This window comes from Flavobacterium sp. B114r, assembly GCF_056824125.1.
Genome location: NZ_CP124858.1, coordinates 980,412 through 1,441,784 on the forward strand (window position 1 = coordinate 980,412; position 461,373 = coordinate 1,441,784).

The 461,373-nt window shown below is 34.0% G+C and carries 390 protein-coding genes, 4 tRNA genes and 7 pseudogenes (2 of these 401 running past the window's edge); 202 read left to right on the plus strand and 199 right to left on the minus strand.

What is annotated here, in order from left to right; genetic code table 11:
• The 9 genes from QLQ94_RS04415 to QLQ94_RS04455 form a co-directional block, all read left to right on the plus strand.
• Positions 1-1,255, plus strand: partial view of a flotillin family protein gene (locus tag QLQ94_RS04415; RefSeq protein WP_482499252.1) — the 3' portion only. It extends 263 nt beyond the left edge of the window; the window shows 1,255 of its 1,518 coding nt (coding positions 264-1,518); its start codon lies beyond the left edge, outside the window; the stop codon is at positions 1,253-1,255.
• A gap of 121 nt (positions 1,256-1,376) precedes the next feature.
• Positions 1,377-2,264, plus strand: a complete 888-nt coding sequence (locus QLQ94_RS04420; RefSeq protein ID WP_482499253.1) for a DMT family transporter — start codon at positions 1,377-1,379, stop codon at positions 2,262-2,264.
• 259 nt (positions 2,265-2,523) lie between these two features.
• Positions 2,524-3,231, plus strand: coding sequence for an HAD family hydrolase (locus QLQ94_RS04425; RefSeq protein ID WP_271333992.1), 708 nt, complete (start codon positions 2,524-2,526; stop codon positions 3,229-3,231).
• Positions 3,231-3,860 carry a chloramphenicol acetyltransferase gene (locus tag QLQ94_RS04430; protein WP_271333991.1) on the plus strand — a complete coding sequence of 210 codons (630 nt, stop codon included), beginning with the start codon at positions 3,231-3,233 and terminating at the stop codon, positions 3,858-3,860. The genes QLQ94_RS04425 and QLQ94_RS04430 overlap by 1 nt, the downstream gene beginning before the upstream one ends.
• A gap of 101 nt (positions 3,861-3,961) precedes the next feature.
• A complete protein-coding gene (locus QLQ94_RS04435) occupies positions 3,962-5,095 on the plus strand; it encodes an OmpA family protein (protein ID WP_427401189.1) in 1,134 nt (377 codons plus the stop codon).
• Positions 5,096-5,230: 135 nt separating this feature from the next.
• Positions 5,231-6,685, plus strand: a complete 1,455-nt coding sequence (locus QLQ94_RS04440) for a hypothetical protein (RefSeq protein ID WP_271333989.1) — start codon at positions 5,231-5,233, stop codon at positions 6,683-6,685.
• Between the two features lie 93 nt (positions 6,686-6,778).
• Positions 6,779-7,297 carry a ferritin gene (locus QLQ94_RS04445; protein WP_271333988.1) on the plus strand — a complete coding sequence of 173 codons (519 nt, stop codon included), beginning with the start codon at positions 6,779-6,781 and terminating at the stop codon, positions 7,295-7,297.
• Between the two features lie 82 nt (positions 7,298-7,379).
• Positions 7,380-7,565 (plus strand): hypothetical protein, encoded by a 186-nt coding sequence (locus QLQ94_RS04450; protein WP_271333987.1) that lies wholly within the window; start codon positions 7,380-7,382, stop codon positions 7,563-7,565.
• Between the two features lie 90 nt (positions 7,566-7,655).
• Entirely contained in the window at positions 7,656-8,345 is a 690-nt protein-coding gene (locus QLQ94_RS04455; protein WP_482499254.1) for a DUF2461 domain-containing protein, read from the plus strand.
• Positions 8,346-8,443: 98 nt separating this feature from the next.
• On the opposite strand, the gene QLQ94_RS04460 is transcribed toward QLQ94_RS04455, so the two are convergent.
• Positions 8,444-8,776 (minus strand): single-stranded DNA-binding protein, encoded by a 333-nt coding sequence (locus QLQ94_RS04460; protein ID WP_271333985.1) that lies wholly within the window; start codon positions 8,774-8,776, stop codon positions 8,444-8,446.
• Positions 8,777-8,953: 177 nt separating this feature from the next.
• Here QLQ94_RS04460 and QLQ94_RS04465 point away from each other — a divergent pair, with 177 nt between their 5' ends.
• Genes QLQ94_RS04465 through QLQ94_RS04480 form a run of 4 tightly spaced genes read left to right on the plus strand, consistent with a single transcriptional unit; the run spans position 8,954 to position 14,138 of the window.
• A complete protein-coding gene (locus QLQ94_RS04465) occupies positions 8,954-10,483 on the plus strand; it encodes a bifunctional GNAT family N-acetyltransferase/carbon-nitrogen hydrolase family protein (protein WP_271333984.1) in 1,530 nt (509 codons plus the stop codon).
• A complete protein-coding gene (locus QLQ94_RS04470; RefSeq protein ID WP_072957263.1) occupies positions 10,480-10,827 on the plus strand; it encodes a hypothetical protein in 348 nt (115 codons plus the stop codon). Before QLQ94_RS04465 ends, QLQ94_RS04470 begins: the two co-directional genes overlap by 4 nt.
• A 12-nt stretch (positions 10,828-10,839) precedes the next feature.
• A complete protein-coding gene (locus QLQ94_RS04475; protein ID WP_482499255.1) occupies positions 10,840-13,233 on the plus strand; it encodes a M28 family peptidase in 2,394 nt (797 codons plus the stop codon).
• 38 nt (positions 13,234-13,271) lie between these two features.
• Positions 13,272-14,138 (plus strand): tetratricopeptide repeat protein, encoded by an 867-nt coding sequence (locus tag QLQ94_RS04480; RefSeq protein ID WP_271333981.1) that lies wholly within the window; start codon positions 13,272-13,274, stop codon positions 14,136-14,138.
• A gap of 57 nt (positions 14,139-14,195) precedes the next feature.
• On the opposite strand, the gene QLQ94_RS04485 is transcribed toward QLQ94_RS04480, so the two are convergent.
• The gene (locus QLQ94_RS04485; RefSeq protein ID WP_271333980.1) at positions 14,196-14,591 is read right to left on the minus strand and encodes a rhodanese-like domain-containing protein; all 396 of its coding nucleotides are present in this window, start codon (positions 14,589-14,591) and stop codon (positions 14,196-14,198) included.
• Between the two features lie 146 nt (positions 14,592-14,737).
• On the opposite strand from QLQ94_RS04485, the gene QLQ94_RS04490 reads away from it, so the two are divergent.
• The 10 genes from QLQ94_RS04490 (at position 14,738) to QLQ94_RS04535 (ending at position 25,021) form a co-directional block, all read left to right on the plus strand.
• Positions 14,738-15,640, plus strand: a complete 903-nt coding sequence (locus QLQ94_RS04490; RefSeq protein ID WP_271333979.1) for a LysR family transcriptional regulator — start codon at positions 14,738-14,740, stop codon at positions 15,638-15,640.
• On the plus strand, positions 15,625-16,074 hold the full coding sequence (locus QLQ94_RS04495) for a GNAT family N-acetyltransferase (RefSeq protein WP_271333978.1): 450 nt from the start codon (positions 15,625-15,627) through the stop codon (positions 16,072-16,074). The genes QLQ94_RS04490 and QLQ94_RS04495 overlap by 16 nt, the downstream gene beginning before the upstream one ends.
• Positions 16,075-16,186: 112 nt before the next feature.
• Entirely contained in the window at positions 16,187-17,011 is an 825-nt protein-coding gene (locus QLQ94_RS04500) for an SDR family oxidoreductase (protein ID WP_271333977.1), read from the plus strand.
• A 219-nt stretch (positions 17,012-17,230) separates the two neighbouring features.
• Positions 17,231-17,707 carry a methylated-DNA--[protein]-cysteine S-methyltransferase gene (locus tag QLQ94_RS04505; RefSeq protein WP_271333976.1) on the plus strand — a complete coding sequence of 159 codons (477 nt, stop codon included), beginning with the start codon at positions 17,231-17,233 and terminating at the stop codon, positions 17,705-17,707.
• A 128-nt stretch (positions 17,708-17,835) separates the two neighbouring features.
• Entirely contained in the window at positions 17,836-18,549 is a 714-nt protein-coding gene (locus QLQ94_RS04510; RefSeq protein WP_271333975.1) for a 3'-5' exonuclease, read from the plus strand.
• Between the two features lie 64 nt (positions 18,550-18,613).
• Positions 18,614-19,687, plus strand: a complete 1,074-nt coding sequence (locus QLQ94_RS04515; RefSeq protein WP_271333974.1) for a winged helix DNA-binding domain-containing protein — start codon at positions 18,614-18,616, stop codon at positions 19,685-19,687.
• Positions 19,688-20,006: 319 nt separating this feature from the next.
• Positions 20,007-21,446 (plus strand): nucleoside recognition domain-containing protein, encoded by a 1,440-nt coding sequence (locus tag QLQ94_RS04520; RefSeq protein ID WP_271333973.1) that lies wholly within the window; start codon positions 20,007-20,009, stop codon positions 21,444-21,446.
• 186 nt (positions 21,447-21,632) lie between these two features.
• Positions 21,633-22,094 carry an IS200/IS605 family transposase gene (tnpA, locus tag QLQ94_RS04525; protein ID WP_482499944.1) on the plus strand — a complete coding sequence of 154 codons (462 nt, stop codon included), beginning with the start codon at positions 21,633-21,635 and terminating at the stop codon, positions 22,092-22,094.
• A gap of 522 nt (positions 22,095-22,616) precedes the next feature.
• Positions 22,617-23,345, plus strand: a complete 729-nt coding sequence (locus tag QLQ94_RS04530) for a hypothetical protein (RefSeq protein ID WP_271333971.1) — start codon at positions 22,617-22,619, stop codon at positions 23,343-23,345.
• Between the two features lie 71 nt (positions 23,346-23,416).
• Positions 23,417-25,021: a fumarate hydratase gene (locus QLQ94_RS04535; protein ID WP_271333970.1), complete on the plus strand. Its 1,605-nt coding sequence runs from the start codon at positions 23,417-23,419 to the stop codon at positions 25,019-25,021.
• Between the two features lie 132 nt (positions 25,022-25,153).
• Here the strand turns inward: QLQ94_RS04535 and QLQ94_RS04540 are convergent, their stop codons facing one another.
• The 3 genes from QLQ94_RS04540 to QLQ94_RS04550 all read right to left on the minus strand — a co-directional run bounded on the left by QLQ94_RS04540 (position 25,154) and on the right by QLQ94_RS04550 (position 28,047).
• Entirely contained in the window at positions 25,154-25,648 is a 495-nt protein-coding gene (locus QLQ94_RS04540) for a PAS domain-containing protein (RefSeq protein WP_271333969.1), read from the minus strand.
• 101 nt (positions 25,649-25,749) lie between these two features.
• Positions 25,750-26,832 carry a DNA polymerase IV gene (gene dinB / locus QLQ94_RS04545; RefSeq protein WP_271333968.1) on the minus strand — a complete coding sequence of 361 codons (1,083 nt, stop codon included), beginning with the start codon at positions 26,830-26,832 and terminating at the stop codon, positions 25,750-25,752.
• A gap of 102 nt (positions 26,833-26,934) precedes the next feature.
• Complete coding sequence (locus tag QLQ94_RS04550; RefSeq protein WP_271333967.1) at positions 26,935-28,047, minus strand: hypothetical protein; 1,113 nt, start codon at positions 28,045-28,047, stop codon at positions 26,935-26,937.
• A 188-nt stretch (positions 28,048-28,235) separates the two neighbouring features.
• Here QLQ94_RS04550 and QLQ94_RS04555 point away from each other — a divergent pair, with 188 nt between their 5' ends.
• Together QLQ94_RS04555 and QLQ94_RS04560 are read left to right on the plus strand one after the other, a co-directional pair.
• Positions 28,236-28,970 carry a metallophosphoesterase family protein gene (locus QLQ94_RS04555; RefSeq protein WP_271333966.1) on the plus strand — a complete coding sequence of 245 codons (735 nt, stop codon included), beginning with the start codon at positions 28,236-28,238 and terminating at the stop codon, positions 28,968-28,970.
• A 47-nt stretch (positions 28,971-29,017) separates the two neighbouring features.
• The gene (locus tag QLQ94_RS04560) at positions 29,018-29,545 is read left to right on the plus strand and encodes a DUF6646 family protein (RefSeq protein ID WP_271333965.1); all 528 of its coding nucleotides are present in this window, start codon (positions 29,018-29,020) and stop codon (positions 29,543-29,545) included.
• 245 nt (positions 29,546-29,790) lie between these two features.
• On the opposite strand, the gene QLQ94_RS04565 is transcribed toward QLQ94_RS04560, so the two are convergent.
• Positions 29,791-30,678, minus strand: a complete 888-nt coding sequence (locus QLQ94_RS04565) for an SAM hydrolase/SAM-dependent halogenase family protein (protein ID WP_271333964.1) — start codon at positions 30,676-30,678, stop codon at positions 29,791-29,793.
• Positions 30,679-30,888: 210 nt separating this feature from the next.
• On the opposite strand from QLQ94_RS04565, the gene QLQ94_RS04570 reads away from it, so the two are divergent.
• Together QLQ94_RS04570 and QLQ94_RS04575 are read left to right on the plus strand one after the other, a co-directional pair.
• A complete protein-coding gene (locus tag QLQ94_RS04570) occupies positions 30,889-33,543 on the plus strand; it encodes a TonB-dependent receptor (RefSeq protein ID WP_271333963.1) in 2,655 nt (884 codons plus the stop codon).
• A 245-nt stretch (positions 33,544-33,788) separates the two neighbouring features.
• The gene (locus QLQ94_RS04575; protein WP_271333962.1) at positions 33,789-34,508 is read left to right on the plus strand and encodes a hypothetical protein; all 720 of its coding nucleotides are present in this window, start codon (positions 33,789-33,791) and stop codon (positions 34,506-34,508) included.
• A gap of 212 nt (positions 34,509-34,720) precedes the next feature.
• On the opposite strand, the gene QLQ94_RS04580 is transcribed toward QLQ94_RS04575, so the two are convergent.
• The 5 genes from QLQ94_RS04580 to QLQ94_RS04600 all read right to left on the minus strand — a co-directional run bounded on the left by QLQ94_RS04580 (position 34,721) and on the right by QLQ94_RS04600 (position 40,638).
• Positions 34,721-35,377: a 3-oxoacid CoA-transferase subunit B gene (locus QLQ94_RS04580; protein WP_271333961.1), complete on the minus strand. Its 657-nt coding sequence runs from the start codon at positions 35,375-35,377 to the stop codon at positions 34,721-34,723.
• A gap of 111 nt (positions 35,378-35,488) precedes the next feature.
• Complete coding sequence (locus QLQ94_RS04585; protein ID WP_271333960.1) at positions 35,489-36,190, minus strand: CoA transferase subunit A; 702 nt, start codon at positions 36,188-36,190, stop codon at positions 35,489-35,491.
• Positions 36,191-36,496: 306 nt separating this feature from the next.
• Positions 36,497-38,800 (minus strand): penicillin-binding protein 1A, encoded by a 2,304-nt coding sequence (locus tag QLQ94_RS04590; RefSeq protein ID WP_271333959.1) that lies wholly within the window; start codon positions 38,798-38,800, stop codon positions 36,497-36,499.
• Between the two features lie 10 nt (positions 38,801-38,810).
• On the minus strand, positions 38,811-39,290 hold the full coding sequence (locus QLQ94_RS04595; RefSeq protein ID WP_271333958.1) for a gliding motility lipoprotein GldH: 480 nt from the start codon (positions 39,288-39,290) through the stop codon (positions 38,811-38,813).
• On the minus strand, positions 39,274-40,638 hold the full coding sequence (locus QLQ94_RS04600; RefSeq protein WP_271333957.1) for a PSP1 domain-containing protein: 1,365 nt from the start codon (positions 40,636-40,638) through the stop codon (positions 39,274-39,276). Before QLQ94_RS04600 ends, QLQ94_RS04595 begins: the two co-directional genes overlap by 17 nt.
• Positions 40,639-41,321: 683 nt before the next feature.
• On the opposite strand from QLQ94_RS04600, the gene QLQ94_RS04605 reads away from it, so the two are divergent.
• From QLQ94_RS04605 to QLQ94_RS04625, 5 genes are all read left to right on the plus strand, one after another.
• Complete coding sequence (locus QLQ94_RS04605; protein ID WP_271333956.1) at positions 41,322-42,503, plus strand: ankyrin repeat domain-containing protein; 1,182 nt, start codon at positions 41,322-41,324, stop codon at positions 42,501-42,503.
• 36 nt (positions 42,504-42,539) lie between these two features.
• The gene (locus QLQ94_RS04610) at positions 42,540-43,880 is read left to right on the plus strand and encodes an ankyrin repeat domain-containing protein (RefSeq protein ID WP_482499256.1); all 1,341 of its coding nucleotides are present in this window, start codon (positions 42,540-42,542) and stop codon (positions 43,878-43,880) included.
• A 770-nt stretch (positions 43,881-44,650) separates the two neighbouring features.
• Positions 44,651-45,364, plus strand: coding sequence for a hypothetical protein (locus QLQ94_RS04615; RefSeq protein ID WP_271333954.1), 714 nt, complete (start codon positions 44,651-44,653; stop codon positions 45,362-45,364).
• A gap of 24 nt (positions 45,365-45,388) precedes the next feature.
• Positions 45,389-46,135, plus strand: coding sequence for a hypothetical protein (locus tag QLQ94_RS04620; RefSeq protein ID WP_271333953.1), 747 nt, complete (start codon positions 45,389-45,391; stop codon positions 46,133-46,135).
• A 78-nt stretch (positions 46,136-46,213) separates the two neighbouring features.
• Positions 46,214-47,260 (plus strand): XAC2610-related protein, encoded by a 1,047-nt coding sequence (locus QLQ94_RS04625; protein ID WP_271333952.1) that lies wholly within the window; start codon positions 46,214-46,216, stop codon positions 47,258-47,260.
• Between the two features lie 67 nt (positions 47,261-47,327).
• Here the strand turns inward: QLQ94_RS04625 and QLQ94_RS04630 are convergent, their stop codons facing one another.
• The 9 genes and pseudogenes from QLQ94_RS04630 to QLQ94_RS04670 form a co-directional block, all read right to left on the minus strand.
• Entirely contained in the window at positions 47,328-47,558 is a 231-nt protein-coding gene (locus QLQ94_RS04630) for a ferredoxin (protein WP_482499257.1), read from the minus strand.
• Positions 47,558-48,797 (minus strand): annotated as a pseudogene (locus tag QLQ94_RS04635) (peptidase U32 family protein). Before QLQ94_RS04635 ends, QLQ94_RS04630 begins: the two are co-directional and overlap by 1 nt.
• 328 nt (positions 48,798-49,125) lie before the next feature.
• Positions 49,126-49,566 (minus strand): annotated as a pseudogene (gene tnpA / locus QLQ94_RS04640) (IS200/IS605 family transposase).
• Between the two features lie 22 nt (positions 49,567-49,588).
• The gene (gene trhO / locus QLQ94_RS04645) at positions 49,589-50,974 is read right to left on the minus strand and encodes an oxygen-dependent tRNA uridine(34) hydroxylase TrhO (protein WP_427401180.1); all 1,386 of its coding nucleotides are present in this window, start codon (positions 50,972-50,974) and stop codon (positions 49,589-49,591) included.
• A gap of 294 nt (positions 50,975-51,268) precedes the next feature.
• The gene (locus QLQ94_RS04650) at positions 51,269-51,679 is read right to left on the minus strand and encodes a BrxA/BrxB family bacilliredoxin (protein WP_271333947.1); all 411 of its coding nucleotides are present in this window, start codon (positions 51,677-51,679) and stop codon (positions 51,269-51,271) included.
• A gap of 264 nt (positions 51,680-51,943) precedes the next feature.
• Positions 51,944-52,741, minus strand: a complete 798-nt coding sequence (locus QLQ94_RS04655; RefSeq protein WP_271333946.1) for a tetratricopeptide repeat protein — start codon at positions 52,739-52,741, stop codon at positions 51,944-51,946.
• A gap of 3 nt (positions 52,742-52,744) precedes the next feature.
• Positions 52,745-53,941, minus strand: a complete 1,197-nt coding sequence (locus QLQ94_RS04660) for a lycopene cyclase family protein (protein WP_427401257.1) — start codon at positions 53,939-53,941, stop codon at positions 52,745-52,747.
• Between the two features lie 18 nt (positions 53,942-53,959).
• Positions 53,960-54,421 carry a thioredoxin family protein gene (locus QLQ94_RS04665; RefSeq protein ID WP_482499258.1) on the minus strand — a complete coding sequence of 154 codons (462 nt, stop codon included), beginning with the start codon at positions 54,419-54,421 and terminating at the stop codon, positions 53,960-53,962.
• Positions 54,422-54,735: 314 nt separating this feature from the next.
• Positions 54,736-56,997, minus strand: coding sequence for a TonB-dependent receptor (locus QLQ94_RS04670; RefSeq protein WP_482499259.1), 2,262 nt, complete (start codon positions 56,995-56,997; stop codon positions 54,736-54,738).
• 180 nt (positions 56,998-57,177) lie between these two features.
• Between QLQ94_RS04670 and QLQ94_RS04675 the strand changes: the two genes are divergently transcribed.
• Positions 57,178-58,569 carry an IS4 family transposase gene (locus QLQ94_RS04675; RefSeq protein WP_482499260.1) on the plus strand — a complete coding sequence of 464 codons (1,392 nt, stop codon included), beginning with the start codon at positions 57,178-57,180 and terminating at the stop codon, positions 58,567-58,569.
• Positions 58,570-59,031: 462 nt separating this feature from the next.
• Here the strand turns inward: QLQ94_RS04675 and QLQ94_RS04680 are convergent, their stop codons facing one another.
• The 3 genes from QLQ94_RS04680 to QLQ94_RS04690 are packed head-to-tail and all read right to left on the minus strand — an operon-like array spanning position 59,032 to position 61,512.
• Positions 59,032-59,943: an NAD(P)/FAD-dependent oxidoreductase gene (locus QLQ94_RS04680; protein ID WP_271333943.1), complete on the minus strand. Its 912-nt coding sequence runs from the start codon at positions 59,941-59,943 to the stop codon at positions 59,032-59,034.
• A gap of 16 nt (positions 59,944-59,959) precedes the next feature.
• Complete coding sequence (locus tag QLQ94_RS04685; protein ID WP_482499261.1) at positions 59,960-61,162, minus strand: GTP-binding protein; 1,203 nt, start codon at positions 61,160-61,162, stop codon at positions 59,960-59,962.
• Between the two features lie 2 nt (positions 61,163-61,164).
• Positions 61,165-61,512 carry a MerC family mercury resistance protein gene (locus tag QLQ94_RS04690; protein WP_482499262.1) on the minus strand — a complete coding sequence of 116 codons (348 nt, stop codon included), beginning with the start codon at positions 61,510-61,512 and terminating at the stop codon, positions 61,165-61,167.
• 93 nt (positions 61,513-61,605) lie between these two features.
• On the opposite strand from QLQ94_RS04690, the gene QLQ94_RS04695 reads away from it, so the two are divergent.
• The 3 genes from QLQ94_RS04695 to QLQ94_RS04705 all read left to right on the plus strand — a co-directional run bounded on the left by QLQ94_RS04695 (position 61,606) and on the right by QLQ94_RS04705 (position 64,694).
• The gene (locus tag QLQ94_RS04695; protein WP_271333940.1) at positions 61,606-61,998 is read left to right on the plus strand and encodes a Fur family transcriptional regulator; all 393 of its coding nucleotides are present in this window, start codon (positions 61,606-61,608) and stop codon (positions 61,996-61,998) included.
• Positions 61,999-62,072: 74 nt separating this feature from the next.
• Positions 62,073-63,944, plus strand: a complete 1,872-nt coding sequence (locus tag QLQ94_RS04700) for an Nramp family divalent metal transporter (protein ID WP_271333939.1) — start codon at positions 62,073-62,075, stop codon at positions 63,942-63,944.
• Positions 63,945-64,040: 96 nt separating this feature from the next.
• Positions 64,041-64,694: a metal-dependent transcriptional regulator gene (locus QLQ94_RS04705; protein WP_271333938.1), complete on the plus strand. Its 654-nt coding sequence runs from the start codon at positions 64,041-64,043 to the stop codon at positions 64,692-64,694.
• A 279-nt stretch (positions 64,695-64,973) separates the two neighbouring features.
• On the opposite strand, the gene QLQ94_RS04710 is transcribed toward QLQ94_RS04705, so the two are convergent.
• The 7 genes from QLQ94_RS04710 to QLQ94_RS04740 form a co-directional block, all read right to left on the minus strand.
• Positions 64,974-65,375: a hypothetical protein gene (locus QLQ94_RS04710; protein ID WP_271333937.1), complete on the minus strand. Its 402-nt coding sequence runs from the start codon at positions 65,373-65,375 to the stop codon at positions 64,974-64,976.
• Positions 65,376-65,492: 117 nt separating this feature from the next.
• Positions 65,493-66,275, minus strand: a complete 783-nt coding sequence (locus tag QLQ94_RS04715; protein WP_271333936.1) for an enoyl-CoA hydratase/isomerase family protein — start codon at positions 66,273-66,275, stop codon at positions 65,493-65,495.
• 10 nt (positions 66,276-66,285) lie between these two features.
• Positions 66,286-67,701, minus strand: a complete 1,416-nt coding sequence (locus QLQ94_RS04720) for a sensor histidine kinase (protein WP_271334112.1) — start codon at positions 67,699-67,701, stop codon at positions 66,286-66,288.
• A 133-nt stretch (positions 67,702-67,834) separates the two neighbouring features.
• A complete protein-coding gene (locus QLQ94_RS04725; protein WP_271333935.1) occupies positions 67,835-68,374 on the minus strand; it encodes a CopD family protein in 540 nt (179 codons plus the stop codon).
• A gap of 78 nt (positions 68,375-68,452) precedes the next feature.
• Positions 68,453-69,466, minus strand: a complete 1,014-nt coding sequence (gene hemH, locus QLQ94_RS04730; RefSeq protein WP_271333934.1) for a ferrochelatase — start codon at positions 69,464-69,466, stop codon at positions 68,453-68,455.
• Positions 69,467-69,612: 146 nt separating this feature from the next.
• Positions 69,613-70,077, minus strand: coding sequence for a hypothetical protein (locus QLQ94_RS04735; RefSeq protein WP_271333933.1), 465 nt, complete (start codon positions 70,075-70,077; stop codon positions 69,613-69,615).
• Between the two features lie 70 nt (positions 70,078-70,147).
• The gene (locus QLQ94_RS04740; RefSeq protein ID WP_026982335.1) at positions 70,148-71,020 is read right to left on the minus strand and encodes a helix-turn-helix domain-containing protein; all 873 of its coding nucleotides are present in this window, start codon (positions 71,018-71,020) and stop codon (positions 70,148-70,150) included.
• A gap of 228 nt (positions 71,021-71,248) precedes the next feature.
• Here QLQ94_RS04740 and hemA point away from each other — a divergent pair, with 228 nt between their 5' ends.
• From hemA to QLQ94_RS04795, 11 genes are all read left to right on the plus strand, one after another.
• Positions 71,249-72,499 carry a glutamyl-tRNA reductase gene (gene hemA, locus QLQ94_RS04745; RefSeq protein ID WP_271333932.1) on the plus strand — a complete coding sequence of 417 codons (1,251 nt, stop codon included), beginning with the start codon at positions 71,249-71,251 and terminating at the stop codon, positions 72,497-72,499.
• Positions 72,500-72,613: 114 nt separating this feature from the next.
• Positions 72,614-73,537 (plus strand): hydroxymethylbilane synthase, encoded by a 924-nt coding sequence (gene hemC / locus QLQ94_RS04750; RefSeq protein ID WP_271333931.1) that lies wholly within the window; start codon positions 72,614-72,616, stop codon positions 73,535-73,537.
• Positions 73,537-74,211, plus strand: a complete 675-nt coding sequence (locus tag QLQ94_RS04755; RefSeq protein ID WP_271333930.1) for a uroporphyrinogen-III synthase — start codon at positions 73,537-73,539, stop codon at positions 74,209-74,211. The genes hemC and QLQ94_RS04755 overlap by 1 nt, the downstream gene beginning before the upstream one ends.
• Positions 74,212-74,289: 78 nt before the next feature.
• Positions 74,290-75,315: a uroporphyrinogen decarboxylase gene (hemE, locus tag QLQ94_RS04760; protein ID WP_271333929.1), complete on the plus strand. Its 1,026-nt coding sequence runs from the start codon at positions 74,290-74,292 to the stop codon at positions 75,313-75,315.
• A gap of 77 nt (positions 75,316-75,392) precedes the next feature.
• Positions 75,393-76,091, plus strand: a complete 699-nt coding sequence (locus tag QLQ94_RS04765) for a hypothetical protein (RefSeq protein ID WP_482499263.1) — start codon at positions 75,393-75,395, stop codon at positions 76,089-76,091.
• Positions 76,092-76,094: 3 nt separating this feature from the next.
• Positions 76,095-76,472 carry a hypothetical protein gene (locus QLQ94_RS04770; RefSeq protein ID WP_271333927.1) on the plus strand — a complete coding sequence of 126 codons (378 nt, stop codon included), beginning with the start codon at positions 76,095-76,097 and terminating at the stop codon, positions 76,470-76,472.
• 2 nt (positions 76,473-76,474) lie between these two features.
• The gene (locus QLQ94_RS04775; RefSeq protein WP_271333926.1) at positions 76,475-77,026 is read left to right on the plus strand and encodes a GNAT family N-acetyltransferase; all 552 of its coding nucleotides are present in this window, start codon (positions 76,475-76,477) and stop codon (positions 77,024-77,026) included.
• A gap of 15 nt (positions 77,027-77,041) precedes the next feature.
• A complete protein-coding gene (locus tag QLQ94_RS04780) occupies positions 77,042-77,467 on the plus strand; it encodes a hypothetical protein (protein ID WP_271333925.1) in 426 nt (141 codons plus the stop codon).
• A gap of 4 nt (positions 77,468-77,471) precedes the next feature.
• Complete coding sequence (gene hemF, locus QLQ94_RS04785) at positions 77,472-78,374, plus strand: oxygen-dependent coproporphyrinogen oxidase (RefSeq protein WP_271333924.1); 903 nt, start codon at positions 77,472-77,474, stop codon at positions 78,372-78,374.
• A gap of 87 nt (positions 78,375-78,461) precedes the next feature.
• Positions 78,462-79,403 (plus strand): DUF4421 family protein, encoded by a 942-nt coding sequence (locus QLQ94_RS04790; protein ID WP_482499264.1) that lies wholly within the window; start codon positions 78,462-78,464, stop codon positions 79,401-79,403.
• A 51-nt stretch (positions 79,404-79,454) separates the two neighbouring features.
• Entirely contained in the window at positions 79,455-80,357 is a 903-nt protein-coding gene (locus QLQ94_RS04795) for a fructose bisphosphate aldolase (protein WP_271333922.1), read from the plus strand.
• A 73-nt stretch (positions 80,358-80,430) separates the two neighbouring features.
• Here the strand turns inward: QLQ94_RS04795 and QLQ94_RS04800 are convergent, their stop codons facing one another.
• Both QLQ94_RS04800 and QLQ94_RS04805 read right to left on the minus strand, forming a co-directional pair.
• Positions 80,431-82,230, minus strand: coding sequence for a hypothetical protein (locus QLQ94_RS04800; RefSeq protein ID WP_482499265.1), 1,800 nt, complete (start codon positions 82,228-82,230; stop codon positions 80,431-80,433).
• 3 nt (positions 82,231-82,233) lie between these two features.
• Positions 82,234-82,866, minus strand: a complete 633-nt coding sequence (locus QLQ94_RS04805) for a hypothetical protein (protein ID WP_427401171.1) — start codon at positions 82,864-82,866, stop codon at positions 82,234-82,236.
• Positions 82,867-83,184: 318 nt separating this feature from the next.
• Between QLQ94_RS04805 and hemB the strand changes: the two genes are divergently transcribed.
• The 3 genes from hemB to QLQ94_RS04820 all read left to right on the plus strand — a co-directional run bounded on the left by hemB (position 83,185) and on the right by QLQ94_RS04820 (position 85,104).
• Positions 83,185-84,177: a porphobilinogen synthase gene (hemB, locus tag QLQ94_RS04810; protein ID WP_427401170.1), complete on the plus strand. Its 993-nt coding sequence runs from the start codon at positions 83,185-83,187 to the stop codon at positions 84,175-84,177.
• A 2-nt stretch (positions 84,178-84,179) separates the two neighbouring features.
• Positions 84,180-84,581 (plus strand): c-type cytochrome, encoded by a 402-nt coding sequence (locus QLQ94_RS04815; protein ID WP_427401169.1) that lies wholly within the window; start codon positions 84,180-84,182, stop codon positions 84,579-84,581.
• Positions 84,582-84,654: 73 nt separating this feature from the next.
• Positions 84,655-85,104 carry a GyrI-like domain-containing protein gene (locus QLQ94_RS04820; protein WP_482499266.1) on the plus strand — a complete coding sequence of 150 codons (450 nt, stop codon included), beginning with the start codon at positions 84,655-84,657 and terminating at the stop codon, positions 85,102-85,104.
• Between the two features lie 54 nt (positions 85,105-85,158).
• Here the strand turns inward: QLQ94_RS04820 and QLQ94_RS04825 are convergent, their stop codons facing one another.
• Both QLQ94_RS04825 and QLQ94_RS04830 read right to left on the minus strand, forming a co-directional pair.
• Positions 85,159-87,219, minus strand: a complete 2,061-nt coding sequence (locus tag QLQ94_RS04825; RefSeq protein WP_482499267.1) for a M13 family metallopeptidase — start codon at positions 87,217-87,219, stop codon at positions 85,159-85,161.
• A 185-nt stretch (positions 87,220-87,404) separates the two neighbouring features.
• The gene (locus QLQ94_RS04830; protein WP_427401166.1) at positions 87,405-89,465 is read right to left on the minus strand and encodes a M13 family metallopeptidase; all 2,061 of its coding nucleotides are present in this window, start codon (positions 89,463-89,465) and stop codon (positions 87,405-87,407) included.
• A 206-nt stretch (positions 89,466-89,671) separates the two neighbouring features.
• On the opposite strand from QLQ94_RS04830, the gene QLQ94_RS04835 reads away from it, so the two are divergent.
• The 6 genes from QLQ94_RS04835 (at position 89,672) to QLQ94_RS04860 (ending at position 95,551) form a co-directional block, all read left to right on the plus strand.
• The gene (locus tag QLQ94_RS04835; protein WP_482499268.1) at positions 89,672-90,595 is read left to right on the plus strand and encodes a DMT family transporter; all 924 of its coding nucleotides are present in this window, start codon (positions 89,672-89,674) and stop codon (positions 90,593-90,595) included.
• Between the two features lie 496 nt (positions 90,596-91,091).
• Entirely contained in the window at positions 91,092-91,757 is a 666-nt protein-coding gene (locus QLQ94_RS04840) for an SCO family protein (RefSeq protein ID WP_427401164.1), read from the plus strand.
• Positions 91,758-91,861: 104 nt separating this feature from the next.
• Entirely contained in the window at positions 91,862-92,101 is a 240-nt protein-coding gene (locus QLQ94_RS04845) for a FeoA family protein (protein WP_264525774.1), read from the plus strand.
• Entirely contained in the window at positions 92,101-94,200 is a 2,100-nt protein-coding gene (feoB, locus tag QLQ94_RS04850) for a ferrous iron transport protein B (protein ID WP_482499269.1), read from the plus strand. The genes QLQ94_RS04845 and feoB overlap by 1 nt, the downstream gene beginning before the upstream one ends.
• A 6-nt stretch (positions 94,201-94,206) precedes the next feature.
• Positions 94,207-94,329, plus strand: a complete 123-nt coding sequence (locus tag QLQ94_RS04855; protein ID WP_276598342.1) for a FeoB-associated Cys-rich membrane protein — start codon at positions 94,207-94,209, stop codon at positions 94,327-94,329.
• Positions 94,330-94,666: 337 nt separating this feature from the next.
• Positions 94,667-95,551, plus strand: coding sequence for a DUF4349 domain-containing protein (locus tag QLQ94_RS04860; protein ID WP_427401162.1), 885 nt, complete (start codon positions 94,667-94,669; stop codon positions 95,549-95,551).
• Between the two features lie 69 nt (positions 95,552-95,620).
• Here the strand turns inward: QLQ94_RS04860 and QLQ94_RS04865 are convergent, their stop codons facing one another.
• From QLQ94_RS04865 to QLQ94_RS04875, 3 genes are all read right to left on the minus strand, one after another.
• Entirely contained in the window at positions 95,621-96,274 is a 654-nt protein-coding gene (locus tag QLQ94_RS04865; RefSeq protein ID WP_482499270.1) for an HD domain-containing protein, read from the minus strand.
• A gap of 230 nt (positions 96,275-96,504) precedes the next feature.
• Entirely contained in the window at positions 96,505-97,497 is a 993-nt protein-coding gene (locus tag QLQ94_RS04870) for an acyl-ACP desaturase (RefSeq protein WP_271336700.1), read from the minus strand.
• Between the two features lie 53 nt (positions 97,498-97,550).
• Positions 97,551-98,291, minus strand: a complete 741-nt coding sequence (locus tag QLQ94_RS04875; RefSeq protein WP_427401160.1) for a lysophospholipid acyltransferase family protein — start codon at positions 98,289-98,291, stop codon at positions 97,551-97,553.
• A 125-nt stretch (positions 98,292-98,416) separates the two neighbouring features.
• Between QLQ94_RS04875 and rnpA the strand changes: the two genes are divergently transcribed.
• The 3 genes from rnpA to QLQ94_RS04890 all read left to right on the plus strand — a co-directional run bounded on the left by rnpA (position 98,417) and on the right by QLQ94_RS04890 (position 101,369).
• Complete coding sequence (gene rnpA / locus QLQ94_RS04880; protein WP_427401159.1) at positions 98,417-98,821, plus strand: ribonuclease P protein component; 405 nt, start codon at positions 98,417-98,419, stop codon at positions 98,819-98,821.
• Positions 98,822-98,901: 80 nt separating this feature from the next.
• On the plus strand, positions 98,902-99,729 hold the full coding sequence (locus tag QLQ94_RS04885; RefSeq protein WP_427401158.1) for a DUF4349 domain-containing protein: 828 nt from the start codon (positions 98,902-98,904) through the stop codon (positions 99,727-99,729).
• 2 nt (positions 99,730-99,731) lie between these two features.
• Complete coding sequence (locus tag QLQ94_RS04890; RefSeq protein WP_427401157.1) at positions 99,732-101,369, plus strand: S41 family peptidase; 1,638 nt, start codon at positions 99,732-99,734, stop codon at positions 101,367-101,369.
• Positions 101,370-101,478: 109 nt separating this feature from the next.
• Here QLQ94_RS04890 and QLQ94_RS04895 read toward each other — a convergent pair whose 3' ends face one another.
• The 11 genes from QLQ94_RS04895 to QLQ94_RS04945 form a co-directional block, all read right to left on the minus strand.
• Positions 101,479-101,925 carry a GNAT family N-acetyltransferase gene (locus tag QLQ94_RS04895; protein WP_427401156.1) on the minus strand — a complete coding sequence of 149 codons (447 nt, stop codon included), beginning with the start codon at positions 101,923-101,925 and terminating at the stop codon, positions 101,479-101,481.
• Between the two features lie 123 nt (positions 101,926-102,048).
• On the minus strand, positions 102,049-103,017 hold the full coding sequence (locus QLQ94_RS04900) for a DUF4837 family protein (RefSeq protein ID WP_427401155.1): 969 nt from the start codon (positions 103,015-103,017) through the stop codon (positions 102,049-102,051).
• Positions 103,018-103,063: 46 nt separating this feature from the next.
• On the minus strand, positions 103,064-104,902 hold the full coding sequence (locus QLQ94_RS04905) for a LysM peptidoglycan-binding domain-containing protein (RefSeq protein ID WP_427401154.1): 1,839 nt from the start codon (positions 104,900-104,902) through the stop codon (positions 103,064-103,066).
• A gap of 110 nt (positions 104,903-105,012) precedes the next feature.
• Positions 105,013-106,200, minus strand: coding sequence for a phosphoglycerate kinase (locus tag QLQ94_RS04910; RefSeq protein WP_482499271.1), 1,188 nt, complete (start codon positions 106,198-106,200; stop codon positions 105,013-105,015).
• A gap of 159 nt (positions 106,201-106,359) precedes the next feature.
• Entirely contained in the window at positions 106,360-107,334 is a 975-nt protein-coding gene (locus QLQ94_RS04915) for a PorP/SprF family type IX secretion system membrane protein (RefSeq protein ID WP_482499272.1), read from the minus strand.
• Between the two features lie 44 nt (positions 107,335-107,378).
• Entirely contained in the window at positions 107,379-121,865 is a 14,487-nt protein-coding gene (locus QLQ94_RS04920; protein ID WP_482499273.1) for a T9SS type B sorting domain-containing protein, read from the minus strand.
• Positions 121,866-121,993: 128 nt separating this feature from the next.
• On the minus strand, positions 121,994-125,938 hold the full coding sequence (locus QLQ94_RS04925) for a PorP/SprF family type IX secretion system membrane protein (protein ID WP_482499274.1): 3,945 nt from the start codon (positions 125,936-125,938) through the stop codon (positions 121,994-121,996).
• A gap of 1 nt (position 125,939) precedes the next feature.
• Positions 125,940-127,394 (minus strand): gliding motility protein SprC, encoded by a 1,455-nt coding sequence (gene sprC / locus QLQ94_RS04930; RefSeq protein ID WP_482499275.1) that lies wholly within the window; start codon positions 127,392-127,394, stop codon positions 125,940-125,942.
• Positions 127,391-127,810: a hypothetical protein gene (locus tag QLQ94_RS04935; RefSeq protein WP_482499276.1), complete on the minus strand. Its 420-nt coding sequence runs from the start codon at positions 127,808-127,810 to the stop codon at positions 127,391-127,393. The genes sprC and QLQ94_RS04935 overlap by 4 nt, the downstream gene beginning before the upstream one ends.
• Positions 127,811-127,912: 102 nt before the next feature.
• Positions 127,913-129,205, minus strand: a complete 1,293-nt coding sequence (locus QLQ94_RS04940) for a hypothetical protein (protein ID WP_271336718.1) — start codon at positions 129,203-129,205, stop codon at positions 127,913-127,915.
• A gap of 180 nt (positions 129,206-129,385) precedes the next feature.
• Complete coding sequence (locus tag QLQ94_RS04945; RefSeq protein WP_072957537.1) at positions 129,386-129,838, minus strand: hypothetical protein; 453 nt, start codon at positions 129,836-129,838, stop codon at positions 129,386-129,388.
• A 431-nt stretch (positions 129,839-130,269) separates the two neighbouring features.
• Between QLQ94_RS04945 and QLQ94_RS04950 the strand changes: the two genes are divergently transcribed.
• The 4 genes from QLQ94_RS04950 (at position 130,270) to recA (ending at position 133,606) form a co-directional block, all read left to right on the plus strand.
• Positions 130,270-131,418: a DNA polymerase III subunit gene (locus tag QLQ94_RS04950; protein WP_271336719.1), complete on the plus strand. Its 1,149-nt coding sequence runs from the start codon at positions 130,270-130,272 to the stop codon at positions 131,416-131,418.
• Between the two features lie 7 nt (positions 131,419-131,425).
• Positions 131,426-131,812: a DoxX family protein gene (locus tag QLQ94_RS04955; protein ID WP_271336720.1), complete on the plus strand. Its 387-nt coding sequence runs from the start codon at positions 131,426-131,428 to the stop codon at positions 131,810-131,812.
• Between the two features lie 117 nt (positions 131,813-131,929).
• Entirely contained in the window at positions 131,930-132,439 is a 510-nt protein-coding gene (locus tag QLQ94_RS04960; protein ID WP_078006636.1) for an acyl-CoA thioesterase, read from the plus strand.
• Between the two features lie 159 nt (positions 132,440-132,598).
• On the plus strand, positions 132,599-133,606 hold the full coding sequence (gene recA, locus QLQ94_RS04965; protein ID WP_271336747.1) for a recombinase RecA: 1,008 nt from the start codon (positions 132,599-132,601) through the stop codon (positions 133,604-133,606).
• Positions 133,607-134,135: 529 nt separating this feature from the next.
• On the opposite strand, the gene QLQ94_RS04970 is transcribed toward recA, so the two are convergent.
• The gene (locus tag QLQ94_RS04970; protein ID WP_482499277.1) at positions 134,136-134,924 is read right to left on the minus strand and encodes a lysophospholipid acyltransferase family protein; all 789 of its coding nucleotides are present in this window, start codon (positions 134,922-134,924) and stop codon (positions 134,136-134,138) included.
• A 256-nt stretch (positions 134,925-135,180) separates the two neighbouring features.
• On the opposite strand from QLQ94_RS04970, the gene QLQ94_RS04975 reads away from it, so the two are divergent.
• The 3 genes from QLQ94_RS04975 to trpS all read left to right on the plus strand — a co-directional run bounded on the left by QLQ94_RS04975 (position 135,181) and on the right by trpS (position 136,726).
• Positions 135,181-135,297 (plus strand): GxxExxY protein, encoded by a 117-nt coding sequence (locus QLQ94_RS04975; RefSeq protein ID WP_482499278.1) that lies wholly within the window; start codon positions 135,181-135,183, stop codon positions 135,295-135,297.
• 34 nt (positions 135,298-135,331) lie between these two features.
• Complete coding sequence (locus QLQ94_RS04980; protein WP_482499279.1) at positions 135,332-135,559, plus strand: GxxExxY protein; 228 nt, start codon at positions 135,332-135,334, stop codon at positions 135,557-135,559.
• 192 nt (positions 135,560-135,751) lie between these two features.
• Entirely contained in the window at positions 135,752-136,726 is a 975-nt protein-coding gene (trpS, locus tag QLQ94_RS04985) for a tryptophan--tRNA ligase (RefSeq protein WP_427401145.1), read from the plus strand.
• A gap of 479 nt (positions 136,727-137,205) precedes the next feature.
• Here trpS and dprA read toward each other — a convergent pair.
• A pseudogene (gene dprA / locus QLQ94_RS04990) lies at positions 137,206-138,305 on the minus strand (DNA-processing protein DprA).
• A gap of 257 nt (positions 138,306-138,562) precedes the next feature.
• Here dprA and QLQ94_RS04995 point away from each other — a divergent pair.
• Positions 138,563-139,528: an HU domain-containing protein gene (locus QLQ94_RS04995; RefSeq protein ID WP_482499280.1), complete on the plus strand. Its 966-nt coding sequence runs from the start codon at positions 138,563-138,565 to the stop codon at positions 139,526-139,528.
• Positions 139,529-139,662: 134 nt separating this feature from the next.
• Complete coding sequence (locus QLQ94_RS05000; protein WP_482499281.1) at positions 139,663-140,007, plus strand: hypothetical protein; 345 nt, start codon at positions 139,663-139,665, stop codon at positions 140,005-140,007.
• A gap of 136 nt (positions 140,008-140,143) precedes the next feature.
• Here QLQ94_RS05000 and QLQ94_RS05005 read toward each other — a convergent pair whose 3' ends face one another.
• The 9 genes from QLQ94_RS05005 to QLQ94_RS05045 form a co-directional block, all read right to left on the minus strand.
• The gene (locus tag QLQ94_RS05005; protein WP_482499282.1) at positions 140,144-140,905 is read right to left on the minus strand and encodes a hypothetical protein; all 762 of its coding nucleotides are present in this window, start codon (positions 140,903-140,905) and stop codon (positions 140,144-140,146) included.
• A 131-nt stretch (positions 140,906-141,036) separates the two neighbouring features.
• The gene (locus QLQ94_RS05010; protein ID WP_482499283.1) at positions 141,037-141,795 is read right to left on the minus strand and encodes a hypothetical protein; all 759 of its coding nucleotides are present in this window, start codon (positions 141,793-141,795) and stop codon (positions 141,037-141,039) included.
• Between the two features lie 68 nt (positions 141,796-141,863).
• Positions 141,864-144,143, minus strand: coding sequence for a helix-turn-helix domain-containing protein (locus tag QLQ94_RS05015; protein ID WP_427401141.1), 2,280 nt, complete (start codon positions 144,141-144,143; stop codon positions 141,864-141,866).
• Between the two features lie 100 nt (positions 144,144-144,243).
• Positions 144,244-144,822 carry an OmpH/Skp family outer membrane protein gene (locus tag QLQ94_RS05020; RefSeq protein ID WP_271336729.1) on the minus strand — a complete coding sequence of 193 codons (579 nt, stop codon included), beginning with the start codon at positions 144,820-144,822 and terminating at the stop codon, positions 144,244-144,246.
• Positions 144,823-145,068: 246 nt separating this feature from the next.
• Positions 145,069-145,917, minus strand: a complete 849-nt coding sequence (locus QLQ94_RS05025) for a class I SAM-dependent methyltransferase (protein ID WP_427401140.1) — start codon at positions 145,915-145,917, stop codon at positions 145,069-145,071.
• 94 nt (positions 145,918-146,011) lie between these two features.
• On the minus strand, positions 146,012-146,476 hold the full coding sequence (locus tag QLQ94_RS05030) for a GNAT family N-acetyltransferase (RefSeq protein ID WP_482499284.1): 465 nt from the start codon (positions 146,474-146,476) through the stop codon (positions 146,012-146,014).
• Between the two features lie 374 nt (positions 146,477-146,850).
• A complete protein-coding gene (gene mnmG / locus QLQ94_RS05035; RefSeq protein WP_271336732.1) occupies positions 146,851-148,722 on the minus strand; it encodes a tRNA uridine-5-carboxymethylaminomethyl(34) synthesis enzyme MnmG in 1,872 nt (623 codons plus the stop codon).
• A 507-nt stretch (positions 148,723-149,229) separates the two neighbouring features.
• Positions 149,230-149,646 carry an rRNA maturation RNase YbeY gene (gene ybeY, locus QLQ94_RS05040; protein ID WP_427401137.1) on the minus strand — a complete coding sequence of 139 codons (417 nt, stop codon included), beginning with the start codon at positions 149,644-149,646 and terminating at the stop codon, positions 149,230-149,232.
• Complete coding sequence (locus QLQ94_RS05045) at positions 149,643-153,050, minus strand: coiled-coil domain-containing protein (RefSeq protein WP_482499285.1); 3,408 nt, start codon at positions 153,048-153,050, stop codon at positions 149,643-149,645. Before QLQ94_RS05045 ends, ybeY begins: the two co-directional genes overlap by 4 nt.
• 162 nt (positions 153,051-153,212) lie before the next feature.
• On the opposite strand from QLQ94_RS05045, the gene gltX reads away from it, so the two are divergent.
• Together gltX and QLQ94_RS05055 are read left to right on the plus strand one after the other, a co-directional pair.
• A complete protein-coding gene (gene gltX / locus QLQ94_RS05050; RefSeq protein WP_482499286.1) occupies positions 153,213-154,718 on the plus strand; it encodes a glutamate--tRNA ligase in 1,506 nt (501 codons plus the stop codon).
• 187 nt (positions 154,719-154,905) lie between these two features.
• Positions 154,906-155,886, plus strand: coding sequence for an SPFH domain-containing protein (locus QLQ94_RS05055; protein ID WP_271336736.1), 981 nt, complete (start codon positions 154,906-154,908; stop codon positions 155,884-155,886).
• A 29-nt stretch (positions 155,887-155,915) separates the two neighbouring features.
• Here the strand turns inward: QLQ94_RS05055 and QLQ94_RS05060 are convergent, their stop codons facing one another.
• The 6 genes from QLQ94_RS05060 to QLQ94_RS05085 all read right to left on the minus strand — a co-directional run bounded on the left by QLQ94_RS05060 (position 155,916) and on the right by QLQ94_RS05085 (position 161,996).
• Positions 155,916-157,307: an IS4 family transposase gene (locus tag QLQ94_RS05060; RefSeq protein WP_482499260.1), complete on the minus strand. Its 1,392-nt coding sequence runs from the start codon at positions 157,305-157,307 to the stop codon at positions 155,916-155,918.
• 48 nt (positions 157,308-157,355) lie between these two features.
• Positions 157,356-157,610 (minus strand): DUF6327 family protein, encoded by a 255-nt coding sequence (locus QLQ94_RS05065; protein ID WP_271336737.1) that lies wholly within the window; start codon positions 157,608-157,610, stop codon positions 157,356-157,358.
• Between the two features lie 2 nt (positions 157,611-157,612).
• On the minus strand, positions 157,613-157,963 hold the full coding sequence (locus QLQ94_RS05070; RefSeq protein WP_271336738.1) for a competence protein: 351 nt from the start codon (positions 157,961-157,963) through the stop codon (positions 157,613-157,615).
• Positions 157,964-158,086: 123 nt separating this feature from the next.
• The gene (locus tag QLQ94_RS05075) at positions 158,087-158,413 is read right to left on the minus strand and encodes a YtxH domain-containing protein (protein WP_271336739.1); all 327 of its coding nucleotides are present in this window, start codon (positions 158,411-158,413) and stop codon (positions 158,087-158,089) included.
• 91 nt (positions 158,414-158,504) lie between these two features.
• A complete protein-coding gene (locus QLQ94_RS05080; protein ID WP_271336740.1) occupies positions 158,505-158,984 on the minus strand; it encodes a hypothetical protein in 480 nt (159 codons plus the stop codon).
• An 894-nt stretch (positions 158,985-159,878) separates the two neighbouring features.
• Positions 159,879-161,996 (minus strand): glutamine--tRNA ligase/YqeY domain fusion protein, encoded by a 2,118-nt coding sequence (locus QLQ94_RS05085; protein ID WP_427401134.1) that lies wholly within the window; start codon positions 161,994-161,996, stop codon positions 159,879-159,881.
• 135 nt (positions 161,997-162,131) lie between these two features.
• Here QLQ94_RS05085 and QLQ94_RS05090 point away from each other — a divergent pair, with 135 nt between their 5' ends.
• The 4 genes from QLQ94_RS05090 to QLQ94_RS05105 all read left to right on the plus strand — a co-directional run bounded on the left by QLQ94_RS05090 (position 162,132) and on the right by QLQ94_RS05105 (position 163,165).
• Positions 162,132-162,350, plus strand: coding sequence for a hypothetical protein (locus tag QLQ94_RS05090; protein WP_271336743.1), 219 nt, complete (start codon positions 162,132-162,134; stop codon positions 162,348-162,350).
• Positions 162,340-162,639 (plus strand): hypothetical protein, encoded by a 300-nt coding sequence (locus QLQ94_RS05095; protein ID WP_271336744.1) that lies wholly within the window; start codon positions 162,340-162,342, stop codon positions 162,637-162,639. Before QLQ94_RS05090 ends, QLQ94_RS05095 begins: the two co-directional genes overlap by 11 nt.
• A gap of 2 nt (positions 162,640-162,641) precedes the next feature.
• On the plus strand, positions 162,642-163,001 hold the full coding sequence (folB, locus tag QLQ94_RS05100) for a dihydroneopterin aldolase (RefSeq protein WP_427401133.1): 360 nt from the start codon (positions 162,642-162,644) through the stop codon (positions 162,999-163,001).
• 93 nt (positions 163,002-163,094) lie between these two features.
• Positions 163,095-163,165: transfer RNA gene (locus QLQ94_RS05105), tRNA-Cys, on the plus strand.
• 861 nt (positions 163,166-164,026) lie between these two features.
• Here QLQ94_RS05105 and QLQ94_RS05110 read toward each other — a convergent pair.
• From QLQ94_RS05110 to rnr, 3 genes are read right to left on the minus strand one after another with little or no spacing between them, the layout of a single operon-like run.
• Complete coding sequence (locus QLQ94_RS05110) at positions 164,027-164,704, minus strand: LysE family translocator (protein WP_427401132.1); 678 nt, start codon at positions 164,702-164,704, stop codon at positions 164,027-164,029.
• Between the two features lie 14 nt (positions 164,705-164,718).
• On the minus strand, positions 164,719-165,387 hold the full coding sequence (locus QLQ94_RS05115) for a head GIN domain-containing protein (protein ID WP_427401131.1): 669 nt from the start codon (positions 165,385-165,387) through the stop codon (positions 164,719-164,721).
• Between the two features lie 23 nt (positions 165,388-165,410).
• The gene (gene rnr, locus QLQ94_RS05120; RefSeq protein ID WP_271338582.1) at positions 165,411-167,591 is read right to left on the minus strand and encodes a ribonuclease R; all 2,181 of its coding nucleotides are present in this window, start codon (positions 167,589-167,591) and stop codon (positions 165,411-165,413) included.
• Between the two features lie 197 nt (positions 167,592-167,788).
• Between rnr and QLQ94_RS05125 the strand changes: the two genes are divergently transcribed.
• Positions 167,789-168,022 carry a DUF2007 domain-containing protein gene (locus tag QLQ94_RS05125; protein WP_271338583.1) on the plus strand — a complete coding sequence of 78 codons (234 nt, stop codon included), beginning with the start codon at positions 167,789-167,791 and terminating at the stop codon, positions 168,020-168,022.
• Positions 168,023-168,835: 813 nt separating this feature from the next.
• On the plus strand, positions 168,836-169,267 hold the full coding sequence (gene rpiB / locus QLQ94_RS05130; RefSeq protein WP_041520454.1) for a ribose 5-phosphate isomerase B: 432 nt from the start codon (positions 168,836-168,838) through the stop codon (positions 169,265-169,267).
• Between the two features lie 158 nt (positions 169,268-169,425).
• Here rpiB and QLQ94_RS05135 read toward each other — a convergent pair whose 3' ends face one another.
• Complete coding sequence (locus QLQ94_RS05135) at positions 169,426-169,728, minus strand: DUF1294 domain-containing protein (protein ID WP_271338584.1); 303 nt, start codon at positions 169,726-169,728, stop codon at positions 169,426-169,428.
• Between the two features lie 122 nt (positions 169,729-169,850).
• Here QLQ94_RS05135 and QLQ94_RS05140 point away from each other — a divergent pair, with 122 nt between their 5' ends.
• The 3 genes from QLQ94_RS05140 (at position 169,851) to QLQ94_RS05150 (ending at position 175,879) form a co-directional block, all read left to right on the plus strand.
• Positions 169,851-171,719: a DUF3857 domain-containing protein gene (locus QLQ94_RS05140; RefSeq protein ID WP_427401129.1), complete on the plus strand. Its 1,869-nt coding sequence runs from the start codon at positions 169,851-169,853 to the stop codon at positions 171,717-171,719.
• Positions 171,719-173,638 (plus strand): hypothetical protein, encoded by a 1,920-nt coding sequence (locus tag QLQ94_RS05145; protein WP_482499287.1) that lies wholly within the window; start codon positions 171,719-171,721, stop codon positions 173,636-173,638. The genes QLQ94_RS05140 and QLQ94_RS05145 overlap by 1 nt, the downstream gene beginning before the upstream one ends.
• A 117-nt stretch (positions 173,639-173,755) precedes the next feature.
• Entirely contained in the window at positions 173,756-175,879 is a 2,124-nt protein-coding gene (locus tag QLQ94_RS05150) for a Tex family protein (RefSeq protein WP_271338587.1), read from the plus strand.
• A gap of 153 nt (positions 175,880-176,032) precedes the next feature.
• Here the strand turns inward: QLQ94_RS05150 and QLQ94_RS05155 are convergent, their stop codons facing one another.
• The gene (locus QLQ94_RS05155) at positions 176,033-176,221 is read right to left on the minus strand and encodes a Sec-independent protein translocase subunit TatA/TatB (RefSeq protein ID WP_055096778.1); all 189 of its coding nucleotides are present in this window, start codon (positions 176,219-176,221) and stop codon (positions 176,033-176,035) included.
• Between the two features lie 211 nt (positions 176,222-176,432).
• Between QLQ94_RS05155 and QLQ94_RS05160 the strand changes: the two genes are divergently transcribed.
• The 5 genes from QLQ94_RS05160 to QLQ94_RS05180 all read left to right on the plus strand — a co-directional run bounded on the left by QLQ94_RS05160 (position 176,433) and on the right by QLQ94_RS05180 (position 181,985).
• Positions 176,433-176,933: a peptidase gene (locus QLQ94_RS05160; RefSeq protein ID WP_271338588.1), complete on the plus strand. Its 501-nt coding sequence runs from the start codon at positions 176,433-176,435 to the stop codon at positions 176,931-176,933.
• A gap of 11 nt (positions 176,934-176,944) precedes the next feature.
• On the plus strand, positions 176,945-178,429 hold the full coding sequence (locus QLQ94_RS05165) for a GH3 auxin-responsive promoter family protein (RefSeq protein WP_482499288.1): 1,485 nt from the start codon (positions 176,945-176,947) through the stop codon (positions 178,427-178,429).
• 9 nt (positions 178,430-178,438) lie between these two features.
• On the plus strand, positions 178,439-178,879 hold the full coding sequence (locus tag QLQ94_RS05170) for an SMI1/KNR4 family protein (protein ID WP_482499289.1): 441 nt from the start codon (positions 178,439-178,441) through the stop codon (positions 178,877-178,879).
• Between the two features lie 274 nt (positions 178,880-179,153).
• Positions 179,154-180,833: a DUF6909 family protein gene (locus tag QLQ94_RS05175; RefSeq protein WP_271338591.1), complete on the plus strand. Its 1,680-nt coding sequence runs from the start codon at positions 179,154-179,156 to the stop codon at positions 180,831-180,833.
• A 168-nt stretch (positions 180,834-181,001) separates the two neighbouring features.
• Positions 181,002-181,985 (plus strand): UDP-glucuronic acid decarboxylase family protein, encoded by a 984-nt coding sequence (locus QLQ94_RS05180; RefSeq protein ID WP_072957648.1) that lies wholly within the window; start codon positions 181,002-181,004, stop codon positions 181,983-181,985.
• Positions 181,986-182,052: 67 nt separating this feature from the next.
• Here the strand turns inward: QLQ94_RS05180 and QLQ94_RS05185 are convergent, their stop codons facing one another.
• Complete coding sequence (locus QLQ94_RS05185; RefSeq protein WP_427401126.1) at positions 182,053-182,574, minus strand: ORF6N domain-containing protein; 522 nt, start codon at positions 182,572-182,574, stop codon at positions 182,053-182,055.
• Between the two features lie 228 nt (positions 182,575-182,802).
• Between QLQ94_RS05185 and purD the strand changes: the two genes are divergently transcribed.
• The gene (purD, locus tag QLQ94_RS05190) at positions 182,803-184,077 is read left to right on the plus strand and encodes a phosphoribosylamine--glycine ligase (protein WP_271335051.1); all 1,275 of its coding nucleotides are present in this window, start codon (positions 182,803-182,805) and stop codon (positions 184,075-184,077) included.
• Here the strand turns inward: purD and QLQ94_RS05195 are convergent.
• Positions 184,069-184,299: a DUF6341 family protein gene (locus QLQ94_RS05195; RefSeq protein WP_271335052.1), complete on the minus strand. Its 231-nt coding sequence runs from the start codon at positions 184,297-184,299 to the stop codon at positions 184,069-184,071. The genes purD and QLQ94_RS05195 overlap by 9 nt on opposite strands.
• 137 nt (positions 184,300-184,436) lie before the next feature.
• On the opposite strand from QLQ94_RS05195, the gene QLQ94_RS05200 reads away from it, so the two are divergent.
• Positions 184,437-185,366: a DUF6427 family protein gene (locus tag QLQ94_RS05200; RefSeq protein WP_271335053.1), complete on the plus strand. Its 930-nt coding sequence runs from the start codon at positions 184,437-184,439 to the stop codon at positions 185,364-185,366.
• Here the strand turns inward: QLQ94_RS05200 and upp are convergent.
• Positions 185,361-186,014 carry a uracil phosphoribosyltransferase gene (gene upp / locus QLQ94_RS05205; RefSeq protein WP_271335054.1) on the minus strand — a complete coding sequence of 218 codons (654 nt, stop codon included), beginning with the start codon at positions 186,012-186,014 and terminating at the stop codon, positions 185,361-185,363. The genes QLQ94_RS05200 and upp overlap by 6 nt on opposite strands.
• A gap of 110 nt (positions 186,015-186,124) precedes the next feature.
• On the opposite strand from upp, the gene QLQ94_RS05210 reads away from it, so the two are divergent.
• The gene (locus tag QLQ94_RS05210) at positions 186,125-186,730 is read left to right on the plus strand and encodes a DUF4254 domain-containing protein (RefSeq protein ID WP_271335055.1); all 606 of its coding nucleotides are present in this window, start codon (positions 186,125-186,127) and stop codon (positions 186,728-186,730) included.
• 288 nt (positions 186,731-187,018) lie between these two features.
• The gene (locus tag QLQ94_RS05215; protein WP_271335056.1) at positions 187,019-188,029 is read left to right on the plus strand and encodes a glycosyltransferase family 9 protein; all 1,011 of its coding nucleotides are present in this window, start codon (positions 187,019-187,021) and stop codon (positions 188,027-188,029) included.
• A 79-nt stretch (positions 188,030-188,108) separates the two neighbouring features.
• Here the strand turns inward: QLQ94_RS05215 and QLQ94_RS05220 are convergent, their stop codons facing one another.
• The 4 genes from QLQ94_RS05220 to QLQ94_RS05235 form a co-directional block, all read right to left on the minus strand.
• Positions 188,109-189,293: an IS4 family transposase gene (locus QLQ94_RS05220; RefSeq protein WP_482499290.1), complete on the minus strand. Its 1,185-nt coding sequence runs from the start codon at positions 189,291-189,293 to the stop codon at positions 188,109-188,111.
• Between the two features lie 100 nt (positions 189,294-189,393).
• Positions 189,394-189,792: a hypothetical protein gene (locus tag QLQ94_RS05225; protein WP_271335057.1), complete on the minus strand. Its 399-nt coding sequence runs from the start codon at positions 189,790-189,792 to the stop codon at positions 189,394-189,396.
• Positions 189,793-190,090: 298 nt separating this feature from the next.
• Positions 190,091-190,303 (minus strand): hypothetical protein, encoded by a 213-nt coding sequence (locus tag QLQ94_RS05230; RefSeq protein ID WP_271335058.1) that lies wholly within the window; start codon positions 190,301-190,303, stop codon positions 190,091-190,093.
• 216 nt (positions 190,304-190,519) lie between these two features.
• Positions 190,520-191,572 (minus strand): 2Fe-2S iron-sulfur cluster-binding protein, encoded by a 1,053-nt coding sequence (locus QLQ94_RS05235; RefSeq protein WP_427401124.1) that lies wholly within the window; start codon positions 191,570-191,572, stop codon positions 190,520-190,522.
• Between the two features lie 128 nt (positions 191,573-191,700).
• Here QLQ94_RS05235 and QLQ94_RS05240 point away from each other — a divergent pair, with 128 nt between their 5' ends.
• The 11 genes from QLQ94_RS05240 to atpG all read left to right on the plus strand — a co-directional run bounded on the left by QLQ94_RS05240 (position 191,701) and on the right by atpG (position 202,882).
• Positions 191,701-193,161 carry a DUF5687 family protein gene (locus QLQ94_RS05240; RefSeq protein ID WP_271335060.1) on the plus strand — a complete coding sequence of 487 codons (1,461 nt, stop codon included), beginning with the start codon at positions 191,701-191,703 and terminating at the stop codon, positions 193,159-193,161.
• A 104-nt stretch (positions 193,162-193,265) separates the two neighbouring features.
• A complete protein-coding gene (locus tag QLQ94_RS05245; RefSeq protein WP_271335061.1) occupies positions 193,266-193,961 on the plus strand; it encodes an ABC transporter ATP-binding protein in 696 nt (231 codons plus the stop codon).
• 87 nt (positions 193,962-194,048) lie between these two features.
• Positions 194,049-196,661, plus strand: a complete 2,613-nt coding sequence (porW, locus tag QLQ94_RS05250) for a type IX secretion system periplasmic lipoprotein PorW/SprE (RefSeq protein WP_271335062.1) — start codon at positions 194,049-194,051, stop codon at positions 196,659-196,661.
• 2 nt (positions 196,662-196,663) lie between these two features.
• Positions 196,664-197,059, plus strand: coding sequence for a bactofilin family protein (locus QLQ94_RS05255; RefSeq protein ID WP_271335063.1), 396 nt, complete (start codon positions 196,664-196,666; stop codon positions 197,057-197,059).
• On the plus strand, positions 197,040-197,261 hold the full coding sequence (locus QLQ94_RS05260; protein WP_271335064.1) for an AtpZ/AtpI family protein: 222 nt from the start codon (positions 197,040-197,042) through the stop codon (positions 197,259-197,261). The genes QLQ94_RS05255 and QLQ94_RS05260 overlap by 20 nt, the downstream gene beginning before the upstream one ends.
• A 517-nt stretch (positions 197,262-197,778) precedes the next feature.
• Positions 197,779-198,954, plus strand: a complete 1,176-nt coding sequence (gene atpB, locus QLQ94_RS05265; protein ID WP_271335065.1) for a F0F1 ATP synthase subunit A — start codon at positions 197,779-197,781, stop codon at positions 198,952-198,954.
• Positions 198,955-198,994: 40 nt separating this feature from the next.
• On the plus strand, positions 198,995-199,198 hold the full coding sequence (atpE, locus tag QLQ94_RS05270) for an ATP synthase F0 subunit C (protein ID WP_039113322.1): 204 nt from the start codon (positions 198,995-198,997) through the stop codon (positions 199,196-199,198).
• A gap of 83 nt (positions 199,199-199,281) precedes the next feature.
• Entirely contained in the window at positions 199,282-199,773 is a 492-nt protein-coding gene (locus QLQ94_RS05275) for a F0F1 ATP synthase subunit B (protein WP_482499291.1), read from the plus strand.
• Positions 199,774-199,777: 4 nt separating this feature from the next.
• Positions 199,778-200,311 carry an ATP synthase F1 subunit delta gene (gene atpH / locus QLQ94_RS05280; RefSeq protein ID WP_271335067.1) on the plus strand — a complete coding sequence of 178 codons (534 nt, stop codon included), beginning with the start codon at positions 199,778-199,780 and terminating at the stop codon, positions 200,309-200,311.
• Positions 200,312-200,350: 39 nt separating this feature from the next.
• Entirely contained in the window at positions 200,351-201,928 is a 1,578-nt protein-coding gene (gene atpA, locus QLQ94_RS05285) for a F0F1 ATP synthase subunit alpha (RefSeq protein WP_271335068.1), read from the plus strand.
• 93 nt (positions 201,929-202,021) lie between these two features.
• Complete coding sequence (gene atpG, locus QLQ94_RS05290; protein WP_271335069.1) at positions 202,022-202,882, plus strand: ATP synthase F1 subunit gamma; 861 nt, start codon at positions 202,022-202,024, stop codon at positions 202,880-202,882.
• 116 nt (positions 202,883-202,998) lie between these two features.
• On the opposite strand, the pseudogene QLQ94_RS05295 reads toward atpG, so the two are convergent.
• A pseudogene (locus QLQ94_RS05295) lies at positions 202,999-204,536 on the minus strand (IS1182 family transposase).
• Positions 204,537-205,173: 637 nt separating this feature from the next.
• On the opposite strand from QLQ94_RS05295, the gene QLQ94_RS05300 reads away from it, so the two are divergent.
• From QLQ94_RS05300 to QLQ94_RS05330, 7 genes are all read left to right on the plus strand, one after another.
• Complete coding sequence (locus QLQ94_RS05300) at positions 205,174-205,620, plus strand: GNAT family N-acetyltransferase (RefSeq protein WP_271335070.1); 447 nt, start codon at positions 205,174-205,176, stop codon at positions 205,618-205,620.
• A gap of 94 nt (positions 205,621-205,714) precedes the next feature.
• Complete coding sequence (locus QLQ94_RS05305) at positions 205,715-207,175, plus strand: lipopolysaccharide biosynthesis protein (protein WP_482499292.1); 1,461 nt, start codon at positions 205,715-205,717, stop codon at positions 207,173-207,175.
• A 29-nt stretch (positions 207,176-207,204) separates the two neighbouring features.
• Positions 207,205-207,639, plus strand: coding sequence for a dUTP diphosphatase (gene dut, locus QLQ94_RS05310; protein WP_041519815.1), 435 nt, complete (start codon positions 207,205-207,207; stop codon positions 207,637-207,639).
• 133 nt (positions 207,640-207,772) lie between these two features.
• Positions 207,773-208,789, plus strand: a complete 1,017-nt coding sequence (locus tag QLQ94_RS05315; RefSeq protein WP_271335071.1) for a sugar phosphate nucleotidyltransferase — start codon at positions 207,773-207,775, stop codon at positions 208,787-208,789.
• A gap of 48 nt (positions 208,790-208,837) precedes the next feature.
• Positions 208,838-210,190: a tetratricopeptide repeat protein gene (locus QLQ94_RS05320; RefSeq protein ID WP_482499293.1), complete on the plus strand. Its 1,353-nt coding sequence runs from the start codon at positions 208,838-208,840 to the stop codon at positions 210,188-210,190.
• A gap of 6 nt (positions 210,191-210,196) precedes the next feature.
• Entirely contained in the window at positions 210,197-210,979 is a 783-nt protein-coding gene (lolB1, locus tag QLQ94_RS05325; RefSeq protein WP_271335073.1) for a lipoprotein insertase outer membrane protein LolB1, read from the plus strand.
• Between the two features lie 23 nt (positions 210,980-211,002).
• Entirely contained in the window at positions 211,003-212,283 is a 1,281-nt protein-coding gene (locus QLQ94_RS05330; protein ID WP_271335074.1) for a murein hydrolase activator EnvC family protein, read from the plus strand.
• 102 nt (positions 212,284-212,385) lie between these two features.
• On the opposite strand, the gene QLQ94_RS05335 is transcribed toward QLQ94_RS05330, so the two are convergent.
• The 3 genes from QLQ94_RS05335 to QLQ94_RS05345 form a co-directional block, all read right to left on the minus strand.
• Positions 212,386-213,966 carry a RagB/SusD family nutrient uptake outer membrane protein gene (locus QLQ94_RS05335; RefSeq protein ID WP_271335075.1) on the minus strand — a complete coding sequence of 527 codons (1,581 nt, stop codon included), beginning with the start codon at positions 213,964-213,966 and terminating at the stop codon, positions 212,386-212,388.
• 18 nt (positions 213,967-213,984) lie between these two features.
• The gene (locus QLQ94_RS05340) at positions 213,985-216,975 is read right to left on the minus strand and encodes a SusC/RagA family TonB-linked outer membrane protein (protein WP_271335076.1); all 2,991 of its coding nucleotides are present in this window, start codon (positions 216,973-216,975) and stop codon (positions 213,985-213,987) included.
• 423 nt (positions 216,976-217,398) lie between these two features.
• Positions 217,399-217,773 carry a CBS domain-containing protein gene (locus tag QLQ94_RS05345; protein WP_271335077.1) on the minus strand — a complete coding sequence of 125 codons (375 nt, stop codon included), beginning with the start codon at positions 217,771-217,773 and terminating at the stop codon, positions 217,399-217,401.
• Between the two features lie 240 nt (positions 217,774-218,013).
• On the opposite strand from QLQ94_RS05345, the gene rbfA reads away from it, so the two are divergent.
• From rbfA to QLQ94_RS05360, 3 genes are all read left to right on the plus strand, one after another.
• Entirely contained in the window at positions 218,014-218,406 is a 393-nt protein-coding gene (gene rbfA, locus QLQ94_RS05350; protein WP_140503958.1) for a 30S ribosome-binding factor RbfA, read from the plus strand.
• A 1-nt stretch (position 218,407) separates the two neighbouring features.
• Positions 218,408-219,607: an ABC transporter permease gene (locus QLQ94_RS05355; RefSeq protein WP_271335078.1), complete on the plus strand. Its 1,200-nt coding sequence runs from the start codon at positions 218,408-218,410 to the stop codon at positions 219,605-219,607.
• 171 nt (positions 219,608-219,778) lie between these two features.
• A complete protein-coding gene (locus QLQ94_RS05360) occupies positions 219,779-221,206 on the plus strand; it encodes an MATE family efflux transporter (protein ID WP_271335079.1) in 1,428 nt (475 codons plus the stop codon).
• Positions 221,207-221,429: 223 nt separating this feature from the next.
• Here QLQ94_RS05360 and dusB read toward each other — a convergent pair whose 3' ends face one another.
• The 36 genes from dusB to flxA all read right to left on the minus strand — a co-directional run bounded on the left by dusB (position 221,430) and on the right by flxA (position 257,038).
• Positions 221,430-222,422: a tRNA dihydrouridine synthase DusB gene (gene dusB, locus QLQ94_RS05365; protein ID WP_271335080.1), complete on the minus strand. Its 993-nt coding sequence runs from the start codon at positions 222,420-222,422 to the stop codon at positions 221,430-221,432.
• A gap of 356 nt (positions 222,423-222,778) precedes the next feature.
• Positions 222,779-224,068, minus strand: coding sequence for a flexirubin biosynthesis putative acyl-CoA ligase FlxY (flxY, locus tag QLQ94_RS05370; protein ID WP_271335081.1), 1,290 nt, complete (start codon positions 224,066-224,068; stop codon positions 222,779-222,781).
• Complete coding sequence (locus tag QLQ94_RS05375; protein ID WP_482499294.1) at positions 224,065-225,732, minus strand: C45 family autoproteolytic acyltransferase/hydrolase; 1,668 nt, start codon at positions 225,730-225,732, stop codon at positions 224,065-224,067. The genes flxY and QLQ94_RS05375 overlap by 4 nt, the downstream gene beginning before the upstream one ends.
• A gap of 7 nt (positions 225,733-225,739) precedes the next feature.
• Entirely contained in the window at positions 225,740-227,257 is a 1,518-nt protein-coding gene (locus QLQ94_RS05380) for a phytoene desaturase family protein (RefSeq protein WP_482499295.1), read from the minus strand.
• Position 227,258: 1 nt separating this feature from the next.
• Positions 227,259-230,939, minus strand: coding sequence for a 1-acyl-sn-glycerol-3-phosphate acyltransferase (locus QLQ94_RS05385; RefSeq protein WP_482499296.1), 3,681 nt, complete (start codon positions 230,937-230,939; stop codon positions 227,259-227,261).
• Positions 230,940-231,087: 148 nt separating this feature from the next.
• On the minus strand, positions 231,088-232,275 hold the full coding sequence (locus tag QLQ94_RS05390) for a DUF2062 domain-containing protein (RefSeq protein ID WP_271335085.1): 1,188 nt from the start codon (positions 232,273-232,275) through the stop codon (positions 231,088-231,090).
• A gap of 18 nt (positions 232,276-232,293) precedes the next feature.
• Positions 232,294-232,779: a hypothetical protein gene (locus QLQ94_RS05395; RefSeq protein WP_271335086.1), complete on the minus strand. Its 486-nt coding sequence runs from the start codon at positions 232,777-232,779 to the stop codon at positions 232,294-232,296.
• A gap of 2 nt (positions 232,780-232,781) precedes the next feature.
• Complete coding sequence (locus tag QLQ94_RS05400; RefSeq protein WP_271335087.1) at positions 232,782-233,153, minus strand: ApeI family dehydratase; 372 nt, start codon at positions 233,151-233,153, stop codon at positions 232,782-232,784.
• Positions 233,154-233,159: 6 nt separating this feature from the next.
• On the minus strand, positions 233,160-233,801 hold the full coding sequence (locus QLQ94_RS05405) for an outer membrane beta-barrel protein (RefSeq protein ID WP_271335088.1): 642 nt from the start codon (positions 233,799-233,801) through the stop codon (positions 233,160-233,162).
• Positions 233,802-233,849: 48 nt separating this feature from the next.
• Complete coding sequence (locus tag QLQ94_RS05410) at positions 233,850-234,452, minus strand: porin family protein (RefSeq protein WP_271335089.1); 603 nt, start codon at positions 234,450-234,452, stop codon at positions 233,850-233,852.
• Between the two features lie 37 nt (positions 234,453-234,489).
• Positions 234,490-235,125, minus strand: a complete 636-nt coding sequence (gene lolB2, locus QLQ94_RS05415; RefSeq protein WP_482499297.1) for a flexirubin biosynthesis protein LolB2 — start codon at positions 235,123-235,125, stop codon at positions 234,490-234,492.
• Positions 235,091-235,717: a flexirubin biosynthesis/transport protein LolA2 gene (gene lolA2, locus QLQ94_RS05420; protein ID WP_271335091.1), complete on the minus strand. Its 627-nt coding sequence runs from the start codon at positions 235,715-235,717 to the stop codon at positions 235,091-235,093. Before lolA2 ends, lolB2 begins: the two co-directional genes overlap by 35 nt.
• A 78-nt stretch (positions 235,718-235,795) precedes the next feature.
• Positions 235,796-236,578, minus strand: a complete 783-nt coding sequence (locus QLQ94_RS05425) for a polysaccharide deacetylase family protein (protein ID WP_271335092.1) — start codon at positions 236,576-236,578, stop codon at positions 235,796-235,798.
• Positions 236,575-237,636, minus strand: coding sequence for a beta-ketoacyl synthase N-terminal-like domain-containing protein (locus QLQ94_RS05430; protein ID WP_271335093.1), 1,062 nt, complete (start codon positions 237,634-237,636; stop codon positions 236,575-236,577). Before QLQ94_RS05430 ends, QLQ94_RS05425 begins: the two co-directional genes overlap by 4 nt.
• A 1-nt stretch (position 237,637) precedes the next feature.
• Positions 237,638-238,837 carry a beta-ketoacyl-[acyl-carrier-protein] synthase family protein gene (locus QLQ94_RS05435; protein WP_271335094.1) on the minus strand — a complete coding sequence of 400 codons (1,200 nt, stop codon included), beginning with the start codon at positions 238,835-238,837 and terminating at the stop codon, positions 237,638-237,640.
• A gap of 121 nt (positions 238,838-238,958) precedes the next feature.
• On the minus strand, positions 238,959-239,216 hold the full coding sequence (locus QLQ94_RS05440; protein WP_017496902.1) for a phosphopantetheine-binding protein: 258 nt from the start codon (positions 239,214-239,216) through the stop codon (positions 238,959-238,961).
• A 2-nt stretch (positions 239,217-239,218) separates the two neighbouring features.
• Positions 239,219-239,836 carry a beta-ketoacyl-[acyl-carrier-protein] synthase family protein gene (locus tag QLQ94_RS05445; RefSeq protein ID WP_271335095.1) on the minus strand — a complete coding sequence of 206 codons (618 nt, stop codon included), beginning with the start codon at positions 239,834-239,836 and terminating at the stop codon, positions 239,219-239,221.
• Between the two features lie 92 nt (positions 239,837-239,928).
• Complete coding sequence (locus QLQ94_RS05450; RefSeq protein WP_271335096.1) at positions 239,929-240,540, minus strand: hypothetical protein; 612 nt, start codon at positions 240,538-240,540, stop codon at positions 239,929-239,931.
• 113 nt (positions 240,541-240,653) lie between these two features.
• Positions 240,654-241,805, minus strand: coding sequence for a beta-ketoacyl-[acyl-carrier-protein] synthase family protein (locus QLQ94_RS05455; protein WP_271335097.1), 1,152 nt, complete (start codon positions 241,803-241,805; stop codon positions 240,654-240,656).
• Positions 241,806-241,919: 114 nt separating this feature from the next.
• Positions 241,920-242,369, minus strand: coding sequence for an acyl-CoA thioesterase (locus QLQ94_RS05460; protein ID WP_271335098.1), 450 nt, complete (start codon positions 242,367-242,369; stop codon positions 241,920-241,922).
• Complete coding sequence (locus QLQ94_RS05465) at positions 242,344-243,633, minus strand: ABC transporter permease (RefSeq protein WP_271335099.1); 1,290 nt, start codon at positions 243,631-243,633, stop codon at positions 242,344-242,346. The genes QLQ94_RS05460 and QLQ94_RS05465 overlap by 26 nt, the downstream gene beginning before the upstream one ends.
• Positions 243,623-244,321 (minus strand): ABC transporter ATP-binding protein, encoded by a 699-nt coding sequence (locus tag QLQ94_RS05470; protein WP_271335140.1) that lies wholly within the window; start codon positions 244,319-244,321, stop codon positions 243,623-243,625. Before QLQ94_RS05470 ends, QLQ94_RS05465 begins: the two co-directional genes overlap by 11 nt.
• A gap of 61 nt (positions 244,322-244,382) precedes the next feature.
• Positions 244,383-245,381, minus strand: coding sequence for a BtrH-related acyltransferase DarH (darH, locus tag QLQ94_RS05475; RefSeq protein WP_271335100.1), 999 nt, complete (start codon positions 245,379-245,381; stop codon positions 244,383-244,385).
• Positions 245,381-245,785: a flexirubin biosynthesis protein DarG gene (DarG, locus tag QLQ94_RS05480; RefSeq protein ID WP_271335101.1), complete on the minus strand. Its 405-nt coding sequence runs from the start codon at positions 245,783-245,785 to the stop codon at positions 245,381-245,383. The genes darH and DarG overlap by 1 nt, the downstream gene beginning before the upstream one ends.
• A gap of 15 nt (positions 245,786-245,800) precedes the next feature.
• Positions 245,801-246,088 (minus strand): hypothetical protein, encoded by a 288-nt coding sequence (locus QLQ94_RS05485; protein WP_427401120.1) that lies wholly within the window; start codon positions 246,086-246,088, stop codon positions 245,801-245,803.
• 21 nt (positions 246,089-246,109) lie between these two features.
• Positions 246,110-246,568, minus strand: a complete 459-nt coding sequence (locus QLQ94_RS05490) for a hotdog family protein (protein ID WP_271335141.1) — start codon at positions 246,566-246,568, stop codon at positions 246,110-246,112.
• Between the two features lie 8 nt (positions 246,569-246,576).
• Positions 246,577-247,008 (minus strand): hotdog family protein, encoded by a 432-nt coding sequence (locus QLQ94_RS05495; protein ID WP_427401119.1) that lies wholly within the window; start codon positions 247,006-247,008, stop codon positions 246,577-246,579.
• Positions 247,008-248,141 carry a dialkylresorcinol biosynthesis protein DarB gene (gene darB, locus QLQ94_RS05500; RefSeq protein ID WP_271335104.1) on the minus strand — a complete coding sequence of 378 codons (1,134 nt, stop codon included), beginning with the start codon at positions 248,139-248,141 and terminating at the stop codon, positions 247,008-247,010. Before darB ends, QLQ94_RS05495 begins: the two co-directional genes overlap by 1 nt.
• A gap of 16 nt (positions 248,142-248,157) precedes the next feature.
• Complete coding sequence (locus QLQ94_RS05505) at positions 248,158-249,060, minus strand: NADPH-dependent FMN reductase family protein (RefSeq protein WP_271335105.1); 903 nt, start codon at positions 249,058-249,060, stop codon at positions 248,158-248,160.
• 44 nt (positions 249,061-249,104) lie between these two features.
• A complete protein-coding gene (locus tag QLQ94_RS05510; RefSeq protein WP_271335106.1) occupies positions 249,105-250,745 on the minus strand; it encodes a phytoene desaturase family protein in 1,641 nt (546 codons plus the stop codon).
• A 205-nt stretch (positions 250,746-250,950) separates the two neighbouring features.
• A complete protein-coding gene (locus tag QLQ94_RS05515) occupies positions 250,951-251,829 on the minus strand; it encodes an LpxL/LpxP family acyltransferase (RefSeq protein ID WP_271335107.1) in 879 nt (292 codons plus the stop codon).
• Entirely contained in the window at positions 251,829-252,083 is a 255-nt protein-coding gene (locus QLQ94_RS05520) for an acyl carrier protein (RefSeq protein WP_271335108.1), read from the minus strand. Before QLQ94_RS05520 ends, QLQ94_RS05515 begins: the two co-directional genes overlap by 1 nt.
• Positions 252,076-253,311: a beta-ketoacyl-[acyl-carrier-protein] synthase family protein gene (locus tag QLQ94_RS05525; RefSeq protein ID WP_271335109.1), complete on the minus strand. Its 1,236-nt coding sequence runs from the start codon at positions 253,309-253,311 to the stop codon at positions 252,076-252,078. The genes QLQ94_RS05520 and QLQ94_RS05525 overlap by 8 nt, the downstream gene beginning before the upstream one ends.
• A 173-nt stretch (positions 253,312-253,484) precedes the next feature.
• Complete coding sequence (flxB, locus tag QLQ94_RS05530; RefSeq protein WP_271335110.1) at positions 253,485-254,216, minus strand: flexirubin biosynthesis SDR family reductase FlxB; 732 nt, start codon at positions 254,214-254,216, stop codon at positions 253,485-253,487.
• A gap of 26 nt (positions 254,217-254,242) precedes the next feature.
• A complete protein-coding gene (locus QLQ94_RS05535; protein ID WP_271335111.1) occupies positions 254,243-255,475 on the minus strand; it encodes a WG repeat-containing protein in 1,233 nt (410 codons plus the stop codon).
• Between the two features lie 42 nt (positions 255,476-255,517).
• Entirely contained in the window at positions 255,518-257,038 is a 1,521-nt protein-coding gene (flxA, locus tag QLQ94_RS05540; RefSeq protein WP_271335112.1) for a flexirubin biosynthesis tyrosine ammonia-lyase FlxA, read from the minus strand.
• 101 nt (positions 257,039-257,139) lie between these two features.
• Here flxA and QLQ94_RS05545 point away from each other — a divergent pair, with 101 nt between their 5' ends.
• Positions 257,140-258,393 (plus strand): NAD(P)/FAD-dependent oxidoreductase, encoded by a 1,254-nt coding sequence (locus QLQ94_RS05545; protein WP_271335113.1) that lies wholly within the window; start codon positions 257,140-257,142, stop codon positions 258,391-258,393.
• A 76-nt stretch (positions 258,394-258,469) separates the two neighbouring features.
• Here the strand turns inward: QLQ94_RS05545 and QLQ94_RS05550 are convergent.
• From QLQ94_RS05550 to QLQ94_RS05575, 6 genes and pseudogenes are all read right to left on the minus strand, one after another.
• Positions 258,470-258,862 (minus strand): annotated as a pseudogene (locus QLQ94_RS05550) (helix-turn-helix domain-containing protein).
• Between the two features lie 66 nt (positions 258,863-258,928).
• Entirely contained in the window at positions 258,929-259,534 is a 606-nt protein-coding gene (locus QLQ94_RS05555) for a hypothetical protein (protein WP_271335114.1), read from the minus strand.
• 124 nt (positions 259,535-259,658) lie between these two features.
• On the minus strand, positions 259,659-261,344 hold the full coding sequence (locus QLQ94_RS05560; protein ID WP_271335115.1) for a sodium/sugar symporter: 1,686 nt from the start codon (positions 261,342-261,344) through the stop codon (positions 259,659-259,661).
• A 285-nt stretch (positions 261,345-261,629) separates the two neighbouring features.
• Complete coding sequence (locus QLQ94_RS05565) at positions 261,630-262,685, minus strand: UDP-glucose--hexose-1-phosphate uridylyltransferase (protein ID WP_271335116.1); 1,056 nt, start codon at positions 262,683-262,685, stop codon at positions 261,630-261,632.
• 16 nt (positions 262,686-262,701) lie between these two features.
• Positions 262,702-263,862 (minus strand): galactokinase, encoded by a 1,161-nt coding sequence (gene galK, locus QLQ94_RS05570; RefSeq protein ID WP_482499298.1) that lies wholly within the window; start codon positions 263,860-263,862, stop codon positions 262,702-262,704.
• A 45-nt stretch (positions 263,863-263,907) separates the two neighbouring features.
• A complete protein-coding gene (locus QLQ94_RS05575; protein ID WP_338083383.1) occupies positions 263,908-265,014 on the minus strand; it encodes an aldose epimerase family protein in 1,107 nt (368 codons plus the stop codon).
• A 64-nt stretch (positions 265,015-265,078) separates the two neighbouring features.
• Between QLQ94_RS05575 and QLQ94_RS05580 the strand changes: the two genes are divergently transcribed.
• From QLQ94_RS05580 to fsa, 3 genes are all read left to right on the plus strand, one after another.
• Positions 265,079-266,077: a GntR family transcriptional regulator gene (locus QLQ94_RS05580; protein WP_271335118.1), complete on the plus strand. Its 999-nt coding sequence runs from the start codon at positions 265,079-265,081 to the stop codon at positions 266,075-266,077.
• Positions 266,078-266,889: 812 nt separating this feature from the next.
• Positions 266,890-268,944, plus strand: coding sequence for a transketolase family protein (locus QLQ94_RS05585; protein ID WP_482499299.1), 2,055 nt, complete (start codon positions 266,890-266,892; stop codon positions 268,942-268,944).
• A gap of 9 nt (positions 268,945-268,953) precedes the next feature.
• A complete protein-coding gene (gene fsa, locus QLQ94_RS05590) occupies positions 268,954-269,610 on the plus strand; it encodes a fructose-6-phosphate aldolase (RefSeq protein ID WP_271335120.1) in 657 nt (218 codons plus the stop codon).
• Between the two features lie 394 nt (positions 269,611-270,004).
• Here fsa and QLQ94_RS05595 read toward each other — a convergent pair whose 3' ends face one another.
• Positions 270,005-270,694 (minus strand): NUDIX hydrolase, encoded by a 690-nt coding sequence (locus tag QLQ94_RS05595; RefSeq protein ID WP_427401115.1) that lies wholly within the window; start codon positions 270,692-270,694, stop codon positions 270,005-270,007.
• 643 nt (positions 270,695-271,337) lie between these two features.
• Here QLQ94_RS05595 and QLQ94_RS05600 point away from each other — a divergent pair.
• From QLQ94_RS05600 to QLQ94_RS05665, 14 genes are all read left to right on the plus strand, one after another.
• A complete protein-coding gene (locus tag QLQ94_RS05600; protein WP_482499300.1) occupies positions 271,338-274,307 on the plus strand; it encodes a SusC/RagA family TonB-linked outer membrane protein in 2,970 nt (989 codons plus the stop codon).
• Between the two features lie 31 nt (positions 274,308-274,338).
• The gene (locus tag QLQ94_RS05605; RefSeq protein WP_482499301.1) at positions 274,339-275,901 is read left to right on the plus strand and encodes a RagB/SusD family nutrient uptake outer membrane protein; all 1,563 of its coding nucleotides are present in this window, start codon (positions 274,339-274,341) and stop codon (positions 275,899-275,901) included.
• Between the two features lie 189 nt (positions 275,902-276,090).
• The gene (locus QLQ94_RS05610) at positions 276,091-277,101 is read left to right on the plus strand and encodes an arabinan endo-1,5-alpha-L-arabinosidase (RefSeq protein WP_482499302.1); all 1,011 of its coding nucleotides are present in this window, start codon (positions 276,091-276,093) and stop codon (positions 277,099-277,101) included.
• Between the two features lie 60 nt (positions 277,102-277,161).
• Positions 277,162-278,709 (plus strand): alpha-N-arabinofuranosidase, encoded by a 1,548-nt coding sequence (locus QLQ94_RS05615; protein ID WP_271335125.1) that lies wholly within the window; start codon positions 277,162-277,164, stop codon positions 278,707-278,709.
• Positions 278,710-278,720: 11 nt separating this feature from the next.
• Positions 278,721-280,343, plus strand: coding sequence for an arabinan endo-1,5-alpha-L-arabinosidase (locus QLQ94_RS05620; protein WP_482499303.1), 1,623 nt, complete (start codon positions 278,721-278,723; stop codon positions 280,341-280,343).
• Positions 280,344-280,600: 257 nt separating this feature from the next.
• A complete protein-coding gene (locus QLQ94_RS05625) occupies positions 280,601-281,575 on the plus strand; it encodes a glycoside hydrolase family 43 protein (protein ID WP_271335127.1) in 975 nt (324 codons plus the stop codon).
• Positions 281,576-281,663: 88 nt separating this feature from the next.
• The gene (locus QLQ94_RS05630) at positions 281,664-282,644 is read left to right on the plus strand and encodes an arabinan endo-1,5-alpha-L-arabinosidase (RefSeq protein WP_271335128.1); all 981 of its coding nucleotides are present in this window, start codon (positions 281,664-281,666) and stop codon (positions 282,642-282,644) included.
• Positions 282,645-282,656: 12 nt separating this feature from the next.
• On the plus strand, positions 282,657-284,639 hold the full coding sequence (locus QLQ94_RS05635) for a glycoside hydrolase family 127 protein (RefSeq protein WP_482499304.1): 1,983 nt from the start codon (positions 282,657-282,659) through the stop codon (positions 284,637-284,639).
• A 307-nt stretch (positions 284,640-284,946) separates the two neighbouring features.
• The gene (locus QLQ94_RS05640; RefSeq protein WP_271335130.1) at positions 284,947-286,932 is read left to right on the plus strand and encodes an alpha-L-arabinofuranosidase C-terminal domain-containing protein; all 1,986 of its coding nucleotides are present in this window, start codon (positions 284,947-284,949) and stop codon (positions 286,930-286,932) included.
• A gap of 166 nt (positions 286,933-287,098) precedes the next feature.
• Positions 287,099-288,790: a ribulokinase gene (locus tag QLQ94_RS05645; protein WP_482499305.1), complete on the plus strand. Its 1,692-nt coding sequence runs from the start codon at positions 287,099-287,101 to the stop codon at positions 288,788-288,790.
• Complete coding sequence (locus QLQ94_RS05650) at positions 288,774-289,475, plus strand: L-ribulose-5-phosphate 4-epimerase (RefSeq protein ID WP_482499306.1); 702 nt, start codon at positions 288,774-288,776, stop codon at positions 289,473-289,475. The genes QLQ94_RS05645 and QLQ94_RS05650 overlap by 17 nt, the downstream gene beginning before the upstream one ends.
• 267 nt (positions 289,476-289,742) lie before the next feature.
• Positions 289,743-291,251, plus strand: a complete 1,509-nt coding sequence (gene araA / locus QLQ94_RS05655; RefSeq protein ID WP_482499307.1) for an L-arabinose isomerase — start codon at positions 289,743-289,745, stop codon at positions 291,249-291,251.
• Positions 291,252-291,354: 103 nt separating this feature from the next.
• Positions 291,355-292,539 carry an aldose epimerase family protein gene (locus tag QLQ94_RS05660; protein WP_482499308.1) on the plus strand — a complete coding sequence of 395 codons (1,185 nt, stop codon included), beginning with the start codon at positions 291,355-291,357 and terminating at the stop codon, positions 292,537-292,539.
• A 310-nt stretch (positions 292,540-292,849) separates the two neighbouring features.
• Positions 292,850-293,311, plus strand: a complete 462-nt coding sequence (locus QLQ94_RS05665) for an OsmC family protein (RefSeq protein WP_482499309.1) — start codon at positions 292,850-292,852, stop codon at positions 293,309-293,311.
• An 81-nt stretch (positions 293,312-293,392) separates the two neighbouring features.
• On the opposite strand, the gene QLQ94_RS05670 is transcribed toward QLQ94_RS05665, so the two are convergent.
• Entirely contained in the window at positions 293,393-295,312 is a 1,920-nt protein-coding gene (locus tag QLQ94_RS05670; protein ID WP_427401106.1) for a glycoside hydrolase family 97 protein, read from the minus strand.
• Positions 295,313-295,470: 158 nt separating this feature from the next.
• Here QLQ94_RS05670 and QLQ94_RS05675 point away from each other — a divergent pair, with 158 nt between their 5' ends.
• The 3 genes from QLQ94_RS05675 (at position 295,471) to QLQ94_RS05685 (ending at position 297,074) form a co-directional block, all read left to right on the plus strand.
• Positions 295,471-295,647, plus strand: coding sequence for a hypothetical protein (locus QLQ94_RS05675; protein WP_271335137.1), 177 nt, complete (start codon positions 295,471-295,473; stop codon positions 295,645-295,647).
• A 103-nt stretch (positions 295,648-295,750) separates the two neighbouring features.
• On the plus strand, positions 295,751-296,098 hold the full coding sequence (locus QLQ94_RS05680; protein WP_427401293.1) for an ISAon1 family transposase N-terminal region protein: 348 nt from the start codon (positions 295,751-295,753) through the stop codon (positions 296,096-296,098).
• A 22-nt stretch (positions 296,099-296,120) separates the two neighbouring features.
• Positions 296,121-297,074, plus strand: coding sequence for an ISAon1 family transposase (locus tag QLQ94_RS05685; protein ID WP_482499945.1), 954 nt, complete (start codon positions 296,121-296,123; stop codon positions 297,072-297,074).
• 398 nt (positions 297,075-297,472) lie between these two features.
• On the opposite strand, the gene QLQ94_RS05690 is transcribed toward QLQ94_RS05685, so the two are convergent.
• Positions 297,473-297,552 (minus strand) — tRNA-Leu (locus tag QLQ94_RS05690).
• Positions 297,553-297,782: 230 nt separating this feature from the next.
• Between QLQ94_RS05690 and QLQ94_RS05695 the strand changes: the two genes are divergently transcribed.
• The 4 genes from QLQ94_RS05695 to QLQ94_RS05710 all read left to right on the plus strand — a co-directional run bounded on the left by QLQ94_RS05695 (position 297,783) and on the right by QLQ94_RS05710 (position 301,478).
• On the plus strand, positions 297,783-298,724 hold the full coding sequence (locus QLQ94_RS05695) for a ribose-phosphate pyrophosphokinase (RefSeq protein ID WP_271338757.1): 942 nt from the start codon (positions 297,783-297,785) through the stop codon (positions 298,722-298,724).
• Between the two features lie 102 nt (positions 298,725-298,826).
• A complete protein-coding gene (locus tag QLQ94_RS05700; RefSeq protein ID WP_042564800.1) occupies positions 298,827-299,438 on the plus strand; it encodes a 50S ribosomal protein L25/general stress protein Ctc in 612 nt (203 codons plus the stop codon).
• Positions 299,439-300,053: 615 nt separating this feature from the next.
• Entirely contained in the window at positions 300,054-300,728 is a 675-nt protein-coding gene (gene pth / locus QLQ94_RS05705; protein ID WP_271338756.1) for an aminoacyl-tRNA hydrolase, read from the plus strand.
• 138 nt (positions 300,729-300,866) lie between these two features.
• Positions 300,867-301,478 carry a superoxide dismutase gene (locus QLQ94_RS05710; RefSeq protein ID WP_271338755.1) on the plus strand — a complete coding sequence of 204 codons (612 nt, stop codon included), beginning with the start codon at positions 300,867-300,869 and terminating at the stop codon, positions 301,476-301,478.
• Between the two features lie 960 nt (positions 301,479-302,438).
• Here QLQ94_RS05710 and QLQ94_RS05715 read toward each other — a convergent pair.
• Both QLQ94_RS05715 and QLQ94_RS05720 read right to left on the minus strand, forming a co-directional pair.
• Positions 302,439-304,337, minus strand: a complete 1,899-nt coding sequence (locus QLQ94_RS05715) for an amidophosphoribosyltransferase (protein ID WP_271338743.1) — start codon at positions 304,335-304,337, stop codon at positions 302,439-302,441.
• Between the two features lie 80 nt (positions 304,338-304,417).
• Positions 304,418-305,341 carry a PfkB family carbohydrate kinase gene (locus tag QLQ94_RS05720; protein WP_055097600.1) on the minus strand — a complete coding sequence of 308 codons (924 nt, stop codon included), beginning with the start codon at positions 305,339-305,341 and terminating at the stop codon, positions 304,418-304,420.
• Positions 305,342-305,587: 246 nt separating this feature from the next.
• On the opposite strand from QLQ94_RS05720, the gene QLQ94_RS05725 reads away from it, so the two are divergent.
• The gene (locus QLQ94_RS05725) at positions 305,588-306,148 is read left to right on the plus strand and encodes a hypothetical protein (protein ID WP_271338744.1); all 561 of its coding nucleotides are present in this window, start codon (positions 305,588-305,590) and stop codon (positions 306,146-306,148) included.
• A gap of 177 nt (positions 306,149-306,325) precedes the next feature.
• Here the strand turns inward: QLQ94_RS05725 and QLQ94_RS05730 are convergent, their stop codons facing one another.
• Both QLQ94_RS05730 and QLQ94_RS05735 read right to left on the minus strand, forming a co-directional pair.
• Positions 306,326-306,721: a hypothetical protein gene (locus QLQ94_RS05730; protein WP_271338745.1), complete on the minus strand. Its 396-nt coding sequence runs from the start codon at positions 306,719-306,721 to the stop codon at positions 306,326-306,328.
• A complete protein-coding gene (locus QLQ94_RS05735; RefSeq protein ID WP_271338746.1) occupies positions 306,708-307,292 on the minus strand; it encodes an RNA polymerase sigma factor in 585 nt (194 codons plus the stop codon). The genes QLQ94_RS05730 and QLQ94_RS05735 overlap by 14 nt, the downstream gene beginning before the upstream one ends.
• A 478-nt stretch (positions 307,293-307,770) precedes the next feature.
• Here QLQ94_RS05735 and QLQ94_RS05740 point away from each other — a divergent pair, with 478 nt between their 5' ends.
• Positions 307,771-308,118, plus strand: coding sequence for a DUF6249 domain-containing protein (locus tag QLQ94_RS05740; protein ID WP_271338747.1), 348 nt, complete (start codon positions 307,771-307,773; stop codon positions 308,116-308,118).
• A 737-nt stretch (positions 308,119-308,855) separates the two neighbouring features.
• Here QLQ94_RS05740 and rnhA read toward each other — a convergent pair.
• Complete coding sequence (gene rnhA / locus QLQ94_RS05745) at positions 308,856-309,332, minus strand: ribonuclease HI (RefSeq protein ID WP_271337740.1); 477 nt, start codon at positions 309,330-309,332, stop codon at positions 308,856-308,858.
• A gap of 124 nt (positions 309,333-309,456) precedes the next feature.
• A complete protein-coding gene (gene purN, locus QLQ94_RS05750; protein ID WP_271337738.1) occupies positions 309,457-310,020 on the minus strand; it encodes a phosphoribosylglycinamide formyltransferase in 564 nt (187 codons plus the stop codon).
• A 175-nt stretch (positions 310,021-310,195) separates the two neighbouring features.
• On the opposite strand from purN, the gene QLQ94_RS05755 reads away from it, so the two are divergent.
• From QLQ94_RS05755 to QLQ94_RS05815, 13 genes are all read left to right on the plus strand, one after another.
• Complete coding sequence (locus QLQ94_RS05755; RefSeq protein ID WP_007137004.1) at positions 310,196-310,432, plus strand: acyl carrier protein; 237 nt, start codon at positions 310,196-310,198, stop codon at positions 310,430-310,432.
• A gap of 244 nt (positions 310,433-310,676) precedes the next feature.
• Positions 310,677-311,930, plus strand: a complete 1,254-nt coding sequence (gene fabF, locus QLQ94_RS05760; RefSeq protein ID WP_271337728.1) for a beta-ketoacyl-ACP synthase II — start codon at positions 310,677-310,679, stop codon at positions 311,928-311,930.
• A 9-nt stretch (positions 311,931-311,939) separates the two neighbouring features.
• Positions 311,940-312,680 (plus strand): ribonuclease III, encoded by a 741-nt coding sequence (gene rnc / locus QLQ94_RS05765; protein ID WP_271337727.1) that lies wholly within the window; start codon positions 311,940-311,942, stop codon positions 312,678-312,680.
• Positions 312,681-312,805: 125 nt separating this feature from the next.
• The gene (locus tag QLQ94_RS05770) at positions 312,806-313,294 is read left to right on the plus strand and encodes an IPExxxVDY family protein (RefSeq protein ID WP_271337726.1); all 489 of its coding nucleotides are present in this window, start codon (positions 312,806-312,808) and stop codon (positions 313,292-313,294) included.
• A 5-nt stretch (positions 313,295-313,299) separates the two neighbouring features.
• Positions 313,300-314,730, plus strand: coding sequence for a pyruvate kinase (pyk, locus tag QLQ94_RS05775; protein WP_271337725.1), 1,431 nt, complete (start codon positions 313,300-313,302; stop codon positions 314,728-314,730).
• Positions 314,731-315,022: 292 nt separating this feature from the next.
• Positions 315,023-315,802, plus strand: coding sequence for a DUF2490 domain-containing protein (locus QLQ94_RS05780; protein ID WP_271337724.1), 780 nt, complete (start codon positions 315,023-315,025; stop codon positions 315,800-315,802).
• A 12-nt stretch (positions 315,803-315,814) separates the two neighbouring features.
• Entirely contained in the window at positions 315,815-317,215 is a 1,401-nt protein-coding gene (locus QLQ94_RS05785; RefSeq protein ID WP_271337723.1) for a DUF2252 domain-containing protein, read from the plus strand.
• A gap of 30 nt (positions 317,216-317,245) precedes the next feature.
• Positions 317,246-317,986, plus strand: a complete 741-nt coding sequence (locus QLQ94_RS05790) for a DUF2092 domain-containing protein (protein ID WP_271337722.1) — start codon at positions 317,246-317,248, stop codon at positions 317,984-317,986.
• Between the two features lie 20 nt (positions 317,987-318,006).
• Positions 318,007-318,738, plus strand: coding sequence for a DUF6515 family protein (locus QLQ94_RS05795; RefSeq protein ID WP_271337721.1), 732 nt, complete (start codon positions 318,007-318,009; stop codon positions 318,736-318,738).
• Between the two features lie 244 nt (positions 318,739-318,982).
• Positions 318,983-319,564 (plus strand): DUF4136 domain-containing protein, encoded by a 582-nt coding sequence (locus QLQ94_RS05800; RefSeq protein ID WP_271337720.1) that lies wholly within the window; start codon positions 318,983-318,985, stop codon positions 319,562-319,564.
• Positions 319,565-319,698: 134 nt separating this feature from the next.
• Positions 319,699-319,923 (plus strand): hypothetical protein, encoded by a 225-nt coding sequence (locus tag QLQ94_RS05805; protein WP_271337719.1) that lies wholly within the window; start codon positions 319,699-319,701, stop codon positions 319,921-319,923.
• 421 nt (positions 319,924-320,344) lie between these two features.
• Positions 320,345-320,899, plus strand: a complete 555-nt coding sequence (locus QLQ94_RS05810) for a helix-turn-helix domain-containing protein (RefSeq protein ID WP_271337718.1) — start codon at positions 320,345-320,347, stop codon at positions 320,897-320,899.
• Positions 320,900-320,939: 40 nt separating this feature from the next.
• The gene (locus tag QLQ94_RS05815) at positions 320,940-321,911 is read left to right on the plus strand and encodes a SphA family protein (protein WP_482499310.1); all 972 of its coding nucleotides are present in this window, start codon (positions 320,940-320,942) and stop codon (positions 321,909-321,911) included.
• 25 nt (positions 321,912-321,936) lie between these two features.
• On the opposite strand, the gene QLQ94_RS05820 is transcribed toward QLQ94_RS05815, so the two are convergent.
• Complete coding sequence (locus tag QLQ94_RS05820) at positions 321,937-322,992, minus strand: IS1182 family transposase (protein ID WP_271337716.1); 1,056 nt, start codon at positions 322,990-322,992, stop codon at positions 321,937-321,939.
• 236 nt (positions 322,993-323,228) lie between these two features.
• Positions 323,229-324,026: a helix-turn-helix transcriptional regulator gene (locus QLQ94_RS05825; protein WP_271337713.1), complete on the minus strand. Its 798-nt coding sequence runs from the start codon at positions 324,024-324,026 to the stop codon at positions 323,229-323,231.
• Positions 324,027-324,268: 242 nt separating this feature from the next.
• Between QLQ94_RS05825 and QLQ94_RS05830 the strand changes: the two genes are divergently transcribed.
• Entirely contained in the window at positions 324,269-325,465 is a 1,197-nt protein-coding gene (locus QLQ94_RS05830) for a C1 family peptidase (RefSeq protein WP_427402986.1), read from the plus strand.
• Positions 325,466-325,613: 148 nt separating this feature from the next.
• Here QLQ94_RS05830 and QLQ94_RS05835 read toward each other — a convergent pair whose 3' ends face one another.
• Complete coding sequence (locus QLQ94_RS05835) at positions 325,614-325,811, minus strand: hypothetical protein (protein WP_271337710.1); 198 nt, start codon at positions 325,809-325,811, stop codon at positions 325,614-325,616.
• Between the two features lie 30 nt (positions 325,812-325,841).
• On the opposite strand from QLQ94_RS05835, the gene QLQ94_RS05840 reads away from it, so the two are divergent.
• Both QLQ94_RS05840 and QLQ94_RS05845 read left to right on the plus strand, forming a co-directional pair.
• Positions 325,842-326,516 carry a hypothetical protein gene (locus QLQ94_RS05840; protein ID WP_271337709.1) on the plus strand — a complete coding sequence of 225 codons (675 nt, stop codon included), beginning with the start codon at positions 325,842-325,844 and terminating at the stop codon, positions 326,514-326,516.
• 195 nt (positions 326,517-326,711) lie between these two features.
• Positions 326,712-327,422 carry a hypothetical protein gene (locus tag QLQ94_RS05845; RefSeq protein WP_271337708.1) on the plus strand — a complete coding sequence of 237 codons (711 nt, stop codon included), beginning with the start codon at positions 326,712-326,714 and terminating at the stop codon, positions 327,420-327,422.
• Positions 327,423-327,578: 156 nt separating this feature from the next.
• Here QLQ94_RS05845 and QLQ94_RS05850 read toward each other — a convergent pair whose 3' ends face one another.
• The 3 genes from QLQ94_RS05850 to QLQ94_RS05860 all read right to left on the minus strand — a co-directional run bounded on the left by QLQ94_RS05850 (position 327,579) and on the right by QLQ94_RS05860 (position 331,164).
• The gene (locus QLQ94_RS05850) at positions 327,579-328,085 is read right to left on the minus strand and encodes a hypothetical protein (RefSeq protein WP_271337707.1); all 507 of its coding nucleotides are present in this window, start codon (positions 328,083-328,085) and stop codon (positions 327,579-327,581) included.
• Between the two features lie 686 nt (positions 328,086-328,771).
• The gene (locus tag QLQ94_RS05855) at positions 328,772-330,301 is read right to left on the minus strand and encodes a reverse transcriptase domain-containing protein (protein WP_482499311.1); all 1,530 of its coding nucleotides are present in this window, start codon (positions 330,299-330,301) and stop codon (positions 328,772-328,774) included.
• Between the two features lie 590 nt (positions 330,302-330,891).
• Complete coding sequence (locus QLQ94_RS05860) at positions 330,892-331,164, minus strand: helix-turn-helix transcriptional regulator (RefSeq protein WP_482499312.1); 273 nt, start codon at positions 331,162-331,164, stop codon at positions 330,892-330,894.
• Between the two features lie 107 nt (positions 331,165-331,271).
• Here QLQ94_RS05860 and QLQ94_RS05865 point away from each other — a divergent pair, with 107 nt between their 5' ends.
• Together QLQ94_RS05865 and QLQ94_RS05870 are read left to right on the plus strand one after the other, a co-directional pair.
• Entirely contained in the window at positions 331,272-332,684 is a 1,413-nt protein-coding gene (locus tag QLQ94_RS05865; RefSeq protein WP_482499313.1) for an RHS repeat domain-containing protein, read from the plus strand.
• 34 nt (positions 332,685-332,718) lie between these two features.
• Positions 332,719-333,291 (plus strand): hypothetical protein, encoded by a 573-nt coding sequence (locus tag QLQ94_RS05870; RefSeq protein ID WP_482499314.1) that lies wholly within the window; start codon positions 332,719-332,721, stop codon positions 333,289-333,291.
• A gap of 404 nt (positions 333,292-333,695) precedes the next feature.
• On the opposite strand, the gene QLQ94_RS05875 is transcribed toward QLQ94_RS05870, so the two are convergent.
• Positions 333,696-335,546 (minus strand): hypothetical protein, encoded by a 1,851-nt coding sequence (locus QLQ94_RS05875; protein ID WP_482499315.1) that lies wholly within the window; start codon positions 335,544-335,546, stop codon positions 333,696-333,698.
• A 438-nt stretch (positions 335,547-335,984) separates the two neighbouring features.
• Between QLQ94_RS05875 and QLQ94_RS05880 the strand changes: the two genes are divergently transcribed.
• A complete protein-coding gene (locus QLQ94_RS05880) occupies positions 335,985-336,500 on the plus strand; it encodes a recombinase family protein (RefSeq protein WP_482499316.1) in 516 nt (171 codons plus the stop codon).
• 107 nt (positions 336,501-336,607) lie between these two features.
• Here the strand turns inward: QLQ94_RS05880 and istB are convergent, their stop codons facing one another.
• Entirely contained in the window at positions 336,608-337,345 is a 738-nt protein-coding gene (gene istB / locus QLQ94_RS05885; RefSeq protein WP_056251131.1) for an IS21-like element helper ATPase IstB, read from the minus strand.
• Positions 337,346-337,360: 15 nt separating this feature from the next.
• A complete protein-coding gene (gene istA, locus QLQ94_RS05890) occupies positions 337,361-338,908 on the minus strand; it encodes an IS21 family transposase (RefSeq protein ID WP_482497588.1) in 1,548 nt (515 codons plus the stop codon).
• Positions 338,909-339,121: 213 nt separating this feature from the next.
• Between istA and QLQ94_RS05895 the strand changes: the two genes are divergently transcribed.
• Positions 339,122-340,210 carry a recombinase family protein gene (locus tag QLQ94_RS05895; protein WP_482499317.1) on the plus strand — a complete coding sequence of 363 codons (1,089 nt, stop codon included), beginning with the start codon at positions 339,122-339,124 and terminating at the stop codon, positions 340,208-340,210.
• On the opposite strand, the gene QLQ94_RS05900 is transcribed toward QLQ94_RS05895, so the two are convergent.
• The 3 genes from QLQ94_RS05900 to rseP all read right to left on the minus strand — a co-directional run bounded on the left by QLQ94_RS05900 (position 340,176) and on the right by rseP (position 341,789).
• Positions 340,176-340,249 (minus strand) — tRNA-Asn (locus QLQ94_RS05900). The two genes, QLQ94_RS05895 and QLQ94_RS05900, sit on opposite strands and share 35 nt — an antisense overlap.
• A gap of 39 nt (positions 340,250-340,288) precedes the next feature.
• A tRNA-Asn gene (locus tag QLQ94_RS05905) sits at positions 340,289-340,362 on the minus strand.
• 83 nt (positions 340,363-340,445) lie between these two features.
• On the minus strand, positions 340,446-341,789 hold the full coding sequence (gene rseP, locus QLQ94_RS05910) for an RIP metalloprotease RseP (RefSeq protein WP_271337706.1): 1,344 nt from the start codon (positions 341,787-341,789) through the stop codon (positions 340,446-340,448).
• Between the two features lie 316 nt (positions 341,790-342,105).
• Between rseP and QLQ94_RS05915 the strand changes: the two genes are divergently transcribed.
• The 8 genes from QLQ94_RS05915 (at position 342,106) to hflX (ending at position 349,607) form a co-directional block, all read left to right on the plus strand.
• The gene (locus QLQ94_RS05915) at positions 342,106-343,176 is read left to right on the plus strand and encodes an NADH:flavin oxidoreductase/NADH oxidase (protein WP_271337705.1); all 1,071 of its coding nucleotides are present in this window, start codon (positions 342,106-342,108) and stop codon (positions 343,174-343,176) included.
• A gap of 174 nt (positions 343,177-343,350) precedes the next feature.
• Positions 343,351-344,391 (plus strand): Gfo/Idh/MocA family oxidoreductase, encoded by a 1,041-nt coding sequence (locus QLQ94_RS05920; protein WP_271337704.1) that lies wholly within the window; start codon positions 343,351-343,353, stop codon positions 344,389-344,391.
• 472 nt (positions 344,392-344,863) lie between these two features.
• Positions 344,864-346,084 carry an MFS transporter gene (locus QLQ94_RS05925; RefSeq protein ID WP_271337703.1) on the plus strand — a complete coding sequence of 407 codons (1,221 nt, stop codon included), beginning with the start codon at positions 344,864-344,866 and terminating at the stop codon, positions 346,082-346,084.
• Between the two features lie 242 nt (positions 346,085-346,326).
• Entirely contained in the window at positions 346,327-346,782 is a 456-nt protein-coding gene (locus tag QLQ94_RS05930; protein WP_271337702.1) for a carboxypeptidase-like regulatory domain-containing protein, read from the plus strand.
• On the plus strand, positions 346,748-346,912 hold the full coding sequence (locus QLQ94_RS05935) for a hypothetical protein (RefSeq protein ID WP_271337701.1): 165 nt from the start codon (positions 346,748-346,750) through the stop codon (positions 346,910-346,912). The genes QLQ94_RS05930 and QLQ94_RS05935 overlap by 35 nt, the downstream gene beginning before the upstream one ends.
• A gap of 17 nt (positions 346,913-346,929) precedes the next feature.
• Positions 346,930-347,211 (plus strand): hypothetical protein, encoded by a 282-nt coding sequence (locus QLQ94_RS05940; RefSeq protein WP_271337742.1) that lies wholly within the window; start codon positions 346,930-346,932, stop codon positions 347,209-347,211.
• Positions 347,212-347,300: 89 nt separating this feature from the next.
• The gene (locus QLQ94_RS05945; protein WP_271337700.1) at positions 347,301-348,167 is read left to right on the plus strand and encodes a hypothetical protein; all 867 of its coding nucleotides are present in this window, start codon (positions 347,301-347,303) and stop codon (positions 348,165-348,167) included.
• Positions 348,168-348,359: 192 nt separating this feature from the next.
• Complete coding sequence (hflX, locus tag QLQ94_RS05950) at positions 348,360-349,607, plus strand: GTPase HflX (protein WP_271337699.1); 1,248 nt, start codon at positions 348,360-348,362, stop codon at positions 349,605-349,607.
• A 167-nt stretch (positions 349,608-349,774) separates the two neighbouring features.
• Here the strand turns inward: hflX and QLQ94_RS05955 are convergent, their stop codons facing one another.
• From QLQ94_RS05955 to QLQ94_RS05980, 6 genes are all read right to left on the minus strand, one after another.
• Positions 349,775-350,725, minus strand: coding sequence for a DUF3078 domain-containing protein (locus tag QLQ94_RS05955; RefSeq protein WP_271337698.1), 951 nt, complete (start codon positions 350,723-350,725; stop codon positions 349,775-349,777).
• Positions 350,726-350,804: 79 nt separating this feature from the next.
• Positions 350,805-351,314, minus strand: a complete 510-nt coding sequence (locus QLQ94_RS05960) for a DUF2480 family protein (RefSeq protein WP_271337697.1) — start codon at positions 351,312-351,314, stop codon at positions 350,805-350,807.
• Positions 351,315-351,379: 65 nt separating this feature from the next.
• A complete protein-coding gene (locus tag QLQ94_RS05965; RefSeq protein ID WP_042564763.1) occupies positions 351,380-351,703 on the minus strand; it encodes an SUF system Fe-S cluster assembly protein in 324 nt (107 codons plus the stop codon).
• 213 nt (positions 351,704-351,916) lie between these two features.
• Complete coding sequence (locus QLQ94_RS05970) at positions 351,917-352,342, minus strand: SufE family protein (protein WP_271337696.1); 426 nt, start codon at positions 352,340-352,342, stop codon at positions 351,917-351,919.
• 2 nt (positions 352,343-352,344) lie between these two features.
• A complete protein-coding gene (locus tag QLQ94_RS05975) occupies positions 352,345-352,770 on the minus strand; it encodes a hypothetical protein (protein WP_271337695.1) in 426 nt (141 codons plus the stop codon).
• Positions 352,771-352,780: 10 nt separating this feature from the next.
• Positions 352,781-353,995: an aminotransferase class V-fold PLP-dependent enzyme gene (locus tag QLQ94_RS05980; protein WP_271337694.1), complete on the minus strand. Its 1,215-nt coding sequence runs from the start codon at positions 353,993-353,995 to the stop codon at positions 352,781-352,783.
• A gap of 223 nt (positions 353,996-354,218) precedes the next feature.
• Between QLQ94_RS05980 and QLQ94_RS05985 the strand changes: the two genes are divergently transcribed.
• Positions 354,219-355,565, plus strand: coding sequence for a serine hydrolase domain-containing protein (locus QLQ94_RS05985; protein ID WP_271337693.1), 1,347 nt, complete (start codon positions 354,219-354,221; stop codon positions 355,563-355,565).
• Between the two features lie 107 nt (positions 355,566-355,672).
• On the opposite strand, the gene sufD is transcribed toward QLQ94_RS05985, so the two are convergent.
• From sufD to QLQ94_RS06010, 5 genes are all read right to left on the minus strand, one after another.
• Positions 355,673-356,989, minus strand: coding sequence for a Fe-S cluster assembly protein SufD (gene sufD, locus QLQ94_RS05990; RefSeq protein WP_271337692.1), 1,317 nt, complete (start codon positions 356,987-356,989; stop codon positions 355,673-355,675).
• A gap of 65 nt (positions 356,990-357,054) precedes the next feature.
• Positions 357,055-357,801 carry a Fe-S cluster assembly ATPase SufC gene (sufC, locus tag QLQ94_RS05995; protein ID WP_132032515.1) on the minus strand — a complete coding sequence of 249 codons (747 nt, stop codon included), beginning with the start codon at positions 357,799-357,801 and terminating at the stop codon, positions 357,055-357,057.
• 14 nt (positions 357,802-357,815) lie between these two features.
• Complete coding sequence (locus QLQ94_RS06000; protein ID WP_271337691.1) at positions 357,816-358,304, minus strand: flavodoxin family protein; 489 nt, start codon at positions 358,302-358,304, stop codon at positions 357,816-357,818.
• A gap of 7 nt (positions 358,305-358,311) precedes the next feature.
• Positions 358,312-359,760 carry a Fe-S cluster assembly protein SufB gene (gene sufB / locus QLQ94_RS06005; protein ID WP_271337690.1) on the minus strand — a complete coding sequence of 483 codons (1,449 nt, stop codon included), beginning with the start codon at positions 359,758-359,760 and terminating at the stop codon, positions 358,312-358,314.
• A 61-nt stretch (positions 359,761-359,821) separates the two neighbouring features.
• Entirely contained in the window at positions 359,822-360,151 is a 330-nt protein-coding gene (locus QLQ94_RS06010) for a HesB/IscA family protein (RefSeq protein ID WP_065451634.1), read from the minus strand.
• A gap of 370 nt (positions 360,152-360,521) precedes the next feature.
• On the opposite strand from QLQ94_RS06010, the gene QLQ94_RS06015 reads away from it, so the two are divergent.
• The 4 genes from QLQ94_RS06015 (at position 360,522) to QLQ94_RS06030 (ending at position 366,524) form a co-directional block, all read left to right on the plus strand.
• Positions 360,522-361,448, plus strand: coding sequence for a hypothetical protein (locus QLQ94_RS06015; protein WP_271337689.1), 927 nt, complete (start codon positions 360,522-360,524; stop codon positions 361,446-361,448).
• Positions 361,449-361,658: 210 nt separating this feature from the next.
• Positions 361,659-362,516: an MBL fold metallo-hydrolase gene (locus QLQ94_RS06020; RefSeq protein ID WP_482499318.1), complete on the plus strand. Its 858-nt coding sequence runs from the start codon at positions 361,659-361,661 to the stop codon at positions 362,514-362,516.
• A gap of 428 nt (positions 362,517-362,944) precedes the next feature.
• Positions 362,945-364,579 (plus strand): S8 family peptidase, encoded by a 1,635-nt coding sequence (locus QLQ94_RS06025; RefSeq protein ID WP_482499319.1) that lies wholly within the window; start codon positions 362,945-362,947, stop codon positions 364,577-364,579.
• Positions 364,580-364,643: 64 nt separating this feature from the next.
• Entirely contained in the window at positions 364,644-366,524 is a 1,881-nt protein-coding gene (locus QLQ94_RS06030) for a M1 family metallopeptidase (protein WP_482499946.1), read from the plus strand.
• Positions 366,525-367,308: 784 nt separating this feature from the next.
• Here QLQ94_RS06030 and QLQ94_RS06035 read toward each other — a convergent pair.
• Entirely contained in the window at positions 367,309-368,247 is a 939-nt protein-coding gene (locus QLQ94_RS06035; RefSeq protein WP_271338182.1) for an L-threonine 3-dehydrogenase, read from the minus strand.
• 342 nt (positions 368,248-368,589) lie between these two features.
• On the opposite strand from QLQ94_RS06035, the gene QLQ94_RS06040 reads away from it, so the two are divergent.
• From QLQ94_RS06040 to QLQ94_RS06070, 7 genes and pseudogenes are all read left to right on the plus strand, one after another.
• Positions 368,590-369,216: a hypothetical protein gene (locus QLQ94_RS06040; RefSeq protein ID WP_271338181.1), complete on the plus strand. Its 627-nt coding sequence runs from the start codon at positions 368,590-368,592 to the stop codon at positions 369,214-369,216.
• Positions 369,209-372,574: a transcription-repair coupling factor gene (gene mfd / locus QLQ94_RS06045; RefSeq protein ID WP_271338180.1), complete on the plus strand. Its 3,366-nt coding sequence runs from the start codon at positions 369,209-369,211 to the stop codon at positions 372,572-372,574. Before QLQ94_RS06040 ends, mfd begins: the two co-directional genes overlap by 8 nt.
• A 168-nt stretch (positions 372,575-372,742) precedes the next feature.
• Positions 372,743-373,297, plus strand: a complete 555-nt coding sequence (locus QLQ94_RS06050; protein WP_482499320.1) for a DUF5683 domain-containing protein — start codon at positions 372,743-372,745, stop codon at positions 373,295-373,297.
• 58 nt (positions 373,298-373,355) lie between these two features.
• Entirely contained in the window at positions 373,356-374,234 is an 879-nt protein-coding gene (locus QLQ94_RS06055; RefSeq protein ID WP_427402979.1) for a helix-turn-helix transcriptional regulator, read from the plus strand.
• 154 nt (positions 374,235-374,388) lie between these two features.
• Positions 374,389-375,324 (plus strand): annotated as a pseudogene (locus QLQ94_RS06060) (aldo/keto reductase).
• A gap of 389 nt (positions 375,325-375,713) precedes the next feature.
• On the plus strand, positions 375,714-376,208 hold the full coding sequence (locus QLQ94_RS06065) for an OB-fold protein (RefSeq protein ID WP_271338184.1): 495 nt from the start codon (positions 375,714-375,716) through the stop codon (positions 376,206-376,208).
• Positions 376,205-376,654, plus strand: a complete 450-nt coding sequence (locus QLQ94_RS06070; protein WP_271338183.1) for an alpha/beta fold hydrolase — start codon at positions 376,205-376,207, stop codon at positions 376,652-376,654. Before QLQ94_RS06065 ends, QLQ94_RS06070 begins: the two co-directional genes overlap by 4 nt.
• A gap of 115 nt (positions 376,655-376,769) precedes the next feature.
• Here QLQ94_RS06070 and QLQ94_RS06075 read toward each other — a convergent pair whose 3' ends face one another.
• The 10 genes from QLQ94_RS06075 to QLQ94_RS06120 all read right to left on the minus strand — a co-directional run bounded on the left by QLQ94_RS06075 (position 376,770) and on the right by QLQ94_RS06120 (position 391,510).
• Positions 376,770-378,947, minus strand: coding sequence for a glycoside hydrolase family 97 protein (locus QLQ94_RS06075; protein ID WP_271338175.1), 2,178 nt, complete (start codon positions 378,945-378,947; stop codon positions 376,770-376,772).
• A 52-nt stretch (positions 378,948-378,999) separates the two neighbouring features.
• On the minus strand, positions 379,000-380,382 hold the full coding sequence (locus QLQ94_RS06080) for an alpha-amylase family glycosyl hydrolase (RefSeq protein ID WP_482499321.1): 1,383 nt from the start codon (positions 380,380-380,382) through the stop codon (positions 379,000-379,002).
• A gap of 94 nt (positions 380,383-380,476) precedes the next feature.
• Positions 380,477-381,583 carry a SusE domain-containing protein gene (locus QLQ94_RS06085; RefSeq protein ID WP_482499322.1) on the minus strand — a complete coding sequence of 369 codons (1,107 nt, stop codon included), beginning with the start codon at positions 381,581-381,583 and terminating at the stop codon, positions 380,477-380,479.
• 13 nt (positions 381,584-381,596) lie between these two features.
• A complete protein-coding gene (locus QLQ94_RS06090; protein WP_482499323.1) occupies positions 381,597-383,105 on the minus strand; it encodes a RagB/SusD family nutrient uptake outer membrane protein in 1,509 nt (502 codons plus the stop codon).
• Between the two features lie 8 nt (positions 383,106-383,113).
• Positions 383,114-386,326, minus strand: coding sequence for a TonB-dependent receptor (locus QLQ94_RS06095; RefSeq protein WP_482499324.1), 3,213 nt, complete (start codon positions 386,324-386,326; stop codon positions 383,114-383,116).
• 191 nt (positions 386,327-386,517) lie between these two features.
• Entirely contained in the window at positions 386,518-387,696 is a 1,179-nt protein-coding gene (locus tag QLQ94_RS06100) for a FecR family protein (protein ID WP_482499325.1), read from the minus strand.
• Positions 387,697-388,351: 655 nt separating this feature from the next.
• Complete coding sequence (locus QLQ94_RS06105; RefSeq protein ID WP_271338164.1) at positions 388,352-388,915, minus strand: RNA polymerase sigma factor; 564 nt, start codon at positions 388,913-388,915, stop codon at positions 388,352-388,354.
• Positions 388,916-389,317: 402 nt separating this feature from the next.
• Positions 389,318-389,974, minus strand: coding sequence for an aspartate kinase (locus QLQ94_RS06110; protein ID WP_041516777.1), 657 nt, complete (start codon positions 389,972-389,974; stop codon positions 389,318-389,320).
• A 120-nt stretch (positions 389,975-390,094) separates the two neighbouring features.
• Positions 390,095-390,454 (minus strand): YraN family protein, encoded by a 360-nt coding sequence (locus QLQ94_RS06115; protein ID WP_482499326.1) that lies wholly within the window; start codon positions 390,452-390,454, stop codon positions 390,095-390,097.
• A 156-nt stretch (positions 390,455-390,610) separates the two neighbouring features.
• Entirely contained in the window at positions 390,611-391,510 is a 900-nt protein-coding gene (locus QLQ94_RS06120) for a S66 peptidase family protein (RefSeq protein WP_482499327.1), read from the minus strand.
• 227 nt (positions 391,511-391,737) lie between these two features.
• Here QLQ94_RS06120 and QLQ94_RS06125 point away from each other — a divergent pair, with 227 nt between their 5' ends.
• The 3 genes from QLQ94_RS06125 to QLQ94_RS06135 all read left to right on the plus strand — a co-directional run bounded on the left by QLQ94_RS06125 (position 391,738) and on the right by QLQ94_RS06135 (position 393,908).
• Entirely contained in the window at positions 391,738-392,841 is a 1,104-nt protein-coding gene (locus QLQ94_RS06125) for an endonuclease/exonuclease/phosphatase family protein (RefSeq protein WP_482499328.1), read from the plus strand.
• 119 nt (positions 392,842-392,960) lie between these two features.
• Positions 392,961-393,500: a 3-hydroxyanthranilate 3,4-dioxygenase gene (locus QLQ94_RS06130; RefSeq protein WP_482499329.1), complete on the plus strand. Its 540-nt coding sequence runs from the start codon at positions 392,961-392,963 to the stop codon at positions 393,498-393,500.
• Positions 393,501-393,755: 255 nt separating this feature from the next.
• On the plus strand, positions 393,756-393,908 hold the full coding sequence (locus QLQ94_RS06135) for a hypothetical protein (protein WP_271338155.1): 153 nt from the start codon (positions 393,756-393,758) through the stop codon (positions 393,906-393,908).
• A 256-nt stretch (positions 393,909-394,164) separates the two neighbouring features.
• Here the strand turns inward: QLQ94_RS06135 and QLQ94_RS06140 are convergent, their stop codons facing one another.
• Positions 394,165-395,124 carry an MBL fold metallo-hydrolase gene (locus QLQ94_RS06140; RefSeq protein ID WP_482499330.1) on the minus strand — a complete coding sequence of 320 codons (960 nt, stop codon included), beginning with the start codon at positions 395,122-395,124 and terminating at the stop codon, positions 394,165-394,167.
• Positions 395,125-395,241: 117 nt separating this feature from the next.
• On the opposite strand from QLQ94_RS06140, the gene QLQ94_RS06145 reads away from it, so the two are divergent.
• Positions 395,242-395,856: a hypothetical protein gene (locus QLQ94_RS06145; protein ID WP_482499331.1), complete on the plus strand. Its 615-nt coding sequence runs from the start codon at positions 395,242-395,244 to the stop codon at positions 395,854-395,856.
• Positions 395,857-395,947: 91 nt separating this feature from the next.
• Positions 395,948-397,501 (plus strand): L-piperidine-6-carboxylate dehydrogenase, encoded by a 1,554-nt coding sequence (gene amaB / locus QLQ94_RS06150; RefSeq protein ID WP_482499332.1) that lies wholly within the window; start codon positions 395,948-395,950, stop codon positions 397,499-397,501.
• Positions 397,502-397,571: 70 nt separating this feature from the next.
• Here amaB and QLQ94_RS06155 read toward each other — a convergent pair whose 3' ends face one another.
• A complete protein-coding gene (locus QLQ94_RS06155) occupies positions 397,572-400,154 on the minus strand; it encodes a pectate lyase family protein (RefSeq protein WP_482499333.1) in 2,583 nt (860 codons plus the stop codon).
• A gap of 700 nt (positions 400,155-400,854) precedes the next feature.
• Here QLQ94_RS06155 and QLQ94_RS06160 point away from each other — a divergent pair.
• A pseudogene (locus tag QLQ94_RS06160) lies at positions 400,855-402,302 on the plus strand (IS1182 family transposase).
• 232 nt (positions 402,303-402,534) lie between these two features.
• Here QLQ94_RS06160 and QLQ94_RS06165 read toward each other — a convergent pair.
• The 19 genes from QLQ94_RS06165 to aspS all read right to left on the minus strand — a co-directional run bounded on the left by QLQ94_RS06165 (position 402,535) and on the right by aspS (position 421,581).
• On the minus strand, positions 402,535-403,302 hold the full coding sequence (locus QLQ94_RS06165) for a Bax inhibitor-1/YccA family protein (RefSeq protein WP_271337489.1): 768 nt from the start codon (positions 403,300-403,302) through the stop codon (positions 402,535-402,537).
• A gap of 139 nt (positions 403,303-403,441) precedes the next feature.
• Complete coding sequence (locus tag QLQ94_RS06170) at positions 403,442-404,833, minus strand: NADH-quinone oxidoreductase subunit N (protein WP_271337490.1); 1,392 nt, start codon at positions 404,831-404,833, stop codon at positions 403,442-403,444.
• 154 nt (positions 404,834-404,987) lie between these two features.
• Entirely contained in the window at positions 404,988-406,427 is a 1,440-nt protein-coding gene (locus tag QLQ94_RS06175; RefSeq protein ID WP_271337491.1) for a complex I subunit 4 family protein, read from the minus strand.
• Between the two features lie 10 nt (positions 406,428-406,437).
• Entirely contained in the window at positions 406,438-408,321 is a 1,884-nt protein-coding gene (nuoL, locus tag QLQ94_RS06180; RefSeq protein ID WP_482499334.1) for an NADH-quinone oxidoreductase subunit L, read from the minus strand.
• Positions 408,322-408,327: 6 nt separating this feature from the next.
• Positions 408,328-408,648, minus strand: a complete 321-nt coding sequence (gene nuoK, locus QLQ94_RS06185; protein ID WP_017494599.1) for an NADH-quinone oxidoreductase subunit NuoK — start codon at positions 408,646-408,648, stop codon at positions 408,328-408,330.
• Positions 408,648-409,187, minus strand: coding sequence for an NADH-quinone oxidoreductase subunit J family protein (locus tag QLQ94_RS06190; protein ID WP_072955492.1), 540 nt, complete (start codon positions 409,185-409,187; stop codon positions 408,648-408,650). Before QLQ94_RS06190 ends, nuoK begins: the two co-directional genes overlap by 1 nt.
• A complete protein-coding gene (locus QLQ94_RS06195) occupies positions 409,188-409,733 on the minus strand; it encodes a NuoI/complex I 23 kDa subunit family protein (protein WP_271337495.1) in 546 nt (181 codons plus the stop codon). It abuts the gene before it with no gap.
• Between the two features lie 114 nt (positions 409,734-409,847).
• Entirely contained in the window at positions 409,848-410,903 is a 1,056-nt protein-coding gene (gene nuoH / locus QLQ94_RS06200; protein WP_271337496.1) for an NADH-quinone oxidoreductase subunit NuoH, read from the minus strand.
• A 2-nt stretch (positions 410,904-410,905) separates the two neighbouring features.
• Positions 410,906-411,937 carry an NADH-quinone oxidoreductase subunit G gene (locus QLQ94_RS06205; protein ID WP_271337497.1) on the minus strand — a complete coding sequence of 344 codons (1,032 nt, stop codon included), beginning with the start codon at positions 411,935-411,937 and terminating at the stop codon, positions 410,906-410,908.
• Between the two features lie 89 nt (positions 411,938-412,026).
• Positions 412,027-413,397 (minus strand): NADH-quinone oxidoreductase subunit NuoF, encoded by a 1,371-nt coding sequence (nuoF, locus tag QLQ94_RS06210; RefSeq protein WP_482499337.1) that lies wholly within the window; start codon positions 413,395-413,397, stop codon positions 412,027-412,029.
• Between the two features lies 1 nt (position 413,398).
• Entirely contained in the window at positions 413,399-413,929 is a 531-nt protein-coding gene (locus tag QLQ94_RS06215; RefSeq protein WP_072955476.1) for a complex I 24 kDa subunit family protein, read from the minus strand.
• Positions 413,930-414,071: 142 nt separating this feature from the next.
• Positions 414,072-415,310 carry an NADH-quinone oxidoreductase subunit D gene (locus tag QLQ94_RS06220; RefSeq protein WP_072955473.1) on the minus strand — a complete coding sequence of 413 codons (1,239 nt, stop codon included), beginning with the start codon at positions 415,308-415,310 and terminating at the stop codon, positions 414,072-414,074.
• A gap of 25 nt (positions 415,311-415,335) precedes the next feature.
• The gene (locus QLQ94_RS06225; protein ID WP_427402826.1) at positions 415,336-415,857 is read right to left on the minus strand and encodes an NADH-quinone oxidoreductase subunit C; all 522 of its coding nucleotides are present in this window, start codon (positions 415,855-415,857) and stop codon (positions 415,336-415,338) included.
• A gap of 1 nt (position 415,858) precedes the next feature.
• Entirely contained in the window at positions 415,859-416,407 is a 549-nt protein-coding gene (locus QLQ94_RS06230; protein WP_072955467.1) for an NADH-quinone oxidoreductase subunit B, read from the minus strand.
• 144 nt (positions 416,408-416,551) lie between these two features.
• Entirely contained in the window at positions 416,552-416,917 is a 366-nt protein-coding gene (locus QLQ94_RS06235) for an NADH-quinone oxidoreductase subunit A (RefSeq protein ID WP_427402827.1), read from the minus strand.
• 243 nt (positions 416,918-417,160) lie between these two features.
• Positions 417,161-417,355 carry a cold-shock protein gene (locus QLQ94_RS06240; protein WP_007137066.1) on the minus strand — a complete coding sequence of 65 codons (195 nt, stop codon included), beginning with the start codon at positions 417,353-417,355 and terminating at the stop codon, positions 417,161-417,163.
• 200 nt (positions 417,356-417,555) lie between these two features.
• On the minus strand, positions 417,556-417,966 hold the full coding sequence (locus tag QLQ94_RS06245; RefSeq protein ID WP_482499338.1) for a hypothetical protein: 411 nt from the start codon (positions 417,964-417,966) through the stop codon (positions 417,556-417,558).
• Positions 417,967-417,968: 2 nt separating this feature from the next.
• Positions 417,969-419,810: a hypothetical protein gene (locus QLQ94_RS06250; protein WP_482499340.1), complete on the minus strand. Its 1,842-nt coding sequence runs from the start codon at positions 419,808-419,810 to the stop codon at positions 417,969-417,971.
• A 13-nt stretch (positions 419,811-419,823) separates the two neighbouring features.
• Positions 419,824-421,581, minus strand: a complete 1,758-nt coding sequence (aspS, locus tag QLQ94_RS06255; RefSeq protein WP_482499341.1) for an aspartate--tRNA ligase — start codon at positions 421,579-421,581, stop codon at positions 419,824-419,826.
• 156 nt (positions 421,582-421,737) lie between these two features.
• Between aspS and QLQ94_RS06260 the strand changes: the two genes are divergently transcribed.
• Complete coding sequence (locus tag QLQ94_RS06260; protein ID WP_482499343.1) at positions 421,738-422,733, plus strand: TlpA family protein disulfide reductase; 996 nt, start codon at positions 421,738-421,740, stop codon at positions 422,731-422,733.
• 211 nt (positions 422,734-422,944) lie between these two features.
• A complete protein-coding gene (locus QLQ94_RS06265; RefSeq protein WP_271337506.1) occupies positions 422,945-423,292 on the plus strand; it encodes a toxin-antitoxin system YwqK family antitoxin in 348 nt (115 codons plus the stop codon).
• Positions 423,293-423,542: 250 nt separating this feature from the next.
• On the opposite strand, the gene QLQ94_RS06270 is transcribed toward QLQ94_RS06265, so the two are convergent.
• The 7 genes from QLQ94_RS06270 to QLQ94_RS06300 all read right to left on the minus strand — a co-directional run bounded on the left by QLQ94_RS06270 (position 423,543) and on the right by QLQ94_RS06300 (position 433,760).
• Complete coding sequence (locus tag QLQ94_RS06270; protein ID WP_482499345.1) at positions 423,543-424,658, minus strand: PepSY-associated TM helix domain-containing protein; 1,116 nt, start codon at positions 424,656-424,658, stop codon at positions 423,543-423,545.
• A 63-nt stretch (positions 424,659-424,721) separates the two neighbouring features.
• Positions 424,722-426,272: a PepSY-associated TM helix domain-containing protein gene (locus QLQ94_RS06275; RefSeq protein ID WP_427402833.1), complete on the minus strand. Its 1,551-nt coding sequence runs from the start codon at positions 426,270-426,272 to the stop codon at positions 424,722-424,724.
• A gap of 3 nt (positions 426,273-426,275) precedes the next feature.
• Positions 426,276-426,578, minus strand: coding sequence for a hypothetical protein (locus QLQ94_RS06280; RefSeq protein WP_271337510.1), 303 nt, complete (start codon positions 426,576-426,578; stop codon positions 426,276-426,278).
• Between the two features lie 18 nt (positions 426,579-426,596).
• Positions 426,597-426,929, minus strand: coding sequence for a hypothetical protein (locus QLQ94_RS06285; protein WP_427402834.1), 333 nt, complete (start codon positions 426,927-426,929; stop codon positions 426,597-426,599).
• Positions 426,930-426,988: 59 nt separating this feature from the next.
• The gene (locus tag QLQ94_RS06290) at positions 426,989-429,445 is read right to left on the minus strand and encodes a TonB-dependent siderophore receptor (protein ID WP_482499347.1); all 2,457 of its coding nucleotides are present in this window, start codon (positions 429,443-429,445) and stop codon (positions 426,989-426,991) included.
• Between the two features lie 216 nt (positions 429,446-429,661).
• Positions 429,662-430,900, minus strand: coding sequence for a 2-oxoglutarate dehydrogenase complex dihydrolipoyllysine-residue succinyltransferase (odhB, locus tag QLQ94_RS06295; protein WP_427402836.1), 1,239 nt, complete (start codon positions 430,898-430,900; stop codon positions 429,662-429,664).
• 82 nt (positions 430,901-430,982) lie between these two features.
• Entirely contained in the window at positions 430,983-433,760 is a 2,778-nt protein-coding gene (locus QLQ94_RS06300; protein WP_271337514.1) for a 2-oxoglutarate dehydrogenase E1 component, read from the minus strand.
• 116 nt (positions 433,761-433,876) lie between these two features.
• Between QLQ94_RS06300 and QLQ94_RS06305 the strand changes: the two genes are divergently transcribed.
• The 3 genes from QLQ94_RS06305 (at position 433,877) to QLQ94_RS06315 (ending at position 435,765) form a co-directional block, all read left to right on the plus strand.
• Entirely contained in the window at positions 433,877-434,428 is a 552-nt protein-coding gene (locus QLQ94_RS06305) for a hypothetical protein (protein ID WP_271337515.1), read from the plus strand.
• Between the two features lie 64 nt (positions 434,429-434,492).
• On the plus strand, positions 434,493-435,167 hold the full coding sequence (locus QLQ94_RS06310; RefSeq protein WP_427402837.1) for a hypothetical protein: 675 nt from the start codon (positions 434,493-434,495) through the stop codon (positions 435,165-435,167).
• A 40-nt stretch (positions 435,168-435,207) separates the two neighbouring features.
• Entirely contained in the window at positions 435,208-435,765 is a 558-nt protein-coding gene (locus tag QLQ94_RS06315; protein WP_427402838.1) for a hypothetical protein, read from the plus strand.
• 31 nt (positions 435,766-435,796) lie between these two features.
• Here QLQ94_RS06315 and QLQ94_RS06320 read toward each other — a convergent pair whose 3' ends face one another.
• Together QLQ94_RS06320 and QLQ94_RS06325 are read right to left on the minus strand one after the other, a co-directional pair.
• On the minus strand, positions 435,797-436,150 hold the full coding sequence (locus QLQ94_RS06320; protein ID WP_482499350.1) for a hypothetical protein: 354 nt from the start codon (positions 436,148-436,150) through the stop codon (positions 435,797-435,799).
• A gap of 40 nt (positions 436,151-436,190) precedes the next feature.
• Complete coding sequence (locus QLQ94_RS06325) at positions 436,191-437,216, minus strand: LacI family DNA-binding transcriptional regulator (protein ID WP_271337519.1); 1,026 nt, start codon at positions 437,214-437,216, stop codon at positions 436,191-436,193.
• A 163-nt stretch (positions 437,217-437,379) separates the two neighbouring features.
• Between QLQ94_RS06325 and QLQ94_RS06330 the strand changes: the two genes are divergently transcribed.
• From QLQ94_RS06330 to QLQ94_RS06340, 3 genes are all read left to right on the plus strand, one after another.
• Positions 437,380-440,019 (plus strand): TonB-dependent receptor, encoded by a 2,640-nt coding sequence (locus tag QLQ94_RS06330; RefSeq protein WP_482499352.1) that lies wholly within the window; start codon positions 437,380-437,382, stop codon positions 440,017-440,019.
• Positions 440,020-440,311: 292 nt separating this feature from the next.
• Entirely contained in the window at positions 440,312-441,532 is a 1,221-nt protein-coding gene (locus QLQ94_RS06335; RefSeq protein WP_482499353.1) for an MFS transporter, read from the plus strand.
• Entirely contained in the window at positions 441,522-443,387 is a 1,866-nt protein-coding gene (locus tag QLQ94_RS06340) for a trehalase family glycosidase (RefSeq protein WP_482499355.1), read from the plus strand. The genes QLQ94_RS06335 and QLQ94_RS06340 overlap by 11 nt, the downstream gene beginning before the upstream one ends.
• Before the next feature lie 333 nt (positions 443,388-443,720).
• On the opposite strand, the gene QLQ94_RS06345 is transcribed toward QLQ94_RS06340, so the two are convergent.
• A complete protein-coding gene (locus tag QLQ94_RS06345; protein ID WP_482499357.1) occupies positions 443,721-444,695 on the minus strand; it encodes a polyprenyl synthetase family protein in 975 nt (324 codons plus the stop codon).
• 268 nt (positions 444,696-444,963) lie between these two features.
• On the opposite strand from QLQ94_RS06345, the gene QLQ94_RS06350 reads away from it, so the two are divergent.
• From QLQ94_RS06350 to QLQ94_RS06370, 5 genes are all read left to right on the plus strand, one after another.
• Positions 444,964-445,485 (plus strand): YceI family protein, encoded by a 522-nt coding sequence (locus QLQ94_RS06350; RefSeq protein ID WP_271337524.1) that lies wholly within the window; start codon positions 444,964-444,966, stop codon positions 445,483-445,485.
• Between the two features lie 107 nt (positions 445,486-445,592).
• Entirely contained in the window at positions 445,593-446,198 is a 606-nt protein-coding gene (locus QLQ94_RS06355) for a TetR/AcrR family transcriptional regulator (protein WP_271337525.1), read from the plus strand.
• 3 nt (positions 446,199-446,201) lie between these two features.
• On the plus strand, positions 446,202-447,536 hold the full coding sequence (locus QLQ94_RS06360) for a TolC family protein (RefSeq protein ID WP_271337526.1): 1,335 nt from the start codon (positions 446,202-446,204) through the stop codon (positions 447,534-447,536).
• A gap of 9 nt (positions 447,537-447,545) precedes the next feature.
• Positions 447,546-448,613: an efflux RND transporter periplasmic adaptor subunit gene (locus tag QLQ94_RS06365; protein ID WP_271337527.1), complete on the plus strand. Its 1,068-nt coding sequence runs from the start codon at positions 447,546-447,548 to the stop codon at positions 448,611-448,613.
• A 71-nt stretch (positions 448,614-448,684) separates the two neighbouring features.
• Complete coding sequence (locus tag QLQ94_RS06370) at positions 448,685-451,861, plus strand: efflux RND transporter permease subunit (RefSeq protein ID WP_271337528.1); 3,177 nt, start codon at positions 448,685-448,687, stop codon at positions 451,859-451,861.
• A 157-nt stretch (positions 451,862-452,018) separates the two neighbouring features.
• Here QLQ94_RS06370 and QLQ94_RS06375 read toward each other — a convergent pair whose 3' ends face one another.
• Positions 452,019-452,456, minus strand: coding sequence for a retropepsin-like aspartic protease (locus QLQ94_RS06375; protein WP_271337529.1), 438 nt, complete (start codon positions 452,454-452,456; stop codon positions 452,019-452,021).
• A 327-nt stretch (positions 452,457-452,783) separates the two neighbouring features.
• On the opposite strand from QLQ94_RS06375, the gene QLQ94_RS06380 reads away from it, so the two are divergent.
• From QLQ94_RS06380 to QLQ94_RS06405, 6 genes are all read left to right on the plus strand, one after another.
• Entirely contained in the window at positions 452,784-453,368 is a 585-nt protein-coding gene (locus QLQ94_RS06380) for an RNA polymerase sigma factor (protein ID WP_427402843.1), read from the plus strand.
• Between the two features lie 2 nt (positions 453,369-453,370).
• Positions 453,371-454,093: a CDC27 family protein gene (locus QLQ94_RS06385; RefSeq protein WP_427402844.1), complete on the plus strand. Its 723-nt coding sequence runs from the start codon at positions 453,371-453,373 to the stop codon at positions 454,091-454,093.
• 204 nt (positions 454,094-454,297) lie between these two features.
• Positions 454,298-455,482 carry an IS4 family transposase gene (locus tag QLQ94_RS06390; RefSeq protein ID WP_482499360.1) on the plus strand — a complete coding sequence of 395 codons (1,185 nt, stop codon included), beginning with the start codon at positions 454,298-454,300 and terminating at the stop codon, positions 455,480-455,482.
• 311 nt (positions 455,483-455,793) lie between these two features.
• Positions 455,794-456,567, plus strand: coding sequence for a TatD family hydrolase (locus tag QLQ94_RS06395; protein ID WP_482499362.1), 774 nt, complete (start codon positions 455,794-455,796; stop codon positions 456,565-456,567).
• A 64-nt stretch (positions 456,568-456,631) separates the two neighbouring features.
• The gene (locus QLQ94_RS06400) at positions 456,632-457,771 is read left to right on the plus strand and encodes a 1-acyl-sn-glycerol-3-phosphate acyltransferase (RefSeq protein ID WP_427403036.1); all 1,140 of its coding nucleotides are present in this window, start codon (positions 456,632-456,634) and stop codon (positions 457,769-457,771) included.
• A complete protein-coding gene (locus QLQ94_RS06405) occupies positions 457,761-458,792 on the plus strand; it encodes an asparaginase (protein ID WP_271338357.1) in 1,032 nt (343 codons plus the stop codon). Before QLQ94_RS06400 ends, QLQ94_RS06405 begins: the two co-directional genes overlap by 11 nt.
• 671 nt (positions 458,793-459,463) lie before the next feature.
• On the opposite strand, the gene QLQ94_RS06410 is transcribed toward QLQ94_RS06405, so the two are convergent.
• Complete coding sequence (locus tag QLQ94_RS06410; protein ID WP_271338358.1) at positions 459,464-460,696, minus strand: MFS transporter; 1,233 nt, start codon at positions 460,694-460,696, stop codon at positions 459,464-459,466.
• Positions 460,697-460,786: 90 nt separating this feature from the next.
• Between QLQ94_RS06410 and QLQ94_RS06415 the strand changes: the two genes are divergently transcribed.
• Positions 460,787-461,373: the 5' portion of a LysR substrate-binding domain-containing protein gene (locus QLQ94_RS06415; RefSeq protein WP_271338359.1), read on the plus strand. It continues 289 nt past the right edge of the window; 587 of the gene's 876 nt are visible here — the first part of the coding sequence; it begins with the start codon at positions 460,787-460,789; its stop codon lies off the right edge, out of view.

The window sequence follows — 461,373 nt, forward strand, 5'->3', positions numbered from 1 at the left end:
TGTTCCGTGTAGATTTACAATCGCTATTTCTACAGAATCTGATAGTATGAATACGGCGGCAGAAAGACTTTTGGGTTTATCATCTGAGCAAATTCAGGAATTGGCAAAAGATATTTTATTTGGGCAATTGCGTTTGGTAATTGCAACAATGACAATTGAAGAAATCAACTCAGACCGTGATAAATTTCTGGACAATATCTCGAAAAACGTTGACAGCGAATTAAAGAAAATTGGTTTAAAACTGATCAACGTAAACGTTACCGATATTAAAGATGAGTCTGGTTATATCGAAGCTTTAGGAAAAGAAGCTGCTGCAAAAGCAATCAACGAAGCAAAAATTAGTGTTGCTGAACAGGAAAAAATTGGAGAAACAGGTAAAGCTCTTGCAGACAGAGAAAAAGACACTCAAATCGCAGAAACGCACAGAGACAGAGACGTAAAAATTGCTATTACGCAAAAAGACAGAGAAATTAGTATTGCAACTGCCGCAAAAGATGAAACCATTGGAAAAGCAGAAGCCGCAAGAGACACAAGAGTAAAAACATCTGAGGCAAATGCAATTGCTATTCAGGGAGAAAATGAAGCGAAGATTGCTATTGCCAATTCTGAAGCTTTGCGTAGAGAAAAAGAAGCAGAATCGTTGCGTATTGCCATAACTGCAGAGAAAGTACAACAAGCAAGAGCATTAGAAGAATCGTATCTTGCGGAGCAAAAAGCCGAATTGGCCCGTTCTGAAAGAGAACGTTCTACGCAAATTGCCAATATTGTAATTCCTGCCGAAATAGCCAAACAAAGAGCCATTATCGAAGCGCAAGCTGCAGCAGAAACTATAAGAGAAAATGCAAAAGGTGAAGCCGATGCAATTTTTGCAAAAATGGAAGCAGAAGCGAAAGGTTTATTCGAAATTTTAACGAAACAAGCCGAAGGTTACAAACAAGTTGTTGCTGCTGCCGGCGGAGATCCAAGCAAAGCTTTCCAACTATTGTTACTGGAAAAACTTCCTGAATTGGTTAGAACTCAGGTTGAAGCGGTGAAAAATATAAAGATTGATAAAATTACCGTTTGGGATTCTGGCAATGGTTCTGGCGAAAATGGAAGTTCATCGACGGCAAACTTTGTGTCTGGAATGATGAAAACGGTTCCACCATTAAATGATTTATTTAATATGGCTGGCCTTAATTTGCCTTCTTACTTAAAAGGTGAAAACATTGCTGAAGTTCCACCAACAGTTGAAGTGGTACAAAAAGAAGAATAAGAATCAACTTATTATTGTATATTCTATAAATTGCGTGAACTTTGCTTCACGCAATTTTGTTTTAAAAAAGAATTTAAAAAACACTTACAAGAGTAATTCGGTAAGTTAGAAACGCATTACAATGAAAATTACCAAACCAAGATTAGCCTTAATCGGAGGAATACTATGTATTTCGATTTTCCCGATATTGGTTAAACTTAAATTAGCACCGGGATTAATCTCGGCTTTTTACCGCATGGCTTTTGCCATTCTATTATTATTGCCGTACGTACTTTTAAGCAAAAACTTTAAACTTCCACCATTAAAATTCACATTACTTGCAGCACTTTGCGGGGTTTTATTCGCCTCTGATGTTGCTGTCTGGAATATTGCCATTCAGGATTCAAGCGCAACTCAGGCTTCGCTACTAACAAATTTATCACCGCTTTGGGTTGGTATTGGTTCTTTTTTCTTTTTGAAAGTAAGACCTACAACTAATTTCTGGATAGGAACTGTAGTTTCCTTATTCGGCATGATTACTTTAGTTGGCTTTAGTTTTTTTCTGGAATTGAATTTTAATCAGGCATTCTTATTTGCCGTTTTATCCGGAATTTTATATTCTATTTATCTTTTAGTGAGTAAAAATGTTCTTTCGCAAGTCGATGTTTTATCGTTTATGACGATTAGTTTATTGGCTTCAACTGTATATTTAGGAATTATTTGTTATGCATTAAACGAACCTTTTACAGGATTTTCTAATGCTGGCTGGTTTCTGTTTGTGTTACAAGCCGTTATTTGCCAATTGTGCGCCTGGCTTTCTATTAGTTATGCCACACAACATATGCGCGCAACAAGAGTTTCTTTAAGTTTATTGAGCCAGGCAGTAATTACAGCCGTATTAGCTTGGTTATTTTTAGAAGAACAAATAACTTTACAAATGGTTTTTGGCGGAATCATTTTGCTATTCGGAATCAGGATTACTTTTTACGATAAGACAATTTCTATTAAGAGGCTGTTTGCAAAGAATTAGGATTGAGAAATGGCACGCGGATGATACGGGTTTAAACGGATTTACGCGGATTTAATTTTAAATAGTTTGTGAATTTGTGGCGAAAAAATAGTTTCACGCAGATTTTGCAGATTTAAACAAATTAACGCAGATTCTTTTATTTAATCTTTTTTAATCATCTAATCTGTGGCAAAAAAAATTAGCGCTAACTCGTGGCTAAAAAACCTGAAACAAAGAAAACCTGAAACCTGAAACAAAACAACCTTGAAACAAAAACACCATGTTACATAGAAACAAAATACCAAACTTAAAAGTAATTGCATTCGATGCTGATGATACTTTGTTTGTAAACGAACCTTACTTTCAGGAAACAGAACATAAATTTTGCGCTTTGATGGAAGATTATCTTTCACATCAGGGTATTTCGCAAGAATTATTTAAGATCGAAATTCAGAATTTACCTTTATACGGTTACGGAATCAAAGGATATATTCTGTCGATGATTGAAGCTGCGATGAATATTTCGAATAATACAATCCCTATTGAAGCGATCGCAAAAATCATTCAATACGGAAAAGAATTACTCGAAAAACCTATCGAACTTCTGGACGGAGTCGAAGATACCTTGAAATCTCTACACGGAAAATACAAATTGGTTGTTGCTACAAAAGGCGATCTAAAAGACCAACACAGCAAATTACATCGTTCCGGTTTGGGTCATTATTTTCATCATATAGAAGTAATGTCAGACAAACAAGAAGTTGATTATGAAAAATTACTGGGTCGTTTAGACATTAAGGCCAATGAATTTTTGATGATTGGAAATTCATTGAAATCTGATGTTTTACCGGTTCTCGGAATTGGAGGTTACGCCGTTCATATTCCGTTTCATACCACTTGGGAACACGAAAAAATTAGTCACAAAGTCGAACACGAGCATTTTAGTTCCTTCGAAAAAATTACTGAAATACTTCAGAACTTATCATAATGAAAACACTTTTAGATTTAGAAAACTGGAACAGAAAAGAACATTTCTTATTTTTCAAACAATTAGAAGAACCTTTTTTTGGTGCAACCGTAGAAATTGATTGTACAAAAGCCTACCAAACTGCAAAAAGCATCAAGGCTTCTTTCTTCATATATTACTTGCACAAAACATTGGTTGCAGTAAATTCTATTGAGAATTTCAAGTATAGAATCGCTGATGACAAAATTTATATCAACGATCGTGTTGACGCATCGGCAACAATTGGGCGCGAAGACGGTACTTTTGGGTTTTCATTAATCGAATATAATCCTGATTTTAAAATATTTGAACAAAATGCTTTAGCAGAGATTAAGCGTATTCAAAGTACAACCGGACTTTTTACAAGATCATTTGACGATGATAACGTAGTTCATTTTTCGGCGATTCCGTGGTTAAATTTTACTTCGCTTTCGCATGCCAGAAGCTACACGTTTCCAGACAGTTGCCCTAAAATTTCTTTTGGAAAAATGATCACTTCCGAAACCGGAAAAAGAACAATTGCAATGTCTGTTCATGTTCATCATGGATTAATGGATGGTTTGCATATGGGACAATTTGTCGATTATTTTCAGGAGTTAATGAATGTTTAGAAAGCACATTTAACCCTATTCTGTTATATTTATGACTTTTATTGGGTCATAATTCTTACAATAAATTGTTAGTTTGGGAAAAATTAAAAACTAAAATAACAATGAAAAAAATTGTAATGACTTTGGCGTTTGCTTTGACCGTAGCTTATGCAAATGCGCAAACAGAAAAAAGTTCGACAGCCTACAATAAATGGTCGGTAGAACTAGGTGGAGGTGTAAACAAACCTCAACGTCCAATGAGCTCAAATTATTTTACAAGCACACCAAGTCTATGGGTTGGTGATCTTGGAGTTAGATATATGTTTAATAACAAATTTGGTTTAAAAGCTGATTTTGGATACAACAGTTTTACAGGAAAAAACAATTCTATAGATTTTGACTCAAAATATTACAGAGCCGATTTGCAAGCTGTTGCTAACTTAGGCAGAATCATGAACTTTGAATCCTGGACTAAAACATTTGGTTTATTAGGTCACGCAGGTTTTGGTCTGGCACAGTTAGAGAACAAAGATTTACATGTTAAAGACAGAATGGGTAACTTCATCGCAGGTGTTACAGGTCAGGTTAGATTGTCTGACAGATTTGCTTTAACCGGTGATTTTACTACGATCCTGAATGCGTCGCAAGATGCTACTTTTGACGGAGCAACTACTGCAGATTCAAGAGGTTTTACAGGAATTTTATTTAACGGAACAGTTGGATTGCAGGTTTATTTAGGAAAAAATGCAAAACATGCTGACTGGACCTTAATCTCAGAATCTCAAGATCTTACTGAATTACAAAATAAATTAAACGAACTTGAAACTTTAGTAGCAAATAAACCTACTGAAGTAATTGTAGAAAAAATAGTAGCAGCTGTTCCTGTAGTAGCAGTACCTCAAAAAGATGTTGTAAAAGAAATGATTAACGATCAATATTACAGTGTTTATTTTGACTTTAATAAATCGACTCCAATCGAAAATTCTACTGCTGCCATAGATGTTGTTTTAACGTACTTAAGAAAAAACCCTTCGGCATCTCTTGACATTATTGGTCATGCTGATCAGGTTGGTAAGGCAGAATATAACAACAAATTATCAAACACCAGAGCTAAGAATGTTAAAACCATTTTAGAAAAAGCAGGTATCGAATCTTCAAGATTAAATACTGTTGCTGCCGGATCAGATAATTCTATCGACAAAGATCCAGCTGAAGCAAGAAGATTAGCAAGAAGAGTTACTTTTAATGTAAGATAATTCCACTTCAAAAAAGTAAGGGCCCAAAAAGAAATTCTTTTTGGGCTTTTTTTATTTTCCCCAATTCCAGTTGCCAGTTTACTTTAATCCATTAAATTTAATTAAATTTGGAATAATATTTGTGCAACGAAACTCATGAAAAAACTTCTTCTTTTTTTTCTTTTAGCCTCTCCATCAGTATTGTTAAGTCAAACAATCTTAAATTCTTTTCCGTTAGATCTAAAAAGAATTGACGAAAACAGTCAGATCTTAAGTGCCGAAGATGTAAAAAATCACGATGTCTATGTTTTTGCATCCGATTCTAAAAACATCAACATTCTAAAATACAGCAAATCTTTTTTCCTGAAAAATCAATTTACTGATTCTATAAAAGACGCAGAAGACAGATCTTTACTGGGCAGCAGCATAAGCGATGACGGAAATCCAACACTTTACTGGAGCTCCAGAAAATCACAAAACATAAAAATTATAAAATATTATCTGGACAATAATACTTCCCGGGCCCTAAATTTTAATATTCCTGAAAACAATGAATATATAATTACCACGTTTCAAAAAAACAATAATTTCTACATTCTCGGAAAGGAAAAAAACAGCCAACATCTTCTTCTTTATGAATTAAAAAATGGAAAATGTGAGATAAAAATGTTTGATTTTTCAGCTTTTCGTTTTCAAAATGAAAGAGGACAGAACCTCACTTTCAGTTCATTGATTCGATATTTTCCAATTCAAAAAATGGAGTCAGATGATTTCAATCCATTAGACAAAGCTGTTTCTATAAATAAACTTTACGTTCTGGAAGATCGAATTATTTTGACTTTTGATTATAACCAAAAAACGACACAAGTTTTCGATCTAAATATGGGAACTGCTGATATTACAGAGAAAAATTTCAATCAGCCGGATTCTAAAATTTTATCTAAAAGCTCAAATTCATTTTATAGCGAAAACAAACTCTTTCAAATCACAGCCAACAAACAGGAACTTTTGTTTGCTATAAAAGATTTTGATTCTGAAAAAACGATTAAAAGCATTTCGGTTTCAAAAAAAGATACTATTCGTTTCAAAAATTCGCCTTTATTCGCTCAGACAAACGATAATAAACCCCGCGAGATAAAAACAACCAATAAATTCCTGAGTCAATTATCGGATCTCAGTGTTGGGATTTCCGTTTTTAAAAACAATAAAAACAGCTATATAACATTTGGCGGATATCTGGAATATATCGTTTCTGATTTTAATTATGGACAAAACAATTCGTTTGAAAATTTTGAAAGACAAGTACAATATCGTCAAAGCAAAATGGTGTATTTTGATTCGATGTTAAACGCTGACTTAGATTTTGTACCCACCGAGAAATCTGCACCTTTAGCGATCGACAACATCTTTTATTACCTGAGTATGAATAAAAATGCCGCACTTAAGAATATAATTAAATTGAAAGATTATTATATTTTAAGCTATTATGACACAGCCTTAAAACAATATACTATTCGCAAGTTTACAGATGGTTTTATTAGGGAAGACAGCGGAAACCCGATTAGTAATAAAGCTATTTTTTCGAATTCTTTGCCTATTAAAAAACCTTAAATTTATTGAGAATTAATCCAAATGTCCTGTGATTTTAGATTTCAAAAAAGAGGAATGGATAATTTTTTCTAACTTTACAAAAAAGTCATTATTATGTTATCAAAAAATATTGAGTCAGCTTTAAATAAGCAAATTCGCATAGAGGCCGAATCTTCGCAAACCTACCTTTCTATGGCTTGTTGGGCTGAAGTACACGGATTAGAAGGAATCGCACAATTTATGTACACACAATCAGACGAAGAGCGCGCTCATATGCTTAAGTTAGTTAAGTATGTAAACGAACGCGGAGGTCACGCGCAGATTACAGATCTAAAAGCACCTAAAACATCTTATTCTACTTTTAAAGAAATGTTTGAAGCTCTTTATAACCATGAGATTTTTGTTTCAGAATCTATCAATGAGTTGGTACACATTACTTTCTTAGAAAAAGATTACGCAACTCATAATTTCTTACAATGGTACGTTGCAGAACAAATTGAGGAAGAAGCAACAGCAAAATCTATTCTTGATAAAATCAACTTAATTGGAGATGACAAAGGTGGATTATATTTGTTCGACCGTGATATTCAGCAATTAACGGTTACAAGTTCTATTGCAATTAACCCTAAATAAAAAATAGTTAAAGTTTATTTAGAATACTTAAAAATAACTATTTTCTTTTATATTTGCTTCTGTTTTTAAATACGGAGGAAAATTGAGCAAGAAAGAAAAAGATAAGGACAAGAAAAAGGATAAAAAGAAAAAGAAAAACGCAGCTATCCTTGACAAGATTAAAAAGTTGGAAAACTGCAAATCATCTTGCTGTGAGAAATACAAAAAAAGTGAAAAGAAACGCTGCTCACGTTGTCCTATGTTTGATTTATTCAAAAAAACTGCTTAACTACATATACACAAAACCCACCAACAAATTTGGTGGGTTTTTAGTTTAAATTAATCGCCTTCTGATTTTAAAAAGATTCTAAATTTAATTATGGAAAACATTATCATACCCAAATCCAGTCTTGATTTTTTGATTCAACTTAAAGAGAACAATAATAAACCTTGGTTTGATGCCAATAAGCCTGCTTATTTAATAGAATTAAATCATATTGAAACTTTTGCAGGTGCTTTGCTTCATGAACTTTCAAAAACTGATGTTTTAGAAACTTCTTCGGGCAAAAAAAGTGTGTATAGAATTTATCGTGACATTCGTTTTTCTAAAGACAAAACTCCCTTTAAAACCTTTTGGGGCGGCAGTTTTACAAGAGCAACAAGTCAAAGGCGCGGCGGTTATTATTTTCATCTGGAAAAAGGAAACAGTTTTTTTGCCGGTGGTTTTTGGGGACCAAATGCCGGAGATCTAAAACGTGTAAGAAGTGAATTTGCCCATGATTCTGAACCGATGAAAAAAATATTGAGTTCAAAATCTTTTGTCAAAACTTTTGGAACTTTACAAGGCGAACAGCTTAAAACAGCACCAAAAGGATTTGATATCACCCATGAAGCTATTGACTTACTTAGATACAAACAGTTTTTGATCATTAAACGTTTTACTGATGACGAAGTACTAAGTCCGCTTTTTCTGGAACAAGCCTTAGAAACCTGCAAAAACATGAGACCTTTTTTTGATTATATGAGCGAAGTACTCACTACTGATATTAACGGCGCATCTGTTTTATAAATACATTTCAACATAAAATTTAAACCCGACAGGTTTTAATCCAGAAGTCTCGGGATTAAAACCTGTCGGGTTTTTTGAATATCAAGTTTAACGTAACGCTATTTACTTAACAGAAGAATTTCATTGACAACAACTTCGGTAATATATTTCTTTTCACCGTTTTTATCGTCATAACTTCTGTGGGTCAGCTTACCCTCAATGGCAACTTCTTTGCCTTTTAGTACATATTTTTCGATAATTTCTGCCGTTTTTCCCCAGGCAGTTACACGATGCCACTCTGTTTGCTCAACCTTTTCGCCCTTGTCATTGGTATATTTGTCGTTTGTGGCAATAGTCAAATGCGCTAATTTTCTTCCGTTATCCAATGTTCTAATTTCTGGGTCGTTACCTACGTTACCAACTAATTGTACTCTGTTTTTCATTGCATTCATGGCGTATAATATTTAAATGTTCATATATAAAGAATTCGATTATCAAATTCAACATTGCAAAGATGAGATGTAATGCAAAACTTATTCGGTTATCAACTAATTACTTTCGGTTGTAATTATTTGTAAACGTTTGTAAATGGATTTTTTTTTCGTATTTTTAACACAAATCATACTACAATGCAAACAAAAATTAATAAAGTCGAGTTACGAAATCTAGAAATAGAAGATTATAAACAATTGAAAAATTCAATGATTGAGTCATATCCCGAAATGGCAAATTCATATTGGAAAGAGAAAGACATTGAAAAATTACTTTCTATATTTCCTGAAGGCCAATTGGTAATTTTAGTTGATGACAAAGTTGTAGGATCTGCTTTATCTCTTATTGTAGATGAAAAATTAGTCGATAAAAGACATAATTACAAACAAATTATTGGTGATTATACATTCTCAACACACAATCCTGACGGAGAAATATTATACGGAATCGATGTTTTTATTCACCCTAATTATCGAGGTTTACGTTTGGGCCGTCGTTTGTACGATGCCAGAAAAGAACTTTGCGAACAATTGAACTTAAAAGCTATTGTTTTCGCAGGAAGAATCCCTAATTATAACCAGCATTCTAAAAAGCTTACGCCAAAAAATTATATTGATAAAGTAAAACATAAAGAATTACATGATCCTGTACTTTCATTTCAGCTGAGTAATGATTTTCACGTTTTAAGGATTATCAAAAACTATCTGGAAGGCGATGAAGAATCTAAGGAATTTGCTGTTCTCTTAGAATGGAATAATGTTTATTATGATGAAAGTCCAAAACTTATTAATCTCGAAAAAAGCGTTATTCGTTTGGGATTGGTTCAATGGCAAATGCGTCAACTAAATAATCTGGAAGAGTTTTTTGAGCAGGCAGAATTTTTTATCGATGTCGTTTCAGGTTATGGAAGTGATTTTGCTTTGTTTCCTGAGCTTTTTATCGCGCCTTTAATGGCTGATTACAATCATTTATCCGAAGCTGAAGCCATTCGCGAACTTGCGAGATATTCTGACCCCATTAGAAAACGTTTCCAGGAATTCGCCATCTCTTACAACATCAATATTATTACCGGAAGCATGCCTCTTTTAGACAATGGTAATTTATATAATGTTGGTTTTTTATGCAAAAGAGACGGAACTTCAGAAATGTATACCAAAATTCACGTTACTCCAAACGAAGTGCAGCATTGGGGAATGAAAGGCGGATCTGAATTTAAGACGTTTGACACAGATTGCGGAAAAATTGGAATCTTAATTTGTTATGATGTCGAATTTCCTGAACTCTCGAGAATAATGTCTGACGAAGGAATGAATATTTTGTTTGTACCTTTTCTTACAGATACCCAAAACGCTTATACACGTGTCAAACACTGCTCGCAGGCGCGTGCAATCGAAAACGAATGTTATGTAGCCATAGCAGGTTGTGTTGGTAATTTACCAAAAGTGAACAATATGGATATTCAATATGCACAAGCATCTGTATTTACGCCGTCTGACTTTGCTTTTCCCAGTAATGGTATAAAAGCTGAGGCAACGCCAAATACAGAAATGACCCTGATTGTTGATGTTGATCTGAATCTCTTAAAACAGCTTCACGAACATGGAAGTGTTCGAATCTTAAAGGACAGGCGACATGACCTGTATGAAATCAAAAAGCTAGAACCATGAAAACATGCCTGGAATGCTCCGAAAAAATAGTAGGCAGAGAAGACAAAAAGTTTTGTTCAGACAGCTGTCGAAATGCCTACAATAACAAGATAAACAAGGACAGCACTAATTTCATGCGCAATGTAAACAACAAATTAAGAAAAAATTACCGTATTTTGTCTGAACTTAACATGGATGGAAAATCTAAAGCAACTCGGGAAAAAATGATAAACAAAGGCTTTGATTTCGACTTCTTTACCAATATCTTGCAGACCAAAACAGGAAATACCTACTATTTTCTGTATGATCAAGGATATCGCTCTTTGGACAATGATTATTTTATGCTTGTTAAAAAAGAAATATAGTACGTATTCATCATGAAAAAAAATCCCACCTCAATTCTGGCCATAGTCTGCATTCTAGCTATTCTTGGTATAATCTACGCCTCGATGATGCCTCAATGGATTTCGAAAGATGAAGAAGCACTTGCAGAATTCTCGACAGAGAGAGCACTAAATCAGGTCGAAATTATTGCGCAAAAACCTCACTATGTTGGCTCAACCAATCATGGACTTGTAGCCAATTATCTTAAACTGGAACTCAACCGAATTGGACTAGAGACTTCTATTCAGGAAGGATTTACCCTAAATGATAAGGGACTTTTAGTAAAATCTAAAAACATTCTGGCCCGTATAAAAGGGACCAATAATACAAAAGCACTATTACTATTATCACATTATGATAGTGCCCCACATTCGTTTTCTAAAGGCGCAAGCGATGACGCCTCAGGAGTAGCGACAATTCTGGAAGGAATTCGTGCTTTTTTATACGCCAAACAACCACACAAAAATGACATCATCATTCTTTTTTCTGATGCCGAAGAATTAGGATTAAATGGCGCAGCCCTTTTTGTCAACGAACATCCCTGGGCAAAAGACGTTGGTTTGGTCATTAACTTTGAAGCAAGAGGTTCATCAGGACCAAGTTATATGCTGATGGAAACCAACAAAGGAAATGAAGCTCTTGTAAAAGAATTTGCCAATGCAAAAACTAAATATCCGGTTTCGAATTCGTTGATGTACAGTATTTACAAAATGCTGCCAAACGATACTGATCTTACCGTTTTTAGAGAGCAGGGCAAGATTCAGGGATTCAATTTTGCGTTTATAGACGGACATTATAATTATCACACACAACAAGACGATGTTCAGCATTTAAGCAAAACGACATTGGCGCATCAGGGAACTTATTTGATGCCATTGTTAAAATATTTTTCGAATGTTGATTTAACAACAACAGATTCAACGGAAGACCATGTTTATTTCAGCATTCCGTTTTCATTCATTAGTTATCCTTTTTCATGGGTTATACCAATGACCATCGTGGCTTTAGGCTTATTAATTCTTTTTATTTTTATTGGAAAAGCGAAGCGTGTCATTACTTTTAGGGAAATTTTCAGAGGATTTGTTCCACTTTTGGGATCACTCGTTGTTTCAGGATTAGTTACCTTTTTAGGCTGGAAAATCCTGCTTCAGATCTATCCGCAATATTCAGATCTCCTTAACGGATTTACTTATAATGGTCATGCTTACATTGGTGCTTTTGTTGCACTAAGTATTGCAATTTCTTTTGCATTTTATCATCATTTTTCAGAAGCAAAGATCACAATGAACCACTTTGTAGCTCCATTGCTACTTTGGATTATCATTAACGCCTTTCTGGCAAATAGTTTAACCGGCGCCGGTTTCTTAATCATCCCGGTTTATTTTGGAGTAATCCTTTTCGGGATTTTTGTCATCACCCAACATTATAGCTTAGGCATAAACTTGTTATTCAGTATTCCTGCTTTAGCCATTATAGCACCATTTATTTTGATGTTCCCTATTGGACTGGGCTTAAAAATTCTCTTTGGAAGTGCGATTCTAACCGTTTTACTTTTTGGATTATTGCTTCCTATATTTGGAGATTTCTTTAAAAAAGGAATCTGGACAATGTTCTTTTTTGCGGTATCTATTGGATTTTTCATCTATGCAGGATATCACTCTGGTTATAAACACGGAGAAGCAAAATCAAACAGTTTATTATACGTTTATAATGCCAATACAAACTCAGCTGTCTGGACTACTTATGATGTAAACTTAGACGAATGGACTAAAAGTTACTTGGGAGAAAAAAATCAAAAAGCAGTTGGCTTAAATGCTCTTCCGTTAACGAGTAAATACAATTCCGGTTTTACATACAGCGCAATCGCACCGGTTGTTGAGCTTCAAAAACCAACGATTGCTTTCTTAAAAGACAGTACTGTAGGAAACAACAGGTATTTAAAAATTAAAATATCTCCAAACCGAAAGGTAAATCGTTATGATATTTATGCCAATCCTAAAATGACTTTCTTCAACTTTAAAGCTAATGGTGTTTCTACTTCAGATCAAAAAGGAAATCGTCTGGAGCGTGACGGATCAAAAATCCTATGTTATTATGTCGTAGCCAACGAACCCCTTATAATGGATTTCTACATCAATAAATCATCTATTTTTGATATGGATCTTATCGAAAGTTCTTTCGATTTAATGACAAATCCGTTACTAAAAATAAAACCAAGAAGCGACTGGATGATGCCAACTCCATTTGTTTTAAATGATGCCGTATTGATTCAACAAAAAATAAAAAAATATACAGCACCTGCAACTAGCCTGACACCTGCAACTGCAGTAAAAGACAGTACGGCTGTTGCAAAAGATAGTTTGAAACCAGTGGTCAGACCTGAGTAATCAACATTTCTGAATTAACCAAAGCTAACTAAACCAAAATGAAGAAAATTTTCCTGCTTTTTATTGCCACAAGTTTCCTGAATGCTAACAGTCAGACTTTAGAGGAAAAAATAGCAAAAAAAGCCTGCTCATGCTTACAGAAAAGCAAAGAGATAAACGAAGAAATTTACAGAAACTGTCTGACTAATTCAATGTCAGAAGTTGTTTTGAATGATAAAGATGCTAAAGTACGAGAAGGAATAAATACCGTAGAAGGAATCAAAAGCCTGCTGCAAAAATCTGATGCCACTATTGGTAAAACTTGCCCTGATTTAGTACCAAAAACCGCTGAAAGCAAATCTGATATTTATTATAGTGATTCCAAAAATAAAGAGGCACAAAACTCTTATCAGGTTGCAAAAGGCTTTATGCGCAACAAAAACTATAAATCAAGCATCGAAAATTTGCAAATCGCCTTGAAACAAGATCCTGATTTTGTTTTGGCACTCGACGACATTGCAGTTTGTTACAGGCAACTTGAGGATTATGATAATGCTATTAAATATTATAAAAAATCACTGGATATTTATCCTGAAGGCGAATATGCCTTAATGAACATTGGAGTGGCTTATACTTTAAAATCTGATTTTAAGAGCGCTATAGAGTATTATGAAAAACTAATACACTATCAGCCTGATAATGCCGAAGGATATTTTGGTGCAGGAAAAAGCTATTTTGCCATAAATGATGATGAAAAAGCGCTTACTGATATTTTCATTGCCCACAGAATTTATACTGCTGACAAATCAGACTATACAAAAGATACCGAAATGCTAATGGGAGTTATTTATCAAAAAATGGTAAAAGAAAATAAAGAAGCTATATTCAAGAAAATTGCAGCAGAAAACAATATTACAATCGAATAAATTCCAGTTTTAAAATATAAAGGGTAAACGTTCAATCGTAAAGTTTACCCTTTTTGTTTAACAGGCACATTCAATCTTCAGTCCAGATTTTACTCCATTTGTACCTTCTGTGGCATAACCATCGAACTTCCACCACTCGATTCCGCCAATTAATTCTTTTACTTTAAAGCCTAGTTTCGCCATATTCAATGCACCCTTTGTTGAGGCATTACAGCCAATTCCGTCGCAATATGTTACATACAAAACCTCTCTATCTAAATGTTTTGTACTTTCTAACGTCATTTCGCGATGCGGAATATTAATTGCTGATGGAATATGTTCTGCTTCAAAACCAAATGCTTTTCGGGCATCAACAGCAATTATTCTCTCTCCGTTATTCAAGGCGTCAAACAAATCAGACGAATCCATTTCAAAGGCAAGTTTGTTTTCATAATGTTTAATTTGTGCTTCCATTTCATTACCGCTTTATTGTTATGATTTTTTAAATGTAACTCAACTATATATCCCATAAAAACGAAAAGAATTGATCCACTTGATTACTTTTTTTCATAGAAAAGCCATCCTAAAATTTTGTTCCTTTGCATTCTAATTCCCAAAGAATGGAAATCCGTCATTTAAGATTAATAAAAGCAATTGTTGAAGAAGGAAGCATCACCAAAGCAATTGACAAATTGCATTTGACGCAATCTGCGTTGAGCCACCAACTCAAAGAAGCTGAATACCAATTGGGAACTCCTGTTTTCCTGCGAACAAACAAAAAACTGGTTTTGACCAAAGCAGGCGAAAAAATCTATGAACTGGCGAATGAAATTCTCCATAAACTTTCGCAAACAGAATCTCAAATCAAGCAAATGGTGTATGGAGAATACGGCGAAATTAGAATTAGTACGGAATGTTTTTCGAGTTATCATTGGCTTCCGCCGGTTTTAAAGCAATTTCATCTTTTATATCCCAATGTAGATTTAAAGATCGTAACCGAAGCGACCCATATTCCATTACAAAAATTACTTGAAAACGTTATTGATATTGCGATCATCAGCGATCAGATCAAAGACAAAAACATCAAATATATTGAACTCTTTCAGGACGAAGTTGTGATGGCAGTTTCTGAAAATCATGCGTGGGCAAATAAAAAATATGTCGTTGCCGAAGATTTTGTCAACGAACATCTATTAATTCATTCACTTCCGATGGAAACCGTTACCATTCATCAATTTATTTTGGCTCCAGCCAAAGTTACTCCCAGAAAAGTCACTCCTTTGCCATTGACCGAAGCTTCTCTGGAAATGGTTAAAGCAGATATGGGCGTAATGTCGATGGCAAAATGGGCCTTGTTACCACATTTGAAAAACAATCCGATAAAAGCCATCAAAATTGGCAAAAACGGCTTAAAGCGAAAACACTTTATTGCTATTCGGGAAAACCAGGAATATCCGGACTATTTTCATCATTTCATCACTTTTCTACAAAACGAAATCAACCTACAATGGAATATACAATAAGAAATTGCGAAATAACCGATTTACCAAAACTTATTATTTTATGTCAAAAACATGCTGAATATGAAAAAGCCGATTATTCGCCGGAAGGAAAAGAAAAAAGTTTGAAAGAAGCATTTTTCTCTTTACAGCCAAAACAATTTTGTTTAGTTGTTGCTGCTCATCAAGATATTGTAGGATATCTTACTTATAATTTCACCTATTCAACCTGGTATGCCGGAGATATAATTTATATGGATTGTTTGTTTTTAGAAGAAGAAACGAGAAATTATGGTATTGGTGAAGTTTTAATCGATAAATTAAAAGAAATCGGAAAAGAGAAAAATTGCAATAATATACAGTGGAGAACGCCTCAATTTAACGAAAGAGCCATAAAATTTTACAACAGAATTGGTGCAAAAGGAAAAGAGAAAATTTGTTTTTTCCTCGATTTATAAAAAGCAATTTAAAAAAATCTCGCAAAGGCAAAGAGTCGCACAGAAAAGTTTTTTAAGTTTAACTTTTCCCTTTGAACCTCTGTACCTCTGAACCTCTGAATCTTCAAAAAAAATGACACAAATAAGCATATTAGGCTGCGGTTGGCTGGGTTTACCCTTAGCTAAAAAATTAATAGAGAAAGGACATTCGATAAACGGATCTACAACTTCTGAAAGTAAACTTTCGATTTTAGAAAATGCCGGAACAAATCCTTTTTTGGTGGAGCTTGAAAGCGAAAGTGTTTCAGAAAACATCAATGATTTTTTAGCGAATAGTGAGATCTTGATTATTGATATTCCTCCAAAATTGCGAGGAAACAATACTGATACATCCAATTCTTCGCGAAAGATTTTCGTAGAAAAGATTCAGACTTTAATTCCGTTTATCGAAAAATCAACGGTAAAAAAAGTACTTTTTGTGAGTTCCACTTCTGTCTATGGAGATGAAAACGGAAATGTTACAGAAGAGACGATTCCGAATCCGCAAACTGAAAGCGGTAAACAATTACTTTTAACTGAAAGAATTTTACAAAAAAACCAAAACTTCGAAACTACTATTTTGCGATTTGGCGGATTAATTGGAGTAGATCGTCATCCCGTAAAATTTATGGCAGGGAAAGAAAACCTGGAAAACCCAGATGCTCCCGTAAACTTAATCCATCAAAATGATTGTATTTCAATCATCGAAGAAATCATCAACCAATCAAAATGGAATGAAGTTTTTAATGCTGTTGCTCCTTTTCATCCCACAAGAGAGGAATATTATACTCAAAAAGCAAAAAAACAAAATCTGGTTTTGCCAACATTCAGTATTGAAAAATCAAACATCAAAAAGGTTATTTCAAGCAAAAAAGTTGAAGATAGTTTAGGTTATCTGTTTAAGTTAGAAAATTATTAAAAGCTTTTGTATGTCTGGCTGAGTAATCCCAAAGCTTCAGGGAGAAAAGTCCATCCCGTTTTCATTAGTCTTCGACTCCGCTCAGGGTGACAATCGTTTCTTCGAGAAACATCCAAACTTAAATTTACTTATATAACTTAGATGGTTTAAAAAAAACTTTGCGAACTTTGCGTATCCCGATAGCTATCGGGATTGCCCTTCCCGGTTAAATCAAAATTTATGGAAACAGCTTACATCAATTCACCTTTAGGAATCACCAAAATTGTAGGAGATGAAGATGGTGTTGCTATAATTTCCGTTTCAGATGTTGATACAAACGAAGTTTCTATAGAAATTCCGGAGGTTTTAAAAAAAGCCGTTTTGCAACTAGAGGAATATTTCAATAAAAAAAGAACTGATTTCGACTTCAAACTAAATCCCAGCGGTACTGAATTTCAGCAAAAAGTATGGAAATTACTATTAGAAATTCCCTACGGCAAAACCATTAGTTATATGGATCAGACTAAAAAACTGGGCGATATAAAAGCAATTCGAGCCGTTGCATCTGCCAATGGCAAAAATCCGTTATGGATTGTCGTTCCATGTCATAGGGTAATTGGCACAAATGGATCTTTAACGGGGTATGCAGGAGGATTATCTCGCAAGAAATGGCTTTTAGAACATGAAAATCCAAGCGCGCAACAGAGCTTATTTTAAAACACAAATTTCACAGATTTACACGAATTAAAATTATAGCTTTATATTTACAAAACAGAAAGTCCGTGTAATTGTTTTGCTCAAACTAATCTGTGCCAATTCGTGTGATCCGTGTTAAACTAAAAACTATGATTGAAAAAATAAACCTCAATAATATTCTATTTCTTGATATCGAAACCGTTCCGGAAGAAGAAGACTTTAATTCGCTTGATGTAGAAATGCAATCACTTTGGGACCATAAAACGCAATACCAAAGAAAAGACGAGTTTACGCCGGAAGAATTTTACGATCGTGCAGGGATTTGGGCTGAATTCGGGAAGATCGTCTGCATTTCTGTTGGATATTTTACCATCAAAGGAGATATTCGAAATTTTCGTGTGACTTCGTTCTTCGGAGATGAAAAAAAGATTCTAAAAGACTTTAATAATTTATTAAACAATCATTTTAATCATCCGCAACATCTTTTGTGCGGACATAACGCAAAAGAATTTGACATTCCGTTTATTGCCCGACGCATGATTATCAATCAGATCGCAATTCCGGATAAATTGAACTTATTTGGGAAAAAGCCTTGGGAGATTCCGCATTTAGACACTTTAGAATTATGGAAATTTGGTGATTACAAACACTTTACCTCTCTAAAATTATTGACCAAAATTCTTGGTGTTCCCTCTCCAAAAGGAGATATTGACGGAAGTCAGGTGGGACATGTTTTTTATGTCGAGAAAGATATTGACCGAATTGTAACGTATTGTGAGAAAGATACGATTGCAGTAGCTCAGGTTTTCCTGCGTTTGCGACGTGAAGATTTATTAATTGATGATGAAATTATTCATGTATAGTTTTTTGGAGGTACAAAGATAAATAGCCACAAAGGTTCAAAGTTTAAAATTAATGCTTTAGATAATGACGCATAAGGAAATTTCACATCACCGTCTTGCTGCGCAAAAGCTTCTTGAAACGAACCCAAGTTCTCCTGTTGAAATAGTTCGTCATCTTGGCGCGATGCAGGCTCAGGATTATGCAATGGCAAAATGGGCGATTGGTTCCAGATGTGAGGCTACTGAAGCAGCAATTGAAGACGCTATAAACTCTGCAAAAATTATCAGGACTCACATTCTTAGACCAACATGGCATTTTGTTTCGACAGAAGATATTTATTGGATGCTGGATCTCTCAGCTCCGCAAGTCAAACGATTTACAAATTCAGCTGCCAAAAAATATGGTTATGATCTCAACAAACTAGATCAGATTAACCTGGCTATCGAAAAAATGTTAGCAGGAAATAATCATCTGACCCGTGATGAAATCATGCAGCAACTTAATATAAAAAAGACGTCAAGCGAACATTTTTTGAGTGCCGCTATTATGATGAATGCTGAATTGGACGGTTTGGTTTGTAACGGAAAAATGAAAGGAAAGCAAATAACGTATGCCTTACTTGAAGAAAGAGTTACGAGACCTTCGATAAAATTAACCAAAGAAGAAGCACTTTCTAAATTAGCCAAACGTTACTTCGAAAGCCACGGCCCTGCTACACTTCTTGACTTTTCTTGGTGGTCTGGTTTTCCGCCAACTACCTGCAAAATGGCCATAAATGCAATTGAATTGCAATTGAATTCAGTCGAGATTGAAAATCAAGTTTACTGGTTTGGAAAAGATATTTCGTATGAAACCAACTTCCGCGAAAGCATCCATTTTCTTCCTGCTTTTGATGAAATTTTAATTTCATATAAAACCCGCGAAGCTTTAATTTTACTAGAACATCAGGCTAAAGCTTTTACCAATAACGGAATTTTTAAACCCATTATTCTCGAAAACGGAAAAGTAATTGGAACATGGAAAAGAACAATTAAAAAAGATCATGCAAAAATAGAAACGGAATTTTTTAATGTAACTGAAAAGGAAAAAAAGACTGCTCTTTTTGCAGGGATTCAATCTTTTGAAAACTATCTGGGAACAAAAATTGTTATTGAATAAATTTTTATTCTATAATTTCAAACTATTGCTCCTAAGGAGCTTTTAAAGCTAATATCAAAGATTTCAAGTATTACTCTTTAAATATACCGTTCTCCTGATCTTAAGTAAACTCCTTTAGGAGTGCTATATTTATAGAAACAGAATTGACAATTCGATTTCGAGCCCCATCGGGGCGAAATATTAATAACATGATTATTTACGATAAGATTTAAATTGATAGCTAAAAAAAATATACTCTCAATTGAATACTTCTGGTTTCACCAATAAAATCATTGTGCATTTTATTGCTAAATAATTACATTTACAAAAAAATAGCATTATGGTATTAAGTAGATTCTGGTTAGTCATTTTTATTTCTTCGATTGTTTTTATTGTTGTCAGTCTATTTACTGCCAATACTTATACTATTGATTCTGTAATAAATGGAAAAAAAGATGATCCTGTTTTAATCTCTGAAAAATACATTCATGAACTTCCTGCTTTTATCAAGGATAGTATTAAAAAGGCACCAAGTCAAACCATGATTATCAATCGTGACACACTTAATGCTGATACAACTTATGTTTATAAAAACAAAACGGTAAAAATTTTCAGCGGTCTTCAAAAATCTGATGGATTATTACCTACGTGTAAAAGTACTTTGGTCGATTTGATCTTACCACTTATTGCCTACCTGGCTTTTTTCTGTGGATTAATGGAACTTTTAATCATTTCTGGTGCATCAGGAAAATTAGCTAAAGTATTGAGTCCGGTATTTGTAAAAGTTTTTCCAAGTATTCCTAAAAATCATCCGTCTATATCCTACATGACCTTAAACTTTGCTGCTAATTTCCTGGGATTAGATTCGGCTGCAACTCCATTTGGACTGAAAGCCATGGAAAGTTTACAGGAAATAAATCCCGACAAAGACAAAGCGAGTGATGCACAAATTATGTTTATGTGTCTTCACGCTTCTGGCCTAACATTAATCGCGACTTCGATCATTGGATATCGCGCCGCTGCAAACGCCACTAATCCTGCTGATGTTATGCTTCCGTGTATCATTACCTCTTTCATTGGTACAATTGCAGCATTTTTGATTGTGGGAATTAAACAAAAAATCAATTTCAAAAGTGCTTCTCTTGTCATTGTATTAATGGGATTAATTGCCGCCATTGTTGGTTTACTGATGTATGTAAATCATTTGGATTTAATTGGAAAAAACTACTTTACCTCTAACCTTTCCGGGTTAATATTAATTGGTATTATTGGGTTTACATTGGTTTTCTCATTTAAACATGAAAAGAAATTTGCCGATGCCAATACTACTGTTTTTGAGACATTTGTAGTGGGTGCGAATAACGGAGTTAAAACCGGTGTTACTATTTTTCCTTACGTTTTAGGAATGTTAGTCGCTATTTCTCTATTTAGAAACAGCGGTTTATTCGAAATTATCAGTGATGCAATTGCGTTTGTTTTTTCGAATATGGGAGTGAGTAAGGAAATCACAAATGCTTTACCCGTTGCAATGCTTCGTCCTTTTAGTTCTGCAGGATCCCGTGGATTCCTGATTGATTCAATGAATACGTTTGGAGCAGATTCTTTAACAGCACGACTAAGCAGTATTTTTCAGTGTAGCGCCGAAAGCACTTTTTATGTAATTGCTGTTTATTTTGGTTCTGTAAATATCAAAAATACGCGATACGCATTAGGCACAATGCTTTTGGTAGATCTTATTTGTGTTATTACGGCGATTTTTGTGGCGACTTGGTTTTTTTAATATAAATCTATTCGTTACGTGAAACTGGACTAAAGTCCAGCCCTATAATATGGGGCGAGCCGATAGCTCTTTTTTGGAGTTTTGGAGGAACGTTTTATATTGTGGGATCTAATTTTAATCTGATTTAAAATATACAATACAAATATTTTTTGTAAGAATATTTTGTGTAATTGTAATGAATTTAAAATATCAAATACCTACCATCAAGTATATATCCAGGCAGTTTTTGCCGTAAAATACAGAGAAGCAATTATTACTAATGAATGTAAGTCTAAAATATTAAGTGTAATTGAAAATTTAATAAATGAAACAGGTTGTAAAACAATAATTGTAAATGGCACAGAAGATCATGTCCATTGTCTTTTAAGTTTAAAACCTACCATTTCAATTTCGGAATTGATGAAAATTGTAAAAGGAAAATCTTCAAAATTTATTAATAATAACCAATTAACTCAATATAGATTTCAATGGCAGGAAGGCTATGACGTTTTCTCTTACAGCCACTCTCACATTAATGCCGGTTATAAATATATTGCGAACCAGGAAGAACATCATAAAAAACAAACCTTTAAAGACGAATATTTATCATTTTTAGATAAATTCAATGTCAAATTTGATGAAAGATATATTTTTGAAAATTTAAAATAATTCAATAAAATTGTAATACATTTTAAACTGGACTAAAGTCCAGCCCTATAATATTGGTCGAGCCGATGGCTCTTTTTGGAGTTCGGGAGGAACGGATTATATTATACAGGCGGATTTTAATCCGGTCTAAAAATAGCAATCGAGCAAATAGCTTTTTTTTCAGAGTTCCGGAGGAACGGATTATATTGTAGGGCCGGATTTTAATCCGGTTAAAAATAGCAATCGAGCCAATAGCTTTTTTTCAAAGTTCCGAAGGAACGGCTTATATTATAGGACCGGATTTTAATCTGGTCTAAAATAGCAATCGAGCCAATAGCTTTTTTTTTACAGAGTCCAGAGCAACGGATTATATTATAGGGCCGGATTTTAATCCGGTTAAAACACGAATGATCCGATACCTCTTTTTCAGAGTTCCGGAGGAACGGATTATATTGTAGAACCGGATTTTAATCCGGTTTACACAGTTTAAATTTCATTTTTTTAATCCCTGTTAAACAAACATCAAATAAATATTGCGAATTAATGAAACCACAATATCTTTCTATTTTATTGCTTTTAATTGGTTGCCAGAAACCGAAATCTGAATTACAAATAACAAATAAAAATCCTGGAGCTAAAACAGAAATGATTAGCACAAAAGATAACTTCTTAAAAACTGATACAATTTCTATTTCTGATTACGGAGAAACATCCAAAGACCATTATATTTTGGCACATCTTTTAGGTCAAAAAGCAGATAAAGACAGTATCGTAACTGCAAAATACCAACTTGATTTTTATCAGAATAAAACCAAGACAACTACATCAAAAATTACAATCAAAGGAGTTGATAAAGAATCAGAATGGGGAGCAATATTCGGATTAGGAACAGAAAGCGCCAAAAACTCACCCTTTATCCAAATTACTTTTGGATATCCTGCTTGTGGCTACAATCAAAACCATTATTTGTATTATTTAAAAAACGATGATATCCAATTGGTTCATGAATGGTATACGATGTCTGACAGCGGTTGGGGAAGTTGGGTAGAATTTGAAAATCCTGGCGCAAAAACAAATCCTGAATCTTTTTATTGCAAAACAGTTTCGTTCGAACCTGACGATAATGATGAAAATATGGGAACAGTTTCGCACTCAGATTCAATTGTTTTTCGATTAAAAGGAAATAACTGGAAAAAACAATTACTCTCGAAAAAAGACAAGACTTACTTTCAGAAAAAAATGTCCTTTGATGACTTTCATTCTGTCAAATAAACTCCAAAAAACAGCCCTTATTCAAATTCTTTCTTAGGTAAATAATTTCTAACTTTGTAAAAAACAAAGCAATGATTGATTTTATATACCAAGACCCTTATCCAATTTTAAAGGATGATACACAGTACCGCAAAATTACTTCTGATTTTGTGAAAGTTGAACAATTTGGAGAACGTGAAGTTTTAACTGTTGACCCAAAAGGTTTAGAATTATTGGCTGAAGAAGCCCTTACAGATGTTTCGTTTATGCTTAGAACGACACATTTGCAAAAATTAAGAAAGATTCTTGACGATCCTGAAGCTACAGATAATGATCGTTTTGTGGCTTACAATTTATTGCAAAATGCGTCTGTTGCTGCCGAAGGTCAGTTACCAAGCTGCCAGGATACCGGAACAGCAATTGTAATGGCAAAAAAAGGTGAAAGCATCTATACAGGTGTTGATGATGCAGAATGGCTGAGCAGAGGAATTTTCAATACCTACCAAAAACGTAATTTACGTTATTCACAGATTGTTCCGATTTCGATGTTTGAAGAAAAAAATTCAGGATCAAATCTTCCGGCGCAAATTGATATCTATGCTAAAAAAGGAACTTCTTATGAGTTTTTATTTATGGCAAAAGGTGGTGGATCTGCTAATAAAACATACTTATATCAGCAAACAAAATCATTATTGAATGAAAAATCAATGGATGCTTTTGTTCGCGCAAAAATAAAAGATTTAGGAACTTCGGCTTGTCCTCCTTACCATTTGGCTTTGGTTATTGGCGGAACTTCTGCCGAAGCGAACTTAAGTGCTGTCAAAAAAGCATCAGCCGGATATTATGACCATTTGCCTACTTCAGGAAATATGGCCGGTCAGGCTTTCCGTGATATCGAATGGGAAGAAAAAGTTCAGAAAATCTGTCAGGAAAGTGCTATTGGCGCTCAATTTGGCGGAAAATATTTCACACATGATGTTCGCGTCATCCGTTTGCCTCGTCACGCAGCTTCTTGCCCGGTAGGATTAGGCGTTTCTTGTTCTGCTGATAGAAATATCAAAGGAAAAATTACAAAAGACGGAATCTTCGTAGAGCAATTAGAAGTTAATCCAAAGCAGTTCTTACCGGAAACAGCACCACATTTAGAAGCTCCTGTAGAAATTGATTTGAATATGCCAATGGCTGATATTTTGGCTAAATTGACTCAATACCCAATAAAAACACGTTTAAAACTAAACGGAACTGTAATTGTAGCCAGAGATATTGCGCATGCAAAAATTATGGAAATGTTGGAAGCTGGAAAACCAATGCCGGAATACTTTAAAAATCATCCTGTTTATTATGCAGGTCCTGCAAAAACTCCGGAAGGAATGGCGTCAGGAAGTTTTGGACCAACAACTGCAGGGCGTATGGACGTTTATGTAGATGAATTCCAAAAACATGGTGGAAGCATGATCATGCTGGCAAAAGGAAACCGTACCAAACAAGTAACTGATGCCTGTAATAAATATGGCGGTTTCTACTTAGGTTCTATTGGTGGTCCGGCGGCAATTTTAGCACAGGATAACATCCTGAAAGTTGAAGTTGTTGATTTTGAAGAATTAGGAATGGAAGCAGTTCGTAAAATTACCGTTAAAGATTTCCCAGCTTTTATCATTACTGATGATAAAGGAAATGATTTCTTTGAAAACTTATAAAAAGCTATAGCCAAAAGGCTCTAAGGCGCAAAGATATTTTTTCTTTGCGCCTTTTTTATATAAGTAATATGAAAATAAAAACTTTGTGTCTTGGTAACTTCGTGGCAAAAAACATTCTTTGCGGTTAATACCTTAAGCAACTTCTTTCTCGAAAGCAATAAAATGTGTCAATTCTCCTTTTAAGTTAAAAACCGGAGCACCATTGATTTTACATTTATACGTTCTGCCATCTTTTTTGTAGTTTTCAATTGTTTTTTCAAAAGGAACCTGCAATTTTATTGCTTCTCTGATCTCTTTTAAAACAATTTTAGAAGTTTCTGGTCCCTGAAACATTTTTGGCGTTTTTCCCAATACTTCCAGTTCAGAATAACCCGTCATTTTTTTTATTCCGTTTGATGCGAAAACGATCTTTAGATCCGGATCTGTTACTAAAACTACTTCTTCCTTAATACGCGTTTCTATTTCGAGATTTTTTTCATTCCATGTAAACTGATTCGAGATCTTATTTACTTTCTTTAAATCAGCAAAAATAGCTTTGAGTTCATTTACATATTCATAATGAAAATCCCATGCTAAAATAGGAACCGAATTACGATGTGATACATCATCAAAATTAGCTTTTTTCATTTCGAATTATTTAATGATATAAAAATCTTTTCAACCAAAGATAGAACGAAAATTCATCACAAAACAAAAAAACTTTCTATTTAACGATTGTTTAATATTGGTTAAAAGGCAAATTTTAATTGTACAATAACTGCTTTTTTTTCTTCTGTATTCAGGTTATTAAGGGAAATACCCAGTAATCGAACTGAATCTTTCATTCGTTCCTGATATAATAATTCTTCTACTGTTTCTAAAATAAGGCTTTTATCCGAAATAAAATAGGGCAATGTTTTACTTCGTGTTTGTTGGGTAAAATCGCTGTATTTAATCTTTAACGTAACCGTTTTTCCCGAAATTTTATGTTTTTTCAATCGTCTTTCCAGTGAAGTTGCAATTGTATCGAGTTGTTCCAGCATGAAAATCTCGGAGGTTAAATTAACATCAAAAGTATTCTCTGCCGCAACTGATTTGGTAATACGATTCGATTTTACCTCGCTGTTATGAATTCCTCGTACTACATTGTAATAAAAAGCACCTGATTTCCCAAAATGTTTCTCTAAAAACTCTACAGATTTACTTTTCAGGTCAGTTCCGGTAAAAATTCCCAATTGATACATTTTTTCAGTCGTTACTTTTCCAACACCGTAAAACTTTCTGATTGGTAATTCTTCTAAAAAAGTTTCTACTTCATCAGGATTTACCGTTTTTTGGCCGTTTGGTTTATTGACATCGCTGGCTATTTTTGCTACAAATTTGTTAATCGAAATTCCTGCTGAAGCAGAGATTCCAACCTCATTTAAAATCCGCAATCTGATTTCCTGAGCCAGCAAACTCGCACTTGGATTTCCTTTTTTATTCTGCGTTACATCCAGATAAGCTTCATCCAGCGAAAGTGGCTCGACCATATCAGTATAATCATGAAAGATTTCATGAATTTTATTCGAAATTTCTTTGTAACGATCAAATCGCGGACGTACAAAAATAATCTCAGGACAATATTTTTTAGCCAAAACCCCGCTTATAGCACTTCGTACACCAAACTTACGGGCTTCATAACTTGCTGCAGAAACTACTCCTCTATTCTCTGAACCACCAACAGCAACAGGTTTTCCGCGTAAAGCAGGATTATCCATCTGCTCTACCGAGGCATAAAAAGCATCCATATCAATATGGATAATTTTTCGATATACAGGCGTTTCAGACATGTTACAAATTTAAGCAGGAAACCTTGAAAATGAGATGCAAAAAATCATAAAAAAAGCTGCAATTAAAAAATTGCAGCTTCTAAACTTATCAAATGATGTTAACTATTTAAAGTCTACACGAATTGCTATCGGTTCGCTTAAATATGCACCTGTTCTGACTTGAACCGTACCTTCAAAATAGGTACGGGGATAATCATTGCCATAATAAAAATCCTCTTCACTAGTCTGTCCGTGAAATGGAAAATTAATTTCTGTACCTTCAGCATTCATATATTTAAAACTAGGATCTTTATCGTAAGTGCTTAATTCTATTTCTCCGGTTCCGTTATTATTGGTAAAAACCAAATAAGAACTTACTTGATACGTTCTAAATAGTGAACCTGGAAGTAAATCTAAATCCACTTTATATCTAAAATCATTTCCTTTCAGCGTCATTATTTCTTTTCCTTTAAAAGTATTTTTATTAATAGAAGCAACTTTTGGTAGTTTTTCCTCTTGCACTACTATATCCTTTTCGAAATAAGCACTAGTGAAGTTACTATATCTAACCGACAGATAATAGTTTCCTTCAGGAACTCCTACAGGAAGAGTAAATTCTATTTTTTTCGTCTCAGTGTTTACAGAATAGTCTATATTATACTCCTTAAATGTAGTTACATTTTCTAATTTAATTCCTGAAATACCAGTTGTCACAAGATCACTTTGAATAGTATTTTTTATCTTTTGAAAATAAATATAGTCCCATGTAGGTTCTGGTTCATTTGAACTCCATCCTCCTATTATGTTATAAGATGAAGCATATGAATATTGGATTTTATTAAAAGTTTTGCTTCTTACTATAAAATGATCCGTATAGAGTTGATCCGTAGTCTTATTTTTAATCACTAACGTATAAACACCTTCATTTTTAGGAGCAGCTGTAAATGCAATTCTTTGTATTTCGTTATCTACGTAACCATGTCCCGTCTTTTTTACACTACTAAGTATTACAGGTAAAACATTTCCGGCATCATCGGTAAGTTTAAGATCCCAGTTAGTCAGGTTCTCATCAAAATTTATCGCTAGGAAAGTAATATCACCACTATTAACAGAAGGCAGCACAACATCTTTCTCAAATTCTAAGAACTCGAATTGTTTAGATTTGGCGTCATCATCACCCGAACAGGATAATATAAATAAAGAAAGAATAAATAATAAAGTAATTTTTGATTTCATAAACTTATTTTTTAAGGCGTAATTTTTGGCAAATATAATTTTTTTTAACTTGCATTTTAATAAAATTTTAAGCGAAAATTCTTTCAAATAAAATTTACTACCTTTTTTCCTGATTAAAGATTCACAACTTAATGTTCACAAACAAATCATTTTCTTTATTTTTGTATTTCTACACGAAATAATAAAAAATGCGAACATTTGTTATAGGCGACATACACGGCGGACTACTCGCACTTGAACAAGTGATGAAAAAAGCCAAAGTTACAATTGATGATACTCTTATATTTTTAGGCGATTATGTTGATGGATGGAGCCAATCGCCACAAGTAATTGATTATTTGATAGACCTTAAAAGCAAGCAAAACTGCATTTGCATCAGAGGAAATCATGATGACTTATTATTGTCCTGGTTTAAAAATAATACCGAAGAGATTGACGAGACTTTGTGGTTTAAACACGGTGGAGAAGCAACGGTTTTGGCCTATAAAAAGGTAAGCGAAGAGAAAAAGCAGGTTCATATAGCTTTTTTAGAATCTTTAGAAGATTATCATCTGGACAATGAAAACCGACTGTTTGTTCATGCCGGTTTTACAAATCTAAATGGTGTGCAGTATGAGTTTTTCTCAAAATTATTTTACTGGGACAGAACTCTTTGGGAGATGGCACTTTCATTAGATCCTAATTTAAAAACAGACGACTTGTTTTACCCAAAACGTTTTACGGTGTACAAAGAAGTTTTTATCGGGCATACTCCGGTGACCCGAATTGGAAAAACTGTTCCGGTACAAAAAGCCTGCATTTGGAATGTAGATACGGGAGCTGCTTTTAAAGGTCCTCTGACGATTATGAACGTCGATACCAAGGAATTCTGGCAAAGCGATCCTTTGAATGAATTGTATTCTGCCGAAAAAGGTAGGAATTAGTTCATAAAAGGTTATTTTTGCACTTTAAAAATTAAATATTTAAGTTTATGAAAAAGGTAATTACACTTTTGTTTTTAGTATCATTTGGATTCACACAAGCTCAACAAGCTTTTAAAGGAAAAGGAGATGTTAAGGTTAACGTTGGTGCTAACATACAAGATGGTGGTTCAGGAATTCAGGGTTCTGTTGATTTTGGCTTAGGCGAAAACTTCTCTTTTGGTTTTGTTGCTAACTACTTATTAGGCGTAGATAATTTTAATGGTTTTTACCACGGTAATCCAACTCCTTATAATGATTACAAACCTGATTTTAGTGATCGTTTTGATGCTAAAGCCAGAATTAATGCTAATTTAAGCAGTGTTATTGGTATTAAGGAATTAGATGTTTATCCAGGTTTAAGCTTAGGATTACACAATTTTGGTGGTCATGTTGGTGGCCGTTATTTCTTTACTGAAGGATTTGGTGTTTTCACAGAAATTGGTTTCCCAATTGCAAAATATGGCAATAACAATGGTGTATTTGATCATTTGAACAATCAGACAACTTTTAGTTTAGGAGCTTCTTTTAATTTGTAAAAAGCCTTTTGCTACAAAGACACTAAGTCGCAAAGTTTATAAAATATGAAACCGCCTAATTGGGCGGTTTTTTTTAGGCCTTAATTATCGCAATGCCCACATAATATAATGTTTTCAAAGCTTTGTGTTCTCTGTGTTTTTATTAAACCTAATTGATAAAAATACTTTGTACACTCTGTGGTATTTATTTAAAAACAAAAACCGCCTGATCGGGCGGTTTTATCGTTTTAAGCTGTAATTGCTATTTATTTACTAACCAAAATACTCCAGTCAGCTCCACTATAGATTTTATGTTTTGCAGAGAAACTTCCTTGGTTTACTGCCAATGAAAAGTTTAAAAGACTATTGAAGTAACAAACATCAGTCCCAACAGGAACTTCTCCAAAAGTATGTACCAATTTTAATTTCCCTTCATATGCTTTTTTAGTTCCGTTGAAGATTTGAATTTTCACCATATCACCTGCTTTTAAATTTAAATTAGCAAATGTTTTTTTATCGATGTTAGTCCAAACATTTCCGTATTGAATATCTAAAATCGGGATTCCGCCTTTGATAATTCCTTTTTCGAAAACCGGTTTTTGGTACTCGATTTTTACTACTTCATTTGGCAATTTAGGCCCAACTTCTTCAAAAGTAATAGTTTTAGACGCTAAACGAGCTCCGGTAAAAGCATAAACATCACGACCGTGAAATGTATAAGATTCATTTGAGTTCTGACGACGGTTTTTTACTTCGTCGATTTCACGAATTTCCTGAATTCCTAATTGTTCCGCAACTAAAGTTAAAGTTCCGTTGTCCGGAGTAACAAAGTAATGACCTGATTTAGTCAGTAAAACTACTGAATGTCTTGCTGTACCAACTCCGGGATCACAAACAGATACAAATACAGTTCCTGCAGGATAATATTGTGCCGTTTGAGACAAACGATAAGCCGCTTCCCAAATATTAAATGCCGGGATTTCGTGCGTTACATCAAATATTTTAATATCGGTAGAAACCCCCATTGCAACCCCTTTCATAGCAGATACTGCCCCATCTTTCAAACCAAAATCTGATTGAAAAACCAATACATTATTTTGTGCGAAACCATTAAATGTCAGAGCGCACAAAAAAAGTAATAAACGTACTTTCATTTTTTCTCTTTTTAAATTTTCAGCAAAGATATTTTATTAAGCCCAATTTTAAAGTCTTCTTTTTATAAAAAACAGTAATTCGTTAAACGATTTCGATTATTTACAATTACATTTGCATTTTATTCAATACTCTATATAAATAGTAGGCATTAGCTTTCAGCTTCTTCTATTCGAATAATTATTACATCATACTCAAAACCAAAACCATCAATGAGAAAAAAACTAAAAATTGTCATAACTGCAATTCTTACTTTATCAAGTACTTTGTTTTTTGCACAAAACCACGAGATAAAAGGAACGATCACAAATGAAAATGGAAACCCGATAGAATTTGCTACTATTCTAATCAAAGGAACTCAAAATACTACGACGAGTGATGCTTTAGGAAAATTTACAATCAACTCATCTGTAAATAACCCAACACTTATTGTTTCATTATTTGGTTATCAAAAGAAAGAAGTGGTTGCAAAAGATCACTTTCTGGACATTCAGCTTATTGCAGAAAGCAACAGTCTTGATGAAATTGTAGTTGTAGGAAGTAGAAATCCAAAGAAAAGCAAATTAGAAACTGCAGTTCCTGTTGACGTTGTAAATTTGGCAAAAATCCGTAATACAACTCCACAAACTACAACAAATGACATCCTTACTTATTTGATCCCATCGTTTAATTCAAACAGACAATCATCTGCTGACGGAACAGAACATATCGATCCGGCTTCTTTAAGAGGTTTAGGTCCTGATCAGGTTCTGGTTTTGATTAACGGAAAAAGAAGACATACCACATCATTGGTAAATTACCAAAACACAGTTGGAAACGGTTCTGTTGGAACAGATTTAAGCGCTATTCCAGCTTCGGCAATTAAACGAATTGAGGTTTTACGTGATGGTGCAGCAGCACAATATGGTTCTGATGCAATTGCAGGTGTGATCAATTTGGTTTTAAAAGACAATGCAGGTTTAGAAGTAAATGCTACTTATGGTTCGACATCTAGAAACGATGGTCAAACTACAAATGTGAACCTAAACTATGGAGCAAAAATTGGCAACAAAGGCGGTTTTATCAATTTAACAGCTGAATTCAACGATCGCCAAAAAACAAATCGTTCTCAAAACAACAACCTAATCATCTTTGATCAATCGGCTGAAGGTAACTTCTTTGCTTACGATTTTGCTGAAAATCCGGCACAATCACGCCAGATTGATAATAATTTATTAGCTCAAAATGGTTTGAAACGTGATGATTTTAATTTTCAGATTGGAGATGCAAAAATCCAGAATATTCAGGGATTTTTTAATGCATCTATTCCGTTAAACGATCAAATTGAGTTTTATGCTTCGGGCGGAGTAAGTCACAGAGAAGGAACTGGTTATGGTTTCAGACGTTTACCAAGTGAGACTGAGAATGTTGTTGCTTCTATTTTCCCTTTCGGATTTCAACCTGAATTAAACTCTGTTGTAACGGATCTTTCTTCTTCTGTTGGTTTCAAATTTAAATTTGGAGAATGGAAACTGGATGTAAGCAACACTATTGGAGAGAACAAATTTATTTATGATGTATCGAATACCAATAACGTTTCGTTAGGAGATAATGGCCAGACAAATTTTAAGGCCGGAAATCACTCTTTCTTGCAAAACACCGTTAATGCTGATGTTTCAAGATTATATAAAGATATTTTCAGCGGTTTGAGTGTTGCATTTGGAGGTGAATATCGTTTTGAAAAATACAAAATTGTTCCTGGCGAAGAAAACTCTTATATCGATGGAGGATCGCAATCATTTCCTGGTTTTTCTCCTTTGAATGCTGTAAACGAAAACAGAAACAGCGTTGGGGTTTATGCCGATGTTGAAGCTGATGTTACGGATAAATTATTGATTGGAATTGCCGGACGTTACGAGGATTTTACTGATTTTGGAAATACCATTAACGGAAAATTATCTGCCAGATATAAAATACTTGACAACCTTTTTGTTCGTGGAGCAATTAGTACAGGTTTTAGAGCGCCATCATTACATCAACAATATTTTAATAATATTGCAACAGATGCGGTTGACGGGCAAATTCTGAATTCGGGAATTTTTAGAAATGACAGTCAGGTAGCGAAAGAACTTGGAATCCCGAAACTGAAAGAGGAAACATCCAGAAATTACAGTTTTGGAATCGTTTTTTCTCCAACCAAAAAACTACACATTACTGCTGATTATTACCACATCAGAATTGATAACAGAATCATTCTTACAGGAAATTTAGGAAATGATGCTGCTGGAGAACCTGTTCCTGCACTACGTGATTTGTTTGCACAATACGGTGCTCAAACCGGACGTTTCTTTACTAATGCCATTAACACTACTACAAACGGAGTTGATGTGGTTATTGATTATGATATGAATGTTGGTCCCGGCAAAATGAATCTTTCGTTATTGTACAACTACAATGCTAATCAAGTAGATGATAAATTAAATAATATTCCGCTTTTATTTGTTGGTCAGGAAGATGTGTATTACGGACCTCAGGAAAGAAGTCTGATAGAAACAAATACACCTAAACACAAAGGTACTTTTGCAATCAATTACAGTTTGACAAAATGGAATTTCTTAGTGAGAAATACTTATTTTGGAGAAGTAATTCGTGATGGTTTTCCTTTTGGAGGAATCCAGAAACACAACGGAAAAGTGGTTACAGATATGACTGTAGCTTACAAAATAACTCCAAAAATTCAGGTTGCATTGGGAGCAAACAATTTATTTGATATTTTCCCGGACAGACAAATTTACGAGAACAGTTACTATGGAGTGTTTAAATATGCGCCGGTACAAATGGGTACAACGGGAGCATATTACTTTACCCGCATGAGTTTTACTTTGTAAATCTAATTTCAAAGCTTATATATGAGCCATAAAATCGGAAAGAAACAATGTCTTATTTACAATAGAACCGCCTATATCGGCGGTTTTTGCTTTTATATTTAGATTGAATTATTAAATTTGATTTTTTTGACCTACTACTTTTTAATGAAACATATTACTTTTAGCGTAAAGTAAATCTTATAAAAACATCTTAAAGCATTTGTCAATTCGCTTTTCCCAAATTACATTTGTAAAAAAATTTAAAAATGAAAAAATTACCCCTCTTTTTTCTTTTGTTGATTGTCGCAAGTTGTAAAAAAGAAATTGACCCAAACATAAACAATGGCAGTAAAATAGAAACTGAGCTTCCTCAGGTAAAAGTCTTAAAAACAGACACAATTGCCATTTCAGGTTATGACACAAAAACCAATTATATAATAGCTTCATTATTAAAAAAGACAGTAACGAAAGAGGGCAACGAAAATGTTCAATACAGACTTGCTTTTTATACTAATAATAAACAAATTGCTTCTAAAGATCTTACTATTAATGATTGTTTTAAGGATTCTGAATGGAGTGCAAATTATGGTTTATCTCCAGATGATGATTCTTCAGTTTCTCCTTTCATTCAACTTGATTATGGTGTTCAGACTGATGGTTCTTTACAAAAACAATATTTATTTTATCTCGCCGATAAAAAATTACAATTAGTGCATGAATGGGAATCTTCAAGTGATAGCGGAGTAGGTTCCTGGACTGTATTTCTAAATGCGAATCCAAAAAATGAGAAACAAACATTTTATTCCAGAAGTGTTTCTTTTGATTATAAAGATGACAATAATGACACTATAGGAATAGCTACTTATTCAGATACTATAAAAATTTATTTTGAAAACGACCAATGGAAAAAGCAACTACTAACTCCAAAGGGTAAAATTTATAGAAAAAAAGAAGTTTCTATTGATAATTTTGACTTTAAAAAATAATTATAGAAAAGCCCGCAATTAAAACTGCTAGGCTATTTTAGTTACCAGAGTTGCTGTAGAAACTGCTTCGCATGAATCTGCAAAATCACCATGTTGGTTATAATCTATAAAGCAGCATATCTGTCACTGACTAAATTTTTAAAATAATCTATAAATAAAAGCCAGCCTTTTAAAAAGCTGGCCTTAATACATTTTTAAAATAAACTGAGAATTTATTTTATATCCATTTCCGGAATTTCTCCCTCAATAATCAAATCTGCTTCTGTCGAAGCGACGATATGTTGTACAGAAACACCTGGCGCACGTTCTAAGAGCTTAAATCCATTTTTTGTTACTTCGAGAACTGCTAATTCAGTTACAACCTTTTTAACGCATCCTACACCCGTTAATGGCAAAGTACATTTTTTCAAAATTTTAGATTCGCCTGCTTTATTAACATGCATCATGGCCACGATTATATTTTCGGCAGATGCTACCAAATCCATTGCGCCTCCCATTCCTTTTACCATTTTGCCGGGAATTTTCCAGTTGGCAATATCTCCGTTTTCTGAAACTTCCATCGCTCCTAAAATCGTCAAGTCTACTTTTTGACTGCGAATCATCCCGAAACTAAAAGCCGAATCAAAGAAACTCGCACCCGGAAGCGTGGTAATTGTTTGTTTTCCTGCATTGATAACATCCGCGTCTTCTTCTCCCGCAAAAGGAAATGGTCCCATACCCAAAACGCCGTTCTCACTTTGAAACTCAACCGCAATATCTTCTCTGACATAATTCGCAACCAAAGTTGGAATCCCAATACCAAGATTGACAAAATACCTGTCTTTTACTTCTTTTGCAATTCGTTTTGCAATATCTTCTTTTGTTAACATATTTTTGAATGTGTCAATTTTTAAATGTGTCAATGTGCAAATGAGTCAATTAGATAATGCTACATTTCGCACAATCTAATCAATTATCTAATTATCACATTTTCTAATTATCTAATTTTTAACCCTAACAGTTCGTTGTTCGATTCTTTTCTCAAACTTCTCACCCTGAAAAATGCGTTGCACCATAATTCCCGGAATATGAATTTGATTTGGATCTAAAGTTCCAACAGGAACCAATTCTTCAACTTCGGCAATTGTAATTTTTGCAGCTCCGGCCATACAAGCATTGAAGTTTCTTGCAGTTCCTTTAAAAATCAGATTTCCGGCTTCATCACCTTTCCATGCTTTTACAATCGCAAAATCAGCTTTAAATGCTTCTTCCATGATATGCATCTTTCCGTTGAATTCACGGACTTCTTTTCCCTCAGCAACTTCAGTTCCATAACCTGCAGGAGTAAAAAAAGCAGGAATTCCAGCTTGTGCAGCACGACAACGTTCAGCCAAAGTTCCTTGTGGAGTAAGTTCAACTTCTAATTCTCCTGAAAGCATCTGACGTTCGAACTCGGCATTTTCACCAACATAAGACGAAATCATTTTTTTGATTTGTTTTTTCTGCAAAAGCAATCCCAAACCAAAATCATCAACTCCGGCATTATTCGAAATACAGGTTAAATCTGAAATTGTTGTATTTACTAATGCCGCAATAGTATTTTCAGGAATTCCGCACAAACCAAAACCACCAAACATAATAGTCATTCCGCCTTCGATTCCTTCTGTAGCATCCTGAACGTTATTTACTTTTTTTGTAATCATAACAAACTGTCTTTATAACTGTATATTTTTGATAAAAATAAGATTTTTAGATCAAATTATAACGATTTCGTAAAAAATAAATCTACATTTTATTTCATTGTAATTTAACAGCCAACTGCAATTAACCGCAGAGTTCACAATAAAAAATGCAAAGTCCGCAAAGCGTAATTTATTAAATAGCTTTGCGAACTTTGTATAAATCTTAGCGCTCTTTGCGGTAAGATCTTATTCCAAAAAAAATCCTTTTGTTTTCTTCTAAATTACTGAAGATTACAAAAGGATTTTTTATTTTAAAGTGAATTTAAACTACAGTTCGAATTCGTCTGTATTTTGTTCTGTTGCAGTGGTATCTTTTACTTTTGGAGCACTGTAACAATCTACTTTTATCGAAAGATTTGCTGGTCGTTCAAACTCTGATTTCGAAACCTTAAGTCCGGCATCAGCATAACAAAGTTTCATGAAATAACCCCAAATTGGCAATGCTGCAGTTGCACCCTGTCCGTAAGTTAAACTTTTAAAACGTGCTGAACGATCTTCACAACCTACCCAAACTCCAGTTACCAGATTAGGCACCATACCCATAAACCAACCATCAGACTGGTTTTGAGTTGTTCCTGTTTTACCGGCAATAGGATTCCTGAACATATACGGATATCCTGTCCAACGCTTGTCTCCGCTTCCACCTCCTTGCGTACGTAAACGTGCACCAGAACCGGTTTCAGTAACACCTTCTAATAATTTGATTACTGCAAAAGCAATATCTTTATTTAAAACGTCGTGAGATTCAGGAATTGGTTCATAAATAACCTCTCCGCTTTTATTCTCAATACGGCTTAAAAATTGCGGTTTTACATATACTCCCTGATTTGCAAATGTGCTGTAAGCAGCAACCATGTCTTCAACCGTAATATCAACAGCACCAAGTGCAATGGATGGCTGTGCAGGAATTTCAGTTTTCACACCTAATTTATGCGTTAATTCGACAACAGCTTCCGGTCCTACGCGATCTATTAATTTTGCAGAAATGGTATTGATCGAATTTGCCAGACCTTGTTTCAATGTAACCATACCGCGGTATCTGTTATCAGAGTTTCTTGGCTCCCAATCCGCAGTAACATTATGACGCCCTTTATGAATCATAAATGGTCCGTCAAGAATAGAATCGCAAGGAGACATATTCAATTGTTCGATTGCAGTTGCATACACAAACGGTTTAAAAGTAGAACCTACTTGTCTCGCCCCTTGCCCAACGTGATCGTATTGGAAATATTTATAATTGATTCCGCCAACCCATGCCTTAATATTTCCGGTTTGCGGTTCCATAGCCATTAAACCAGATTGCAAAAAGTGTTTAAAATAACGAATAGAATCAAGCGGTGTCATTACTGTATCACGTTCACCTTTCCAGGTAAATACGCGCATTTTTGTTTTTACCTTGAAAGAAGCAATGATATCATCTTCACTTTTATCCATATCTTTCATAATGGCCCAACGCGTAGAATTTTTCATCGCCTGCATCATTAGTCGATCCGTTTCTGCCTGAGAAATATTTACAAAAGGCGCATTTTTATTGGTTTTCTGTTCAATAAAAAACTGTTGTTGTAAATTTTTCATATGTTCAGAAACAGCTTCTTCAGCATATGACTGCATTCTTGAATCGATAGTAGTATAAATTTTCAGACCATCTTTGTAGATATCATAATCTGAACCATCAGGTTTTTTATTTTCAGACACCCATTTTTTCATATAATCACGAAGATATTCTCTAAAATACGTAGCTGTTCCTTCGCGGTGACTTTCTAATTTAAATTTTAAGGCAATCGGCAAAGCTTGTAATCTTAATTTCTCAGACTCTGTAATCATTTTGGCTTTTTCCATTTGAGAAAGCACAACGTTACGGCGATTTTTTACTCCTTCAGGATTACGAACCGGATTGTATAAACCTGAATTTTTGAACATACCAACTAACATAGCTGATTCATCCATCGTTAAATCTTTTGGATCTTTAGAGAAATAGGTTTGCGCAGCAGAACTTACTCCAACGGAATAATTTCCAAAATCATATACATTACAATACATCGCCAGAATCTCATTCTTGGTATATTGTCGTTCGAGACGAATGGCAATAATCCATTCTTTTATTTTTTGTACAATCCTGAACGGAAGAAACTTAGATCCTTCTCCGTGAAATAATTGTTTTGCAAGCTGTTGCGTTAATGTACTTGCTCCACCATTAGTTCCTAAACTGAAAACTGCTCTTAAAGTTCCACGTCCGTCAATACCCGAGTGATCATAAAAACGAGCATCTTCAGTAGCAACTAAAGCTTCTACCAAACTTTTTGGCAAATCTGAATACTTAAGTTGAGATCTGTTGGTTTTGAAATATTTACCAATTACTACTCCATCAGACGAAATGATTTCTGTAGCCAAATTAGAATCCGGATTTTCTAAATCTTCAAAAGAAGGCATCGATCCGAATAAACCCCACGAGGCAAATAAAAAGAAAGCTAAAATACCCAATAAGGTATAAGCAAAAATTCTCCAGAATTTCTTTTTATAGTAGTTAATATCCTTATTACTATTAGGTTGATTGTTTTTCTTGATGGCCATAACTATTTTTCTAATCTTTTTGTTCTATTCTAAAACCTACGTCTGTAATACCTTCTAAAGCCTGAACTCCGGGAATTTTTCCTGATTCCCGAACAGCTTGTTTGATATGTACTTTATATTTTCCTTTAAACTTTACATCTTCTTTGTAGTACAGCTTACTTTCTTTTATATCCGTAAAACCATTTCCTAATAAGGTTCCGTCAGGTTTTGCCATTTCATATTCTAAAGTATCTACTTTAGTGAAACCACTAGGTGTTTCAATAGCCACAATTAAAAACAAATTTTTGAACGGATAATTGTTATTATCTCTCAAATTTATAAATAAATTGTATTTTTTGGTGGAATCTAAAACCGGCAGGTCAAAAGTTACAATACTGTCTTTGTTCCAGGCACTTCCAACAGATTTGTACTCATCAAACACTCTTTTTTTATCACAAGAAAAAAGAAGTATTGCTACCAAAAGAAGAATCCCGCTATTTTTTATTCTCATTTTTAGTAATAATTATAGGTTTTCTAGGTTCAGCCGGTTTGTTATCATTCGAATTATTAGCTTTATTCGCTTGATTTGGCTTGTTATTATTCGGTTTGTTCCCTTTATTTGAATTTCCATTTCCTGCCGCAGGTTTATTTTGATTTGGAACTGCCGGCTTGTTTAGATTTGGAACTGCCTGAGGTTTGTTTGGAGTTGCCACAATCGCAGCTTCAGCATTTGGTTTGCGTTTGCGACTTGGTTTTTTCTTTCTTTTTGGCTGGTCAAAACGAGTTAAACTCTCTTGTCCCATTGCGTTATTAAAGTCTTTTTCAGGTTCTGAAACTACTTCAATAGCAAAATCTTCTAGTGATGAAACTTTATTTTTCTGTTTGTTTTCGGCAATAATTTCTTTTACCTGATCAATTTTTAAAACATGCCAGTTTGCAAAATTATTCGTGTAGGCAAACCACATTAACCCTTTAAAAATATCTTGTTTCTGGCAGATTGCATCTCCTTTTTCGGTCACTAATTTAGTATCGTAATCCGGAAAATCTCTCAATGCATCCATATAAGTATCCAACTCATAATTCAGACAACACTTTAATTTTCCGCATTGTCCGGCTAATTTTTGAGGATTTAGCGAAAGCTGTTGGTAACGTGCTGCAGAAGTATTCACACTTCTAAAATCAGTTAGCCAGGTCGAGCAGCAAAGCTCTCTTCCACAAGAACCTATTCCTCCCAAACGAGCTGCTTCCTGACGGAAACCTACTTGTTTCATTTCGACTCTTGTACTGAATTCTTTTGCAAAATCTTTAATCAAAAGTCTAAAATCGACTCTGTCATTCGCAGTGTAGTAAAATGTAGCTTTAGATCCGTCTCCCTGAAATTCAATATCAGAAATTTTCATTTCAAGTTTATGCTGAATAGCCAATTCACGTGCACGAACTTTCATTGGTTCTTCACGATCACGCGCTACAGACCAGATATCAATATCTTTTTGGGATGCTTTTCTATAAATTTTTGGAATTTCGTTGCTTTCGTGATTTACACCTTTCTTTTTCATTTGAATTTTTACCAATTCACCTGTCAAAGTTACAATCCCTATATCATGTCCTGGCGATGCAACAGTTGCTACAATATCGCCAATACTTAAAGTTAGTTTCTCAGAATTTCTAAAAAATTCTTTACGTCCGTTTTTAAAACGAACCTCAACACAATCAAAAATTGCTTCTCCATTAGACGGACTCATGTTTGCGAGCCAGTCAAAGACCGTCAATTTATTGCAGCTATCGGTGCCGCAAGTCCCATTATTTTTACAACCTTTTGGTGCGCCACCATCTGAGGTTGAACAACTTGTACATGCCATAATTTTATATGTAGTGCTGCAAAAGCAGCTTAAGTTCATAAACGTTTGAATCCGTAAAGATAGTATTTTTTTTAGTTTGCTTTTTTATCGATTATTCTAAAGCTCTGTTAAATAGGTAAACTACTCATTTATAAGGCATAATATTTTTAAGACGTTGTTTAAAATGTCTTATTCTATTACTAATTTGTCGTATCACATTAAACTTCAAGAGCATATTATTAGAACTTTGCGGGTTGCAAAAAAACAATTGAACAGATGGAAAAATATTTTAATAAAGATTATGAAAAACTTCTCGTTCATTCTCTTCGTCAACTTTTCAATACAATATACAATCTAGATGTTAAACAGAGTAATAAATGGCACTAAAGGCATTAAATAAAATCAATATATTGTAATAATACAGGAAGTTGCTGACAATCCACTAAACAGCAAATAAGTTTGTGATTTGGCAAATCATTTTTTAAGTAATCAATTTTAATTTGTCTTCTAGCCCTCTCTGCGAAGCCTTTTGATTTCGTAGCGACAACGATAACTCGTAACAGGAAAATTGTTTCACAACAACAATAATTAAGCACTACGGCTTTATATTTTACGTTTTAATTTTTACAACTCTTTTTTTATTCCAAAAATTCACATAAATAATAATTTTAAGTTTTATATTCATTTTCATAATTTTTTTAAACATGTCAACACAAAACAAAATAGGAGAATACATCTTTCAGGAGAATTTCGATGCTGCCAGAGCAGCGCTTAAAAACGGAGAATCGTTTAACGAGCAATATCTTAAAAACAATTTTTCGCAAATAATCACTAAAATTCTTAACGCAAAAGCTATTGATCTAATAGATGCTTTGATAAAAGCGGGTTTTATCGAAACAGATATTTATGAACTGGACAATTTTGACAAATCTATTTTTAGTACTGTTTCCCGGGATTTAAAAGGTGACGAAGAATCTGTTTCATTTTTTAAAGCTCTGATGTCAAAAATGGAAAATATTAATGATGAAGTCAGCGACCAGACTTTATTAGGATATTGCATCGAGAAAGGAGCTGCAGCACCCCTTATTAAAAGTCTAATTGAAGATTCTGGCTGTAATACTCAGTTTAAAAACAATGCGGGAGAAAATTTGATTTACCGTGTTATAAACATTTACGGTTTAGATCCAGAAAAAGGAGCAGCATACATTCGTTTATTAGTGGAAAACGGTCTCGATATTAATGAAAAAAATATCGTTGGTACAACAGCCTTACTTTGTGCGGTAAAAAAGGTCAAAAAAGAATACATTGCATTATTGCTTGATAATGGCGCAGATGCAAATGAAACAGACAACCTCGAGAACAATGCTTTTTATTATGCTGTAGCCGAGCAATCTTCTTATGAAATGTATGATCTTTTGGCTGCTGCTTGTACTGTAAATTTCAATATCATCAACAAAAACGAACGAACGTTATTAACAGAATATATCCGATCGATGTCAGATTCAGAAAGTAGTTTGAAATTTTTAGAACGATTATTATCAGATGGTGCTGATCTTAATTATTGTGCTCAATACTACGGAAAACCAAAATCAGCATTGGATTATATTGCAGAAAAAAACGCCACTATTCTAAAATCTGTATTGGATACTTCATCCATTGACCTCAACGAACAGGACAATGAGGGTAACACATTATTGCATAAAATTTGTGAATACAACGTAAATTATGATGCCGAAACTGCAAAAGAAACGTATAGAAAAGTAAAATTATTATTGGAAAACGGTGCTGATAAAAACATTACGAATGATAAAGACGAAACTGCCCTTATGATTGCTTCGGAAGACAACCTTAAAATAAAAACTGTCGAACTTTTAATGAAATCCTAAGAACAAAATTATATAAAAAAACAACAATATATGTCCATGTCATTTATACTTGCCTGCGAAAACGGCAACAGAAAAATAGCCGAATTACTGCTTCAAAATAAAGAAGTTGATGTAAAATATACCGATGAAAAAGGAAGAACAGCTTTGCATTATGCCGCCCACAGAGGATATCTGGATATCGTGAAACTATTATGCGAAGATGGTGCCGATATCAATTATGAAGATCACGAGGGAGAAACGCCTTTATTCTTCTCCTGTTTGCAAAAACAAAAACAAACTACACTTTATCTCCTGGAAAATGGTGCAAAAATTGAAATAAACGACAAAAGCGGTAACAGTCTTTTGCATTTAACAGTTCAGACTGCACAAGTTGAAATAGCTTCAAAATTATTAGACGCCGGAATAGATGTGGATCTTTTGAACAACAATGGCGAAACACCTCTGTTAATTGCTTCCAGAAAACAAAATCGCGAAATAATACAATTACTTTTAGATAAGGACGCTAATATTAATGCCACTGACAAACAAGGAAATACTCCTTTGATTTTCGCTTGTTACACAAAATCTTTACCAATGGTAACTTTGCTGCTGGACAATGGCGCCGACATTAACCACATGAATCACGCAGGTGAAAATGCACTGCTCAGTGCGTGTTACGAAACCAACAGAATGCTTGCCAAATTATTAGTTGAAAGAGGTGCTAATGTATTTACTTCAAACAGTAGTGGTCATTCACCTGTTTGGTACGCCTGCAGCAACAATCAAAAAGAAATCGTGGGCTTATTTTTAGACAATGGGGTTGATGTAAACTTTAGCAAACCAGTTGCCGAAGATACCTCATCGATGAATGATTACCTGGATTGGGTGATCAGCGCAACGAATATTGCGGTCGATTCTAGTTTTACACTCAACAGCAGTTACAGTTATGGTGGCGAAAGCCTGTTGCATATTGCCACAAAAAAAGGCAATCTGAGTATGGCCAAACTGCTGATCGACGCAGGCGCAAACATCAACATACAAGACGAATCCGGAAATACACCTTTGCATTACAGTGCGGCAAGCGGCAAAAAAGATGTAGTGAAGTATTTACTTGAAAACAACGCCGATGCCACAATCGTAAACGTGAAAGAACAAAAAGCTATTGATTACTCAAATGTAAAAGGATTTAATGAAATTACCGAAATGATTTTGAAAGTTGCGCCATCCCGAACAGTTGTTACTCCAATTAAAACAGTTGCAACAGAAGAAAACAATAGTACAGTAAGTTCTATGGAAGAAAAGAAAAAAGCTTTATTGGATCTTAAGGAACTTTTAGATGCCGGTATTTTAAATACTGAAGAATTTGAGACAGAGAAAAGTAAAATCCTAAAAGGATAAAATTCAGACCTGGCAGGTTTTTAAAATCTGTCAGGTCTAAAAACTTATAGCTTTTTTTTAAGCATATCTTTAAAAAATTTTACAACCTACATTGACAAAGGCGGACTTTCTAATCAAGAATTTATAGATTTTAATAATGATGGTTATTTCGACATCTTGTTTTCTCGTGGAGAACAGAGGGGTGACCATGAACTTTATCTGTATGATTCATTAAATAATACTTTTGTGAAATCTATAGGCTTTGAACGTATCCGTGAGCCTGTTCAACTAAAATCCAATCCTAATTATTGGTATAGCTATTGCCGGGCAGGTTGCGCCGATATCAATTGAACAAGCAAACTATTTACATTCAAAAATTTTGAAAAGGTTGAATTAGGCAATATCTATGGGAAAGGTTGTGATGAAGAAGCAAAATCCCAAAGTATTCAAGTTTATAAGGTGCTTAAAAATGATGAAAATAATTTAAAATTGATAAAAAAACTTCCATATTCAGTCTTACATTGTAATGCAGACAAATGGAATTTCATCGAAGAATATTGGAACAAAAACTATCAAAAATTCAAATAGTACTGAACACAAAATATACGCTGCCTAACATTCAGTTGGATTAGGTCGGGCTAGTTGCGAATTGCACGTTTGCACAGGCCTTCTCTTACTATTTTGAGCTGATAACGAGGTGATGGTACTTTTATAAATAGAGGGTTTTCATAAATGAACTATTTTTATAAAATATAAATTCCACTTAAAAAACATTAAACATTATCCTCATAATGAAACATTTTTTCTCACTTTTATTAATTGTATTAGCCTTTTCTTACTCACAAGCACAAAATGATTCTATAAAAGTTCTTACTTTTAAAGTCAACTTTCCTGCCGATTCATCAAGCATAGATGATATTGATTTTACTAAAGAAAAACCTGAATGCGAATTTGAATTAAAAGGTGAAATTCCCTTAAAATATTCTTTCCGTTTACAAAATGACTCAATTGCGTCACTTTATCAATTAAAAAACAATGAATTTCAATTTCAGGAAAATATGAGTTATCAACCTTTTCCCTGGAACTTTGATAATGATTTGCTTATTTCAAATTTTAAAATTATCGACTTTGACAATGATGGAGACGAAGATCTACTGTGTTGGGTATTTTCTAATGTAAATACTAATGAATGGACCATTATATTTATTAATGATCAAACACAACAAAAACTCGTAAGGCTCTATAATACAGCTGACGATACTGATATCTGGAACAGACCTGAATTTGACAAAGAAACCAGCACTATAAATACCGAACTTTATGGAAGCGCTTATGGAAGATCTGAAGAAAGCAGTTATCTTTTAAAAACCGATCTTACTATTATACCCATAAAAAAACATTTTCAGCACCGAACAGGAAAACATATGATTGATTACGAATACATTGGAAAAAACGGGAAATGGAAATTAAAGTCTAAAAATAAAGTAAAAGCAGAGAAAGACTAACAGAAACATAACCATTAGACATTTATGAATAAATACTTAATATTTACAACAGCAATTTTAATATTATTAGGAAACGTTAATTGCAGTAAAACAAAAAAAGGACCAGCACAAATTCAGGAAGCCCTTAATGTGGTGGAAGAAGTTCCTGAAAATGAGATTTCAGAAATTGAAATAGGAAAAAATCCTGCAGATTTTGTTCCAAAAGGCTATGTAATCTTTGATACCATTTATGGTGATTTAAATAAAGATAAAATCGAAGACTGTGTTCTAATTATAAAAGGCACTAACAAAAGTGAGATCGTTAAAGACGAATACCGCGGTGAATTAGATCGTAATCGCAGGGGCATTATCGTTCTGTTAAACAAAAATAAAGGTTACGAACTGGCTGTTAAAAACTATGACTGTTTTTCTTCTGAAAATGAAGAAGGCGGTGTTTATTTTGCACCGGAACTAGGCGTTGAAATAACCAAAGGAAAACTTTTTGTACATTATGCCCACGGAAGATACGGCTATTGGAGATATATGTTTAGACTTCAAAATTCAGATCTTGAACTTATTGGCTACGATGCAAGTAGCAATCACGGACCTACAGTTCTTACTGAAACAAGTATAAATTTCTTAACCAGAAAAAAAATAGTAAACGAAAACGCAAACCCGAATATCGATGAACCTGAGATGTTTGAAAAGAAGGAAACAAAAATCAATAAAATAAAACTACTTAAATTATCTGAAATAGAAGATTTTGATAAGCTTGAAGTTTCAGAAGAGTAAAACAATACTTATTAATGAATATCATTTAAGTTGTATCAAAAATAGACTCTAATCTTTAAAGCATTTTCAAAATCAAATATGAAACTAAAAATTTATTTAATAATTTTTCTCTTAACAGCAGTATCTACTTTACACGCACAGAAAGCCTATTTTATTAATGATTTCATGAAAGGCTATACTTTGTACTTTGTGCGGGATACAACCAACTCAGAAATAAAAGAATATTATAAACTTACTGAAAATGAAAGTAAAAAAATAGCACTTGAATATGGTACAAAAGAACTTTCTACGCCACAAATCAACAAAACAGCGAAGACAACAACATTCAAAAGCATATCTAATAAAAATATCAGTGTACTGGGAGATGTGAATTTTGACGGAAGACCCGATATTATCATTTTTTATCCAGAACTTTTTGATGAAGGATGCTATTCACCACAGGCAACAGCAAGTATCTTTATTAATACGCCAGCAGGTTTTGTCCCTAGTCCAAATATAAGCAGTATTTATGATAATACTCATTGTGTGCGAGGCGGTTCATTTGAGATTAATCCTAAATACAAACGAATCATAACATCGAGTTCTGGCGGAGCTGCTCTTCATGGCATCGAACATTTCACCGTTACCGGTAAAGAAGCAAAAATGTTGTCCAGTTATGTAGAAGATGGTTTTGTAGAAGGTCCTTTTTCTCAAATAACAGGAAAGAGATGGGAAAACAACCAATATGTTCCTTTTACTTCTTTGTCGCTCTATGAATCCAGTTTAAATGAAAGAAAACTACTTGCTTTCGACACAAAAAACGGCAAAGGACGTGTGATCTTATTTAAAGCTGATAACATATTGTATTATGCTTTTCAGCAAAACGACGAATATAAATTTGTTTCTTTTGCACATCCGTCCAGTCCGGAAAAAGCCGGTAAAGCAATATTTAAATTCAGGAAACAAAATGCAGATTACGAATTGGAGTTTAATAGCGGCAACATAAAATACCTCATCTATGAAACACCTAACGCAGTTGGTATTAAAATTAATGTAAACGGAAAAATATCAGATTGGCAAGGTATGGATAAAGAAGGAACTTTGTCTTCTTTGACAAATGCTAAATTTGTAAATCTTGTTAAATAATAGTCAATCTAAAAAGATAAAAGAGCCACAAATTGTGGCTCTTTTTATTTATAATCAGGAAAATAATCTAAGTCTCCTTAACCGTAATAATCTTCACCGGACAAGCCTTCGCAGCCAATTCACAACTTTCGACAATTGTCTGATTGGGAGATTTTAAAGTAAAAAAGCCTTTCGCATCTTTCGAATGAATCAAAACCGATTTGCCGTCTTTTTTAGACATTTGAAAATGAACCGGATCCATTTCGACGCAATAATTACAGCCAATGCATTTGTCTCTTTGTAAAGTGATGATAACCATTACGCCTCCACTATTTTATATAATTTATCAGACATTCTTATTCTGAAAGGCAATTTAAAAGTACAATCGTCACCTTTTGTAGCCTTTTCAGAAACCAAATCATTTACCATCATTTCATCAATAATCATTTCCTGCGCTCCTGTACTTGGACCGGTAACTAAAATTCTATCTCCAATCTTAATATCGTAAGCTTCAATTTTGAATTGTCCAACTTCAGCTTTTGGGAAATAATGCGTTCCCTTGCCTACATAGACTTTCTTTTGCGTCGCCGCAGAACCTGGAATATCACTCCATTCTCCTAATTCCTGACCCAGATAATACCCTGACCAAAAACCACGATTATAAACTGTATTCAAAGCTTCCATCCAAACAAAAACCTTTTCTTTAGAGAACGTTTTTTCGTAATACGAATCTATAGCTTCACGATACGTTTTGATAACCGTTGCTACATATTCCGGCGCACGGCCACGGCCTTCGATTTTCAGCACCTGAATTCCAGAATCGATTACCTGATCTAAAAAATCAAGCGTACATAAATCTTTAGGCGACATCAGGTATTCATTATCAACTTCAATCTCAAAACCAGTTTCCTGATCGATAACGGTATATTTTTTTCGGCAGTTTTGCTTGCACGCTCCACGATTTGCAGATGAATTATGTGAATGTAAACTCAAATAACATTTACCTGAAACCGCCATACACAAGGCACCGTGACCAAAAATTTCGATTTCGACTAAATTGCCGTTTGGACCTTTTATCTCTTCTTTCTCTATTTGATCAGTAATACTTTTTACCTGACGCAAACTCAGTTCACGGCTTAAAACCATAGTATCAGCAAATAAACTGTAGAATTTTATGGTCTCAATGTTCGTTACATTCAATTGGGTCGAAATATGAACTTCCATTCCAATTGTTCTTGCCATTGCAATCACAGCTTGGTCAGAGGCAATTACAGCTGTAATATTCGCTTCTTTGGCTTTATTCAACAATGTCCTTACAACAGATAAGTCGTGATCGTAAATGATCGTATTTAAAGTCAGATAACTTCTAACTTTTTTGGCTTCACAACGATTGGCGATTTCCTGCAAATCATCCATAGTAAAATTTACTGTCGAACGCGCGCATATTAAGTTGTTCTACTCCAAAATAAATAGAATCAGCGCCATTATCGAGCGCTGCCTGAAGTGAATCAAAGCTCCCTGCGGGAGCCATCAATTCAATTTTGTTATTTGTTGTCATTTTTATTTGTATTGTTTCCAATAGTTAAAACTATTGGTTATTTTTTTCAATTATATAGTCCCTATTTTATGGTGTCCAAACGGTTGAAACATCGGTACGCATCATTGAGCATTTTATATCGCCTCCAAACGGTTGAAACCGTTCACTATGTTTCGAGATACATTTTCTAAATATTTTTAGACATAGCCCGAGGTTTTAACCTTGAGGACGCAAAGTAGAGCATCCCTTACCCCATCCAAACGGTTGAAACCGTTCGCTATGTTTTAAATACATTTCTTAACGTTTTGTCACATACCCCGAGGTTTTAACCTTGGGGACGCAACGTCAATCATTTTGTATTATTTCCCAGTTTATGCAATTTTACAAATTCATCAAATTCATCTTGTCCATTGATCTTAAGATGATGTTGTTTTTGATTTTTTATATAATTATACACAACCTCTCACTGAGATTCGCTGACTAAATAAGCCGCAAATCCCGTTTGCCAGGCAAATTTTTCAAGGATAAAATCCCCACTATTTATAAAATGCGAAGAACTTCCTTTTATTTGCTTTAAAAGGTCTGAGATAGTTTTTTGTGGATTTTGTAAAAATAAAACATGCACATGATCCGGCATTCCATTAATGATTCTAACGGGACATCCTTGTTCAATTAATTCCTCTCGGATATAATCATACAATTTTTCCTCAATTGAATAATCAATTAATTCCTGACGGTTTTTGGTTGCCCAAATTGCATGAATCCATAATTTGGTAAACGAATTCGACATGTAAATTAGCTTAAAATTTCAGCTAATTTACAATTTTATACAACTTATCTGACAAACGAATACGAAATGGAACTTCAAAAGTAACTCGATCTCCAATTTTAGCAGTAGTGGCATCTGCATCGTTGACAATCATTTTATCTAAAACCAATTCCTGATTACCTGTAGTAGGCCCGGAAATTAAGATTTTATCACCAGAATTTAATTCGTGGTTTTCTAAAGTAAAAAGACCAACTTGTGCTTTTACATAATAATGTTCCGCTTTACCAAGAAGTACTTTTTTGACTTTTATTTTTTGGCGAATATCGGCAGGCTTTTGCTTCGCCTGTTCGCTTAAGCTCGGGTCGACTGTAGCCAATGAATTATCTGATAATTCCCCTGAATGTTTGAATTTTAGATTTTCAGATTTTCCTTTTCTAAAAACTTTGTTTCCAACCTGTTTTCCGGTTCTTAAACGAACTTGGTCAACCAAAGGCATGTGTATAACATCAAGACATTCTGTAGAACAGCAGTTTTCCATTGCAGCTTTACATTCGTCACATTGAATAAATAACAAATGACAGCCGTCATTTTCGCAATTGGTGTGATTGTCACAAGGTTTTCCACATTGGTGGCATTGAGAGATAATATCTTCAGTAATTCTTTCGCCAAGACGATTATCAAATACAAAGTTTTTCCCAATAAATTTGCTTTCTAAACCTTCTGCCTCAATTTGTTTGGCGTAATTAATGATTCCGCCTTCTAATTGAAAAACATTTTTAAAGCCCTGGTGTTTAAAATAAGCACTCGCTTTTTCGCAACGAATTCCACCGGTGCAATACATCACCAGATTTTTATCATCTTTATGGTTCTGAAGCTGATCGTTGATTATAGGCAAACTCTCTCTAAACGTTTCAACGTCTGGAGTAATAGCGCCTTTAAAATGTCCTACTTCACTTTCGTAGTGATTTCTAAAATCTACTACAATCGTATTGGGATCATCAAGGATTTCATTAAATTCTTTGGCTTTCAAGTGAACGCCTATATCGGTTACATCAAAAGTTTCGTCGTTCAAACCGTCAGCGACGATTTTATCACGAACTTTAATAGTCAATTTTAAAAACGAATGATCATCGTGTTCTACCGCTTCATTCAATCGTATACCTTTCATGAAATCATAAACTTCAAGAGTAGTTCTAAAAGCCTCCAAATTTTCTTCCGGAATACTCATCTGAGCATTTATTCCTTCGTTGGCAACATAAATTCGGCCTAAAGCATCAAGCTTATTCCAGGCTACAAATAAATCATCGCGAAATTTTTTGGGATCTTGAATTTTGGCATACGCATAGAAAGACAACGTTAGTCGTTGTTTACCGGCATCATCGATCATGATGGCTCTTTCTTCTGCGCTTAAAGTGTTGTACAGTTGCATGCTATAAACAGTTTTTAAGTTTAGAAATTATTTTTTGAGGTGCAAAAGTACGGAAAAAGGTTCGAAGTTGCAAAGGTTCCTAGGCACAAAGGTCCTGAGACGCTAAGTTGCTTAAGGTTCTAAGTTGAAAAACTAAAATTCTTAGTATTTCTGATTTTTAACCCAGATGGGAGTGGCATCCTTTTGGGCCGGTGTTCGGCACAAAAGATATAACGGACAGCTGGATTAGCTTCAAATAAAAAAGACTGCCTAAATAGACAGTCTTTAATATAACTTAGAACCTCAGCAACTTAATTAACAATACTCGTTAAACGCATCTTGCAAGTTCTCAGCGATTAATTCTGCTGGGCGACCTTCGATGTGGTGACGCTCTAACATGTGAACCAACTCTCCGTTTTTGAACAAAGCCATAGATGGCGATGATGGAGGAAAAGGGAACATATGTTGTCTTGCAGCATCAACAGCTTCTTTGTCAACACCTGCGAAAACCGTGATTAAGTGATCTGGTTTTTTAGCTCCTTCTAAACTCATTTTTGCTCCCGGACGTGCATTTCTTGCAGCACAACCACAAACAGAATTTACAACAACTAAAGTGGTACCTTCAGCTTTGATAGCATTATCTACAGCGTCAGCACTATGTAAATCTTGAAAACCTGCAGTTGTCAATTCAGCTTGCATTGGTTTTACCATTTCTTCTGGATACATATCTCTTTATTTTTAAATTTTACTTTTGATCTGCAAAGTTACAAAGTTTACTCGCAACTAGTTAATTTCAGGTATAAAGTTTTGTTATAGTTGAATTGATATTTTATGGTATGAGAAATGGCCCGCAGATTTGGCGGATTTTGGCTGATAAATGCAGGTTATTTTAAATTTCTACAAATATTTTAGATAGAAAACACCTTAAATATTCTGCTAAATCTGCCTGAAACAAAAAAAGTATAACCTAGTTTTAATTTATAATTGATGTTATTTCGTAAATTTATTTTGGTAGGGATAGGTTTCGTAGATTGTATTGTCTTCATTGATAGAAAATCCCTTTGCAGCGTCTTCCCGCGCTATTCCTACCAAAGCAATTACTTCTTCTTTAGATTTCCCCTGTTTAAGCAAGCAAAAGGCTTTGTAATATTTAGCATCTGAGAATTCGGGATAAATTTTTATTGCTTTATCAAAAATAGCTATTGCTTCATCCCATTTTTTAAGTTCATATTTAGCAATTCCCTGATAAAAATAAGCAGTTGGATGTTCTAATTTTTGTCTGTTTTTATAAATATCATTTACATAATCATCAAAAAGTTTTTCTGCTTTTGTGTACTCATTCAATTGCAAATAACAAAGTCCCATATAAAAACCATAAGTATGATCCATCCTATAACCGTTTCCATAGAGTTTAATACATTCTTCTAAATCTTTGATAGCATCTTTATAGTTTCTTGAGAAAATACATTTCATAAAACCTCTGTAAGGCAACCATTCTTGTTTGTCGTACAAAACAGCCTTATCCAGATATTGCATTCCAACTTCGTATTTTTTGCATTTAAAATAAGGCATTGCTTTTTGCTGCCATAAATAAGCAACGGTACTGTCTTTTTTAAGACCCTGATCAAGACAATCCTGCCACGCGGTCATTTCAAAAACATAGTTATGTTTCTCTGCACAATTGGTTAGAAATTCTTCAACAATTGCATCGTGGTTTTTGTTTGTAGAAACTTGTCCAAAAGATAAAAGAGTAAAAAAGAGACTAAATCCTAAAGTAATATTTTTCAAAGGTTATTGCTTTTTGTTAAAATTATTTGAAAGAAAAATCACTCTAAATAACGCCTTTATAAATGGCATTTTAGGACACTTTAAAATAACTTTAACATCTTGAGGCAAAGAGGTTTCTTCATCCAGAAATTTAAAAATTAAAGCTGGGTTTCCTTTTTTGAACATGGATGAAAAAATAGCACTTCCTAACTCATTATGACGATACAGAATATCTAAAAGCAATAAATCATAAAACCAAAATTTGTTTTTCTTGTAAAACATTGTCATCGTGAGCGGAATCGAAGGACTTCTATCTATTAGAAAATCAACTAATTTTGAAGATTTTTTATCTGAATTTTTAAAAGTATAACCCGTACTTGCTTTTGTCCATCCGCCGGCAGTTCCTATATTCAGGACTCGTTTTGTATTCTTTTTCCAAAAAGGAAAACACGTCATTGGAATACTCCCTTGCTCCTTCTCAATAATTTGATATTGATCAGCTCCGAGATTTCGCAAGTAAATTTGAATCTCGTTTTCGTATTCTTCTTTTGGCAGAAGATCTTCAGAAAAGAGTGTATATTCTATTAAAGCTTCGGTTTTAGAAATAGGCAAAACATACATAAAACGTGTGTTCCCCCTTTGTTCAACCGAAAAATCCATGAAAGTCGCTTGTTCCGAATTGAAAATTTCCTCTTCGGTTTTTACAAACCAACCTATAAAATGTTGTTGCAAAACCGGATATTTGGTTTGACTTAAAGCAAAAGCTTTGGTGTAAATACTATTGAATAAATAATCGCAGGTATATCTGTTTTCATCTGTACCCACAAAAACATGGGTTTCGAGTTCATTGATATCGGTTACTTTTTCGTTTAAAAAAGTAATGTTTTGATGTTTTGAAATCGCTGTAAAAACAAAATTATAGAAATCTAATCCTCGTATTTGATTGTATTGATAAGGTTTCAACGCTAAATCACGTTTGAAATCTTCATTGGCAAAAAGAGCCAAATCCCATTTTTTAAAGATGATAGAATTCCAAAGCGTTTCATCTTTTGCCCAAAAACACCATGTTCTGTCATTGGTTTTCTTCGAATCTTCGTCTAACAATAAAATTAATTTATCACTGAATTTTCCAGACATTACCATTTTATAAACGGTCATCAAAGCAGATAAACCTGATCCTGTAAAAATGTAGTCGAAGTGTTTGATTTGTGAAGATTGCATTCTCAAAAATAACAAATTTTATTCTTCCAATTTTTCTAAAAGTAGTTTAAAATCCTTTGAATTAAGATAGTTGTTGTATTGTAGGAGAATCTCCTTCTTTCCATTCAAAACACATAAAACCGGATATACGATTTGATTCTTGATCGTTCCTAATTGCAAGGCCAATTCATGAACACCAACATTGTTCCCCGAAGGTTTGTATTTAAAAATCTGATTATTAAAAGTAATATCTCGTTTTTCCTCTGCATTCAAATCCACAAAATAAAAATCCGAATTCAGTTTATCAATGATTTCCTGATTTTTGAAAGTCGTTTGTTTCATTCGTTGGCAAAAGTGACACCAATTGGTATGAATAAAAACGATTATTTTCTTCTTTTGAATCTGCTGCAAACTATCCACTTCCTCAAAAGAATGTTGCTTTAACTGGCAAAATCCTGTTGAAGTTATAGCTAAGAAGATTATAAGTAATAGCTTTTTCATTTGTTTTGTTTGTTTTGCCACAGATTGGAAAGATTAAAAATGATTTTATTTTTAATACTGGAAAAAAGTTTGCCACGAATCACACTAATTTACACTAATTAAATTCGTGATAATTCGTGCAATTCGTGGCAAAAAAAACTTCCTTCATTTTAAATGATACAAACTCGACTGTCATCCTGAGCGGAGTCGAAGGCTTGTAAGTTGGAGCGGGCTTCGACTCCGCTCAGCCTGACAGATGTTTATCAACAATTTTAAAAATATGAATCAGCGAAAACCTGTTTAATCCGTCTAATCCGTGTGCCATCATTAATAACTTATCTCAAAGTATATCGCAACCCAAAAAAACCACGAATCGTTTGGTTTTGCCCGTAGACATAAGTTGTATCAAAAGTCAAACCGTACGGATTGTCAGGCGTTACCAAAACTTTTCCGGCTGCATCATATTGTACATTTTTATCGAAAGGATCATTGGTTCTCGAAATCAAAAACGGATTATTTCGTTTTGGCGTGAAGTTCAATAGATTCTTTACTCCGCCATACAATTCAAAATTCTTCCAGCCAAAATATGTAAACTGAATATTCTGAATACTATACCACGGCGAGTTTGGATCTCTTGGATCTAAATCGCTCAATAAAGGCAATTTCATTGGGCTGTAGACATTCCCGGTATAATCCAATGATAAATTCCACGGTTCTATCTTATAAGAAATACTCCAGGTTCCCGTGAATTTTTCAGTTAGAAAAGGTCTTTCTGAAATTCCGTCCTGAACATTTTTATTATCTAAAACTGTGGCTCCAAGAATAAATTTTAATCCGTTTGTGAGGTTCAAATCAACGTTAGTACTAATTCCCTGGCTAATGGCATAACCATTGATGTTATCGTAAATGATTTTATTGGGATCCGTTTCATAATCGGATATAATTTTATTGCTGAAGCGTGTATAAAAAACCGTTGTTTCTATTCCTATAAAAGTTCCGTTTGTAAAGTTTATTTTCTGAATGTAATTCAGGTTTGCATTTACAGATCGTTCCGGTTTCAGATCGCTTTTAATCACCACATCCCTGGAACCTGTAAGCGCCGCGTGATCTTCGGTAAATAAATTGACAACACGAAATCCGGTTCCCGCATTCAAACGAAAAATAGTATTGTCATTCGCTTTCCATCGATATGCAACTCTAGGCGTATAAATCGAACCGTGAATCGAATTATAATCATAACGCATTCCTAACAAAACCTGACTTTTTGGAGACAGCGTAATTTCGTCCTGAACAAAAATTCCCGGCAACCACGTACTTTCCGGTTCTTTTGTGGCAGTTGTATTATCGTCGTAATACGAATATCGAGTGGCAATTCCTGCAAGAAAATCATTTCGACCAATTTTTTTATCCCAGGTCAATTGCAGGAAACCTATTTTTTGATTGGCGATATACGATGTTGTTCCGTAACGACTGTCCTGATAATGCACATTTCCGGAGAACGAAAGCATTAGTTTTTCTTCGAATGGCAATTGATAACTTCCTATTAACTCTCCTCTTTTGGTATAAATACTTTCGCCATAAATTTCATCACCACCTCGGTATTTTTTCTCCCAACGCACGTCGCCTCCCCAACGGTCTTCATACATTCCGCGTGCTGCGATGCTAAACAAACGGTTATTTTCTCTTTGAAAATTCCATTTATTAAAAACCGAAATTCTTTGCGAAAGTGTAACATCAGTAAAACCATCCCTGTCTTTATCGACAACCTGATTGTAATCGAAATAATTGATTCCCAAAAGTGTTGTTGATTTTTTAGTCGGGCTGAATTTCATTCCCAAATCGACATTGGTTTCCAGATACGAAGTCGTAAAAACATCCGCAGAAAACAAAGGCGCGTTGGTTGGGTTCTTGGTAATAATGTTGATCAAACCTCCAACCGCTTCACTTCCATAAAGAGACGATGCCGGGCCTTTTACAATTTCGATTCTTTCGACCAAAGAATTAGGGATTCCGGATAATCCATAAACGGTTGAAAGGCTACTCACGATTGGCATTCCGTCTATCAAAACCAAAGTATACGGACCTTCTAAACCGTTGATATGAATATCTCCCGTGTTGCAAACGCCACAATTGAGCTGTGGCCGAACGCCATTAATGTTTTGAAGTGCTTCATAAATACTTGGCGTTGGATTCTTCTTGAAGAAAACCGGCGAATAAACCTCAACCGGAACAGCACTTTCTAATCTTCTTACCGCTTTTAAAGTCCCCGAAACTACCACTTCGTTCAGTTGATTTTCGTTATCCGTTAATTCAAAGTCATAGGACTGAATAGAATCTTCAATAACTTCTATTTTCTTCCTTATTGTCTGGAAACCTATTTGAGAAACTTGTAACGTATAACTGCCAACTGCAACATTTTCTAATTTATAAAACCCTAAACTATCGGTAACCGTTTTATGTTTTGTTCCTGTTAACTGAACATTTACCAACTGTAATTTATGCCGCTCGCCTGAGATAAATCCTGAAATATTAGAAGTTTCCTGAGCGAACGAAATTTGCAAACCAAATAAAAGCAATATCAAAAATAGTTTTTTCATTCTTATAAAATTAAATTTAGACAAAACTAAAAATTAAATTTGACAAATAATGTTTCTAAAGTAAAAAACTTTTAAATGTGTTTTAATTCAATACTTTGGAGTTATTTTTAACATATAAAAACATAGGTTTTATAGCTACCGTCTGGACACAAATATATTTTTAATTATATTTGAGAAAAAGTGCAGACTAGATATTTTGAAAATTTAAAAGACAAGCGATTGTTGAATAGAGGTAATTCTATTCTCAATCGCTTGTTTGCTAATAGTATTTATTCGATAAGACAATTAGCAGAAAGTGACTCTGAAGCCAAAGCGATTTATCGATTTTTGCAAAATGATAACGTCAGCGAAGCTGATATTATAAAGAACATGTCTATTAATTGTGTAAGCTGTGTTGAAGACAAATCTGTATTGTGTATTCAGGATAGCAGTGAAATAAACCTTTATAATCATAGAAATAGGATTAAAAAGGATGAATCAATTGGACTGACCAATGCTTCTGTTGGAGGACTTGGTTTTTTTATACATCCAAGTTTTATTATAGATGCAGAAACTTTAATGCCATATGGTTTTTCAGATGTAAAAATATGGAATAGAGGACATGAGCTGCCAGCTAAAATGAAAACCAACACTCACAATCGCATACCTATTGAAGAAAAAGAGTCTTACAGATGGATAGATTCTTCTCTTGAAACAAAGAAAAAGCTAAGTCAAGCAAAAGAAATAATCATTATTCAGGACAGAGAGGGAGATATCTACGAACAATTTTGCCTTGTCCCTGACAGCAAAACACATTTATTGATTAGATCGCGATTTAATCGAATGTTAGATACTAAAACCAAACTTTTTGATCACCTAAATTCCCAGCCCCTTCAAGGGATGTATACAATTGAATTAGAAGGTGACAAAAGAAGGAAAATGCAGAAAAGAACTGCTGCTATAGAAGTACGCTTTTCAGAAATAACAATAGGTAAACATCAATATTCAGGCAAACATCTTCCAGATAAAATAAATCTTTATGCCATCGAGGCAAAAGAAGTTGGAGAAAATATTGAAAACCCCATACATTGGAGATTATTAACCACTAAAAAAGTTGAAGATCTACAAACTGCATTACTTTGTATCGAATGGTATACCTACAGATGGACTATTGAAGAAGTATTTAGAATTTTAAAGAAAGAGGGCTTCAATATCGAAGCAAGCGAATTATCTCAAGGTAAAGCAGTTCGTAAACTATGTCTTTTGATGCTGGAGACTATTATAAAGCTTTTTATAATGCAAATAGCTTATGCCAGCGAAGAAGAGACCGAACCAAAAAGCTGCTTTTCAGAGGAAGAAATGGAATGTTTAGAATTACAAATCACCCAATTAGAAGGAAAAACCGAAAAACTAAAAAACCCATATAAATCGTCAGATTTGAAACGATATATATGGGCTATTGCTAGATTAGGAGGATGGAAAGGTTATCTCTCTGAAAGGAAACCTGGCATCACAACCTTTTGGATTGGCCTGCAAAAATTCACTTCAGTCATGCAAGGTTGGATACTCTTTAGAGTTGTGTCCAGACGGTAGGGTTTTATAGTTTCTTTTTCAAGCAGTAAAAGAAAGCTCGCTTTCTTCGCATAGTCTATGTGAATTAATGCAAAGTTGAAATGCCTTTTTAAGCGGTTGCAATAGCTATGTTATCAAAGGTTTAATGTGCCGTTAGGCACTAAATATTGGTAGTCATTAATTCACAATTAGTTTAGCGTGCCGTAGGTACGCAACAGCTATCGTTTTGTTGCGTACCTACGGCACGCTTCAATTATATTTCAATTCCTGTTTTCTACCGGTATTTAGTGCCTAACGGCACAAAAAAAAGAAATTTCAAACATTGATTTATATAGTTTCTTTATGTTTTAAAAACCGAACGTTCTTTGCATAGCCCCTAGCTTCAGCTAGGGGAACAAGATTGAATAAAAAAAGACTTTAGCCAAATTTTAGAGGTTTAGCTAGAGCTTTTTTTGTTTTCGTTTACATTCAATCAGGTTTAAGTTAAATAAATTCTTCGTCAATAATTTCTCTATTGATCATCGCTCCTGCAAAAGATCCTGAAGAAACCGCCATTGCAACAGACCGTGCCTGAATGTGACAATCTCCACTCGCAAAAACTCCTGCAATTGTCGTTTTCTGAAAAGGATCTACTTTCAATAAACCTTGTTCTGTCAATTCACAGCCTAAAGATTCCGGTAAAGAACAATGCTGCTCAAAAGGTGCTCTGAAATAAATCGCTTTTACGGATACTTTTGATTGATTTTTAAAGACAATATGCTGAACATTTCCGTTTTCGTGTTCCAAAGCCTCGATTTCATGTTCGATAATTTCAACTTTATGTTTCTTCAGCATTTGAGTTTGCTCTAAAGTCAATTTCGATTTCCCATTGGTAATCAATCTTAAATCTTTTGTCCAGTTCGAAATCATTTTAGCATAATCAAAAGCCATATCACCATTGGCTACGATGGCAGTTTTTTCTTTTTTTACTTCATAACCGTGACAATACGGACAATGCAAAACCGAAATTCCCCAACATTCTGCAAAACCAGGAATTTGTGGCAGTAAATCTTTTACGCCTGTTGCAAACAATACTTTTTTAGATGTAAAAATCTTTCCCGACTGAGTTTCTATTTCAAAACCAGATTCTGTTTTAATGGCGCTAATGGCAAGTCCGTTATAAAATTGAACCGTTTCATAAAAGTCTACCTGGGTTTTGGCTTTCGCCGAAATTATAGCTGGTTTCTCTCCATCGTGCGTGATAAAATTATGCGAATGTGGTGTTTGTCTGTTGCAAGGCAAACCACTATCGATCACTAAAACGTGTCGTAAAGAACGCCCCAAGCTCATTGCCGCCGAAAGTCCACTATAGCTACCTCCGATAATTATAACGTCGTATTTATTATTGTATATCATAGTTTTAAGTTTTTTACTAATTTCTCGGAATTGGAAAAGGATCTTTTGTAGAGAAGAAACCGTCATGATAATCTACAATTTCATCTTCGGTGCAAAGACAGTTATTAAGTTCTTTGATAATTTCAGTTTCATTGATCTTTTGGCCAATAAAAACAATTTCGTTGAGTCTGTCCCCAAATTTAGAAGTCCAGCGTTCTTCTATAATATCCTGAAATTCAACAAAATTGTTAAAAGTCATTCTTTCGCTGAGCGGCATACTTGCCCACCAAACTCCGGCACCTTCGACTTTCATAGATCCGCCCGCCTGACTCCAGTTAATGGCCTGCTCCGGTCTTGATGCCATCCATAATAATCCTTTGCTTCGAATAATGTTGGACGGAAAATGAAAAGTAATGAAATTCCATAATCGATTGGGATGAAAAGGTTTTGAATCCCGAAACACAAAAGAATTGATTCCGTATTCTTCGGTTTCGGGCGTATGAATTCCTTCTAATTCTCTAATCCAACCTGCGGAATTTTCAGCATCTTCATAATTGAATAATCCAGTATTTATAATTACATTTGGATTCACTTTCCCTAAAACCGAAGTAATTATTCTCGCCACTGGATTGAGTTTTTGAATCGAAGCTTTCAGTATTTCCAATGATTCAGAACTGATTAGATCTGTTTTATTCAAAATAATCACGTTAGCAAACTCTACCTGATCGACCAAAAGATTCACAATTGTTCGATTATCATTTTCAATATCAGATAAATTTTGCTCCTGTAATGTTTTGGCAGAACCAAAATCTTTAAAGAAATTAAAACTATCCACCACCGTAACCATCGTATCGATATAACTAAATCTCGATAAATCGATATTCTCATCTTCATTCACAAAAGAAAAAGTCTGTGCAACGGGAATAGGCTCGCTAATTCCAGTACTTTCTATAAGCAAATAATCAAATCTGTTTTCTTTGGCTAATTTTTCGACTTCAATCATTAAATCTTCCCGTAAGGTGCAGCAAATACAGCCATTGGTCATTTCTACTAATTTCTCTTCAGTCCTTGATAAAGTATGTTCATTTTTCACGAGCTGCACATCAATATTTACTTCGCTCATATCATTGACAATGACAGCAACTTTTAATCCGTCTTTGTTATGAAGAATATGATTGAGGAGCGTTGTTTTTCCGGCACCCAGAAATCCGCTTAGTACCGTTACGGGTAATTTTTTCATTGTTACGATTGTTTATGATTTTTATAATTTAAAAAATGCCCGATGATCATTCCGATACCTCCAATAAAGATCAGATCAAGATGAATCTCCAGAAAAAGTTCGCTTAAAACGCTAATCCAGATCAATGCCATAGAAATAACAAGGATTGTAGATATTAAAAGACTAGATTTATTTATAATTTTGAAAATGGCAAAAAGTCCCATCGCCGCAAATATCAAATCGATAAAAGGATTGTGGCTTAAACCTATTGGCAAAATTGTTAAAAGCGGAAAAACCAGACAATGAACCAAACAAATGGTTGCACTTGAGATTCCTAAAATATCGTAAAAAGGTGTGGTAGATTTCTTCATTTTCAGTACATTTGCTTAATGCAATTTTGTTGCAAATATATCAATTATTTTTAATTGCAACATTGTTGCGATAATATTTTTAATTCCATAAAAATGAAAACAACAAGAAATACAGTAGCAAAGACGGCCGTTTTAGAGATATTTGGTAAATCTAAAACCGCGCTCTCGCACGCCGAAATTCAGAAACAAACGGGAGATTTATGCGATCGTGTTACCATTTACAGAATCTTAGAACGATTAGTAAATGACGATATCGTTCATAAAATCGTGAATCTTGACGGAACGGTTAAGTATGCAAAATGCCATCATCATGCACAACGTGTGCACATTCATAATCATGCTCATTTTAGTTGTGAGAAGTGTTTGGAAATAACTTGCCTTGAAAATGTAAAGCCGAGTTATATTATTCCGCACAATTACAAAGTCAATGATATAAACTTTACGTTGTCAGGATTATGCCCAAATTGTTTGAATTCTAACATTTAAGTTTTAGACTTGTCTAAAAATATTGTTGAGCGAATATAATTTTTCTATATATTTGTTCAAACAACATTTTTACAATGGGTAAATCTTTAGAAGAAGTTCACCAATCGGTCGCAACACAAAATAAAAAAACAGGTTTCAGAAAAATATTAGCCTTTTTAGGCCCGGCATATTTAGTAAGTGTTGGATATATGGACCCGGGAAACTGGGCAACAGATATTGCCGGTGGTAGCCAGTTTGGGTATTCTTTGCTTTGGGTTTTGTTAATGAGCAACTTAATGGCTTTGTTGCTTCAAAGCTTAAGCGCACGTTTAGGAATTGTGACACAACGTGACTTAGCGCAGGCATCAAGAGAAACCTATTCGAAATTCATCAACTATATTTTATACTTTCTGGCTGAAATTGCCATTGCGGCTTGTGATCTTGCTGAAGTTTTAGGAATGGCAATCGGGATCAATCTCCTTTTTGATATTCCGTTGATCGAAGGAGTTTTAATTACCGTTTTAGATACCTTCTTATTATTGTTCTTAATCAATAAAGGGATCCGTAAAATGGAGGCTTTTATTATTGTATTAGTCGCCATTATTGGTTTCTCGTTCATTTTCGAAATGATTTTTGCAGAACCTGAATTAGATAAAGTACTCTACGGACTTATTCCTTCAATGCCCAATTCTGCCGCTTTATACATTGCTATCGGGATTATTGGAGCAACCGTCATGCCTCACAACTTATACCTGCATTCCTCTTTAGTTCAAACCCGAAAATTCGACAGAACTCCGGCGGGAATAAAACAAGCGTTGAAATATAATCTTATTGATTCAACCATTGCCCTTAACCTGGCCTTTTTTGTAAATGCTGCCATTTTAATTTTAGCCGCAGCTACATTTTATAAAAATGGAATGTTTGAAGTTGCCGAAATTCAGGATGCACACCAATTTCTCGAACCTTTATTAGGAACCAAATGGGCGCCCATTTTATTTGCCGTTGCTTTGATTGCTGCAGGACAAAGCTCGACCGTTACGGGAACTTTAGCAGGTCAGATCGTAATGGAAGGTTATTTGAATTTAAGAATTCAGCCTTGGGTTCGACGCATTATAACCCGTTTGATTGCGATTGTTCCGGCTGTTGTCGTGATCTTAATTTATGGAGATAGCGTAACGGGAAAACTATTGATTCTGAGCCAGGTAATTTTGAGTTTGCAATTAGGTTTTGCAATTATTCCCTTGATTCATTTTGTGAGTGATAAATCTAAAATGAAGGGTTTTCACATTTCACGAACTACACAAATAGCTGCCTGGATTATTGCTTTGATTATTGTTTCGCTGAATGCAAAATTGGTTTACGACGAAATTAGTTCATGGATTGAAGCTGCAAGTCATCCAATAATTCTTTGGTTAACGGTTGTTCCGCTTGCTTTTGGATTTTTAGGCTTATTACTTTATATTGTTTTCAAACCTTTTATAGCAAGAGCAAAATCAAATATTGATAATCATTCACCTCATCATTTAAAATTAGTGTATGCGCCTAAAGAAATTTATAGCAAGAAAAACATAGCGATTTCTGTAGACTTTTCTAAAGCAGATGAAGCTGCACTAAATAATGCCTTCGAATTGGGCGGAATCGACGCGCAATACACCTTAATTCACATTGTAGAAACCGTTGGTGCATTAATGTATGGGCAACATGTTGACGATCACGAGACGACTATCGACGAAAAATTATTATTAGAATATAAAGAAATGCTTTCGCAGAAGGGATTCAGGATCGAAACTGAACTTGGTTTTGGAAAACCTAACACGGTGATTCCGAAGATTATTAATACCGGAAATTTTGACATTCTAGTTATGGGAACCCACGGCCACACTGGATTAAAAGATATTTTATTTGGCACAACGGTAGACAAATTGAGACATAAAATTTCAATACCTTTGTTGATTGTTAAAAAATAGTGCCTAAGGTTCTGAGTTGCTAAGTTTCTGAGGTTTTTCCTTTGAGGCTTTTAACTTAGAACCTTAGCAACTCAGAACCTTAGAACCTTGCAAAAAATGACTTTTTCAGAAGAAAATTATCTAAAATCGATTTATCATCTTACTACTTCTAATGATTCAGAAGTAAGTACGAACGCTATTGCTGAAATGATGGAGACTAAAGCTTCATCGGTTACGGATATGCTCAAAAAGCTGGCGGATAAAGATTTGGTGAATTATAAAAAGTACCAGGGCGTTTCTTTGACCGAAAACGGAAAGTTAGCAGCCAAAATGATTGTTCGAAAACATCGTTTGTGGGAAGTTTTTTTAGTGGATAAATTAAATTTCTCTTGGGACGAAGTTCATGATATTGCTGAGCAACTGGAACACATCAAATCCGAACAATTGATTAATCGTCTGGATGATTTTCTGGGAAATCCTACCGAAGATCCGCATGGTGATCCGATTCCCGACGCTCATGGAAGAATTGTTAAGATCGAGAAATACTTACTTTCTGAATTAACAGACAATCAAACCGGAGTTTGTGTGGGGGTTAAAGATACTTCATCTGAATTTTTGAAATATCTGGACAAACAAGAAATTGCTCTCGGTTCGCAAATTCAACTTTTGTCTAAAGAATCGTTCGACTTATCTGTTAAGATTAAAATTGATGGTCGTGAATTGTCTATTTCGAATAAAATAGCTTCGAATTTGTTTGTGAAGCTGGTTTAGGGTTATTTCACAGAGATTCACGGAGAATTGCACGAAGGTTCACGAAGATTTTTTATAAAGTTCCGGAGGAACGAACTATTTTGTAGCAACGGATTTTAATCCGTTGATGATGACGAATTCAGGAAACGAGGGCTTCTTCCGAAACTTCGGGATCGTTCAGCCTGACACACACCGAATGTCCTAGCCCCGATAGAAGTGAAAATCCTTTTGTGCCGGGGTTCGGCACAAAAGATTATAACGGATAGCGGGATTAGCTCCTAGAAATCCTAAAAGCCATTATTAAACAATTCCTTTCTCGATCATTTCTAACATTACCGGCGACGCATTTTTAAATGTTGGTTCTTGCTCAATAATACTTCCTGCATTTTTCTTATTCACTTTGAAAGTTATATCATTATCTGTAGTAAATAACAAAGCAGTTAAAAACGGATTTTTGATGTAAGTTCCCAACATCAATAAAGCTTCGTCTAAAGCATGAATACTTTCGATTTCTTCGGTTTTGTAGCGCGTTGTTAATGCGATTGAATAGGTGTTATCTTCGTTTATCGCTAAACGGAAATAGATGTTTTTGATTTCGGTATCACCGATGGTTTTTGCCAGAGTTAGTTTGGCAAAAGTACCGGCTTGAATGCTTTCTTTGACGCGTTCGCAAAAAAGAGCAAATATTGATTCGTAGGACATATTGTTTGTGTTATTATTTAACCGCAAAGTTCGCAAAGATTTACGCAATGTTCGCTAAGTTTTTTAATTTCCTTGTGTCCTTTGCGTAAATCTTTGCGAACTTTGCGGTTAAGAAAATTATTTCCCTGTAAATTCAGCTTTACGTTTTTCTAAGAATGCTGTTGTTCCCTCTTTAAAATCCTGAGTTCCGAAACATTTTCCGAATGATTTTATTTCGGTATCGAAACCGTCTTTACCGTCTTTATAATTGGCATTGATCGCTTTTATCGCTTTAGTAATTGCAAAAGGAGCATTTTTAATGATTTTTTGTGCAATTCCAGTAGTAAAATCTAAAAGTTCCGCCTGAGGTACAACGTGATTTACTAAGCCGTATTGTTTGGCTTCTTCGGCCGAAATCATTGCTGCAGTCATGATCATTTCCATCGCACGTCCTTTACCTACTAATTGTGGTAAACGCTGTGTTCCTCCGTAACCCGGAATTAATCCTAAACTAACTTCCGGCAATCCCATTTTTGCATTCTCTGAAGCGACTCTAAAATGACATGCCATAGACAATTCTAAACCACCGCCAAGAGCAAAACCATTTACTGCAGCAATTACGGGTTTCTTTAAATTTTCGATAAAATCAAACAACTTTTCTTGTCCTTCGGCTGCTAATTGTGCGCCTTCGACAATCGTATAATTGGCAAATTCTGAAATATCGGCTCCGGCAACAAATGCTTTTTCGCCACTTCCGGTAATTATGATTACCCGAACATCATCATTTTTGCCTAATAATTTTATTGCTTTACCTAGATCGCTAATCGTAGCTTTGTTTAAAGCGTTTAGTTTTGTAGGTCTGTTAATGGTTACGGTCGCAATTTTTTCTTCAATCGAGATTAAAAGATTTTCGTAGTTCATGACGCTGATTTTATGAGTTTGTGATAGGTAAAGAAACGGTAAATGTAGTTCCTTTTCCGTATGTTGATTCAAAGGTAATTGTTCCTTTGTAATTTTCGATAATGTTTTTTATAATTCCGAGTCCTAGTCCCATTCCGCTGGTTTTGGTGGTAAATTTTGGCTCGAAGATTCTACTGGTATCTTGTTTCTGGATTCCGATTCCGTTGTCTTTTACGGCAATTTCAACATTATTGTCTCTACGCTTTACAGTAACTACAATAGATTTATGAAACTGACTTTCGGGAATCGCCTGCGTTGCATTTTTAACGAGATTCGTAATGACACGGATCAATTGCGTACGATCCATTTTTGAGATAATCTCTTCTTCTTCGCTTTCGAAAACAATATAATCTTCGTTGAAAATATCTAATGAAAGCTCTACAACCTCGACCACATTTAAGGTTTCGTTTTGTTGCGCCGGCATCGAAGCAAAATTCGAAAATGCCGAAGCTACCGCCGTCATCGTATCTATTTGTTGGATTAAAGTTTCAGAATAATCGTTTAATTTCTGTTTTACATCCGGAGCTGTTGGATCAAACTTACGTTGAAAACTCTGAACGGTCAAACGCATCGGCGTAAGCGGGTTTTTAATTTCGTGCGCTACTTGCTTTGCCATCTCACGCCACGCTTCTTCACGCTCGCTTTGGGCAAGTTTTATGGCACTGGTTTCGAGTTTTTCAACCATTCCGTTATAAGCCTTTATCAAGAAGTTAACTTCTTTGCTATTGGCTTCTAACACAATTTTCTCATTTTTCTGATCCAGATTGGTTTCTTCTAAACGATCTGAAATCGTTTTCAGCGATTTCGTGATATAAGTCGAAAGGAAATAGGCCAATGCAAAAGCGACAACCAACATAAACGAATACACTTGACTTAAACGAATCAAAAAAGTATTCAACTCGTTATCATAATAACCGTCGTCTTCTAAATAAGGAAGATTTAAAATACCTAGCGGTTTAAATTTTTCGTCTTTGATTAAACTATATGATGAACGATTTTTGACTCCGTCGATGGTTTTAATGTCTACAAAACGCTTTTCTATGGATGAACGTACTAATTTCAGGATATAATCCGGAACAGGAGGCGCTACTTTATCAACCGCAAATGATTCTTTTGATGATTTTAGTAGTTTTCCGTCAAGGCTGTAAATATTGATTTCGATTTTGTGAATCTGGGCCAGTTCGTGGATTTTATCTTTAAAAATAAGATCCAGATTTCCTGTTTTTAAAGGATAAGTCGTCGTAGAAAGCACATAATTGATGTGTTCTTTTACGGCATTTTCTTTGCGCTCGAGACGTTCCTGATGGTATTCTTTGGCTTCATTCTTAAACTGAATAATCGAAATAGAAGCCAATAAAAAAGATGCGACAACAATCAATACAATCATCGAAAGGAAAATCCTGACACGAAGAGAAAGCATCGACATTTTGAAGTTGTTCAGCATATTTTTTTAATTGTTAATTATAAATTGTTAATTATGAATTATTAGTGCGTTTAAAATTCACCATTAACAATTTAAACTATTTTTTCTCTCTTATTCTTTTGTAAAATCGGAAACCAAGCATTATGATAATTGAGAATAAAAAGATTCCAATTACGCCGAAAATCCAGTTGATGGCACTTTTTACAATTATTAAAAAAACTACTGCAAATAGTATAATTGTTGCACCTTCATTCCATAAACGCATAAAATTGTTGGAATATTTTACCTCATCATTTTGTAATTGCTTAAAAATCTGATGGCATTTTGCATGATATAAATACAATGCAAAAACGAAACCAAATTTAACCTGCATATAATCCAAATATATTAATCCTGGATTGAGATACAATAAACTAAACGCAAAAAGACTCGCCAGAACTGCTGAAGGCCACGTAATAATGTACCACAAACGGTAGGTCATTATTTTGTATTGCGCTTGTAAAATTTCCTTTTCAGGCGATGGTTTTTCATTCGCTTCTATTTGATACACAAACAAACGCACAATATAAAACAAACCTGCAAACCAGGTTATTACAAAAATAAGATGTAATGATTTTAAGTAGTTATAGTATTCCATTATTATTTGTTTCAAGTTTCAAGTTTAAGGTTTTTTTAAAGTTGATCATAACTTGAAACCTTAAACTTGAAGCAAATATTATTTAGCCCACTCGTTAATCCAATTCCCAACAGTTTCACACCATTCGTCATCGTCATTCAAACATGGGATCGCTAAGAAATTTCCACCTCCGTTTTTCTCGAAGTCTTCTTTGGCACGCATTGCAATTTCTTCTAATGTTTCTAAACAGTCTGAAACGAAAGCTGGTGTTACAACTGCAAGATTTTTGATTCCTTTTCCTGGCATTTTATCGATTTCAACATCTGTGTAAGGTTCTAACCATTTGTCACCTGCTAAACGTGACTGAAAAGTCAGGCTGTATTTATCTGCCGGAAGTCCTAATAATTTCACGACTTGTCTGGTAGTTTCATAACATTGATGGCGGTAACAGAAATCGTGTGCCGGCGAAGGCGTATTACAACAAGAACCATCGATTTTACAATGCGATTTTGTCACATCGGTTTTACGAATGTGACGTTCCGGGATTCCGTGGTACGAGAATAATAGATGATCGTAATCAAAACCAACTAAATGTTTCTGAATCGAATCGGCTAAATTCTTGATGTAATCTGGTTTATTATAAAACGCAGGAACATCGGTAAATGTCATTTGCGGAAATTTCTTTTTACGGATTTCTTCGGCTTTCACTAAAATCGTCAAAGTCGAAGCCATGGCATATTGCGGATATAAAGGGAAAAGCAATACTTCTGTAACTCCTTTATCATGCAATTCCTGAAGTCCTTTTTCGATGGTCATACTTCCGTAACGCATAGAAAGCGCTACCGGTACATTCACTAAAGGCTGTACTTTTTTCTGCATTCTTTCTGAAAGCACAACTAAAGGAGAGCCTTCATCCCACCAGATTTTTTTGTAAGCATGAGCTGATTCTTCGGGTCTTTTTCTTAAAATAATTCCACGAACTAATAAAGCTCTTAATAAATACGGAACATCGATCACGTATTTATCCATTAAAAATTCATCTAAATACGGTTTTACATCTTTTGGTTCCGGACTTTCCGGAGATCCTAAGTTTACTAATAATACGCCTTTCATTTATTCTTTGCTTTACGCTTTAAGCTTTAGGCTTTAAGCATTTGTTTAAATTTTCGTCAAAAGTAGAACTTGCCACTTCTTAGAAATATGATAATTATTCTTTTTTATTTATGTACTGATATATAAAATTGATGCTTTTAAACATTTTAGTTTTTATATTTTTGAAATAGCTTTTCCAATGATTTATATTCTTCCTCTGTTCCAAAGTTTTCCATCTGAATTTCCCTTTTAGAACTAACTATATAAAACTGTCGACAGGAAAGGCATATTTTCGCTATCCCTGAGATTTCTTTATTCTTTTTAAAAACCAAAACATCTCTATATTGAGGTGCGCAGGCATATGCATTTTCAAACATATTTAAAGAGGATTTCTCTAAAAAAATATCATCTCTTAAATACTGAATGTCTTTTTTGGATAACTCAAATTTAGAAAACCCATTAGAATTAATTGTTTTGTAAAAAATAGCATTATTTACTTTCTCAGGATAATTTTCAAAAAAGATTTTATCAAAAATACCATTATCAATGCTATTACTATTGTTCTCTCCCATTTCCTCTTCTTTACTTTTATTCAATGAATAATATTCAACACTGTCAAAATCAAAAAACATTTTTTCTTCTTTTGATTTGCAAGAGATAATTAAGAAAACCAATAAAATTATTGAATACCTTCTTACCATTCTAAACATTCGTATTAATCGACATCAAATATTTCTTAGGCGTTGTGGCAAACTTTTTCTTGAAAGCCGCTATAAAGTGACTTCCGGTGCTGTAGCCAATTTTCAATCCTACTTCGTTTACATTATAAGAACCGCTGTCGAGTAGTTTTCGGGCGAAATCCATTTTATAATCGAATAGAAATCCGTAAACCGTATCGCCATAAATTTGCTTGAAACCCATTTTAAGTTTCTTCAAATTCAAACCAATTTCATCTGCCAACTCCTGTAATCCAGGTGGTTCAGCCATATTGGCGATGATGATTTCTTTGGCTTTTCGGATTTTCAAAACATTATCTTCATCAATCAAGAACGGACATTGTTCTGCGTTTGGATCTTCGGTTCTATTAAAGTATAAACTCAGCAATTCGTATCCTTTTCCTTTATAATAAAGGTTTTTTATTGATGGATGTAGGTTATAATGAAACAGCTGACTCAACACAATAGCCATAGAAGGACTAATATTTCCTTCGTTATAATACTTTTTGTCCTTATTATCAGGACTTAAAAAAGTAATATAATCTGCTTCTGCAGAAAACAACGCGTGAAATTTCTTAATTGAGACAATTACTGAGATTACCCAGGAATTTGGAGCTAACTCTAAATTGAGTGGTAGTTCTTTCTGCGGATTGTATAAAAGGAGCGATTTTTCTTCTTTTAGATCTAAAGCATAACTGCCTTGATTGAATAAGAATTTGGCATTCCCTTTTATCCCGAAATGAAACTGTATCAGGCCACTACCTACTTCATGTTGTCCGAAAAAGGGCTCTAAACTGTCGTTTTGAAAACGGATAAGCGTAAAGTCGTCTTCAATTTTAATAATTTCCTGAGAACTCATAGCGATGTTTTTTTAAAATAAAAATCAAGATAATCACCTGAGCTTATTTAGAATCACTCTAAACAAAACGTTTCTAACCAATTGATTTTGCTACAAAAATACTTCTTTTTGCATAAAAACAGCTCTTTAGAAACAAAAAAACATGTAGCGATACAAAAAGTACTTTGAGCGTTACTTTTATAAACACTATAATCATAATTTTGTTGACACTTTTATGAAAGTGAATTTATGGAAAACAATAACGTACCGAAACATCTTTATTTTTACTCAGTTGGTCTGAGTTATAAAAAAGCCGATGCTGAGGTAAGAGGTAAATTTAGTTTGGATGCAATTGCAAAAACGCGTTTGCTGGAACAGGCTAAGGAAGAAGGAATAGAAAGTTTAATTGTGACTTCGACCTGCAACAGAACCGAGATTTATGGTTTTGCAGAACATCCTTTTCAATTAATAAAACTAATTTGTGATAACAGCAACGGTTCAGTCGATGCTTTTCAGAAAGTTGGTTTTGTCTACAAAAATCAAGAAGCTATAAGTCATATGTTTCGCGTAGGAACTGGTTTAGACAGTCAGATCTTAGGCGATTTTGAGATTATTTCACAAATAAAAACCAGTTTTGCCCATTCAAAGTCTATGGGATTAGCAAATGCTTTCCTAGAAAGATTGGTTAATGCGGTGATTCAGGCAAGCAAAAAGATCAAAAATGAAACTGAAATTAGCTCAGGCGCAACTTCGGTTTCTTTTGCATCCGTACAATACATTATCAAAAATGTAGAAGATATTGGCAATAAAAATATTTTACTTTTCGGAACAGGAAAAATCGGAAGAAATACTTGCGAGAATCTTGTCAAACATACCAAAAACGAACACATCACTTTAATCAACAGAACTAAGGACAAAGCGGAGAAATTGGCCGGAAAACTTAATTTGATTGTTAAAGATTATTCGGAGTTACACTTAGAACTTCAAAATGCTGATGTTGTTGTTGTCGCTACGGGCGCTCAAAACCCAACAGTTGACAAAGCAATTTTAAATCTAAAGAAACCTTTATTGATTTTAGATTTATCAATCCCGAAAAACGTTCATGAAAATGTGGAGGAATTAGAAGGTGTAACCTTGATTCACATGGATTATTTGTCGCAACTGACAGATGAAACTCTTGAGAACAGAAAATTACACATTCCGGCTGCCGAAGCTATTATCGAGGAAGTAAAAGAGGAATTTGTAACATGGACTAAAGGACGCAAGTTTGCTCCAACCATTAATGCTTTAAAAGAAAAACTGAATGCTATTAAAGTTTCAGAGTTAGATTTTCAAAGCCGAAAAATTGCAGATTTTAATGAAGCTCAAGCTGAAATCATCAGCAACAGAATCATCCAAAAAATCACTACACATTTCGCAAATCACTTAAAAGACGACGACACCATGGTTGATGAAAGTATCGAATGGATCGAAAAAGTCTTTAAAATAAAAGCATCTTAAATAAAATTTAAACCATATAAGTTAAATAAGTTCATTTAATAGCAAACAGTTAATTATTTTTCAACCCAACTGCTTAAATTATCTTACATAACTTATATGGTGAAATTCAACAAAATGGCTGAAAAAACAATCAGAATTGGAACTCGCGATAGCGAATTGGCACTTTGGCAAGCGCATACTGTCGAAAAAAGACTAAACGATCTAGGTTATAAAACTTCGATTGTTGCTGTAAAATCTACAGGCGATATTATTCTCGACAAACCTCTTTACGAACTTGGAATCACCGGAATCTTCACTAAAACTTTGGATATTGCTATGATCAACGGCGATATTGATATTGCTGTGCATTCTATGAAAGATGTGCCAACGGCTTTACCAAAAGGCATTGTTCAGGCGGCAGTTTTGGAGAGAGCGAATGTTTTGGACATTTTAATTCATAAAGGAAATCCTGCTTTTGCCAATCCAAGTACTATTGCAACCGGAAGTTTACGACGCCAGGCACAATGGTTTAACAAATACCCTAATCATACTGTTGTTGATTTACGCGGAAACATAAACACGCGTATGCAAAAATTACAAGACAATAACTGGGACGGAGCTGTTTTTGCTGCTGCAGGTCTGGAGCGCATTAACCTGAAACCAGAAAATTTCATCAATCTAGATTGGATGGTTCCCGCACCTGCACAAGGCGCAATGCTTGTTGTGGCAATGGAAAACGACAATTACACACTTGATGCACTTTCGCAATTAAACCATATCGAAACTGAAATCTGTACCTATATCGAACGTCAGTTTCTAAGAACTCTTGAAGGTGGCTGTACCGCACCAATTGGAGCTTTAGTAAACTATAATGAAGAGGAAGATGCTTTGCATTTTCAAGGTGTTTTACTTTCTATTGACGGAAAACAAAAACTTGAAATTGACAAAACAGTAGATATCTCAGAATGGAAAAAACTGGGATTCTTCGCCGCACAGGAAATTTTAAACAATGGCGGAGCAGAATTGATGGCATCTATTAAAGAATCACTAAAAAAATAATGAGTAAATCAATTCAAATATTATCTACAAAAAAGCTATCGGGCGAACAGAAACAAGCATTGGTAAAAGCCAATATTGAAGTAATTGAATCTGATTTTATTCAAACACAAAACAAGCCTTTCGAGCTTAAAGACATTAACGAGAATCTGATTTTCACGAGTCAGAATGCGGTTCATAGTGTTTTAGCAGATCCAAAATCAGAAGAACTGAAAAGCAAGAATGTATTTTGTGTGGGCCTAAAAACTAAAATCCTTTTATCTGAAAGCGGATTTAATGTTGTGGCTTACACTGGATATGCTGCTGATTTAGCTGAAATTATCACTTTGATTTATCGCAATGAAAGTTATACTTTCTTTAGCGGAAATCTTAGAAGAGAAACTTTACCACAAGCTCTAAAAGAAGCCGACGTGAAATTCAACGAAATTCAGGTTTATGATACGTCATTAACGCCACAGAAAGTAAAGAATACCGTTGATGGCATCTTATTTTTTAGTCCTTCCGGCGTTGAAAGTTATTTGAAAGACAATACTATTAAGAAAGAAAAGTGCTTCTGTATTGGAGAAACCACTGCGGAAGCTTTAGATAAAATAACAAAAAATATCGTCATTGCTGATCAGCCAACGGTTGAAGATGTGATCGAGGATGTAATTCTTGAATACAGCAATAAGCTTTAAGCCTTAGGCAATAAGCAAAAAAATTATAGTTAAACATAGCTTAAAGCCTAAAGCTTAAAGCCTAAAGCAATAAAAACAATGTTAAAAAACGACCTATTTTTAAAAGCATTAAAAGGAGAAACTGTTCAACGTCCGCCAGTATGGATGATGCGTCAAGCCGGAAGATATTTACCGGAATTTATCGCTTTGCGTGATAAATATGATTTCTTTACAAGATGTCAAACTCCTGAATTAGCTGCCGAAATTACTGTTCAGCCTATTCGCAGAATTGCACCTGATGCAGCGATTTTATTCTCGGATATTCTTGTAATTCCGCAAGCAATGGGAATCGAAGTTTTAATGAAAGAAAATTTTGGTCCGTTTTTACCAAACCCAATTCGTTCATTGGCTGATGTTCACCGCGTTTACGTTCCGGACATTCAGGAAAGTTTAGGTTATGTAATGGATGCGATCAAATTGACTAAAGAAATGCTGAACGACGAAGTGCCATTAATTGGTTTCGCTGGTTCTCCTTGGACAATCTTCTGTTATGCGGTTGAAGGAAAAGGTTCTAAGAGTTTTGATACCGCAAAAGGTTTCGCTTTCTCAAACCCTGCTGCAGCTCATACTTTATTACAAAAAATTACAGATACTACTATTTTATACTTAAAAGAAAAAGTAAAAGCGGGAGTTGATGCCGTTCAGATTTTTGATTCTTGGGGAGGAATGCTTTCTCCGGTTGATTATCAGGAGTTTTCATGGAAATACATCAACCAAATCGTTGAAGCTTTGGCAGATCATGCTCCGGTTATCGTTTTCGGAAAAGGATGTTGGTTTGCTCTTGGCGAAATGGGTAAAAGTAGAGCTTCGGCATTGGGTGTAGACTGGACATGTTCACCAAGAAATGCTCGTTATTTGTCTGGTGGAAATATTACTTTACAAGGAAATTTTGATCCTTCAAGATTGCTTTCTCCAATTCCAACAATCAAAAAAATGGTTCACGAAATGATCGACGAGTTCGGAAAAGATAAATATATTGTAAATTTAGGTCACGGAATTTTACCAAATATCCCCGTAGACCATGCTAAAGCGTTTATTGACGCGGTTAAGGAATACGGGAACTAACTAGTTTCCAGTCTCGGTTTTCATTCTCAGTTAAATCTGAAAAACTGAGACTGGAAGCTTAAAAAACCACCTGTTAGATGTTTGCAAACATAAACTTCACTAAAAACTCGCCATTTTCTTTTGTAGAATATGGATTTCAGGCGTATTATGCGACTATTTTTTTGATGGTTTGGATGCATCCGGAACAACATCCGGTAAGTCTTATAAATGATTTAGCTATTTTAATGGCTTTTGAATTTATTATGGTTCATTCCGGAGTTTTTATGGCGGTTATGCCTAAAAAATTATCTCTTTTTGTATTTTTTCCTATGTATGGATTATTTGCATTAGCTTTTAATCATTCTGTAATCAATACAAATATTTTATATATTTATTTGTTAACGGTTTTAAACCGAATGCGATTTGCTTTTTCAGATGTGAGTCTGGAAGTCAGAGCGATGCAAATAGGTAAATCTGTTACAAAAGCAATATTTTATTTCTTTCTAATCTTTGCTGTATCATTTGGAAATGGGTTAATTCCAAAATTAGGATTAACAAATGATTTTTTAGAAAAATCTCATTATTTTGATACTATCAAAGCGGGGGGATTATTTACAGAGAAGCCTTATGTACCTATATGTATGGGCTTTATATATTATTCATTACCGGTTTTATATTTTGTTTATCGAATTATAAAAAAGATTGGCAATAGAAATAATGATCTTTTTCAGGATAGCAAATTAATATTTAGCAGAACAACATACGATCAGAATTTTAAATCGGATAAAAAACAATAAATCATGCTCAACAAAGGTCTAAGAGATAAAGAAAGTATCAGAATAGAGAATACTCTACGAACTTTGCATGCTTTAATTTTTGTCCCTAAATTTTGGAATGCAGAAGATACAGCTCTTATAGATGAGCAATTAAAAAGCTTTGGTTTAAGTTTACAAAGAACAATCGAAATACCAGAAGAAGAACTGATAATTCTGTTACAGCAATGCCACTTAGATTGGAATCAGCAGGAAGAATTTGCGGATATATTAATTGGTCTATCCCAAGAAAAACAATTTGATTTTTCAGGTAAGGCACTTGCCATTTACCAATATATTCAAAAGGAAAGCAAGGTTTTTTCATTTGGTATAAATACCAAAATTACTTCAGTTAAAAACAAGTAAAGATGAGTTTTACCGATTGGAAAACAGAAACGATAAACGATATTCTTCCTGAGGAATTTTATAACCTCATCGAAAAGAATAGCAATCATATTGGAAAAACTTTTCCGGTGACTTTGGCCAATTCTGATTCATTAAAAAAAGCAGAAGATTTTCTTGCTGTAAGCCTTGAAAAAGAAAAAAATAACGAAGGTTTTTATTTTTACGCAAGAGACATTAAAACCAATGCTTTAATTGGTTATTTGTGTGTAAAAACAATTGATTACCGCATTTCAAAATGTGAATTAGGTTATTTTGTTGACGAAGATTATCAAGGAAAAGGGATTACATCAAATATGGTTTTGAAAGCACTTGAATTTTGTTTCAACGAATTGAAGATGAACAAGGTTTTTATCTGTACTTCAGAAATTAATTTAGCAAGCCAACGAATTGCATTAAAACATAATTTTAAACAAGAAGGCATTTTGCGCGAAGAATTTAAAAGCAGCGACGGAACATTAGAAGATGTCGTTTATTTTGGCCTTCTCAAATCAGAATATTATAGCAATGAAAGATAAACTAAAAAAAAATTAATGTCTTCTTTTGATAAATTTTTAACTGTTATCTTAGACTTTAACTTTGAAAGATTGAAACCAATATATCAAGGTTTTATTGTAATGCTCTTTTTTTCAATATTTTTTTGTACCTGTTCATATTTTTCAAACGATGCAAAAATTTGTAAAGACGCGTACAAAGATATGTTTGATGAAAAATTTTCAGGATTAATTATAAAAAAACACTTAAATAAAGATAATAGAATGTCTCCCACTTTTAAACTAAAAGACTTCAGCGAAGTATTTGGTTATTCAACACTTTGGGAAAAAGCTGAAGTAGGCGATTCATTAGCAAAAAAAGCAAGTTCAAGATTTGTAAAAATTTTAAAAAAAGACACTACAATAGTATTAGATATGAATGTTGCATTCAGATATCATGATACTTTCCCAGAAAATAAAGAATAAAAACATGAAAGATAAATTTTACGCATACATACAAAAATTACAAGACCAGATTTGTGCCGGATTAGAAGCTGTTGACGGAACTACAAAATTCCGTGAAGACCTTTGGAAACGCCCTGAAGGCGGTGGGGGAAGAACGCGCGTAATTGAAAACGGAAATGTTTTCGAAAAAGGCGGTGTAAACATTTCTGCCGTTCACGGAAAATTACCGGAAGCCATGCAAAAAATGTTTGGCGTTGGCGAAGCTGATTTTTTTGCATGCGGATTAAGTTTGGTTTTGCATCCTAAAAACCCAATGGCTCCTACAGTTCATGCCAATTGGAGATATTTCGAGATGTACGACGAATCCGGAAAAGTAATCGAACAATGGTTTGGCGGCGGACAGGATTTAACGCCTTATTATTTATTTGAAGAAGATGCAAAACACTTTCATCAAACGTGTAAAACGGCTTGCGACAAACACAATCCCGAGTTTTATCCAAAATATAAAAAACAATGTGATGCTTATTTCTGGAATGCTCATAGAAACGAAGCCCGCGGAATTGGCGGATTGTTCTTTGATTATTGCAAAGCAAATGAGCAAATGTCAATGGAAGATTGGTACAACTTTGTAACCGAAGTTGCTAATAGTTTCCTTGAAGCGTATGTGCCAATTGTTGAAAGAAGAAAAAATCTGGAATATTCTCCAGAAAACAGAACATGGCAGGAAATTCGTCGTGGTCGTTATGTTGAATTTAACTTAGTTCATGACAAAGGCACTTTATTCGGATTAAAGACGAATGGAAGAATCGAAAGTATTTTGATGAGTTTGCCGCCTCATGTACAATGGGTTTACGATCATCATGCAGAAACCGGAAGTATCGAAGAGAAATTAGTTAATGTATTAGAAAATCCTATAGACTGGATTTAATACAATTACCCCAAATTTTTATTTACTGCATAAGAACTTCATTTTAAAATCGTAATTTAGAGATGTTTTTTTAATTACAATTTCAAAATGAGGTTAAATCTGGTTTATATAGTATTTTTTGGAAGTGTTTTTGGGTGTTTTGCCCAAAAAGATACGCTACAGAATCCTTATTTTAAATCTTACGATGATAAGGTTACAGCTAGTATTTATTATCTTGATACCTCTAACAATTTTGAGATTGGTTTTAATTCCGAAGGCCAAAAGAAATACGTGGACCTTAATCCGAACCGACGCGAACAATTAGGCGTTGGTTTAAGTTACAAATTTATTGATATCAGTTTTGGTTTTGCGCCAAAATTCTTTAGCGAAAACAAAGACAACTCAGACTCTAAACTTTTTAGTTTCAACACCCGTTTTTACTATAAAAAATGGATGCAGTCTTTTACTTATATCCACCAAAAAGGATTTTATATCAGTGAAGGTGCGGTAAACATTTTTTTACCTAAAATGCATACGACAAAAATTGGCGGAACAACTTCATACATTTTCAACGATAATTTCTCTTATAAAACGTTGGTCAGTCAAAACGAATGGCAAACGAAGAGTTCCGGAAGTTTTATTCCGAGTTTTTCTTTTTATTACACTAATATTAATTTAAACACTGAACCGGATTCTTCAAACGGTGATATTTATGTTTTTTCACTGGCTCCCTCCTATTTTTACAATTTTGTGATCAGTGACCGCGTTTTAATTGGCGCCGGAATTGCTGTTGGAGCAGGAATTAATGATGTCGACGGAGATGTTTCGGCATTGTACCAATTAGACTTCAATTTAAAGCTTGCTTACAATAGAGATCGTTTCTTTGCTTTTGCGAGTTTAAACACGCTTAATTTCCTTCAAAACGAATCGGCAGAAGCCCGACTGAATGACAATATATCAACCTTGAAATTTAATATTGGATATCGATTTGATCCTCCAAACAAAGTGAAAGAAGTTTATGAGAAGGTAAATCAAAAAACTGGCTTGTAAATATTTAATTAATCTAATGCCGATAGTTATCGGAACTAAAACATAAATAGTATGGAAAATAGAGAAAGATACATCGCACAATTACATCGTATGCACTCGGGGAAAGGTTTTATCGCTGCATTAGATCAAAGCGGCGGAAGTACTCCAAAAGCGTTAGCGCAATATGGCGTACAAGAAAGCAGTTATTCAAATGATGATGAAATGTACACTCTTGTGCATGAAATGAGAACCCGAATTATTAAAAGTCCTGCATTTGACCGTGAGTATATTTTGGGCGCTATTTTGTTTGAGAACACAATGGACCGCAAAATTGACGGAGAATGGACGGCTGATTATTTGTGGGAAAAGAAAAACATCGTTCCTTTTCTAAAAGTCGACAAAGGACTTGCCGATCTTGCAAATGGTGTTCAGTTGATGAAACCTATTGCTAATCTGGACGAATTGTTGACACGTGCTGTAGCAAGAAATGTTTTTGGTACCAAAATGCGTTCTGTTATCAAAGAAGCCAATGCAGCAGGAATTCGCGAAGTCGTTGAACAGCAATTTGCAGTAGGTTTGCAGGTTTTCGAAAAAGGACTTATTCCGATTATTGAACCTGAAGTGGATATTTATAGTGCTGATAAGGAAAAATCAGAAGAAATTCTAAGAGAAGAAATCATAAAACAACTTGCTTTGCTTGGTAAAGATGTAAAGGTGATGCTGAAATTGTCGATTCCAACTGTAAATGATTTTTACAAAGAACTCATGTCAGATCCTCATGTTGTACGTGTTGTGGCATTGTCTGGCGGATATGGCCAGGATGAAGCTAATTTTAAACTTTCGCAAAACCACGGATTAATTGCCAGTTTCTCCAGAGCATTGTCTGAAGGGCTTTTTGCTAATCAGTCTGATGATGAGTTTAACTCTAAACTGGATAAAACTATTAAAGAGATTTATACAGCTTCTATTACTTAAATTAATGATGAATCCCATAAAAAAATCCCCAAGATCTTCTCTTGGGGATTTTCGCTTTATACCTTTTTACAGATTATTTGCTTAATTCTTCAGCTAAATCCAAGGTTTGTAGAATAATATTTTTATCTGATTTTGCTGCGTTTAATTTAAACCCGAAAACCAATTTATTATCAATCAGCTTTTTAGGCGATTCAATTGTGATATCATTAAACTGCTGAGTTATTCTTTTTATTTTATTCAACTGAGTTTTTCTAGTTTCACCGGTACTGTTATAAACATTCGCTAATCCGGCAAGATTCAGTTTTCCGGAGATATAATTTTTCTTTAAGGCATTTTTTGCTTCTTTAGCAAAAGATCCTTTTCCTGTATTAAAATAATCAAGCGTATTCGCAACTACAACAACATCTTTGTCTTTTTTAATAAAAAGTGTGCCATATTCTTCAGTTCCGGCTATTTGATAATAGTCGCCTTTTTGAACTAATAATTTCTTGCGAACTCCCAACTGGATGAGTTTATCACCAAATGTAGGATGCGTAGACGTAAAAACGACTGAAAATAAAGGAATACTCTTTTTTATTTTTTGCTCGGTTACCGTTTCTTCATAATTTTCGTCATAGCCGTACGATTTTGTTGTAACCTCAACTTCTTTCATGTTATAGAAAAACATACTTAAATCCCCATCAAAAAGCGTTGCTGTGGCTTCTTCATCAATTATTGTCGAAATCAAATCAGTCACAAGGGTTATATCTTCTTTAAGGAGCTTTGGACTTTGAAATAATTCAGCCGTTAGTGACGGGAAATTTTCAATGACCGCTTTGCTATTGAGATGATATGACATATATCCCAATGGTTTTTCATCCGGAAAATAATTAAAGATGTTTTTATTTATTTTTCTATTCGTCATTTTTTCGACAATTGAAGCCATTGGTTGCGAATATTCAACTACTTCTTCGATACGTGCATTATCGTTGTCAAAATAAAAATCAAGGTTTATTCCTTTTACCAGCTTCCCAAAATTATTTTGCATGGGTAGAAATTTGTTATAACTGCTAAGCTGCGATAAAGCGCCATACGAAGAATTTAGAGTAGACATTGCCGAACTGTAATTTAACCATGACGAAATATCTGCCGCTGCATTTATTTTATCTGAATTTGGGGCAATAAAACCATTTTCGAATAATGATTTAATAAAAAGATGTTGTTGCTCTGCCTGCAAATAATCAAAATCTGCTTTGGCTTTCTCATAATCCGCATTAGACGTTCCGGTATACTCCTCTTCGTCTTCTTCTTCAGCATCATCGCTTTCTGTTACTTTTTTATCATTTGATTCTACTGATCCCACAGCAATTTCTTCATAAGGTTCGTCAACTGAGACAGAATCTACTGCAGTAGTATCCCATTTGTATCTGTCTGAGACATACTTTTTGGTAAATTCTACAATTACCAGATAATTATCGTTCCAGGCAAATGATATTTTTTGATCTTTTTTAGTATAAACAACATATTTACCGAAATCCTGAATTATGGGAGGTCCAACTGAATCTGTATGCTGATGAATAAAAAACTGTTTAACAGCTTCTTTATTTTTTATGGGAATAGTAACCTGATAATATGGGATACTATCTGTGAAGTTTCCGTGAATGGTTGACTTTTGATCTGTTTGAAAGAGGGATGCATATTGCGCCAAATCAAGATTGGATGGGCCGTCTTTGTATTTGCTTATAAGCAGATGATTCAGAATATCAGCAATATTTACTTTTTTAGAAAGCTGGTTTCCGTTAAACTGCACAAAATAATCGTATTGTTTTTGATTGGTTTGACCAAAAGTCAAATGCATGGCGAATAATAAAATGAAAGTATAAAACTTCTTCATAAATCAGGGTGTTAATTGGATTGTATTGTTCATTAATGCCGATTTTTTAAGCACACTGTACATGCTTTGCTTTAAAAATACGGTCTTTTTGTTTTGTGAAATTTTACTGTTCGGATTTTGCACGGACTGTACGTCTTTATCGAAAGTATAAATGGCAATAATATTAGCGGCTTCAAGATCTTGTTTTTTCTTAGGATCTTTTATCAGCTTTTCGGGAATTGGATACGAGGCAATTCTTTCGAAGTTTTTAGCAGTACTTGCAAAATGAATCTGATCGCTTTGATTGTTTATTGTATTGACAACGGCGTTGAGTGCTTTGATACTGGCATAATTGAGTTTGATGATGAAAACGTAATTTTCAAAATCAGTCTTTGTCGTCACGTTTGTAATACCGTCAATTTTTAAAGCTTTTACTTTGAAATCTTCGAGTTTTTTAGAAATTTCCTGTTCGTTCGGGATTTTTACACCATCGACTTCTTCAAGCCAAATCGCTGATTTTGTTTTGAACCACGATTTCGAAAAGTCAACCATCAGTGTATACTCGCCACTCTGATCATCGTGATGTTTGATTCGTTCTGTTATTTCGAAACAACTTGTCAAAAGTAAACAACAGCATAATGCGAGAATTTTCTTCATTGGGCAAATTTAATTTTATTTTTTAAAAACCATAGTAGAATCCACCTCAATTTAATTATTAAAAAATAAGATTTTTCCTGAATTTGCAAAGCTAGCGCGAAATTTAATATTTGCAAATTTTTAGATAATATTAACGGATTCTACTATTTGCTAATCGCCTTATTCTGTTGATTTTTCTTTAACTTTGCAACACTTATAAAAAAAGTAAAGAATCTTCAAAAAAAGAAAAAACAACAGCATTTTAGAAACAAAGATTAATCAATCTGTATTTATGAAAAATCAGATTAATCTGAAGTCTAAAATCTAAAATCTAGAATTATGTTCCCATTACAAAGAAACCGCCGTTTAAGAACTAATGAATCTATTCGTTCTTTAGTTCGTGAAACAAGTTTGAGCCCACAAGATTTTATGCTTCCAATGTTTGTTGCCGAAGGAAAAGATGTAAAAGTCGCTATTCCGTCAATGCCGGGAATTTACAGACATTCCTTAGACAACACCATCAAAGAAGTAAAAGAAGCTTGGGATTTAGGAATCAAAGCGGTAAATATTTATGTAAAAGTAAGCGACAGTCTTAAAGATAATAAAGGTGTTGAAGCCTGGAATAAAGATGGTTTGATGCAACAGACTATTCGTGCTATTAAAGATGCTGTTCCGGAAATGATTGTTATGCCGGATGTAGCTTTAGATCCTTACTCGATTTATGGTCATGACGGAATTATCGAAAACGGTCAGTTAATTAATGATGCTACTGTTGATGCTTTGACCAGAATGAGTTTAAGTCATGCTGAAGCAGGAGCTGATTTTGTTGCGCCAAGTGATATGATGGACGGACGTGTTCTGGCGATCAGAAAAGCGCTGGAAGAAAACGGACATCACAATGTGGGAATCATGAGTTATAGCGCTAAATATGCTTCGGCATTTTATGGCCCTTTTCGTGATGCTTTGGATTCTGCTCCGGTAGATTCTCAAAATATCCCAAAAGATAAAAAGACATACCAAATGGATTATGCGAACCGAATTGAAGGAATTCGAGAAGCTTTATTGGATGTTGAAGAAGGTGCTGATATCGTTATGGTAAAACCGGGAATTGCTTATTTAGACATTGTTCGCGAGATAAAAGATACTGTTCATGTGCCTGTTGCAGTTTATCAGGTATCTGGTGAGTACGCTATGGTAAAGGCCGCAGCAGAAAGAGGATGGTTAGATCATGACAAAATTATGATAGAGCAACTTTATTGCATTAAGCGCGCAGGTGCCAGTATTATCTCTACTTATTTTGCTAAGGAAGCTGCTTTACTTTTAAATAAATAATCATGAAAAAAGTATTATTCTTATCCGCCGTTTTAGCTTTGGCTTCTTGTAAAAAAGAAGCAACAGAGCATCCTGTTGAAAATGGAACAGAAAATTATACCGAAGGACATTCGGCAGAAGCCAAAACTCCGGAAGCCTTAGGAAAACAAATTTTTGAAGGACAAGGAAATTGCGCTTCCTGTCATCAGGCTGATCAAAAAATAATTGGCCCAAGTATTAAGGAAATTGCTAAAATTTATAAAGACAAAAAAGGTGATATTGTAACTTTCCTGAAAGGAAATGCAGATCCAATCGTTGATCCGGATCAATTTGCAGTTATGAAAACTAATTTTCCGATCACGAAAGCCATGTCTGACGAAGAATTAAAAGCAATTGAATCATATATCTACAGTCATTTAAACTAATTTTATAATTCCTGCTGACATACTGTTGTCATTGGATCATTTTAAATTTGCGGCTTAACCAAAATGAAGTAAAATGAAAATTCAAAAATTCAGTGTAATTGGTATTCCGGTAAGAACTACAAATGAAAACGGTAAATCAGCAGAAGATATTCCTGCGCTTTGGAACAAATTTATCTCTGAAGAAATTCAGTATAAAATTCCGGGTAAAATTTCAGAAGAGCTCTTTTGCATTTATACAGATTATGAAAAAGATCACACCCAGCCATACACCACTATTTTAGGATGTAAAGTTGAAAGTTTAGATTTCATACCTGAAAACATGATTGGCAAAATAATTGAATCAGCAGATTACGAACAATTTATAGCTATAGGAAACTTATCTGAAGGAGTTGTTTATAATAAATGGCTCGAAATCTGGAACTCAGATTTAGATCGCAGTTTTACAGCAGATTTTGAAGTTTACGGAGAGAAAACCCAAGACCCAAAAAATGCAGAAGTTGCTATTTATATCGCAATTCAATAACACATAAAAACAAAAACGGCGCTAAAATTAGCGCCGTTTTTTTATGGTTTGATATTACCAGATTTTAACTCTCTTATCAGGTTCAACATACATTGCATCTCCTTTTTTGATTCCAAAAGCTTGATAAAAAGCATCTACGTTCTGGATTGGCACAACTGCTCTGTACATTCCAGGTGAATGCGGATCCGTTTTAACCTGGCTTTTTATAGCCTCATCTCTTGATTTAGTTCTCCAGACAGTAGCCCATGAAATAAAGAAGCGTTGTTCCGGCGTAAATCCGTCGATTAATCCCGGATTACCATTTGCTTTCAAATACAACTGTAATCCATCGTAAGCAGCGTTAATTCCGCCTAAATCACCAATGTTTTCACCTAAAGTAAATTTACCATCTACGTGTATTCCAGGCAAAGGCTCCAAAGCACTATATTGATCAGCAAGTTTAGTACCAAGCGCTGTAAACTGTTTCAAATCATCAGCAGTCCACCAGTCAACAAGATTTCCATCAGCATTGTAGCGTGCACCAGAATCATCAAATCCGTGAGAAATCTCATGTCCTATAACAGCTCCAATTCCACCATAATTAACCGCTTCGTCAGCTTGATAATTGTAGAAAGGAGGTTGTAGAATTGCTGCCGGGAAAACAATCTCGTTATAAGACGGATTGAAATAAGCATTTACAGTTTGTGGAGACATTCCCCATTCTGTTTTATCAACCGGTTTGCCCAATTTAGCAAGATTTTCGGCATAAGCCCATTTTGAGATATTCTTAGAATTCTCAAAATAAGTTCCACCTTCGTTAACATTTTTAAGTTCTAGTTTAGAATAGTCTTTCCATTTATCAGGATATCCAATTTTAATGGTCAGTTTCTTCAATTTTTCAATTGCTTTTACTTTAGTCTCTGCAGACATCCAAGGCAATGCATTGATTCTATTTTCATAAGCTAACATTACATTAGCGATCATATTTTTTGCTTTGTCTTTTGCTTCAGCAGGAAATAATTTCTCTACGTACAATTTTCCTAAAGCTTCTCCGGTTGGACCGTTGATTACCTGCAAGGCTACTTCTTCACGAGGACGTTGTTTTAACGCTCCTGTCAATGTTTTTCCGTAGAAATCGAAATTAGCATTTTCGATATCAGTAGTCAAAGTTGAAGCCGTTCTGTTCAATATAGACCATTTCAAATACTCTTTCCATGCTTGTACTTTCTTTTCAGAAAATGTTTTTTCTAAAGCAATCATATAACGTGGCTGCGCTACATTTACGGTATCTAATTTTGTCATTCCGATTCCGGCGAAATATTTATCCCATTGAATCGAAGGTGTATTCTTTTTTAAATCAGCAACAGCAGTTGGATTATATTGTTTTCTACGGTCTCTGCGTTCAACACGATCCAATCTTGGAGAAGACAATTCAACTTCAAGCGCTAAGATTTGTTTAGCACTTTCTTTTGCTTTTGCCGGAGATTCTCCAATAAACTGTAACATTCTTGCAACGTGTACTTCGTATTTTTCACGTTTTTCTTTTGAGTCTTTATCATCAGCGTTGTAATAATCTTTATCTGATAATCCTAAACCTCCAGGGGTTACATTTACAGAGTTTTTATTACTGTTTTTTGCATCAGCGCCAACATAAACACCAAAGAAACCAATACCGCCCTGAGGTTGCATTTCGACAAAGAAATTTTGAAGATCGGTAACATTTTTAATTGCATCAATTTTCTTCAAATACGGCTGAAGTTCTGTAATACCTCTTTTGTTACGCCCTACAGTATCCATAATTGTATTGAACAAAGCAATTGCTTTACCCTGGTCTGTATTCGACTTGTACTTAGGATCTTTTGATGCTTCTTTTAAGATGGCAAGTGCATCATTATCTGTCTTCTGACGTAGTTCATTAAAACTTCCCCAGGAATTTCTGTCACTTGGAATTTCGGTTTTGTCTAACCATGCTCCATTTACATAACGGAAAAAATCCTGTCCCGGACTTACTTTCGTATCCATATTAGCAAGATTAATACCCGGTTCTTTTGGTTTTGCATTTTGTGCTTCGATTGTTACGCAACAAAGCATTGCTGAAAATGCACAAAACATAGATTTGTTAAGCTGTTTTATCATTTTTATTTATAGTATTAGTATATATACAAACATATTGTTATTATTTTGAATTCTATGTTAAAATTCCTCACTAATTAATTTCGTGATTTCTGAGATAATCTTTAATTAAAAAAACAGTAAATCATCCTTCGGTTAGGTAAATAAAAAACGGCGCATCATCAGCGCCGTTTTCTTATTTGAACAGATTACCAGATTTTAACTCTTTTCTCTGGACTCACATACATTTTGTCTCCTTTTTTAATGCCAAAAGCATCGTAAAAAGCATCTACATTCTGAATTGGCACAACTGCTCTGTACATTCCAGGTGAATGCGGATCTGTTTTTACCTGATTCTTTAATGCTTCATCTCTTGTTTTAGTTCTCCATACGGTTGCCCATGAAATAAAGAAACGCTGTTCAGGCGTAAATCCGTCAATTAATCCAGGACTTCCATGTGCTTTTAAGTACAATTGCAAACCATCATAAGCTGCATTGATTCCGCCCAGATCGCCAATATTTTCACCTAAAGTAAATTTACCATCTACATGAATTCCCGGCAAAGGCTCTAAAGCACTATATTGATCTGCCAAAGCGGTACCAAGTACTGTAAATTGTTTTAAATCTTCCGGAGTCCACCAGTCTACTAAATTTCCTTCGGCATTGTAACGTGCTCCTGAATCATCAAAACCATGAGAAATTTCATGACCAATTACAGCTCCAATTCCGCCATAATTTACAGCTTCATCCGCCTGATAATTGTAAAACGGAGGTTGTAAAATTGCCGCTGGAAATACAATCTCGTTATAAGATGGATTGTAATAAGCATTTACAGTTTGTGGTGACATTCCCCATTCTGTTTTATCAACTGGCTTGTGTAATTTTTCGATTCCTTTGTTAAATTCCCATTTGTCTAAATTGCGGGAATTTTCAAAATAAGTTCCTCCATCGGCAACACTTTTAATTTCAAGTGCTGAATAATCTTTCCATTTGTCCGGATAGCCAACTTTAATACTGATTTTTTTTAACTTATCAATCGCTTTTACTTTTGTAGCTGCAGACATCCAGGTCAAATTATTAATACGATTTTGGTACGCCAGAATGATATTATGAATCATATCGGTTGCTTTCGTTTTTGCTTCAGCAGGAAATACTTTTTCTACGTATAATTTTCCAAGTGCTTCACCAATACTTGTATTTACAACCCTCAATGCTTTTTCTTCGCGAGGCAATTGTTTTATAGCACCTTTTAATGTTTTACTGTAAAAATCAAAACTAACTGTTTCGATGTCTGTAGATAATTTTGTCGAAAATGAATTTAACAAATCCCATTTCAGATATTCTTTCCACTGTGCAACCTTATTTTCAGTAAAAACAGTTTGCAAAGCTTTCATATACTTTGGTTCCATAACCACTACTGTATCTAACTTTGCCAAACCAATACCGGTAAAATAAGCATCCCACTTAATAGCCGGCGTTAACTTTTGAAGTTGAGCTACCGTTATTGGGTTGTATTGCAAACGACTGTCTCTGCTTTCTACACGATCTAATCTTGGTTTTGATAATTGTGTTTCTAAGGCTAAAATACCTTCAGCACTTTGCTTTGCTTTGGCAGGAGATTCACCAATAAACTGCATCATTTTTGCCACATGTAGCACATATTTTGCACGTTTCTCTTTAGAATCCTTATCCTCAGATACATAATAATCCTTGTCCGGTAATCCCAATTGGCTTACTCCAAGGCTTACTGAATTTTTAGAACTGTTTTTTTCATCAGCTCCAATATATATTCCGAAAAAAAGAACATTCTTTTCTTTTTGCATTTCAGTCAGATACTTTTGAAGATCACTGATGTTCTTAATAGCATCGATCTTTTTAAAATAAGGCTGCAAAGGAGTTATTCCAACTTTATTTCTTCCTACTGTATCTAATATAGTTGAGAATAAATTAACTGCTTTTCCCTGATCTGTATCCGATTTGTATTTTGGATTTTGGGACGCTTCTTTCAAAACAGACATCGCATCTTTGTCTGTTTTCTTGATCAGCTCATTAAAACTTCCCCATGTTGTACGATCACTTGGAATTTGAGTCTGATCCAGCCAGGTTCCGTTTACATACTGGAAAAAATCCTGACCTGGGCTAATTTTTGTATTCATGTACGACACATTAATACCGGGTTCTTTTGGAGTTGCATTTTGAGCTTCAACAACTGTAAATGAAGCCATTGCAAAAAATGCGCAGAACAAAGGTCTGCTAAGATTTTTTTTCATTTAAATTTAAGTTTTTTGGTCTTTACTACAAACGTATTCCTAATATTCGAAATCCTATGTTAAAATTTTTGAAATAATCACATCAAAAACGAATTATCATAACATTTTAATGATTATGATCGAATATTTTCATGTATATAAAACCGGTTTTTAAATGAATATTAGAATAGTTTTTGGAATATTTGTTACAAAGAATTTAAATAAAAGTGAGAGCAAAAATACAAAGTGCCGTTTCAGGAAGAATAGATGCAATTGGATTACCAATATTGGCGCTATGTTGGGTGAGTTTCTTTTGGGGCACAACCTGGCTGGCTTCTAAAGAAGGGGTTAGATATATGCCGGCTTTGCAATTGGTAACCATTCGTCAATTTTTGGCCGGGATTTTATATGTAGGTTATTTTTTTATAAAAAAGGAACCGTGGCCAAAAGGAAAAGAATGGCGAACAATATTGGTTTTAGCAATTTTAAATTTTATGCTTAGTAATGGCTTAAGTACCTGGGGCGTTAAATATATGAGCAGTGGATTAGGCGCTATAATTACTGCGCTTTTTCCCATCTTTATCATTATTATTAATTTTTTTAACGGTTATAAAATTGCACGTGTGGCTTTGCTTGGAATTTTAATTAGTTTTGGAGGTATTTGTATTCTCTTTATCGATTATATTGCTGATATATTAAAACCAGAATTTCAATTCGGGATTCTTTTAATGACTGTAGCTACTATCTCATGGGCTTTTGGAATTTTACAAACAAAGAAAAAAGCAGCAAGTTTTAACCCTTATTTTAGTTTAGGATTACAGATGCTGATCTCGAGTGTCTTTTTATTTGGAATTACTGAAGCAACAGGAAATAATATTCCACTTGCTGAAATCCCACTGCCTTCATGGTGGGCAATTGCTTATTTAGTTATTATTGGTTCGGTTTTAACTTTTATCGCTTTTATCTATTCATTAAAAAATCTTCCAACAGAAATTAGCAGTATTTATGTTTACATCAATCCAATTGTGGCTATGGTTTTAGGATCTTTTATTTTTGAAGAAATACTTACAAAGGCAGTTGCAATTGGCGCAGGTGTTACATTAACAGGTGTTTATTTGGTAAATAAATCTATTAGAAAAAATAAAGTTTAAAAGTTTTTGCCACGAATTTCACTAATTATCGCTAATTAATTCAAGTTGCTAGTTTTTAACAATTCAGTAAATGAGCTGGTTAAGATATGAAAGTATAATCCCTACGGGATATTTTTATCTGGTAGCTGTCTGGTTATCAATATTTAAATCCTAACGGATTATATACGATCAATCCTGTTTACAAGATTCCTTTTTCATAGTAGATAAATACCGCAAAATTATATCTCGTAGAGATTACATATTGGTAACAAATAATTGGAAGAACAATATTGTCCCTTAGGGACACACATGATTAAGTTGCAACTTGAATTAATTATTGTTTTGTCTTAAAATTTATATATCAGCATTTATAAACATCGTCTTAAGCCAATCTGATTCGTGACAATTCGTGAAATTCATGGCAAAAACTTTTTTCTCAATTTGTTATCCTGTTAAAAATAAGAGTTAGTTACCTTTTTAAAATGTGCTTTTTGTATTTTTGCGCCAAATTGTTTTTATGAAATCCTTTCTATATAAATACCGCAAATTTTTTATTGTTCTTATTGTATTTTCAGCTGTAACCATATCCTTATTTTATTCGGCTTTAAAGCCACAAAAAACATTGCCAATTTTCAATCCTGCTGATGTAAATCCTGAAATGGTCGACAGTACGGTGCAATACAAAAGTAAGTACCACACTATTGCTGACTTTAAGTTTGTCAACCAAAACGGAGATACGATTACCCAAAAGAATTATGAAGGTAAAATTTATGTAGCTGACTTTTTCTTTACGACTTGCGGCTCAATTTGTCCAAAAATGACAACAAATCTTGAAGAGGTTCAAAAAGCTATTTTGAACAATCCGAAGGTAATGTTACTTTCGCACACTGTTTTTCCTGAAGTAGACAGTATTCCGGTCCTTAAAGAATATGCCATAAAACATCATGTTGTTGACAGTAAATGGAACTTAGTTACGGGAGATAAAAAAGAAATTTATACAATGGCCAGAAAATCATATCTGGCGGTAAAACTAGGTCGCCCTGATCAATTGTATGATATGGTACATACAGAGAATTTTGTTTTGGTTGATCAAAAACGACGTGTTCGCGGTTTTTATGACGGAACGAATAAAGAAGAAATTAAACGTCTTTTAGAAGACATCGATTTCCTATGTAAAGAGTAAAATGCCTTATTTTTAGAAACATTTAGCATTTAGAAAAGTGTTAAATGCCTTTGAATAAAGAATAATTGCCTACTTTTGCAATCTAAATTCAATCTAAATAAGCTTTGCAAAATACTATCCACACTCTAAAAAAAGGCGAGAAAGCCATTATCAAAGATTTTGATATCGATCTTATTCCTCTAAAATTATTAGAAATGGGCTGCTTGCCGGGCAACTTAGTCGAATTGCTTCAAATTGCTCCTTTTGGAGATCCATTGTATTTGGATATTAATGGTTCACACGTGGCCATTCGTGTTGAAACTGCTCGTGAAATTGAAGTTGAACTTATCAAAAACAATTTGTAATGAGCATTCAAAATATCAATGTTGCCCTTATCGGGAATCCAAATACTGGAAAAACCTCTGTTTTTAATCAGCTTACAGGTCTAAACCAACAAGTAGGGAATTATCCCGGAATTACTGTCGAAAAGAAAATCGGATTCTGTAAATTACCTCACAACATCAAAGCCAACATTCTGGATTTACCAGGAACTTATAGTCTGAACGCAAGTTCTATGGACGAGAGTGTGGTAATCGAACTTTTACTGAATAAAAACGACAAATTATATCCTGATGTAGCGGTAGTAGTAACAGATGTTGAAAATCTGAAAAGAAATCTACTGATTTACACTCAAATAAAAGATCTTGAAATCCCTACGATTCTTGTTATAAACATGTCAGACCGTATGGAAAGTAAAGGAATTACTTTGGATATTCCTTATTTAGAAGAAAAACTAAAAACTAAAATTGCTTTAGTAAGTTCCCGCAAAGGTCATGGGATCGAGGAGCTAAAAGAATTAATTGTTTCTTATAAAACGATTCCTCACGAACCTTGTTTGAATGCATCGGTTATCGATGAAGACTATTTTGTGAGTTTACAAAAAGCATTTCCAAATCAATTATTATATAAATTATGGTTGGTGATTACTCAGGATGTGAACTTTTTGAATTTAGACCGAAATGAAATCAGAAGTACTTTTACTAAATCGCATTCAGAATTAAAGCGTTTACAACAAAAGGAAACGATAAAACGTTATCAATTTATAAACGATATTTTGAAACAGGGTTTACAAGTTGATGCTTCGATGGCAAACGACATCAGGGCTAAACTTGATCGTGTTTTAACGCACAAAGTTTGGGGTTATGTTATTTTCTTAGCCATCTTGTTTTTGATTTTCCAGTCGATTTTCAGCTGGTCAACTATTCCAATGGATTTCATCGACAGCACTTTTGCTTCTTTTAGCAGTTGGGTTGCTCAGGAATTGCCAAGCGGAATTCTTACTGATTTACTTTCGCAAGGAATTGTACCGGGAATTGGCGGGGTTATTATATTCATACCACAAATTGCTTTTCTGTTTTTATTTATTTCCATTCTCGAAGAAAGTGGTTATATGAGCCGTGTTGTCTTTTTGATGGATAAAATAATGCGCAAGTTTGGGCTTTCCGGAAAAAGTGTCGTGCCTTTAATTTCAGGAACTGCCTGTGCCATTCCGGCAATTATGGCAACTAGAAATATCGAAAACTGGAAAGAGCGTCTGATTACTATTTTGGTAACTCCGTTTACTACTTGTTCTGCGAGATTACCTGTTTATACTATTATTATTTCATTGGTAATACCGGACGAACGTCTTTTTGGCTTTCTAAATGTGCAGGGTTTGGCTTTGATGTTGTTGTATTTACTAGGTTTTGGAACAGCGATTCTTTCTGCTTATATCTTAAATAAAATATTAAAAATAAGTGCTAAAACGTATTTCGTTGTTGAAATGCCAAGTTATAAATTACCTCTTTTCAAGAACGTTGCTATTAATGTTGTCGAGAAAACAAAAGCATTCGTTGTTGGTGCTGGTAAAATTATCTTAGCAATATCTGTTATTCTATGGTTTTTAGCGTCATACGGACCAGGAAAAAATTTTAACGAAGCTGAAGAAATCGTAAAAGAAAGATTTGTAAATACGCCGCTTGACGAAACTGAATTTGAAAATGAAGTAGCTTCTCAGAAATTAGAGAATTCCTATATCGGAATTATGGGTAAAGCAATTGAACCGGCTATTTCTCCTTTGGGTTATGACTGGAAGATAGGAATTGCCATCATCAGTTCGTTTGCTGCCCGTGAAGTTTTCGTGGGAACACTAGCCACTATTTACAGTGTTGGAGACAGTGAAAACGAAACAACAATTAAAACTAAAATGCAAAATGAAATAAATCCGGAAACGGGTCAGAAAATCTTCAATTTTGCTTCTGGAATTTCATTATTACTCTTTTACGCATTCGCTATGCAATGTGCAAGTACGCTTGCAATCACAAAAAAGGAGACAAACTCCTGGAAATGGCCTGCAATGCAGCTATTCTTAATGAGTGGTCTTGCTTATTTTGTTGCGCTTTTTGCGTATCAACTTTTAAAATAAACGATCATGGTACAAGAAATTATTGCCTTTGTCATACTATTTATCGCCGTTGGCTTTTTGATTAGAAAGTTCTTTTGGAAATCTAAAAAGAAAAAAGACTGTGGTGACGGGAACTGTGGATGTTCATAAAAGAAGGTTCAAAGTTACACAATCCCGATAGCTTTCGGGATCGCAAAGCTTTTTTGCAATATCTGCAAGTCCTGCTGCGCGAAAAGTTTACAAAGTTATATCTAGAAATAGAATTCAAAAACTAAATACATAATAAAAATGGCTTCATAATCTGAAGCCATTTTTTATTGCTAAAACTCTAACTAAAACTGACACCAACTCTATTATTTCAATCATTATTGATCCGTAAATTTAATAGTAAAAATATTTATAAAAAATGCTGGCGGAAGTTTAAAAGTTGCTACTTTCGATTCGTTTAATAAACCGAAACAAAGACTAACAATTAAAACTCGCTCAGATGGCAAAAAACTTTAGATCAAGATTTTTAAAATTAAGTAAATGGTCCGCCGGACTTTTTATTTTATTATTTGCATTCAGAATTCTGTATGGTTACGTAGCAGCTGATTCAACTTCACGCAATGATTACAGCGATAATTTTTTTGGAAGTATTGACAATCTCCGAAAAAATTACGCTTCAGAAAAAATTGCAATGAAGGGTGATAATATTCAGGCTCCATCGAATATGGCGTCGAGCCAAAAATTTGAAAAGACGGCTTCGATTAAAGCAAAAACATCTGAATTTGATAAAGATGAAAGTCTTATCAAGGCAAAAACAAAATCATACAATGCCATTATTCAATACGAACAAAACCTGGGACAAAAAGGCAACAGGCAAATTCACCTTCTTATTGGAATAAATCCGGCAAAATTCGAGGATTTTTATCTTGAACTTCAAAAAATCGGGGTGCTTAAAGACACTGAAATCACTAAAGTTGACAAAACAAATGAGTACCGCCAACTAAACGCTAAAAAGATTTCGATTGAAAAAATGCTTCAATCGCTGACTGAATTAAAATCTAAAGGCGGACAAATTGCAGATTTCATTTCCCTGAACGATAAAATTTTAGAAGTCGAAGAGCAATTGCAGGGATTGGGAGTTGAACTTGGAAATTTTAATACCGAAAATGAATTCTGTACTGTACGATTTTCGATGTACGAGGGAGCAACAGAAAAAAGTATCAGCTTTATGCACAGAACTAAAGTGGCTCTTGAATGGACAATAAAATATTTTGCAATAATTGCCATTACATCTCTTTTCATTCTAATAGCCATCTTTGTTTTACTTACCATAATTGATAAACTAAAAATTATAACTACTTTAAACAATAAGTTAAACGAATAATAATAAAAAATGGCTTCGTAATTTGAAGCCATTTTCTATTACTGAAAACTGAGACTGAGACTGAAAAACTTATTTAACCCCTTCCCACTCAGCATAAAACTGCGCCAGGAACAACTCCATGAAACGATGTCTTTCGGCAGCGATTTGTTTTCCGGTTTCGGTATTCATTTTATCTTTTAAGAGTAACAGCTTTTCGTAAAAATGATTTATTGTTGGCGCATTATTCTTTTTGTATTCTTCTTTTGTCATATTGGTGACTGGCGCAATTTCCGGATTATATAAGGTTCTGTTTTTAAATCCGCCATAATTGAACGCTCTTGCTACTCCAATCGCTCCTATTGCATCTAAACGGTCCGCATCCTGAACGATATCTAATTCTACAGAGGCAAACTTCTTTTCGAAATTTCCGCCCTTATATGAGATGTTTTCGATAATATTAACCACATGCTGAATAATGGCTGTCGAAACACTTTCAGATTCCAGAAACAAATGTGCCGTTTTTGGTCCAATAGTTTCATCTCCGTTATGAAATTTGCTATCTGCAATATCGTGGAGCAAAGCTCCTAACTGAACCACTAGTAAATCACAATCCGTATCTTTTGCGATTAAAAGTGCATTTTTATACACGCGCTCAATATGAAACCAATCGTGTCCGCCTTCGGCGTCATTTAGTTTTTCTTTTACGAAGGCAATTGTTTTGTTTATTAAATCAGAATTACTCATAATGTATGTATTTGTCTGCGTGATTAATAGCACACGGATCTTGCGGATTAAACGGATTTGCGCAGATTATTTTAATCTCTTCTTTCGGAAATCCTTATGGAATAAAAAATGTTGATTGTCAAAGTTTTTCAACCTCAACAATCAACAATATGTTTTTAAATGGTAATATCAAATATCAATTGCAAAAATCAATTTTAAATCTAAAATCAGAAATCTGTAATCTAAAATTTTTACAATCTCGCTGGTTCTACCCATTTAAAGATATGTGATTCTTGCGGAATTACTAATCTCTCCGAAATTCTTGCCATACGACCTGGTAATTTCATCAAATAATCACGTGCTTTTTCGGCATCGTCTGTTAGACCTGACATTTTATCAATTTCCCATTTATCCATTAATTTCTGCATAATATCTACATAATCGTTTGCAGTGTAAACTCCAATACGTTGTGCAGAATCAGAAAACTGTTCGAAAGCTGAACTTATCTTTTGCCCTGATTCTCTTAAAAAGTGAGCCGGCATAACGATTTTTTGTTTCATCATGTATTGAAACGCTAACATCATTTCGCTTGGATCAACCGCAAAAATACGGGTAACAAATTCGCTATACGCATGATGATGACGCATTTCGTCACCAGCAATCATTTTACACATTTTAGACAACTTGTTATCACCAAATTTCTTAGCCATTTGGGCTACTCTATTGTGCGAAACATAAGTTGCTAATTCCTGGAAACTAGTGTATACAAAGTTTTTGTATGGGTCAGATCCAGTTCCAATATCAAAACCGTCGTTGATCAGGTGCTGTGTTGTCATTTCGATTTCACGCATGTTCACACGACCGGACAAATACAGGTATTTATTCAATAAATCACCGTGGCGGTTTTCTTCACCTGTCCATTGTCTGATCCATTTAGACCATCCGTTTCCACCGTTTTCTATCTGATTTATTCCTTCCACATCCATTAACCACGACTCATAAGTTGGCAAAGCCTCTTCAGTGATTGTGTCACCTACAAGCGTTACCCAGAAATCATATGGCAATTCTTTGGCAATTTCACGTAACTCTTTTACCTCCTCAAAGAAATTTTCTCCTTCAGAATTAGGCAAAAAGTCTGACGGCTGCCAAATTTTTTCCACTGGAATTAAATACTGTTCAACGAAGCTATCCACGTTTTTTTCCAAAAACTGCATTACTTCTAATCTAATGTTTTTTATAGACATTACTTATTTTAGATTGGGATTTCTGTTTTAGTTAAATTTCTGAAACAAAAAATCTATTTATACTCGTTTACTCCTTCTACAACTGCCTTCTCTGTCATCGCCATTAAATCAGCAAAGTCATAGTCTTTTACGGCCAAAGCCTTATGCACGGTAAAGGTAAGATGATTTCCTAAACCTACAGGAAAAAGGCCAAATTTTACCATTTTCCATGAATTATTGATACTTACCGGTACTATATACGCAGAAGGCGCATATTTACACAGAATTTTTACACCATTTTGAGCGAACTCTTTAGGTTTTCCTGTTTTACTACGCGTTCCCTCAGGAAAAATAACGGCAGACCTTTTGTATTTTTCAATATATTCAGACAAACCTTTAATTGCCGGAATAGCTTGTTTTGGGTCTTTACGGTCGATTAGCACTGATCCTCCGTGACGCAAATTATAAGACACACTAGGAATTCCCTTACCTAACTCTTTCTTGCTTACAAATTTACAATGAAAACGTCTAAAATACCAAATCATTGCAATGATATCATACATACTTTGGTGATTGGAAACAAAAATAATAGGAACTCCTGTTGGAATTGTTTCTCTATTTTCGACCTTATAGGTTGTTCCTACCAGATTTGTACATCTTAAAAGGCAGAAATTTAAATAATCAACACTTTTTTTATGAGCCTGATAGCCAAAAACATTTAGGCAAATCCACTGTATTGGATGAAATACAAGCAAACACGAACTAAAAATTAGATAGTAGATTACAGATATTGGATAGGAAATTATTTTTTGCATGCTTAAAAAATTAATGCCCAAAAGTAATAAATATATTTTTAGCCGTATAAAAATCGAAAACAATAACCATTTTATTGTTTAATTGTACCTTTGCACTATAAAATTGCAAATTTTTTCTGAATTAAATGAACTTTACGTACCCAAAAAAAGAACGCTTAAAGAGCAAAACGACAATTGATTTACTGTTTTCTGATGGAAAATCAGTTTCTAAATATCCATTACGTTTGGTTTACCGTCAAGCGGAAGCTGATGCTGATGAAAAAATCAAAATGGGCGTATCGGTTTCTAAGAAATATTTTAAAAAAGCCGTTGATCGCAATTATTTCAAGCGTGTTTTAAGAGAAACGTACCGATTGAATAAACATTTACTCTTAGACAATATTCAGCAACCGTATTCTATAATGTTTTTTTATCAGACGAAAGAAAAATTATCGTACGAAGAAATCAATACCAAAACAATTCAGTTGTTTGAAAAATTCCTTCTGCAGGTAAACAAACCTGTTGATTCTGAAAATAAAAATGATTTGTAATCCTTCGGCTTCAACTTTCTTATCAAATTAGACTTAGGAATATAAAAAAATTGTAGTTTTAGATTTAATTTGAAATTGATATGAGATATATTTTCTTTTTCTTTTTTGTCCTTTTGACCCTTTCAGGTTGTAATAAACACGAAGAACCATCTTCTAATTTGATTGTTAGTTCATTTAAGCTTCCTCCAAAAAATGAATCTGCCGCCAGTTCAGATGCAAAAGATGAAATGGCTGCTCCCGCTTCTCCTGAAATTCCACAAAAAATTATTAAAGAGGCTTCTCTTCGATTTGAAACCGATAATTTAGAAGATACTTTCAATAGAATTCAAAGTGCTGTTACTTTAAATAAAGCAACGATTCAGAATGATTCTGAAGGTAAAGATTACAACAACATCTATAGAAATCTAACTATTCGTGTTCCAAGTCAAAACTTCGATGCTTTTATAAATGCTATTTCAAAAGGTGTTTCTTATTTTGAAAGAAAAGATATTTCTTCTCAAAATGTTACTGAACAATACATTGACCTTACTTCGAGATTAAATACGAAACGAAAACTTGAAGAACGCTATCTTCAGATTCTTCAAAAAGCAACCAAAATTAGTGAGATCTTAGAAATTGAAAAACAAATTTCGACAATCCGTGAAGAGATTGAGGCTAAACAAGGACAACTGAAATATCTGGAAAGCCGCGTTTCTGAAAGCACTGTTACCATCGAATTCTACAAAACTATTGCTCAAAAAGAAGGTGTTAAAACCTCGTACGGATCAAAAATCTGGGCGGCGATTCAATCCGGATTTTATAGTCTGTCAGAATTTTTAATATCGATCATTAGTGTTTGGCCATTTATTATAGTATTTTGCATATTCGCCTATTTTATTAGAAAGAGATTTAAAAGAAAAAAAAAATAATCATGTATCCTTATTTCAAAAAGAAATTCATCATACCAACTGTTGCGGCAGGGTTTTTATTTATTGGAACCAGTTTCAAAGACGACTTTTTTGAGATTGCGAAACAAATCGAAATCTTTACTACATTGTTCAAAGCGGTTAATACCAATTACGTCGACGAGACAAATCCCGGCGATTTGATGGATAAAGCCATAAAAAGCATGTTGGGAAGTTTAGATCCTTATACAGTTTATTTTAATGAACAGGATGTTGTTAATTTTAAGATTAATAATACGGGAGAATATACCGGAATTGGCGCTCTGATATCCAGAAAGAAAGATCGCTTAGTGGTTCGTGAACCTTATAAAAATTATCCTGCTGATAAAGCCGGACTTAAAGCGGGTGATGAAATTATTCAGATTGGTGATGTTTTAATCGCTGATTTTAAGGATGATGCTTCTCAATTGCTGAAAGGAACTAAAAACACTAAAATTCAGGTCAAATACCTTCGTCAGGGAAAACCTTTTACAACAACACTGATTTTGGATGAAGTTGATATAAAATCGGTTCCGTTCTTTGGAAAAATCGACGATAAAACAGGTTATATTGTTTTGGCACATTTTAGTCGAAAAGCTTCCAATGAAGTAAAAGACGCACTTGAAAAATTAAAAGCTGACGGCGCCACACAAATCGTGCTTGATTTAAGAGGAAACCCTGGTGGCTTACTTAATGAAGCCATTGATATTTGTAATTTATTTGTTCCGAAGAATGAGGTAATTGTAACTACAAAATCAAGAATTGAGAAACATAACAATACTTATAAGACGACTAAAGAACCTGTGGATACCCAAATTCCGCTGGCGATTTTAGTAAACGGAAGAAGCGCTTCTGCTTCTGAAATAGTTTCTGGAGCTTTGCAGGATTTAGATCGCGCGGTGGTTTTAGGAAGCCGCAGTTTTGGTAAAGGTTTGGTTCAACGTTCTGTTGATCTAACTTACGGAACGCAGCTAAAAGTTACTATTTCCCGTTATTATACTCCTTCAGGTCGTTGTATTCAGGCATTAGATTATGCACACAAAGATAAAAACGGTGTGGCTCAAAAAACGGATGCTAAAAACTTCAATGCTTTTAAGACCAGAAAAGGAAGAACGGTTTATGACGGCGGCGGTGTTTTGCCGGATATCGAATTAGACGAAGCGAAAACAAGTCCAATTACGACTGCGTTATTAAAAAATGACGGAATCTTTGATTACGCTACAACGTATTATTATAAAAACCAGAATCTGGGAGATAAGATCCCAACAGTCTCTGACGCTGATTATGCAAGTTTTAAGCAGTACTTAAAAACCAATAAAATAAGTTTTGATACGGAAACCGAAGTTGCCCTGAAAAACACTTTGGCTGCTGCTAAAAACGAAAAAATTGACGAAACTATCGCTCCGGAATATCAGCAATTATTAGCTGCTTTGGAAAAAAGTGAAACTACTTTACTGGATAAAAACCAAAAGGAAATTAGAAATCTGATTCAGGAAGAATTAATCAAGAGATACCAATATCAGGAAGGTTTATATCAATTTTACATTAAAAACAATTCGGAGATTAAGAAAGCCGTTAATGTTTTAAATAATCAGACGGAGTATAAGTCGATTTTGAAGATGTAAATTAAAAAACATAATAAACAAAAAAGCCTTTATTGACTAAACGTTAATATAGGCTTTTTTGTTTTTCAACCGCTTAGATTCAGGATCTATTAATCTAGCTAATAATAAATCATGCTCTTACCATCTCGATATGCGGAATATCGTCCTCCAGATACATTTCGCTGGTCTGAACAAATCCATGGCTTTCGTAGAATTTCTTTAAGTATAATTGAGCACCAATGGTAATTTTATCATTATTGAAGTTCGATTTTATGGCTGCTATGGCTTCGCGCATTAAATCGTGTCCCCATTTTCTATCGCGAAAATTGGCATCTACTACAACTCTGCCTATTGAAGCATTATCAAAACTAATTCCGGCATCGAATAAGCGCACATATGCGACTGTTTTACCATCATATTCGCCAATTAGGTGCAATGCTTTCTTATCCTTTCCATCAAGGTCTAAATAAACGCAATTTTGCTCGACTACAAAGATCTCACTTCTTAGTTGGAGTAAATTATATAACTCATGAACCGTTAAAGCCTCAAACGGCTTTATTTTCCATTTTAATTCCATTCTCTGTTTATTCCTTATTTTTTATTTCTATTCTCTATCTTCTATTTTCTATTCTCCATCTTCTTTTCTCTTTTCTCTATTCTCTTTTCTCCATTTCAAAATGATTTTAAGCCAATTAGAATTTTATCGTTTATCAATTTTGACTGATTTTATAATGGCTTCCAGATCGAACATTAAGTCTCTTTCCTGATTGGATGGGGAATAACAAAATCCTTCGATAACTAAAATTCGATTGTATTTTTCGTCTACAATTGCATAATTGATAAATGGGCCAGACATAAAATCATTTTTTAACTCCCAGTTTCCTCTGGTTTCATATGCTTTTTTTTCATCTAAAGTAATGGTCGAAAAATAAGGCGCATAAGCTTCACCGGTAATCATTTTTGTATTTGGTTCACGTCCTTTGATATAACTTCCCACAGAATCACGCATTTTGATAATATTACCAACAACATTTGAGCTCTTTTTAAAATTACGTAAGGGTATCTGGTAAATAAGCAAACTTGTATTGCCACTGATTATATCTTTTTTTAACCAGATGAAGTTCTTTTTATGCAACATGTATTCGTAACCTGTTGGAATCTGGATGTCGATATGGAATTTGTTTTTTATGATCGTAGGGTTTAATAGCGATTTGCTATTGTCTTCCTGGACTTTTTGAATCTCTGCGTCACGAATCATTTTGATTATTTGCGCAGAGTTTAGTTCGATGCTGCAAATAATATCATCGACAGATTTGCCGTAGATACGAAATGTATTGTGTGGTAATGATTTACTGTGGGTGATTTCGAATTTATCTGTATTGGCTTTTTTAACTACTATAATGCTTCGGCTATCGGTCACGAAACCTTCGAGTAAACGGGCCGGATATTGATTTATGGTAAATAATGGTTCTTCCTGGGTGAGTCCCAGAACTGGTGAAGCAAATTTATTTCGGATACTATCGCCTACTTCTCCATACCACAATTGATCGTCTATAATGATAGAGATCGAGTTGGTTTTGCCGGATACTGGCTGGGATTGCTTTTCGTTCCTGAAACACGAAATGACCATAAACGGAATTAACAGCAATAAAAAATGGGTTTTATTCATTTTCTTAATTTATGAAATAAAACCCAAATTTATGTAAGATTTTTTATTATCCGTTTATTTTAAGTTTCATTCCTGGTTTAATTTCTCCGTCTTTAATGTTATTCCATTTTTTAATATCTGAAATGGTAACTCCAGGATATTTTTTAGAAATACTATACAACGAATCTCCTTTTTTAACGTAATAATCTTCTGCAAGGTCTTTGGCTGAAGTCGCTTTTTTCCTGAATGAATCAATCGAAGAACTGGAAGCTATTGCAGTAGTTACTGCACTTTCTTCAATAATTTCAGGAACTGCTTTGGCAACTACCAATGTTTTACCTAAACCAATATTATTTGAAGTCAGACTATTTAGTTCTTTTAGATCAGCAATAGTCGTACCGAATTTTTTAGCAATGCTTCCTAAATTATCTCCGGCCGCAACAACATATTCTTGCGAGTGTGTATTGTTTTTGTCTTTGTCATCAACTGCAGCAATTGCTTCTTCTGATTTTTTCTCGATTGCAAGTGTTGCTTTTATCTCTTTTGGATTTTTAACAACTGCATCAATATCTGATTTAATCTTTAGGCTTCTTCCAAGTGCAACGGAATTTGTTTTAAGGTTATTCCATTTTTTCAAATCGATAATATTCACATTATACTTTGCTGCGATGGTACCTAAATTATCACCCTTTCTAACTTTGTACCATTTTAAATCTGTATCGATTGTTCTCTCTGGTCTTGCATGTGCTTTAGGGGCAACTTTTAAAGCCAATTGAGCCGGTAACGTTTTATTTTGTGATTGATAGGCTACGTAGTCGTAAATTTTATCCTCATTGGAAACAAACGTTGCAATTTTATCTTTGGGTAAACGCAAATAATGCGGTTCTCCCTGATAAAATGGTACTACATTTAATTTATATGAAGGATTTAAAAGTTGTATCTGAGATTGTGGCATGTCTAACAAATCTGCAATTTGTTTGAATGACATTTGATTTTTAATCTGAACTGTATCTGTTTCAAAGTTTTTAACTACGGCTCTCTGCGGATTGATTCCGTGTTCTTTATGGTATTCAAAAAGATACATTGTAGCTAGAAAAGCGGGAACATAACCTTGGGTTTCTTTTGGAAGATGGTTACGAATGTCCCAGTAACTTGTTTTTCCTCCGGAACGACGAATTGCTTTGGTAACATTTCCGGGTCCTGAATTGTATGAAGCGAGAACAAGCTCCCAATCTCCAAAAATGTTATACATTTTTGTCATGTATTCAGATGCTGCGGCTGTAGCTTTAAGAGGATCGCTGCGTTCATCAATGTACGAATCTATTTTCAGGGCATATTGTTTACCTGTTCCGTACATGAATTGCCAAATTCCGGTGGCGCCCATTTTAGAAACTGCTTTAGGATTTAAAGCAGATTCTACAACGGCTAAATATTTAATTTCTAAAGGTACGTTCTGTCTGGCAAAAGCATCTTCAAAAATTGGGAAATAATATTCTGATAAAGCCATTAATCGGGAAAACGATTTTTTACGATTCTTAAGAAATGACTTTATTATATTTTCTAAACCTTGATTGTATTCAATATTAAATGGTGATTTGCCATTCATTGCCTTCAAACGCTGTTTCAACAATTCTGTTGGCAATTCTTCATCAACTGTAACATCTGTGTTGATGGTTTGAATGTCTTTTGTTAAGTCATCATAAATATCTAAACTTACTAATTCATTCATCCAAAGACTGTCAACTCTGGTTGCCATTTCGTCTTTTTTGAATGAGTTCTTAACAGAATCTAAATAGGATATCTTTACAATTGGCTTAATTTCAACATCTGTTTTTGCAACATCCTGCGCAAAAATTGACATAGAAAAAAACACCGAAACTACTATTGATATTTTTTTTACAATCATATAACATTTTTTTAAAATTCTATAATTCAAAGCATTACAGAAACCTTACTTTTGCAAACTTAACCAGTTTATGCATGTAAACTATCTAAAAAAATGTTAATTGTGATAATTTAGTCCAAAATCGCAGCGATTCCAGGCAAAACTTTTCCTTCTAACATTTCAAGCATAGCCCCACCACCAGTGGATACATAACTCATTTTATCTTCGAATCCGAATTGTTTTACTGCAGCAACTGAATCTCCACCACCTACTAATGAAAAAGCTCCTTTTTCTGTAGCTTCAGCAATATAATCACCTAAAGCAATTGTTCCTTTAGAGAATGATTCCATTTCGAAAACTCCTAATGGACCGTTCCATAAAATAGTTTTTGAATCTAAAATTACTTTTTTGAAGTTCTCTAAAGATTTAGGACCTGCATCAAGACCTTGCCATCCATCAGGAATTTCTCTTACGTCTACTACTTTTGTATTTGCTGTGTTTGAGAAATCATCTGCAGCAATAACATCAACAGGAATATGAATCTGAACTCCTTTTTCTTTAGCTAGTCTTAAAATTTCAAGTGCTAATTCTTGTTTGTCATCTTCACAAATAGAATCACCAATTTTACCACCTTGTGCTTTAATGAATGTAAAAGTCATTCCGCCGCCAATGATCATGTGATCTACTTTGTCTAAGATATTTTCGATAACGGTGATTTTAGAAGATACTTTAGATCCTCCAAGAACTGCTGTTACCGGTTTTTCGCTATTTTTAAGTACTTTGTTTAAACTTTCTATTTCTTTTGCTAACAATGTTCCAAAACATTTTTCTGTTGGAAAGAATTGAGCAATAATAGTTGTTGAAGCGTGCGCTCTGTGTGCAGTTCCAAAAGCATCATTTACATAAATGTCTCCTAGTGATGCCAATTCTTTTGCAAAAGCAACATCTCCAGCTTCTTCTTCTGCGTGAAAACGTAAATTTTCAAGCAATAAAACTTCTCCTGGTTTTAAATCTTTGGCTGCAGCCTGAGCTACTTCTCCAACACAGTTTTCAGCAAACTTAACCTCAACTCCTAAAATTTCAGAAGCTGTTTTCAAAATATGCTTTAAAGAATATTTTTCTTCAACACCTTTTGGTCTTCCTAAATGCGACATCAAAATTACACTTCCGCCTTGTGCTAAAATAGCATCAATAGTTGGTTTTGCAGCTTCGATACGTGTAGCATCAGTTACATTAAAATTTTCATCCAGTGGTACATTAAAGTCAACACGGATAATTGCTTTTTTATTTTTAAAATCGAAATCGTTTAAAGTTTTCATTAGATAATTTTTTAGTTTTTTTGAAAGAAAAACAAAGATATAACTTTTAAAGTACTAATAAATTTGATAAATAATAAAAATAACCTACCTATAACAACGAAAACGATGTAAATGATAAAAAAAAACAAATTATATATTAAATACGCTTAAAAAGCTTAATTAATCACGAATAGGACTTTGTGTACAAGGACAGTTACTAATTGCCTGTAAGAAATCGAAACCTATTGTTATGGAGTGTGTTCCTGTGTTATAGTTTCCGAGCTGGTTGAACATTACCTGATACGAATATCCAAAATAAAATTTAGATTTCATGAAACCTACCATTGGCCCTACTGATAAAGGCTTTGGGAACTGATCGTTTAGGAAACGGTATGAAACTCCTACCCAATAATAGTCTTCGTAACGGTTGTAACGTCTGTATTTGAAGTTGAAATCGGTTGTAGAACGTCCGTCACTTGCAAAATACTGGTAGTAAACTGATGGTTCGTATTCGATACGGCTGTTTTCTCCGTCGTTAAAAACATAACCGGTATACACTTGATAGTTCGAAAGAAGGTTAGGCTCAACTCCTCTGTATTTATCGGTATTTTTCTTTAGTATATTATTGACATTCAAACTGGCATAAAATCCTTTGTTACGATACAAAAGACTGACATCGAAGTTGTTGTTTGCATTATAACGATTATCTGTTACGGAAGGATCTATAACGGGATGTTCTATTGTGGTATCAAACTCATTCGTGTTAATTCTGAAAGTATTAAAGTTATACGAAATTCCGAATGATAAATATTGCTTTGAATAATAATCTAAAATAATATGATGTGCGAAAGAAACTTTTGCTCCTGTTTGACGCGTATAACCATTTCTGTCATTATAAAGTGAGATACCTACTCCGGAACGATCCAGAACTCTAAAATCTGCATAAAGTGATTGGTTATCCGGTGCATCTTTAATACCCACCCATTGTGTAAGACCGTTGGCTCTAATTCTAAGGTTATCTCCAATACCGGCAAAAGCGGGCGAAATAACAAAAGGATTGTCTGCTAAATATTGCGTAAAAACTGGTAGGTTTAACTCTTGGCTGTAACTTGTTGTTACAGCCATGAGTACTAAAGATAAAATAAACTTTTTCATTGTAATTAATTTTTTAGATAACATCATCAGGGGCTCTTATTTTGTTATCTGTATAAAGTGAAATGTCCTACAAACTCTCTGTCATCTTTCGGGTCATTCAATTTAAGAACATACCAGTAATCTCCTGAAGGTAAATCAGCACCATTGTATCTACCATCCCATTTTTGACCGTAGTGGTACTTAACAATTACACGACCGTATCTGTCAAAGATTGAGAACTCAAGGTTGTTGTAAATATTCGTACAACCAGGACCCCATGTGGTATTAGTAACACCGGCTGGAGTAAAGTAATTATCAAGACATACATCAACATAAATTGCAGGAACTGTTATTGTTGCAGTACATCCGTTTTTGTCTCTTACTACAACCACATAATCTCCAGATTTGTAGATTTTGTATCTGTTTGAAGAGGTAAACGGTTCTCCGTTGAAGCTGTATTCGTAAGCAGGAGCTCCACCACCGGCAGTAACTGAAATGATATTCATTTCTGGTTTTCCTCCAGACACTGCAAGTGTCAACGGATCATATGCTTTGATGTCGAAACTAGCCGTTGCTATCTCACATCCGTTTGTATGTCTTGCTGTTATAGTATGTCTACCCGGTGCTACATTTGTAAAAATGTTACCTGGCTGATATGTTCCAGTTGCATCAAGTGAATAATCAATTTGCGTAAGATCAATATTGCTATTATCAACTGTAACAGTTACCATGTTTGTTTGTGCATTGTTTACACAATCGTAATTTATCTCAACAGTTGGATTAAGAATAACTGGTAATGGCATCTTGATTTCTACCTCAGTACTACATCCGCTGGCATCAATGATGTAAACAATATGATTACCTCCTGATAATCCAGTATAATCTGCCTCTCCATCGACAGGAAGGAAAGGTCCTTTGTCATTATCAAGACTTGCTGTATAAGGAGCTGTTCCTCCCGTAATCTGAATAGCAAATGCACCATTTTTATCTCCCACGCATACTTCCGGAATCATAGAATTTGGAATTTCAGATCCTAAAAGCGGAGCTGGTTCTTTTACTTCTATGTCTTTAAGGAATACATAACATTCGTTTTCGTCCTGAACTAATACATCATAGAAACCAGGTTTCAGATTTTCGAATACGTTTTTATCAAAGAACTGTCTAAATTCCGGTTCAATCGCATATTTGTATTTTCCTACTCCGCCATTTGCGTTTACAGTAATTGTACCGTTATTATAACCGTTACAAGTTAAAGGAGTTGCTATAGCATCAGCCATTAATGAAGTATCCGGTTCTGTTAACTGGAACAATGTTGACACTGTACTACAATCTAAGCTTGTAATTTTTACGATATAATTTCCAATTGGCAATTCTGTAAACATACCTGGAATACCCTGTGCCGGAGACGGAGTAATATCAATTCCTGCAGCATTTTGTAAGGTATAGACATAGTTTCCTAATCCTCCTTTTGCTGACACGGTGATAGAGCCTGTAGCACCACCTTTACATTTAATATCAATTTCGCTTGAGCGTTCGAATTCTAATGCAGGAACTGGTGAGAACGCACTAAAGTTCGACACATAACTACGACAATTATTAGCATCTTTTACAAAGTATTTGTATTCAGTTTTTGTAGTTGTTACGGGTAACGTAATATCTACAAAAGAGCTAAATGGTCCTGTATAATTACTTCCATCGGCACTATAATAGTATTGACCTGTTCCTCCAGTAGCTGTTAACCTAACAACCGGTACTTGTGTACAACTTTCGGTTCTTTGTATTGTTAAACTTGCTTTTACAATTTCTGGTTGATTAATTGTCACTTTATTAGAATCATTTGTACAATTCCAGGTGTCATTTGCGGTAACATAATATGTTCCTGCTTTTAGACCTGTAAACTCTTTTGCTCCTTGTGATTGCTCAACTGTAACACTTCCGTCAGTCAATACTCCGTGCAGCGTATAAGTATAGTTTCCTGAACCTCCGGTAACTGTATTAATTGTTACTACTCCATCTTCATTGTCGAAACAAGTAAGCATTGGTGTAGCGCTAATTGTTATAGCAATTGGCGTAGGATTATTTAAAACTACGGGTACAAAATCTTCACAACCACCAAAATCTTTAACATAAACCTGATAAGTTCCATTTGTTAAGCCTGTGAAATCAGGAGAAAGACCATACGGTTTAATAATATCCGTACCAGATCTTAATTCGTATACATAATCACTTGGCCATCCGCCTGTTGCTGTTACCGAAATCTTACCATCACCTAATAAACAAGTGATTTCAGAATGCTTTTCGGTAATATCTAATGCAGCTGTTGGCTGATCTATTTTAAAGTTTTTCGAAACACTACAAAATGGTGTTCCTGTTAACGTAGCAGTAATTTTGTATGTACCTGCAGCCAAATTAGAAATCTTAACCGGTCCTGCAGTAGGAGAATTCCCTCTTTGTACTTCAATTCCTGCAGCATCAAACACTTTATAGTCAAATGGTCCGGCTTCATCAGGATTAAGTGGTGTTGTTGTAACTAATCTATCGATAATAGTAACATTGGCACTACCATTATTACCCGCAAAACAGGTTACATTAACAATTTTATCAATAGTAAGATCGAATGTATTTGGATCATTTACGTAATGATAGGTCTTCACACCACATTTTGTATCTAAATTCGTTACCGTTACTAAATAATTCGCTACCGGCAAATCAATAAATTTACCGTCTGTACTAATTTTTTTAGGATATAAAATTCCCGTTGTACCATCAGTAGCATTTACATCAACTAAAGTATATTCTAAATTAGTTGGTGCTGTTGCTCCGGTATGACTCACAGAAACCTGAATTTCCTGTAAATTATTACATGTTATTGCTTTGGTTACATCGACCGTTATAAGATCTAAACCAATAAATGGTTTAATTTCTTCTGTAGTCGGTGCTGTACCAATACATCCCTTACTATCATAAACATTAATAGTATAACTACCTCCAGCTAAATCATACTCTGTATAAAACGGATCAGATCCTTTGTATACAGGCGTTGGAGTTCCTACTTTAATAAACTCAAAAGTTTTGTAATCATTTGAACCTCCTGTGATACCAGCAACATTTACCGTAATGGTAGCAAAATTAGTATCATTAGTACCTGCAGTACAACCAAACGGAACTACTGTTGGCACTGGTACAGTTATAATCAATGGTGAATCAACATCTGTTTCTGCTTCTGCAGGACAACCTCTGCCAGAAAGAACAGAAATTTTATAATGACCAGCTGCTAAGCCTTTAAAGACATTAGATTCCTGAGATGTAGCTCCTCCGTCGATACTATACATGTATTTCGGATTATCGTTTACACCTGCAGATGACGCAGTCATAGTTGCCGTTATTGTTCCGTCGCTAGATCCAAAACAAGTTACTGGTGTTGGAGTTAACGCAAATCCAGTAATTGGAGTAGCATTTTCTATAATCTCCGTAATCATTTTTTTACATCCTGTAACTCTGTCTCTAACATAAAATTTATAAGTATTAGGCAGCAATAAAGTGAACGTTGGTGATGGTCCGTAAGTAACATCATCCTTGCTATATTCATAGTCAGTACTTCCGCCTTGGGCTTCTACAGTAATTTCTCCATCAGGATTGTTACAAGTTGACACTTTCTTAACTTTCACTTTAAGTGATAACTCCTCTAAAATTGTTACTTTGAACGGAACGTCATTTGTACATCCGTTTTTATCTCTTACCGTAACAAAATATTCTCCTGCTGCATCTACTGTAAATGTACCAGTTGGTTGAAAACCATTACCAATACTATATTCAGCACCACCTGCAGTTGTTGCAGTAACTATGAAAGTATATGTTCCTGTTGAACTCGGACATTGACTGAATGCATTTACGGCAAGATCATAAGGACTTAAATCCTCTGCAATTGTAACATCTAATTTGATGGCACAATCATTTTTATCTTTAACCCATACATCCCATTCTGTACTGGTTGCAGGATCGAGTATTGCAACACTATCCGGACCGTATTTACCTAATGGTGATTCATTATCCTTAACGAATGCGTAACTGTTTCCTCCACTTCCTCCGAAAATAGAATTTAAATCGATCGAAACTCTTGAACCTGCATTAAAACAATTTTTATTAACATTTGTTACTGTAAATCCGGTTAATGCATCTGGCTCTGTAATAGTTACAGGATCAGTTGTAAAATCGCAACCAGGATAAGCTGTTTCTTTTACAAAAACAGTATAGGTTCCTGCTGGTAATAAATCAGGAAGTACAAATGAACCTGTCGTTGCACTGTTTCCTACTCCTGTAACCGGTGGAGTTAAAGAAACTCCTCCTTTAAGAATCTCATATGTATAAGGTCCTGCGTAATCAACAACATTAATTTCTATTTGTCCTGTTGCGTTTGTATTACAATCTACCATTGCAAAGGCAGTAGCTGCTACATTTATTTTGTTGAATACCGGAACTTCATAAGAAGTTGACATTAAACTACATGTTGTGTTATTGTCAAAAACTTCGAATTTATAAGTAGCGCCTTCTTTTAATGCATTATAAATAAATGTATTACCTGTAACAGTAACCAATCCCCCAGTAGTAACACCATTTTCGTAGGCCTGATAAGTAAACTGAAGTGGCGTATTTGTTCCTCCAGTAATGGTAACTTTCATTTCCTGCTTATTGTTTAAACAATCCATTAAGTCACCGTAATCTGCAGTAACAGAAATTAATTTAGGGAACGGCTGAATTATGATCTGATCGCTAATAATACATCCTTTTGCATCTTTTACATAGTATGTAAGCGTTTTAGCAAATCCGTTATCGATAACTGTAAATGTATTTTCATCCTGCCAGCTTGTACCGTCTGTACTGTACTTGTAATCTTTAATATCCATTGGTATAGCGCCAGCACCTCCGCCCGGAGTAACAGTAACTATTTTGTCATTAAAAGTTGTACCAGTACATTTAAAGTCATCTTGGCTTAATGTTATTGTAACAGCTGTTGGTGCCAAAATCTCCGTTCTTTTCGTAATAGGACAAGTTTTTGCAGATGTAACAGTCACTTCATAAACACCTGCTGTTAATCCTGTAAATAACTTAGTATTTTGAGTATGCGCACTTCCTAATGGAGTTGGCGAAATTTTATTCAATGTATACTTATATGGTGTATCAATATTTATTGCTCCCATTGTAACAGTAATCGTTCCGTTATCCAGGATTCCTTGAGAACCAGCACAATTTGGTGCAGTATTCGCTAAACTAAAATCAGGATCTAATGGAATTACCAAATCAATTATTACATCTTTAGTACAACCTGTATTGATATCTTTAACAGTAACAGTATAATTTCCTGCAGCTTGATTAATGAACACAGGATTATTTACCTGAACAGTACCTGTAATTGGTAATCCTGTTGTATTATTTACTAATGTATATTCAAAATCAGTAGCCGGTTTTCTAAATCCTCCTTTTACATCAACAGTAATTATTCCGTCTGCATTTCTACAAGTTGGTGGAGTTGTAAATGAACCTTCAATTTCTAATGGTGCGTAAATATTAATATCTTTAAATGTATTACCACATCCATTAGCATCCTTCACTCTTACAGTGTGCTCTCCTGAAGATACATTAGGAATTGTAAATGTTTTTGCAGACTGAGGTTCAAATTCACCACCGTCTAAGCTATAACTATGAGTTCCAATACCTGTAGTTGTTAAAGTCACTAAGATACCAAATTTATCTTCTGCTGTATTACATTGATCAACTAGAACCGCTGTAATTACCGGTTCCGGATCTTTATCAACTGTAACAAAATCATGTTTTACACAACCATAGGCATCACGAACATAAACGATGTAACTTCCAGCATTTACATTGAAAGTATTTGTGGTATGTGAAGCCAATAAGAAAGAATCGGCATTAGGCTGATTATCATCAGAGATGTCGCCCACTATTCCAGTATCCGGTAAAATTTTATACAAATAAGGAACCGCTGTAGGAAAACCATTTACCGGATCAGCAACTGTTACAATAGTACCTCCTTTTCCTACTGCAGTAACAACTCCTGAATTAGCAGCACAATTTGCATTATTATCGGATCTCGCTATTACTGATAAAACTGTAGAAGACTCTCTAATTACAAATGGTGCTGAAGCTACACTACAACCTGCATTTGGAGAACCAACTGCTTCTTTAACTAAAACATAGTAATTACCAAAATTCAAATCTGGACTAGTTAAAATAACTGAACCATTTGCTGGCACTATACCTACACCTTCTACTCCCGTTGATTCAGTAGTAAGTTTATCAAAAATTTCATACTTAATATTAGTTGGCGTAGAATAAGTGCTTTTAACTGTAAATCGAATATTACCGTCTTTATTTCCTATACAGCTAACATTAGTTGATACCAATGCACTTGTTTCTAAAGTAGAATTTGTTGGTATTGCTTGATTATGTGTTTGGAAATAGTAACATTTTGTACCACTGTCATATACTATAAAAGTATATGTTACTCCTGGTGTTAAACCTGTAAAATCAGCTTCTTTACTACCTGGTGTACCTGGTGTACCTGGTATACCCGGAATAGTTTCTGGAATCCACTCTGAAGAAGGAAAAGGATTAACCGTTCCTTTATAAATACTAAAGTAGAATGGACCTACTCCAGTAAGTGCAGAACCTACCTTTACATTTGCGGAACCTCCACCAGTTGGACCATCATCACAAATTGTTGGAGATGAAGTTACTATAATATCCAGACCTTTCACCTCAGATGCTACAAGTTGATCTTTAAATTCTACTAAACAATTATTCTGATCCGTAATTTGAATTTGATACAGTCCAAACTCTACAATATCAAAAGTAAATGAAGTGCCTCCCGTATTATTTGCTTCTGACATATCATACTTGTAGCCCGTAACATGATAAGTATAATTACCTGCTCCACCTGTTACACCATTAATAATAATTGCCCCCTTAGAAACTCCACCTGATCCATCACAAGTAATTGGTCGTACTTTATAGTCGACAACTATTGGATCTGGACCTTTAATTTTACCAACCATTGAATGAGTACAGCCATTTGCATCTGTTACAGTAATCAAATAATCTCCTTTTGGAAGACCTGTAATCTTTGAACCAAAATCAACATTTGGAGTTACATCAGTTTTAACCACTTTAAATGCATAAGGGCTTGCTCCTTTATTAAGATCTAAAGTAATTTTGAAAGATCCTGTTAGATCTGCACTACAATAAACTTCATCAACCTGCTCAACCAATTTTATTTCTGGATTAGTTTTTGGCTGAACTGTTCTTGTAGCAGTAGTTGTACATCCTTTTGAATCTGTAAATGTAAATACATATACTGTAGCTGTAGTTTTTCCAGCTGGAATACCACTTCCGTCTGTGTAAGTAAATGTTCCATCTGCAGCAGTAATAGTATGTGTCGTTCCCGGAGACTCAGGAGTTCCGTCAATTGTAACGGTGTAAGTATATAATGGATTTCCTGTTGCTCCTGGAGTTCCTCCAGAAACTTTACCAGTAATTACAACATCTGGTGTGTTACATTTAGGACCAGCAAATAAATTGGTATTTGCCGTCAATTCTGTAGTAACTGTTTGTTCTGCTAAATCTATATAACATCCTGTAGATGTGTCAGTAACTCTAATTTTATATTTACCCGGAGCTAATCCTGTAAATGTTCCATTATTTTGAGGTGTTAAACCATTTATACTGTATACATAATTATCATGTGTATCTGGAGTAACATAAATAGCAGCTTTAGCGGCATCTTTATAACATAAATTTGTTGAAGCAGCTATACTTGCATTAATTGCAACGATTCCTCCAATTGTGAATGTTCCTGTTTCCTCACAACCTTTTAAATCTTTAACTGCATAATTGTAAAGACCATCTTCTAAATTAGCAAAATAGTTATCGTTTTCCTGAACAATTTTTGCACCTAAAGGTGTTGTTACTGTATATGTATAATTAGTATTCCAACCTCCGGTTACCTTAATAGTCGCTGTTCCTAATTCAGCACAAGTTTTTGGAGTAACTGTAGCAGGAGTCAAAACTAATGGATCTAATGGGCCAGCAACTAGCTGGTCTTTTGAAACTTTACAATTTGTAGTTCCATTTGTTACTTCAATCGAGTGGTTACCTGTATTTAAATTTGAAACAGTAATATCAAAAGTAGTTCCTGTTGGACCTGTTGTTCCAGTTAGAATATTTGTTGCGTCACCATCAATTATGTATGAATAAGGAGTCACATTACCAAAACCTCCAATTGTAAATGTAACTTTACCGTCAGAATCTCCCTTACAGATTACAGTATTATCAACTGTACTATTAATAGAAGTCTCCGGTAATTTATCAATCGTATACTCTACTTGTTTCGTACAATTGTTTTCGTCTTTTACTTCAAAAGTATAGGTACCCGGGGCAAGATCGGTAAATTTTGTTGATCCCGGATATAATGTTTGTGAGGCAGTTGGCAACACAATACGATATTGTAAAGCACCTTTTCCTCCAGTTACACTTTCAATCGTTACATCAACTTTATTTGATGGACATTTCAATGCCGTATTAGAAAAAATCATGGCGGTTGGAGGCGTTAAAGCCTCTATAATTCCTGCTGAAACTGTTAAAGGACATCCTTTACCATCTGTAATATCTACAGTATAAGTTCCCGGAACTGTTAAATCTATAAATTTACCATCAGTATTTGATGCTACTGTAGTTGTTCCTCTTTTTAATACATAAGTATATGAACCATTTCCATCAGTGGCAGTGGCAGTAATTACTGCTTTTGTATCGCAAGTATATTTTGGTGACATAACAGCAGAACCCGCTAAAGCAACTGGAGCTGCAATTGTTACGTCTAATTTTCCGATACAGCCTTTGCTGTCTTTTACATAGAAAGTATGAAGCCCTTCAGCTAATCCAGAGAAAATACCTGTAGTGTTTGTAAATGTTGTACCATCATCACTGAATTTATATCCTCCTGAACCCTTTTCTCCTGTTAATACAACAGCTCCGTCAGTCTTACCTTTACAAGAAACATTGGTTTTACTAGTCTCTTTTAATGTAGGATCTGTAATAGGATCTATTTTGACTTTTAATGTTTTAGTACATCCCTGTTTATCTTTAATCTCAAATTCATAATCACCTGAAACACTAGTTGTGTAAGTAAATGATCTTCCTGTATCTGCCGGAGACGGGCCATCCAATGTTCCTCCAGCCGGGCCTGAAACTTTCGTAATTGTAAACGGAAGATATCCGCCTGTTATAGTACCTGTTATTATGGCATCTTTTGTTGTTGGTGAAGAACAGTCTAGTGCCTTAATAGAAGGTGTTACTTTTAATTCTGGTTCAATTGTAATAGAAATTTCAAGTGACGAACATCCATTATCATCTGTTACAATAATTTTATGAAGTCCTACCTCAACATTTTTGAAAATATTAGATTTCTGTCCTGTTCCTTTATCCAAACTATAACTGAATGTACCTGTTCCTCCACTTGCTTTTACTACTAATGTTGCTTTATCAACTGTGTCATAACAATAATCTGTAGCAATATCCAGTTCAGCAGTTAAATCCGGAGATTTATCTACTTTTATTTCCTCTCCGTCCGGGCTAACACAATCTTTATTGTCTTTTACAAATACAAAATAATCGCCTGGCGCAACATCTAAGAATTCTCCACTTTTCTGGAAAATTCTGTAAACACCTCCTGCAACATATCTTAATTCATATTCGTATGTACCTGATCCGCCTTTAGCGCTAGCTATAATAGTAGCACCTACAGAACATTTTGCAGGAGTTGTTAAAACTGCTGCTGCAATTATTACTTCTGGTGCCTTAATAGTTGGCGAAGATGTTTTAACACAAACTGATCCTTCAGCAGTATCATCATAACGCATTCTGACATCATATGTACCTGCACTAAATCCTTTTACTATTAATGGAGATATCGTTGTTTTTGTCCATTTTAAACCACCATCAGTAGAATACTCATAACCATTGGTAGTATTAAAATTTGAAGCTGTAATAGTAACTTCGCCATCAGCCGCTCCTGTAGCGCATGTTACATCCTTATTTGTTGCTGCAGATGCAGTAAAACCTTTTCCTGTGGGTACTGTAAAAGGAATATCTACGGTTGTTTTACAACTTTTTGGTAATTGATACACTCTAATATCATCAATTGCAACGTCGTTACCACTTGTTTCTTTTAAATTAGAACGAACAATAAATCGTAAAGTTGTATTATTTCCCGGATCAAGCGTGATTGCCGTTTTAGGGTATTTTTCCCATTTTTCAGATTTCGGAATTCTTCCTGAAGGAAAAGATGAAATTTCATTTCCGTTGATATCCATCAATCCAACTATTAAATCCGGATCTGCCTGACCATTACCCTTATTTAATAAATTAAATGCAAAATACTCGACATTGATAGGCTGATTCGGGATAATATCCTTTATTGTTTTCTCGTACAAAATAGCGGTTACTGGTATTTGATCTCCAATATTCACTACTAAACATCTTCCGTTTGCTTTTGCAGGTACCGGAGGAGGAGTATGGTCACCGGGTTGCAACCAAGGCCCAAATGGCTGAACAATTCTTGCTGTAACAGAATAATCGCCATCGTTGATTTCTATACTTCCTCTACATTTCGTTGCATCAACCTGTCTTTCGAAGCAATAGTAATCTTTATTAATACCAGGAGATTCCACGTCACCACCATATCCAAAATCTTCCATCAGTAAATTACTGAAAGTAGGAACGGTAACTAATTTATATTCTACACGAACCGAATGATCTCCAGATGATACATTTGGAAATACGTTTGGCGGATTATTAGTATTAGCAACTTTACTATTATCTAAATAATAATTATACTCAAAATTTCCATTTCCAGGATTCTTTACTGTAACAGTACTTGTAGCACTTCCGTCACAATTAAAATTAACAGGTGTTTTTACTTCAATCTCAGGTTTTACCGGTGGCAGTTCTATTGTAATACCAGACATTGAATATATACATCCATTATCATCTTTTATATATACAGTGTATGTTCCGGGATCTTTATAAGCGTCATTTGTTTTAACCCAGGTTTTCTGATCATCAAAACTATAAGTATACGGTTCTACCCCTCCTTGCGGATTTGTAATTCGAATCTTTCCTTCGCCTGCTGCTCCACAACCTGCTAATTCAGAAACTCCGGCAGAAGCAGTTAATTCAGTTGTAGGTTCACTAATTGTAACTTTTACAGGTGGATCTACACATTCAACTTTACCATAAGTATATTTTACGATTACATTATAATCTCCGGCAGTTAAATTTGAAATTGGTGAAATAGTATTAAAGTTAGTACCATCAATACTATACGAAACATCATAGCCAGAATCTGCAGGTGTTACCTCAAATTCTAATTGACCCGTTTTATAACCATAACATTTAATATTAACCGGAGTAATTTTTACATCTGGTTTTGGGACCATAATCATTGTTACTGGAGGTATTGTTACTTTACATCCTTTATCATCAATAACTACAATATTAAAAATCCCATCCGCAGGTAATGTTTCTGGTGTAACCACTATTTTAGGTTCTGTAACATAATCAGCATTACCATTTATGTAATACATATAATATGGTGGCGGTCCCGGCCTTGTAGTTCCTCCGTGTACAGTTACTTCAATTATTCCATTATTACATTCTGAAAGTGTTTGAGTAACTTTAGCTTCGGCAGTTAAGCGATAATCGAAAACTTCTACTTCTTTAACTTCACTACAGCCGTTTTTAGCAGTAGACATCTCTACCTCATATTTATATCCTGGGTCTACACCTTTAAATAAAAAGTAATTATCTGTTATAAATCCAGTGTTTTGAATTTCAACGTCAGATCCTTTTTTTCTAAGAATAAATTTATAATTACCCGGAACATTACTAATAGTAGCATTTATAGTTCCAAATTCTCCCGTACAAATTGGGTGAGTTGCTTTAAGTTCTGTTTTAAATTCAAGCTCTTCAACATTCACATCTACATAAAACGGACATTTTGAAATTTGACCGTCTATTAATACTGTCTGTCTAATTTGAACTTTATAACTACCTTTAGGAACATCATTGAAGGTGCTTTCGGGTTGATAATCCACTCCATTAAGACTATAAAGATATCCTGAATTTTGAGGCGGATTGGTTACTGTAATACTCCCTTTAGTACCACAAATTATATCTTGCTTTTCGGCTATAGGATCGAGGTTGTTTTGGTAAACATTAAAATAATGAGTAACAAAACAAGTGTTGCCATAATTTACAACCACTCTGAAAACACCCTCTCTGTCAGCAATAAATTTAGTATTATTTTCAACAACTGTTGTCCAATTTTTTGCTCCTTCAAAAGGACAGTTTTCTGGATTAGGCTCTTCTTTTGATGGCACATCTTTTGTTTCCTGCCATGTTACTTTTGTTGCTCCCGTAATTCCTGTATCAATTTCTCTCTTGTCATTAAGACCACATAAGAAGATTTTAGGAAATGGTTTTTTATCCCTGACACAGGCGAAAGCTTCTCCTGTCTCCGGATCAATATTGTCTCCTTTAATCGGATTTTTAATTCCTGCGGCAAGATAATCTGTTACATTAAATGTTTGTTGGATTGGTTCACAATTAATCGCACCACTATTGTTAACAGTATATTTTCCCGGTTTGGTAATTGTAACGATTCTATTGTTACCGCCAAAAATAACTCCGTTTGGATCTTTCCAAACATAAGTTTTATACCCTAAAGCAGCCGTTAAAGTTGCTGTGCCGCAAAGTGATACATCTCTACTGAACAAACATTTATCAATACCTACTAAAAAGTTTGTCGCTGTTGGTTCTCCAACATTACATGCTGAAATGGTAGAATAACTTCCTTCTCCAAATCCGTCAGTACTCGCATTTTTTACACCATAATATTTAGAATATGCCGTGTTTTCAATTTTGTTAGCACAGGCATCAATCAATTCATTACAATCGTCTACCACTTTTACTTTAAACTTAATCGTATACGGTGTTAATGAACCATTTGCAGTAACCAGTGCATCAGGTATTGTAAAAACAAGTCTTCTCGCTACAGGATCATAAGCCGCAGTAATTCTAGAATCCATTGTAATACTGCTAAGCCCACCAAAAATTACATTTTTAGGAAGGTCATCTGTAATTGTAAAGTTTTTTGCATCATCATTTCCTTCGTTCCTAAAGTTAATTTCGTACTGAAGATCCTGACTTAATGTTACTGGCTGCCCATTAATATTCTTGCCGTCTTTGTCCAGCACATTTTTTCTAAGTACTATTTTTGGAGCAATAACTTCTATTGCTAAAGCATTAAAAAACATGTAATACGAATCTGAAGAAGTGCTAATTCTAAGAGTAGCTGCTGTTTCGCCTTGCTTTATTACCTCATTACCTGGATTGTCAACTTTTACAACACCTGTATCATAACCTAATGTATTTATACTATTGGGTTTACGACCTCCCAGAATTACATCACCATCAGTTATAGTACTATTAAAAAAGTTGGGGACAGGGTCTTTAGCCGGAACAGCATCTTTGCCAGGAGTCCAGCGCCATCTTGGCGGACTAGGAGGAATAGCAGGAACAGCAGGGATCGCGGGTGTACCTGGAGCGATTGGTCGTACTAATGAAGAAATATTACCAAAAGTTAATGAGGTATTGGAATTCCCTCTAATTTGAAGACCATCTCCTACTAAACTAGCATCACCCTCTAATGCAGCAAATGCTAATTTTACATTTACATCTCCGAAAGTATTCGTTGTAAAACCAGAAATTGGAATATCTAAAGGTTTATCACTACTTCTAATAATACTAAAACCATCAAAACTTGTAATGAACTTACTAGGAAGTAAAGGATCTTTATACACCACAAAAATAGACCATCCCGCAGAGTTTCCTCCCGGACTAACTTTCTCTTGTGAACATACTAAATCAGCCACTGTATAAACCCCTTCTTTAGCTGCTTTAACCTCAGTAGTAATATCTTTAAAACAAGCATATGGTTTAGACGCATAAACATTAGTTACTCCCGGGCCACCTTCGTCATAAATAAGACTTCCGGTAATAGAAACATAAGCACCATTAGGTACTTTTAATTTTACCTGATTTATTTTACTTCTATCATCACCCTGATAAGTTCCCGCCCAATATAAAGCGGCATATTCAATTTCATAACACGTTTTACTAGCCTGAGGGATTGTTAATGTCGCTGAACTTGAATTAAAATTTGACACATTATCAATATTGATATATTTCATAAAGAAATCATCATTCACCTTACTTTTGTCGTCAAAAGCGTCATTAGCCCGGTTTCCATCCGTATTTAGATCTCTATTTAGCATATTGTTTCCAATAACTAAAATATCTGCATTTAAATTGAAGGTTTTTCGCGAAATGAATTCCTTTCTTAACTGTGCGTTAGAAGAAATACTAAGCAATATAAATACAGCTGCAATAAATACTTTAAAAATAGTAGGTTTTTTCATAATCTTTTTTTGTTTACTTACATCTTATTTACTAAGGGGCGTTAGTGAATAAAACAATTAGTATTCTTTAACATTTATTATTAGATCCTTCTTAAAAAAGAAGGATCAGCTTTACTCTTAATCTTATATTAATTCTCAACTTTTACGATCGCCATTTTCCCGTTGTATGGCTTGGTTCCTTTTGCTTCTAATGCCTTAGTTGCTTCTGGTAAACCTTCGAATTTCTCGTAATAGATGTAATACTTACTTGTTGTTACGTTGTAAAAGAAATTAACATCTGTTCGTCCTGCAGCTACTGCTTTAGTCAGGAACTGATCACGTTTCTCTACACTGTTGTGAACAGCAATAATTAGATAATAACCATTATCAGAGTTTTTAATATTCTTGATAATCTGCATATTCGATTGGTCTTCACCAAAATCAAAATCACTTGCTGTTAATGGAGTACTACTAATTTTAGTCGTTTCTTTTATACGTTTAAGAGCTGCAACGTCCTGCGCATATCTTCCCTGATCATTTTCATAAGCTGCACGTTTGATTCTACGTTTTTTCTCAATTTCAGTTTCTGCTTTAATACGTTCTAAATTCGAAAGTAAAACAGCACTATCCTGCTCCATTTTTAATTGAGCCGCTTTTAATTGATTAATCTTATCCAGATATGCTTTATTTAAAGCGTCATTTTTATTCGGGAATTTCTTAAGTCTTTCGTTATATAAATTAGTCAACTTAGCGATTTCCTCTTTTTGCATTCTATTTGCATCAGCAAGTTGTGCTTTTAACGCTTCTAGCTGACTATTTTCTGCTGCAACGCTTTTGAAAGGTTTAGGCTCTTTATAAATTCCTTTTTCGCTTAAATCATTCTCTTCTCTTAAGTCATTCAAATCTCTTTGTTTATTGGCCACCGTTGTATTAAACTGTGATAATAAATCTTTTTGATTTTTAGTTGAACTCTCAATAGACAGTGTTAAATCTTCTATTGCTTTGGCGGTATCATCTTTTGGAGATGAAGCTGCTTTTGCAAGTCCGTCTGCAGCTAATTTAGCTTGTAGCGCTTCAGCATCGGCTTTAGCTTTAGCATCACCAAGCAGTTTCGCTTCACGTGCCTCTTCTGCTAATCGCAATTGTCTTATTTCTTCTTCAGCTTTTAGTTTTTCAGTAGCTTCTGCATCGGCTTTCGCTCTTTGGTTTGCCAGTAATTTGGACTGAGCTGCCTGCATATCTGCTTTGGCTTTTGCATCAGCATCTAATTTAGCTTGTGCTTCTACATCTGCTTTCGCTTTTGCATCGGCAGCTAATTTTGTCTGAAGTGCCTGAGCATCGGCTTTGGCTTTTGTATCAGCATCTAATTTAGCTTGTGCTTCTGCATCTGCTTTCGCTTTTGCATCGGCAGCTAATTTTGCCTGAAGTGCCTGAGCATCGGCTTTTGCTTTTGCATCAGCAGCTAATTTTGCTTGCAATGCTTCTGCATCAGCTTTTGCTTTCGCATCAGCAGCTAGTTTTGCTTGTAATACCTGAGCATCAGTTTTGGCTTTTGCATCTGCAGCTAATTTTGCCTGTAAAGCTTGAGCATCCGCTTTTACTTTTGCATCTGCAGCTAATTTTGCTTGTAATGCTTCAGCATCGGCTTTGGCTTTTGCATCTGCGGCTAATTTTGCTTGTAATGCTTCAGCATCGGCTTTGGCTTTGTTATCAGCAGCTAGTTTAGCTAAACGTGCCTCCTCCGCTTCTTGCAATTGTTTCGCTTCAGCATCGGCCTTTGCTTTTGCAGTTGCTTCCGCATCTGCTTTAACTCTTGCGTCTGCAATTAGTTTTGCTTGTAGTGCTTCCATATCCGCTTTAGCTTTTGCGTCTGCGGCTATTTTTGCCTGCAAGGCTTCTGCATCAGCTTTAGCTTTGGCATCGGCAGCTAACTTTGCCTGCAATGCTTCAGCATCGGCTTTCGCTTTTGCATCTGCAACGAGTTTTGCCTGTAAAGCTTCTGCATCTACCTTCGCTTTTGCATCAGCAGCTAATTTTGCTCTAGCAGCAGCTTCAGCATCGGCTTTCGCTTTTGTATCCGCAGCTATTCTTGCTTCTCTTGCTTCAGCATCGGCCTTAGCTTTTGCATCTGCCGCTAATTTTTCTTTTAAGGCAGCATCTTCAGCAGCTTTTGCTTTGGCATCTGCAGCTAATTTTGCTTTTGCAGCAGCATCTATACTGGCTTTAGTTTTTGCAGCAGCAGCAGCAGCAGCTTTAGCTTCAGCAGCTAATCTCGCCTGATAAGCATCTGAATCTGCTTTGGCTTTTGCATCAGCGGCTAAAATCGATTGTAAATCTGCGGCTTCTGCTTTCGCTTTCGCATCTGCTTTACGTTTTGCTTCTGCAGCGTCGGCTTTGGCTTTAGCATCGGCAGCTAATTTTATTTTTAATGCTTCAGCATCAGCGTTCGCTTTATTATCTGCTTCTAATTTTGCTTTAGCAGCAGCTTCGGCGTCAGCTTTCGCTTTGTCAGCTGCTAACTCAGCTTGTGTTTTTTGTGGTACTGCAACTGCTGTAGTTTTAGCTTTTGCTGCTGCCGCGGCATCAGCTTTAGCTTTATCAGCGGCTAATTTAGTTCTCAATGCTTCAGCATCTGCTTTTGCCTTATCAGCCGCCAATTGTGCCTGAGTTTTTTGAGTTACAACGGCTGGTTTATTTGCAGCAGCGGCTTGCACTCTTGCAGCGGCTGCGGCATCTACTCTTGCTTTATTATCTGCAGCCAATTTTATTCTGCGTGCCTCTGCATCAGCTCTCGCTTTATCTGCAGTCAATTGCGCTTGTGTTTTTTGTTCTGTCGCAACTGCTCTGTTTGTCGTTGCTGTTTGTGCTCTCGTTGCATCAGCCTTGGCTTTTGCATCTGCAGCCAGTTTTATTTTTAAGGCTTCGGCATCTGCTTTGGCTTTATTATCTGCTAATAGTTTTGCTTTTGCAGCAGCTTCGGCATCAGCCTTCACTTTTTCTGCAGCAGCCAGTCTTATTTTAATTGCTTCGGCATCTGCTTTAGCTTTAGCTTCAGCAGCAAGTCTTGCAGTTTCTGTGCCGCTTACTCTTGTTACTGGTGCACTTTTTGGTTTAGCCATTACTGCTTTTGGCTTCGCCGGATCTATCAAAGAACCTTCTTCATCATCACCGTAATAATAATTTTTGCTTTTGAATCTATATGCAATTGTAAATTCGTGAGAACCTCCCATATTAGTAAAGTTACCCATTCCTCTTTCATAGTTATATTCGATAGCGATACTTGGTGAGATATTAATACCTAAACCTGCAGAAACTCCATATAATGTATTATAACCTGCCTGTGCCCAAACTCCTTGCGGAATAGCAATCATGGCAAGTCCTGAAATAACGGTTTTGTCTTGTTTGATTTCTGTCTTTACAATTCCTGAAAATTTACTTCTGTCAAAAAAACCATAGCTATCAAGGTATCCTGTGTACATAGCATGCAATTCGATGGCTCTTTCAGGATCTTCTTTTACAATTCCGGATCCGAAATTGTAAAGAATTAAGTTGTTTACAGAAACTCCAAAATCAAGAAATGCAGTTCCGTAGTTAATACCAGGATTAACCGTTAATAAAGTGTGTGAAGGATAATCGCCATTTAATAGATTTACATCATCAGATATAATTTTTCCATTGTTTAAACCACTTTGGTAAATACCAACGTTCATACCAAAGGTCAAATTACTGTCTTGTTCTAAAACGATATTATGAGCAAAATTTCCTATTGCGCCAAAAACGGTCATTACACCATAATTCTGTTGAAATAATCCAAATGCAAAGGCTTCATTTTCTCTAAAACGACCTGAATAATTGGCTAAATAAGTATTGGGTGCATTCTCAAATTGTACCCATTGTCTTTTATTATAAAAGCTAGCGTAAGGATTTGTTTCGCGAACAAAACTAAACGTAGGATTAATTAAATATCTATTGAACTTTAAAGAATTTCTTATAGGTAATGAAAACGAAACAACTCCATCCTCAGCAGCTGTCTGTGAATAGAGTGTATTTGAAAAACCGTAAAATAAAGTGATGAATAGTAAAATTTTCTTCATATTATCTTATCACAGTTATTGATCCTTTTTTTTCACCTGTGTCAGATTTAATGACATAGTAATATACCGGATTTACATTTTTAAAATCTTTTATAAACGAATTGGTCTCAGGGTCATAATTACTTCCCACATCATCAAACATAATTTCACCATTTGAACTTAAAATTATTATTTTAGTTTCAGCAGTTTTATATGCTTCAGGAATATTCCAGTATGGATTTTTAAGACTCACTACATTTGGTATAACAGTAGCTTTAGAAGGAGGTCCGGTTGCCTTAAAAGTTAATTCCTTTGTAGAAATACAACCCGAAGATTGTGAAATTTTTACTTTATAAGTACCAATAGCTGCAACTAAATAAGAATCTGTTGTTGCGCCTGAAATAAGATTATTGTTTAAATACCACTCATAAGTTGGATTTGCAGCATCTGTTGTTACGCTAACGTTTAAAGTTTCTCCTTCTTCAAGTTTAAACTCATCAGCAGCATCGATACTAGCAGTAAAACCATTGCTTTTAAGATCAATTGATCCTGTTGCTTTACAACCGCCAAAATCGACATCAACGGAATACACTCCAGATTCGTTTGTAGAATAAGTACGATTACTGGCACCTGTAATTACAGTTCCATCTTTCTTCCAAACGTAACTATTTCCAGAAGTTGCTGTCAAAACAGTACCATTAACACTTGAACAAAATGGATTTCCTAAACTTGAATTGATTGTCACTGCTGACCCGGAGGCTGCTGATGTCACAGTTACACGATTTGAATAGGACTCAGAAGTACAGGTACCGTAATTGGTTTCTACATAATAAATTCCTGGAGAAGTTACAGTATAACTTGGTCCTAAAGCTCCTGCAACAAGAGTGGGAAGTGTAGTTGTACCGTTATCTCTGTACCAGTTATAGTTTAGAAATTTATATTTTAATGGTGAATCAGGATTTTTAATTTCATCATCTATAGTCAACACATAACTGCCACCTGTACAAAATGCCGCACTACCACTAAAATTATTTATAGTATATTGTCTGTCATGTGCTCTATAATAAATTGGAAAAGAATTCTTAAATCCAAAAGAAACAAACTTACTACTTGAAAAACCTGTAGTAGAAACTCTAAGACTATAAGTATCAGATCCCGGAAGATCAGTAGGAACTGAAAAAAGTATTCTCTTTTGGTTAGTTGCAGGATCTGCTACTGAAATTGTTTTTGCAGTAATTATATCTACAAAATTGTTAGTCGAAAGCTCAACCACAAAAACTGTTTCAACAGGAAATCCGGCGTAAGTAAATGTTGCATTATATTCGTTACCAGCAGGTCCTGCGCAGATTCTGTCAAAATCCAAAACCTGTGGATTTATCGATTTGACCTGTGCATACGTACTTGATTTAGCAAAGAATAAAATGCTAAATAAAATAATAATAAATGTGGTATTTTTTGGGGTAATTTTTTGAATCATATAGTGCGTTTTCGGGCCAGATCTATATTCTCAAAAAACAAAATGTCGATAAACGTTTCAGAAAAATCATATCTATAGTTTTCAATTATATCTTTTGCAAGAAGTGAATATGAAGCCGCTATAGAATTATTTTCTTCACAGTTTGAAGTTACCCGAGCATTCTCTCCAGTTGCAATAGGAAGGCTATCCTTGGGGTTGGACAGCCTTGCTAGAAACTGATTAGAATTCTCTAATTTGCTAATAATACTACTATTATCAGCTGTGCCATTCTTTTGGTTATTTGACGCCGTCATACCACAAATAGTGCTAATAGAAACTGTAGGCTTTTCTATTGAACTTTGTGCATATAGACTTAACGCAATAGGTGAAACCAAAAATATAATATTTAAAAAATATTTTTTCGTTGATTGAGCCATTATGTCTTGATCTTTATTTGGTCCGGTTTAAGACGAATACATAAATTGTGTCTGGGGACTTTATTAATAAAATTTACGCTTTGAAATAAAAATCTAAATCTATTATCTGTTTCCGCTTGAAGCAGTGATTTTTCCTAATTGTAGTCTGAAATCTGGTTTTTTTGCATTGAAGATATCAATGAATGTTTCTCTGTTACTGCTTTGAGAATAGACATTGAAGAAAACACTATTTCCATACCAGCTCTCTAAATCTTCGTTGTTAGAATTGTATTCCGTAAAGATATTTCCTTTACATAGGTTAAAATACATTTCTTCAAATTTGATTTTTTTAAGATTGGCATCGTTAATTTCTGTTTTACTGTCTAATAAAACTGCCGGATTAAATCCCGAAATTACACTTCTTTTCATTTCAAGAGAAGCATTTTCAGCAACATAAACAGCTTCTTTTACTAAACCTGCCTGAATATCAGCATTGATGTTTTCACTGTCATTAAGCATTGTAATATTAGTAGCAACAACTAATGTTTGTTTTTTAGTAAAATCAGTTTCGCTTTTCTTTTCGTATGATTTTACTTCCATACAACGAGATCCGTCTTTAGTACTTGAGAAGTAAGAAGATCTAACTGCAAGAGAATTGTAGAAACGACATTGAACTCCTTGCGAAAATTTAAAATCGTCGTTGATAGATTTATAAGAAACAAATTTTGTTGCATTTACATCTCCACCCAAGAAACCAAATGAATCGCCACCAGCGTAGCTTACCATAATGTTTTCAAGTATTGTTTTGTTTCCAACACCTGCTAAAGTTAAAGCGTTGAAAGTATCTGATCCCTTAACTCTTTTACCTGCAAATTCGATTCTCACAAATCTTAAGATTCCTGAGTTTGCAGCAATATTATCACCTCCGTAAGTAGTAAGTGACGGGTCAAGATCTAAATTATAAGAACCAATATTTCCAAATTTATTAATTGGAGCATCACCAAGAATTACAACTCCACCCCAGTCTCCAGCTTTTTTCTGGCTGCGGTTTGAAGTAAATACAATAGGGTCAGTCTCTAAACCATCAGCAATAAGTTGTGCACCTTTTGTAACTACCAATGTTCCTTTAGTTTCGAAATCACCAATAATCAAAGTTCCTGGCTCAATTGTTAAAACAGCATTGTTGGTCACATAAACATTACCTTGCAAAACATAAATATTCCTCTTCAGCAATTTTGTATTAACAGAAATATTTCCTGCTAAGATTTGATTTGCTTCTCCATATTCAATTTTGTTAGGCTTAAATTCTGTCCAGTTATTCAACCAGTTGTTGTAGCCCATAATTCCTTTCTCTTGCTGAGCACTCATAGTAGTGACTGTCAAAAGAACGCAGATCATTTGAGTAATTTTTTTCATGATAAGGGGGTATTACGGTTAATAATAAATTTGGGTATGCGTAAAAAACTCATCTCGGGTTTTCTGATTTTGTCAGAACACATCAAGGACGAGTTGCTTTTGTCTCTTCTCAAAATGCCACGTAAAATCAATCCATTTACGTAAACACTCCAAAAAAGGTTTTATAAAATATGTTTTTAATTACATTTCGTTCAATTCGTTGAACTCATGTAAAGATTTTAATGTGCTTTCGTAAAATAAAATTGCTGCAATTAAGTTTCCTTTATCAGAATACGGCATCATTTTTCTTTGAAACTCTACTGTTGTATCTAAAAATGTATTTGTACCAACGGCCTGAGCATCTAATACTTTTTTGTGTTCGTTATCGTCCGGAATACCTAAGTCTGCCATCGTAACACCTGGCTTAGTAACCAAAGCAATGTAAGGGAGGGTTTTTACTAAAACTTTAATACGCTCGATGTATAATTCTAAAAGTTCTCCTTTTTGCATACCACTCAATTCTTTTTGATCGTGATATTTACGAATAAGAGCCGTTGTACTAATTATACTTCTAGGAGCATTTTTAGCCTGAGCTGAGATCGCCCCGGTTGTCAATATAAAAAGTGCACTAAATAAAATAATTTTCCCTTTCATAGATTCTTATTAATAGGTTATTGATGAAAACAAAAATATATAAATTAACTCAAATTGCAACTTTATTGATTTCTTTTTTCAAAAAAAAACCTTAAAAAAACCTTAAAAACCAGCGCTATGTCGAGAAAATGTGCGTTTTAACGGCTTTTTTGTTAAAAATCTTAAAATAAAATCCATAAGTTATTACTTACTAAAGATCAAAATTATTATATATTAATAACCAAAATAACCTTACGTTTAGCGTTTTTCTGAAAAAACTATTAACAAAAAACTATTGATATCTACTCGATTTACTCTTGTTATTAACAAAAGTTCATTGACAAACCACAAAAAATTAAGCAAAAAAACTGTATTCCAACATAAATAAATAGCAGCCAATAAACTTTTTCTCTAAAATTTTTGACTATATCATTTTCTTCTATCTTTGCTTCATGCAATTTTCTCAAATTTTAGGTCAGGATTACATCAAAAGTCACTTGATAAAAAGTGCATCTTCCGGGCGAATTCCACACGCACAATTATTCATTGGGCCGGAAGGAAGTGGCACATTATCAACGGCAATAGCTTATGCGCAATATATTTTGTGTAACAATACAGGAGATGAAAACTCAAACGGAAACGATTCCTGCAATTTGAAGTTTCAAAACCTCTCGCATCCCGATTTACATTTTATTTATCCCACAGTTACAACCGAAGATGTAAAAACAAAACCAAAAAGTTTAGACTTCATTCAGGACTGGCGCACATTTATTCAGGAAATGCCTTATGGAGGTTTATTTGACTGGTACAAAATTTTAGGCGTACAAAACAAACAAGGTGAAATTCGTGTCGAAGATGCAACAGAAGTTTTAAAATCACTCTCGTTAAAATCATACGAAGGCGGTTATAAAATAATGATAATCTGGATGGCTGATAAAATGAATATCGCCGCCTCAAATAAGCTTTTAAAATTATTAGAAGAACCATCAGATAAAACAATATTTATACTGATTTCTGAAAATGAAGAAGACATAATACAAACGATACGTTCTCGCTGTCAGGTTATTCACTTTAACGGCTTACCCGAAAAAGTAATTGCTGAAGCATTAGTTTCCCAAGAAAATACAGATTCGAACTTAGCTAAAAAAATAGCACATCAGGCGCAGGGAAATTTCAGTAAAGCATTACATCTTTTAAAAGAAGACGATTCTGAATATCCTTTTGAACAATGGTTTGTTAATTGGGTCCGTGCCGCTTTTAGAGCCAAAGGAAATGCAGCTGCTATTCAGGACTTAATATCCTGGAGTGAAGAAATTGCAGGTCTGGGCCGTGAAAGCCAGAAAAAATTCATACAATTTTGTATAGAAATGTTTCGTCAGGCACTTTTACTCAATTATGAGGCACCTGCTTTAGTTTATATAGAACCTAAAGTCGAAAAATTTAAACTGGAAAATTTTGCCCCTTTTGTAAACGGCAATAATATTCACGAAATTTTCAAGGAGCTTTCAGATGCCCTGTATCACATTGAAAGAAATGGAAATGCTAAAATAATTTTGACCGATTTATCTATAAAACTGACTCGTTTAATTCATAAAAAATAATTTTCAAATGAATACTAATGTTTCCTCCATTTTACTATTAGCATTTTTAGCATTAACGTTCTTACAATCAGGATATGAAAAAATCTTTTATTGGAAAGATAATGTTGAATGGCTTAAAGGGCATTTTGCCAAAACGCCTTTAAAAAATCAAGTTCCACTTGCTTTGTTCCATCTTTTAGTTTTAGAATTAATTTCAGGAATTTTGTGCGTGGTTGGTGCAATACAATTATTAACCAACAGTGGCCGTGAATTTGGTTTTTACGGAGCAGTTTTCTCTTGTATTTGTTTGTTAATGATGTTATTTGGACAAAGATTAGCTAAGGATTACGATGGCGCAAGAACAATTGTAATTTACTTTATCCCGGCCGTTATGGCGGTTTATTGGCTGAATTAAAAAAATAAGCATTGGCTTGGCTTTTAATGATTTTTCTAATCAAAATATTAAAAGCAGGCGAAAAAAGAATTTGTTTGCTTTATGCGGACAACGAATTAAAATTTTACTGTGAAAAAAATGAACCCTAAACACCCTTCAGAATCCCTAACTATTTTAACCGATTTAGTTTTACCGAGCGAAACAAATCCTTTGAATAACCTTTTTGGAGGTGAATTATTGGCCCGTATGGATCGCGCAGCAAGTATTGCCGCCCGCAGACATTCACGCCGAATTGTAGTTACAGCATCTGTAAATCACGTTGCTTTTAACAGGGCTATTCCCCTTGGAGCCGTAGTTACGATAGAAGCAAAGGTTTCCAGATCTTTTAAAAGTTCTATGGAAGTTTTTATTGATGTTTGGGTAGAAGACCGTGAATCCGGAAGCAGAACCAAAGCCAACGAAGCTATTTATACTTTTGTTGCAGTAGATGATAGTGGAAGACCTGTTGAAGTTCCACCAATTGCACCGGAAACTGAGTTGGAAATACAACGATTTGATGCTGCTTTACGTCGTAAACAATTAAGTTTATTACTCGCGGGCAAAATAAAACCATCAGAAGCAACAGAATTAAAGGCTTTGTTTCTATAGTACAATTTGTTACAATTTGAGACAATTAAACTTCAAAAAAAGAACTAATTTTACAAACTTACAAGCCTGATACAAATCTAAATCAGTAAGTTATCATTTCTGGTTTGTTTTTGAGAATAAATTATAAAAATTTACATGAAAGAAAAAGAAAAAAAAGAGATGAGTTCAGAGAAAGAAGCCAAATTAAAAGCGCTACAACTTACGCTTGATAAACTAGATAAGACTTACGGAAAAGGAACTGTAATGAAAATGGGCGACAAAGCCATTGTAGAAGTTGAAACAATTTCTTCAGGTTCTCTTGGTGTTGATTTAGCTCTTGGAGTTAATGGTTACCCTAGAGGAAGAATTATCGAAATATACGGTCCGGAATCTTCTGGAAAGACTACTTTGACATTACATGCAATTGCTGAAGCTCAAAAAGCGGGTGGTATTGCTGCTTTTATAGATGCTGAACATGCTTTTGATAGAAATTATGCCGAAAAATTAGGTGTAGATATCGAAAACTTAATCATATCTCAACCAGACAATGGAGAACAAGCTTTAGAAATTGCTGAGAATTTGATTCGTTCCGGAGCAATTGACATTGTTGTAATTGACTCTGTTGCTGCATTGACTCCAAAAAGCGAAATCGAAGGTGAAATGGGAGATTCAAAAATGGGTCTTCACGCACGTTTAATGTCACAGGCATTAAGAAAACTAACCGGAACTATCAGTAAAACAAATTGTACTGTTTTCTTCATCAACCAGTTGAGAGAGAAAATTGGGGTAATGTTTGGTAATCCTGAAACTACAACCGGTGGTAATGCATTGAAATTCTACGCATCTGTACGTTTAGATATTCGTCGTTCTTCACAAATTAAAGACGGTGACAATGTTATTGGAAACAGAACTAAAGTAAAAGTCGTTAAAAATAAAGTGGCTCCGCCTTTTAAAACTGCCGAATTCGACATTATGTATGGAGAAGGAGTTTCTAAAACCGGAGAAATTCTTGATTTAGCGGTTGAATTTGAAATCGTTAAAAAAGCAGGATCATGGTTTAGCTACGGAGATACAAAATTAGGACAAGGTCGTGATGCTGTAAAATCTTTAATCAAAGATAATCCGGAATTAGCAGATGAATTAGAACTTAAAATTAAAGCGCATATCAAAGAATTAGCAAACGCTTAAAACTATAATAGCGAGTATTTTACTTGCTTATTGTTGATCAAACCCGATAGATTTTTAGATCTGTCGGGTTTTTTATTTCATAAATAATAATAAAAAAGACGCAACCATTTCAAACTAACTTCATCTACTAAACAGACATTAGATTTGGTATTAGCCATAATGCCATTCTGAAGTTTTTTTTAGGATAAATTTGGTTGTTTATTCACTAGAAATCCGTTAGTTTTTATACTAACGGATTTTTTATTTCATTTTCTTTAAAAAAAAAACATTTTTCAGCGCAACCTTTTTGGTTTCTTACTCTCTATTATATTGTGACGTTAACTTGAGTTTTGACCAAACTCTTTATTATCAACCGTTAATATTTTTAACCATGAAAGAAAAAATAGAAGTGTTGTACAGTAAAAACTGTAGAAAAACCAAATTAAAATTTAAAAAAGTATTGCGATTTATTTCAGAAAAAATAATTCACAGATAGTATTTACTGAATAAAAATGGGGGATTTTAATTCAAAAGAAAACCCGACAATTTCTCAATTTGTCGGGTTTTTATCTTCTATATTCTTTCCTCTATATTCTTTCTTCTTCTTGAATTCTAATAGTCCTTTATAAATCAGTTGTCTGACTTCATCTCGAAGTGTTTTTCTATTTTCACTTGTTAATCCCTTTGTTTCTACGAAAGGTAATATTTTCACGCGCATTTTTCCGGGGCTTCCACTCATGAAAGTATAAGAGAATCGTTCTTTATTATCGGCAAAAACAATTGGCACAATTGGAATTTGGTGTTCAATTGCTAATCGAAAAGCACCATCTTTAAATTCATCCAATAAAACAGTTTCGTCATCTGGAACACCTCCTTCTGGAAAAATACAAATACTAAGTCCCTGATTCAATCTGTCTTGTGCTCTTTTGAAAACTTCATTTTTACTTCTTGAAGAGTTTCTATCTACTAAAATACAGGTCCTTTTATAAAAAAATCCGAATAAGGGAATCTTCGAAAGTTCTTTTTTTCCAACAAATACGAAAGGATTTCGAACCACTGCCAACATCAGCATAATATCTGTCATTGAACTGTGATTCGCCACTATCATATAACTTTTATTCTTGATCAGTTTCTGTTGACGTTCGACTTTATAATAGAAACCCATCCCGAAAAGGATAAATTTAGCCCAAATGCGGGCCATTCTAAAGAAATAGGGATAACCACTCTCTGAGATAATAGAAATCAGTAAAAACGGCAGCATAATCAATATCGGGATGGCCATTAAAACATAAAACCAAACACGCCATAAAACCCAAAAAATAATCTTTATTCCTTTCATGGTTTCAAATGTAAGAAAACAGAAATGAATTTTACAAAAAGAATTTATGGTGTAAATAATACAGTACGTTTTTTTTACCGCAAAGTTCACAAAGTTTTTTCGCAAAGGAAAGAAGGAAATGTAAACTGCTAGTTGCAAATAATGAGTTCACAAAGCTGTATGCAAATTTTGTTCTATTAAAAAATTTGGCAACTTTGCTTTTATAAAACAATTAAAAATAAGAAAATAATTATTAAACTTACTATTTTTAAAGTTTATGACAGAAAACGAAATATCAAATATTATAATTGGACTTGCGATTGAAATTCATAAAATTTTAGGACCCGGCTTACTGGAAAATGCCTATCAAGAATCTTTATTCTATAAAAATTAAACAACGTGGGCTTCTAGTTGAAAAAGAAAAGACAATGCCATTAATTTTTGAAGAAGTTCAATTAGATTGTGGCTACAGGGTTGATATTCTGGTAGAAAACAAATTTGTCATCAAAATTAAAAGCGTAGAATCTCTTACCGTAAATCACTTAGCACAAACTTTAACGTATTTAAAACTTAGCAATTACAAACTAGGTTTACTCATAAACTTCAACGAAACTCTCTTAAAAAACGGAATTAGAAGGGTTGTCAATAATTTATAAGATCCAGCTTAGTGAACTTCAAAAAACTTTCTTAAAAACTTAGTGAACTTTGCGAAAAAACTTTGTGAACTCTGCGATAAAAAAACCGATTATTAAAAGAAAAACAATACTCATAATTTTTGAAGTTAAAAAAAATTGCACACTTTGCTCTAAAAAAACGAACTTTGCGTTTAGTAATAAGAAAAAACGAGAATGGCAAAAATACTTACTGGTGTTCAGAGTACTGGAACGCCACACTTAGGCAATTTATTGGGAGCAATTATACCTGCAATCGAATTATCGAATAATCCGGCAAACGAATCTTTTTTGTTTATTGCTGATTTACATTCGATTACACAAATTAAAGATGGTAAAACATTGCGCGAAAACACTTTTAGTGTAGCGGCAGCATGGCTTGCTTTTGGATTAGATATTGATCGCGTTACTTTTTACAGACAATCTGATGTTGTTCAGACAACTGAATTGACCTGGTATTTAAGTTGCTTTTTTCCGTTTCAACGTTTGACTTTGGCCCATTCTTTCAAAGACAAAGCAGATCGTTTAGATGATGTAAATGCTGGTTTGTTCTCTTATCCGATGTTAATGGCAGCGGATATTTTATTATATGATGCTGAATTTGTTCCGGTTGGTAAAGATCAATTGCAGCATCTGGAAATTACTCGCGATGTAGCTTCTCGTTTTAATCATCAAATGGGGGAAACTTTTGTAATACCTGAAGCTAAAATTCAGGAAGACAGCAAATTGATTCCCGGAACAAATGGTGGAAAAATGAGTAAATCAGCAAACAATATTATTAATATTTTCGTTGATGATAAAACGCTTCGTAAACAGGTTATGAGTATCGAAACGGACAGTACGCCGCTTGAAGATCCTAAAAATCCGGATACTTGTAATGCTTTTGCTATCTATTCATTGTTAGGAAGTGAAACTCAAATTGTAGAAATGAGAGCCAATTATTTGGGTGGAAATTACGGTTACGGTCACGCCAAACAAGCTTTGTTTGAATTGATTACCGAAAAATTTAAAACAGAAAGAGAAAAATACACTTACTACATCAATAATCTTGACGAAGTGGATGCCTTGCTTAAAAAAGGTGCGGCAAAAGCTTCTGTGGTTGCTGACGGCGTTCTGGCAAAAGTTCGTGAAGTACTTGGATTTGGAAAATAATATTTTAAACGCAGTAGGTTTTATCCCAGATCATCCGGATAAAACCTACTGCGTTTTTATTTAAAAATGAAGTCTTTTTGATTCATCGAAGTAGTGAGAAAAATATTTACAAAATACATGTTTGCTCTCCTAATAACCCTTTTTATGCTGGGCTTTTTATTAGGTTATCTATTTGGCGATGACAAATCGTACACAATAAATAAAACAGTAGGCTGGGCTTATAATTTTTCGAATCAGATAAAACTAACCGCTTTTTTTATACTCTCGCAAAGTGTTTTTATTATTGGCTATTTAGCATTATTTCTTCTTCAGCGAAAGACAAATTATTACATTTCTTTAGTCCATTTTGAGATTATTATAGTAACCATCTACATGATGTCTTTCGAAAAACTAATCGTCCCCTTAATTTTTTGCATCCTCTCTATGATCCTGTTTTGTATAAACGTTTACAAGTCAAACAAATAGGAAATATTAAATTTTTATATCGCTTCAAACAATTTCCCGGGCAATGGCCTGATCAAGCCTTTAAGCTCCATATTCAATAACAAACCGGAGATTCTATAAATAGGAAAATCACATTTTAACGCTTATAGTATCCAGTAATTCTTTTCCGTTTTTTAGAAGAAAATCATATACTTTTTGTTCATCAGGTTCAAGCTCTACAAATAACTGTTTCTGGATAGGTTTTGTTTTATTTTCAATATCCCAATTCAATATATAAATCAAATCGGCAGCACTTGTCAGTACATTCGCTTTTTGAGTCTTAAAGGTTATTACAACCCTGACTGAACTTGTCTGTAACACGTCCCGGAACTGCAAAAACATCCCGATTATAATCATTAGCCAGGTTTGCGGTAATCAACGAACCACCTCTGTCTGCAGATTCAATTACAATAGTAGCCTCTGTCATGCCTGCAACAATGCGATTTCTACGCACAAAATTTTCCTTATCAGGATTTGACGAACTCCAAAACTCAGTAATAAATCCACCATTTTCTTCTATCTTGGCAACATATTTTTTATGTGTTTTAGGATAAATTTGATTCAAACCATGAGCCAAAACTCCAATGGTCTGCAAGTTATAATCCATCGCTAACTGATGTGCCACAATATCTACTCCATACGCAAAACCACTTACTATAACGGGATCAAGCGGCGACAAATCTTCGATTAATTTCTTGCAGAACTCCATTCCGTAAGATGTAATTTGGCGTGTTCCAACAATACTTATAATTTTTTTGTTTTTTAAATTTATATTTCCCGCAGAAAAAATTAAAACCGGAGAATCAATACAATGTTTCAGTCGTTCCGGGTAATTTTCGTCCTGAAAAAAAGAAACTTTTATGTTATTCGATTTGATAAATTCAAGTTCCAGATTTGCTTTCTCAAAAATAGATTTATCCTTGAAATTTTTGAGCAATACAGCTCCAACCCCATCAATTGCAGCAATTTGATTCATCTTAGTTTTAAAAATGGTTTCGGCATTACCACAGTGTGTCAGCAATTTTTTTGCCATTATATCTCCAACACCTTCCACTTTTAATAAGGCTAATAAATAAAATAAATCTTGATCTGACATGGATTGTATCAAATTAAATGGCGGCGAAAAATATCTTTATAAAACGAATTTTAATTCCAATTCTAAGAAAGGCAAAGATACAAATTAGAAGTAAATTCTTTCAAAAAATAAAAAATTAAAGATATTATACTACTTTAACCTAAAACAGTTTTTATGATAACTTACTGTTAAATAATGGTTTGTAAAAATACTCGAATTGTTAATAAAAATTGTGAATAAAATTTTGATAACTATATTCGTTGCATAACTTTGTTACTATGAAAATCGAAAACTATATAGCACAGTTATTGTATCGTTATCAGTGTGTAACGGTTCCAGGGTTTGGAGCATTTTTAACAGAAATTCACTCAGCTCAGCTGAATGAAAATACAAATTCGTTTTTTCCACCCAAAAAATCAATCTCTTTTAATAGCCATCTAAAAAATAATGATGGACTATTAGCAAATCATATCGCTAATGCAGAAAAAACATCATATGGTTTTGCAGTAAGTGCTATTGCTTTTGAAGTGATAAGTTGGAAAAAAACGCTGGAAGAAAATGGCGTTATAAGTCTTAAAAATATTGGAGAAATGCGTCTTAACGCGGAGAAAAATATAATCTTCACTCCTAACGATCAAACAAATTATCTAGCGAGTTCTTTTGGTTTAAGCCCATTTGTTTCACCAGTTGTGAAAAAAGAACTTTTCGAGAAAAAAATACAGGAAATCCAAGAGAGAGAACCTATAGCTTTATTTGAGGAAGAAGATGGAAAATCATCCAATTCATTCTTAAAATATGCTGCTATTTTCATTCTGGGACTAGGAATTACAGGAAGTATTGGATACCCTTTGTACCAAAATCAAATAGATGCCAAAACACTTATTGTAGAAAGCGCTGTACAGAAAAAAGTACAAAACAAGATACAGGAAGCTACATTTTTTATTCAAAGCCCATTACCGGCCGTAACACTTTCAATTGATTCTGCAAAAGTAGAAAACGCAGAAGAAAAAGTAATGCCTTACCACATTATGGCAGGAGCTTACAGAAGTGAACAAAATGCAAGAAAAGCTTATAATCAACTTATTAAAGATGGTTTTAGTGCGAGAATGTTAGGCGAAAACAAACATGGCTTATTCCCGGTTCTATACGGAAGTTATGCTACGATGTCTGAGGCACAAAAAGCACGAAAAGATATACAAAAAGGTGAAAATCCAGAAGCCTGGATCCTAATCGAAAATTTATAATTATAAGAAATCCTATTCAAACCGAATAGGATTTTTTTTGTCCTATTTTTTATCTTCAAAAAAAACCTTATCAGGCCAGACCTATACAATTGGCACTCTACTCTTGTTCTATAATTTATAACGAACAAAAAGCCATGAAATACGCCTTAAAATTATTCCTTGTCCTATCATTTTTATTACACTCTCAATTATTCTTTGCCCAAATAGCAAATAAAGGAGAGTCTCAGGAAATCATACAGAAAAAAGCTGATGATGAATCTCAGAAGGCAACAGATCAGTACAGTAGAAAACTGGATAACGATCAATCTCAATTAAAAAAAGAACAAAAAAAGGTAGAAAGAAATCAAAGGGATCTTAAAAATTCACAGGATGATCTTGACTCTACAAACAAAAAAATTGACAAACTGGAAACTGATAGTCAAAAACTTTCATCAAAAATAAATTCAGGTTCCAATTCTCCTGAATACTTGCAAAAATAGCAAATAAAAATAAAAGAGAAAGATCTTGAAATTCAAAAACTTAAGCTCAAGAAAATAGAGCAACAGAAAAAACTTGATAACCTGCAATCTTAGATAAAACAAAAAATCCTATTCGTAAGCGAATATGATTTTTTGTTTAACGTGGAACAATTGTAGCGTCCTGAGAAAGAATTACCTTAGTAGCTTGATAAATTCTTAATCTCGCCGGAGGCGAATTTTTCTCGCCCAAAACTATAATGGCACATTCGTAAAGAAAATTATCTTTTTTGAATTCATACTGATGATTTCCACCTATTCCTTCTACAACTAATTCACCACCATTAATCACTAAATCAGGCTTTTCAGTCATTTCTTTTTGTATCGGCCACGAAGCATAACGATATTTATTATTTCCCAGATTATCGATTCTGATTTTGAATTTAGATGTTTCTAAAATACAAATGGGGGTTTGAAAAAAAGCAATACTTGGATCTAAACTTTTTTTCTGCTCTGCGATCAGTTTATTTTTAAGTTCTGTTTCATATTTTGATTGATAATTTACAGCGGTTAAACATCCTTCGATATCCAGCCAGATACTGCCATGATTTAGCATTACTCCACGCAAGCCCATTTCAGTCCAGCTTTTTATCGGAGAAGATTTTATAATTTCATTCTTTAGAGTTGCATCAAAAATATCAGAATATCGCTTTACAAAATCTGACTTATTTGTAATATCCGGTATTGGATATTCCCGCTTTAGCGGATAAACGACCAAATCGCTGATTGCTTCTTTGTTGTCATTTTTTATATTTTCAATGAACTTTTTTACAAATTTCTGATAGTCAATTTTTAAATCCTGGGCGGCAACAACACTGCTGCAAAAAATTAATAGTACTAAAAATACATTTGCTCTTTTCATCCTAAAATATTTTTAATTAATTATTAATCTGACAATTACAATCAAATATAAATAATTTATACTCACGTGGAACAAGGTCAGAATGCTTATAAAGCAAAAATCCTATTCGCCGTAACGAATAGGATTTATGTTTAACGTGGAACAATTTTAGCATCCTGATTCAGAATTTCTTTTCCGTTTTGATAAATGGTTAAATTAGCTGGTGCCGAATCTTTTGTACCCAAAACAGTAATATAACACTGGTAAAGAAAATTTCCTTTTTTGAAATCATAATGATTATTTCCGCCAGTTCCGTCCTGAAACCATTTTCCGTTTGTAATGATTAAATCTGGCTTTTCACTCATTGATTGTCTTATAGACCAGGAAGCATATCTGTAATTATCATTTCCCAAATCATCAATTCTTACTCTGAATTTAGAGGTTTCTAAGATAATTTGGGGTTCTTTAAACTTCGCAATTGATGGATGAAGCTTGTTTTTTTCTGAAGCGATCAACTTGTTTTTGAGATCATTTTCGACTTTTGACTGATAATTAATAGAGAAAACCTTTCCGTCAGTATCCATCCACAAAGTACCATTATTAAGCATTATGCCTCTCCACCCTACTTCTGACCAGTCTTTTGCAGGATCCGATTTTGAAATTTCAGTTTTCAGGTTAAGATCAAAAATTTCAGCATATCTTTTTACAAATTCTGTTTTATTTTTAATATCCGGAATTGGATTTTCTCTTCTCAAAGGATATTTAATTGCTTCGGCTACAGCTTCTTTCCTATCGTTTTTGACATTATCAATAAAATTTTTAACGAACTTTTGATATTCAGGTTTCAAGTCCTGCCCTGCAGCATTTTGAATGGTAATACCTATGAACAGGATATATAATAGCTTTCTCATGTTTTCTATTTTACATAACGTAATTTATTCATAACTCAGATTAAATATCTAAATTCCAAAATCTAAACTTAATTGATACTGGCTTTGAACATTTTAAGCTCATCCCAGGTAAATTCTTCTCCGTGTTTTTCTTTTAAACCGTTCAGTGATTCTTCCTGATAAAATTCAAAAGCTTCACGAAGCGCCAGGATTTTATCGTACGGCAAAACATCTGAAATGTCTACTTTCTTAGCCTGAATCAATTTAACTAAATGCATTTCAATAGTTTGTGCCGTTAATTTTCTAATTCTGGCAATATCCTGAATCGAATTTTTCTCCAGCCATAAATCATGCGTTTCTTCTACGGTTGTTTTCTTGTCAGCCTTTGGTACATTTTTATCTAATTTTCGTGCAGTATAGCGCACTACAGGCTCATCAGATTTAAAAATATCAGTATTCGACATATTAAGTTCCTCCCGGATCTTAGCAATCTTATCTAATTTGTAGTTTTTAATCGCTGTAGACGTCAATTTCTCTTTGCAGATGGTTTCACCTGCCACGACAATTTCTATCAGTAATTTAGCCTTCATTAAACGCAAAACTGCTTTGGTTTGCAAATCATCCAAAAAAGCCAGTTCTTCATAGAACTCTTTTACTTTTTTAAATTTCTGAATTTCGGCCATTTTATTCAAAAGATCCGTCACCAGTTTGTCCATTGGCTTAAAAAAATAATCATAAGCCGCCACTACCCTTTCCTGTACAAAAAATAAATCAACAGTTTCTTTATTGAAAATTTTATTGAGCTGATGAACGAATTTTTGCGAAGGATCAATCAACGAATCTATAATTTCTAAACGCTTATGTGCCCATACGGAATGTTTTGATTTTTCTGATGCCACCGCATTTTCATTATAGCTAAAACGATGATTGCGCCATTCCTGAGCCAAATCGGCCCAATTAAAACTGTTAATCAAATAGTTATGAATGAAATTTTTCGTTTCGAAGTGTAACGAATGTTTCAAAACTTCTTCCGTCGCTTTGTTTAAAGCATAATCCATTACATCCTGATCGTTCGAGATACCATTCATTTGTAGCGGAGACAGCAAAATAAGCCCGTTTAAGGAAGTTAAACGCGATAATGCAACATATGCCTGCCCGGGCAAAAAAACTTGCGATACATCGAGCGCCGCTTTCTCAAAAGTTAATCCCTGGCTTTTATGCACAGTAATTGCCCACGCCAATTTTAGAGGATAATGAGCAAATGTGCCTAAAACTTCTTCTTCGACTTCCTTCGTGAGATCGTTTACTTTATAACGGATATTTTTCCACTCATATTTCTCCACTTCAATGGTTTTGTTCTCTTCCGGGAAATGAATGAAAATTTCTTCTGGAGAAAGGGATTTTACTACCCCCATCTTTCCGTTGAAATAACGTTTTTCAAAAGATGCATCATTTTTAACGAACATGACCTGAGCACCAATTTTCAACTTTAAATTTTCCTCAACCGGAAATATTTTCTCCGGAAAATCACCCACAATAAACGGTTGATAAGAGAACTCATTTCCTGCTAAATCACCAATTGCCTGTTCATTAATCGAATCGGCTTTTGCATTATGCGTAGTTAATGTAATATAACCCGGATTATTTTTTAAGTCGAAATCAGGCTTAACATATTCGTTTAAAACCTGAATATCCTGGGGCGTGATCTGATTGTTTCGAAGATTATTTAAAACCGATATAAAAGTATCATCGCTTTGGCGATAAATCTTTGATAATTCGATATATAGCGGTGGATATTGTTGAATTACATGCGAATGAAAAAAGAATTTTCCTTTATAATAATTGCGCAAAGTTCTCCATTCTTCATCTCTGATTACAGGCGGAAGCTGCAATAAATCACCAATAAAAAGCACCTGAACTCCACCAAAAGGTTTAGAAATTCTACGAACTGTCTGCATCATAAAATCGATAGCATCCAGTAAATCAGCGCGTAACATACTCACTTCATCAATTATCAAAAGCTCCATGTTTTTGATCACATTACGCTTGACATTATTCATTTTGAAGTGTCGTCGTAAAGTTTCTTTATTCTCAAATTTCACTGTTTCAGTAAATTGGGAAGCTTCTTCATAAGACGGAATAAAGGCAGAAAATGGCAATTGAAACATCGAGTGTATCGTAACTCCACCAGCATTTAGTGCCGCGATTCCTGTTGGTGCCACAACTACAGTGCTTTTATGCGTTGTAGCAATGATTTCACGCAAAAGCGTAGTTTTCCCGGTTCCTGCTTTACCAGTCAGGAAGATCGATTTTTGCGTTTGATTGATGAATTGTAAGGTGTAAGCAGCTGCTTCTGTAACGTTTTGCATTGGGCGTGTATTGAAAACCTAAAAGTATCGCATTTTTATAAAAGAAAAAACCTAAATCTATACAGATTTAGGTTTTTAAATTTAGTTAGTTAGTTTGGTATTATTTTTTTGCAGCTTCTTCTTTAGCCGGAGCTTTTTCTTCTGTTTTAGGAGCTGTTTTATACTTGTCATTCAAAGCTTTAACGATATCTTTTGTAATATCATATTTCTCTTCAGCGTATAAGATTGAGGCAGCATCACCAGTACCATAGATATAAGAATAACCGTTTTTCTTACCGTAATCTTTGATGAATTTTTTAACTCCACTTACTAGAGAATCCATTTCAACACCGCTTTCTTGTTGCAATTGCTGAGACAAAGCTTGTTGAGCATAACCCAATTGTTGTTCTCTTTTTTGCAACTCAGCTCCTCTTTGTTGAGCCCAAGCCTGACCGTTTGCTTGTGCCTGACTTTGAAAACTGGCAGCGTCTTGTTTAAAGCGTGCAATTTCAGCTTGTAGTTGTCTTCCTTTTTCTTCAGCTTGTCCTTTGTATTTTGCTTCAAGGTCTTTTGCTTCAGTGTACTCTTTCATTAAAACCGAAGTATCTACGTAAGCTGTTTTTACTTCCTTAACTTCTGCAGTTTTACTACATGAAACGGCGAAAATTGAAAGTGCGATAATTACTAATGCTTTTTTCATTTTTTGAATTTCTAATTTTTTAATGTATTGAAGACAAAAATATAAAAAAATAAATAGCATCAACATAAAGTTTAAAAAATGCTAGAATTTTATGATATTGTTTTTATTTATGGAAAGAAAAATGTCAATAATTCTACCCTATCAAAAGTGACTTTCATATCTTTTATTAGAAACATTATCTCAAAAAAGACATAATTACTCCTCACTTATACAAAGAAAACGCCAGAAACGCGCTTAAATTGCGTTTTACTTGTTTTTTAAGACATAAATGTGCGATGAATACTCTTTTGTACTGCTCGCTTTTAAATTTGATTTTAAACCAACAAAAAAAGCACTGATGTAATTCATTTTTCCGGTTTTGTATTTTTCAGATAATAAGCTCACATAAAAAGAATCAAATTTCATGGGAAGTACTTTTTCCAACTTCATATCTACTTTTTCAAAAAGCGATTGAATGGCTTTTTTAGAAAAATGCCAAAAATGAATTGGCACATCAAAAGCTGCCCAAAATTCATTATAATATTTTGCGTCGTAAGATTTGAAATTTGGAACCGCAACAATTAATGTTCCAGTTGGTTTTAATAAACGCTTCAATTCCTGAATTTGTAGTTCTAAATTTGGGACGTGTTCTAAAACATGCCACATTGTAATCACATCAAAAGAATTATTTTGAAGATCACCAATTTCGTTCACAAAAGAAATTCCTTTTTGTATTGCAATATTTTTTGCTCTTTCACTAGGTTCTACTCCAACAGTTTCCCAACCATCATTTTTTGCTGTTAACAAAAAATCTCCCGTTCCGGCACCAATGTCTAAAATTCTTCCTTTTTTAGATTGCTCGTCATTTATTAAATTCAGTTTATTTTTTAAAGCTATATTTTTCACAAAGTGATAAGCTTTTTCAAATAACGAACGTTTGTTATCCGTGTGCGAAATATAATCTTCGCTTTCGTAATATCTTCCCAAATTTTGCAAATCAGGTTGCGGAGATGTAATTAACATGTCTAAAGCTTCGTCATGATACAATTCGAAAATTTCTTTAGATACAGAATGGTCTTTTACAGTAAGAAAATGTTTTTTGTTTAAAACGTCCATTTTTTAATATAGGGGATTTTGGTTTAATTTCATAGCAAACCCTAAAAGCAGAATTTCTGTTTTTAGGGTCTCTTTTAATCTTTAATATTTATTTTTAACGCTTCCAATTTATTTTGACAGCAGATATTTTTTCGTTTTCAATTCTCGTTTCTTTACAAACTATAAAATCATTTTTCATATAAAACAATAACGGAGATTTATATGCCTCCTTATTTTGTTTGATGTCATTTTCGTGATCAACAACCCAACCGTTTAAATTGTCGTTATTCTTTTTTAATGCTTCGATCATCAACCGCCCCTTGCCTTTTCCGTGAAGTTGACTATCAATAATTATTGCAAACCAATTTTCATTATCTCTTAAAAAAGCAAATGCCCAACCTTTAATTTTATTTTGATCATCAATAAACAAATGATGTTTTGCATTCGATAATCCATCTAAATACAAATTAAAATCATTGACTGACTCATATTTCAATTTCTCAGGATATTCATTATTCCAAAGTTGCATTAAGGAATTCTTTTGTTCTAATGATAAAACTTTTTCTTGAATAATTCTCATAATTATAAATTATAGCCTTTTGTTTATCTTTTGTCATTCCTAACCAAGAGGATGCGAACGTTATCGAACTACTGAAGCAATTTTCGCTGCAAGATCTACAAATATTAATTCTTTAGATTATGGAGTTACTCACGTAGACTCCTTGTACCTCGTAATTACAAACTATCTCAAAATCTTAATCTAACATATTAAAATTACTATTCTTTTTAAATTTTTCTCAAACTTGTTTCACGTGGAACAATTAAAAATAATCACCACATCTAATTTCAGATATATGAATTAAAAAATAGTTTCACGTGGAACATTTCAATAAACAATCTCATTATTCAGTATCCAGCATTCACTTATAACTGAAAACTGAGACTGAAAACTTCTTACCTTCCCATATAAATCAATAAAACCGAAATATCACTTGGTGACACTCCGCTTATTCTTGAAGCTTGAGAAATTGTCACAGGACGAATCTTGCTTAATTTTTGTTTGGCTTCAATCGACATTGATTTAATTTTATTATAATCAAAACTTTCAGGAATTTTCACATCTTCTAAACGAGTTAGCTTATCTGCGTTATTTCTTTCCTTTTCGATATAACCAGAATATTTAACCTGGATTTCGGCTTGTTCCAAAATTTCCTGATCAACATCATTAGCTTCTATATATTCCTTTACTTTTTCAAACTTCATCATATCCTCTAAATCTATTTGAGGACGTGAGAAAACTTTAAACATTTTATCACCTTGCGTAATCGGAGCAGTTTCTTTAGCTTCTAAAATTGGATTTGTTTCTGCAACCGAAACACTTGTCTCTTTAAAGAAAGCCACCATCTTTTCAGATTCGTTTAATTTCTTCTCCATTCTACGTAAACGAGCTTCAGAAGCCAAACCAATTTCATGTGACATTGGCGTTAATCTGAAATCGGCATTATCCTGACGCAACAATGTTCTATACTCTGCTCTTGATGTAAACATACGATACGGTTCTTCCGTTCCTTTCGTAATCAAGTCATCAATCAAAACTCCAATATAAGCTTCGTCACGTTTTAAAATCAACGGTGCTTTTTCATGTACTTTTAAATGTGCATTTATTCCGGCCATCAATCCTTGCGAAGCTGCTTCTTCATATCCTGTTGTTCCGTTGATTTGTCCGGCAAAATATAAACCTTCAACTAACTTCGTTTCCAAAGTATGCTTCAATTGTGTTGGCGGAAAATAATCATATTCTATTGCATATCCAGGACGGAAGAATTTCACTTTTTCAAATCCTACAACTGAACGCAACGCTTTGAACTGAATATCTTCCGGAAGCGAAGTTGAAAATCCGTTTACATAAACCTCACAAGTATTCCAACCCTCTGGTTCAACAAATAATTGGTGACGTTCTTTATCAGCAAAACGATTTATCTTATCTTCTATCGAAGGGCAATATCTCGGGCCAAGGCTTTTGATTCTTCCGTTGAACATAGGAGAACGATCAAAACCTTCTCTTAAAATATCATGAACATCCAATGAAGTGTAAGTCATGTGGCAAGATCTCTGATGCGTCAACGGAGACGTCAAATCCGAATAAGAAAACTTATCCGGTTTTGCATCTCCCTTTTCTTCGTTCATTTTAGAATAATCTAAAGAACGTCCATCAACTCGTGGTGGCGTTCCAGTTTTCATTCTTCCAGATTCAAATCCTACTTTTACTAAATCTTCAGTAATTCCGGTCGCGGCACTTTCACCAGCTCTTCCTCCTCCGAATTGTTTTTCTCCAATATGAATCAAACCATTCAAAAAAGTTCCATTTGTCAACACCACAGATTTAGATCTGATCTCCACTCCCAACGAAGTTTTGATTCCTTTTATCTTTCCGTCCTCGATAATCAAACCTTTTACCATCTCTTGGTAGAAATCCAAATTTGGAGTTCCCTCCAACATCATTCTCCATTCTTCGGCAAAACGCATTCGATCACTTTGAACTCTCGGAGACCACATTGCCGGCCCCTTTGATTTATTCAACATCTTAAATTGAATTGCAGTTCTATCAGAAACAATTCCTGAGTATCCTCCAAGCGCATCAATCTCGCGCACGATTTGTCCTTTTGCAATTCCACCCATCGCTGGATTACAAGACATCTGTGCAATGTTCTGCAAACTCATTGTAACCAATAAAGTTTTTGATCCTAAATTTGCGGCCGCTGCCGCGGCTTCAGATCCGGCATGACCTGCACCAACTACAATAACATCGTATTCTTCTAAAAACATTTTGCTTTATTATTCTCCGGAAACCGTTTAAGTCAGTTCTCAGAATTATCATTACATTCATTTTTGTTCCACGTGGAACGGTGCACTTGCACCAATAATCAGTTTTTCAAATTCCAAATTCCAATCTTAAAAACCGAAATCTCATATTAAAACACATATACTGTTCCACGTGGAACAGCATTCAATATCAAGTTCTAACTTCAAATCATTCACCAATCTGTTCCACGTGGAACAGATTAAATTAAGTACAACCTGAAATTTCAAACTAAAACTTTTTACGCATTTTCTTATGTTCCACGTGAAACATTCTTTACTTTTCGAATATCACTTCTAATATTTATGTTCCACGTGAAACAATACTAACATATAAGTTTAAATTCTTTAGTCAAAGTTTTTCGCTAAACGTTCCACGTGAAACATTCGTTTTTTAAAATACAGAGCCAAACTTATGTTTCACGTGAAACAATTGGAAATTGGAATTAGTAAATTTTAGCATTTAATACTTTACTATTCCACGTGAAACATAGCTATCTTTTCATCTTCTTTAGAACGCATAAGTTCAGCATCAGCATCACTCTTGTCTTTATATCCACAGTAATGTAATATACCATGAGCAAGAACACGCTTCAATTCTTCTTCAAAAGAAACATTAAAATCTTTTGCATTGTCTTCTACTCTTTCAACAGAAACAAATATATCTCCGTTCAGTTCATTACCAACTGTATAATCAAAGCTGATAATATCTGTTAGTGTATCGTGGTTTAGATATTCTACATTTATCTTGTGAAGATAATCATCATCACAAAAAACATAATTTATCTCTCCTTCGTTTTTACTTTCAGAAACTATTACAGCGCTTAACCAATCTGCAAAGGCTAGTTCGTTCTCTAAAGTAAATTCGGTTTCGTAATTAAAATTGATCATTTTGTATTAAAATATTCTTGAACCTTTTGATTAAAATTCGAGCGCAAAGGTAGTGATTGTCTGTTTAATATCTCTACACTGTTTAAATAATCCAATAACGAAGTTGGTAACGCATTCGTTCTATTAGAAAATTCCGCTTTATTAGTTTCCGATTGTCGTTTTGTATCTTGCCCTTGCTGCTGAACGGCATTGTTCAATTTTAATAATTCCTGTTGAATATTAAGTATACGTTGTAAGTTTTCAGTCTTAAAACCTTTATTCAAAAGTTGCTTTTCCGAAGCTTTCATTTGATCAATTACAGATCTACCCTGAGAATCTAAACCTTGTTTTGCTAACTCCTTTTGTAACGCTTCACGAAGTTTGACTTGCTCTTTATATATTTCCATGATAGCTTCAGCATCTCCTTCTCCATCACTTCCGTCTTTTCCATCATTTCCTTTTTCACCGCTTTTACTTCCTTGACCATTTTTACCATCTCCGTTTTTTCCTTTGCCGTCTCTTCCCTGACCTTGCTTTCCTTCACCGGATTTTCCTTGTTGGCCTTCTCCGGGTTTATCGCCGGGTTTGTCTCCTTGTTTGTCCCCAGGCTTATCACCAGATTTCATTCCTTCTTTCATCTTGTCAGCCAAACCTTTTTGTTTTTGAATAATATCCGGCAATTGCATTCCTTGTCCATCTCCTGGTTTTGGTTTTCCTGCTCCTGGTTTAGACATTAACATTTGCATATTATTCAATAAATCACTTAAAAAATCAGCTAATTTATTGGCAGATGAAACCGCATACTGTTGATGCGAAACTCCTTTAGGAACCTGAACATCGCTTAAACTTTCAATCGCTTTATCTACATTATACTGTACATTTCCAATTTCCTTCGTTACATCTTCGGCCACTTTTGGGTTACGTAAAGACAATGCAAACAAACTATCATCGACATGTTTAAACTGTTGTTTCAAATTCTGCTGTACTTTTATGTTCTTAGTATAAGCTGAAGATCCCAACTTCATAGATTTAAATTGTTTCATTACATCTTCTTCCGATAAAGAAAATGCTAAAAGATTATCCAGAACCTGACGAAGCATTGCTACATCTTCTTCCAGTTGTTCTCGTTCTCCACCCTCCATACTTGAATCCATTTGCTCCGCCATACTCTTCATTTTTTTGGCTGCACTTTTCTGTTTTGGCTTAGCCGAAGAGGAATTCTTTTTACTCAACTCTTCAGAAGCTTTCTTCAAATCTTCCTTAACATCTTTCTCTTTTGAAGCATCAGAAGGAATATCTAAAGGAGCTTTTAATGTTTTGTTTTCCTCTTTCAGATCTTTTAAATCTTCCTGGATTTTATCAAAAGCTTTATTGATATCCTCTTGTTTCTCTTGCGTATTTTCTTTGTCTTTATTAGAAAGCTGTTCTTGTTGGTCTGCTAACTTTTTTAATTTATCAGCAACTTGTTCTGCTTTTTTAGAAACATAAAAACGTTTTGTTAATTCAACCAATTGCTCCAGATTACGGGATTGGTTCTTGCTGATCTGTTTGAACTTTTCCATCTTATCAAACAAATCTTCACTATTCAATTTATCGTTTAAGTTCTTCAATTCGTCCATTAACTTCTTATTCTTTTCTAAATCTTTCTCGGCATTGTCTAAACGTTTTTGCAAATCATCAGCAGTTTTGTCTTTCTTCTCAGACTGAAACTTGTCCAAATTCTTATTCATTTTCTCAGCAAATTGTTTCATCAATTCGTCTTGTTGTTTCTGACGTTTGATAAAATCATTTACTTTCTGCTGGTCTTTGAACTCTAAATTATCTTTCTCTTTTCCTGCTTTCTGAATTTTATCCATTTCAGAAAATTGCTTATTTTGATTCTTCAAAGATTTTTCTAAACTATTGATATTTTCATTTTGCTGTTGCAATTCCATATCATGAACTTCATCTGTTGTCGAAACACGATCAGAAAAAACAGAAGACTTTGTGCTCTTAAATCCATGAGGCGCATCGTTATCAAAAACTTCAAAATAGTACTCATAAGAAACTCCTTCCTGAACTGCAAGATTACTTGGAAAATTAAAAACAAACTGATCAAATACTCCAGACTTAACCGGTATTGTTCCACGCTTGGCAGTGCTTGGTTTATCGCGTTCGTAGTAAACCACCTGAAGTTTAGACAAACCATAGTCATCTCCTAACCTACCCAAAACATAATTTTTATCGAGCTTTAAACTGTCCGGTGCAGGACTAACTGTGATAGTTGGATGCTGATCTTTGATCACTGACAACTGATAATCTAGTTTTTCGTAGTTTTTGACCTTATTATTTGAGGTAAGAATTTGATATTCTGTATTTTGACTGATATTTTTAGCCAATTTAAATTCGTTTTCGGATTTATTAAACTTGAAAGTCGAATTATCATCTTTCCATACAATTTCCTGAGTCGATTGTGTATTCATTTTCCAGGTAACCAAAGTTCCTTCCGGTACAATTGCATTTCCTGTTCCCTGAATAATTTCAGATTTCTTTTTTAGATAAGATGGAAAATTCAATACCATTTCGAAGTTGGCAATTGATGGAACTGTAATTACTTTCAACTCATATTCTTCTGATAAAACTGAATTTCCCTCAAAAGAAAATTCAACATTCGATACTGGTTTTTCAATCTTGAATTCAAACTTTCCTGGTTGAGATGACTCCATAAAATAACTTTCGTTACCAATATGAATCATTACATTCTCTGGAACAACATTCCCAACAGATTCCATTTTGACAACAAAATCTTTGTTTTGTTCTGTTTGTAAATTTGAGTTTAGAACCACAAATTTAAAAGGAGCCGGTGGTAAAAAAGTAGCATTAAAATGTACTACTCTATTTAAACTTTGAGAAATAACATTGCTGTTTCCAGAAATATAAAACACGGCAAAAAGCAAAATTGGAATAATTGCCAAAGGTAAATACTTCTTATTGTTTTTAAAATTGATGGCATTCCCAAACGGAATTGGCTGCAATGAATTTGCTTTTTGCTCTATCGAAGCTAACATCAACTCTGAACTTTCTGTTGAATTCTCAGACTCTGACAATTGCAAAAAGTTAGTCAACTTATCACTTACTTCTGTAAAATGGTTTCCAATAATAGTGGAGGCCTGATTATAATCGATTCCTTTTTGAAGTTTGAATAACTTGAAAATTGGGAATAATATAAATCGAAACAAAAGGAAAACCTCTACTCCTATAAATATCCAAAACAACAATGTTCTTCCTAATGGTTTTAGCCAAAGGAAATACTCAATAAAAAGCGTGAATAGAAAATACAACAATCCGAAACCAATAAAAAGAAGTCCCCCTTTTATCAATTCATTAGTATAATATTTCTTTATAAATGCTTCTAGCTTTTGATATATCGCAGATGTTGTTTTCAAGTTGAATCTCTTTTATTTATAACCCATAAAAGTAGTAATTTTAATTAGATAATTATCAATGAGAAAATTAGTCAATTAAGCTATAAGCAAGGCATTATCTAATTAAAACTCATTTTCTAATTCTCTAATTAGAATCGTATCTTTGCATCAAAATTTAAACAAATGTCAAAGCAAGTTCGTGTGCGTTTTGCACCAAGTCCAACAGGACCTTTACATATTGGCGGAGTTCGTACTGCCCTATTTAATTATTTATTTGCCAAAAAAAACAATGGTGTTTTTTATTTAAGAATTGAGGATACCGATCAAACTCGTTTTGTTCCAGGTGCCGAAGCTTATATTATGGAAGCATTAGAATGGTTAGGAATTGCTCCTGATGAAACTGTTGGGAAAAATGAAAAATTTGGTCCGTACAGACAAAGTGATCGTAAGGAATTATACCAAACTTATGCTGATCAATTGATCAATTCAGGTTGGGCATATTATGCTTTTGATACTCCGGAAACTCTTGACGCTTTGAGAAAAGAACAAGAAGCTGAAGGAAAAACATTTATTTACAATCACACGATCCGTGAAAAGCTTGATACTTCTCTGGTAATTTCTGCTGAAGAAGTTGCTAAAAGAATTGCAAATGGAGAACATTATGTGATCCGTTTTAAAACTCCGGTAGATGAAACGTTACATTTAAAAGATATTATTCGTGGTGATGTAAAATTCGAAACCAGTTTACTTGATGATAAAGTATTGTTCAAAAGTGACGGAATGCCAACATACCATTTAGCCAATATTGTTGATGATCATTTGATGGAAACTTCACATGTAATTCGTGGTGAAGAATGGTTGCCATCGATGCCTCTTCACGTTTTACTATACAGAGCTTTTGGCTGGGATGCGCCGGAATTTGCACATTTGCCTTTGATTTTAAAACCCGTTGGAAATGGAAAATTATCTAAAAGAGATGGTGACAAATTAGGATTTCCTGTGTTTCCACTAGAATGGAAAACCGAAGAAGGTGTTTCATCAGGTTACAGAGAGAAAGGATTTTTCCCGGAAGCAGTTATAAACTTCCTTGCCTTGTTAGGTTGGAATGATGGAACGGATAAAGAATTATTTTCATTAGAAGAATTAGTTGAATCTTTTGACTTGAACAGAGTTCATAAATCCGGAGCTAAATTTGATCCTGAGAAAAATAAATGGTTCAATCATCAATATTTAATCAAAAAAAATGATGCTGATTTAGCGAAAGACTTCACTCCTATTTTAGTAAAAAAAGGTGTTGATATTTCTAAATTTGATGTTACAAGAATCGTTTCCTCAATTAAAGAAAGAGCTCATTTTGTTTCTGAATTTTGGGATTTAACAGATTTCTTTTTCCAGGCGCCAACATCTTATGATGAAAAAGCAAGCAAAAACTGGAAGGAAGAAACGCCGGCATTAATGCAGGAATTGATTTCGACTCTTGAATATATCGATGGTTTTGATTCAGCAAATATCGAAGCAATAGTAAAAGATTGGTTGACTAAAAATGAAATAGGAATGGGTAAAGTTATGCAGCCTTTTCGTTTGAGTTTGGTTGGAGCTCTTAAAGGTCCTCACCTATTTGACATTGTTGAAATTATCGGAAAAGAAGAAACTATTTCGAGAATACAGAAAGCAATTGCAACATTATAATTTATCACCATTAAGAGATTAAGAAAAATTAAGGCAAGCTTTATGAACTTAATCTCTTAATGGTAAAATAATTTCAGCGCTAAGAAACATTGATAATATGTTCTTAGCGTTTTTTTTACGCTTAAAAAATTGAATTTGGCAGATTATTCGTAATTTACCAGATCATAAAAACTAAATCAATATCATTATGAATCCAGTACTTATTATCTTTTTAGTTATTGCGCTCTTTATTTTCATGTCGTCATTCTTTACAGTAAAACAACAAAGTTCGGTTGTTATCGAAAGATTTGGAAAATTCCATAGCGTGAGAAATTCAGGTTTACAATTAAAAATTCCTGTAGTTGACAGATTGGCCGGACGTGTGAATCTTAAAATTCAACAGTTAGATGTTATCATCGAAACCAAAACCAAAGACAACGTTTTTATCAAAATGAAAGTTTCGGTACAGTTCAAAGTTATTCAGGAAAAAGTATACGATGCTTTTTATAAACTGGAATATCCACACGATCAGATTACCGCTTATGTTTTTGATGTGGTTCGTGCCGAAGTTCCTAAATTAAAATTGGATGATGTTTTTGAAAGAAAAGACGATATCGCAATTGCCGTAAAAAGAGAATTAAATGAAGCAATGACTACTTATGGTTATGATATTATCAACACTTTGGTAACCGATATTGATCCGGATATTCAGGTAAAAAATGCCATGAACAGAATCAACGCTGCTGACAGAGAAAAAACGGCTGCTGAATTTGAAGCTGAAAGTTCAAGAATCAGAATCGTTGCAAAAGCAAAAGCTGAAGCTGAAAGTAAACGTTTACAAGGTCAAGGTATTGCAGATCAACGTCGTGAAATTGCAAGAGGTTTAGTAGAAAGTGTTGAAGTTTTGAACAGTGTTGGAATCAATTCCCAAGAAGCTTCAGCATTAATTGTAGTTACACAACATTATGACACACTGCAGGCAATTGGTGCAGATGCAAATTCTAACCTCATCTTGTTACCAAACTCTCCTCAAGCCGGAAGTGATATGTTAAACAATATGGTTGCATCGTTCTCAGCATCAAACCAAGTTGGTGAAATGATGAAGAAAAACAATAAAAAATTAGCGAAACCAAAACCTATTGAACCACAACATGGTTATGAAGATGACATCGAACCAGAAACAAAATAAATTATAAAAACAAAAAAGAGGCTTATTTGCTACCGTCTGGACACAACTCTAAAGAGTATCCAACCTTGCATGACTGAAGTGAATTTTTGCAGGCCAATCCAAAAGGTTGTGATGCCAGGTTTCCTTTCAGAGAGATAACCTTTCCATCCTCCTAATCTAGCAATAGCCCATATATATCGTTTCAAATCTGACGATTTATATGGGTTTTTTAGTTTTTCGGTTTTTCCTTCTAATTGGGTGATTTGTAATTCTAAACATTCCATTTCTTCCTCTGAAAAGCAGCTTTTTGGTTCGGTCTCTTCTTCGCTGGCATAAGCTATTTGCATTATAAAAAGCTTTATAATAGTCTCCAGCATCAAAAGACATAGTTTACGAACTGCTTTACCTTGAGATAATTCGCTTGCTTCGATATTGAAGCCCTCTTTCTTTAAAATTCTAAATACTTCTTCAATAGTCCATCTGTAGGTATACCATTCGATACAAAGTAATGCAGTTTGTAGATCTTCAACTTTTTTAGTGGTTAATAATCTCCAATGTATGGGGTTTTCAATATTTTCTCCAACTTCTTTTGCCTCGATGGCATAAAGATTTATTTTATCTGGAAGATGTTTGCCTGAATATTGATGTTTACCTATTGTTATTTCTGAAAAGCGTACTTCTATAGCAGCAGTTCTTTTCTGCATTTTCCTTCTTTTGTCACCTTCTAATTCAATTGTATACATCCCTTGAAGGGGCTGGGAATTTAGGTGATCAAAAAGTTTGGTTTTAGTATCTAACATTCGATTAAATCGCGATCTAATCAATAAATGTGTTTTGCTGTCAGGGACAAGGCAAAATTGTTCGTAGATATCTCCCTCTCTGTCCTGAATAATGATTATTTCTTTTGCTTGACTTAGCTTTTTCTTTGTTTCAAGAGAAGAATCTATCCATCTGTAAGACTCTTTTTCTTCAATAGGTATGCGATTGTGAGTGTTGGTTTTCATTTTAGCTGGCAGCTCATGTCCTCTATTCCATATTTTTACATCTGAAAAACCATATGGCATTAAAGTTTCTGCATCTATAATAAAACTTGGATGTATAAAAAAACCAAGTCCTCCAACAGAAGCATTGGTCAGTCCAATTGATTCATCCTTTTTAATCCTATTTCTATGATTATAAAGGTTTATTTCACTGCTATCCTGAATACACAATACAGATTTGTCTTCAACACAGCTTACACAATTAATAGACATGTTCTTTATAATATCAGCTTCGCTGACGTTATCATTTTGCAAAAATCGATAAATCGCTTTGGCTTCAGAGTCACTTTCTGCTAATTGTCTTATCGAATAAATACTATTAGCAAACAAGCGATTGAGAATAGAATTACCTCTATTCAACAATCGCTTGTCTTTTAAATTTTCAAAATATCTAGTCTGCACTTTTTCTCAAATATAATTAAAAATATATTTGTGTCCAGACGGTAGGGCTTATTTGCCTCTTTTTTTATTGATAAACCAATTGATTACAAAAGGTAAAATGGATTGTAAAATCTGTGGATAAGATTTTGTAAAGTATTCTTTATAAGAAGAAAAAACTCCACCAACAATACTTTGAGGTGTTATAGATTCTTTCGTTTTCTGAAAACTTAAAACTAGTTTTTGGTAATTAATATCTTTTTCGAGTTTCAAAATTTCCAAATCTCTTTCTATTGCCGCGTATGATGAGTATTTTTTAGTTTCCATAATTAATCATTAAAAAATATTTCTGAAAATTTTCCCAATATCGGACCTTCAACAAATTTATCTTTCAAGAAGAAAAGTAAAATTGTAAAGATTAAATAGATCCCTCCTACTGCTAAAAAGCCAAGTGCATTACTTTCGAATAAAGCTCCAAAAGCATATGCTGCAGCAAAAGATCCGAATATCATCACCATACTAAAGCACAATAAAATCAAAGTAAACTTTAAAATTAAAGTCGCTGATTTCATGGTCACTTTAAAAACCCAAAGTTTATAATAAGCCAAATGACTATCAAGATAAACTTTAGCCTGATCTTGAATTTTTTCAGTATTTTCTTTTAATTCTTCAAAAGCCATAATTGTAATTTTAATTAAAAAAAGAAGCACAAAACTCATGATCTAATAATTGCAATATCGATTATCTTTTAAAATAATCTAAACAATCATAAAACCATTTTAAGCTTTGTGCTTCCTGGATTATTATTTTTGAAGTTTAGCGTTTTGAGCTTTCAAATCAGCTAATTTAGTTTCTAAAAAGCTAATTACTTCTTCAGTTTTGTAACTCATATTCGAAAGTAGCTCACCATATGTTCCATCAAGATTTTCTTTTGCATGTGCGAACTTTTCACGCAATACTTCAGAACTTGCAGAAAGTGAATCTTTCAAATTATGTTTCGCATCATCTAAACCTTCCTTCAGCTTAGCGCGAGTTTTTGATCCTTTTTCCGGAGCAAATAAAATTCCGAACGCTGCTCCTACTGCAGCACCAGCTAAAATTGCCGCAACTGTATTTACATTTTTTGACATAACATTAAAATTTAAATGATTACTAAAGGTAGTCTTTTTTTGAATTACAAATTATTGGTTCATTGTAATTTAATAAAAATTAACACTAAATTTAATACACATAAGCTACAGCTTCATATTTACCATCACCTTTTTCAACAATACTAACAAACGGGTATCCGTTTGAAGCAGACTGTGTTTTGATTCTCATTGCAGTCTGGTTTTTATTAGCAATTGGCGGTTCTCCTTTTGTTTTTGTCGAAACCCCAGAAAAATTAGCTACTTGTTTTAAACCTATTGTCTTGTCCTGAGATAAAACTGTTACAAATTTATAATCAGATTTAGAATCTACTATAACTTTATCAGATACATTTTGAGTTTGATTCGATTTTTTATTTGTAATTTTTGAAACAGCATATTTGCTAATTTTATGTTCTTCAGCACTTCCATTCAAAGAATAATAAACCAGATCATTGTCAAGTTTTATAAAATTAACATCAAGTTGTTCACCATTATGTTTTGTAATTTGATGTGTTTGAGAAATTGCAATATTTGCAAATAAAATCGATAGCGTAAAAAATAGAATTTTCATAATATTAAAATTTAAGGATTAAAATTGTTAATGTCAAACAAAAAACAAAATTTCAAATAACCCATAAAATTAATTTCATGAAATTTTTAAATTATGAAATACATTCTGAAAAATACTTTTACGCTATAAGTATTATCAAAGTACAATCACAATTACAATTGACCATAAAATCAATCTTTAGAATTCAGATTTAGAATTGACTCTAAAACCAAAAATCATTCATTTTTGAATTTTAGAAAACTCAGATTCGATTCTCAAGTGAAATTCGAAATTTGACACTTTAGATTTGACCTTTGGATAAAAATAACAACTTTATAAACAATTGTATGTTAACAACCCGTTAAACTAAGAAAAATGAGGTTTAAAACTCAAATAAAGCTCGATTATCAACAATAAATCAAAAGAGGATTAATGACATGAAAGAAATAAAAAAACACTTTAAAATCAATTTATAGAAGCCGATTTTAATTAATTAAATCTATTAAAATAATATTAATAATAGTTTTATCCAATAATAAACAAAAAGATAAAATATTAAATATCCAATCAATTAAATTGATAATTTAAAATAAGATAAATTTTAGAATATTAAAAGGCAAAAGTAAAAATCAAGAAATAAATTGAAAAATAATTTACATTCAACGTTATAAACAATTCTGTGTTAACAACCCAAAAAAATATACAAAACAGGACTTAAAACTAAAATAAGACCTCCAGTTTAATGATTTTTCATGAGAGGATTAACGAGGTCAAAGATTTTTAAAACTACCTTAAAATTAATTTATGAAGGTTACTTTTGATCTAAAAAATTTATATATTTTATATTTTCAATAGAAAAACCATATAATAAGAAAAGCGCTTATAAAAAGCGCTTTTCAATAGATTCTAGTGATGTTATTTTTTAACCATCTCGGCAAGAATTTCATTTTCTCGCTCCGAAGCATTTTTTGGTGGATTTGAATATAATTTCAAAATTTCGTCTTCAAACTGATTTCTTAAATTTAAATCTTCAATATCTCTTAAATTCAAAAGTGCTTTAGATCGAACATAAGTCGATTCACTTCTAAGTGACATGGTATATAATTTTTTAATATCGTCTTCTTCAAAATCTGTAGATTTCCAGTTAGAATATTTCAAAATAAATTGAGCAAATAACAATGAACCTTTATTATTGTTAATATTCTTCTTTAATGAATTTTGTAATAAAGAAAAACTAGAAACATTTTTGATACTCTCGCCTATTGCACTTTCAATTGCAATACGTTCCGGTTTAGTTTCAACTTTAAAATATTTATTAATGTCTTTTAAAGAATTATTAATGCTGTTTTCTTCTTTTTTACCTTTTTCTTCCCAGGCGTCTTTTAGTCCAACAGTTTTGTTAAATACTAATTTTGAAGCAGTTGAATCTTTATCAACAGTAAAATAACCCAAACGTTGAAACTGAAATTTATCTTCATTTTGAGCTGTTGCTAAACTTGGTTCGACAAATCCAGTAATTACTTCTAATGAATTTGGATTTACAAAATCTAAGAAATTTTTGTCTTTATAACTGTCCGGTGCTTCATCTGTAAACAAACGATCATACATACGAACTTCTGCTTCAATAGCATGAGAAATAGAAACCCAATGCAATGTTCCTGATACTTTTCTTTGGCTTGCTTCTGTCCCACTTCCACTCAAAGAATCAGTATCATAAGTTACGTGAATCTCTGTAATATTCCCTTCAGAATCTTTTATAACACTTTCTCCTTTAATGATATAAGCATTTTTAAGACGTACTTCTTTACCTAAAGTCAAACGGAAAAACTTAGCCGGAGCTTCTTCAAGAAAGTCTTCTCTTTCTATATATAATTCACGAGAAAAAGGTACTTTTCTGAAACCTGCATTTTCATCTTCCTGATTATTTTCGGCTTCTAACCACTCCTCTTTTCCTTCAGGATAATTTGTAATAACCAATTTTACAGGATCTAAAACTGCCATTACACGAGGTGCAATTTTGTTTAAATCTTCACGAATACAAAACTCTAAAACTGATACACTGATCAAATTATCTCGTTTTGCAATTCCGGTTGTATTGGCAAAATTACGCAATGAAGCAGCTGTATAACCACGTCTTCTTAATCCTGAAATTGTAGACATTCTAGGATCATCCCAACCGTTAACATGCTTTTCTTTAACTAGTTGCTGTAATTTTCTTTTACTAACAACGGTATGTGATAAGTTACGTCTTGCAAATTCTCTTTGCTTTGGACGTAGTTTATTTTCTTCTAAAATCTGGTCTAAAAACCAATCGTATAATTCGCGGTGTGGCAAAAATTCAAGTGTACAGAATGAATGTGAAATTCCTTCTAAATAATCACTTTGTCCATGTGCCCAATCATACATTGGATAAATTTTCCAACTATCTCCGGTTCTATGATGTTCTTTGTGTAAAATCCTGTACATGATAGGATCACGCATCAACATATTAGTCGATTTCATGTCTATTTTTGCACGAAGAATATGAGTTCCAGCTGCAAATTCACCGTTTTTCATTCTTTCGAATAAACCTAAATTCTCTTCAACAGAACGATTTCTATACGGACTATCTGTTCCAATTGTAGATGGAGTTCCTTTTTGAATGGCCATATCTTCAGAAGACTGACTATCAACATATGCTTTATCTTTTTTAATTAATAAAACTGCCCAATCATACAATTGTTGAAAATAATCTGAAGCATAACGTTCTTCTGACCAGGTATAACCTAACCATTCAACATCTTTTTTAATGGCGTCTACAAATTCCTGTTCTTCTTTTTCAGGGTTTGTATCATCAAAACGTAAATTCACAGGAGATTGATAATCAATTCCTAAACCAAAATTTAATGCAATAGAACTTGCATGACCAATATGTAAATAACCATTTGGTTCTGGTGGAAAACGAAAATGAAGCTTGCTTTGCGAAAGACCTGATTTAAGATCTTCTTCTATGATTTGTTCAATAAAATTGAGTGATTTTTCTTCTGATGCCATTATTTTATAGTAATTTTAGCAAAGATAAAAAAAAGGTTTCAGGTTTCAGGTTTAAAGTTACTTAACTGGCGTTAAACCTGAAACTTTAAACTTGAAACTAAATTTATTACTATTTTTGCATAAATATTGAAAGTTATGAGACAATTAACTGTTACAATTCCAGACGATTTCTACGAAACTTTTGTTAGTTTTTTTAAACATATTCCAGATGTTTCTATCGACGAAAATACTGCGAATGAAGTTCCGTTATGGCAGCAAGAAATGGTTTTAGAACGCATGAAAAATGCTAAACCAGAAGATTATATTGATGCTGATGTTGCTTTAGAAAATTTAAAAAATAAATATGGTTTTTAAAGTTTTAATAGTAAAAAGAGCCGATTTAGAAATTGAAGAGGCTCTTCAATACTATGAAAATATTAGAAAAGGTTTGGGAGAAAAATTTCTTTTAGATTACAAAGACCATTTGAAAACGCTTTACAAATTTCCTCTTTTTGAGGAAAAATACAATGTTGTTCGTACTTTACCCTTAAAGAAATTTCCTTACACTATTCACTTTACAGTTAATGAATTAGAAAAAATTGTTTCTATTCAAGCCGTAACTTGCAACTATCAAGATCCGAATATTACAAGAATAAAATTATAAAAATGGGAGTTATTAAACTAAAAAACATTCGTACTTTTTCCTACCACGGATGCATGATTGAAGAAGGAAAAATTGGATCTGACTATACAGTTGATCTGAAAATTAAAACCAATTTGCAAAAATCAGCTGACACAGATCATCTTACAGACACGGTTGATTATGTACATTTGAACAAAATTGTGACGGAAGAAATGGCAATTCGTTCGCATTTATTAGAGCATGTTGCCAAAAGAATCAATATTCGCGTACTTGCTGAAATAAAAACTGCAGAAAAAACTACCGTTTGGGTTTCTAAAATAAATCCTCCTATTGGTGGTGATGTTGAATCAGTTACTATAAAAATGACGGAAGTTAGAAAGTAATTCTTTCAAATAAAATATTTATTTTTTAAAATACTTCATTTTAAACTTTTGAAATTTAAAGATTTTAGTTACTTTTGCCATCCGTTCAACTACGGCGTCGTGGCCGAGCGGCTAGGCTGGGCTCTGCAAAAGCTCCTACTCCGGTTCGAATCCGGACGATGCCTCAAAAAGAGATACAGAAATGTATCTCTTTTTTTATGCTTAATTTTTAGAAAAAATTAGATTAAAGATTATGTTCGAATCCGGAAGATGCTCCAAAAACCTCAAAGAAATGTATCGCTTTTTTTATGCTTAATTTTTAGAAAAAATTAGATTAAAGGTTATGTTCGAATCCGAAAGATGCTCCAAAAACTTCAAAGAAATGTATCTCTTTTTTTTATGTTTAATTTTTAGAAAAAATTAGATTAAAGATTACGTTCGAATCCGGAAGATGCTCCAAAAACCTCAAAGAAATGTATCTCTTTTTTTTATGTTTAATTTTTAGAAAAAACTAAATTAAAGGTTATGTTTGAATCCGAAAGATGCTCCAAAAATCTTAAAGAAATGTATCTTTTTTACGTTCGAATTCAGGCTATACCTCAAAAACCTTCACAGACATCTCTTTGTGTCTAACTTTCCACAATCTTGTCATCTCGAGGAACGAGAGATCACACAAGTAACTCTACAAAGATTGGCGATTATGTTTGCGGAGCTTCTAATGCGATCCTTCCTTCGTCAGGATGACAAAAATGAGTACAATATTTGCGTGTAACTATTATACAAAGTGCCGGTGTTTTCATTCGAATACGAAAAACTAAACAAAAATATTGTTATGAAAATAAGTACCCTAGCCCTGATAGAAGTGGAAATCCTTTTGTGGCGGGGTTCGACACAAAAGATTGAAACGGATAGCGGGATTAGCTCTTAAAAAAAAGATTTGACTCTATCACAGAAATCAAAATGACAAAGTTCTACATGAACATTATGAACATAAAAAAACCTCTGAAATTCAGAGGTTTAATTTTATATTTTTGAGTTATTAACAACTACTTCTCGATCTTCTCAAAGGCATGTTTTACCATTTCTTTTTCTTTGGGAAACCAACCCTGAATCATTAGAACGAATCCAAAAACCATTAAAACAATGCTTATAATTTTTTTAATCTTAACAATATTGGTTGGCGTCATTTTAGATTTTAATTGTTTGGCTAATAGTATTTTAATACAATCTACTATTAAATACGTAATAATAACCGCAGTAAAAAAAGTAAACATTCTTGAATTTTGCATTTCTAATTTTGGTCCTACAGAAATAATCACGGCAAGCCAGAAACCTAATACACCAATGTTAATAACGTTCAGTATAAAGCCTTTTATAAACAGACTTCCGTAGTTTCTTTTTATGATATCACGATCTATTGCTTCATCATCAATCTTTTCTTCATTTTTTAATCTCACAAAAGAAATTATACCGTAAGCCAGCATAATAATTCCGCCAAAAATAAAAAGTGCCGGTTTATCCTTTAAACTCTGTATAAGTCTGTAACTTCCTAAATAAGCAATTGCTATAAAAAAAATATCACCTAATACTACACCAAGATCAAAAACTATTGCAGCTCTGAATCCTTTTGTAATACTGGTTTCCAGTAGTATAAAAAATACCGGACCTACCATAAAACTTAAAAAAAGTCCCCATGGCAGTCCAGCTAAAATATCATTTATCATTCAAATACGATTTCTTATTTTACTTCTTCAATTTTACCTCCAAAAACCGTTTTTTGATTAATTTGTTTCGGTTTTCCATAAATGTAAATAGAGCCTCCTGCGCTTACTTTTGCATCTACAAGGGTTGATGCATTCACATCTGCTTTTCCGCCCGCAGAAACGCTTACTTTAGTCTGAGACGTGCTTAATTTACTTGCCAGAAGATATCCTCCTGCTCCAAGACTTGCATCCTGATTAGCGGCTTTACCTGATAATGTAATTTCTCCTCCTGAAACTGAACTTACATTAAGCTTATCAACATCTAAAGGAACATTAATTTTAGCACCTTCCTGAGCACTTACTTTAAACGAAGTAGCTTTAATAGTTTCTTTACTGGTAACTTCTGCGCCTTCATTGGCATCTATAAGTTCTATGTGCTTGTAATAAAGGGTAATATCCAAATCATTACCTGATAATAATTTAGGAAAAGGCATTCTTAGTTTTAATATTCCTTTCTTGTTAACAACTTCAACTTCAGATTCACGCGCTCCTTTAATAACTACTTTATTTTCTGAAGACTGTACTAATTTTACACTTAACTTATCAAATACCTTAACGGTATCAAAATCACCTACTTCTTTGGTAACCTGACCAAAAGACATTTGAACAAATAAAATTGCAACTCCTATAACTAACTTTTTCATACTTTTATTTTTTAATTAAACTTCTATTCCGCTCTTCTTAAAAAATGAAAATCCAGTTGTTTTTTAACTAAATCGGCATTTTTTACTTTTACATAAATTTCATCTCCTAATTGTAAAACACTATTTGAAGTGGCTCCAACTAAAGCATATTGTTTTTCATCGAAAGTATAATAATCATCTTTTATATCTCTGATTCTTACCATTCCTTCGCATTTGTTAGAAACAATTTCAACATAAATTCCCCATTCAGTAACACCTGAAATAACACCCAAGAATTCTTCGTCCTGGTGATCCTGCATGTATTTAACCTGCATGTATTTAATACTATCTCGCTCAGCATTAGTAGCTAAACTTTCCATATTCGAACAATGCAGACATTTTGCTTCATACACTTCTTCATTTACAGATGCACCGTTATCTAAATAATATTGCAGCAAACGATGTACCATAACATCAGGATAACGACGAATTGGCGAAGTAAAATGACTGTAATAATCAAAAGCTAAACCATAATGACCAATATTTTCTGTCGAATATTTGGCTTTACTCATACTTCTAATGGCAAGAGTATCAATTAAGTTTTGCTCTTTTTTACCATTTGCTTCTTCCATCAAAGCATTCAATGATTTCGAAATATCTCCTTTGTTACGGAAATCTATTTTATAACCAAATTTAGCAATTACGGTTTGCATCGCAATTAATTTGTCTTCGTTTGGTTCATCGTGAATCCTGTAAATAAAAGTTTTCTTTTGTTTACCAATGTATTCAGCCACTTTTCTGTTGGCCAAAAGCATGAATTCTTCAATCAGATGATTGGCATCTTTAGAAACTTTAAAATAAACTCCTTCTGGTTCTCCTTGTTCATCTAAGTTGAATTTTACTTCGACTTTATCAAAAGAAATAGCACCATTTGCCATTCTTTTCTTTCTTAGAATCTTAGCTAATTCATCTAGTTTTAAAGTTGCCTGTGTTATTTCATCAGAAACTACATAAGATTCTCCTGTGATCGAAATATCAAGCGGAATTGTACTATCTTTTGTTTCAATGATATATTGTGCTTCTTCATAAGCAAAACGCTGATCTGAATAAATTACAGTTCTACCAAACCATTGGTTGATAACTTGTGCATTTTCTGAAACTTCAAAAATTGCTGAGAATGTATATTTCTCTTCATTTGGTCGTAACGAACAGGCAAAATTAGATAAAACTTCCGGAAGCATTGGCACTACTCTATCAACTAAATAAACCGAGGTTGCTCGTTGATACGCTTCATCATCCAGAATTGTTCCTTCTTCAAGATAATAAGAAACATCGGCAATGTGAATTCCTATTTCGTAATTTCCGTTTTCTAATTTTTTGAAAGACAAGGCATCATCAAAATCTTTTGCATCTTTTGGATCTATCGTAAACGTAAGAGTATCACGCATATCACGACGTTTTGCAATCTCTGATTCCTGAATAGACGTATCTATTTTTTGTGCAAACACTTCTACTTCTACCGGAAAATCTGATGGTAAACCATATTCAGCAAGAATAGCATGAATCTCTGTATTATGTTCTCCTGGTTTTCCTAAAACCCTGAGCACAGATCCAAACGGACTATCGGCTCTTTTTGGCCAGTCTTCGATGTTAACTAAAACTACGTCACCATTTTCTGCTTCGCCAATTTTATCCTTTGGAATAAAAATATCCGTATACATCTTAGGATTTGCTGTAGATACAAAAGCAAAATTTGCCTGAATATCTATTACTCCTACAAATTCTGTCTTGTTTCTTTCTACAACTTCAATTACTTCACCTTCAGGTCTTTTACCTTTTCTTCGGTTATAAACATAAACTTTGACTTTGTCTTTGTCTAAGGCACGATTCAAATTATTGGTTGGGATAAAAACATCTTCACTAAAATCAGGACAAATAAAATATGCCGTTTTTCTACTGGTCATATCAATTGTTCCTTCATAGTAATCCTGACTTTCGGCTTTTACTAAATATTTACCTGGTTCAGATTCTATAATTTTCTTTGAAGCAGCCAGAATTTTTAAATCTTTTATAATCTGGTTTCTGCTTTTTGTATCATCAAGTTCAAGCTTTGCTCCTATCTGTTTGTAATTAAATGCTTTATTAGGACTTTGCGATAAAATTTTTATTATTTTACTAGAGAGATCTGTCTCCTTTTTTATCGGCTTTCTAATTTTCTTACTCATATATCTTTTCTTAAAAAGTTAAAATTACAAATAAGATATCAGATTATAGATTTTAACAAATAAATTATTAAAAATATAACTTTCAAAAGAAGTGATTTATTGATTTTTAAAAGGTCATTTATAATTTGCCTCTTTAAATTAATGCTGCCTGCAAATTTAAGTAATGCTCATTTCGTATATTTACAAAAAGACCTCATATGGAAAGCTTTAAAACCATTGCAATATTCAATTATCAGCACGAAACAGTCGTTCTGAAGCACTTATTAGAGCAAGAAGACATTCCGTATTATTTTGAGAACGAAATGACCTTATCTGTCGTCCCAATGTACACAACTGCTCTGGGTGGAATCAAACTCAAAGTTCATCCAAACGATTTCGATGAAGTTCAGCAAATTCTGGATAATCTTAATAACCCTTTGAAAATTGTTTAAACCAATCTGTTTTTTCAATTTCAAAAAATTAAATTTTCTTTTTAATTTTCAAAGTTGTCAACATATATTAAATACAACAAAAAGAAAAATTTAAATTAAATTAATTTTTGGTTGTTATTATAGCTTGTTAATATGTGCTATAAATTTATTTTTAAAAGTGTTGAAATGAAGTTTCTCTTAGTTATCGTGAGTTATCAACATACTTAAATTGAGTTAAAGGATTAATTTCTAAGCGTTTTTGTATTTTAATTAACAATGGTTAACAACCAAAAACAGATTCATTTTGTAGATAAGTTCATATGTTGAAATTTGTTGAAAATAGCATTTTTAGTATTGATAACTTTTCCAAAAATTCATCAAACTTTATTAGGTTATTTCATTGCGGTTTTGGATTAGGTTTTTTTTCGACACAACCAAAAAAAACTTCTAATTTTCTATCTCAACTTATTAACAAATAATGTTAACTTAAAGTTAACTGAATATCAATGAATTAGGTTTCGCTATTAACATTATAAAATTTTAACAAAATAACTGATTATTATTTATTGATTATGAGATACTTATAGAGTTATCAATAATGTTAATAAGTGTTAAGATTTTGATATAAAGAGAGTTGTGAAATAAACTTTTTTGCACGATAAATTTAGGAATGTATATCAATTCTTTTAATTGTTTACAACCATCTTTAATTGTTTACAAAAGGAAAAAATTAGTACTAATTAGTTAAATTCATGGCGAACTTTTCTTTTCAAATAGAATTACTTCAAAATTCTTTAAGTAAATTTGCATAACACAACTCAAATACCATTTACAATGAAAATTTCGATAGGGAATGACCACGCAGGACCAGATTATAAAAAAGCAATCGTTGCGATGCTTAAAGCAAAAGGATATGAAGTAACTAATTATGGTACAGATTCTGAAGATTCTGTTGATTATCCAGATTACGGTCATCCGGTTGCGAATGATGTATCTGAAGGAAAAGCTGATTTTGGAATTGTAATCTGCGGAAGCGGAAACGGAATTGCAATGACGGTTAACAAACATCCTAAAGTAAGAGCCGGTTTATGCTGGACTAAGGAAATTGCTTATTTAACCCGTTTACATAACGATGCAAACATTGTGAGCATTCCGGCACGTTTTACTTCTATCCCACAAGCGGTTGAAATTGTCGAAACGTTTTTAACAACTGCTTTTGAAGGTGGAAGACACCAAAATAGAGTAAATAAAATTGCTTGTCAATAAGTCAAAAAAAAATTGCAGTGCGAAGCACCAGTAAAAAATAAATAAACCGGACGGATTTTAATAATTCATCCGGTTTATTTATTTTAAGTGGTTTAAAAACAGTTTGTTATAATGTAATTTTGTAGTTATTAACATTGTTAATAACTGTATTTAACCAATCAATTCGTTAGTAAAAAAGCAATTGTAAAAATATTGACATTATAGATAAATAGAAGTATAGCAATTGCAATTTGAATAAAAACAATAGCCGAAAATTTTAAAATAAAAGAAGGCTTACTTGTTTTATGCCTGAAGAGTAGCATTGCTACTAATAAACCGATTGCTCCGCCAAAAAATGCAATTGTAAATAAGGTGTTTTCCGGAATTCTGCGTTTCTGTTTGATGGCCAAACGTTTATCGTATCCCGCCAGAAAAAATTCAATACTATTTATAACAAAAAACAAAACTAATAAAACTTCCATTGGCTAATAATTAAAAACAAAGATATTATTTTAACAACGTAATGCAGTAAATCTATTTATTTTGGAAAATAAGTTTATTTTTGTTAAAATTTAAACTCCCCAAATATTATATCAAAAACCTAATGAAAAGAATATTTTATGTGGCACTTTTTTCGTGTCATTTTTTGTGCGCACAAGAAAAATCAAAAGTACTTTATCGTAATGAAATTGTTTCTATATCGAATAAAAGCAAATTAGAAATCGAATCTTTTATCGAAGAACAAAGAGAAATCGCCAAAAGTAAAAACGTAAATGAATACTCGATCAATATTCCGTACGATAATTTTAGTGAAATTTCGAGTATAAAAGGAGCGACGATAAATGCGAAAACAAATAAAAGGAATAAATTATCACAGTACGATATTAGTACAAACGAGTTAAAACAACGTGATATTTTTTACAGCGATAATAAATACAAACACTTTGATTTTAGTTATGTTGAGGACAAATCGAAAATTGAATTCTCTTATAAAATAAAGCAAAACGAACCTAGATTACTGTCGTATTTTGCTTTTCAGCATGAATTGTTGACTGTTGCTTCAAAATTTCAAATAAAATCAGATCCGTCAATAGAAATTGGTTATAAACTTTTTGGGGAGCATCAGGATAAAATTGTTTTCGAAAAAACAAAAGAAGGAAACTTAGATGTTTATACCTGGAAAGTGACAGACATTCCTGCTTTTAAGGAAGAAAACAGAGCACCTAATTTTACCTATTTTCTGCCACACGTTGTTTACTACATAAAAAGTTATACGAAAGATAATAAGAAAGAAGAGCTTTTTCCGGATGTTGAACATCTCTACAAATGGTATTATTCGTTAGTAAAAGATATTAACAAATTAGATCAGACAGCCCTGAAAAGTAAAACTTCAGAATTAATAAAAGACAAAACAAATCCTAAAGATAAGGCAAAAGCAATTTACAATTGGGTTCAGGAAAATATTCATTATGTGGCTTTTGAGTACGAAATGGGAGGTTTTATTCCTAGGGATGCAGCAGCTGTTTTTGATAAAAAATACGGAGATTGTAAAGATATTTCGAACTTATTAAATGAAATGTTCAAAACTGCCGGATTAGAGTCTAATTTGGTTTGGATTGGTACAAGGGACAAACCATATAGTTTTGCCGATGTTCCAACGCCTTTAGTAAGCAATCATATGATAGCAGCTGTAAAAATTGATAAGCAACGTTATTTTGTCGACGGGACTGATTCTTTTTGTCCGTTTACATTTCCATCTGCAATGATTCAGGGCAAGGAAGGACTTATAGGAATATCTGAAAGCGAATTTGTTATAGAAAAAGTTCCTGTAGTAGATAAAAAAGAAAACCGATTTAAAGTTGACCTGAAATTAAAAATCAATGACGGTGCAGTTTCAGGTACTGCCAAAATGCTGCTTTCAGGTTATCAGAAAAGTGATTTTCTAAATGTTTTAGGATCAAATAAACAAAAAGAAGAGGAGATCTTAAAAAGCGGTTTAGCGAGATACAATCAAAAAGTAGAAATAGAAACCGCAGAAGTCAAAAAGCACGAATATGAAAATAAAGATGCCGAGCTTGAATACAAGTTTAAACTTGATTCATGGGTAAAAAAAATAGGGGATAAGATTGTTGTAAAACCTATTTTATTAGCGCCTTTTAAAGAATATATAATCGACGTTAAAGAGAGAAAACTTTCGATTGAAAACGACAATGTGTTTACAAATGAATTTACTTATGTCTATGAAATCCCCGAAAATTATCAGCTTGATTTTATCCCGGAGAACAGTAAGAAGGAAAATGAGGTTTTAAGTTATGACATCTCTTATAAAAAAGATAAAAAAAACCTGATCGTATCTCAAAAAATAGCACTAAAAAAGTTAATTATCGAAACGACTGATTTTGAAAACTGGAACGCATTAGTAAACGAATTAAACAGCCAATACAACCAATCTATCATCCTAATAAAAAAATAATGAAAAAAATATTACTGATTCTACTATTTACTTTTATAATAAAAACACAAGCACAAGAAATTAAAAGCTACACCTGGGATGCAGTTCCTGCCTTTCAAGCCATTCCGGAAGAATATAAAAAACAACCCGCCGTAATTTTATTTGATAAAAGATGGATTCATGCCAGAATTAATACCAATTTGTATGGTTTTGCAAAATTTAAAATGGAGCATTTTGCAGTAAAAATAAACGAGTCTTCAGAAATTAGTAAATACAATAAAGTTACTGCAGATGATAATACAACAATTCGTGATACAAAAGATTTTCACGCGAGAGTAATTAAACCTAACGGAGATATTAGGGTTTTATCTGAAAGTCAGATTGTAAACTCTGATTTAAAAAATGTAAAATCGATTGTTTTTGAAGGCGTAGAGAAAGGCGATATTTTAGAGTATTATTTTATTGTAAAAGAAAATCCAACGTCAAACGGAATCGAGATTTACCAGAAAGATGCGCCGGTACTGCATGCTGAGTTCACGCTAACAGAGTCCGGATCTGCTATGTCGAGAGTATATACTTCCGCGGATTTTCATTATAATAAAGTAAAAGGAAAGACTTTTTTTACTGCAGATAATATAGAACCTTTGGTAATCGAAAAAAGCTCGAAGAAATTTAGAAATCTGGTTAAGATACTGTATTTAATTGCGGGATCTCCAGCAGAAATGGAGAGTAAAAAATGGGAAACTTATTTTAAAGGGTTTTTAAGAAATAAGCCATACGCTTTTTCTAACGGTGATGTTAAAAAACTTCTTCAAAAATTGGATTTAAAAGACAAAACTGATAATGAAAAAATAACCATTCTCGATGAATATATAAAAACTCACTTTGAAAATTATGAAGAAGGAGAAACAATAAACGTGAAAATTAATATAACAGAAGGAAATTCGAAATTAGCACGTAGAGACTTTATTTTGCTTTATAAATATGCTTTTGACATACTTAAAATTCCATACGAAATAATTGCTGTCGAAGATCGTTTTATAGGAGAGCTAGATGAGGATATTATGACATTTCATGAATTTACAGATATTAATTTTTATCTGAGAGATTTGTATAAATTTATCTCGCCAAGTGTGGGATATCTTCCTTACGGAAAAGCCGGCTACGAGTATCAGGGTACAAGAGCTAAAGGATATAATGTACAAAAGAAAGAGGAAAGTTATGTTTATCCATTGGTAGCTCCTTCAGATTTTACTAAAATAACAACAGAATCAGTCGTAACTCTAAACCCTGATTTAACAAAAGTAAGTATAGATAAAAAATTTTCAAGTACAGGTTACATTGGTCAAATGTTAAGATATAGCTATAATGATTTGTCTAAAAATGAAGAAAAAAAGGACCTTACAGATTTTGTAAAAGAAGTCTCTATTGATGAAGTCGACACTAAGCTTTTAGAGCATAATGTAGAAAATTTAGAATTTAAAAATAATTATACTAATACGCCGTTCGTTATTAATTCGAAGTTAGAGTCTGTTGAGTCATTTACTGAAAAAGCCGGAAATTTACTCTTGATTAATTTAGGAAAGGTAATTGGAAAACAGTCTAATCTTTATCAGGAAAATACCAGAAAAACAGATATTGATTTAAAATACACAAAAGAATACCATCATTCTATTGTCTTTAATATTCCAAAAGGATATCAGGTAGATCACTATAATGATTTAGTTATAGACAGAGAAATGAAATATGATGAAGATAAAAATTGTTGGTTTAAATCGACTGTAAAAGTAGAAGGAAACCAGGTTATCATTACCATTGATGAGAAATATAAAGCAATAACTTATCCAAAGGATATTTATCAGGAATATAGAAAAGTTTATAATGCATCTGCAGATTTTAGTAAAGCTAGTATTGTGTTAAAGCCAATTAAGAAGAAATAAAAATAGGACGGTTGAAAAATTAAAATATTAATTTTGATAATTGTAAAATAATAAAATAGTGAACCATTGCGAACTTTGCGAAACACTTTGCAACTTTTGCGGTTAAAATAATTAAGAATGACTAATATTCAATTCATTGCCAAGACCGTTCAAACAGCAGCGATCAACATTCAAAACACCGTAAAATTATTAGAAGAAGATTGTACGATTCCGTTTATATCCCGTTATAGAAAAGATACAACCGGAAACCTTGATGAAGTGCAGATCGAAAATATTGCAAAGCTTCAAAAAGAATATGAAACGATTGTAAAACGTAAAGAAGCTGTTCTAAAATCTATCGAAGAACAAAAAGCACTTACGCCGGAATTGAAGCAGAAAATTGAGCAAAGTTTTGATTTACAAGAAATAGAAGATTTCTATCTTCCGTATAAAAAGAAGAAAAAAACAAAGGCCGATGTTGCGCGAGAGTTTGGTTTAGAACCTTTGGCAAAAATTATTATGTCGCAGAATGATGTTGATGTCGATTTTATTTCGACGCAATATCTTAATGATAATGTAATTAATGAAGAAGCGGCAATTCAGGGTGCAAGAGATATTATTGCCGAATGGATCAATGAGAATATTTATGTTCGTAAACAATTGCGAAGACTATATCAGCGCAAAGCTACAATTGGAACCAAAGTCGTAAAAAAGAAAAGCGAAGAAGATGGAGCGCAAAAATTCAATCAGTATTTTGATTGGGAAGAACCGTTGACAAAAGCACCTTCGCATCGATTATTAGCGATGCTTCGTGCAGAAAATGAAGGTTTTGTAAAGATGAAAGTTGATGTTGATATCGATGAAGCATATGATATCATTGATGAATTAATTATCAAAAAACAAAATAGTACTACAGCACATTTGCAATTAGCGATTGAAGACAGTTATAAACGGTTGTTGAATCCGGCGATTGGAAATGAAACTTTACAAGAAGCAAAAGCAAAAGCCGATGCCAATTCAATTCAGGTTTTTGCAAATAATTTAGGTCAGTTATTATTAGCACCGCCTTTGGGTGAAAAACGAATTCTGGCAATAGATCCCGGATTTAGAAGTGGCTGTAAAGTAGTTTGCCTCGACGAGAAAGGAGATTTGTTATACAATGAAACCATTTATCCGCATGCACCTCAAAATGAGGAAACAATGGCGATCAAGAAAATCCGTTCGATGGTAAATGCGTATCAAATAGATGCAATTTCTATAGGAAACGGAACTGCTTCGAGAGAAACTGAATTTTTTATAAAAAAAATTGCGTTTGACAAAGCGCCACAAGTTTTTATTGTTTCAGAGGCTGGAGCTTCAGTTTATTCGGCGTCAAAAATTGCGAGAGAAGAATTTCCTAATTATGATGTTACAGTTCGTGGATCGGTTTCTATTGGCCGACGACTTTCAGATCCTTTGGCTGAGTTAGTAAAAATTGATCCAAAAGCAATTGGAGTAGGACAATATCAACATGATGTTGACCAAACCAAACTAAAAGATGAACTTGATGCAACTGTAATTCGTTGCGTGAACTCGGTTGGAATCAATATTAATACTGCAAGTAAACATTTACTAAGTTATGTGAGTGGAATAGGAGAGAAGCTAGCCGAAAATATTGTGCAATATCGCTCAGAAAATGGACCTTTTGAAGATAGAAAACAGCTAAAAAAAGTCCCTCGATTAGGGGAGAAAGCCTATCAGCAAGGTGCGGCTTTTATTAGGATTTCGAATGCTAAAAATCCATTGGATAACTCAGCAGTGCATCCTGAAGCTTATGCAGTTGTTGAAAAGATGGCAAAAGATTTAAAACTTTCAGTAAATGATCTAATTGCTAATAAAGAGAAAACAGCCCTAATTAAAGCTGAAAACTATATAACGCCTGAAATTGGTTTACTTACGCTAAAAGATATTATAAAAGAGCTCGAAAAACCAGGTTTAGACCCAAGAAAGTCAGCGAAGGTTTTTGAATTTGATGCTAACGTAAAATCAATCAAAGACCTAAAAACGGGAATGATTTTACCTGGAATTGTTAATAACATTACCAATTTTGGCTGCTTTGTTGATATCGGAATCAAAGAAAGCGGATTGGTTCACATTTCTCAGCTAAAAGCTGGTTTTGTGAGTGATGTAAACGAAGTAGTAAAATTGCATCAACATGTTGATGTTAAGGTTACTGAGGTTGATGAAGACAGAAAAAGAATTCAGTTAACAATGGTTTTATAAAATTTTTAATATTTGAAATTCCAAACATCGAAAAATAAGAACTCCCAAATTACAAATGTAGTTTGGGAGTTCTTTTTATGTATTAATTTTTTCTATAAAATAAAACCCCAAACTACATTTGTAATTTGGGGTTTATAATAAGGATCTAAATTCTTATTTAATTTCTTCTTCTTCTTTTTTAACAGAAGGTGCAGGTGGAGTCTGATCGTCTTTAGCAGCGTTCTTAAATTCCTTAATACCACTTCCTAAACCTTTCATTAATTCCGGAATTTTTTTACCTCCAAAAAGTAATATCACAATACCTACTATTACGAGGATTTCTGTAAGACCTAATCTTCCCATGATTGTATATTTAATGCCGAAGCAAATTGATTTTCTAAATAATACCGCAAAGGTATATAGAAATATACGAAGAAGAAGTGTTTTTGGATTAAAATATTCTTATCTAATAGCGTTAAATATTTTATAAAATGATGAAATAACGGGATTCCTTTATTTATATCAGGCGTTAACAAGATGATTAATTATTATATTTGCTTGTATAAATAACCTAATGGCTAAGAAAAAATTCAATTTCAGAAAAAAATTATTCATCAAAAACCGATTGGTGATTTTGAATGAAGACACTTTTGAGGAAATTTTTTCATTCAAACTTAACCTGATGAATGTGTTCGTAACGTTCACATTAGGAGGAATATTTCTAATTTTAATTACCACTTTCATCATTGCTTTTACACCTTTGCGTGAACTTATTCCGGGATATTCTTCTTCTGAATTGAAAAAGAATGCAACCGAATTAGCCATAAAATCTGATTCATTAGAGACTGCTTTAAAGAAAAACGAAGCGTATATAAAAGGAATTCAGAAGGTTTTAAGGGGTGAATTGGAATATGCAAAATTCAATAAAGATTCTATTATAGCAGATAATGAAGAACATTCTGATGTAAATATGAAACCTTCTGAAGAAGAAATTAAATTGAGAAATGAAGTGGCAAAAATGGAGAAGGAGTCGGGCGAAAAACCTCGAAGTAAAAACAAAAGTGACAAGAAATAATACCATAAAAAATGTCAATTAAATCAGTAGCAGCAAAATTATTTGCCACCAAAATATACTATAAAACAAAGGCTTGGGCCAATAAACCGGTTGAAACACAACAAGCAGTATTTAAAAGTTTAATAAATAGTGCCCAGGAAACTGAATTTGGTACAGATCATCATTTTGATAAAATAAAGTCAGTTCATGATTTCAGGAAACGTGTTCCGGTTCGTGATTATGAAGATTTAAAACCCTACATCGACAAAGTTCGAATGGGCGAAAAGAATATTCTCTGGAAAGGGAAACCATTGTATTTTGCCAAAACTTCAGGAACAACTTCCGGAGCAAAATATATTCCGTTGACCAAAGAATCAATGCCGTATCATATCGAAGCTTCAAGAAATGCGATCCTACATTATATATACGAAACAGGAAATGCAGATTTTGTAGACGGAAAAATGATTTTCCTGCAGGGAAGTCCAATTCTTGTTGAAAAATACGGAATCAAATTTGGAAGATTATCCGGAATTGGAGCGCATTTTGTGCCCAAATATCTTCAAAAAAACAGAATGCCTTCCTGGGAGACCAATTGTATTGAAGATTGGGATACTAAAGTAAATGCTATTGTAGAGGAAACCATTGATCAGGATATGACCATAATTTCCGGGATTCCGTCTTGGGTACAGATGTATTTTGAACGATTACAGGAAAAAAGCGGTGGAAAAAAGATTGGAGAATTGTTCAAGAACTTCAATTTGTTCATTTACGGAGGAGTCAATTATGAACCTTATCGTGCGAAATTTGAAAAAATGATTGGGCGAAAAGTAGACAGCATAGAGTTGTTTCCGGCTTCTGAAGGATTTTTTGCTTATCAGGATTCTCAAAAACAAAAAGGAATGCTTTTGTTACTAAATTCCGGAATCTTCTACGAGTTTATTAAAGCTGATGAATTTTTTACAGAAAATCCAAAAAGCTATACGATTGGAGAAGTCGAAATAGGCGTTAATTATGCCTTGATCGTTTCTACAAACGCCGGACTCTGGAGATATAATATTGGCGACACGGTTCAGTTTACATCATTATTTCCGCATAGAGTTATCGTTTCAGGTCGAATCAAGCATTACATATCTGCTTTTGGAGAACATGTTATTGCAAAAGAAGTAGAAAGCGCCATGAAAGAAGCTACGGAAGGAACTAAAATTGTAATCAACGAATTTACCGTTGCGCCGCAAATAAATCCTTCAAGCGGTTTGCCGTATCATGAATGGTTGGTTGAATTTGAAAATGAACCTGAAAATTTAGAAGCATTCGCAGAAGCAATTGATGATGCAATGCGTAAACAAAACATTTATTATGATGATTTAATCACCGGAAATGTTTTGAGGAAAGTGGTTATAACCAAAGTTTCTAAAAATGGTTTTCAAGATTATATGAAATCACAAGGAAAATTAGGCGGACAAAATAAAATTCCGAGATTGTCGAATGACAGAAAGATTGCAGATAATTTGAAGTAATAAATTGTAATGGAATTAAATGAGTTTTGTAAAAAAGTAGAAGAAATCAAATTAAAAAATCCATTGTGGTTTGATTTAGAATCTGATTTAAAAGCTACCGACACAGAATTGTTTCATGCCGAGGAAAAACTTACTAATAAGCTTCCAAAAGAGTATAAAGATTTCGTGAAAATTTTTGGAGGAGGATATTTCGCATTTACAACAGTTTATTCTGTAAAGGAAAATAGTGATTGGAATATTTTAGTAAATAATATAAATATTGGACTAATTAGTTCTCACGAGTTTCTCGCAATTTCTGATAATTATACAGGTGATTATTATGGATTTAAATTGAATAACGGAGAATACGAAAGTAAAATTTCTTTTTTTGATCATGAAACACAACAAGTAAAAGAAACAAAATATAAAGATATATATGAGTTTTTAACGGATGCAGGATTAAGATCATGAAGACAATTGAAACAATTTTTTTTAAAATTGAATAATTATATTTATAATACCCAAAGACAATCAGGAACGTATTAATACAATAAATTTGATTTTGTAACAAAATTAGAATTTCTAAAAAATAGAAGTTAATTTTGAGAATTATAAATAATAACAATATACAATAATGGTGTTTTTAAGAATATGAAAACTTTAATAAATTAATATTTCAATTTCATTTAATTAAAAAATACTAATTTCATCTTCTCTTAGGAGGAGATTTTTAAAATAAACAAGCATGAAAGAAACCAAACATATATCAAGATCAAGAGCGCAGGAATCATCTGCAGCGATAGAAAGAATGTACATAACAATGCGTCATTTATTCAACCGTGGTTTTTATAAGCCAATGGGAGTTTCGGGCGATGGCTTGCGTGAATCATTGTTAGCATTACGTCCGGAAATTTACGGAAACATAGGCGAAGAAAAAGTAGAGCTTAATGGGCTTTTGTACGTTATAGAGCGTTTACCAATAGGAATTGAACAATGTCGATTTATTAATTTAACTTCTGATGAAGGATATTCTAAATCACATTTCGAGGCAATTGTTCCTCCAAAAAGACGAAGAAATTGTTATAGGATTGATGAGGAACAAATGAATGTCGAAATCACCCGCGGGCGTTCAGACATTTATGACATCCTGACTCATTTGACTTTTATTTTCATCGAATCTCATAAAATTAAAAACAGGGTTTTATTAGACGATGGTGGCGAAGTTTCCCGCGATTGGTTGAAACTGGAGCAGGCTGTAATGCAAACTAAAAAATTGCCATTAATTGAGAAAGAAAAAGCAATTTCGCATGTTGCCAATATATTAGGAAGAACTTTTGAAGAGGTTCTGGACATTTACGAAGCATTTGGATCTGAAGAAACTCCGGACCGTTTCCTGCATGTTATTTATTGGTTAGGAAAATTGGCGATCGAAGAAGTAGTTGACAATAACAAACGAACTATAACTTTTAGTCCCGTTTTAAGAGAACGTTTAGGACATCATATTCACGGAGAAATCTGGGCCACAAACATCAAGGAGGTTTTAAAAACTAATAACTTGCTAAAACGTCCAATTCATGTAATAAGTGCGAATATGCACAGTGTTATGAATTCTATTTTTGCAACACCGTTGTTGAAAACAAAATTCAAGGACAAGTCTGATTTTTATATTTATGAAGAATTAAGTAAATCCGGAGCTAAAGATATTAGAAGTCAGGTTGAAGAATTAGCCTTAAAAAACGGAATGATTTCATTGCCGGACACTTCAGGGACTAATATCGACGTTCAGATTTTTGATACTGCAAAAATTGACTGGGGAAAAACAGGATTTCCAAAAGCTGCTCTTGATGAAACTAAACCCGTTATTATTGTAATGGATTATGCTTTTGGTGAGCAGGCTTATGAAACTATCGATGAGCTTTTAAAACCTTATAAAAAAGAAACTTTATTGAATGTAGCATCAGTTTCAATAATGGGTAAAGCTGGAATTCTTGAGGGTGGAAAAGGAGACATCATGATCCCGACCGCACATATAAACGAAGGAACTGCAGATAATTATTTCTTCGAAAATGAACTAAAAGGAGCAATGTTTGAAGGAAATGATATTGCAGTTTTTGAAGGTGCAATGGTAACCGTTTTAGGAACATCATTACAAAACAGAGATTTATTGAAATTCTTTCACGAATCGACCTGGGGAGTAATTGGTCTTGAAATGGAAGGATCTTATTATCAGAAAGCCATACAATCTGCATCAAAAATTAGAAAAAGTGTACCACACGATATCAAAGTTCGTTATGCTTATTATGCTTCAGATAATCCTCTGGAAACAGGAAGTACATTAGCTTCAGGCGGATTAGGAACAACAGGTGTAAAACCAACTTATTTGATTACTATTAAAATTTTGGAACAAATTTTCAACGTAAAATAAATCGATAAATAAATATCTCAAAATAGTTACTGCCAAATATATTAATTTGGTGATAGTAAAGAGGAGACAAAGAATTTATAAAACTGCCTAATTTTTTTAGGCAGTTTTTTTTAGAATAGTTTTTATAATTTTCAAATCAGTTACATTTGCGATGTATAAATAATTAATATGAAAAGAATACTTATTACCGGAGCAGCAGGATTTTTAGGATCGCATTTATGCGACCGATTCATTAAAGAAGGCTATTATGTTATTGGAATGGATAATCTGATTACGGGAGATCTTAAAAACATTGAACATTTATTCAAATTAGAAAATTTCGAATTTTATCACCACGACATCACAAAGTTTGTTCACATTCCGGGTGATTTAGATTATATTTTACATTTTGCTTCGCCCGCAAGTCCAATAGATTATTTAAAAATACCAATTCAGACTTTGAAAGTTGGATCTCTTGGAACTCACAATCTGTTAGGATTGGCACGAGTAAAAAAAGCAAGGATTTTGATTGCTTCAACATCTGAAGTTTATGGAGACCCATTGGTTCACCCACAAACGGAGGAATATTACGGAAACGTAAACACAATTGGTCCACGTGGAGTTTATGACGAAGCCAAACGTTTCCAGGAATCAATTACAATGGCGTACCACACATTTCATGGTGTCGAAACCAGAATAGTGCGTATTTTTAATACCTACGGACCAAGAATGCGTTTGAATGACGGACGTGTAATTCCGGCTTTTATTGGTCAGGCTTTGCGCGGGGAAGATTTAACTATTTTTGGAGACGGAATGCAAACCCGTTCTTTTTGTTATGTTGATGATCAGGTCGAAGGTATTTTTAGATTATTGCACTCAGATTATGTATATCCAGTAAATATTGGTAATCCGGACGAAATTACGATTAAGGATTTTGCAGAAGAGATCATTAAACTAACAGGAACAAATCAAAAGGTAGTCTATCATCCATTACCCATAAACGATCCATTACAACGCCAGCCAGATACTACAAAAGCAAAAGAATTATTAGGTTGGGAAGCAAAAGTAGATCGTGCTGAAGGAATGAAAATTACTTATGATTATTTCAGGTCACTTTCTAAAGAAGAACTTTCAAAAGAAGAACACAAAGATTTTTCAAGTTATATAAAATAAAAAAACGGGCAAATATTCAATAAATATTTGCCCGTTTTCGTTTATAATGAGTTACTCAAAGAGCGACTTATTTCTTGTATCCAATTTTCACCCGTTCACTTTCATTTTCTTTTTTCTCAGTCAATTCATCCAAATAAGAAAAAACCAATTCAATATTTTTATCGTCATTTTCTAATTTCTTTTGAATTTGAAGAATGTTAACTTTAATTTCTGTTGTATCCAAGAGCATTTGTCTCACTTTGGTGAAAATGCGCATGATTTGTATATTGGTTTGAATTGCTTTGTCGCTTTTTAAAACGTTGGAAAGCATCAAAACTCCGTGTTCTGTGAAAGCAAAAGGTAATGTTCTGCTTCCGCCCCAACTTGAAGTCGCAATTTGCGACTTCAAATTTTTAAACTCATTTTCAGTAAGTTGAAACATGAAATCTTCCGGGAACCGAGTTAAATTTCTCTTTACTTGCTCATTTATTCTCTTAGTTTCAACGCAATAAAGCATAGCTAAATCAAAAGCAAGCATCACTTTTTGGTTGCGTATATAATATATTTTATTAGAAATAGTTTCTTCAGAAAGTAAAGAATGATCCTCCATAAGTTTTTAATTAAAAAGAAAATGTAAGATTTTATTTATATTTAAAAGCAGCATTTAAACTGTTTTAATTTACGGCTTATAAAAAATAGAAATCATTTGCGAACTAATTTTCATCAAAAAAAATAGTATCAAATTACTAACAGATAAGAATGAACAACTTTTTAAGATTTAATTATTTTTTACGTACAAAAGCAATTATTTTTGCACCACAACTAAATATAACTACACATGACAATTTTACTATTGGGATCAGGCGGAAGAGAACATGCTTTTGCGTGGAAAATGATTCAGAGTCCGCTTTGCGAAAAACTTTTTGTTGCACCAGGAAATGCGGGAACGGCTGCAATTGCTACAAATGTTGCAATGTCTCCAACTGATTTTGATGCTGTAAAAGCATTTGTAATTCAGGAAAATGTAAAAATGGTGGTCGTAGGGCCAGAAGATCCTTTGGTAAAAGGGATTTATGATTTTTTTAAAAATGACGAAAGTTTACAGCATATTCCGGTTATCGGACCATCAAAATTAGGCGCTCAACTTGAAGGAAGTAAAGAGTTTGCAAAGGAGTTTCTAATGAAACACAATATTCCAACAGCAGCTTATGACAGTTTTACCGCCGAAACAGTAGAAAAAGGATGTGAATTTCTTGAAACGTTACAACCTCCATATGTTTTAAAAGCAGACGGATTAGCGGCTGGAAAAGGAGTTTTGATTATTCAGGATCTTGAAGAGGCTAAAACGGAATTAAGAAACATGCTTGTTCATGAAAAATTTGGAGCAGCAAGTTCTAAAGTGGTAATCGAAGAATTTCTGGACGGAATCGAATTAAGCTGTTTTGTTTTGACTGACGGAAAAAGCTATAAAATTCTTCCAACGGCAAAAGATTACAAACGAATTGGCGAAGGTGATACAGGATTAAATACAGGCGGAATGGGAGCAGTTTCTCCAGTTCCTTATGTTGATGCTGTTTTGATGGAAAAAATCGAAACACGTATCGTAAAACCAACAATCGAAGGATTCCAGAAAGACGGAATCGAATATAAAGGTTTTGTGTTCATTGGTTTGATCAATGTGAAAAACGAACCAATTGTTATTGAATACAACGTAAGAATGGGTGATCCTGAAACTGAAGTTGTAGTACCAAGATTAAAATCTGATTTGGTTGAATTGTTTCAAGCTGTGGCAGATCAAAAGTTAGATACTTTCGAATTAGAAGTTGATCCAAGAAGTGCGACTACAATTATGGTGGTTTCCGGAGGATATCCTGAAGATTTTGAAAAAGGAAAAGTAATTACAGGTTTAGAAAATATTACAGATTCTATAGTTTTTCACGCAGGAACAAAATTAGATGGCAATAATGTCGTTAGTAATGGAGGACGTGTATTGACTGTAACATCTTATGGAGATGATTTTCAAGAGGCCATAAAAAAATCTTACCAAAATATAGATAAACTAAATTTTGATAAGATGTATTTTAGAAAAGATATTGGCTTCGACTTACTTTAAAAAAGAGTGAGCTGTAGTATCTTGATTTTCTGTTCCGGCGGCATCAAAAAGGCGTAATTGCTTAATCCAGTAAACAATTGCGCTTGCGCAGATGATCATAAAAATCCAGTTAATAGTATTAGCACCAAACCAAGTAACAAGTTCTAGGCGACGTAAAAAGTCAAGTGGAGCAAATAAAATGTTAACGAATAAGTATTGTATTCCTTCAAAAAAAGCTGTCATAATTTATAAAATTATATGTTATTTATTGTTTTTAACGCATTGAAGACAAAATTCAATAAAGAATCTTTTTTCAACTTGTTGGTTTTCCTTTTTAAACAAGTATTATATTTACAATCACAAAAGTATAAAATATCCTTATGATAACAAGTGTTTTTAAAAAATCTACGCCATTAAATTATTCATTGGTCGTAATTTTGATACTGGTTTTCTTTTTTATTTTTCAAATTAAAGATCCATCATGGGTGAGTTCTTATTTTTTGGCGTTCCAAAAAGTAAGTTTGTTACTCTTTATTTTGGCTTCATTTTTCCTGATTAATTTCATTGTAAAAAAAAACGGACTCAGTAAGGACAACGGTTACACGATATTTTTTTACTTATTGTTCATATTATTTTTCCCCACGATTTTTAATAATGCGAATGTAGTATATGCGAACTTTTTTGTGCTTTTGGCACTTCGAAGATTAATTTCGTTACAATCCCTAAAAGCTTCAAAAGAAAAAATATTCGATGCTTCTTTTTGGATTTTAATAGCTTCTTTATTTCAATTTTGGTGTATTCTTTTCTTAATATTGGTTTTTATATCGATTATTTTTCATGTTTCCAGAGATTATAGAAACTGGATTTTACCTTTTATAGCGCTAATGGCAGTGTCAATAATCTTTTTATTGATCTCTTTAATTTTCCATATTGATATAATTCAATTTTTCCAGAAAAATACTGTGATCGATTTTAATATTAATTATTTCAAGAATAATTATGAAAACGGAGCACTTTCAATATACGTTGCAGTGGCTTTGTTTTTTATAACTTCAATGCTTACAACGTTGTCAAATCGACCTCAAATAGTACATTCTTCATACAAAAAAATAGTAGCCTGTTTTTTTATTGCAGCTCTTGTTTTCATTGTTTCACCGGATAAAAGCAATGATTTGTTATTGTTTAGTATTGCGCCTTTGACCATTATGGCTTCAAGTCATGTAGAATATATGCAGCAAAAACTCAACAACGAAATTGTCTTTTATGTATTGATTTTGTGTAGTTTATTTACGTTTTTTTCTCAGCTATAATTTACTGCCGTAAGAAAGATCGCCAGCATCACCAAGACCTGGAACAATGTAATTTTTTTCATTTAAATTTTCGTCTAAAGAAGCGACCCATAAATGGCAGTTTTCAGGAAGGCTTTTTTCAAGAAAAGCAATTCCTTCAGGGGCAGCAATAACCACTACAATATGAATCTCTTTTGGGGTTGCATTCTGAATTAATTTTTCATGAACTGCAACGATAGACTGACCCGTTGCTAACATTGGATCAAGAAGCAAAACAGTTTTATCATTGATGTTTGAAACAGCTTGATATTCAACTCTAATCTCAAATTCAGCATCATTATTTGGATGATATCTGCAAGCCGAAACAAAACTATTTTCGGCGTGATCAAAATAGTTCAAAAAACCATTATGAAGCGGTAAACCAGCTCTTAAAATAGAACATAAAACCAGGTCACTTTCAATTTCGGTAGTTTGTTTAATACCAAGCGGAGTTTGAATTGCTACATTTTTATAAGCAAGATCCTTACTCAGTTCATAAGCCATAATTTCGCCAATTCGCTCTATATTTCTTCGAAAACGCATACTATCGTTCTGAACATTTATATTCCTTATTTGACCTAAAAAATGATTCAAGACGCTATTATTCTCAGATATATAATGGATTTTCATAGTAAAATTTTAGAATTATCAATGGTTACAGTACGATAACGAAAATTTCATCGTTTTATTCGCACGATAAAAGTATAAAAAGTATCTTTGTAACTCTAACAAATAAAGACATGTTTTCAAAATTAGCATATTCTGTTTTCGAACAAAGCATCAAAGATTATCATCAATTTGATAATGTTGATCAACCTATAAACAATCCTTATCCTAAGGATAAATTCGAGCATTTATTATATTTAAAAAACTGGATTGACACTGTTCAATGGCATTTTGAAGATATTATTCGTGATCCGCAAATTGATCCGGTAGCAGCTTTGACTTTAAAAAGAAGAATTGATGCATCTAATCAGGAACGTACTGATATGGTGGAATATATCGATAGCTATTTTTTACAAAAATACAGCGATGTAAAAGTAAAAGATGGTGCAAAAATCAATTCTGAAAGTCCTGCATGGGCTTTTGACAGATTGTCTATTTTGGCCCTAAAAATTTATCACATGAATGAAGAAGCTAATCGTGCAGAAGCTTCGCAAGAACATAGAGATAAATGCCAGGAAAAATTAAACATTCTTTTAGAACAAAGAACTGATTTATCAACAGCGATTGATGATTTATTGACTGACATCGAAAACGGAGATAAATTCATGAAAGTGTACAAACAAATGAAAATGTACAATGACGATGAATTAAATCCTGTTTTATATCAAAATAAGAAATAATTTCTGGAGGTATATTTCCAGCTTTTCATTTCATCCCGATAGCTATCGGGACACAAAAAAATAGAGTTTCTATTGTTCAAAAAAGAGCTTCCGCTGGTCGCTTTTTTTAAACAGGAAACTTTATTTTTTTGCTCCAGGATTTCCATTTCAATCTGGGCTAAAAAGCAAAATTAGAAAAGAATATAATTTTATAAAAGAATGTTTTTTAGTAAGTTAGAATAAGGAAGTTGTTCACAATTAATTTTTAAAAGTCAAAATTTGTCCAATAAAATTAAACATATAGCCGTCATGAGACTTTCCGCAATGGGAGATGTCGCCATGACGGTTCCTGTTTTACGCGCATTTGTAAAACAATATCCAGAGGTAAAAATCACCGTAATTTCACGTCCGTTTTTCAGGCCATTTTTTGACGGAATTCCCAATCTAGAGTTTTTTGCTTTTGATGAAAAAGAGCGTCATAAAGGTTTTTCAGGACTTTTGAGATTATTTAGAGATGTTAAAAAGTTTAAAATTGATGCTTTTGCCGATCTTCATAACGTTCTTAGATCTAAAATTGTGAGCTTACTTTTCGCTTTAAGCGGAAAAAAAAGAGCCACAGTCGACAAAGGAAGAGAAGGTAAAAAAGAACTAACAAGGGCGGAAAATAAGATTTTCAAGCAATTGCCAACAATGTTCGAAAGACATGCAAAAGTGTTCGAAGAACTTGGATTTCCTTTAGATTTATCGAATCCAACATTCCCTGAAAAGGCAAAATTGAGCGCAGATATCTTAGAAATTATCGGTGACAATAATCAAAAATTAATCGGAATTGCTCCTTTTGCACAATATGATTCTAAAGTTTACCCGCAGGATTTAATGCAGGAAGTAATTGCCAAATTAGCTGAGAATAAGTCGTATAAAATTTTACTTTTTGGAGGAGGAAAGAAAGAAATCGAAATTCTGGATTCACTTGCAAAACCATTTGAAAATGTAATCAATATGGCTGGAAAAATTAAATTTCAGCAAGAATTACAATTGATTAGTAATCTTGATGTTATGCTTTCTATGGATTCCGGAAACGCTCATATTGCGGCAATGTTAGGAATAAAAGTTGTTACACTTTGGGGAGCGACACATCCGTACGCAGGATTTTTGCCATTCAATCAAACTATGGAAAATGTTTTAACCTCAGACAGAAATCAATATCCAAAATTACCAACATCAGTTTACGGAAACAAAATTGTTGAAGGTTATGAAGATGCGATGAGAACGATTTCTCCAGAGAAAATAGTTTCCAGGATTCAGTCACAGTTATCATAGAAAATTCTAATTTTATTGCATTAGAAATACGTAGTAATCTTTGTCAAAGTTTTAAACCAAGAGTGTAAGGAACTTTCTTTCATGTATTGAATGTTTCTAATTTACTAGGATCCCCACCACAATGTATTACTACTTGTTGAATGATTTCATTTTGTAATTGATTACAAAATGAAATTTTGGGGATCTTATATCCTTTTAAGCCATTGAGTTTTATGTAACTCAAAAGTAAAATGGATGCAATTAGAATAATATATATCATTACTTGAATTCCATTCCATTGTCTTGAAAAATAGTGTTTAAAATTAAGTTCTTGTTTTATAAATCTAAAGAAACGCTCAATATCCCAGCGCTTTTTGTAAATTTTTGCTATTTGATCTGCCGTAAATTCTTCTTCGGGCAAGTTGCTTAAAAATAATATTTTTTCTCCATCAGATTTCAATATCCCTTCTACTAATCTAAAAACTATTTTAGTCTTTTTTTGATTGGCATAAAGATGAACTTTACTGTGTTTTATCAACTTAATAGTTTCATCTTCAAAATCCAACGGTATAACTTTACTGCCTTTTTCTATTTCATACTTAGATGATTTGTAAATTCGAGTAACAAAATATTTATCCTTATTGGAGAGCTCAACCATTGTTTTTCTTTCCTTCATTCCTCGATCAAAAACCGCAATATCTTTTTTATTACTTATGTGTTCTTGAAGAATATTACCCAAAGCCAAATCTTCACTAATCATTTTTTGATCTTTGTGAAAATTTACATTAAATGGCAATTCACTAAAACCAATTGTAAATTTTATACTGTTTTTACCTTGCTCTCCTTTTTTATTTTTCTGTCCATTTTGCATTCCAAAACTTAATAAAGAAGCAGATAAACTTGTAATTGTTGAGTCGTATAAGCTTAATTTTGCTTTATCTTTCTGTTCAAGTTTATCCTGAAAAACAGTAACAGTATACTGATATAGTTTCTCGAAATATTCCACGTTGATTTTTCCAATTCTCTCTGCAATACTGCTGTGACTAACACTTTTATCTTTAGGAATCTGAGCATATTTACAAAAAAAATGATTCTCGTAAAAATTCTCAAACACTCTGGAACTGGCTCTGTTTTCATTTAAGACACCAAAAATACAAAGTTTAAATAATTCCTTACCTTTTAATTTTTTAGCATTCCAATCAACCATTGTTTGCTGAGCAAAAAAATCAAGTTGATCTTCTGAAATATAATTTAATATTTCTTTTACTTCTGTTCTGATTTGCATTTTCTGATATTTATTGACATACAGAAAATAAAAATAATAGTTTTTTACAAAAGTTCCTTACACTCTTGGTTTTAAACTTTGACAAAGATTACTTCATTACTCATAAATCAAGAAAAAGATAACCCATTGCTTTCTTTTTGTTTGTATCAACTACGACTTTCACAAAATGATTTTCTTTTTCAGTAGCGAGTAAAATATGTTCAAAATTTTCGGTTGAATTTCTGTAAACTTTATGTACCAATTCAGATTCTTTAATTTTTCTTGATAAAATTTTGGCTGCTTTTAATTCACTTACATAAGGCCAAATATTAAAAAAAAGATCATTAGAGACTGATATTTCTGTCATTCCCTCGGCCATTGATAAATTATACTTTTCTTCTGAAAGTAGTTTAGGTACTTTTTTGTTTTTCCTTTTTTTTATTATAAAGTAGATAGAAATAAAAGCTGTTATTACAAAAAGTAATATAAAAGACAGACGAAGGTAGTGATGCATTGCCATGATATTTAAATTTTATGTTGACAATCAGAAATAGCTTTACAAATCTATTTTAAGAGATAGAAGAATGATCAGCTGTATTGAACTACTAATATAGTAAAATTTTGCCGCATTTTTTAGAAAATAACCAAAAACTTACATGCTTTTTTATTTATTGCTCAATAGTGTTTTTTTGATTATAGTTAGAAAAGGGAAAATAGAGAGTAAAATTTTGTCAGGTTTTAAGCTCTGATAAAGAAATAGTTCACCACATTTCATTGTATAGTTGGGATTTATGCCGAAGCTTGGAGATTGAAATTTATTACAACCTTATCTTCTCATCGCGACATCTGCTATAAATATAATTTTTAAGGTTCGAATTTGTAGCTTCATAACCAAATCTTTCATGCTCCATTTGTTCTTTTTCCATGGCATTACAACCTTTTATGACTTCTTTGAGCATATCCAGCATTGCGAGTTCTTTATTGTTCGTCTTCTGATATTTAAACTCGACAATTCTTGCAGTTCTTCGCAATATTCTACAAGTTTCTCAATTTCAGGTTCATCTAAAAGATATTCCTTGCCTTTAAAAATTTCTCGTACAGATCTCATAAAAATAAATTCAATTTCAAATTTGCAAAGATTGCTAATAATTATAAAACAAAAAAAATTCCAAACTCCAATTGTAAAGTTGGAATTTGGAATTTGGAATTTTTTATTGGAATTTATTACGCCATTGGAATTTTAAAATCTAAACATCATCATAATCTACATAAATAGACTCTGATGTTGGATGTGCCTGACAAGTTAAGATCAATCCTGAAGCAATTTCTTTGTCTGTCAAAATAGAGTTTTTAGTCATTTCGGCAGTTCCAGAAGTTACACGGGCAAGACAGCTGCTGCAAATTCCGCCTTGGCAAGAATATGGAGCGTCGATTCCTTGTTTTAGGGCCGCATCTAATATGGTTTGTTTTTGAGACATTTCGAACGAAACTTCGTCGTCATCTACTAAAACTGTGATTTTTGTATGTCCTTCTAATGAAGTATTGATTTGATTTTCTTGTGATGATGAGGTAAAAAGTTCAAATTTAATAGCTGATTCTTTTACATTTTTCTCTTTTAAAATAGCAGAAACAGTATCAATCATTTCTTCTGGTCCGCATAGGAAAAATTTATCAAATTGTAATTCTTTGTGTTTGTTGTTGAGAACAAAATTTACTGCTGATTTTTCGATTCTGCCAAACAAAGCATTTTCTGCCTTAGCCTGACTAAAAACATAATGCACGAAAAGGCGGCCTACATATTGCAATTGTAAATCGTGTAATTCCTGGTAAAAAATAGTTTCTTCAGGAGTTTTATTTCCGTAAACAATTATAAATGAGCTTTTTGGCTCGCTTTTCATGACTGATTTTATAATCGAAAGTACCGGAGTAATTCCGCTTCCGGCAACAAAAGCAGCATAGTTTTTTTGTCTTTCAGCATCAGGTTCAAAAGTAAATTTTCCTTCAGGATGACCAACTTCAAGAACATCACCGGCTTTAAGTCTGGTATTGGCAAACTGAGAGAACAAACCATTTTTTACAGCTTTTACAGCAATTCGCAATTCACCGCTTTCCGGTGCAGAACAAATAGAGTAAGCACGACGAATCTCCTGATTATCAAGAGTTAATTTTAGATTTATGTATTGTCCAGCTATAAATTTATAGTCTGGTTTTAGTTCTTCCGGAACATTAAAAAGTACAGAAACGGCGTCTGATGTTTCGCGTTTTACCTCTTTAATTATGAGTTTTAAAAATGAAGGCATGATTGTATATTTTATGCAAAAGTAGCAAACGGAGATTAAATGTCAGGTACGAAATAATTATTTTTAACTTTTTTTGTAACGTTTACTTACATTTGATCTCTTACTACAAAACTGAAAACCAAATAACCATGATTAAAAAGTTTATTTATCTAGAATGGAAAGCCTTTACCAGATCTGCCTCCTTTGGAGTAAATGTGGCAATGAAAATTTTAATTGGTTTTTTGATGATCTATTTTTCGATACTTTTTATAGGTATGGGAGTAGGAGCATTTTATGTATTGCGAAAAATGAACCTGGAACCATTAGTTACCATCAATCAATTTTTGATTTATTATTTTCTGTTTGACCTCGTAATTCGGTTGTTAATGCAGGCAATTCCGGTTTTGAACATAAAACCTTTATTGATTTTACCATTCAAAAAACCAACAATTGTTCATTTCTCTTTAGGCAAAACTGCATTGTCTTTTTTTAATTGGGTACACGCTCTTTTCTTCATTCCATTTTCGGTTGTGCTAGCTCTGGAAGGTTATGATATTGCAGGAGTTATTTTTTGGCTGTTAGCAGCTTTCTCATTAATATATATCAACAATTTTTTAAATATTATTTTAAGTAATATCGATAAATTGTTTGTTGTTTTTATAGGAGCAATTCTTTTACTGGCGGCGGCACAATATTATAAGGTATTTGATATTACGAGCTTTACAACTCCGGCGTTTCAGGGATTTTATGCTGTAAAAGGATTGTTTTTGATTCCCGTTTTAGTGTTAATTGCATTGTATGCATTTACTTTTAAGTACTTTAAAAATAATTTATTTTTAGATGCCGGACTTTCTAAAAAAGCGGATATTGCAGAAACTGAAAATCTTGCATGGCTGAATCAATTTGGGACTTTGGGAACTTTTCTTAAAAATGATATCAAACTAATTAAGAGAAATAAAAGATCTAAAACGACTATTGTCATGAGTGTTTTCTTTTTGTTTTACGGTTTCATCTTTTTTGGAAACACGCAACAGCCTGAAGTAATGCATATTTTTGCCGGAATATTTGTTTCAGGAGGATTTTTGTTTGTCTTTGGTCAGTTTGTACCAAGTTGGGATAGTTCGTATTATCAATTAATGATGACACAAAACATTCCGTATCGCGGTTACATCACTTCAAAATGGTGGCTGATTGTTATTGCTACTTTTATTTCGACAATAATTGCATCATTTTATCTTTTTTACGGATGGGAAATTTACCTGACAATTATTGTTGGTGCGATTTATAATATTGGAGTAAATTCACACTTAGTACTTTTAGGCGGAGCATTTACAAAAACACCAATTGATTTAAGTTCTGCCGGTGGAGCTTTTGGAGATAAAAAAGCTTTTAATGTAAGCGCGATGTTATTGACATTACCTAAAATATTATTGCCTTTGGGACTTTATGCCATTGGTCTTTATCTAGGAAATAAAACTCTTGGATTATCATTAGTTGCAGGAGCAGGGGCTTTAGGTTTTATCTTAAAAGACAAGGTTTTTTCACTGATCGAAAAAAGATATAAAATCGAGAAATACAGTACGATAAGTGCTTATAAACAAAAGAATTAGAATAATTAGAGAATGTGCTAATTTGATAATGAGATAATTTTTTTATCGGATTAAAACGAAACAAATTAACGATTAACCAAATCAACAATTAAACAAGATAGAAAATGATACAAGTAAATCAACTTTCAAAAATATATAACGGAATAAAAGTTTTAAACATTGATAATCTTGAAATTCCAAAAGGACAAAGTTTTGGATTAGTGGGAAATAACGGAGCAGGAAAAACAACTTTTTTCAGTTTATTATTAGATCTTATTCAGCCTTCGACAGGAAATATCACTAGCAATACTATTCAGGTGAATACGAGTGAAAACTGGAAATCATTTACAGGATCGTTTCTTGATGAAAGTTTTTTGATAGGATATTTAACTCCTGAGGAATATTTTTATTTTATTGGCGATTTGCGTCATCAAAACAAAGCCGATATTGATGCTTTGTTAGCCAGCCATGAAGAGTTTTTTAATGGAGAAATTCTAAATAATAAAAAATATTTAAGAGATTTATCCAAAGGAAATCAAAAGAAAGTGGGGATAATTGCCACGCTTATTGGTAATCCTGAAGTGGTTATTCTTGATGAGCCTTTTGCTAATTTAGATCCGACAACCGTAAGCAGATTAAAAAAAATAATAAAAGATCTGGCTGAAAATCCAAATGTTACCGTCTTGGTTTCCAGCCATGATTTACAGCATACAGTAGAGGTTTGCGATCGAATAGTAGCACTTAATAAAGGTGAGATTGTGAAAGATATTCAAACTTCAAAAGAAACCTTACAAGAATTAGAATCGTTTTTTGCGGTATAAGCTTCTATATTTCAAAAAGAAGCGTATTTTTACAAGTCATTATACTAAAAATTCATTTTAGAAGTTAATTGATTTAAACTCTTTCTATTGAAAAAGAATACCCTAAAATATAGTTTTTTTCTTGTCTTTTTGTTTCTTTTGATAGCTTGTTCTACCAAGAAAAATACTTTTTTAGCCAGGAATTCGCATGCCTTAAGTACAAAATATAACATTTTGTACAACGGTGGAATTGGCCTTGACAAAGGTTTAAAATCTATTCAGGCCAATAATCAGGATAATTTCTGGAGGACTCTGCCGATTGAGAAAATGCAAATCGATGAAAATTTTTCGGAAGAAGAAAAAGCAAAAAACGCAGATTTTGAAAAGGCAGAGACCAAAGCAACAAAAGCCATTCAAAAACACTCCATGAATATTGGAGGAAGAGAACGAAATTCACAAATTGATGAAGCATATTTAATGCTCGGGAAAGCCAGATATTATGATCAGCGCTTTATTCCGGCGCTTGAAGCATTCAATTATATCTTATATAAATATCCTAACAGCAGTAATATTTATACGGCAAAAATCTGGCGCGAAAAAACCAATATGCGTTTAGGAAATGATGCTATTGCCTTAAAAAACATTAAGTTATTATTAAAAAACACAGACCTTAATAAGCAAACCTTTTCAGATGCAAATGCTTTATTAGCAGAAGCATTTTTGAATATGGAAGAAAAAGACAGTGCTGTTGCCAAACTTAGAATTGCAGAAAAATTTACTAAAATAAATGAAGACAAAACGCGATATCGCTTTATTTTAGCTCAGATGTATCAGCAAGCCGGTAAAAAAGACAGTGCAAATTATTTTTACAACGGCGTAATTGACATGAATCGAAAAGCAGATCGAAAATATATGATGCATGCTTATGCTAATAAAGCAGAAATGTTTGATTATAAATATGATGATAAAAAAATGTTTCTCAAAGCCTATAATAAGCTAGTTACAGACCGTGAAAACAGACCCTATTATGATATCCTGTTTTATGAGATGGGAGTTTTTTATGATAACTATAAAGTACAGGACAGTGCTTTGATATTTTATAATAAATCATTGGATAGAAAATCTAAAGATTCTTATTTGATCGCTTCCACATATAGAAATATTGGGAATATGTATTTTAAAAACACCAATTATACATTGGCTGCCAAATATTATGACAGTACATTGGTAAAATTGGATCCTAAAACCAGAGAATTTGCTTTTATCCAAAAAAACAGAAAAAATTTAGATAACGTTATTAAATACGAAGGAATTGCAAAACGCAATGATAGTATCATTAATGTATATGGTCTTCCTGCTCCTGACAGAAAATTATATTTCGAAAATTATATTGCAGAACTTAAAAAGAAGGATGAAGCAAAACGCATTTTAGAAGAAAAGGAAAAGGAAAGATTAGCCAATATAGATCGTAATACAAACTCAGGCAATACACCAACGGCCGTAAATCCTAATGCAATAGGAAAAAGCGATCCAGGTATTGGAGCATTTAATCCTCCAGCTGGAAATGAAACAGCAAGCACTTTTTATTTTTATAATCCAACCACTGTTGCTTATGGAAAATTACAATTTAAGAAATTATGGGGTAACAGAACCGTAGACGGAAATTGGAGATTAGCCGCAATAAAATCAGCTAATAATGCCGCAATGAATGATACAATAAGCGACAATCAGGATTTAGCCAATAAATTAAAAGATTCTGTAGTTGTTGAAAAATACACCACTGATTTTTACGAAAAACAACTTCCAAAAACAAAGTCTGCTATAGATAGTATTGGTGTGGAACGTAATTTTGCATATTACCAGCTAGGACTTATTTATAAAGAGAAATTTAAGGAATATAATTTGGCCAGTGAAAAACTGGAGCAATTATTAAAAAATAATCCGGAGGAAAAATTGATTTTACCATCGATGTATAATTTGTACAAAATATATCAAATTACGAATCCGGCAAAAGCAGAATCTGTCAAATTTGATATTACGACGAAATATCCAAATTCGAGATATGCACAAATTATAAACAATGCAAATACAGATGATTTAGCATCTCCTGAAAAAGAATATCAAAAATGGTATAAATTATTTCAGGAAGAACAGTTTGATACCGTTTTGGATAATATCGATAATTTGATCAATCAATATTCCGGTGATGAAATTGTTTCTAAATACGAATTGCTGAAAGCAAATATTTTAGGAAAAGTAAATGGTTTGGCAGCCTACAAAAAAGGGTTAGAAAATGTTGCCGATAATTATCCAAATAGTGATGAAGGTAAAAATGCAAGAGAAATTTTAGAGAAGCAAATTCCTGGTTTAGAGAAACTTGATTTTTCATCAGTCGACACTAAAAATTGGAAAATTATTTATGCAATTCCAAAAGACGACACTAAAACAGCAAAACAAATTGAAGAAGCAATCAAGAAATTTTTAGCAGTTGAAAACTTCGAAAGATTGACCACTTCATTAGATAAATATAACAAAACAGAAAGTTTTGTGGTTATTCACGGAGTTAAATCTGAAGCGTATGCCAAAGATGTTTCAGGAGTTTTAAGAGACGATAAAAAATATAAAATCTCACATCCGGCAATTATTATGTCGAGTGAAAATTATAAAGTAATACAAATTAAGAAAAATCTTGAGGCTTATTTAGCCCCAAAAAACCCATAATCATGTTTGATAAAGTCAAAAAAAACGGCACTGACCTTTTAGGAAAAACCAATAGAATAGTAGAAGGAACCTCAATAATAGGAGATATTGTTTCTAAAGCTGATTTTAGATTAGATGGCGAATTAATTGGAAACTTTACCTCGCAGGGAAAATTGGTTATAGGAGCATCAGGTGTTGTAAAAGGGGAAATTATTTGCAATAATGCGGATATAGAAGGAGAGTTTCAGGGAAAAATTAAAGTACTGGAAATCCTTAATATAAAAGCATCTGCACAGATTCATGGAGAAGTTGCCGTGGGTAAACTTTCTATAGAACCGGGAGCTGATTTTACAGCTACTTGTACCATGCTAACAAATAATAAAGAAGTAACCTTAAAGGATGGAAAAGGAACCGAATAATAAATCAAATAATAAATGGCTGGCATTAATGAATATTCCAATTCAAATGGGAATTATTATATTTTTGTTTTCTTATTTAGGGGTCTGGTTAGATAAAAAATATTCAAACGGAGGTTCTTTATGGACTATAATTCTTTCGTTATTTTCTGTTTTCCTGGCACTTTACAATGTTATCAGACAAGTTAAAAATTTAAATAAATAATGAATAAAACGATCGATTTTCTTAAGTATTTTATCCCTTTTTCAGTTGCATTATTTGTTGCGCAATATTTTGCGATGCAATCATTATCAGAGAAATTAGTTTTTTTTTATTCCGCGTGGAGTATTTATTTGTTTAATATAATAGCTACATTTTTAGTCTATCTTTTTTTAATTTTTGTGCATAAAAATGCTCCTCAATACACAGGTTTTGCTTTTTTGGGAGCCAGTTTTTTTAGAATGATGGCAGCTATTGTATTTTTGATTCCATTAATAAAAGCACATGTTAAAGACCCAATATTTGACCTGAGTACTTTTTTTATACCTTATTTTTTATTTTTACTATTCGAAACCTATTTTACTATTCGGTTAATAAATAAAGGTTAATTGCTTTATTAACAGGAAGATTGGTCTTTAAAAATCTAAATATTAAAAATTACACCCATAAATTTTCAATTTTCAATTTTAAATGTACCTTTGCAAAAAATTTTTGGAACCTAAAATTAGATACAGATTTTATAATGATAATTTCAAATAAACCAGTCCAGTACTTATTAGTTACCTTATTAGCACTTAGTTCGTCGATTAATTTCGCTTCAACCCCTGTTGATAGTGTTTCTGTAAAACATGAAACTGTTGAGTCAACAGAAGCAAGTCATACAGAAGCAGCAGGTCACGGAGAATCTGTTGGTCACGAAATAGAAAAAGAATTTAATGCTAGTGAATTAATCAATTCACATATTGGGGATTCTCACGATTTTCATATTGCTGACTGGAATGGTCACCCTATTTCTTTTAGCCTTCCGGTTATTTTATGGACTAATAATGGATTGGAGATTTTTTCATCTGCAAAATTTCACCACGATAATTCAGGAGAACATGTTGTTGATATTAATGGTCAGAAATTAGTTCGCTATAAAGAAATAATTTTTTATGCTGACAAATTTGAGACAATGACAGCGGATCAGAAAAACACAGGTGCTTTTGCTTTTGATGCAAGACCTTTAGATTTTTCTATCACTAAAAATGTTTTCTCTATGTTGATGTCAGCAATTATTTTGTTTTTCTTATTTTTTGCAGTAGCAAGATCATATAAGAAAAATCCAAAAGCACCAACAGGATTAGCTGGATTTTTAGAGCCACTAGTTACTTATGTTAGAGACGAAATTGCTGTTCCAAATATTGGTGAAAAAAAGGCAGGTAAATATATGCCATACCTTTTGACTATCTTTTTCTTTATCTGGATCAATAACCTTATTGGATTAATTCCATTCTTCCCATTCAGTTCAAACTTAACAGGTAATATCTATTTTACATTTGTAATGGCTTTTATTACTTTTATCGTTACAACTTTAAGCGGAAACAAATCATACTGGGGACATATTTTCAACACACCTGGAGTTCCGGTTTGGTTGGCTCCAATTATGATTCCTGTAGAAATTATCGGAATGTTGACTAAACCATTTGCATTAATGATTCGTTTGTTCGCAAACATTACTGCTGGTCACATTATCATTTTGAGTTTAGTTTCTTTAATCTTCATTTTCAAAAGCATTGCAGTAGGGCCAGTTGCCGGAGCATTTGTTTTGTTCATGAGTGTATTAGAATTATTAGTTGCTGCTTTGCAAGCGTATGTATTTACTTTGCTTTCAGCATTATTTATTGGTCAGGCTGTTGAAGAGCATGATCATCATTAATCAGAGTTTTATTAATTATTAACTATATAAATTTATTATTATGGTATTAGCTGGAATCGGAGCTGGATTAGCTGTAATTGGTGCAGGTCTTGGTATTGGAAAAATTGGTGGTTCTGCAATGGACGCTATTGCTCGTCAACCAGAAGCTGCTGGAAAAATCCAGACTGCTATGATTATTGCTGCTGCACTTATTGAAGGTGTTGCACTTTTCGCAGTAGTTGTTGCGTTAATCACAAACGCATAATTAAAAAAAATTAAACTTCCTGTAGCGGTTGGCTTCAGGAAGTTTTTTCAAAAACGACAAACAATTTTTAAATATATAATGTTATGCAATTAACTTCACCAGAAAGTTTAATTTTTTGGACAACAATTATCTTTATTGTTTTCTTCTTTCTTTTAGCAAAATTTGCTTGGAAACCTATTTTAGGTGCTGTAAAAAGTCGTGAGGAATCTATCAATGAAGCTTTAGCATCAGCTGAAGCAGCTCGTTTAGAAATGCAGAATTTAACTGCTGATAATGAGCGTATCTTGAAAGAAGCTCGTGCAGAGCGTGATGCAATGTTAAAAGAAGCTCGTGAAATGAAAGAGCAAATGATAGCTGAATCTAAAAATGAAGCACAAGAGCAAGGTCAAAAATTAATAGCGCAAGCTAAATTGGCGATAGAAAATGAAAAAAATGCTGCTATGGCAGAATTGAAATTACAAGTTTCAACTTTATCATTAAGCATTGCTGAAAAATTATTGAAAGAGGAATTATCTAACAAAGAATCTCAAACTAAATTAGTAGAGAAGTTGTTAGGTGACGTAAAGTTAAACTAATATTATGGCAAGTACAAGAGCAGCAATTCGTTATGCAAAAGCAATTCTAGACTTAGCAAACTCTAAAGGTATTGCCGAAGCTGTAAATAACGACATGAAATCAATTGCTTCGACAATTGGCGGTAATGAAGAATTGAGTACTTTTATTCAAAGCCCAACTATAAAAGTTGAAGTTAAAGAAAGTGCACTTTTAGAAGTTTTTGCAAATATAAATGGTGTAACTAAAGGTTTATTTCATTTATTATTCGAAAACAAAAGATTCGAGATTCTAGAGGCAATTTCTTTAGAATACAGTAAGTTATTTGATGAAGGTAATGGTACAGAAGTAGCAAAAGTTACAACTGCCATTGCAATGGATGCAGATTTAGAAGCTAAAGTTTTAGCTAAAATCGCAACGTTGTCAGATAAAAAAATAACAATTGAAAATGTAGTAGATCCATCAATTATTGGAGGATTTATTTTAAGAATAGGTGATCAACAATACAATGCTTCTGTTGCAAACAGATTGCAGGTATTAAAAAGAGAGTTAAGTAATTAGTTTTATTACACATAAAAGTGTCTAAATTATAAATTTAAGATGGCGGAAATCAAACCTGCTGAAATTTCAGCAATATTAAGAAAGCAAGTAGAAGGTTTTGAATCTGGTGCTACACTAGAGGAAGTAGGAACTGTACTTCAAGTTGGAGACGGTATTGCTCGTATTTACGGGCTATCTAATGTACAATATGGTGAGTTAGTTGAATTTGATAACGGACTTGAAGCTATTGTATTGAACCTTGAAGAAGACAATGTTGGTGTGGTACTTTTAGGACCATCAACTGGAATTAAAGAAGGTTCAACAGCAAAAAGAACACAACGTATTGCTTCTCTTAAAGTAGGTGAGCAAATGGTAGGACGTGTAGTTAATACTCTTGGTTTTCCAATTGATGGAAAAGGACCAATTGGTGGAGACTTATACGAAATGCCTTTAGAAAGAAAAGCACCTGGTGTTATCTTCCGTCAGCCAGTTACTGAGCCATTGCAAACAGGTATTAAAGCTGTTGATGCTATGATCCCGGTTGGTCGTGGACAACGTGAGCTTGTTATTGGTGACCGTCAAACAGGTAAATCAACTGTTTGTATCGATACAATCTTAAATCAAAAAGAATTTTACGATGCAGGAAAACCTGTATTCTGTATATATGTTGCAATTGGGCAAAAAGCTTCAACTGTAGCAGGAATTGCTAAAATGTTAGAAGAAAAAGGTGCAATGGCTTATACAGTTATTGTTGCAGCTAATGCTTCTGATCCGGCTCCAATGCAAGTTTATGCTCCTTTCGCAGGTGCAGCAATTGGAGAATACTTTAGAGATTCAGGTCGTCCGGCACTTATTGTGTATGATGATTTATCTAAACAAGCTGTTGCTTACCGTGAGGTTTCTCTTTTATTAAGAAGACCACCGGGACGTGAAGCATATCCTGGAGACGTTTTCTACTTACACTCTCGTTTATTAGAGCGTGCTTGTAAAGTAATTGCAGATAATGGAATTGCTAAAAACATGAACGATTTACCAGATTCTCTTAAGTCTATCGTAAAAGGTGGTGGTTCATTAACTGCTTTACCAATTATCGAAACTCAGGCTGGTGACGTTTCTGCATATATCCCAACAAACGTAATTTCGATTACAGATGGTCAGATTTTCCTTGATGGAGATTTGTTCAACTCTGGAGTTCGTCCTGCTATTAACGTAGGTATCTCTGTATCTCGTGTTGGAGGTAATGCACAGATTAAATCAATGAAAAAAGTTTCAGGAACTTTAAAGTTAGACCAGGCTCAATTCCGTGAATTAGAAGCTTTCGCTAAATTTGGTTCTGATCTGGATTCAGTTACTTTAAACGTAATTGAAAAGGGAAAAAGAAACGTTGAGATCTTGAAACAAGGTTTAAATGATCCTTATACAGTAGAAAATCAAGTTGCTATTATTTACGCTGGTTCTAAAAACTTATTAAGAAACGTTCCTGTAAATAAAGTAAAAGAATTTGAAGCTGATTTCTTAGCTTACTTAAACAGTAAACATAAAGATACGCTTAACGCGTTGAAAGCTGGTAAATTAGATGACAACATTACTGACGTTATCGAAAAAGCAGCAAAAGAAATTTCAGCAAAATATATCTAATTAGATAATTGGTAAATTAGATAATTAGAAAATGTCTCAACAGACTTTCTAATTGTCTAATTTTCAAATTGTCACATTTTTTTAATCAACTAAATGGCAAATTTAAAGGAAATCCGTAATAGAATTACTTCCGTTTCATCGACGATGCAAATTACATCGGCTATGAAAATGGTTTCTGCTGCAAAGCTTAAGAAAGCACAAGATGCAATCACTGCAATGCGCCCTTATGCCGAGAAATTAACGGAGTTGTTGCAAAACCTTTCGGCTACACTTGATGGTGAAGTTGGAGGAGATTATACAACACAACGTGAAGTAAAAAAAGTATTGCTTGTTGCTATAACTTCAAATAGAGGTTTATGTGGTGCATTTAATACAAATGTAATTAAAGAGATAAAAAACCGTACTGTATTTTATGCAGGAAAACAAGTAGACGTTTTTGCTATTGGTAAAAAAGGAAATGATGTTTTAAGTAAAACGCACAAAGTACACGGTCATCATAATGCAATCTTTGATCATTTAACTTTTGATAATGTTGGTGGAATTGCTGATAATTTAACTGAGAAGTTTTTATCAGGTGAATATGACAGAATCGAATTGATCTACAATCAATTTAAAAATGCTGCGACACAAATCGTTCAGACAGAGCAGTTTTTGCCATTAGCACCAATTAAATCGGATGTTCCTGTTACTGCAGGAGATTATATTTTCGAGCCTTCAAAAGAGGAAATTATATTGACTTTGATTCCAAAATCATTAAAAACACAATTATACAAAGGTATTCGTGATTCATTTGCTTCAGAACACGGAGCGCGTATGACAGCTATGCACAAAGCAACTGACAACGCAACTGAATTAAGAAACCAATTGAAATTGACATACAATAAAGCACGTCAAGCTGCTATTACAAACGAAATCCTTGAGATCGTTGGTGGAGCAGAAGCTTTAAAAGGATAATTTATTCAAGACATACAAAAAGGAGCCGTCTCAAAACATATAATTTGAGACGGTTTTTTATTTGATGATGTTTTGATTTTTATTGGGCTAATTTTGAGTGGAGGCAAAAATTGCCCTTATGCTGCAATTTTCTTCCTTAAGTTGTGACCTAAAGCCATTAATCCGAACTCTAATTCAACTTTTTGAAGTCCTTTTAAAGAAAATCGTCTAAATCCGTTATTATGCTTGAGTTGGGCAAACACAGGCTCTACATCAGCAGAGCGTTGCTTTCTTCTTTGTATTCCTATTTCACTTAGCAGTAATTCCCTTGTCCTTTGTTTATGCCTTTCAAGGTTATGGTTTCGCTCTATACTTCTGTTTCCCTGAGCTTTAAAACATTGACCTCGAAGTGAACAGCCTTCACAGTTTTTGGCCTGATAATGAGATAAGGTTTGGGTGTATCCTGCAGCTGTTGTTTTCTGGTTTTGATGTGTTTTATGCATTTTTTGTCCCATTGGGCATACATAATAATCTTCTTGCTCGTTGTAATGGAGATTTTCTTTGCTAAAAGCCTTGTGTTTCTTTTGGTAGTTTTGATCTTGTTCTTTTTCAAAAGTATTATATTTCACAAAAGCTTTGAGCTTCTTTTGCTCCAGATAATCATAGTTTTCTTCACTTCCATAACCTGCGTCAGTAGTTATCTCTTTTATCTTTTTAAATATTTTCTTGCCGAAGGTTTGTTCCAAATTTTCTAAATGAGGTTTGAGGGTTTTGGTATCGGTCGGATTTTGGTGGATGGTATAATGAACGATGATCTGATTTTGTGTAGATATCTGGGTATTATAAGCTGGCTTGAGCTGCCCGTTTAGCATATGATCTTCTTTCATGCGCATAAAAGTAGCCTGGGTGTCGGTTTTGCTGTAACTGTTTCTTTCCCCTAGAATAGCTTCTTGCTTTTCATACTTTTCAAGATTAGCAGTAAAATTATTTTTTATATAGCGTAATTTTGCTTTTGCTTTAGAACTTGCCTTTTCATTACCGGAGAGTTTTGCATCTATTTTAGCTACAGTTTTCTGAATTATTCTTTACTGATTTCTTTGAATTCTGTTGGTTCCGGGTTTGGACCCTCTTCATTATTGATGCTTTGGGCATATTTCCATAATTCTTCCAACTGAGTCAGCATTTTAGCTTTGTTGGTTTTAATGCTGTTGCCCCACACAAAAGTGTACCTACCAGCCTGAGCTTCTATTTTTGTGCCATCTGTATAAATTTGTTTTAGGTTTACCAGCCCTTCTGATGCAAGCATTAAAACTACCTGCTTGAAGATTTCTTTAAAACTCTCTTTGAGTTTGTCACTTCTAAATCTATTAATTGTATTGTGATCAACAATAGTCATAGAAGTAAGCCACATAAAATTAATATTCTCGCGAAGGGCAAGTTCTATCTTTCGCGAAGAGTAAATATTAGTCATATAAGCATACAACATCACTTTGAGTAACATCTTTGGATGATAACCAGGATTGCCCTCTTTACTGTAGGCTTGTAAAAGAGGCTGGATATTTATTGACTCGACAATCTGATCAACTACTCGAACCGGATGTCCCTGTGGAATTAAATCATCAAACGAATAAGGAAAAAGTACCGTTTGTTGTTGGTTATAATGTTTGAATCTCATATATAATCAGTTACTTAACACTGATTAAATTTACAAAATTGTTAATGAAAATACAAACTAAAAAAAAGTAGCTGACTCAGTTTTGAGACAGCTACTTTTTATTTATATAGTAGTTTAGTTTTTTTGATTTAAAACTTATAAAATGGTGATCCTCAATTTATCCAAAAACTGAGAATCAGTACCATTTTATAAAATTATTTGACAGATTTATCACCTCTGTAGTGCTTTGTCTTTCATGGGAACAAACTAGCTTTATTAGTCCCAATGCTCTGTTTTTTTGAGGGTTACATTTCAGCAGAATCACTCCCTTTTGCTTTGTCTTTCATGGGAACAAACTAGCTTTATTAGTCCCAATGCTCTGTTTTTTTTGAGGGTTACATTTCAGCAGAATCAATCCCTTTGCTTTGTCTTTCGTGGGAACAAACTAGCTTTATTAGTCCCAATGCTTTGCTTTTTTAGAAGGGTTGTATTTTAGCTTTACTCATTCCCTTTGATACAAAGTTAGTATAGAAGTGCTTGGAATAGTTTATACAATTTTTTTTCTTTATTATAGATTTCACACTTGTCCTTATGAAAGCATTATATCAGCGACAATGAAAAAAAAATGAGTATTTTTGACGTCTATTTTTTTATTACAATGAATCTACAAATAAAAGAGCTTACTACGATAGAAGCAATGCTGAGTGAAATTGAAACGATGCGATTTCTGTATCCTAATCTATCTGTTGCAAAATATCATGAATATCTTTCTGATATGGTTCCTCATAACTATATACAGATTGCAGTTTTTGATGAAGATGTTTGTATGGGAATTACGGGGTGTTGGTCTGCGACTAAATTATGGACTGGCAAATATCTTGAAATTGATAACTTTGTAGTAAATCCTAATTTTCGTTCTAAAGGAATTGGAAAACTCCTTACTGATTTTATCGAAAAAAAGGCTTTATATCTTGACTGCAGTTCTATAGTTTTAGATGCTTTTACCGGAAATTTTGCTGCTCATCGCTTTTATTACAATCAGGGTTATGAACCAAAGGGTTTTCATTTTGTTAAAATTCTGGACGAAAAAAAACTTACACAATAAAATAACAAGCCAATTTTTTTATTGAACCTACAAAATCAATAATAAACCAAAGAATTGGTTATTTTTGTTTTACAAACTTTATTATAAAATTATTTTGGGATTATATAAAAATCTGTTCAAACAAACTGCTATTTACGGACTAGCGACGGTATTACCAAGAATGCTAAGTTTTTTATTGGTAAGATTGTATACTGGTATTTTACCAACTGCAGAATATGGCGAGGTTTCGATCGTTTTGTCATGGATGGTTTTCTTTAATGTGGTTCTTTCATACGGAATGGAAACAGCTTTTTTTAGATTCTACAGTGCCGAGGATGATAAGAAAAATGTAATCGCCACTTCGACGATATCAATCTTTTGGTCGTCAATTATTTTCTTATTTGTAGCCTTGATTTTCAGGAATACACTGGCAAATCTTGCGGAAGTTGATGTACAGTATATTACATACACCGTTTGGATCTTAGTTTTGGATGCTTTGGTTTTGATACCTTTTTCTAAACTTAGAGCCAATCAAAGGCCAATGATGTATGCAGCAATTAAAATAGGAAATGTAGTAATCAACTTATTACTGAATATATTTTTCTTAATTTATTTACCTAAACTTGCAGCTTCACATCCTAATTCGGTTTGGGATAATTTGTATGTTGAGAATTTCCAGATCGCTTATATTTTCATAGCCAATCTGTTGGCCAGTTTAGCTACTTTTATAGTGCTGTCACCAAATTATCTTTCACTTGGAAAAAAATTCGATCCCGTACTTTGGAAAAAAATGATGAAATACGGTTTGCCAATTTTGGTTGCAGGACTGGCGTTTGCTGTTAACGAGCATTTTGATAAAATTCTTCTGGGATATTTGTTACCACAAAATCTTGCAAAATCTGAAGTTGGGGCTTACTCTGCATGTTACAAATTAGGTTTGTTTATGGTTTTGTTTGCAACAGCCTTTAGATTAGGAATAGAACCTTTCTTTTTTAGTCATGCAAAAAATGCAAATGCACCACAAACATATGCTGTAATCACAAAATATTTCGTTATTCTGGGTTCCTTAATTTTATTAGGAGTTATTGTTTTTGCAGATGTTTTAAAATATCTTTTGCTTGACAATAAAGCCTATTGGGAAGCGATGAAAGTAGTACCGCTAATTATATTGGCGAACTTCTTTTTAGGAATTTACAACAACTTGTCGGTTTGGTATAAACTAACAGACAAAACAAAAATTGGAGCTTATATTTCTATTGTCGGAGCCGTTATAACATTGGTTTTAAATTATTTTTTAATTCCAAAATACAGCTACTACGGTTCAGCAATTGCAACGATCTCAGCTTACGGAAGTATGATGTTGATTTCTTATATTTTAGGAAACAAATACTATCCAATACCCTATGATATGAACAAAATTGGAGCTTATTTGGGAATTTCAATCGTATTTTCGGCTATTTCTTTTTACGGATTTAGAGAGAATTATTTCGTTGGAGTTCCGTTATTATTAGGATTCATGTATTTTGTGTATCACAATGAAAAAGAGACTATCAAAGGAATTATGAATAGAAAGTAGTTTTACTTTTTAATCTTTTAAAATAAAAAATGAAAATACAAATTATCAACAAATCACAGCACGCTTTACCAAACTACGAAACAATTGCTTCGGCAGGAATGGATCTACGTGCCAATTTAACTGAATCAATTACGTTAAAACCATTAGAAAGAACTATTGTAAAAACAGGACTTTTTATTGAATTACCAATTGGTTACGAAGCACAAGTTAGACCAAGAAGTGGATTAGCGGCGAAAAAAGGAGTAACTGTTTTAAATTCTCCCGGAACTGTTGACGCTGATTATAGAGGTGAAATAGGTGTAATTTTAGTAAATTTATCAAATGAAGTTTTTGTAATCGAAAACGGAGAAAGAATTGCACAATTGATTATTGCCAAACACGAAAGAGCAGAATGGATTGAAGTAGAAGAACTTTCTGAAACTTCAAGAGGCGAAGGCGGTTTTGGAAGTACTGGAGTGAAGTAGTCTTCAGTCTCAGTCTCAGAAATCAGTTTTTGCACTTTGCGTTCTTAAAAATGAAATGAATAAACATAGCAAACTTTGCAAATCCCGATAGCTATCAGGATTGCGAACTTTGCGGTTAAATAAAAAAATACAAATGAAAATAATCGTTCCAATGGCGGGTCGAGGATCAAGACTTAGGCCACATACTTTAACTGTTCCAAAACCATTAATTCCTGTTGCGGGAAAATCTATTGTTCATCGTTTAGTCGAAGACATTGCTGAAATATTAAAAGAACCTATCGAAGAAGTTGCTTTTATTTTGGGAGATCCTGCTTTTTTTGGAGATGATCTTGTAACAAGTTTAGAAGAATTGGCAGGAAGCTTAGGAGCAAAAGCTTCGATCTATCGCCAGGATTTACCATTAGGAACGGGTCACGCTATTATGTGTGCAAAAGATTCTTTATCAGGACCGGCAGTTATTGCGTATGCAGATACTTTGATCAGAGCCGATTTTGAATTAGATCCTTCTGCTGATGCTGTAATTTGGGTAAAACAAGTAGAACAGCCGGAAGCATTTGGTGTAGTAAAATTAAACACTAATAATGAAATCGTAGAATTAGTCGAAAAACCAAAGGAATTCGTAAGTGATCTGGCAGTTATCGGAATCTATTATTTTAAAGAAGTTGGCGATTTGAAAAAAGAACTTCAGGGCGTTTTGGATAACAATATCCAGAATGGGGGAGAATATCAAATCAACGACGGAATCAAAGCGATGATGGCGAACGGTAAAGTTTTTAAAACCGGAAGCGTTGACGAATGGATGGATTGCGGAAACAAAGATGTAACCGTTGAAACGAATTCAAGAATGTTAGGGTTTTTACATAATGATGGAGAACATTTAGTAGATTATGATGTTACATTAGAAAACTCAACGATTATTCCTCCTTGTTATATTGGCGAAAATGTAGTGTTGAAAAATGCAACAGTTGGTCCTAATGTATCTATCGGGAAAGGATGTCATGTTATTGACAGTACTATCAAAAACAGTTTAGTACAAACTTATTCTCAAATAAAAAATGCAAATTTAGACAATGCAATGATAGGAAATCACGTTGTTTATGATGGTAAGTTTACCAGTATCAGTATTGGTGATTATTCAGTTTTAGAATAAATGCAAGTTTAAAGAGATTCGTTTTTGTTTAAAGATTAAATTGTAGAGATGATACAAAAAGGAGTTATAGTTATTTTATTTTTCGTTTTGCTTGGCAATCCAATTTCGGTTATGGCACAGACAGAACCGGAAGATATTGCTATGGCGACTGATGAATATCAAGATGCTTTTTATGAATCATTAAAACAAAAAGGAATTGAAAATTATGATAAAGCCATTACCTCATTAGAGAAATGTGTTAAACTAAAACCTAATGATGCCGTTGCTTATTTTGAATTAGGCAAAAATTATCTGTCCTTAAAAGATTATCGGGATGCACAGGACTCGTTTGAAAAAGCGACACAATTAGATCCAAAAAACAAATGGTATTGGTTAGGGATTTACGATGTAAGTTATGAAACCAAGAATTATCCTTTGGCAATTGAGACAATTCAAAAAATAATTGCTTTTGATGAAGAGTATAAAGACGATTTGATTTCGTTGTACATGATCACCAATCAATTTGATAAGGCGTTGGTGACTATCAATGAAATGAATGATAAATTCGGGAAATCAGAAGATCGCGATCGTTATAAATTGCAGATTTTATCTCAGGGAAAGTATCAGAATGCTGAAATAGCTAATTTGACTGATCAGATCAAGCAACATCCAAAAGAAGAATCGAATTATTTGAACCTGATTTTTTTATATTCGAAATCAGAGGAAACCGATAAGGCTTTAGAGGTAATGAAACAATTGGCAAAAGAAATTCCGAACTCTGAATGGGCTCAAGTCAGTATGTTTAAAGTATATCTTGATGCCAACCAGGCTGATAAAGCTATTAAGTCGATGAATATGATTTTGTCAAGCCCAAAAATTGATTTAAAAATAAAGCATCGTACATTGAATGAATTTTTGATTTATGTGAATAAAAATCCGCAATACGCTCCGGATCTAGAAAAAGCAATTGCTTATTTCGATAATGATAAAGAAGTAGATGTTGCAAAAGAAATAGGAAAATTTTATCATATTAAAGGTCAGTATGAAAATGCAATCAAGTATTATGAGAAAGATTTAAAAGCAAATTCAGATACAGATCGTGAAACCAATTTGTTGTTACTTGAAGTCTATACATTGGCAAAACAATACGAGCCAATGACAAAAAGAGCAATGAATATGATCGAAGTATATCCAAGCCAGCCTCAGTTTTATTATTATGCCGGTTTAGGAAATAATCAGTTAAAACAATTTAAAAACGCAAAAACCGTTTTAGAAATGGGCCTGGATTATGTAGTGGATGATAATACGCTCGAAGCAAATTTTAATATTCAATTAGGAGAGGCTTATAATGGTTTGGGAGATGCTAAGAAAAAAGAGGAATACTTTTTGAAGGCAAATGAGTTATTAAAGAAAAAAAAGTAAATTCAGATGAAAAGATATATAGCATTAGTATTGGTAACTGCTTTTATGGTTTCTTGTAAATCAAAGGCTGTTGCGGTACAAAATAATAACGACACAAAGGAAGTTATTACAAAAGTAGACAGAAAAGCAATTGACAAACATTATGATAATAAGTTAGATTTTTCGACTTTATATATAAAAGCAAGTGCAAAATATGCTGATGAAAAACAAAGCCAAAATGTTACGGCAGATATTAGAATCGAAAAAGACAAACAAATTTTAGTGAGTGTTCGTTTTTTGGGAATTACAATGGCAAAGGCCTTGATAACACCAACATCTGTAAGTTATTATGAAAAAATAAACAGTACTTATTACGATGGTGATTTTAGCAGTTTAAGCAAATGGCTAGGTACTGAATTAGATTATAGTAAAGTTCAGAATTTATTAGTTGGAGAAGCGCTTGATGATTTAAGAAAGGGAAAATATGCGCAAACAATTGTTGAAAACCTTTTTAAACTGGAAGATGAAAAAGAGGCTAGTATAAAAAAATCCTTCTATTTAGATGCGGATAAATATTTAGTGCAAAAAGAAGAGATTTCTCAACCATCAGAAAACAGATTGTTGCAAATTTCATACGCTGACAGCAAAACTTATAATCAGGGAATACTTCCTACGAGTATTGAGATTAGTGCAATTCAGCCAAAAGGAAAAACGAATATTAATTTGAATTACAATACCATTTCGTTTAATGAAGAACTTTCTTTTCCTTATAGTGTGCCAAGTGGTTATAAAAAAGTTATAATTAAGTAAATTTGCAAAAAGAAAATATAAACATGCCAAAATTTCTCCTAAGTCTAATTTTTATATGTGCCACTACATTTATGTGGGCGCAAGATTCGCAACAAGAAAAACTTGAACAGCGTAAAGCTCAGATTCAACAGGAAATTAGAGATAATGAAAAAATGCTGCAGTCTGTAAAGACAAAAGAAAAATCAGCAGTAAATGTTTTTTTGATTCAGGCAAATAAAATTAAACTGAAAGAGAAACTGATTAATACTACAGCAAAACAAGAGAAACTTTTAAGTAATGATATGTATATTAATCAGGTTAAGGTTAATAAACTAAAAAAGGAACTGGAAGTACTAAAAGCAGATTATGCAAAAATGATTTTAAAATCTTATAAAAGCAGATCTGAACAAAGCAGGGCAATGTTTATTTTATCTTCAGAAAGTTTTTTGCAAGCGTATAAAAGAGCACAATATTTAAAACAATATACCAATTTTAGAAAAAATCAAGGTCTTGAAATTCAATCAAAAACAGCGCAATTAGTTGATTATAATTCCAAACTGGATGGACAAAGAAAGGTTAAGAAAAAAATTATTGTTGAAAATGAAAAGGAAAAACAAAGTTTAGAAGTAGAGAAACAAGAACAGCAAAAGATTGTTAACTCTCTTAAGAAAGATAAAAATAAAATTATTGCCGATACAAAATCGAAACAACAGGAATCGAGAAGAATCGATGCTAAAATTAAGGAGCTTATCCGTGAACAAATTAGATTAGCCAATCAAAGAGCCGAAGAAGAAAGACGTAGGAGAATTGCAGAAGGAAAAGCCAGTGAAGCAGAGAAAGCAGAGTCAGCAGCACCTAAAAGTTATTCATCAGATAGAATTACATTAACTCCGGAAGGTAAAATTTTAGCTGCAGATTTTAAAGCAAACAGAGGAAAACTGCCTTGGCCGGTAGAAAAAGGATTTATATCACTTGGTTATGGAGATCAGCCCCATCCGATATATCCAACACTTACTGTTCATAATTCAGGAGTAGAGATTACGACTGAACAAGGAGCAAGTGCACGTGCAGTATTTGAAGGAGTAGTATCAAAAGTTATCGCCTTGTCTCCTGTAAACAGAGCTGTTTTTATTCAGCATGGAGATTACTTTACAGTATATCAAAACCTAAGTCAGGTATCTGTTGAACAAGGTGATAAAGTAAAAGTGAAACAAGTTATTGGAAAAGTAAGAACTAGTGGAGATACAGGAAAAACAATTATTAAGTTTCTGATCCTTCAAAATACATCAAATAACAATCCGGAAGGATGGCTGCAAAACAGATAGTAGAGCATCTAAAAGGTTAAAATATACAATAAGCCAATTGATTTGAGCTTTAAAAAAATCCTTTTCACCAGCATCAAACTGGCGAAAAGGATTTTTTATTTTTTAATTGCTTACGTTATCTGGATTCTGAATTAATGCAGGATTAGAGTCAAGATCATATCGTGGGATCTTAAATAAGAAATTCTTAGAAGGAATAAATTGCAGCGGATTGTTCACATACATATTAATCTTATTGTCATTTCCCCACTTCACATGATTCGAAACATTTTTACCAATACGATTCGTTCTCAATTCATCAAAAAACAAAACACCTTCACCAACAAATTCCCATCCTCTCTCTATGTAAATAGCATCTGCAAAATCTTCTTTGCTTAAACCTGGTGTCAGATCAGGCAAATTTGCCCTGTTTCGTATTCTGTTGATATAAGTATAAGCAGCTGCCGGTCCGTTGATTTCATTCTCTGCTTCGGCATAATCTAACAATACATCAGCATATCGAATTGCATAAGAATTTGTCTGAGGTTTTTTTAATGAGGCAGAACTTTCTGTACGGTCATAAAATTTTAGATTTCCGGGTGAGGCAGTTTTCCATCCTTTAGATCCCGGAAAAAAACCTTTGTCTTCAGGTACAAATTCTATCGTTTGTATAATATGGCTCGAATTTCCTTTTTCAGTTACATTTACACGTGTTAAAAAGCTGCCCTCTTTTCGTGTGTCATCATTACTATAAGAAAGGTAATGTTGTATTGATGGACCAAATCTATGGTACATATAACAGCCAAGAGTAGTTTCGGTTATGTTTACACCAAACATTACATGATTGTTATTGAATTCATTTTCTACAGATCCATATTGGAGTTCAAATACAGATTCCATTCCGTTTTTGTTATTAGTATTCCACCAAAACCAAAGATCTTTAAAATTAGGCTGTAAGTTATATTGACTGGACTGAATTACTTTACCACAATAATCTTTAGATTTCTGGAAATACGATTTATCACCCGTCATGCCACCTCTGGTTAAATATAAATCACCAAGTAAGGCTTGTGCGGCTCCTTTTGATGCTCTCCAGATATTCCCATTTTTATAATCAGATTTCAGAGGTAAATTTTCTTCGGCATATTCCAGATCGGCGATGATATAAGCATACGTTTCATCCGTTGTTTTTCTTGCAATAGCGAGGTTTTTAAGCCCTTCTGTAAAAGTTTCAGGAATAGGGACACCACCATACATACGTACTAAATTATAATAGGTGGCAGCTCTCAGGAAACGGGCTTCTGCAAAATATTGCTTTTTTAAATTCTCGTCCATTTCAACATTTGCGCCTCTGCCAATAACCAGGTTCGCTCTGTTAATGATGTTGTAAGCATCATCCCAATTTGTAATCACCATTTTATCTGAATTATTCATATCAGACCACACATTCCAAAGTTGTGCATCGTCTTTTGCATAAGCCGGAGAACCAAATTCAGTTAATACCTCTAAATACATGATGTATTTATAATAACCATTAAATCCATTTTGATAACCATCATATACACCAACAAGTGCTGTATTTAGTTCTTCGGCATTTTTATAGTAATTGGCCGGAGATAAAAAAGTATACGGTTCTTCGTTTAGGTCTGTGCATTGCGAAAAAAACAATACCGCACAACCTGAAAAGATATATTTTAGAAATTTCATTTTTATATATTTTTAGAATTAAAACTTAGCAGTAAAACCAACAAGCATCGTTTTTACATACGGTGAATTTACACTGCCGCTCTCCGGATTGTATCCTCTGTGATTGGCAATATTGATGTAGTTTTGTGCATTTACATATACATTCAATTGTTTTATCCAGTCACTATGCTTGATTATACTGGACAGATTGTAAGCTAATTTGATGTTTTTAATTACAAAATAATTCCAGTCACCATTGGTACGATTTGAAAGATATACTTCCTGTGCACCAGCTTTTGGAAAATTTCCGTTCGGATTGGTAGGACTCCACATTCTGTCATAAGCATATTGGGTTGGAATGTAGTTTCTGTTCTGAATTTGATTTTCACCAAAAATCATGTAATTATTATCCTCATCAGAAGCAAGACCAGTTGCCCCTTGTCCGTAGATATCCAAAGTCATATTTTTATAACTTAGATTAGTAGAAATTCCATAGAAGAAATCCGGAGAAGTTGATCCGATATTCATATAATCATCATTGTTAATGATTTTATCTCCATTTTTATCAACATACATTTCTTCACCCAGTTTTGCTGTTGGACGAATTTGCTGATAAGCCGTAAGTTGTTCCTGTGTTTTGATAATACCGGCAGATTCACGTGCCCAAACACTATTTACAGGTTGACCTACAATTAGATATTTAGCAATTCCGGCTGATGAACTTCCAATATTAATGCGTTGTACATCCCCATATAAACTTACAATCTCGTTTTTGTTTTTAGAGAAATTGGTACTTACATCCCATTTAAAATCAGAATCGATTATTTGAACTTTCGCCGTAACTTCAAATCCAATATTTTTGACCTCACCAATATTTTGCAGCATACTTGAATAACCTGAAGTCGTAGGAATAGGGACATTATATAATAAATCAGAAGTTTGTCTTTGATAAAAATCTAAATTCAGATCAAACCTTTTCCATAAAGTCAGGTCTATTCCAACATTGTATTGAATATTGCGTTCCCATTTTAAATCTGGATTTCCAATCGTTTCTACAAATCCGAAAATAGGATTGTTTTCATAAACATAATTTGCTTTTACAAGTTTAGACAGTGATTGATAATTACCAATTTCCTGATTTCCGGTAACACCATAACTAGCCCTTAGTTTTAATGCAGTTATTGTAGCATTATCTTTTAAAAACTTTTCTTTGTCAATTCTCCAGCCTAGTCCCACAGAAGGAAAAAATCCCCATTTATTATTATCCCCAAAGCGAGAGGATCCATCATAGCGGCCAGTTAATGTGATGAGATATTTTTCATCATATGCATAAGATGTTCTGGCAGTCCAGGAAATTAGTTTGCTTGAATATTTGTTAGAAGAATTTGTAATACTTCCCCTGTCAGCATAAGTAATATCATTTGCTCCAGTAGCATCATTTTGAAAACCGGATCCCCTGACACCTAAATCTTCATATACATATTCCTGCCATGAATATACCCCGGTTGCCGTAAAACTGTGTTTGTCATTCCAGGTATTAGAATAGCTTAAAATATTATCTGTTAACTGAGAAGTTTGTCTTCTGTAATATTGAGATCCTGTCCCTGTACTGCCGGATCCTATTCCTGCGGTTGATTTTGAGGTATAATATTCGTATTGTTTTTCATTAGAAACATCAACGCCAAAATTGGTATTAAAAGTTACATTTTTGATAGGTTTAAAATGAGCATATACATCCCCCAAAACACGATCAGAAGATGTTTCATTCGTCATTTCTGCTGCTTCTGAAACAGGATTCCAGGTACCTTCAAAGTAAGAACTGATAGAAGGATCTTCTGTAGCATAATGCCAGCTTCCGTCAGGATTTTTAACCGGTATTGTTGGCCATCCGTATCGAAAGATGTCTCCGGTAGGATTATTACGAATGTCCCTTTGCGAACGTCCCACCTGCAAATGAGTTCCTACCGTAAGCCACGGTTTATATTCATGGTTCAGATTCGTCCTAAGAGTCATTTTTTTAAACCCGGAAGCCTCTACAATTCCGTCTTGCGAAAAAATGTTTCCGGAAAGCAAGTAAGTCGTATTGTCTTTACCTCCACTAAAAGACAGAGAATAATTTTGCATTTGAGCCATATTCCTGATGACTTCGTCCTGCCAGTTCACATTGATATTTGGGGCAGGATTGGTAGAAGAGTAAACAGGTTTACCTGTTGAGTTGGTATATGCCGTGTTGATGAAATTGATAAAATTATCCCTGTCCAATGTTTTAGGTAATCGTGTTGGTGTCGAAATACCGCTGGTACCAACAATCTCTAAATTGTTTTGTCCTTTTTTTCCTTTTTTGGTTGTAATAAGAATAACACCATTTGCACCTCTGGAACCATATATCGCTGCAGACGAGGCATCTTTAAGGATCTCCATTGATTCTATATCATTAGAACTAATATCGTTTAGGTTGCTGTTGACCAACGGAAATCCGTCAACAACAATCAAAGGATCATTGCCCGCACTAACAGAACCATTACCACGAATTCTTATTTTAGGAGAAGCGCCGGGAGAAGAATCATTATTAAGAACTGCAACACCAGCAGCGCGACCCTGAACAGCTTCAAGAGGATTTGAACTGGTAACAGTGTTGAGAACATCTCCCTTAATTTGAGTTATAGAACCTGTCAGGTCACTCTTTTTCATTGTTCCGTAGCCAACGACAACAACTTCTTTAAGTTCCGAAACTTCGTCAGCAAGGATAATATTAATAACAGAAGACTGGTCGACGGTTTTCTCGATCGTCATTGACCCTGTAGAACTAAAAATCAAGATACTTCCTGTATTTGCGCTGATAGAATAATTTCCGTCAAAATCAGAGATCGAACTGACCTGAAATCCCTTAATTATAATGTTTGCACCCGGAATTGGAACTCCGTTTGAATCGGTTATTGATCCGGTCACCATTTTGTTCTGCGCAAGACCTGTCCAGTGCATCAAAATGGAAAAGATCAAAATAATCAAATGATTAATTTTGGTTTTCATAAATATAAATTTGGTTAGTTATAGTTAACTAAACTTATTTATATCCTGATCTCTTTGTATCCTGTTCTATCCTGCTAGTTTTGAAGTGTATAAGTGTTTTTGACTACTCTTATGCCAGTAATTTTCCTTTGAGTGGTTGATTTACTGGTTCTTATGTTTGTTGAAATTAAAATATGTTTTTTGCGAAAAAGATGATTTATTTTTATAAAAATAGGTTTTTATTGTCAATAATAAATTTGTCTAATATTCATTTAAAGCTGTTTATTTTATAATTATGACATATAAAGTATTAATATTTTGATTTTAATAGATCAATAAATTAAAAAATAGCCACAAAAAAAGGAGCTTAATTAGCTCCCTTTTTGTAATGAATTATAATTTAATCGTATTGTTCCAGAAAATACTTTAAAACATCAATTGTAGTTACAATACCTTTAAGTTCCCGTTATCAACTACAGGAAGAGCATGAAATTCTTCTTTTGCAAAAATTTCTGCCAAATCTCTTATAATAGTATCAGACGATACTGTTTTTGGCTTCGTAGTCATTACCTGAGCAATAGTCAGCATATCCAGGATTGCTTCATCAGCACCTTCTTGTCCTTCAAATAAAGCACCAAAAGTCAATCTGTTAATATCAGATCTGCTAATAATACCAATTACATCTTTGCCGCGAAGAATGGGAATGTGGCGAATAGTGTGTTTCTTTAATGTTTCTACTACTTTTCTCAGACCATCATTCTCGTTTACAGTCACAACACTTTTAGTCATTATATGACTTATTGGTTCTCTTTTTTTCATAATTGATACGTTTTAATGTTAAATCAAATATGTAGAATATTTCTCATAAAAAACATGATTTTTGTCATGTCTCCTATGTAATTGGTTTAAGTTTTAATAAGTTTCTTTTTTATGTTTTTATTTAAAAAAAGGATCAAAATTGTAACTTTATAAAAGATAAAACAGATAAGAGTATAAAAATCATCCTTATTGTTCATTTGAAATTGTATCCATTGAAATTTAAAATAGTATTTTTGCAACATGGAAACAAATAGACAGAAAAAAATAGGCGGTGTCATCCAAAAAGATTTGGTTGATATTCTGCAAGGTGAAGTGAGAAAAAACGGAATTAATAATTTGGTAATTTCGGTATCCAAAGTTAGTGTTACTTCAGATTTATCTGTGGCAACAGTTTATTTAAGCATTTTTCCACAAGAGAAAGCCAAGGAAACTTTAGAAGGTATAAAATCAAACAGTACTTTGATCAAACATGATTTATCGCAACGTGTACGTTTGCAATTACGTCGCGTACCAAACCTGGTATTCTTTATAGATGACTCATTAGATTATATTGAAAAAATTGATAACGCTTTATCAAATAGAGAAAACCCAATTGAAAATCGTGATCTTTTAGACAAAAGAAGAAAATTATAAATTGAATTTCCCCCTTTACATAGCCAAACGTTATATTTTTAGCAGAAGTAAAAACAATGCAATAAATATTATCAATCGCATTGCCAGCATGGGAATTATTGTTGGCACGATGGCTTTGTTTGTGGTTTTATCTGTTTTTAGCGGATTAAAGGTCTTTAGTCTTTCATTTACAAATGACATAGATCCTGACCTAAAAATTACCAGTACTTACGGAAAATCATTTTTAATCTCGCCGGAGCAGGAAAATCAGATTAAAAAAATTGATGGCGTTGTTTCGTACACTAAAATTATCGAAGAACGTGTTTTGTTTTTGTTTAAAGACAAACAACAAGTAACATACCTAAAAGGTGTTGACAAAAATTATCCGGTAGTAAACGATATTAAGAAAAAACTTTTTAACGGACAATGGCTAAAACCGGATACTTATCAGGTAGTTATTGGTTACGGAATTTCCAGAGAATTTTCTTTAGGAATACTTGATTTCGAAAATCCATTGCAAATATTTGCACCTAAACCAGGAAAAGGAGCAATCGAAAATCCTGAAGAGGCATTTAATAAAACGGATGTTTTACCGGTTGGAACCTATTCTGTAAGCGAAGATTTAGATTCAAAATATGTCTTTGCAGATTTGGGTTTAGCACAGGAATTATTGATGTACAAGCACAATCAAATCTCAGGAATTGAATTTAAGCTGAAAGATAATGCAGATGAAAATGCTGTTGGTGCTCAACTGAAAACAATTTTTCATAATAAGATCACATTAAAAAACAGAGCACAACTTAATGAGTCTTTGTATAAAATGCTGAACACCGAAAATATAGTGGTTTACCTGATTTTTACTTTGGTAATTATTGTAGCCCTTTTTAATTTAGTTGGAGCTTTGATTATGATGATTTTAGAAAAGAAGGGAAACCTGAAAACTCTTTTTAATCTTGGAACAGAAATCAATAGTCTTCGAAAAATATTCCTGCTTCAGGGAACGATATTAAGTGTTTTTGGAGGTATAACAGGTCTTGTTCTCGGGATTATTTTAGTTCTGTTGCAACAGCATTACGAACTTATTATGCTTACCCCAACTTTAGCTTACCCAGTGGTTTTTAATCTTGAAAACGTCCTTATTGTTATGGGAACCATTGTATCACTTGGTTTTATGGCTTCTTTAATTGCCAGCAGCCGCGTGAGTAAAAAGTTGCTGGATTAATATTTTCTCTTAAAAAATATTACTTATATTTATCCTCTCAAAAAACTACAGATTATGATTGTTTCTGCCTAATCCTATTTTATTTTTCGAATAATTAGGATACTTACGTTTATTTTTCTTCAGTTCAGATCATTGCATCTGGACTAATCTTATCATTTATCCTAATATATCATGACAGAAACTACAATAAAGAAAAGTTTATTTTCTAAAATTTTTACCACTTTAAAACAAGCCATCAAAGGAGATGAATCTTTTGATTATACTATAGGAAGCATCAAAAAAGCAGTTATTCTATTAGCCATTCCCATGGTTTTAGAAATGATGATGGAATCTGTTTTTGCTTTAGTCGATTTATACTTCGTAGGACATTTAGAACATAGCAGTTTTGCCATTCAAACTGTAGGCTTAACAGAGTCTGTGCTTACTATTATTTATTCAGTCGCCATTGGTATGAGTATGGCTGCAACTGCAGTTGTAGCACGACGCATTGGCGAAAAAGATCCTGTTGCTGCTGCAAAGGCAGGAATGCAGGCTATTATAGTTGCATTTTTGATTATTAGCGTAATCAGCATTTTGGGTGTTATTTATGCCAAAGAAATCCTGATTCTCATGGGTGCGTCTGAAGCTGCCGCAGAACATGGATATATGTTTACACAAATTATGATTGGGTCAAGCTTGTGTATCATGCTTTTATTTTTGATCAACGGAATATTTCGTGGAGCCGGAAATGCAGCCATTGCCATGAAAAGTCTATGGCTGGCGAATATTTGTAATATTATTTTATGTCCAATATTAATCAACGGATTTGGACCAATTCCTGCTTTTGGATTAACAGGTGCAGCGATCGCAACTACATTAGGAAGAAGCATTGGAGTATTGTATCAAGTGTATCATTTGTTTTTTGGAAATGGCGCTTTAAAAATTAAACTTTCCTATTTCATTCCCGATTTTGATCAGATAAAAGCATTAATAAAAATAGCAGCTCCGGGAGTTTTGCAGTTTGTAATTGCTTCTTGCAGTTGGATTTTTCTGGCGCAATTAGTAGCCACAACAGGTGGAGATCACGGTTCTGCAGGATATCAGACAGCACTTAGAATTATGATGTTTTTTATTCTTCCGGCTTGGGGATTAAGTAATGCCGCTGCAACATTAGTAGGGCAAAATCTGGGAGCCAAACAAATCGATCGTGCCGAAAAATCAGTTTACACAACAGCCAAATACAATGTCATTTTTATGGCAACGATCATGGTGATTACATTATGTTTTGGCCAGTATATTATTTCGTTTTTTACCAATGATGAATTGGTAAAAACAATCGCAGTCGAAGCGTTACAAATCATGAGTATCGGTTTTATCTTTTACGGAATAGGAATGGTTTTGATCAATACATTTAATGGGGCAGGAGATACCTGGACACCAACCGGAATTAATTTCTTTGGGTTTTGGCTGTTCCAAATTCCGCTAGCCTATGTATTGGCGAAGCATTTTAATATGGGACCAACAGGAGTTTTCATTGCAATTCCGGTTGCAGAAACTGCCATAACACTAGCGAGTATTTTCTTTTATAAAAGAGGAAAATGGAAACGAATTGAAGTCTAATAAAATGATACCGATACTGTAATAAAAAAAAAAAATTAATGGAGAACATCGCTTAGTATATAAAGTTTCAGGAACTAAGGGCATAGATCAAAAATGTGTAATCTTATAATGTAGATTTCATTATGATGATTAATAAAATAGAAAAAGACCTTCAAATTTGAAGGTCTTTCTTGTATAAGCATCTTTGTCAAAGTTTTAAAAATTTGACAAAGATTATGATATTTTAAACAAACTCATATCCTGCATAAACCTGTTCAATTTCTTTCATGATATTGAATAGATTTTCTGGTTCATCAGTCGTTACTAATTTTTGTTTGTATTCTTTAAAAGAGTGAATTCCTTTGAAATAATTGGTATAATGACGACGCATTTCAACAATTCCTAAACGTTCCCCTTTCCATTCCATCGACCACATAAGATGGTTTCTGGCGGCTTCTACACGATCAGCCACTGTTGGAGCAGGTAAGTGCTCACCCGTTTTAAAATAATGCTTTATTTCGTCAAAAATCCACGGATAACCAATTGCGGCACGACCAATCATGATGCCGTCGATTCCGTATTCATTTTTATATTTTAATGCTTTTTCAGGACTGTCGATATCGCCATTTCCAAAAATAGGCATTGTAATTCTCGGGTTGTTTTTTACACGTGCAATATGCGACCAATCGGCGTGGCCTTTATACATTTGTGCGCGGGTTCTGGCGTGAATCGTCAAAGCCTGAACACCAATGTCCTGAAGTCTTTCAGCAACTTCATCAATGTTGATCGAGTTATCATCCCAACCCAAACGAGTTTTTACTGTTACAGGCAAATCAGTACTTCTGATAACTGCTTTTGTCAAACGAATCATCAAATCTACATCTTTCAAAACTCCTGCTCCAGCACCTTTACAAACTACTTTTTTTACCGGACATCCAAAGTTAATATCCACTAAGTCAGGTTTTACGGTAGAAACAATTTTAGACGAAAGTGCCATTGCTTCTTCATCTCCACCAAAAATCTGAATGCCAACCGGACGTTCGTAATCAAAAATATCCAGCTTCATTCTGCTTTTGATAGCATCACGAATCAATCCTTCAGACGAAATAAATTCAGAGTACATCATGTCTGCGCCATGCGTTTTGCATAATCTGCGAAACGGCGGATCGCTCACATCTTCCATCGGAGCAAGTAATAAAGGAAATTCGGGTAATTCTATGTTGCCAATCTTGACCATCTTCAATATTTTGTGCAAAATTACAACATTTAGTTTAATTTGTACCAAATTGAGGTTCAAAGGTTCAGAGTAACAAAGGTTCAAAGGTTTTTAAATCCTATAAGTTAGATAGTTCATTTAATAAAAAGGGTTGGTTTTCTTAACTTTTGCAGTGTTTTGTCATTTCGACCGAAGGGAGACCCGAGCGATAGCGAACAGACGAAGTAAATCACACTAGAAACTCCGCAATCAAGGTCGCTAATCTTTGTCGAATCCCGAGTGTGATTTCTCTTCAGTCGAAATGACACGTAGAAGACTTTTACCATATAGAGAGAAACCTTTGTCCCTCTGAACCTTTGTAACTTTGTCCCTTTTTCCTAAACTCTGTAATCAAAAAAGCGGATTGGTTTTCGACTCATTGGGTTAAAAACCAAAGGATTCAAGGTTTCTTTTGAGGCGAATTCAATCTTTGGAGTTACTCTAAGTTTAGCTCTGAAATGATCTTTTATCTCTTGCAAAAATTCAGAAGATTGGTTTTTTGCTGCAATTTTAATCACAATTTCATCCGTCCCCAGATCGTTGGTAGAGATTTCGATAATATGATTTTCGATATTGTCAAAGCCACTCAAAACATCGTTCATCGCTGGCGGATAAAGTGTTGTGCCTTTGTATTTGATCATTTGTTTTTTACGTCCCACTACCGGACCAACACGCAAAGTATTTCTTCCGCAGGCGCAGGGACTGTTGTGTAACTGTACAATATCACCTGTTTTAAAACGCAATAGCGGCATGGCTTCAATACCTAAAGTGGTAAAAGTAAGTTCGCCAATTTCACCGTCTTTTACAGGAATATTATTTTCATCCAGCACTTCTACAATAATCAATTCCGGATGGTGATGTCCGCCAACTCCATGCTCGCATTCTGTAAAAGCAGTGCTCATTTCTGTAGAAGCATAAGTCGAAAATAACTTAATATTCCATTTTTCAGTAATTTTGTTCGACAAAATATTCATCGAAAAATCTTGATTTCTTAACGATTCTCCAATGCAAATTGCACCTTTTATGCTTGAATTATTATAATCGATTCCATGAGCTTCCGCATATTCAATTAGCTTCAATAAAAATGAAGGTACGGTAATTAAATACGAAGGTTTATATTTTAAAATAGAATCCCATTGCAATTCCGGAATTCCGGCTCCAACGCGAATTACACCTACTTTTAGTTTTCGCAATCCAAGAAAATAAGCCAAACCGGCCATAAATTTTCTATCAATTGTTGTCATCAACTGCACTACATCGCCTTCTGCAATTCCGGCACAAGCAAACGAAATAGCTTCATTATAAGCCAATCGGTCAAGGTCAGAATCAGTTAAGCCAAACGTTACAGGATCACCTAAAGTTCCGGAAGTAGAAGCGTAGTCGATGATTTTATTTTGTGGAACACATAAAAAATCATCATTATATTCCTGTAAATCCTCTTTTGTGGTTACCGGTAAATGCTGTAAATCTTCGAGTGTTTTAACCTTCGAAATGTCAATGTTTTGTCCCGCAAAAAGACGTTTGTAAAAAGGTGAATTTTGACTGATATACTGTAAAAGTTCCGCTAATTTCTGCTCTTGAAAATTTTTAATTTGTTCTAAAGAATCTTTTTCTATTAATGGAATCATTGTAATTTTCTTTTGATTTTTTTTAAATACTTTTCAATGCCTGCTTTATCAGGTACAGTAGTGATTTCTTTGGTTAAAGCTTTTTCAAAATTAGTCTGAGAAAGCTGGTATTGTTTTTTTTGATAAAAGTACAACCCTGCTTTGTAATACACAACCCAATAATCAGGGTTTAAGGATTGATATTGTTGAATAAATTCAGGACTAATAACTTCTTTGTTTTTTAGATACAGATCTATTTTATCGTCTTCAATTCTAAATTGCTGATAGTTTTTATATTGTATGGTTTTCAGAAAAGGGTCTTTGGCAATATTTAAATTTTTCTGTTGGAAAGAAACAATTGATTTCGCTTTTCTTTCTTTAAAAATAGAATCTAAATTATAGCAGACAAATTCGCCTAACTGATAAGGATTTGCAGATACCCAAACTAGTTTTTCTTTTGGTTTAAAAATAACTCCGTGATGCGCCATCAATTGGTTCAGTGCTTTTTCGTTACCGTAACCCAGCGCCGTATTTTTTAGCCCGTCTTTATTTCTTAGAATTTGTGAGGCAATTTCAGGATTGATTTTAGGATTTTCTGCAAAAAGCTCCTGCATTCTTTCAAAGCGATATTGAGAATGACTATTCGCAATTTGAGATTGATTTTGCTTTTCGTTTTTTAAATCTTCTCCCTGAAAATGATTCGAACAAAATAACTGATCACTGTTTGGCACTTCATAAATATCCATTTTATTAGGTGAAACTTCAATCAAAATAGCTTTGTTATCAAATGCACTTCCTACCATAATAGATTCTGAAACAAAGACTTTCCTCTTTTTAGCAATCGCAATGGATTCATTAATATTTTTGGCGTGTTGTAAAATTTCACGGGTCAAAATCGAAATGGGTGTTTTAGCAATTAATGGGATTTTAGATTTAGAAGCATTAATCGTAACCGTCAAACCTTCTTTGTTCATACCGGAAACAGCACCAATCATTCCGGGCCAGGTAACCATCATAAATTGGTGACCTTCTTTCGGATTAATAAAGGCAACGATTTTGTTTTCCGCGAAAGCGTCATTCACATAAAAGTCAAAATTACGTCCCAGGATTAAATTTCCGTTTTCAGATTTTTGTCCCCAGGCAGCAAAAGAAGAACAGCCCACCAAAGCCAAATCTTGAAGGGCATGACCAATATCGTGTGCGGCATGCAAGTATAAACTGCGTTGATATTGCGGTGCAATGTTATCAAAATCATGTGAAGTGTATTGCGAAACTCCAAAAATCTCCGTTTGATACTCTTCAGGTACATTCAGGTATAATTTTCGATTGTACCATTTTAGAAAATTACGAAGTAGGTTCTGTTGAAATTCCGAAGGAACGATATCCTTTATTTTAGAAAAAAAGATATGTTCCTGATTTTTTAAAAGAGAATCTGATAAAGCGCCAGTATTAAGACCAATTTCAAGAGGATCACCTTCAACGTATAATTCCCAAAGACCTTGTTTGTTTTTTAAAAGTGAATTTTTTCCTGAAACAAATACGCTGTCAGATTGTTTTGTTACAATTGGTTTCGCTGTATTATATTGAGAAATTTCAGGTTTATGACGCATCGATTTTGATGTTCCGCAAGCTGCTAACATCAATAAAAAACTAAAGAAAAATAATAATTTAATTAGGTTTTTCATACCTTATTCATTCAGATGCCTGATTAATTTTTGTAACTAAATATTCTTTTCCAACAATTTCTGAGCAGGTTACAACAGCTCCAATTGTTACACCTAAAACCCCGTGCATATTAATACTTTGTCCGGTAAGATATAAATTATCCAGTTTGGTCTTAGAGGGAATTAAAGTTTTCATTGGATTGTTTGAGTCCTTTACATAACCGTACATATTTCCGTTATCTCCACCAATATAATCCCGATAGGAGAGTGGTGTCGAGGTATGAACAGATTGAATACATTCCTTTATATTTGGGAATTTTATCTCGATCTCATCTAAAAATTTAGCTGCTTTTCGGGATTTAAACTCTTCATAGCTTTCTCCACGATCATTTTTTTCTACTGTTGTATTAAAAGTTTCCATCCATGGTGCAACATCATCATATTTCATGTAGGTGATAAAAGTCATTCCTTCTGCCCATTCTTCCTGCTTTTTTGAGGCATTCATTGAGGCCATAAAAGCTTTTGGCCACGAATTTTCATCGTAATCATGAGAAGTCCAGACTTCAGAACTTTTCTTGAAATGATAGTGATTGTGATTGATGTATTTGAAAGTTTCCGGTTTAAAAACAATGTATAAACTAAACGCAGAAATAACACCTTCGAGACTTTGAACCCTGCTGTAAAATGATTTGCGGAAGTTTTCTTCACCAGCCATTTTTAGCGTAGTTTTTGGTTCTATATTAGAGATAAAATAAGTGCCGGAAAGTTGAGTTCCGTCTTTCATCGCTACCGAAGTTACTTTTTTATCTTCTACATTAAAACGGGTCACTTCTTTGTATTTGTAAAACTCGCCACCGTGTTTTTTTAGCTGTTTCAGTAATTGCTTGGTAATCTGACTTCCGCCATTGACACATCGCCAGGAGCTTTGAATATAAGAGTTTACCGAAAGCGCATGAACATAAAAAGGAGATTTATCAGCAATGCCGGCATACAAAAAATTAGAACCGGCCAGAACAGCTTTTAGTTTTTCATTTTGCGTACACTCGTCAATCGTTTCTTTGGCATTAAGACTTAAAATTTCGTTATCATATTTGCCATCCCATTCTAAATTATAAAGAGGGAAAGACTCACAAATCGTCTTTATTTTTTTGCAGTATTCCTCAATGTTAGCCTTTTCATCTGGGAAAAAATTCACTAATTGATTGGCAAAATTATCATAACCCTGTGCATGTGGATATTCGTTTTCATCATCTTCAAAGGAAATAACATCAAAACCATTTTCATCTAATTTTTTCAAATTAAGATGATCCATAATACCCAAATATTTAAAATACTGATATAAATTTTGTCCTTCTCCTAAACCTCCGATGTAATGGATTCCAGTGTCAAAAATGGTTTTGTCCCGAACAAAAGTCTGCAAATTTCCACCGTACTGATTGTTTTTTTCAAGTACACAAACACTATATCCTTCTTTAGCCAAGATAATTGCCGAGACCAATCCGCCTAAACCACTGCCTGTAATTACTACATCGTATTGTTCCTTCATCTTAATTTTTCTTTAATACGATTATAGAATTATCCTCTGAAATAAATTCAAAACCAAGCTTAATTATTGATTCTTTAAGGCTTGAACTATTAATTAAGATAAAGCAGGAAGTTATAGAAACGACTTTTTCAAGATCATCTTTATAATTTTCATCAGAAATTAAAACAGCATCATATTGATTTTCTAAAGTAAGTTCAATAGTATCCGGATAGGAGATCTTTCTCTTTTTAAGGAAATAATTCGTTTTGGCAACTTCACGTTTCTCTTCATCAGAATTATAAGAAACTATTTTTCGTTGAGGTTCTTGTAACGTTAATAAAACATCTAATTGCCCGTAATCATTTGATAAATGCACTATTTTAGCTTTCGTCGAAATATGCTTATTCAGATGGTAATACGTCTCCATATTATTTTTTAAATCATTTTTGACGCTTTTGATAATTTCATTTTCTTTGTAATCATAACTATGAATAAGCATTTTTTTGAAATAATCAGGACCTTCTAATTGCTGACGTACTTTCTGAAATTCAGTTTTGAAATAGGTACTTAATTTTTTGGTTCTTTCGACATAATTTTTTCCAAAAGAAAGATTATCGGGAGCAATTCTTTCTAAAACAGAAAGCGTAAGATAGCTGTGATGAATGACAAAATCGCCTTTCGGAATCGCTTCTGAAGCGCCGTGAATTAAAACCGGAACAATGTCTAAATTAAATTCCTCAGCCAGATAGAAAGCACCTTTATGAAAACGCTTGATCTGATTGCTCTCTGATCTTGTTCCTTCCGGAAAAATCATAAGTGAGTATCCTTCTTTTACTTTTTGACGCAAATGTTCGACTCCGCCTTCGATACCTTCAGAAACCGGATAAAAGCCTGCTTTTCTAACCGTCCCGCCAAAAATAGGAGAGTTGTAAACCCAATCATTTACCAGGAATATAATTTTAGGACTCAACATTCCCATCGCCAGAATATCGATAAACGAGGAATGGTTGGCAATAATGATAGCGGGTTTTTCGAAATGTTCATTAAAGTTATTGATGATTTTTTTATGAATAAACGGATTCGAATACAATACGGATTTCATAAATTTTGAAATGCAATAACGAAATGCTTTCATTTTTGTTTTTTCCTTTACAGGAAGAATCGGCATAATCGTAATACTAAAAAGTGACATCAAAATTCCGCCAAGTCCGTAATAAGTAAACGAGATAATACCATGAATAAATGTTCGCAATACAAAAGGTGCATTTCCTTTTTTAGCACGATTCGAAATAAATAGTTTAAATAAGATAGGGTAGAAGATGAATGTAATAATCAACGCTGCAAAAACCCCAATCAAAGAAACAGACGATATCGATCTCAAAGCCGGGTGACGTGCAAAAATCATCGCGCCAATTCCTAAAATGGTCGTTATTACAGCAAGAATTATTGAAGTCCTGTAAATCGCAATTTCATTTTTTCCCGTAGTATATTCTTTTTGAAGTGCGCTTGTCATGAAAATACTAAAATCGATACCATGACCAAAAATAAGTGTACAAACAATCATGCTGAAAATGTTCATCTGAATACCAAAGATTCCCATAATTCCAGCTGTGACAATTCCCGTTAAAGCAATTGGGATACAACTTACAATTACCAGTTCGAGTCTTCTGAAAAAGAAAAAAAGAATCAGAATCACGGCAACAAATGAATAATTAACAAGAGAGTTAAAATCGGTTTTCAGCGTACTAAAAAATGTTTCATTCATTTGCTGACGGTCAATCGCAATCACATTATTTTTAGCTGAAGCTGATTTTACAAAAGCATCTCTTTGTTCCGGCGTTACCCTTACTAAAGTTGAGATCGTGAAGAAACCATTTTTTTCGGTTACAAATTCTTTCAGTTGTAAGGCTTGAACTTTTAGGTATTCTTGTGCCGAAATGGGTTTGAAATCATAATCTAAATGATCATAAAAAATTGAATACGTTGTAGGTTTAAATCCTAGTTTTGAACCTTCGGCAATTAATTCAGATTTTAAAATTTGTTTTTTATGAGCATCCCAAAACGAATTCCATTTATCAATTTTTTGTTGTTGCTGTTTTTGCGAAAGCATAATGCCGCCAACTGAACTAAAATTTAATATTTTGTTTGTTTGTTTTTCTTTTGATAAATCGGCAAAAAGCTGAGAGTTGTTTTGCAAAACTTCTTCCATACTTTTTCCATAGGAAGCAACATAAATGGTTTTTTCAGTTAAGCTGGTGCTTTCTTCCAGATCTTTTTCAGCTGCTTTGATTTCTTTTGGAACAAAATTCAATTGTGATAAATCGTTATTGAAGCCAACATTGTTATAAGTGAAGCAGCAAATAATGGTGATTATAACACAAAAGCCAATCAGATATTTATTGTTGTGAAACGAGAAATGAGCCAATTTATCGATCGCATTTTTCTTGTGATCAAAATTGTTTTCTTTTGGTTTATACAAGTGAGGCACAATCAAAAGCGAGAAAATACCCGTTACCATAACAATTACCGCAGCAAAAATCCCTAGATCATTTAAGGCGTCTGATTTTACAAATAGCAAACATAAAAAGGCAACAGCTGTTGTTGAGCTGCTCATAATAACCGGCATCGTAATGTCTTTGTACAAGGTTTTTACGTCACTATTGTGTTTGTAATGCGTGAGTATATGTATCGAATAATCGATTGTGATTCCTAATAAAATAGAACCAATGCCTAATGAAATGGCTGAGATTTGTTCTTTGACAAGATATAAAAATGCTACAGCGAACAAAGCACCAAAAACAGTTGGAAGAAAAATAATCAAAGGAATCCATACTTTTCGATAGAATAAAATCAAAATCAACATTAGCGTAATCATCGCAATTGTTGTCGTTAAGATAATATCGCTTTTGATTTGGTTGGCATTTGCAACGGCAATCAAAGCCGAACCAAAATAACTAATAGACGTTTTGCTTTTGAATTTTTGATTTAAATTATCCTGAATCGATTTTAGTTTATTAGCAAAAATGGTATTCTTTTCTGTTTCGCTCGAAGGAAGATTTGAGGTAATAAAAAGCAACAATTTCTTTTTGTCTTTCGTCATTACAAAACCATTGTTGAGCGTAAAATCGTCACCAATATTTAGTTGTTGTAATTTTTTCAGAGCGATAAACGAAATCCCAAGCGGATCCTGCAATATAAAATCTTTGGTTACAAATCCTGAAGGAGAAATAATTGATTTGTAATTTCCCTGAACCGTTGCGGCAATACTATCTTTTTCGAGTTTATTCTGAATAGCAGTGTAATCTTTGTTCTCTAAAAAAAGAGGCAGATTATTGTAAACAAAATCGATAGTTTCCTGAATGTTTTCTTCGTCAATTTTTCCCTGAATTCCTGTTACGTAAGGTTTGCAGGATTTGGCCACGCTATCTGAGAAAATAGTTGCCATTTCTTTTAGATCTTCTTCGGTTCCGTTTTTTTCGAGTTTGAAAATAACGGTTGTTTTATCAGCAAAGTTAAGTTGTTTCAAAACTTTTGCTGTAACATCAGATTTATCGTTTGTTGGAATAAGTTTGGTAATGTCTTCTTCAAATTTAATTCGGGAAGCAAAAAAGCCGAAAGCGACTAACATCAAAATGGCCAATACAACCGATAAAGTTTTTCGTCGGTTTACAAATAAGTGAATGGCGTAGAAGTATTGATGCATAATTATTTATTATTGTTTTTTGCTGTAGTTTTTTTTCGCCGCGAATTTCACGAATTTACACTAATTAATTCGTGAAAATTTGTGCAATTCGTGGCAACTTGACATAGATTGTAAAATTATTTTAATCGGTTTAATCTGTGGCAAAACGTTACGTAATATTCGTTTTATTCTTAGCACTAAAAGCGGTTAAAAGTAAATAACTTATAAGACCAAATGTCAGCGCCAAAACGGATGCTAAAATAAGACTTCCGACGATATATTGGGTAGCATTTTTTTGAATATCATTCAATGTGACCGAACTATCTAAAACCAGTGGTGCGTCATTGGAAACAAAAAAGCTTCCCATTTTTAAAGAACCGTAGATAACGAAAGGGATAAAAGGCGGAAAACTCACATTCGAGGCCAGATAAGCAATGACTTTATTGAGCCTGAATAAAGCAGCAAAAGTAAAAAGCAAAACGGTTTGAAATCCCCAAAAAGGAGAGATTCCAATAAAAACGCCCAAAGCAATCGCCGCAGATTTTTTAAAATTAGAATCAGAACTTTCTAAAATGTCTTCAAGAAAGAATTTTTTAAACCCTTTTTTTTTTGCTCTTCTAAAAAAATCTCGGGGTTTGATGTACAATAATGCATTGATCACCAAAACAGTGTTTAGAATACTGATTCGGGTAAAATCCTTAAACGGACGAAAATGTGAAACACGTTCTGCAGGATCATACAAAATCTGAATCGGAATGTTTTTGACTACAATACCTTTCCAGGCAGAACGAACAATTACCTCAATTTCGAACTCAAATTTATTGGTATAAAATTGTTTTGGAATCAATCGCAAAGGATACAATCGAAATCCGGATTGGGTATCATCCAGTTTAATTCCGGTTTCGAACTTAAACCAGAAATTTGAAAATGTATTCCCAAAACTACTTTTCCGGGGTACATTTTCCTGTGTCATATTCCTGCTTCCAATTAAAAGGGAATTTGGCTCATCTTGAATAGTGGAAATAAAATGGGGAATATCAGAAGCGAAATGCTGTCCATCAGAATCAATTGTGATGGCGTACTCGAAATTCATTTCGATTGCTTTTCTAAAACCATTTCGGAGCGCCCTTCCTTTTCCTATATTTTTAGGATGATGAATTTGGGTAAGCTCCGAATATTGCTTTAAAATTTCGTTTGTTGTATCTGTTGAACCATCATTGACGATGATTATATTAGAAGTAAAATCTAAAATAGAATCCAGCACTTTTTTCAACGTTTTGTGATTATTGTAAGTTGGCACAATAACACAAAAATTGGTTGAATTAAGTAATTCTTGCTGAGACAGGTTTGGTTGCATTGGGATTTTTTTCTTTGCCTACTTCACAAATTGCTTCTCTTTTTCAGAGAAACTTTTCGATTGCAAAACAAAGTCTTTTATGTATTCTTTCAAAACACCGGTTTGTGCAGCGTAATGATCGGTGATGAATTTTTTATCTTCTTTTATGTTCTTTTTATAGCCGGTAATTCCGGGAACATCTTCCTGAATACTCAATCGAATCATTCTGATTTCGATATTGTTCGGATCGCTTTTTAAAGTAGCTTCAAGCAATTTTGCGCCTTCTTTGAAACGAGAGATTTTACTTCCTATAAGATTTTCAAATTTCGAATCTACCAAAATAGAAGCCGCTTTATAAGCCACTAAAATTTTCTCATCGTTATTTGAAATTGCGGAAAGTTTTTCTGTAAATTCTTTAGCGTTTGCTTCTGATTTTGCAACATCAGGATAAATTTTTCTGATAGTGGCCAAATCTGGAGTTCCGGCAAAATTGACCCAAAGAAGTAATGATAATAGTAATTTCATAGTTATAGTTTTTTATACATGTTGCTTAATTTCAGAGCAACAGTGTCGTTAAAATATGTGGTGTTTTTCACCTTTACCAAATCATCTTCTGTGGTTGTAACGTCAAGCTCCAGACGTAATTCGGGATTTGTTTCCGGATTAATCAATGCCATGAATTTTACGTTTGTAAGAGTTTGAATCATCAAAGTACTTTTTGTAATAGATTCTGTAAGTTCTTTGATAATTTGAATCATGCAAACGCCCGGCATAATTGGGTTTCCTGGAAAATGACCTTTAAAAACCTCATGATTGGCATTAACTAATATACGAATATTATATTTAGCATCTCCTGTTTTTTCTTCAGAAATTACTTTGTAAAAGTCTTTTAATACCATAATTTTTTATTTTACTTTGAAAGTATAAGCGGCTCCAAATTGAAAAACCAAATTATTATTATTTGTAGAATCAGCATAATAATTGGTAAAAGCATTCGTAAAACCTTTTTTTACTCTTGCTTCAAATGCAATACCATTTTTTAAACTGTAACCTAATCCTGCAATCATTCCCAAATCAATATCATCACCTTTATTAAAATTGTAATCTTTTGCTTTAGGGTTTGCTTTAATATCGTCAGCAACTAAAATATCAAAAAAAGGTCCGGCTAAAACATAAAAGTTTTCACTAAAATTAAATTTATTTATGGTAATTGCCGAAATATACTGTAATGAGGCATTTACAGTTCCGCTATCATATGTAGTGCTGTAAGTATTAGTCTGCGGATTGTAATTGCTTGTGCTTCCCATACTCGCAGTTCCTTTTGCTCCTTGTCTTGAGTAGGTTATTTCAGGTTGAAGCGTATAAAATCCGGAAAGTTTTAAGGCTCCAAAAGCACCTATATAAAAATCTGTTTTGCTGTCAAGTTCTGATTTTGTTAATTTTGATAAATTTAATCCGGCATGAATTCCTGGTCTAAAAGTAACTTGAGCATTTGATTTGAAAATCCCTATTACTATCAGAAGAGTAATTGCAATTTGTTTGTTCATCTTTGTTTGTATGGTCTTAAGGTTAGTTTAAATTAAAATAGTTAAGATTTATTTTACTTTAAAAGTGTAACTAATACCTATCTGGAAAACCTGATTCAGGATAAAATCGTTGTAGCGATAACCATTATCATTATCAACTCCGTCGTAACCATAAATATCAATTAAACCTTGTTTTAATCTTGCTTCAAACGTTAATCCGTTTGGCAATGTATATCCAACACCACCAACAATGGCAAGGTCAAAATTTTCAGGATTACTGTTGATATAATTGTCAGAAATTTTTAAATCAAAAGACGGTCCTCCTAAAATGTGAAAACCTTTACCACCAATGTTAAATTTTGCAACAGCACCTAGCGTTAAGTAGTTTAATTCATAATTTACATAACGATCACTATAGCCGTTTCCAAAAAATTCTCTTCCTTCATCGCCTTGTCTTGAATACGTTATCTCAGGCTGTAACGAAAAATATTTATTAAATTTAATGTTCACTAATCCACCAATATAAAAATCTGCTTTAGATCGATTATCATCAATATTCGTTAAAGTTGATAAATTCAGACCTCCACGAAGTCCCGGACTAACCGTTACCTGTGCAGTCGATGTTATGATACCGATAAATAAAACAAAGACAATTACGGTTATTTTTTTCATTTTGGTTTGATTTTAAGTTTATGATTCGATTAAAATTTTATTCTGATTTGAAATAATTCAGCTCAATTTTCAACTTAATATTCTGATGAATAATCTGAATTTTCTCGGCAAAAATATTGTTTTCTGAACTAAATATCAGTGTAAAATTTTCTTTTGTTTTAGAAGAATGAACGACTTTCTCTAATTTATGATCTTTTTTCGAGATAAAGAGATAGTTATCACGTTTGCCGTCTTTCGATTTATAGATTTCATCTGAGTCATTCTCAAATTGTTCCTGAACCAGATATTCTTTTTTTAGCAGTAAACGAAAATCTTCTTTCAAAGTATTGACGAGGATCTTTCGATCTAATTCTGATACAATCGAATTGACTTTGAAACTGTTGTCAGAGATCTCAAAATCCAGCAATTTATTACCAAATTCAGTTGTAAAAACGATTCTATGTACTGTGTCATTTATTTTTTTAGCAATAAAAATTCCGCTAATTTCATTTCCGTAGACTGTGATATTGGTTTTATAAACATAATCTGTTTTTGAATCTGAGAAATAGGGAACCTCATAAGATGTTTTGTCTAATTTTTTAGGGGTGTAATTTTTTGTGACAGAGCCACAAGAAATTAAAACAATCGCCAGAAAGCAATTAATTAGTGAAAATTGAATCGTCGATTTTTGCATTGATCACTTTGTTTTTAAGTACAATTCGGGTATAGTCTTCAGATGATTCTAATAATTTTACTTGAACCACCGTTGCTTCATCTTTGTCAAAAGTGAGTTCAATTTGTTTGATGTATTTTTTTAGCGTTGCATCTTTCGGAACAAATTTCGCCAAATTTTGTCCCTTTATTTTAAAGTACGAAATCGTAAATGCTGCATCGTCGAACATATTTCCGCTCACGCTTCCAACGATTAATTTATTGATACGGCCAAAGATTTTGCTGTTGCCAATATCAACCGCGCTTTTCTTTCCTTCGTCATTGATCAGGATTTTTCCGTTTTTAAAAACGATACTATAATTGTATGGTTTTTTATATTGCCATTGTAAAAGACCAGGTTCTTTAAAAATCATTTTACCCGAAGTTTCAATGTCTTTCGATAAAAAATCCAAATGTTTGTATTGTACAAAATCAGTACTTAAGGTTTTGATTTTTTTCGAAACCACATTTACATCCTGCTTGAAAGCTGCAATTTCAGCATCCGTCATTTTTTGTTCCTGAGCAAACAAATTGCCTGAAATAAATAGAATTAGTAGGGCTATTTTAGTTTTCATAGATTGTTATAAGGTGTTTAGCAAGACCTAACAGGTTTTTAAAACCTGTTAGGTCTAACCTGATGAGTTCCTGTTCTATTAGCGTTCAATTCCATAAGCATTAAGATTCAAAAGTTCTTCGATTGAAATCACTTTGTAATTGTTTTGTTGCAAAAATTGCAAAAACTGTTCCAATACCAAAACCGAGTGTGATGCGGTATCATGCAAAAGTACGATTCCGCCGGGAGAAACACGTTTTATAATGCGATTGAAAATCAATTCCTTATTTTTTGTTCCTCCATCAAGCGACCGAATATTCCAGCCAATTACTTTATGTCCGGTTATTTTCAATGCTCGCCTGATCGAAGGCGTTGTAACTCCATAAGGCGGACGAAAGAAATTTATTTTTCCAGAAGTAAATCTTTCCAGAAGCTGATCTGTTTTTTCAATTTCTTCTTTGATCGTTTCAGCATTATAAAAATCAAAAAATTTAGAATGACTGTACGAATGATTTCCAACCAAATGTCCGTCAGCAATAATTTGTTTTAAGATTTCAGGATGCGCTTCAATATTTTTTCCAATGCAAAAAAAAATCGCTTTTACATCGTATTTTTTTAATAGATCTAAAACTTCTAAAGTAAAAATACTTGGTCCGTCATCAAAAGTAATGGCAATTTTCTTTTCTGTTTCTGAGGAATTATTGCAGTAAGCTTTTACATGATAATCAGAAGAAATTCGGGAAGAGCCAATGGCGTTAATTCCCAGCCAAATCAAAACAATTGCGATAAACCATAACCAGCTAATTGCTGTATAAAAGTTCAGAAGAACGAGTAAAAGCAATAAAAAGAGAAAGAATAACGAAATGTTTTTATGCGTTATCATTTTGATATCAACGTAAAACTATGGTTTTTACCATTCAATTGATTGTACAATAAAAGGGTATTATAAACTGGTTTTTCGACCGAATTTACTTTTATGATTTCAGGAATTTCCTGAGTTTTAATAATTTTAGAAGCCATCCATAAAGCAAAAGCAGAAGCAGTATCGTATTCACCACTTAAATGTTTATAATATAATTGAGGTATTTCTGCGAAAGCATTTTCAGCAAGATTTCTATAATAGTTTTCGAAATCTGCATTTCCGTCAAAACCTAAAACTAAAGCATCTAGATCTGAAATTTCTAAATTATTAGCTTTCAAAAAGGATTTAATTTCTGCCTCAATTTCATTTTCTTCCAGTGTATTTACAATAGCAATATCCAGAATTTCAGCATATGTATTGTCTTTTCTTTCATTTTCTAAAACAAAAAAACTGGCACCTTCTCCGTAAACAGCACCACTTGTTGTAGAATTCAAAAGATCATAAGGCGCTAAATTATCAGCTTTGATACGTCCGTTTAATTTGAAAAGGGCAGTAGTATAATCGCCATTTTCATCAACTCCCCCAATTAAAACAGATTGGGCTTCGTCTTCTTCGATTTGCATTTTAGCATCTAAAAGAGCCGATTCAAAAGAAACAGCGCCATTTACATACGTAAAATTATAACCTTTACATTGCTGCAACAAAGCGATTTGAGCACCAACAGTATTATGCGTAGATTGAATAAAAGAAGTTGGTGTGAGATATTCTTCGTTATTATCCAGAATACTTTTTAGGAATTTTTCAGAATCTTCGATACATCCTAAACCGGTTCCGGTAATAATTGCATCAACATTTTCGATGTTTGCATCTTTCAGAGCAAGGGCCGAAGCAACGATTCCGTTTTTCACGCCTTTTGCCATTCTTCTGCTTGCTGCCGGAGAAATATAATCTTTGTAAACAGGAGGAACGATTGCTAATACATTTTGATTATGATTGACAACGGCTTCTTCTAAAAAAACAGTATCAAATGTTTTTTGAGTCGAAATACAGCCTACTCCATTTATATATGTTCTTTTCATTTTAGCTTTTTGAAAATATAAGGGTAGAACAATTTCCTCCAAAACCAAAAGAGTTGGATAAAACGTGTTCGATGTTTTTATTTTTTAAGGAAGTTTGAGGTTGTAAATCAAATTCTTCCATCTGATTTTCGAAATTCAAATTCGGGTAAACCACATTATTCTGAATTGCCAAAACACTGTAAACAGCTTCAATGGCCGCCGCTGCTGCCAAAGTATGTCCTGTAAAAGGTTTCGTTGAACTAAAATCAGGAACTTTTTCATCCTGATAAATTCTCTTTAAAGCTCTTCCTTCAGATAAATCATTGTTTGGCGTTGCCGTTCCGTGTACATTAATGTAATCTATTTGCGAAGGTTTTAAACCTGAAATATCAAAAGCTTTTTTCATTGCTAAATAAGCACCATCTCCGTTTTCTGAAGATGCAGTTTGATGAAAAGCATCATTTGCATTTCCGTAACCAGAGACACGAGCCAGTACTTTTTTGTTTTGTCTCGCCACAATTTCATCTGATTCTAAAACCAAATATGCTGCTGCTTCGCCAAGGTTTAATCCCTTGCGTTCGTTGTCAAACGGTTTGTTGAAATCGTCTGATAAAATCATCAAAGCTTTAAATCCGTTAATGGTGAATTTTGCCAAACCATCAGCTCCGCCCACAATTACACGATCTAATTTTCCGGTTTTAATTAATCTGGCACCCAGCATAATCGCGTTTGCTGCAGAGGAACAAGCCGTACTAATTGTTGTAACGATTCCTTTTAAACCCAATTCCTCGGCAATTTTTTCTGCAACATCGCCGCCATCGTGACAAGTAATGTATTTAATAAGTTCCGGATGTGTGAAATAATCGTAATAGTGTCTTTCAGTCATGTCCATTCCGCCCACACTTGTAGCCGAAATAAGTCCGGTTCTGAATTCGTTTATCGATGTAATTCCTGCATTTTCAACAGCTTGTTTGGCTGCCAAAGTACCAATCATTGCCGTTCTTGAAAAGTTATTATCTTCTGTAAGTTGTAATTCTTCAACCAATTCTTCATTGGTTTTTTTGATTTCTCCTACCTTAATAACATCCGCATGAATTGTCGAAATATTTGTGATACGGGAAATGCCAATGTTATTTTCGATCAACGAAATATAATTTTCTTCGACTGAATTTCCAATCGAAGAGATGATTCCCATTCCCGTTATTGCAACACCTTTACTCATTAATTTTAGAGTTTTGATTTTAGATTGTAGATTCCAAAACTTTGTCAAAGTTTCAAACTTTGACAAAGTTGTACACCATTTGCGAAAACCTGTTTAACCTGTTTGATCCGCAGGCAGAAATCTATTTTGTTCTGTTAGCGCTAATATAAGCTGCCATAGTTTCGATCGACTGAAAAATGGTTTTTCCTTCTTTGGGATCTACCAATTTAATTCCGTAATCTTTATCTAAAATCACGATTAATTCAAGCGCATCAATCGAGTCTAAACCTAAACCATCTCCAAACAAAGGATCGTTATCAGCAATATCTTCAATTGCGATATCTTCAAGGTTTAAAGTAGTAATGATTTTGTTTTTTAATTCTTCTTTTAATGCTTCCATGATTATTTATTATATAATGTATTGATATTTTCGTTTTTATATTTTGCGCTTTCTTCTTTGCTAATGGTGCAAAGAAAAGCCTTGTAATTATCATTAAAAAATTCTACCCAACCGCAAAGAACTATATCTGCCTTATTCGTATTCAGAAGAATATCCGAGTAGTTCGACATAAATTCAGTGTTAAAGGCGTCAAATATAAAGAAAGAATTTTCACTTTTCAGCTGATGGCGGATACTTATTTCGCCCAAACATATATTTGGGAGCGTATAAACGAAAACTGCAGGACTCGGAAAGTAGTTTTCTTTGTCTGAAATCGATTCTTGGTATTTAACATCAGTATCTAAACTTGAGGATTTATTGGCTAAAACCAAAGCGATATTGTTTTCAGTTTCTAAAGAAGTTATCGGACTCAAAAGCAATTCGGATCCAAGAAAAGCCAGTTTACTCAAAGCATCCATTTTGAAAAATTTCGGATATTGAATGTCAAAATTACGATAGGCTTGTTTAGAGAAATCCCCAAAATCTGTTGGTTCTATTTTGAATACAGAAGTTCCGTTCAAAACAATTTCGTTGTTTTGAATGGTGATATAATCGTGTATATATGTTTTGTTTTGAGTCATTTATTTAATTTAACACTAATTCCACAAATTAGCACGGATTGGTTTGGGTTTAAATTACACTAATTACTCTGTGAAAATTAGTATCTTCATTTTTAGGAAACCCAAGTATCAACAATATTCGTAATATGCCATTCTCCAGATTTGTTTTCAATTGTAATCTCAAATCCTCTTCCGCATTTTCCTCCCCCACATGAAGCTTTGGCAGATAAAACTCCATATGTCCTCGTTTCATTGAAATGAATTTTATAAACTTTAATAGTGCCAACTGGCATTTTGCTTTTTTTATCATTTATGTCCCAATATATTTCCTCAGGAAATTTAGAAGCATATTGAAAATTAAACTTTTTGTTATTTTTGAATGGAGTCAAATCAAATTTATCATCATTGATTCCATTGCTTACTACAAAATCATAGACACTGATTAAAATTCGTTTTTTGTAATTTTTAATGCTGTCTTGTTCTATCTGATATCTTTTTAATTTATCATGATAACCAATAGTATCTTCTTTATTAGTCTTAAAATCTAGCCTTGGCATCGGAGGCGGTTCCAGAGTTCTTCTATCCATATAAATAGAATCTACAATTTCGACAAAGACACTATTCATAACGTCTTTTTCAAAATCCGATTCAGATACTTCTTTCTTTTTGCATCCAAAAGATGAAAGAAGAACTAGTGTTATAAATATGAATTTTGATAATTTCATTTTACTTCAAAAATTTGAACTTTCAAGATTTCCTTGTAAGTTCGATTTTTTCATTTGAACTGTTCGGAATTTTCGAACAGTTCAAACTTTATTTATATTTTAATCCGTGAAAATTAGTGCAATTCGTGTTTAACTTTTTCAAAAACAACAGCCGTATTACAACCTCCAAAACCAGAAGCTGTCTTCAAAAAATAATCAATGTTTCTTTCTTCATTTTTTTCAATAACATTAATCGATTCACTAACCCCAATTTCATCAAAACCTTTCGATTCAAAAAGCATATTTTGGTTTACTGATTCTATTGCAATTACGGTTTCTAATAATCCTGAAGCGCCTAATGTATGACCGTAAAAACCTTTTAAACTATTTATGGGAACATTTTGTAAACTTAAACGGTTTAATGCAATGGCTTCCATTTCGTCATTGAATGGTGTTGCCGTTCCGTGTGCTGAAATAAAATCAAGTTTATTACCATCTATTTGAGATTCTTTTAAAGCATTCTGAATACTTCTGAACAAACCTTCGCCTGTTCTTGACGGACCCGAAATATGATTGGCGTCGTTTATCGAACTGTCTCCAATTACTTTTATTTTAGCAGTTGCAGGATTCGCCGAAAGTAAAACTGCTGCCGTTGCTTCGCCTAAACTGACTCCGGTTCTGTTTTTAGAATAGGGTTTACAAGGCAAATCGCTCATTGCCTGAAATGAATTAAATCCAGATAAAACAAATTCTGAAACTTCATCTCCGGCAACTACAAAAATGTTGTCGTACAATTCAGACTGAATCATTCTCTTAGCAACCGAGACGGCCAAAATTCCGGAAACGCAAGCATTCGAAACCACAATAGGTTGTGTTTTGAACCCGAAGAAATCGGCAACATTTCGAGCTAAAACATCTAAATGAGCATTATTGAAATTGTCGCCTGAAGCATCTTTTAACGCCGTAATATTTCCTTTTGTAGTCGAAAGTATAAAGGTAGTTTTCGAATTTAATTCAACTCCCGAATTTTTGATAATGGGCTCTAAAGCCAGAATCATCATTTTTTCTAAACGTGAATATTTTGTTTCAGTGCTGATTTTTTCAAAAGCACTGTTTATTTTTTCATTAGAAATAATTGAAGCATAAAATGAATTTGGCATTAAAGAAATATCATTATGCAATTGAATACCGGAATCACCAAGAAGAATTGCTTCGACATTCGATTGAACATCAAATCCTAAAGGTGTGATACAATTGGTTTCGGTGATATATACTTCTCTTATCATTTTATCTTTTTTGATGGGTGAAAAATGGCCCACAGATTGTACGGATTAAACTGGTTTGCACGGATTTTTTTTTAATTTTAATTCGTGAAAATTGGTGTAATTCGTGTTTGTCTTTTATTTTAATAATCCCACTTTTCGTTTCCACTCTTCGTAGAAAGGAGGATTGGTAAGCATTAAATTTCCGTCGCCATCTAAAAAAACCTGAACGGTTTCTCCTGTGCAGGCAACTTCGCCTTTTGCATCTAATATTCTAAAACGATAAATCATTTTGGCAGCTGGAGTATCTACAACCGTTGTTTCTATGGTTACAACATCTCCGTAACGTAAAGATAATTTATGTTCGCATTTTGATTTTACAATTGGCGTTGTATAACCTGTATTACCAATATCGAGATAGGTAAGTCCGTGTTGACGCCCAAAAGCTTCTCGTCCATCCTCAAAATAGGTAATATAGTTACCATGCCAAACGATTCCAAGCGGATCAGTTTCGTTAAAACGGATTCTGATTTCGTGAGAAACGGTTAAGTCAGTGGCTTCGTTATACTGTTCTTTTCTTTTTGTCATAAAATAAGGCAATAGATGTTGTGATAATAAAGAACAAAAATAACAAACTTATTTTTGGGATGATTTCAAGGAAAGAAACGTTGCGTAATAAAACATCATAGAAAGCTTCTAATCCCCAATTCATAGGTGATGATTTAGCGATATACTGCATGACAGTTGGCATTGCAAAAACTGGAACCCAAACACCGCCAACGGCAGCCAGAATAAGTACGCTTGTTGCACCAAACGGAGCCGATTGTTCTTGTGTATTGGCAACGGTTCCTAATAAAATTCCGAAACCGATGGCAGCAAAACCTGAAAACAAAGCGACAATACTCATTAAGAATAGATGTCCCTCGATGTTTAAAGAAGGCAAACCAATATGTGGAAATAAAAACACTGCTACAGCAACCATCATATAAAACTGAATCATACAAATGGCTGAATATGTAATGGTTTTACCAATAATCACTACTAAATTAGAAACCGGATTGGTCAATAATCGAACAAATGTTCCTTGTGATTTTTCTTTTACAATATTAATAGACAACGGAATCACGATAAAAAATATCGCAAAAAGTGTCCATGCCGGAACGTTATGCTGTACTGAGTTTGGACGAACTTCTTTGTTGTTAATTCTTGGGATTATTTCTTTGAAAGTAATGAAACTCTTTTGATCGAATTCAACAGTTCCTTCTCCCAATTGATTTTGAAAAGTCGTATAAATTGATTTGGTTTCGATTTGAGAAATCATTTTATCAATCGAATTCATCACGGCATTTTTGAAACTCATCTGAACCGCCGGATCAAAATACAGTTTTACTTCTTTTTCTTTGATTACTTTAGGTTTTTCAGTTTGAGCTGTACTATCTGTTTCTGTTAAGCCCATTTTGCTCACAATGTTCTGGACATTCTGATCGATTTTGGTTTGTAAATCGACACTTAGATTTTTCGGAATTATAATCGCTAATTGAAATTTTCCTTTGTAGACGGCTTCTTTAGCTACTTCTTCCGTAATTACTTTATTGTCGATTTGCGTAACAACGCTAAATAAATTGCTTTTTTCAAGGTTATCAAAAACTGTTTTAGAAACAGAACCATTGTCATTATCAACCAATAAAATTGGAATTTTATTATCGCTGATAGTTTTAAAAGTACTGTCCTGAATTAAAGTTACCGTGATTACAAGTACCAACGGCATGATAAACAGAATGATTAATCCGCCTAAATCTCGTTTAAGCAAGAGAAATTCTTTTACTACGGACATCCAAATTTTATTGACCATCTCTAAAATCTTTACCGGTTAATGAAATAAAAACTTCTTCAAGATTACGTGCTTCATCTGTCGAGTCTATTAAACTTGATGGCGTTCCTTGTGCATAAATTCTGCCTCGGTCCAGAATGGCAATATGGGTACAAAAATCTTCGGCTTCAGCCAAATGATGTGACGTATATATAATTGTAGTTCCGTTTTGGTTGAGAACTTTCAAATAATCTATAATAGCGTTTTTAGACTGAACATCAACGCCAACAGTTGGTTCATCTAAAAATAAAACTTTAGGATTGTGCAGAATTCCGGCAATCAAATTGACTCTGCGTTTCATTCCGCCTGAAAAAGTTTCAATGCGTTTGTCTGCGAATTTTAGTAAACCCAAAAGATCTAAAGTTTCAACGACTTTATCTTTTAAGTAAGCGCCCTTTAAACCGTACATACTCCCAAAATAATGTAAATTTTCTCTTGCGGTCAAAGTAGGGTATAAGGCATATTCCTGAGGAACAACGCCAATGATCTTTTTGATTTTAGAAGAATGATTGGTGTAGTTCAGATCATCAATTGTAAAATGTCCTGAGGTTGGTTTGATCAATCCGCAAAGCATGGAAATTAATGTTGTTTTTCCGGCACCATTTGGACCTAATAATCCAAAAATCTGTCCTTCGTTTATCTCCAGCGAAACATCGTTCAAAGAATACATGTCAGCATCTTTGTACTTTTTCGAAAGGGATTCTATTTTTATAATGGGTTTCAAAATATATTTAGCTAATCGCTTTTTTTAGTTTTTTGAAAAAGATTTCTTCTCTATTGGCAATGCTCAAAAGTTCATCGGCAATGGCATTGTAAGCATCTTCTTTGGCGCTTCTGTTTTTATAAATTCGGGAAGCTTCAACAGCAAAATCACGCCATGAATCTCCAATCTGAGTCATTTCTTTAGAAAGTGCTTTTAGTTCTTCATTGTTTAAAATAACCGAAGCTTCTTGTAAAAAAGCAGCATATATAAAACGGAAACCTCCGCCTCCGGTTCCTATTTCTTCCTGCATGCGGACCATTTGCGCCAAATAATGATTGGCTTTTTTGGTGCCGTGTTTTACAGGCCATTTACGAATTTGTCTCGATACGAATTTTATTCCGCGTACACCAACAATTGGCATTGGTGCCAGCATATCGCGACAGGTATTTTTGATTCCTTTGATGATCGCACTTTTCAAATCAACATTTTCAGGAATCTGAATCGGGTAATACATTTGCCCTCGTGGCGCAAAAGCACCTTTGGCAAAACGTACTTTGTCTAATTCGTCATGTGTTAAAGTCGTAACCGTTTCCATAACGGGATCGCTGACCAAATAATCGGTTTCAGTTTTTCCGTAAACAACTAAATTGTGTGCATTAAAATGAAAGCGATATTCATCAGGAAAATAACTCAAATGATACACTCCAACTTGTAATCCGGTTGGAATATTATTTTTTAAATTTTCATCTAAAGCTTTGTTTGCATTTACTGTAGAGGAGAATTTTTGTCTTTTTATTTTTAGATTCAAACGACTTGCCAATTTATTAAAAATTTGTCCTGGCAAAGTTCTGTAGCTAATTGCTGGTGCATGATTTACTTTTAGAAAAGGTAAATACACGAAGAAAAGTCCGGAGCCAATACCAAAAACCATAGGTTCGCTGATGTTGAGTCCGCTGTTTTTTAACAAATTCGAAGCTACTCCATTCTCACAATGAGCGGCTTGATGATGTGTAAAATTAGTTTGCATTAATCTGTTTTAATATTTTTTAATTCAGCTACCGAAATCTCAAAAGCATCGGCATATTTTTGTAAAATGGTATTGCTTAGTTTGGCAAAAACAGTTGGTTTAAAATGTCTTTTTACACGCCATTTCCACATTCCAACATAACTCGACAAAATAGTAAGATCCATTTTAGAGAGCTCCATATAATAACAAATAGGGCTTACTTCTCCAATTTGAACTTGCATTTTTGCTTCAGCAATTCGTTCGTTTATTTCGTCTATTGAATTGGATAGTGCGATGCTTTTAGGTTCCCAACCGGTACTTAAAGTTGTAGTATATTCTCCGTTTTCATCGGTAGCATACAAAAGTTCTTTAACGTTGTTTTTTGTTAAGTTGCTTTTGTCTTGTGGTACTTTTTCTTTTTCCATTTCATTATTAATTTATTAGATACATACGGCTAATGCGATACATAAACTAATTATTAAAAACCCCAGATTTGTGAAGGCTAAATTTTGTTTTTTCTTCACAAATAAATAAATCATTTCTATGAGCATTCCCAAACAAAATGCCTGGATTGCCATGAATTCCATAATAAAGAATCCTAAACCATTATCAAAATGTTTGTGATCGTCTCCGTGACAATGTTTATGACGATCAACGGTAAGATACCAAAGTAAAAAAACAGATCCGACCAGAAGAACTAAAATCACAATCCGGATTAATAAATGCAAAATGATTTTTTTAGCATTCATTTATACCGAAGCTGTCTTCTGGATGAACAAATTAATCTCGCATTCTAAAAGTAACTTATGTCCCCATATACTTTCGCATTTCATTGTACACAAGGTATAATCGTCACCTGTGAATTTTGAAACCAAAGTTGCTTTGGTAATAATCGTATCGCCTACTTTTGGAAGCAAATGTATTTTAAGATTTTTTATTGCACTAATGAAACCCAATACATTTACGTTTTCGTTTTCTGTTCCGTCTTCATCAAAAAAATACTTTTTGCCTACAATAGCAGAGCAGGTTTGCGCTGTGTTTTCGATTAGACCTGCTTCTATAAAAACGTTATTGTCAATAAAAACATTGTCTTTTTTTATCAGGAAGGTCGTTTCTACGAAGTTAGCGTCTATATCCAAAATTAAATCCACCATAAGCATTGGAGCTCGGTGGGGAAGGTAATTTTGTATATCAACTCCGGTTTTCATTTCTGCTATCATTTTGCTAAAACAGTTTTCATTTGTCCGTTGGCAATTTCTTCGTTGTTTAGAGTAGTTACAATATCAACCAGTGTAATTCCGGCAAATTCCTGTAAAATTGTTACCGTCGATTGAATTGTATCATTAATTTTTGGCAATTTTTTAATCACAATTTCTTTGATTGAACCTATATATCCCGTTGGGGCTATTTCGTTTTTTAAGAAAAATTGATAACCTGTGTGCAAAGCCACAGATTGCGCCATATGTTCTATTAAACCTGCTTCTAAAAAAGTATCGTTGTCAAAAAAAATAGTATCGTTTTGAATTTTAAAACCTGAAACTAATGAAGTTTCAGTATATGAATACATTTGATCTACCATAACAAAAGGAAACTTTTGCGGCAATAAATTTTCAACAGCTTCTTTTTCTAAAAGTAAAGTTGTTTCCATTAGCAAACAGTTAAATAAGCATATGCAAAAGAGAATCTTCCACTTTCAGGAACAGATAGCAGTATACGATCTCCTTTTTTTAAATTTCCTGAATTCATCAATTCTTCAACAGCTAAATAGATAGAGGCAGAGCCTACATTTCCTACTCTTGAAAGATTCATGAACCATTTTTCATCAGCCATTCCGATTCCTTTCTCGCTTAATCCTTTTTTTAATCCTTCGACAAAAAAGTTAGAAGAAACGTGAGGAATAAAATAATCAACCTGATCTGACGTAATATTATTTTTAGACATGGCATCGCTCATACTTTCAGCTCCTTTAGAAAGAATAAATTCATCCAGTAATTTCACATCTTGTTTAATCGCAAAAACGGATTGGTTTAGCCATTGTTCCGGAGGATAATCGCTCCATGCTTTAATTTCTCCATTTTCTAATTTATCACCACCGGCATACATGCAGGTTTCTAATTCGTAAGCATACGAAAAAGCTTCCATCCATTCGATTTTTAAAGAAATATCACCACTTGGTTTATTTTCTAATAAAAATGCACCGGCTCCGTCAGATAACATCCAACGTAAAAAATCTTTTTTGAAGGCAATAATAGGCTGCTCTTCAAGACTTTTTAGATTTGCTGCTTCATGATTGTACATTTGAGCATTCAGCCAGGTCGAAACTCTTTCGGACCCTGTGCAAACTGCATTTTTAGAGTTTCCTGATTTTACAGACAGAAAACCAAATTTTAATGAATTCATTCCGGCACAGCAAACACCAGTTGATGAATTTAATTCTACCGATTTATTTTTTAATAATCCATGTACCATCGCTGCGTGCGAAGGCAAGAAAATATCAGGTGTTGAGGTTCCGCAGGAAAGCACTTCAAGATCTTGTGCGGTAAAGTTATCGTCAAATAATTGCACAATAGCATTTCGGGTCAATTCAGCATTGTTATGCGTGCTTTTTCCGTTTTTGTCTATGGCGTAATAACGGGTTAAAATTTTATTATTGCGCAAGATAATACGCCTTGCTTTAGAGGCAGCATCATTAATAAGACCTAAATAATCTTCCATTTCGTCATTAGAAACAGCTTCATTTGGCAAATACTTTGCGGCTTTGGTAATATATACTTCAAACATAATCTAATTTCGTCTACTAAACTCCTTTATAATATTGAGTTTCTTTTTTTATGGTTTTTAACTTAAATGGGTAGGTAATAAGGTGCAATATATATACTATTGGTGAGATTAACCATATTGCAAGGAATAAATAAACATTAAATACTTTAAGAAGCAGTTTTCTGTTTTTTTGATGCTTATAAATCAAATTTGACCATTTATTGAAAATTTTATTGGCTGTTTTATCTACTGTAACTAAATATGAGCTGATTTTTACTGCGCCAATTGCCAGTAATTTTGGCTGTAAATCTTCTAGTTTGTTCTGATTTAGTTGGGAGAAAATAACTTCTCCAAATTTATTAGATTCCTGAATGTCTTTGTCAGAGACTCCCGGTAAAGGAAGGATTCCCAAATACTTTTTCTTTACTCCGGAGAACATCCATTCTACGATTGTAATGACACTGATTAAATTTCCAACCCGATCTACCAGGGCAATGTTTCCTACTAATTGAGCATTGGCTTCTTTTAGTAATGTTTTGATTTTTTCCTGTGCCATAATCCACATATTTCGGGAACCGCTTATAGTAACAACTGGCGTATTGTTCAGGATTTTTTTTGCATCATCACTTTTCAAAAATGAATTGACAGGAATCGAAGGCGACAAATACCAAACCTGGTAATGGAAAAGAACTAAGTCGAATTTTGTGTTTAGAATTTCTTGAGGAACAGGTTTTAATGCTGTTGGGATTTGAAGAAAAGATTCTGGAAAGGCGTCAAAAAAAGAATCCTTATCCCAAGGAAAGGGAAAGGGTTTCTCTAATTGTATTTCGTGAAACGTTACATTTATTTCTTCTGAATTCAGGAAAGGTTTTGCGATATTCCGCGCAATCTCTTCTAGTTGTCCTGACTGAGAATAATAAATAACAAGAACATTTTTCATTTGGTTTAATGGCTTTGGTGGTTGCGCAAAAATAAGTATTTTTTTTAAACGAATTTCCTTATTTTATCTGTTCGTTTTATGTGTACCCAATCCGGCCATGTCGCAGCATCTTCGGCATCATAAATTCGGATTTTTTGGTTTGCATCTTCTATTAATAAATCATCAGAGGTACAGCCCAGAATCGCTGCAGCTGCTGCAACTCCGGAATATGTTGCTCCTGCAACACCGTGAGATAAGGTACAGGCACCACAAAGAAACAGATTTTCGATTTCGGTTTTGTTCTTGTAAGAGAAAGGCCCTACCTGATTTAATGTTTTTTCGGTGCCGTAAACATTTCCTTTTGTCGAATTAATATAGAATTCATTGGTTTTAGGAGTTCCTAATTCTGCCTGTATAATATGTTGCTTCGCATTTGGGATTATTTTTTCGACGTTGTTCATCAGTTTTTCGACGATTCTTTCTTTGAATATTTTATAGGCTGGATTATGATAATCATCTAATCCATTAAAATCTTTCAAATGATCGTAATTGACGTAGGTTACAATTTCGAAATTATGGTAACGTCCGTTAAAACTTGCCGGATCTTTGAGTGTCGTACAACTTATAAATACCGAGGGAAATGAATCGCCGGAATCAATTGTATCGCTCATTAAATGTTCGAAATTGGCATCGTCGTTTTCATCTTTCATCATCCAGAAATTTCCGGAATCTATATTATATAAGGTAACATCAATATCAAGGGTCAAAAATAAAATTAAAGAAGTAACGGAGTATCTAGTCTTGTCAAGTTTTTTGAGAAGTGATTTACTTAAATGTTCTATATCAATTAAATTTAAATAAGTGATTGAAGGATCAGCATTCGAAACAATATTTTTGGCTCGTATTTCTTCGCCGTTTTCAAGCTGAATACCTATGGCTTTTTTATTTTCGATAATGATTTTGCGTACGTTTTGTTTTACGCGAATTTCTCCGTTATGTCTTTTTATACCGTTTGTCATGGCTTTTACAATGCCGCCGCCGCCGCCCATTGGATAAAATCCGCCATCAAAATAATGACTCATTACGGAACAATGTACCGGAAAACAAGCACGACTGGGAGGAAGTCCGTGATCGCCGCACTGAATATTCAATACTGCTTTTAGCTTTGGATCTTTAACATGCCATCCAATTACTTTCTTTAAAGGAAACAAAGCAAATTTGCCAAAATGTTTGGTACGGAACGGAACGGTAATGTTTTGCCACCAACCTTTTAGTTTTGGAATCAATTGCAGTTCGTAACTTACTTTTTCAACCAAAGAAAGATATTCGTTGATGTTTTTTTCTTCGTGTGGAAAATGGGAAGAAAGGGTTTTCTTGAGATTGTCAATTCCTGCCGGAAGATCGAAAGTTTCATCTCCAATCAAACAATGTTCGTAAGCCTTTTTATTCATTCGGAAAAAGACCATGTCATTCGCAATTCCTAAACCCCTGTACAATTCGTTGGTAGATTGTCCTTCTTCAAGTTGTCCTACATAATGTACGCCCGGACTAAAACGCTGCCCTTTTAAAGTAAAACTATGACTCCAGCCACCGGGAACATAATGTTGTTCGAGTACCAAAACTTTCTGTCCGGCTCTTGCAAGACATATAGCAGTTGATAAACCGCCAACTCCGGAACCAATAATAATGGTGTCAAATTCCTGCATATTTTACTTTAAGAATTGTAGGGTATAAAAGAACGATTTTTAATTAAATAATTTTTACGCTTTGACGTAATTTGTAAAAAAACTTAAACAGATATTTTGTGTTGATTTCGAAATTAAATCTATGTGTTTAATTTTTTCACGCAGATTTTAAAAGATTTGAGCAGATTTCTTTTCTAATCTTTGCGGTTAAATTCCCTTTAATTTTTTATTTCAATTGATTCCAAAAATCAAAGTAATTGAACCATTGCAGAGGATATTTTGCCAACATCGATTCTACACTTTCGATATAAGCTTTCAACAATCCTTTTTCGTCACGGTGTTTGACTATCGCTTCTCTTGCATACAAGTGATAATGCAGGTTTGGCTCTTTCATTACGTAAACAAAAACTACGGGAACTTTTAATCTTGAAGCGATTAAAAATGGACCTGCAGGAAAGTTTGCTTCTTCACCAAGGATTTTCTCAGATAGTGATTTGGTACCTTCAAAATAGCGATCGCCTGTAAAACAAACCAGCTCATTATTTGCAAGTGCAGCATTGATCTCGAAAATATGAGACATGTCATCGCTGATAATGATAAATTTAACGGTAGGTTTTTGAGCAACGCTTTCCAGATAATTCTTAATAGCCGAATGTTCTAAATCTGTAGTAACCAGATTAATCTGAAAATCAATGTCGATATCGCCTAAAAAATGTTCTGCGATTTCAAAATTTCCAATATGAGCACTGATTAAAACGCCTCCTTTTTTCTCTGCCAAAAGATTTTTCAGGATTTCGATTCCATCAAATTCATAGGTAAATTTATTTCGCATTCCTGCCGAAATGGAAATTTTATCAATAATAGTCTGTCCAAAAGTGTAGTAACTTTTGAAAACCATTTTTTTAGATTTGAAATGAGAATACTTCAGCCTTTCTCTGAAATAATAAGAAATAGCTTTGTTGCTTTTTTTTAGAAATAAAAAATAGTAAGAAGCAACAAAATAAAGTAAAACATAAGCAGCTTTAACCCCCGCTTTTTTTATTAAAAAAACGAATATTCTATATCCTAAAACAGTTCCTTTTGATTTGCCATCCCATTTGCTCATTAAGCAGTTTTGGCTTTTAATTTGTTTTCAATAAGATCATAAAAGCTTTGAAAAGAATCAATTCCTACGAAATCAACTTCTACTAGTTTTACGCCAAAGTTAGCTTCTATTGAAACTACTAAGTCAACATAATCTAAACTATCTAACCCAAGTGTGTCTTTTAAATTAGCATCTGGTTCAATATCATCATTATCTACTTCAAATTCATCAACTAAAAAACCATTAATTCTTGCTATAATCTCTTCTTTATTCATCGTTTAATTTAAACTTTTTAACCACCAACGCAGAGTTGGTTCCTCCGAATCCGAAGGAATTGGACAAAAATATGTCAAATTTTTTGTATAAAGTAGTTTTGACCAAATTTAATTTGGCTGCATCTTCATCAGGATTGTCTAAATTGATGTTTGGAGCAATGAAATCGTTCTGCATCATTAAGATCGAGTAGATTACTTCACTGGCTCCTGCCATCCAGCATTCGTGACCAGTCATTGATTTTGTGGAACTTACATACGGATTTTTCTCACCAAAAACTTCGAAAATAGCTTTGGCTTCATTACCGTCTCCAACTGGTGTTGAGGTTGCGTGAGCATTTATATAATCAATGTCCGTTGCTTTTATTTTTGCATCATCAAGCGCTCGTTGCATGGCTATAGACGGGCCTTCGACATTTGGCGTAGAAATATGTCCACCGTTTGAAGAGAAACCGTAACCTACGACTTCGGCAATAATGTTGGCGCCTCTTGCAATCGCCGATTCGTAACTTTCAAGAATTAAAGTAGCGCCGCCGCCACTCGGAATTAACCCGTCGCGATCTGCATCAAAAGGACGAGAAGCTTTTTGAGGTTCATTTTCTCTATTCGAAAATACGCCTAAACCATCAAAACTGCTCATCGCATATTTGTTGATTTCCTGAGCACCTCCGGTAATAATAATATCCTGAAAGCCGCTTTTGATTAAAAAATAAGCCAGTCCTATAGAATGTGAGCCACTTGCACAAGCAGCACTTATGGTAAGATTGATGCCACGGAGTTTAAAAATCGTAGATAGATTCATCGTTACCGTAGAATTCATTGATTTAAAAATGGCTCCGGAACCTATTAGTGCGGTGTCTTTTTTCTCGCGAACAATATCTGTAGCATCAATAATGGCTTTTGAGACACTATCATTTCCGTACATAATACCTACTTCACGATTGTCAAAAAAAGTGTCATCGATATTGGCATTCTTCAATGCTTCGATAGTAGCCATATAAGCATACTCGGTTTCTTCACCAATGCTCATACGTTGTCTGCGGGTCAATAAGTTTTTTAAATCAGCTTTCGGGACCATCCCTGTAAGTGCTGATTGAAAACCAAATTCTTTTCTTTCAGAATCAAACTGAATACCGGATTTCCCGTTGTATAATGATTCCTTTACTTCTTCTAAAGAAGTTCCGATACAAGAATAAATTCCCATTCCAGTAATTACAACTCTCTTATTCATCGTCTTTCAAAGTAATTTTTTATCCTTAAAGTATAATTTTTTTTATCTCGCAAAGACGCAAAGTCGCAAAGTTTATTCTTTTTTTAAGTTTTTTTAATTAAAACTTTGCGTCTTTGCGTGCAATTTTCAACGTTTAAAAAAAACTTAAAATAGTCTCTCAAACATAGGAACTATTAAGAATATATTCCTCCGTTTATATTGATAATTTCTCCTGTAATATAGCTTGATTTTTTTGAAATCAAAAAGCTTACCAAATCTGCTACCTCTTCGGCTTCGCCAAAACGATTTACGGGAATCAGTTTCAATAATTCTTTTTCGTCTAACTGGCTTGTCATATCGGTTTTTATAAAACCAGGGGCAACAGCATTTACAGTAATATTTCGTTTGGCAACTTCCTGGGCCAATGCTTTTGTAGCAGCCACGATTGCGCCTTTGGCAGCCGAATAATTCGTTTGTCCGGCCGTTCCTTTTACGCCTGAAACAGAAACTATATTTACGATTCGGCCATATTTATTGCGTAGCATTTTTTGAATTAAAAATTGCGTTACATTAAAAAATCCGTTTACGCTTGTATTCATAACACCGTTCCAGTCTTCGGGAGTCATCCACATAAAAAGACCGTCTTTTGTAATTCCGGCGTTGTTTACTATTGCTTCTACAATCGCTTCAGGATTTGCATCCTGCCATTGTGTTAATGTTTTTTGTACTTCTTCAAAATTAGAAACATCAAAACCTAAGATTTCTCCGGTTGCTCCTAATTTTTGAATTTCCTGAAGTGTTGCTTCGGCAGCAGTTTTATTCGAATGATAATTAATCAGAATATGATAACTAGATTCAACGGCTAATTTTTTACAAATAGCACTTCCGATTCCTCTTGAACCGCCTGTTACTAATACACATTTCATATTATGTAGAATTTATTTTTTAGATGTTACTTCTTCTTTTTAGCTGCAGGTTTCACCGCAGGTTTTGTAGCAGTCTTTGTTTCTGCTTTTGACTTATCAGTAGCAGTTTCAGTTATAACCTTTTTTTCTATTGTTTTTTCTGCTGTTTTCGAAAACAGTTCAGCGTTTTCAAACCATTCATTTGATAATACAGTTCCGTCTGGTTTAAGAAAACCCCATTTTCCTTCATTTTTAACTCTGGCAACACCATCAATAAATCCTTTGTCTTGTTGTACAAACATGGCAATAAGTCCGTTTGCGGTAATACCATATTGTGTTGGAATAACTAGTTTTCCGGCCTCGTTAATGAATCCCCAGTTTTTTTCTTTTACAGGAGCAAGCCCGTTTGAACTAAAAACTTCGGCATCGCTATATGTTGGCGGAATCACAAATTCAGCTTTTGGGTTGATGTATCCCCATTTAGATCCTATACAAACCGGAGCCAGGTTTTTTGAGAATGCTTTTGCTTTATCATATATAGGTAGAATCGTCCAGTTTCCTTTTAAGTCAATGAATCCAATTTTCCCGTTCTTTTTGGCATAAGTCAGATCCTGAGTTTCAAAATCCCAGATCTTTTCAGCACCATCTACCGGAATAAATTTTCCTGCGCTAACGAGTCCAAAAGTTTTGTCCATTCTTGCCCACGCGGTATTTTTAAAATAGTTTCCTATTTCGGCATAAGCAGGTTCAATAATTTCTTTTCCCTCAGTATTGATGATTCCCCATTTTTTGTTCAGTTCGACCCTTGCAAAACCATTTTCAAAAGATTTAATCTGATCGTATTTTGGTTCCAGAACAATGGCCATTTTTGAATTGATTAATCCAACTCTGGTATTTTGTCTGATAAAAGCAACCCCATTATTAAAATCAAATAATTTATCAGAAAACGGTGCTTTCTGAATTTCTCCTTTAGTATCAATATAAACCCAGTCCTTATCTTTTTTTACAATTGCAATTCCGCTGTTAAAATCTTTTGCATCATTAAAAGTTGCCGGAATTACCCAGGTTCCTTTAGTGTCTATAAAACCCCATTTTCCACCGTTTTCTACAGCTGCTAAACCATCAGAAAAACTTTTGGCTGATTTGTATTGAGGTTCAATCTTAAAGTTTCCATCTTTAGAAATGTATCCAATCTTGCCATTTTTTTTAACCAAAGCCAGTTCCTGACTATTAACAAATTGAATAAAGAATACTAATAAAAAAATAAGCGGTTTTTTCATGATTTTAAGGTTCAATATTAATAATGTGAAAAAAGGTATTTATTAACTGTTGATTAGATAATCTTTTACTTTTTGAACAAACGGATACATTACCTGATCTTCTGAAAATACAGGAATGATATTTCTAACGTCATTGTACCATTTTTTAGTAACTGATGAAATTTTATCTTTTTGTTCTAAATAGTCAATTGCCTGAACGATTGTAATCATTTCGATTGCTAATACTTCAAAAGAGTTTTCGATTACTTTTGATGTAATGACTGCTGCATTTGTTCCCATACTTACAATATCCTGATTGTCATTATTGTTTGGGATACTATGAACATACATTGGGTTCGATAACATCTGGTTTTCGGCAGTTGTTGAGGTTGCAACGAACTGAACACCCTGCATCCCGAAATTAAAGCCTAGAGTTCCTAAGTTTACAAATGGAGGAAGGATTTCGTTGATTTTTGAATTCAGTAAATAATTCAACTGACGTTCTGCCAACATGGTTAATTTTGTAATAACAATTTTCAGTTTATCCATTTCAAGCGAAATATAATCGCCGTGGAAGTTTCCTCCGTGATAAACGTGTTTGTTTTTTACATCTATAATAGGATTGTCATTTGCAGAGTTGAATTCGTCTTCAAGAATAGAAGCAACATTATTGATTGTTTCTAAAACCGGACCTAAAATTTGAGGTACACAACGTAAAGAATAATATTCCTGAACTTTTTCCTTGAAAATTTCTTCAGTGTTTTCGCCAGAATATAAATGGTCTTCTCTTTTACGAATCAAAGTACTGTCAGAAAGATTTTGTCTCATTCTTAAAGCTACTTCTTGTTGTCCTTTATGACGTTTGGTTTGGTTTAATTCTTCAGAGAAGTGATCGTCATATGCCTGAACCAATTCGTTGATCGCGCAAGAACATTTTAATGACCAGTCTAATAATTTATTAGCGTGGTGCACATTTACAACTCCAATTCCCGTCATTACAGAAGTTCCGTTGATTAACGCAAGTCCTTCCCTGATTTCTACCTGAATTGGTTTTAAACCTTCGATTTCGAAAACTTCAGGAGTTGGTCTTCTGTCTCCTTTATAAAAAACTTCGCCTTCACCAATTAAAACTAAAGCTAAATGTGATAGTTGTACTAAGTCTCCGCTAGCACCAACACCACCGTGCTCAAAAATAAGAGGTGTAATATCTTTGTTGATCAATTCTGCCATAAGGTGAATTACTGACGGATGAACACCTGAATTACCTAATGATAAAGTATTTAATCGAGCCAAAATTGCTGCTTTTGCACAAACAGGACTTAAAGGTTTTCCTGTTCCTGAAGAGTGACTTCTGATTAAATTGTATTGTAACTGAATTTGGTCAGATTCTTTAATTCTATATTGAGCCATTGGCCCAAAGCCTGTGTTTACTCCGTATATTACTTTATTTCCTGAAAATTCTTTCAGGAAATTGAAGCTTTCGTTTACCCGATTTAAAACAAGATCGCTAATGACAATTTTGTTATTTCCAAAAATGATGGACTCGAATTCTGCTAAACTTAAATATTCATTAATTGTATTCATTAAACTGGTTTTGATTGTGCTAATTTAATTTTATTTATCAAAATAAATGTAGTTATTTTGATGATGGCAAATGTAGGCTAATAATTGATAATATTTTTAATATGATAAAGGAGTTTGTTGATGTTTTAGTGATTGGTGCAGGACCTTCCGGATGTGTCTCGGCATCGTATCTTCACAAAAACAATATTAAGATAAAAGTTGTTGAAAAAACAAAGTTTCCAAGACTTGTGGTTGGGGAAAGCCTTATACCCCGGGTAATGGACCATTTTGCTGAAGCTGAGCTTTTTGAATGTCTTGATGCAATGAATTTTGAAAAGAAATTAGGTGCCCGATTTATCAGAGGAGAAGAAATATGCGTTTTTGATTTCAGTAAAAAATTTGGTGAGGGCTGGGATTGGACCTGGCAGGTGCCAAGAGCTGATTTTGATCATACAATGGCGCAGGAAGTGATTCGAAAAGGGATTGATCTTGAATTTGAATCTGAAGTGCTGGAGGTTTCTTTTGAAGGTAAAAAATCGAAAACGATCGTAAAGGATAAGGACGGAAATCTTAAAGAAATTCATGCTAATTTTATTATAGATTCCAGCGGATACGGGCGTGTTCTGCCAAGACTTTTAGATCTCGATACGCCATCAAAACTAGATCCGCATTCTTCGATATTTACACACGTAAAAGACATTAACAGAACTGAAGGAGAGGAAGGAACTCAGATTTCGTTTGATATTCTCGAAACAGAAGTTTGGTTATGGGTAATTCCGTTTTCGAACGGAAACACCAGTTTAGGGGTTGTAGGCCCAACGGATTATATTAATTCTCTTTCTGAAAATAAAGACAATGCTGAGGCTTTGCGAAATGCGATTCAAAAATCAGATTATTATATCAAAAGGTTTAAAGGAACTGAATTTTTATTTGAACCCGTAAAACTGGAGAATTACTCAAGAGCCGTAAAAAGAATGTACGGAGATGGTTTTGCCCTGACCGGAAATAGTTCTGAGTTTTTAGATCCTGTTTTTTCATCCGGAGTTGCTTTTGCAACCGAATCCGGTATGCTCGCAGCAAAATTATACCTTAAAGAATCAAAAGGAATTGAAGTAGACTGGGAAGTTGAATTTACTGAATACATGAAACGCGGTATTGCTGTTTTTACCACTTATGTAAAAGAATGGTACACCGGAAATCTTCAGACTTTATTCTTTCACCAACCGGAAAACCCTGATGTTAAAGAAAAAATATGTTCTGTTCTTGCAGGATATGTATGGAATGAAGAAAATCCGTTTGTTAAGAAACATGATCACGTAATCAAGAATATGGCGTATTTACTGAATATGCAAAAAGAAGAAAATCAAGGTTCTTAATATAATGTCCAAGAAAAAAGCGCAAATATCTTTTATGATTTTGCGCTTTTTTTATAAAACAACCTTATAAAGAATATTATTTTTCTTTTAACATTTTTTCTAAAAATTCATTCTTCTCTTTTTCAACCTGAATTAAGCGTTCGTAAAGTTCTATCACTTTATCAAGAGGATTAAAAGTTGCAAGTATTAATGTTATTTCCAAAGAAGTTATTAGGACTATCGTTGAAAGTATTAAAATAACTAATCTGTTTTCTTCTGAAAAATTTTAAATTGCTTCAACCTTAACGCCAAGTACTTTTGCTATTTATACCAGCTTTTTACTATCAACTTCTTCGCTTCCTTCAATGCTGGAAACCGTTTGTTGGCTTACTCCCATGGCCTCTGCAAGTATTTCTTGTTTAATACCACGAAGTTCTCTGATACGGCTAATATTTCGGCCAATATGTTTGGGTTTGGTTGCTGTGCCCATATTTCAAAGGTATTTAAAATTCTTTATAATAGGTATTGATAAAAAAACAAATGTTTTGGTAAAATACTATTTGTATGCTTTCTTTATAATCATTTTCGAAAGAGATTTTGCTGTTTTAGCATATCCTTCACCAATTCTGGATTCATTACTAAAGTTACTTCCCCATTGATCTCCCGGAGATTCTTCGCTTGTTATTTCTAGCAGGACATTTGATTTATTGGCAGTTTCAACAAACTTTAGATTTGTAGTAACTTTTGCAGGTTGTTTCATAATTCCGGCATCCCAACCCGGGTAAATCCAAACGGTTTGTACAATTAAGGTATAAGGAGTATTTAAGCCTTCCTGAAAGTTAAGATCTTTTTTTGCTTTAGACAATACAATGTTTCCTATTTCTAAAAATTTAGGCGTCCAGATCTGGTCTTTAGAAACCACCCATCTCTTTTCCCAAAGATTGCCGTTTCCTTTTGCTTTTTTATCCAAATCGGCTTTGTGTTCTTCGATATATTGTGCCTCAGATTTATTTTCTTTCATCATAGTAAAATTACTATAATCAAACTGAGTGTTGATTTCTTTTTGATCTTTTAAGAAATCAAAATTACCCTGAACGACTTTCATGTCCTGTGCGAAGGCAACTCCGGAAATAAGGAATAATGCAAATATTAGTCTTTTCATTTTTTTATAATGTTGGTTAATTATTCGGGGGTAAATGTAAGTGAAATCTTTGTAGAATAAAAAAGAGGATGCTGTTTGTAGCATCCTCTTTAATCTTCAAAAAATAATATAGTAAAAAATTATACTACCAGAATTTAACATACAAAGCCACGATAACCAATAATGTAATTACGATTAAAACTGTAGTTTGTGGTTTTACTTTAAACATTTCAGCGTCTATTTCAAACGCTTTTGGATTTACTTTTGGTCCTGCAAAACTGATTGCGATCATCGCAAGCATAGTAAAGAAGAATGATAATCCCATACAAATATGGAAAGGGATTTCGAATGCACCTTTTCCGTTAGGATACGCTGTGTACAATAAAGTCTCGTTTCCAAAAATCATTGGAGCGTATTCGTTGAACAATACAGAAAGAACAAATCCTAAAATTACACCCACAATTGCTGCAGTTCCGGTAGTTCTTTTCCAGAACATACCAAGAAAGAACATCGCGAAAACTCCGGGGCTAATAAATCCGGTGTATTTTTGGATGTAGGTAAATCCACCAACTCCGCCAATTCCTAAGATATCATTCCATGTAAATAATACCGCTAAAAGCATTGCAGCAAAAACGGCAATTCTACCAATATTTACCTGTTGTTTTTCTCCGGCGTCTTTCTGAATGTATTTTTTATGAATATCCAATGTATAAATAGTCGAGATACTGTTTACTTTTCCGGCTAATGAAGCCACAATTGCAGCTGTTAATGCTGCTACAGAAAGTCCTTTTAAACCTGTTGGCAAGAAAGTCAATACAGCAGAATAAGCTCCGTCTTTTCCTCCGACCAATTGAGGTAAATGTCCGTTTTCGTAAAGAACGTAAGCAGCAATACCAGGTAACATTACGATTAATGGCATTAATAATTTAAGCATCCCTGCAAACAAAATACCAGTACGGGCAGTTTGCAAATCAGCACCTAAAGCTCTTTGAGTAATGTATTGGTTACAACCCCAGTAGTTTAAGTTGATGATCCAGATACCGGCAAGGTAAGACATCAAACCAGGAAAAGTTAAATATTTATCGATATCAAGCTGAGAAGATGTTGCAGTTGGTTTTGGGATAATCATTTTGAAATGCTCAGGAGCTTCTCTCATTAAAACCTTGAAACCGGCAATAGCATTTTCACCTACTCCAAAATATTGTCCAACAGTTGTTAGTGCGATGTATGAAGTAACCAAGCCTCCAATGATCAAAACAGCAACCTGAATAACGTCTGTATACGCCACGACTTTCATACCTCCCAAAGAGATAAATAAAGCGAACACTGCCAAACCTATCATGATCACGTGCAGATATTCTCCCCCCGCTAAACCATTAATAGCAACAGCCCCTAAATATAAAATAGAAGTTAAGTTTACAAATACATATAAAAACAACCAGAAAACTGCCATAATTAATGCAGTCGATTCATTGTAACGTGTTTTTAAGAATTGAGGCATCGTATAAATCTTATTTTTAAGATATACCGGAATAAACCAGACTGCTACGATAATCAAAGCAATAGCGGCTAACCACTCATAAGCAGCAACAGCGATTCCTAAAAAGAAACCTTCACCACTCATCCCGATGAATTGTTCAGCTGAAATGTTTGATGCAATTAATGATGCTCCAATAGCCCACCACGTTAAGTTTCCTTCGGCCAAAAAGTAAGCCTTAGCATCTTGTTCGTCTTGTTTACGTTTGCGGTAAACAGTGTAACCGTAGGCAGAAACTACGATGAAATAAATAATAAAAACCGCATAATCTGCGAAAGCGAGGTTCTGGTTCATTGTTAGTAGTATTTTAAAAATTAGTATAGGTGATTGTTTGTTTAATTTGGTTTTTTAAAAATCATTAGTTTAGGATAATTTTCAAACTAAGATTTTGTTATTTGTATTCATTTAAAAATAAGATATGTGTTTTTATTCTGTTATTTTTTTATCAAAATAAGAATGAAAGCCAAAAGTAAAATAAAAAATTATAAATACGCTATTTACAAATGTGTTTTTTACATTTATAAATAAATTATTATGTTAAATTTTAAATTGGCTTTCTGTAAAAGGACTTTTGATGGTTTATTTCTTAGTCGATTTATAATGCACATCTGATTGTTGTCTTAAAATTTCGGCACTTTTTTCAGGAGTGATATCTCGCTGCGATTCGCCCAACATTTCATATCCAACCATGAATTTCTTAACCGTTGCTGAACGCAATAACGGCGGATAAAAATGCATATGGAAATGCCATTCAGGATGGTCTAAACCATCTGTTGGAGCCTGATGAATTCCTGATGAATAAGGGAATGAAGTACTGAACAGGTTGTCGTACTTAATCGTTAATTGTTTTAAAATAACAGCAAAAGCATTCGTTTCATCAGCTGTAAAATCCGTAATCTTATTAACAGCCCTTTTGCTGATAATTATAGTTTCGTATGGCCAGATTGCCCAAAACGGAACAAGTGCTACAAAGTGATCATTTTCGATCACAACACGATCTCCGGTTTTTAATTCCGCTTGCAGGTAATCTTCAAGAAGTGTTCTGTTATTTTTATCAAAATAAGTTTTTAGGCTGTTTTGTGTTTTCTCTACCTGAGTTGGCAATGATGATTGCGCCCAGATTTGCCCATGCGGATGCGGGTTGCTGCAACCCATAACACTTCCCTTGTTTTCAAAAATCTGAACGTGGTTAATATACTTGATATTTCCTAAATCAGTATATTCTTTTTGCCAGGTCTTGATAATGTTTTCAATTCCTTCAATTTCCATTTCAGGTAAGGTAAGATCGTGTCTTGGCGAGAAGCAAACCACTCTGGAAATTCCCTGTTCCGGTTTTGCTTTAAAAAAAGTATGTTTTATATCTTCTTCAAAAATAATCTCGTCCTGCTTCATAGCAGCAAAATCATTTTCGAACACAAAACTGCTCTCGTAATTCGGGTTGTTTACTCCGTTTGCGCGAACATTTCCCGGACACAAATAACAAGTTGGGTCGTAATTAGGTAATGCTTCAGTTGCAATTGTTTCGTTTTGTCCTTGCCAAGGTCGTTTTGCACGATGAGGTGATACTAAAACCCATTCGTTGATTAAGGGATTGAAACGTCTGTGAGGATCTTCATTAATGTCAAAATTTTTCATTGTAATTCTTGTGGTATTAAAGTAGTGTAGTTCCGTTTGAGATTTTTACATCATAGAATTTTAATTTAATCCCAAATGTATCTAAATAAAGATTTGAAAACTTACTTTTCACCTCATTTTCATGTCCTTTTTTAATCAAATTGATAGTACAGCCTCCAAAACCGCCTCCCATTAGTCTGGAACCAATAATAGCATCATCAGATTTTGCAGTATCTACCAGCATATCCAACTCGGCACAACTTACTTCATATTCTTGCGATAAACCATAATGAGTTTCAAAAAGTAATTGTCCTAAAAGTTCTATATTTCCGCTGTCAAGAGCCTCACAAGCCTTTATAACACGATTAATTTCTTTTACAACATAATATACCCTCTTAAAAACAGTAGGATTTATTTTATCCTGAATGCTTAAAAGCTGCTCTTCAGTGCAATCCCTGAAACTTTTTACTTCAGGAAAATTGTTTTTTATAATGGCCAGCCCTTGCTCACACTCAATTCTTCGGGTATTGTATTCAGATGTAAAAAGAGAATGTTTTACATTGCTATCAAACAAAATCAAAGAGTAATCTTTAAAATCAGCATTGTGATATTCAAAATCCAATGTGTTGCAATCTAATTTTATCACTTTATTTTCAAGACCGTGAACACTTGAAAACTGATCCATAATACCACAATTGATACCCACCCAGTGTTCTGCTTTTTGTCCTAATAAAGAAATATCAATTTTTTCAATCTTTAAATCAAAAAGCGCTGCAATTCCATAAATCATTCCGCATTCTAAAGCCGCCGAAGAGGATAATCCCGAACCAACCGGAATATTACTGCTAAAAACACAGTTGAAACCTTCAAACACAAATCCGTTATCCTGCAATTGTTTGATAACGCCGCGAATATAATTGGTCCAGACAACGTCGCTTAATTTGATTTCCTCAGTCAGATCAGCCTCAAATTCTTCGTTTAAATCGATCGCGATTATTTTAGATTTTTTGGTGTTGCTCTTCTCGAAGGCAAAACAAATAACTTTGTCGATTGCTGCAGGTAAAACATAACCGTCATTATAATCAATATGTTCCCCAATGATGTTGATTCTTCCCGGAGAAAGTACCACTTTTTGAGCAGCAGATCCAAAAGATTTCTCAAAAAAAGCAGTAGTGTTCTGTATTAAAATGTCATTCATTATTTTGTAATTGAAATGGTAATATCTTATAATTCGTAAACTTTTTTAATTGATCGATTTGTTTATATTTTCAAATTTATAAACTGTTTTCTGCTGGTATTCCGTACCTTTTTTCAAAACCGAATTCGGAAAATGAGTGTGATTAGGTGCGTCCGGATAATTTTGAGTTTCAAAACAAATTCCGCTTGACGAATGGTATTTTGTATTTGCTTTTCCTTTTAAAGTATCAGAACATTTCCCGCCTACATATATATGTACACTTGGCTGATCCGTGTAAACGCTCATTTGCAAATTGTTTTTAGAGCTGTACAATTTTGCAACAGCATCATTTGTAGCTTCAATTACAAATGAATTATCAATAGATGCCGGAGCATTTTTAGGTATTCTAAAGTCAAAATCATGATCAGAAAGAGCAGTGAAATTTCCTGTTGGGATATTCTCTGAATCTATTTCCAGTATTTTATCAGAAGCAATAAACAGTTTTTGATCCAAAACAGAACCCTCATGACCATCGAGATTAAAATAACTGTGATGCGTTAAGTTGATAACAGTATCTTCTGTTGGGGTAGCTTTGTATTCCAGCTTTAATTCATTTTCTTCGGTTATCGTATACGTTAAATCTACGTGTAATTCTCCGGGAAAATTTTCGTCTAAATCCTCACTTAAAAGACTTAATGTTATTGACGGATTTTCTCCGGAAGTTGCATTAGTAACATTCCATACTTTCTGTCCAAAACCAATATTACCGCCGTGCAATGCATTTTTGCCATTGTTTATATTTAACTGAAATGTCTTATCGTTTAATGTAAACTTGCCTTTGTTTATTCTGCCCGCATAACGGCCAACAGTTGCACCAAAATAAGGAGCACCTGGTAGGTTATAAGAAGCCAAATAAGATTCTAAGGTATTAAAACCCAAAACAACATCTATAAGACTATCATTTGAAACCGGAATTTGCAATAAAGTTACAGTAGCACCAAAATTAATTATCTGTACCTTCATTCCGTTTTTATTAGACAATTCAAAAGCAAGAATTTCTTCGTTTTCTGGTGTTAAACCAAATGATTTAGATATAGATACATCTTGAAAATGCGATATATGTTTTATTTCCATATTATTATTACCAAAAGTGAAATCCAAAAATAGAAACATTTCGTTATCTTTCCATACCAGTACCTACCAGTTTTTTGTATATTGCACCAAAATCACTTTTTTTATGAATATTATTTCGATTCAAAACAACATCGGTCTGCCAAAATATAAGCAGATAATTCTTTCAATAGAAAAAGCAATTGAAGAAGAAAAATTGGTAAAAGGCGATCGTCTTCCGTCTGTTAATAAAGTGTGTCTGGCATTTTCGTTATCGCGTGATACTGTTTTATTAGGATATGATGAACTCAAAAAAAGAGGTATTATTTATGCTATTCCAGGCAAGGGATATTATGTTAAAAGCGTTGAAGTCACTATAAAACAGAAGGTTTTTCTGTTGTTTGACGAATTAAATAGTTTCAAGGAAGACATCTATAATTCGTTTTTGCAGCATATTGGTAAAAATGTACAGGTCGATATTTTCTTTCATCATTTTAATCCGCAGGTTTTTCAAAAACTCATAAACGACAGCAGCGGAAATTATACAAAATACATCATCATGCCCACCAACTTCACTGATGTGGCAAAATTTATAAAAACCCTACCAGTAAGTGAAGTTATCATACTGGATCAGACCAATCCGGAGCTTAAATTGTATCCGGCAATTTATCAAAATCATGAAAAAGATATTTTTGAAGGTTTGTTTAATGGGAAATCGAGGTTAGGAAAATATGAAAAACTGATTTTGATTTTTCCCGGATTCAGAGAACCACTCGGAATGAAAATTGGTTTTGAAGCTTTTTGTGCCGAATATAATTTTGAATATGAAATCATCACAGAATTTACTGATCGCAAAATTACTTTAGGAGATTTATACATTATACCCAATGATCGTGATTTAGTGCGCGTAATCGAAAAAGCAAGAGATCAGAACCTGAAATTAGGAATCGACCTGGGGATTATATCCTATAATGAAACGCCATTAAAAAAGATTGTAGCTAACGGAATCACAACAATTTCGACCCATTTTGAAACAATGGGAAAAATTCTGGCAGACATGGTTCTTAAAGGTAAGAAAGAACAAATAGAAAATAAATCATCGCTTACAATGCGTAATTCTTTGTAAAGGCTTTCTATTTTTTTTTTAGGAGCTAATCCCGCTATCCGTTTCAATCTTTTGTGGCTCCCGATAGCTATCGGAAGCCACAAAAGGATTTCCACTTCTATCGGGGCTAGGACACTCATTTTCATAACAATATTTTCGTTTAGTTTGTCATCCTGATGCAGGAATGATCCACAAGAAGCTCGACAAAAATTGCGAAATTACTAGTGTGATCCGTCGTTCCTCAGGATGACAAGATTATGGTTACTTGATATTGAATAAATAAAAAAGAATAAAATCCGTTTTTAATCCGTGTTTTTACGAAGTAAATCCGTGTCATCCGTGTGCTATGACAAAGATTACGGAATTACGAGTGTGATCCTTCGTCCTCAGGATGACAAGATCGTGGTTAATTTATGAACAAAAATAAAAATCTGTTTTTAATCCGCGTTTTTACGAAGCAAATCCGTATCATCCGCGTGCTATGACAAAGACTGCGTAATTATTTTGTTGTGTTACGAGTGAGATTCTTCGTTCTGTTGAAAATGAATATTGTGTTTAAACTTTGCTTCTTAACGCTTTTGTGAGATTAATTTTTTTAACCAATATCTCATAATACAAACCGTTAATGTATTAAATTCCTAAAATTTTAATTAAAAAAACAAGGAAACAATTTTTTTGTTTTTGTAGAATTATTTTACATACATTTGTAAATGTAAATTTTACACTTATAATTTGTTTCCTGCTATATAGAACGAGCTCTATTTGAAATTGAGTTGAAACAGATAAAAACCACTATTGACCAAACCAAACCAACTTAAAATTACAACTTAGCAATGAATGAAAAAATAGACCAATTATCGGCAGATAATATAAGAGCTCTGGCCATTTCGATGGTCGAAAAAGCAAATTCAGGCCATCCCGGAGGATCTATGGGAGGCGCAGATTTCATGCATATTTTATATACTGAATATCTAAAATACGATCCAACAGATATGAACTGGATCTTTAGAGATCGTTTTTTTATGGATGCCGGACATCTTTCGGCTTTAATGTATGCACAATATCATTTGCTTGGCAATTACGAAAAATCAGATCTTGAAAATTTCAGGCAATGGGGTTCTGTAACTCCCGGTCATCCTGAAATTGATGTAAAAAGAGGGGTCGAAAATACTTCAGGACCTTTGGGTCAGGGTCATGCGATGGGAGTTGGAGCGGCAATTGCTGCGAAGTTCTTATCAGCAAGATTTGAGAATTTATTTGATCATAAAATATATGGTTTTATAACTGATGGAGGAGTTCAGGAAGAAATCTCACAAGGCGCAGGAAGAATTGCGGGGCATCTTGGACTGAACAATTTTATTATGTTTTATGATTCAAATGATGTGCAGCTTTCGTCGATGACAGATGAGGTTACAACGGAGAATACGGCGATGAAATATGAATCCTGGGGTTGGAAAGTAATTACAATTGATGGACATAATCATACTCATATTCGTTCAGCATTAAATGCAGCTCATGCCGAATTAGAAAGACCAACTTTGATTATTGGGCGTACTATAATGGGAAAAGGCTGTGTAACTGCTGACGGAACTATGTACGAAGGACAATGCGAATTGCACGGAAAACCTATTGGTGCTACAAAGGCGAATTTCGAAAAAACATTGCTGAATCTTGGTGCAAATCCAGAAGATTCATTTGCAGTTTATAACGATGTTGCAGTTCATTATAAAGAAATTTTAAAAAATAAAACAGAAGAAGCTTCGAATAGAAAAGTACAAATCTCAGCCTGGGAAAAACAGAATCCTGAATTGGCAACAAAGATGAAACATTTTTTTAATGGAGATCTTCCCACTCTGGATTTTGCCGGTATTACTCAAAAAGCAAATGCAGCAACTCGTGATGCATCGGCGGCAGTTCTGGGATATTTGGCTGAAAATGTAGAGAACATGATTGTTTCTTCGGCAGATTTATCCAATAGTGACAAAACAGATGGTTTCCTGAAAAAATCTTCGATTTTACAAAAGAATAATTTCAAAGGAGGATTTTTACAAGCCGGTGTTGCCGAATTGACGATGGCAGCAATTGCGAACGGAATGGCGCTTCATGGTGGTGTTATCACCGTTGTGGCAACGTTTTTTGTGTTTTCAGATTATATGAAACCGGCAATTCGTTTGGCGGCAATTCAGGAATTACCGGTAAAATATGTCTGGACACACGATTCTTTTCGCGTAGGCGAAGATGGGCCAACACACCAGCCAATCGAGCAGGAAGCCCAAATTAGATTATTGGAAAAAATTAAAAATCATTCCGGTGCTCAGAGTTTATTGGCTTTGCGTCCGGCAGATGCTGTCGAAACTTCGGTTGCGTGGCAAATGGCACTTGAAAATAAAAAGACACCAACAGGTTTAATTCTTTCCAGACAAGATATCAAAGATCTTCCAACAAATGGGAAATCAAGATTTGAGGAAGCTTCCCAGGCTAAAAAAGGAGGTTATCTGGTAAAATCAAATCAGAATCCAGATATCACTTTGATCGCAAACGGATCAGAAGTTGCAACACTTATAGAAGCCGCAAATGAGCTCGAAAAGGATTTTAAATTAAATATAAATGTGGCTTCTATTATTTCAGAAGGACTTTTTAGAACTCAATCTTTAGAATATCAGGAAAGCGTTATTCCAAAAAATTCATTGGTCTTTGGGCTTACTGCGGGACTTCCTGTTAATTTAGAAAATCTGGCGGGCAGTAACGGAAAGGTCTTTGGATTGGATCATTTTGGCTATTCAGCACCGGCATCAGTTTTAGATCAGAAATTTGGATTCACGAGTGAAAATGCCCGTAAAGAGATCCTTAAATATTTAGAAGAAAACAATTATAACTTATCAAAATAACAGAAAGAAATGAAATTTTTTATAGACACAGCAAACTTAAAAGATATTAAAGAAGCCAATGATTTAGGCGTTTTAGATGGTGTAACCACAAACCCTTCGTTAATGGCCAAGGAAGGAATTACAGGAGCTCAGAATATTCTGGACCATTATATTAAGATCTGTGAATTGGTTGATGGTGATGTAAGTGCCGAAGTAATTTCGACAGATTTTGAAGGCATGATTGCAGAAGGAGAAAAGCTGGCGGCATTGCACCCGCAGATTGTGGTAAAAATCCCGATGATCAAAGATGGTGTAAAAGCAATCAGGTATTTTTCGAATAAAGGAATCAGAACCAATTGTACACTGGTGTTTTCTGTTGGTCAGGCATTATTGGCGGCAAAAGCGGGAGCAACGTATGTATCGCCATTTATTGGCCGTCTTGATGATGTTTCTACTGACGGGATGGTGCTGATTGAAGATATCAGATTGATTTATGATAATTATGGTTACGAAACCCAGATACTGGCAGCTTCAGTGCGTAATGTAATGCACATTATAAATTGTGCCAAAATTGGTTCAGATGTTATCACCGGACCATTGAGTGCAATTGAAGGTTTGCTAAAACATCCGCTAACGGATATTGGGTTAGCTACTTTTTTGGCTGATTATCAAAAAGGAAATAGTTAAAGTAATTTTTTTTGGCCCACGGATTTAACGGATGAAATTGGTTGTCGCAGATTTAATTTTTTTTAAAAGGGATAGCAAATTTAAATTTATCAGGCAGATTTGATAAGGATAAAAACCCGTGAAAATCAGTTTAATTTGTTTGATCCGTGGCTAATTATAAATAATAATTTTTGTTTAGTTTTTTAGTAATTTTATTTGAAGAAAAAACCCTGAGAGTTTGTGGCTTTCAGGGTTTTATTTTTATTTGTTTTTTCACGCAGATTTTACAGATTCATACAGATTTAAATTTAGATCTGCTCTAATCTGCAAAATCTGCGTGAAACTTTTTTAATCTTAATATTTGTCATTTAAAAAAATCAGTGAAAATCAGTTTAATCCGTGGGCTAAACTTTCTCTACAAATTCAATATAAAATCGTTAAGTAATTTTTCCTCATATTTTTCCTTGTTAAAAGTGTATAGATAAGATCCTTTGCGGGAAGACTGCATATCTTTTTCCTCTAATTTATTTAGAATTTCTAAAGAATTGATCTTGCTGATAAAGTTTCGTTTGTCTAATTCCTTGCTTAAGATTGCTTCATATAATTCTAACAATTGACGCATGGTAAATTTTTCCGGCAACAACTCAAAACCAATTGGTTTTATCGAAGTTCTGTAACGAAGTCTTCTAATTGCTTGCTGTACCATTTCGTCATGGTCAAAAATCAAATTTGGGGCATCCGTAATACTAAACCATTGTGCGTGATAATTCTTGATCAATTCAGCATTATGATTTTCGATATTAATCAAAGCATAATAAGAAACTGAAATGGTTCTTTCTACAGGATCACGATCGATTTCGCTATACGCATATAATTGCTCCATATAGATATCGTTTAAACCGGTATAGGTATTTAAGATTCTAATAGCAGCATGATCTAAAACTTCATCGCGTTTTAGAAAACCTCCAATCAAAGACCATTTTCCCTTTTCAGGCTCAAAATCTCTCTTGATTAAAAGGATTTTCAACCCCTCATGGTCGAATCCAAAAATGATACAATCTACTGCTAATAAGACTTTATCTGCAGTGCTATAACTGTTTAGCATATTCAATTTTTTATTGGTAAATATATAAACTTCCTAATTCGTTTCATAATTTATTAATGTAGATTTTACACTTACATTAATTCCTACTCAAAAATAGAGTTAAAAAAACAACTTTTCACATAAAATTAATGACGACTTTTTCTTTTTGTGATTTTTTTAAGAGCAAAACAGGATAGATACAGGATACTTTTTTGAAAAAATGTACAAACAAAATTTGAAAATTAGTAGTCAAAATCAGTTTTTATTTACAAAAATAACGATTTTATTCCCTTCAAATATTTATAAAAAAGCCTATTTAGTAAATTTTTTCAGACTCCCTTTTTTTGATTAAAAAGAGCCTTTTTGATAAAAAGTGTAGATTTTACACAAATAAGTATTAGAAAAGAGCTTTCTTTTTGAAATAAACGTGATTTTTTAAATGTTATGTTTACACTTAATTTGCGATATGCATTTTTTTTACAACCTTTTTTTGTGAAATTAATTTGTTTTTGAGGTTTTTTTTTATTTAAATTTACAAATGTAGAATTAACACTTATAATTATACGCTAACCAACTTAAACTAACCAATATGATAACAAACCAAAAATTATTTTTTTATTGCAATTTTTTATTGCCAAAAAAAGAATGGCTTTTAGCATTAATAATGCTAGTATTTTCAGCCCATCAAATGTCGGCGCAGGACAAATTGATTGGTGGAGTTGTTACTTCGGCTCAGGACAAACTGCCTTTGCCGGGTGTAAATATTTTGATAAAAGGAACCAAAACAGTTGTTACAAGTGGTTTTGATGGAGAATATTCGATTAAAGCATCTCCAAATGATGTTTTAGTCTTTTCATTTATAGGATTTCAAAATCAGGAAATATCAGTAGGAAATCAAACAAAAGTGAATGTTGCTTTGAGCGAAGACACCAATAAACTAAATGAGGTAGTAGTTGTAGGATACGGAACACAAAAGAAATCTGATCTTACAGGTTCGATAAGTGTGGTTGATATGGAAGCTGCTAAAAAAACGATAACCTATGATCCTGCAAAAATGCTTCAGGGCCAGGTTGCCGGTGTTACAGTACAATCGTCAGGAGAACCAGGAGGTTTTGTAAATGTAAAAATCAGAGGTATAAATTCATTTACAAACAACAATCCTCTTTTTGTTATTGACGGAATGATCGTTGATAGTCCAAATGATTTTGCGCCTGGTGATATCGAATCGATGCAAGTTCTAAAGGATGCATCCTCGGCTGCTATTTATGGAGTTCAGGGAGCAAACGGAGTTGTAATTATCACGACCAAAAAAGGTAAAAATGGCAAACTTGACATTAAATTCAAATCATTAGTAGGACTTCAGAATGTGGCTAAAAAATGGGACCTGACAGACAGAGTCGGCTATCAGAAAATTACAACTGCTGCTGAATTAAATGCCGGATTAACTGTTGCTCCGGGAAATGACCCAACAAGTCCTTCTTATATAAAAAATGTAAATACAGATTGGCAAAAAGAGGCTTTTCAAACAGGGATTATCCAAAATCAATCGCTTACACTTAATGGCGGAGCTGAGAATTTAGGCTATAATATGAATGTAGATTATTTTAAAAATACAAGCTATTTAAATTCCCCGCAAGATTATGAAAGATTATCGACCAATTTAAATTTATACGGTAAAAAAGGAAAATTTAAATACGGTTCTAAGATTGGTTATACACAATCTGACAAAGAGAATTTCAACGAATATAATGCAGGTCAATCAGCGATTGTTGATTTACTGGGCGCTATTCCAACGATGCCTGTTTATGATCCAAACAGACTTGGCGGTTACGGTGGTACAGATGTTTTAACGCAAAGAGCCATTTCGATGAATGTAATTGGGTTTAATAATTTAATAACGAATAACGGAAAAAGAAATCGTTTCATTGGAGATATCTGGGGAGAACTTGAAATCGTTAAAGGACTTAAATACAAACTAGATGTAAGTTATGATAGATTAGATTGGCAAAACAGAAAATTTAATCCACCAAGCAATCTAGGATGGTACTATATTACAACGAATGAGAAGGCTGCATTAGATCTTGAAACCGGAAATCAGACCAGAACATTCCTGAATAATTTATTGACATATGAAGTTTCGCTTGGTAAACATAAAATTGATGCGCTAGCGGGGTGGATTCAGGAGAAAAAGGATTTTTATAAACTATGGAATAAAGGTGTTGGTTATACGCCGGGAGAGATCAGTCAACTTCAATATGCTGATTCAAGAGATGGAGGAGAATATAAAAGTACGATTACGAATATTTCGTATTTAAGCCGATTAAATTATTCTTATGATGATCGTTATTTTATTACCGGAAACTTCAGACAAGATAAAACATCACTTTTTAGTGAAAAGAATAATACGGGTAATTTCTACTCTTTTTCAGGAGCCTGGAAAGTTAGTAACGAAAAATTTATTCACTTACCGGAATGGTGGAATACAATTAAACTTAGAGGAGGTTATGGTATTTTAGGAAATAATACGATTGGAGTATATGCATATTCACCAACTATTAATGCTTTTGCAGGATATGATTTTAACAATGCATTAGCACCTGGAACTACGGTAGTAAGTGCAATTGATCCGGATGTGCATTGGGAAGAAACTTCGACTTCGAATGTTGCTCTTGAGTTAGGATTTTTTAATAACGATTTACAAATTACAGCAGAATATTATCAAAAAAAATCTACAGATTTATTAATTGGAGTTCCGTTGCCTTTTTCAACAGGAGCATTTCCGGCAAACGTAGTAACAAATGCAGGAGCAGTTAAAAACAGTGGTTTAGAATTTTCAGCAAGTTATAACAATAACCATCATAAATTTAAATATAGCATTTCGGCCAATATAGGAACTTTAAAAAATGAGGTTTTACAAATTGGTCGTGACGGAAATCCAATTTACGGGGCAGCTTCAAAAACAGAAGTAGGAAGATCTATTGGTGAACTTTTTGCTTATGAAACGGCAGGGATTTTTCAGAATGCGGCAGATTTAGCTGCGTCACCAACGCAAACTAATGCAGGTATTGGAGATATTAAGTTCAAAGATGTAAATGGCGATGGTAAAATTACAGATGCTGACAGAACTTTTCAGGGAGTTGCGATTCCAAAATATAGTTACGGATTTAATTTTAGTGCTAATTATAAAAACTTCGACTTTTCGATGTTTTGGCAAGGAAGCGGTGGAAACAAGGTATTCAACGGATTGTACCGCAATTTAATGACAGAACAATACGGAAACAGCAGTGTTGATGCATTGAATTACTGGACTCCAACAAATACAAATACAGATGTACCACGTCCGATCATTGGAGACCCAAATGCAAATTCAAGAGACTCTAACAGATTTATTGAAAGTGGCGATTATATCAAATTGCAAACATTGGAAATAGGATATTTAATCCCTGTTCCTAAAGACACTTTTATTCAAAAAGCGAAGATATTTATCAACGGACAAAATTTATTAATTATTAGTAAATACAAAGGCTACGATCCGGATTTTAATTACAATGACGGATTATTTTCCAGAGGATACGATGCGGGATCTTTCCCTAATCCAAGAACAATTTCTATGGGTGTTGAAGTAAATTTTTAAAACTATCCTAATCAATTAAAAACGTATTAAAATGAAATATAAAATATTTAACTATATAACGGTTTTCTTTTCAGTAACTGTGCTAACAACAAGTTGCGTTGATAATGAAGACTTACTTCAGGTTGATCCTAATGTTGAAACAGCAGGCTCATTCTGGAAAACAGATGAGGATGCGGTTGCAGGTATAAACGCTGTTTACAGTAGTTTAATAACAGATGGTACTTATATGCGAAGTACTCCTTTATTATTAGATGCAAGATCTGATGATGCCCGCACCAATAGTCCTTGGGGATCGATGTATAATGCAGGCAGATTCAATTCAAATGTAGCTGATGCTTCTATATATGGCTGGGCTTACGAAACCTATTATCAGGGAATTTACCGTGCGAATCAAGTTTTGGCAAATGTTCCAAATATCGCAATGACTAATGCAGCGCTAAAAAACAGAATTTTAGGGCAGGCTTATTTTTTGAGAGGACTTTACTTATTTCATGCAGTAAACATGTTTAAAAACGTGCCGGTTCCAACAAACATTGCAGTAAAATATCCACAGAAAACAGAAGCAGAAGGTTGGGCACAAGTCATTGCAGATTTTACAGCTGCGGCTGAGTTATTACCTACTTCATATGCTAGTGTTTCAGGTTTAGATAGCGGGGAGGCAGGACGCGCAACAAAAGGGGCGGCTCTGGGGTATCTGGGAAAAGCGTATTTGTTTACTAAGGATTTTGATAAAGCCAAAACTACTTTCAAACAAGTTATTGACTTAGGTGTTTATTCCTTAGTATCAAACTATCGCGATAATTTTACAACTGCTAATGAAAATAATTCAGAGTCACTTTTTGAAGTACAAATGAGCAGAGAGGCCGGAGGCGTTGCATTAGGCTGGGGAGGTATTCCAGCTTCAAATTGGGGAAAAACTTCAGCGCGCGCTATCACTTATGCACCAAGAGGTTTTGGATGGACGGATGTGCAGCCTTCGCATGCATTATTCAACGAATTTCATGATGAGAAAACTCAATCAGGAGATCTGGATCCTCGTTTAGATGCCACTATATTTTACAATAAACCAGGCGGGATGAAATTGTATGGACAAGATTTTGCAACGTACTACGCAAAAAGCCCTGCTGATTTGAATGATATATTCTGTAGAAAATATCAAAATTCAGATGGAGAATTTGAAAGCGAAATGGATTGGCGTTCAGGTATTAATGAACGTTTATTACGTTATGCCGATGTTCTTTTGATGTATGCCGAGACTTTAAATGAAACTGGTGATACTCCTGGGGCATACGGATATATTCAAATGGTAAGAAACCGAGTTGGTTTACCAAATCTAGCCACTACAAAACCAGGAATGTCACAAGCTCAAATGAGAGAACAAATAGGGCACGAAAGATTTCTGGAGTTCCCACTTGAAGGACACCGTTTTGATGATATTCGTCGTTGGGGATGGTTGCAGGATGCTACAAAATTAGCTTGGTTAAGATCCAGAGATGCTGAGTTTAATTCGTATACAACGGGAAGAGAATTTTATCCAATTCCGCAATTAGAAATGGATAACAATCCCGGAACAATACAGAATGATAGTTATTAAAGTTTTCAGTCGCAGTCACAGTTTGTAGTCACATTCTACACTGAAAAACTGAAAACTGAGACTGCAAACTGCAACTAAGAATACTAATATCATGTAGAGACCTAAAAATCTTTACATGATATTATCTTAAAAATATAGAATGAGATTTTAAGAGATAATTATTAACACAAAGACTAAAAATTATAACAAATGAAAACAATTACAAGTTTGGTTTTATTAGCAGTATTATTAGTAAGTTGTCAAAATGAAGATGTCATAATCCCTTCAAATGAGGATGCAGCCGCAATTGCACTAACTCAAAATTCTCAAACAAAAAATCTAACAGCAAAAACAGTTACCGGAACAGTTCCGTCACACGATCCAAGCACAATTGTAAAAAGCGGAGTCAATTATTATGTCTTTACAACAGGCGATAATATCCCAATGACCTATTCTACAAACTTAACAACCTGGACTTGGGGAGCATCAGTATTTACTTCTACACCAAGTTGGATCACAGGATATGTTCCCGGTTTTGTAAAAACATTTTGGGCGCCGGATGTAGCGTGGTTCAACAATCGATGGAATATGTATTATTCCTGTTCTACTTTTGGTGCAGCCACATCAGCAATTGGTTTAATAACTGCTCCGGCCATAAGTGCTTCAGCAGGAACAACCTGGACAGACAGAGGCGTTGTGGTTTCATCGTCTTCATCTTCAGATGTAAATGCAATTGACCCTTCAATATTAGTAGACGGAAGCAACGTTTATATGGCCTACGGTTCCTGGCATGCCGGAATTGGAGTTATTCAAATTAATCCATCCACAGGAAAAACAACAGGAAGCAGAACCATTGTAGCAGGCGGAAGCAGCGCCAGTTGGGAAGCTCCTTGTTTAATCAAAGAAGGAAGTTATTACTACATGTTCGTTAACCGAGGCAATTGCTGTAATGGAGTAAACAGTACCTATTATATTGTAGTAGGTCGTTCGACAAGTCCGTTTGGACCATTTGTAGACAAAAACGGAACAGCACTGACAAGTGGCGGTGGAACAACAGTTTTGGCTACACAAGGAAACTATATAGGACCAGGACATTTATCCAGAATTGTAGGAACCCAAAAAGGATCTGTTCATTATTATGACGGAGCCGATAGCGGAAATCCAAAGCTCGAAATCGTCTATTTTACATGGTCATCAGGATGGCCAACACTTTCGTATTAAAAACACTATTTAGAGGAAAGTTTCATATCGCTTTCCTCTTTATAACTTATAAATAAAACTATGAAAAAAGCACTTTTAATCACATTTCTTTTTACCATTTGCAATCAGGTAAGTTTCGCTCAAAACCAAGCCACAGTGGTTACAATCAAAAATACGGCGGATGCTCCAACCATAGATAAAAATATTTACGGACATTTTGCAGAGCATTTAGGGCGTTCTATTTATGGAGGTTTCTTTGTGGGAGATACATCTAAAATTCCGAATACAAAAGGAGTTAGAAATGATATTATTAAAGCTTTGAAAGAATTGAAAATCCCAAATTTAAGATGGCCCGGAGGATGTTTTGCCGATACGTACCACTGGAAAGACGGAATTGGACCACAACCGGAAAGACCAACAATTGTAAACAAATGGTGGGGAGGAACAACAGAAGACAACAGTTTTGGAACGCACGATTTTCTGAATATGTGTGAATTGCTTGGTGCAGAACCGTATTTATCAGGAAACGTAGGCAGCGGAACCGTTCAGGAATTGGCAGATTGGGTTCAGTATACCAACTTTAGCGGAAAAAGCCCAATGAGCGATTTGCGTAAAAAAAACGGAAGAACAGAACCTTGGAAAGTGAAATTCTGGGGAATTGGAAACGAAGCCTGGGGATGCGGAGGAAATATGACTGCAGAATATTATGCTAATGAATACCGCAAATATGCCACCTTCATGTCAGATTGGGAAAACACAGGCGGAATCACCCGTATCGCATCAGGATCAAACAGTGCTGATTATAACTGGACAGAAGTTTTAATGAAAAACATTCCAATCAATATGTTAGGCGGATTAGGTGTTCATCATTATGCCGTAATCAATTGGGGTAAAAAAGGCGATGGCGTAAACTTTACAGAAGACGGCTATTTTCATACCATTCAATCGGCTTTAAAAATGGAAGAATTGGTGACCAAACATTCAGCCATTATGGACAAATATGATCCGGAGAAAAAGGTAGCCATGATCGTTGACGAATGGGGAGCTTGGTACGAAGTAGAGAAAGGAACAAATCCTGGTTTTTTGTACCAACAAAATACCATGAGAGATGCGGTTTTAGCCGGAGCAACATTGAACATTTTCAACAATCATGCTGACAGAGTTCGTATGGCAAACTTAGCGCAATGTGTCAATGTTTTGCAAGCTGTAATCCTTACAGATAAAGCAAAAATGATTACAACGCCAACGTATCATGTCATGAAATTATACAGCGTTCATCAGGATGCCAAATTATTACCAATAAGTTTTCAATCACCATTATACACTTTCAACGGAGAATCACTTCCGGCAGTTTCGGCTTCGGCATCAAAAGACAAAAGCGGAGCAGTTCATATTTCATTAGTAAATGTGGATGCAAAGAATAAAAATAAAATAGAAATTGATGTAAATGAACTTGGTGTAAAAAACTTCACAGGAATCATTTTAACATCGGCAAAATTACAAGATTACAATTCATTCGATACGCCAAACAAAATTGTACCAACAGTTTTTAAAGGTTTCGAAAACAAAAAAGGAAAACTTGAAATCACAATTCCTCCTTTCTCCGTAGTAGTTTTAGAAGGAAAATAAAAAGCTAAAAAATGAAAAAATCAAATTCCATTTTAGAAATAGTTTCATATATAGGAGGGCTCTTTTTAATTGCAGTTGCATTGACAAGTTGTTCAAGTGATGATCCTACAAAAGATCCTGATCCGGTTGTTGAGCCACCTGTTGTAGTAGTTCCGCCTGCTTTTCCCGGACCAACTTACGCAGATAATTATACCGCAATCTCAAGTTGGGGAAGTAAAGCACAATGGAATTTAGCCAACGTGCACGATCCAACAGTAGAAAAATGTGGTGAATACTATTATATGTATCAAACCGATGCTTCTTATGGAAATGCAACTGACGGACACGGTCATTTCTTTTACAGAAGATCAAAAGATTTAATCAATTGGGAATTTATGGGATCATCCATGACCGAAGCTCCGGCTTGGGTAAAAGATTCCCTAAACAATAAAAGAGCCAGAATGTCTCCTGCATTGCCCGCCATTACAAACCCTAATTATGGATATTGGGCACCTTGTGTTCGCAAAGTGGGTAATATCTACAGAATGTATTACAGCATCGTAGTAACAAACCCAATTGTGGGAACAGACACCAATACTTCCTGGACAGAACGTGCTTTTATTGGCTTAGCCGAGACAGATGATTTGGCTTCCAATAATTGGATAGACAAGGGAATGGTAGTTTGCTCAGAACCTGACGGTGTAAAAAGTTACGTTCGAAACGGAGGAAACGATTGGGATGCTTATTTTAAATTCAACGCCATCGATCCAAGTTTTATACAAACTCCTGAAGGCGATCAGTATTTAATTTACGGTTCATGGCATTCCGGAATCGCAGCCTTAAAACTGAATCCAACAACGGGAAAGCCGGATAAATTAAAAACAATTGACGATTACGGAACACGTATTGCAGGACGCGGAAATGTAAATTCAAACCGTTGGCAAGCACTCGAAGGACCCGAAATTATCTACAATCCGGAGACTCAATATTATTATTTATTTCTGGCTTATGACGAATTATCTGTTGCCTATAATACACGTGTAGCTCGTTCAAAAAGCATTTTAGGACCTTATCAAACCATTAGCGGAAGCAGCATTACATCAGGAGCAGATTGTTTCCCAATGTTGACACATCCTTATTCTTTTAAAAATCATACAGGCTGGGTAGGAATCTCACATTGTGGAATCTTCCAAAATCCTGATACCAAACAATGGTATTATGCATCACAAGCGCGTTTGCCCGAAGGAGTTCCGGGAATTGCAGTTTCGAATGCTGTAATGATGGGACACGTTCGAGGTATTCAATGGACAGAAGATGGTTGGCCGGTTGTAGAAGCAGAACGTTATGCCGGAGTTCCGGCAACAACAATTACAGAAGCTAGTTTTGTGGGAACTTGGGAACAAATAACAATGAATTATCAATACAAAGTCATTCAGAAAGCCGTTACGGTTTATTTAACTGCCGATAAAAAAGTAAGCGGAGATGTTACAGGTGCTTGGTCGTATGACAGCTCCAAAAAGATCCTAACCGTAAACGGAGTAAAATGCAATGTATCTGATGCCTGGGATTGGGAACTGGCCACCAGAAAAGTGACTTTGAGTTATTCCGGTTTAACATCAGCAGGATTACCGGTTTGGGGCAAGAAAATGAATTAAGAAAATTCCAATTTTTTAAATCCCAAATTCCAACATTCAATAATAGCCACAGATTTCAAGAAAGTAGTTTAGGGTATTAAAAGCTCCAGCGGAGCGTAATATTTATAGCGAATATAATAGGTTGTTTCTATTAGCTCCAGCGGAGCGATATATAAGTTTTTCTCAAGAATTGCAAATATGTCACCCCGACGGGACTTATTTATCATGACTTAAAAAATAAAAATCTGCGTGAAAAAATAATGTGTAAATAAATCATAATGAAAAATACAATTACAAGCCTGTCGCTTTTAGTTTTGCTTGCCTGCTTTCCAGTAGTTCAGGCACAATCTAATAAAACTCAAATCGATCCCAAAAAATTCAATAACCCGATCATCAAAGATCAATACACAGGCGATCCTGCGGCATTGGTTTACAAAGACAAAGTTTATTTATACGCTGGTCATGACGAAGCGCCAAACGATTTCAACTTCTATAAAATGAACGAATGGGTAGTCTATTCTTCATCAGATATGAAAAAATGGGAATCGCATCCGGTGCCTTTAAAAGCATCTGATTTTGCATGGGCAAAAGGTGACGCATGGGCTTCGCAAGTAATTGAAAGAAACGGAAAATTCTATTGGTATGTAACGGTTGAGCATGGTTCAGTACCCGGAAAAGCCATTGGAATTGCAGTTTCGGATAGTCCAACAGGGCCTTTTAAAGATGCTTTAGGAAAAGCCTTGATTACAAATGACATGACCAAATTTGCCAATATAAGCTGGGACGATATCGATCCAACGGTTTATATCGATACCGATGGACAAGCCTATTTGTTTTGGGGAAATACCGCGTGTCATTACGCAAAATTAAAAGACAATATGCTGGAATTAGACGGGGCAATTCAGCACATCGATCTACCTCACTTTACCGAAGCGCCTTGGATTCACAAACATAAAGACTGGTATTATTTATCATACGCTTATGAGTTTCCTGAAAAAATAGCTTATGCGATGAGTAAATCCATTAATGGTCCGTGGGAATTTAAAGGAATCTTGAATGAATTAGCAGGAAACAGCAACACTAATCATCAAGCAATTATAGATTTTAAAGGACAATCGTATTTTATTTATCACAATGGAGCGTCAATTCCAAACGGAGGAAGTTTCAGAAGATCTGTTTGTGTCGATAAATTGTATTACAATAAAGATGGAACAATGAAACGAGTAGTGATGACTTCTGAAGGAATTCAGTAAATAGTTTTCAGTCGCAGTTTCCAGTTTTCTTATATGATTTAAAAAGTTTCAAGTCAGCGCAAAATTTAAATTTACTTATATCACTTATATGGTTTATAAAAACATAAAACAGACATTTTTTATTCTAATCTTATTGATTGGTTCACTCTCATTTGCGCAGGAAATAGTAGTGCACGATCCTGTTGTCATCAAACAAAAAGACACTTACTATTTGTATTGTACCGGTAACGGAATCAGTGTTTTCAGTTCTAAAGATTTAAAAAACTGGAATCCCGAGCCACAAGTTTTCAAAGACAAACCAGTTTGGGCAGATGGCGTTGCAGCCGATTTCAAAAATCACATTTGGGCACCGGATATTTCGTTACACAACAAGGTTTATTATCTGTATTATTCCGTTTCGGCTTTCGCCAAAAATACATCGGCGATTGGCGTGGCGACCAATATAACTTTAGATCCAAAAGATAAAAATTACAAATGGGTCGATCAGGGAATTGTGATTCAATCGCAACCCAATCGTGATATGTGGAATGCCATCGATCCTAATTTAATCTTCGACGAAAACAATACACCGTGGTTATCATTCGGTTCTTTTTGGGAAGGATTGAAATTGGTAAAACTAAATCCGGATTTAAAATCAATCGCACAGCCACAAGAATGGCATACGATTGCAAAACGCAAAAGAACCTTCGAATTAGCGGATTCAGATCCGGGCGATGGCGCAATTGAAGCTCCTTTTATCTTCAGGAAAAACGGCTATTATTATCAATTTATTTCTTGGGATTTATGCTGTCGCGGAGAAAAAAGCACCTATAAAGTCGTTGTTGGAAGATCTAAAAACGTAACAGGACCTTATGTCGATAAAAATGGAAAATCACTAAACGAAGGCGGAGGAAGTATTGTAGTTCAGGGTGATGAAAATTACTTTGGCGTAGGCCATAACAGCGCTTATACATTTGATGGAAAAGATTATATTTTTTACCACGCTTACGAAAAGAAAACCAATGGAGTGCCAAGATTAATAGTTAAAGAAATGGTTTGGGACAATGATTTATGGCCCGTTTTAAAATAGAATAACAATATAATGAAAAAATATACTTTTCCAATTTTAACGATTTTTCTATCGCTTATAATTTTTGTTTCCTGTAAAGAAACGAAGAATGATGTAGTGCAATCGAGCAAAACTTCAGCATTAAAAGCGGGTTACGAAATTGAACCGGTCAACATTCAAAATGTAAAACTGACAGATTCTTTTTGGTTGCCGATTATTAAAAGAGTGCAGGAAATTACGATTGCATACGCCATTCAGAAATGTAATGAAGAAGGGAGATTCGAGAATTTTTTAATCGCAGGAAAACAAAAAACAGGAGAAGTCAGAGGGGAAATGCCTTTTGACGATACGGATGTTTACAAGATTATCGAAGGAGCATCGAATACTTTGATCAGTGCGCCAAACCCAAAACTTGAAAAAGTATTGGATTCCTTAATTGCCATTGTAAAAATTGGTCAGGAAAAAGACGGTTACCTAACAACCTGGAGAACTATAAATCCGGCAAAACCACCAGCGCCGTGGGTTCCCGTAATCGAGGGAAAACGTTGGGAATCATTACAAATCAGTCACGAATGCTATAATTCAGGACATTTGATTGAAGCTGCCGTCGTGCATTATGAAGCAACCGGAAAAAGAAATTTCCTTGACATTGCGATCAAAAATGCAGATTTATTAGTAAAAACTTTTGGCGACAAACCAGGTCAGGTAAAAGGCGTTCCAGGGCATCAGATTGTAGAAACGGGCTTGATCAAATTATACCAAATTACAGGAAAAGAAGACTATCTAAAACTGGCGAAATACTTTTTGGACAATCGCGGAAATCCAAACAATCACAAATTATATGGCGAATATGCACAAGATCATATTCCGGTCGTACAACAGAATGAAGTGGTTGGTCATGCCGTAAGAGCCGTTTATATGTATGCAGGAATGACAGATATCGCCGCCATGACAAAAGACCAGGGATATACCGATGCCGTAAATAAGTTATGGGATAATATGGTCAACAAAAAAATGTACATCACAGGCGGAATTGGTTCAAGACATGACGGAGAAGCTTTTGGAGAAAATTATGAATTGCCAAATTTAACCGCTTACAACGAAACCTGCGCTGCCATTGGAGATGTATATTGGAATCACAGATTACATAATTTAACGGGTAAATCACAATATTTTGATGTGATCGAAAGAACGATGTACAACGGATTAATCTCTGGAATTTCATTAAACGGAAAACAATTTTTCTATCCAAATGCCTTAGAATCTGATGGTGTTTTTAAATCAAACAGAGGATCTTGCACACGTCAGGCTTGGTTTGACTGTTCTTGCTGTCCAACGAATTTAATTCGATTTGTGCCATCGATTCCGGGATTGATTTATTCAAAATCAAAAAATGCATTATATGTGAATTTATACGCTTCAAACAACGCCTCTTTCACTTTAGGAAAAACCGATTTAGAGATTTCACAACAAACAGGATATCCCTGGAATGGAAAAGTAGTAATCTCGGTTAACCCGAAAAAAGAAAGCCAATTCACGATCAAATTGAGAGTTCCGGGTTGGGCAAGAAATGAAGTTTTGCCGGGCGATTTATACACTTATAAAAAAGCTTCTACTCAAAAAGTATCAATTAATCTGAACGGAGAAACATTGGCGATTCAGCCACAAGACGGTTATTTCACCATTACCAGAAATTGGAAAAAAGGTGATAAAATCAATCTTAATTTCCAAATGGAAGTTCAGGAAGTAGAAACAAACGCGAAAGTAGAATCTAATAAAAACAAAGTCTCTTTAGAATACGGACCAATCGTTTACGCCGTAGAAGAAATCGACAACAAAACCAATTTTGATAAAATAGATGTAGCCGCCAAAGATACTTTCACAGTAAAAAAAGAACCGAATTTATTGCAAGGCGTAAACGTCATCGAAAATTCAAAATTCAAAGCAATACCTTATTACAGCTGGTCGAATAGAGGTGTTGGAAAAATGAAAGTTTGGTTGGATTATAAGAATTGAGATTAAAGAGAATAGAACAAAGAAAATGGAACAAAGAGAATAGAATAAAGAGGCAAGAAGAAAGATAATACCGTAGATAATAGGATTAAAAAAGATTTAAAAAAGTTCCGGAGGAACGATTTATATTGTAGAGACGGATTTCAATCCGTCAGGCACAATCAGAATAAAGAATTAAAAAGATTAAAAAAAATCTGCTCAGATCTGCAAAAATCTGCGTGAAACAAAAATAAAAATCCGTTTTTATCCGCGTTTTCACTTTAGTGAATCAGTATAATCCGCGTGCCATTAAAACACAAACAAAATAAAAATGAAGTCCAATTTAATTACCAAAATTACCCTTTGTGGTTTATTGCTGAATGGCTTTTATGCTTCGGCACAAAAAAATAACCTTCAGGTAGACGCTGCAAAATCAGTTACCAAAATTCAGCCAACGATGTATGGAGTCTTTTTTGAAGATATCAATTTTGCTGCCGATGGAGGTTTGTATGCCGAAATGATCAAAAACAGATCATTCGAATTCGAAACGCCTATGATGGGATGGAACGAACCCAACAGCGACCGCCACAAATTAAACCTTCAATCCGGAATCGCCAATATTATTCAGTATTCGCAAAAAGGAACCAATCATAATTATTGCCGTGTTACAATCAACGATGCAAACGGTTATGAAATGATCAACGAAGGTTTCAGAGGAATGGGAATCAAGAAAGATTTGAAATATAATTTATCCTTGAAAGCTTCAAAAATTTCAGGAGATATTTCTAAGATAAAAATCCAATTCATTGATAAAAACAAAAAGGTTTTAGGAGAAACTTCAATCACGCCAACATCAAAAGAATGGACAAATTATACTGCACAATTAACCGCAACTGCAACCGAAGCAAAAGCACAAATCAGAATCACTTTTCAAGGAAGCGGAGTTATTGATTTAGATGCTATTTCGTTATTTCCGGAAGATACCTGGAAAGGCAGAAAAAACGGAATGCGTGCTGATTTAGTACAATTATTATACGATTTGAAACCAGGATTTTTACGTTTTCCGGGCGGATGTATTGTAGAAGGAAAAACACTGGCGTTGCGTTACCAATGGAAAAAATCAATTGGAAATGTAGAAGACAGAGAAACGATGATCAACCGTTGGAATACCGAGTTTGCACATAAATTGGCGCCGGATTATTTCCAGAGTTTTGGTTTAGGATTCTTCGAATATTTCCAACTTTCAGAAGATATTGGAGCTGCGCCGTTACCTATTTTAAGCTGCGGAATGGCGTGTCAATTCAACACAGGAGAATTGGTTCCAATGGATCAAATCGATCCTTATGTACAAGATGCTTTAGACTTAATTGAATTTGCAAATGGCGATCAAACTACTGCCTGGGGGAAAGTCAGAGCTGATATGGGACATCCAAAACCATTCAACTTAAAACATATCGGAGTTGGAAATGAGCAATGGGGACCTGATTATATCGAGCGTTTCAAAGTGTTTCAAAAAGCCATCAAAGCAAAATATCCAAACATCATAATCGTTTCCGGAACTGGACCTTATCCTGATGGAGATTATTTTGATTACGGTATGACCGAACTTAAAAAACTGAACGCAGAAATCGTTGATGAACATTATTATAAAGATCCGGCATGGTTTCGTAAAAATGTAACACGTTACGATAATTACGATCGTAAAGGACCAAAGATTTTTGCAGGAGAATATGCAGCGCAAAGTGTAGCAATTGCAAGTCCGGACAATAAAAATAACTGGGAATGTGCTTTCTCTGAAGCGGCTTTTATGACGGGAATGGAACGTAATGCTGAGGTAGTGCACCTGACTTCTTACGCACCACTTTTGGCTCATGTTGAAGGATGGCAATGGACACCGGACATGATTTGGTTCAACAATTTGCAATCTTATGGAACGCCCAATTATTATGTTCAGAAATTATTCTCTAACAATAAAGGAACTGATTTAATCAATATTACAAAAGACGGAAAAGCAGTTACAGGACAAAACGATTTGTTTGCATCAGCAGTAAAAGATATTGACTCTAAGGAAGTAATCCTGAAAATTGTAAATGCTTCTGCATCGGCACAAAATGCTTCAATTGATGTAAAAGGAGCCAAATTAAATTCAAAAGGAACAGCGATAACTTTAAAAGGAGACGGAATAAATGATGAAAATTCTTTTGAGTCTCCAATCAAAATTAGCCCAAAAGAAACTGAGTTTAAGGTAAACGGAAGTAAAGTGCAGTATGATTTTCCGGCATACTCAGTTACCGTTTTGAAGATAAAGATGAAATAATCGCAACATAATAAATGTAAAATCAACGTTTGTTTTCTGTTTTGATGCTAAAGCGCTGTTTTGATGCATTATTTGTAAAAATTACAACAGCTGTTTTTGTTAAGTGTTTTTTATACACTTATAAAATAATTATATTTATATTTGTCATTATTAAAAAATGAATTCAATGAAAAATTACGTTATAGGATTGGACTACGGAACAGATTCTGTTCGGGCGATGCTAATAGATACTGAAAATGGGCAAGAGCTGGCATCAAATGTTTCTCATTATAAAAGATGGAAAAACAAGCAATATTGTGACGCATCTATAAATCAATTTCGTCAACATCCATTAGATCATATTGAAGGATTAGAAATCACGATTCAAACCGTTATAAAAGAAAGTAAAGTTGATCCTTCACAAGTACGCGGAATTTGCATTGATACGACCGGATCTTCTCCAGTTCCTGTTACGAAAGACGGAATTCCGTTGGCCTTAACAAAAGATTTTGAGGAAAATCCAAATGCGATGATGGTATTGTGGAAGGATCATACATCCATAAATGAAGCAAACGAGATCAACGAATTGGCAGTAAGCTGGGGCGGAGAAAACGTAACCAAATATGTAGGCGGGATTTATTCATCAGAATGGTTTTGGGCAAAAATCTTGCACATTGCCAGAGAAGATGAAGCCGTTCGAAATGCAGCGCACACCTGGATGGAGCATTGCGATTTAATGACTTATTTATTAATTGAAGATAAAGATTTAAAAACCTTTAAAAGAAGCCGTTGCGCCGCGGGTCACAAAGCAATGTGGCACGAAGACTGGAATGGTTTGCCACCAGTAGAATTTTTAGGAAAACTGCATCCATATTTAGCAACACTTCGTGGGAATTTATATGATGAAACGTATACCTCTGATGTTGTTGCCGGAAATTTAAGCAAAGAATGGGCAGATCGTTTAGGACTTTCTTCAGAGACAGTTGTAGCCGTGGGAACTTTTGATGCACATTCAGGAGCTGTTGGAGCAAAAATTGGCGAGAATACTTTGGTTCGCGTTATGGGAACTTCAACCTGCGATATTTTGGTTGGTTCTTATGATGAAGTTGGTACAAAAACGGTTCGTGGAATCTGCGGACAAGTGGACGGATCTGTAATTCCCGGATTTATTGGTTTAGAAGCCGGACAATCTGCTTTTGGAGATTTATTGGCTTGGTACAAAGAATTATTGCTTTGGCCAACAGATCATTTATTGACTGCTTCAACAGTTTTAAATGATGCTCAAAAAGAACAATTAAGAGAAGAATTCAGCGATAAATTAATTGTAGAATTAACGAAAGAAGCGGAGAAAATTCCGGTTTCAGATTCTCTTCCAATTGCATTGGACTGGATCAACGGACGCAGAACTCCAGATGCAAACCAAGAATTAAAAAGCGCAATTTCGAATTTATCATTAGGAACAAAAGCACCACATATTTTTAAAGCTTTAGTAAATGCTATCTGTTTTGGAGCAAAGAAAATTGTAGATCGTTTTGAAGAAGAAGGTGTGAAAATTGACAGCGTTATCGGGATTGGTGGTGTTGCCAGAAAATCACCTTTTATCATGCAGACTTTGGCTAACGTTTTAAACAAGCCAATTAAAATTGCAGCTTCAGATCAGACTCCAGCTTTAGGAGCAGCGATTTATGCAGCAGTTGCAGCCGGAATTTACCCTAATGTAATTGAAGCAAGCCAAAAAATAGGAAGTGATTTTGACGGAGAATATTTTCCTCAATTAGATAAAGTAGCAGCATATCACAAATTATTGCTGGCGTACGATCAGTTAAGTGCTTTTGAAGATCCAACCATAAAAATAGCAAAACATGAGTTCTCTTTATAAAGATTTAAAACAAGAATGTTACGAAGCCAATATGCAATTAAACGCATTGAATTTGGTTGTGTATACTTTTGGGAATGTAAGTTCGGTTGATAGAAAAAATGGTGTTTTTGCTATAAAACCAAGCGGTGTTCCGTACGAAGATTTAAAACCGGAAGATATCGTAATTGTCGATTTTGATAATAATATTATCGAAGGTTCTATGCGTCCGTCTTCAGACACTAAAACGCATGCTTATTTATATAAAAACTGGCCAAATATTGGAGGCGTTGCACACACACACGCAACGTATTCAGTTGCCTGGTCGCAATCGCAACGAGATATTCCAATCTTTGGGACCACGCATGCCGATCATTTAACAGCTGATATTCCGTGTGCGCCACCGATGGCAGATTCACTTATCGAAGGAAACTACGAACACAATACAGGAATCCAGATTTTGGATTGTTTTAAAGAAAAAAATCTTTCGTACGAAGAAGTAGAAATGGTTTTAATTGGAAATCACGGTCCATTTGCCTGGGGGAAAAATGCAGCAAAAGCAGTGTACAACAGTAAAGTTTTAGAAGTCGTTGCCGAAATGGCTTATCTGACTTTACAAATAAACCCAAACGCACCAAGATTAAAAGATTCCTTAATAAAGAAACATTACAATCGTAAACACGGAAAAGATTCGTATTACGGACAGTAAGGAATTTTGTTTCAGGTTTCAGGTTTTTCTTTGTTTCAAGTTGTTGGAACGTGAAACCCGAAACGGGAAACAAAGAAAAACTTGAAATAACAATAACAAAAAGATAAATAACAAAGATTTTCGACATTTCAAAACTTGACTCGAGAGCTCTGCTCGAACAGGCGAAGCAAACTTGAAACAAAGAAAACCTGAAACAAAAAATTAACAATTCAAGATTTACAGATTCCAACAACTTGAAACTTGAAACAAAATAAACAAATAAAGACAATGATAGATATATCTCAAAAAGAAGTTTGGTTTGTAGTAGGAAGCCAGGAATTATACGGACCGGAAACATTAAAATTAGTGGCAGAACATGCTGCAATTATGGCAAAAGGTTTAGACGCTTCATCGCACATTCCGGTAAGAATTGTTTGCAAAGACACTTTAAAATCGCCTAAGCAAATTCTGGATTTATGTTTAGAAGCAAACTCTGCTAAAAACTGTATTGGTCTTGTTGCCTGGATGCATACGTTCTCTCCGGCTAAAATGTGGATTGGCGGTTTAAGTATTTTAAAGAAACCATTATGCCACTTGCATACACAATACAACGCCGAAATTCCGTGGGGAACAATCGACATGGATTTCATGAATCTGAATCAATCGGCGCATGGAGATCGTGAGTTTGGTTTTATCATGTCCAGAATGCGTAAAAAACGTAAAGTGGTTGTTGGACATTGGGAAGATCCACGTGTTTTAAATAAACTTGGTGTTTGGACAAGAGTAGCTTTGGGTTGGGATGAACTTCAAAACTTAAAAGTAGCCCGTATTGGAGACAATATGCGTGAAGTTGCCGTAACGGAAGGTGATAAAGTTGAAGCTCAGATTCGTTTCGGAATGTCTGTTAACGGTTATGATTCATCAGATGTTGCCAAACATATCGAGAAAGTTACAGAGCAACAATTAAATGATTTATTGGCAGTTTACGAATCTTCTTATTCTTTAACCGATTCATTAAAAGAAGGCGGAGCGCAAAGAAGTTCATTAGTAGAAGCAGCAAAAATAGAATTAGGTTTAAGAGCTTTCCTTGAAGAAGGAGGTTTTGGAGCCTTTACAGATACGTTTGAAAATCTTGGAGTTTGGAAACAATTGCCAGGAATTGCAACACAAAGATTAATGGCCGACGGTTATGGTTTTGGTGGCGAAGGCGACTGGAAGACAGCAGCAATGGTTCGTGCATTAAAAGTTATGAACGTTGGTCTTGAAGGAGGAACGTCTTTCATGGAAGATTACACCTATCATTTTACACCACAAAAATCGTATGTTTTAGGATCTCACATGTTAGAAATTTGCCCGTCTATTGCAGAGGCAAAACCTTCATGCGAAGTACATCCGTTAGGAATTGGCGGAAAAGAAGATCCTGCACGTTTGGTGTTTAATTCGCCTGCCGGAGCAGCAATCAATGTTTCTTTGGTAGATATGGGGAACCGTTTCCGTTTGATCGTGAATGAAGTTGAAGCAATAAAACCTTTAGCAGATTTACCAAAATTGCCGGTAGCCAGAGTTTTATGGGATTGTAAACCAAACCTTGATATCGCAGCAACAGCATGGATTTTAGCAGGAGGAGCACATCACACCGTTTACAGTCAGGCCATCACAACAGAATATATGGAAGATTTCGCGGATATCGCAGGAATCGAATTATTGGTTATTGATGAGAAAACTACCGTTAGAGACTTCAAAGATAAGATTAATGCTAATGAAGCTTATTATCATTTGTTTCAACACGGTCTTTAATTTTTTAAAGTTGCTAAGATTCTGAGTTGCTAAGGTTCTAAGTTTTTTTATTACTTTTAAATTTTTCACATTTTACTTTTTACAATATTTAAAACTATTATTTATGAATGTATTAAAACGCTGTGTTTTTGGAATTAGCTTGTTGAGTTTGGCAGCAATTTCAGTTCAATGCAAAAACGATAAAAAAATGGATGCTACAACAGTTTCTTCAGATGAAAAAGTGACAGTTACAATCGAAAAATCTGCTTACGGAACTACTGCCAAGGGAGAAAAAGTCGACAGTTATAAACTGAAAAACCAAAATGGGATGGAAGTTGACATCATCACTTTTGGAGGAAGAATTACAGATTTGAAGGTGCCTAATAAAGAAGGAGTTTCTGAAAATGTAGTAATTGGATTTAATTCTTTGGCACAATACGAGAAAGAAAATCCATTCTTTGGAGCTTTGATCGGAAGATATGGAAACAGAATTGCGAAAGGAAAGTTTACATTAGATGAAAAACAATATCAGTTAGCAATCAATAATGCACCAAATGCGTTGCATGGCGGACCGCAAGGATATTTTAATGTTGTATGGAAAGCTGAAGAAGCAAAATCCGGAGCAGAAGCTACATTAAAATTATCTTATTTAAGCAAAGATATGGAAGAAGGTTATCCGGGAAACTTACAAGTTTTTGTAACCTATACATTAACAAATGACAATCAGTTAGAAGTTCTTTACGAAGCAACAACAGATAAGAAAACGGTTGTGAATTTGACTCAGCATTCGTATTTTAATTTATCAGGAGATTTTACAAAAACAATCTTAGATCACGAATTGACTTTAAATGCTGATAAATTAGTTCCGGTTGATGCGACTCTTATTCCAACAGGAAAATTAGAAGATGTTGCCAATACGCCTTTCGATTTCAGAACTCCAAAATTAATTGGGAAAGACATCGAAGTGAAAAATGAACAATTAGAAAGAGGAAAAGGATACGACCATTGCTGGGTATTGAACAATCCTGAAAAAGGAAAAACAATCATCGCAAAAGTATACCACGCAGCAAGCGGTAGAGTTTTGGAAATGACAACAGATGAACCTGGAATTCAGTTTTACTCCGGAAATTTCCTTGACGGAACTTTACCAACTCCCAAAGGTGGAATGTACGGTCATAGAACGGGTCTTTGTTTAGAAACAGAACATTATCCGGATTCTCCAAATCAGAAAAACTTCCCAACAACGGTTTTAAACCCGGGAGAAAATTATAAAACTAAAACTACTTTTAAATTCTCAGTAAAGAAATAGTTTTAGAATTTGTTTAATAGTTCAGTAATTCTCTAAGAAACCTCGAAAGTTATGCTTTCGGGGTTTTTTATGGGATAAGTTTGCCACGAATTTTACGAATTAGCACGAATTTTTGTCATTTCGACGAAGGAGAAATCACACTAGTTGCTCGATAAAGATTGAAGGCTTTTTTGTGCGGAGTTTCGTGTGTGATTTCTCCTTCGTCGAAATGACAAGATTGTGTTTAAACTTTGCGCCTCTGCGCCTTTGCGCGATTAATTCATTTGCAATGTATAAAAATCTTAATTTAGCGAAAGCAAACAAAATGTAAATGAAACACCTATTCAAAGCAGAAGTAAAATGGACTTCCAATCAAGATGCAATAGATTCAGCAAAGAGATTTTACAGTAAAAGTCATCAAATTAAAATCGAAGGAAAACCAATTTTAAATGTTTCAGCAGCAAAAGCATTCAAAGGTGATCCGGAATTATACAATCCCGAAGATTTGTTGTTGAGCGGTTTGGTTTCGTGTCACATGATGTCCTATTTATATGTCTGCTCTCAGAACGGAATAGAAGTTCTCGAATACTCAGACCATGCCGAAGCAACATTAGAAGTTTCTCCTGACGGAAGCGGGCGTTTTATAGAAGTTCGATTAAATCCGAAAGTTAAGATTTCAAATCATGATAAAGTTGAGTTAGCAATAGAACTTCATAAAAAGGCAAATCAATTATGCTTTATTGCTAATTCGTGCAATTTTCCTGTTTCGCACAATGCAAATTGTGAAATATAAATTAAATTCCAAAACAAAAAAAATCCAAATTCCAATAGATAGCTAACATCATTGGAATTTGGAATTTTAAAATATTGGAATTTATATCTTAACCACAAACCCACCAGTAGGTTTCATTTTTACGGTCAGTTTTTGATTTTTAGAAATAGATTCTTGTTTAAAACCTTTTTCATCTTCCAGAATAATAAATCCTTTTTGATTCTTTACAAAAGACAAATCAAGTTCAATTTCCTTTGGAGAATTTTCTCCATTAATTCCCACAATATGCCAGGTGTTTCCGCTTCTTCTCGCCATTACAATATATTTCCCCGGAAAACCTGCAATGAATTTTGAGTCGTCCCAATTCGTTGGAATATCTTTTAAATAATCAACAACATAAGCAGGCATTTTGGCCATTCCTTTTGGGATTTCAGCAATATGCTGAATACCCGATAAGAACAAAACCGGCAAAGCCAATTCAAAAGCTGGAGTTGTTTTTCGATTGATATTCGGAATCTTATCTAATGCCATTGGAGTGAAATCCATTGGATCAAAAACATTTCTGGCAAAGGGCAACATGGTACAATGACTGGGCTCTAAATCGGCAATTTTTTGGTCGAATGTAATATATTCATATCCTTTCACAGCTTCTGTAGTCAGTAAATTTGGATACGTACGTTGCCATCCGCGCGGTAAAGTTGCACCATGAAGATTAATCATCAATTTATAATCGGCAGCATCTTTTAGCATATCATGATAATACGCAATCATCGATTGTCCGTCGCCGCCAAAGAAGTCAACCTTAATTCCCGCAATACCTAAATCGTTCATTCTTTTAAACTCAAAAGCCCTAGCTTCATGCGTCAATAATTTATTCTTTGGATGATATTCGGTACTATTCCATGAACCCGATGAATTGTACCAAACCAATAATTTTACATTTTTAGTTTTTCCAAAAGCCACTAATTCCTTCATTTTTTCGTCACCGATTCTCGTATCCCAATCCGCATCAATGAGGCAATACGGCCAGTTCATTTTCGATGCATATTCAATAAACTGATGCGTGGTTTCATAGTTTACAGAATCGTCTTTTAATAACACCCAGCTCCATGACGAAAGTCCGCTTTTGATAAAAGAAGTATCCATTTTTATAGCAGGATCAGCTAAGTCAGTTCCTAAAGTGCTTTCTGTAATTGTGTTTAATGAACCAATTGTAATAATGCGCCAAGGAGTAATCCAGGGCAATTGAGATTCCGGATTCAAAGCGCCATTTGGGAAAATTTCTTCCTTTTGAGGAAAAGTCACCTGCATTGCTTTTGCACTTTCGTTATAAACCAATCGTGTTCCGCAATATTTATTGTGTAAGCCAGTTTCGGTAATCAAAACCCAATTGTTATTCGTTTCAAAGAGAGCCGGATAAACCCAGCCTTCGCCAAATGCAGGTTTTGTGTTCAAAGGCACGCCCATTGCATAATGTTCTTCGTAAGCAGGATTCGTTTCTTTCCAGCCTGTTTTAGCTTTCGACATGGGTTGCAACCAGGCTTTCGCCGAAGTATCAAAATTATAAGTTGTTTTTTCTTCAACGATTCTTTTCAATTCTTTTGAAGTTGAAGGAAAGTTGTATCGAAGTGCAACGCCATCTTTTGAAAGTTTGAAAATAATTTCCATTGATTCACCTTTAGTATTTTGAAGGCTTACTATATATTGATTTGCTGAATAAGAAATATCTTTTCGTTTTCCCTGAAGCATCGAGTAGTGGTCAGTTACTTTTTTAGCGTCAGAGATTTTAATCACCTTTAAATCAGAATAGAAATTAGCGTCTTCGCGGATAATTCCCAATTCAGAAGCATTTAGGACGGGTTTTCCATTATAAGAAATGGAATAGGTTGGAGTATTTTTCGCATTCATATCGAAGTCTACTTTTATAGTCTTCTCAGAATTTGTGAAAAATGAATTTGGTTTTTTTTGAGCAAAGGAATTGGTAAATATTCCAAAAATGGTTAGTAATAATAGTTTTTTCATAGTTAAGTGTTTGTTTTACACTTACAAACATAGCGAAATTATTTTAATATAAAATGCTTGATTCGAATAATTTAGTGGGTTTTGGAATAGAAGGGAATATTGTCTTATTGTAGTATTTGATCTGTGATGGAAAGCGAATTATTGTGAAAAAGATGATTGTGAAAAAAGTTAATAAAAAAGGTTGTGAAGACAGTTTTAAAAAATGTGAGATTAGTGAAGTTGTAAAAAAAGCCATTGATGAAGCTTTAGAAGATGTTGCAAATGGAAGAGTTCATACTCATGAAGATGTTATGGAAGAAACTAAAAAAAAGTTTCGTCATTTATTTAATAGATAGGATTGAATTGTAAAATTTATTCGTTGATTATGGTGGATGAAGCGCAAAGCTTGGGGAGGAAATGTCAAAATAAAATAAGAACTTTGTAATCTAAGAATTTTATATGACCCCTATAGAACTTTTGAAGTTTATGCTTCCTGATTTTTTAGTAGAACATTTTGAAGTAGTTTCATCTACTAATAGCGAAGAAATATTACACCTCTATTTTGAAGAGCATGCTAAACCTCCAGAAGAGTTTAGTGATCTTCAATTAGTCTCAAAGGGTTTTCAAGATGAGATTACCATACAGGACTTTCCTCTGAGGGGTAAGTTCGTGTATTTACATATCAAAAGACGTCGCTGGACTAATAAAAATACAGGTGAGATCGTTAAAAGAGATTGGAATTTAGTAGCTAAAGGAACCCGCATGACTCAAGAGTTTGCGGCTTTTTTAAAAGAAATTAATAGATAAAACTGCTATTGACTGTCGTACCATTGGAGGTTTCTTTGGAGTCAATGGGAAAAAATTACAAAGACAATACAAAAAATTTTTAAGCTCCTTTAGTACGTGGGCTCCACGTGAACATGCACATGAGTGGATTATTTATCCTGAAAATATAGGTACTCACTTGTCAATTGATGAAGTAGCCTTGTCTCAGGGTGAGCTTTTTACTATTGTAACCAATAAGGAAGCTAGAGGTAAAAAAGGATGCCTAGTTGCTATTATTGAAGGGACAAAGGCAGATCAGGTCATTGAACATATTTGTAAAATTAATTACAAAAAAAGAAGTTGGGTTCAAGAAATAACACTTGACATGGCTAATTCCATGAAATTGATTTCCAAAAAATGTTTTCCAAAAGCGGTACAGGTTACCGATAGATTTCATGTTCAAAAATTAGCTCTAGAAGCATTACAGGAGATTAGAATAAAATATCGTTGGGAAGCTATGGATACTGAGAATCGATTGATATTACAAGCGAAAAGAGAAAACAAAACTTATCTGCCAGATCTTTTATCTAATGGAGACTCTGTAAAACAGTTGCTCGCCAGAAGTAGATATGTTCTTTATAAATCCCGCGATAAATGGACCGAAAGACAAAACGAACGAGCCCAATTGTTATTTGGCTTATATCCAGATATTAAAAAAGCATACAGTTTAACCCAACAACTACGAGGTATTTACAACAATAATAACAATAAACACATTGCGATGACCAAACTGGCACATTGGTACAGGAATGTAGAGGAGTCAGGGTTTAAAAATTTTAATATTCTTTTAAATACCATAACGGTTAATTACCAGTCAATCTTAAACTATTTTGACAATAGAAGTACAAATGCTTCAGCAGAATCTTTTAATGCCAAAGTAAAAGCATTTAGAAGTCAATTTAGAGGAGTACGAAAAGTAGATTTTTTCTTATTCAGATTATCCAATCTTTTTGCGTAATCCCCAACTTTTGCGTTTGATCCATTATGGTTTTCCGTATTAGCATAATAGTTTTATTGGTGTTATTTGTTTGTAATACATAGACTTAAGGTGAGTTTTGTAGAAAACAACATTTAATTTAAAATATTTATTATGGAACAAATCCAAGCAATTAAACCAGGTCCGAAGCCTAACAAACCAGATGGGAAGCCAGATGAAAGAAGACGAGTTAATCCACCAAATCAGCCAAAGCATCCTGACTTGAAACCTCATATCCATAAGCCAAAGGATTAAGAGGCCTAACGTTAGAATAAAGAGAGATAATCTAAAACTGTCTCTCTTTGTGGATTACGTATTTTTTTCAGAACATAAAAACCGTATAAAACCAAAAAAACCTCTTCGAAAGAAGAGGTTTTAAGTACCCGGAGCCGGAGTCGAACCGGCACGGTTTCCCACAGGTGTTTGAGACCAGCGCGTCTACCAATTCCGCCATCCGGGCTTAGCAGACGAAAAAATAACTAATAAATCAATTATTTTAACGCAATAGAATAAGTTAATTATGATGTCATAACTGTGCTTATTCCTTTAACACGGTGCAAATGTAAAAAAATAAATTAAATGTTCTACTAAAAATACTTAAATTTTTCCTTTCAGTGTCCAATAAATTTTCTAAATTTGCACCTCGTTAAAACGAAGCACACACAACTAACTACAAAACAACAAATTATAATGTCGCACCTAGAACCAGAAGCTAAAATTTTTGCTTGTTCACAAAGTGTTTATCTTGCAGAAAAAATTGCAGCACAATACGGAATTCCGTTAGGAAAAGTAACGATGTCAACGTATAGCGATGGAGAATTTCAGCCATCATACGAAGAGTCAATCAGAGGATTACGCGTTTTTATCGTATGCTCAACATTTCCAACGGCTGATAATTTGATGGAATTGTTATTAATGATTGATGCAGCAAAACGCGCATCAGCAAGACACATTACAGCTGTAATGCCTTATTTTGGTTGGGCAAGACAGGATAGAAAAGATAAACCAAGAGTTCCGATTGGAGCAAAATTAGTAGCTAATTTATTAGATGCTGCCGGAGCGACAAGAGTAATGACAATGGATTTGCACGCAGATCAAATTCAGGGGTTTTTCGAAAAACCAGTAGATCATTTATTTGCATCTACAATCTTTTTACCATACGTAGAAAGTTTAAAATTAGACAATCTAACTATTGCATCTCCGGATATGGGAGGTTCAAAAAGAGCATATGCTTACTCTAAGTTTTTGGCATCAGATGTAGTAATCTGTTACAAACAAAGAAAAGCAGCCAACGTTATCGACACTATGGAGCTAATTGGTGAAGTAAAAGGCCGTAACGTAATATTAGTAGACGACATGATCGATACTGGTGGGACACTTGCTAAAGCAGCAGATTTAATGATCGAAAAAGGAGCATTAAGTGTTAGAGCAATTTGTACACACGCCATTTTATCAGGTGACGCATACGAAAAAATTGAAAACTCAAAATTAAGCGAGTTAATAGTTACCGATTCTATTCCGTTAAAGAAAGAATCAAAGAAAATAAGAGTAGTGAGTTGTGCACCTCTTTTTGCTGAAGTTATGCACATGGTGCACCACAACAATTCCATTAGTGGAAAATTTATAATGTAATAAATGGCAATATGCTTTAGGCTGTAAGCTTTAAGTATTGAAATGTCGATAAATTTATTACGAACAAACAAGAATATTTATTAATAACTATATTTTTTTACAATGAAATCGATTACAATTAAAGGATCAGAAAGAGAAAGCGTGGGAAAAGTGTCAACTAAAGCCTTACGTAATGCTGGAGCGGTTCCTTGCGTGTTATACGGAGGAAATCAAGCAGTACACTTCTCAGCAGACGCTGCAGCGTTCAAAAACTTGGTTTACACTCCAAACGCACACACAGTTGTGATTGAGCTTGGAAAAGGAAAATCATTCAATGCAATTTTGCAAGACATTCAGGTTCACCCGGTATCTGATAAAATTTTACACATTGACTTCTTTCAATTATTTGATGACAAAGAAATCACTATGGAAGTTCCAGTAAAAGTTGTTGGTACATCAAAAGGTGTTCTTGCAGGTGGTGTTTTACGTTTAAACACACGTAAATTAAAAGTTAAAGCTTTGCCTAAAGATCTTCCTGATTTTGTTGAAGCTGACATTACTCCACTTGAAATGGGTAACAAATTATATGTTACTAAAGTTGGTTCTCCAGAATACAAAGTGATGCACCCAGAGAACACGGTTGTTGCTCAGGTAAGAATCTCTCGTGCTGCTATGAAAGCTGCTCAAGAAGCTGCAAAAGCTGCAAAAGCTCCTGCAAAAGGAAAGAAAAAATAATTTTTTTCAAATTCAATATCAAAGCATCAATCGAAAGATTGGTGCTTTTTTTGTTTTTAGAGGTTCTTAGTTGCTAAGATGCTGAGGTTCTGAGTTGAGCTTTCTTGTGTGCTTTGCAGTTAAGATTAAATTATCTAATTACCACATTTTCTAATTTTTAAATTTTTCAGAAGCAGAAACTTTAAGGTTTCTCAAGACCAGATGTTCCTGCCATCCGCTATATCTTTTCCTTGCTAAAGAAGCAAGAAAAAGGATGCCGCTTCTGTCAGGGCTAGCAAGAAATGTAGTTTCTATAAGTGACTAAGATGCTGAGGTTCTATGGAGAAAAAGTTTCTAGTGTGTCAGACTGAGCGGAGTCGAAGTCCGCAAAGTATTTCACTTTAGATTGTCGAATTTCTTGCGGCACTTCGACTCCGCTCAGCCTCACAAAAATTGAGATAATAATATAGTATCAAATAATAAATCCGCACAAATCCGTTTAAATCTGCGTCATCCGCGTACCATTCTCAATTCTTTGTGAACTTTTCGGTTCTAAATAAATTATCTCATTGACACGTTTTCTAATTATCTAATGAACAAATTGCGACATTCTCTAATTAATCTTATTTTTGCCACATGATAAAATGGATAACAAAACTGTTTTCATCAACACAAAAAGAAGAGAACACAGACAATATGAAACCGGAGGTTCACGAACACCCAAAAAACAATATAAAAAGCGTGAGTAAAAAATATTTAATCGTAGGACTTGGTAATATTGGTGCCGAATACGTAAATACAAGACATAATATAGGATTTAAAGTCCTGGATTTTTTAGCTAAAAAAGAAGGGCTTTCATTTGAAACGGTAAAACTGGGCGCTTTAGCCGAATACAAATTCAAAGGAAGAACCTTTTTCCTGCTTAAGCCAAACACTTATATGAATCTAAGCGGTAAGGCTGTAAAATACTGGATGGACAAAGAAAACATTCCGTTAGAGAATATTTTGGTCATTACAGATGATTTAAACCTGTCATTCGGAACCATTCGTATCAAGCCAAAAGGAAGTGACGGAGGTCATAACGGATTGAAAAATATCAATCTGGTTTTAAACACGCAGGAATATACCCGTTTTAGATTTGGTATTAGTGATCAGTTCAAAAAAGGGCAGCAAGTAGATTATGTTTTAGGCGATTGGGACGAAGAAGAAAAGGCAAAATTGCCAGAACGATTAGAAGTAGCTTCAGAAATTATTAAATCATTTGGAACTGCAGGATTAGAAAACACCATGACAACTTTTAATGGAAAGTAAAGATTTACAGTTATTTAACTGTTAAGTAATCAAATTATCAGTTAATTAAATGGAATTATAACGAAATAGTATTTTCTATTCCAAAGTTAAATGTCTAAATTTGGTATAAATTATTATAAATCATAAAATCATAATATCATGGCTTTTGAATTACCACAATTACCTTATGCATATGATGCACTAGAACCACATATTGATGCTCGTACAATGGAGATTCATTATACAAAACATCATAATGCGTATACAACAAATCTTAATGCTGCAATTGCAGGAACAGATTTAGAAGGAAAAACAATCGAGAATATCTTAATCAACTTAGATAAATCAAACGCAGCAGTTCGTAACAATGGTGGAGGTTTTTACAACCACAATTTATTCTGGACTGTAATGAGTCCAAACGGTGGTGGATTGCCAACTGGTGATTTATTAGCTGCTATCGAAGCTTCTTTTGGAACTTTTGAAGAGTTTAAAGCAAAATTTGCTAAAGCTGGAGCAACGCAATTTGGTTCAGGATGGGCTTGGTTAACTGTTCAAAAAGGAGGGAAACTAGAAGTTGTAGGTACTCCAAATCAAGATAATCCATTAATGCCGGAAGCTGCTGGTAATGGTGGAACTCCAATCTTAGGAATGGATGTTTGGGAACATGCTTACTACTTAAACTACCAAAACAGAAGACCTGATTATATTGAAGCTTTCTTCAGTGTAATTAACTGGACAGAAGTGGCTAGAAGATTTGCTTTAGACAAATAGTCTGTTTAAGAGAAAATAGAATAAAGAGTAAAGAAAAAAGACGAGTGCCGAAAGGTGCTCGTCTTTTTTTGTATTTACATTTCAATCTTTATTCTATTCTCTTTGTTCTATTTTCTTTAAAAATAAAAAAGGTGGAATTTCTTCCACCTTTTTTGCCCCAAATCTACCATAAACTTACCTACTAATGTTATGGTTCAGTAAATATAGAAGAGTTTTTCTTATGAGAAAAACTTTTCTGATGAATGACAGATATATCCGACTAAGTAAGAAAAAAGATAGAATTAGGTGAGTAGAGAATGGAATAAAGAGAATAGAATAAAGAGAATAGAATAAAGAGTATAGAATAAAGAGTATAGAATAAAGAGTATAGAATAAAGAGGAAAGGATCTAGAGGAAAGGATCTAGAGGAAAGGATCTAGAGGATGGAATGTAAAGGGGAGAATAAAGGAAATAGGAAAGGATAAAGAAAAAAGAATCTAGAGGATAGAATATAAAGGAAAATTAGGAGAGGATAAAGAGAGAGTGCAAGGTTCTCTGTTTAAAAGCTATATTCTTGCTTTTAGTCTATTTTCTATAATCTTTATTCTTTTGTCTTAAAAAAAATAAAAAAGGCGGAATCTCTTCCACCTTTTTTGCCCCAAATCTACCATAAACTTAACCTACTAATGTTATGGTTTAGTAAAAGTATGATAGCTATTCTTATTAAAAAAACTTTTCTGATGAATGGTCAATATATCCGACAAAAAGAATGTAATACTTTTAAATTGAAATACTTGAGTTTATTCCAATAAAAAAGGTGGAATTGCTTCCACCCTTTTTGCCCCAAATCTACCATAAACTTAACCTACTAATGTTATGGTATCTCAAAAGTATTGTAGCTTTTCATTTTTACCAAACATATGGGATGAACGGCAAAAAAAACCGATGAAATGCACAAATTAACCTTTTGTTAGTATTTTATTAATACGCTCTTGCGTCTTTTCCTTCGTAGAAATTCATGAAAGCTCTGTTTACAACACGATTTCCTCCTGGTGTAGGATAATCTCCCGTAAAGTACCAATCTCCAAGATTTTTAGGACATGCAATGTGCAAATCTTCTACTTTTTGGAAAATGATTTTTACTTCGGCATTGATTTCCGGAGAACTTAACATTTCGGCAATTTTAGCCGAAACTTCCTCAGGAGTAAACTGATCGTAAATGGCAGTAACATAATTTACAACATCGCTGTCTATATAGTTTTCCTGTGCTTTACATTTAGCATAAACTTCATCAACAATATGATATAAGTTTCTTTCTTTCAATAAGGCCAAAGCTGCTCTAAAAGCTACAAGGCCTTCTAATTTTGCCATGTCAATTCCGTAACAGTCAGGATAACGAATTTGTGGTGCCGATGAAACGATTACGATACGTTTAGGATTTAAACGGTCCATCATTTTTATGATACTCATTTTAAGCGTTGTACCACGAACAATACTGTCATCAATAATAACTAAGTTGTCAGTTGGTTTGATCACGCCGTAAGTCACGTCGTAAACGTGAGCCACAAGATCATCACGACTGCTGTCCTCTGTAATAAAGGTTCTTAGTTTAGCATCTTTAATAGCTACTTTTTCCGTACGGATTTTTACAGCCAGTAATTCTTGCAATGTTTCAGCCGTAAGAGTATTTCTGTTGGCGAGTATATAATTGTTTTTTCTTTGATTTAAAAAATCCTGAGCAGCTTCGACTAAACCATAAAATGAAGTTTCGGCAGTATTCGGGATATAAGAGAAAACAGTGTTGTCTGTATCACTTTCAATAGATTCAAGAACTGCAGGTAAAATTAATTTTCCTAAGTTTTTACGTTCCTGATATATTTCAGCATCACTTCCTCTTGAGAAATAAATTCTTTCAAAAGAACACGCTTTCTTAACAGTTGGTTCCAGGATTTGTTCCATAGAAACTTTTCCGCTTTTCTTGATGATCAAAGCATTTCCTGGTTCAATTTCCTGAACACTTTCAAAAGGTACGTTAAATACAGTCTGAATAACAGGTCTTTCAGAAGCTACAACAACAACTTCGTCGTCCTGGTAAAAATAAGCCGGACGAATTCCTGCCGGATCTCTAAAAACGAACGCATCACCATGACCTAATAATCCGGCCATTGCGTAACCGCCATCAAGGTTTTTAGCGGAGCGGGTTAATATTTTTGCGATATCCAATCGGTCTGCAATAACCGGCGAAGCTTCTCTTTTAGAATAACCTTCTAATTTGCAGTCCTGATACAATTGCATTACTTCTTTGTCAAGAAAATGTCCAATCTTTTCCATAACTGTAACAGTATCCGCCATTTCTTTTGGATGTTGTCCAAGTTCAACTAAGTTTTCGAAAAGTTCCTTAACATTTGTCATATTAAAGTTTCCTGCCAAAATTAGATTACGGTGCATCCAGTTACTCTGACGTAAAAATGGATGTACACTTTCGATGCTGTTTTTTCCGAAAGTTCCGTAACGAACGTGTCCTAAAAATAATTCTCCTATATAAGGAATATTAGCTTTTTGAGCTGCAACATCATTTGCGTATTCAGGATGAGAAGTCATCTCTTCGTTAATGCGCTCATTGATTTGTTTAAAAACGTCCTGGATAGGTTGTGCGTGATTAGAACGAACTCGGCTGATATAACGTTCGCCAGGTTCAACATCTAACTTAATGCTTGCAAAACCTGCTCCGTCTTGCCCACGGTTGTGTTGCTTCTCCATCATTAGATACATTTTTTGTATCCCGTAAAAAGCAGTTCCGTATTTTTCTTTGTAATATTCAAGCGGTTTAAGAAGTCTAACTAAGGCTATACCACATTCGTGTTTTAAAGCGTCGCTCATTGTTTTTGTATTTTGTGTTGTTGTAAGTTGTGTGTATTAACGTAATAAAAAAGCCCCGTTATTAGCGAGGCTTTCGGGCATTATATTTCTATGTCAAACTGAGTTAACGACTTAAACTGTTGTAATCGAATCGCTACTTCTGCTTTGCTTAATGTTTCCATCCTTTCGGTTCCAAATTTCTCCACACAAAATGAAGCTAAATTAGATCCGTAAATAATTGCGTTTTTCATGTTGCCAAAAGAGATGTTTTCGCTTTGTGCAATAAATCCTGAAAAACCACCTGCAAAAGTGTCTCCTGCTCCTGTTGGATCAAAAACATCTTCTAATGGTAATGCCGGTGCAAAGAATACTTCTCTATTATGGAATAAAAGTGCTCCGTGTTCTCCTTTTTTGATCACCACATATTTTGGTCCCAATTCCTGGATTTTGTTTGCCGCTTTTACTAAAGAGTATTCTCCTGAAAGTTGTCTTGCTTCTTCGTCATTGATTGTGATTACGTCTACACGTTTGATTACGTCAAGTAATTCCGGAAGAGCGCAGTCCATCCAAAAATTCATAGTGTCTAAAACTACTAATTTTGGTTTTTTCTCCATTTGGTCCAAAACACTGCTTTGTACTAAAGGATGTAAGTTTCCTAACATCACAACATCAGCATCTTTATAATTTTGAGGAACTTTTGGTTGAAAGTCAGCCAAAACGTTTAACTCAGTTACCAATGTGTCTCTAGAGTTTAAATCGTTGTGGTATAAACCGCTCCAGAAAAAGGTTTTTCCGCCTTTTACAATTTCGATACCGGAGATATCAATATTTCTTGAAGTTAAAAGATCTAAATGTTCTTGAGGAAAATCGTCGCCAACTACAGAAACAATGGCCGATTGTAAGTTAAAAAATGAAGCTGATAAACCAATATATGTTGCAGCACCACCTAAAATTTTATCTGTTTTTCCGAAAGGAGTTTCAATCGCGTCGAAAGCAACCGTTCCAACAATCAATAATTTATTCATTTTATGAATTTCGAATTAGGGTGCAAAGATACTTCATAAGTTGCAATATTGCAACGGTTTAAGTTCTCAAAATTTTCATAAAAAAAGAATATTGTTTTCGGGGCTAAAACTGTTGTAAATGAATGAATTAAATTTGATTCTTCTGAGTGCTTAAAATATGTTTTTTGGATTTAAAATACAATAGTTATTTTCGAAAAAAAGCATGGGAGATTTTGTTTAGATTTGTTAAAATGTCAAATTTCATTCATGAAGAAAGTTATAACCTTATTAGCGCTGTTTTGTCTGTTGATTTCCTGCGAAAGAAAAGAACCGAATTTTTCTGAAGAAATGATAGAGAAGTTGGTATTTGAAGATAATGGCTTACCTCCATATTATCTTAGATTAGACTTATATGTGTTGACAGACAACAATGAAATTCATCAAACCAATAATAATGAATTAATGTTTTTTTATAAAAAGTATTACTCAAAAGAGTTCAAATCGTTTAATGAATTTTTAAATGCCAGCTTAAATGCCGATTTTATTTTTGATAAAAAGCTATTAAAAAATAATGCTAATTATTTAACTAGTTTTAAATTAAATCCAAAATTGGAAAAAGAATATTCCTCTTTAGGGTTTAATAAGTTTCTTGAAAAATATTCAAAATCATCCTCTAGGAAAGATGAGCTTGAATTTAATAAATCAAATTTAAATTCTGATGAATATTCAGCGTTTAAATATTTTCTTTATGTAAACAAATACGATGTAAGTTCTGATTGTTATTTGGGAATTGATTATATTAGAAAAAGAAAAGATTCTTTTAATTGAGCTCCAATTGATACTTCATAATTTTTAGCTTTTTCGTTTCCCATCTTTTATTAAATTATTCTAAAGATACATTGTTGACGATTTTTCGGCAATTTTAATCCATTTCAAAAAATAGTCCTTCGATGGTTTATTGTCGTTTTGGGTGTTTTCTTTTTCAGTCATAATCTTCGTTTAATTCTACAACTCATACTTCTTATCAAAATAATTCTTTAAAATCCCAATTTGAACTAAAATCATAAAAGGCACTATTAAAAGCGCATACAATATATTTTTAGAAAAATGAATTCCTGAAAATAGAGTAGAAGCTTTGTCTAGATATACTAGCGCTGTCTCAGAATTAGAAATGTCGTTGTTGGCGAAAATAGAATAACACGTCAAAGCAATTAAACTGATACCAATAAATATCCAGGTTGTTTTAGAAATCAAAGGTTTGTATGCTTTTATTTTACTTTTCTCAGTTGCTAAAACATGAGACATTATTTTTGAAGTAAAGTCAATAGATGGCGATTCCAAAGTAGTTTCGGCCATCATTTTATCAATTAGATTTTCTATTTCTTTATCATTTTCTTTCATAACATTCTATTATTTCTGGTTCTAATTGCTTTTTCAAAATTACGGCTAATTTTTGGCGGCTTCTAAATAATTTTACCTTGACGTTATTGGTATTAAGGCTCATAATTTTTCCGATTTCTTCTAAACTCTGATCTTCAAAATAAAATAAAGTTAGCAAGAAATTTTCTTCACTCGGTAATAAATTCAGACAATTCTGAATCGCCTGTTTTCGTTCTTTGTCTTCCAGAGCAGTTAACGCGTTGTCCATCGTTTTAATTAAATGTGCCGAAAATTCATCTATCGATACATTGAGGTCTTCTTTTTTATTTTTCTTCAGTCGGTCTAAACATGTGTTATAGGCTACTTTATAAATCCAGGTCGAAAATTTAGAATCACCTTTAAACTTGCTTAAAGAATTATAAGCTTTAATAAAAGTATCCTGTGCAACTTCTTCAGCCTCTTCTTTGTTTTTGACCATTTTAAGCGCCAATGTAAAAATCATATTTTTATAACGATCAACCAGTACGGCAAAAGCATTCGTCTCGCCGTTTATAATTTTATCGATATAATGTTGATCGCTTATTGTGCTCATATTATGTAAGACGACACGTTCTGTAATTAGGTTACAACTATTTGAAAATAAATTCGAAATTTTTAAATCCCCAATCTTAATAAAATAAATTCCAATTTTTAAATTCCAACTTTATAAGAGGAAATGTAGATTAAATTCTAATCTATATGTTTATAGAACTTTGTCAAAGTTTATCCTTTCCCAATATTGTCATCTCGACGAAGGAGAGATCACACGCGAAATTGGCGGTTTACTTTGCGGAGCTTCTAGTATGATCTCTCCTTCGTCGAGATGATACAGAAATTCGCCACTAGATTTATCGTTTTGTGGCAAAGATTTATTGTTTCTCGAAAATAATTTTAAACTCAAAATTAACTGATATTCAGTAAGTTTTGGGGTTTTTAATTTAAAGATTGGAATTTATTTTAAAATTCTTGTAACCTCAATTCAAAACATGTCGTCATATGGGGTATCAATCAATTATAAAACAAAAAATATTATGGGAGCACAAATTTTAGTACCAATAAGTATGTTTCTGATGATCTTCGGAATTGTTTATCTTATTTACTCAACAAGAAACAGAGAGCGTCTTGCTCTTATAGAAAAAGGTGTCGATGCCAGTATCTTTTTGAAAGGACACGGAAAAGGTGTTCCCGTTTGGAAGGTGCTTGTTTTAAATCTTGCTTTTTTATTAATAGGTAGCGGAGTAGGGATTTTTGTCGCTTTGCTAATCACAACTTATACATCTCTTGTAGATTCAGCCGTTTACCCATCGATCATTTTTATCATGGCGGGAGTTGGTTTATTGGCAGGATTTAGCAAAGCTAAAGATTTGGATAAAGAATAAAAGATCGTTTAAGTTAGTACCATTAACGATTATAACGCGTCAGGAACAATTGTTTCTGACGCGTTTTTGTTGTGTGCCCAGCATGGGCGATAACTCTAGGGTGTAAGTCCCGAACACGCCTTTACAGTGGGAAGTGTTAGCTGAATGCAAGGGTGTCCATCGCGAGGTGGAATCTGAAGGAAGCAGTAGGCAAACTCTTGACCTGACGAACAGAAACTATATAAAAGGCCAAAGATGTTGGATAAGGTTGCAACACAAACTGAAGTCCAAAACTGTACGGAAACATCATGGTAAATATAGCAGGTATATGAGAGGAAAGTTGTCGTTCTTACCTGGGGAGGTCTTATAGACATAGGGGGAGTTTTTTTTTTAAGAAAAGCACTTATGGATAACAATTGCTATAAGAAGTCAGCAGAGGTCATAGTAGGTACTGTAAATGAGTACCGAAGGACTGAACTTAATTAAGTGAGTAGTAAATGAATGTTACCTATGAAGGCACGAATGCAGAAAATATCAAGTAATTTGATAACTACCTTGGAAAGGATAGGACGGAATCCGACAGCTACCAGGGAGTGCAGACCTTTATTGGGATAACTGAAAACAACCTCACGGAAGTACTTTAGGTTAGGTATCTATCTTAAAATGTATCGTAAATTAAGAACCGCCTTGGTACGGATCCGTATGCCGGGTGGTGTGGAAGGTCGCCTAGGGAATTAATCCCTAGGCTCCTATCCGATTTATGATTTTGAACCTATAGTTTCGTAATAAACATCAATCGAAAGGTTTTTCTGCATAGCTGCCATAACGGCCAATTCGTCGCAACGTTCGTTTTGTGGGTGATTATTATGACCTTTGATCCATTTAAAATCGACTTGATGTTTGCGATAGATAATTAAGAAGCGTTTCCATAAATCGGGATTTTTTTTGCCGGCATAGTTTTTTTTCTCCCAGCCAAAAACCCATTTTTTTACAACGGAATCAATTACATATTTAGAATCAGAGACAACCAAAACCTTCATGTTTGGGTTTTTTAGCTTTTCAAGTCCAACAATTACAGCCAAAAGTTCCATTCTGTTATTTGTAGTCAGGCGGAAACCTTCGTAAAATTCTTTTTTATGCGGAGTTCCAACTAATTCCATCACTACACCATAGCCCCCATTTCCGGGATTACCTTTTGCAGCGCCATCTGTATATATATGTACTTCGTGATTCATTTTAGACTTCTTGGATTTTTAGATTATTAGACTTTTTAAATTTTTGGATGTTAGACTTTTTTGAATTCGTTAAAGGTTATGTTTAATAATCTCACGATCTAAGAAGCCTGACAATCTAAGTGATCTATTCTTCCAATAATCTCGAAATGATTTCCGGAAAATATTTTTGTTCCAGTTCATGAATCTTTTCGGCTACTGTTTCCGGAGTATCTTCATCTGTCAAGGCTACATTTTTCTGAAAAATAATTCCGCCTTCATCATAATGTTCATTAACGTAATGAATTGAAATCCCGGTTTCTTTCTCTTTATTGTTTACTATAGCCCTGTGTATGTGCATTCCGTACATTCCTTTTCCGCCATAATTAGGTAGAAGTGCCGGATGTATGTTGATTATTTTATTTGGATATTTTTCGATTATATGATCAGGGAATTTCAATAAAAAACCTGCAAGAACTATCAGATCCGGATCGATTTCTTGTATCTTCTGTAAGAGGTTTCGCTCCAATAATTCGCTTTTTGAGAAAATTTCAGTCGGAATTTGATGATTTTTTGCTCTTTCGATAACTTTTGCCGCAGCATTATTGGTAAAGACCGAAACGACTTTTGCGATTTTGGTTTTTGCAAAATATTTTATGATATTTTCAGCATTAGTTCCTGATCCTGAGGCAAAAACAATAATTTTTTTCATAATTGAATGTAATTTGAGAATGCAAAAAACGGAATAATAATCGAAAATAAATAGTATTAAAAAGTCTTTCTTGAAATTAATTTTATAAATTAGTGTTACATTTATAAACTAAATCGTGGTTTTAAAATAAAGTTTTTTATTTTTGCCAACAAATTAAATTCTAAAATTAAAGATTATGTCAGACATTGCATCAAGAGTAAAAGCGATTATCGTAGACAAATTAGGTGTTGACGAAAACGAAGTTGTAACAGAAGCAAGCTTCACTAATGATTTAGGAGCTGACTCATTAGACACTGTTGAGCTTATTATGGAATTCGAAAAAGAATTTGATATTCAAATTCCAGACGATCAAGCAGAAAACATTGCTACTGTTGGTCAAGCTATTTCTTATATCGAAGAAGCTAAAAAATAATAATACTGCACCCGAATTTTCTTAAAATTCCAACTTTGAATACCCAAATTCCAAAATTGGGATTTGTTTTTTAGAAAATTGGAATTTTAAGAAAATCGGGTGTTATTATTTTTTTAAAATTAAATTTCGATTGGTTTTTCAATCAAAAAGATATATTTATATTGTAATGCCCATGGCTCTTAAGTAAACAATACAGTTAAGAAAGCGTGGGTTTTATTTGTTTAAAGTACAAAATACATATTTTATGACGTTAAAGCGAGTTGTTGTAACAGGATTAGGTGCTCTTACTCCTATCGGGAATAATATCCAGGATTATTGGGAGGCACTTGTGAATGGGGTAAGCGGAGCCGCTCCTATCACGTATTATGATACAGAGAAGCATAAAACGAAATTTGCCTGTGAAGTAAAAAACTTCAATATTGAAGATTACATGGATCGCAAGGAATCTCGAAGATTAGATAAATTTGCTCAATATGCCGTTGCTGCAAGCGATGAAGCTATTAAAGATGCCGGACTTACTAATGATAATATAGACAAAACAAGAGTTGGTGTTATTTGGGGAGCTGGTATTGGGGGTTTAGAAACTTTTCAGGAAGAAGTAATGTATTATGCTAAAGGAGACGGAACGCCAAAATTCAATCCGTTTTTTATTCCTAAAATGATTGCCGATATTGCGCCAGCACACATTTCGATGCGTAATGGTTATATGGGACCCAATTATACTACTGTTTCTGCATGTGCATCTTCTGCAAATGCATTGATCGATGCTTTCAACTACATTCGTTTAGGAATGTGTGATGTTATTGTATCAGGTGGTTCAGAGGCTGCAATTACTATTGCAGGTATGGGAGGTTTTAATTCTATGCACGCTTTATCAACGAGAAACGACAGTCCGGAAACGGCTTCAAGACCTTTTGACGCTACCAGAGATGGTTTCGTTTTAGGAGAAGGAGCAGGAGCTTTGGTTCTTGAAGAATACGAACATGCTAAAGCCAGAGGCGCAAAAATTTATTGCGAAGTTGGCGGAGGCGGAATGTCATCTGATGCTTATCACTTGACTGCACCACATCCGGAAGGAATTGGAGTTATTGCAGTAATGAAAAATACATTAAGAGATGCTGGAATGAAACCGGAAGATATTGATCATATCAATACTCACGGGACTTCTACTCCGTTAGGAGATGTTGCCGAATTGAAAGCAATTAGCGCTGTTTTTGGTGATCATGCAAAAAATATCAATATCAACTCTACGAAATCAATGACAGGACATTTACTTGGTGCTGCCGGAGCTATTGAAGCAATTGCTTCGATTCTGGCAATGCAACATGGTATTATTCCTCCAACTATCAATCATACTGTAGTTGATGAAAAGATTGATCCGTCATTGAATCTTACCTTAAACAAACCTCAAAAAAGAGAAGTAAATGTTGCTATGAGTAACACTTTTGGTTTTGGTGGACACAATGCATGTGTATTGTTTAAAAAATTAGTTGACTAATTTCTGTATATGAATATTATCAAAAAAATATTTTCTAAATCCCGTTCTCTAGAAGACGGGATTTTTTTTGACACTATTCAGAAAATACTTGGTTTTGAGCCTGCTAAGATCGATTTTTATAAGAAAGCTTTTACGCACAGATCTTCAAATAAATTAGACGAATCAGGACATCCAATAAATTATGAACGACTTGAATTTTTAGGAGATGCTATGTTAAGTGCTGTAATTGCAGCGCACTTATTTAACAAAGCACCAAATGGCGACGAAGGTTATTTGACTAAAATGAGGTCAAAAATTGTGAGTCGTGAGCACTTGAATGAATTAGGCAAAGATTTAAACTTAGTTCGGTTTGTAGAAAGCAAGGTGCCTATTCAGCATTTTGGAGAAAATATTCATGGCAATATCTTCGAATCTCTGGTAGGTGCAATCTATCTGGATAAAGGATATGCGTTTTGCGAAAAGTTTATTCAAAAAAGAGTTGTTGCTCCTTATGTTGATATTGCACGACTTGAGGGAAAAGTAATTAGTTATAAAAGTTTGGTTATTGAATGGTGTCAGAAAGAGAAAAGAGTTTTTCATTATGATATTTTTGAAGATAACGGTATTGACGGCCAACGCTTATTTGGCGTTAAATTAAGTATAGACGATAAAGTAATCGCAAGAGCGCGAGCAACTTCAAAAAAGAAGGCAGAAGAGAAAGCTTCACAAAGAGCATATTTTGCATTTCAGGAAAAAATAGACAAGAAATAGCTACAAGTTTGCTGTAATTATACTTATGCTATAACGTTTTCGTTTATAAATTAATAAAAACAACCCCATCTTAACTATTTAAGCTCCGTTAGAAATAGTATATTTACACCTTGATTTTTCATGACATGGCTATTCATAGATTGGATTTAGACGAATTTGACGAAATTGATTATTATTTAATGGCGATCCACACTTCATTAGAAGATTATAGATTGGCCTATTTTATCAATAAAAACCTTCCGATAAACTTAAGTAAGAGCAAAAACGAGATCCATGCTCAAACTAAGGAAGGCGAGGCGAATTTTTCCCGATTCTATTATTATGATGCCGAAAAAGCAGTTTCATGGAATTTGATTCAGAATAAGAATGAGATCATTTCAGTGAGTAAAAATGATTCTCAAGATTTGTTTTCCAATGAGACAAGTGAGGTTTCAACAACAATTCATTTACTTCCTGAATTCAAAAAGGTAGATTTTTTCCTGAAAATAGAGAATAGCGAAGAGGCTCTCGATTTTTCAGAAATTCAACAACAGTTAAATACAATAGAAAGTATTGCGGCTATTTATGCTGTGGATACTGATAAAATAAAATCAAAAAACAATCTAATTTTTTAAAAAAAATGTTAACAAACAAAAAAACCAAAATTGTCGCTACACTTGGTCCTGCATGTGGTACGAGAGAGATCATCAAAGATATGATCGATGCAGGGGTTAATGTGTTTAGAGTTAATTTTTCGCATGCTGATTACGAAGGAGTAAAAGAGAAAATTAATATTATCAGAGGCCTAAACGAAGAGTTTGGTTACACAACTGCAATCCTTGGAGATTTACAGGGACCAAAACTTAGAGTTGGTGTAATGGAGGAAGGAACAGTTGTTAATGATGGTGATTTAATCACTTTTACAACAGCGGAAGATATTATAGGAACAGCTCAAAAAGTGTTCATGAAATATCAGAATTTTCCAAATGATGTAAATGCTGGTGAGCGTATTTTGCTTGACGATGGAAAACTTATTTTTGAAATTGTTTCGACAGATAAAAAAACAGAAGTTGTTGCTAGAGTTATTCAGGGTGGAGAATTAAAATCTAAAAAAGGAGTTAATCTTCCAAACACTAAAATTTCTTTGCCGGCTTTGACTGAAAAAGATATTGCAGATGCTATTTTTGCTATAGAGCAAAAAGTAGACTGGATCGCACTTTCGTTTGTAAAAACACCTCGCGATTTACAAGATTTGCAAGAATTGATCGCTAAACATTCAGAATATAAAATTCCGATTGTTGCTAAAATTGAAATGCCGGAAGCTCTAGAGAACATGGATAAAATTGTAGCATATTGCGACGCTTTAATGGTGGCACGTGGAGATTTAGGAGTTGAACTTCCTGCACACGAAGTACCATTAGTTCAAAAAGATTTGATTCGCAGAGCGAAAATTGCAAGAATTCCTGTTATCGTTGCTACTCAAATGATGGAAACAATGATTACAAGTTTAACTCCAACAAGAGCTGAAGTAAATGACGTTGCAAACTCTGTAATGGATGGAGCTGATGCTGTAATGTTGTCTGGAGAAACTGCCACAGGAAATTATCCTGTACAAGTTATTCAAAGAATGACTCAAATTTGTGAAGCTGTAGAGGATTCCCCACTAATTCAGGTTCCACAAAATACACCACAGATTAAAACAAAACGATTTGTTACTAAAACAGTTTGTCATCAGGCAGCTTTATTAGCAAATGAAATCAAAGCAAAAGCAATTTGTACTTTGACAAATAGTGGTTATACTGCTTTTCAGGTTTCAGCCTGGAGACCGTCAGCACATATTTTAGTGTTTACTTCAAACAGAAGAATCTTAACACAATTGAATTTATTATGGGGAGTTAAGTCATATTTCTATGATAAAGACGAAAGTACAGATGATACTGTTACAGATGTAAATAAAATTGCTGTTGAAAAAGGTTATGCTGTAAAAGGTGATTATTTGATCAACCTTGCAGCTATGCCAATTAAAGATAAAGGAATGGTAAACACCATGAGAGTTTCTGAAATAGAATAATCATTTAGATTTAAAATATTTAAAAGCCATTCGATACGTCGAATGGCTTTTTTTTGGTTTGGACTTTCTCTTTTTAATAAAACATCTAAGGCTTTTGATAAATTTCAAAGGTCTTTTTTATGATTATTGAGAATGATAAATAATATATTCAAGGCTAATTTTGTATAATTTTCATTTTTGAAACAGAAAATTCTTAAAAAAGCACAGATACATGCGATTCTACGGACCTACAGTAGCTTATTTTGATAAAAGCTGGAAAATGGATGATATTAAAGAAGTGAAATAAAAATTTATGAATTGCATACACATTTCTAAAAATCTGTTTGTTTTAATTGTTCTGACACTTTTTTGCAGCGTAAAAACAAATGCCCAAAAAATGGAGCAGAATGTTGCGGCCTGGGTAGGTTATGAAATGTATCTTCCTTTTAAAGAAGACGGACGATGGGGTTTGTTGCTTGAGGGATATTCAAAAGGAAATCAATTTGTGTCTGAACTTCAGGGTTCTTTTTACAGAGTGGGTGCGAACTATTATCTGAAAAACGGAAACCGGTTAGGAGCAGGAGTCGCTTACCAGTGGGATTTGCCATACGACGAGGTTTCATTGCTCTATAACAATCCGGATTACAGGATATACGAGCAATTTATATGGCGTATTGTCAGGAAAGAAGGAAATGAAGTATGGTCGCAACGTTTTAGGATGGAGCAACGCCGGTTAGGACGAAAGGACGATCCTAATAGTACAAGTGATCATTTTGATTATTACAAATTCGAAAATACGTTTCGATATCAGGTTCGTTATCAACTGTGGTTTAAACAGAGATGGGCGGCAGTAATTTATGATGAAGTTCATATAAGAACCAATGCCGCCAGCGGAAATGAAAATTATCTGGATCAAAACAGGTTGTATTTAGGAACCGCATATAGTCTTGATAAACGCAGGGAAATTAGAATGGAATTAGGATATATGAATCAGATCTTTTTTAAATCTCCCGATACTGAAAGTGGGCTTAGCAGAATGAATCATACGATTAGAATTACGCTGACAACTGATTTGCCTTTTAAACGAAAATAAAATGTAGAAGTTATGACTGATGAATTCACAGAAAACAACGGAAACAGATTTGATCCTGCAGCATCAAAGGCAAAACGTTTTGATAAAGGTGTTGCCGTTAGAAAAGTTACGCCCCGTTCAGCCCATCACGAATGGAACCCAAGCGAAAATAGGGAAGACCCAATAGCAATTCTAATTGAAACAAGTATTGGCAGAATTGAAAGTTTATTACCAATTCGATACCGTCGAATGATGGAATCTCCATTCGCATTTTTTAGAGGATCTGCCGCAATTATGGCAGCTGATTTGGCACAAACACCAAATACAGGAATTGATCTTCAGCTTTTCGGGGATTGTCATTTAATGAATTTTGGAGGATTTGCAACCCCGGAACGTAAACTGGTTTTTGATATTAACGATTTTGATGAAACGTTTCCCGGACCGTGGGAATGGGATTTAAAAAGACTAGCCGCCAGTTTTGTAATTGCCGGACGATGGAAGAAATTCTCAAACAAAACATGCAAAGAATTTGCCTGGAATGTTGCGGATAGTTACAAAAGGCATATGTTGGAATACAGCAAATTATCAGCGCTTCAAATATGGTATGCTGACATTGATCTTGCTGAACTTATTGATAGAGGTGGAGATGAGGATATAAAATCATTTCAGCAAAAGCGAATCAAAAAAGCAGGAGAATATACAGCTCACGAAAAAGAATTTGCAAAAATGACTTATCAGGAAGGTTCCCGAGCCCGAATAAAAGACGATCCACCGTTAATTTATCATCCAACAGGAGAAGAGGGAAAACGAATTTTAAAGGAAGCTGAAACCATACATAACAGATATTTAGAAACATTATCTGATGAAAAGAAAGTGTTGTTAAGCAGATATTCTTTGCATGATCTGGCCATAAAAGTAGTAGGAGTAGGAAGTGTGGGAACACTTTGTGGTATTAGCTTATTAATGTCGGCTACGGGAGAACCTATTTTTTTACAATTTAAAGAAGCCAGAAAAAGCGTGTTAGAAGCCAATGTAAAAGCTAAAAGTAAATGCACACATCAGGGTGAGCGAATCGTTATGGGACAAAAACTGATGCAATCTGCTTCGGATATGTTTTTAGGATGGACAAATGACGACAACAATAAGTTTTTTTATATGCGTCAGCTTCGTGATGCTAAAGTAAAGCCGGTGCTTGAAATTATGAAATCTAAAAATATGAGTGATTATGCAAAAGCCTGCGGTTGGGCACTCGCAAGAGCACACGCCCGCACAGGAGATCCATCTGTATTATCAGGCTACATTGGGAAAAACAATGAATTTGCGAATGCAATTGCAAAATTTTCTATTTCATATGCCAATCAAAACGATTCAGATTATAACAAAATGTTAGAAGCAATAAAAGAGGGAAGATTGCCAATCTCGGCAGAAGCCTAAACTTTCAATTAATTAATAAAAATAGAATCTATGAGTAAAAAGTTTTTGTTTTTGATGGGCTTTGTGATAATGACAATCACAACAAAAGGCCAAACACAGCGTATCGATTCTACGGCTGTTTTTCTCTTACATCGAGCTGGCGAAACGTTGCAGGACATAAAGTCTTGTAGTTTTACAGCGATTACAACTTATGATGTTCCAAACGAAAGTTTAGGGCTTATCAAACATTCGATAAATGATAAAGTCACAATTAAGTTTCCTGATAAAATGAAAGTTACTTCATCAGGAGATAAAGGAAATCGTGGTTTATGGTACAACGGTAAAAAACTAAATTATTATTCGTTCGATAATAATACGTACGGTTTTACGACAGCTCCCGCATCTGTTATTGAAACTATCGACGAGGTCAGTAAAAAATTCGGGATTGAATTTCCCGGGGCAGATTTTTTCTATCCCACATTTTTACAGGATTTACTGTCAGAACAAGGTGATTTGATTTTCTTAGGAAAAACGATAGTCGATGGGCGTGAGTGCTTTCATATAGCAGGAAGTGATAAAACAAAAAGTTTTCAGTTCTGGATAGAAAGCGATGATTTGTTTCTGCCGGTAAAATTAGTAATCATTTATACGTCTGATAAAGATAAACCGCAATACGAAGCACTGTATAAAGACTGGACTATAAATACTGATTATCCGGACTCTATGTTTGAATTTACGACGCCTCCAAAAGCTACAAAAGTAAAGTTAGCACCTAGAGAAAACACGAAATAATTATATAAAACCTCATAGTTATGAAATCATATCAACCCAAAAGTAAAATCTCAATCATAATTACTGCATTTTTTGCATTACTTCTTATGATTCCGGAAGATTCGAGTGCACAGCGATTTGGTCATTTTGCACCGCCAAGACCTATGCCGCGACCAATGCCAATGCCACGCCCAATGCCACCACCGCGCCCGGGACCAAGGCCAATTCCGCCAAGACCGTTACCGCCGCCGCATCCGTACCCACATCCTTATCCTAGGCCATATCCGGTACCATTTCATCCTTATCCGGTACCTTTTCCTTATGCTTATCATCCTTTTGTACCCTATGTTTGGGGACCAACATGGTATCCTGTAGGATTCTTTTTGACAACATTAACGACGGCAGCTATAGTAATATCAGTAGAAAATACAAATTATAATTATGATGACGGAGTTTACTATGTAAAACAATCTGACGGATATAAAGTTGTACCGGCACCCCTTGGAGCAACAATTTCGGAGTTGCCAAAAGGGTATGCCGTAATCAATGTTTCCGGAACAGATTATTACTATTACGGCGGAACTTATTATTCTAAAGCATCAAGTAAGTACAAAGTAGTAAACGCGCCTGTTGGAGCAGTTGTCACACATATTCCGGAAGGAGCCGAAGAGAAAACCATCGACGGTCAAAAATATCTGATATATAACAATGTGTATTATCAACCTATTTCAAAAGACGGACAAGACAGTTATGTTGTTGTACAAGGAAAATAGAGCTTAAAAATACTCAGAGTAATAAATTCTAATGCGAATAATTGCTCTGAGTAAATAAGTAAGAATTTTACTGACTGCATGATGTCAATTAAATAAAATAATTTATCTTTGAGTGTAAGCTAAGGTATTGTTTAGTAGATGTTTGTAGAAATATAAATAAATATTTAACATGACTTCCAGTATATTCAAGATTTAAGCAAGATTTTAAGAATTTCAAGTTAATCATTAATTTAAATACCATAAGATGAATATTAAAAGAAAGAATCTTCGTATAATCCCAATATTATTTTTGGGTTTAATTTACAGCTGCTCTCCAACTGTAAAAGTTACAAGTGATTATGACCATTCGGCTAATTTTAGCGAATACAAAACTTTTGCGTTTTATGATTTAAAAGCGCAGGAAGGTCAGATCAATCAGTTAAATGTTGATCGTATTACAAAAGCAATCCGTTCTGAGCTGATCAGCAAAGGTTTTATAGAAACAACCAATAATCCTGATTTAAAAGTAAACGCAGTAACAATCTTAAAAAACAAAACATCGGTATCTGCAAATACTGATTTTTATGGTTATGGCGGAATGTACCGTCCTTACGGCTATTGGGGCGGGGGCGGCATGATGGGCAATGCAAACACAACATTTAACTCCTACGATTATGTTGATGGTTCACTGATAATTGACATTGTCTCTTCAAAAACTCAAAAACTGATTTGGCAAGGAATCGGTAATGCTCAAATTGACAGCAAGCCCAGCGATCCTGAAGAGTTTGTTACCAGCTCTATCAAAAAAATTCTGGCAGGTTTTCCTCCCGGATTGGCAAAAAAATAGCTTATAAATAATGGTATTATAATTTAGCTGTACTTATTTCTATAAGTACAGCGTATAGCCATTATAGAACTTTCTTCTTTGAATTTATTCTGAAAGAAAAAGGAATAAACTACAACAAATCAAGCTTAAAACTTATGATCGATATAATACTTTCGCTTTTCTTTTTTATAGCTACAATAGTTGGTTTTGCGACATCCTTTATGGTTCTTTTTTCAAAAAAAAATTACTCAAAAAGTTTTTTTTTAGGACTGTTTTTGTTCAGTCTTGCGGTGGTTAGCGTATATAATTTTTACTTATCAGCAAATGAGTTAAAAGATTTTCCTGATTTATTTATGATGCAAAATCGTTTATATTTTTAGTTGCTCCTTGTGCCTTTTTATATGTAAGAAGTATTTTGTTTTCTAACAAATTGTTTAGAAAATACGATTGGCTGCATTTTTTACCGTTTCTGATCTATTTTAGCTTAACGCTTTTTGTATGGGTTGAAAGTTATATCGATCTTCAGATCGTTCATTATATTGCTGCTAAAGTAAATAACCCATTTTCGATGTTAAGTTTGACAGTCTGGCTCGTATATGCTTTTTGTCAAACGATGATGATTTTGAATTATGATTTAAAAAAATTTAAAGAAAATCATTTTAGCAGAGTAAAAATTCTGAGTTGGATCAGAGTATATAACCTGATGATTTTGTTTTTGTTCTCAGCACTTTTTGTACATTATTTTTAATTACCAAAGTTGAGAGAATCGATTTCTCCAGTTATATTCTAATATCATTAGTTTTGGTTTTTACAGTTGGCTGGCTTTATTTTAAACCGCAGATTTTTTATGATACCAATGATACTATTGAGTTTTCTAAAAAATCATTAATAATAAAAACAAAAGAAAGTAAAGCAACCTTACCGCTTGTCAAAGAATTAACTCCCGAAAAAAAATCACTATACCTTACTAAACTAGAAAGCATCTTTATGTCAAAAGAACTTTTTCTTAAAAAAGATTTAGTAATTCGCGATATAGCTGATGAAACCGGAATATCAGTTCATCACATCTCCAATTTAATTAATTCAGAATTTAATCTTCATTTTCAGGATTATGTCAATATAAAAAGAATAGAATACTTTAAAGAAAAAATCAATGATCCTGAATGGAAAGATCTATCACTTGAAGGAATGGCCTGGGGATCAGGTTTTAAATCCAGAACAACCTGTTTTAGGGCGTTTATAAAACATACCGGAAAATCTCCCTCTGAATATTTTAAAGTAATTAGAATCAATCCGGAGAAAACCAATGCTTATTATTTTAAACAAGCATCAAACGAAACAAAGAATAGTTTGTAAAAGAAGTTGTGGGGTCTCCTTAATTTTTAAAATAGCAACTATGAAAACAAATTTTTATACCCATAAGCAATCCGCAACAACAGTATATCTTATAACCTTTTTGTTGTTTTCTTTTTTTAGTTACGCACAACTCAAAGGCGGTCATATTCTTGGTGCCATGGGATTACAATCAGGAACCCAAACACCAGAAAACACATTGAGTGTTTACGTTCCCGGTTATTTTTATGCAGCATCATCTTTACGAAATGCCAATGGTGATAAATCGATCGCCAACCCGGATCTTAATATGTTTATTACAGGAGTAGGCGCCAGTTATGTAAGTGATTTCAGAATTCTGGGAGCCAATTACGGAGCATCGGTTTTGCTTGCCTTTGCATCTAATAGAATTCAGGGGAATACGGTAGACTCAAAAAGCCCTTTTGCCTTGACGGATACTTATATTGTACCCGTTCAATTAGGCTGGCGCAATAAAAGAGCCGATTTTGTTTTTAGCTATCAGATGTATTTACCAACAGGAAAATTCGATATGGGAGCTTCTGACAATAGCGGTTTAGGAATGTTTATGAATGAGTTTTCAACAGGAACAACCTTTTTTTTTAATGACAAAAAAACAGTTCACTTTTCAGCTTTAGCTTCTTACGAAATAAACGGAAAAAAGAAAGGTACAGATATCAAAACCGGAGATCTTTTAAGTATTGAAGGAGGTTTAGGTAAAACATTTTATGTAATGGATGGTACAAATCCGGCTCCAAAATCGATAATCAATGCAGGTTTAATTTATTATCTGCAATACAAAGTAACCAATGATCAAATACCGGTTCCGGTGTTTGGTACAATCGAAACAGACAAAGATCGTGTAGGAGGAATAGGAGCTGAGATCAATTATTATCATATTGGCTGCAGTACATCTGCAGGATTCCGTTGGATTGCAGAGGTCAAAGCGATAAACAGATTTCAGGGAAATACCTTTTTCCTAACATTGGCACATGTGTTTACTTTCAAAAAAAAATAGTCTGAATAACTATCTGGATTGTTTTTTAAGTTGAGGTTTTTTTGATGGATTCAATAAATTCTAAATTTAGTTTAAATGAGAAATAAAACAGGTTTTGTGCGTGGAATAAATTGTTTTTATACTTACGGGTCTCTTCGATACGGTACATATTGTAGGGAACAAAAAAATCAATTTCTCTGTCTTCAAGGAATTGATAATTTTCCTCACTTCCATAGCCCGCATCGGCTATAACTTTTGCAGATTGTTTGCCGTAGTTGCTTTTGAATCCTTCTAAGTGATTTTTTAGTGTGGTAAAATCAGTAGAAGTCTGGTGGGTGGAGTAATGTGTAATGATTTGATTTTCTGTAGAAATCTGAACATTATAACCCGCTTTTAATTGTCCGTTGCCCATATGATCTTCTTTCATGCGCATAAAAGTAGCATCGGTATCTGTTTTGGAGTAACTGTTTCTCTCTCCCAGAATTTCAAGATGTTTCTCGTATTCTTTAAGTTTTACAAGCTGCTCTTTCTCGAGTTTTTGAAGTGATTTGTTTTGCTGTTTACTCAGCTTCTGCTTTTTTTCACTGTGGTTGATCTCACGTATTTTCTCTTCTAATTTCTTGCTGTCTACCTTGGTTTCAGTTTGGTTATCAGTATGGATAATGTCTGACTCGATAGCCTGACCAATATCTGCCAGAACAGCATCGATTTTTCCCTGAAGCCTGTCTTTATGTTTTTCAACTGCTTTCTTCCACACAAAGCTATATTTATGTGCGTTGGCTTCTATTTTAGTACCATCAATAAATTGTCTCTCCAGGCTAATGAGCTCTAAATCTACCATCATCATAACGACCTGGCTGAAAAGTTTTTCAATATTCCCTTTTAATTTTTTTCCTCTAAAGTCATTGATAGTTCTAAAATCCGGCTGAAGTCCTCCCGAGAGCCACATAAAATATATATTTTCCTTCACGGCTCTAGCCAGCTTTCGGCTGGAATAGGTATTATTGAGATATCCGTAAAACAATATTTTCAATAACATCTTAGGATGATAGCTGGATCTTCCACCGCCTTTAAACTGTGATATAATCTCGGAAATTTCCAACTGTTCAACAACACTGTCTATTAATCGGGCAGAATGATTCTCTGGGATCGGATCATTTGTTGACCAATAATAACAACCATCATAAAAGTAAGTAATGCAAGAATAATTTTGGTTATGGGAGAATTAAAAGTTCTTTGTTTTAAAGTAAGCGTTTCCATTTGGTTTGGTTTAATGATTTATGATGAAGCAAAAGTAGGCTGCTTCAAAATCAAAAAATAGAATGAAATTTGCCTTCTTTATAATTTTTGAAATTGTTTGGGCAAAAATCCCGTTTGACTTTTAAAGGTTCTGATAAAGTGACTCTGATCAGCAAAACCACATTGAAAACCAATTTCTGTCAAATTGCTTCGGTTGGATACTATCAGCGAAAGCGAACGATTTATTTTGATCCTGCGCATATATTCACCCAGGGTACAACCAAAGTATTTAGAAAAATGTTTTGATATCGTAATAGGGTTCAGGTTCAAAACCTGAGCCAGATCCTGCAGGTTTGGATTTTCGTTCCAGCAATCATTTAGTAATTCCTCTAAACTTTTTACCCAAAACGGACTTTTTTCGTATCGTTCTAAATGTGTATTGGCATTCGATAATTGAGCAAACAACATATTGATTGTATCTCCAGAAAAAGCATCTGCAAGAATTGATTCCTTGAAAATTTTTAGAATTAAAAATTTAGAAAGCGTCGTGTTCTGAACTGATTTTTCGATAATAGCTTCAGAAATTTGAAGTTCTTTGAGAAGCGTTTCTTCAATTTCGATATTAATATTTTTAGACGGAAAAAGTGTATCCTGATTCAAATGCAATTCACCGCTATGGTAAAATAATAAAGAACCAGGACCAACAGCTGTATTCGAGTTTTTACGTTTTTCTGCCGTTCCTCCTTTTAGAAAAAGTGTGATGTGCGCATTGATGTGCGAATGCCAGCCTTCGTAAACCTTTTTATGATACTCTGTTTCAACAACAGCAATTCCCTGCATGTTGTTAAAGATGTTTTTGGTATTGCCTAAGTATTTCTCTTTTTCCAGTTCGGACATTATCCAGAATTATGAATGCATTTACAGCAACCAAATTACTACTATTAAAATAAAATAAATAGCAATTTCTTCTAATCCTATAAAGATTGTTGGTTTTGCATAGTTTGTAAGTTTTTATAGATTAATAAAAACATTTTGTAAAAATTAACGCTTGAAGGTTAGTTTTATTAACTAAAATTTAATTGTTTTGTAACAAATTGTAGATTACAACAACTAATTTATAAAATCATTAAACATAAATTATGAATACATTTTCATTCAAATCAGTACTTGCTGCTTCCGTTTTTTTTGTTGGGGCAACAAGCTGTTTTGCACAAGACATTTTAGTGAATTCACTAAAACTAAATGCAAGCGAAAAAAGTAAAGAAGCTTTTAAATTCACTGACGTGATCAATCTTGGAACTACTTCTGTAAAATTGCAAGGTTCATCAGGAACATGTTGGAGTTATTCTACGAATTCTTTCTTAGAATCAGAAATGATTCGTTTAGGAAAACAACCGGTAGAATTGTCTCAGATTTACTCTGCAAGAAATGTTTATGTAGAAAAAGGAGTTAATTATGTTCGTATGCACGGAGCAGTTACTTTAGGCGACGGTGGTGCATTGCATGATGTAATTAATATGTACAAAAAATACGGAACCGTACCAAGAGAAGTTTACACTGGATTGAACTACGGAACTGACAAAAATAAATTTGGAGAAATGGCAGCACTTATTGAAGGTGTTCTAACTGCTGTGGTTAAAAACCCGAACGGAGAATTAACACCAAACTGGAAAAAAGCGTATACAGCCGTAATCGATTCTTATTTAGGAACTGTGCCGGAAAATTTTGCTTATAAAGGAAAAAACTACACACCACAAACTTTTGCTAAAGAAGTAGTAGGTATTAATCCAGACGAGTATGTAGAGATCTCATCTTTTACAACTTCTCCGTATTACCAAAAAACAACAATGATGGTGCCAGACAACTGGTCATTTGATCAGGTCTACAACGTAAAAGTAAACGACATGACTGATGTTATCGACAATGCTTTGAAAAAAGGATATACTGTAGCCTGGGCAACAGATGTAAGCGAGAAAAGCTTTAGCTGGAAAAATGGTGTTGCATATGTACCAACAAAGAAATTTGATGATATGACTGCCGAAGAAAAAGCAGATATGTTCAACGGACCAAAAGCTGAACCTGAAATTACTGCCGAAATGCGTCAGACTGCATTTGATAACTACACAACTACAGACGATCACGGAATGCACATTATAGGTCTTGCAAAAGATCAAACCGGAAAAGAATATTACATTGTAAAAAATTCTTGGGGTGCAACAAACGACTACAAAGGATATTTGTTTGTGACTAAAAACTTTGTGAGATACAAAACAACTGCTTTGTTATTAAACAAAGGTGGAATTCCAACGGATATCGCTAAGAAATTAGGGGTTTAATTGTCTTAGGTTTTTATAAAATAGAAAAGCGCTGCAATGTTGAATTGTAGCGCTTTTTTTATTGATATTTCATAAAGAAGAACTTTTACTTCTCTTTCAACAACTTCTCCAACTTCTCCACTTTTTCTTTTTCAGCTAAAACCAAACGCTAATAAACTTCTATAACTTTATCAAGAGGGTTGAAATTGCAGTTATATGCATTTCCATTAATAATGCTGTTATCATTTAATGTATTTCCAATAATATTCAAAACAGCTTCCTCAGAAAACTTCTTAACTTTAGCCGCTTTAAGTGTTTCTTTGAGGTTTTGTAATATGCTTAAGAGAAAACAACTATCTTTATTCATTTTTAATTTCACTCCCCTTATCACATTATAATGAGAACACATGCCGTATTTTTTGTCACAATGTGTGTGTTTTCTTCTTATTGTTTTGGGCAGCGTGTAAACAATGCTCAGTTTACTACAGAAAAAGGACAAGTGCGTTCAGAGACAGATAACATTTCTAAAGAAGGTCTTGTTATAGCGGGTTATTATGTCGAAGAAACCATTAATATGGCTTTCGGAAAAACAATTACCAAATACGAAGTTTCCAGATTAAGTATGGTCAATACCTGCGATTTGGGCCCCAATAATACAAGGGTGGTAACTCCTATATATCGAAAATCGAAAATAAAAACAGTTGAATCAGGTTTGCAGTCAAAAGTTTTGGTTGATCCTGTTACCTCAACTATCAAGCCTGTTAAGGTTGAAGTGGTTGCTCAGGCCGAAAGGCCACAATATATTACTGTAGATGTTGTAAATACTTATGCAAAAGTTCTGGATAAAGGTTATAAATCGATTGATATGCTTACTAAAGTTGCAGACAGGGCATACTTTGACGGGGATTTGGTTAATGCGGCTAAATATTACTCAGAATTGTTTAGCATGTCTGAAAAACTAGAGTCGATGTATTACTATCGATATGCTCAAGCATTAAAAGGAATTGGTCAAATGGATAAAGCTGATGAGATGATCAAGTTATTCGAAAGTAAAAAAGCACTCATAAAATAGTCAAAGAATTGCTGTGTTGTTTTTGACTAAAATTCTCGAAAGCATTCTCGAAACAAGAATATATTGAACCCAAACAAAGAAAAAGTAACACTTAAACGGTTTTTCAGGTAACTTGAAGTTAGTTTTGGATGTAAGTGCTTGAAAAATATTAAATTGTATTTTTTTTGTTAGTGGTAATTACCTTATTGATTTGTCATGAAAACGTATGTACAATACTTTGTAGCAATTGCATTTGTTTTTTCTTTTTATTCTTTCGGACAAAGTAATGGTCGTGCTTTTGCCCCTGGGAGTATCAAACACGCAATAACAAAATCAAATGATACTGCAAAGAAAGAAGGACTTGTCATAGTAGGTTATTTTGTTGAAGAAACAATTAATATGACTTTCGGAAGAAGAATCACCAAATACGAAGTTTCAAAATTAGAAATGGTGAATACTTATGACCTCGGGCCTAATAATACCAGGGTGGTAACTCCTATATACCGCAAACCAAAGATAAAAACCGTTGATGTAGCATTACAATCAAAAACTTTTGTTGATAGTACTGTAATAAAGATAGAACCAGTCAAAGTCGAAGTAATTGCAGTAACCGAAGCGCCCAAATACTTAACGATAGATGTAGTCGATACGTATGCTAAAGTTTTAGACAAAGGATACAAATCTGTAGAGATGCTTATAAAAGTGGCAGACAGGGCTTATTTTGATGGCGATCTGGTAACGGCTGCTAAATATTACGAAGAGCTGATTGGTATGAATTCAGATTTATATGCGATGTATTATTACCGCTACGCAGAATCCCTAAAAGGCATCAACGAAATAGGAAAAGCAAATGAAACAATGCTATTGTTCGAAAGTAAAAATGTAGGCAATAATGTAGTGAGACATAATAAGCTCGTCAGAAACTAATGGTCGTTAATGACAGAAACTAATTTTTTTGATTGTATTTGTTTTATTTGATAATCATTGTTGTTGGTATGTGTCGTAAATCATAAATGTTAGCAGCCAGTACTGAAATCTTTTTGCTTAACGCACAACTTATACTAATTAATAATTTTTTGCTTTTTATTTTCCAATTAACACTCCGTATTCTTTTGGTATTGTTACTCCGTCAAAATGGTTTGTCAATCCGTAGAATATTATAATTGTCATAATAAGTCCAAAAAGTAAGATTGCAATTGAGTGTCTTTTTGGTGACAAGCCTAATATGGTTCTCTCCATTTTTTTGTTATGAATAGAAGCAATATGTCCAAAAAATGATAGAATTGCGAGTCCGTAATAACGAATGAAGAACAGATTGAATGGAAATGAGTTTAATCCTGCTACTCCAAAATAGAAGTTTGTGTCAAGTTTTAGAAAAAAGCGTCCACTTAAAACAGCGCTCAAATGAATGATAAAGAAAATTGACAAATACAGTCCTGTGCATATTTGTAGTTTCTCAAATTTAGAAATTGCTAATTTTTTATTTGTTTTAAAAAGTTTCAGGCCTGAAATAATTTGAAGAGCCACTGCTAATAATAAAACTGTCTCAACACAAATATTACGATAATAAATTCGTAAAGTGTTCATCATCTCGATGTGATCCTGAGCACCAAAAACACTGATAAAATGATTGAATAAATGTAGTCCAACAAAATCGTAATTGTTAGTCCTGATATGTAGTGAAGATTCTTTATTGTCATTTATCTTATCGGTTTATTTGTGGCGGTTTGTTCAATATAATAAACTTTTACGCTTGATTCGATTTAGATTTGATCCAGCTAAGATAAATTAATAATTATAGCTTATGTTTTGAGATTCCAGAGGCTTTGGAATTGATCCAGCATTTAGAAGTCAATTTAGAGGAGTACGAAAAGTAGATTTTTTCTTATTCAGATTATCTAATCTTTTTGGTTAATCCCCAACTTTTGCGTTTGATCCCTTTTTTTACCAAAAATCTGTCAAAGTTGTCAAATGACAAATTTTCCATTTTTTAATAAATTATCATGAAGTACTGATTGGCTATGGTATTAAAAGAGAAAAGACCTTACATTGCTGTAAAGTCTTTTTTAATAAGCTCCCTTTAATATTATTTTTTCGAACCAATTCAAAACTGATTTAGAAAAACTATATACGCTAAGTTTGGAATTTAAAAAGTATTTTAAGTATTGATTTGATTTTTTGGTTGTTTAAAGTAATTGCCCTTACTATTAAAACGTCGAACCTTTTATGGAAGATTTACGGAGGTGATAATACGTTCATATTAAATTTGCAAATGTCTATTGACTTGTGGTAGTTTGTCTTGGCTTTTTAGCTTTTTCTTCGAACTTACTTACAGACTTTTCAAAAATGCTCCAAGCCCTATTCACTTGTTTCTTTATAGGGTTGTCTTTTCCTTTTTTTGATGGATAAATTTCTTCTGAGGCCCTATCTACATAAGTTAAAAAATTACTTTTTGCTTTATTTTTGCCTAAATGAGTAAATCTTGAACGGATTTTTGAAAGATAGAGTCTAGTTACTTTTTTTCTCCTTTTCGGATGTCGTTTATTGTATCTTATTGCAGAGTTTGCTCTATTAGCTTTTCTACGGATAGACATCTTCATTTCACGATAAAATTTGGAAAGACTTGGAGATTTAATCAATATTTCTTCTCCGCAAAATTCAAAACCTAAATATTTTAATTTGTTTTTGTTTGAAAAATTATTATTTAATTCTGTTTTAGTTATACTTGTAATTTTATTATCAATTTCAGTGAATATTGAAATCACAGTTTTTGTGTCGTTAATTTTTAGTTGAAGGGGAGCTAATGAAATTTGATTAATAATTTGTTCATTCCAATGCTCAAACTCCTCTACGGTATTGAAAATTATTGCAATGTCATCTGAGTACCTTCTGTAAAAACATTTATTTTTCACAACTAAATTGTCTACTATATATCTATCAAATTCAAGTAAATATAAATTTGCTAAAAATGCACTAATAGGAGTTCCTTGTGGAATACCTTTTAAAATTTCACCTTGTTTTTGTGGTCTATGTTTTCGGATTAGATTCTTTTTAGCTATTTTCTCTCTAAATTCTTTTGCATTAACAAAATATGAATCAAAGTCAGATTTTTTAAAGTCATTTTTATGTTCAATTCTTAATTCATTTTTAGAACATTGTTCTACTATGTCTTTCATTTCAACGTAAGAATAGTTTATTAAGGAATTAATTAATCTTTCCTCTTTAATTGAATAATTATCTTCTCCAATTAATTTAGCAACACAATTTATTAAATAGTTGTGGTTTAGTGAAGGAAAAAAATTTTCAATATCATAACAAGCTACTACACAATTTTTTCGTGATTTTATTTCTTGAAAGAGCTCATTGGCAAAATGAATATTACACTTTCCTGGTCCATCAATATCGTTTGGATTTATTGGGATTTTTCTATAGGCAATTACTGCATCGGAAATATTTTTATTTTCTGGTTTATCTAATAGTCTTTCATATGCATCTCCAAAGATTTTATTAGAATAATAAGAATATATCTGTGCGTCTAAATGATTAGCATAAAAAATTTCTCTTGGTTTTTTTGAAGATTTATTTTTTATTATATCAAAATGACTTCGATAAATTTCAGACTTTTCATCTAAATAAGCTTTGTATCTCCTAGCGGTTAACGTCTCGTGTATTAGTGGGAAATAATTATGTTTCTCAAGGTTGTTTAAAATATAATTTTCAACAAATTTCTTCTGATTATTTCCAAGTTTTGGACTAAAATGTATATAACCTTTAGGTTTATACCAAGATTTTGTTTTTCTATTCATTTTAAAAAATGCAGGTTTTCCCGTCACGGCTTTCTATATTAATCATACATACTATTTTTTTTAAGGCCTGCCTTCTGTAGTTGGACTACACACCGTTTAAGTAATTCTATTGCTATCTTTACACATTCTAATCCTTACGAACAGTCCTATGAAAGAGCTAACATCATCTGTCAACACGAATTTCTGTTCACTGGAACATATTTCATTGTTATTCGAAATGTAAAACCAGCTAGTTAAAAACCAGAGCTGTAAAGTTTTGCCTTGGCAAACGTATGATTAAGAACTTTAGTACTTACCTGCATTACAAAGATAATTTAATTAATTAATATTTCTTCTTTTATGCCGATTTCACATGGTAAATTCTTAATATGATGTTTTTAATCAAATAAAATTTTTTTATTACAGGAAAACGCATCAATAAATGTATATTCTGAACTTGTTGAGAGCACGTATGGATAAAAAAATCGTAACCTTTTAAGTTATATAACCCCTGTCTTCAGCATCTTTTTATTAATATTCAATTATTACATCTTTTTTAAATTTAGATATATAAAAAATTGCTTGTTTTAAAGAGTTTTTTTTGAAAAGATTTATTTATCTAAAAATCGAGGTAATTCAAAATTAAATAGTTCGCTAAGTGGTATTTCCAAGGTTCGAGCAATTTTGAATATAGTACTGATAGTAGGATTTATTTTAACAGTCTCAATTCTGGCAATTTGTGATAATGTTATTTCAGAACGATACGCCAGTTCTTCCTGCGATATACCCTTTTCCGAGCGTATTTCTTTTAGTCGCTTTGCGAGCAACTGTAAACCTTCTTGGTCGAAGATTAGTTTTCTGGATTTAGTTTCATCTTTTTTCACTTCATCAAAATGAAGGTATAAAGAGCAGAATTATTATAGCACTTGTGCTATAATTTCTATATTTGTAAAAAATAACAGCAAAAAATCTAAAAACTAAATCACTACCAATGAAAAAAAGGAATTCAATTTTTATCTTCTCATTTTTTATCGCACTGCTTTTTTCAGCTTGCAAAAACATGGAAAGCCAGTATGATAATGACCTGATAAAGGCTAAATTAAAAGGAAAGGTTAAATCCATTTCGACCAGAGACACTAATGGATTTTTCTACAGTAACATAACCTATAATCAAAAGGGTTATGAAATTGAGACCGATATTAAAGAATCAGACTTTCCATTGCATACAATATATAAGCGGGATGAAAAAAATAATGTAATTGAAAAAGTAGAAGAGGGAAGCACTGAGGGGAATAAATTTAAAGAATTATCAACGTTTAAATATGACGTCAATAATAATTTGTTGGAAACTAAAAAATATAATCTTGAAGGTGGTGTTGAGGGGGTTTATGAATTTAAATATGATGCAAAAAATAATGTAATTGAGGAAATCACTCCTTCTTATACTTGGAAGTATGAGTATAAATACGATAAAAATTCTAATGTAATAGAAAAGAGAAACCTGAGTGTACTTGAACCTCATAATCCAAATAAACTTATTTATAAATATGATAATAACAATAATCTGATTTTCCAACAACAAACTCAAACAGATGGTAAAAGAGTTTTTACGGAAATTTTTAAATACGATGAGCGAAATAATAAAATCGAAGAAGGTAAATGCTATGATTTAAAAGCGAACCAGTTTCAGATGAATTATTTCGTGTATGATGAAAATGATAATTTAATCCAAGAGAGTGCCAAAAATCTGGATGGTTCTGAATCTTATAAAATCAATTACAAATATGAATTTGATAATCAGGGAAACTGGATTAGGAGAACAAGCGACAAAAATGGGGACTATCCAGGCTATATTGTAGAGCGCACTATCGAGTACTACGGGGAGAATGAGACCGAGACTGCACCACAAAAGGTTTCAAAAATCGATACACTATCCCAATCACAGCCAGAGACTCCAACTGTTCTAAATAAAGAGGTTTGGAACGGACAGGAATTAGGGGCTAATGAAAAGATAATAACCCTGCAATGGGATAATAAGACCAAAACGGGGATGTGGAAAAGGAGCAATATGGTCGGCAATATCAACAGATGGTGTTCAGATGAAATGACTGTTCCGTACGGGAAAATATGGGTCTTACTGTACGGTACTTTAGAAGAGCAAATGCACGAAGGCGATGATATTAAAGAATATTACGGGGCAGAAATTAAAATTAACAACGGCAGAAATGAGCCACAAATATTCCAATTATATGAGCAAGACATGGATATTCCATTCTCAGAAGCAAAGGATAGAAAAATGAGAATTTACGCAGGGTCAAAAGTCACAGGATATATTCCCGGTATAGAAGGTAAATTTTTCTACGTAAAAGGAAATGTTTATTTCTTAGAAATAGATGCCAATTAAAAGATAAAAATCCATCCTTAAACCAAAAACACCAATGAGAAAAGTATTTTTAGAAGAAAAGAATCAAACAGTAGATTTTAAAATGTTTTATAGATTTTTCTTAATCCTGATAGTTTCTATTTTATCAGTTAATTGTAGTGACCTTCCAACGGATTTGAAACTTACGAAGAAAGCCAATAATATTCAATATAACAGATTATTAGTACAGGAAGACACGGCGAAGACTACTAATGATTTTGAGAGATTAATGACTGATTACACCAAATTGAGTAAGGATATCGATAGCTTTAACAGTGACTGTCAAAAAAGAGGTTTACGAAGCAGAGACAAAAATATACATGAAGTATTAAGCAGAATGGCAAATATCAAACAGATATTAACTACTGCCAGCCGATATGACTTTGATTCATCATCATCAAACAGTGGCTCATATTCTTCAAGCAAAAGCTGTTCATGGTGCGGAAAGTCCTTTAGTGGGTCACATTATACACATCTTGGCAAAATGTCAGATTGTTACAGTACAGATTCTTCCACTTCAATAGGGATATATTGCTCTAAGAAATGCTGTAGTGAAGCCAGAAAAAGTTCTTGTCCAACCTGTAGGTAATCATCCGAAAACTAGTTATAAAAAAATAAAGCGACTCGATACTGGGTTGCTTTTATTTTTTATATAAATATCATTATATCAGCCCATTTTCTAAAAAAAAAACACCAAAAAATCGATGAAAACACGAATCTGGTCATTTGTTTTTTCTAAGCCTCAATAAAAGTAGGCTCTGGCAAGCGTATTGGATATGGTCATACGTGTGCGACAGGCTGGTTTTAAGTACATTAATTGTACATATCGTCTGTTAACCCTGCCATTTTTGCCCCATTTTTTTTAAAAATTTTATGAACGACTTCATGCCCTTTGTAGGAGTTAATTGGGGATACCCCCAGTGGGAGGGAGGTAACAAGGAATTTTACCCCCGTCCCCCGTTATTAAAATGGATGCAAGTCCTCTCTGCTGAGTTATATCTCAGGGTCTAGGATATAACTTTCCATTACATAAGGAGCGGACGTGTTCAGTATATCATGAACCTTCAAAACACGGTCTGTAAAAACGTAATCTTTACTATATGTTATATCGGCCACCACAAAATTTAACTGCTCTCCATTTTGTATTTTCGCCAGAAGCTCATTTTTAATTCGGTAGCCATAATTGATAAGTCGGGCATTAATTTGTAAAGAGGCTGGTGTTTGCTCTATGGTCTGGTTAGGGCTAATAATGGCATCAAAATCCAACCTGTTTTCTTTTAGCTGGGCTACAATTGGATTGTGTTTTTTACCGTTGGATAGCTTTGCTGTGGTCTGTACGCTATAATCCTGAATCACAGCATCCATAACCTGCTGAACTCTCTGGGCTTGTTTTGGATGGCAAAATAAAGCATCATAAACGTATCCTACATAGATGCTTTCCTGATTTAGTTGCTGAATCACACGGGTCATAATGTCGACTTCTTTGGCAAATAACCTGCGAGAGGTAATCCTGTGACCGTATTGGCTTTTGTGTTTCTCATTTATGATATTTTCCAGCATCTTTGGCTCATTTTGCTTGTAATACTCAAACAGTGGGGATTGTTTCATCTGCCAGACCTTTTTATTGAAAAACGATAAATGTTCGATTTTAACTACATTGGCATCAATTTTTAAAGCCAGACCGATATCGCCATGGGTCAAATTGGATTTAGAACCACCGTATAGCGCAATAGCAATATTAGGATGCAGACAGCTGTAATCACATTCGATGTGTTGTTTTCCTTTTACCTTGATTAGTCTACGAATCCAGCTCGGCATAAGGGTAAAGGAATCCACAATCCTGCCACCGCTTTTATCACTACCAACACTAGGAATCATAAGTCCGTTATCTGTCAGATAGGAGAAAATTGCAATGGAATCCTCTACAAAGGAGAGGTTCTCAGGGTTCTTAAAATAAGCTCTGCTGTGTTTGTTTAGTTTGGTCAGCTGTTTTCCTTTTTTGGTCGTGTATTCCAATTTAATCAAGCGATTGGCTTCTTTTTTTATCTGTTCTAGGGTCGGTAGGGTAACATCCGCATAGAACTGAAATAGATTTTCACATATTGGATTCGTTTGAGCCTCTTCGAGCTTGTTATTATAGTATTTGTTTAAAAGGATTTTAGCTTCCCTTGTTTTGAGTTCATAATTCACAATTCCTTTACCAATATAAGGCTTGCCCAATCTATAGTAATAGTTCTTTTCTCCAACGATACTCTCTAGGTCACATTCTAAAATAGCACCTTTGGTTAATGGATATTGTAATGCCGTAATTACCCTTTTATAGGTCATTGGATGAAGGCTTAGGAAATTACGCAGGTATTTTGCTTTAAGGGATTTCCAGCCCTCTGGATTACTCCCATCGAGTATGCCAAAATAGGTTGAGCTTAGTTGGCTCGTGAACAGTAGGCACAACTCGATAGCGACATCTATATCAGAGTGGATTTCCTTTAAAATCTTACGCGATATGTATTTTCTAATAACATATTCTACTTTGCTGGGAATCTTTATGCGGTCTTTATTGATAAAGAATAGCGGTAATTGAGCATGAATATCAGTAGTAATATTGTCATCATTATGGGCTGTAAGCCTTGTTATATCTAGTATTCTTTCTTCATTTAAAGGAGGTCTGTTTACTACATCATATATGAAGAAGTAATTAGAAGATGAATTAGATAATAATGAATTAAAAGAACTACAATTATAATAAGGTATATGGAATGTAGTATTCTGAAAGGATTGGTTAGTTGGGTTTAATCCTTGTAAAGAAGGATTGATTAGTGATTGGACTGATTGGTAAAGTTGCATGTTTCATATTATTCTGCTTTTTATGTTAGGTTCTGCTTTTTTTCTGGGGCAGAAGCTGGGGGTAATCACATCCCCAGCACCCAGAACACTGCCAAAGGCGGTATTGTTTTAAATATACTGTAGTATCAAAACAGAGTCAATAGGTTTTCGAGATTTTCTTTCAAAAAAGTTCTTAAATATTTTAATAGCGCATTTTGCGCAGGTCTTGTAATTTATAAGAAGTTCTAATGTGATAGGTTTTGTTTGTCATATAATCAACACGAAGTGTTGATCTATGACAAAACCATATTGCTTATACAATGCATTTTGCTTAAACCTCTTTCAAACCCTGGAAATCCAGGATTTATCTTGCGTGAAGAATTCCGGGTCTTTACATTTGTGATGTAATAAATCATAAACGACCGTTTAACATTTATTACATCCTTTAAATATTTAGATATGAAAAAGTTTGTTGCCTATTATCGTGTAAGTAGAAAAGAGCAAGGTGCTTCTGGATTAGGATTGTCGGCTCAAAGAAGTTCAGTAGTGAAATATGTGGATTCTCAAGCAGGAGTTATAATCGAAGAATTTACAGAAATTGAAACGGGAACGAATAAGCGTATTAGGGTTGAAATCCAAAAAGCAATTCAGGTAGCTAAAAACGAAGGGGCGGTACTGATTATTGCAAAATTAGACAGATTAGCCAGAAACGTAAATTTCGTAACTTCTCTTATGGATGCAGGTGTAGAATTTTTAGCGGTTGATATGCCAACTGCAAATAATTTTACAATACATATTTTTTCAGCTCTTGCAGAACAAGAAGCCAAATTAATTAGTTCTAGAACAAAACTTGCTTTGGATGAATTAAAAAAGAAAAATGTTGCGCTTGGTACTCCAAAAAATCTAACTGATGAAGCTAGAGTGCAAATTCCGGTTATATTGATCACCCCATTCCGTTTTAAAGTGAGCACCTGATTCCAGTTCAAAATGACCACCTAATTCCGGAGCAAAATGACCACCTCCGTTTTGATTAAAAACTATATTTTTTCATCTGTTAATTAGTATTCAAATATAATAAAATATCACTCTTTGTTTATTCCTCTTTTCTTTCTCATCGATTCTCCATGTAATTCAAGCCTATGAGATTGGTGTATAAGTCTGTCTAATATTGCATCGGCTATCGTTTTTTCTCCGATTATGTCATACCAGCCTTGAACTGGGATTTGTGATGTCACGATTATAGAGCCGTTATTATGCCTGTCCTCTATGATCTCCAAAAGAGTAATTCGGTTATGGCTGTCAAGTGCCTGGAGTCCAAAATCATCAAGTATTATAACATCCTGTCTTTGTATTTTTGTAAGTTCCCGCAGATAAGTGCCATCTGCTTTAGCCATTTTTAGTCTAGCAAACAATTTTGAAGTATTAAAATAACTTACCTTAAAACCCTGTATACAGGCTTGATAGCCCAATGCTGTACCTAAATAACTTTTACCGACCCCGGTACTTCCAGTGATTAAAATGTTTTCATTTTTCTCTATAAATTCGCATTCTGCCAGACGCAGTACCATGTTTCGGTCCAGATTACGTGATACATCAAAATTGATACTTTCAATATTTGATTTGTAATGGAATTTCGCATTAGTGATACTTCGTTCAATACGACGATTGTACCTTTCATCCCATTCTGCATCAATAATCATCGATACAAACTGGTCAAGGGTATAATGATCTGTTTTTCCGCTTTCAATGGCTGTTTTAAAAGCATTAAACATGCCATAAAGCTTCATTTGTTTCATTTTGGTTACTGTGGATTCATTCATTTTTCAAGATTTAATTTAGTTATAATAGTGTTTTCCTCTTATGTTACTATGATCAGGAAGTTCCTGCTCAGGTTCTTGATCAAAATCAATATGATCCAAGTTGTTTTCTAAAATATTTTGTATGGTCTTAAAATTGTAAATTTTAAAATCAAGTGCCCGCCTGCAGGCATTTATTAATCGCTGTCTGCCTACCTTTTTTTCAAAATTCAGTATTCCTAAACAGCTTTTATAAGCCTGTTCCGGATGATTTCTGCTTTCGATTATCTGCATTATATATTCTCCTACTGACTCATCAATATTATTAGCCCATTCAATGAAGCGGGCAGCACTCCATTGGGCTACAAATTGATGTGTACTGGCTAAATGCTCAGGAGTTGTTGTATAGACATAAGGTTTGTAGTTTCTTGGATGTACAGCTATTCGATTGTATTTATAATAAATCTCTACTGTTGATTTGGTATATAACAGCTTGGCTTTCTTCTTTACATATTGATACGGAACGCTGTAATAGTTTTTGTCCTGGCTTAATTGAACATGACCGTTTTGCATTACTGTTGCAAAAGACTGGTATTTAATTTCAAAACGATCTTGTGGGAGTGGACGCAGTTTTTCTTTCTCGTCTTCTAAAAATAATTCAAAGCGGGAATAAGGGCGTCCTGTCAGTTTTCTGTTATTGTGAGAGTCAAGTAAATCCCAGATCTGCTGGTTTAATTCTTCCAGAGAAAAGAACTTAATTTCTTTTATGGTTACATAAATCCTTCGATATAATATCTTAACAGCTCCTTCAACTAATGATTTGTCCCTGGGCCTGTAAGCTCTGGCAGGTAAAATTGTAGTTTCGTAATGTTCTGCTAAATCAGCCAGGGTTTCATTGATTGTCGGTTCAAAACGACTGCTTTTTATTACTGCAGATTTTAAATTATCCGGAACAATGGCGGCAGGAGTGCCTTCAAAAAAGCGCATGGCATTTTCTACCGAGTCAACAAAGTTTTCCTTTTGCTGGCTCATGGAAGCTTCAGCATACGTGTATTGGCTAGCGCCCAATATTGCTACAAAAAATTGTACTTCTTTGACTTCTCCAGTATCTATATCAATAATTGAGAGTGTCTTTCCAGCATAATCGACATACATTTTATCACCAGCCTTATGGTTCATGTGCATGACCGGATTAACTCGTTTGCCCCATATATTGTAATGATAATGAAATTGTGAAGTTCGATAACCATCCGGATTTACAGTAATATATTGTTCCCACATATGCTGTACGGTAACGCCAACTTTTTTTAGTTCACGTTCCATTTTAGGAAAAAAATCATAAAGTGTCTGTAATCTCGGGCTAATGGCCTCTACACTAGTCTGGGAGAATAAAAGTTCCAGCTCTGCATCGGTTTTTTGGTCGATTAATTCAAAGCTTAATCCGAGAACTTCGAATAAAGAAATATATTTCTTTACCGTATTTCTTGAAAGGGATAAGTAGCTACTTATAAATAACTTACTCTTTCCATTACAATAGAATTTAATTACTTTTCTAATTTTACTCATGTCTGTTATTTTGTTTGCCATAATCCGTATATTTTTAACGAATGTATGGTTCTAACAACATGAAAAAATCAATAGTTTTTAATCATTAATTAACCACAAAACTTGGTGGTCAATTTGCTCCGGAATTAGGTGGTCAGTTTGCTCCGGAACGGGTGGTCAATTTACTCCGGAATTAGGTGGTCAAATTGACCGGTTTTTCCAGGTATGCGCAGAGCAAAGAAAGAAGGATGCTTTATGGGAAAAGCTCCTTTTGGTTATTCTAATGCTAAAGTCATGGAGAAAACGTCTCTAGAGCCAAATTCAGATTCAAGGATGGTGTTTAAAGCATTTACGGAAGTGGCAAAAGGAATAGAGCCAGTTGAGGTAATTAGAAAAAAAATACGAGATGAATATGGGTTAAAACTGGAGAAGCAACAATTTTATAATATGCTCAGAAACGTTACTTACTCGGGTATGATTATAATTCCAGAATACAAAAAAGAAAAAGAAGAAATAACTAAGGCTATTCATCAGCCAATTATTGATTTGAAGCTATTTGAAAAAGTACAAAATGTTTTAGATGGTAGAAAGAATACTGATGCGAAGTTCCCGACTAGTGTAAACGATTTATTTCCATTAAGGGGTAATTTCGTTTGTCCTAACTGTGGAAAACAAATAACAGCAAGTAAGTCTAAAGGAAACGGTGGTTCCTATGAATATTATCATTGTAAATCATCATGCAAGATTCGAATAAAAAAAGAAGTCGTACATGATAGAGTAAAGGAATTGCTTAATGAGATTTCATTAGATGAAAATGTAAAAGAATTGTTTAAGGGTGTTTTAAGTGATGTTATTCGGACAAACATTGTAGATACTAAAGGGCGTATTAAAGAGCTTAAATTGAAGCAGGACTCATTTAAAATCTTGTTAGAAAATACAGAAGATAAGTTTGTATTAGATGAACTAGACCCAGAGGAGTATAACAAGTTTAAGAATAGATATTCTGATAAAATCAATGATTTTGAAAATCTTATTGATTCACTAAAAGAAAATGATACTGATTTGATGAAATATGTAGATAATTCGGTTGAGTTATTGTGCCAGTTGGGAAATGTGTTCAACCACTTGGAAAATAAGGAAAAAGGCTCGTTTTTAAGGGTTATTTACCCAGAGAATATAATACTAGAAAAAGAGTGTTTTCGAACCAATTCTGAGAATAGCTTGGTGGAGTTGATGACCATAAATTACAGGGGTTCGCAAAGTATAGGAATGAAAAAAGCCACTCTTTCGAATGGCTTTTCCAATGAAGCTCCCTCTCTTGGGCTCGAACCAAGGACCCTCTGATTAACAGTCAGATGCTCTAACCAACTGAGCTAAGAAGGAATCACCTTAAAGGTAAATATGTTTGCTAAAAAAAAGTTGCTCCCCCTCTTGGGCTCGAACCAAGGACCCTCTGATTAACAGTCAGATGCTCTAACCAACTGAGCTAAGGAGGAAGATGTTGTTCTTTTTAGCGAGTGCAAATATAGAGCATTTTTTAGTTTCTCAAAAATATTTTGACACTTTTTATCAAATATTTTTACTTGCCTACAATTGCTTTGTAGATATCGTTTCCGTTAGCAAACAAAAGCAGTCCTATAAGTAAAACGAAGCCAACTACTTGGGCGTTTTCAAGGAATTTATCACTTGGTTTTCTGCCACTAATTATTTCGTATAATAAAAACATCACATGCCCTCCATCAAGAGCAGGAATTGGCAATAAATTCATAACTCCAAGCATAATCGACAATAAAGCAGTGATTGACCAGAATACTTCCCAACTCCAAGTGCTAGGAAAAATGTTGAAAATTGCCGCAAAACCACCCACTTGTTTGTAAGCTTTCGTTTCTGGGTTAAAAATCATTTTAAGCTGTTTTCCGTAGCTTACTAATTGATCCTTCCCTTTTGTTAGTCCAACCGGGATTGATTCAATTAAACTGTAGTTTTTAGTGCTTACTTTATAGTATCCTAGTTTTTCTAAAGATGCCATATCTAATCCGCCTGGTATTACACCTATTGTTCCTTCGTTAGAAACCTTAAGTGTAATAGGTGTTTCTTTTAAATCGCGCAATACAACAGCAGGAATGGTTTTTCCTTTGTTATTAGCTAACACTGCTTTTGCCTCGTCAAAATATTTCACTTTTTCTCCATTAAGAGAAAGAATTAGATCTTTTGGTTTTAAATTTTGATTAGGAGATTCGTCAGTAACTTTTCCAATTGCAAAGGGCACGCGAATACCAACTAATAAACCTTTTTCATGTTTAGATAACTGATCAACAAAATCATTTGGTATGTTGATAGTTTGTTGTTGTCCGTTTCTTTCAATTAAAACTTGTTTAGCCATGATGATATTCATGTTTAACTCTTTGTCAAAATTTTCAACTTTTTTTCCATCAATCGAAATGATTTTATCACCGGTTTTAAAACCAGCTTTAAGCATTACAGGGTTTTCAATCAATACACCATCTTTCAGGTCAGTATTTGCTACATAAGTATCGCCATAAGCAAACGCCATTCCTATATAGATGATAAATGCCAGAATAAAGTTTACTGTAACTCCACCCAACATAATAATCAAACGTTGCCATGCTGGTTTAGAGCGAAATTCCCAAGGTTGCGGAGGCAAAGCCATTTGGTCTTTGTCCATGCTTTCGTCGATCATTCCTGAGATTTTTACATAGCCTCCAAGGGGTAACCATCCGATTCCGTATTCAGTATCGCCAATTTTCTTTTTTAGAAGAGAATATTTAACATCAAAAAATAAGTAAAATTTTTCGACTCTTGTTTTAAATAATTTTGCAGGGATAAAATGCCCTAATTCGTGAAGAATAATAAGTAAAGATAAACTCAATAGAAATTGAGAGAGTTTGATAACTATATCCATTTTGTATTTTTAGTTCGTAATTTAACGCACAAAAGTAGCGTTTCTATTTTAATTTAAGACCGCAAGATAACACTTAAGGTTTTAAATTCTTGTTAATAAATGACCTTGCTTCTCTATAAATTTGGCAAAGCTTCTTTTGCTCTTACCTATTAGTAAGTTATTTGTGGTTTATGTTACAAATATCTTATTCTAGTGGTTTTAAAATATGTTAATTAATAAACATTTAGATTTCTAGTTTTAGCAAGAAGCCTTAACTTTACTTTTTTAAACGTTATCGCAATCAATAGATCGCGTACAATCATTAAAAGTTATAACTATGGCTTCATTATTATTTTCTCCGCTTACTATAAAAAAAATTACCCTAAAAAATAGAATTACGATTTCGCCTATGTGTCAATACTCGGCGATTGACGGATTTGCAAACGATTGGCACTTGGTTCACCTGGGAAGTCGTGCCAGCGGTGGTGCAGGTTTGATTATTCAGGAAGCTACAGCAGTTTCTCCCGAAGCCAGAATATCTCCTTCGGACCTTGGAATCTGGAAAGACGAACACATTGAAAAACTAAAAACAATCAACGAATTTATTGTTTCTCAAAATTCGATTCCCGGAATTCAGTTGGCACATGCCGGACGAAAAGCAAGTGTTTCAATTCCGTGGGAAGGCAATAAAAAGTTAGGTTTCGCTCAGGGCGGATGGCAGACAGTTGGTGCGAGTGCGATTCCGTATCATGATGATGAGCCGTTTCTTCCCGAAGCTTTGGATAAAAGTGGAATTCAGAAAGTGATTTCAGATTTTAAAACAGCAACCAAAAGAACTGTTGAAGCCGGTTATCAGGTAATGGAAATTCACGGTGCACATGGTTACTTATTGCATCAGTTTTTATCTCCATTAACCAATGTAAGAACGGATGAATACGGTGGAAGTTTCGAAAATAGAATCCGTTTTACACTTGAAATTGTAGAAGCTGTTCAGTCAGAATGGCCGTCTGACTTGCCTTTACTAGTTCGTATTTCAGCGACAGACTGGGCAGAAGGAGGATGGAATCCTGAAGAATCGGTAAAACTTTCAAAAATCTTAAAAGAAAAAGGAGTAGATTTAATTGATGTTTCATCAGGCGGATTGGTTTCGCATCAAAAAATTGAATTAAAACCAGGATATCAGGTTTCATTTGCCGAAAAAGTTAAAAAAGAAGCTTCAGTTTTAACCGGAGCAGTGGGTCTAATTACCGACGCAAAACAAGCCGAAGCAATTTTAGAAACAGGTCAGGCAGATTTAGTTTTATTTGCCAGAGCCTCCTTAAGAAATCCGAATTTGCCATTAGATTTCGCCAGAGAACTAAACGACGATATTCAATGGCCAAAACAATACGAACGCGCTAAAATTTAAACATAAGTTTTTTTGATTTAAACCATTAAGAGATTAAGAAAAATTAAGTTTATTTTAAATAAAGACAATATTATAACAGAATATTTTAATTTAAACTATTTATAGGGAAAGCTTAATTTTTCTTAATCTCTTAATGGTTAGAAAAAATAGATTTAATTGTAAAAAAAATATCAAATGCAAAAAATAAGAACAGCACTATTATCATACGGAATGTCAGGGAAAGTTTTTCATGCTCCGTTTTTAAATATCCACCCGGGATTTGAATTATTAGGATCTTGGGAAAGAAGCAAAAAACTAATTCAGGAAGATTATCCCGCAGTAAAAAGTTATCCCACAATCGACGCATTATTAGCTGACGATGTCGATTTGGTAATCGTAAATACTCCTGTAGGAACACACTACGAATATGCTAAAAAAGTATTATTGGCAGGAAAACATGCCGTTGTCGAAAAGGCATTTACTACAACCGTTGCCGAAGCCGAAGAATTAGCTGCAATTGCCAACGAAAAAGGTCTGAAATTATCCGTTTTTCAAAACAGAAGATGGGATAGTGATTTTAAAACCGTTCAGAAAGTAATTAAAGAAGGTGTTTTAGGAGATTTAGTCGAAGCAGATTTCCATTTTGACAGATACAATCCATTATTAAGTCCAAAAGCACACAAAGAAACCGTGAATGACGGAGCCGGAATCCTCAAAGATTTAGGCCCGCATTTAATCGATCAGGCGGTTTGTTTATTTGGTTCTCCTAAGTCAGTTTTTGCAGACATCCGCTTTACAAGAGAAAATTCTTTGGTAGACGACTGGATTGATTTATTATTGATTTATGAAGATTTCAGAATGCGATTAAAAGCCAGCTTCTTTGTTAGGGAAGCAAATCCTGCGTACACAATTCATGGCAAAAAAGGATCTTTATTAAAACCACGCGGCGATGTTCAGGAAGATGAATTAAAATTGGGTAAAAAGCCCAACTTAGAATCGTGGGGAACAGAGTCGGAAACTTTGCAAGGACTTTTGCATACAGTAATTGACGGAAAAGAAATTCGCGAAAAGATTCCAACACTTCAGGGAAATTATTTTTCATTCTTTGATGGTGTTTACGATTCAATTGCAAACGATAAATCAGAACCGGTTACAGCACAAGATGGTGTAAAAGTGATGCAAATTATCGAAGCTGCAATTGCGAGTCATGCACAGCAAAAAGTGATTAATTTATAGATAAAATTGCCCACGGGTTTTACGGATGAAACAGATTGACGCAGATTTTGTTATTAATCCTTTTAATCTTTTATTGCGATGGCTATCGGCAATGTCAATAAGTTAAGGGAAAATCTATCCCGAAACTTCGGGACTTTGCGCGAATTTTTTTAGCTATAATTGTCTTTAAAAAAGCTTAACTTAATGACATTGGGCTATCGGGAGTGGCAAAAAAATAAATTACCCTTGTTGTTTGAATCTTAAGACGCCCCGAAATGCGCCTATATAGAAAATAGTAAGAAAATCTGCGTCAATCTGTTTCATCCGTCTAATCTGTGGGCATAAAAAAACTTTTGTCTCTTTGCTTCTCAGAACCTTTGCCTCTTAAAATTTATAAACATACAACGTTATAAATTTAGGAACTAGTAGGGTTGTATAGTCTGTAAAGTTGCTTTTTAGTATTTTTGCAGTATAAAATTCAAAATCCATCAATTTGTTTAGTTTCAATCCATTATCGTTATTTCAAACCAAAGGAAAAATTAAGAAAGTTTATAGAGAAGCGAAAGCGTCTTATTTAAACCGAATTCGATTTGCTGTGGGAATGTTTTATTTTGGGATGGGTTTAAGTTTTGCAACCTGGGCAAGCCGAATTCCGGATATTAAAACTGCTCTTCATTTGACCGAAGGTGATCTGGGTTCTATTCTTTTTGCACTTCCGGTAGGGCAATTGATCGTGATGCCTTTTTCAGGAAAAATGGTTACCAAGTTTGGCAGCCATAGAATTTTGGTATTCTCTCTGATAATGTATGTTTTATGTCTTGCCAATTTAGGTTTGGCAACATCAGCATTGCAGCTCTCCTTAGGATTATTTCTATTTGGAGTATTTGGTAATCTTGCCAACATTGCTGTTAATACACAAGGTGTTTACACCGAAGTCCTTTTTAAAAAAACAATCATGTCTTCTTTTCACGGAATGTGGAGTTTTGCCGGATTTAGTGGAGCTTTGGTAGGTTTGGGAATGCTAACCTTAAAGCTGACACCTTTTCATCATTTTTTAATCGTGGGTGGAGTTGTGCTTTTAATGGTTGCTTTTAATTTTAGATTTCTGGTCAAAGCCAAAGAAAAAATAAAGAATAAAACGACCGAAAAGAAAAAGTTGTTTGTAAAACCAGACAGTTCTTTACTATGGCTGGGAGTAATTGGTTTTTGCAGTATGGCAAGCGAAGGTGTAATGTTTGACTGGAGCGGCGTTTACTTTAAAGATGTTGTAAAAGCACCCGGACCTTTGGTTATTTTAGGATATACTTCGTTTATGATTATGATGGCCAGCGGACGATTTTTAGGCGATGGGCTAATCAATAAATTTGGTCGTGAACGCGTTATGCAAATTAGTGGGGTAATGATTTCAGTCGGACTTTTCACGGCAGTTTTTCTTCCTTATATCATTCCGTGTACACTTGCTTTTATGTTGGTTGGTTTGGGAGTTGCAACAATTGTTCCTACTGTTTATAGTATGGCGGGAAAAAACCCTTCAGTTCCACCGGGAGAAGCCTTGACCATTGTTTCAAGTGTGAGTTTCCTTGGTTTTTTAATGGGACCTCCTGTTATTGGGCATATTGCAGAAGCTTTTGGACTTCAATTTTCTTTTGCTTTCATCGGAATCTTTGGCGTCTTGATTGCTTTTATGGTTTCTAAAATAAGAATATCAGAATAGATTCTTTACCCTTCAAATTAATGAATTAAGCTTCTTGAAAGAGTAAGTTCATATAAATCAATTTTTATTTAATAAAAATTTAACAGGAAAATATTTTCATATTGTTTTTTGTCTATATTTGAATTTAAATCTACCACAAATCTTTTTCCAAAGACCAATTTAATTTTTTGATTCAGAGTTGAAATGTTTTGTAGCAAGACAAATTAACCTGAAAATTATTGATCAAATTAAATTGGGTTTTTATGAGAAGAAATTATATGCTTGTTTTTATTTTATTGTCTTTTGGTGTCACTTTTGCGCAAGAAGAAGCTATTTTCACAGGAACAGTGATTGATGCAAAGACACAAAATCTTCTTGAAATTGTGGTGGTAAGTATTCAAAATTCTTCCATCACACAACTCACAACCGTACAAGGAAAATTCGAATTGCATTCTTCCATAAAAGGAGAGCAATTACTATTATTGCACAGTCAGAGCTATAAAGATTTGCTTTTAAAAGTAAATTCAAATTCAGGACAAACAGTAGATCTCGGGATATTACAATTAGAAGATAATTTTTCTGATGATGTACCTGCAATTCTAATCACATTATTAGACGCTGATTTATCAGATTACAATATTTCATCAGAGTATTGTAGAAAAAGTGTCAAAATTGTGGAAAAGTATGTTGTATGCGGGAAATGGTTACGCCGAATTTAATACCATAAGTATAACAGCTGCCGAAAATGTTGCCTGGTTGGATACACCAAAAAGAAATATGAACGAATATAAAAATGCTGTGCTTTCTTTTAGAAGTGCACAACATATTTTAAAGTCGATTCGCCATTAAATTCTTTAGAAGTTTATATCTCTACGAATTTTGATGGATCTAATGTTACTAAGGCAAAAAGGACAATATTATCCGCAAATTTTCCTTCATTGTCTACACCTACAAGACAATTTATAAGTTTAGGAGGAATAGATTTGTCTGCGTATTCAGGAAATATTCATATTGCATTCAAATATATAGGATCAGTTAAAGACAAAACACTGAATGGTGCTTTTATGGTAGATGATGTTAAAGTTTTTGGTAAAAAATACAAGGATTTTTTTAAATGTGCAGTTAATGTGTTGATTTTTAGTCGATAATTTAATAGTATATTGTTTTTGAAATTTAAACTGTTAAATTTTAATTGAATTTTGTATTTTGGTCATCCCAAATCAATATAAAATACCACATGAAAACCTACTTTATCGCCATCATGATGATGGTCTTTCCATGCTTGTTGCACAGTCAGGATCAAAATGCGCCTGTAAAATTAAAACAAATTAACATTGTAAAAACAAATTACCAGAACTCTAAAGATGGTGAAATTGTAAATAAAACTATTGTTTTTAAAGAAGGAAAAATTCAAACCATTACTACTTCAGATGTTGTTCAGCATTTTTTTTACAACACAAAAGGATTGTTGGATATGACTGTAAAAGATAAAATAGGCAGCGAATGGAAAGAGGTTGTAAATTATACTTATGATGCCGATAATAATATTACAAAATTCGTTAAAAAATATCAGGAAGGAAATGACAATATTACCAAAGTGGTTACTTTTTTCTACGAAGGAGCAAGAGTAAAAGTGACTACCAAGAAAAGTACAAATCACCAGAACCTCTTGGATGATATCGAGTATATAGTCGAAAATGGTATTATTGTAAGACGTACTTCACGAGATAGGAATAAAGCAATTATTGGTAAAATTGAATATGCTTATAACAATGATAATGTGGTAAGACACAAAGGTCTTGTGGGTGATAAAATATCTAAAACCTATACATTTGATGATAAAAAATCTGTAGATGCATTAATTGTCCAGAATTTATTTGGGGATAATTATAAAGTAATTGTACCCATGATTTCGTATCACGAAGAAGAGTTTAGTTTTGAAGCAATATCGTATAATAACGAAATGAATTTTAGTCCGTCATCAACAGTTTTAGTTGGGGTGAGCAGAAAATACAAATACAATAAATTAAACTTCCCGATTTCTTGTTCTCAGGTAGAAGAAAACGGAATTGTGAAAACAGAAAAGACTTTTATTTACGAATAAAAACAACCTTATTTAAGGGCTTGAAACCATTTGAAAATTAAGTATTGTTAAGATTAAATTCTTATTATTCTTAATTTTTTAAATGGTTTGATTGTTTATAGAGGTACTAATTTTTCCAAATGGAACTTAAAAACGAAATTCTATAAGTGTTAGTACCTTACAAATCATTAAATTTGCATCTTATTCAAAGCTATGTTAGAAAAAGAAATTATAAATTTTGAGAGAACCGCCATCGTTGGTATTGTAACTCAAAATCAAAGTGAGGAAAAACTTAACGAATATCTGGATGAATTAGAGTTTTTGACTTTTACCGCTGGCGGTGAAGTGATAAAGCGCTTTTCTCAAAAAATGGAACGTCCAAATCCTAAGACTTTTGTTGGAACAGGGAAAATTGAAGAAATCAATCTTTTTGTAAAAGAAAACGACATATCGACTTTAGTATTTGATGATGAATTATCACCATCGCAACAGAAAAATATATCTAAAATCATAGATTGTAAAATCTTAGACAGAACGCACCTTATTCTTGATATTTTTGCCCAAAGAGCCGAAACGTCTTATGCAAGAACACAAGTAGAGTTAGCACAATGTCAGTATTTATTGCCTAGGCTTTCTGGTATGTGGACTCACCTTGAACGTCAAAAAGGTGGTATTGGAATGCGTGGACCCGGAGAAACTGAGATTGAAACAGACAGACGTATTGTTCGTGACCGAATTGCTCTCCTTAAAGAGAAAATAAAAACGATCGACAAACAAATGGGCGTGCAACGCAGTAATCGTGGTGCAATGGTTCGTGTGGCTCTGGTAGGGTATACAAATGTTGGGAAATCGACATTGATGAACGCAGTTGGTAAAAGTGATGTTTTTGTTGAGAATAAATTATTCGCAACTCTTGACACAACAGTTAGAAAAGTGGTGATTAAAAACTTGCCATTCTTATTGTCAGATACAGTAGGTTTCATTAGAAAGTTACCAACTCAATTAGTTGATTCTTTTAAAAGTACATTAGATGAGGTTCGCGAAGCTGATTTATTGTTGCATGTTGTCGATATATCCCATCCTGATTTTGAAGATCATATTGAATCTGTAAATCAAACCTTGTTAGAAATCAAGAGTAATGATAAACCAACGATTATGGTTTTTAATAAAATTGATGCCTACAAACATTTGACAATCGACGAAGACGATTTGATTACAGAGAAAACAAGAAGACATTACACACTTGACGAATGGAAACAAACCTGGATGAGTAATGTTGGTCAGAATAAGGCGTTGTTTATTTCTGCAACAAATAAAGAAAATTTTGAGGAATTCAGAGAAGTAGTCTATGAAGCAGTTCGCCAGATTCATATCACGAGATTTCCATATAATAAGTTTTTGTATCCTGATTATAAAGATGCAATCGAGAAAGAAGAAGAAGAAGAAGAAGAGCAAGAGTAAAATTTACCGCAAAGAGCGCAAAAAATTATATTAAAGGATCTTCAAAAAATACAAAGTTCGCAAAGCTAAATTTAGATCTGGCTTTGCGAACTTTGTGTTTTATAAAAATAAGCTTTTGTAAAATTTTTTGCGCTCTTTGCGGTAAATTTCTTATAGCAGCTTTTGGATTAAAACCCAAAATTAACTCCTAAACCAAAGACTTCTCTGGTTTGGAAACCACTAAAAGCATTGTCATCATAAATAGCCTGGAAGGATAAGTTGGCAGATAAAAATTTGTTTACTTTCATAATAATATTAAGAGAGTAGTTGATATCTACGTTTTGAGGATCTTTTAGATAATTAGAATATAAATTCAAAGTATTTTCTGCAGTTACGTTCGTCATGATGGCAAGTTTGTAATAAACTGAAGCATAAAAACCTAATTCGTAAAGCATGGTTTTGTTAGCATCTACACCAAAATAGGCGCCATCAACATATGGTAAACCCGTTCCCTGATCGATTCCAGATGTATAAGCACCGTCGACAAAAGTGAATTTTGAGGTTAAAGGAGCAAAGTTTATTTTAAGATTATCATCTTTTGTCCAGTAAATACCAGGACCCGTAGTAAGATAACCCGGTGACATAAATTTGGTGTTTTCAGTTCTGATTTCTTTTCCATTCTCATCCTTGCCATATAAATAACCTGTTGAAAACTGAGTTCTGAAATTCAGAAAATAAGAATAATACCATTGACCAAAAGCGCGCTTCCCTACAATTGAATTGAATTCAAGACGGTCATCAGTCTTTTTTTCATAGTCGGCATTTTTAGTTTGCAAAAGCCCGTAAGAAGCCAAAACTTTATTGTCCCAGGTAAGATCATTTTTTTTGTAATTGAAATCGTAGTTGATTCCTAAAGTTCCTGAAAAGCTATCTTCTCCTCCGGCAATCCAGTTATTGAAGCTTGATTGATTTAGTAAAAGCGAAACGGTTCCTTTTGCTTTCCAGCCTTCGCCTTCGATAGTGTCATTTATTTTTTTTACTGCTTTTTCAGTATTCTGAATTAGCTCTTTTTCTGAGTTTTGGGCTTGAACAAAAGTTAAATTCGCTACAATAAAAAGTAATAACGCTAGCTTTCTCATGGTATATAGTTTAAATGTGTAAGAACAAATATACTAAAAAAGCGTTAAAAGGCAGAGGGATATTGATTCTGTAAGAAAGTTATTTTCTGGATTCTTTATATAAAGGTACTGCTGAACAAGCTTCTCCGTACATAATACTTCTTGCAAAAGGTTGCAAATAAGTTGCTGCTAAAATATAAGCACGGGTTGGAACCGGTTTTTTAGAGCAGCCTTTTATGATAACAGGTTTGTTTTGGTATTCAGAATAATCGAGTTTGCTTAAGAGTTCTTCATACAAACTCGCATCAAGATCTTCGATAGTTCCGTTAACTACCTTTTTAGCATAAGGAGCCAGTTGAATCGCTACCAAAATAGACGACCAGGCAGGAACTATAGCATCGGTGCTACAATTTACAGCCACATATTGATCTTGATATTGAGACCAATCGTGATTTTTAAGATGTTCTCTAAAGTCTTTTTCTTTTAATAAAAAACCTTCCAAAAGCCATTGCGAAATGTCAATTTGAACACGTATCCCTTTTGGATAATAATCCTCAAGATCAAAAACTTCTAAGGCACTATTGGCAACTTTATTGATGATTTCTTCCATATGAAAAGATAGTTTAAGGTTTCAAGTTTCAGGTTGCGTTAACTTGAAACCTTAAACAAATTTTATTAAAGCATTCCTAATTCTAATTTTGCTTCTTCGCTCATTAAATCTTTACTCCAGGGCGGATCGAAAGTAATTTCAACATCAACATCTTTTATGTGTTCTATTGTTTTTACTTTTTCTTCTACTTCTCTTGGCAAACTTTCCGCAACCGGACAGTTTGGAGATGTTAATGTCATCAGAATTTTTACTTCGTAATCTGTGTTTACCATTACGTCGTAAATTAATCCTAATTCGTAAATATCAACAGGAATCTCCGGATCGTAAATGCTTTTTAAAACTTTTACAATTGATTCTCCTAATTCGTTTGTGTCTATTTCTTGTTCCATTTTTTTGTTTTTGTTTTTTTTCATCAGATAAGTGATGAAAGTTCATTTAAATAGCAATTCTTTTTCTTACCATTAAGATATTAAGAAAATTAAGTTTTGCTTCTTTGTGAAAATTAATGCTTTGACTATTTGAGATAAGAAAAATTAAGTTTTACTTCTTTATGAAACTTAATGTCTTAATGGTTCAAATGAAAAAACATTATGTTTAAAATTTTAATTTTTATTTTTTGAATCAAAAGCCAAGGCGTACATTTTGATGTTTTTAATCATCGAAACCAGTCCGTTTGCACGAGTGGCAGATAAATGTTCTTTTAATCCAATTTCGTCAATAAACTGAGTATCCGCATTTATAATGTCTTCCGCTTTTTGATTAGAGAAAGCACGAATTAAAATGGCGATAATTCCTTTGGTTAGAATTGCATCGCTATCTGCGGTAAATACAATTTTATCGTCTTTTTGCTCGCCTTGCAGCCAAACTTTCGATTGACAGCCTTTGATTAAATTTTCGTCCGTTTTATATTCTTCCTTGATTAACGGAAGACTTTTTCCTAATTCGATGATGTACTCATAACGTTGCATCCAATCATCAAACATTGAAAATTCTTCAATTATTTCGTTTTGTATTTCTTTTATTGTCATAATTATTCTTTCGTAAAATCAACCAGCAAATTTACCAATTTTTCTATTTCCTTAGGAGGATAGCCATTGTCGAAACCCAGAGTTTCATATGTTTTCTGGTTGTGAATTATCTTTAAATTCCCAATTGCAGCACCATCATGAAATCGTTTTTCTGTTGGTCCTTTTAAATTTGGAACATTTTCTAAATTAATTTTTGAAAACTCAGCTACGATCTGTTTCCATTTCGTGTCGCTTATTTTACTTTCTATCGGCAGAGTATTTCTGCCATTGGTAACTGAAACTGTTTTGTTTTGAACAAGTATCACTTTGTAAATCCCTCTGGAAACCGCAGAATATTCGATTTGTGTTGTTGTCATATCATTTGCTTTTTGACTTACACAACTCGTTCCAATGAAAATCGTTAAAATTAATAATGATAATGTTCTCATAAAAAGTTTTTTAGCTTAACATCGTTTTCGCCTTCTTAACCGCTTCGACCATTACATCAATTTCTTCTATAGTATTGTAAAAAGAAAACGAAGCACGAATCGTTCCCGGAATACAGAAAAAGTTCATGATAGGTTGTGCACAATGATGTCCGGTTCGAACTGCAATTCCCAGCTTATCGATAATAGATCCAATATCATAAGGATGAATTCCGTCAATATTAAACGAAATTACAGAAGCTTTATTTTTTCCGGTTCCGTAAATTTTCAGGCCTTCTATTTCTAACAGGCGTTTTGTAGCGTGTTCCAATAATTTTTGTTCTTGCTTTTGAATGTTATGAAAACCAATGTTGTTTAAATAATCAATTGCAGTTCCTAAAACAATTCCACCAGCAATATTTGGAGTTCCGGCTTCAAATTTATGAGGAAGATCAGCATAAGTTGTTTTCTCGAAAGTAACTTCCTTGATCATTTCTCCGCCACCCTGATAAGGTGGTAATTTGTTAAGCCATTCTTCTTTTCCGTATAAAATTCCGGTTCCGGTAGGACCACACATTTTATGTCCGGAGAAAGCATAAAAATCACAATCTAAATCCTGAACATCCGGTTTTAGATGAGGAACAGCCTGTGCACCATCAATTAAGACAGCAGCGCCAACAGCGTGAGCTTTTTCTATTATAGATTTGATAGGATTAATGATTCCTAATGCATTAGAAATATGATTTACCGTTACGACTTTGGTTTTTTCTGAAAGTAAAACATCAAAAGTTTCCATAATCAATTCACCGTCTTCGTTTATGGGAATCACTTTTAATACTGCTCCGGTTTTCTCGCATAACATTTGCCATGGCACAATATTACTATGATGTTCTAAAGCCGAAACAAGTATTTCGTCACCAGGTTTTAAAATTGAAGCAAAACCATTGGTTACTAAATTGATTCCATGCGTAGTTCCTGAAGTAAAAAGTACTTCGTGAGAGAACTTTGCATTGATATGATGTTGGATTTTTACCCTTGATATTTCGTATGCATCAGTTGCCAACTGACTTAGTGTGTGCACACCACGGTGAATGTTGGCATTTATTTCCTGATAGTATTTCGCCTCAGCATCAATCACAATTTGTGGTTTTTGTGAGGTTGCTCCGTTATCGAAATATACCAATGGTTTTCCGTTTACTTTTTCCGAAAGTATCGGAAATTCAGCTCTTATTTTTTGGATGTCTAACATGTCTTATTTAGAAAAATTCTATCTACAAAAGTACTAAATCTAAATTGGTTTCTCCATCAAAACTATAATTTCCTTTTATGGTACTATCAATTCAACGGCTGATTATTGATTCTATAACATTAATTTAAGATTTGTAAATGATTTGAAATTCAAAATGTGATTTCGATATTAATATCATGATTGTAAATTATTTATATTGCAGTAAAAATAACTGTCAAATACCATGAAGAAAATCCTCAAATTACTTGCGCTTGTTTTACTGATTGTAGTTTTTTATTTTGGATTTACCACTTATCCAAAACTTGAATTGATCTCCGGCTTTTCGGCCAAAAGTATCGCCTCAGGACATTTTTTAGATCACCGATCGAAAGAATTAATTGAGAAAAGTGATAATGATATTCCGTTAATGGAATTAGCAACAAATACAATTGATGAAGCCGGAAAATTTGCAACCTCTTCAGTTTACGGTTTAAAAGAAAGAAAAGCCATTTATCGGGAAGGTTTAGGAGCAACTTTAATAGATGACCATTATGATGTCTCCAAACCATATTTATTACCCCAAAGAGCAAAATACAAAGCTTTACCTTTTCCATACGGGAGTATTGATCCTAAAGACACCTTGTTTTCTAATATCGATTATTCGAAATTAAAGAAAGCAGTTGATGATTCGTTTGATAAAAACGGTCTAAAAGCAAAACGCACACGCGCCGTTGTGGTTTTGTATAAAGATAAATTGATAGCTGAAAAATATGATACAGGTTTTAATAAAGACAGTAAGATTTTAGGGTGGTCGATGACAAAAAGTATTACCAATTCTGCTTTTGGAGTTTTGGCAAAGCAAGGCAAAATTGATATTTATAAACCCGCTCCAATTGCGGAGTGGCAAAATGATGAACGAAAAATTATCACTATAAACGATTTGCTTCATATGAATTCCGGCCTAGAATGGGAAGAGAATTATAGTAAAATTTGCGATGCTACAATAATGCTTTTTCAGTCTGGGGATATGGCAAAAGTGCAACGCGAAAAGCCAGCTCAGTTTAAACCCAACACTCATTGGAATTATTCCTCAGGAACGACCAATTTATTATCCGGAATTCTAAAAAGCCAGTTTAAAACCCAGCAGGAATATCTTGATTTTTGGTACAGTGCCGTAATCGACAAAATAGGAATGAATTCAATGATTGTAGAGCAGGATATGGCAGGAACTTTTGTGGGTTCATCGTATGCCTGGGCAACTGCTAGAGATTGGTCTAAATTTGGATTGTTATATTTACACAAAGGAAATTGGAACGGCGAACAAATTCTTGATGAAAGCTGGGTAAAATATTCTGCAACACCCACTAATACTTCTAAAGGTGCTTATGGAGCGCAATTTTGGTTAAATGCCGGAGGAAAATTTCCCGATGTTCCTCGCGATATGTTTTATTGCAGTGGATATCAGGGACAAATGGTAGCGATTATTCCGTCTCTGGATATGGTAATTGTAAGAATGGGATTGAAAGAAGAGAATCAGGGATTTGATTTTAATGGCTTTTTGAAAGGGATAATTGCTTCTGTTAAAAAATAAAATTTAACCTCAAAGAGCGCAAGGTAAAAAGCGCAAAGTTCGCAAAGTTTAATAATTAAACCTTGCGAACTTTGCGTAAATCTTAGCGAACCTTGCGGTTAAGCTTTCTACAAATCAAATCCTAAATTCACACCTAATTTCGTAGCGATGATTTTAGTAATTCTTTGTTTCAGTTCAGGTATTTTAATGCTTTCGATAACAGCATTTGAGAATGCGTACATCAACAAAGCTTTAGCTTCTTTTTTCGGGATTCCACGAGATTGCATGTAGAACATTGCAGTTTCGTCAAGTTGTCCTACAGTACAACCGTGAGAACATTTTACGTCATCTGCAAAAATTTCTAATTGTGGTTTTGCATTGATAGTTGCTTTATCGCTCAATAAAATATTATTGCTTTTTTGGAAAGCATTTGTTTTTTGAGCTTCTTTTTCTACCAATACTTTTCCGTTGAAAACTCCTGTTGAGCGATCAGAGAAAATTCCTTTATAATCCTGGAAACTTTCGCAATTTGGCGTTGCGTGGTTGACCAAAGTATAATGATCTACGTGTTGTTTTTCGCCAATAATAGTGATTCCGTTTAGTGTACTTGTCAATCTTTCACCAAAATGATAAAAGTTCAAATTGTTACGGGTCAGATTTCCTCCAAACGAAAAAGTATGCACGTAAACGTGACTTTCCTGTTGTTGCGAAACGTAAGTGTTGTCGATTAAATTCGCCTCGATATTATCGTTTTGAATTTTGTAGTGATCTACAATAGCACGTTTTTGAGCAAAAATCTCAGTAACCGAATTGGTTAAAACCGGATTTTCATTCAAACTCTGATGACGCTCGATAATCTGAACATGAGAATTCTCTCCAACAATAATCAGATTTCTAGGCTGAACCAATAACGCAGCTTCATTACCTGTAGAGAAATACATGATTTCAATTGGCTTATCAGCGACTTTCTTTTGAGGAATATTGATAAAAGCTCCTTCACTTGCAAAAGCAGTATTCAACGAAGTCAAACTTTCGTCTTTGCTGGCAATTTGGTTGAAGTATTTGTCAATAACCATTTTATATTTTGGTTTGGTCAATGCCGATGACATCAAACAAACGTCGATTCCGTCATGTGTTGTAGAAGACAAATGTGAGCTAAAAACACCATCGATAAACACTAATTTATAAGTGTCGATTTCATGTAAAAAGTATTTTTTTACCTGATTAAATTCGATTGCATTTTCTTCTTTTGGAAAAACCGTAAAGTCATTTTTTAAGATGGCGTTTAGCGATGTATATTTCCAAGCTTCTTCTTTTTTGGTTGGGAAACCTTTATTTTCAAAGTTTTTTAGTGCTTTGGTGCGAATATCATGTAAATCTGAATGTACATCGATACGCTCTTCAAAAGCCATAAAAGACGATACTAATTTTTCTTTTAAATCCATTTCTGTAGTTATGAGTTATGAGTTATAAGTTATGAGTTTTGTAAACTGTAAACTGTAACTGTAAACTAGTTTTCTGCTTTAATCCAGTCGTATCCTTTTTCTTCCAGTTCGTAAGCCAGTTCTTTTCCGCCTGATTTTACGATTCTTCCGTTGTAAAGAACGTGAACGAAATCCGGAACGATATAATCTAACAAACGTTGGTAGTGCGTGATCACGATAATTGCGTTTTTCTCGCTTTTTAATTTGTTTACTCCGTTAGCAACGATTCTTAAAGCATCGATGTCAAGACCAGAATCGGTTTCGTCAAGGATCGCTAATTTTGGTTCTAACATTGCCATTTGGAATATCTCGTTTCTTTTTTTCTCACCACCAGAAAAACCTTCGTTTAAAGAACGTGATAAAAATTTACGGTCGATTTCTAATAATTCAGATTTCTCACGAATTACTTTTAGCATTTCATTCGCTGGCATTTCGGCTTGACCGTTTGCTTTACGAGTTTCGTTGATAGCAGTTTTCATAAAGTTAGTAACGCTAACTCCAGGAATTTCTACAGGATATTGAAAAGAAAGGAAAACTCCTTTGTGTGCTCTTTCTTCCGGAGCTAAATCAGCAAGATCTTCTCCGTCAAGGAAAACAGCTCCATCAGTAACTTCGTAATTTTCGTTTCCGGCAATTACAGCCGAAAGTGTACTTTTTCCAGAACCGTTTGGTCCCATGATAGCGTGTACTTCGCCAGCTTTAACTTCTATATTAATTCCTTTAAGGATTTCTTTATCACCAATTGAGGCGTGAAGGTTTTTTATTGATAACATTGTTTTCTTTTATTTTATATAAATGTCAATTCTATTTTTGTTGTCTGGTTTAGGATGTTGGCATTAAAATGCGCGTGTCCTAAATATTCCATGCCTAAATAATCGGCTGATTTTTTGAACGGAATGTAAAAACTATCTTCGATTTCATTATCGTGTGAATTTGAGATCACACCAATTTTTTTTCCTCTAAGTTTTCGTCCGGTTTCTTTTTCAATTCGGATTAAATCCGAAAAGCGATCAAAGAAAACCTTCATAATACCGCTCATATTGTACCAATATATTGGCGTCGCAAAAATTAAAGTGTCGTACTTTTCGATGATTCCTTTTATTAAAGGGAAAAAATCGTCTTCTCTGTTTTTGCTTTCGTAATCATAATAAGAAATGTTATAATCACTCAAATCAATTATGTCTATTCCGTGTTCTTTAGAAATCTCGTCTACAATTTTTGTTGTATTTCCGTTTTTTCTGGATGAACCTAAAATGATTACTTTCTTACCTTCCATTGTGCAATTAACCTACAGATCCTTCTAAAGAAATCTCTAATAATTTTTGAGCTTCAACAGCAAATTCCATTGGTAATTTGTTCAATACATCTTTACTGAAACCGTTTACAATTAAGGCAATCGCTTTTTCAGTTGGGATACCTCTTTGGTTACAATAAAAAACCTGATCTTCTCCAATTTTACTTGTAGTTGCTTCGTGTTCTATTTTAGCCGATGGATTTTTACTTTCGATATAAGGGAAAGTATGCGCTCCGCAATTGTTTCCCATTAAAAGAGAATCACATTGCGAAAAGTTTCTTGCATTATCAGCTCTGGGGCTAATTTGCACTAATCCACGGTAACTGTTTTGAGATTTACCGGCAGAGATACCTTTAGAAATAATAGTCGATTTAGTATTTTTACCTAAATGGATCATTTTAGTTCCCGTATCTGCTTGTTGGTAATTATTGGTAACGGCGATTGAATAAAATTCTCCTACCGAGTTGTCTCCTTTTAAGATACATGAAGGATATTTCCAGGTTACAGCAGAACCAGTTTCTACTTGTGTCCATGAAATTTTAGCGTTTGTCTCGCATAAACCTCTTTTGGTTACGAAATTATAAACCCCACCTTTTCCTTCTTTGTTTCCTGGAAACCAGTTTTGAACAGTAGAATATTTAATTTCGGCATCATCCAAAGCGATCAATTCAACAACAGCGGCGTGCAATTGATTTTCGTCACGACTTGGAGCTGTACAACCTTCAAGGTATGAAACATAACTTCCTGCATCAGCAATAACAAGAGTTCTTTCGAATTGTCCTGTTCCTGCCTGATTGATTCTGAAATAAGTTGAAAGTTCCATTGGGCAACGAACGCCTTTTGGAATATAACAGAAACTTCCGTCAGAGAAAACCGCTGAGTTTAATGCTGCATAGAAGTTGTCTTTTTGAGGTACAACGCTTCCTAAATATTTACGAACTAATTCAGGATGCTCTTTTATAGCTTCTGAAATTGGACAGAAAATAATTCCTTTTTCTCCTAATGTTTTTTTGAAAGTAGTAGCCACAGAAACAGAATCGACAACAATATCCATAGCGACATTGTTCATCATTTTTTGTTCATCGACAGAGATACCTAACTTTTTGTACATTTCAAGAAGTTCCGGATCCACATCATCCAAAGTTTTGTTTGGATCTACTTGTTTTGGAGCTGAATAGTAAGATATTGCCTGAAAGTCAGGTTTTACATAATGAACATTTGCCCATTCTGGTTCGATCATTTCTTTCCAGGCACGAAAAGCCTCGATTCGCCAGTCAGTCATCCATTGTGGTTCTTCTTTTTTAAGAGAAATAGCTCTTACAATATCTTCGTTTAAGCCAATAGGAAACGTCTCCGATTCAATATCAGTATAAAATCCGTATTCGTATTCTTTAGTTTCGAGTTCGATTTTTAAATCGTCTTCAGTATATTTTGACATTTTTTAGTTTTTTAAAACGCTTAAAATTTTAAGCGTTTAAATTTTTGCTTTAGACTTTAATTTATAACGAGAATGATTCTCCGCAACCACAAGTTCTGCTTGCATTTGGATTGTTGAATACAAAACCTTTTCCGTTTAATCCGCCAGAAAATTCAAGTATTGTTCCGGCTAAATATAGAAATGATTTTTTTTCAACTGCAATTGTTATGTCGTTGTCTACAAATATTTTATCGTCGTCGCCTTTGGCTTTGTCAAATTTTAAATCATATGACAAACCAGAGCATCCGCCACTTTTCACGCCTACTCTTACGTAGTCATGTGCAGCATCAAAACCATCATCTTTCATCAAGTCGATGATTTTCTTTTTGGCTGTATCAGAAACTTTTATCATTGTTTATGGTATTTGTTTTTGCTTTCATTTGAAATCACATTTAAAATAGTAATTAAATTATTACATTTTAAAGTGCTGTCTTTCAATGTTCAAATGAAATTATCTGCAAAGATACGACTTAAAAACCTTTTTCCATAACGCTTCACATTATTATAACAAATGTTAAAATAGATAATAGTTATATTGATAAATCAATTATCATTGTTTTTGTGGTTTATTTGTTTATTAGTGTTTTTACATCAAAATTTAAAAACCTACTAGTTTTGTAGGATTTGCTTATCAAGTCTTGTTTTTTAGGGCTAAAAAAGCGTATTTATACGGGTTGCAAGCAATTTTTTATCACTACTTTTGCAGAAAATTGTCAGTAATTATGAAAAAACAATACAAAAATAAGTGGGTAAAAGCACTTTTAGCAGTGTTATTTGTTTTTGGATTAGGTGCTACATTCTTTATTTTTAGTAGAGAGTCAAATGAAATTGAGGAAAAAACTAAGGAGGTAACAATAGATCAGAAATTTAATGATTCAAATGATGAATCACTTTCTCAGAAAAATATTTTAGATTCCCTAGTCACTTTAAAAGTGGCTTATGACGCTGCAATTCTTGAGAAAACTTCATTATCCCAACAGTTAGAACTTGAAAAGAAAAATATTGAAAACCTGATGGAAATCATCAAGGCTTCAAAAAATCCTTCTGTTGCACAAATTAAGGTGTATAGAAAACAACTTTCTGATATGAAAATCGCATTGGAAACTAAGGTTGTTGAAGTTAAAAAATTAAAATCTCAAAATAAAAATTTGCTTAGCGAAATTGAAAGTCAGAATGTTGTGATGTACAAACAAAAGACTGAAAATGATACCTTGGTTTCTAAACAAAAAAAACTGGAATCGACTTTAAAAGATGCCTCAAAGCTAGTTCCTGGCAATTTTAACGTAATAGCACTTCGGGAGAAAAAATCCGGACAAGAGTTAGAAACGGAAAAGGCGAAAAATACTAAAAAGCTTAAAATGAGCTTTTCTATAAACGGAAATACTGTTGCCAAGACAGGAAAAAGAGTTTTTTATATTCAGGTTTTAGATCAGAAAAATAAAGTTTTAGGCGAGAACAAACTGATCGAATTTGGAAACAATAAAGCTTTGGTCTATAGTTTTATAGTTGCTGTTGACTTTCAGGGAAAAGCAACGAATGTTTATGGGGTTTTAAATGCTGATGAAAATGCATTTCAAAAAGGAACTTATTTTGTCAATTTCTTCGACAAACAAGAAATAATGGGAAGTACTGCGATTACGCTGGAATAATATAACGAAAATTTAGCCTGCGGATTTTACGGATTTACGCTGAGTTTTTCTTTTACCAAAGCTTTGAACATGCGTTTAAGCCAAAAAAAATCTGCGTAAATCCGTAAAATCAGTTTAATCTGTGGGCAATTTCAGAAACATTATTACAGAATTTCTAGTATTAGGAGATTGTATTTCCTAGCTTTGTTTCAATATTAGAAATTAATTCTCATGAAACTTTACCCAATAGAATCCGGAAATTTTAAGTTAGATGGCGGCGCAATGTTTGGCGTTGTACCCAAAACAATCTGGAACAAAACCAATCCTGCAGATGCCAATAATTTAATTGATATTGCTGCGCGTTGCTTGCTTATTGAAGACGGAAACCGATTGATTTTGATTGATACCGGAATGGGAGATAAACAATCTGAAAAGTTTTTTGGCTATTACTCGCTTTGGGGATCACATTCGATCGATACATCATTATCAAAATATGGTTTTCAGCGAGATGATATTACCGATGTTTTTATGACGCATTTGCATTTTGACCATTGTGGAGGAAGCGTTCAGTGGAATTCAGATAAAACTTTTTATGAACCGGCTTTTAAAAATGCTAAGTTTTGGACGAATGAAAATCATTGGGAATGGGCAACAAAACCAAATCTTCGTGAAAAAGCGTCTTTTTTATCAGAGAATATTTTACCGATGCAGGAAAGCGGACAATTGAATTTTATAAAACGTCCCGAATCTGATTTTGGCTTTTCTGAAGAAATGAATTTTGGAATTTACTATGTCGATGGCCATACCGAAAAGCAGATGATCCCGCACATTCAATATCAGGATAAAACTATCATTTTTTGTGCAGATTTGTTGGCCACAGCGGGACATATTCTTTTACCATATGTTATGGGTTACGATACAAGACCTTTGTTGACAATGCCTGAGAAATCAAAATTTTTGAATGAAGCAGCAGACAATAATTATTATTTATTTTTAGAGCATGATGCGCACAATCAAATTATAACGGTTGAACATACAGAAAAAGGTGTCCGGTTAAAAGACGTTTTTACTTGTGAAGAGATTCTTTAAAACAAAATTTAAATCATAAAAAAAAATCCCATTTTCAGTATGTCGAAAATGGGATTTTTTAGTTTAACAAATTATAATCCTAAAATTTTAGTTGGTTTTGAATTTCCAAATCTGACCAATTGTTTCTCCGTCTTTGTTGTCCTTGCAACCTGCAATCTTATACGTCGTGCAAGTGTACAAATTAGAATCGAAATTTCTTTACGTGAAAACGTAAAGAGCACGCCTTTTTTAACATATTTTGCCTTGTAATCAATCAGGTAAGAAATTTACCTTTAAATTAAATAAAATTTTTGTTTTTAAAGTTTAGAATAAAATTTTAGCCCCCTTTTATACCAAGGTAAAAATCATAACACAGTGTTAATCGTTAGTTTTATGTAACAAAAAATCATAATTTAGACCCATATTTTAACTTTATTAAAAATAGATACATGAGTTCTATAAAATTAAATACTTTATCTGCCTTTGCATTACTTGTACTAGCAGGTTGCAGTGCTACTTTGCAAGCACAGGTTGATACTTCAAAAGAAATGATTACTGCTCCTTTATCAGTAGTTAAAAAAGGACCGCTTAGCGAAAATGAATTAAAAAGATGGAGCCATCTTGATTTAATCAAAGATTCAATTCCGGGAATGAGTGTTGACAGGGCTTACGCCGAATTATTGCAAGGAAAAAAAGGCGTAAAAGTAATTGTAGGTATAGTAGATTCTGGTGTAGATATTGAGCATCCGGACTTACAAGGTATGATCTGGAGAAATCCTAAAGAAATTCCGGGTAACGGAATCGATGATGATAAAAACGGTTTTATTGATGATGTTCACGGATGGAATTTTCTTGGAGATGCCGTTCACGAAAATCTTGAAATGACCCGTATTGTTAAAAAAGGAGATGATGGATCAGCTGAATACAAAGCGGCTCTGGAGCAATACGAAGAAAAAACGAAGAAAGTTATAGAAGATAAGGAACAAGTCGACTTCTTAATAGATGTACATAACACTATTAAAAAGGAGTTAAATAAAACAACTTATAACTTAGAAGATTTAAGCAAAGTTTCGTCAGTAGATCCAAAAGTAGCGAGAGCTAAAATGGTTATGACCCAAATTTTGACTAATGCAGGACCAACTTTTGATCCTGAAGCAGAATTAGAAGATTACAGAGAATCTGTTTACGATCAATTCAATTATAATTTGAATAAGGATTATGACGGAAGAAAAATCGTAGGAGATAATCCTGAAGATATCAAAGACAAATATTATGGTAATAATGTTGTTTTTGGACCGGATAAAGAAAAAGCACTGCACGGAACTCACGTTGCCGGAATTATTGCGCAAATTCGTGGTAATGATTTAGGAGGTGACGGTGTTACGAATAATGTCGAAATATTAACTGTGAGAGCAGTTCCTGATGGAGATGAGTATGATAAAGATATCGCTTTGGCTATTCGTTATGCAGTTGATAACGGAGCAAAAGTAATTAACGGAAGTTTCGGGAAAAGTTTTTCTCCACACAAAAAGTGGGTGTATGATGCGATAAAATATGCGGCTAAAAAAGATGTTCTAATTGTGCACGCAGCAGGAAATGACGGATATGATATCGATAAAAAAGAAAACGTTAATTACCCAAATGATTCTGAAGATAATATCAAAGAATTTGCTAATAACGTGATTACAATTGGCGCAATCAATAATAAATACGGAGAAAATGTTGTAGCGCCGTTTTCAAACTTCGGTAAAATAAATGTTGACGTTTTTGCACCGGGTGAAGAGATTTATGCAACGGTTCCAAATAATAAATACAAGTATTTGCAAGGAACGTCAATGGCGTCTCCAAATGCAGCAGGAGTTGCAGCATTGATTCGTTCTTATTATCCAAAACTAAAAGCAGCTCAGGTTAAGCAAATTTTGATGGATTCCGGCGTGGCACTTCCTTCTATGGTAATTTTAGGAGAAAATCCAGATCCAACTCAAAAACCTGTAGCGGTTTCTTCAAAAGAGTCATCAAGAACAGGCAAAATGGTCAATGCTTATAATGCTTTATTAATGGCAGAAAAGATGTCAAAGAAATAAAAAATAACATACAGTACTAATCCAATGGAAGAGTGGCAACTCTTCCATTTTTATTAAAACGATGATGCGAAAAATTTTACTACTATCCTTTTTGAGTCTGGGTTTAAGCCCGGCATTTGCACAAAACGCTCCATATTGGCAACAACACGTTGATTATAAAATGGAAGTTTCCATGGATGTAAAAAACTACCAATACAAAGGAAAACAAGAATTGGTATATACCAATAATTCTCCGGATACTTTAAAAAAGGTATTTTATCATTTATTTCTAAATGCTTTTCAACCGGGGAGCGAAATGGATGCACGTTTGCATACTATAAAAGATCCTGACGGAAGAATGGTAACCAAAGTAAAAGGTGCTGATGGAAAAGAGGTAAAACAAAGCCGAATTGAAACGTTAAAACCTAACGAAATTGGGTTCTTGAAAATTACCAATTTAAAACAAGATGGTGTAACGGCTCAAACCAGAGTTTCAGGAACAATAATGGAAGTGACTGTGGCAAAACCAATTTTACCAAATTCAAAAACTACTTTTACCCTAGATTTTGATGGTCAGGTTCCGGTTCAGATTCGTCGTACAGGACGTAACAACTCAGAAGGAGTCGAATTATCAATGTCGCAATGGTATCCTAAATTAGCCGAATTTGATTTTGAAGGCTGGCATGCAGATCCTTACATCGGAAGAGAATTTCACGGTGTTTGGGGGAATTTTGATGTAAAAATCACAATTGACAAAGATTACACTATAGGTGGTTCAGGATATTTGCAAGACAAGAATGAAATAGGACACGGGTATCAGGATGCAGGTGTAACAGTTACGTATCCAAAGAAAACAAAAACATTGACGTGGCATTTTATTGCACCGGATGTTCATGATTTTACCTGGGCGACAGACAAAGAATATACACATGATATTGTAAAAGGACCAAACGATGTCGATTTGCATTTCTTCTACAAAAACAATCCAAAGACAACTGAAAATTGGAAACAATTAGAGCCTTTAATGGTAAAAGTTATGGATTATTACAATAATAGAGTAGGGGCTTATCCATACAAACAATACTCCTTTATTCAAGGTGGAGATGGCGGAATGGAATATGCAATGTGTACTTTGATGCTAGGAAACGGAACGCTTCAGGGAATTCTGGGAACAGCAACACATGAATTAGGACACTCGTGGTTTCAGCATATTTTAGCTTCAAATGAGTCAAAACACCCTTGGATGGATGAAGGTTTTACAACGTATATTGAAGACAGTGCTTTGAATGAACTAAAAGGAGATAAAAAAGAAGTGAATCCTTTTAAAGGAAATTATGCTGCTTATTATCAATTAGTCAATTCCGGAAAAGAGCAGCCGCAAGGAACTCATGGTGACCGTTATGATGAAAACAGACCATACAGTATTTCGGCCTATGTTAAAGGAAGTATCTTTTTATCGCAATTAGAATATGTAATTGGAAAAGAGAATGTAGATGCTACCCTAAAAAGATATTTCAATGATTTTAAGTTCAAACATCCAACACCAAACGATATCAAAAGAACAGCCGAAAGAGTTTCAGGAGCTGAGCTGGACTGGTATTTAATTGATTGGACTGAAACTACAAACACAATTGATTATGGTATCAAAGATGTGGCTGATAATGCAGGAAAAACTACTGTAAGTTTAGAAAGAATAGGCAGAATGCCAATGCCAATAGATTTAACAGTTGAATATACTGATGGAACTTCAGAGAGTTTTTATATTCCTTTAAGAATGATGAATTTCATTAAGCCAAATCCAAACCCTAATGTCAAAAGAACAGTTTTGGAGGATTGGGCGTGGGCGCAGTCGAACTACAGTTTTACAATAGACAAAAATAAAACAGCAATCAAAAAGATTACCATAGATCCAAGCGGATTAATGGCGGATGTAAAAGCTGCAAATAATGTTTATGAAGTGAAGTGAAGTAAGGAATTATAATTATTTTTTTAATAAAGCCAAAGCCGGATGTTATTCTTGCTTTGGCTTTATTGTTGTGTGCCCAGCATGGGCGATAACTCTAGGGTGTAAGTCCCGAACACGCCTTTACAGTGGGAAGTGTTAGCTGAATGCAAGGGTGTCCATCGCGAGGTGGAATCTGAAGGAAGCAGTAGGCAAACTCTTGACCTGACGAACAGAAACTATATAAAAGGCCAAAGATGTTGGATAAGGTTGCAACACAAACTGAAGTCCAAAACTGTACGGAAACATCATGGTAAATATAGCAGGTATATGAGAGGAAAGTTGTCGTTCTTACCTGGGGAGGTCTTATAGACATAGGGGGAGTTTTTTTTTTAAGAAAAGCACTTATGGATAACAATTGCTATAAGAAGTCAGCAGAGGTCATAGTAGGTACTGTAAATGAGTACCGAAGGACTGAACTTAATTAAGTGAGTAGTAAATGAATGTTACCTATGAAGGCACGAATGCAGAAAATATCAAGTAATTTGATAACTACCTTGGGAAGGATAGGACGGAATCCGACAGCTACCAAGGAGTGCAGACCTTTATTGGGATAACTGAAAATAACCTCACGGAAGTACTTTAGGTTAGGTATCTATCTTAAAATGTATCGTAAATTAAGAGCTGCCTTGGTACGGATCCGTATGCCGGGTGGTGTGGGAGGTCGCCTAGGGAATTAATTCCTAGGCTCCTATCCGATTAAAATTTCTGATCTGCAAAAAGTTCTTTATGAAAAGCTAAGATTAATTTATCCTAAATGTTCCAGCATATCTTTTGTCATCGATTCAAGATCAAAAGTATGTTTCCAGTCCCAATCTTGTCTTGCTTCAGTATCGTCGATACTTGCCGGCCAGCTGTCAGCAATTTTCTGACGGAAATCAGGCCCGTAAGTAATGGTGAATTCAGGAATATGTTTTTTGATTTCATTAGCAATTTCAGTCGGTGTGAAGCTCATTGCTGCTAAATTGTATGAAGAATGTATTTTGATTTTTTCAATCGGAGCTTGCATGATACTAATAGTTGCATCAATTGCATCATCCATATACATCATTGGCATTTTAGTTTCAGACGATAAAAAGCACTCGTATTTTTTATCAGCAATAGCTTTATAGAAAATATCAACCGCATAATCAGTAGTTCCGCCACCAGGAGGCGTAGACCAGCTAATTAAACCAGGATAACGAATACTTCGAACATCAACACCATAAATATTATGATAGTATTCGCACCATCTTTCTCCCGCTTGTTTACTAATTCCGTAAACTGTAGATGGCTCCATAATCGTATATTGAGGTGTATTTTCTTTAGGAGTTGTAGGTCCAAAAACAGCAATACTCGAAGGCCAGAATATCTTCTTTACCTTTTTTGCTTTCGCTAAATTCAAAACGTGGAATAATGAATTCATATTCAAATCCCAGGCAAATGCAGGGTTTTTCTCGGCTGTAGCCGATAAAAGTGCCGCCATCAAATAAATGTCAGTAATTTTATGTACTTCGACAAGATGCTCAATTTGGTTAAAATCTAAAGCATTGACCACCTCAAACGGACCTGAATTAACAACGTCAGTATTTAATTTTCGGATGTCAGAAGCAATTACATTGTCTGTTCCGTATAGTTTGCGCAGTTTTTGAGTCAGTTCTGTCCCAATCTGACCGCAAGCGCCAATGATCAATATTTTTGGATTCATTTGTGATGTTTTTTTAGAGATGCAAATATAACGTTTTCGCAAATATTTTTACTTTTCGTAACAACAAATTATAAATTTAACAACGATAAAGATTCTTTTTTGGATTATTCTCTGTTGAGCTGTTGGGTTATTTTACCGCAAAGCACGTAAAGTTTTTTTAATATGCTGGTTTAGTAAAAACGCAAAGTTCGCAAAGCTTTATGTAAAACTTTGCGAACTTTGCGAACTTTGCGGTTAAATTTTTCACCCAAAAAAACGACCATGATTTATAAAATCTTTAGCAAAAAACAGAATTCGTAATTGTAAATTTACTTTGTAACTTTGTAGCTTAATGTTTTACAAATGAAATATAAAATATCTCTTTTTCTGCTTTTTGTTTTTGTATTGAATTCATGTCAAAATGAAGATGAAAAACGCCGTGCTGAAAATGAAAAAGAAGCCAAAAAAAAGGAAGTTATTTTTAATACTATCAATAAAGGCTGGGAGTTTATTGATGAGCCTATTAATGAAATTTCAGAACAAAAGGTAAGTTCATGGAATGAATGGCGCGAATTCCTGAAAGAAATCGCAGATAAACCAAGAAAAACAATAGGAGCGTTCCAAAAAAAATCGGCAGTTATTTCGAAAAAAGCACTCGCTTTAAACGATAATATTCCTGCAGAGTTTAACGTTCCAGCAATAAAAAGCCGAATTTCTGTTTTGATAACTAAAGTTAAAATGATGGATTTGTTTATTCATTTAAATCAAATTCCAGCTGAAAAAGTAACCTTTTTAGTTGGAGAAATCAATAAAGAATTAGTCTCTCTGGAAAGACAAATGGATAATATCATTGTGAAAAGTAAAATTCCGAAAGAACAAGGAGAAGAAGATTTCTTGAAAATGTTAGATACAACACGTGCGATTCCGAATGCAACCGCAGTTCCGATTCAGGCACAAAACACAGATAATAAATTACCGAAAGTTGAGTAAAAACGCCTTATATACCATGTATGATAATCTGCCAAAAAATCAGCAGATTGCCACACAATTACTAGAGCAAAGTCAAATAAAAATGCATCTTAACGGATTGTTAGGATCTGCAGTTTCATTTGTGATTCGTGCTGTTTTCAAAAAAACAGAGTTGCCTTTTTTGGTTGTTTTAGACAATAAAGAAGAAGCAGCGTATTACCTGAATGATCTTGAACAAATGATTGGCGAGCAAGATGTCTTGTTTTATCCTGCTTCATTTCGACGTCCTTATCAGGTTGATGAAACAGATAATGCTAATGTTTTACTCCGTGCTGAGGTTTTAAACCGAATTAACTCCAGAAAAAAACCAGCGATAATTGTTACTTATCCCGAAGCCCTTTTCGAGAAAGTAGTAACAAGGCAGCAACTTGATAAAAATACTTTGAAAGTCGCTTTGAACGATAAAATTTCAATTGATTTTATCAATGAGGTTTTATTCGAATACGAATTCAAAAGAGTTGATTTTATCACAGAACCGGGCGAATTTTCGGTTCGTGGAGGTATTGTCGATGTGTTTTCATTTTCGAACGATCATCCTTATAGAATTGAGTTTTTTGGTAACGAAGTAGACAGTATCAGAAGTTTTGATGTCGAGACGCAATTATCTGTAGAAACACATAAAAAAATTACCATTATCCCGAATGTCGAGAACAAGATATTTCAGGAAAACCGCGAAAGTTTCTTAGATTATATTGCTGAGAAAACGGTAGTTTTTATTCAGAATACAGATGGGCTTTTTAGTCAGTTAGACAAGCAATTTGCAAGAGCCGAAGAAGATTTTGAGAAATTATCCAAAGAAATAAAACACGCAGAACCGGAACAATTATTTTTAAATCAGGCTTCGTTTATCAAGCGCGCCTTAGATTTTTCGGTAGTGGAATTGGCTTCAAAACCAATTTTTAAAACCACAAAAACATTCGAATTTCACATTCAGCCACAACCATCCTTCAATAAACAATTTGATTTATTACTGAATAATTTGAGCGAGAATCATTTTAATGGATATAAAAACTATTTGTTCTGTTCGAATGAAACGCAGGCAAAACGTTTTCATGATATTTTCGAAAGCTTAGACGAAGCCAATTCAGAGAATATCAGAAAGCAATATCATACGATTGTATTGCCTCTGTACCAGGGTTTTATTGACGAAGAAAATCAAATTACCGCTTATACGGATCACCAGATTTTTGAGCGTTATCATAAATTCAATATCAAGAACGGGTATTCTAAAAAGCAGAATATTACGCTTAAAGAATTAACGTCACTTTCTGTTGGTGATTATGTAACCCACATCGATCACGGAATTGGGAAGTTTGGCGGATTGCAGAAAATTCAGGTCGAAGGAAAAACGCAGGAAGCCATAAAATTGGTTTATGCTGATAATGATATTGTGTATGTAAGTATTCACTCGCTGCATAAAATCTCCAAGTACAACGGAAAAGACGGAACGCCGCCTAAAATATATAAGTTAGGGTCGAACGCCTGGAAAATTTTAAAGCAAAAAACCAAAGCGCGTGTCAAACATATTGCATTCAACCTGATTCAGTTGTATGCAAAACGTCGATTAGAAAAAGGTTTTCAGTTTGCACCGGACAGTTATTTGCAAAACGAATTAGAAAGTTCGTTTATCTATGAGGATACTCCGGATCAAACCAAATCGACGCAAGAAGTAAAAGCCGACATGGAAAGTGATCGCCCAATGGATCGTTTGGTTTGTGGTGATGTAGGTTTCGGAAAAACTGAGGTTGCCATTCGTGCTGCTTTTAAAGCCGTTGACAATAGCAAACAAGTTGCAATTCTGGTTCCAACTACTATTTTGGCCTATCAGCATTATAGAACTTTTACAGAACGATTAAAAGATATGCCGGTTTCAATTGGCTATTTAAACAGATTTAGAACTGCGAAACAAAAAGCACAAACCTTAAAAGATTTAGCCGAAGGAAAACTTGATATTGTAATTGGAACACATCAATTAGTCAATAAAAATGTAGTTTTCAAAGACCTTGGTTTATTAATTGTCGATGAGGAACAAAAGTTTGGTGTAAACGTAAAAGATAAGCTAAAAACTATTGCAGCAAATGTCGATACGTTGACATTAACGGCAACACCAATCCCGAGAACGCTTCAGTTTTCGTTAATGGCGGCGAGAGATTTATCAGTTATTACAACACCTCCGCCAAATCGTTATCCTATAGAAACAAATGTTGTTGGGTTTAATGAAGAAATTATTCGTGATGCAATTTCGTATGAAATTCAGCGTAACGGACAAGTTTTCTTTATCAATAACCGAATCGAAAATATAAAAGAAGTTGCCGGAATGATTCAGCGTTTGGTACCAAATGCAAGAGTCGGAATTGGTCACGGACAAATGGAAGGCGCCAAACTCGAGGAATTGATGTTGGGCTTTATGAACGGAGATTTTGATGTTTTGGTAGCGACGACAATTATCGAAAGCGGATTGGATGTACCAAATGCCAACACGATTTTTATCAATAATGCCAACAATTTCGGATTATCAGATCTGCATCAAATGCGTGGTCGTGTAGGTCGTAGCAATAAAAAAGCATTCTGTTATTTCATCTGTCCGCCTTATTCATCAATGACTGAAGACGCCAGAAAACGTATTCAGGCATTAGAGCAATTCAGTGAGTTAGGAAGCGGTTTCAACATTGCCATGAAAGATCTTGAAATTCGTGGTGCAGGAGATTTATTAGGAGGCGAACAAAGCGGTTTCATCAACGAAATTGGTTTTGATACCTACCAAAAAATCATGAACGAAGCCATTGAAGAATTAAAAGAAAACGAATTCAAAGATTTATATCCGGCAGAGAATGATATTGAGACGAAAGAATACGTAAAAGATTTACAAATCGATACTGATTTTGAGCTCTTATTTTCTGATGAATATATCAATAATGTTACCGAGCGTTTGAGTTTGTATAACGAGTTGGGTGGCGTAAAAAATGAAGAAGAACTGGTTATCTTTCAAAATAAATTAATTGACCGTTTCGGTCCAATGCCTCCGCGTGCCAATGCGTTGATGAATAGTATTCGCATCAAATGGATTGCGACGAACATAGGAATTGAGAAATTGGTGATGAAAAAAGGTAAAATGATTGGTTACTTTGTTTCGGATCAACAATCTGATTATTATCAATCGTCTAAGTTTAGAAAAGTGTTGCTATTTGTACAAAAATATACCTCGCTTTGCACAATGAAAGAAAAACAAACGCCAAATGGTTTACGACTTCTTTTGACTTTTGATAATGTAAAATCGACCAAACGAGCTTTGGAATTGATGGAAATGTTGGGAGAATAAAAAAGTTTGCCACGAATTTGCGAATTTTCACAAATTTTAATTCGTGCTCATTCCTGGAATTCGTGGCAAAAAACGAATCTAAATCTTAAGTTTTATTTATCCTTTATTTAAGAAAATACTTAGAATTAAAAAGTTTTCTTTGGTCAAAATTTTAAACCAAAATTTTCCATGCAATATCAATTTATTCTTGTGTTTTTGTTTTTTGGATTAACCACAATTTTTGCTCAGGAAAAGAAGCAAATCGTTTTAAATGATACGCTGAAATCAGAAGAAATCGATCCTTTGCGACCTGCAAAAGCAGCATTTTATTCGGCTATTTTTCCGGGTTTAGGACAGATTTATAATAAAAAATACTGGAAACTTCCTTTGGTATATGGAGCAATCGGAACCAGTACTTATTTTTATATCGACAGTCAAAAAAACTACAATACTTATAGAAACGAATACAAAAACAGGCTAGCAGGAAACTCAAGTGGTTCTGAATATTTGAAGAACTTAAGCGAAAGTCAGTTAATTTCTGCTCAAAAGCAATTTCAAAGAAATAGAGATTTATCCGCTTTATTTATTGTTGGTTTTTATGTTCTCAATATTATTGATGCCAATATTGATGCAGCTTTGTCTCAATTTAATGTTAGTGAGAAATTGGCCTTTAAGCCTTCTGTTAATTTCAAGAATGAAAATATGCAATCTGGTTTTGGATTTGCTTGTACCTACACTTTTTAGAAGTTTACTTTTGTAACTTTAGAATCAGTTTTAGTATTCTTTCTAAAGCAAAACGATAATGAAGGAAATCAAAAAAATTGGTATAGTTGATATTACTGAAAAATTCGGTCTGGACTTAGAGTTCAAAGATTTTCTTTTTAAACCTCAGGAAATTACACCCAATCGTCATTTTGAACCACATCGTTCTGAAATGTACAGCCTTGGCCTTGTTTTAAAAGGAGAAGCTGAATTCATTGTTGGATTGGAACCCTATCAGCTTAAAGCTCCTTCTATAGTTATGGTGGCGCCTGATGAAGTAAGGAATTGGATTCTGAATAAAGGCGCAATTGAAACAAAGAGTCTTTTTTTTACAGAAGATTTTGTGGTTTCAGGATTGATTGACACTTTGTTTTTAAAGAAATTTTCTTTCTACAAAAGAAACGGACAACATGCTATTGCTTTAAATCCGGAAGATTTGGCCATTATTCAATCCTTACTACATCAAATTGAGCAAAAGAAAAACTCTGATTTATCTAATAAATTAGAAAGTATTCAGGCCCTATTGAGAGCTTTACTCCTGGAAATTGAAGGGTTATACGACATAAAAACCAGAAACGAACATAACACCTATTCAAGATCTTTCTATCTAACGGAAAAGTTTAAAGAATTATTGTCTGAGAATTTTACCCGGCATCGTGAAGTTCATTTCTACGCAGAAAAACTTTTTGTAACACCCAAACATCTTTCTCAAGTTGTAAAAGAGGAAACCGGAAAAACTGTAAGTGAGTTGATTAACGAAATTGTTTGTCTTGAAGCCAAAGTTTTACTGCAAGCAAAAGCATTAAACATTTCAGAGATTTCACTATATTTAAACTTTGCTACAGCCACATTTTTCGGCAAGTTTTTTAAGCGTAATACGGGAACGAGCCCTTTGGAATACCGAAAAGGATTGTCTTAATAAAAATACGACATTTAGAACATTTTATCGGCTATTCAGACCTTCTCTAGCTTTGTTGTGCACAATATCTTTGTTTTATTAAATTAATTTAAATCGAAGTATTATGAAAATGAGAAAATTAGGAATAAACGGACCCGAAGTTTCCCCTATATCTATGGGATCAAGATTAATAATTGATGATCCGGCATCATTAGAAGCTGCAAAAAAACAAACAATCCAAACACTACAATACGGAATTGACTCCGGAATAAACTTTCTAAATACCGCCGACTTTTACGGAATGGGTATAAGCGAACTTATTATTGGCGAAGCTATAAAAGGACGAAGAGACAAAACTTTTATAAGTGTTAAAACCGGGGCGCTAAGAGATCATAAAGGACATTTTCTGGGATTGGACGGAAGACCAAACGCGATCAAAAACTTCTGTGCCTATTCCTTAACCTGATTGGGAGTTGACGAAATAGACCTGCTTCAGCCTTCACGAATCGATCCTGATGTGCCTATCGAAGAAACGGTTGGTGCCATAAAAGATTTAATTGACGAAGGAAAGGTTCGTTATTTAGGACTTTCAGAAGCAAATGCTGAACAACTAATTCGTGCGAATAAAGTATATTCCGTTTCTGCTTTAGAAATTGAATATTCGTTAGCGACCAGATTTATAGAAAAAGAAATTTTGCCAACTGCAAGAGAATTAGGCGTGAGTATAGTTCCTTATTCTGTTTTGAACTATGGTTTGCTTAGCGGAAATTTAGAATTTCCATTGCCTAAAGGAGATTACAGAAATATGCTTCCGAGATTTCAGGAAGAAAACCGCGCTCATAACCTGCAATTGATCGAATTTTTGAAAGATATGGCAGGTCAGAAGAACGTTTCTGCAAGTCAGCTTGCTTTAGCCTGGGCGTTGCATCAGGGAGAAGATATTATTCCAATTGTGGGAATGAGTAAACCTCAACGTGTAGATGAAAATATAGCAGCTCTTTGTATCGAATTCTCTCCGGAAGAAATGAATTTATTAAATACAACATTTGCTATCGATGCCATGAAAGGAGATCGTTATCCGGCTGCACTTCAAAAAATGGTCGCTTCTTAAAATATCCAAGATTTTCGATTTTTTTAATTGAAAGTCTTGCTTCAATTAAGAAAACTCGTTCATAATAATTAATAATACAATCATAGTATCAGATTAATAAATGTCTTATTACGATAGTTCAGGAACTTTATATGTCTTATCTTGATAAACAGCGATATACAGATGGCGTAACTTTACGGTACTAAAGATTTTTAACGCATTTAGTTTGTCATCACTCTCGACAAAAAAATCAGTTTTACAGGAGGAATTAATAGGGATACACACATTTATTTCTTTACTACATGAACAGGAAAAAAGGTATATATAGAATTCTTTCAATTATCACATTACTGTTGGTTTTTGGACTCCTTCAGGCTAAAAAATTAAATATTAGGGACACTCAATAAATTATTCCTGTAAAGGAATTACACGACGCTTTTATCAATGATAGAAGTAAAGCCGAAAAATTATATAAAAATAAAATAGTAACCATCAAAGGTGTTGTCGTGTATGTTGGTCCGGACATTTATGCGCTGCCGTCAATAGAATTGTCAGACAAGAAAGACGGAGTTACAATGAAGCTTTGTGTACTGCCTGTTTCAGATTATTTAAAATTACGCAAGTATTCTAAAGGACAAACACTTGTCATTACAGGAGAGGCCCGTGACCTTTACAAAGAAAGTATTTTGGTTGTAAAGGAATGTAAAATAGTTGAGGAGAAATCTATCAAAAAGCTTACTTCAAATGAATCCTATGATATAAAGGATCCAAGTCCGGAAAGTGAGCAATTAGAAAAAAGACTTTTTCTGGCAGGAGTAAAAAGCACCACGTTTGCTCAGACCGTGAAAAATGACAAGGCGAAGCAGCAAAACCAACACCAGAACTTTATGATAAGTATGATATAGGTTTAGAAGTTGTAAATGGACGAAATGTATGGACCATAGCACCAAAAAAAACAATAAACAAATATTTCTTCTTCATACACGGAGGAGCCTATGTTTCAAGTTATTTTCCGGAACACTGGGTGTTTTTCGGTAAATTGATTGAAAGGACGGGGAGAACAGTTGTAATCCCTGATTATCCTTTGGCACCCGAACATCAATTTGAAGAAACAACTGAAATGGTATATACTGCACTGGTTAATTTAATTAATCGGGTTGGAGCAGAGAATGTTACTTTAATAGGCGATTCTGCCGGCGGAGGAATGGCTTTTGCATTGTCACAAAAATTAAGAGATGACAAAGGAGTACAACCTTCTCAAATTATACTTTTATCTCCGTTGTTGGATATGACTAAATCTAATCCTGAAATATTGAAGGTTGATAAATACGACCCTATTCTAAGAAGATAAAGAGAAAATTGGGCATTTGAATGTAGAGAAATTATTGAATTTATAACTGGTAAAACATAAAAATGGCACATGATTTTTTTCATGCGCCATTTTGTATTTGGGTTCAGAGAAAATTTTATAATTTCTTCAATCCTTTTAACTCTGCAGCATTTCCTTCTTTAATACTGATTGCAACACCACCACCCGGTGCTAAATATTGTTTTAAAATTGTTTTTGAGGTTACAACAACTTTAGTCACCGTATATTTTTGCGGATTTTCGTTCCAGTTAGCATCTTTCGTGTCAGCGTAAATAGTAGCTATGAATTTTTTTTCGGCAGGTAAATAATCAAAAGTAATATTGGCAGTTCTGGCGTTTTCGTCGGTGATTCCTCCAATAAACCATTCGTTTTTTCCTTTTGCTTTACGGGCAATCGTGATGTAATCTCCTGGTTCTGCTTCAAGAATATAACTGTTGTCCCAATCTACCGCAACATCTTTTATGAATTGAAAAGCATCTGGAAAACGCTCATAATTTCCAGGAATATCAGCCGCCATTTGCAACGGACTGTACATTGTAACATAATAAGCCAATTGTTTTGCCAGAGTGGTATTGACACGTTGTGTACTTCCGGTTCCGTAGTACGAAAGATCTGTTTGAAAAATCCCCGGAGTATAATCCATTGGGCCACCCATTAATCTTGTAAATGGTAGAATTGTCGTATGATCCGGTGCTAATCCTCCCATAGATTCAAACTCAGTTCCGCGAGCAGATTCCTGTGCAATCCAGTTCGGGAAAGTTCTGTTTAAACCAGTTGGTCGAACCGCTTCGTGGCTGTTAATCATGATCTTATAATCGGCAGCACGTTTGGCTACGTTGATGTAATGATTCACCATCCACTGTCCGTCATGATGTTCGCCACGCGGAATAATTTTACCTACATAACCAGTTTTTACAGCATCATAACCGTTGTCATTCATAAATTGAAAAGCACGATCTAATCGACGCTCATAATTTGTTGCCGATCCTGACGTTTCATGGTGCATGATAATTTTCACCCCTTTTGATGCGGCATATTCATGAACTGCTTTTACATCAAAATCAGGATAAGCGGTTACGTAATCAAAAACTTCTTCTTTCCAGTTGTTGATCCAGTCTTCCCAACCAATGTTCCAACCTTCGATAAGGATGGCATCGAAACCATTTTTAGAAGCAAAATCAATATATTCTTTTGCTCTTTCTGTTGTGGCTCCGTGTTTTCCGTTTGGCGTTAGTTTAGTAAAATCATCTGTCAGTTTTACGTTAGTTTCTTTTCCAAAAGCCCAGGTACTTTTTCCGGCCACAAAATATTCCCACCAAATCCCGATGTACTTTACGGGTTTAATCCACGAAACATCTTTATAACTTGTAGGTTCGTTGAGGTTCAGAATTAATTTTGAAGCCAAAATTTCTGTCGCTTTATCACTTACAACAATGGTTCTCCAGGGCGATTGTGCATCTGTTTGCATATATCCTTTTGCACCCACGGCATCAGGCGCTAAATGACTGCGCATTTTATAATTTACAGCATCAACTTCAAGATACATTGCCGGATAATTGATCAATCCTGCTTCATGAATATTGATATACAAACCATCGTCAGATTTCATCATTGATGGAGTTTGCACCGCTAATTCCTTAATAGGCCATTGCGAATTGATTTCGATAGTAGCTTTTTTCATCAACGAAGGAACTTCAGAAATTTTCGAAGTGGTATAGGCATATTCATTGGTATCATAATCTCCCGGAATCCAGAAAATTTTATGATTTCCGGCCAGATTAAATTCAGTACGTTCCTCTTTAATAACAAAATAATTTAAATCATTTTGTTTCGGAAATTCATATCTAAAACCCAATCCGTCGTTGAATAATCGGAAACGAATTCGAATATACCTGTTGTTGTTTTTGGCTTGAGCCAAAGTGACAACCAATTCGTTGTAATTGTTTCTAATAGTTTTTTCTTCACCTAGAACAGGATTCCATGAATCATCAACAGAAGATTGTGCTGTATTTGTAACGGTAAAACCATCCAAAAACGAAGGTAAATTTTGAAGTTCTAAACCTAAAGAACTTGGTTTTATAACTGCTTTTTGTTTGTATGATAATTGGTAAGACGGAACTCCGCCTTCTTTTAATTCAAATTTTAAAGAAAGATTTTTATTAGGTGAAGTTATCTCCTGAGCCTGAACCCATGCGGCATTGACACAAATAAAAAGAAGTAACGCTAATTTTTTGCTTCGGATGTGAAGCAATGATTTTTGGGATTGAAAATTCATGTTATTTTAGTTTTTTGCAAATCTAATATTGTTTTTTAAAGTTGCGTGGGTATTAATTTTTCAATACTAAATATTGAAAAGGAAGTAATGTGATTTCGTTGCCAATAGTAACAGAAGTTCCTGTAAAAGCATCCTTCCATGTTGCTTTTAGGGCAGGGGAAACAAGATATTTTACAGAAGTATTGGTTAAATTAGAAAGAACAAAAACTTTTTCTGAATCTTTTACCATTGTAAAAGCGCTTACGGCATCACTGCTGTATCCGGTAAAAGTTCCTGTTTTTATAGCGTTACTGGTATTTCTAAAAGCGATAATTTTTTTGTATTCGGCTAACATAGATGCATCTGCGGCAGACCAGTCGATTGGAGTTTTGGCAAAATAATTAAGCCTTTTGTCATACCCAACTTCTTGTCCGTTGTAAATCATTGGAACAGATTTCATGTATGCTGCAACAACAAAAGTGGCAACAGATCCTTTTTTACCTCCAAAAAGTTCAAGAGGAGTTCCGTCTGAAAGGTTTACGTCATGATTGCTGGTGTATCTTACAACTTTGTTTTCAGGATTGTAATTGTTGGCATATTCTGTAGCATTAGAATCCTGAATTGTTGTAGCAGGTTTACCTTCTTTAAAAACTTTTTCTAAAGTGCTGAAAAAATTAAATCCAAAAGTATAATCAAAACCAGAAGCAAAGTGATTTACTTTAGATCCTTCAGCCAACATCAATATGGTTTGATTTTTTTTGATACTTCTTAATTTCGTAATCGCATCTGACCAAAAGGTTTGCGGAACAAAGTCAGCATAGTCACATCTAAAGCCGTCTATGTTGGCATTGTAAACCCAATATTCCATAGCATCGATCATCGCGTTTTTCATTTCGGTATTATTGAAATCCAATTGCGCTACATCATTATAACTTGTTCCCGGCGGAATAATGATATTTCCTTTATCGTCTTGTTGGTACCAATTTTTATGTTGTGTAATCCAGGCATTGTCCCATGCGGTATGATTGGCAACCCAGTCCAGTACTACAGCCATATTTTTTTTATGCGCTTCTTCGACCAAAGTCTGAAGATCTTGTAAAGTTCCAAAATCGGGATTTACAGCTTTATAATCCTGCACGGCATAAGGTGAGCCTAATTCTCCTGAAGCTTTTACTTTTCCAACAGGATAAATAGGCATTAAATAAATAACATTGGCACCCAATTCCTGAATTTGAGTAAGCCTGTCCTGAACACCTTTTAAGTTTCCGGCGGCACTAAAAGCACGAATGTTGACCTGATAAATTATGGCATCTTCTTTTTTTGGCATTTTTTCGAATGCTGTTCCATACTGTGTATAAGGAGAAGCCGGAATTGAATCGTTATTATCCGATGAACTACACGAAACAAATGCTAGTGCAAGTATTAAAGTGTAGATGATATTTATATTTGATTTCATATTTTTTTATTTTATTTTTTTTAAGATAGCCTGCCTTTCGCTCAAAAAAGGCAGGTATCACTCAAACTAATCTAAACTATATTGTAGTTTTAGATTATTTTTTAACGATTGTACAAGTCGCAGTTGCAGGATATCCTGCTGATACCGGATCGACATCGTTTATAGTAAAGGTAATTTCGTAAGTTCCCGGTTCTCCAATATCATAAGCACCACCATTATCTTTGTTAATGGTATTTGTTGTAGGATCTGCAGGTCCGTAGTTAACATCCCACTTATCATTTAATCTAAACTTTAGGGCTCCTGCTAATAAGTTGGCAGTCACCTTCCATGTTTTAGTTTCATGGTTGTAGGACATCGGAATAGAATGATTCCATCCGTAGTCTTTATCTTCAGGTGTTGGCGCATGAGTTGATGAACCTACAATACCCCAGGCATAAGGAGTAGAACTCCATTTTAAAGTGTTTAAATTTACTTTGATCTGATAAGAACCTTCTCCCGGAAGTGCAAAATCAGTAGTACTCATGTCTTTCAGGTCATTATTTGTGGCGCCTGCACCATAAAATTGTTCCCAGTTTCTGCCAGTATTTAATTTAAATACGGGGCCATAACCCGTAAGAACTGTTACATAACCCTGATAAATCCCTTTTGAAATTGCAGTTAAAGCCAAAGCAGTATCTACATTCCATTCGCCCTGATAAGCTCCCGGCATATAAATCTCGCCAAAGACAACGCTTTTTTCATAAGGAGTAATAGTTAAAGTGATAGGATCAGAATAGATTTTTCGATCCATTGCAGCTTCTACACGAACAACTAATTTTCCTGCAACATCCGGTGGAAGACCTAAGTCTACGGCAATTTTATTTAAATCAAGACCAATAAAAGCTTTGCTTAAAACGTCTTCGCCAACCACAATTCTTTTGGCTTTTTGCCAGGCAGTAGTACCACTGGTATCACCAATTAAATCAAATTCTACGGCATATGTAACCGGCGCATCAATTGGGAATGTTACTTTTGGCCAGGAAACAAGTAAAACATTATCGTCAGCAGAGTCTTCTGTTAGTACCAATGTACTGGAAGAAACTTCAATTGCAGAAGGAAAATTTACGGCTTTTAGTGTCGTTAATTCGGCTTCACTGTCACAGGAAACGCTTAGAAAAAGCACGCTCCCTAAGAGGAATAATTTATTGATATATTTTTTCATGATAGTTTTGTTTTTAGTAACCCGGATTTTGTTTAAGTCCTTTGTTAGCATCTAAAGCAGATGTTGGAATTGGGAACAACTTTCGGTAAGCAGGAGATACCGGTCTGAATTCGTTTGCCAATAAAAATTTGTCAAAACGAATCATATCTTGTCTTCTGTGACCTTCCCAATTTAATTCGAATCCTCTTTCGTTATAAATATCATCAAGAGTTGGGTTTGAAGCCAATGCATCTAAACCGGCACGTTGCCTGATCTGATCTATAAAAGGTTTTGCAGCACCAGGATTCCCTAAACGGGCATTACATTCGGCCATCATTAAAATTACGTCAGCATATCTAAAAATTGGGAAGTCATTTGAAGCTCCTCCGCCACTTTTTGCTCCTGCAGGATAAAATTTAATATTACGAACTCCCGCCTGAGGATCAGCTCCCGGATTGTCAAGAGAAGCTACCTCAAGTGTATAATTATATCCTCCGGGTTGTTCGCCTACTAAAAATTGTTGTCTTCTAATATCTGTTAAGGCATATTTCAGGAAGAAATCTTTAGGAACAATAGTTCCGTTCCAACCCGCCATTCCAAATAAAGCAGTACCATGCGGACCATACACACTACGAACGGCATAGATATTACGGGAAACGATATCTAAAGTTGCATAAATAGGTAAAATAGTTTCATCCTCAGGAAGTACATCTCCAAACAATTCATAATATTTATTTCCTAACGGGCTAGAAGCATTTGCTGCTCCGGAATGTAGTGTAAAACCACCTTCGCTAACTTTGTTACAAGCCGCTAAACATTCGTTCCATTTTGCTTCTCCGGTATATACCTGTGCGTTCAAATATACTTTTGCCAATAAAGTATAACCCGCCCATTTATTGAATCTTCCGTAATAGTTGCCGCCTCTTGTTCCGGAAAGCTGCTCTACGTTCTCGGTTAATTCTTTTACAATAAAGCTGTAAATTTCTTTACGGCTTGATTGCGGAATTTTATCTACTGTAATATTATTATCAGTAAAAAATGGAACATCACCAAAATCATCAATCAATAAATAATAAAAGAAAGCACGTAATACTTTTGCTTCAGCAATTTTTGAAGCTTCGGCATTTGATTTTTCTAATAACTGAACTGCTAAATTTGCATTGAAAACGGACTTGTACAACCAGTTCCAGGTATTATTAATGATAAAATCTGTTGGCAGCCATTCGTGTTTGTGCAAACGGGCAAAATCTTGTTGCCAGTCTCCGGTATTTCTATGCGGAATCACTTGTTCATCAGATGACATACAGTTCATGTCATACCAGCCATTATCAGCTCCTGCGTAACCTACGCCGGGTATATTGTTACGTTGAAAGTCACCCGGAATTTCGGCATAAACACTTGCAAGGGCAATATTGGCTCCTTCAGGGGTGCCATAAAATTCGTCAGCCGGATATTTGTCGTACACATTTTCGCTAATGTCTGAACATCCAAAAAGGGCAAGGAAACAAACGCTTCCTGCTATTAGTATATTTTTAATTTTCATCTCTTTTACTATTTAAATTTTACAGTCAGACCAAATGCAACACTTCTTGTACGAGGGTAAATTCCTCTGTCACCACCAAAGTTGTCTTCAGTTTTACCACTTCCGCTAATATTCAATTCCGGATCAAGACCTGAGTAATCAGTAATCAGTAATAAATTGTTTCCTGTAAGTGAAAGTCGGATAGAGTCTACATATTTATCTGTAAAACGGAACGTATATCCTGCAGTAACATTTTCTAAACGTACAAATGAACCATCTTCTAACCATAAGTCAGATCCATACGGAGACGAGTGAATTCCCTTATCAACTGCACTTTCTAAAACATTCGATTTACCCGTGTTCTCCAGCATGCTTAAGTTTTGATTCAGTGCGTTGTAGATCTTATTTCCTCCTGAACCTCTTACTAACACAGAAGCATCGAAGTTTCTGTACCTGTAAGAAGGGTTAAATGCAAAAGTATAAGTTGGTAATGCTGAACCTGCGTAGTAACGATCCGGACTTTTAACACCCTGATCAATAACACCATTTCCGTCACGATCCTTTACTGTTTCAACACCATTGTCATTTTTGCCGGTATGTTCTAAGATATAAAATGCACCAACTGGTTTTCCTTGTACTAAATAAGAGTTTGCCGCTCCCCAGCCTACATAATCTGTGTTTAAAGGAATGCCATTAATACTGCCACTTAAATTAAGTACCTCATTTTTCATGAGTGATACATTTCCGGCTAATGTTAGTGTGCTGTTCTCTGTTTTAATAACATCATAGGCAAGAGCAATCTCCAGACCTTTGTTTGAAATGCTTCCTACGTTTGCTTTTATTTGATTATAAGGATAAGGAGGTTGAGGTACGGTATAATCAAACAATAAGTTTTCGGTTTTAGAATCATAAACATCTACACTACCTCTTAGTCTATTGTCTAAAAGGGCGAAATCAAGACCAATATTGGTTTGTTTTTTTGTTTCCCATTTCAAATCAGCATTTGCATTTTGAGTAATGTTGAAATTCGTAATAGGCATTCCTCCAAAATAAGTAGTTCCTGCACTTCCTACTAACGATAATGAAGTTTGTGGATAAAGACCTTGCTGATTACCGGTTTCTCCGTATCCTACACGTAATTTTAATTCATTAAATAAAGTTTGAGTTGCCATGAATGACTCTTTATTAATTTGCCATGCAACAGATGCTGACGGAAAATTTCCCCATTTGTTGTTGGCACCAAATACAGATGAACCGTCTCGTCTGATACTTGCTGTAAGTAAATAACGATCTAATAAAGAGTAGTTTAATCTTCCTAAATACGAAACTAAAGTTCTGTCATTTTTATAAGAAGAAATATCAGAAGATTGTACTTTCGAGAAATCTCCAAATTGTAATGCGTTGTAAGTAGTCTTATCGTTTATAAAACCTCTTGCCTGAGCATAATTTCCCTGATAAGCCTGACTTTGCCACTCGTATAATGCCAATGCATTGAAAGTGTGAATCCCGAAAGTTCTTTTATAATTAAGGCTTATATTGGTTAATTTTTCATTTTGTCTTTCATTTTTAATATTGGCATATCCTTTTTGATCTACTGCAAGAGCGTCTGTCGATGCTGCCGGCATGAAATATCCAATAGTGGTATTTGTTTTTCTCCAGCTTCCAAACCAGTTTGCAGAAAAACCTTTGCCTAAATCCAATTCAGCTTTTAAACTTCCAAATAAATTATCACTTTGTCTCTCATTCGTAGCGGTCTGAGCCACTGCATAAGGATTTAAATACTGAAATACAGTTGGATCTGTATAATAGGTTCCGTTCGTATTAAAAACAGGGTCAGTTGGTCTTGCCAATAATGAATTGGTGATCAGGTTTGATTTATATGAAACGGTTCCTACCTCGCCAATACTATTGGTTACATTGTTTACTCCTGTGTTTAAATTAAAAGTTAGTTTTAATTTGTCATCGAGAGCCAATTGAGTAGCCTGAATGCGGCCAATATATTTTTGGTTACTGGAATTAATTACCACTCCGTCTTGCAAAATCGCTGTTAGAGAAGCTCTGTAATTAAATTTATCAGTTCCGCCGCCAAAAGAAAGCGTGTGTGTTTGGGTAATTCCGGTTTGAGTAAGTAGATTATACCAATCAGTATTTGAACCGTGGTTTGCAGAAGCCGGAACACCCACACTTTGTGCAGTTGCCCACCATTGGTTGGCATCTAGCATATCGAGTTTTTTGGGGATAAAATCGATAGAAGTAGAGCCTATATATTCCATGGTTGTTTTTCCTGCCTTATTCTTTTTTGTTGTTATAATGATAACACCTGGCGCACCTCTGGAACCGTAAACAGCCGTAGCCGAAGCATCTTTAAGAACATCAATACTTTCAATTTCGCTTGGAGGAACCTGATTTAACAAATCCATGTTTCCCTGAATTCCATCTACGACTACCAAAGGATCATTTCCTCCAATTAAAGAAGAGATACCACGAATACGAACGCTTGGTCCTGAACCTGGCTCACTACCAATCTGAGTAATGTTTACACCGGCAGCTTTTCCTGCAATCAATTGTAAAGGGTTTACGATCGCACCCTGATTCATATCTTTAGCAGCAATTGAAGAAACGGCTCCCGTTACATCTTTTCTGGCCGTAGAACCATATCCTACAACCACAATTTCCTGTAAATCTGTGGCATCAGGAACGAGTTGAATGTTGATAACGCTTTGGCTGGCCACTACCTTTTTTTCTTTATAGCCAACAAAAGACACGATAATTACAGAAGCACTACTTTCAACAGTAAGTTTGTATTTTCCGTCAAAATCAGTCACCATTCCGTTTTTTGTTCCTTCTTCGTTAACCGAGGCTCCCGGTAAAGGCAGACCATTTTCATCAGTAATGATTCCGGTAACAGTTTGTTTTTGATATGGAATGCTTTGTGTTTTCAGTTCTGGCTTTTTTAAGATAATCTGAGTGTCCCGAACTTTAAACTCTGTTGGAGTTCCCTTAAAGAGTTTGTCTAAAACAATATTGATATTTTGGTCCTTTACAGAAATAGAAATAACACGATCAAGATCAATGTCACTTAGTTTGTAAATAAACCTGAAATCCGTTTTTTGTTCAATGGTCTCAATAACCTTTTCGATTGTTGAATTGTTCAATTCAAGGGTTACTTTTGTTTTTTGAGCATAAGTATTCCCTCTGATATTAAACATGGCGACCAAAATAAGTAGTGTAGTTAATTTCAATTTTAGGTCATTTTGGAACACTCGGTATAGAAACCCAGTATTCTTTGATTTTTTTTTCATAATTTTGTTAATTGATTGTAGTTAATTCGTTATATTCAATCACTTAGTAAATCGGAAATTGTTCGTAGCTCTTTCCGATTTTTTTATTCCTGTACTTTTATTCTTTCATGTTTTTTCATTGGTTTTAGTGGTTATTTAATTAGTATTTGATTGTTTTTTATGGTGTAATTAATGCCATGGATGTCATCAAAATAGCTCATTACTTTCTCGATTGATTCATCGCTGAAACTTGCATTGAATTTTTCATTCGCCAGTTTTTCATTTTTGTTGATAATGGTAACATTATAGCGTCGTTCTAATTTTGTGATGATATTTTTGAAAGTCATATTTCTAAAAGTCAGGCCGCCGTTGATCCATGAAGTATAAATATCAGTGATGACAGGTTTGGTAGAGATAAGAGCATTTTCTCTGTTGAAGCTTCCTTTGAAGCCAGGTTTTAAGATCGTGTTTTTAGCAGCATCGAATTCTTCGTTTGAGCGATACATTCCAACAGATCCTTCGACTAAAACAACATCTGTTACAGCATCTTCCGGATAATTAGAAACATTAAAATGAGTTCCAAGAACACGTACATTCAAGGCGTCAGCATTTACAATAAAAGGATGCTTTGCGTCTTTTGCAACATCAAAAAAAGCTTCACCATCGAGAAAAACCTGTCTGTTTTCTCCTGCTATAAATTTTACAGGATATCTTAAAGTAGTCCCTGCATTTAAGTGCACCAATGTTCCGTCTGATAATTCTAGTTTGAATTTTTTACCGTAAGGAATTTTAATAGTGTTATAAGTTGTTTTCTCTAAATCAGAATTGTTATCGTAAACGATTTTATCTCCGTCTTGGTTTCCAACGATATTTCCGTCCGCATCTCTTACTTCAACTTTATTGTTTTCAGATATAATCTGAACTTTTCCATCTTCTAATTGTAAGACAATATCAGTGCTTTTAAAGTCGAATTTAGGTTCCGTTTTAGTCGTGAAAGCACCTTTTTGATAAGCAAGACCAATTCCCAGTAAAACAACAACAGAAGCGGCAATCGAAATGTATTTTCTAAAATTTGATTTTTGAGACGCAATTTCTATTACAGTTTCATTTTCTTGTGAAGTTGCTAAAATAGAATCAAAAATAGAGTTTGCAGTTTGCTGATCCATTTTTGGCATTTCGTTAAGTAGATTTTGAATATCTTCTACTGAAGGGAAATCATCAGTAAGTTTATTTTTTTTATAATACGCAATTACCTCGTTTGTTTCTTCGGGTGTACATTGGTTCAAAACAAACTTTTGTAAAAGGCCGTGCATTTCAGAATTTGAATTCATTACGAATTGATTTTAGGTCTGGGTTTTATATAATACAGTTGAAAACAAGTTAAGTACTACTCTAACGTTGTAATTTTTTAAATTTTAACATTTATGAGCCTGATTATTGTAGTAGTAAAACTCGGTAAGTGCTGATTTTGTTGAGTTTATTGATGAAAATTATTTTTGAAATTATTTTTATTTTTTGATGATAAATGAGGTGCTTTCATTTCGAGGAACAAGGAACTTCCGCAACGTGACTAAACCCGACAGGTTTTTAAAACCTGTCCGGTTTGGCATTCACCTTCCGTTTTGTCATCCTCGACCAGAGGGAGAGATCACACTGGAAACTCGACAACAATTGGCTTTTCTTTGGCTAACCAGACAGGTTTTAAAAACCTGTCAGGTTTGGCTTCACCTTCAGTTTGTCATCTCGACCAGAGGGAGAGATCACACTGGAAACTCGACAACAATTGGCTTTTCTTTGCGGATTTACCTCTGGTCGGGAGGACAATATTTTCGAAATTTCGAGTTAAAAAGATTGAGTGCTATACAAACGTTGTTCTCGACTTCGCTCGAACTGACAGAAAGAAAGCATCTTTGCAAAAGTTTTCGCGGTTAAGCAAAAAAAATCACCCGGGAAGAGTGATTTTAATGGTTAAAATGGTTTTTTGGTTTAGATAATTTCATCATGAACCTGAAAAAAGACTCGCATTGATTCTAATGCTTTACTCATTTGGTTCCTGACTGTATTGATAGAGATGCCGAGTTCCTGACTTATTTCTTCGTAACTCATTCCCTTCTTTCGGGACATCTTAAAAATTTGCTTTCGTTTTGGAGGCAGTTGGCTCATAGCTTGTTTTCTAAGCTTTTTGCAATCTGCTTCCCGAATAGAGTAATCACCATATTCATGAGATTTCTGACTTTCATAAAAAATCTCTTCTTTTAGCAATGCATCATTTGCCGCTTTATTTAAAAAATTAAAGGCCTGATTTCTGGCAATGGTAAAAATGTACGCTTTAAAAGATTGTTCCAGATTTAAGTTTTCACGATGCAGCCAAACTTTCATAAAAACATCCTGAACATTTTCTTCAGCCGCTTCTTTTGATTTTAACAAACTGATGCTATAACCGTAAATATCCTGATGGTATAAATCAAAAAGTTGACGAAATGCTTTTTCGTTGCCATTTTTGAGTTCACTCACCAATAATTTTTCGCTATGGTTGTTTGCTTCTGACATTAATTTAATTAGTCCGTATTTAAATCTAATTATATTATGATACTATCAAAATTGGTACTCTGATTTCTTGACTGGTTAGCAAATATATAAAAATATTATTCGCAACAAATATTATTAAAAAAAACTTAATTCTATTTTTTTTAATAAATTTTATGTAAGATAGTGCCAAAGGTCTTGGTAAATGGCGTGTTGTTAAGCTAGTTTATTTCTAACTTATATTTTAAAAATAAATTATTCAGGTGTTGATTTGTTGAGAATATTCTTATTGGAGATTATTGACGAACGTCGATTTTATAATTGAAAACAAAAAAAATCCTTTTATCTTTCTTTTGCAGAAATGATAAAAGGATTGTATAATATTAAGAATCGATATTGATTCTTTGTAGCATTATATAAGTAGAATTAGTTTTTCAAGTCTTTAATTACTTTAAAAGCAACATCAACCTGATCTTCTCCAACTAAAATAGTAAACTCGTTAGAAGTCGAAATTACCTCGTTTATGATAATTCCTTCCCACGCCAAACGTTGAAAAATGAAATAGTAAATTCCGGGAACAACGATATTTTCTTTTGGTAATTTTACTGTAATTGAAGCCAGATTATCTAATTTCTGAATTAGTTTTTCACGTATAAAATGCTTCTCAACTAAATGATTTACACTGCTGCTCACCACAATATTAGTTTCATTTACGCCACGGGATGAGGTATAAAAAATATCAGATAAAGCGTTAATATCAGAAATTAAATCAGCTTGTTTGTTTAAAACAGTTTCAGAAGCTGCAAAAGTGTAATCTGTCAATTCAGATCGAACTGTAATCTCGCCAATATTCTTAATTACTTTATTTATTTTATGGTTCAGCTTAAAGTCTAATTCTTCTGTGAGTCGTTTCAATGACATTACAACAGCACCTTGTTTCACTTCTTTGCCAAATTCACTTTCCAATTCGGTCATAATGTTCCGGGAAAGCGACGTCAGGTTGATGATTCCAAGCGATAGCGCATTTAATAAAAAAGGTTTTGTTTTGATGTAATTTTCGACGATTGAAGAAACAGTTTTCATAGCTTTTTTTCTTTTTTTTTGTAACTTGATTGTGTTGGTTTAGTTAATAGGGGTGTTATAAATCTGCGCAAATATAAATAAAAAAACAATTTGTTACAAATATAACAATAGAAAATTATGTTAAAAGTGATAAAAAGCATCTGTAAGGTGTTCAATAGCAAATGATTCGTTGTTTTTGTAAATAGCGATGATGTCAAATCTTACATCAAAATCTATTTCCCTATCGTTTATGTAGGCATTTACTGCTTTAACAAGTAGCTGAATTTTTTTTGGTTTGACAAAATCCTGTGGTAAACCAAAATCCAGACTCGACCTGGTTTTAACTTCAATAATAGCCAAAATGGATTCTTTTTGGGCAATAATATCAATCTCAGCCTTTTGAAAAGTCCAGTTTCTATCCAAAATTGTATAACCGTCTTTCTGGAGAAATTCTACAGCTAGTTCTTCCCCTTTTTTTCCCAAGTCATTATGTTCAGCCATTCTTTTAGTTGTGAGTTTTAAATTATCATTTGTGAGTTTAGTTGGCGCGCAAAGACACAAAGTCGCAAAGAATTAAATAAAACTTTGCGACTTTGCGTCTTTGAGATTTTTATGTGGTATTTTAATTCTTCTTAATTTGAAGAAAAGGGAAAATTATTATTTCTGAAAAGAAACAGTACTTCCTGACGAATTAACATCAATAGAAATTGTGCTTCCCATAATAAGAGCTCTATTGTCCTGAATATGACCAGCAGGAAAATTAAAAATTACCGGAATATTGTATTTTTTAGTAACGTCATCGACGATTTCAACTGCATTTTTCCCCCACGGAACTTCGTTGTCTTTCATTTTGGTCATGCCCCCAACGATAATTCCTTTTAGGTTTTCGATACAACCATTACGTCTAAGATTCATCATCATACGATCGATATGATATAAATATTCATCCAGATCTTCGATAAATAAAATTTTATCCTTGCAATCTATAGTCGATGGTGAACCTAACAAACTGTATAAAATAGATAAATTTCCGCCCACTAATTCGCCGGTTGCTTTCCCAAAACGGTTCATTTTGTCCGGAGCAATAGTATAAGATAACGGTTCGCCCAATAAGCTTGATTTCATTGAACTAATGGCGGCTGGAGTAGCACGCGGTATCGTCACAGGCATTACACCATGAATCGATTTATATCCCATAGTGTTCAAATGATTGTGTAAGACAGTAACATCACTAAAGCCAATAATCCATTTTGGGTGTTGCTTAAACTTAGTAAAGTTCAGAAGATCAATCATTCGTACGGTTCCATATCCGCCACGAACACACCAAATAGCTTTAATATTAGGATTATCTAATTGATGCTGAAAATCAGCAGCACGTTGTTCATCCGTTCCTGCCAGTTGATTAAAGTCAAGTCCAATTGTGGTTCCAACAACAGCCTCTAAACCCCAGCTGTGCAACAAGTCGATTGTTGGTTTAAGATTGTCTTCGATATTTTTTCTCGCAGTGGCTAAAATAGCTACAGTATCTCCTTTTTGTAAATAAGGTGGTGTTATCATGTTTTGTTGGGATTGACAGTTGAATGATTGTAAAGCAAAAATAAGAAATAGGAACTTACAAAAAGAAAAGTGTTTTTTGAAGTTTTGAAGTTGGCTCGCTTTCATGTTTTTTGCTTATTCATTATTAATGATAAACAAATATAGAGATTTTAAAAAATAAAATAATTAGAAAAATCTTACAAATGGATTAATTTACTTAAATTGAACTTTTTAAAATAGTAAAGTTTATGCAGTTCATTGGAGTTCAGTTTTATTTTGTTGCACTTCTTTTTGTGTCAATCCTGCAAGCGCAGTCTAAAAAGTACACCATCCATACAGTAGCTTTTTATAATTTCGAGAATCTTTTTGATACCATAAATGATCCAACAACACACGATGATGAATGGACCCCAGATGGAGCACAACATTGGACAAAAGAAAAATACGAACAGAAATTAAAAAACCTTTCCCTCGTTTTATCACAAATTGGAACTCCTGAGAATCCTAATGTGCCAACATTAATTGGAGGTTCTGAAATAGAAAACCGCGGCGTTCTGGAGGACTTGGTCAAAGAGCCCAAATTGCAAAACCTTGATTATGGAATCATTCATTTTGATTCGCCGGACAAACGTGGAATCGATGTGGCATTATTATATCAAAAGAAATATTTTAAACCAACTTCGTATTCTAATATTCCTTTATACCTCTATAAAAATAATGCAATTGTAAAAGAGGAGAAAAAAGAAGAAATAGATGATGATCTCGAAATTAAAACAGAGAATAAAAATAGGATTTTTACAAGAGATCAGCTTTTGATTACTGGATTTCTCGAAGACGAAGAGATACATATTATAGTCAATCACTGGCCATCGAGATCAGGAGGCGAAAAGAAAAGCAGTCCGTTTCGTGAAGCAGCTGGAAATTTAAACAGAAGAATTATCGATTCGCTTCAACGCATAAATCCAAATGCCAAAGTGATTACAATGGGAGATTTAAATGATGGTCCGTTTAACCGAAGTGTCAAAGTAGCTCTGGGCGCAAAGGCAAAAAAGAGTGAAGTTCCTGAATTTGGAGTTTTTAATCCGTTTGAAGAAATGGCAAATAAAGGCATGGGAACGATTGCTTTTAGGGATTCCTGGGATATTTTCGACCAGATTATAATTACTGAATCTCTTATACAACCCGATTTCTCTAGCTTTAAATATTGGAAAGCGGGCATTTTCAATAAGCCTTTTCTTGTTCAGACTTCAGGACAATATAAAGGATATCCATTACGGCACAGTTTAACCGAAGTTGGTTTTAGCGATCATTTTCCGGTTTATATTTATTTGATAAAAGAAAAGCAATTGTAGAGGCACACAGCAGTGCTTCTAACTCAAAGTTTGTAAAAGCAACTGAGACGCACTGCTGTGCGCCTTTACAAGAAACTTTTTCCTTAACTTAGCGTCATAGAAACCCAGTACCACTAAAAATGTCAATAGCAAAACCCTTCAACCTGAATAAATGGATCGATGAAAACCGTCATTTACTAAAACCACCAGTTGGAAATAAAAACCTTTACGTAGATTCCGGCGATTATATCGTGATGATTGTAGCGGGGCCAAATGCCCGTAAAGACTATCATTACAACGAAACCGAAGAGCTTTTTTACCAACTCGAAGGAAGCATAAAAGTCGTGATTCAGGAAGATGGCGAACGTAAAGAAATGGAACTTAATGCCGGAGATATGTATCTGCATCCTGCTAAAATCCCACATTCTCCAGTTCGTTCCCAAGGCTCAATAGGTTTGGTAATCGAGCGCAAACGATCCGGAAAAGGATATACAGATGGATTGCTTTGGCATTGCGACAATTGCAATCATAAACTATATGAAGTATTTTTTGAATTGCATAATATCGAAAAAGATTTCTTGCCACATTTCGAACATTTCTATAATTCAGAGGAATTGAGAACTTGTGATAATTGCGGTACCGTAATGGAATCTGATCCTCGATTTGTAGCGAAGAAGTAGTAGATTGATTCAGCATATCCTAACAGGTTTTTAAAACCTGTTAGGTATTATATTAGAATTAGAATAAAGTTCTAGAATAAAACTTATGCGGAGTTTTATTTTTTGGGAGCTATTTCCCGCTATCCGTTCCAATCTTTTGTGCCGAACACCGGCACAAAAGGATTTCCACTTCTATCAGGGCTGAGGCATCAATGTAAATAGAACTTATATTATAATTTGAGAAATCATATAGAAAGAATTTTAATAGATTAAAACATGAAAGATATTATTGTAAATAATCCCAATGAAGAAGATTTTTTGAAGGAATTAAAGGCAGATATAGAACAGGGTAAACGTGATTTTGAAAATGGGGATTATATAACTCATGAAGAAATGCTGGAGGAATTGAGAAGTAAAAAGATTATTTAAGAGACTAAAAAAAATATTTTTGTTATTTCAACAATTTTTTGTCATTTCGACCGAAGGGAGAAATCACACGCGGGATACACACTGTTGAGGAGCTACTTTATGTGATTTCTCCCTTCGGTCGAAATGACAAAATTAGGGTTATGAGTTCTTTAGAAAAAAATCCGAGAGAATAATTGATTTTGCAACAACGTATTTGACCCATTCAAACGAATGAAAATCCGTTTAATCTTTGCAATCTGTGGCTAATTAGTCAAATTTACAACTCAAATCTTTTCCCTTGCTCCGGATAAATAATCTTCAATCCAAGATCGTTTTGCTTTTGCAATTGTTCTTTAAGTTTGATAATATTTTTGGTTGGTGGTTTCAAGTGTGTAACAATAATATTGAAACCTTTCAAAGTTCCTTTTCCTGATAAATCTTCTAACGTGTGAAGTTCCTTCATCAAATAATTTGGCGTTAAATGTCCAAACAAAAATTGATCAGGTTGTTCATTTGGGAACGAAACTTCAATAAAAATTCCTTTTAATTGTTTGCTTTTTACAAGAGGAGCAATCGCTGTCCAGAGCGATTTTAGTTTATCACTTTTTTCTACAGCGTCAGGTCCCGTATCTCCTAAATAAAGCACATACGATTCTCCATTTTTAATTAGGAATGCAGTACTTTCAAACGGATTCACATGACTTAACGGGAAGGCTTTCGCCGTCATGGTTGTATTCGTAATTGGAGTTTCTTCGCCAATATTTAAAGTCTGAAAATGATATTTTTTCAATGGAGTTCCGGGACCTTTATCTCCAAAGTTAGCCCAGGTTTCATCATTAAAATAATGATTTTCCATCATCTCCATACATTTTTCAGTGGCATAAACCGTCTTCGAAGAATCTGCAGGAGAGTTAATAATCAATCCCGAAACATGATCTAAATGCGCGTGCGAAATAAAATATCCTTTGATATACTTTCTTAAAACTTCGCTTGTCGAAACTTTAAAAACTTTGTTTTCAATTGCTTTTTCGATTCCGGCATTTATCGTTCCCGCATCCAAAGCAATGAAATCATTCGTGTTTGTTGGGGCAACTAAATAAGCCGAAAGATTTTTTTCGTCGATTCCGCCTTTTATTCCCAACGGAACAACCTGAAACGAAGCTTTTTGATCTTTTTGAGAAAATGCATTTACAGAAATTAAAACGAAACAAATCAAAAGGCGATTGAAAACAGACATATTTAAATAATTTTGTGGCTACAAATTTCATCAATTAAGCCGAATAAATTGCTGTATCTTCTTCTAATTGCTATTAATTAACCCTAAATTTACTTTTGACTATAAAAGAATATAAATATGAAGCAGTTCTTTTTGATCTTACTATTGGGTTTAATTACTTCAAACGCTTATTGTTGTGATTGTGCTGAGAAACCTTCGATTGAAAAAAACTGGAAAATTGCCAATCAGGTTTTTATTGGCAAAGTAGTTAAAGTAGATAGTTTACTTTATGGTACTTATGGAGAAAAGGTGTATTCATTTACAGTTAAAATAAAGAAGACATTTAAAGAAGACGTTTATCCAAATAGAGAGTATAGAACAATATTGTATGTAGATACTGCGGCTTGTGATTTTGTTTTTAGTACTGGACATGAATATTTAATTTATACTAAAGGAGATGACAAAGTGCTCAGTTGCTCTCTTTGTTCAAGAACAGATTTAGTAGAGAATGTAGCAAAAAGCGAGTTACTTATTTTAAATGAATTGCATCAGAGTTATATAAAAAACCGTGGCGAAATAAGAATTATTAAGTTTCAAAATAATATTGAATATCAAATAGATTTAGTTAAAAATTCTTTCGAAGAAAGTTTAAAAAGAAAGATTTTAATAATCTATACGTTATCAGTTGTAGTTGTTCTTTTTCTCATAATAATTTTGATTTTACTAATCAGAAGAAAAAAACGAATGAATTGATGTAAGATTCATTATTATAATTTGTGGCTTAATTCAATTTGAAACAATATCTTTACATATAAATATAACAATTTTAACTAAAAAAGTTACAATGACAACAATAGCATCGCAATTTGGAATGAATGAGGCTCTGGAAAAATTGGGCATTAAATTGATCAATGAAGGAACATCAACAGGAATTGAAAACTTTTCTACAGGAGAAGTTTTAGATAGTTTTTCTCCGGTTGACGGAAAATTAATTGCTTCGGTAAAAATGTCAACACCTCAGGATTACGAAAAAGTAATGCTGGCAGCAACAGAAGCTTTCAAAACTTTCCGTTTGATTCCTGCCCCACAACGTGGAGAAATTGTTCGTCAGTTTGGGCAAAAGTTACGTGAGAACAAGGAAGCTCTTGGTAAGTTGGTTTCTTACGAAATGGGGAAATCCTTGCAGGAAGGTTATGGTGAAGTTCAGGAAATGATTGATATCTGTGATTTTGCAGTTGGTTTATCGCGTCAATTGCACGGATTAACTATGCATTCTGAAAGACCCGGACACCGTATGTACGAACAATATCATTCTTTGGGAGTGGTAGGGATTATTTCGGCATTCAATTTCCCGGTGGCAGTTTGGTCCTGGAATACTGCTTTAGCGTGGATTTCGGGAGACGTTTGCGTTTGGAAACCTTCTGAAAAAACACCTCTTTGCGGAATTGCTTGTCAAAATATTATCGCACAGGTTATTAAAGAAAATAATTTGCCAGAAGGAATTTCTTGTTTGATTAATGGAGATTATCAAATAGGAGAATTGATGACAGCTGATACCCGTATTCCGTTAATTTCTGCTACAGGTTCAACCCGAATGGGAAAAATCGTTGCACAGGCTGTTGCGGGACGTTTAGGAAAATCATTATTAGAACTTGGAGGGAATAATGCTATTATCGTTACTCCGGATGCTGATATTAAAATGACCGTCATTGGCGCTGTTTTTGGAGCAGTAGGAACTGCTGGACAACGTTGTACATCTACACGTCGTTTAATCATTCACGAAAGTATTTATGATAAAGTAAAAGACGCTTTAGTAGCGGCTTATAAGCAATTAAGAATTGGAAATCCGCTTGATGAAAACAATCACGTTGGACCGCTAATTGATACGCATGCTGTCGAAATGTACGCTGTTGCATTGAACAAAGTAGTTGCCGAAGGCGGTAAAATTCTTGTGGAAGGTGCAGTGCTTTCCGGTGAAGGTTACGAAAGTGGCTGCTATGTAAAACCAGCAATAGCTGAAGCTCAAAACTCATTTGCTATTGTACAGCACGAAACATTTGCTCCGGTTTTATACTTAATTAAATATTCTGGCGATGTTGATAATGCTATCGAAATTCAAAATGGAGTAGGACAAGGATTATCATCAGCTATTATGACAAATAATTTGCGTGAAGCCGAAAGATTTTTATCTGTTACAGGTTCTGATTGTGGAATTGCAAACGTAAACATCGGAACTTCAGGAGCTGAAATTGGTGGTGCTTTTGGTGGCGAAAAGGACACCGGCGGAGGACGTGAATCAGGATCTGATGCCTGGAAAATTTATATGCGCCGTCAGACCAATACAATCAACTATACGACTAGTTTGCCTTTGGCACAAGGGATCAAATTTGATTTGTAAAATTTGATTTTAAATTTTGATATAAAAAGGCTTCCAGTTTTTTTGGAAGCCTTTTGCTTTAGACAGGAGTTTATTTCTTTAAAATTGTTTGGTTAAATGAACCGTTACTAGTATTTACTTTTACTAGATAAGTACCAGGAATCAGTTGAGTGAGGTCGATACTTTCTATATCTTTTCCTGTACTCTTAACTAATATCCCCGAGATATTATAGACTAAAATCTGTTCTACTTTTTGTATTGAATTTGATAAGTATAAAGTATTAGTCACAGGATTTGGATATAGAACTGTTTTTTGCGTTTCAGTTACTTCTTCGCTCTGGGCTGCTTGTGCAGATTGGGCCATTCTCGATGTATTGCTACCATATTTTGTACTTATATAAAACAAATTGGCAACAGATCCTTTGGTAATGGTGTGCGAGCCAGAAGCAATTGAAGCTGTAACTATTCCTGCAGTAGCGGTGTAGGAAACATTGTCTACCTTAACTGTTCCTGTAAAATTAGAATCAAATACTAAAGTCAATGTCGAAGCAGCTGTCGTTGTATAGGTAATTGATGTACTTGATTCGATTTTTAAACGTTCGGTTAAAGTTAATCCTGCATACGTTACAGATCCGGCAGAAGAATTCATGCTTCCCGTAATACTATAAAATGTACTCGTTTTTCCGGAAGTTGTAAAATTATGATTCTGATCTGTACCAGGATTATTTGTTGCAACTGTAATTGTACCTGATCCTGTAGCTGCTGTTCCGGTTCCTATTGTAGCAACAGAATAAGATACTATAGCAGTTGGAGTTCCCGTAATTGTGATCGTTTTTGCCGAAGTATTTTTTACAAAACTAATTCCTGATGCAGGTAATCCTGTTACTGTTGCATCTGTAGCACTGCCTCCCCAAGTAAAAATGATTGAGCTTATTGCAGTTCCGCTTGCTACTGTCTGACTGTTGTTTGAAGTAGAGTTAAGTGTTTGACTGCTTGCTGGCGGAGTGCCTTCACCCTGAACAGCAACTAATGTTCCGGTATAATTCGTAAGTGTAGATTTTAATGCTGCAATAACAAGAGAAGACTTATCGTCAATACTATTATCAAATGTCCATTTTAAATCTCCTCCGGAAACACGTCCTGCATATTGAGTTGTTTTTGTTTTGGCAACAGCAGGCTGGTCTATCACTAAATTTTTTACATATAAGGCAGCGTTGGTGTCGAAGTTATTATAGGTGTTTGCTCCGGATTTAGATTTAACATTACTGCTCACAACCTCGGCTCTTGAAGTTGCTACATAAGCATCAAAATCTGTTGTAGAGCTAATCTTTCCTGAAATATTGTATAAAGGATTTGTATCGCCATAGGCTACAAAACGCATGCTGTTTGTCGCAATATCGGCATCAAAAGTATTATTGAAAGCTTTTATAGTTCCTCCTGCTTCACCTGAAAAAGTTCCCATTGTTCCGGGATTGTTTACCTGGTTAGTTTGATCCCAAATATCAGTTCCTTGTAAAGAAGTCATCATTGGGTTTTTGCTGTTGCGGAAATAATTTCCTTCTACAAAAAGAGAAGATCCCATCGTTGATCCTGCGCCATATTTTGCAACACCATCATAATAATTATTGTAAACATGTGCAGAATAATAACGAACACGAGGATGGCGCGAATCTGAATGATCAAACCAGTTGTGATGATACGTAATATATAAACCGGTTGTTGTTCCTTCGCTCAATCCCAAAAGACTTGCTTTGCCATTATCCCAAAAATGGTTGTACGATAATGTGATATAAGTCGATGATTTATTATCCAGTGCACCATCTCCTTTTATCTGATCGGCATCGCTGCCGGCATTTCCATAGAACAAATCACAGTTATGTACCCAAATATGATCATTGTCCTGTTGCATTCCAACATTATCTCCGGCAGTACTATTGCAATTCATAAACCCAAGATTGCTTACTTCAATGTTCGAAGCCGATTTAAGGCGTACTCCCCATCCATTAGCAACAGCATCTGTTCCAACTCCTTCAATAGTAATATAGCTAGAGGCATTATTAGAGTTTTCAATGACGATATCTCCACCTTCCATTACGGTCATATCGGTAATATTCCCGATTAGGCGTATGATAAACGGACGGGTATCTTTTCCTTTTTTTATGGCATAAAGAATATTTTGCAAACCAATACACGGATTAGAACTTGCACCTGTTATGTCCATCGATATTGTGTTCTTGGTATTTGGTGTAATGTAGAGAATTACAGCACCAGTTTTTGGGGTTCCATCTGCATTATAACCACCAGGAACTCTGCCGCCATCAAAAGCAAACCCATTACGATCCTGGGGTAAAACCGTTAAGTTACTTGTGGCAGATCCCGACCCTTCGGTTCCTGAGATAACAGGTTTTACTTTGATGGTATAGGTTCCAGCTTTAAGACCCGGAACATCAGCTCTGTAATAAGAACCGTAGCTTCTGATAAGTTGGTCGTCTATTTTTTTGTCAACCAAACCATTTCCCGTGTAATAAACATTGTACGATTGTGCGTTGCTAACAGGTTGCCATTTTACAATGGCTGATTCTAGCCATCCTGATGCTTCATTAATTGTTACTTGTTGTGCCCATATTTGCGAACAAAGAAGCACACAAGTCATAATAAGTAGGTTTTTTTTCATAATTGTGGTTTTTTTAGTTAATAAAGTTTTTTTTGTGGTTTTTTGTATATCGAAATCAATTGGTTAATTTGTAATCGATTGCATAAAAATAAGTTTAATTTCTTAAATATGTAATAAAATTCGCTATTAAAAATTTAAATAGTAATTTTTGGTCATATAAAATGGTTATTATGTAATAAATTACACTAAATGCAATTTATTACATAATGGGTTTAGAATGCGCCAAGTATTATTTTTGTTGTATTTTGTAAAGCAGAGAAGAATTAAATTCTTTCATAATGAGATCAAATTTGTGATTTATACCAATTTTAATTACTAAATTATTAAAGAAAGAAAAAAGCCACTTTTTTAGTAATCGATTTATAACGTTTGTATTCATAATTTACTTTTTGGTAAAAAAAATGTCCATTATGCATACTAAAAAAAGAAGAAAATTTTTATGAATAGATTGACTATTTAGAGAAATAAATAAATGGAAAATAGAAGTAGGGGTTGTTTAGAAAAAGACGTTGATAATTGATTTTTATTTCAAACGGTATAAAGTTTAGGAAATAAATGACCATAAAAAAAAACCTTTTGATTTTTCGAGGGCACTGAAAAAGTCCTTTTCAGGAATAATTGTTAATTATAAGGAGTAGAAGCTAAAAGTTTTCTACTCTTTTTTTTTGTATCTTTTGGGTGTAATCATAAGGCTTTTTAGATGTTAATTCAACAGCAACAAATTCAGTTTAGTCCCTATTCTTCATTATATGATTTAATCGTTCCAAAGGATAATCTGCTAAGGAAAATCAACGAACTAATAGATTTTCATTTATCTACGATGAGTTATTTGATAAATACTGTTCCAATAACGGTCGCACAGCAGAGAGCCCAGTGCGCATGTTTAAGTATTTGCTTCTAAAAACAATCTATGACGTTTCTGATGTTGATGTAGTAGAGCGTTCGCGTTTTGATATGTCTTTTAAATATTTCTTAGAAATGGCTCCGGAGGAAGGCGTCATAAATCCAAGCTCCTTGACAAAGTTTAGAAAATTGCGTCTAAAGGATACCGACTTATTAAATTTACTCATTGGCAAAACAGTATCTATAGCTGTTGAAAAAGGAATCATTAAGTCCAGATCTATTATAGTTGATGCCACACATACTTTATCGAGATCCAATCCATTTTCAGCAATTGATGTATTGAGAGAGCGATCTAAACTGCTACGAAAAACGGTCTATTTATTTGATGACCAATTCAAAGAGCATATGCCCAAGAAAAATGACACCAATGTATTAGAAAAAGAATTAGCCTATTGCAAAGAACTGGAACAGCGCATAGAAAAAGAAGAATCTTTGAGTTCTATACCAGCTGTGAAAGAAAAGCTAAATCTTCTTAAAGAAACGATAGAAGATACTCAGGAAAATTTTATTTTATCAAAAGATACAGATGCTAAAACAGGTCATAAATCTGCTGATAGCTCTTTCTTTGGATACAAGACTCATTTAGCGATGACAGAAGAGCGTATCATTACAGCAGCTGTAGTAACTTCAGGAGAAAAAGGAGATGGTCCGCAATTACCGAAACTTTTAGAGATTAGTCAAAAAAATGGAATTGATGTAAACACTATTATTGGCGATGGAGCTTATACAGGAACAGAAAATATCAAGCAAGCGAGCGATCAAAATATTAAAGTGGTAGCCAAACTAAATATTACAATAGCGCAAGGAGCTAGAAAAGAGGAAGATAAATTTGATTACAATAAAGATGCCGATAGATTTGTTTGTCCTGCAGGGCATATAGCTATACGAAAAGCCAAACAGGGCAAAAAAAATGTCGGAAAAAATCAAGCAGAAACCCATTATTTTGATGTCGAAAAATGTAAGTCTTGTCCATTAAAAGAAGGATGTTACAAAGACGGATCAAAGACAAAAACATATTCTGTAACAGTAAAATCTAATTTACATCAAAAACAAATTGCCTTTCAGGAAACCGACTTCTACAAAGACAAAGCAAAACACCGATACAAAATAGAAGCCAAAAACAGTGAACTAAAAAATGTACATGGGTATGACAGAGCAACATCTTATGGGATAGATAGTATGCAAATGCAAGGTGCAATGGCTATTTTTACGGTCAATTTAAAAAGAATACTGAAATTGATATAAGAAATTACAACCCAAAACATGATTACTCAAAACACCTCTCTATAAGTCAAAAACAGACTCATGTAACCGCAAATAAAAAACAGTTATAAAGCGAAAAACGCTTATAACGGATATTTTTAAATCCTGTTATAAGCGTTTTTTATTGTCTAAAAAATAAACCTGATCAAAAATAAGGGATGTTTTTCAGTGCCCTCGATTTTTCAAAAGGGCTTTGTAATTATTTAAGAAGTAATTAGTTTTTACTATTTAATTTAGAAAGTAAACGTAAAAACTCAACGTATAACCAAACTAGTGTAATCATAAGTCCCATTGCACCATACCATTCCATGAATTTTGGCATTTTTTCCTGTACACCTTTTTCGATTAAATCGAAGTCTAAAAATAGATTTAAGGCAGCAATGATAATTACAAAAACACTGATTCCTATACTCATCATTCCATTTCCGTAATGAACAGGAGTAAAGTTAAATATCAAAGAAGCTATCCAGGAAATTAAGTAATAAGTTGCTATTGCTAATGTTGCAGCAATTACTACTGATTTAAATTGTTCTGTAACTTTTACAATTTTGAATTTATATAAACCCAGACATACTAGAAATGTTACTAATGTTGCGCTAACAGCATTAACTACAATTCCAGGATACATAGCTTCAAATATTGCAGAAATTCCACCAATAAATAACCCTTCGAATAAGGCATAGCCCGGAGCAAGGTATGGAGAAAGATGTGGTTTGAATGCAGCAATTATAACTAAGATAAATCCAACAATAGCACCTCCAATTGTTGGTAACATTGCATTCATCCCGTTAAATGCCATCCACCACGTAATCATTGCAGATCCGCATAAGATTAAAAACAAAATAGCTGTTTTATTCATAGTACCAGATAAAGTCATTTCCTGATTGTAATCAATAATTTGACCCTGATGTGCTCCTTCAGCTTTTGAAACAGCATTTGATGAAAAACGTTTGTTGCTTAAAAATGGATTTTTAGAATTCATAATATGATTGGTTTTAAAAATTCAAATATAATTGATATTTTTCGATGTGCCCTTAATACTATAGAATTTTTAACAATTGATTCCAATAAAAAAGCCATCAATAACAATTGATGGCTTCTATATGAAATATAAAATTATTTTAGTTTAATAAATCTAAAACTAAAGATGGGAATAGACCTAAAATAATATTTAATGTAATTGAGATTACAGCAACTGCATAAATAAGGAAAGGTTTTCCGGTGCGTTCTTGATTTGGCTCTTTAGAATACATAGCTAAGATCAATTTGAAATAATATCCAACACTAATAATAGAGTTGATCACAGCAACAATTACCAAAGCAATATATCCTGCCTGTATAGTTTGATTGAATAAGAATAATTTAGCAAAAAATCCGGAGAAAATCGGAATACCGGCCATAGATAACAATGAACCGGTAAGGATTGCGGCTAATAAAGGATTTGTTTTTCCTAAACCATGAAAATTAGTAATGTCTTCGTTATCCTGATTTTTGCAAACGTATAATACAACACTAAAAGCAGCAATTCCTGCTAATGCATAAGCAGTAGTATAATATAACAATACACCTGCCGAAGTTGAAACAGTTAACAAAGTCATCAACATAAAACCGGCATGCGAAATTCCTGAGAATGCCAACATACGTTTTACATTTACCTGACGTAGTGCCATTATGTTTCCGACAGTCATAGAAGCAATCGAAATAATTACCACGATGTTTTCAAAAGTTCCTAATAAGTCCTGATTGTCCAGAGAAGGAATAAAATTTAATGCAGCAATTAATTTGTAAAGTGTTGCAATTGCTACAACTTTAGCCAAAGTACTCATTAATGCAGTTGTCAAAGCAGGAGATCCTTCGTAAACATCCGGTGCCCAGAAATGAAACGGAACTGCAGCTACTTTAAATAACATACCAATAATCATTAAAATCATTCCAATAGGAAACCAGATTGGCAATTCGGCAGATAAAGAACTTTCGTGAATTTCTGCAACATCAAAAGTTCCCATTGCTCCGTAAATCAAACAAATTCCAAATAAAATAATTCCTGATGCGAAAGATCCCATCAAAAAGTATTTCATACCGGCTTCGTTACTTTTTAGATTCAAACGATCACTTGCTGCCAGGATGTAAAGTGCGATTGATAAAATTTCTATTCCTAAGAAAAACATTGCTAAGTTTCCAAAAGTAACCATGGCTACGGCTCCAGCTAGTAAAAAAACTTTTATAGCGACAAAATCTGAGATTTTGGTTGGATGATTTTCGTAAAAATTATGGCTTAACGCTACTAAGAATATAGTAAGAACAATAAACAATGATGAAAACGCAGTAGAGAACTTGCTCACTGTGATCATATTATCATGGTAACTTGCTGTTGATCCAAATTCGTAATAGTTGATTGCCAAGACACCTAATAAACCAATAATGGTAATAGGAACTATGGCCTTTCTTAAATTAAGAATTTCAAACAATAGGCAAAAAACACCCAATCCTGTTATAGCTATTAATGTATTCATTTTTGTTTTTTTGATTTAGGAAATCTCAAACTAATGATGCCCTAATTTATTTTTATTTAAAATATATTTAATTTTCCTTTCAGTAATAAATTTAACTTTTTAAGTGTCAGACAAAATCTGAAATCAAAAATCGTTAATCTTCTTTCTGAAATCGTTAATTTTTATTGATAACGTTTAGAATAGTTTCTAAACTTGGTGTAATCAAATCTGTAATTGGTTTTGGATAAAATCCGAAGAATATTAAAACTGCAATAATTGCTACGAATGAAATTCCTTCATTTACAGAAACATCTGCAAAAGTTTTAGAATTTGTTTCTCCTAACATTACATTTTGAAACATTTTAAGCATATAATAAGCTCCTAAAATAATAGTTGTTCCGCCTAAGACAGCAAACCAAATATTGATTTGAGAAAGACTATACAAAACTGTAAATTCTCCAACAAAGTTAAAAGTTCCCGGTAAAGCTACTGAAGCCAATACCAAAATTAAAAACATAGAAGTAAATTTTGGAGATTGTGTACGGATACCGCCCAATTCACCAATTTCTCTTGTTTCGAATCTTCTAAAAATAACTTCGGCAGCAAAAAATAATCCTACTACAACAAAACCGTGAGCGATCATTTGCAAAACAGCTCCACGCAAACCATCAATAGTAAGTGTGTAAGTTCCTGCAGCAATTAATCCAACGTGAGCTAATGAAGAATAAGCTAATAATTTCTTTAAATCCTTTTGTCTTAAAGCTACAATCGATCCGTAAATTACACCGGCAACTCCTAAAGCAATGAAGATATCCATGTACTCTTTTGCTGCTAATGGTGCAATTGGCAATTGCCAACGAATAACACTGTACAATCCCATTTTTAGCATGATACCAGATAAAAGCATAGTTCCAACAGTTGGTGCTTTTTGGTACACATTTGCCTGCCATGTGTGGAAAGGAATAATTGGGATTTTAATAGCATACGCTAAAAAGAAAGCTAAGAATATCCAAAGTTGTTCACTAGCAGATAAATTTAGTTTGTATAAATCTTCGATTAAGAAAGTACCTGCTTTTTGGTATAAGTAGATGAAAGCTACTAACATGAATAACGAACCTGCAAGTGTATAAATAAAGAATTTAACCACCGCTTTTCTGCGTTCTTCTGCATCGCCATTCCCCCAAATAAGAGCAATAAAGTAAATAGGAATAAGTGCTAATTCCCAGAAAATATAATATAAAAGACCATCTGCCGCAAGGAAAGTTCCTGTCATAGCAAAAGCCATAAATAAAATCAGAGCATAAAAACCTTTTGCATTTTTATAATCGTTCCCGAAAGAAGAAAATATAATGATGGGTGTCAAAGCTGCAGTTAATAAAACCATTGCCATTCCTAATCCATCAGCATTTAAAGCAAATGAAATATTAGGTTTCGTAATCCAGGCTTTTATTAAACTGATGTTTTCGTTTGCATAAAAATGGTTTAGCAATACAATTGAACAACCTAAAGCCGCCAAACTAAAGAACAAAGCTACTTTTGATGCTAGTTTGTCACCAGCAAAATAAGTGGCAAATGCACCAATTAAAAGAATAATTAATATAAGAGAAACGTTCATAGTTGTAAAATTATTTAGCTAAAAATATATAGGAAACAATGGCGCAAAGCCCCAAAACAAAAGCAAAAAGGTATAATCCGATACTTCCGTTTTGTAATTTTTTACCTTGAAAAGCGAGTTCATTGGTTACTTTTCCTAATCCAAAAACAAGAGCAGATAAACTGGTCTCAATATAATCCCTGAAAAATCTTGATAGCCCGTTAATAGAGCGAACAAATACGGCATCGTAAATTTCGTCTACATAATATTTGTTGTATAAAACTTTAGTTAAGCCAGTAATATTTTCATCTGCTTCAGGAACATTGTCTTGTTTGAAATATTTAACGTAAGCAATTAAGATACCTAGTAATCCACCCAAAACAGCAACTCCCATTAGAGTATATTCTGTTGTGCCTAAATGATGTTCTTCGCCAGCGACTTTTGTGAAAAGTGGAGCTAAATACTCATTTAACCAGCTGTTTCCAGGTAAGCTGATTAGTCCGCCAAAAGTAGCAAGGATTGCCAAAACGATAAGAGGGAAAGTAATTAATCCGTTGCTTTCATGTAAATGATGTTTTTGTTCTTCTGTTCCTCTAAAATCTTTAAAGAAAGTAAGAAACATTAATCTAAACATATAAAAAGCTGTCATGATTGAGGCAACAGAACCAATAATATAAAGTGTTTTACTGTGTTCGAAAGCCGTTAATAAGATTTCATCTTTAGAGAAAAATCCTGAGAAAAACGGAATCCCTGAAATGGCTAATGATGAAATCATCATTGTCCAGAAAGTGATTGGCATTGCTTTACGCAAACCACCCATTTTACGCATATCTTGTTCTCCGTGCAAACCGTGAATTACAGATCCTGAACCTAAGAACAAACAAGCTTTGAAGAAAGCGTGAGTAATTACGTGAAAAACGGCAACTTCATAAGCACCAAGTCCTAATGCTAAAAACATTAATCCTAATTGAGAAACAGTAGAGTAAGCCAATACTTTTTTGATATCTGTCTGTACTAAACCAATTGTTGCAGCTACTAACGAAGTGATCGCTCCAATAACAGCAATTATAGTTTTTACTTCCGGAGCTAAATCAAATACAAAATTCAATCTTGTTACCATAAAGATACCAGCAGTAACCATTGTCGCAGCGTGAATCAATGCAGAAACCGGAGTTGGTCCAGCCATCGCATCAGGTAACCAGGTATATAATGGAATCTGTGCTGATTTACCACAAGCACCAATAAACAAACATAATGCAGCTAATGAAAGCAACGGTACATTTAAGTTTGTTGCTCCTGCGATAGCAGTTTTTAAAGTTGCATAATCTAAAGTAGAGAACATTGAGCCAATAATGAACATTCCGATCAAAAGACCTAAATCTCCAATTCTGTTCATAATAAAAGCTTTTTTCGCTGCATCATTGTAATCCTGGTTTTTATGCCAGAATCCAATTAATAAGTAGGAGCAAAGTCCAACACCTTCCCAACCAATAAATAAAACTAATAAGTTACTTCCAACTACAAGCGTAATCATAAAAAATACGAACAGATTCAAATACGCAAAAAATTTGTGCATATTCTCATCGTCATGCATGTAACTGATAGAGTATAAGTGAATCAATGATCCAATACCGGTTACGAAAAGTAACCAAAGCAATGATAATTGATCTAATAAAAATCCAAGATTAATTTTTATGTTACTGATTTGAATCCAGTCAAATAAAGTCACCTGAAAAGCTTGTTTTGTTTGGCTGATTTGATTGAAAAAGAAAAGCGTAACAGCAAAAGAAACGACTACAGCAGCAGTTCCAATAATTCCTGAAGCAGTTTTTCCTAAGCTTTTGCCAAAGAAAACATTGATTAAAAATCCTAAAAAAGGAGATAAAACTAAAAGTAAAGCTAAATTGGTATCCATTTTTATTTATCCTTTTAAATTTTTTAAATTATCGATACTAATCGAACCTAAATTTCTAAAGATCGAAACTAAAATAGCCAATCCAACTGCAACTTCGGCTGCAGCAACCGCCATCGAAAAGAATACAAAAACTTGTCCTTGTGCATCTTGATGATAAGTCGAAAAAGCAACAAATAAAAGGTTAACAGCATTCAACATGATTTCGATAGACATGAAAACGATAATAGCATTTCGTCTGTACAATACACCAAAAATACCAATACAGAAAAGTACAACACTCAAAAAGATGTAGTTTTCAATACCTATTTGATTTAATATATTACCCATTATTTATTTAATTTTTCTTTTTTAGACAATAGTACACTTCCAATCATCGCTACCAATAGTAAGATGGATGCGAATTCGAACGGAACCATATATTCGTTTAATAATATTTTACCAAGTACTTGAATTGACTGAAAATCTTCGCCTGTTGAATCGTATTCGCCAACAATTGGTTTAGAGTTGATGAAAATTGCAATCAATACAACACAAATCAAACAGAAAGAAACAATTGCTCCTAAACGCGTAATTCTAGGTCGGTGTACTTCACGTTGTTCGTTCAGGTTCATTAACATGATCGTAAACAGGAACAAAATCATAATTGCTCCGGAATAGACTATAATGTGTACAATAGCTAAGAATTGAGCATTTAATAATAAATAATGACCGGCAATTGAGAAAAAACAAATTACTAAATAAATAGCACTATGAATTGGGTTTCTGCTAAAAATGGTCAGGAAAGCGGTAATTACTGTAATAAAAGCTAAGAAACAAAATATTACTTGTACAGTTGTTGCGTGTGCAAAATCAGGAATATGTATCATTTAATTAGCATTATTAAGTTGAGCATTTTTGATTGCCACATCAAGAGGCATCACTAATCTGTCTTTTCCAAAAATGAAATCTTCTCTTTCGTAGCTAGAAGGAACCAACACTTTTGAAGTTGTTAGATAGATGGCATCTTTTGGACATGCTTCTTCACATAAACCACAAAAAATGCAACGTAACATATTGATTTCGTAGATCGAAGCGTATTTCTCTTCTCTGTACAAATGCTTTTCATCTGCTTTACGTTCAGCGGCTTTCATTGTGATCGCTTCAGCTGGACATGATAAAGCACATAATCCGCAAGCCGTACAATTTTCACGACCTTGCTCATCACGTTTCAATTGGTGCTGACCACGATAAACAGGGCTCATCTCACGCACTTGTTCAGGATAGTGAATTGTCACTTTTTTTCTGAATAAATGTTTAAACGTAATTAACAATCCTTTCACAATCGCCACAAGATACATTCGCTCTAAAAAAGTCATCTCTTTGTTTGAGACCATCTTTTTTCTACCCGATAATGATATAGTTTCTATTGACATTTTTTAATGTATGATTTATGATTCGTAATTTGATGGTAATCAAATCGAAAATCTATTTTATTTTTAATTTGAAGCTTCCCGATAACTATCGCAACAGGGTTGGGCTCTCGTTTATTAAAATCCTAAATAAACTGCGATATCATGTCTTAATATAACAATTCCTGTAATCATGATATTAATGATAGAAAGGGGAATCAAAATTTTCCAGCCTAAATTCATTAATTGGTCATATCTAAATCTTGGAATTGTCCAACGTACCCACATATAGAAAAATATGAAGAAACATATTTTAACAAACAATACTGCAATTCCTAAAAGGTTTGCCGGGTTTACTCCCGCGTTTTCTACCATCCAGCTCATTCCCGGATAATTGTATCCTCCAAAGAATAATACAGAGATAATTGTAGCAGAGATAAACATACTCGCGTATTCAGCAAATAAATAGAATCCCATTTTCATTGATGAATATTCTGTATGGTAACCACCAATTAATTCGTTTTCACATTCTGCAAGGTCAAAAGGAGTTCTGTTTGTTTCAGCAAATGAACAAATTAAGAAAATCAGAAAAGATAGTGGCTGGTATAAAACATTCCAGTGCCATTCTGATTGTTGTTCAGAAATAACTTTTAAGCTTAAAGTTCCGGTCATCATCAATAAAGCAATGATTGATAATCCCATGGCAACTTCGTATGAAACCATTTGTGAGGCAGCACGAATTGCTCCCATCAAGGAGAATTTATTGTTCGAAGCCCATCCACCAATCATGATACCATAAACTCCTACTGAAAGTACTCCAAAAATGTATAATATTCCAATATTAATATCGGTTGCCTGCAAATAAACATCACGTCCAAAAATATGTAATTTATCTCCCCAAGGAATTACTGCGCTCGTCATTAAAGCTGTACTCATGGCAATTGCCGGTCCTACAACAAATAAAAATTTGTTAGGTGTATTTGGGAAAAACTCTTCTTTCGAGAATAATTTCATACCATCAGCAAGAGGTTGTAATAAACCACCCCATCCGGCACGGTTAGGCCCTACACGATCCTGAAGATAGGCAGCAACTTTACGTTCAGCCCAGGTAGAATACATCGCCATTATCATTGTTATGGCAAAAACCACAATAATCACAACACTTTTTTCTATAATAAATGTTCCATCTACCATGGCTAAGAATTTTGGTTGTTAGGGGTTAATGGAATTTCAGCCATACTAATTTTTTTACGGTCGATATCTCTTCCTAAAAGGATATTTTTCTCTGTATCGATTTCTACTTTTTCCAGTTTCTGAGTGTAGTTATTTTGGTTAATAACAGAATCTTTTTCAAATTCTCTTGGACCTTCAATAACCCAGTCATTTACATTTTTGTGGTCAAAACGACAGCTGTTGCAAATGAATTCTTCTACTTCATGATACTCGTCTTTACGACCTGTTACACGTTGGATTTCTCCTCCAAACATCCATACAGTTGTTTTTCCACAACATCCCGGAGTTGTACATTCTCTGTGTGCATTGAAAGGTTTGTTGAACCAAACTCTCGATTTAAATCGGAAAGTTTTGTCCGTCAATGCTCCTACAGGACAAACGTCGATCATATTTCCGGAAAACTCATTGTCAATAGCTTTTGAAATTCCGGTTGAAATATTAGCGTGATCACCACGATCTAATACTCCGTGAACTCTGTTGTCTGTCAATTGATCTGCAACTTGTACACATCTTTGGCATAAAATACAACGGTTCATATGTAGTTGAATATGCGGACCAATATCTTCTGGTTCGAATGTTCTTTTTTCTTCAATAAAACGTGACTTAGGATTTCCGTGTTCGAAACTTAAGTTTTGTAAATCACATTCACCTGCCTGATCACAAATAGGGCAATCTAACGGGTGGTTGATCAATAAAAATTCCGTTACAGATTTACGGGCTTCGGTTACACGAGCAGATGATTTGCTGTTCACTTCCATTCCGTCCATACATCCTGTTACACAAGATGCCATCAATTTTGGCATTGGTCTAGGGTCAGCTTCACTTCCTTTTGCAACTTCAACTAAACAACAACGACATTTACCGCCACTGCCTTTTAATTTTGAGTAATAGCACATGGCTGGCGGAACCAAATCTCCTCCAATCATACGTGCAGCCTGCAGGATCGTTGTTCCTGGCTCTACGTCTATACTTTGACCGTCTATGGTTACTTTCATAATCAAATTTTGTTTCAGGTTTAAAGTTTCAAGTTATTTGAATACTTTAATCTTAATGTTTTTAGTTTTCTATACTTTGAAAACTGTATTTATGCGATTACTTTACCGCCTACCAAATGTTTTACTTGCGAAAAAGGCTCGGCAACAAAGTGATCTCTGTTTTTTATTTTTTCAGGGAAACGAACGTGGTATTCAAACTCATCTCTAAAATGGCGTATCGCTGCTGCTACTGGCCATGCTGCTGCATCGCCAAGCGGGCAAATTGTATTTCCTTCAATTTTACTTTGAATGCTCCACAATAATTCGATATCTTCCTCACGGCCCTGACCGTTTTCGATTCTCCATAATATTTTTTCTAACCAACCGGTTCCTTCACGACAAGGTGTACATTGTCCGCAAGATTCATGGTGATAGAAACGAGAGAAATTCCAGGTGTTTCTCACGACACATGCTGTATCGTTGTAAACAATAAATCCTCCTGAACCTAACATAGATCCGGTAGCAAAACCACCATCACTTAAAGATTCGTAAGACATTAATCTGTCTTCGCCATTTGCTGTCTTGAAAATTAATTCAGCCGGTAAAATTGGTACTGAAGATCCTCCCGGAACAAATGCTTTCAAAGGTCTGCTCGAAGACATTCCTCCTAAATACTCATCAGAATTCATGAATTCGTCAACACTTAATCCTAATTCAATTTCGTATACGCCCGGATTTTTTATGTGTCCTGAAGCAGAGATTAATTTAGTTCCAGTTGAACGGCCAATACCTATTTTCGCATAATCATCACCAGAGTTATTGATAATCCATGGCACAGTGGCAATAGTTTCAACATTGTTTACTACGGTTGGGTTTGCCCAAAGTCCTGAAACAGCCGGGAATGGCGGTTTAATACGAGGGTTTCCTCTTTTACCTTCTAATGATTCTATAAGTGCAGTTTCTTCTCCGCAGATATAAGCACCAGCTCCACAGTGAACATACAATTCTAAATCGTAACCTGTACCTAATATATTTTTTCCTAACCAACCGGCAGCTTTAGCTTCGGCGATTGCTCTTTCTAATATTTTGAAAACCCACATATATTCTCCACGAATGTAGATGTATGATAGGTTAGCGCCTAAGGCAAAACTTGAAGTAATCATTCCTTCGATCAATAAGTGAGGAATATATTCCATCAAATAACGATCTTTGAAAGTTCCTGGTTCAGATTCGTCAGCGTTGCAAACTAAATGTCTTGGTTTTCCTGATTTTTTATCAATAAAACTCCATTTCATTCCTGCCGGGAAACCTGCGCCACCACGACCACGAAGACCTGATTTTTTTACTTCTTCAACAACTTCGTCCGGCGTAAGCGTTTTCAAAGCTTTTTCTACAGATGCATAACCTCCATTTTGGCGGTATACTTCGTAGGTTTTGATTCCTGGAACATTGATTTTGTCTAATAATATTTTCTTTGACATCTTATTTATCGTGTAATATTATTTTATCATCTCTACAATCAGCGATTAACTGATCGATTTTTTCTTCTGTCAATTTTTCTTTGTAGAAATCGCCTAATTGCAACATCGGAGCGTATCCGCATGCCCCTAAACATTCTACACCGGCAATGGTAAACATTCCGTCCGGAGTTGTTTCGCCCATTTTAATGCCTAATTTTTCAGAAGTATAATCCATTAAATTTTCAGCACCATTTAAACAACAACAAGAAGTCTGGCAAAATTCAAACATGTATTTTCCAATTGGTTTTTGGTTGTACATGGTATAAAAAGTAACCACTTCATAAACCTCAATTGGTTTTATATGCAAAATTTCGGCAACTTTATCCTGCAACTCGATACTTAACCAGTTATCATGCGCATCTTGTACTTCGTGCAAAACAGGCAATAGGGCTGATTTTCTTTTGTCTTCAGGATAATGACTGATCAATTCATTGATGCGGTTCATCAATGCTTCTGTCATGTTTATTTCTTGTTTGTAATGTTTTCTTTCCATTCTTAATTTTAGATTTTAGATTTCTGATTTTAGATTTTTCAATCTGCCATCTATAGCCTACATTCTGCAATCCTTTGTTTATTTTAGATTTCTGATTTTAAATTTTTCAATCTTCAATCGACATTCTAAAATCTGCATTTTTTTATGCGTCTAATTCTCCTGCAATAACATTTAAACTTGATAGAATAACAATTGCATCAGATAATAAAGAGCCTTTGATCATTTCCGGATATGCCTGGTAATAAATAAAACAAGGTCTTCTGAAATGTAATCTATATGGAGTTCTGCTTCCGTCAGTAACTAAATAGAATCCTAATTCTCCGTTTCCGCCTTCAACAGCATGATAAATTTCTGCAACTGGAACGGGAACTTCTCCCATAACAATTTTAAAGTGATAAATTAATGATTCCATAGAAGTGTAAACGTCTTCTTTTGGAGGAAGGTAATAATCCGGAACTTCTGCATGATATTCATTTCCGGCAGGCATTTTATCTAAAGCCTGACGAATAATGCTTAAACTTTCGCGAACTTCTGCATTACGAACGCAAAAACGATCGTAAGTATCACCTGATTTTCCAACAGGAACAATAAAGTCGAAATCTTCGTATGATGAATAAGGATGCGCTACACGTACGTCGTAATCAACTCCTGCAGCACGTAAATTTGGACCTGTAAATCCGTAAGCCATTGCTTGCTCTGCTGAGATTGCACCTACGTCTACAGTTCTGTCAAGGAAAATTCTGTTTCTTTCGAATAAGTTTTCAAATTCTTGCCAAGCGACAGGAAAATCTCTTAAAAATACATCTAGTTTGCGGAATGCTTCTGGTGACCAATCTCTTTCGAAACCACCAATTCTTCCCATATTTGTTGTTAGACGAGCACCACAAATTTCTTCGTAGATTTCGTAAACTTTTTCTCTAAATTGAAATACATACAAGAAACCAGTGTAAGCACCTGTATCAACACCAAGAATAGAATTACAAATCAAGTGATCTGTAATACGTGCCAACTCCATTACGATAACTCTTAAATACTGCGCTCTTTTAGGAACTTCGATATTTAATAGTTTCTCTAAAGTCATCCACCATCCCATATTGTTAATAGGAGAGGAGCAATAGTTCATACGGTCTGTAAGAGGTGTGATCTGGTAAAAAGGACGATTTTCGGCAATTTTCTCGAAAGCTCTGTGTATGTAACCAATGGTTGGTTCAGCTTCAAGAATTCTCTCACCATCCATTAACAGGATGTTTTGAAAAATACCGTGAGTGGCCGGGTGTGTTGGACCTAAATTCAATACTGAAAGCTCGCTTCCGTCTTCGTTTAGTTTATCCTTAACTATTTTAGCATAGCGATGCTCTGGTGGTAATAATAGTTCTGACATTTTATAATGTTGAATTATTTATTTTTTAGCAATTTGTTGTTGTTCTTCCAAAGAATCTGTCATCCTTATCAGTTCTTCCGCTGTCTTCCATTGGGAATTCTTTACGCATTGGGAACGATATCATCTCATCCATATTCAGGATACGTTTTAATTGCGGATGTCCAATAAAGTCAATCCCAAAGAAATCGTATGTTTCTCTTTCCATCCAGTTTGAACTTAAGAAAATATTTGAAATGGTTTTTATTTCCGGTTTTTCTCCGTTTAGGAACACTTTTATTCTAATACGTTTGTTTTCGTACCAATTGTGCATATGGTAAACTATGGCATACTGACGATCTGTTTCGTTGTCTGGATAGTGAACACCGCATAAATCGGTTAAAAAGTGAAAACGCAGATCAGAATCGTTTTTCAAAAAAAGAATTAAAGCTGTGATCTTGTCAGCAGAAGTTTCCAGTGAAAAAACATCTCTCTCTTCGTGAAAGTTAAAAACACTTGTGTCAAATGTTTCTGTAAGTTTATTTTGTATCAGGGTATTTTCTAAAGCCATCTTATGAAATATTATATGAAGCTAATAATTCTTGGTATTCTGGTGAGCTTCTGCGTCTAACAGATTCGCTTCTTACCAATTCTTGAAGTTTCATAACTCCATCAACAATTTGTTCTGGTCTTGGCGGGCATCCTGGTACGTAAACGTCAACAGGGATTACTTTGTCAATTCCTTGTAAAACTGAATAGGTGTCAAAAATTCCACCTGATGAAGCACAAGCTCCAACGGCAATTACCCAGCGAGGTTCTGCCATTTGTTCGTAAACTTGTCTTAAAATAGGGGCCATTTTTTTAGAAATAGTTCCCATTACTAATAACATATCTGCCTGACGAGGAGAAAAACTCACACGCTCAGATCCAAAACGTGCTAAATCGTAGTGTGAAGCCATTGTTGCCATAAACTCAATTCCGCAACAAGAAGTTGCAAAAGGCAATGGCCAAAGAGAATTCGCACGTGCCATACCCACAACATCATTTAGTTTTGTAGCGAAAAAACCTTCGCCAACAACACCTTCAGGAGGGGCTACCATATTTACTTTTGAATCGCTCATTTTTATTTTAGATTTCTGATTTTAGATTTTAGATTTGGATAATCTTAAAAGGTAAAATCAATTTTTTAAATCAGTATATTAATTCGGGAAGATTAAATCTTAAATTGTAATTCTAAAATCACCAATCTAAAATCTAAAATCATTTTATTCCCACTCTAATGCTTTTTTCTTGATGATGTAGAAAAAGCCAACTAAAAGAAGTGACATAAATACGATCATCTTTAGCATTCCTTCTATGCCAAGATCTTTGAAGTTTACAGCCCAAGGATAAAGGAATATTACCTCTACATCAAACAATACAAATAAAATAGCAACTAAGAAGTATTTTACTGAAAAAGGAACACGGGCATTACCAACAGATTCGATACCGCATTCGAAGTTTTTATCTTTAACCTCAGAGGTTCTTTTTGGTCCTAATTTTCCAGAAATAATAATAGTTCCTACCACAAAACCAACTGCTAAAATAGCCTGCATTAAAATAGGAATGTAATTGTATTGATCAGATTGCATAATCTTAGGTTTTTTACTTAAAGAATAAGTCACAAAGATAACTTTCAACTCTGTAAATCACAAACTAAAAAATGATTTAAGTGTGCTGTTCAAGGGTGTTTGCGGGTAATTTTTATTGATTATAAATAACAGTAAGCTATTTTATGTTTTTTTTAAGATTTGAGCAAAAAAAAAACGTTTCGAAATAAATCGAAACGTTTTTAAACCATTCAGAGGCAAAAAAAATAAATTGCTATATTTTTCTTAGATTACTGCTACTTTAGCAGCAACTTTCCCTTTTCTTCCTTCTTCTTCTTCGTAGCTTACACGGTCACCTTCGCGTAATTCTTCCGCGTTAATTCCTGAAGCGTGAACGAAGATATCTTTTCCTGTTTCTTCGTCTGTAATGAATCCATAACCTTTAGATTCATTGAAAAATTTTACTGTACCTGTACGCATTGTAATTGTAATAATAATTTATAATGAAGCAAATGTAAGATATAAATTCATACAAAAGACAATAAGCTGTTAATTTTTTGTAAAAATTATTGATTCACAGGGTTTTCGCTATTTATTTTGCATCAATTTTGATCTGGATACGCTTTATTTGAGAATCATCATGTATTGTGGGAATAATCTTCAGACTTGTTGTCTTTTTATTATTTGTAATTTATGTAAAGTCGTGTTGTACAGGTTGCAACGGTATAATCTGAGATGTAAACTTTCTCTTTTTCAATTATTGCGGTATTAGGAGGAATAATCGACCATATTGTCTTCTCTTTTGCTATTTCCCGACCGTCTTTCATTTTGAGAATAAAAAACAATTTGTAAGTCTTGAGTTTCTTGTCGAAAACATTCAATTTTGAATTATTCTTTAACTCATATTCAATTTCGACTTCTTTATTGTTGTTTTTTTCTGAAAAGCCTATTGTCTTAACTTGTAAGTTAAAATCTCTTTCCTGGTCATCGGCATTCTGCCTCGTAAAAGAGTCGTCTTTTACAGTAGTACTGGGTACAAATGCACAGCTGTTTAAAATGAAAATTATAGAGATTAAAAGCAATTTTTTCATAGCTATTTAGAATAAAGCATTAAAAGTCTCAAAATTGAATCGCTATTGTATTGATTTTTGAATTTAATATTTACGTTTTCGATTTTTTCTCTGGATAATGGCATGTAAAACGAATACATAATTTCATCGAATTTTATAACTTCTTTATCGTGGAGATTTTTAAAAACGGCACTTCCCATTAAGTTGTTAAATGTTTTTTTGTATTGTTTAAAAAGGGTTTGATAAATTTTTGGATGGTTTTTATAGTCACTATGCCCTTCTGTTGTAAGTTCATCTGCTAAAAAGCCCAAATACGGAAGGTCTAGAAGAGCCTGGTCCTGAGTAATAAAAACCATATTGGTCAATGCTTTTAGGTCTTCTTTTTTGCTTGTGCCGGGATAATGGGCTAAAAAATCCTGCATTTTAACAATTGTTTTAAAAAGATCTGAGTAACGGCCTTCTTTGTTTTTTTCTTGAGATTGTTCTAGTCGTTTGTATAATACATCTGTTAAATCATGGATTTTATTGGAAGCGGTTAAAATGGTCTTTTTTTCTTCTATGTTAAAATTTTTCAGATCAGCAACCAGTAATTCTTTACTTAGATCATTATAATGTTTTGTAAGGTTGAAAAAATAGTCATCTGTATTTTTAAAAAACAGACTTTTATCCTCTTCTTTTTCATTAAAATCATTGACTACGCTCAACAGGAAATCATAAAATTTAGAACATGCTAAAACCTGATAAATTACTTCAACACGGTTTTTTCTGATTGCAATTTCTTGCTCTGAAACATTACTGTTTATAAGAAGTTTTCCTTTTTGATTGCAAAAATAGACAGCATCAAAATTTTGTTTTTTCGAAAAATCATTATTTTCGAAGTCAATAAAAGGTTTGCCTTCGGAATTTAATAAAAAGGACAAATCCTTGATTTTTTTCTCAGGCATTTCTGCTAAATACCTGTAGTTTTTATTGTAATCAACAAGTAAAGCTTTGTCTTTGAATTCGATTGCTTTTGCGTTATTTCCCAAGGCATAATAGCTTGTTGAAATATTGGCCATTAAAGCCCAATAAATCTTTTTGGTTTTTTTATCATTATAATCGTATTTAGAAACTTCAGTTTCCCAAAATTGTATTTTTTCTAAAAGCAGATTTTTAATATAATTCTCTTCGTTGTCTTCTAGTTTTCTTGTAATTTCAAGTGCATCGACAGATTTATTTATTTGTTCAAGATCATCGTCTTTGAATTTGTATAAGGGCAGTGTTTCTTCTATTCGGCTAAAATCAATAGTTTCTTTAATTTCTTTAAAGAAATTATATAAAACGGTATTGGCATAAATGTCACGACAATTTTGGTCAATTGTTATACTATTTTTTTTTAGAAGTTGCTGTACCTGGCTGTTGGCAATTTCCTCTGTTTTAATACTGAAATTGTTATAAGTACTTACCTCTGAAACGGATTGAGAATAGTTAAAATCTTTGCTATAAACGATTTCGTTTTTTTGCTTAATGGTAAAGTTTAATTTTGAAGAAAAGATAATTTTTCCAATATAACTAATATCATTAATGTTATTGATTTTTACTACGGTTGCATTAAGCTCGGTACTTATGGGTTGTATATACAATAAATAGTCGCTCTTTTCGGGAGCGACTATTTGCAGGTTTCTTAAGTTAAGATTTTTGATTGCGTATGCAGAGACTTGATTGTCTATTACGCTATTGTTTGATGGATCTTCGATGATCACACCAATTGTATTGCTTTCTATTTTTATTTTTGGATATTTCCAGTCGTAAAATGAATATAAAACTTGTTTTGGACTCTGGGCATATAAGTTTATTGCGAAAAGCAGCAAAATCAGTTTTTTCATAATCGTTTTAGAGCTATTTAATATCCAGTTTAATCGAAAGTTCTTTTAACTGAGCATCATCAATTGCAGCAGGAGCATCAATCATAACATCGCGTCCCGAATTGTTTTTAGGGAATGCAATAAAATCTCTGATCGTTTCCTGACCTCCTAAGATCGCTACTAATCTGTCAAGACCAAATGCTAAACCTCCGTGTGGTGGTGCTCCAAATTGAAAAGCGTCCATTAAAAAGCCAAATTGTGCTTTTGCTTCGTCTTCTGTAAATCCTAAATATTTGAACATTAATTGTTGTGTCGCTTTATCGTGAATACGAATCGATCCTCCACCAATTTCATTTCCGTTCAATACCATGTCATACGCATTTGCACGAACTTTTCCCGGCTCAGTTTCCAATAACGCCATATCTTCCGGTTTTGGAGATGTAAACGGGTGGTGCATTGCATGATAACGACCGCTTTCTTCATCCAGTTCTAATAATGGGAAATCAATTACCCAAAGAGGAGCGAATACTTCAGGGTTACGCAATCCTAAACGAGTTGCCAATTCCATACGAAGTGCTGAAAGTTGTGCACGTGTTTTGTTTGCAGGACCTGAAAGTACAAAAATCATATCTCCGGGTTTTGCTCCTGTAATTTTTGCCCATTGTCCTAAATCCTCCTGATCGTAGAATTTGTCTACAGATGATTTAAAAGTTCCGTCGTCATTACATTTTGCATATACCATTCCTGATGCTCCAACTTGCGGACGTTTTACCCAGTCAATTAATCCGTCAATTTCTTTACGGGTATAATTTCCTGCTCCCGGAACTGCAATTCCCACAACTAATTCAGCAGCATTAAATACTGGGAATTCTTTGTGTTGTGCAAATTCGTTTAACTCACCAAACTCCATCCCAAAACGAATGTCCGGTTTGTCGTTTCCATATGTTTTCATGGCATAATCGTAGGTAATTCTAGGGAATTTATCTACTTCAATACCTTTAATTTCTTTTAGTAAATGTCTTGTCAGACCTTCAAAAACATTCAAAATGTCTTCTTGTTCTACAAATGCCATTTCGCAATCGATTTGTGTAAACTCAGGCTGACGGTCTGCTCGTAAATCTTCGTCACGGAAGCATTTTACGATCTGGAAATATTTATCCATTCCGCCCACCATCAATAATTGCTTGAAAGTTTGTGGTGATTGTGGTAATGCATAAAATTGTCCTTCGTTCATACGGCTTGGTACAACGAAATCTCTTGCTCCTTCAGGGGTCGATTTGATTAAGTAAGGAGTTTCTACTTCGCAAAAATCTAAATCAGATAAATATTTACGAACTTCCATTGCTACTTTATGACGGAATAATAAACTGTTTTTTACAGGATTTCTTCTAATATCAAGGTAGCGATATTTCATTCTGATATCTTCACCACCATCAGTTTCGTCCTCAATAGTAAACGGAGGAGTCAAGGCAGCGTTAAGTATAGTTAATTCGGTAACTAAAATTTCTATGTCACCGGTAATCATGTTTTTGTTTTTGTTCTTGTCCTCACGTTCAATTACAGTTCCTTTTACCTGAATTACGAACTCTCTACCAAGAGTTTTTGCCAGTTCAAAAACAGTTTTGTCTGTACGGCTTTCGTCGAAAATAAGTTGTGTAATTCCGTAACGGTCACGTAAGTCGACCCAATTCATAAATCCTTTATCGCGAGATTTTTGAACCCACCCCGCTAGTGTAACTTCCGTATTAATACTTGAGGCGTTTAATTCGCCACAATTATGACTTCTATACATGATCTAAATTTTAGACTGCAAAAGTAAACACAAAATTCAAATTAATATAGTAAAGTCGTAACTTGATGTTCATTAATTTCAAATATTTTGTTAATTCTTAATTTAGCAGCTCTAATTTCTTTAGATTTGAATCACTAAAAACAAACTTTAATTTATATGAACAAACTTTTTGTAACCGGCCTGTTGATTTTTAGCACTTTGAATGTCATTGGTCAAGCTAAAAATCAAGTGAAATTTACGGCTAAAATAGCGAACAGAAATAGTGATACTTTGGTGATTAAAGGAAGAGATAATTTTAAGCAAGTTATCCCAATTAATAAAAAAGAGCTTTTTGTGGCTAATTTTGAAGCTCCAAAAGGATTTTATATGTTTTCTGATGGTACAGAATCTTCTAATTTATATCTAAAATCGGATTCAGATATTAGCTTAACAATGAATGCCAAAGAATTTGATGAAACGATTGTTTATAAAGGGAAAGGTGTTGATGAAAGCAATTTTCTGGCACAGCAAGCTTTAAAAGATGAAAAATTTCGAGAGGAGGCTTTCGTAAAAGAACCTGCTGAGTTTGCATCATTATTAGAAGCAAAGAGAAAGACGGATATTGAAAATGTTGAGAAAGGGAATTTTGATCCTGAGTTTAAAACTGCATTAAAACAAAGTTTTGAAAGTTTTAACCAATATGCTGTTCAGGAATATGAAAGAGCTTCTAAGGCAAATAAACTTAAAGGAAAACCTTCTCCGGGTTTTGATTATGAAAATCACAAAGGAGGAAAAACAAAACTTTCTGACCTGAAAGGAAAATATGTTTATATTGATCTTTGGGCAACCTGGTGCGCGCCATGTAGAGCTGAGATTCCTTACTTGCAAAAAATTGAGGAAAAGTATCACGGAAAAAATATTGAGTTCGTAAGTATTTCTATTGATAAAGTGAAGGACAATGAAAAATGGAAAAAATTTGTAACGGACAAAAATCTGGGCGGTGTACAATTGTTTGCTGATAAAGATTGGGAATCTGAGTTTGTAACGAATTACGGTGTTACGGGAATTCCAAGATTTATTATTGTTGATCCTAACGGAAATGTTTTCAGCTCTGATGCTGACAGACCTTCGTCTCCAGATCTTCAGAAGCAATTAGATACATTATTGAAGTAATTTATTGATAAAATTGAAAACGATATAGTTCTGTTTCATTTTTTAAAGAATACCAGTAAAACCAAGGCGCAAGCTTTGGTTTTTTTATATCAGGCTGATTTCCAATGTTAAGCTTTTACCTAATGTTACCAAATTGTTAAGTAAAAGTTTTTTTAATGTAAACAAATAATTATATTTGATATAAGATTTGATAACATTAATACCTAAAGATATGAAAAAGTGTGTAATTTTAGTTGCAATATTGTTCTCTGGAATTCTAGTTGCACAAGAAGTAAACCCGGAATTAGAAGCTGTTGGAAACAAAGTAAAAGCTACTTACTATTATGAAAATGGTAATGTGCAGCAACAAGGCTTTTTTAAGGATGGTAAATTAGATGGTGTTTGGGTATCGTACGATGAAAGAGGGAATAAGGTTGCGGTAGGCGAATACACAGACGGATTGAAAACTGGAAAATGGGTTTTCTTCAATGAAAAAAACCTTTGTGAAGTTGCGTATGAAAACAGCAAAATTACTTCAGTTAAAAATTTGCAGAAAAATGCTTTAGCAAACAGAAATTAATATGATTTCTAAAACATAAAAATAACCGCTCATTCAGCGGTTTTTTTTGTATCATGACATATTGTGTTGTCGAAAAATATACAATATTTTGTATTAGCTAATTATTTTAACTGCAAAGAACACAAAGATATTTATCAGCAAGGTTTTATAAAAACAGAAAGTTCGGAAAGCTTTGTATTAATATAGCTTTGCGAACTTTTTGTTTTTTATGCGTAAAGTAAAATTAAATCCTTGCGTGTGATTAAATTTTTTATGTCTTTATTTTTTTGCAGGATTTATTTCTTCTTCCATACCAGATTATAAAACCGGTTACAGGCAGGCATGCAGCAATCAGGCTGACAATAAAAGCAATAATTTTTCCCGGGAGATCTAAGATTTGTCCTGTGTGGATCCCATAATTCATTTCGACAACTTGTAAACCTAAACTTTTTTTATCAAAAGGCTGGCTTTGAAGTAACTTGCCGTCATTTGGATGAAAATAATAATTGCTCTGATGATCGTATCGTAGCGTATGAGGATAAGCTCCTGTATTAATGATGTCTCCTTTTTGTTGCGGATACGTCACAAAAATCATTTCGGCTTTTGGCTGTAGTTTTGCGGTTTCAATAAAAGCAAGATCGACGGCAGTATTTTTATTATTGCTAAATTTAGTAGTGTCAATTACCGGAATTTTTGTTTCTACGTTTTTGTCACCGCTAAAATTGAAGGTTTTATAAATCCCGTCTCCAACCCATCCATATGTAAAAGTTAGACCTGTAATGGCGATAATAACCGCGATAATCGAAATGTAAAATCCGGATGTATTGTGCCAGTCATAATTTACACGGCGCCATTTTGCAGACCATTTTACAGAAAGACTTCTTTTAAGGTCTTTCTTTTTCTTTGGCCACCATTGAATAATTCCTGAGATCAATAATAAAATAAAAATGATGGTTACACCGCCAATAATGTGTTTGCCTATATAATCCGGTAAAAGCAAATAAAGGTGAATATGTTCTACAATGATGAAAAAATCTGTTTCGGGATTTTCGGTTTTTAAATATTTTCCTGTGTAGGGATTAAAGTAGAGATATAAACTTCCTATATCAGAATATGTATATACGATTGCTGCACGATCTCTTCCGTAATAGGAAACCATGCTTGATTTATAACTTGGTAGAATTTCTTTTGCCTTTTCCTGTAAAACAGATGGCAATACAAAAGGTTTGTTCTGAGGTTCTGCCAATCGCCATTCTTTTCGGGTAATATCTTTTATTTCGTCATGAAAACAAAAAATGCAACCCGTCACACTTATAATAAAAACAATAAGCCCGGAAATTAATCCGAGCCATTTATGTAGAAAACGTACTTGTTTTTTTAAACCCATGTTTTGAATAAAGCGTAAAAGTATATGCTTAATCAATAGAGGGCAAATTATTTAAGCTAATTTTTAGGAAACTGCTTTTTTTGACTTTAAGGTAAATGAAATATAAAGTGTTATGGATGCCAAAACAATCCAGAAAACATCTACAAAGAAAACCTGAATATGATTTTGCATAAACGAATTCCAAAACCAATTTCCGGAAACGATTCCGTTTGTAATTGGAATTAAAAAACCTAAAATACTTCCTGAAAGTAAACAGAATTTATTGGTAAATGCGTCATTCTTTTTAAGAATAAAAAATAGCGTTAGCAATAACCATCCTCCAAAATAAAGACTGAATAAGTTAGATTGGCTTAAAGGATAAAATATTTTTGCACCAATAAATGCTAAGGCTGTAATAGGGTACATACTCAAACAAATTGCCAAATAAATACGGACAACTGCTGCATTGAAGCGTCTTTTTTTCTCAGGCAGGTTATTTTTTTGTCTGGCAACTAACCAAATCATTACGCCTGAAATGATAACAAAACATGTGATGATTCCTAAAACGAAACTTACGATTCGTAATGCGTATCCTCCGTAATCACCAAAATGAATTCTATATAAAACATTTTTGACAACATCTAAATAATTGTTTTGTGTGATAGGGTTTTTCTTTGCGATTTCTTTTCCGTCGCTAATTCGGTAAACAACTTTTCCTATTCCGGTGAATTTTTTATTGCTGAGCATTTCACCTTCAACCAAAACGTGCATATTCGCGTCACCGTAATTCTGAATAAAAACGCGTGTAATTTCAAAATCTTTCCAATTGCTCTTTGCTTTTGCAACCAATTGATCAATATTAAAAGGAGTGGCCAGTTTTTTATTGTCAAACTTATAATCCGGATCAGTATATTCTAATTCTTTGTATAATTTACTCTGATCGCCTTTGTACAAAGTCATCACAGCAGGTGCAACAATCAAAAGTTTAATCATAAAAAAGGCTCCCGTTACGGCATATACAAACTGAAATGGCAGGCCAATCATTCCAAGTGCCGTATGAGCATCTGTCCACAATGTTTTTAATTTTTCCTTTGGACGGAAAATATAGAAGTTAGAAACAATCTTTTTCCAGTGCAATAAAACACCGGTTACGATTGCGAATAAGAAAAACAAAGCAACAAAGCCTGAAAGATAATAACCAACAGGATAAGGAATTTGAGCTAAGAAATGTAATCGGTATAGAAATTCGCCTAACGAATAAGATTGTTCATAGGTGAATGTTTTAAAGGTTTTCGTATCAAGGTAAAAAAACGATCCTTCTTTTTGCTTGGCCGGAGCCAAAGTATCTCTGGTGCCTTCGAGATAAACGGCAACTCTTCTTTCGTTGCTTGGTTTAGAAATGGTAATATTTCTTCCGTGCAGAATATATTCCTTGTCTAACTTGTTTAAAGCTTTGTTATAGTCTAATTGAATTTCATTAGTAAGGGCAGTAGATTCATTTCTTTCCCAGTTGTTGATTTCATCTCTGAAAAAAGAAAAGGATCCAGCGAAAAAAATCACAAAAAGTATTACGCTGATAACAATTCCGCTAACGGTATGTGTATGAAAATAGATATTATAATTACGGTTATTCATAAGTTATTTTGCTATCGGATTGCAGGTTTGGCCCAGATAAATAAAAAGAGAAAAAACTAAAGTAAGGAGTATATATATCCCCCAGATTTTCAATCCGCTTTTTGCTAAAAAAGCAATTACCATAAGGGCTACCCAAAGTATGAATCCGCTAAAAGCCATTGTCATCAAAATATTAGCGCGATTGAACCAGGATGCTAATGCTAAGTGAAAACTGACTGAAACAAAATAGCCGCCAATTATAGCCGCTGTGATTTTGGCAAAGCGTTGCCATATAGATTGGGTTAGGTATTTAGGATTTGCTGGCATATTTTGGTTAGAAATAAGTTAGTTGTAATAAAATTCTATTATAGCAACAATTGCAAAAAGGGCAATAATAGCAAATGGACTAATTTTTTTTAAGGGTGCTAAAATGATAATTAAGCTTCCAACGGTCATAAGCTGGATAAAAAACATTAAAGTTCCGCAACATAAAGATTGAGTAACAAGCCAAAGTGAGTAGGCTAATAAAAGAAGTCCTAAACCCACGTATTTGGTTGGTTTAGGATTGCTTTTCATCCACTTCTCAAAACCAAGATCATAAGATAAAGTAGCTCTTTTTGAGGTGTAGTAAAGTGTGTAAAAAGCTAAAAAAACGATAAGGCTTGCTATTGTTATCATAATTTTATAGAATTTAAAAAACACCTTTCTGCTATAAGAGAAAGGTGTTTTTGATTTTATTAGAATTTGTAAGTGAAACTTGCTGCAAAAGTTCTGGGATCTTTAGGATGAATTGTTGACCAACCATCGTAAATTTCTTCGTTTGTAATATTGTTTACTTTAAGATTGATGGCGAATTTTTCTGCATTATAAAATAAAGACGAATTCAAGGCTACGTATTCCGAAATTGTGAATGTTCCTGCTGTTGCTCTGTTCATGATCTTGTTATCACCAACATAATTTCCTCCAAATCCTAAACCAAATCCTCTTAATGAGCCTTGGGTAAATTTGTAGCTTGCCCAAAGGTTTGCTAGATTTTGAGGTCCTGAACTTTCAGGTCTGAAACCTACGAAATCAGGATCACCGGCAGTTAATTTTGCGTCATTGTAGCTATAACCCAACATAATATTTAAACCAGGAACAGGATTGGCTACGATTTCGGCTTCAAAACCTTTATTGTGCTGACCACCATTTTGGTAATTTGTTACTTGAGTTGCTGAAGTTCGTATGCTATATACCTGATCTGTTACTTTGATATCGTAATAACTGAAAGTAGCATAAACTTTATCTTTTAGAAGATTCAATTTAGTACCTGCCTCAAATTGATTTGCGTGTTCAGGATTAAAAGTTCTTGGCGTTCTTGTAGTACCATTAACATCTTCGCCAGGAGCAACGTTTGCAAAACCATTCATATAGTTTGCAAAAAGTGAAACTTTATCTAAAATAGGTTGGTATACTAAACCAAATTTTGGAGAAAATGCTGTCTGATTATAGTTGTCTGTATCTGTTGAAACATCACCACTATTAATGAAACGATCAGCACGTAAACTTACCATTGCTGATAAGGCTGGTGTAAAGTTGAATACATCTGAAAAATAAGCGCTGTAAACTTCTTGTTTCGTTTTACTGTTGTTTCTTGGACCATTGGCTACAATGATATCAGATGCTGCCTTTGTCAGAATCCCTGTATCACCACCATTTGACGGACCAAAAAGAGAGTTGAAATTTTGTAAATCGTCGCCAATGTATACAATTCCGTTACTAAAATATCCGGAACCATGATCTGTTGCTGTTCTGTTGAAATAATCAAAACCAACTACAAGTCTGTTTCTTAAGTCCCCGATTTTGAAATCACCAATAAAATTTTGCTGGATGTCAGTCGTGAGGTTTTTACTATCCTGATAGTTGAAAGATCTCCCTAGAACAATTCCGCTATTTAGGTCCTTATATTTAGGGTCGCTTGTTTCTTCGTATAAATAAGCATAGTTTCCTGTAGACTTTGCTGAACTTGAAGAGAAAACGGTTTGCGATCTCCATTGATCAGAAAGTTTGTAATTCATTTGTGCCTGTATATTATACGAAGGCGTTTTTAAGGTAAGTTCGTTACTGGTGTAAGAACGTTTGTTATCGTATTTTAGTTCAGAGATATTGTGAACTCTTAAAGGATTGCTTCTGTCTAAAAACAACATGGTAGGATTTGTTGTTTCGTTGCTCATAAACTCAGTGTTTACCAAAAATGATAATCTGTCGTTTACTTCATAAGATAATGATGGAGCAATAAAAAAGGATTCTCTAAAACCGGCATCCTGAAAGCTTTCTTGTTTGTTGTATGCTGAGTTTACTCTGAAGTTTATTGTTTTTTTGTCATTTAATGGCGTGTTTAAATCTACAGTAACACGATTTAAGCCATAACTTCCGCCAGTGTAATTTACTTCTCCGCCAAATCCTTTATAAGGTCTTTTTGTGGTAGTATTTATTAATCCTCCGTAAGAAATTAAACTGCTTCCAAATAAAGTTCCTGATGGCCCTTTTATAATTTCAATTCTGTCAACATTTGCAGGGTCTAAACTTCCGTTTGTTAAACCTGGTAAACCATTAACCATGGTTGGCTGAACAGCAAAACCTCTTAGGGAATAATATCCTGCACCATCTCCGCCACGGCCTGTTGAAGCCCAAAGTTGTGTAATACCAGATGCATTTTTTAAAGCGTCATCAAAATTAGTTACAACTTGTTCTTTTAATACTTCGCCTGTGATAGTGGTATAAACTTGTGGATTTTCAAGATTTTTAAGTGGCAATCTTGATACTTGTTGATTTTCTTTGCGTGCAAAATGATTTTTGCCTCCCTTTACCACAACTTCTGTAAGTTCTTCTGAATTTGAAATAAGATTCACGTTCTGGATTGCTTCTTCGCCTTCGTTAATGGTAATCTTTTTTTCAGTAGAAGTATATCCAACTCCGGAAACTTTTAGAGTATACGTTCCGGGTTTGATGTTTTTTATTCTGTAGTTACCATCCTGATCTGTAGTTGCCCCAAATCTTGTTCCTTTTAGTGCAACAGAAATACCTTCAGGAGATTCGTTATCGCTTAATGATATTTTACCTTTAAGGCTTGCTTTTTCTTGTGCTGAAATATTTACAGTCGCTAGTAGAAAAAAACAAAAGCTCAAAAAAGAAATTATGAATTTATTCTTCATCTTTATTTAGAATTGATTTTAATAGCGCAAATTTAGTTGTTGATTATCAACTACACAAGCTATTCTTATTTATTCTAAATAAAATAATTTTTAAAGGGTAAAATTTACGTTTGTTTAAAAAATTAACATCTTAAGCAAATCTTAAGTAAGATTTATATAAAAAAACCTGTTCAAATAAATGAACAGGTTTTATATAATTACCGAAATTACTTAAAATTACAACTCTAAAGAACGTTTAGCGTCGCCATTTAATAATAATTCCAAAGGATTTTCTAAAGCTTCTTTTACAGCCACTAAGAAACCAACAGACTCACGTCCGTCAATAATTCTGTGATCGTAAGAAAGTGCTACGTACATCATTGGGTGAATTTCAACTTTACCGTTTACAGCAATTGGACGCTCAATAATATTGTGCATTCCTAAAATTCCTGATTGAGGAGGGTTGATGATCGGAGTACTTAACATACTTCCAAAAACACCACCATTAGTAATAGTAAAAGTTCCGCCAGTCATATCGTCAACAGTAATTTGACCATCACGGGCTCTCAATGCTAATCTTTTAATTTCAGCTTCAATTCCGCGGAAACTTAAGTTTTCAGCATTACGAACTACAGGAACCATTAAACCTTTTGGTCCTGAAACTGCGATAGAGATATCAGCAAAATCGTAAGCTACTTTATAATCACCATCCATCATAGAGTTTACGTCCGGATATAATTGCAAAGCTCTTGTAACAGCTTTTGTAAAGAAAGACATGTAGCCTAAACCAAGACCGCCATGTTTTGCTTTGAAAGCATCTTTGTATTCATTACGAATCAAGTTGATTGGTGTCATGTTAACTTCGTTGAAAGTCGTTAACATTGCTGTTTCATTTTTAGCTGCTACTAATCTCTCTGCTACTTTACGACGTAACATTGATAATTTTGTACGCTCAGATCCACGGTTTCCTCCAGTTGGAGTTCCCATAGAAGGTACTGCATTTACAGCATCATCTTTAGTGATTCTTCCGCCTTTACCAGTTCCTGAAACAGTTGCCGGTGCTATATTTTTTTCGTCTAATATTTTTCTTGCTGCCGGAGATGGAGTTCCTGTAGCGTAAGTTGTTGCTGGAGCAGGTGCTGCTTTTGGAGCTTCAGATTTTGCTTCTGCCTTAGGTGCTTCAGCTTTCACTTCAGCTTTTGGTGCTTCAGCTGCCGGAGCATCTCCTGCTGGTTTTGCTGCACTTGTATCGATTAAACAAACTACAGCTCCTACAGCTACTGCATCACCTTCTTCTGCCTTTAGCGTAATGATTCCGCTTGCTTCTGCAGGTAACTCAAGAGTTGCTTTGTCTGAATCAACTTCAGCAATAGCTTGATCTTTTTCTACATAATCTCCGTCTTTTACTAACCAAGTTGCAATTTCAACTTCTTTTATTGATTCCCCTGGTGATGGGACTTTCATTTCTAAAATCATCTTTGTTTTTGTTTAAGGTTTGTATTGCTTAAAGCTTAAAGTGTTTGGTCCTACTTTAAGCTTTAAACGTTAAACTAATTTTTTATCTGAATAAATCTTTATCGAATACCATTCTAATCGCATCTGCATGACGACGTTTTGCACGTGTATAACTTCCTGATGCCGGAGCAGCGTAAGCTTTTAATGAAGCTAATCTCCATTTTACAAGGTCAAAGTTCATTAACATAAAGCTGTAAGCTCCCATGTTTTTAGGTTCTTCCTGAGCCCAAACATAATCGTCAGCATTTGGATATTGTGCGATGATTTCTTTAAGTTGTGCAACCGGGAAAGGGAATAATTGCTCAATACGAACAACAGCAACGTCATTTCTTCCGTTATTTTCTCTTTCAGCAACGATGTCATAGTAGAATTTACCAGTAACAAAAACCAATGTTTTTACTCCTTTTTTATCTACTGTATTATCATCAATTGTTTCCTGGAAACTTCCGTTCTCCAATTCTTCAATTGTAGATACACATCTAGGATCACGTAATAAACTTTTTGGTGTAAACACGATAAGTGGTTTACGGAATTTTGTTTTCATTTGTCTTCTCAACAAGTGAAAAAAGTTAGCAGGAGTTGTACAATCTGCAACATACATATTTTGTCTTGCGCAAAGTTGTAAGTAACGTTCCATTCTTGCAGAAGAGTGTTCAGCACCTTGTCCTTCGTATCCGTGTGGCAATAATAAAACAATACCATTTTGGTTGTTCCATTTATCTTCTCCACAAGAAATATATTGGTCTAACATGATTTGAGCTCCGTTAGAGAAATCTCCAAACTGTGCTTCCCAAATTGTCAATGCATTTGGAGATGCTAATGCATATCCGTAATCAAAACCTAAAACTCCGTATTCTGATAATAATGAGTTGTAGATATTAAAGTTTCCTTTTTTACCTTCAAGGTTATTAATAAGAATTACTTCTTCTTCAGAATCCTCCACTTTTACAACGGCATGACGGTGAGAGAAAGTACCACGCTCAACATCTTGTCCTGAAATACGGATGTCATAACCTTCTTGAAGTAATGATCCGTAAGCCAGATGTTCTGCCATTCCCCAATCTAATAAATTGGTTTCGAAGAACATTGTTTTTCTGTCGTTGATTAATTTCTGAATTTTACTGATGAATTGTTTGTCTGCAGGTAAATTAGAAATTGCATTTGCAACAGCAGTAAGGCCTTCTCTTGAGAATGAAGTGTCTACGTTTTCAAGCATTTGCGTATCTGTTACCTGAACAAATCCGTCCCATTCGTTTTTCATGAATGGAGTTATGATGGTCAAATCTTTTTTACGGGAAGCTTGTAAATTCTCCTCCATTGTAGATTTGTATTCTTTTTCTAAAGCGTTTACATAAGATGCATCGATTACGCCGTCTGACAATAATTTCTCAGCATAAATATCTCTTGGATTTTTATGTTTTGCGATGATTTTATATAATACAGGTTGAGTAAAACGAGGCTCATCACCTTCGTTATGACCGTATTTTCTGTATCCTAATAAGTCAATAAATACGTCACGACCAAATTGCATTCTGTAGTCTAATGCAAAAGATACTGCATGTACAACAGCTTCAGCATCATCAGCATTTACGTGTAATACCGGTGAAAGTGTAACTTTAGCAACATCTGTACAATAAGTAGATGAACGTGCGTCTAAATAGTTTGTTGTAAAACCAACCTGATTGTTGATCACGATGTGAATTGTTCCGCCAGTTTTGTATCCGTCAAGCAATGACATTTGAACAATTTCATACAAAATACCCTGACCTGCGATTGCAGCATCTCCGTGAACGGCAATTGGCAATACTTTAGAAAAATCATTTGGATAATATTTCTCTTGTTTTGCTCTTGTGATTCCTTCAATTACAGCTCCAACCGTTTCTAAGTGAGAAGGGTTTGGTGCTAAATTGATATTGATATTTTTTCCTGTTCTTGTTTTTTTGTCAGCAGTAAGACCTAAGTGGTATTTTACGTCACCATCAAAATATTCCTGATCGTAATCTTTACCGTCAAACTCACCAAAGATATCCTGAGTAGATTTTCCGAAGATGTTAGCCAAAACGTTCAAACGACCACGGTGAGCCATTCCCATTACGAATTGTTCAACACCTTTTTCAGCAGCTAGTTCGATTAAGGCATCTAAAGCCGGAATAATCGATTCTCCTCCTTCTAATGAAAATCTTTTTTGACCTACATATTTAGTATGTAAAAAGTTCTCGAAAGAAACCGCCTGGTTTAATTTGTTTAAGATTGTTTTCTTTTCTTCAGAAGAGAAATTAGGCTGATTAACATTTACCGCCAATTTATCCTGAATCCATTGTACAACACCAGGATTTCTGATATACATATATTCAATACCAATATGCTGGCAATAAATAGATTTAAGACGCGTTACAATGTCTTGCAAAGTAGATGGTCCAACTCCGATAGCCTGCCCAGCGTCAAAAACTGTAGCAAGATCAGCAGTTGTTAATCCGAAATTTTCGATGTCTAATGTTGGAGAAGATGTTCTGCGATCACGAACCGGATTTGTTTTGGTAAACAAATGCCCGCGAGTACGGTAAGCATCGATTAACTTTAGTACATTGAATTCTTTTTGTAGCTTGTCAGAAACAAGACTACAATCTTGATTGTCGTTAGTCACATATTCAACAATTCGTTGAACTGGATTTTCGTCATTATAAGTCGTTTGTCCAAAGTCGAAACCTTGAAAAAAACTTCTCCAGCTTGGCTCAACGCTATCTGGATTTACTAAATACTGATCATATAATTGTGCGAAAAACTCTGTATGCGCTGCATTTAAAAATGAAAACCTATCCATAATATGAGTGAATATACTTTTTGTTAAATAGAATGGCAAAAGTACAACAATCGCATTTATTTAAATCTTTTTTTTACGTACTTTTACGTAAAAATTTGTTAAAAGTAGACTCAACTATGAATTATAATCAAATTTCAATCGTTTTCAAACCATTTTTTGTGATTTTGGTAGTCTTGTTTTCAAGTTCTGCAATTTCGCAGCAAAAGTACATTATTGACAACAGTAATCATTTTTGGGAAAGAGTTCAATTTGGAGGTGGGCTTGGTGTAGGAATTGGCTCCGGATACACAGATATTTCTGTAATGCCAAGTGCGATTTATAACGTAAACGAAATTGTAGCGGTTGGTGTCGGGCTACAGTTTGGTTACCTGTCCTCTAAAAGTTATTACAACTCTTTTGTTTATGGAGGGAGTCTGGTGGGACTTATAAATCCGATTCCGGAAATACAATTATCAGCAGAGTTAGAGCAGGTGAGAGTAAATACAGATTATAACTCTACGCCATACAGGCCTTCATATTCTGATAATTATTGGAATACCTCCTTATATCTTGGTGCAGGTTACAGAACCGGAAACGTTACCATTGGTGCAAAATATGATGTTTTGTACAATCCTAATAAAAGTCTTTACGGATCTGGTTTTATGCCTTTTGTGAGGGTATATTTTTAGAGTTGCTAAGGTTCTGAGGTGCTAAGATGCTAAGTTTTCGAATGGATAAAAGAAAATATAAGTTATGAATGATAAGATCTATTATACTTCTAATGAGCTTTTAGAAATATTCAAAGAACAGCATAGACTTTCAGGCCAATTTGATTTTATGGTTGATGGAACTTTTGTTTTAACAAAGGATACATTAATACGCGAATGGCGTGAAGCTCAGGATTTATTACCTTGGAATGAATTAACTAAATTTTTAAATCAAGAATTTAGAATTGATGTGCCAATAAAAAGTTGGGATACAGTCTTCAATCCGGATGACAAAAAAACTTTAGGTGATCTTTGTGATTTTTTATCAACTGTCGCTGAAAAAGAAATTGTCAAACCAATCAAAATTTTGGGTTCAGAATGTCTAACATTCTCTGTTTTTCAAACCTTAAAACGAAATTTAAAAATTAAAGGTGTAGATGTTGTAAGTTTAAAACCGTCGACAAGAATCGAAGATTTTTTGGTTATTAATGATAATTTTTCTCCTCTATTAGAAGAAGTAACATTAACAGGGGTGAAAGTTTTTGATAAATTCGATGTAAAAGTAGAAACAGAAAGATGTTTACATCATTGGTTAGACAGAATATTTCCAAACTGGAAATATGAAAGCACTATCAGTACTGGAGATATTGAAACATTTCGAGACTTGGTTAATAAAATAGTTGAAAATAAAAAACTAGGAACGGGTATTGTCGAAATTTAATATTTCAGATTGAAGACATTAAGTTTTAAATCCAAAAAAAGTGAGAAAATATATTTTTGTACTTATTGTCATTGTAATTTCGAGTTGTAACAATTCTAATAAAGTAGAAGTTGCATCCAAAAAGGTTTTAAAGAAAGAATTAAGACCTTTTTTTGATTCGGATAAAATTGATCATTATTATTTGAATTTTTCTGAGGAGGATTTTTCGAAACTTATTAGGAAAGATATTAATACTGAAAAAGAAACAGAATTCATAACTTTATTTGTGCATCATTTTCCGGATACTATTCCAAAAGAAAATTTCGAGAAGATTCTATTAAAGCATAATTATAAAAAATCAGACTTAACTATTAAACAGCAAAAAGACATTCAAAATGTTTTTAGCGAAAAAGATTCGTCACCAGATGCTTATGCTTCTTGTGCTGCAGAGTATCATGATATTTTTATTTTTAAAAAGAAAGAAAAAACAGTTGGTATAGCAAAAATTTGTTTTAAATGCGGTCGTTTTCAAATTACTGGAAGTAAATTAGATACTAATGGATTTGGTGGTGAATTAGATAAATTACAAAAAATTGTAAGATCAAATCAAAAACCTTAGCATCTCAGAACCTTAGCAACTTAGTACCTTTTTACTTGTAATAATTCCTAAACCAAACTTTTTGCCACTCTCTTTTTAAAATCAAAAAAGAAACCTGTTCAGACAGGATCACCAAATCAGAACCATCCAGTTTTTTAATTTCTTCTTCAGATACATCAATGATATAAAGGAGATTCAGGTATTCAGCAAATTTGTACTGAATCATTCTGTATATTTTTTCGTGAAGCTGAATTTTTAATTCTTCAGGAGAAACACTTAGTGGGAAATCAATTCCTTCATTGGCTAAATTAAAGTCTTTATTAATTTGTTCAATCAGGTTCAGATATAAATTTTCTTTTTCGGCATCAGCCAATAAAAAATCGGTATTTTCAGGAATCGGAAACATTGATGCTTTTTAAGATTGAGGCAAAGTTAAAACTAAAAAATCATTTAACTGTTGATTCTCGTTCAATGATTCTTGTAGGAAGTTCAATAATTTGATGCGTTACGGGACGATGTTCTTTTATGTCGACAATTTCATCAATTAAAAGCGAAACCGCCTGATGTCCCATTTCGAATCCGGGCTGATCTATCGTAGTTAATTTAGGAGAAATAACGGTACTCATAAACCAATTGCTAAAACCAAAAACAGCTACTTGTTCCGGTGTTTTTATTCCGGCTTCATTAAAGTATTTAATAATCCCGATAGCAACTAAATCTGTAATGGCAAAAATGGCATCGATATCCGGATTTTCGGTCATTATTTTTTGGGCATTTTCGTATCCGTCTTCAAAATCAGTATTATTGTCGCAAACATAAACTAGTTTCGAATCGTACTCAATTCCGTGCGCTTCGAGCGCTCTTTTATATCCTAAAAAGCGATCGATAGAATTCTGCGGAACATACGAACCTCTAAAATGGGCAATCCTTTTATATCCTTTATTAATAAGGTAAGTAACGGCATCATACGCCGCTTTTGCATCATTAATAACGACTTTCGAACAATCTACCCTTTTGGCAATTTTATCAAATAAAACAACAGGCGTTTTTTTTCGGATCGCTTCATTAATATGAGTGAAATCGTCAGTCTCATTCGAGAGCGACATTAAAACCCCATCAACTCGTTTTTGAATTAATAAAGCAAGCTGTTTTTTCTCTAGTTCGTATTTTTCATTCGATTGTAATATAATGACCAGATATCCTCTTTTTTCGGCTTCTTCAAGAATTCCATTTAATACACTTGAAAAAAAATGATGAACGGTGGCCGGAATAATAACACCAATTGTTTTGGTTTCATTAGTTCGAAGATTTACCGCAACAGAATTTGGCATGTAGTTCATGGTTTCTGCCATTTCAATCACTCTGGCGCGCGTAGCTTTACTAATATCTGTATATCCTTTTAAGGCTTTTGAAACCGTAGTAACCGAAATTCCTAATGCCGAGGCTATATCTATTAATTTTGTGTCATTCATGAAATAAAAGTACTAAAAATAAACTGCATTGATAAGTTTTTAAGTTCCGAAAACGTTTTAGGTCTTTTCGAAAACGTTTTCGATTTTAATTTTCTATATTCCTTATAATTAGTTATTAAGTTTGACAGTGATAACCATAATTACTAACTAACCAAACAAAAAAATGAAAAAGCTACACCAGTATTTAGGTACATTACTTTTAATGTTTTGCCTATTTTTTTTACCAAATAATGGGTTTGCCCAAAACACCAATATAGTTTCAGGAAAAGTGCTCGACGATAGCGGAGTAACTGTTCCCGGAGCAAATGTATCGATTAAGGAAACAGGAAAAAGTACTGTTACAAATGAAAACGGAGAATATTCTTTCTCGAATGTTACAGCCGGAACTTATACCATTATTGCGACGAATGTGGGATATAAAACCTTCGAGAAAAAAATTGCAATAAAAGAAGGAGAATCTCTGGAGGTAAATTTACTTCTTGAAGGAGAATCACAAAGCTTAAAAGAAGTTGTTGTGACAGGATCATCAACGCCAAGATCTAAACTGGAATCCAGTGTTGCAATTACAACAATGGGAGCAAAAGCAATCGAAGACAGAGCGCCATCTAGCACGGCAGCTTTATTGCAGTCAATTCCGGGATTTGTTGTTGAAGCATCCGGAGGAGAAATAGGAAATAATCTTTTTGCAAGAGGAATTCCGTCTGCGGGAGCTTATGAATATGTACAAATTCAGGAAGACGGATTGCCGGTTTTTGAAGATGGGGCTTTGCAATTTGCTAACGCCGATACTTTTTACAGACTAGACGAAACGGTAAGTAAAATGGAAGCCGTTCGTGGAGGTTCTGCATCTATTTTTGCCAATAATGCTCCTGGAGGAATTATCAATTTTATTTCTAAAACAGGTCAGAATGAATTTAAAGGAAGAGCAAAATTCACTACTTCAGATTACGGAATGTTCAGAACTGATCTTAATTTGTCAGGAGCTTTGATTCAGGATAAATTATTCTTTAATGTTGGAGGTTTTTACAGAGCTGATAATGGGGTAAGAAATACTGGTTTTACAGCAAATAAGGGAGGTCAGATAAAAGGAAATATTACTTATAAATTTGATGATGACGATTATTTAAGAATTAACTTTAAACATCTGGACGATAGAAATGCCTTTTATTTACCAATTCCGCTAAAAAGTAATAACGGTAAAATTGAAGGAATTCCTGGATTTAATCCAAATTATGGAACGTTGACTTCAGTAAATTTAAGCCGTTTGAATGTGCCTCAATATGGTGGCGGAACTTTTAGTGCTGATTTAGAAAATGGTTCTCATCCCGTTATTAATTCAATTGGAGCGGAATTCAAAAAGAAAATTTCAGAGAAAGTAACTTTCAAAAATTCTTTCAAAAACACCAATATCGATTTGGATTATAATGCTATTTTTCCAAATGGAGGTCCGTGGACACAAGATGCTTATGCAACAAGTGTTCAAAATACAACGGCAAGTAATCTGACTTATTCTTATGTAGATAACGGACAAAAGCTGGATCCAAACGCTTTGATCATGAGAGCTGATCTTTGGCATATCGAGAAAAAGATGAACAATTTTGCGAATAATTTGTCTTTCAATTTTGATTTAGATCCTGTAAAATTAACTGCCGGTTATTATTATTCTAATTGGAAATCAAGCCAATACTGGAATTGGAATTCTTATTTAGTTGGAGTTTCAGACAATCCAAGATTATTAAACGTAAAAGACAATACGACCGGAGTAGATCATACCTGGAACGGTGTGGAAAGAATTACTTGGTTAGAAAGAGATGCGGAAACCAAAGGTCTTTTGAATGATATTTATGCTGATGCAGAAATTAAAGTGACAGATAATTTGATTTTCAACGCTGGTTTAAGATACAACAAAGACAAATATTCAGGTTATAGAGACAACGCTAGATTTTTTGCTGAGAATTTAGGAATTTTAGACAACAATACGGCTGATGATGCGGTGACAACAGTAAAAGGAAATCCGTACACATATTGGAGATATGATGTGAGCGAATGGTCGTATACTGCGGCGGCGAATTATAAATTCAATGACAAAATGGCTTCATATGCCCGTTACAGTCACGGTTTTAGATCGCCAATCGAAGAGTCTTTTTATGATAATGCAGCTGATTTAAGCAAACTTCAAAATACTGAAGTAAATCAAATCGAATTAGGATATAAATATGCCAGTTCATTTTTCTCTGTAAACGCGAATTTATTTCACATGGGATTGAAAAACGTAGCTTTTACTGATATTTTATCTGACGGAAGTTCTGAAAATAAATTTGCTGATGTAAATAATATTGGTCTTGAAGTAGAAACTAATGCGAGATATAGTATTGTAAAACTGAACTTTACATTTACCGTTCAAAAACCGGAATACGATAATTTTACAGGTACAAATGCCGATGGTTCTGCTTTTAATTTCAACGGAAATACAGCTCGTAGAATCCCTAAGTTTTTCTGTAACCTAAGACCGGAAGTAGATATTACAAAAGATCTTACCGCATATGTTCAGTTCTCTTATTATGATAAAAAATTTACGAATCAGGATAACAAACAAGTTTTGCCAGCTTACAAAGAAGTAGGAGCAGGATTAAATTATACCTATAATAATCTTCGTTTTGCAGTAGATGCTTCGAACTTATTCAACGAAATTGGTTTGACAGAAGGAGATCCAAGACAAACAACATCTGCAGCAAGCGATGTGTTTATGGCGAGACCTATTTTAGGACGTGCTTTTAGATTTTCGGTAGCAATTAATTTCTAAATTTATATATACGGTAACGTAGAGGCGCACAGCAGTGCGTCTCCGCACCGTAACCACAAAGTAATTATTTTTTAAACACATAGAAACATAGATTTTACAAACTCAAAAAGGCATTTCATTTATTTAAAATTCATCCTGCGGTTTCGGAACTATGTGAAAGAAATGTATTTCTTTTTGCATTCTTTTTTAAACTATATAATCTATGTTTCTATGTGTTAAATAAATTTTAGTCATTGCATAATATCCATTTACAGCAGCGTGCATAATATGCATTAAAAACAAATCCGGAAAAATGAAAAACCTAGGAATCAAAATCTCTCTTTATCTCAATTATTTTGTCTTTGCTATTTTATTAAATAGTGTAGGCATTGTGATTTTAAAATCGCAGAAAAATTACGGGGTAGATGAAGTTCAGGCCAGTATTCTGGAAGCTTTTAAAGACATGCCTATTGCTATTGTATCTTTTTTTATAGCCTCTTTTTTACCAAGAATAGGCTATAGAAAATCGATGCTTATAGGTTTGGCATTGGTTACTTTGGCTTGTATTTCTATGTATTTTGGAAACTCTTTTGACAATGCCAAGGTTCTTTTTGCAACCGTTGGAGTTTCATTTGCCTTAATCAAAGTTTCTGTTTATTCACTGATAGGAACCGTGACCGAAACCAAGAAAGATCACAATGCTTTAATGAGCAGTATCGAAGGTTTTTTTATGGTGGGGATTGCATTGGCTTATTTTTTATTTCCGGCTTTTAATAACGAAAACGATCCTAATTCATGGTTGAACGTATATTGGTTCTTGGCAGCATTATCATTCCTGTCATTTCTGTTTTTATTTTTTGTAAAATTCAAAGAACCCGAGGTTTCAGCAGGGGCAAATCTCAAAGATGATTTCATGCAAATGTTCAGATTAATGGCAAAATTGCTTACCGTTATTTTTGTTATTAGTGTCTTCTTGTTTGTCATGATCGAACAAGGAATTCTTTCCTGGCTGCCAACATTCAATACAAAAGTGCTTCATTTACCGGAGAATATCAGTATTATGATGGCCAGTATTTTGGCTATTTCATTGGCTATCGGAAGAATGATTGCAGGAGTTGTGACCAAAAAAATAAATTGGATCTGGGTATTAAGTTTCTGTATCTTTTCTGCCATGCTGATTGTCGTTTTTGTACTTCCAAAAACAGTCGGGTTAGAAGTTAAGACTATCAATACACTTTCGGATATCCCATTAATTGGTTTTGCATTCCCATTAATCGGATTGTTTATTGCGCCCATTTATCCTTTATTGAATTCGATTGTGCTAAGTGCTTTACCCAAAAATCTACAAAGTTCAATGACCGGATTAATTGTGATTTTCTCTGCGCTTGGCGGTACGTTAGGTTCCAGAATAACGGGCTGGCTGTTTAAAAATGAAGGGCCGGAAAAAGCCTTTTACTTTACTTTAATTCCAATGTCTTTATTATTAATATCCTTTTTTATTCTCAAAAAAATAACTGCAAAAGATGAAATTTAAATTACATATAACCCAAACGATCGAAAAATTATTAGCTCAGGAAGATACTGATGGCGATAAAAAAATAACCATTGATGATAATGGTCCAAAAAAGTTTTTACTGAATGATGAAAACGGAAATTCGGCGCTGATTGAAGGTACTTATCAGCTTTCTAATTTATTGCAGGAACTGGCTTTGGCTAAAAAAAACAAGACAGAATTTGCTGAAATTGCACTGGATCAAATTACAGAAGATCCGGTAAAAAGAATCTCAGGAAAAATAAAAAATCTGTATTGGAAAGGTTTGACCCGGACTATTGATGCCGATGGGGTGAAGAAAATTCTGGAAGATAATAAGATCGAAAATGAATTGGCTTATTTATACGTGCCTTTTGGAGATGAAATAGTTTTCGATTATTTCAAGAAATTAGAAGCCGTAACTCCAAAGTTGAAAGTGGTGCAAATGCCTAAAAATATTTCACCGGAATATGTTTTGTCACTGAATAAAAAACCGGGGATTTTGGCATTGGCGCTTCAAATTAAAAACAATGAAATTTCAGGCGTTCCATTTGTAGTTCCAGGCGGAAGATTCAACGAAATGTACGGTTGGGACAGTTATTTTATTGCCAAAGGACTTTTGATAGATGATAAAACAGAACTTGCTTTAGGTATTGCTGAAAATTTTAAATACCAGATTGATCATTACGGAAAAATACTAAATGCGAACCGTAGTTATTATTTGACCCGTACACAACCACCGCTTTATACATCACTAATTAGAGATGTTTTAGAAAAGTCGAATCCTGATATTTTCTGGATCGAAAGACATTTAAAAACGGCTATAAAAGAATACCAGACCGTTTGGATGGAAGAGGGAAAACGTCTTACAGCAAATGGTTTGAATCGTTATAAAGCTGAAGGAATTGGACTTCCGTTTGAGGTTGAAGAAGGGCATTTTGATGATATTCTGGAGCAATATGCACCAAAATACAATCTTTCTACACGTGAGTTCGAAAAGAAATATCTCGAAAGAGAAGTTATTGATGAAGAACTGGATAAATATTTTATTCACGATCGAAGCATGCGCGAAAGTGGTCACGACACCACGAATCGATTAGTAGGTATTTGTGCCAATTTAAATACCGTTGCGATCAATAGTTTGCTTTATAAATATGAAACTGATATTGCGTTTCTGATTGAAAAATACTTTAAAAATGAATTTCAATATTTTGAGGATAAATCTTTCTCCAGTGAATATTGGCTTTTGAAAGCAGTTTCGAGAAAAGAAAAAATCAACAAACTCTGTTGGAATGAGGACTATGGATGTTATATGGACTATGATTTTGTAAACGAAAAACAGCATTTATTTGAGGCAGCTCCAACATTTTATCCGCTTTGGGCAAAAATAAGTACGCCGGAACAAGCTGAAATTTTGGTAAAAAAGACATTGCCAAGGTTTAGAATGAAAGGCGGAATTGCAGGCTGTACCAAAGAATCAATTGCTGATGTTGACGAAAATGCACCAATCAGACAATGGGATTATCCGTTTGGCTGGGCACCGCATCAAATGCTTTTGTGGGAAGGTTTACTCAACTATAATTTTAATGAAGAAGCTCAGGAAATGGTCTATCGCTGGCTTTGGCTGATTACCAGAAATGCAGTTGATTATAACGGAACCATTCCGGAGAAGTTTGATTTATCGATAAGTTCACACAAAATTCTCGCAGAATACGGAAACGTAGGAACTGAGTTTGATTATATCACCGAAGAAGGTTTTGGCTGGATGAACGCTTCTTATCAATACGGATTAACGATTTTAGAAGATAATCTAAAACAAAAATTATCAGATTTAGTTGATCCTGATGATTTGTTTTAATTAGCCTTCAACTCCGCTCAGGATGACACTAGTGATGTCTGGCTGAGCGGAGTCGAAGCCCTTTTTTGAGTGTCGAAAATGACAAACCTAACAGGTTTTTAAAACCTGTTAGGTTTACTATGCGCAAAAAAACAGCCACAGATTAAAAGATTTCAAGGATTTAATCTGTGGAAATCTTTCAATCTGTGGTTTAGATTTTATTTGTATTTAAGTTCTGTGTCAAACCTAACAGGTTTTAAAAACCTGTTAGGTTTATTTTTTCATAAGCCTTCGACTTCGCTCAGGATGACACTGGTGATGTCTGGCTGAGCGGAGTCGAAGCCCTTTTGAAAACTAAACTTTTCTTCCCATTAAGTTTTCACCAAAAGTCCTTAAAATGTCTTTCTTTTCAGCATTAATATCCATTTTTTCTAAGGTTTCAAAAGCTTTAAAAGTATACATTTCTATAGCATCCTGAGTAGCTTTTGAAGCTCCTGATTCATTAAAAATGGTTTTTGCCGTTTCTATTTTAGCTGTATTGTCTTCTAATTGTAAACTGAATAATTTTTCTAATTCTAAAGCTTTTTCAGCTGATGAAAATTCACGTGCTTTCAGGTATAAATAGGTTTTTTTATTGACCATAATATCACCGCCAACTTGTTTTCCAAAAGTTTCCGGATCTCCAAAAGCATCCAGATAATCATCCTGAAGCTGGAAAGCCAATCCTAAGTTTAATCCAAAATCATAAATAAAATCAGCTTCTTTTTCAGTAGTTTTCGCTACAATTGCACCCATTTTCATGGCTGCGGCAACTAATACGGCTGTTTTATATTCGATCATTTTAAGATATTCAGGAATCGTAACGTCGTTTCTTTTTTCGAAATCAACATCCCATTGTTGTCCTTCGCAAACTTCAAGTGCAGTTTTGCTGAACAATTTTGCTAAATCCCTAAAAACGGTTGGTTCGTATTGTTCAAAATACTGATAAGCCAGAATCAGCATCGCATCTCCGGAAAGAATCCCAGTATTGAGATCCCATTTTTCATGCACAGTTTCCTGTCCTCTTCGCAAAGGTGCATCATCCATAATATCATCGTGAACCAATGAGAAATTATGAAAAACTTCTACAGCCATTGCGGCAGGAAGTGCTACTTTATAATCAGTATCAAAAACTTCTGAAGCCATTAAAGTAAGTACCGGGCGCATGCGTTTTCCGCCAAGACTTAAAATGTATTTAATAGGGTCGTAGAGGTTTTTAGGCTCTTTGCTGATGCTTTGGGTTTCTAAATAATTAATAAAAAAATCCTGGTATTGGCTGATATCGTGCATAAAATATAATCTGAATTGCGAGGCTCAAAGATACGATTCATTATGAATTATTTCTTTCTTAAAATTTTAAATGCTGGTTTCTCCTTAAAATCCGCTTAAAATCTATTAATTATCAGGTTCTTAAAATTATTTAAAAAAAACTTGGAAACTTTCTTGGTGTTTAGAGTTTCCTTTCTATATTTGCACCTTTAATTGGAAACTTGAAACACTGTGAGAGTTTCCGTAATAGGTTTTGGGTAATTTATTAACTCAGTAAAATCAAATATTTATGAAAACAACATGGACCTTAGATTCTAGCCAATCAGATGTTTTAATTAAAATGAGACATTCGATAATTGCCTATATGGGAGGAACTACCAATAAATTTGATGGTTATGTGAATATTGAAAACAATGAAATTGAAGATGCTTCGGTTGAGTTCTCATTAGACATCAATAATAAAAAAGATAGTTTTCAACAAATCGACACATATTTACAGCTTCAGGACTTTTTTGATGTAAATGAACATCCGATTATTAGTTTTAAATCGACTTCTTTTCAAAAAGTAAATAACAATATCAATTTCTTCAAAGGAGATTTAACGATAAAAGATGTGACTCGGGTAGTAGAACTTGATGCTGAATTTATTGGCGTTAATAACTACAATGGCGAGAGAAAAGTTGCTTTTGAGATCAAAGGCGACATCAAACGTCAGGATTTTGGATTAGATTATAATTCGTTCAATCATAACGGAGGTTTGGCATTAGGAAAAGATATTAAGCTGATTGCCAATTTAGAGTTCAGTATATAATCTAATTATAATGAGTAAATTAATGTAAAATTATTACAAATATCATGGAAACTATTTTTCTGATTTTAGTTTCCTGAGTATATTTGCAATATAATTTGAAAGTTAAAATGAAAGAGAAAATTATATCAAAAGCAAGTGAATTATTTTTAAAACTTGGTTTTAAGAGTGTTACGATGGATGATATCGCAGGCGAAATGTGTATTTCTAAAAAAACGATTTATAAATACTTCTGTAATAAAGAAGTTTTGATCGAAGAAAGTACCTCGACAGTTCATAAGCAAGTACATGAAGTTATTGATTCTGTGGTTGCTAAAAACTATAATGCAATTCATGAGAATTTTGAAATTAGAGAAATGTTTCGCGATATGTTTAAAAATGCAGCAGATACTTCACCTCTTTATCAGCTCAAAAAGCATTATCCTGAAATTTATCAAAATTTAATGACACATGAAATAGATCAGTGTAACCATTATTTTAAAGATAATATCCTAAAAGGGATCACCGAAGGTTTGTACAGACCGGATTTGAATATAGATTTATATGTGAAATTCTATTATACATTGATTTTTCATATAAATGCAACTACAGTCTCAGAAAGAGAAGCGCAAAAAATAGAATTAGAAGCGTTGGAATACCACACCAGAGCTATGGCAACTGAAAAAGGAATACTGGAATTAGAAAAACAACTTAAAAAATTACCATTTAATCATTAATCTATGAAACGAATAATTCTTATATTTTTGTGTTCAATTGGCTTGTCTGCCAACGCACAAGTCAAAAGACTAACCCTGAAAGATGCTCTTATATACGCGCTTGAAAACAAAGCCGATGCAAAAAAGGCAAGATTACAGGTTGAAAATAGTGAGTACAAAATTCAGGAAGTACGTTCCAGAGCATTACCACAAATTTCTGCAAACGGAAACTTAACTCACAACCCAATCATTCAGACAACAGTTATTGATGGAGCAGGATTTGGTCAGCCGGGAACTACGATTCAGGCGGCATTTGGTCAAAAATGGACTTCAAACGCAGGAGTTTCATTAACGCAGACTATATTTGATCAATCTGTGTTTACAGGATTAAGAGCAGCGAGATCTACTCGTGAATTTTATCAAATAAACGATCAGTTGACAGAAGAGCAAGTAATTGAGAGAGTTGCAAATAACTATTATTCAGTTTATGTGCAGCGCGAAAGATTAGTTTTATTAGATAGTAATTATGTAAATACTACTAAAGTTCGTGACATCGTAAAGGGACAATTTGATAATGGTCTGGCTAAAAAAATTGATTTAGACCGTATTGTTGTAAAAATGTCAAACATTGATACAGAACGTCAGCAAATTAAAAATCAAATTACATTACAGGAAAATGCTTTGAAGTTTTATATGGGAATGCCTATTGAAACTGTAATTGAGATTCCTAAAGAAGAATTTGAAGTTGTGCCTGCTGCCTTGACAGAAGTTCCTAATACAGAAAACAGAACAGAATATTTGTTATTGAAAAAACAGGAAGAGCTTTTAGTATACAATAAAAAAGCAGTTGAAGCAGGATATTATCCAACACTTTCATTGACTGCTGGTTACAATTATATTGGTCAGGGTCCACAAATGCCTTGGTTTGCAAAACCTTCAGATGGAGTATATTGGTCAGATTACTCAGCAATTGGATTAAATCTACACGTACCAATTTTTACAGGATTCGGAACTCGTGCAAAAGTAAGACAAGCTGATGTAGAAATCAGATCCCTTCAGGAAGACATGAAAGACACTAAACTTTCTCTTGATTTAGATTATAGAAATGCAATGGCTGATATAGATAATAATCTTATCACTATTAATAATCAAAAAGAAAACATGCGCTTAGCTACAGAAATCCTAAGCGACACAAAAAACAATTATCTTCAGGGATTAGCATCATTAACAGATTTACTGGATGCTGAAAATGCATCACTTGAAGCTCAAAATAACTTTACCAGAGCAGTCTTAAATTACAAAATTGCCGAAGTAGCATTAATCAAATCAAAAGGCGAACTTAAAACTCTTATTAAATAACTAAAAAAAATGAAGAAAACTATTATAACAATCGTAATCATAATTGCAGCGCTGGGTGTGATTGGATATGTCTTAAATAAGAATAAGAAAGAGAATAAAGAAAAAACAGATATCGTAGCAGAGAAAAATGCTGCAGTATCAGTAAAAGTAGCTTCTGTAAAAACAGAAGAAGTTTCGCTGGATTTCGTTGCAAACGGAAATTTTGAACCAATTCAACAATTGACTTTCTCTGCTGAAAAATCAGGAAAAGTAATTAGTGTTTTGGCAAAAGAAGGTGATTATGTAAGAGTAGGTCAGACTTTATTAACAGTGAGAGGTGATGTGATTAATGTAAGTGCACAACAAGCACAAGCAGTATATCAAAATGCAAAATCAGATTACAGCCGTTACGAAAATGCTTTTAAAACCGGTGGTGTGACTAAGCAACAATTAGATCAGGCAAAATTAGCATTAACAAATGCTGAGTCTAACCTAAAACAAGCAAATATTAATGTTGGCGATACTAAAGTAAAAGCGCCAATAAACGGATTTATCAATAAAAAATACATTGAGCCGGGATCTATTTTAGCAGCAACGCCTGCAACTGCATTGTTTGATATCGTAAATGTTTCTAAATTAAAATTAGTAGTTACAGTAAACGAAAATCAGGTAGCAAGTTTAAAAGTAGGAGACCATGTTAATGTAACTGCAAGTGTTTATCCTGATAAAACTTTCTCTGGAAAAATTACTTTTATTGCTGCAAAAGCGGATGAATCTTTAAACTTCCCGGTTGAAATTGAAATTACAAATAACATCAATAACGACCTTAAAGCGGGTATGTACGGAACGGCAAACTTTGGTTCTAAACAACAAAAACAGCAGATGATGGTTGTACCACGTAATGCTTTTGTAGGAAGTGTGAGCAGCAACGAAATTTTTGTAGTTGAAAAAGGTATTGCAAAATTAAGAAAAGTAACTGCCGGAAGAATTTTAGGAGATAGAGTTGAAGTTATCAATGGATTATCTGACGGAGAAACTGTAGTTACTACTGGTCAAATTAATTTACAAGACGGTAATACAGTAGAAATTATTAAATAATTTAAAGCATTAAGCTATACGCCATAAGCATTAAGCTTATTGCCTAAAGCCTACAGCCTAAAGCAAAAAATATGAAATTAGCCGAAATATCCATAAAACGTCCGTCGTTAGTAATTGTATTGTTTACAATTCTAACACTTGGTGGATTGTTTAGCTACAGCCAGTTAGGCTATGAGCTGATCCCGAAATTTGAACAAAACGTTATTACGATTTCTACTGTTTATCCCGGAGCTTCTCCAAGTGAGGTAGAAAATACAATTACCAAAAAAATGGAAGATGCGATTGCATCATTGGAAAACATTAAGAAAATTGATTCCAAATCCTATGAAAGTTTGTCTGTTGTATCTATCTCTTTGACTTCAACAGCTAATGTTGATGTCTCGATGAATGATGCTCAGCGAAAAATTAATGCCATTATTAGTGATTTACCGGACGATGCCAAAACGCCATCGCTAAGTAAATTTTCTTTGAGTGATTTGCCAATTATGACTATTGGAGCCAATGGAAAAATGGATGAGGCTGCTTTTTATGACTTAATTGATAAAAAGATTGCTCCCGTTTTATCTCGTGTTCCCGGTGTGGCACAAGTAGATATTATTGGTGGTCAGGAACGTGAAATTCAAGTAAACCTGGATGCATTAAAAATGCAGGGTTACGGGCTTTCTATTCCAGAAGTACAACAAAATATTTTGACTTCGAACTTAGATTTCCCAACGGGAAATATTCAGACTCGTGATCAGAAAATATTAATTCGTTTAGCGGGTAAATATAAAAATGTTGAAGAATTAAGAAACTTAGTAGTTTCATCTAAAGGCGGAATTCAAATCCGTTTACGAGATATTGCAGATGTACAAGATGATCAAAAAATTGCTGAAAAAATTTCGAGAGTAAATCAAAAAAGCGCGATTATTTTACAAGTAATTAAACAATCTGACGCTAATGCGGTTGCTGTAAGTGAGCAGTTGATTCAAAGTATTAAAAATCTGGAAAAAGATTATAAAACTAATGATTTAAAGTTAGAAATAGCCAAGGATAGTACCGTTTATACCTTAGAAGCTGCAGATTCTGTAATTCACGATTTATTGATTGCGGTAGTTTTAGTTGCTTTTGTAATGTTGTTTTTCCTTCATAGTATTCGTAACTCATTGATTGTAATGGTTTCGATTCCTGCTTCGTTAATTGCTACATTTATTGGGATTTATCTTTTAGGATATACCTTAAACTTAATGAGTTTATTAGGATTATCTCTTGTGGTTGGTATTCTGGTCGATGATGCCATTGTAGTATTGGAGAATATTTACAGACACATGGAAATGGGTAAAAGCCGAATTCGTGCCTCTTATGACGGTACAGCCGAAATTGGTGGAACAGTAACTTCGATTACTTTGGTAATTGTCGTAGTGTTCTTGCCTATTGCAATGAGTTCTGGTTTGGTTTCGAACATTATCACACAGTTTTGTGTAACGGTAATTATTTCTACTTTATTCTCACTTTTAGCATCGTTTACAATTATTCCCTGGTTGTCTTCTCGTTTTGGAAAATTAGAACACATTGAAGGAAAGAATGCATTTGGGAGAGTAATTCTTGGTTTCGAAAAATTATTAACTCGTTTTACTGATTGGGTTACTACATTGTTAAACTGGTGTTTAGATCATTACTTCAAAACTATTATAATTGTTTTACTATTGTTTTTCGGTACTATAATTCCGTTGTTTGGAGGAGGATTTATTGGAGGAGAATTTTTTGCCAAATCAGATAGTGGGGAGTTTTTAGTTCAAATAGAGATGCCGAAAGACGCCTCGTTGGAACAAACCAACTTTATGACACAAAAAGCAGAAGCGTATTTGAAAGGTGAAAAATATGTGTTTAGCCAAATTACAACTGTAGGACAAACTTCAGAAGGAATGGGTGCGGCACAAGCGACAGCTTATAAGGCAGAGATTAACGTAAAAATGATTGATCAATCAGAACGAACAGATGATGCTTCGGTTTATGCTGCGAAAATAAAACGTAAATTAGAAAAAGTATTGGTTGGAGCCAAAGTAAAAACGGTTCCGGTTGGTATTTTAGGAACAGCTGAAAATGCTACTTTGGGATTAGTTGTAACTGGTCCATCTGTAGAAAGCGCTATGAAATTTGCCAAATTAGCAGAAGCTGAATTACGCAAAATACCTGGAACAACAGAGATTAAATTGACTGTTGAAGATGGAAATCCTGAAGTTAACGTACAAGTAGACCGTGATAAAATGGCTGCATTAGGATTAACACTTCAAACAGTGGGTATGACCATGCAAACTGCTTTTAGTGGAAATACGGATGGAAAGTTCAGAGCTGGCGAATACGAATACGATATCAATATCAAGTATAATGCTTTTGATAGAAAAAACATTACCGATGTTAGTAATTTAATATTTATTAATAATGCGGGGCAACAAATTAAATTGTCTCAATTTGCTTCAATTACTGAAGGTTCTGGTCCTAGCCAATTAGAGCGTAGAGATAAATCTGCTTCTGTAACTGTTCAAGGACAAAACGTTGGGGTTCCTTCAGGAACAATTGTAACACAATGGCAAGCGAGATTAGATAAACTTAAAAAACCAGTAGGAGTAAACTATATCTGGGGTGGAGATCAGGAAAACCAAAGTGAAGGTTTTGGTACTTTAGGAATCGCTTTATTAGCTGCTATTATATTAGTTTACCTGGTAATGGTAGGTCTTTATGACAGTTTCGTTCACCCGTTTGTAGTATTATTTGCTATTCCGCTTTCATTTATTGGAGCTTTATTAGCCCTGGCTTTAACTAATAACACACTGAACATCTTTACCATTTTGGGTATTATTATGTTGATTGGTCTGGTGTGTAAGAACGCGATCATGCTTGTCGATTATACCAATCAGCGAAGAGCAGCGGGGGAGAGCATTAGAAATGCACTAATCCAGGCGAATCACGCTCGTTTACGTCCAATTTTGATGACTACAATTGCGATGGTATTTGGTATGTTCCCAATTGCTTTAGCATCTGGTGCAGGAGCTGAATGGAAAAATGGTTTGGCTTGGGTAATTATAGGTGGATTGATTTCATCTTTATTCCTAACCTTAGTTGTGGTTCCCGTTATTTATCTTATTATGGAAAAAATAATTGCCAGATTATCTAAAGGAGAAAAAATCGATTACGAAGCTGAAATGTTTGCTGATTATACGCCAACAGAAGTTAGTGAAGATGGTTTTAATCCTAAACATACGCACTAAAATTTTAAATCTTAATATTAAAATTCCAAATTCCAATGTTGGAATTGGTAAAAATAAAAATCCCAAATTTCTTAATTGAAATTTGGGATTTTTTATTGAACCAGAAACCACTTTAAGATTTGGAATTTGGAATTTTAAAATTTGGAATTTATAAGTATTATTTCAGGTACAAATAATGATTGTAATAATCTATAATTGCTTTCCCTTCAAGTAAAACATCTGCCCCAATAATACCGTGAACAGGTTTTGCCTTGTAAGCTTGTAAAGCTTCATTTACATGTGAAAGATCAAAAATAACCAAACCAAAATCAATGTTTTTCCAACTGCCAAGTTGTAGATTATTGTGTGTCGAAATTTGTGTTTTCATACCAGTTCCTCCGGCTCCGGAAGCTTTGGTTTTTGATTTTTTTGCGTTTAATTCAAAACGTTCGATGCTTTCAAATCCTACACAGGAATTAGATGCTCCTGTATCTAAAATAAAATTACCAGAAACGCCGTTGATTTTGGCTTTTATCAGAAGATGTTGTGTTTTGGTAACTTTGAATTTTATTTTCCTGTATTTCTCTTTCTTGAGAATTTCGTGAAGATTTTCCATTTTCGATAGTGATTGAAAACCAAAAATAAACCAATTACAGTCAATAAACTAATTCCTGTAAAAGATATAATTCGTCGATTTTTATTAGAGAAAAGTTGAATTATAATATATAAATGAGAACGAATTGCAAATTCTATGAATGACAAAATTGGTAACGATCTGTTTTGATTCGTTTCATCTGTGGCTATTTTTTATGATAACCTAAATCATATTTTTGAATGCTAAAAGACTTCTGTTGCATTATATTGGCTTGATATGTTAATTGTTACCTATGAATGTGAAGTTTATTTACAATTGTTTTCTAAATTAGCTACAAAAAGTTTTTTTATGGGCCAAAATAAGATTCATCCTGATCAAATGTACATTGAAGGACTTGCTGCAAATGACTCAGCAATCATTCAGACAATTTACAAAAAGTACGTTCCAAAAGTGGTAATGTTCATTATGAATAATTCAGGAGATAAAGAACATGCGCAGGAGGTGGTTCAGGAAATCATGATTTTACTTTTTAATCAGGCCAAAGCAAATGCACTGCAACTGACTTGCCCGTTTGATGCCTACTTTTTTTTATTGTGTAAAAGAAAATGGTTGAACGAGCTCAAAAAAACATCGAACAAAGAAGTCGCAATCAATGAAGATATTTTATCTATGAATGAATCTGCACTTCAACTGATTACAAACACAGAAGAATTTGATGAAAATCAGCAGCTTTTTGACACTATGTTCCAGAAATTAGGAGATAAGTGTCAGGAGTTATTGAGGCTGAATTTTACCACTAAAAAGACTGAAGAAGTGGTTAAAAAGGCTAGTGGTACTTATGATAGTGCCCGAAAAAAAGAACTGTTATGTGTGGGGCAATTAATGCAATGGATTCACGAAGCCAAAAAAATTAAATCGCTAAAAAATAATTAGCCATGAACGAAGAACGCTATATATTATTCGATCAATATCTTCAGGGAGAAATGACTGAGGAGGAAAAAAATAATTTTGAAAAACAATTGTCTGAAGATCATGAATTGTCCTCAGAATTTGAAACGTTTAAAGAAGTGCAGCTCCGACTTACAACTAAATTTGAACACGACGAAGAAAGAGAAGCGTTTAAAACGAATCTAACAACAATTTCAGAAAAACATTTTAATAATAGTAAACCAAAAGTTGTTTTAATGCGTCCTTGGTATTATGCAGCGGCGGCATCTGTAATTATTTTATTTGGATTGTTCTTTTTTGATTATAACAACCCAACTTTTGCTGATTATGATAATCCTGAAACGGCCGCATTTGTAGAAAGAGGCGATACAAATGAAAACTTAAAAGAAGCTCAGGCGGCATTTAATGATGGGAAATACGCAACAGCAATTCCGCATTTTGAAGCAATTTTAAAAGAAAATAAAACACCCGAAATTCAATATTTTTATGGGATTTCTTTATTAGAAGAAAGTAAATATCCAAAAGCCGAAGCTGTTTTTAATGAGTTAAGATCAGGAACATCTGTTTATAAAGAAAAAGCAACATGGAGTCTTGCCTTGTCTAAATTGAAACAAAAGAAGTACAAAGAATGTAGAGAAATCCTGGAAACCATTTCGCAGGATTATGAAAACTATGACGATGTTGAGAAGCTTCTCGATGAGTTAGATTAAATTTGGGATTTCACCACACACACACACACAAAAAAAAAAAATTCACAAAACACACAAAGAATTACACAGAGATTCTCAAGAGGTAAAATACTTTGCGAATTTTTTGAGCTAAGGACCTTTGTCAAAGTTTTTGAACCAAGAGTGTAAGGAACTTTTGTAAAAAACTATTATTTTTATTTTCTGTATTTATAAATCTATCAGAAAATGCAAATCAGAACAGAAGTAAAAGAAATATTAAATTATATTTCAGAAGATCAACTTGATTTTTTTGCTCAGCAAACTATGGTTGACTGGAATGCTAAAAAACTAAAAAGCAAGGAATTATTTAAACTTTGTGTTTTTGGAGTCTTAAATGAAAATAGAGCCAGCTCTAGAGTATTTGAGAATTTTTATGAGAATCATTTTTTTTGTAAATATGCTCAAATTCCCAAAGATAAAAGTGTAAGTCACAGCAGTATTGCAGAGAGAATAGGAAAAATAAACGTTGAGTATTTCGAAAAACTTTATCAGCACACCGTTACTGTTTTTCAGGATAAACTCAATGATAAAGATAAGATCAAATTAAGTTTGTATGATTCCACAATTACAAGCTTATCTGCTTCTTTGTTAAGTTTCGGGATGCGAAATGGGCAGAAAAACAAAAAAGGAGAACAGGGCAAAAATAGTATAAAATTTACAATTGGTTTTAATGAATTGCCCTTTAATGTAAAGTTTCACAAGGATCAAAAAATGATTAGTGAAGATTTGGCTTTGGGCAATATTCTAGAAGAGCACATAGCCAACAAAAAAGATATTGCCGTTTTTGATCGTGGAATGAAGAATAGAAAAACAATGGTTGATCTCTCTACTGATGATAAATATTTTGTAACCCGAATTTATAAATCATCTAAATATGAAGTAGAGAAAGGCAGTAAGGTCACTCCATTGGATTTTGAAAATGATATTCTTAAATTAACAAAACATAGCAGGGTTTATCTTTACTCGAATCAAAAAAAGACTAAAATAGTTTTTAGATTAGTGGAAGGGATATTAAAATCTGATGGAGAGAAGATCTTGTTTTTAAGCAATTTGCCAGAAGAAGAATTTACGGCAGATCAAATAGCAGAAATTTATAAAAAGCGTTGGGACATTGAGCGTTTCTTTAGATTTATAAAGCAAGAAATGAATTTTAAGCACTATTTTTCAAGACAGTGGAATGGAATTCAGGTAATGATATATATTATTTTAATTGCATCAATCTTGCTCTTGAGTTATATAAAACTAAATGAATTAAAAGGATATAAGATCCCCAAAATTTCATTTTGTAATCAATTACAAAATGAAATTATTCAACAAATAGTAATACATTGTGGTGGGGATCCTGCTAAAATAGAGACATTCAATGCATAAAATAAAGTTCCTTACACTCTTGGTTCGAAACTTTGACAAAGGTTTTCATGATTAAAAGAAAACCAAAACAAGAAAAAATCTGCATTCATCCGCGCTTTCACGAAGTGAATCCGCGTCATCCGCGTGCCATTGACTTCAACTTCGCTCCAATCTAACAAAGAAAATCAAAACAAGAAAAAATCTGCATTCATCAGCGCTTTCACGGAGTGAATCCGCGTCATCTGCGTGCCATTTTACCATCATTCCATTCAAATTGGAAAGTCTTTAATATTATCGTAATTTTGAACCTTTAAAAATAATAAGATTCAATTTTGACACCAATAATTACTGATACACATACCCATTTATATTCTGAAGAGTTTGATCAGGATCGCGACGAGATGATGCAAAGAGCAATAGATGCCGGAGTAACACGCTTTTTTATTCCTGCTATCGATGCTGCTGCGACACAATCAATGTACGATCTGGAACAAAATTATCCTGATTACGTATATCTGATGATGGGTTTGCATCCCACTTATGTCAAAGATAATTATGAAGAAGAATTGAAACATGTTGAAACTGAACTGGCAAAAAGAAAATTTTATGCCGTTGGTGAAATAGGAATCGATTTGTATTGGGATAAAACACATCTTAAAGAACAGCAAATTGCTTTTAAGAGACAAATACAATTAGCCAAACAATATAAGTTACCCATCGTAATTCATTGTCGTGAAGCTTTTGATGAGATTTTTGAAGTGCTGAAAGAAGAAAAGTCAGCTGATTTGTTCGGAATTTTTCATTGTTTTTCCGGAACCTACGAACAGGCACTTCAGGCGATTTCTTACAATATGAAGTTAGGAATTGGAGGTGTAGTAACCTTTAAAAACGGAAAAATTGATCAGTTTTTAAATCAGATAGCGCTTGAACATATCGTATTAGAGACCGATTCACCTTATTTAGCGCCAATTCCGTATCGCGGAAAACGTAATGAAAGCAGTTATTTGGTAAATGTTATTAGCAAATTGGCAGATATATATGACGTTTCTGAAGAGGAAATTGCACAACGAACAACACAAAATTCTATAAACGTTTTTGGGATTTAATTTATACCTTACAATAGTTTAATTTTTTTTTTGTTCTTTTGCCCACTTAAAACCTATATAAATAATGCAGAGATTTGATGCCATTCGACCGTTTTATGATTCTGAAATAAATGAAGCACTTCATGATGTTGCCAATCACCCGATGATGAAAACCATGATGAACTTTACTTTTCCGGAAGTAGAAGATGAGGTTTGGAAAGAGCAGCTTAAGAAAACACATTCAATTCGTGATTTTCAATGCAACTTTATTTATAATACGATACAAAGAGTTTTAGAGAAAAGTTCTGAAGGTCTTACCACTTCAGGATTTGAGAAACTGGAAAAAAATACGTCTTACTTATTTATCTCAAATCATAGAGATATCCTATTAGATACAACCTTATTAAATGTTTGTTTGTTTGAGCATGGTTTAGTCATGACAGCATCTGCAATTGGAGATAATCTTGTTAAAAAAGCCTTTTTAAGCACTTTAGCAAAACTGAACAGAAACTTTTTGGTTCTAAGAGGTCTGACGCCAAGAGAAATGCTGCAAAGCTCTAAATTGCTTGCTGAGTATATTGGACAATTATTGCTTCGCGAAAACCGTTCGGTTTGGATTGCACAAAGAGAAGGACGTACTAAAGACGGAAATGACGAAACCAATCCGGGTGTTCTAAAAATGATTGGAATGGGTTCTGATGAGCCTAATCTAATGGACTATTTTAAGAAACTAAAAATTGTTCCCGTTTCTATCTCCTACGAATACGATCCTACAGATGTGCTGAAAATGCCACAATTAATGGCAGAAGCAAATAACGAGGTTTATGTTAAAGAAAAAAATGAAGATTTCATGACCATCTTAAGTGGTATCATGGGAACTAAAAAAAGAATACACATTTCTGTTGGAGATGTTCTGGATACTGAAATTGATCAGATTGTTGCTGAAAACGACAATGCCAATAAACAGATTCAGGCTTTGGCACAAGTCATTGATGATTCGGTTTTAAAGAATTATCATTTATGGCCAACCAATTTTATTGCTTACGATATTTTGAACGGAACGGATAGATTTTCTCATTTATATAAAGAGAGCGAGAAATCTTTGTTTGAACGTCGTTTAGAAATGCGTATCGGGAATACGGATAATCCAGTAGCAAGACAAGGATTTCTGGCCATGTATGCAAATCCTGTAGTCAATAAATTAAAATACCAGGATGTCATCTAAAGCTAAAATATTATTGATTTATACTGGTGGAACCATTGGTATGAGCAAAGATTTTGAGACAGGCGCACTCAAAGCGTTCAACTTTGGTAAATTATTGCAAAAAATTCCTGAGATCAAACAATTAGATTGCGAGATTGAAACGTTTTCATTTGAAGACCCAATAGATTCATCAAATATGAATCCTGAAATGTGGACGAAAATTGCTGAAATCATCGAAGAAAAATATACTTCCTTTGATGGTTTTGTAGTACTTCACGGTTCAGATACAATGTCGTATTCAGCGTCGGCATTGAGTTTTATGCTGGAGAATTTAGCAAAACCAGTAGTGTTTACCGGTTCTCAATTGCCAATTGGTGATTTGCGTACAGATGCAAAAGAAAACCTGATTACAGCAATTCAGATTGCTTCTCTTCAGGAAAACGGAAAACCGGTCATCAACGAAGTTTGTTTGTATTTTGAATACAAATTATATCGAGGAAACCGAACTTCAAAAGTAAATGCAGAACACTTTAAAGCATTTACAGCGCCTAATTATCCTGAATTGGTAGAATCGGGTGTTCATCTTAAACTAAACTCCCATTTATTTCTTCCTGTAAAAACAGATGCTAAATTAATTGTCCATAAAAACTTAGACAATCATGTAGCAATCATAAAAATGTTTCCCGGAATGAGCGAAGTCGTTTTATCCTCGATTCTGGCGATAAAAGGCTTAAGAGGAATTGTTCTCGAAACATACGGTTCCGGAAATGCCCCAACCGAAGATTGGTTTTTGAATTTGATTCAGAAAGCGATTCAATCCGGTTTACATATCGTCAACGTAACGCAATGTTCAGCCGGAAGTGTAAATATGGGACAATACGAAACCAGTACAGCCTTAAAATCACTTGGCGTTATTTCAGGAAAAGACATTACTACAGAAGCCGCCATTACTAAACTTATGTATTTGTTGGGACATAATATCCCTCAAGCGGAATTTAAAACCATTTTTGAAACGGCATTACGTGGGGAGATTTCGTTGTAAATAGAAAAATTCCAATATTAAAAATTCCAAATTCCAAAACGTGAGAAATAAATCTCAAGATTAGAATTTGGAATTTTTTAGTAATTGGTGTTTCTTTTTTCGTTTTAAAGTTTTTCACCATATAAGTGATATAAGTTCATTTTAGATAGCGAAATCTTTGTCAAGTTTAAAACTTTGACAAAGATAGAAACACAAAATAACCACAATATTTGTCATTTCGATTTCTATGATAAAACCAAATCTTTTTTTTTAGGAGCTAATCCCGCTATCCGCTCCAATCTTTTGTTCCGAAGCCCGGAACAAAAGGATTTCCACTTCTATCGGGGCTAGGGCAATCATTTTCATAAGACTGTTTTCGTTTAATATTTCATTTCGACAAGATTTGATCACAATCTTGTCATTTCGACCAAAGGGAGAAATCACATAAGGAACTCTACAAAGATTGGCGATTTTGTTTGCGAAATTTCTAGTGTGATTTGCTTCGCCTGTTCGCTATCGCTCGGGTCTCCTCTGTCGAAATGATAAGATCATGAGTAGACAATTGGAATTTCCATTGCAAGTTCGTATACAATTGAAATTTAAACAAGACTTATAATTTCTTATATCACTTATATGGTTCTAAATGAGCCTTCCCTTGGAATTTGGAATTTTAAAATATTGGAATTTAAAATTTAATCCTTGTATTGAACTTCGCAAGTTTCAAATTCTTCCTCAATGCTATGTCTTTTATAATAAACATACACAATTACAGAAATTATACAAATGATTCCCTGGATAGCGACCGTATTTCTGGTTCCTATGATGTGTGAAACGTAGCCAATAATCAAACTTCCCACAGGAATCATCCCTTGATAAGCCATTAAATAATAACTAATACTTCTTGAACGCATATTCACAGTACTTTGCGTCTGAATGTAAATGTTGATTGATGAGGTTTGTGCCATCATACCCACACCGCTCAACGCCATGCAAATAAGCGCAACAGAAAGGCTATTAGAGTAAGCAAGTATAATAATGCTAAAACCTAATAATAAACTCGCAGCGATCATTATTTTGCCCATATTATCTGCTTTTTTAAGATTAGCAAGATAAATAGCAGATACAATAGACCCGATTCCGGCGGCACTTTCGAACCAACTAAAAGTCTGGGCGTTTCCGTTGAAGAGATCTTTGGCAAAAACAGGCATTAAAGTATTAAAAGAAATCACGAACAAACTACTGCACATTAACATTAGGAGCATTTTGGCCATTTCGGTTTCTTTTTTCACGTAATCTAATCCTTCGACGAAATCATCGAACATTTTCATTTTTTCGGTTGCTTTAATGTGTGGTGTGATTTTCATCATCAATAAAGAAATCAAAACAGGAATATAGCTCAGGAAGTTTCCAATAAAACAAATGTCTTCACCATAATTATGAAGAATGATTCCGGCCAAAGCAGGACCCGCAATTCGGGCAAAATTGTTTAGAGTTGAGTTTAATGCAACGGCATTTGGTAAATCTTCTTTATTGTCGACAATTTCAATCATCATCGTTTGTCTGCAGGTCATATCAAAGGAATTGATAATTCCCTGAATTAAACTTAAAGCCAATATAAAGTTGATGTTGTAAATTTTTAAGTAAATCATTAAAGCCAAAGCTCCAGCCTGAAGCATTGCCAAAGATTGCAATAAGATCATGGCTTTATGTCTGTCGTAACGCCCAATGATACTTCCGGCCAAAGGTGCCAGAAACAATGACGGAATCATACTTAAAAAAGTAGCTAATCCAAGTAAGAAAACTGAACCTGTAACGCTGTAAACCATCCAACTTACGGCTGTTTTCTGAAGCCAGGTTCCAATTACTGAAACTGATTGTCCGTAAAAGAATAACTTGAAGTTTTTTGATTTTAACGCTTTAAACATGATGCCTGATATTTTTTACAAAGTTCGGAATTAGTATTTCATTAGAAAAATTAATAATTTTACTGATAATGAGTATTAAAACTTATCGATATGGAGATTTATCAACTACAATATTTCATTAAAACTGCTGAAGTACTGCATTTTACAAAAGCAGCAGAGTTGTGTTTTGTAACGCAATCCGGCTTGTCGCAACAAATAAAAAAATTAGAAGAAGAACTCGGGATGCCTTTGTTTGTAAGGATTGGAAAAAAAGTTCAGCTTACCGAAGCTGGATCTGTTTTCCTGATTCACGCCAAACAAGTTATCGAAAATGTGCAAAGTGGTAAACAGGCTATTGATGATTTGAACCAAATGATTGGCGGAGAATTACGCATTGGTGTAACCTATATTTTTGGGCTTTTGGTTTTGCCGGTCGTGAATTTGTTTGCTAAAACCTATCCCAATTTAAAAATTGTTGTTGAATATGGCACCACTGAACCTTTAGAACTTAAATTATTAAATAATGAATTAGATTTGGTTTTGGTTATTTCCTCAAACGAAATCGAACTTCCTTTTCAAAAGGTGCCTTTGTTTCGGTCAAAATTAGTTTTGGCGGTTTCAAAAGAGCATCCATTGGCGGCTTTAGATAAAATTTCGTTTAAAAAAATAGAGGATCTTCCACTTATTTTACCCGTAAA

Bases quoted from the DNA above. Each gene is read 5' to 3' on its own strand.
- QLQ94_RS04420 (WP_482499253.1), top strand. From the start codon at position 1,377: ATGAAAATTACCAAACCAAGATTAGCCTTAATCGGAGGAATACTATGT.
- QLQ94_RS04425 (WP_271333992.1), top strand. From the start codon at position 2,524: ATGTTACATAGAAACAAAATACCAAACTTAAAAGTAATTGCATTCGAT.
- QLQ94_RS04430 (WP_271333991.1), top strand. From the start codon at position 3,231: ATGAAAACACTTTTAGATTTAGAAAACTGGAACAGAAAAGAACATTTC.
- QLQ94_RS04435 (WP_427401189.1), top strand. From the start codon at position 3,962: ATGAAAAAAATTGTAATGACTTTGGCGTTTGCTTTGACCGTAGCTTAT.
- QLQ94_RS04440 (WP_271333989.1), top strand. From the start codon at position 5,231: ATGAAAAAACTTCTTCTTTTTTTTCTTTTAGCCTCTCCATCAGTATTG.
- QLQ94_RS04445 (WP_271333988.1), top strand. From the start codon at position 6,779: ATGTTATCAAAAAATATTGAGTCAGCTTTAAATAAGCAAATTCGCATA.
- QLQ94_RS04455 (WP_482499254.1), top strand. From the start codon at position 7,656: ATGGAAAACATTATCATACCCAAATCCAGTCTTGATTTTTTGATTCAA.
- QLQ94_RS04460 (WP_271333985.1), bottom strand. From the start codon at position 8,776: ATGAATGCAATGAAAAACAGAGTACAATTAGTTGGTAACGTAGGTAAC.
- QLQ94_RS04465 (WP_271333984.1), top strand. From the start codon at position 8,954: ATGCAAACAAAAATTAATAAAGTCGAGTTACGAAATCTAGAAATAGAA.
- QLQ94_RS04470 (WP_072957263.1), top strand. From the start codon at position 10,480: ATGAAAACATGCCTGGAATGCTCCGAAAAAATAGTAGGCAGAGAAGAC.
- QLQ94_RS04475 (WP_482499255.1), top strand. From the start codon at position 10,840: ATGAAAAAAAATCCCACCTCAATTCTGGCCATAGTCTGCATTCTAGCT.
- QLQ94_RS04480 (WP_271333981.1), top strand. From the start codon at position 13,272: ATGAAGAAAATTTTCCTGCTTTTTATTGCCACAAGTTTCCTGAATGCT.
- QLQ94_RS04485 (WP_271333980.1), bottom strand. From the start codon at position 14,591: ATGGAAGCACAAATTAAACATTATGAAAACAAACTTGCCTTTGAAATG.
- QLQ94_RS04490 (WP_271333979.1), top strand. From the start codon at position 14,738: ATGGAAATCCGTCATTTAAGATTAATAAAAGCAATTGTTGAAGAAGGA.
- QLQ94_RS04495 (WP_271333978.1), top strand. From the start codon at position 15,625: ATGGAATATACAATAAGAAATTGCGAAATAACCGATTTACCAAAACTT.
- QLQ94_RS04500 (WP_271333977.1), top strand. From the start codon at position 16,187: ATGACACAAATAAGCATATTAGGCTGCGGTTGGCTGGGTTTACCCTTA.
- QLQ94_RS04505 (WP_271333976.1), top strand. From the start codon at position 17,231: ATGGAAACAGCTTACATCAATTCACCTTTAGGAATCACCAAAATTGTA.
- QLQ94_RS04510 (WP_271333975.1), top strand. From the start codon at position 17,836: ATGATTGAAAAAATAAACCTCAATAATATTCTATTTCTTGATATCGAA.
- QLQ94_RS04515 (WP_271333974.1), top strand. From the start codon at position 18,614: ATGACGCATAAGGAAATTTCACATCACCGTCTTGCTGCGCAAAAGCTT.
- QLQ94_RS04520 (WP_271333973.1), top strand. From the start codon at position 20,007: ATGGTATTAAGTAGATTCTGGTTAGTCATTTTTATTTCTTCGATTGTT.
- QLQ94_RS04530 (WP_271333971.1), top strand. From the start codon at position 22,617: ATGAAACCACAATATCTTTCTATTTTATTGCTTTTAATTGGTTGCCAG.
- QLQ94_RS04535 (WP_271333970.1), top strand. From the start codon at position 23,417: ATGATTGATTTTATATACCAAGACCCTTATCCAATTTTAAAGGATGAT.
- QLQ94_RS04540 (WP_271333969.1), bottom strand. From the start codon at position 25,648: ATGAAAAAAGCTAATTTTGATGATGTATCACATCGTAATTCGGTTCCT.
- dinB (WP_271333968.1), bottom strand. From the start codon at position 26,832: ATGTCTGAAACGCCTGTATATCGAAAAATTATCCATATTGATATGGAT.
- QLQ94_RS04550 (WP_271333967.1), bottom strand. From the start codon at position 28,047: ATGAAATCAAAAATTACTTTATTATTTATTCTTTCTTTATTTATATTA.
- QLQ94_RS04555 (WP_271333966.1), top strand. From the start codon at position 28,236: ATGCGAACATTTGTTATAGGCGACATACACGGCGGACTACTCGCACTT.
- QLQ94_RS04560 (WP_271333965.1), top strand. From the start codon at position 29,018: ATGAAAAAGGTAATTACACTTTTGTTTTTAGTATCATTTGGATTCACA.
- QLQ94_RS04565 (WP_271333964.1), bottom strand. From the start codon at position 30,678: ATGAAAGTACGTTTATTACTTTTTTTGTGCGCTCTGACATTTAATGGT.
- QLQ94_RS04570 (WP_271333963.1), top strand. From the start codon at position 30,889: ATGAGAAAAAAACTAAAAATTGTCATAACTGCAATTCTTACTTTATCA.
- QLQ94_RS04575 (WP_271333962.1), top strand. From the start codon at position 33,789: ATGAAAAAATTACCCCTCTTTTTTCTTTTGTTGATTGTCGCAAGTTGT.
- QLQ94_RS04580 (WP_271333961.1), bottom strand. From the start codon at position 35,377: ATGTTAACAAAAGAAGATATTGCAAAACGAATTGCAAAAGAAGTAAAA.
- QLQ94_RS04585 (WP_271333960.1), bottom strand. From the start codon at position 36,190: ATGATTACAAAAAAAGTAAATAACGTTCAGGATGCTACAGAAGGAATC.
- QLQ94_RS04590 (WP_271333959.1), bottom strand. From the start codon at position 38,800: ATGGCCATCAAGAAAAACAATCAACCTAATAGTAATAAGGATATTAAC.
- QLQ94_RS04595 (WP_271333958.1), bottom strand. From the start codon at position 39,290: ATGAGAATAAAAAATAGCGGGATTCTTCTTTTGGTAGCAATACTTCTT.
- QLQ94_RS04600 (WP_271333957.1), bottom strand. From the start codon at position 40,638: ATGGCATGTACAAGTTGTTCAACCTCAGATGGTGGCGCACCAAAAGGT.
- QLQ94_RS04605 (WP_271333956.1), top strand. From the start codon at position 41,322: ATGTCAACACAAAACAAAATAGGAGAATACATCTTTCAGGAGAATTTC.
- QLQ94_RS04610 (WP_482499256.1), top strand. From the start codon at position 42,540: ATGTCATTTATACTTGCCTGCGAAAACGGCAACAGAAAAATAGCCGAA.
- QLQ94_RS04615 (WP_271333954.1), top strand. From the start codon at position 44,651: ATGAAACATTTTTTCTCACTTTTATTAATTGTATTAGCCTTTTCTTAC.
- QLQ94_RS04620 (WP_271333953.1), top strand. From the start codon at position 45,389: ATGAATAAATACTTAATATTTACAACAGCAATTTTAATATTATTAGGA.
- QLQ94_RS04625 (WP_271333952.1), top strand. From the start codon at position 46,214: ATGAAACTAAAAATTTATTTAATAATTTTTCTCTTAACAGCAGTATCT.
- QLQ94_RS04630 (WP_482499257.1), bottom strand. From the start codon at position 47,558: ATGGTTATCATCACTTTACAAAGAGACAAATGCATTGGCTGTAATTAT.
- trhO (WP_427401180.1), bottom strand. From the start codon at position 50,974: ATGCAACTGTACAACACTTTAAGCGCAGAAGAAAGAGCCATCATGATC.
- QLQ94_RS04650 (WP_271333947.1), bottom strand. From the start codon at position 51,679: ATGTATCCAGAAGAAATGGTAAAACCAATGCAAGCTGAATTGACAACT.
- QLQ94_RS04660 (WP_427401257.1), bottom strand. From the start codon at position 53,941: ATGCAATCTTCACAAATCAAACACTTCGACTACATTTTTACAGGATCA.
- QLQ94_RS04665 (WP_482499258.1), bottom strand. From the start codon at position 54,421: ATGAAAAAGCTATTACTTATAATCTTCTTAGCTATAACTTCAACAGGA.
- QLQ94_RS04670 (WP_482499259.1), bottom strand. From the start codon at position 56,997: ATGAAAAAACTATTTTTGATATTGCTTTTATTTGGTTTGCAAATTTCG.
- QLQ94_RS04680 (WP_271333943.1), bottom strand. From the start codon at position 59,943: ATGATATACAATAATAAATACGACGTTATAATTATCGGAGGTAGCTAT.
- QLQ94_RS04685 (WP_482499261.1), bottom strand. From the start codon at position 61,162: ATGAAAAAATTACCCGTAACGGTACTAAGCGGATTTCTGGGTGCCGGA.
- QLQ94_RS04690 (WP_482499262.1), bottom strand. From the start codon at position 61,512: ATGAAGAAATCTACCACACCTTTTTACGATATTTTAGGAATCTCAAGT.
- QLQ94_RS04695 (WP_271333940.1), top strand. From the start codon at position 61,606: ATGAAAACAACAAGAAATACAGTAGCAAAGACGGCCGTTTTAGAGATA.
- QLQ94_RS04700 (WP_271333939.1), top strand. From the start codon at position 62,073: ATGGGTAAATCTTTAGAAGAAGTTCACCAATCGGTCGCAACACAAAAT.
- QLQ94_RS04705 (WP_271333938.1), top strand. From the start codon at position 64,041: ATGACTTTTTCAGAAGAAAATTATCTAAAATCGATTTATCATCTTACT.
- QLQ94_RS04710 (WP_271333937.1), bottom strand. From the start codon at position 65,375: ATGTCCTACGAATCAATATTTGCTCTTTTTTGCGAACGCGTCAAAGAA.
- QLQ94_RS04715 (WP_271333936.1), bottom strand. From the start codon at position 66,275: ATGAACTACGAAAATCTTTTAATCTCGATTGAAGAAAAAATTGCGACC.
- QLQ94_RS04720 (WP_271334112.1), bottom strand. From the start codon at position 67,701: ATGATTGTATTGATTGTTGTCGCATCTTTTTTATTGGCTTCTATTTCG.
- QLQ94_RS04725 (WP_271333935.1), bottom strand. From the start codon at position 68,374: ATGGAATACTATAACTACTTAAAATCATTACATCTTATTTTTGTAATA.
- hemH (WP_271333934.1), bottom strand. From the start codon at position 69,466: ATGAAAGGCGTATTATTAGTAAACTTAGGATCTCCGGAAAGTCCGGAA.
- QLQ94_RS04735 (WP_271333933.1), bottom strand. From the start codon at position 70,077: ATGTTTTTTGATTTTGACAGTGTTGAATATTATTCATTGAATAAAAGT.
- QLQ94_RS04740 (WP_026982335.1), bottom strand. From the start codon at position 71,020: ATGAGTTCTCAGGAAATTATTAAAATTGAAGACGACTTTACGCTTATC.
- hemA (WP_271333932.1), top strand. From the start codon at position 71,249: ATGGAAAACAATAACGTACCGAAACATCTTTATTTTTACTCAGTTGGT.
- hemC (WP_271333931.1), top strand. From the start codon at position 72,614: ATGGCTGAAAAAACAATCAGAATTGGAACTCGCGATAGCGAATTGGCA.
- QLQ94_RS04755 (WP_271333930.1), top strand. From the start codon at position 73,537: ATGAGTAAATCAATTCAAATATTATCTACAAAAAAGCTATCGGGCGAA.
- hemE (WP_271333929.1), top strand. From the start codon at position 74,290: ATGTTAAAAAACGACCTATTTTTAAAAGCATTAAAAGGAGAAACTGTT.
- QLQ94_RS04765 (WP_482499263.1), top strand. From the start codon at position 75,393: ATGTTTGCAAACATAAACTTCACTAAAAACTCGCCATTTTCTTTTGTA.
- QLQ94_RS04770 (WP_271333927.1), top strand. From the start codon at position 76,095: ATGCTCAACAAAGGTCTAAGAGATAAAGAAAGTATCAGAATAGAGAAT.
- QLQ94_RS04775 (WP_271333926.1), top strand. From the start codon at position 76,475: ATGAGTTTTACCGATTGGAAAACAGAAACGATAAACGATATTCTTCCT.
- QLQ94_RS04780 (WP_271333925.1), top strand. From the start codon at position 77,042: ATGTCTTCTTTTGATAAATTTTTAACTGTTATCTTAGACTTTAACTTT.
- hemF (WP_271333924.1), top strand. From the start codon at position 77,472: ATGAAAGATAAATTTTACGCATACATACAAAAATTACAAGACCAGATT.
- QLQ94_RS04790 (WP_482499264.1), top strand. From the start codon at position 78,462: ATGAGGTTAAATCTGGTTTATATAGTATTTTTTGGAAGTGTTTTTGGG.
- QLQ94_RS04795 (WP_271333922.1), top strand. From the start codon at position 79,455: ATGGAAAATAGAGAAAGATACATCGCACAATTACATCGTATGCACTCG.
- QLQ94_RS04800 (WP_482499265.1), bottom strand. From the start codon at position 82,230: ATGAAGAAGTTTTATACTTTCATTTTATTATTCGCCATGCATTTGACT.
- QLQ94_RS04805 (WP_427401171.1), bottom strand. From the start codon at position 82,866: ATGAAGAAAATTCTCGCATTATGCTGTTGTTTACTTTTGACAAGTTGT.
- hemB (WP_427401170.1), top strand. From the start codon at position 83,185: ATGTTCCCATTACAAAGAAACCGCCGTTTAAGAACTAATGAATCTATT.
- QLQ94_RS04815 (WP_427401169.1), top strand. From the start codon at position 84,180: ATGAAAAAAGTATTATTCTTATCCGCCGTTTTAGCTTTGGCTTCTTGT.
- QLQ94_RS04820 (WP_482499266.1), top strand. From the start codon at position 84,655: ATGAAAATTCAAAAATTCAGTGTAATTGGTATTCCGGTAAGAACTACA.
- QLQ94_RS04825 (WP_482499267.1), bottom strand. From the start codon at position 87,219: ATGATAAAACAGCTTAACAAATCTATGTTTTGTGCATTTTCAGCAATG.
- QLQ94_RS04830 (WP_427401166.1), bottom strand. From the start codon at position 89,465: ATGAAAAAAAATCTTAGCAGACCTTTGTTCTGCGCATTTTTTGCAATG.
- QLQ94_RS04840 (WP_427401164.1), top strand. From the start codon at position 91,092: ATGAAATCCTTTCTATATAAATACCGCAAATTTTTTATTGTTCTTATT.
- feoB (WP_482499269.1), top strand. From the start codon at position 92,101: ATGAGCATTCAAAATATCAATGTTGCCCTTATCGGGAATCCAAATACT.
- QLQ94_RS04855 (WP_276598342.1), top strand. From the start codon at position 94,207: ATGGTACAAGAAATTATTGCCTTTGTCATACTATTTATCGCCGTTGGC.
- QLQ94_RS04860 (WP_427401162.1), top strand. From the start codon at position 94,667: ATGGCAAAAAACTTTAGATCAAGATTTTTAAAATTAAGTAAATGGTCC.
- QLQ94_RS04865 (WP_482499270.1), bottom strand. From the start codon at position 96,274: ATGAGTAATTCTGATTTAATAAACAAAACAATTGCCTTCGTAAAAGAA.
- QLQ94_RS04870 (WP_271336700.1), bottom strand. From the start codon at position 97,497: ATGTCTATAAAAAACATTAGATTAGAAGTAATGCAGTTTTTGGAAAAA.
- QLQ94_RS04875 (WP_427401160.1), bottom strand. From the start codon at position 98,291: ATGCAAAAAATAATTTCCTATCCAATATCTGTAATCTACTATCTAATT.
- rnpA (WP_427401159.1), top strand. From the start codon at position 98,417: ATGAACTTTACGTACCCAAAAAAAGAACGCTTAAAGAGCAAAACGACA.
- QLQ94_RS04885 (WP_427401158.1), top strand. From the start codon at position 98,902: ATGAGATATATTTTCTTTTTCTTTTTTGTCCTTTTGACCCTTTCAGGT.
- QLQ94_RS04890 (WP_427401157.1), top strand. From the start codon at position 99,732: ATGTATCCTTATTTCAAAAAGAAATTCATCATACCAACTGTTGCGGCA.
- QLQ94_RS04895 (WP_427401156.1), bottom strand. From the start codon at position 101,925: ATGGAATTAAAATGGAAAATAAAGCCGTTTGAGGCTTTAACGGTTCAT.
- QLQ94_RS04900 (WP_427401155.1), bottom strand. From the start codon at position 103,017: ATGAATAAAACCCATTTTTTATTGCTGTTAATTCCGTTTATGGTCATT.
- QLQ94_RS04905 (WP_427401154.1), bottom strand. From the start codon at position 104,902: ATGATTGTAAAAAAAATATCAATAGTAGTTTCGGTGTTTTTTTCTATG.
- QLQ94_RS04910 (WP_482499271.1), bottom strand. From the start codon at position 106,200: ATGAAAACTTTAAACGATTTCGATTTTAAAAATAAAAAAGCAATTATC.
- QLQ94_RS04915 (WP_482499272.1), bottom strand. From the start codon at position 107,334: ATGAAAAAGTTTATTTTATCTTTAGTACTCATGGCTGTAACAACAAGT.
- QLQ94_RS04920 (WP_482499273.1), bottom strand. From the start codon at position 121,865: ATGAAAAAACCTACTATTTTTAAAGTATTTATTGCAGCTGTATTTATA.
- QLQ94_RS04925 (WP_482499274.1), bottom strand. From the start codon at position 125,938: ATGAAGAAAATTTTACTATTCATCACTTTATTTTACGGTTTTTCAAAT.
- sprC (WP_482499275.1), bottom strand. From the start codon at position 127,394: ATGATTCAAAAAATTACCCCAAAAAATACCACATTTATTATTATTTTA.
- QLQ94_RS04935 (WP_482499276.1), bottom strand. From the start codon at position 127,810: ATGGCTCAATCAACGAAAAAATATTTTTTAAATATTATATTTTTGGTT.
- QLQ94_RS04940 (WP_271336718.1), bottom strand. From the start codon at position 129,205: ATGAAAAAAATTACTCAAATGATCTGCGTTCTTTTGACAGTCACTACT.
- QLQ94_RS04945 (WP_072957537.1), bottom strand. From the start codon at position 129,838: ATGAAAGGGAAAATTATTTTATTTAGTGCACTTTTTATATTGACAACC.
- QLQ94_RS04950 (WP_271336719.1), top strand. From the start codon at position 130,270: ATGCAATTTTCTCAAATTTTAGGTCAGGATTACATCAAAAGTCACTTG.
- QLQ94_RS04955 (WP_271336720.1), top strand. From the start codon at position 131,426: ATGAATACTAATGTTTCCTCCATTTTACTATTAGCATTTTTAGCATTA.
- QLQ94_RS04960 (WP_078006636.1), top strand. From the start codon at position 131,930: ATGAACCCTAAACACCCTTCAGAATCCCTAACTATTTTAACCGATTTA.
- recA (WP_271336747.1), top strand. From the start codon at position 132,599: ATGAGTTCAGAGAAAGAAGCCAAATTAAAAGCGCTACAACTTACGCTT.
- QLQ94_RS04970 (WP_482499277.1), bottom strand. From the start codon at position 134,924: ATGAAAGGAATAAAGATTATTTTTTGGGTTTTATGGCGTGTTTGGTTT.
- QLQ94_RS04975 (WP_482499278.1), top strand. From the start codon at position 135,181: ATGACAGAAAACGAAATATCAAATATTATAATTGGACTTGCGATTGAA.
- QLQ94_RS04980 (WP_482499279.1), top strand. From the start codon at position 135,332: ATGCCATTAATTTTTGAAGAAGTTCAATTAGATTGTGGCTACAGGGTT.
- trpS (WP_427401145.1), top strand. From the start codon at position 135,752: ATGGCAAAAATACTTACTGGTGTTCAGAGTACTGGAACGCCACACTTA.
- QLQ94_RS04995 (WP_482499280.1), top strand. From the start codon at position 138,563: ATGAAAATCGAAAACTATATAGCACAGTTATTGTATCGTTATCAGTGT.
- QLQ94_RS05000 (WP_482499281.1), top strand. From the start codon at position 139,663: ATGAAATACGCCTTAAAATTATTCCTTGTCCTATCATTTTTATTACAC.
- QLQ94_RS05005 (WP_482499282.1), bottom strand. From the start codon at position 140,905: ATGAAAAGAGCAAATGTATTTTTAGTACTATTAATTTTTTGCAGCAGT.
- QLQ94_RS05010 (WP_482499283.1), bottom strand. From the start codon at position 141,795: ATGAGAAAGCTATTATATATCCTGTTCATAGGTATTACCATTCAAAAT.
- QLQ94_RS05015 (WP_427401141.1), bottom strand. From the start codon at position 144,143: ATGCAAAACGTTACAGAAGCAGCTGCTTACACCTTACAATTCATCAAT.
- QLQ94_RS05020 (WP_271336729.1), bottom strand. From the start codon at position 144,822: ATGAAAAAAGCATTAGTAATTATCGCACTTTCAATTTTCGCCGTTTCA.
- QLQ94_RS05025 (WP_427401140.1), bottom strand. From the start codon at position 145,917: ATGGACGTTTTAAACAAAAAACATTTTCTTACTGTAAAAGACCATTCT.
- QLQ94_RS05030 (WP_482499284.1), bottom strand. From the start codon at position 146,476: ATGAGAATTATTCAAGAAAAAGTTTTATCATTAGAACAAAAGAATTCC.
- mnmG (WP_271336732.1), bottom strand. From the start codon at position 148,722: ATGTTTTTAGAAGAATACGATGTTATTGTAGTTGGTGCAGGTCATGCC.
- ybeY (WP_427401137.1), bottom strand. From the start codon at position 149,646: ATGATCAATTTTAATTACGAAACCGAATTTACTTTAGAGAACGAACTA.
- gltX (WP_482499286.1), top strand. From the start codon at position 153,213: ATGTCAAAGCAAGTTCGTGTGCGTTTTGCACCAAGTCCAACAGGACCT.
- QLQ94_RS05055 (WP_271336736.1), top strand. From the start codon at position 154,906: ATGAATCCAGTACTTATTATCTTTTTAGTTATTGCGCTCTTTATTTTC.
- QLQ94_RS05065 (WP_271336737.1), bottom strand. From the start codon at position 157,610: ATGGAAACTAAAAAATACTCATCATACGCGGCAATAGAAAGAGATTTG.
- QLQ94_RS05070 (WP_271336738.1), bottom strand. From the start codon at position 157,963: ATGGCTTTTGAAGAATTAAAAGAAAATACTGAAAAAATTCAAGATCAG.
- QLQ94_RS05075 (WP_271336739.1), bottom strand. From the start codon at position 158,413: ATGTCAAAAAATGTAAATACAGTTGCGGCAATTTTAGCTGGTGCTGCA.
- QLQ94_RS05080 (WP_271336740.1), bottom strand. From the start codon at position 158,984: ATGAAAATTCTATTTTTTACGCTATCGATTTTATTTGCAAATATTGCA.
- QLQ94_RS05085 (WP_427401134.1), bottom strand. From the start codon at position 161,996: ATGGCATCAGAAGAAAAATCACTCAATTTTATTGAACAAATCATAGAA.
- QLQ94_RS05090 (WP_271336743.1), top strand. From the start codon at position 162,132: ATGAGACAATTAACTGTTACAATTCCAGACGATTTCTACGAAACTTTT.
- QLQ94_RS05095 (WP_271336744.1), top strand. From the start codon at position 162,340: ATGGTTTTTAAAGTTTTAATAGTAAAAAGAGCCGATTTAGAAATTGAA.
- folB (WP_427401133.1), top strand. From the start codon at position 162,642: ATGGGAGTTATTAAACTAAAAAACATTCGTACTTTTTCCTACCACGGA.
- QLQ94_RS05110 (WP_427401132.1), bottom strand. From the start codon at position 164,704: ATGATAAATGATATTTTAGCTGGACTGCCATGGGGACTTTTTTTAAGT.
- QLQ94_RS05115 (WP_427401131.1), bottom strand. From the start codon at position 165,387: ATGAAAAAGTTAGTTATAGGAGTTGCAATTTTATTTGTTCAAATGTCT.
- rnr (WP_271338582.1), bottom strand. From the start codon at position 167,591: ATGAGTAAGAAAATTAGAAAGCCGATAAAAAAGGAGACAGATCTCTCT.
- QLQ94_RS05125 (WP_271338583.1), top strand. From the start codon at position 167,789: ATGGAAAGCTTTAAAACCATTGCAATATTCAATTATCAGCACGAAACA.
- rpiB (WP_041520454.1), top strand. From the start codon at position 168,836: ATGAAAATTTCGATAGGGAATGACCACGCAGGACCAGATTATAAAAAA.
- QLQ94_RS05135 (WP_271338584.1), bottom strand. From the start codon at position 169,728: ATGGAAGTTTTATTAGTTTTGTTTTTTGTTATAAATAGTATTGAATTT.
- QLQ94_RS05140 (WP_427401129.1), top strand. From the start codon at position 169,851: ATGAAAAGAATATTTTATGTGGCACTTTTTTCGTGTCATTTTTTGTGC.
- QLQ94_RS05145 (WP_482499287.1), top strand. From the start codon at position 171,719: ATGAAAAAAATATTACTGATTCTACTATTTACTTTTATAATAAAAACA.
- QLQ94_RS05150 (WP_271338587.1), top strand. From the start codon at position 173,756: ATGACTAATATTCAATTCATTGCCAAGACCGTTCAAACAGCAGCGATC.
- QLQ94_RS05155 (WP_055096778.1), bottom strand. From the start codon at position 176,221: ATGGGAAGATTAGGTCTTACAGAAATCCTCGTAATAGTAGGTATTGTG.
- QLQ94_RS05160 (WP_271338588.1), top strand. From the start codon at position 176,433: ATGGCTAAGAAAAAATTCAATTTCAGAAAAAAATTATTCATCAAAAAC.
- QLQ94_RS05165 (WP_482499288.1), top strand. From the start codon at position 176,945: ATGTCAATTAAATCAGTAGCAGCAAAATTATTTGCCACCAAAATATAC.
- QLQ94_RS05170 (WP_482499289.1), top strand. From the start codon at position 178,439: ATGGAATTAAATGAGTTTTGTAAAAAAGTAGAAGAAATCAAATTAAAA.
- QLQ94_RS05175 (WP_271338591.1), top strand. From the start codon at position 179,154: ATGAAAGAAACCAAACATATATCAAGATCAAGAGCGCAGGAATCATCT.
- QLQ94_RS05180 (WP_072957648.1), top strand. From the start codon at position 181,002: ATGAAAAGAATACTTATTACCGGAGCAGCAGGATTTTTAGGATCGCAT.
- QLQ94_RS05185 (WP_427401126.1), bottom strand. From the start codon at position 182,574: ATGGAGGATCATTCTTTACTTTCTGAAGAAACTATTTCTAATAAAATA.
- purD (WP_271335051.1), top strand. From the start codon at position 182,803: ATGACAATTTTACTATTGGGATCAGGCGGAAGAGAACATGCTTTTGCG.
- QLQ94_RS05195 (WP_271335052.1), bottom strand. From the start codon at position 184,299: ATGACAGCTTTTTTTGAAGGAATACAATACTTATTCGTTAACATTTTA.
- QLQ94_RS05200 (WP_271335053.1), top strand. From the start codon at position 184,437: ATGATAACAAGTGTTTTTAAAAAATCTACGCCATTAAATTATTCATTG.
- upp (WP_271335054.1), bottom strand. From the start codon at position 186,014: ATGAAAATCCATTATATATCTGAGAATAATAGCGTCTTGAATCATTTT.
- QLQ94_RS05210 (WP_271335055.1), top strand. From the start codon at position 186,125: ATGTTTTCAAAATTAGCATATTCTGTTTTCGAACAAAGCATCAAAGAT.
- QLQ94_RS05215 (WP_271335056.1), top strand. From the start codon at position 187,019: ATGAGACTTTCCGCAATGGGAGATGTCGCCATGACGGTTCCTGTTTTA.
- QLQ94_RS05220 (WP_482499290.1), bottom strand. From the start codon at position 189,293: ATGCAAATCAGAACAGAAGTAAAAGAAATATTAAATTATATTTCAGAA.
- QLQ94_RS05225 (WP_271335057.1), bottom strand. From the start codon at position 189,792: ATGGCAATGCATCACTACCTTCGTCTGTCTTTTATATTACTTTTTGTA.
- QLQ94_RS05235 (WP_427401124.1), bottom strand. From the start codon at position 191,572: ATGCCTTCATTTTTAAAACTCATAATTAAAGAGGTAAAACGCGAAACA.
- QLQ94_RS05240 (WP_271335060.1), top strand. From the start codon at position 191,701: ATGATTAAAAAGTTTATTTATCTAGAATGGAAAGCCTTTACCAGATCT.
- QLQ94_RS05245 (WP_271335061.1), top strand. From the start codon at position 193,266: ATGATACAAGTAAATCAACTTTCAAAAATATATAACGGAATAAAAGTT.
- QLQ94_RS05255 (WP_271335063.1), top strand. From the start codon at position 196,664: ATGTTTGATAAAGTCAAAAAAAACGGCACTGACCTTTTAGGAAAAACC.
- QLQ94_RS05260 (WP_271335064.1), top strand. From the start codon at position 197,040: ATGGAAAAGGAACCGAATAATAAATCAAATAATAAATGGCTGGCATTA.
- atpB (WP_271335065.1), top strand. From the start codon at position 197,779: ATGATAATTTCAAATAAACCAGTCCAGTACTTATTAGTTACCTTATTA.
- atpE (WP_039113322.1), top strand. From the start codon at position 198,995: ATGGTATTAGCTGGAATCGGAGCTGGATTAGCTGTAATTGGTGCAGGT.
- QLQ94_RS05275 (WP_482499291.1), top strand. From the start codon at position 199,282: ATGCAATTAACTTCACCAGAAAGTTTAATTTTTTGGACAACAATTATC.
- atpH (WP_271335067.1), top strand. From the start codon at position 199,778: ATGGCAAGTACAAGAGCAGCAATTCGTTATGCAAAAGCAATTCTAGAC.
- atpA (WP_271335068.1), top strand. From the start codon at position 200,351: ATGGCGGAAATCAAACCTGCTGAAATTTCAGCAATATTAAGAAAGCAA.
- atpG (WP_271335069.1), top strand. From the start codon at position 202,022: ATGGCAAATTTAAAGGAAATCCGTAATAGAATTACTTCCGTTTCATCG.
- QLQ94_RS05300 (WP_271335070.1), top strand. From the start codon at position 205,174: ATGAATCTACAAATAAAAGAGCTTACTACGATAGAAGCAATGCTGAGT.
- dut (WP_041519815.1), top strand. From the start codon at position 207,205: ATGAAAATACAAATTATCAACAAATCACAGCACGCTTTACCAAACTAC.
- QLQ94_RS05315 (WP_271335071.1), top strand. From the start codon at position 207,773: ATGAAAATAATCGTTCCAATGGCGGGTCGAGGATCAAGACTTAGGCCA.
- QLQ94_RS05320 (WP_482499293.1), top strand. From the start codon at position 208,838: ATGATACAAAAAGGAGTTATAGTTATTTTATTTTTCGTTTTGCTTGGC.
- lolB1 (WP_271335073.1), top strand. From the start codon at position 210,197: ATGAAAAGATATATAGCATTAGTATTGGTAACTGCTTTTATGGTTTCT.
- QLQ94_RS05330 (WP_271335074.1), top strand. From the start codon at position 211,003: ATGCCAAAATTTCTCCTAAGTCTAATTTTTATATGTGCCACTACATTT.
- QLQ94_RS05335 (WP_271335075.1), bottom strand. From the start codon at position 213,966: ATGAAATTTCTAAAATATATCTTTTCAGGTTGTGCGGTATTGTTTTTT.
- QLQ94_RS05340 (WP_271335076.1), bottom strand. From the start codon at position 216,975: ATGAAAACCAAAATTAATCATTTGATTATTTTGATCTTTTCCATTTTG.
- QLQ94_RS05345 (WP_271335077.1), bottom strand. From the start codon at position 217,773: ATGAAAAAAAGAGAACCAATAAGTCATATAATGACTAAAAGTGTTGTG.
- rbfA (WP_140503958.1), top strand. From the start codon at position 218,014: ATGGAAACAAATAGACAGAAAAAAATAGGCGGTGTCATCCAAAAAGAT.
- QLQ94_RS05360 (WP_271335079.1), top strand. From the start codon at position 219,779: ATGACAGAAACTACAATAAAGAAAAGTTTATTTTCTAAAATTTTTACC.
- dusB (WP_271335080.1), bottom strand. From the start codon at position 222,422: ATGGTCAAGATTGGCAACATAGAATTACCCGAATTTCCTTTATTACTT.
- flxY (WP_271335081.1), bottom strand. From the start codon at position 224,068: ATGATTCCATTAATAGAAAAAGATTCTTTAGAACAAATTAAAAATTTT.
- QLQ94_RS05375 (WP_482499294.1), bottom strand. From the start codon at position 225,732: ATGAAAAACCTAATTAAATTATTATTTTTCTTTAGTTTTTTATTGATG.
- QLQ94_RS05380 (WP_482499295.1), bottom strand. From the start codon at position 227,257: ATGAAGGAACAATACGATGTAGTAATTACAGGCAGTGGTTTAGGCGGA.
- QLQ94_RS05385 (WP_482499296.1), bottom strand. From the start codon at position 230,939: ATGCATCAATACTTCTACGCCATTCACTTATTTGTAAACCGACGAAAA.
- QLQ94_RS05390 (WP_271335085.1), bottom strand. From the start codon at position 232,275: ATGCAACCAAACCTGTCTCAGCAAGAATTACTTAATTCAACCAATTTT.
- QLQ94_RS05395 (WP_271335086.1), bottom strand. From the start codon at position 232,779: ATGAAATTACTATTATCATTACTTCTTTGGGTCAATTTTGCCGGAACT.
- QLQ94_RS05400 (WP_271335087.1), bottom strand. From the start codon at position 233,153: ATGGTATTAAAAGACTTTTACAAAGTAATTTCTGAAGAAAAAACAGGA.
- QLQ94_RS05405 (WP_271335088.1), bottom strand. From the start codon at position 233,801: ATGAACAAACAAATTGCAATTACTCTTCTGATAGTAATAGGGATTTTC.
- QLQ94_RS05410 (WP_271335089.1), bottom strand. From the start codon at position 234,452: ATGAAAAAAATAACCGTAATTGTCTTTGTTTTATTTATCGGTATCATA.
- lolB2 (WP_482499297.1), bottom strand. From the start codon at position 235,125: ATGCAAAAATCGACGATTCAATTTTCACTAATTAATTGCTTTCTGGCG.
- lolA2 (WP_271335091.1), bottom strand. From the start codon at position 235,717: ATGAAAACTAAAATAGCCCTACTAATTCTATTTATTTCAGGCAATTTG.
- QLQ94_RS05425 (WP_271335092.1), bottom strand. From the start codon at position 236,578: ATGATAACGCATAAAAACATTTCGTTATTCTTTCTCTTTTTATTGCTT.
- QLQ94_RS05430 (WP_271335093.1), bottom strand. From the start codon at position 237,636: ATGAAAAGAACATATATAAATGGAGTAGGCTGTATTTCGACTCAAAAA.
- QLQ94_RS05435 (WP_271335094.1), bottom strand. From the start codon at position 238,837: ATGAGTAAAGGTGTTGCAATAACGGGAATGGGAATCATCTCTTCGATT.
- QLQ94_RS05440 (WP_017496902.1), bottom strand. From the start codon at position 239,216: ATGGAAGCATTAAAAGAAGAATTAAAAAACAAAATCATTACTACTTTA.
- QLQ94_RS05445 (WP_271335095.1), bottom strand. From the start codon at position 239,836: ATGACTCAAAACAAAACATATATACACGATTATATCACCATTCAAAAC.
- QLQ94_RS05450 (WP_271335096.1), bottom strand. From the start codon at position 240,540: ATGAAATTATCAAAATTCATATTTATAACACTAGTTCTTCTTTCATCT.
- QLQ94_RS05455 (WP_271335097.1), bottom strand. From the start codon at position 241,805: ATGATAAGAGAAGTATATATCACCGAAACCAATTGTATCACACCTTTA.
- QLQ94_RS05460 (WP_271335098.1), bottom strand. From the start codon at position 242,369: ATGACAAAAAGAAAAGAACAGTATAACGAAGCCACTGACTTAACCGTT.
- QLQ94_RS05465 (WP_271335099.1), bottom strand. From the start codon at position 243,633: ATGGTCAATAAAATTTGGATGTCCGTAGTAAAAGAATTTCTCTTGCTT.
- QLQ94_RS05470 (WP_271335140.1), bottom strand. From the start codon at position 244,321: ATGTATTCTTTGAACGATGTTTCGCTGGAGATAAACGAAGGACAGATT.
- darH (WP_271335100.1), bottom strand. From the start codon at position 245,381: ATGCAAACTAATTTTACACATCATCAAGCCGCTCATTGTGAGAATGGA.
- DarG (WP_271335101.1), bottom strand. From the start codon at position 245,785: ATGGAAAAAGAAAAAGTACCACAAGACAAAAGCAACTTAACAAAAAAC.
- QLQ94_RS05490 (WP_271335141.1), bottom strand. From the start codon at position 246,568: ATGAAAACCGGAGTTGATATACAAAATTACCTTCCCCACCGAGCTCCA.
- QLQ94_RS05495 (WP_427401119.1), bottom strand. From the start codon at position 247,008: ATGGAAACAACTTTACTTTTAGAAAAAGAAGCTGTTGAAAATTTATTG.
- darB (WP_271335104.1), bottom strand. From the start codon at position 248,141: ATGTTTGAAGTATATATTACCAAAGCCGCAAAGTATTTGCCAAATGAA.
- QLQ94_RS05505 (WP_271335105.1), bottom strand. From the start codon at position 249,060: ATGAAAAATGTTCTTGTTATTTATTATTCTCAGTCAGGACAACTAGAA.
- QLQ94_RS05510 (WP_271335106.1), bottom strand. From the start codon at position 250,745: ATGCAGGAATTTGACACCATTATTATTGGTTCCGGAGTTGGCGGTTTA.
- QLQ94_RS05515 (WP_271335107.1), bottom strand. From the start codon at position 251,829: ATGAGCAAATGGGATGGCAAATCAAAAGGAACTGTTTTAGGATATAGA.
- QLQ94_RS05520 (WP_271335108.1), bottom strand. From the start codon at position 252,083: ATGAATAAAGAAGAGATTATAGCAAGAATTAATGGTTTTTTAGTTGAT.
- QLQ94_RS05525 (WP_271335109.1), bottom strand. From the start codon at position 253,311: ATGAATAAGAGAGTTGTAATTACTGGAATGGGAATTTATTCTTGTATC.
- flxB (WP_271335110.1), bottom strand. From the start codon at position 254,216: ATGAAATGTGTATTAGTAACAGGCGGTTCAAGAGGAATCGGAAGTGCT.
- QLQ94_RS05535 (WP_271335111.1), bottom strand. From the start codon at position 255,475: ATGAAAAAACCGCTTATTTTTTTATTAGTATTCTTTATTCAATTTGTT.
- flxA (WP_271335112.1), bottom strand. From the start codon at position 257,038: ATGAATACAATTAATGAATATTTAAGTTTAGCAGAATTCGAGTCCATC.
- QLQ94_RS05545 (WP_271335113.1), top strand. From the start codon at position 257,140: ATGATAAAGGAGTTTGTTGATGTTTTAGTGATTGGTGCAGGACCTTCC.
- QLQ94_RS05555 (WP_271335114.1), bottom strand. From the start codon at position 259,534: ATGAAAAGACTAATATTTGCATTATTCCTTATTTCCGGAGTTGCCTTC.
- QLQ94_RS05560 (WP_271335115.1), bottom strand. From the start codon at position 261,344: ATGAACCAGAACCTCGCTTTCGCAGATTATGCGGTTTTTATTATTTAT.
- QLQ94_RS05565 (WP_271335116.1), bottom strand. From the start codon at position 262,685: ATGAAAAATTTTGACATTAATGAAGATCCTCACAGACGTTTCAATCCC.
- galK (WP_482499298.1), bottom strand. From the start codon at position 263,862: ATGAATGACATTTTAATACAGAACACTACTGCTTTTTTTGAGAAATCT.
- QLQ94_RS05575 (WP_338083383.1), bottom strand. From the start codon at position 265,014: ATGTTTCTATTTTTGGATTTCACTTTTGGTAATAATAATATGGAAATA.
- QLQ94_RS05580 (WP_271335118.1), top strand. From the start codon at position 265,079: ATGAATATTATTTCGATTCAAAACAACATCGGTCTGCCAAAATATAAG.
- QLQ94_RS05585 (WP_482499299.1), top strand. From the start codon at position 266,890: ATGAATGAAAAAATAGACCAATTATCGGCAGATAATATAAGAGCTCTG.
- fsa (WP_271335120.1), top strand. From the start codon at position 268,954: ATGAAATTTTTTATAGACACAGCAAACTTAAAAGATATTAAAGAAGCC.
- QLQ94_RS05595 (WP_427401115.1), bottom strand. From the start codon at position 270,694: ATGCTAAACAGTTATAGCACTGCAGATAAAGTCTTATTAGCAGTAGAT.
- QLQ94_RS05600 (WP_482499300.1), top strand. From the start codon at position 271,338: ATGCTAGTATTTTCAGCCCATCAAATGTCGGCGCAGGACAAATTGATT.
- QLQ94_RS05605 (WP_482499301.1), top strand. From the start codon at position 274,339: ATGAAATATAAAATATTTAACTATATAACGGTTTTCTTTTCAGTAACT.
- QLQ94_RS05610 (WP_482499302.1), top strand. From the start codon at position 276,091: ATGAAAACAATTACAAGTTTGGTTTTATTAGCAGTATTATTAGTAAGT.
- QLQ94_RS05615 (WP_271335125.1), top strand. From the start codon at position 277,162: ATGAAAAAAGCACTTTTAATCACATTTCTTTTTACCATTTGCAATCAG.
- QLQ94_RS05620 (WP_482499303.1), top strand. From the start codon at position 278,721: ATGAAAAAATCAAATTCCATTTTAGAAATAGTTTCATATATAGGAGGG.
- QLQ94_RS05625 (WP_271335127.1), top strand. From the start codon at position 280,601: ATGAAAAATACAATTACAAGCCTGTCGCTTTTAGTTTTGCTTGCCTGC.
- QLQ94_RS05630 (WP_271335128.1), top strand. From the start codon at position 281,664: ATGGTTTATAAAAACATAAAACAGACATTTTTTATTCTAATCTTATTG.
- QLQ94_RS05635 (WP_482499304.1), top strand. From the start codon at position 282,657: ATGAAAAAATATACTTTTCCAATTTTAACGATTTTTCTATCGCTTATA.
- QLQ94_RS05640 (WP_271335130.1), top strand. From the start codon at position 284,947: ATGAAGTCCAATTTAATTACCAAAATTACCCTTTGTGGTTTATTGCTG.
- QLQ94_RS05645 (WP_482499305.1), top strand. From the start codon at position 287,099: ATGAAAAATTACGTTATAGGATTGGACTACGGAACAGATTCTGTTCGG.
- QLQ94_RS05650 (WP_482499306.1), top strand. From the start codon at position 288,774: ATGAGTTCTCTTTATAAAGATTTAAAACAAGAATGTTACGAAGCCAAT.
- araA (WP_482499307.1), top strand. From the start codon at position 289,743: ATGATAGATATATCTCAAAAAGAAGTTTGGTTTGTAGTAGGAAGCCAG.
- QLQ94_RS05660 (WP_482499308.1), top strand. From the start codon at position 291,355: ATGAATGTATTAAAACGCTGTGTTTTTGGAATTAGCTTGTTGAGTTTG.
- QLQ94_RS05665 (WP_482499309.1), top strand. From the start codon at position 292,850: ATGAAACACCTATTCAAAGCAGAAGTAAAATGGACTTCCAATCAAGAT.
- QLQ94_RS05670 (WP_427401106.1), bottom strand. From the start codon at position 295,312: ATGAAAAAACTATTATTACTAACCATTTTTGGAATATTTACCAATTCC.
- QLQ94_RS05680 (WP_427401293.1), top strand. From the start codon at position 295,751: ATGACCCCTATAGAACTTTTGAAGTTTATGCTTCCTGATTTTTTAGTA.
- QLQ94_RS05695 (WP_271338757.1), top strand. From the start codon at position 297,783: ATGTCGCACCTAGAACCAGAAGCTAAAATTTTTGCTTGTTCACAAAGT.
- QLQ94_RS05700 (WP_042564800.1), top strand. From the start codon at position 298,827: ATGAAATCGATTACAATTAAAGGATCAGAAAGAGAAAGCGTGGGAAAA.
- pth (WP_271338756.1), top strand. From the start codon at position 300,054: ATGATAAAATGGATAACAAAACTGTTTTCATCAACACAAAAAGAAGAG.
- QLQ94_RS05710 (WP_271338755.1), top strand. From the start codon at position 300,867: ATGGCTTTTGAATTACCACAATTACCTTATGCATATGATGCACTAGAA.
- QLQ94_RS05715 (WP_271338743.1), bottom strand. From the start codon at position 304,337: ATGAGCGACGCTTTAAAACACGAATGTGGTATAGCCTTAGTTAGACTT.
- QLQ94_RS05720 (WP_055097600.1), bottom strand. From the start codon at position 305,341: ATGAATAAATTATTGATTGTTGGAACGGTTGCTTTCGACGCGATTGAA.
- QLQ94_RS05725 (WP_271338744.1), top strand. From the start codon at position 305,588: ATGAAGAAAGTTATAACCTTATTAGCGCTGTTTTGTCTGTTGATTTCC.
- QLQ94_RS05730 (WP_271338745.1), bottom strand. From the start codon at position 306,721: ATGAAAGAAAATGATAAAGAAATAGAAAATCTAATTGATAAAATGATG.
- QLQ94_RS05735 (WP_271338746.1), bottom strand. From the start codon at position 307,292: ATGAGCACAATAAGCGATCAACATTATATCGATAAAATTATAAACGGC.
- QLQ94_RS05740 (WP_271338747.1), top strand. From the start codon at position 307,771: ATGGGAGCACAAATTTTAGTACCAATAAGTATGTTTCTGATGATCTTC.
- rnhA (WP_271337740.1), bottom strand. From the start codon at position 309,332: ATGAATCACGAAGTACATATATATACAGATGGCGCTGCAAAAGGTAAT.
- purN (WP_271337738.1), bottom strand. From the start codon at position 310,020: ATGAAAAAAATTATTGTTTTTGCCTCAGGATCAGGAACTAATGCTGAA.
- QLQ94_RS05755 (WP_007137004.1), top strand. From the start codon at position 310,196: ATGTCAGACATTGCATCAAGAGTAAAAGCGATTATCGTAGACAAATTA.
- fabF (WP_271337728.1), top strand. From the start codon at position 310,677: ATGACGTTAAAGCGAGTTGTTGTAACAGGATTAGGTGCTCTTACTCCT.
- rnc (WP_271337727.1), top strand. From the start codon at position 311,940: ATGAATATTATCAAAAAAATATTTTCTAAATCCCGTTCTCTAGAAGAC.
- QLQ94_RS05770 (WP_271337726.1), top strand. From the start codon at position 312,806: ATGGCTATTCATAGATTGGATTTAGACGAATTTGACGAAATTGATTAT.
- pyk (WP_271337725.1), top strand. From the start codon at position 313,300: ATGTTAACAAACAAAAAAACCAAAATTGTCGCTACACTTGGTCCTGCA.
- QLQ94_RS05780 (WP_271337724.1), top strand. From the start codon at position 315,023: ATGAATTGCATACACATTTCTAAAAATCTGTTTGTTTTAATTGTTCTG.
- QLQ94_RS05785 (WP_271337723.1), top strand. From the start codon at position 315,815: ATGACTGATGAATTCACAGAAAACAACGGAAACAGATTTGATCCTGCA.
- QLQ94_RS05790 (WP_271337722.1), top strand. From the start codon at position 317,246: ATGAGTAAAAAGTTTTTGTTTTTGATGGGCTTTGTGATAATGACAATC.
- QLQ94_RS05795 (WP_271337721.1), top strand. From the start codon at position 318,007: ATGAAATCATATCAACCCAAAAGTAAAATCTCAATCATAATTACTGCA.
- QLQ94_RS05800 (WP_271337720.1), top strand. From the start codon at position 318,983: ATGAATATTAAAAGAAAGAATCTTCGTATAATCCCAATATTATTTTTG.
- QLQ94_RS05805 (WP_271337719.1), top strand. From the start codon at position 319,699: ATGATCGATATAATACTTTCGCTTTTCTTTTTTATAGCTACAATAGTT.
- QLQ94_RS05815 (WP_482499310.1), top strand. From the start codon at position 320,940: ATGAAAACAAATTTTTATACCCATAAGCAATCCGCAACAACAGTATAT.
- QLQ94_RS05825 (WP_271337713.1), bottom strand. From the start codon at position 324,026: ATGTCCGAACTGGAAAAAGAGAAATACTTAGGCAATACCAAAAACATC.
- QLQ94_RS05830 (WP_427402986.1), top strand. From the start codon at position 324,269: ATGAATACATTTTCATTCAAATCAGTACTTGCTGCTTCCGTTTTTTTT.
- QLQ94_RS05835 (WP_271337710.1), bottom strand. From the start codon at position 325,811: ATGAATAAAGATAGTTGTTTTCTCTTAAGCATATTACAAAACCTCAAA.
- QLQ94_RS05840 (WP_271337709.1), top strand. From the start codon at position 325,842: ATGAGAACACATGCCGTATTTTTTGTCACAATGTGTGTGTTTTCTTCT.
- QLQ94_RS05845 (WP_271337708.1), top strand. From the start codon at position 326,712: ATGAAAACGTATGTACAATACTTTGTAGCAATTGCATTTGTTTTTTCT.
- QLQ94_RS05850 (WP_271337707.1), bottom strand. From the start codon at position 328,085: ATGATGAACACTTTACGAATTTATTATCGTAATATTTGTGTTGAGACA.
- QLQ94_RS05855 (WP_482499311.1), bottom strand. From the start codon at position 330,301: ATGAATAGAAAAACAAAATCTTGGTATAAACCTAAAGGTTATATACAT.
- QLQ94_RS05865 (WP_482499313.1), top strand. From the start codon at position 331,272: ATGAAAAAAAGGAATTCAATTTTTATCTTCTCATTTTTTATCGCACTG.
- QLQ94_RS05870 (WP_482499314.1), top strand. From the start codon at position 332,719: ATGAGAAAAGTATTTTTAGAAGAAAAGAATCAAACAGTAGATTTTAAA.
- QLQ94_RS05875 (WP_482499315.1), bottom strand. From the start codon at position 335,546: ATGCAACTTTACCAATCAGTCCAATCACTAATCAATCCTTCTTTACAA.
- QLQ94_RS05880 (WP_482499316.1), top strand. From the start codon at position 335,985: ATGAAAAAGTTTGTTGCCTATTATCGTGTAAGTAGAAAAGAGCAAGGT.
- istB (WP_056251131.1), bottom strand. From the start codon at position 337,345: ATGAATGAATCCACAGTAACCAAAATGAAACAAATGAAGCTTTATGGC.
- istA (WP_482497588.1), bottom strand. From the start codon at position 338,908: ATGGCAAACAAAATAACAGACATGAGTAAAATTAGAAAAGTAATTAAA.
- QLQ94_RS05895 (WP_482499317.1), top strand. From the start codon at position 339,122: ATGGGAAAAGCTCCTTTTGGTTATTCTAATGCTAAAGTCATGGAGAAA.
- rseP (WP_271337706.1), bottom strand. From the start codon at position 341,789: ATGGATATAGTTATCAAACTCTCTCAATTTCTATTGAGTTTATCTTTA.
- QLQ94_RS05915 (WP_271337705.1), top strand. From the start codon at position 342,106: ATGGCTTCATTATTATTTTCTCCGCTTACTATAAAAAAAATTACCCTA.
- QLQ94_RS05920 (WP_271337704.1), top strand. From the start codon at position 343,351: ATGCAAAAAATAAGAACAGCACTATTATCATACGGAATGTCAGGGAAA.
- QLQ94_RS05930 (WP_271337702.1), top strand. From the start codon at position 346,327: ATGAGAAGAAATTATATGCTTGTTTTTATTTTATTGTCTTTTGGTGTC.
- QLQ94_RS05935 (WP_271337701.1), top strand. From the start codon at position 346,748: ATGTTGTATGCGGGAAATGGTTACGCCGAATTTAATACCATAAGTATA.
- QLQ94_RS05945 (WP_271337700.1), top strand. From the start codon at position 347,301: ATGAAAACCTACTTTATCGCCATCATGATGATGGTCTTTCCATGCTTG.
- hflX (WP_271337699.1), top strand. From the start codon at position 348,360: ATGTTAGAAAAAGAAATTATAAATTTTGAGAGAACCGCCATCGTTGGT.
- QLQ94_RS05955 (WP_271337698.1), bottom strand. From the start codon at position 350,725: ATGAGAAAGCTAGCGTTATTACTTTTTATTGTAGCGAATTTAACTTTT.
- QLQ94_RS05960 (WP_271337697.1), bottom strand. From the start codon at position 351,314: ATGGAAGAAATCATCAATAAAGTTGCCAATAGTGCCTTAGAAGTTTTT.
- QLQ94_RS05965 (WP_042564763.1), bottom strand. From the start codon at position 351,703: ATGGAACAAGAAATAGACACAAACGAATTAGGAGAATCAATTGTAAAA.
- QLQ94_RS05970 (WP_271337696.1), bottom strand. From the start codon at position 352,342: ATGACAATAAAAGAAATACAAAACGAAATAATTGAAGAATTTTCAATG.
- QLQ94_RS05975 (WP_271337695.1), bottom strand. From the start codon at position 352,770: ATGAGAACATTATCATTATTAATTTTAACGATTTTCATTGGAACGAGT.
- QLQ94_RS05980 (WP_271337694.1), bottom strand. From the start codon at position 353,995: ATGTTAGACATCCAAAAAATAAGAGCTGAATTTCCGATACTTTCGGAA.
- QLQ94_RS05985 (WP_271337693.1), top strand. From the start codon at position 354,219: ATGAAGAAAATCCTCAAATTACTTGCGCTTGTTTTACTGATTGTAGTT.
- sufD (WP_271337692.1), bottom strand. From the start codon at position 356,989: ATGGATTTAAAAGAAAAATTAGTATCGTCTTTTATGGCTTTTGAAGAG.
- sufC (WP_132032515.1), bottom strand. From the start codon at position 357,801: ATGTTATCAATAAAAAACCTTCACGCCTCAATTGGTGATAAAGAAATC.
- QLQ94_RS06000 (WP_271337691.1), bottom strand. From the start codon at position 358,304: ATGGAAGGTAAGAAAGTAATCATTTTAGGTTCATCCAGAAAAAACGGA.
- sufB (WP_271337690.1), bottom strand. From the start codon at position 359,760: ATGTCAAAATATACTGAAGACGATTTAAAAATCGAACTCGAAACTAAA.
- QLQ94_RS06010 (WP_065451634.1), bottom strand. From the start codon at position 360,151: ATGATAAAAGTTTCTGATACAGCCAAAAAGAAAATCATCGACTTGATG.
- QLQ94_RS06015 (WP_271337689.1), top strand. From the start codon at position 360,522: ATGAAAAAACAATACAAAAATAAGTGGGTAAAAGCACTTTTAGCAGTG.
- QLQ94_RS06020 (WP_482499318.1), top strand. From the start codon at position 361,659: ATGAAACTTTACCCAATAGAATCCGGAAATTTTAAGTTAGATGGCGGC.
- QLQ94_RS06025 (WP_482499319.1), top strand. From the start codon at position 362,945: ATGAGTTCTATAAAATTAAATACTTTATCTGCCTTTGCATTACTTGTA.
- QLQ94_RS06030 (WP_482499946.1), top strand. From the start codon at position 364,644: ATGCGAAAAATTTTACTACTATCCTTTTTGAGTCTGGGTTTAAGCCCG.
- QLQ94_RS06035 (WP_271338182.1), bottom strand. From the start codon at position 368,247: ATGAATCCAAAAATATTGATCATTGGCGCTTGCGGTCAGATTGGGACA.
- QLQ94_RS06040 (WP_271338181.1), top strand. From the start codon at position 368,590: ATGAAATATAAAATATCTCTTTTTCTGCTTTTTGTTTTTGTATTGAAT.
- QLQ94_RS06050 (WP_482499320.1), top strand. From the start codon at position 372,743: ATGCAATATCAATTTATTCTTGTGTTTTTGTTTTTTGGATTAACCACA.
- QLQ94_RS06055 (WP_427402979.1), top strand. From the start codon at position 373,356: ATGAAGGAAATCAAAAAAATTGGTATAGTTGATATTACTGAAAAATTC.
- QLQ94_RS06075 (WP_271338175.1), bottom strand. From the start codon at position 378,947: ATGAATTTTCAATCCCAAAAATCATTGCTTCACATCCGAAGCAAAAAA.
- QLQ94_RS06080 (WP_482499321.1), bottom strand. From the start codon at position 380,382: ATGAAATCAAATATAAATATCATCTACACTTTAATACTTGCACTAGCA.
- QLQ94_RS06085 (WP_482499322.1), bottom strand. From the start codon at position 381,583: ATGAAAAAATATATCAATAAATTATTCCTCTTAGGGAGCGTGCTTTTT.
- QLQ94_RS06090 (WP_482499323.1), bottom strand. From the start codon at position 383,105: ATGAAAATTAAAAATATACTAATAGCAGGAAGCGTTTGTTTCCTTGCC.
- QLQ94_RS06100 (WP_482499325.1), bottom strand. From the start codon at position 387,696: ATGAATTCAAATTCTGAAATGCACGGCCTTTTACAAAAGTTTGTTTTG.
- QLQ94_RS06105 (WP_271338164.1), bottom strand. From the start codon at position 388,915: ATGTCAGAAGCAAACAACCATAGCGAAAAATTATTGGTGAGTGAACTC.
- QLQ94_RS06110 (WP_041516777.1), bottom strand. From the start codon at position 389,974: ATGAAAACTGTTTCTTCAATCGTCGAAAATTACATCAAAACAAAACCT.
- QLQ94_RS06115 (WP_482499326.1), bottom strand. From the start codon at position 390,454: ATGGCTGAACATAATGACTTGGGAAAAAAAGGGGAAGAACTAGCTGTA.
- QLQ94_RS06120 (WP_482499327.1), bottom strand. From the start codon at position 391,510: ATGATAACACCACCTTATTTACAAAAAGGAGATACTGTAGCTATTTTA.
- QLQ94_RS06125 (WP_482499328.1), top strand. From the start codon at position 391,738: ATGCAGTTCATTGGAGTTCAGTTTTATTTTGTTGCACTTCTTTTTGTG.
- QLQ94_RS06130 (WP_482499329.1), top strand. From the start codon at position 392,961: ATGTCAATAGCAAAACCCTTCAACCTGAATAAATGGATCGATGAAAAC.
- QLQ94_RS06135 (WP_271338155.1), top strand. From the start codon at position 393,756: ATGAAAGATATTATTGTAAATAATCCCAATGAAGAAGATTTTTTGAAG.
- QLQ94_RS06140 (WP_482499330.1), bottom strand. From the start codon at position 395,124: ATGTCTGTTTTCAATCGCCTTTTGATTTGTTTCGTTTTAATTTCTGTA.
- QLQ94_RS06145 (WP_482499331.1), top strand. From the start codon at position 395,242: ATGAAGCAGTTCTTTTTGATCTTACTATTGGGTTTAATTACTTCAAAC.
- amaB (WP_482499332.1), top strand. From the start codon at position 395,948: ATGACAACAATAGCATCGCAATTTGGAATGAATGAGGCTCTGGAAAAA.
- QLQ94_RS06155 (WP_482499333.1), bottom strand. From the start codon at position 400,154: ATGAAAAAAAACCTACTTATTATGACTTGTGTGCTTCTTTGTTCGCAA.
- QLQ94_RS06165 (WP_271337489.1), bottom strand. From the start codon at position 403,302: ATGAATTCTAAAAATCCATTTTTAAGCAACAAACGTTTTTCATCAAAT.
- QLQ94_RS06170 (WP_271337490.1), bottom strand. From the start codon at position 404,833: ATGAATACATTAATAGCTATAACAGGATTGGGTGTTTTTTGCCTATTG.
- QLQ94_RS06175 (WP_271337491.1), bottom strand. From the start codon at position 406,427: ATGAACGTTTCTCTTATATTAATTATTCTTTTAATTGGTGCATTTGCC.
- nuoL (WP_482499334.1), bottom strand. From the start codon at position 408,321: ATGGATACCAATTTAGCTTTACTTTTAGTTTTATCTCCTTTTTTAGGA.
- nuoK (WP_017494599.1), bottom strand. From the start codon at position 408,648: ATGGGTAATATATTAAATCAAATAGGTATTGAAAACTACATCTTTTTG.
- QLQ94_RS06190 (WP_072955492.1), bottom strand. From the start codon at position 409,187: ATGATACATATTCCTGATTTTGCACACGCAACAACTGTACAAGTAATA.
- QLQ94_RS06195 (WP_271337495.1), bottom strand. From the start codon at position 409,733: ATGTCAATAGAAACTATATCATTATCGGGTAGAAAAAAGATGGTCTCA.
- nuoH (WP_271337496.1), bottom strand. From the start codon at position 410,903: ATGGTAGATGGAACATTTATTATAGAAAAAAGTGTTGTGATTATTGTG.
- QLQ94_RS06205 (WP_271337497.1), bottom strand. From the start codon at position 411,937: ATGAAAGTAACCATAGACGGTCAAAGTATAGACGTAGAGCCAGGAACA.
- nuoF (WP_482499337.1), bottom strand. From the start codon at position 413,397: ATGTCAAAGAAAATATTATTAGACAAAATCAATGTTCCAGGAATCAAA.
- QLQ94_RS06215 (WP_072955476.1), bottom strand. From the start codon at position 413,929: ATGGAAAGAAAACATTACAAACAAGAAATAAACATGACAGAAGCATTG.
- QLQ94_RS06220 (WP_072955473.1), bottom strand. From the start codon at position 415,310: ATGTCAGAACTATTATTACCACCAGAGCATCGCTATGCTAAAATAGTT.
- QLQ94_RS06225 (WP_427402826.1), bottom strand. From the start codon at position 415,857: ATGGCTTTAGAAAATACCCTGATACAAAATAAACTTACAGAAACATTT.
- QLQ94_RS06230 (WP_072955467.1), bottom strand. From the start codon at position 416,407: ATGAGCGATTCAAAAGTAAATATGGTAGCCCCTCCTGAAGGTGTTGTT.
- QLQ94_RS06235 (WP_427402827.1), bottom strand. From the start codon at position 416,917: ATGCAATCTGATCAATACAATTACATTCCTATTTTAATGCAGGCTATT.
- QLQ94_RS06240 (WP_007137066.1), bottom strand. From the start codon at position 417,355: ATGCGTACAGGTACAGTAAAATTTTTCAATGAATCTAAAGGTTATGGA.
- QLQ94_RS06245 (WP_482499338.1), bottom strand. From the start codon at position 417,966: ATGAAAAAATTGCTTTTAATCTCTATAATTTTCATTTTAAACAGCTGT.
- QLQ94_RS06250 (WP_482499340.1), bottom strand. From the start codon at position 419,810: ATGAAAAAACTGATTTTGCTGCTTTTCGCAATAAACTTATATGCCCAG.
- aspS (WP_482499341.1), bottom strand. From the start codon at position 421,581: ATGTATAGAAGTCATAATTGTGGCGAATTAAACGCCTCAAGTATTAAT.
- QLQ94_RS06260 (WP_482499343.1), top strand. From the start codon at position 421,738: ATGAACAAACTTTTTGTAACCGGCCTGTTGATTTTTAGCACTTTGAAT.
- QLQ94_RS06265 (WP_271337506.1), top strand. From the start codon at position 422,945: ATGAAAAAGTGTGTAATTTTAGTTGCAATATTGTTCTCTGGAATTCTA.
- QLQ94_RS06270 (WP_482499345.1), bottom strand. From the start codon at position 424,658: ATGGGTTTAAAAAAACAAGTACGTTTTCTACATAAATGGCTCGGATTA.
- QLQ94_RS06275 (WP_427402833.1), bottom strand. From the start codon at position 426,272: ATGAATAACCGTAATTATAATATCTATTTTCATACACATACCGTTAGC.
- QLQ94_RS06280 (WP_271337510.1), bottom strand. From the start codon at position 426,578: ATGCCAGCAAATCCTAAATACCTAACCCAATCTATATGGCAACGCTTT.
- QLQ94_RS06285 (WP_427402834.1), bottom strand. From the start codon at position 426,929: ATGATAACAATAGCAAGCCTTATCGTTTTTTTAGCTTTTTACACACTT.
- QLQ94_RS06290 (WP_482499347.1), bottom strand. From the start codon at position 429,445: ATGAAGAATAAATTCATAATTTCTTTTTTGAGCTTTTGTTTTTTTCTA.
- odhB (WP_427402836.1), bottom strand. From the start codon at position 430,900: ATGATTTTAGAAATGAAAGTCCCATCACCAGGGGAATCAATAAAAGAA.
- QLQ94_RS06300 (WP_271337514.1), bottom strand. From the start codon at position 433,760: ATGGATAGGTTTTCATTTTTAAATGCAGCGCATACAGAGTTTTTCGCA.
- QLQ94_RS06305 (WP_271337515.1), top strand. From the start codon at position 433,877: ATGAATTATAATCAAATTTCAATCGTTTTCAAACCATTTTTTGTGATT.
- QLQ94_RS06310 (WP_427402837.1), top strand. From the start codon at position 434,493: ATGAATGATAAGATCTATTATACTTCTAATGAGCTTTTAGAAATATTC.
- QLQ94_RS06320 (WP_482499350.1), bottom strand. From the start codon at position 436,150: ATGTTTCCGATTCCTGAAAATACCGATTTTTTATTGGCTGATGCCGAA.
- QLQ94_RS06325 (WP_271337519.1), bottom strand. From the start codon at position 437,216: ATGAATGACACAAAATTAATAGATATAGCCTCGGCATTAGGAATTTCG.
- QLQ94_RS06330 (WP_482499352.1), top strand. From the start codon at position 437,380: ATGAAAAAGCTACACCAGTATTTAGGTACATTACTTTTAATGTTTTGC.
- QLQ94_RS06335 (WP_482499353.1), top strand. From the start codon at position 440,312: ATGAAAAACCTAGGAATCAAAATCTCTCTTTATCTCAATTATTTTGTC.
- QLQ94_RS06340 (WP_482499355.1), top strand. From the start codon at position 441,522: ATGAAATTTAAATTACATATAACCCAAACGATCGAAAAATTATTAGCT.
- QLQ94_RS06345 (WP_482499357.1), bottom strand. From the start codon at position 444,695: ATGCACGATATCAGCCAATACCAGGATTTTTTTATTAATTATTTAGAA.
- QLQ94_RS06350 (WP_271337524.1), top strand. From the start codon at position 444,964: ATGAAAACAACATGGACCTTAGATTCTAGCCAATCAGATGTTTTAATT.
- QLQ94_RS06355 (WP_271337525.1), top strand. From the start codon at position 445,593: ATGAAAGAGAAAATTATATCAAAAGCAAGTGAATTATTTTTAAAACTT.
- QLQ94_RS06360 (WP_271337526.1), top strand. From the start codon at position 446,202: ATGAAACGAATAATTCTTATATTTTTGTGTTCAATTGGCTTGTCTGCC.
- QLQ94_RS06365 (WP_271337527.1), top strand. From the start codon at position 447,546: ATGAAGAAAACTATTATAACAATCGTAATCATAATTGCAGCGCTGGGT.
- QLQ94_RS06370 (WP_271337528.1), top strand. From the start codon at position 448,685: ATGAAATTAGCCGAAATATCCATAAAACGTCCGTCGTTAGTAATTGTA.
- QLQ94_RS06375 (WP_271337529.1), bottom strand. From the start codon at position 452,456: ATGGAAAATCTTCACGAAATTCTCAAGAAAGAGAAATACAGGAAAATA.
- QLQ94_RS06380 (WP_427402843.1), top strand. From the start codon at position 452,784: ATGGGCCAAAATAAGATTCATCCTGATCAAATGTACATTGAAGGACTT.
- QLQ94_RS06385 (WP_427402844.1), top strand. From the start codon at position 453,371: ATGAACGAAGAACGCTATATATTATTCGATCAATATCTTCAGGGAGAA.
- QLQ94_RS06390 (WP_482499360.1), top strand. From the start codon at position 454,298: ATGCAAATCAGAACAGAAGTAAAAGAAATATTAAATTATATTTCAGAA.
- QLQ94_RS06400 (WP_427403036.1), top strand. From the start codon at position 456,632: ATGCAGAGATTTGATGCCATTCGACCGTTTTATGATTCTGAAATAAAT.
- QLQ94_RS06405 (WP_271338357.1), top strand. From the start codon at position 457,761: ATGTCATCTAAAGCTAAAATATTATTGATTTATACTGGTGGAACCATT.
- QLQ94_RS06410 (WP_271338358.1), bottom strand. From the start codon at position 460,696: ATGTTTAAAGCGTTAAAATCAAAAAACTTCAAGTTATTCTTTTACGGA.